We start from the raw sequence: 461373 nt of genomic DNA on the forward strand, positions 1-461373 counted from the left end.
CTGGAAATGCTCGGCTGCGGCTACGACGCCTTCTGCGCAGACGTACAGTTCGCCGGCAAGTCGGGCACCAGTGCCCTTCAAATCGCCTACGCCCTGGTCGCTTCGGGCATGAGCGGCAACGCCTTGGCCATTGGCGCCGACACGATCAACCGCAACACCGCCCCCGGCGACCTGACGGAGTCTTATGCCGGAGCAGGAGCGGCCGCCTTGCTGCTGGGCACTGACAACGTGATCGCGCAATTCGACGCCAGTTTTTCCTGCGCGGCGGATGTCGCGGACAACATTCGTCCCCAGGGTGATCGCTACATCCGTTCCGGGATGGGATTGGGCTCCGACAAAAACAGCATCGGCCTGGAAGAGCAGACCCACCGCGCCGCATCGGGCCTGATGACCAAGATGAAGCTGCAGGCCGGCGATTTCGACTATGTCGTCTTCCAGCAGAACCTGGTGTCGACGCCCTTCTCCCTCGGCAAGGGCATGGGCTTCACGACAGCGCAGATCGAGCCGGGCATCTATGCCCAGAGTGTCGGCGATACCGGCGCGGCGAGCCCATTGCTGGGCCTGGTGAACATACTGGATCGAGCGCGACCCGGTGAGAAGATCCTCATGGTGTCCTACGGATTCGGCGCGGGCAGCGATGCGATTGCCTTGACGGTGACGCCTGCCATCGAAACCTACCAAAAGACCAACGTCCCGCTGCGCACGCTGCTGGAGGATAAGTATTACGTGGATTACGGGACATCGATCAAGTACGAGTTCAAGTACTTGCGACCTGACTATGCCCTGACTGCCTACCTCTGATTTCTATCTATCCAGCAAGGAGCACCTTCTATGTGCGCACGACGCGTTGCTATCGTTTCGGCTGCCTATACCCCCAAGCCTGGCAGCTCCCGAGTTCGTCAGACCTTTAAAGAGATGATCGTCGAGTCCGCCTACCAGGCACTCAACGCCATCAAGATGCATCCCCGCGAGCTTCAGGCGGTCGCCTATGGCTACCACGGTGAAGGCATTTCCGAGTACGGCGGCCTGGGCCCGACCATCTCCGACGCCCTGGGCATCAGCCCTTCCCCGACGTTCATGAGCACTGCCAACTGCACCAGCAGTTCGGTGTCCTTCCAGATGGCCCACCAGATGGTCGCCTCAGGTGAATACGACATCGTCCTGTGCGGCGGCTTTGAAAAAATGACCGATCACTTCAACTACGCCGAATACATCGGCTCCAGCACGGAGTGTGAGTACGATTACTTCCTGGGGATTTCACACACCGACGCCTTCGCCCTGGCGACGGCCGAATACTTTGAAAAATTCGGCTATGCGGGACGTGAAGCGGATGTCCTGGCCACGTTTGGTCGGCAGATGCGCATCTATGCCCACAACACCCCCACCGCGACCCGCTTTGGCGTGCCGATTCCGTCCCTGGAAACCCTCAAGAACAGCGAGGCCTGCGGCTCGATGCTGGCCTGGGGCGAAGCCAGTGGTTGCGCGATCCTGGTGGCCGAACACCTGGCGCATCACTACACGAGCCAACCGGTGTTCATCCGTGGCTGCGCCTACACCGGCGTGTCGCATTACTTCGGGACGCGTTATCACAACCCGACCCTGAAACACGCGGGCCTGCCGAAAGACGTGGGCATGGCGGTTTCCGCCAACTCCATTGCCTGTGCCGAAATCGCGTACAAAAAAGCCGGCATCACCGCCAAAGACATTGACGTGGCACAGGTCTACGACTTGCTGGGGGCGGGCCTGATCCAGATGGAATCGATGGGTGTCTGCGGCCCGGGCCAGGCCGGTGACTTTGTCTTGGAAGGCGGTATCGCCCTCGACGGGCAACTGCCGTTGAACACCGATGGCGGCAATATCGGGCGCGGTCACGCTTCCGGTTGCGACGGCATCCTGCACATTACCGAACTGTTCCGACAGCTTCGTGGCGAGTCCAACAACCAGGTCAAGAACGCGCGCATTGGCGTCTCGCAAAACCTGGGCGGTTACGCCGCGCATAACAGCGTCATTGTGCTTTCCAACGATTAAGGAGCCGACCATGTCCCTGTACCCAGAACAAATCCACCGCATGACCACCGCCAGCATGTTGCGCGAATGGCGCGAGCACGGCGGCAAGTACCGTCTCGAAGGCAGCCGTTGCCAGGATTGCGAGGAGATTTTCTTTCCTCGGCGTACCGTATGCGGCGCCTGCAACTCGATGAACGTGCAGCCGTACCGCTGCGCGCGCACCGGCACGATTCAGGTCAGTGCCCATGCTGAAAACCCCATCCTCGCCGCCATGGGCTATGGGGAAACCGTACCGCGCTTCATGGCGATGGTGCGCCTGGATGACGGCCTGGTGATTGCGTCGGAAATCGTCGACGTGGTCGACCCACGACAGGTTGTCAGCGGCGCGCCTGTCCGCATGGTAGTTCGTAAACATGTCCGAGAAAGTAACTTGGCTTGGCAATATGCCTATAAGTTCGTACTGGTGAAATAACAAGCGAGTTGTCCGCCCTATCCCGCGTTATTAATAACAACAGTCGATATTTCCGGCCTATCAGCCCGTTACTTTGATTCTGTTCTTCAGAGTCCTGCTTCGCCATTGCCTTAAACGTGTTACCTAACTCTTTATTGGCTTTAAGCCGAGGACTTGTCATGTCTACACTTTGCAAACCCAGCTTGCTGTTCCCGCCACACAAGATTACCCAGCAACAAATGATCGACCATCTGGAACACTTGCACGATGACCATCCTCGCATGGCCCTTGCAAAACGGATGATCCAGAACACCCAGGTCAATGAGCGCCACCTGGTGCTGCCGATCGATGAACTGGCGGTGCACACCGGCTTCACCCATCGCAGCATCGTTTACGAGCGCGAGGCCCGCCGCATGTCGTCCCTTGCGGCACGGGAGGCCATCGAGAATGCCGGGCTGACCACCGACGACATCCGGATGGTCGCCGTGACTTCGTGCACCGGCTTCATGATGCCCTCGCTGACCGCCCACCTGATCAATGACCTGGGGCTGCGAACGTCGACCGTACAACTGCCGATTGCCCAACTGGGCTGCGTGGCGGGCGCTGCGGCCATTAACCGGGCGAATGACTTCGCCAGCCTGTCGCCGGAAAACCATGTGCTCATCGTGTCCCTGGAGTTCTCGTCGTTGTGCTATCAACCCGACGACACCAAGTTGCACGCGTTCATATCCGCTGCGCTGTTTGGCGATGCCGTATCTGCCTGCGTGATGCGCGCCGACGATAAGGCGCCTGGATTCAAGATTGCCAAGACCGGCTCTTACTTCCTACCGAACAGCGAGCATTACATCAAATACGACGTCAAGGACAGTGGCTTCCACTTCACCCTGGACAAGGCCGTCATGAACTCCATCAAAGACGTGGCACCCATGATGGAAGAGTTGAACTACGAGACCTTCAATCAGCACTGCGCCCAGAATGATTTTTTCATCTTCCATACCGGCGGACGGAAAATCCTCGATGAACTGGTCCTGCAACTGGACCTTGAACCCGGCAGGGTCGCGCAGTCGCGCGACAGTTTGAGCGAAGCCGGGAACATCGCCAGCGTGGTGGTCTTCGACGTGCTCAAACGTCAGTTCGACAGCGGGCCTGATGCGGGTGCGACCGGCATGCTGGCCGCCTTCGGCCCCGGCTTCACGGCCGAAATGGCCGTGGGCAAGTGGGTCGCCTGACACACCGAAACCACTGCACAGGTACCCAGCCGGGGGCACACCTGCCCCCGGCTACAGGTATTTGGTCGCAAGCATCCACCTCGTTCAAGAGGGCTTCCAAAGGGCTAAGGATAGAAGGGGAAGGAACATGGAGAGGAAGTATCTGGCCGCCCGACCTTGGGGTGGCTATGAAAGGCGCATGGTCGTCCTTTTGTCATTGAGCTTCGGGCTGGTAGGGCTGGATCGGTTCATCATCATGCCGCTGTTCCCGGTGATCATGCGTGACCTGGCGCTGGACTATCAGGACTTGAGCCTGTTGTCGGCGATCCTGGCATTCGCATGGGGCGGCTCGGCCCTGTTCATGGGCGCGGCCATCCGGCTGTTGGGCACCAAGCAACTGCTGGTGCTGTCGATCACCTTGCTGTCGCTGTTGGCCGGGGCTTCAGCATTGATCACCAGCCTGGTCGGCCTGGTGCTGCTGCGTGCATTGATGGGCGTTTGTGAAGGGGCGTTCACGCCCGTGAGCATCATCGTCACCGATGAAGTGTCCCAGCCCTGCCGACGGGGACTCAACCTGGGAATCCAACAAGCCCTGTTTCCCATCATCGGCCTGTGCCTCGGGCCATTGCTGGCGGGTGTCCTGCTGGAATTTTTCGGATCGTGGCGCGCGGTGTTCGCCATCATCTCGCTGCCGGGGCTGCTCGTGGCCTGGTACCTGTACAGAAGCTATCAACCGGCCCAGGGGCCGCACACTCCCCCCATCGACCGCCCCACCCACAGCCAGTGGCGAACAGCCCTGGCCAGCGGCAACGTGCGGCTCAACATTGCGTTGATGCTCTGCATACTGACGTGCCAGTTCGTTCTGTGTGCCCTGCTCCCCAGCTACCTCACCGACATCTTGCACCTGAGCGATTTCTCCATGGCCATGATCATTTCCGCGATCGGCCTGGGTGGTTTTTTTGGCCAGTTGGTCATTCCCGGGCTGTCCGACCAACTGGGTCGCAAGCCCGTCGTTTCCGTCTGCTTCATGCTCAGTGCACTGCTGGTGGGCCTGCTCATCGTCAGCCCGCCCTTGCCGTGGCTGCTGTTCCTCCAGTTGTTCTTCCTGTCCTTCATCAACTTCAGCCTGATCTGCATCACCGTCGGGCCGCTGACCAGCGAATCGGTGCCAGCCAGCTTGCTGGCCACCGCGACGGGCCTGGTGGTGGGCTGCGGAGAGATTCTGGGCGGTGGCGTCGCGCCCGTGGTCGCCGGCTACATCGCGATGAACTGGGGACTGACCGCCATCCTGTTCCTGGCGCTGGCCGGCAGCCTGACGGGCGGGGTGCTGTCGTTGCGGCTCAAGGAAGCCAACCCTGCGTTCGCCGGACGCGACGACTTCAGCCCCCTACCCGCTCACTTGACCCTGGAGGATAAGTCATGACGCATTACGTGATGTTACTGGACGCTCCGGAGCCGCAACGCGGCCTTGGTGTGTTCGATTTCAAATCCGGGCAGAGCCTGGAAGTGCGCCCGTCGCAGGGCAACCTGTACGAAGCGCTGACCCACTGCGCCCAGGGAAACCTGGATTGGGAAACCTACCTCAAGGAGCAGCCTTCGACCCCCTACCCGCTCACGTCCGCCGCGGTGAAATACCGGCCACCGCTCATGCCCGATAACAACCTGGCGGTGCAGCTCAGCGAAGTCACCCTCTGCACCGCCAAGACAGAACAAGCCTGGTACTACAAAGGTAACGGACGCCTGCTCAGGACGGATGGCGATCCCCTGCAGGTGCCTTACCATGCCCAAAGCATCAGCAGCGAGCCGTGCATCGTTTGCCTCTACTGGGTCGACCACTTTGGCGCGCTGCGCTTCATGGGCTTCACCCTCGGCAACGACCTCCATGATCATGTGCTGCACGGCCGTGATGCGATTTCTTCGGCACAGGCCCGCCTGCGCACCTGCGCCGTGGCCCCGGCATTGATACTGGGAGAAATGCAGGCCGACCTGGCCATCAACGTACAGGTGGAGCGCGACGGCCAACCACTGGCAGCCAGTCACCATCGAATGAGCTTGCATGGCTGGCAGAGCCTGCGTCGATACTCGCAGGCGTTCCTGGAGAAGCATGAGCAGTTTCTCGAACCCGGCCTCGTCCACTACGTCTTCCACAGCTTGAGCCACCGCACCACCCAAGTGTCGCTTCAGCACGGTGACTGCCTGAGCATCGACTGCCCTGAGCTGGAATTGACCCTGCGCAATCAGATCGTCGAAGAAGAACTCGCGGCACTGTTTCCCTTGCCCGCGCGGCGCGCACCGCACAGCCCGTGCATCGACCTGCCCTTGTCGGCCCCCAGGAAGTCCTGAGGGTGCAAAGGGGCTGGTCGCGCGCGGGCCGAGCTGAAACCGTTAGGGCCATCCAGCCAATCCGGCCCTAACGGTTATTGCGCCAGATGGAAAAATTCAACGCGGCGGCCACGCACAACCAGGCCAGGTAAGGAAACAGGATCAACCCGGTGATCACGTCCAGGCGCAAGGTCAGGACCACCATGACGGCCACGACCAGCCAGAGCAGTGTGATGATCACCAGGCCGGCGAACATCTGGTGCGCACCAAAAAACACCGGCGTCCAAAGTGTGTTGAGCGCGATCTGCGCCGCCCACAATGCGATCACGGTCTGGCTCCCCGGGATCAGCGCCAAGCGATAACCCGCCCAGGCCAGCAACAGGTAGATCACGGTCCATGCCACTGGGAACAGCCAATTGGGTGGCGTGAAGCCAGGTTTCACGAGGGACGCGTACCAAGGGCCCGGCTTGAAAATGATCCCCGTGCTCGCGGCGGCGGCACAAGCCAATAGAAAGATGAAAAAAGTCATTGTCGATCCTTAGGGCAGGCCCACTGCCTGGGCGAACAGCCAGGGGGCGGCTTCAAGAGTGGGGTACGAAGGTGCATCGCACCCTTCCCAATAAATGACTCGATCATCGGCGCATAAATTCAATGAGGCGTCGCAATCCGGGCAGCGGCACGTCAACCGGCCTGCCGTTACCCGCAGCACTACTCGCGACCACCGGTCCAGAGCCCCTGGCACATCAGGAGGACTGGACTAGAGTCAACGCTTTGCGAAGTTCAAAGGACCGACAACATGACCACGACCTACAGTGCCCCCGGCCTCCTTGTCGTCGACATCGCCGGACGTACAGACAACGCCCAGGACGTCGTCATACAGCCCGACGGTTCAATCCTGATCGCCGGTTTCAGCGACTACGGCAACGCGCTGGATGACGGTAGGGACTTTTCGCTCACCCGCCTCAATCCCGACGGCAGCGTGGACACCGGCTACGGTCACGCCGGGCGACAGGTGATCCATAAACAGATCCCCTTCGAAAAAGACTACAACCTTCAAGTCCAGGCTGACGGCGCGGTGGTGACGACCCACGCAGGCCACGATGACACCGCCATCGTCCAGCGTTGGGGCCCCGACGGCAAAGCCGATGCAGCGTTCAACAGCAACGCCGAGGCCAGCCTGCCCAGCGGCTTCGGCACCAAGTCCATCGTGCAAGCCAATGCCGACGGCAGCGTCCTGGTCAGCGCGGTGCAAGGCAGTCTTTTGAACGTGGCACAGTTGAATGCCGATGGCACGCGGGACACATCGTTCGGCACAGACGGTCTCCTCACGCTGCAAGCGCCCGCACCGTTCATCTTTCTGGAGAGCATTTTCAAAATGGCGGATGGCAGCCTGCTGGTCCACGGCTCACCCGGCGTCCAGAACAGCGTGCTCAAGTACACGGCAGACGGGGAGCTGGACACCCAGTTTGGCGGTGACGGTAGCGTCCCGCTGCCCATCTTCACCACGTTGCGTGGCGACATGGTCGTGCAGGATGACGGCAAGCTATTGATTGCCGGCTCCACCACATACGAGGATTTTGCCGTACTGCGGCTCAACGCCGATGGCAGTCCCGACCTCAGTTTCGGCCAGCAAGGCCTGGTCAGTATCAATCTGCCCGGCGAAGCGGCCTATGGCAGTGAAATTGCCTTGCTCGACGACGGCAAGATTTTGCTCAGCGGGGATACCTACACCAATGGCGGCTCCGATTACGCGGCGGTCCGGCTGAACGCCGATGGCAGCCTGGACACAACCTTCGCCAGCCCGGATGGCAACGCGCGACTGGTGGGTTCCTCCAGCACCGATAAATTGCTGGGCGTCAATACGGACGAGATCCTGCGTGGACTGGCCGGAGACGACCTGCTGCAAGGCAATCTTGGTCGCGACCTGCTCTCCGGCGGCGCAGGCCACGATGTCTTTCGCTATGCCAGTGTGGCCGACAGCTTTCGCACCGCGGACAGCACCGGCAGTGATCGCCTGCTCGACTTCAACCCCAGCGAGGATCGCATCGACCTCAGCGCCCTGGGTTTCACCGGCATCGGCAACGGATACGCCGGCACGCTGGCGATCCAGAACAACGCCGACGACACCCGCACCTACCTGAAAAGCTTCGAGGCCAATGCCGATGGCCAGCGTTTCGAACTGGTGATCGATGGCAACGTCACCGCCCAACTCAACGAAAGCAACCTGCTGTTCAGTGCGGCGAACAACGCAGGCGGCTCTCTGCCTGAGCAGGTGGAACTGACGTTGATCGGCACAGCCGGACCGGACCTGCATACCGACGTGATCTGATCAGGTGACCCGTCAGCGCCTAAGGATGCTCTATCATGAGCTTGTGCTCATGACGAGCCTTTCTGATGACCTGCCGGAACCCCCTCTACATGAGAGATCTGCCACCGACCGCCACTTTGCGTGCCTTCGAAGTCGCCACCCGGCACACGACCTTCACCGCTGCCGCGCAGGAGCTGCATGTCACGCAAAGCGCGGTCAGCCACCAACTCAAACACCTCGAGTCGCTGTGGGGATTGCAGCTGTTCGAGCGTGGCAAGTCCCTGAGCCTCACGGCCGCGGGGGCTACGCTGGCGCCCATCGTGCGGGAGTTCTTCATGAGCCTGGAGGCAACCCTCGGCGATCTGCGCGAGCAGAAAGACCGGGTCCGGCTCGAAGTCAGTACCACCTATTCCTTCGCTCTGAAATGGCTACTGCCACGCCTGCCCGGTCTCTCGCGCCTGCATCCCGAACTGCTCGTCTCGCTGGACACCACGGACAAGATCATTCATTTCTCCAACGCCCAGGCCGACGTCGCGATCCGGCTCGGCAAGGGGAGTTACCCCGGCCTGCATTCGGAGTTCCTGTTCGGCGAGCAGGTGTTTCCGGTGGCCAGTCCCGAGTTGCTGTTGCGCTTCGGGACACCGCAGAGCCCTGCCGAACTGTTGCACTACCCGCTGCTGACCCGCGATGGCGCCGAGCTGGTGCCGAAATGGGAAGTCTGGTTCCAGAAGGTCGGGTTGGAGTTCCTCCCGCTCAAGGAAAGCGTGAGGTTCGGCGACACCAACATGACGGTCGAGGCAGCCCTGCTCGGCCAGGGCATCGCCCTGGTGCGCAGCGGGCACGTGGAAAGCGAAATCAGCGATGGGCGTCTGGTGCGGTTGTTCGACGTGCCGTTTCCCTCCCCGCTTGCCTATTACTTTGTCTGTCCGAAAGGCATCGAGTCACAGCCACACATCGTCAACTTTCGCCAGTGGCTATTGAGCGAGGCGCTGAAAGCCCAGCAAGCCTATGGGTGATGCATGAGGTTTTGCTCATGAAACAATGAGGAGACTTCTCTGTAATCCGGGCACGGCGTTGCATACACTGGCCCGCATGCCTATCCACATCACACTCCTGGTTCTCTTCGCCGCACTCTTGCATGCCAGCTGGAATGCCCTGCTGCGTGGCGGCGCCGATCGACTCTGGTCCATGACGATCATGTGCATTGCCGTGGCCATCGCCAGCGCCGTGACCGCCGCGTTCATGGTGACGCCGGCGCCCGCCAGTTGGGGCTATGCGTTGCTTTCAGCGCTGCTGCACGTTGGCTACAACCTGTTTCTGGTACGCAGCTACCGGCTCGGCGACTTGGGGCAGGTCTACCCGATTTCCCGTGGTTCATCACCGGTCCTGATCACCTTGGGCGCCGCGGCCTTTGCCGGGGAAAGCATCTCGCCTGGCACGTTACTCGGCATCGCGCTGGTGTCGGGCGGCATCATTTCGCTGGCCTTGAGCGGACGCAAGCTGTCCACTCCGAGTCTGTCCTATGCGCTGGGAACCGGCTGCTTCATCGCCGCCTACAGCGTCACCGACGGCATCGGCGCCAGGCTCTCCGGCGCGCCACTGGCCTACACCGTGTGGATGTGCACCCTGTGGGGCGTGATGATGCCTATGGTGTACATCGGCCTGCGCGACGCCCGTAGCCTGTTCGCGGTGCGGCCCGGCCTGTTGACCGCCCTGGCCGGCGGGCTGGTCTCCCTGTTGGCCTACGCCATCGTCATCTACGCCATGAACGAAGCGCCCATGGGCGCGGTGTCTGCATTGCGTGAAACCAGCGTGCTGTTCGCGGCGTTGATTGGCGGCCTGTTCCTTGGCGAGGCGCTCACTGTCCGCCGAATCCTGGCCAGCGCAGTGATCGCCAGCGGCATCCTCATCATCGGCTGACACGACTTTTCTCACCGTCGCAGGAGGTAACCCCTATGGAAAACGTCTCGCAGGCACCGCTGATCCTGATCACCGGTGGCAGTCGCGGAGTAGGTGCCGCCACCGCGCGCCTGGCCGCCTCGCAAGGCTATGACGTGGCGATCAGCTACGTGGCCAACGAGCCTGCGGCACAAACTGTCGTGGCAGATGTCGAGGCGCAAGGACGTCGGGCACTGGCGATACGGGCCGACAGCGCAGACCCGGTGCAGGTCGCCGACTTGTTCACGGCCATCGACCGCACCTTCGGGCGCATCGACGTACTGGTGAATAACGCCGGTGTGCTGCAAACCCAGTCCCGCCTGGAAGACCTCGGCTTCGAGCGCATGCAGCGTATCTTCGCGGTCAACGCCATCGGCCCGATGCTTTGCGCCCAGCAGGCGGTGAAGCGCATGTCCCATCGACACAACGGACCGGGCGGCGTGGTGATCAACGTCTCCTCGGCCTCGGCCCGCCTCGGCAGCCCCAATGAATATGTCGACTACGCGGCGTCGAAGGGCGCCCTGGAAACCTTCACCATCGGCTTGGCCAAGGAAGTGGCCCGCGAAGGCATTCGCGTCAACTGCATCCGCCCCGGCCACATCTACACCGACATGCATGCCAGCGGCGGCGAGCCGGGACGGGTCGAGCGCGTCAAGGACTCGATCCCCATGGGGCGCGGCGGCCAACCCGAGGAAGTGGCACGGGCCATCCTGTGGCTGGCCAGCGCGCAAGCCTCCTTCGTGACCGGTACGTTCCTCGACGTGACCGGCGGCAAATGAGGGCTCAGGAAGGTACCGGCGCTTGGGCATCGATCAGTCCGTGACGTTTCAAATCATCCCAGAACGCCGCAGGAATACCGACCTTCATCGCCTGGATATTGGAAACGACCTGCCCCGACGAACGCGCCCCCGGAATGATCGCGGACACTTGCGGATGTGCCGCCGCAAACTGCAAGGCGGCAGTATGGATATCAATACCATGTCGACGGGCTATGGCCATGATTCGCGCGCGCTTTTCCACCGCTCCGGCGGGTAGATCCTGGCTGAAGTTGTATCGATTGCGTCCTCCCAGGAATCCATCGTTCAGGGGGGTTCCAACCACGACGCTGGTGCCCTTGCTTTTCAACGCCGGTAAGGTACTGCGCAAGGCATCGCCGTGGTCAAGAAGGGAATACTGGCAGGCAAGCAGAACGATGTCCGGAACCGGGTCATCACCGGCCAGTGCCCGGACCACGGCGTCCGGGGCATTGACTCCGAAGCCCCAGGCTTTGATGAGTCCCTCGTCACGCATCTTTTCAAGCTCGACCATCGCCCCCGTGCGCGCAATTCGATACGCCGCTTCCCAGCCGCCATCCAGTTCGGTGTTATCGGGTGAGAGATCATGGATAAAGACGATATCGATGCGTGGCAGGCCCAGACGCTGCAGGCTGTCTTCTACGGAGCGACGTGCGCCTGCCGCGGTGTAGTCATAGCGGTAGTTGAAGGGCGCCGGCGATTTCCAGATGGCATGGTCCGCACGCCGGCCACCCGCGGCCGTCAATACGCGGCCGACCTTGGTGGATACCACGTAGTCGTCTGGATCCTTGTCATGCAGGAAGCGCCCCAGGCGATATTCGCTCAAGCCAAACCCATAGAATGGCGAGGTATCGTAAAGACGTACGCCCTCGCCCCACGCAGCCTGCAGAACCGACCTCGCCTGCTCATCGCTGATGGGCGCAAAAATATTACCGATCTGCGTTCCGCCCATACCAAAGCGCAGGGGCGTCATGTACCTCATCGTATGCGAGGACGCATTGACCGGCAGGTCTGTGCGCACGAGTCGCCCTTCTGTACGCATGACGCTTCCGCGCTCTGTCAGCGCGGCGGCCGTGGAGGCGGTAGTCATTGAACTGGCCAGGCTCGAGGCTGGCAGTAGAGCGGCTGCAACAGCACCCGCCGCCGAGTAGGTAAGAAAATCTCGTCTGTCCATCCAACATTCCTTTCGCGACTGGGTTTCACGGGCTGTACACAGGCCAGAAACTAGAGCAACGAAGCGGAACCGGGTGAGCCAAATACGCCATATTTTCTGCACAATCCTGCCGATACCCTTGTGCCAGGCACACACGCTCAGCACACTCGGACACTCCGTGAACAGGACATACGTGATGACTAGCGGTTCTTTCTCGCAGTTCGGTCTGAGCCGCCCCCCGGGCGCAGGCGAACCCGCCCAGCCCAACGAACGCCTCCAGGCACTTGGAAGGCTCATCGAAAAAGTCACGAGCCAGATTGGCTTGAACGAGGTCTGCCCGACATCGATCCCAGGCCTGACTTTTTATCGAATGGCCGAGTTGGGTACGCCCACGTACTGCATTTATGAACCGTGCATGGCCATCATTTTGCAGGGGGCAAAGGAGATCACGTTCGGTGAGCAAGCCTGTGAGTTCGGACAGGGGGCGTTCTTCGTCACGTCAGTCGACATTCCCACACTGGCTCGCGTTACAGCGGCTGACGAACGAACGCCTTATTTATCCGTTGTGTTGAAGCTCGATCTTTCCATGCTCAACGAGGTGATCCAGGCCCTGGAATCCCCCAGGCAGGAAGTGGCATCGGTCGCACGCGGCTTCGCATCCGGAGCGGCGTCAGGCGAGATGCTCGACGCCTTCATTCGCTTGACCACGCTGATCGAACGGCCGCTTGAAGCGGGCGTGATGTCGGATCTTATCAAGCGAGAAATATGCGTACGTCTGTTGCTCAGCGGTGCGGGCCCGTGGTTGCGCAGCGTCGCTCGCGATGGTTACCGGGACAAAGGCACTGTGAGAGCCATTGAGTGGCTGAAACACCACTACGACAAGCCGCTGCATGTGGCCGATCTCGCTCAACGGTCAGGCATGGCCTGCTCCACCCTGCACCACAACTTTCGCAAACTGACGGGCACCAGCCCCGTCCAGTACCAGAAATCGTTACGGCTGCAGGCCGCCCGCAGCCTGATGTTGACCGAGCGGGTGGACGTGAACACCGCCGCGCTGAGAGTCGGCTATGAAAGCGTCGCCCAATTCAGCCGCGAGTACGCTCGACGCTTCGGCTCCCCACCGTCAAAAGACATCAAGCACACACGGGAAAATAGAACGTAGCGCCCTCCCCGATTGATTCGAAATTCCATTGGCGCATAGCTCACCGTTACCTGTCTCCACTGCTCATGGCGCAACAGTGCAGTAACAGACTGTTGGGCCTGCAACATCTTCCGGAGGGGGCTCACCCCGTTGAAGGTCCGGAAAATAGTCCTTTCCCAGCTATGGCACAGAGCCTGCAATCTTCCAGGCAAGCGGGATTTGCTCCTGCCTTCCGACCTTCTGGAAATAAAAAAATCGCCCTCTCGCCGCCTTGCCTGGAGCTGTTCCATGAACCCCGCCTCCCGCGTCTCCCTGGCCCGTGCCAGATTCCTGATCAGTGCCTGCATCCTGGCACTGGGCTTGCCGTCCATGACCCGGGCCGCAGAAAGCCCGCCTGCCGAGGTGCATCTGGATTACGCCTATTACTCGCCGGTCAGTCTGGTGCTCAAGCACTTGGGTTATCTGGAAAAGGCCCTGCCCCAGACCAAGGTGAGTTGGGTCTTGAGCCAGGGCAGCAACCGTTCCCTGGAATACCTCAACAGCGGCGGCGTCGATTTCGCCTCCTCCGCCAGCCTGGCGGCGGTGTTGAGCCGCGCCAACGGCAGCCCGATCAAGTCGGTGTATGTCTACAGCCGCGCCGAATGGACGGCCCTGGTGGTGCGCAAGGATTCGCCGTACCAGACGGTCGCCGACCTGAAGGGCAAGAAGATCGCCGCCACCAAAGGCACCGATCCCTATCTGTTTACCCTGCGCAGCCTGCAACAGGCTGGACTGGACAAAGACGACGTGGAGCTGGTGCACCTGCAACATCCGGACGGTCGCACCGCCCTGGAAAAAGGTGACGTCGACGCCTGGGCAGGCCTCGACCCGCACATGGCCGCCAGCGAAGTCCAGGCCGGCTCGCGCCTGCTGTATCGCAACCCCGCTTTCAACAGCTACGGCGTGGTCAGCGTCACGGAGAAATATGCCCAGGAGCACCCGCAGACCATCAAGACCGTGCTGGCCGCCTACGAACAAGCGCGAGAGTGGGCGGTCGGTCATCCGCAGGAGCTGGCCAAGTTGCTGGCCGACGAATCCGGATTGTCGCTGGAAGTGGCCAGATTGCAGTTGTCGCGCATTGACCTGGGTAACCCACAACTGAGCGCCGAGGATGTGCTGGCCTCCAAGGCTGCCGCGCCGATTCTGGTCTCCGAGGAACTGGTCCGTCGCGGGGTGAATGTGGACCAGGTGATCGACCAACTGCTCGACACCGGTCGCCAGCAGGCCGTGGCCCGTCAATAACCCAGGCAATAACCGATCCGCGCCTGGCGCGGATTCGCCATTGCCGGAGAACCACCATGAGCAGTCATAGCAAAGACCTTTCCAGCCCACGCCTGGCCCTGTCACTGGCGAGCAAAGCGCCCCCGTTCAACCCCGACTGGCGCCTGCGGCTCAAGGGGTTGGCGCTGCCGGTGCTGATCATCTTGATTTTGGAAATCATCGTGCGCATCGGTTGGCTGCCCTCCTACCAGATGCCCGCCCCCAGCGAGATCGCCCTTACGCTGGGCGATCTAGCCGAAGGTGCGCTGTGGAAACACATCGGCGCCAGCCTGCTGCGGGTATTGCTGGGCTTCGCCATTGGCGCCAGCCTGGCATTGATCTTCGCCGCCTGGGTTGGCTTGAGCCGGGAAGCCGAAGCCTATCTGGAACCCACCTTCGCCGGCCTGCGTTCGATCCCCAGCCTGGCCTGGGTGCCGTTGCTCCTGCTGTGGCTGGGCATCGACGAAACCTCGAAGGTGGTGCTGATCGCCATCGGCGCGTTCTTTCCCGTCTACCTCAATGGCGTGGCAGCGATTCGCAACATCGACCGCAAGCTGGTGGAGGTCGGCCATATGTACGGTTTCAATCGCCGCCGCCTGGTGCGCCGGATTCTCCTGCCCGCCGCCCTGCCCGGCCTGTTCACCGGATTGCGCAGCGGCATGAGCCTGGCCTGGATGTTCCTGGTCGCCGCCGAACTGATCGCCGCCACCAAGGGCTTGGGCTATCTGTTGAGCGACGGCCGCGAAACCTCGCGCCCGGATATCGTACTGGCAGCGATCATCGTGCTCGCCGTGCTGGGCAAGCTCAGCGACGGCATGCTTGCCGGCCTGGAAAAACGTTTCCTGGCCTGGCGCGACACCTTTACCGGCACCGAGGAATGAGCCATGACCCAAGCCCTGCTGGATATCCATGTCGAGCGCAAGACCTTCGCCACCACCACGGTGCTCAGTAACATCCACCTTCAACTGCAACCTCGGGAAACCGTGAGCCTGCTGGGTCCCAGTGGCTGCGGCAAAAGCACCTTGCTGCGCATCGTCGCCGGCCTGGAAAAAGACTTCGAAGGACATCTGCTCAGCGACACCGAACAACTGGCCTTCGTGTTCCAGGAGGCGCGATTGATGCCCTGGCTGACGGTGCAGCAGAACATCGGCTTCAGCGATGACAACGATTACGACGAAGCCTGGGTTGCGCAGTTGATCGACGAGGTCGGCCTCACAGGCTTCGCCGACGCCTTGCCCAAGGCATTGTCCGGCGGCATGGCACAACGTGTGGCGATTGCCCGCGGCCTGTATTCGCGACCACGGGTGCTGTTGCTGGACGAACCCTTCAGCGCCGTGGACGCCTTCACCCGGATGAAATTGCAGGACCTGCTACTACAACTGGCCGAGCGACACGCCATCGCTTTGTTGCTGGTGACGCACGATGTGGACGAGGCGCTGTACCTGAGCGACCGGGTACTGATGATGGACACTCGCCCCAGCAGCATTCGCCAAGAGCTGACGGTGCAACTGGAGCACCCGCGGGACCGGCGCGACCCGTTGTTGGCGCGGCTCAAGGCATTGGCCCTCGGCGAATTGCGCAACGCCCATGTCATCTGATCAGCCGCCCCAGAAAACAACCAAAAGGAATTAATAAATAAAAAATCAATATTTATGGTTATAAAAATAACCACGTAATCTCAACTCATTCCGCCACCGTCCACGACAGTGAAGTGCCTTATGAAACCGACTGACAACGTTATCGACTTCGTCCAATTCCGCAAACGCAAGCAGGCCCAACAACGGGCCCACGCCATGTGGGAAATGTACGCGCGTAATGCCGGTTACCCGACGTTCCAGTGGCTTCAAGCCTCTCAGCCCACCCGGACGTACCAGGCGTGAGCGCCCTGGAACCTTCGCGTTTTCTGGCGAGTTCCGACGACCCTGAAGTGGAACTGAATAACCTGCAAGCGCTGGACGAGGACCCTATCTGCGAACGGGTTGCGCAGAACCTGCAACGCCTGCGGGGCAAGCGACACCTCTCCCTCGACGCCCTCGCCCGCCAGTGCGGTGTCAGCCGGGCCATGCTCGCGCAGATCGAATCCGGGCGCAGCGTGCCCTCGATCAAAGTGCTGTGCAAAATCGCCAAGGGTTTGAAAGTTTCCGTGGCTGCATTTCTTGAGCACCGGGCTTTCGAGGGCGTGACGGTGCTGGCGGCCAGCCAGAGCAAACGTTTGGTCAGCGCCAATGGCGCCTTTGTCAGCCGCACGCTGTTCCCTTTCGACGTCGCACGTCAGTCGGAATTCTACGAGCTGCGCCTGAGCCCGTTGGGCGAGGAACAATCCGATGGACACGGCCCCGGCGTCCAGGAAAACCTGGTGGTATCCCAAGGCGTGCTGGAAATCAGCGTCAACGACGAACGCTACCTGCTCTCCACGGGCGACTCGATTCTGTTTTATGCCGACCAGGCGCACCGTTACCGCAACCCGGCCGACAGCGAAGCGGTGGCGTACCTGGTAGTGACCTATCCGGAACGCCTGGACTGAAAAGCAGGTGAACCTGCGGCGAGAGAGCTTGCTCCCTCGCCACAGGGGTCCTGGTAAGACTCAGCAGGTGCAGCACATCATCGGCATGCCATTGCAGCTCATCATCATCGGCATGCCGCAGTCGTTCATCATCTTCATCATCAGGTTGCAGCAGTTTTTCATCAGGTCCATGTTCATGCCGGCCATCGGCATGACTTTGCACATCATGCAATCAGCCATCACCGTGCATTCCATCACGCATTTCATCGATGGCATCGGCATGCCCATCATCGGCATAGGCATCATCATGTTCGCCATCGGCATGGCCATGCTCGCCTGGGACATGCACATCATGCTCATGTTGCCGCAGTGCATCATCATCGGCATGCCGCAGTTCATCATCATCTGCATCATCTCGGCGCTGTTCTTGAACATCGCCATGTCCATGCCGGCTGCCGGCATCATTTTGCACATCATGCCGTCATCCATCATATCGCAGGTCATGGTAGCCATCATCATCGGCATACCCATCATCGGCATGTTGGTGTTCATCGGCATTTGCATCTGCATGGCGTTCATCATGGTGTGTTCCTTCAAGGATCGAGAGTGGACAAGACTGATGGCGCGGATTCTAAGCCTTGAGCCGAGCCCAACAAGATGGCGATCCAACAGCGGGAATGAATGCTCGAGCAGTCCTGGCGAAGTCAAGAACGCCAGATCATCCGTCATTACACACATTTCGCTTTCATTGCAGAAACCCTGTCAGTGATCAATTCGATTAAGTGGTTATGGATATGCAATCAGAGCCTATGGAAATAACCGTAAGAAATAATCGTTCTAGACAAGGCCTCGAATGATGCAAGTCCGAAAACGAACGGTCGAGCGGCCCGCGCTTGGCGCAACGTCAGGCAGGCAAGGTGAAAAACAACGCCGATGTCCAGACCCGTGACTGATCCCGTTGCCGGGCGCAAATGAACAGAGGGTGTTCACGACCTCGCTCCAGATTCAACCCGGCAAGGTCGATCGCCCCTTGCAACTCGCGAGGCAGCGGCGCAGCCGTGACCCTCTCCAGGGACACCTTCAGTTCCGCACCCGGCAGCTCTTCAACCACCTCCGATAGCGCCAGCAATTGCTCGCCGGGCACTTCCATCCGCACCGTGGGCGCATGCACGTATGGCTGCGGTTGCGATGGATCGCCGACCTTGATGTAGTTGTCGATACGGCTATGGATCTGCAACGTGGCGCCGGCCAGTTGCGAGAGCTCGATCTCGATGCTGTCGGTATCGCCATTGGTGTCGGTCCGGAAGGCCAGGACCGTTGCATCCTGGCGCCAGACTGTTTGCTCGGGGTGATCCAGGCCCAACGCTTGAAAGCCCTTGATGACGGCGCCGGTGATGCGAATCTCGCCGCTCCAGTAGGCCCCGCGATAACGGTCCTTGATCCGCGCACCGCCCAGGCGAAGACGGATGCGTTGCGCGGAAAACCCCAGCTCCTGATGCAGGTTGCGCGACCAGATCAACTGGTCGCCGTCGAATAGGTCGACCTGTTCCCAGCCGGCCTCTCCCAACAGTCGATAGTCCAGCGTGGCGGTCGAGTCGGCGGTGAAGACCTCGCCCATGAAATGTTCGCCCTGGCGCAGACTGGCGAACGAACGCTCGCCGGTCGTGGCGAAGGTGCGTCGGGCGCGAAGCGCCTTGCCGACACTGGCCCGGTCAAAGCCATCGGCCAACACGCCGGTCAACCCGCCACGGGAGCCAAACACCGCCGTGGCCGGGACACCACCGCCGCAACGTCCCTGGTGTTCGTCGCTATTGGCCGCGGCTCCCACCCGATAACCACGGGCCAGCGCCTCGGCGTAGACCCAATGGAACTGTCCCCAGGCCGAACCGACTTCGATCAGTCGCTCAAGCTGCGGGTGGTGCCAGTCAAGATTGCAACGGCGTCCGCCCACGTGGGGCATCATCAGATGGCCTTCGGGATCCTTGGCATAAGCGGCATACAACTCATCCACCGGCCAGGCGCCCGGCTTGATGGTACCGGCGGTGAACTCGTTCCATTCGAAGGAGCGCACCAGGCGCCCTTGATTATCGAAGGGAAACTCGGGCTTGCGGTCATGCAGGAACACCACATTGCGATCCCCGCCCGCACAGGAGTTACCGCACCATTCGGTCCCGGGGTAGCAGACGAACCGGCCCGGCTCGTTGAGTTCATGGATCAGCTTGACCGCCTGGTCCCAGCGTTGCTCGGTGATATTGAAATCGTTGGCGGTGTAGCCCAGCACATCGAGCCCGGCAACGTCGCGGCCGTAGCTGAGGTTGTACAAGGTGTCGTTGGTGCCCACGGTGTCATCGGAATGCACATGCAGGTCTGCGTAGAGAGGGCGCAATGCTGTTCCCGCTGGATCGACCGTGACAAACGCCTGGGCCCCACGCACGGACCGCGCCTTCACCTCGGCCCGCAAGCGCCACTCGCCCGACGTGCCGAGGTCAACGGCCGCAATCCGGGCAATGGCCCAGCCATCAGTCGCCAGGGTGAACGGCCGCTGGCGCTCCACGCCTTCAGGATCAACCAACGTCAGGGTGCCGTTGAGCGGCAACTGGCGGCAGGTGTTGCCCCAGGCATCATCGGCCCGGAGCAGCACATCGAACGCCTCTCCCGCGCTGACCAGCCGTGGCACGATCAACTGCAGGCCGTGGGCAGGCCCCGGCACGATGTCGAGCAACGGATCACCCGGCACCTCGGCAAATTTCGAGCTGCCCAACGGGTCGATGAACAGCCGGAAGCGGAAGTCTTTTTCCACGAAACTCTGCACCCGCGTGCCCGCCCCGCCCTGACGGCGATCACCCAGGCGAATGATGACCTTGTCGCCTGGATTCAGATAGCCGTCGACGATATCGATGATGATCGCCTTCTGGAACGGCCGCTCATGGCCCTTCTGGTCGAAGCGCACCTTGAGGTGCTGCACGGTGGCCTGGCTCTGGCCCGGAACGAGCTCGCCGGCCTGGTACTCCGCGCTGACATAGTTGGGGCCGGCCGGGTTCGAGGTCTGGAACAGGGCCCAATCGGAGTAGAACTTGAAGGCCAGCTTGAGCCAGGCGCCGTCGGCCAGACCACTGCCACCGACCTCGTAGATCAGAGTGATTTCATCCCATTGACCGGCGACCAGCGTGTCACGGTCGCTGTGAATACTGCCCAGGAACGGCCGTTGCTTGTTGCGCTCGTACAGGCCCAGGGGGGCGATGTAATGCCCGGCGTCGCGGGGATCGAAAACGTTACTCACATGACACCTCGTGCAATGGTCCATTGAAGGTTTGAAGGGGGGCCAAGGTGCTTATTGCACTCGCCATTTCTGGTAATGACGCTCGATGCGCCGGAACACAAAACTCTCCATCAGCCAGGCAATCAGGCCGATCACGACGATGCCCAGCAGCACCTGGCTGCTGTTGCCAATCTGCCCACCGGTGGACACCATCCAGCCGATACCCTGGGAGGCGCCGATCATTTCCGCCGCGACCAACGCCCGCCAGCCCTGGCTGAAGCCGATGCGCAACGCGGCGGTCACGAAGGGCAACGAGGCCGGCAGGTAGACGTGGGCCAGCAGTTGCCAGGCGTTGGCGCCCAAGGTACGTGCCGCGCGGACTTCTCCACCACGGATGCTTTGCACGCCTTCCTGGATAGTCACCGCCATGGGGAACATCGCCGCGATGAAAATCACCAGGACGATGGAGACATAACCCAGGCCGAAAATAATCATGATCAGCGGCGCCCAGGCGATCGGCGGGATGGCCATGAACAGGCTGTTGAGCGGCGAACTGAAATCGCGAAAACGCGACGACAGTCCACCCGCCGTACCCAGCACGACTGCGACGACGACCGCCGCGCAGAAACCACCCAGCTCTTCCAGGACGCTGGCCCGCAGGTGTTGCCACAGCGAACCGTCACCTAGCCAGCGAACGGCCTCGCGGGCCACATCCCAGGGCTGCGGCAGGATGTAGGTGGGAAAGCGGCTGGCCAGGACCACCCAGATCAACAACAGGACCGGCAGCGAAGCCCATCCCCAATTCGGTTTTGGCAGGGACATGACGGACTCAGTACGCGGCTTTTTCCAGGTAAGTGGTGTCCACGATCTGTTCGGTCTTGAGCGTGGCATCGATAAAACCCAGGTCGTGGGAGTAATCCATCAGGCGCTGGATGAACTGGATATCCGAAGCCTGCAAATCCGCCGACCAGCCCAGCCGCGTACGTGCCTGGGCAACAATGGCCTCTGGGGCAATGGTCTTGCCATCCAGGCCTTGCACCGCTTCGAGCTTGAATGCCTCGGCAATGAGCCGGTTCGATTCGGCGGGATGCTCGTTGAGAAAGGCGATGGCCTTGCGATGGGCGCGCAACAGCTTGACCACGTCATCGGGTCGCTCCTGCAAGGTTTTCGGCAGGGCGATCACCACGTACCAGGGATACTGTGGCAGCGCCTGGTTGACATCCAGCAGGATCCGGCTCGAGCCGCGCAGCACTGACTGGCTGACAAAAGGCTCCCAGGAAAACGCCGCGTCGACGATGCCGCGCTCCAGGGCAGCGTTCATATTGCCGGGCGGCATGTCGATGATGTCCAGGTCCTTGTCAGGATTGAGGCCGGCTTTCTCCTTGAGCACATAACCCCGCAGCAGCACATCCATGCCACTGCCCTTCTTGACCCCGGCCAGCTTCTTGCCCTTGAGCGCGTCCAGGCCGGTGATCAGGCTCTTGCTATCGACAATCACGGCGGCCTGCCCGTAGTTGACCTTTGCCAGGATCCGGCTTTGCAAGCCTCGGGAAAACCACTGGTACACCGGCGGCGTCCCGACGTAGGCCACATCCAGCTCCCCGGAAGCCAAGGCCTGCTGGATCACTGGGCCATCGCCCAACGCCTTGAGGTCGACGTCCAGGCCTTCCTCGCGGTAGAACCCCTGCTTGTCGGCGATCAACGCCGGCGCGTTGGCCATGGCAAAGACGTAGCCGATACGCAAGGGTTTATCCTCGCCAGCCACGGCAAAAGCACTGCCTGCCAGCATGGCAACAGACAAGGAAAAGGCAAGCAGCGAACGTTTGGTCATGCTGTCATCTCAAGTCGGGGGGTGGGAAAAGCCGTACCCGGGGGCGCGTCCATGACCTGGGAAATGCGTTCCATCAGCTCATTGCGGTAATCGAGGAAGGCCGGCAAGCGGCGGGTTTGCAGGTTGGAACGCGGACGCGGCAGGCGAATCTCCAGTTCGCTGTGAATACCGCCAGGGGCGATGTTCAACACGATGACCCGGTCTGCCAGGAACACCGCTTCGTCGATATCGTGGGTAATGAACAACACCGTCTGGCCGAGCTCGGCCCAGATACGCAATGTCTCTTCGTTCATGCTGTTACGACTGATGGCGTCCAGCGCGGCGAAGGGTTCGTCCATCAGCAGCACGCTGGGTTCGAGCGCCAGGGTCCTGGCCAGGGAGACGCGCTGTTGCATACCGCCGGACAGCTGATGCGGCAGCTGATGCGCCGCTTTTTCCAGACCGACCAGGCGCAGGTATTGCAGCGCCTTTTGGCGCTGCTGCGCTTCGCTGGTCCGGGCACTCATCCGCAAGCCAAAACGGGCATTTTCCAGGGCACTCAACCAGGGAAACAATTGCGGCGCCTGGAACACATACCCCAACTCCGAACGCTCTGGCCGCACCGCGGTCTGGTTGATGGTGATATGCCCGCTTTGCGGTTGCACGAACCCCGACAACAAGTTCAGCAACGTGGTTTTCCCGCAGCCGGATGGCCCGAGGATCGCGACGAATTCACCGGGTCTGGCATTCAGGCTGAACGAGGAAAACACCCGATGCCCATTGGGGTAACTGAAGCTGATATCAGCGACGGTCAGGGCATCGGCTTGCAGCTGTCGGCGCGGTAAGGTTCTGAGCATGGCAAGTATCGTCGGGTCGTTTACAATGGCAATGCCCGACATAATACGTATTAATACAAGTACGCCCAATAACCTATTTTTATAACCTTAGAAGTGACGGCCCTGCCCCACTCAAAGCCCTGGAAGCTGACCGTGTCTACGTCCATTCTTCGCGACAGCACCACCTCGCTCTACGAACAGATCGCCCACCGGTTGCTGGAGGAAATTCAACGCGGCGACTATGAACCCAGCGGCAAGCTGCCGTCCGAGGCGCAGTTGGGCGAGCGGTTCGGGGTAAGTCGCGTCACGGTTCGCCTGGCGGTCGGCAAGCTCAGCGACGACGGCGTGGTGGAGCGCAAACAAGGCAAGGGTACGTTCGTCGCGGCCAAGCAGGTGCGCCACGGCCTGGACGCGTTGCGCAGCTTCCATGAGGCGTTGTTGCTGCAAGGACTTCAGCCCACCATGCAGGTGATCAGCCATGCCTTGCAGGCCGTTCCAGAAGCATTGCGGGAATTATTTGAAGACGCCGGGGATTGCCTGCTACTGGAACGGCTGCACTCTGTCGATGGCGAACCCATCGCCCTGGGCCGCAGCCATTTACCTGCCGAGCTGGCCGAGGTGGCCTGGGCCGAAGTCGAACATCAGCCGATTTACTCCATTCTCGAATCCATCATCGGCCTGCCGGTCATTCGCGCCGACCTGGCAATCCGTGCGCAGGAGGCCGACAAAAAGCTGGCCGACGCGCTGCAGATCAAACGCGGCGCAGCGCTGCTGGTCATGGAGCGCACGTCCTATTTCGCCGACGGCCGCTGCTGCGACCGCACGACGTTTTACATCCGACCGGAACGCTATGCCTTTGTCCTTAGTGGTGTTTTCAAATCCAGTTCGGGTAGTTGATGATCCAGGCCTGATCAATACCGGCTGTGCAATTGCATCGGCCTCTGGCGGGTGCCTGCAAAGGAATGCCCAAATCGTAGCGCAACGTTTCAGGCTTAAATCGCTGCCCGCAATTCACGTGGCGACAGCCCATAGTGTGAGCGAAAGCGCACCGCAAAACGTGAGGCCGAGGCGTAACCACTGGCCGCGGCAATTTCCCCGATAGGGCGAGAAGTTGTTTGCAACCCTTGCAACGCCGTGGCCAGTCGAACGCCCTCCAGAATGTTCCGGAAACTGTCCCCCTCATTCGCCAGCTGGCGACGCAACGTCGACTCACCCAGATTCAGGCGTTGTGCAATGGTCGCAACCGTCCAGTCTTTCTCCGGGCTGCCCATTACGATCTGCTGCACACGTTCACGAACGGGATCGTTGCGCCCCATCAGCAGAGGTCCGATCTGGCCACCAAGGCACAGACTCAGAAGAACCGCTTCCCCGTAGAGCGCGCGTAATGCGTCCGGGGAGTTCGCATGGATAGAGGCCAACAATTGATCCCATGCCTGTGTGGTGTGCCTGTCCAGAGGGACGCATAGATCGGTCTTCAGTACACCCTGACGGCTCATGATCTGCTGGCTATATCGGGCGCTGAAGTTACGCAATGCCGAGATGGGAAAGGTCACCGCATCGGCGATGTAGTGACCGTGAAGTCCGGGGAAGTTCGAGATACCCAGCTCGCGTCCGGCCGGCATCAGGATCAGATGTTGCGGCCCGGCACGCATCTCCCGATCATCCCATTGCAACAGCTTTTCCCCTTGCCGCACTCGACACAAGGTGGTCACGAACACCGGCACCCTTGGCAAGGTCAATGGCTGTCGCGCCCGTATGACACACGCATCGATAATGTTTTCCCGGTGCTGTATGCCGTCACAAGGGCGCATCGTTCTTAACGTCCGTAAGTTGAAGTAATGGTCGCTTTGGCAAGGGCGTTGGCATTGAGCATGTACCCTACCAAGGCACCGCTGGCCTCACTGTCGAGTGGTAGCTTATCTACTTTCAACGCCCATACGGTGAATTGATATCGATGGGGTTTATCCCCTACAGGTGGGCAAGCCCCGCCAAATCCCGGCTGGCCAAAATCGGTTCGCCCTTGTACTGCACCGGCAGGCAGGTTCGCTCCCACTCCTCTCGGCAAGCTATTGGTGGAAGTCGGCAGGTTAACCACCGTCCAATGCCACCAACCGCTACCGGTCGGTGCATCGGGATCATAGACCGTGATCGCATAGCTTTTAGTACCTGCGGGAGCGTTTGCCCAGGAAAGCTCGGGAGAAGTGTTGCCACCTTCGCAACCGAAGCCTTGGAACACTTCGCGCTTGGTCAGCGGACGTTTGTCAGCAATATCCTGGCTGGTCAGTGAGAAGTCGGCGGCATATCCACTGAATGCTACAGCCATGGTAAGTGCAGGCAGGACTGATCTGATGTTCATCGCGGCTCCATCTGAGTCTTAGAGTGAAGCTCGAGTCTAGGTTGAACAAAGCGTGGCTACTGTGCCGAAATGCTCGATAAGCGTGCCGAAATGCTCTTTTTTGTTTGGGAAGCGATCCCCTGGCTTCCGTGGGCGATTTCGCCTCTAACCCACAGTTGTGCTCAACCTCAACACTACCCGTTTCGCGCCGCGCAAACGCCAGTCGCCCTCGCCGCAGTGAGTTCCGCCCAGATACCACGGCCATCGGTCGAAACGGCGTGTGTAAGTGGTACTACTCCCCTCCGCGCTTTTGGTAGCAGGCGCTTTTGGACAATTGACGCTTCTGGTCAGCCCTCGCAACACTTCACGCCGCTCACAATAATAATTACTGCCGGGCGCCTAGGCGTGCGGATGAGACAAGGAGTTCTTAAATGCTTGGTTACTATGCGCAATACAGCAAGGAATACATCACAACCCTGATGGTGGTGACCACCCTCTTCTTTGCCTTGCCCATCTTTTTCGCCCCGCTCCAATGGGCCCGGCTTATGCGCTGGACCGTCCCCGAACACGAACATCTGGCTATCTATTTCGGCCGTTGCCTCGGTGCATTCATCCTTGTCGTTGAAGTAGCGATGTTGCGTTCAGCCACCACCGGCACCAGTTTCAGTTATGCCTTCGATATTCTTTTCGTGGTCTTCACGCTGATGTTCTTCGTGCATGTCTACGGCGCAATCAAACAGATCCAGCCTATTACCGAAACGCTCGAAATCGGTTTCTGGATGATCCTCTTCGTACTCAATATTCTGTTCTACCCAGCCGCCAGTATCACGCTGTAAAACCTTCACTGGCCCGCGACCGGAAGTTCGCCGGCCGCCGTTCAACCCTATTGAAAGTCAGCATTGCCTGGCGCCATCGCGTCGGCGTCCCCGTGTCCGCCGGACGCTCCGCCATGGTCGTTCAGCAACGCGATGACCACTGTCACCTACACCGCTGACTTTCTACTCTGCTCACTGCCTTGATGAGACATCACAATCGGACCTAGGATCGCAAAGGCAAGAACAGACATGAAGAGGAGAATCAGCCCCATGAGCCCGAACCTTGCCGATCTTTATAGCGACTACATCGCCTGCCTGAATGCACAGGACTGGGAAAACCTGGGCCATTTTGTGCACCCGGATGTGGTTCACAACGCAAAACCATTAGGGTTGCACGGCTATCGAAGCATGCTGGAAGCAGATTATCGGGCTATCCCCGACTTGCGCTTTGCGATTGCATTCCTGGTGATCGACCCACCTAAGTTGGCAGCTCGCCTGGCCTTCAATTGCGCACCGGTTGGGGAATTCCTGGGCCTGGCGGTGAATGGGACACGCATCTCGTTCGCCGAAAACGTCTTCTACGCGTTCGAGGACGGCAGGATCCGCGAGGTCTGGTCGGTCATCGATAAGGGAGCGATCGAAGCTCAGCTCCGATCAGCGTAGCGGATGCCTCAAGGCTGCAGATTATCCGCGGCCTACGTGCCGCAGGATAAAAGAAACGAGCGCCCCCTAAGAAGCGCTCTCTCAACACAACTTTCCGTAGCAGCGCACTGGCAAATGGGCGCATTGAGCAATACCCTGCCCATACCGACCCAACGTTACGAGCTGAAACATGTCAGGGATTGCGATATTTGAAAGCCCACGTTGGCTGCGAGATCTTCTGCGCTTCTTGCCTCTGAAGAGCCAATTCGTCCTGTCAGGCAACATCCGGGACCTACAGGCCAGTGAGGTGGCGCCCGGTACGGTGACCGCCCAGAGCTTCAACCAAACCCTTTGTAATGCCCTGCTCGATGCTGGCTACGCCCAAGTCATTGCCTGGGATCCGGTATCCGGTTTCCGGGCTGTCGGCAAACCTGGTTCCGACCCAGAGGCCGGCCTGACGGTGCTTCAGGAACTTGGCCTGACCCCGGTGAACGGCGTCGCACCGGCAGGTATCGACCTGCTGGGCGCCACCCTGTCACGGCTGGTGAGTCGTGCTGGTGAACCGGTCGCATTGATCATCGATTTCGCCTCGCGCCTGGCGGTCCGCAACGACGCCCTCAGCGCGGCTGAACATCATCTCTTTACCCAGGCCCTGGTGCAATCCCATCAGGCTCGCAGCCGTCCAGCCACAGAACTGCGCAAACCTTTCTTCAATACCTTGCTGTGGCTGGTGGAAAAAGAAGGTGATCTACCCGACTGGCTGCTGGTCGACAACCCGCGCTTGCGCCACATTCCCGTATCCAAGCCCGATCAACTGGCCCGTCGCGCACTGGCACCGGCGCTGCTCAAGGGGCTCAGTGGCAGCCAGGGCGCCAGCGAAGAGATCATGCATCAAGCTGTGGATGCCTTCGTACAGAATACCGAAGGCTTGCTGCTGCTCGATCTCAGTGCCATTGCTCAACTGGCGCGCGTCGAGGGTGTACCCATGCCGCAGATTGCCGACGCAGTGCGCCGCTACAAGATCGGCGTCACCGAGGATCCGTGGCTGAAGATCGACCGTCAGCGCATCCGGCAGGCGGATGCCCTCGTCCACCAGCGGGTCAAAGGCCAGGAGCATGCAGTGACGCACATGCTCGATATCGTCAAACGGGCGATGACGGGCGTCGGCGCCAGTCGCAAGGGCAATCGTCCACGGGGGGTAGCCTTTCTCGCGGGGCCGACCGGCGTAGGCAAGACTGAACTCGCCAAAACCATCACCAGCCTGCTGTTCGGCGACGAAAGTGCATACATCCGCTTCGACATGTCCGAATTCAGCGCCGAGCATGCCGACCAACGCCTGATCGGCGCACCGCCCGGCTACGTCGGCTATGACGTCGGCGGTGAGCTGACCAATGCCATCCGCGAGAAGCCGTTCAGCGTGGTGTTATTCGATGAAATCGAAAAAGCCCATCCGCGGATCCTCGATAAATTCCTGCAGATTCTCGACGATGGCGTGCTGACTTCAGGCCGTGGTGACCGTGTGTACTTTTCGGAGGCGCTGATTGTGTTCACCTCCAACCTCGGGATCTATCGCCAGGGCGACAATGGCGAACGCGTCGCGAACGTCCTGCCGGGCGAAGCCTTCGAGCAGGTCCAGGACAAGGTGCATAGCGAGATCGACCGGTATTTCAAGCTGGTGCTCAACCGACCGGAAATCCTCAATCGAATCGGCGAGAACATCATTGTCTTCGACTTCATTCGTGAAGACGTTGCAGTGCAGATCTTTGAACAGATGGTCAACGCCACTTTTAGCGATCTGCAGGGACAGAACCTGTTTATCGAATTAGCCCCCCAGGCACGCCAGGCACTGCACGGCCTCTGTCTGCAGGATCTGTCCAACGGTGGCCGAGGCATCCGCAACCAATTGGAGGCACGCCTGCTCAATCCCCTGTCGCGGGCGCTGTTTGATCAGGATGCTCAACCAGGCGAGCACTTCACCATCACCGAGTTGGACATCGCTGGGCTGAAGATGGAACGTCGCTGAACATGGACCTCAGTCTGTCGCGCGTACACTTTCCGGTCACCACCCTCGGCCCGGGACGGCGCCTTGGTATCTGGTTCCAGGGCTGCAGCATCCGCTGTCCTGGCTGCATCTCTGCCGATACTTGGGGGCCAGGACACCGGCGCTTGTCGCTAGAGCAATTGCTAGAACAGATCACCCCCTGGCTGCACGAGGCAGACGGGATCACGATTTCCGGCGGAGAGCCGTTCGACCAGTTCGACGCCCTGCGGTCGCTGCTCGAAAGCCTGCGTCAACGCAGCGATCTCGACATCCTGGTCTACAGCGGCTACTCCCTGGAGCAACTCGATGAGCCGTTGTTTCAAGCCAATGGCCTGATAGACGCCTTGATCAGCGACCCCTATATCGAAGCACTCAGCCAAACCATGGCCTTGCGCGGCAGTGACAATCAACGCCTGAGCCTGCTTACGCCCCTGGGGCAGGCACGCCTGGGCCGCTATGAACGCCTGCTGGAACCCGCCGACAAGGCGCTTGACCTGATGTTTGACGAAAGCGGCAGTGTCTGGATGGCCGGCATCCCACGACCTGGCGACTTATTGCGCTTACGCGATCTGCTGCATGAACAAGGCCATCATTTACAGACCAGCGCACACGCGTCGCGACGCCGCTGAGTGGAGCCCCCATGATACGTTTCTGCCCCAACTGCAAAACCGAGCGCGCTCTCCAGGAGATATTCTGCGAAGGGCTCATTCAGGAACAACCCTGCGGCTGGGACCTCGCCGGCGAACCCATTCGTGCCGCCGGTTGGCGGCCGCAAGCCGTCGTTACCGAAGAACCCCTCCCACCGGTCAGCCCCGCCCAGGAACAGACCCCGGTCTTGCTCTGCGAAAATGGTCATCCAATGGCCGATGGCGACCTGATGTGCCTTGAATGTGGCAGCTCACTTGCGCAAGCAACGCCCTCCGGCGCGCTGCCGGACACCAGCGAACCGGAAGGCATCACCCAGACCCTGATCGATGGCTGGCGCCTGATCCGCCAGATCAGCAGTACCGACGGCGTGCGTGAGCGATACGTCGCCGAGCACAATGAAACCGCGCAACGAGCAGTCCTGACCTTATATCGACCCGGTGCCGAACCGGACCCGGCGATCTACGATGTGATTCGCCGACTGCCCCGCGAGCATGTGCCTGAAATCATCGCCACCGGCCGCTGGGATGACCGTGCCTACGAGGTCATTGAAGAACTGACCGGCGGAACCCTGGCAGAACTCGGCAGCGTGATCCGCGACAGCGACAGCGTGCACCATGTCGTCAAGGAACTGGGGCAGGCGCTGCATGCTTTCAACGAAGCAGGCCTACGCCATCGGGACCTGCGCCCAACCAGCCTGCTGGTACGTTCCCGCGCCCCCCTGGACCTGGTCATCAGCGGTTTCGGTTCGGCACGCCTGTCCGAGTTCGACCTGGACATCGTCTCGCCTCTGGAAACCAGTCGCTACATGGCGCCAGAAGCTATCGCAGGTGGCGTTGCGGCCGCCTCGGACTGGTGGAGCCTGGGCATGATTCTGCTCGAACAACTGACCCAGGGCGCCTGCTTCGACGGCACCAATGCCAACGCTTTTCTTATTCACGTGCTGGCCAATGGCGTGCCGATCCCCGACGACCTCGACCCGCGTCTGAACCTGCTGCTGCGGGGTCTGCTGGCACGCGACCGTCATCAGCGCTGGCAATGGCAACAGGTCCGGGACTGGCTCAGTGGCATTGCGGTCGAGGCGCCGGCCTCCTCCGTCCAGCAAACGGACGAAGGTGAAGGCGCCACCCTACGGCTGGGAGAGCGTCGCTTCCACAAGCCCGGCGTATTCGCCCTGGCGGCGGCCCAGGCGGATAACTGGCAACAGGCCCTGGATCACTTGCTGCGCGGTGTGATCGTGACATGGGCCGAGCAAGTCGGTCTCGCCCCTTCCCTGGTCGCCGGCTTACGACAGGTCGTCCAGCACGAAGGGATCGAGGACGACTTCCGTCTCATGCTGGCGTTGAGAATCCTCAACCCGGAAATCCCGTTGATCCATCATGGCGACATCGTCACGCCAGGATGGCTGCTGGAGCATCCGCTGGAAGGCTATCGCTTGATCAGTGGGTCGGTCCCGGACCTGCTTGAGCAATTGCAGACCGACAACTGGCTATCGCGTCTCAAAACCCGCGCCGAAAACGTACGTCAGCGTGCTCTGCACCAACACATCGAGTTGGTCGAAGAGCAACTGCGGATATTCCTGCTATCGACCTCACGCGCCAAGCTGGCCACGCAGTGGCAGGAACGCCAACGCCTGTTCCCCGACACCGATCATCCGGGGTTGGCCTCACTGTCGGAACGCCGGGTGATCGCCGAAGAAGATCTGATTGTGCTGCTCAGCGCCGCGATCGGCCAGTTTCGTTCAGCGCCCTCGATCGTAGAGAGCGCCGCCGAGCTGGCCAGGAACGCCGATGTCGGCTGGTTCGACGCTGAAGCGGCAACCCAACTGCTGTTGCACTCTCGACTTGAGCTCTACCGTAGCGTCGATGAACACATCCAAGGCTTCGCCCGTTGTGGCGTGCCGGCGGTGGACGAGTGGGCCGAACAGTTCCGTCTAGAACGACGTATGCCGTTGGCTCAGACACTGGTGCTGCTGGCTATCCCGTCCAGTCAATGGCTGGAACCACAGAAACAGCAGTACGTTTCACAGATCCTCGATTTCTTCGAGAAGAAGGTTGTGACCGCCGTGATGCGCGGGCCGCTGGTACGCATGAGCATCGGCAAGACCACCGCACGGGTCGATCTCAACGAACTCAACAGCGAGCGCAGTCCGGCCGCGGCGCTGCTCGATCATCTGTTACAACGTAATGCCCGGGCCGTGAATCTCGATCCCGAAAGTTTTCAGCTCAACGGCCAACTGGAATCACGCTTGCATACCCTGTACCGGCAAAGCGCGCTCTACAAGCGCGACACCGGCATCGATGGTCTGTACCTGGGCTTCCCTTTCCTGCTCAACCGTGACCCTCGCGGCACCACGCGCACGCGAATCATCCCGCTGCTGCTGTGGCCAGTGAAGCTGCTGCTGGAGTTGGGTTCGCGTGGGCACGCCGCCTTGGCGTTCGACAGTGAACGTGAGGAAGTGCGGCTCAACCCCGCACTGGAAAGCGTACTCGGTGCCGAAACCTGCAAGCGCTGGCGCAAGACCGCCGATGAGCTGCTGGGTCGTTCTTCCATTCGCGCGGCGGATGTCATGGACGCCTTCGGAATGCTTGCCACCATTCGCTCGCGTGCCCTTGGCAATCTACCCGCCAGCAACGTGGAAATCGCGCCCTACCAGGATGAACTGGACTGCGCGGCGGTGCTGTTTCACGTGACCTTCATGGGACAAGCCATCGGTGAAGATCTGCGCCAACTGAAAACCCTTTCGCCTGCCGGCACCGGCCTGGAAACGGCGTTGCGCCTCAAGGCCGCCGACGAATCCGAACGCGAGGCGCCGCCAGGCGAGCTGCAACGCTACTTCACCGTGGCCAGTGATCCTTCACAGGAAGCCGCCGTGATCCAGGCCCGGCAGAGCCCGGGACTGCTGGTCGAGGGGCCGCCCGGAACCGGCAAGAGCCAGACCATCGTCAACATGGTCGCCGATGCTATCGGCCGCCAGCGCAGCTTGCTTATCGTCTGTCAGAAGCATGCAGCGCTGGAAGTGGTATACAAACGTCTGGTCGCCGAAGGCCTCGGTCAACGCATTGTCATGCTCAATGACGTCAACCGTGACCGCGAGCCCGTCATCCGCAGCATTCGTGAGCAGTTGGAAAGCCTGTTCACGGACGGCAGCCAGGCGCAGGGCTGGCAACGCCAGCGCGAACAGATCGCAGCTCGCATCGAAGCCCTGGAGGGCGAGCTCGACCGCTTCCACCAGAGCCTGCATCGCGTTGATGACAATACCGGCCTCAGCTATCGCAGGCTGCTTGGTGAATTGATCGAACTGGAGTCCGGCGCAGCGCCACTCGAGTTTCCGGCCTTGCGCCAACGCCTGGCATCCCTGGACCTCGCCAGCCTGACCCGCCTGGAAGAAAGCTGCGCGCCGCTGGTACGCCTGTGGTTGCCCGCACGCTACGAAGGCAGCCCACTGGCCCAACTACAGTCATTTGCCGCCGACCGAGCGACCTTGCAGGCCTTCACCGACAATCTGCACAGTTTCATTCAGGCCGAAAACAACCGTCAGGCTACGTTGCAGGCACACCCCGCCAGCTTCGAAATCGACGACCCCGCGCCATACCGCGACTGGATGACGACCCATGTCGCGACCCTCCTCGGTCTGAAGCAAGAGCAACGTCTGCGTCTTGCGCGCTGGCTGCCGCTATTCCGCAGCCGCGAAGAGGGCCAACTCCCACGGGGCGAGTCGATTCTCGCCGAACTGCAGCAACTGGATCAGCAACTCGGCCAACTGGATCAGGACCACTACGTCCCCGCCTTGTCTCCGGCACTCTGTCTGCTCGAAAACAAAGCCCTCAGGCATCTGGATCAGGACTGTACCAAGGTCATCGCCGCCCGGTCCTGGTTGGCGAACATCAACCCGCTGCATCTGCTGCGGCGCAAGCGACTGCGCAACTTTCTTCAAGAGCAAGGGGAAAGTCTTGTTGTTGAAGCGCTGCCCACGCTGCAGACAGCCATTCGCCTGGAAAGCCAGTGGCGACCTTTGCGCGCCGAGCTGAGTACCCTGCATCAGGCGTTAGAGCTGGAAACGGTGAACAGGCAAGCCTGCCTGGAATTGTCCAGCCTCGTGAAGAGCGACATTCGCCACCTGCTGGAAATCCAGGCACTGGCGCTGGCCCTGGCGCAATCGCCTCGTGCCCGACAGGCGGATGAAGCCGCCCTCGCCGGCGACAAACAGCACCTCGAGGCGCTGCTCAGCGATCTGGACGCGTCGCTGATACGCCATGGCGTTCGCCATTCCAGCCTCGAACAACTCAAGATACTCGGCGACTGGCTGGGTGATGAGCTGGTGCGACAACTGCAGCATGCCGTCGAACACAACCTGAGCAATCAACTGAGTCTTGATCGCCTGCATGAGGCGCTGCCCTTCCTGGCCGCCTACCAGACATTCCGCGGGCGCGCCGGTCAGTTGACGACAGCCGACCTCGAGTTGCTCGCCCTGCTGCGCCAACGCCAGGAACAGTTGGACAACATTGCACCCGAGCAACTGGAAGCCGAAGTGCGACGCCTGCTCAACCGCGAAGCCCGACTGGGTTGGAAACATCGCGTCGAGCAAGCCAATCCTGAACTGCTGTTCAGCCAGGACGAAGCCCGCGCCAAAGTCGCCAGCCTCGCGCAAGCCGACGCACAGATGCGACTGCTCAATCGTGAGCTGCTGGCCAAAGGCATCAACCTCGACCGCCTGGGCAATCGCAAGCAATGGGAGGATGTCACCCGCCTAACGGGCAAACGCTCGCGGCGTCTGCGCGAATTCATTGAACTGGGCAGTAATCTCGGCTTGATGAGCCTGCGTCCGGTATGGCTGATGAACCCGGACGTCGCCAGTCGTGTACTACCACTCAAGGCCAGCCTGTTCGATACGGTCATCTACGACGAAGCCTCGCAGATGCCGGTCGAGTTCGCCCTGCCGACCTTATTCCGCGGCCAAGTCACTGTTGTCAGTGGTGATGAGAAGCAAATGCCGCCGACGGCATTCTTTTCCAGTCGCATCGAAAGCGACGAAGCCGAAGTGTTCGACGGCGACGAGCCTGACGAGGACGCGGATGAGGAACAGCGCGAAGCGTTCGAAGACACCTGGAACCGACGTGAGATCAAGGACTGCCCTGACCTGCTGCAACTGGCGCGCAACGCCCTGCCCAGCACCACTTTGCAGATTCACTACCGTTCGGCCTACCGTGAACTGATCGGCTTTTCCAACGCCTCGTTCTATGGCAATCGCCTGAACGTTCCGGTCCGTCATCCACAGGCAAGCATCCAACGGATCAAACCGCTGGAACTGATCCAGGTCGGTGGGCTGTACCAGAACCAGAGCAATGCCCAAGAAGCCGAGCGGGTCGTCGAGTACCTCAACGAGTTGTGGCAAAAACCTTACGACCAGCGCCCCTCGGTGGGTGTCGTCACCTTCAACCGCAAGCAGGCCGACCTCATCGAGGAGCATCTGGAGCAGCGTGCCGAGCAGGATGAGCTGTTCCGCACAGCCTACGCCCAAGAACGCGAGCGCAGCGAAGACGGCGAGGACATGTCGGTGTTCGTCAAGAACGTGGAAAACGTGCAGGGCGATGAACGCGACATCATCGTCTTCTCCTCCACCTTCGGCCGCAACAGCCAAGGTACCTTCCGCCGTAGCTTCGGCGTGCTCGGGCAGACCGGTGGCGAACGGCGCCTGAACGTGGCGGTGACCCGTGCGCGACACAAGGTGGTGATGATCACATCGATGCCGATCGCCGATATCTCCGACATGCTCAACACGCACCGTGCCCCCGCCAGCCCGCGTGACTATCTGCAAGGCTACCTGGAATATGCCCGCGCCCTCTCCTCTGGCGAGTTCAGCAGCAGCGGCAAGTTGCTGGAGCGCCTGCAGACCGACCGCAGCAGCGTGCACCGCGAACAAGGTCAGCAACGTGATGGTTTTGTCAGGCTGGTCGGCGAATTCATTCAATCTCTGGGATGGCAAGCCGCTCCCGCCAGTGAAGGCGATGCTTTCGGCCTCGACTTCGCCATCGAGCATCCAGATACGGGTCTGTACGCCATTGGCATCGAGTGCGATGCGCCTTGCCACACTCTGCTCGAACGCGCCCGCGCCCGGGAGATCTGGCGCCCGTCCGTGCTGCATCGCGCCATCCCGCATATCCATCGCGTGTCATCGCAAGCCTGGTATCACAACGGCGACAGCGAGCGATCACGGCTGCGTGAAGCAATCGAACACGCCATGAAGGTCGAGCAGCCACTGCAACCCAATCCTGTTCCAGTTGATACGGAAATCTGCCCATGAGTGGTCCCAAGGTCGTTCGCATTGTCACTCGCGAAGAAATCATCGCCATCTGTGAAGGCCACCTGCAACGCCTGGAGCGCGCCGTGGAGCGTTGGCAGACACAAGCCACAAGGCTTGGCGAACTCAGTGAGCAGGAGCGCATCGCCGCCACGGCGCGACACGCTCGCCTGCGCGCTCTGCTGGCAGAAGATCGATTGGCCGAATTGCAGAAGGCCGTGCCCGTGGAGATTGAGCACCTGCGCCGAGATCTGGAGGACCGCGAAGAACGCGCGATCATTCGTGCCGCCGAGCGACGCCAACGCGACCGCCGCGTCCAGGAAAACGCCGCGACATTGCTTGACGCCTTGCACGCCAATCCCCAAAGCGCCGATCAAACCTTGCTGCAGTCCCTCTCACAATTGGCGAGCGGTGCCAATCGGGAAGATGCCGAACGTCTGCTGGCCGAAGGTTTCACCCACTTGACCAAGGCCACCGAGAAGCCGGTGCTGAGCGATACCCAACGCGCCCTGGCGCAGCAGCTCAAGGTTGCCGAACCCGAGCTTTCCCTGCGCGATTGGATAACGGCACGGGAACCGGAAGCCACGCGAGACATACGTCTGCTGCGCATCGACCGCCACATCGTGGAACTGCAACTGCTGCAAGGCGCAGAGCGTGCCGCACCGTTCCTTCTAGCACTGGAAAGAGCTGAAACGGAAGTCGACGCCAAACGGCGCAATCTGTTGCTCGACAGCTTGGTACTCGACCTCGGCACGTCCACTCGAAACTTCCAACGCCAGCGTGAGTGCCTCGAACAGCTGCAGGACCTGGCCAGCGAAATCGAAACCTGCATGGGCACCGAACACGCAACCTTACTGAGTCAGATTGGCGCCTGCACGACCGATAGCGAATTCTCGGTAATGGCTGGGCTGATCGAGCAGTGTAAAACGCATATCGCAACCCACTTGCAGACTCAAGCCGCCCTTGCCCGCCGCGAAGCCGTGCTCGGCGGCTTGGCCAGCCTCGGCTACGAGGTACGCGAAGGCATGGCAACCGCCTGGGCAGAAACCGGCAAGGTCGTGCTGCGCAAAGCCGCGACGCCCGGTTATGGCGTTGAAGTGGGTGGCAAAGCCGACAATGGCCGCCTGCAAGTTCGCGCGGTCGCTCTCAGCAGCGATCGCGACAAGACGCGGGATCGCGACGTTGAAACCATCTGGTGCGGCGAATTCCAGCGGTTACAAGCCTTATTGCAAGATAAGGGCTGCGAGTTGCTGATCGAGCGGGCACTTTCCGTGGGTGAAGTACCGCTTAAAGAAACGAGCGTTTCCGCACCAGGTGTAGAGGCAATCGCTGCTCAGCAAAAGACTCTTCATCAATGAACCGCTAACGACCCCGCCGCAAACCAAGCGATCATTCCCTGGTCCGTCATTGAGCGCTCGATCGCAATGCACAGCCTTGAACACACCGCCAGGGTGATCGTCCTGACGATCGCGATCAGCCAGCGCTACTCGTCGGCACTCTTCATATGAAAAATCGTGTACGGCAGGATCAGCGTATCGGCGACGAAACTGAACGGCAGGTCAATGACTGCAAACGGAGTCAGGGCACTCATGGCCCCAGCATTGTCGTGGCCTTTGATAATCTCGAGATCGACAGTAACGCCGCAGTAAGGATGGAGGCCACACATGTGCCCGTAGCTGGAGCTTTCGTTGACAGTCGCGCACCCTGTCAGCAGCGCCATGGTAAAAACCGTTAGCATGAGCCGCATGATGTACCCTCACCCTGGAAGGGCGAGACTGTAGCACTGAAACCGGCCCAACCCTCACTATTGTTACGGAAGGTTTTGCAGCGCGTCTTCTACAGCGCAGGACGTTGCGACTTGTCCCACTCCTCGCCGTGGCCGTCCTCTGCGAATGGGTAATCACTCCAGCATGGATCAACCGAGGACCAACCGAGATCGCCACCCACAAAGGCCTGCAGACTTGCTAAACAGATGAATATCGTTGATGGCGAGAACGATTGATCAAAAACCCGAGGGCCCACGTTTCATCCTACAAATCTCAGGCATAAAAAAAAGCCACTCATCTGAGTGGCTTTTTTCTGAATCCTGGAGCGGGAAACGAGACTCTTATCTGGCGTCCGACTCGTTGAAATCTAAGGGGTTTCTTTTCTTGCCGGGGCGGAAAAGACTTGATTCTGGACTTGTTTTCAGGGTGTATCAAGAGCAAAAAAAGATGACTCCAAGCCATGCTAGCGAGCTCTACCTACAGCCACTCGGAAGAGCAGTCGTCCGGCCGACGGTATCAATTGCGTAGGACCAATTCGAGACGAGTCCTAAAGCGAGCACGAAGCGGCAGGCCGGAGGACTCCACATTCCGGCTCTGCCTGTAGTGAGCGGCGTTAACTACTGTGCAGCGTGTTTGAGGTACCAGTGCTGTGTCGCATCCAAAGAAGCCGCAAAAACTCCAAGGATTTCATTTATATCCTTCTCCGTTGAGATCAACGGAGGACAGAATGCCAATGCATCTCCCATGACTCGGTTGATCATTCCGCGCTCCTGGGCCTGAGAGGACAGATACCGCCCGAGTCTGCCAACAGCCTCAAAAGGCTCTTTTGTGTGCCGGTCGGCTACCAACTCAACGGCAGCAATCAACCCCACACCACGAACCTCCCCAACCATTGAATGATCAGCAAACTGCTGAAGCCCTTTGCGAAGGATAATCCCCATTTCAGCAGCATGCTGAACCAGGCCCTCCTCTTCGATAATTTTAAGATTCTCTAGGGCGACTGCAGTAGCTACCGGGTGCCCGCTACCAGTGAAGCCATGACCTAAGGTGCCAATCGACTGGCTCTGGTCGGCAATACCTTGGTAAACGGCATCGTTAATCAATATGGCTGCAATGGGCTGATAGGAGGACGACAGCTGTTTGGATACAACCATGACGTCTGGTTTGATATCAAAAGTTTCGCAACCGAACATATTGCCGGTTCGACCGAAACCGCAGATGACCTCGTCCGCGACAATCAAGACGTCATGCTTGCGGCACACCTTCTGGATCTTTTCCCAGTAAGTTTTCGGCGGAACGATCACCCCCCCTGCGCCCATCAGCGGTTCGCCATAAAACGCTGCGACCGTCTCAGGGCCTTCCTTGATGATCAGATCATCCAGTTCTCGGGCGAGGCGATCGGCGAACTGCTCTTCTGTTTCACCCGCTCGACCATATCGGTAAAAGTGCGGGCAGCTGACATGCAGGAAGCCCGGCAGGGGAACGTCAAAACCGCGCTGATTTGCCGGCAGCCCAGTGAGGCTCGCACTTATGGTAGTGGTACCGTGATATGCGTTCTGCCGACTGATGAACTTTTTCTTGGCGGGGTTGCCCAGAGCATTGTTCCGGTACCACAAAAGCTTAACTACCGTGTCGTTTGCCTCAGAGCCGGAGTTGGTGAAAAACACTTTGCTCATCGGCACCGGAGCCATCTCCACCAATTTTTCGGCGAGCTCAATGCTGGGACGGTGTGCCTTACTGGAAAACACGTGATAGAACGGTAGTGTACGTAGTTGCTTTTCGGCAGCCTCTATCAGCCGTTGGTTGCTGAAACCAAGCGCTACACTCCATAGCCCTGACATCGCCTCGATGTATCGCTTATTTTGGTTGTCATATACATGAACTCCTTCTCCACGCTCGATGATGAGGGGGCCATCCGCTTCATGAAGTCGAGCATCCGTATAAGGGTGGAGGTGATTTTCAACATCTTTTTGTGCAAGCAAATCCGTCATGATTTTACCTCGAAGTGAAAGAGGATTCGTTAAACCAAGGGCTGTGTAGAAACCCAAATTAAATACCCAGGCAACCGCACCAGGCTCCACAGCTACAACAGCTAACTGTCGCCAATAGCCATGGAGTAAAAAGCGGCATAAACACCGTAATCGGTGTCCGGACTTACTTGACCAATTCAGGCTCGCCTACAGGTTGTGCGCTAAACCTGTGGGCGAGCCCGCTCGGGGAAAGGACTTTAGGGTTGTTGCCAAAAATCCGGATCAGAAGTAATAACCGATGTTCATGTACAACTGGTTTTCCCACTGATCACTACCACCAGCCCCCAGACTCTGGGTGAGGCTGCTGCCACCGATGACCGGATCATTCTTGCCGTACAACCATTCCGTGGCGATCCACAGTTTGCTGAGGGAGAACGAGGTGCCGAAAATCATCCGTTGCGAGGTCTTGAAATCGTCTGCGGATTTATCGAAGGCGCTGTAGTTGGCGTACAGCTGCACACCGCTGATCTGATCGAACAGGTACTTGCCGCCAACGTCGTAGCTCACATCCGCCACGTACAAGTTGCCGCGACTGGCGACGTTGTAAGTGGCGTCGTAACCGCCGAAAGTCACCAGTTCATCAGTGCCGGGGTTGCGCGGTGACATCTGCTGTCGCGCAGCTTGCAGTTGCACGCCCCATGGTCCGTTTTTACCGATGTAGTGCACCGCCACGGCATTGCGCCGGCCGTCGTTGTTGGTGTCGCGGTTCTCCAGGGATGAGGTCAGGCCAGAAATCCCGACTTCGGACTTCCACGGCCCCAGGTCCAGCGCCTTGGCCACCCGCAGTACCAAGGTGTTGCGTTCCTGGTTGTTGCTGCTGTCGATGACATAGCTGTCCGCTTCAGAGACAACGCTGGAGTAGGTTTCCCCCTTACTCGTACCTTTGCCCTGCGAGGCCGGGCGAAGGTAGTACCCAGCCTGGATGTTCCAGTCACCGCTTTGCTGGATGTACTTTGCGCCCAGTTCTTCCAAGTCTTCCAGCCCCACGACGTTGCCCAGGGTTTGATAAAACGTGCTGCCGAAGTACGGCTGCAAACCGAACGGTACTTGGTTCAGGCCGACTTGGACCTGCTGGTCGGGGTTGAACTTGTAGCCGATCCAGGCGAACTCGGCGAACTGGACGTCCCCGACGTTTTCTGTGTACTGGTAAGGGTAGGCTCGGCCGTAGAAACGGTACTTGACCTGGCCGATCCAAGCGTCGGAGTTATACTTGGCGGAAAGGATCACGGTATCAAAGTTGAACTTCTGGATATCGCGATCCGGGTCATAGTCCCAACGCGCCCGGACAGCGCCACCGAGATCGAGATTGTCGGTGACCTGGACCGCCTGCGCGTGGATGGAAAGTGCACCCGACAGCGCCAGCGGGATCAATGAGCGCAAGGCCCGAGTGGTGTTCAATTTCATGGTCGCTCCGTCTTTAAGTTTTATTTTTGGCAACAACCATCCCGGCCACGGCAAAGCGCGGTCTGGATGAAATAGGTATGGCCCGCCGAGACTGAAGCTGGAACAGCGTCCAGGTGCTAGCGGGCTAAACGCTGTTTAAGAAGCCGCAGTCGTTTAAACTTCGGCGTCAGTTGCGTTGAAGTTCTTCAACTACAGCGGCACAAGCACGGAAGGTATCCAACGTCCACTCCGGATTGATGAAGTCCGGCCAGCTGGAAAGCTTTACGATCGCCACTTCAGCAGCCGGATCCCAATAGATACTCTGACCAAATACTCCGCGCGCCGAGTAGGTGCCTTGCTCACTGTCCAATACCCAGCACTGATTACTGTAAGCCGCGGTCGGAAAGTGCTTGGTGTAGTAGCCGTATAGGACTTCAAAAGCGGGTGTGGAACCACGTCCGCATGCACGCACAAACGTCTCTGGGACGATCTGCTGGCTATTGAAATGTCCACCCTGCAAATACATCTGGGCAAAACGCCCGAGATCACGCAGCGTGGCGCTCATCCCGCCGTCGGCCAATGCAGTTCCAACACAATCGAGGGTGATATTCGCGTCTTGCTCTGCCCCTAGTCTTGACCAGATCTCCCGACTCAGCAAAACGGGGAGCCGCTCGCCGCAGGCCCGCTCACAGACCCAGGCCAACATGTCGGTATCCACCGAGCGATACTCGAAGAACTGATCATGCTCACGATCTTTACTCAGCGATTTCAACAAACCGTAAATGCTGTCAGGAGACTCTCGCTCTCCCCGTTCACGCCAACCCGAGGCGATATCCAACTGGATGAATTCAGCATCTGGATCGGTGTAGTCCTCCCTGAATCTCACGCCCGTTCGCATATCCAGCAGATCCTGCACGCGGGCGTCGCCGTAGCCGCTTGCCGACAGCTCGGGCACATAGTGGCTGACATGCGCTTGGGGATCGATTTTGCCCTGGCCTATCAACCTGCCGACCAGGCTGCCGACGACGGTCTTGGAGACCGATTGCAGCAGATGCAACGTGTGCGGCTGCATGCCGTTGAAATACTGCTCCGAAACCACCTTGCCTTGATTAAGTACCAAGAAACCATCGGTGTAGCTGTCGGTCAGGAAAGTCGCCAGATCGGTTTGTCCGCCGTCGACCCGCTGGAACGTGACATTGTCCAGGGAGCGTTCATTGCGCTTGAATTCACTGACCGGTCCGGGACCGCGATGAATGGCTGCCACCGGAAACAGCTGGCTCATATGCTGGAAAGACCAACGGTTATACGGCGGACTGTCCCAATTATGCTGACGGACCTGCTTTTCCTGGGGTGGCGGATAGCCCTGCATCAGCCTTAGGTCCTGATAACCAATACCAGGAGCGGTCATGTCGTTTTTATTGTACATAGGGGTCAGTTCTCATCGTTCAGAGGGTGGTGGCAAGAAAAGCGGTGGCCGTGATCCTCGATCTCGGCTGGCACCTCTCGGCGACAACGATCGCTAGCCCTCGGGCAACGGGGCGCGAAATGGCACCCGGTAGGCCTGTTCAAGGGGCTCGGGATCTCGCCGCTGAGGATTTGCAACTGGTCACGGCGTTCCGGGTCGATGGAGGGCACTGAATCGAGCAGAGCACGGGTGTAGGGATGACGCGGTCGACCGAACACCTGCCCCACAGGCCCGGCCTCGACGATGCGCCCCAAGTACATCACCAGCACCTGCTGCGCCAGGTACTCGACCGTCGCAAGATCGTGGCTGATAAACAGGTAGCTCAGTCCATTATCGGTCTGCAGCGTCTTGAGCAATTGCAGCACTTGGGCCTGGACCGACACGTCGAGCGCCGCCGTAGGCTCATCAAGGATCAGCAGTTTAGACTCCAGCGCCAAGGCCCGGGCGATAGCGATACGCTGCAACTGGCCTCCAGAAAATTCATGGGGATAGCGCTCCATGTGTTCCTCGCCCATTCCAACATTTCCCAACAGCGAAAGGATGCGCGCGTGCAAGGCGCTGCCGCGTAAACCAAAGGCAACCTTCAGCGGCTCGGCAACAATCGCCTTGATTGTCATTTTTGGATTCAGCGAGGCGTAGGGATTCTGGAACACCATGCTCAAGCTTCTGCCCCGCGCCCTGGCATCAGTCGGCAGCGGCCGACCTTCGACCAGAATCTGCCCACTGTCGGCTGGCAGCAGACCGAGCAAGGTCGCGGCAACCGTACTTTTGCCACAACCGGATTCCCCCACCAGCGCGACCGTCTCACCGGCCTGCACCTCCAGGCTGATGTGGTCGATGGCGGTCACCAGGCCGTCGCGGCTGGCGTAGGTCTTGTGCAGCTGAGTGACGCTCAGCAGTGCGGGCTGTTTGTTGTTATTCATAGCCGTTTACCTTTCAAAGAAGCCTCACACCTTGACCAACGTGTTGTGACAAGCCGCCCAGTGTCCCTCGCCGATCTCTACCCTCGGCGCAGCCTGAACGCATCGTCCAGTGGCGCGTTCACAGCGTGGATTGAAGGCGCAGCCTGCCGGAGGAGCCGCCATGTTCGGCACCTGCCCGGGGATGAAGCCCAGGGGCTGGGATCCCTGCCCCAACTTTGGCACGGTGCCCATCAATTTCAGGGTGTAGGGGTGTGCTGGTCGCTTGAACACCTGGCCCACCGGACCGCTCTCCACCACTTCGCCGGCATACATCACCGCCACCCGGTCACAGAGCGAAGCCACGACGCCAAGGTTGTGGGTGATAAACAGAATCGCAAGGTCCTGCTCCTGCGCCAGCTTGCGCAGCAGGGCGATGATTTGAGCCTGCACGGTGACGTCCAGCGCCGTGGTCGGCTCATCGGCGATCAGCAGTTTCGGTCGGCAGGCCAGCGCCATGGCAATCACCACTCGTTGCAACTGGCCGCCGGACATCTGGTGCGGATACTTGCCTAGCGCCAGATAAGGATCGGGCATGCTCACCGCCTCCAGCGAGCTCAGCGCCTCGGCGCGAATCTGGGCCTTGCTCAGTTGCCGATGGCAACCGATGACATCGAACATCTGTCGTCCGACCGTGAAGAACGGGTTGAGCGCCTTCATCGGATTCTGAAAGATCATCGCCGCCCCTCCGCCGCGCAAATCCGCTAGCTGCGATACCGACGCACCGTTGACCTGCTGTCCGGCGACCTTGACACTGCCGCCCAGCCGAGCGGCCTCAGGCATCAATCCAAGGCAGGACATGGCCGTCATGGACTTGCCCGAGCCCGACTCCCCGACCAACCCGAGGATCTCACCGCGCCTGACCTTGAGGTCGATGCCGCGTACGGCCTTCACGGTTTTGAACAAACCTGGGAAAGACACCGTCAGCCCTTCCACTTCCAGCACCAGGTCTTGAGCTGCATCGTTATTCGAAGCGGCGAGCTGTTCGAGCGTAGAAGGTTGCAAGGATTCGTTAATCATCAGCGCGTCCCCTTCTTTGGATCGAGCACATCGCGCAGCCCATCACCCACCAGGTTGACGGCCAGCACCAGGACAAAAATCGCCACGCCGGGAAACAGCACCGTCCAGGGATTTTCGAGCAATTGCGAGCGCGACGCCGCGGCCATCAGCCCCCACTCCACCATGGGCGGTTTGGCCCCCAGCCCGATAAAGCTCAGCGAGGCAGCAGCGAGAATGGTGTAGCCAAAGTCCATGGAGCCCTGCACGATCAACGGTGTGGTGGAATTGGGCAGTACATGGCGAAGCAAGATGCGGCAGTGACTGACGCCCATGGAACGAGCGGCATGGATATAGGTCTCCGAGCGAACCCGTACTACCGCGCCACGCATGATCCTCGCGTACCAAGGGAACCACGAGATTGCGAGCGCCAGCATGGCGTTGGCCAAGCCCGATCCCAGCGCAGCGGTAATAGCGATCGGCAACAACAGCGGTGGAAAGGCCAGAAACACGTCTGAGACGCGCATCAGCAGCGTATCGATTCGACCGCCGAAGTAGCCGGAAACAAGCCCGATCGGAATTCCGATCAGCATCGCGATCAACGTCACGCTCACTCCAATGATCAGCGAGGTGCGTGCGCCATAAAGCACCCGAGAAAGAATGTCGCGACCAAACTCGTCCGTGCCCATCCAGTGTGCCCAGTTGGGCGCCATTAATTTTTGGGAAAAGACAATCTTGTTCGGTTCATAAGGCGCGAGCCAGGGGGCGAAGATGGCCGCCAGGATGATCAGCAGCAATAACAGCGCGCCGAATACAAACAACTTGTTATCGCAGGCAAACGCCAGGGCCTTGATGCGCCATGAGGGGGCTCGCGAGGGCATGGCCAGGGATACGTCTTGGATACTCATTGGACTCGCAACCTCGGATCAACAAGGTGATACAACAGATCAACAATCAGGTTGATCGACAGATAGGTCGTGGCCAGCACCAGGGTGGCCCCCATCACGGCGGGAAAATCATTCTGGGCAATCGAAAACACCACGAAGCCGCCCAGACCGGGCCAATCGAAAACGAATTCGACAACGACTGCGCCTCCAAGCAGGTAGCCGAAGGTCAGGCCCACCACGGTCAGGAGCGGGATCATTGTCGCCTTCAAGGCATAGGCATAATGGATACGCCACTTGGGTACGCCGTAAGAAACGGCCGTACGGATGTACTCTTCGGAGAGCACCTCGACCATCATGTTGCGCGTGATACGGGTGACAGTGGCTAACGTCACGACCACCAGGGTGAGCACCGGTAGCGCCAGGTGTTTGATGGAGCTCCAAAGTGCTCCGAAATTGCCGGCCAGCAGCGTGTCGATCAAGTAAAAACCGGTCACACGCTCGAAGGGGCTATCGAGGAGAATGGAGGCATCGATACGTCCTTGCAGGGGCAACCAATTGAGCTTGCCGTAGAACAGCAATTGCAAGCCCATGGCCAGGATGAATACGGGAAATGCCGTCCCGGCAATGGACCCCGCTCGTGACACATTGTCGACCACTGAGTTCTGCCGCGCCGCCGAGATGACACCGATAGGCACCCCGAGCAGCACCACCCAGAACATCGCAAGGAATGTCAGTTCAAACGTCGCGCCTACCCGCCTGATGACCTCCTCCGCCACCGGCCGCCCGGTGCGCAAACTGGTGCCAAAATCACCCTGGAGAAGATCGCCAATGTAATTGAAGTATTGGATAGGCAGAGGTTTATCCAACCCCAGTTTTTCCCGCGCGACGGCTATCTGCTCCGTCGTGGGATGGTTCCCCAGCATCATCTCTATCGGAGAACCGGGAAGAGCTCGGCTCAAAACGAAGGTGATAGTCAACACACCCAAAAGAATGAAGAACATGACTATCAATCGCTGAGCTATATACTTCGCCATTTATACTACCTTTTGTGGCTAATAAACTTGACCCTGACTTCTTACGCCCAGCATAAATCCTCAAAAGCGAATTAACTTTTGAGGAATGACCAAGCCAATCAACCAACTATCGGATTACAGGGCAAATTAGGCATTACACCTATAACTTCATCGAGAACAACTCAGCATTCAACGATTTAAGTTGTAGTAGAGAATCGCCTCATAAGCCGGATTCAGGCTCTTTTCTATGCCCTTGATGTCTTTGCGGGAAACACGTATCTGCTGCACGTCTGCGTACCAGATCGCCGGGGCGTCCTTCGCCAGTATCTGCTGGGCCTGCTGGTACTTTTCAGTGGACTGAGCCCGATCACTGCCTTCTAACGCCGCCGCCTCTTCGATCAACTGATCAAAACTTGGATTGCTGTAATGAGACAGATTGAACAGCGTCGTTTTCTCTGTATGAAATTCACTGAATAGCCAATCACTCGGCGTCGGATACGTCGGCCACCAAGCCATGGATTGCAGGTTGGGAGCAGTTTCCAGCTTCTTCGCCTTATCCCAGATCACACCCCACTCTCCGGGGCGTAATTCCACTTCCACGCCAACCTGAGACGCCGTTGCCTGGAACAGCTCAGCGGCGTTTGCATAGATGCCACTGATGTACTGCATCGAGACCTTCCAGTCCTGCTTGGGCACACCAGAGGCTTCCAATAATTGTCGGGCTTTCTCCAGATCGTAAGAAGCCATGGGCACGCTGGCATGCCCCCAGATGCTACTGGGCAAAGGTCCCTTGGGGACACTGCCGTAGCCATGCAGAATATCGTTGGTGACACCTTCATAGTCCCAGAGATATTGCAGCGCCTGACGAAATGCCACGTTATCCGTAGGGTACTTCTGGGTATTGATCAAGAACTGGAAGTTCTTCCACGAAGGCGCGGTGCTCACCTTGATGGCGGGGTTCTCTCCCAACACCTTGAGCTGATCAAGAGGGATATCCCAAGCGACACCGGCCTCGCCATTCTTGATCATCTGGGTACGAGTCGAGGCTTCGGACACGACTTTCACGATGACCCGATCGAATTGCCCTTCTTTCCAGCCCCCCCAGTAGCCATCGAAACGTTCAAGCACCACTTGCTGGCCCTGTTCGACCTGCCCAAGCCTATAGGGACCGGTACCGATAGCGTTGGGAGCCATCATCCAGTCATGCCCCTTATCCACCGCCGCCGGGGCAATGATATAAGCAGCGTATTGACCTGCCGCGATCAGATTGGCCGGAGTGGGATTCTGGAACTTGAGCACCACGGTGTCATCAGCGACGACCTCGATGGAATCCAGCGCTTTCCATACATACGCAGCGCCTTGTTTTAGCGCTTTGACGTAGTCAATGGATTTTTTGACCGCCGCGGCGTTGAAGGGCGAACCGTCATGAAATTTAACACCGTGCCGCAGCTTGAAGGCCCAGGTCTTGCCGTTGTCGCTGCTTTCCCAAGACGTGGCGAGCCCAGGGGAAAATTCCTCGGCACTGCCGGGCGCGTTATAGACGAGAAGTGTCTCGTAGATATTGCCCAGCACTCGCACCTCTTCCGAAAAAGCCGAGGCCGGGTCCCAATCCTTGAAAGAGGCCCGATCAGCGACAACCAAGGTATTGTTTGCCGCACACACCAAGCCACTGGTCAACGGTGCAGAAACGGACAGCACCATCAACCCTGCCATCAATGTTCTTTTGAAGTTCATCGGTGTTCCTCTTATTTTTATGATGGGCGCAGCGGGTCACTTGCACAAACAGGCAGTAATCCAACTGGAATAAACGACAAGACGGGCCGTTCGTAAAACTGCCTGTTAAGCGGTGTGACCCATTATTCATCTGCCTCACGGCCAGCTCAATTTCGCGAGCGCTAAAAAAATAACGCCTGATGACGCTTGAAAGCGTCACCTAGCGTCTATTTTTAAAGCTGAGTCAGAACAACGGCGGAACGAGGTTGAACTCACCCTCGGATGGGCGAATCAGCAGCCGCGCCCTCACCTCGCTGGGGATTTCAGGGGAATCAATCGGGAAGCAGCTGCAACTGGAGAGTGCGTTACGCAGATCAATCGACTCGCCCAGATGTTCAAACACAATCTGAGCACCAAAAGGACGGCGAAAATTGTCGCCCGATACGCCGAGCACCAAGCCATTGAGAAAGCGGAAACGACTGCGATAGGAGGGGTAAAGCGCCGACCAGATATAGCCTCGAGACGATAGGTACTCACGCTCGACGATGTAAATCAAATCGGATGAAGCAAAGCAGAACCCCCGATATTTATTGATGCCAAAACTCTTCAGTTGGTCATCACCTAACCTCATTCGTTCGTAGGTTTTGCTGAGGATCTTGTTGCCGGAACGGGACAAGCGGGTAATCGACTTAATGACTTCGCCAGACCCGGAGGGCGACATCAAATAGACAAAGTAGTAACCCTGATACTTCGACAGCGCCTGTGCGGAGCTTGGAAAAAAATCGGCCGGTACCGCGCTGTCCGGCTCGCGCGCCGCGCGCTGCCTGCTGAGCAAAGCCCGGAAGGACTCATGTTCGGAGAAGATCTCGTCCTCATCTACCCCAAAAAAGGCGCATATCTTACGAAGGGTGAAGAGCGAGGGAGCCGCCTGCGCGCCCAAGTATTTGTTGAACTGCTGGCGGTTGATATCGAGGGAGCGGCACACCATCGCCACCGACTTATAGTACCCGCAGAGAAGGCGCAGGTTTTGACTGAAATCCTGCATCGACCGGGGTGAATTGGAACTCACCATTAAAATATTCCTAACGCCACCATTGACAACACACTGGACTGATCGTCGCTTGGATCAGGGCCTCAGAGCTTGGCCTTGCCAACCCGTGATTCGTCCGAGCATCAGCCCGACCATAGCGCCTGGCCGGAGGAGTATCCAACAAATACACGCCACGGTGTTTGTTTGATCACGTTGAGAATGCTCCAACTGACAACCAAGCAGTAAACCGTCGTCAGTAACACGCCTTTGCTTTGCGTCACGCCCCCTGGTCTGCATCGTCCCGCCTTTGACCATGTTTTTGCGCGATACCTACCAGCACGAATACCGATTGGTTTGCGGGATATCCACGGCCTTATATTTGGGTGTTGAAAAACAATCAGATGAATAACGACGCACTAAAGTGCATTTAAGTCAAAGATCCGTTAACCCTGCCAATAGCGAGAACGCCTCATGATCAAAATCCTAGCCGCTGTACGCAGAAAACCAGGAATGACGCATGCCGAGTTTATAAACTATGTAGAGCACACCCACGGAGAAATCGCTAAAGCCAAACCGTTAGGCGTCAAACGGTACGTGCAGAACCATGTCATCGACGCGGCTTTCGGGGTTGACGCCGACAGTGCCTACGCACAGTCCTTCCACAAAGACTCCATTACGGAGCTGTTTTTTGAAGACGTGCCAGGCTTGATTCGCACCTTCAGCGATCCCTATACCCAGCAAACCGTGGGCCCTGATGCAAAGAACTTCGCTGACCTTTCCGAGCAGCTCGCTCAATTGATGGATGAAGCGGAGACGGCTAGCACCGCTACAGCGCCTCTCCCATGGAAAGTGATGATCCTGCTGAAGAAAAATCCATCCATGGCGCTCGATCGTTTTTTCGACGCTTGGGACGCAGCTCACGAGAGCATTACCCGCGAACAGCCCGACTTCCAGAACGCCCTACGCCGGTATGTTCGCTCCCGGTATCTGCCCGAGGGTGACAAGGTGACGGCCTATTTCGGGCCAAACATCGCCGTATACGAAGGCGCCTCTAGCCTGTGGTTTGAAAATGAAGCGGATTTTTCGACCTTTCGGCAGTATCAGCGAGCGCTGTTTCAAAAACTTGCCGAGGACGGCGTGGCGCTGACGTCGGCGTCTTTTTTCGCTTACGTCAAAGAGGTCGTTATTTTCGATCACTGCTCCTAACGACCAGAAGCGCGACCCTTCTCATCCAGCAGGGTCGCAATCAATCAGATAGGCTCAGCCAGCGTCGCAGTGGACTCACGCATGATCTGCGCATGCTCTTCCTTGTCCCCGCCACTTTTCTCTATCTCGCACAGACGCGCGGAGTTCTCGACCACGAGTTGGCAACGCTCCCAGCGCCGCGTTTCGAACCGGCTCAGGGCCGTCTGTAGATTGCTATTGCCGAGCAACTCTTCGGCAAGCACGATGGCGCTCTCAATACCGATGCCAGCCCCGGAAGCCAGGTGCGGTGTGGTGGCATGCACCGTGTCTCCGATCAGCACGATTCGGCCCTTGTGCCAGGGCAACGGCACCAACAGATTGGACAGCGGACGATAGTCGATATTGGCGTCCGCCTCGTACAGTTGCGGCACCAGCGTTTGCAGGATCGGGGCTGGGAACTCACTCAACAGGCGCGCCATTTCACCCGGCCAACTGGCCGGGTCGATCCACTCGGAAAACTCGCGGCTTTCCATGAGGAACATGTACATGTGCGTTTCGGAGATTGGATTGACGCCAACCTTGGTGCTACCCAGCCAATGAGTGGGGCGCACGATTTCCGGCGGACGCTTCAGCACCGCGCGCCAGACGCTCTGATGAATGGGTTTTGGCGAGGGTGCTTCCGGGAAAAACTCCTTTCGCGTGCGCGAATGCACGCCGTCAGCGGCGACGACCAGGTCATAGCGTTCAGTGGTCCCGTCGGTGAAAGACACATCAATGCCATCATCAAGCTCGATGACGCTGTCGTAGGTGATGCCCAGGCGCACACGGGTCCCCACTTCCCGCGTCCTGTCGGCAAATATTCGAGCCAGTACCGGGCGCAGGATGCCGCCACCACAGGGAATCGGCTTATCGCTGACCGGCGGTCGAAGCGCCAATTGCACGATCAGGTCGCCCACCGGTGAAAACACATCGAAATTGGTCGACAGGTACCCTTCCCCGGCGACCCTTTCCAAAATCCCAACCGTATCAAGCGCTCGCAGCGTGGGCCCACTGAGCGTAATCCCCGCTCCCAAAGGACACCACAATGGATCGATTTCGACGAGGTCCACTTCGACGCCCTGGCGGGCGAGCTGGATAGCCGCGGTCATACCGGAGAACCCTCCCCCGATCACCAGGACCTTGTTGACTGCTGCAATCATCACGCTCTCCTAGTTATTCTTATTCACTCGGGTAGACATTGCATGGCGCACCAACGAGCGCTGCGGCGTCATTGCGTCAATGCCGCAGCAACATGGAATGCCGACGAAAAATGCCGGATCAGCCACGAGACTATCGAATCGGCTATCAGGGCTGAAATCGCTTTGCACAATCCGAGGTATCGCTGGCGGCGATGGGTCGCGCAGGTAAGCCGGGGGCATTGCTCGGAGTGCCTGTCTTTGCGGCAGAACAAATACAAAAGCCGATGAACGACGGCTCACACGAACCGCCGTCCACCGGCCTTTAACGACGGTTGTTTACACGCTTTCCAAGCCATCCCAGCAGAGGTATTTAACCTCTAGGAACTCGTCTATTCCCAGGTGAGATCCCTCTCGCCCAAGACCGCTCTGCTTCACGCCACCGAAAGGTGCGACCTCATTCGAGATCAGGCCACAGTTGATCCCCACCATGCCCGACTCGATGCGCGCGGCGTTGCGCCAGATACGCGCCGCGTCACGGCTGAACAGATACGCGGCCAGGCCAAACTCGCTGTCGTTGGCCATGGCAATGGCTTGGTCATCGGTGTCGAAACGCACCAGCGGCATGACCGGGCCGAAGATCTCCTCACGAGCAACCCGCATCCCATGGGTCACATCAGCCAACAAGGTGGGCTCGAAGAAACACCCGCCCAGCGCATGGGGCTTGCCGCCAGACAGCAGTCGAGCGCCTTGGGCCAGCGCATCATCAACCAGCGCCTGGGATTTCCGTACCGCCGCGTCATCGATCAGCGGCCCGACCTGTACACCCGGCTCCAGACCATTTCCCACTTTCAGGCGTGCCATGCGCTCAACAATGCGCTCGGCCAATGCGTCATAAACCCCGGACTGCACCAGCACCCGATTCGCGCCGATACAGGACTGCCCACCGTTGCGAAACTTGGCCAGCATCACACCGTCAGCCGCCGCATCCAGATCAGCATCGTCGAAGACAATGAACGGGGCGTTGCCGCCCAACTCCATGGAACATTTCTTGACCGTCTGCGCCGCTTGCGTCAGCAGCAGCCGGCCCACTTCCGTGGACCCCGTGAAGGTGAGCTTGCGCACCAGCGGGTTGGACGTGAGCTCACCGGCAATGTCGCGGGTGTCATTGCCGGTAATCACACTGAAAACACCCGCCGGTACCCCCGCGCGCAGGGCGAGCTCGGCGAGTGCCAGCGCGGTCAGCGGTGTCTGGCTGGCCGGTTTCACCACCATCGTGCAACCGGCCGCGAGGGCCGGAGCGGCCTTGCGAGTGATCATCGCAGCGGGGAAATTCCAGGGCGTGATCGCGGCGCAAACCCCGATGGGTTCACGCAGGACCACAATGCGCTGAGTGTCCTTTACGCCCGGAATCAGATCACCGCGCACCCGTGTAGCTTCCTCGCCAAACCAGCGCACAAAAGACGCCGCGTAATCGACTTCACCACGCGCCTCCTCCAGGGGCTTGCCCTCCTCCAAGGTAATCAGCGTGGCAATGTCCTCCCGATGTTCAACCATCAGCTCATACCAACGGCGCAACACCTCGCCACGGCGTTTGGCCGTCAGGCGACGCCATGGGCCAAAGGCCTCATGCGCCGCGTCGATGGCGTGCCGGACTTCAGTTTCACGGCAGCGCGGCAACTCGGCCAGTACCGTTTGGTCCACCGGATTACGCAGCGTGTAGTGACCGTGCGGCGTCTCGGCCAGCCACTCACCGGCGATATAGGCACCGTCACGCCACAGCGTAGGATCCTTAAGTAAATGCTTCACTGTGCAATCCTCCCGATCAGCACGGATGACGCCCGATCATGAAGGCGCTGTCAGGATCCGAAGTCACCGGCAACCCCGACGCGACCAACCCTTGACGCAGCGACTTCATGAAGCGATCCGGCACACGCATCGCCGGGGCACGCAATGGACCGCCATTGAAGCCGGCGAGCCAATCCTGGTATTTCCACATCGTGCGGTTGAGCACACCGGTACCGCCGGCATAGCTTTGCGCGGCGGCGCCGTTGGCGCTGCGGGCCGGATTGACCTTCCAGTACAGTTCCATCGCCTCTTCAAAGCGGCCCGTGCGGGCCAGTTCGAACGCTTTCGGGTAGTAGTCGCTCATCCAGGCGGTGTTGCTGGTGCCGGAAAACTGCAACTTCATCAGGCTCATCAAGGGGATTGCGTCGCCTTCGATCGGGCAACTGATCACCACCTGGTCACGGAAGTGGTAATACATCTCGCAAATGCCCGCCGGCAGCGGGAACCCTTGCTCGGACTTGATGGCCGCGATATTCGGGCAATCGGCCAACAGCCGACTGACCAACTCCAAGGACATCCCTGCCGGATGCACGCGCTCAAAGCCCCAGAGCGGAATCGGGAAGAGCATGACGGCGAGGTCCGTCGCGTCACAGAACGACTTGGTGTAGGCGTAGATTTCCTGCTCGCTGGTCGGCCAGAACTGTGGCGGATAGGAGAGCAGGACGATGTCGGCACCGGCATTCTCGGCGAGCTTCACCGCCTCGATATTCTCGGCAAGCGTGCCAAAGGCCGCATGGAAAAACAGGATCAGGTCTTTCCCTGACTCACGGGCCCAGGCAGTGAACTGGGCATTCTCCTGGATAGAAATCGCCAGTTCGCTGCACAGCAACGTAGCGCTGTAGCCCAGGCCAACCGTATGTTCGATGTCGTGGCGTATGCCACGTTCGTTGAGTCGCTTCAGATCGGCGCTGAAACTTGGGATGGTGACCGCCGAGCAGCCCACCAGGTTTTCCCGCGCCCAGGCACGGGCATCCGCTTTCTTGTATGTGGCCATGATGATTTTCCTTCGAACAGTGGAGGGGTTATTTCGAGACAGGGACAATGCTGGCAGGCAGCTCGATGCCGAGGCCTTGTTGCCTGGCGCGCTCGTATAGCGCTTGCGCGATGACGACGTCCTGCAGCGCCGAGCCCACCGACTTGTAGAGGACGATGTCGCTTGTGTTCTGGCGCGGGGTGACACGACCCGCGACGAGGTCCGACAGCGCGACCAATTTGTCGGCGACATAAACGCCGGCACTGATCGCCGCAATGGCGTCCCCCGTATCGTGGAGAACCTCCTGCGGCATATCGGCGACGATGCAGACGGCTCGTTCCATCGTGACCGGGTCAACTTCCCTTTGCTCAGGCAAGGTGGAACCCAACGACACGACCGTAGCGCCCGGGCAAAGCCAGGCGCCTCGCAGCACCGGAGATTCGTCACGGCTGCGTGCGGCACAAATCACCACATCGCAGTCCTGCACAGCTTCTTGCGCGCTGGTCACCGCTTGGATATCCAGCCCGGGTCTGAAGCTCTCGGCAAAACGCTCGCGGCTAGCGGGCGTTGGACTGAATACCCGGACATGCGCCACATCGCGCACGGACTTGAGGCAGTCCAATGCGCCACGGGCCTCAAACCCCGAGCCAATCACCCCCACCCGCAGCGCGCGCTTGGGCGCCAGTAAATCGACTGCCAGCGCAGCGGTTGCCGCGGTGCGCAAACCTGTCACCCGGTTGCCGTCGATCAGGGCACTGAGCGCCATGGTTTTCTGATCGAACAACGCAATCAGGTAGCTGGCGCAGCGCGCCCGCATGGAGGCTGCGATCAACTTGCAGCCCATATGGCCGCCAGCCGGAGGTACGGCAGTCAAACTGCGCAGCCAGATGCCATCGCCCCGGGCCATGGAGCGAGGCGGCACCATGGCATCCGATGCAGGGCGTGCATACGCCTCGGCGAGCGCGGCGACGGCGGTGCTCCAGTCGGCGAGCGAGGCCACATCGGCGTCACTGAGAAAAAGCGTCGGGGCAATGACTTGGAGTTCTTGGGCGTGATGCATGGCGCAAACCTCGCAATCGGGGATCAGTCGTTGGTTGACTGACACCCTACGAGGCGCGCCCCCCACCGAATACTGCTGGGGATGCAAAGCAGCTATCGCTTAAATCGATGGCATGGACAGATTGCAAATCAGCCGTCGCACTTCACGGGAAGCACGGGTCAAGGGGCGCCGGGGCGATTCGACCAGCACGACAAAGCGCTCTAACACGGGCTCTATAATGCGCGATGAAATAAGTCGGTGATCCAGCGAGCCCGGCAACACCGAGGCAATCGCATAGCCTCCGCCGGCCGCGACGACTTCGTACTGTAGCTGGACCGAGTCGGCTTCCACAGCCACGCACAGTTCCACGCCTTGCTCCGCAGCCAAATGATCGAGCCTGGCCCTCAGCAGATGCGGCCGCCCAGGCACGACCAATGGCAACCCAGATAGATTTTCCAGTGCAATATCTCGATTGCCGAACAGCGGATCGGCGGCGGGTCCGACCAGGTGCAGCGGTAGCCTGGCCAACAGATGAGCTTGGCCGATGCTCGCCTCGCTCTCGCGCAGCACCAGCGCCATATCCAGACGACCATCGTGCAACTGCTCTTCGAGCTGAGCACTCGCGCCTTCGATCAGGTGCAACCTCACCCCTGGCATCTGGGCACGCACCGCAGCAAAAAGCGTCCCCGCAAACCGACGCACCGCGGAAGGCAACATGCCCACGACCACCTCCCCCACCGGTTTGCCTCGCAGGTTGCGAATGTCATCGGCAAGGCTTTCAGCGTTCGCCAAAAGCGCCGATATACAGGGCAACAACTGCTCGCCAAATTCGGTCAGGACCACCCCGCGCCCGGTACGATGAAACAGCCGCTCCCCACATTGCGATTCAAGCAACGCAATGTTGCGACTCACCATGGACTGCGGCATGTCCAGCAGTACGGCCGCTTTGCTCAGGCTGCCAGCCGCCACGACCCGGACGAACAAGGTCCAGCGCGCATCGATTATTGTCAGAGCGGATGCCGGAGAGGGCGAGGCGTTGTCAGGCCTATCGACGCTCGTCATGTCATCAGCTCCTGGCGGGCCTGATGCAAGTATTCGCGACTGTCTTGAAGGTGCAGGCGCATCGCAGCGCGTGCGCATTCTGTGTCCTGATGGAAGATCGCCTGGTAAATCTGTTCGTGCTCGCTTTGCATCCGCTGCTCATAGTGCAGAGGCTCATCGTGAAACAGGCGCGCAGAATCCAGCCGGCTACGCGGGATGATCACCTCGCCCAGGTTGCGCAATGTGTGGGCGATGTAGTGATTGCCGGTCGCCTGGGCAATACCCAAATGGAACTGAAAATCCAACGCGGCCCGGTCATTGACGCTGACATTGGGCTGCCCGAGCTGATCGAGAAGCGCCCGCAACCCCGCCAACTGATCCGGGCCACGTCGCTGGGCGGCGAGCCCGGCGGCTTCCACCTCAAGACCGATCCGAAATTCCATGATCGCCAGCGAATCATTCAGGATGCCGATCGTCGCAAGGTCGATGAAGGCCTTCAGCGACAGGGTGCTACCGCGCACGAACGTGCCGATACCGTGGCGCGTCTCAACCATTCCAGCGGCCTGTAGACGCGACATGGCCTCGCGCACCACCGTCCTGCTGACCCCATGCTCCAGCATGAGGGCCGACTCGGTGGGCAACTGCTCACCGCCGCGCAGTCGCCCCGCGACAATGTGCTCCGACAGCAGCGCCTCAAGCCCCCGGGACAGGCTGGCGCGCTTTTTTTCACCGGCCGCCGGCGCGTTCATTCCTCGAAAATCGCGACGGCGCGGACGAAGCCGGCCGAGGCGTGCCTGATCTTGTAGGGGAAACACGACACCTGGAAGCCGTGGGCCGGCAGGGATTCCAGGTTGGCCAATTTTTCCATCTGGCCGTAACCGATGTCGCGTCCGGCCTTGTGCCCTTCCCAGATGATCGAGGCGTCGCCCGTGGCGGCGAAGCGTTCGCGGGTGTACTTGAACGGCGCGTCCCAGCTCCAGGCATCGGTGCCGACCACGCGCACGCCGCGTTCCAGCAAGTACAACGTGGCCTCGCGGCCGATGCCTACCCCGGCGTCCAGATACCCTGGCTGACCGAACAGCGCGCCGGCACGGGTGTTGACCAGGACAATGTCCAACGGCTGTAGAACATGGCCAATACGCTCCAGCTCGGCTTGCACTTGGGCGGCGTTGACCACATGGCCATCCGGTAAATGACGAAAGTCCAGCTTCACGCCGGGTTGCAGGCACCAGTCCAACGGCAACTCGTCGATGCCAAACGCCGGCTTGCCACCGTCCGTGGTCGAGGCGTAGTGCCAGGGAGCGTCCATATGCGTACCGCTGTGGGTGGTGATCTGCAGGCGCTCAGCTGCCCAGGATTCGTCACCAGGCAGTTGCGCCTTGGACAAGCCGGGAAACATCGCGGCCATCTCCGGCCAGCCTTGCTGATGGTCCATGTAGTCGATTTTCGGCAGCAACGGCGGCGGATCGGTGTAGGGGTTGTTGTCCAGGGTCACGGACAGGTCCACCAGGCGGCGTTTAGTTGATTGCATGTTCGCTCACTCCAAGTCCCACCCGCCCACGCGCACGACGCGTCGGGGTAGCGGCATTCAAACTGTTACGTATCAAGGCAGCTGCCGAGCCGTCATGGCGAAAGCCAAGGGCACGGGCCAGAGGGGTTTTCATTGCGGGAAAGCTGCCGAATAACGCTTGCAGCCCCGCGTCCGGTGCGAAGCTGATCAGCGCGCGGCGTTCCTGGCCGTAGGCAGCGGCCAGGGCATCGATGACCTGGGCAATGGACAGGCGCAACAGCGGCAGTTGCCAGACGCGTGACGCGCCGAGCTGGGCAGACGGCAGTTCGGCGGCCCGTAGCAGGTTATCCACGCAACACCGCACCGACATCCACCATGCCTGCGCCTGCGGCGACACCGGGCAGCAATAGGGCTGGCCTTCGGCGAAGGCGTGCAGCACGTCGCTCATAAACGCCGAGCGCAGCCCATTGGGTTCACGTGGACGGGCAACGATGCCGGGCAGACGCACGGCGCGACCGTCCACCTCGCCTCGTCGGGCAAGGTCATTGATCGCCATTTCCACCATCGCCTTGTGCGCACCGTAACTCAACTGCGGGTGCGGCACGGCACGCTCATCCATGCGGGCTGGCAGGTCGCCGCCGTACACCGCCACGCTGCTGGCGTACACCAGCACCGGCGCGCCTGGCTGTTCGCGCAACTGGTCAAGCAACTCCAGGCTCGCCTGCAAATTGACCTGATAGCCCAATGAATAATGCTGCTCGGCCGCGCCCCCCGGAATGCTGACCAAGTGAAAAACCACATCGATGCCATCGGCCAAGGCGCGGCGCAATAACGCGGCGTCGGTGACACTGCCGCAATGCCGGCGCAGGCGCTTGTCCTCGGCAAACCCCACCAACTCTTTATCCAGCAGGATCAACGCGCTGATCGAGCGGCCTTGTAACGCATTGGTTTCGAGCAACCGTTTCACCAGCGTCCGCCCAACAAAACCATTGGCCCCGGTAATCATCACGCGCATGGGAGGCCTCCGCGCACGATGCACTGGTCTATCGCCCCGAACACCGACTGACCTTGCAGATCGAGGACCTCCATGCGCACGCGGTCGCCAAAGCGCATGAAGGACGTCCGTGGTACGCCGTGCTCGATCATCTCAACGGCACGACGTTCGGCGATGCAGGCAGCGCCCACAGTGGGGTCAGCATTGGAAACCGTGCCGGAACCGATCAGGCAGCCCGCCCTGAGGCGCCGGGTCAGCGCCGCGTGAGCAATCAACTGATGAAAGCCGAAATGCATGGCACCGCCCTGGGCATGACCGAACCACTGACCGTTCCATTCAACCTTCAACGGCAAGTGCACGCGCCCGTCGCGCCAGGCCTCGCCCAACTCGTCGGGGGTGACCGCCACCGGGGCAAAACTGGACGCGGACTTGGCCTGGATAAAACCGAAGCCGGTCTTCATTTCTCGGGGGGCGAGCGCACGCAGGCTGACGTCGTTGACTTGCACAATGAGCCGAATATGCTCGACGGCGTCTTGCGCCGAGCAGCCCATGGGAACCTCATCGACCAACACCGCAAACTCGCCTTCGAAATCGATACCGTGGGTTTCGCTGGGCAGCTCGATGTCGTCGTGGGCGCCTAGAAAGTCGTCGCCACAGCCCTGATACATCAGCGGCGTATGTTCAACACCTTCGATCGGATCCAGCCCAAAAGCCTTCTGCATGCGCTCGCCATGACTGAGGAAAGACGAGGCGTCCAGCCACTGCCAGGCACGTGGCAGAGGCGCGGCGGCTTGCTGAGGATCGAAGGCGAAGGCACCGGCCAGCGTGCCTTCGTTCAAGGCGTCATACCGCGCGCGTAAAACGCTTTCGACATGCGCCCAGCGCTCAACGGCCTCCTGCAGCGTCGCGGCAATATCGCCGGCATCCACCGCCCAGGCCAGGTCGCGCGACACCACCACCAGGCGACCGTCGCGATTTAGGTTCTTGAGGGTGCTGAGCTTCATGGGTGTTCTCCTTGCAGTTCAGGAGCAAAGCGGCCATCGAGCAGCACAAAGAGCATGCGGGCCATCTGCTCGGTGCGATTGCTCCAGGCGTGGTTGGTGCCGCGCTGCACCACGATGTCGCCGCGTTTGAGATGCACCTCCTCGCCATCGAGCACCAGCCAGACCTCACCCTCGGTGACCACGCCGTAATCCAGCGTTTGGGTGCGATGCATCAGCTTGTGCCTGGAATCCGCCTGCCCCGTGCCGGCATGGGCCTGGCCAATTTCGGCGAAGGCCGCCGCGGCCTCCTCGGCGCTGACCTGGTTCTGCACACTGTCCGGGGGAATATCCACCACGCGGATGACACTGCCCAATGGCGCGGGGCTCAGTTGAAGCGGCTGGTGGGTGGGGTCGTCGCCGTTATCCAGCACGGCCGGGCTGGCGCCGCTGTTCCAGATCTCATGGAAGACCGTGCCGGGCACGGCCTTGAGCGGGAAACTGTTCGGCGTTGGCCCGCTGAGCGCGACCACCGCCTGGCCCTGGGCATCGTGCCCGGTTACCACGCGTTTGAAACCAGGAAGCTGTTGCATATTCGAGTCCTCAATCTGTTGGCGAAACGCGCCAGCGGGTAACGATGAATTCATGAAAAAACCTTAAAGATCGAGTACCAGCCGCGCGCTCTTCGCACGGGAGCAGCAAGGCGTGAACTGGTCGTTGCGGGCTCGCTCGGCATCGGTCAGGAACATGTCACGATGCTCCGGCTCGCCGTCCAGCACGCGCGTGATGCAGGTGCCACAGATGCCCTGTTCGCAAGACAGCGGGATGTCGATGCCAGCCTCCAGCAATACCTGGGCAACGCTGAGCGTGGCCGGCACTTGGAAGCACTGCCCGGTGCTAGCCAGTTGCACCTCGAACCCGCCCGCTTCACCCACCGGGGCAGCGGCGGCGGTAAAGTACTCATGGTGCAGTTGCGCCTCGGCCCAGCCTTGCGCGCGCGCCGTGCCAAGCACGTGGTCCATGAAACCGTTGGGGCCACAGACGTACAGATGACGGTCACTGGCCGGCGTGGACAGGACCCGAGCACTGTCCAGGCGCTGGGCATCCTCGCCATCGTCCATATGAACGTGCACGCAATCGGCGAACGCCGAATGACGCAGGTACTCAATAAAGGCCATGCGCCCGGCCGAGCGGCCGCAATAGTGCAGCTCGAAAGGCGCGCCGATCCGCGCCAGGCGCTCGGCCATGCAAAGGATCGGCGTGATGCCGATACCGCCGGCGAACAGCACGCTGTACCCGGCCCCATGCTCAAGCGGGAACAGATTGCGAGGTTCGCTGATGCGAAGTGGGCTGCCTTCGTGCACCTGCTCGTGCATGGCCTGCGAACCGCCGCGAGACGCCGGGTCGAGTAACACCCCCAGCAGGTAGCGGTGGCGTTCTTGCGGGTGATTGCACAGCGAGTACTGGCGCACCAGGCCATTGGGCAGATGCACGTCGATATGCGAGCCGGCACTGAAAGCCGGCAACATGGAGCCCTCGGCGGGGGCCAGTTCGAAGCTGTAGATGCCTTCGGCTTCGAGGCGCTTGCGAGTGACGATGACTTCAATCATCACTTGGCACCCGCAGGCTGCTCGGCAGCAATCATGCGGTCGAGTACACGCCGCGCCCGGACCGCTCCTGCATCACCGATCAGCAGCACCGGTTTCAAGTCCCAGAACGATGCAGCGCCCATCATGCGCTGCTGCGCCTCGAGCATTGGCAAGTCTTCATCGGCAAAGGGCCGGCTGATCGCGGCCGCCTGCTCATCAGCGAATCGCTCGGCAAATTTGCCCATTGCCTTGGGGAAACAGACTGAGAACCAGTAGTGAGTCGTGGTCTCGGTCTCTGGAGTGAACAGATGCGGAATCGGTGTGGAAACGCCCTTATCTCTTGGGAGACCGGTCGCCACTGCACCGGAAAACAGCAACATGTTCGCAGGCGCATCCCAACGTACATCGATCCAACGATCCACCGGCGTACCTTGGGGGATGTTCCAGGCGGTGTAGAGGAACTCTGGCATAATTTCCGCAACCGTCTGGCGGTTGGACCAAACGGTGTTGTCCTCCTCTTGCACGCTAGTCAATGCACCCTTGACGCCATCGCCACCCAACGTAGACGGATGCAAAAATTCGATATGACTCAGGTCCATGATGTTGTCGGTTTCCAGCACGTAGTTGGCTTTTGCGTGCAGGTAGCGTTTGCCGACATACCAATGGTCTTCATCCATGCAATTGAAATCCGGAATCAGCGCCGCATCGGCCAAGTGAGGATCCCCCATCCAGATCCACAGCAAGCTGTAGCGTTCAACCAGCGGGTAGGCCTTGACCTTAGCCGCCTTGGGAATGGCACCATCGCCGTGGGGGTTATGCACACAGGCGCCACTGCCATCGAATTCCAGGCCGTGGTACGGACAACGCACCGCATCGCCTTTGAGGATGCCCATGCCCAGGGGCGCGAAACGGTGGGGACATCGATCGGCAATGGCTTGGGCATTACCTTGGGTGTCGCGAAAAAACACCACGGGTTCATTGAGCAAGGTTCGTTGGAACAACTCGCCAGCCTTGATCTCGTTTCCCCAGGCGGCCGCGTACCAGACGTTGCGTAGAAAGCTCATCGCAGTTCCTCTTTTTCATAGTTTGATGACCGACTGGCTTGCGTCTCCGCTCGCTCGGCTTCCATCAATCGACGCAGAACACGTCGACAGCGCACGGCCCCTGCATCGACTGGCAGCAACACAGGGTTGAGGCCAAGCAGTTCAACCTCACCAATCTGGCGCTGTTGAGCCTCGACCATGGGTTTGTCTTCACCGGCGAAAATACCGATCAACATCTCCTGGACGAAGGCATTCAACTGCGCATTGTCCTGCTCGAAACTGCGCGTGTTGGCAAAGAAATAATGGGTGTTGGCCGCGTCCTGCGGCGTCATCAGATGCAGGTTCCATGTCACGGGTCCCTCTTCCCTGGGACGCCCTGGGGGCGTGGCACCACTGCCCAGCAACATCAGACCGGGCGCGTGCCAGATGACTTCTGCCCAGACGTCTGCCCGGCTCGGATCTTCAAGGTGAGCGCCGAAAGCCGGCGGGGGCACATCGTCCGGCGCCCACCAACTGATGCGTACGCGATCGTTGGGCAATTCCTCGATGGTGGCTCGGGTGTGTGACAACGCCCCGCCACCGAGCGTATCCGGGTGCAGGAAATCAACATGGCTCAGGTCCATGATGTTGTCGGACAGCAACTCGTAGTGCGCACGGGTCGGCAAATACCCATGCCCTTTGGCATGGGTGGGCGCCTGCTCGAAAAAGGAAAAATCAGGAATCAAGGCATCGCTGGCCAGGTGACGATCGCCCGGCCAGACCCAGATCGCCCCGTGGCGCTCAACGGCCGCGAAACCGCGAACACAGGCGGCCTTGGGGATGTTTCCTTCGCCATGGGGATTGTGCGTGCATTGGCCACTGCCATCGAAACGCAGGCCGTGGTACGGGCACTGGACGCTGTCGCCGACAACCTTGCCCCTATGCAGCGGGGCAAAACGGTGCGGGCAACGATCGGCGAGCGCCTGGATCACACCGTGGCTATCGCGAAAGAACACAATGGGTTGCTCGACGATGGTTCTGCCCAGCATGCCACCTTGCGCCAGCTCGTCTGCCCATCCAGCGATGTACCAGGTATTGAGCAAATAACTCATGCGGTTCTCCTCGTTGTTCTTATTGTGTTGAAGCGTCGAATGGGCAGGTCAGTGCTCAGGGTCTGCGGCCACCGCCGTGGCAAAAACAGACCCGCTGCCACGCAACCGGAGACAGGCCAGGGCTACCATCAATTGAACGCCCGCGACGATGCCCAAGGCCGCTGGCAAGGCGCCGATTACGCCGCCGGTGATCGCCAGCACCACCAGCGGGCTGGCGAACTCCCCGGCAAAGAACATCGCCGTGAAGCCGCCGGCGGCGCGGCCGCGCTGTTGGAAGTCGACCTGGCTCATGATCCAGGTGAGCAGGGTCGGCATCATCAGGCCGATGCCCAGACCGTTGATCAGGACGGCGATCACCACCAGCCCGTGACTGTCGGCTACCGCCAGCAGCCCGCCACCGATCCCGGCCGCGACGAAGGCCAGGAGCATCTGCCGCTGCGCCGGCACACCGCTCAACAGACGAAAACTCAGGGCGCCGACCAGTACGCCGAACTGACTGGCGCCCATGGTCAGGCCGATCTGCTGCGAACCTTCGACATGCAGCAGGTTAAGCAGGTAACCGACTTGTACCGGCACGATGAACAGGCTCAGGCCCGCCAGGAATGCCAGGGCATACAACGGTGCCAGCGGGCGCCAGGGGAATGCCCTGCCCGCCGTTGTGAGGGTGGCCGCCTGCGCACGCGGCTCCCACAGCAACCATGCCATCAGCGGCAGGAACACCAGCCCCAGCCCATACAGGGCAAACGGGGTACGCCAGCCGTGCTCGCCGAGCACTCCACCGATGGCAATGAAGATCGCCGCCGACAATGAGGTCGCGACCATTTGCAGGGCGAACATGCGTTCACGTCGCGCGCCGCTGTAGTAGTCGCCCATCATCGTGGTGCAGCAGGTCATGATCGCCGCTTCGGCCACACCGATGCCGGCGCGGCTGATCACGATGACCTGCAGCGACTCCAGCCATAGCGGCAGCACGCCGCAGACGGTGTAGAGCACCATCGCACCGATCAACAACGGTTTGCGCCCCAGTCGGTCAGCGATGATTCCGGCCACGGGAGCCAACAACGCAATCATCAACGCCGGCAGCGTCAGGGCAATGGGCACCAGCACGGCCACACCCGGTGTGTCGGCGAAGTGTTGCTGCATAAGCGGCAGGACGGGGGCCAGCAGCACCGCACCGAGCACTGGCAGGCAACTGCCGAGCAACAGCAACAATGATTGTGGCAAACCTGCCTGGCGCTCAACGCTCATCGTGCACCTCCGCAGGTTGCGCCGCGCAAAACGCCATGCCAAAGGCGCTCAGACCGGCGAAGAGGTCAAGCCATAGGGACCGCTGGAACAAATGCACACGAGGCATGGGAACGTCCTTTCTTGTTGTTATGACGCGACGGGATTGGCGTCTTTTATCGTTTGATCGTGCTCTGAAGTCAGGCGTAGCGAGTGCTTCACGCAAGCCCCCTCCTCGGCTACGGCAGGCATCAGCGGCAAGCTCGTCGAATGGCTGGGGTTGGCCTCGGCCGGCCCTGTACTTATCCGCTTGCTCGGCAACAGAAAGTGAGCCAGGGCCGGCAACAGGACCAGCGCGCCCACCATGTTCCAGACGAACATAAAGGCCAGCAGCACGCCCATATCGGCTTGGAACTTGATCGGCGAAAACATCCAGGTCGCTACGCCGATCGCCAGGGTCACACCGGTCAGCATCACCACCTTGCCGGTGGACAGCAGTGCCCGGTAATACGCCTGCGACAGGCTTGTGCCCTGGCGCATATGACCGAGCAGGATGCTCATCACATACAGCGCGTAGTCGACGCCGATGCCCACGCCGAGGGCGATTACCGGCAAGGTCGCGACCTTGACGCCGATGTTCAGCCAGACCATCAACGCCTCACAGAGGATCGACGTAAGCATCAGCGGAATCACCGCGCAAATCGTGGCGCGCCAGGATCGGAAAGTGATCAAGCAGAGCAGGATCACCGCGCCGTAGACCCAGAACAGCATTTCGCGATTGGCCTGCTTGACGACGATGTTGGTCGCGGCCTCGATCCCGGCATTGCCCGCGGCCAGCAGGAACTGGACCTCGTCGGTATTGTTCGCCGCGGCGAATTGTTCGACGTGATCCACCAGACGGTTCAGGGTTTGCGCCTTGTGGTCGGAGAGGTAGACGTACAGCGTCAGCAGGCTGCAATCTTCGTTGTACAGCCCGCGCGGCGCCCCGGCGGTGACCATGTTGAGCATTGCCTGGTTGTTCTGCAGCTCATACCACTTCGGGCTGCCTTCGCTCAGGCCAACCAGCATGCGGCGGTTGAGCAGTGCCAGGGAATTGGTCGAATCCACCCCTGGCAAGGTGCGCAACTGCCAATCGAGGGCATCGACCTTGTTCAGGATGTCATAGCGCGAACAGGCGCTGGCGGGGGTCTTGATCATGACCGCGAACAGATCGCTGCTGGCGCCGTAATGCCGGGTCAGGAATGCATCATCCTGGTTGTAGCGCGAGTCGGCCCGCAGCTCGGGCGCGCCGGCGTCCAGATCACCCACTTTCAGTTGCAGGCTGACGATGAAGCCGAGCGTCGCCAGCGCCAGGCTCAGCGCGATGCACAGCGCCGCCCACCGGCGCTGGGTGAACAGGTCGAGGAAGCGCCAGAACCCGTGGCGATTGTGGCCAGCCAGCTCGGCGTGCTCGCTTTTCAGGCTCAGTTGCGCCGCGCGGCCGCTGACCCCGACATAAGAAAGCAATATCGGCAGCAGGATCAAATTGGTGAAGATCAACACCGCCACGCCGATACTGGCGATCATCGCCAGGTCCTGGATCACCTGGATCTTGATGATCATCAGCACCGCGAAACCGACCGCATCACACAGCAGCGCGGTGAGCCCGGCAAGGAACAGGCGGCGGAAAGTAAAGCGTGCGGCGACCACCCGGTGCATGCCGCGCCCGATGTCCTGCATGATGCCGTTCATCTTCTGTGCGCCGTGGCTCATGCCAATGGCAAACACCAGGAACGGCACCAGCACCGAATAGGGGTCCAGTTGATAATTGAGCAGCGGCAGCAAGCCGAGCTGCCAAACCACCGCCACCAATGAGCAGAACACCACCAACAGAGTGCTGCGAATGCAGCGGGTGTACCAATAAAGCACCACCGTGGTGATCAGGATCGCCACGGCGAAGAACATCAGGATTTGCCGCAGGCCGGCAATCAGGTCACCGACTTTCTTGGCGAAACCGGTGATGCGGATGTCGATGCTGTCGCTCTGGTATTGGCTGCGCAGCGATTCCAACTGTTGCGACAGTTGGCTGTAGTCCAAGGGTTTGCCGTCGGGGGTGCGCTGCAACAGCGGTACCTGGATGATGCTCGAGGCCTGGTCGAACGCCACCAACTGGCCGATTTCGTTGGACAGCTGCACGTTGCGCCGCAATGCCGCAAGGCTCGCTGCGCCGCCATCGTAGTTATCCGGAATGACCGGCCCACCCTCCAGGCCCGCCTCGGTCACCGCCACCCAGCGGGTGGCCGGCGTCCATAGCGACTTCATGTACGCCCGGTCGACACCGGGCAGCAGGTAGATCTTGTCGCTCAACGCCTGCAGGGTCTTGAGGTAGGCGCTGTCGTAGATGTCGCCCTGCTTGTTGACCACCGCAATGCGCACCGCATTACCCAACCCGCTCAACTCCTTCTGGTGCTCAAGGTAGTTGGCGATGTAGGGCTGATGGGTGGGGATCATTTTTTCGAAACTGGCATTGAGTTCAACGCGAGCGGACTGCCAGCCCAGCACCAGCGTGGTCGCCAGGCACAGCAGCAACACCCACAGACGATGGTTGAACAATGCGCGTTCGAGCATCGAACCGGAGCGCGGATCAAAATCATCGAGCGCATTGGCAGGGGGCTGGAAAAACTTACCAGGAGACGTCATAACCTCACTCCGAAGCGGCAGTGGCTGGCCGCGCAAGACGCTGCAGCCCGGTGAAACCGGCAACGATCAGGCTGCCATCGGCGGCCTCGATCACACTTGAAACAGGTTTGCCCAAGGGCGCTCCCAACGGCAGCATCGCCGCGCCGGTCTGCTCGCTGTGGCGAAACAGCATGCCGCCCTGATTGACCAGCAACAGCTGGCCGTCGGCCAAACGGGTGGCATCGTTGAAGGAGATCGGTACGGGCACCGACAGACGCTGGAAACTGACGCCGGCGTCGCGGGAGACAAAGGCATTGCCCTTCAGCCCGGCAACCACCAGCGCGCCATCGTCACGACGTTGCAGCGTGAAATAGCTGCCTTCGTAAGGGCTGTCCAACTGACTGAACGACACGGCGTCATCGTCCGAACGGGCCAGGTAACCTTGCTCGCCAGCCAGGAACCAGCGGGTGCCCTGGTGACTGATCGCGTACAAGTGCATCCCGTTCGGGTTGGCGATATGCCCCATCAGCGAGTGCCAGGTAGCACCGCCATCGGTGGTCTGCAGCGCCACACCGTAGGCGCCGACGATGAGCCCACGGTGCGCGTCGACGAAATCCAATGCCAGAAAGGGTTTGTCCGGACCATCGGCCACCAGACGCTCGGCATTTTGTACCCGCGCCAGGGCGGCATCCGGGTCGGCAGCCGTGGCTTGCTCCGCCTTGGCGGAGTCCAGCTCCAGCTGTGCCACGCGCGCGCCGTCGAGCTGCAGCGTCCAGTGCTCGCCGCCATCCAGCGTCGCCAGCACCACGCCCGCGTGACCGACTGCCCAGCCCTTTTGCGCATCCACGAAGCGCACCGCCGTCAGGCTGACCGAAACCGGTACCCCAGCCTGTTGCCAGCTTTGCCCGTTGTCGTCGGAGAACAGCACCAGGCCGCGCTCGCCCACGGCCACCAGACGTGTGCCGGCACGCGCCAGGTCGATCAACACGCCGTTTTGTGCAACCGGTACCCGCATGGCCGGGGTATTGAGCGGCACGCCCACCGCAGCCGACCCGGCCAGGCACTCGCTCGTGGCGAAGGGCAAATACAGGGCCAGGAGCAACGCGCTCGCCTGATTGATTCTGTTCATAACCTACCTCGGACAAACACTCGTATCCCAAAGGCAGGCGACCGGCCTGCCCTTCACGCTCGGCTCAGGTCTAACGCACGCCGCGCCCCGCCATCGCTGCCGGCGAGAACTCCGAGGCCTTGTAGCGATCCACCGCGCGGTACTGCTCCGGCAACCCTGCATAGAGGTTCTGGATAAACCACGCACCGGACGTCAGGTCATAAAAACCTGAAGAGAGCTGCACCAGCCCCGGCAGGTCGGGCAATACCGACGGCAGCGACCAGAGGGTTTTGGCCAGTTGGCCGCTGGCATCCCAACGATCGCCGAGCAGCGCTTGCCAGGTGTCTTCATCGAGGTAGTAACGGCCCTTGGGCAGCTGGTGACGCTTGCCGGCGGCCACCGTCGATTCAAGCACCCAGACGCGGTGCAATTCCCAGCGCACGTAATCGGGGTTCAGATGGTGCTTGCCCAGCAGGTCCTGCGGCTGGGCAGCGTTTTGCACCTTGTTGGTGTTGTAGGGGACATACATCTCCTGCTTGCCCACCAGCTTCCAGTCGAACCGGTCTGTACGCCCCCCCCACACACTCAACTCATCGAAGGACATGACCCCAGCGGTGGACGGCGTCGGCGTGTCGCAGCAAGCGTTGGGCAGCGTGCGTACCCGGCGTTGGCCGCTCAGGTAGACATGGGCCTGGGATTTGTCACCGTTGATGTTCTCGCGCCCCAGGATTTGCTCGCCGGCACGAATCGCCGGGCCGAGATTGACAAAGTGCACCTGCCAGTAGTCGCCCGAGTAGTTTTCAGGGCCGCCCTCCTGGAAGTAGTAGGGCATTTCCTGGGTCAACAGGCCGTCGCTGGTCATCACCTGGTTGCCGTCGGCCGTCATCAGATAGTGGCGAAAATGCCCCGCCACCGAAGTGCCGCGCCAGTTCAGCACATGGTTCCAGATGGCTTCGGTACCGTTTTGTGGAATCGGAAACGGGATCCCGCCATAGGCGCCATCCGGGATCAGGCCGGCGCTGCTATTGACCAGCTTGGCGCGGGTCGCATTCTTCAGCGTGTTGTCATAAACCCACTGCGGCGCGGCCGCCGTGCGCCGGGTCGGATACACGTCGATGCGATAGGTGTCCGGAAAGCGCTTGAACAGCTCCTTGGTGCCGTCGCTGAGCTTGTCGGCGTACTTGGCCAGGTTCTGGGCGGTGATGCTGAACAAGGGTTTGTCTGCGGCAAACGGATCGCCGCGCTTGCCGCCCGGAACATAAGCCGGATCGACCTTGGTGTAGCCACCGTCCCAGGCCGGAATGCTGCCGTCGGAATTGCCGGCTTTCTCGGCACCGAAGGGCGTCAGGGTCTTGCCCAGCGCGGCCGCTTGTTCGGCGCTGGCGGCCAAGGCCATCGGCGCGGCGGCGACCAGCAGGGTTAAGCACAAGGCCTTTAGAGTGAACTGAATGGTCATGCGCAAATCCTCTTAGAACGTGGTCTTGACGGAGAAAGCCAGGTAGTCCCGGTCCTTCAACGACTGCTTGTAATTGAATTGGTTGGCGGCGTTGAGGCTGGTGTCCTCGGGACCGTAGAAGTGGGTGTAGGTCAGCCCCACGGTCACTTGGTCCAGGTAGGTGGCGGAGACGCCGATGTTCATGTCCCCTCCTCTGTCGGCGCCGAACCCGCTGATCACCGCCGACTTGCCCATGGGGAAATAGCTGATGCCCACCGGCAGGCTGATATCAATGCCTGGGAAGAACTGGCGGTAGGTTGGCGTGTACACCAGCTTCAAGCCCAGGCCGTCATCGGTGGCGTTGGGGTCCAGGGCTGCGCGATTGCGGGTCACGGCCAATAGGCGGTTCCAGGCCACCTCCGCTGTCAGGCTGGCTTCATTGGCGACGAAGGAAGGCCCCAGCGATGCCAGGACGTTGAGGTTGACGTGAGCCGTTCGGCCGACGGCGTACAGAGCGTCATCGTTGTTGTCCGCGTCGACACCCGCCAGGACGGTCTGGGCGTTGGAGACCAGCGGCATGTTCCAGCGCATCGATGCCTCGCCGGCAAAGCTGTACTCGTCCACGGAGGTGGCGAAACTGGCGCCCAGAACCCGGATGTCTTCCGGGTAGACCCAGGAATATTCGCCGATTTGCCCGGTACTGAAGTTCGGCCCGGTGGCATTCGGCTTCAAGTACAACGTGGGCGTTTTTTCGTGATACTGCAGCGCGTACAGGCCGTAATCCGTCGTCCCGGTGTTGTACTTGAGCTGCAGGCCGCCCTGGCCGGAGTTCCTGGCTTTCTTGTCTTTGCCATGGAAAAACGCAGCCGGGCTGTTGGCATTACCGCCCAGGAAATCCGGGAACGGCGCTCCGGTGATCAGCCTTTCATTGCCATCACCGATGGTATCGCTGGTGGAGAAATAGCTGCCGGCGCCCGGCAAGCGGGTGGCTTCCCACTCCAACTGATAGAAGGCGCCCAACGACACATCGTCGGTCAGTTGGTAGGCGGTAGACAGTTGGTTGACCGGCCGGGTGATTTCCTTGAATTGCGTGTTGGGCACCGATTGCGCCTTGACCACGTCCACCGGTGCCATAGCACCGGCAATGCCGTTGCCGCCGAAGAATAGGCTCTCGCCCCAGATCAGACCGTGGCGCCCCGCACGTACCGACAAGGCACGGTCGGCCAGTTCACCGTTCCAGTAGACAAAGGCATCCAGCAGTTCACTATCACCACCGTGCAGTTGACGGGTATCGCTGGTGAATTCATCGAAGCCCACCGAGCGCTGGTTGGCACTGGCCGCGTCGTGATTGTCGTTGCGTTCCTGGTAGACGGTGTCATACCAGGCGGCACCGCTCACACGGGCACCGAAGTTGTGAAAACCGATGTCCAGCTCGGAAAGAATATCCAGGCGATTGGAGATCAACCCCTTGCCGAAGTTGTGATCACCGTCATTCTGGTTCAGGGCCGTTTGCCCCTCGCTGAGTTTGCTGCTGGGCGCCTTCAGGCGCCAGGCCGCGCTGTACTTGAGCGTGTTGTCCCAGCGCAAGCTGAGATCGGGATTGCCGGTGTCGATCTGAAACGCCTGGGCTGCCGAAGCGCCAAGCCCCAGGCTTGCCGCAAGGGTCAGGGTGAAGGGGACGCGCCGCGACGCAGCGAACTTGCGAGTAGCCATCGAAGTAACCCTCTTATTGTTGTTGTATGTCAGCTCTTCTGGTGAAACGGCGCCCGCAGTCGAACCGGGCCAAGCCTGCACAGGCATGAAGCATCTATGGGAGAGTGAGTTTCAGGTTTGTCGGCGCCTCAGATGGGCGCAGCCGTGACGTCGAGAATCCGTCTGCGTTCATGCTTGTCTCACTCTTATTCTTGTTATTCACGCCAGCGTTCTGCCGGGGCAACCCCAGGCTTCACCACCGGCTGTGTTTGCACGCACTCGCTAACGCGTTGTGTTCACTTTCTCGGCAAAGCAGGCGTTTGACTAATCGCATGTAGGGATACGATGTATCAGCAACCGCGATACGTTAATCACGATGCATCGGCCCCCAGCTGACCCGCTTCGAGCACCAGCCAATCGGCCTCGGCACGCCATTTCAGCGCACTCAGGCGTTCCCCCAGGCACGGCCCGTAGACGCACAGGCCTGTGCCGGGAAGAAACCGCGCACCATGGGCGTAACAGACGATCTGGCGGCCATCGGCGCTGAGGAAACGATCCTTGCGGTACTCCAGGCGCACCGCCAAGTGCGGGCAACTGTTGCGATACACCCGCACCTGGTCGTCATGGCGCAGGGCAAATACGCTGTCCTTGCCCGACTCCAGAGGGTCGAACCCGCGAGCCTGCCCTTCGAGCAACTCATCCAGGCGACAGAGAACCATCGCGTCGTGGCTCATGGACGACCTCCGCATTCAGCCCTGCTTGGGCGGCGGGCCGCTCGGGAACCATTTTTCCCGGGACGTGAACAGGAACAGTTGCGAGTTATCCGCCGACAACGGTGCCTGGCGCGCTTGCCAGGCGTCATCGTGCTTGTCCATGTCGGCGTCGTATTCGATGTGACAGCCCAGCGGACTGTTGAAGTACCAGAACCAGTTGGAACCGAAGAGGTGGCGGCCCGGCCCCCAGAAACTGGTCCAGCCCTGCTGCTCGAAGCGCCGCCCGGCCAGCAGCACTTCCGTACCGCTGCCCATGTGGAAGGTGAAGTGCTCGCAGCCTTTCATGTGCGGCGGCGTCTGGATCATGAACAGGCAGTGATGGTCATCGGAACCGGCCGGCCGCATAAACGGGCCGGCGCCGACAAAGGTGTCGGTGGTGACGAAACCCAAGCGTTTGTAAAAAGCCTCGGCCTTAGCTGCATTCGGCACGAAATACACCACGTGGGACAGGGTCCGTGGCAGCGCCTGCATGTCGGGATTGATGCCAGGTTGGTTGACCGGGCGTTGAGGCGCATGGCCCGGCGCATTGGTCAGATCGGCTGGCGCGCTGTACGCACGCCGCACGCTGACCTGGAAAGCAAGGGCAAAGCCCATATCGTCCACACTGTGCACGGAGCCATCGGCACCGCGGGTCACCGGGCGATCGCGCCCCAGCTCATCAGCGATGGCCTCAAGATCAGCCTCGCTGGCCACGCCATACACCGTTTCACGTATCGAAGGCGCCGGCCCGATGGCCGCCGGCAGGCTGGCATCGTCTGCCCGGCGGATAATCACGGCAGTGCCGTCCAGCGCTTCAAAACGGCCCCCCTCGCTGTCGACATCGACAGGAAGCAGGCCGTAGTCACGCAGGCAATCGGTACAGGCTTGAATGTCGTCGACACCAAAAATAAGCGCGTCTAGGCCAATGATGCTCATTGAGTTACCACTCCATTGTCATTATTCAGCGCAGGCCTGGCGTCCCGCTATGGGAGCAGTGCCCGGCGGTACGCTGCCGAGGCGGGTCTTGGAGCCGATAAAGCGCCACGGCCAACCGACTGTGGGCTGATAGTGAAGGGCTAAAAACTCACTGACTAATCGCTTGTCAGAATGCGACCTATCGGCAAATGCGATACCTGGCCGCGAAGCGCAAAGGGCTTGAAAATCGAACACGGACCGCCCGATTCGCCCATTCACGCCTCTTGACGCCGCGATGGGAAGGTCGGAAGGTATTTACAAAATAAATACAAAAATCGAGACCGCCATGCGTTTTAACCACTTGGACCTCAACCTCCTGGTGGCGCTGGATGTGTTACTGGAAGAGCAGAACATCACCCGCGCCGCCGAACGCCTGCATATGACCCAATCCGCCACCAGCGGTGTACTGGGCAGGCTGCGCCTCTACTTCGAAGATGAGCTGCTGGCGCAGGTCGGACGCAAGATGCAGCCCACGCCTTATGCCCGTGAACTGGCGGCGCCGGTGCGCCAGGTGCTGCTGACGATCCAGTCCTCGATCACCGCCAAACCGGTGTTCGACCCCGCCACCAGCAAGCGCCATTTTCGCCTGATCACGTCGGACTATCTGATCAGCGTCCTGTTTGCCCGGGTGATCCAGAAAATCTCCCTGGAAGCGCCGCACATCACCTTCGAACTGCTGGGCCCCGGCGACACGTCCACCGAGATGCTGATGCGCGGTGAGGCCGACATGATGATCGTGCCTGAGCACTACCTCATTGAAGGTCACCCCTCGCAACTGCTGTTTGAGGAAGAGCACGTTTGCGTGGTGTGGGATGGCAACACGTTGGTTGGCGATAGCATCAGCCTCGATCAGTACATCGAGATGGGCCATGTCTCGGTGATTTTTGGGCGCAACCGGCAACTGAGCGTCGAAGAATGGCTGATGGGCCAGTATGGTTTTACGCGCCGCATGGAAGTTGTGACCCACGACTTTAACACCCTGCCGCAGTTGATCGTCGGCACCCAACGCGTCGCCACCATGCTCCAGCGCATGGCCAGGCTATACGCCAATTACCTGCCGCTGCGCATCGTGCAACCCCCGGTGAAAATCCCGGTGATGCGTGAGTTCATGCTCTGGCACCGGACCATGGAGGGGGATCCGATGCACCGCTGGCTGCGGGCAAAAATCAGTCAGATCATCAATGAGCTGGAGCAGTAGTCGACTCTATCTCCATTCGCAATACCTCCCATCCCGACTTGCGATTAGCCAAACTATGGGACTGCCCTTAGCCTGCTTCGAACCGTCAGGTCTAGCGATTCCCGTTCAGAACCTGGCCGCCAGCCTTTGCTTGCACAAGGACAATAACAATCATGTTTCGCTACTTCCCGACCAATTACGTGTGGAATCTTTCAGTCGACTTGGCCATTGAAATGGGCGCCCGTATCGGCGAAATCGAAGAGATGTGCGCGCCACTGCAAGAGGCCGCCAAACAACCGGACGCCGCCGGTAGCAAGGCCTTCCGTGAAACCTGGGCAAACATGGCCGACAAGCTGTGCAGCCTGGCGGAAGAAGACGAAGGCAAGGGGCGGATGCTGTCCGCCGGTGAAAAATATAACCGCGCCGCAACGTATTACCTGAGCTGCGAACGCCTGCAGGCCCATGGCGCCCCAGGCCGCACGGAGCTGTACCAGCGCTTTCTGCAGACGTTCCAGCGCAGTATCGAACTGGCACGAGAAAACTGCGAGCGCGTGGAAATCCCTTACGAAGGCAAACATATTTCCGGCCTGCTGGTGCGTGCCGAAGGTGTCAGCGGCCCGGCGCCGATTCTGGTGCAGGTCAATGGACTCGACTCCACCAAAGAAATGAAATACCGCGTCGGCCTGCCCGCCTGGCTGGCCAAACGTGGCGTGTCGTCGCTGATCATCGACCAGCCCGGGACAGGCGAAGCGCTCCGGCTACATAACCTGACTGCGCGTTTTGACAGCGAACATTGGGCCAGTCGCGTGGTGGATTGGTTGGAAACCCGCGACGACGTCGACGTCAAACGCATTGGTCTGGAAGGTGTGTCGCTTGGGGGCTACTACTGCCCGCGCGCGGTAGCCTTCGAGCCGCGTTTCGCGTGCGGTGTCGTGTGGGGAGCCAACCATGACTGGCGCGACGTGCAGAAACGCCGCTTGGAAAAGGAAGGCAGCTTCCCGGTTCCGCATTACTGGTCGCACGTCTCATGGGTATGGGGCGCCAAGGACACCGACGAATTCATGACCATCGCCGAAGATGTTCATCTGGACGGCATCCTGGATCGCATCAAGGTGCCTTTCCTGGTCACCCACGGTGAAAAGGATTCACAGATTCCCTTGAAGTGGGCACACCGCACCTATGAGCAGTTGGTCAACAGTCCCAAGCGCGAACTGAAAATTTTCACCGAACGCGAGGGTGGCGTGCAGCATTCGAGCTTCGACAACAGTATCAATGCGGGTCACTACATTGCCGACTGGGTGGCTGAAGTCCTCGGTGGTCGCATTGCGTGACGGGCATGACGTGGATGTTCCGTCACGCTGCGAGGGGTTGAGCTGCACGGTGTCACTGCGCAACCGGGCGATGGGCGTCAATGGGTTGGTTTGATCACCCCAATACTGCGCCGACTCATTAATCCGTAGTAAGCGCATGCCGGGAACAGCAGACCAACAAGCCACGCCAGATCGATACCCTGCAGTGCGGAGGCAATAGGGCCGACGTAGAGGGAAGTATTCATGAATGGAATTTCCAACACGATGGTCGCGAGGAACACGCAGATAGCAATCCCGTTCACCCGACCGTAAATCCCCGACGGGTCAAAGATATCCGCAATCTTGTATACGCCTTTGCGTAGCGCGTAGTAGTCGACCAGGTTGATTGCCGTCCAAGGGATTAAAAAATAGCTCATGAAAAAGATGAAATTCAGGAAAAATTGAATGAAGTCATCTTGAGCCATGGTGCATAACGCCGTTGCAACAGCACAGATAACGAGCATAAAGCTGGCGCGCACCTTCGGAGTGACCTTGAGCGCAGCAAAAGGCTCGATAACGGTAACCGTCGACATGAAGGCTCCATAGAGGTTGAACACGTTGATGGCGATCTGACCATAGAGCACGAAGGCCACGGCCAGCAAGGTGCTCCCCCCCAGAACACCGAGCAAATGGAGGCCAACGTTATCTGAGAAACCTGTGACGCCCTTGGTCAATACCGCACCCAGCAGCATCATCCAGCTTCCACCAATAACCGTGCCCGTGTAGCTGTACCAAAAGACCTGGCGTGCAGAAGTATAGGTAGGTAAATAGCGAGAATAGTCGGCCACATAAGGGGCGTAGGACAGTTGCCAAGTCACCGCAATGCTCACCGAGGCGAGGAAGCTCGCCAAATTGAAGCCCTGCGCCGTCCATTGGTCCGCGTCGACTGGCAGTGCAAGGGCGAGCAGGGTCGCGATCCCGAAAAAAACAACCGAAACCAACGACAGCACTTTTTGCAGGCGGTGGATGAGCGTGTAGCCAAACAGCGCTACCAGAAAGCAGAGTAAACCAAGCAGCACAATGTTCGCCTCACTGCTGAGGGGGCTTGAGGCGGCGACCGCTTGGGCTGCCAACAAGGTATTACTCACAAAAAAACCCAAGTAAATGAGCATGACGAACAACAGCGGAACAATGGCTCCAAATACCCCAAACTGCGCACGACTCTGAATCATCTGCGGGATGCCCAACCTCGGCCCCTGGGCAGAATGCGAAGCCATGAATACCGCCCCGATCAAGGAACCAAGCAGGATCGATAAAGCGCTCCAGAACAGATTCAGTCCCAGGCTGACCGGCAGCACACCGGCCGCAATCGTGGTGATGTTGGCGTTCGCCCCAAACCACACGAAGAACAGAGAACGGGGTTCGCCGTGACGTTCGGTTTCCGGGATGAAATCGATGCTTCTTTTTTCTACGTTCATCATGCTCTCCGCTCAGTCTTGGCAACGAGGCAGCTTTCCAGGCGCGCAATGGCTTGCATAAACTCTTCCGGCTGGAAGGCAAGGTGGTCTGGTTCCATCGTACGAAGTGAAGGTGCTGGCTCGCCCCTCCAGCGCCGCAACAGCTGTTCGGTAGAAAGCATGTCCAGTCCGTAAAGCCAGTTGGAGAGAATAAACAAGGCCGATTAATGGGCTGCGGAAGTTGTCGCCGTACAAGCGTCGGCCACGAGGCTCAAGTGGAAGTCGTTCTGATAGGCATCGAACAGGCTACTCATCACACAGACGTCAGTCAGCACGCCCATCACCACGAGATGTTTGATGCCGCGCTCCTTCAGCATCGGAGTCAGCCGAGTACCGTGGAAAGCACTGTAGCGTTGCTTATCAATGACAACGTCACCGGTTTGTGGGGCTAACACATCGATGATCTCTATGGCAGATGTGCCAGCGCGATAGCTTGTCGGTTTGCCCTCGGCATCTACGGGCTCGCCCAACGCCAAGCCGAAACCTTGGGCATCGTTGACATGACGGGTGTAGAACAAAGGGATGTTGTTTTTTCGAGCGCGATCAACCAGCGCTGTTGCGTTTTTGATTACTTGATCGAACCGCTCCAGAGGGAAGCCGTCTTCTTTCTGAAGGTCGATCACGAGCAAAGCCGTGTCTTGGGTCATCAGGTTTCTTCCAATTGCAGAGCACCAGGCGATAGCCGCAAGGCTCGCTGATAGCTATGAATAACCAGGCGCAGGCACCGCAATCGCGGGCTACGGAAAGTACGAGAAATATTCTCTAGGAAGGACTATCTGACTATTTGCCAAAAGCCGTTTTGCTTGGCGGCAACGCAGGAGGGAAGACGCTTCAGAGTCACATGGGAAGGCGCAACCGAACGACGTAGAAAGTTCTTCATGGCTCCGCACGGGACTAACGTTGCCCAGCCAAGTAGGCTGATGCACGTTATGCCGGGTCGAAATGCGAAACTGACCATGACGTAGACTCTTGGGGTAAGTCCCATCAGACAAGTAATATGCACGCCATAATATCGGAAGGCTCGGAAAGCGGCGGGATAGAGCGATATCAGAAATATCGTGATGTCTTATGGTATTCGGTATGCCGTAACACCACGCTACGAAACGTAGCACGCAACGCCGAAGTGCATCTTTGTGAACTTCCCGCTACAGGTGGGCAGCTTTGGCCACTTCTGTTCCTGGAGGTTTTGTCAGGCGCCCAGCATTGCGCTTCATACGCCGATAGTGTTTTCACGGGACGGCGCGGCAAAAGTCAAAGGGAGACTTTTCTTTGGACGAAAAAAATGGACCTCTTTTCAGAGATCCATTTTTTAATACTTGGAGCGGGAAACGAGACTCGAACTCGCGACCCCGACCTTGGCAAGGTCGTGCTCTACCAACTGAGCTATTCCCGCGTCTTGGTGTGGCGCATTCTATAGATTCAGATTACGCCGTCAACCCTTTGATTCAAAAAAGTTTATTTGGGGTCTACGTCGGTCCGCAGATGCGGCCAGGCGGCGCGCAGGTATTGGACCATCGACCACAGTGTAAGCCCCGCCGAAACCAGCAACAGCGCGTAGCCCAACAGCACCCAGAAACTGAAGTCCGACGGGTTGGCCAGCAGGATCACCAGCGCCAGCATCTGCGCGGCGGTTTTCCATTTGCCCAGGTTCGACACGGCCACTTGGGCGCGGGCGCCCAGTTCGGCCATCCATTCGCGAAGTGCCGAGACGACGATTTCACGACCGATGATCACCGCCGCCGGCAAGGTCAGCCAGAGGTTGCCGTGTTCCTGCACCAGCAGCACCAGGGCCACGGCGACCATCAGCTTGTCGGCCACCGGATCGAGGAAAGCACCGAAAGGCGTGCTCTGCTCCAGGCGTCGCGCCAGGTAGCCGTCAAGCCAGTCCGTTGCGGCGGCGAAGGCGAAGACCGAGGCCGAGGCCGCGTAGCTCCAGTGATACGGCAGATAGAACAGCAATATGAAGATCGGGATCAGCAGGACACGGAGAACGGTAATCAGATTTGGGATATTCATCGGCACAACTGGCTGCGAGGTTGACGGGCATTCTACTCGCTGTGCAGGTTTGCATAAATCGACTCAGCGAGCTTTTTACTGATACCGGGTGCTTTGGCTATCTCTTCGATGCTTGCACGAGACAGCTCCTGCAATCCACCAAAATGTTTCAACAGGTCGCGACGCCGTGTCGGGCCGACCCCCGCCACGCCTTCCAGCGTCGAGGTACGGCGGGTCTTGCCACGGCGTGCGCGGTGACCGGTAATGGCGAAACGGTGGGCTTCGTCACGGATCTGCTGAATCAGGTGCAAGGCCGGTGAATCGCCTTTCAAGGTGAATTCATGGGCCGCATCGTTCAGGTACAAGGTCTCGAAACCGGCCTTGCGCGTCGCGCCCTTGGCAACACCCAGCAGGATCAGGTCGGGAACCATCAATTCATTGAGCACGTCGCGGGCCATGGATAACTGGCCCTTGCCACCGTCCACCAACAGGATGTCCGGCAGCTTGCCCTCCCCGTCCTTCAACTTGCCGAAGCGCCGCATCAATGCCTGATGCATTGCCGCATAGTCATCGCCCGGCGTTACGCCTTCGATGTTGTAGCGACGATAATCGGATTTGATCGGGCCTTCCGGCCCGAACACCACGCAGGACGCCACGGTCGCTTCGCCGCTGGAATGGCTGATGTCATAGCACTCCAGCCGCTGCGGCGGCTCTTCCAGGTTGAGGACCTCGGCCAGGGCATCGAAGCGCGCGGCAACGTGCTGGCGGTTAGCCAGGCGCGCGCCCAGGGCCTGTTCGGCGTTGGTCACGGCCAGTTGCTGCCAGCGCGCGCGCGTGCCGCGAACGCGGTGGCTGATGGTCAGTTCCCGACCGCGCAGGGTCTGGATGGCTTCGGTCAAGGCCGCGAAGTCTTCATGGACCACGTTGACGATCAATTCGGCAGGCAAGTCGCGTTCCGGGCTGCTGACGTAGTACTGCCCCAGAAAAGCGGCCATGACCTCAGCCACGTCTTCCTCGATACCCACCTGGGGGAAGAAATTCTTGCTGCCCAGCACCCGGCCACCGCGCACACTGATCAAGTGAACGCACGCGCCACCCGGGTTGGTGAACGCGGCGATCACGTCGACGTCGCCGCTGCCGCCTTCCATGCTCTGCTGGTCCTGTACCCGGCGCAGCAGTCCGATCTGGTCGCGCAGCTCGGCGGCCCGCTCGAATTCGAGGTTGATCGCCGCCTCTTCCATCGCCGCCGAAAGCTCATCGGTCAACGCGTTGCTGCGCCCCTCCAGGAACATCACCGAGTGACGCACGTCGTCGGCGTAGACCTGGGGCTCGACCAGCCCGACGCAGGGCGCCTTGCAGCGCTTGATCTGGTACTGCAGGCACGGTCGGGTGCGGTTCTTGTAGTAGCTGTCTTCACACTGGCGAACGAAAAACGTCTTCTGCAAAAGGCTCAGGCTTTCCCGAATCGCCCCGGCGCTGGGGTAAGGCCCGAAGTAGCGGCCTTTGGCCTTCTTCGCCCCACGATGAATGCTCAGGCGCGGAAACGCCCCGTCGGACAGGAACACGTACGGGTAGGATTTATCGTCGCGCAGCAGGATGTTATACGGCGGCCGCCATTCCTTGATCAGCGTCTGTTCAAGCAGCAGCGCTTCGGTTTCATTGGCGGTGATGGTGGTTTCGACTTGCGCGATACGCCCCACCAAGGCGGCGGTCTTCGGCGCCAGGCCGGTTTTGCGAAAGTAACTCGCCAGGCGTTTCTTGAGGTTCTTGGCCTTGCCGACGTAGAGCAGGCGCGCCTCGCTGTCGAACATGCGATACACGCCTGGGCGGCCGCTGCAGGTGGACAGGAAAGCACTTGGATCAAACAGTTCGGTCATTGTCAGGCGCTGGCATCGACCATGCCGTGGCGCACCGCAAGCAGCGTCAACTCGACATCACTGCTGATCGAAAGCTTCTCGAAGATCCGGTAACGGTAGGTGTTGACGGTCTTGGGCGACAGGCACAGCTTGTCGGAGATGATCTGCACCTTCTGGCAACCGACAATCATCAGGGCTATCTGGATTTCCCGCTCGGACAGCGCATCGAAGGGCGAATCGTTGGTCGGCTGGAATGACTTGATCGCCAACTGCTGGGCGATCTGCGGGCTGATGTAGCGTTGCCCGGCAAAAACCAGACGAATGGCCTGGACCATCTCGTTCAACCCGGCGCCCTTGGTGAGGTACCCCGCCGCGCCCGCCTGCAACAAACGGGTGGGGAACGGGTCTTCCTCGCAGACGGTCACCGCGACCACCTTGATGTCCGGGTGGCTGCGCAACAGCTTGCGCGTGGCCTCAAGACCGCCGATGCCGGGCATCTTGACGTCCATCAGCACCACGTCAGGCTTGAGTTCACGCGCCTTGATCAGGGACTCTTCCCCGGATTCAGCCTGGCCAACCACCTGCAGACCGTCGATATCAGCCAGCATTCGTGTAATGCCCGTACGGACGAGATCATGGTCATCGACCACTAACACCCTAATCAAGCAGACACCTCACGATTTGGTCTTATTTGGGTTGATCCACACCTTAGCAAAAAGCATCCGGCAGACCTAGCGCAAAGGGGCATATAAAAATTACAACAAGTCTTATAGACAGACGAGCCGAAGCGTCAAGCGCCGACTTCTCGCTCCATCCTCAGGAAACACTCATCCTCGCCGACGACCCGCAGCCCCATGCGTTCGTACAGCGCCCTGGCCGGATTGTCCTTGAACACCGTCAGGCGCAGCGCCGGACGTCGCTCCTGGCCCACCAGGTCCCAGGCCTGCTTGATCGCCCAGGCCCCGGCGCCCTGGCCGCGAAAGGCCTCGCCAATCTGTAACTCACGAATATACAAGGCCCGCGCATCCCGGCTGAGGCTGACAAACCCCACGTCCTGGCCGTCGCGCTGGATGATCCAGTTCTGGCGGATAATCCAGGCCAGGTCGAAGGCGTCGTCCTGCCAGAGCAAATCATGTTTCAGGTAATAGCCAAGCATGTTGATGCAGGTCAGCCGCCGGGCAAAGCCGATGTCCCCGGCCGTCGCCGCGCGCCATTGGAAACTCATGAGCACCTCGTCAAAACCCTGCCACCGGCAAGCCCGTCAAACCCGAAGTTTGTCATAAACCCCACCGGACTCAAGCCAGGAGGGACGATTGCATCGCGCCCATAGCATTTTCTGATTGAACCGGCGCACCGCCCTCTAGTAAGCTCGGGACCATTGAAACGGAGACCGACCATGTTCAACGCCCCTTCACCCCTTCAGGCCACCCGCGCATCGCGCTCGGTTGCGGCTGCATGGGCGAATGGCGTCCAGGCTCCGGCCAGCTTTTATTTTGGGTATTGGTTTAGCCACTGGCGCGCCTGATACCCCACCGGCGCCCACTTCAAACGGGTCGCCTTCCAGAGTTTTCCAAACCCCCGGTCGGCCTCCCGACCGGGGGTTTTGTTTTTTCAGCTCCACACACATTCGCATCACCAGACACCTTGAGGATTGAGCCATGAACTACGCCACTTATTACCGTTACGACTTTTGCGCCTGGCGATTTACCAACCTCCGCTCGGGACAGCCTGCCGCCTCCGATCGGTCACCTATCGGTGGCATGCAAACACTCAAGGCCAGTACGGCCAACTGTCGAACACCCCAGTAGGGCCGGCGCGGGAAAAGAACCCGCTGCCCGCCCAGGAAGCCAGATCATGAATTCGTCCGTTTCCGCTTTGCCGCTGTCCACGCTCAACCCTGCCAATGAAGCCCTGACCCTGCGTCTGCCCAGCTCGTTGCAGCTCAAGCACCAGTTGCCGCTCACCCATGCGCTGAGCCAACAAGTCGACGCCCACCGCCGCGCCATCCGCGCCATCCTAGACGGCCATGACCGCCGCTTGCTGGTCATCGTCGGCCCCTGCTCCCTCCACGACCCGAAATCAGCCCTCGAATACGCCGCCAACCTGGCACGCGTGGCCCATGAGGTAAGCGACAGCATGCTGCTGGTGATGCGCGCCTACGTGGAAAAGCCCCGCACTACCGTGGGTTGGAAAGGCCTGGCCTACGATCCCGGCCTGGATGGCAGCGACGACATGGCCGCCGGCCTGACCCTTTCCCGGGAGCTGATGCGCGAAATGCTGCAACTTGGTCTGCCGGTCGCCACCGAACTTTTGCAGCCCATGGCCGCCAGCTACTTCGACGACCTGCTCAGTTGGGTCGCCATCGGCGCACGCACCACCGAGTCGCAGATCCACCGCGAGATGGCCAGCGGCCTGGGCATGCCGGTCGGCTTCAAGAACGGCACGGACGGCGGCGTTGGGATTGCCTGCGATGCCATGCGCTCCGCAGCCCATGCCCATCGGCATTTCGGCGTCGACAGCCAGGGCCATCCGGCAATCATCCAGACTCAGGGCAACCCCGACACCCACCTGGTGCTGCGCGGCGGCCATCGTGGCCCCAACTACGACCGCGACAGCGTCGCGCAGATACACGGCGACCTGACCCGCTTGAAGATTCCCGCCCGGATCATGGTCGATTGCAGCCATGCCAACAGCGGCAAGGACCCGTTGCGCCAGCCGCAGGTGTTCAACGATGTGCTGGAACAACGGCTGCAAGGAAACCGCGCGCTCATCGGCATGATGCTGGAGAGCCATCTGTTCGAAGGTTGCCAACCGCTAGGCCCGGCGATGCGCTACGGCGTCTCGGTCACCGATGGCTGCCTGGGCTGGGACGCCACCGAGCGACTGCTGCGCGAGGCTCATCGCAAACTGCAATCAGCCGTCTGAAATCCCGCGAACGCTTTCTACAGCAGTGGTGAGGGAGCAAGCTCCCTCACCACGACAAGCGTCTTCGACAAGCCCCCTAGATTTCTCGGCCAGGACAATCCTCGGCGCCTATACCGGGGAACCAACCTGGACCGTCAGGTCCCCCGAACGCTGGCTGACGTCATCCAGCCGTTCGATCTGATAGAACACCTGCACCGATCGACCCCGCTGGTCCTGCCAGAACGCCGCCGGAACGACGAAGGTCACCGGTTGGCCCGCCGTGGCTTCGATGATTTCCCGCTCTTCGACATGCGCGTAATGCCCATTGCATTGCAGCCACACCAACTCACCCGCTTCGAGCCCGGCACCATAGATAGCGACGGTGAGGCCATCCGGGTAATCGTCGATGTCCAACCATCCATCCTGCAATGCCTGGATTCGCGGCAACGCCAGCGCCGGGCGCACCAACGGACCGATGTGCAGTGACAACGCCTCGGCCCGACGCACCGAATGGCCGCGCCTGACCACATAGGCCAACGCCAGGTCATGACCGACATGGGTCGCGAATTGCGAAGGGTCCAGCCAGAACGAGACTTCCCGGCCAATGGCGTGGGCCTCAATCTCCAGCACGTCCCGCCAGAGTGGCTGGTCGTCCCGGCTGGCGATCAGGATCAACCGGTCGCCGACGGCCATTCGGGAATAGGGCCGAATACTCACGCGGGTGCCTTCCGGCACGCGGCCGGGGTCCAGGGCGCCTCCCACGGCATCGCTGGCGACGGCCGCCAATAGCTGCGGTGAGGCGTCGCCGATCTCCAGTTGCAGCGGCTCCGAGACCCAGGCGGCCGGCAACTGCCGCCCCGTCACCTGGTAGAAGATTTCCAGCGAACCGCCGTCCAGTTCGGCAATGTGCGGCTCGCGCACGACGAACACGAGGCCGCGGCCAACATGCCGTTCGGTCACGAACCCTCGCACTTCATGTCGATAGGGCTCGGCGTCGCCATTGAGGCCGTGCCAGCACAGCAACACCTCGTCCCCGCACGCCATCAGTGGATAGGCCTTCAGGGTGATGACAACCTTGCGCCAGGCCGGGTTGATCACCCCGCCCTTGGCCGCGGCCACGCAAGGCGCCGGAAGTTTCGCGGACGAGCCCGGCAGGGCTCGCTGGGAAGATCGGTAGGTGGTGGTCATGCAGTTGCTCCAGTCCTTGGAAAGCGGCAGCGTTGCCGGATAACGCAGCCCGATACCGCCATTAGAACCCGATCGGCGCCACCCCTCAGTCAGACAAAAACGACGGCTCGCGTCGTCTCCTACGCCCAAGGCTGTAGCTGCAAACACCGCAGCCTATCGGAAGCATCCGGACACCTTCGGCTCCACTGACTCCGGGCTCGACTCTTCCTGCTTTTTTTAATCCGCTTTCCTTAACTTACTGCGGGTTCTTCCTACACCACCCAACAAACGCCTGGATTAGAGTGAGGACGCAAATTCAACGTGAACCTCTTCGAAAAAGGTACGAACATGCAACGGAATGCAACCACCCAATTTCCCATCCTGCTGGTCCATGGGTTGTTCGGGTTTGACAGGATCGGCGGCTTCGAACTTTTCCACGGCATCAAGCAGGCGTTGCGGATTGCCGGCGCCCGGGTGTTCATCCCCTGCTTGTCGGCCACCCATTCCAACGAGGCACGCGGCGAACAATTGCTGGCCCAGATGGACCGGATCCTCAACGGGACCGGCGCGGCCAAGGTCAACCTGATCGGCCACTGCCAAGGCGCGCTCGCCGCACGCTATGCCGCTGCGCTGCAACCGGAACGGGTGGCGTCGGTGACCTCGGTCAGCGGCCCTAACCAAGGCTCCGAACTGGCCGACTTCCTGCGCAAGGCGCTCACGCCGGGGCGACTGCCGGGGCACGTGGCGAGCCACATTGCCACGCTGTTTGCCGACTTCCTTTCGTTGCTGGGCGGCCAGGCGCAACTGCCTTCGGCGGCCATTGCCAGCCTGGGCGCGTTGACCACCGAGGGCGTCGGCGCTTTCAACGACAAATACCCTCAGGGCCTGCCCAGCCATTGGGGCGACAACGGCCCGGAAAAGGTCAATGGCGTGCGCTACTACTCGTGGAGCGGCACGCTGCCCGCCGGCCAGCACGAAGAACGCGACGCGACGTCGCCCCTGCATGCCTTCTGCCGGGCCTTTTCCGAGTATTTCATCACCGAGGCCGGGCAGAACGACGGCATGGTTGGGCGCTTCAGCTCGCACCTGGGCAAGGTCATCCGCTCCGACTATCCCATGGATCACCTGGACGTCATCCACCAGGCGGGCAGGCCACGCGGCGGCGCCGACCCGATCGCGCTCTACCTGCGGCACGCCGAACGCCTGCGCAAAGCCGGCCTTTGATCGTCAGGTCCAAGGTTTTGACGCAATTTTGACAACAACCACTCGACGAATCCGGTAGGCTCAACACCTTTGAAAACAGCGAAGGAGATTTTCCCATGGCCAAAGCCACTGCCCGCCACATCCTGGTTTCCAGCGAAGAGAAGTGCAACGAACTGAAAGCCCAGATCGAAGGTGGCGCTGATTTCGCCGAAGTCGCCAAGGCCAACTCCTCGTGCCCGTCCAGCCGCCAGGGCGGCGACCTGGGCTCGTTCGGTCCGGGCCAGATGGTCAAGGAATTCGACACCGTGGTATTCAGTGCCCCGCTCAATGTGGTCCAGGGTCCGGTCAAGACCCAGTTCGGCTACCACCTGCTGGAAGTTACCAGCCGCCAGGACTGATGAAGACTGTGGCGAGGGGGCATGCTTGCGCTTGAGAGGCTGACAGCGCACTCCAACACGAGCATGCCCCCTCGCTACGATGGCCCAATGGCCACAACTCCCTCGCCACAGGGCTGGCGATCAGCGCGTCGCTCGCGTACAAATCGTGCTTATCGATCACCCGGCTTTAAGGCTGACAATGCGACTGGCGTTTCCTTCATTGCTGTTGACCGCCGTGGCCGTGCTGACAGGCGCCGTCGGTGTGGCTGCCGCACCGCAACACGCGCTGACCGTCTATGGCGAACCGGCCAAATATTCCGAAGGCTTCGGCCACTTTGCCTACGCCAACCCCCAGGCGCCCAAGGGCGGCACCTTGCGCCGCTCGGCCGTCGAGATCGGCCAGTTCGACCACGTCCTGCCCTACATCGACAAAGGCATCGGCGTCAGCCAGATCGACGGCTTGCTGTATTCGCCGCTGGCCCAGCGTTCGCTGGATGAACCCTACACCGTCTATGGCCTGGTGGCCGAGAAAATGGAGCGTTCGGACGACGGCCTGTTCCTGCGGTTCTACCTGAACCCCAAGGCCCGCTTCGCCGATGGCAAGCCGATCACCGCCCAGGACGTGCGCTACAGTTTCGAGCTGCTGATGAGCCAGGGCAGCCTGCGCTATCGCGCCCAGTTCGCCGCCGTCAAAGACGTGGTCATCGAAGACGAGCGCACCGTGCGCTTCGACTTCAAGAACAATGAAAGCCGCACCCTGCCCCTGGATATCGCCACCTTGCCGGTCTTGCCCGAACATTGGTGGAAGAGCCGCGACTTCGCCAGCGGAGGCGGCTACGAAGCACCGCTGGGCAGTGGCCCGTATCGCGTGGGCAAGGTCGATTCCGGCCGCAGCATCACGTTCGAACGCAACGCCGACTGGTGGGGCAAGGACCTGCCGGTCAGCCGCGGACTGTACAATTTCGACCATTTCAGCATCGAGTATTTCGGCGACACCGATGTCGCCCGGCAAGTGCTGCGCGGCGGCGCTTACGACTACAACCGGGAATTTTCCGCCACCGGTTTTTCCATCGGCTATGACAGCCCGGCCCTGCGCGACGGTCGCCTGCAAAAGGCCCACCTTGCCACCGAGGCACCGCAGACGGCCCAGGGGTTTGTCTTCAACCTGCAACGCCCGCAGTTCCAGGACCGCCGGGTTCGCCAGGCCCTGGCGATGCTCTGGGATTTCGAATGGAGCAACCGCCAGATGATGCGCAACGTCTATGTGCGTCAGCAAAGTTTCTTCTCCAACACCGACCTGGCCGCCCGGCAACTGCCTGATGCCGCCGAACGGGCGATCCTCGAACCCTTGCGCGGGCAAGTCCCCGACGAAGTCTTCGACCAGGTGTTCGAGGCACCGAAAACCGATGGCAGCGGCGTGATCCGCGACAAGCAGCTGCAAGCCCTGGCCCTGCTGGAACAGGCCGGCTGGAAGCCCGAAGGTGATCGCCTGGTGAATGCCGAGGGCGAACCGCTGAGCTTCACCTTCCTGAACACCCAGAACGGCATGGACCGCCTGCTGCTGCCGTACAAGCGCAACCTGGCGCAGATCGGCATCGACATGAGCATCCGCCGCATCGACCCATCCCAGTACGTCAATCGCCTGATGAGCCGCGACTACGACATGATCGTCACCGGCTACCCGGTCAGTACGTCGCCGGGCATTGAACTCTACAACTACTTCGGCTCGGCGGCGGCCAACGATCCAGGCGCCAACAATTACATGGCCTTGAAGAACCCGGCGGTGGACAGCCTGATCGACGGACTGGTCAGGGCCACCACCCAGGGCGACATGCTGCGCCATGCCCACGCCCTCGACCGGGTGCTGCAGTGGAACTACTACTGGATCCCCAACTACTACCCACCGGGCAGCTCCACCGTGTGGTGGAACCGCTTCGGCATTCCGAAGGTGCAGGCCAGCAATGACGAAGCCATCGAAAGCTGGTGGGAGATCAGCACCACGCCGCTGACCAACGAGCAGATGACCGCCGAGCGCATCAAGCGTGGCGCACCTGGAGGACGGCATTGATGTGGGCCTACATCGCACGTCGGCTGCTGCTGATCATTCCGACCCTGGTGATCATCCTGCTGGTGAACTTCGTCATCATCCAGGCCGCGCCCGGCGGGCCGGTGGAGCAAGCCATCGCCCACCTGCAAGGCATCGGCGGCGCCAGCGTCGGCAGCTCGGGCAACGCCATGACCGGCAGCTCCCGCGCCAGTCGGGGCCTGGACCCGCAACTGATCAAGGACATCGAGAAACAGTACGGCTTCGACAAGCCGGCCCATGAACGCCTGTGGCTGATGCTCAGCAGTTATGCTCGACTGGATTTCGGCAAGAGTTTTTTCCGCGGCGCCACGGTCACCGACCTGATCCTGGAGAAAATGCCGGTGACCATTTCCCTCGGGCTCTGGGCAACGCTGATCACCTACCTGGTGTCGATCCCCCTGGGCATTCGCAAGGCGGTCCGCCACGGCTCTGCTTTCGATGTGTGGAGCAGCACGGCGATCATCATTGGCTATGCCATGCCGGCGTTCCTGTTCGCGATGTTCCTGATCGTGATGTTCGCCGGCGGCACATCGCTGAACTGGTTTCCGGTGCGCGGGCTGGTGTCGGATAACTTCGAGTCGCTGTCGACACTGGGCAAGGTCGCCGACTACTTCTGGCACCTGGTGCTGCCGGTGAGCTCGCTGGTGATCGGCGGCTTCGCCACGCTGACGATCCTGACCAAGAACTCGTTCCTCAATGAAATCACTCGCCAGTACGTGGTCACCGCCCGTGCCCAGGGCATGAGCGAACGCCGGGTGCTGTACGGGCATGTGTTCCGCAATGCCATGCTCCTGGTGGTCTCGGGGATTCCCCAGGCGTTCATCAGCGTGTTCTTTGCCGGGTCGTTGCTGATTGAGGTGATCTTTTCCCTCGACGGCCTGGGACGCATGAGCTACGAAGCGGCGGTGTCCCGGGATTATCCGGTGGTGTTCGGCTCGCTGTTCATCTTCACGCTGTTCGGCCTGCTGATCAAACTGATCGGCGACCTCTGCTACACCCTGGTGGACCCGCGCATCGACTTCGCCGCGAGGAACGCCTGATGTTCAGACTTTCGCCCCTGGGCCGCCGGCGCTTCGAGCGTTTCAAGAAAAACCGTCGGGGCTGGTGGTCGCTGTGGCTGTTCATTGGCCTGTTCACCCTCACCTTGGGCGGCGAATTGATCGCCAACGACAAGCCGCTGGTGGTGAGCTACCAGGGTTCGCTGTACTTCCCGGTGTTCAAGCGCTACACCGAGCAGGCGTTCGGCGGGCAGCTGCCGTTCCAGGCCGACTACCGCAGCAGCTACGTGCAGAACCTGATCCACAAGGACGGCGGCTGGCTGCTGTTCCCGCCGATCCCGTTCAGCGACGACACCCCCAACTACGACCTCACCCAACCGGCGCCGAGCCCACCCACCTCGGTGAACTGGCTGGGCACCGATGATCAGTCCCGGGACGTGTTGGCCCGGGTGATCTTCGGCGCCCGGGTGTCGATCCTGTTCGCCCTGGCATTGACCGCCATCAGCGCGCTGATCGGCATCGCCGCCGGTGCATTGCAGGGCTACTACGGCGGCTGGGTCGACCTGCTGGGGCAACGCCTATTGGAAGTCTGGTCCGGGCTGCCGGTGCTTTACCTGTTGATCATCCTGTCCGGTTTCGTCGAGCCGAATTTCTGGTGGTTGCTGGGGATCATGGCGCTGTTTTCCTGGCTGGCCCTGGTAGACGTGGTGCGGGCCGAATTCCTGCGCGGGCGCAATCTCGAATACGTGAAAGCCGCCCGGGCCCTGGGCCTGTCCGATCGCAAGGTGATCGTGCGGCACATCCTGCCCAACGCGATGAATGCCACCCTTAGCTATCTGCCCTTCATTCTCACCGGCGCGATTTCCACCCTCACCGCCCTGGATTTCCTCGGCTTCGGCATGCCAGCCGGCAGCGCTTCGCTGGGCGAGCTGATTGGCCAGGGCAAGCAAAACCTGCAAGCACCGTGGCTGGGGCTGACGGCGTTCTTCACCCTGGCGCTGATCCTTTCGCTGCTGGTGTTCATTGGGGAGGCCCTGCGCGATGCGTTCGATCCACGATCCTGATCCGGGAATGAGCGACAACCTGATCGAAATCCGCGACCTGAGCGTGGCCTTCAACGACCACACCGTGGTGCGCAGCCTGTGCCTGGACATCCGCCCCGGCGAGTGCCTGGCGCTGGTGGGCGAATCAGGCTCCGGCAAGTCGGTGACGGCCCATTCGATCCTGCAACTGTTGCCCGACACCGGCACCCGCACCACCGGCAGCATTCGCTATCGCGGCCAGGAACTGGTGGGCGCCGACGCCAAGACCTTGCGCGAGTTGCGCGGCAACCGGATCGCAATGATCTTCCAGGAACCGATGACGTCCCTGAACCCGTTGCACAGTGTCGAAAAACAGATCGGTGAAACCCTGATGCTGCACCGTGGGCTAGGCGGCAAGGCGGCGCGCGCGCGCATCCTGGAACTGCTCGCCCTGGTGGGTATCCAGAACCCCACCGAACGGCTCAAGGCCTATCCGCATCAACTGTCGGGCGGTCAGCGACAACGGGTGATGATTGCCATGGCCCTGGCCTGCGAGCCGGAACTGTTGATCGCCGACGAGCCGACCACCGCCCTGGACGTGACCGTGCAGCGCAAGATCCTGTTGCTGCTCAAGTCCCTCCAGCAGCGGCTCGGTATGTCGCTGCTGTTGATCAGCCACGACTTGAACCTGGTGCGCAGCATCGCCCAACGGGTGTGCGTGATGAAGGCCGGCGAGATCGTCGAGCAAGCGCCGTGCGAAACCCTGTTCAGCGCACCGAAACACCCCTACAGCTGCGAGCTGCTGCACGCCGAACCGGAAGGCGAGGCGCTGCCCCGGGATGATCGCGAGGACGTGCTCCAGGTCCAGGACCTGCGCGTGAGTTTCGCCCTTGGCGGCGGGCTGTTCCAGCGCAAGCAATACCTGCGCGCCGTGGACGGCATCAGCCTGAATATCCAGCGCGGCAAGACCCTGGGCATCGTTGGTGAGTCCGGCTCCGGCAAGTCCACGCTCGGCCAGGCGATCCTGCGGTTGATCGAGTCCGAGGGCAGCATCCGTTTCCAGGGGGAAGCCCTCGATCATCTATCACAGAAGGCCCTGCGCCCCTGGCGCAAGCAGATGCAGGTGGTGTTCCAGGACCCATTCGGCAGCCTCAGCCCACGGATGTCGGTGCAGCAGATCATCAGCGAAGGCCTTGAGGTCCATAGCCCCTCCAGCGCCGAGGAGTGCGAGGCACGGGTGATCCAGGCTCTCAAGGAAGTCGGCCTGGACCCGCAGAGCCGGCATCGCTACCCCCATGAGTTTTCCGGTGGCCAGCGCCAGCGCATCGCCATTGCCCGGGCGCTGGTGCTCAAGCCGGCACTGATGCTGCTGGACGAACCGACCTCGGCCCTGGACCGGACCGTGCAAAAGCAAGTGGTCGCCCTGCTCCGCCAGCTCCAGGAAAAGCACGGGTTGACCTACCTGTTCATCAGCCATGACCTGGCGGTGGTGCGCGCCCTGGCCCACGACGTGATCGTCATCAAGGATGGCAAGGTGGTCGAATGCGGCGCCAGCCATGACGTCTTCGACGCGCCCCGCCATGCCTACACCAAGGAGCTTTTGGCGGCGGCGCATCCCGGCTAAGCCCGCCGTTCAGGCGCCCCGTCGCTGGTCCAGGGTGCTGGCGAAATCGCCCATCACCGTCACGACCTGCTGCGCGCCCCGGTGAATATCCTGGATGACCGCCCCCGCCTCGTTCGCCAATGTGACCCCCTGCTCTGCCTTGAGGGTACTCGACTGCATGCTGGTGACCGCTTGCCTGGCGAGCTCGCGGTTCTTGCCGACCACCTCAGTGATGGCGACGGTGGCCTGGCTCGTACGCCGTGCCAGGTTGCGCACCTCATCGGCCACGACTGCGAAGCCACGCCCCTGCTCCCCCGCGCGGGCTGCTTCGATGGCGGCATTGAGGGCCAACAGATTGGTCTGTTCGGCAATGCCCCGGATGGCATCGACGATGGTGCCGATTTCCTCGGACTGCGCGCTCAGGGCCCCGATGCCCGTGGCCACTGCCTGGAGTTCATCGGCGATGCTCTGCACGACGGTCACGGTTTCCTGCACAACGGCGGTGCCGAGCCGGGTGTGTTCATCGGTCTGCCGCGACGTCTCGAAGGCCAACTGCGCCGCCCTCGATTCGCGCTGGCGCTGTTCGATCTCAGCGGTGCAATCGGTGGCGAACTTGACCACCCCATACAAATGACCCTGGGCATCATAGAGCGGGTTGTAGGTGGCCTGCAGCCAGAGGGTCGCCCCGCGCTTGTCGACCCGCTCGAAAAGCCCTCCCATGTATTCGCCCCGGTTCAGTGCAGCCCAGAAGCTGCGATAGGCTTCGCTCTGCGCCTCGCTGGGTTTGCAGAACAAACGGTGGTGCTGGCCGCGCACCTCTTCCAGGCCATAGCCCACCACCTTCAGGAAATTCGCATTGGCATTGACCACCTGCCCGTTCAGGTCAAACTCGATGACCGCCATCGAGCGGTCGATCGCCTGCGTGAAGCTGGACTCGGCCTGGGAGCGAAGCACCTCATCGTTGACGTCGCGAACGATGCTGATGATGCGCTGCACACCCGTCCCCGCCTCTCGTACCGGGACATAGTCCGCCTCCACCCATGTCCAGCGTCCATCACGGGTCAATTGCAGAAACCGGTCGCTGGCACTTTCACCTCGCACCAAGCGCTGCCACAGCGCTGCGTACTGCGGGCTGCGGGCGTAGGCCGGCGGGCAAAAGGTCTGGTGGTGCTTGCCCAGGATCTCGTCGAGCGAGTGCCCGGTCATTTGCAGGAACAGGGGACTGGCGCCCAGTACCTCACCGGTCGGCGCGAGCTCGAGCACGGCCATGCAGGCATGCAGCGCCAGGTGCTGCGCTTGAAGATAAGCCTCCCTGGCCTGGATTTCATGCAAGACCTGCTGATGCTTGCGGGTACGAATGAACATGGGCGCCACTCTGGAACGTTGGATGCGTGGGTCGAGCGACCTGAAGGCTCAGGTGCCTTTTGGTTGGAGAGATGCCATTAAGCCATGACTGCAACAATAATTGTACAAGTTTTTATTTATGTACAACTTAAAGCCCTTCTTGAGGCGCCTTCAATCACCAAGCCCCTTTCATTTCCAGCCCATGCGCCAACGCTTGTCATCGCGCAACTCGCGCCAGTCCAGCCGCTCGGCACGGCCACTGTAGACCGCTTGCAATTCGACCTGCAGCGGCACGCCGACCTCGTCACAGATCAGTTGGGTGACCAGGAAATGCTTTTCCTTATTAACCGGCGCGCACGCCGTCCATTTCGAAAGCGCGAGTTTACGAGGATTGAACGGATTCATAGAGGGCCCCCAAAAATGTACAAATCAAAAATAACTGTACAATTTTCCCGCCGCGTAAACCACGGATCTCAATCAAAGGGTTCTACGGCATAATGCCGCTGCAACAGACTCGCCAGAGGACACCACCCCCACCTCTTTCTGGAAACGCCCGATGCGCCCGACCGAAAATCTCAAGGACTACCAGCGCGTACGCACCCTGGCGATCCGTTCGTTGTTCGAAATCATCGAGCAATCCAGCGAAGGCACGGTCATCGTCGACCGGGACGCGAATATCGTCTGGATGAACGAACGCTACGCCCGGCGCTTCGGCCTGAACTCGGCACAGGAAGCGATCGGCCGAGCCTGCGAGAGCGTAATCCCCGGTAGCCTGCTGCGGGAGGTGGTGCGTACCGGGCAGCCGATATTGCTCGACATGCAGGAGATGCCCAAGGAGCCGCTGGTGGTGATGCGCCTGCCGATCCATGACAGCGCCGGGGCGGTCATCGGCGCCATCGGCTTTGCCTTGTTCGGGGAACTGCATCGCCTGTCGCCGATGCTCAAGCGTTACTTGAGCATGCAGGAAGAACTGGCCTCCACCCGCTCGCTGCTGCGGGCGCGGCAGACCAAGTACAACTTCGCCCATTTCATCGGCACCAGCAGCGCCGGCCTGGAGGTCAAGCGTCGTGCCCGGCGCAGCGCCAGCACCGATTCGCCAGTGCTGCTGCTGGGCGAAACCGGCACCGGCAAGGAACTGCTGGCCCAGGCGATCCACAGTGCCTCGCCCCGGGCGCACAAAGCCTTTGTCAGCATCAACAGCGCGGCGATCCCCGAGGCGCTGCTGGAGGCCGAGTTCTTCGGCACCGCGCCCGGCGCCTTTACCGGGGCCGACCGCAAGGGCCGCGCCGGCAAACTGCAGATTGCCCAGGGCGGCACCTTGTTCCTCGATGAGATCGGCGACATGCCGCTGCCGTTGCAAAGCAAGCTGCTGCGGGTGCTCCAGGAAAAAGAGTACGAGCCGGTGGGTTCCAACGCAGTGCTGCAAAGCGATGTGCGGGTGATCGCCGCCACGTCCATGGACCTGGAAGCGGCCATCAAGCGCGGCGAGTTCCGCGCCGACCTGTATTACCGTCTCAATGTGCTGCCGATCCAGGTTCCGCCCCTGCGCGAGCGCCTCGACGACTTGCCCGCCCTGAGCGAAGCGATCCTCGAAGACCTGCGCAGCCAGCACGAACTGAACCCCGACGCCCTCCACCTGCTGGGGCAGCACGCCTGGCCGGGGAACATCCGCGAACTGCGCAACGTGCTGGAACGGGCCGCGTTGCTCAGCGACAACCTGCTGCTCACCGCCACCGACATCCGCGCGGCCATCGGTACTTTCACCCCCGTGACCCGCAGCGCCAGCCCGGTACTGGAACCGCTGCCCCAGGAAACCTTCAGTCAGGCCCGGGCGCGATTCGACCGGCAGTTGATCGAAACCACCCTCGCGCAATGCGGCGGCAAGGTGGTCGACGCGGCGCAGCGATTGGGACTGGGGCGGTCGACACTGTACAAGAAAATGGTGGCGCTGGGGATTGCCGAGTCTCAATAACGAGACGATTGTCTCTTTTTTTAGATCATGCCTTTGTTGAGCGCTCCGCGCTCTTCGCGGGCAAGCCCACTCCCACATTTTGACAAGACACCACGGTCTAATGTGGGAGCGGGCTTGCCCGCGAAGAGGCCAGCACACCCCCTGAAAATCTCAAAACAGAGACAAATCCTTTCCAACTCACACTGCTCACAAAATAATTCCTTAAATTTCAGCAAGTTACCTACCTGGCACAGAACTCGCTAAAGCCTCCGTCACCGCTTCACCACAACAATAACAATCCCAGGAGACACACCATGAGTGTGATCATTGCCCTGGCAGCCCTTGCGCTGCTGATGGTCGCCGCCTACCGTGGCTACAGCGTTATCCTCTTCGCCCCCATCGCCGCCCTCGGCGCCGTCCTGCTCACCGACCCTGCCGCCGTGGCCCCTGCATTCACCGGGGTGTTCATGGAGAAAATGGTCGGTTTCATCAAACTGTACTTTCCGGTGTTCCTGCTCGGCGCGGTGTTCGGCAAGCTGATCGAGTTGTCGGGGTTCTCCCGCTCCATCGTCGCGGCGGCCATCCGCTTGCTGGGCACTCGCCAGGCGATGCTGGTGATCGTGCTGGTCTGCGCGCTGCTGACCTATGGTGGCGTGTCGCTGTTCGTGGTGGTGTTCGCGGTGTACCCGTTCGCCGCCGAGATGTTCCGCCAGAGCGACATTCCCAAGCGGCTGATCCCGGCCACCATCGCCCTTGGTGCGTTCTCCTTCACCATGGACGCGCTGCCCGGCACACCGCAGATCCAGAACATCATCCCCAGCACCTTTTTCAACACCACGGCCTGGGCCGCGCCCTGGCTGGGCGTGATCGGCACGCTCTTCGTGTTCAGCGTCGGCATGCTGTTCCTCCAGCGCCAGCGCAACAAGGCCCAACGCCTGGGCGAAGGCTATGGCACACAGTTGCGCAACGAGCCGGAAACCGCCGAAGACATCCAACTGCCCAACCCGTGGATCGCCGTTTCGCCGCTGCTGGCGGTGGGCATCATGAACCTGCTGTTCACCCAATGGATTCCCCAGTGGTACGGCAAGAGCCACAGCCTAGCGCTGCCGGGCATGGCTGCCCCGGTCACCAGCGACATCGCCAAGCTCACCGCGATCTGGGCCGTGCAGGCGGCCTTGCTGGTGGGCATTCTCATGGTCCTGGCGTTTGGCTTCCGGGCCATTCGCAGCAAGTTGGCCGAAGGCAGCAAAAGCGCGGTGGGCGGTGCCCTGCTGGCGGCGATGAACACCGCATCGGAATACGGCTTCGGCGCGGTGATCGCTTCGTTGCCAGGGTTCCTGGTCCTGGCCGACTGGCTCAAGAGCATCCCCAACCCGCTGGTCAATGAAGCCGTGACCGTCACACTGCTGGCGGGCATCACCGGTTCCGCCTCGGGCGGCATGAGCATCGCCCTGGCGGCCATGTCCGAGAGTTTCATCAGCGCTGCCCACGCCGCCAACATTCCCCTGGAAGTGCTGCACCGCGTGGCCGCCATGGCCAGTGGCGGCATGGACACCCTGCCGCACAACGGCGCGGTGATCACCCTGCTGGCGGTCACCGGCCTGACCCACCGTGAAGCCTACAAAGACATTTTCTGCATTACGCTGATCAAGACCCTCGCGGTCTTCGTCGTGATCGGCGTGTTCTACGCCACTGGCATTGTGTGAGGTTCCCATGACGACAACCCTTTCGGGCAAGACTGCCCTGGTCACCGGTTCTACCAGCGGCATCGGCCTGGGCATCGCCTTGGGCCTGGCCAAGGCCGGCGCCAACCTGATCCTCAATGGCTTTGGCGATGCCTCGGCGGTGATCGCCGAGGTGCAACAGTTCACCGGCCGGGTCGGCCATCACCCGGCCGACGTCAGCGACCCGGCGCAGATCGCCGACATGCTCGCCTACGCCGAGCGCGAGTTCGGCGGCGTCGACATCCTGGTGAACAACGCCGGGATCCAGCACGTGGCCGCCGTGGAAGACTTTCCGGTGGAGCGCTGGGACTCGATCATCGCCATCAACCTGTCCTCGGTGTTCCACGCCACTCGCCTGAGCCTGCCGGGCATGCGCGCCAAAGGCTGGGGCCGGATCATCAACATTGCGTCGGTGCACGGCCAGGTCGGCTCGGTGGGCAAGGCCGCCTATGTCGCGGCCAAGCACGGGGTGATCGGCCTGACCAAGGTGGTCGGCCTGGAAACCGCCACCAGCAACGTGACGTGCAACGCCATCTGCCCCGGCTGGGTGCTGACGCCGCTGGTGCAGAAACAGATCGACGACCGCATCGCCAGCGGCGTCGACCCGCAGCAGGCCCAGCATGACTTGCTGGCCGAGAAGCAGCCGTCCCTGGAATTCGTCACCCCGCCGCAGTTGGGCGAACTGGTGTTGTTCCTGTGCAGCGAAGCCGGCAGCCAGGTGCGTGGCGCGGCGTGGAATATCGACGGTGGGTGGCTGGCGCAGTAAGTCCCCATCTCCAAGGCGAGAACGCCTTTGTGGCGAGGGAGCTTGCTCCCGCTGGGGTGCGTAGCGCCCCCGATTTGCGGCCGCTTCGCAGCCGAGCGGGAGCAAGCTCCCTCGCCACAGAAGCACTTCTCACAGCAAGCTCCCTCGCCACAAATAGCACCTTGTGCTGCAATGTTTGTAAGCCCCTATAAAAGAATAAGAGGCACGCCATGTCCGACACCCTCTGGCAACCCACCCCCGAACGCATCGCCCAGTCGCGAATGGACGCCTTTCGCCGGTTCGTCAACGCCCGACACGCTCTGCAACTCGACGACTACCCGGCCCTGCACGCCTGGAGCATCGACCAGCGCGAAGCCTTCTGGCAGGCCATCGTCGATTTCTTCGAGATTCACTTTCACCAGGCGCCCCGCGAGGTTTTGGTGGAAGGCCCGCAAATGCCCAGTGCCCGGTGGTTCCCCGGCGCCACCCTGAACTTTGCCGAACATCTGTTGCGCCGTCGCGACGAGGCCGTCGCGGTGGTGGCCATCGATGAAGACGGCGGCCAGGAACAACTGACCTGGGCCGAACTCGCCGCCCAGGTCGCCGGCCTGCAACGAAGCCTGCGGGCCGCCGGCGTCACCCAGGGCGATCGCGTGGCCGCCTGCATGCCCAACACCTGGCAGACACTGGTGGGCATGCTCGCCACCACCAGCCTGGGGGCGATCTGGTCTTGTTCGTCACCGGACTTCGGCACCCAAGGCGTCATCGATCGGTTCGGCCAGATCGAACCCAAGGTACTGATCACCTGCGCCGGTTACCGCTACGCCGGCAAGGTCATCGACCAGCGGGCCAAGGTCAACGAAATCCTCCAGCGGCTGCCGTCGCTGCAGCAACTGATCGTGCTGCCCTACGCCCAGCCGCAAGCACGCCCGGACGACTTCAAGACCCCGGCCCGCGTCGCCTTGTGGGCAGACTTCTACCACAGCGGCGGCGAACCGGAGTTCACCGGCGTGCCCTTCGACCACCCGCTGTACATTCTCTATTCCAGCGGCACCACCGGCGTGCCCAAGTGCATCGTCCACGGCACCGGCGGTGTGTTGCTGCAGCACGTCAAGGAACACGGCCTGCACGTCGATCTCGGCCCCCAGGACCGGCTGTTCTATTACACCACCTGCGGCTGGATGATGTGGAACTGGCTGGTGTCGGCCCTTGCGGTGGGCAGCGCCGTGGTGCTCTACGACGGCTCGCCGTTCCATCCAGGCCCCGAGCGCCTGCTGGACCTGATCGACCAGCAGCGCATCAGCGTGTTCGGCACCAGCCCGAAATTTCTCGCCGCCCTGGAGAGCCAGGGCCTGAAGCCGCGGCACAGCCATGACCTGGGCAGCCTGAAAACCCTGCTGTCCACCGGCTCGGCGCTGGCGCCCCACAGCTACGATTATGTGTACCGTGACGTCAAGCCAGACGTCTGTCTCGCCTCAATGTCCGGCGGCACCGACATCGTCTCGTGTTTCGTCAATGGCAACCCGCTGTCAGCGGTGCGCCGGGGCGAAATGCAGGGCAAGAGCCTGGGCATGGCCGTGCAGGTCTGGAACGACGCCGGCAAAGCGGTCATCGGCGAGAAAGGCGAACTGGTGTGCACCCGGCATTTCCCGGCGATGCCCATTGGCCTGTGGAACGACCCCCAGGGGGAAAAGCTGCGCGCATCCTATTTCGCCCAGTTTCCCGGCGTGTGGGCCCAAGGCGATTACGCCGAGGAACTGCCCCACGGCGGCCTGCTGATCCACGGGCGCTCCGACGCGGTGCTCAACCCCGGCGGCGTGCGCATCGGCACGGCGGAAATCTATCGGCAGGTAGAAAAGATCGAGCAGGTGCTCGACAGCGTTGCCATCGGCCAGCAATGGCAGGGCGACGTGCGGGTGGTGCTGTTCGTGCGGTTGCGCGACGGGGTGGCGTTCGATGAGGACCTGGCCCAGCGGATCCGTCAGGTCATCCGCGCCAACACCACGCCGCGCCATGTTCCGGCGAAGATCCTGCCGGTCACCGACATTCCACGAACCATCAGCGGCAAGGTGGTGGAGCTGGCGGTGCGCAACGTGGTGCATGGCGAGGCGGTGAAGAACACCGACGCCCTGGCCAATCCCGAGGCGCTGGAGCAGTTTCGGGAGCGGCCGGAACTGGCCAGTTAGGCACGGCCAAGCGCTTTTGTGGCGAGGGAGCTTGCTCCCGCTCGGGTGCGCAGCAACCGCATCAGGCCTGCTGCGCAGTCCAGCGGGAGCAAGCTCCCTCGCCACAGGAACACGCCTTGGGTTGTGTCAATCCACCAACCCCCACTCCCCCGCCGCCGGATCAGCCGGCGGCGCGGCGCCCGACTCGGCATGCAGCTTCAGGCGCAAGCGCAGGTTGTTCGCCGAGTCGGCATTCTTCAGCGCCTGCTCCTCGTCGATGGCACCTTCCACCACCAGGTTGAACAGGGCCTGATCGAAGGTTTGCATGCCCAGCTCTTCCGATTTCTCCATGATGCCCTTGAGCTCGCTCAGTTCGTTGCGCCGGATCAGGTCGGCCACCGTGGGCGAGCCCAGCATCACCTCCACCGCCGCGCGGCGCTGGCCGCTCACGGTGCGCACCAGGCGCTGGGAGATGAAGGCCTGGAGGTTGTTGGCCAGGTCGCTGAGCAGTTGCGGCCGGCGCTCTTCGGGAAAGAAATTGATCACCCGGTCCAGGGCCTGGTTGGCGTTATGGGCATGCAACGTGGAAATCACCAGGTGCCCGGTGTCGGCGAAGGCCAGGGCGTGTTCCATGGTTTCCCGGTCGCGGATTTCACCGATCAGCACCACATCCGGCGCCTGGCGCAGGGTATTTTTCAGGGCGGCGTGAAAGCTGCGGGTGTCGACACCGACCTCACGCTGGTTGATGATCGATTTTTTGTGCCGATGGATATACTCCACCGGGTCCTCGATGGTGATGATGTGGCCACTGCTGTGGCGATTGCGGTAATCGATCAACGCCGCCAGGGACGTCGACTTGCCGGACCCCGTGGCGCCGACGAACAGGATCAGCCCCTGTTTGCGCATCACGCTCTCCAGCAGCACCGGAGGCAGCTTCAGGTCTTCGAAGCGCGGGATGTCCAGCTTGACGTTGCGGATCACCATGGACACGTCGTTACGCTGCTTGAAGACGTTGACCCGGAACCGCCCGACGCCGGCGAGGGAAATTGCCAGGTTCATTTCCAGCTCTCGATCGAACTCAAGGCGCTGTTCGGCGTCCATCAAAGACTCGGCGAGCCCGGCAATGTCGCCAACCTTGAACGCCTGGGAACCCAGAGGCTTGAGCACCCCCTCGAATTTCGCGCACGGCGGTGCACCGGTGGACAGATAAAGGTCGGAGCCATCCTGGCTCGCCAGGATTCGCAACAAGGGATCGATTTCCATGGACTGAAACTTCCGCGAGACATCAATGAAACAAGCTGACCCGAGCATGCACCTCTTCAGATCAACCCGCGCTTACCGTCCTCGAAGGATAGTAGACACCGCCACACAGACATGATTTCCAGGGATTCCGTGATGAACGCAACACCTGTCGGCAGCGACACCCAGGGCCTGATTGCCCGCCTGGACTGGGCCTCGAGCCCGCTGGGCGCTGCCCACACCTGGCCCCAGAGCCTGCGCACCGCCGTGGACATCATGCTCCATTCGCCGATGCCGATGGCCCTGCTGTGGGGCCCGCAGCTGTGCCAGTTGTACAACGACGCCTTTGCCCGACTCATCGGCGACAAGCACCCGCGCACGTTCGGCCAGCCGACCCACCTCGCCTGGCCCGAGCTCAAGGCCGCGACCGAGACGATTTATGAACGGGTATTGCAAGGCCATGGCCATGCCTGCCGCGACCAGCAATGGCGCGTGCCTTTCGCCGGCCGCCTGTGCGACGTGTGGCTGGACCTGACCTACAGCCCGGTGCATGACGAAGGCGGTCACGTCGCCGGCCTCCTGGTCACGGCCATCGAGACCAGCGAACGCCGACGCCTGACCCAGGAGTTCGAGCGCCGCTCCGAAGCCAGCCTCAAGGCCCAGCATGAAAGCGAAGAACGCCTGCAACTGGCCCTGGCCGCCGCCGATGCGCTGGGCACCTGGGACTGGGACATCCGCGAAGACCGCTTCGTGGCCGACGCGCATTTCGCCCGCCTGCATGGCGTCGACCCGAACCTGTCGCGCCAGCTCCCCATCAGCGCCTACCTTGAAGGCGTGCACCCCGAAGACCGGGCCATGGTTGCCCGCAGCATCAGGCACTGCATCAGCCACGGCACCGAATACGCCGAGGAATACCGCCTGGTGCAGCCCACCGGCGAAATGCGCTGGGTGTTCGTCCGGGGCCGCTGCTACAAGGATCGCCACGGTCGGCCGAAGCGCTTTCTTGGCGCCGCCCTGGACCTCACCGAGCGCAAGCACGCCGAGCAGGCGCTGCGCCAGAGCCAGAACGAGCTGCAACTGATCATCAACGCCATGCCGATCCTCATCAGTTACGTGGACCGCGACGAGCGTTTCCGGCTGAACAACAGCGCCTACCTGGACTGGTACGGCCTGACCCCACAAGAACTCTACGGCAAGACCATCCGCGAAGTGCTCGGTGAAGAAGCCTATGCCTTGCGCGCCGCGCACATCGCCGAGGCCCTGGCGGGCCACCCGTGCAGTTTCGCCATCGAGTCGGCCCACCGCGATGGCCGGCCGCGCCATGCCCTGACCAACTACCTCCCGCGCCGTGGAGCGGACGGCGCGGTGAACGGCTTCTACATCTTCGTGATCGACGAAACCGAGCGCAAGAAGACCGAAGAAGCCTTGCGCAACCTCAACGAGACCCTGGAAGACCGGGTGATCGCCCGCACCCGCCAACTGGCCGAGGCCAACCAACGCCTGCAAGAAGAAATGTTCGAACGCGAGCGCGCCGAAGAAGCGTTGCGCCACGCCCAGAAGATGGAAGCGGTCGGCCAGCTCACGGGCGGCATCGCCCATGACTTCAACAACATGCTCACCGGGATCCTGGGCAGCCTTGACCTGATGCAGCGCTACATCGCCAATGGCCGGGTGGCGGAAATCGGACGCTTCACCGAAGCGGCCGTGTCCTCGGCCAACCGCGCCGCCGCGCTGACCCATCGGCTCCTGGCGTTTTCCCGTCGCCAGTCCCTGGACCGCAAGCCGCTGGACCCCAATGACCTGGTGCACTCGCTGGAGGACCTGCTCCGGCGCACCACCGGCGAGCACATCGTGCTGCGCCTGCAACTGGGCCACGAGCTGTGGCCGGTCAGCACCGACGCCAGCCAGCTGGAAAACGCCCTGCTCAACCTGGTGATCAACGCCCGGGACGCCATGCCCGACGGCGGCGAGCTGGTCATCGAAACCGCCAATGTCTACCTCGACGGCAATGACATCGACACCCTGGAACCGGTCAAGGCCGGCGACTACGTGATGATCGCCGTCAGCGACAACGGCAGCGGCATGACCCCTTCGGTGCTGGCCAAGGCCTTCGATCCGTTCTTCACCACCAAGCCCATCGGCCAGGGCACCGGCCTGGGCTTGTCGATGATCTACGGCTTTGCCCAGCAGTCCGGTGGGCACCTCAACCTGGACAGCGTGCCAGGCCTGGGCACTCGGGTGCAGTTGTACCTGCCACGCCTGCGCATGACGCCCGCCGAACAGCCTGCGACAGCCGGGACGGTGGAGGTGCCAGCGGCGATCGCCGGGGAAACCGTGTTGCTGGTGGAGGACGAGCCCGCGGTGCGGATGCTGGTGCTCGACCTGCTGGAGGCGCTGGGCTACACCGCCCTTGAAGCCCGCGACGCGAGGACCGCACTGCCGTTGCTGGAGTCAGGACAACGCATCGACCTGCTGGTGACGGACGTCGGCCTGCCGGGCATGAATGGCCGGCAACTGGCGGAAATCGCCCGCCAGCACCGGCCTGACCTGAAGGTGCTGTTCATGACCGGTTACGCGCAGAAAGCCGCCGAGCGCCAGGGGTTTCTCGACCAGGGCATGGACATGGTGGCCAAGCCGTTTACCCTCGACCTGCTGGCGACCAAGATTCGGGCGATGATCAACCATGACAGCTGAGTTGAGGCATAATCGCCGCCCCGTTACGTTCAGGTCCGCGCCACCATGAAAGCCCAAGCCCGCCATATCCTGGTGAAAACCGCCGAAGAAGCCGAACAGCTCAAGCAGCGCATCGCCAAGGGCGAAGCCTTCGACGTACTGGCGAAGAAGTATTCCACCTGCCCTTCCGGCAAGCGCGGCGGCGACCTGGGTGAGGTCCGGCCGGGGCAGATGGTCGGCGCAATCGACGCGGTGATTTTCAAGAAGCCGTTGCGGGTGGTGCACGGGCCGATCAAGAGCAAGTTCGGCTATCACTTGGTGCAGGTGTTTTACCGGGATTAGCCTGGAAACCGCCACTGTGGGAGCGGGCTTGCTCGCGAAGGCGGTGTGTCAGGTTGTATCAATGTGACTGACCCACCGCCTTCGCGAGCAAGCCCGCTCCCACATGAGGTTCTGTGGTGATTCATGGGCGAGGGATCAGCGCTCCCGGCACCTGGATCACCCGGCTCGCCAACAAATGCCCGGCCTCGGCGGCGTCCACCGGGCTGCCGCCCAGCAAGCGGCTCGCCAGGTAGGCGGCGCTGAACGAATCCCCGGCCGCCGTGGTGTCCACCACGCGCTCGACGCGTTGGGCGGGCACCTCGTAAGACTGCCCCTCGTAGCGGATCAAACAGGCCTCGGCGCCGCGCTTGAGCACCACCTCAGGCGTGCCCAGAGGCGCATAGGCGGCAAACACCGCGTCGCTGTCCTGATGACCGAATAGCGCCTGCTCGTCGTCCACCGTCAGCAACGCCAGCGTCACATGGGGCAGGACGCTGCGATACGCCGCCCGAGCCGCGTCAATCGAGGCCCAGAGCCTGGGCCGGAAATTGTTATCGAACACCACCTGCGCCCCGCGCCGGCGTGCCTCGACCAAGGTTTCGATGAGCTTGACGCGCCCCTGCTCCCCCAGCACCGCCAGGGTAATGCCGCTGAAATACAGCACGTCATAGCCTGGCAGCGCCGCCAGGATCGGCGCGGCGGCCGGGGTGGTGAAGCAATCACGCACCGCCGCCTCGTTGCGCCAGTACAGAAACCGCCGCTCGCCGGCCGCGTCGGTCTGGATGCAATACAAGCCCGGCAGGCGGCCAGGCAAGCGCTGGACCCGTTCCAAGCCGATGTTTTCCGCCGCCCAGCCCTGGCACATGGCGTCGCTGAAACTGTCATCGCCCAAGGCCGTGACGTAATCCACCGCGCCCCTGTCGCCCAAGGCACGGGCCAGGTACACCGCGGTGTTCAGGGTATCGCCGCCGAAACTCTGGTGCAGGCTGCCGTCGGCGCGTTGTTGCAGTTCGATCATGCACTCGCCGATCAGGGCGATGCGGGGTTTGGGGTTGCTCATGGATGATCCTGATAATTCAGCGGTGTCTGGCAGGCCGCTATCGCGAGCAAGCTCGCTCCCACAAGGGGATCATGGCGATCACAAATTTTGTATTCACAACAATCCAGTGTGGGAGCGAGCTTGCTCGCGATAGCCGCAACTCGGTTCAAAGACTAGAAACACGTCTCCATGCTCTCGACCACCCGCAACTGCTCATCCACCAGGCACCCGACCCGCCACTTATCAAAGGTCAGGCACGGATGCGAGGTGCCGAACGAAACGATATCGCCGACCCGCAACGCCACCCCCGGCGCCACGGTCATGAACGCATGCTGGTCCATCACCGCCGTCACCTGGCAACCGCTCACGTCGTCGCCCGCCACCGAATCCGAACCCGGCGTGTAGCGCTTGAGCGGCACCGGCAAGCCGGCGTCATAGGCCACGTCGCGCTTGCCCAGGGCGATCACCGCGAAACCCGGCTCCGGCAGCGATTGCACGTGGGCCCAGACTTCCAGGGCCGGGCGCAAGCCTTCGTGCAGGTCATTGCGACGCTCCAGCACGCAGCACTGGGCCTCTTTGTAGATCCCATGGTCGTGGGCCACGTAACTGCCGGGGCGCAGCACACTGAGGAAGCGCCCATGGGCGTTCTGGGCCTCGAACGACTCGGCGATCAAGTCGTACCAGGCCGACCCCGAGGCGGTGATGATCGGTCGATCGATGGCAAACGCGCCGCTGTCTTGCAACTGCACCGCCAAACTGACCAGGGACGCGGCGAACGCGCGGATGCCGCTGATGGCGTGGTCACCGTGGATCACGCCCTCGTAACCCTCGATACCGGTCAGTGCCAGCGCCGGTTGCGCCCGGATCGCCTCGGCCAGGGCCAGCACTTCAGCCTCCGTACGGCAACCACAACGCCCACCGACCACGCCGTACTCGATCATCACGTTCAATGTCACACCGCGAGCGGCAAAGAACGCGCCCAGGTCGGCCACGTTGTCTGGGTGATCGACCATGCAATGGAAGTCGAACGCCGGATCGGCGAGCAAATCGGCGACCAGGGCCATGTTCGGCGTGCCCACCAGTTGGTTGGCCATCAACACCCGGCGCACGCCATGGGCGTACGCGGCACGGGTCTGCACGGCGGTGGCGAGGGTCAGGCCCCAGGCGCCGGCGTCGAGCTGACGACGGAACAGGGCCGGGGTCATGCTGGTCTTGCCGTGGGGCGCCAGTTCGGCACCGCTATTGCTGACGAACGCTTGCATCCAGCGGATGTTGTGCTCCAGGGCCTGGCGATGCAGCACCAACGCCGGCAGGCTGACGTCGCGCAACAGGTGAGCACCCACGGTGGCGGCGCCCTTCTCTACGGCTGCGTCCTGAATGGCAGAAGACATGGTCGAACTCCTATCGCGGTCGCGGGTGACCGCTATTGTCTATTCATTGATGCGCCGGGCCAGGTGGTTGGCGCTTTCGATCAGCACCCGGCGATAGTCGGCGTAATTGTTCTTGGCGTCGGCCCGTGGGGCGACGATGCACAGGGTGGCGATGGCGACACCGTTCGGGTCTTTGACCGGTGCGGCGAAGCAGTGGGTGAAGGTGTCGGCCACGCTGTCGAACGAGAAGAACCCCTCGTCGCCGGCCTGGCGGATTTCCCTCAGGAACTGCTCCAGAGGCAGGCGCTCGCCGTCTGGCAGGATGAAGTCATCGGGGTCGATCAGGTCGACGATCTGCTGGTCGCTCAGATGCGCCAGCAACAGGCGACCGGAGGCTGTCCAGGGGATGGGCGCGTTTTCGCCGATGTCCGATGAAATACGGAAATGCCGTTCGCCCTCCTTCATCAGCGCCACGGTGTATTTGCGCCCGTTGAGCAGGCACATCTGCGCGGTTTCCCGGGTCTGGCGCACGATGTCCTGCAAGGCCTGGTCGGCCTCGCGGCTCAGGTCGAAATGACGCAGGTGCGCCTGGCCGAGAAAGTACAACTGGCGGCCCAGGTAAACGTGGCCATCCTTGCCCACCGGTTCGAGGATGCGTCGCTCCAGCAGCGACGCCACCAGCTCATAGACCGTGGACTTGGGGCTGCCGATGCCGCTGGCGATGTCGTTCGGACGCAGCGGCTGGCCGATTTCCTTGAGGAAATCGAGGATATCGAACGCCCGATCCAGTCCCCGGGCCCGGCGTTTGATGGTGTCTTCGGTCATGTCTTGGGTTTCCGATCATTCACTCGTAGGTGGCCAGTATTCACTGTGGCAAGGGCGCTTGCTGTGGCGAGGAACTGTGGCGAGGGAGCTTGCTCCCGCTGGGTGGCGTAGCCGCCCCAAAAGCTCAGGGCCGCTGCGCGCCCCAGCGGGAGCAAGCTCCCTCGCCACAGCAAGCTCCCTTGCCACCGTTCCTCGCCAGAGTAAGCGCCCGTGCCACAGCAGCGCTCTTGCCACGATGAATCAAACAAGCCCGCAGTGACAGTGCTTTCGCTGGACTCAGGCTTTCTTCTTGTACGCAATGCAATCGATCTCGACCTTGCAATCGACCATCATGCTGGCCTGCACACAAGCCCGGGCCGGGGCGTGTTCCGGGCTGAAGTATTCGCCGAACACCTTGTTGAAGCTCCAGAAATCCCGCGGGTCGTCCAGCCACACGCCACAGCGCACCACGTCTTCCAGGCCATAGCCGGCCTCTTCGAGAATGGCGATCAGGTTCTTCATCGTCTGGTGCGTCTGCTCGACGATCCCGCCAACGATGATCTCACCGTCCACCGCCGGCACCTGGCCGGACACGTGCAGCCAGCCATCGGCCTCCACGGCCCGGGCGAAGGGCCGAGGCTGTCCGCCGCCTGCGCTGCTGCCAGTGCCGTAACGGGTAATGCTCATGGGTGTTTCTCCTTATGCAATGCAATTAAAAACGGGTGTTCTTGAGAAATTCCGCCAACCGTGGCGATTGCGGGCGTTCGAACAATTCCTTCGGCGGGCCCTGCTCTTCGATGCGGCCCTGGTTCATGAACACGATCTTGTCGGAGACCTCAAAGGCAAAGCGCATTTCGTGGGTCACCAGCAGCATGGTCATGCCGTCTTCGGCCAGGCCCTTGATCACGCTCAGCACTTCACCCACCAACTCGGGGTCGAGGGCCGAGGTCACCTCGTCGAACAGCATCAGGCTGGGGTTCATGGCAATTGCACGGGCAATCGCGACGCGCTGCTGCTGGCCGCCGGACAACTGACCGGGAAAGTAATTGCGCCGTTCCAGCAGGCCGACCCGCGCCAACCACTTCTCGGCCAGGGCCACCGCTTCGTCCTTGGGCAGTTTTTTCACCTTGAGCAGGCCCAGGGTGACGTTCTGCAAAGCAGTCAGGTGGGGGAACAGGTTGAATTGCTGGAAGGCCATGCCGGTCATGGCCCGGTGCCGGGCAATGACCTTCTCGGGGTGGCGCACGCGCTTGCCGTCGATCTCGTCGTAGCCGATGGCCTCGCCGTCGAGCATGATCCGCCCGCCCTGGAACTCTTCCAGCATGTTCACGCAGCGCAACAGCGTGGTCTTGCCCGAGCCGCTGGAGCCGATCAGCGTGACCACGTTGCCGCGCTGCAGGCTCAGGTCCACGCCCTTGAGCACTTCGAGCGGGCCGTATTGTTTGCGCAGGCCACGAATGTCCAGCAGCGGCTGGGCGTTGGAGGAAGTCGAAACATCAGTCATGGCAAGGCCACCCGTTTTTCAATGTGCCGACCGAGTAACTCGATGGCGTAATTGATGATGAAAAAGAGAAAACCGGCGAACAGGTAGAACTCCAGCGTCATGAAGGTCCGGGCAATGACCTGCTGGGTGCTGAGCAGCAGTTCGGCCACCCCGATCACCGACAACAGCGTCGAGGCCTTGACGATCTCGGTGGAGGAATTGACCCAGGTCGGCAGGATCTGCCGCAACGCCTGGGGCAACAACACATAGCCCAGGGCCTGGTAGAACGTCAGGCCGATGGCCTGGCTGGCTTCCATCTGCCCGCGGGGCAACGCCTGCAAGGCACCGCGCACGATCTCGGCGACATGGGAGCCACAAAACAGCGTCAGGCCCAGGACACCGGCCTGGAACGCGCCGATCTGCCAGCCCAGCGCCGGGGCCATGTAAAAGCAGGCCAGCACCAGCACAAACACCGGCGTGCCACGAATCAGGTCGACATAAAAACGAAACGGCGCGCGCATCCAGATTCGGCCATAGGTCAATACCAGCCCGGCGACCAAGCCGATCAAGGTGCCCAGCAAAATCGCCAGTACCGAACACTGCACGCTGGTCACAAAGCCCGCCCACAAGGTGTCCCGCGCAACCCACAACTCATGCAACCAACTGGGGGATTCGTACATGGGAAGCTCCTAACGGCGGATCGCCAGGCGCTGCTCGAAGTACCGCAGCAGCATGGCAATGAGGTAACAGGCCGCGACATACAGGGCCGTGGTCACCAGCCAGGTTTCGATCACCCGGTAGCTCTCCACGTTGATCTTGCGGGCGTAGTAGGTCAGCTCCGGCACGGCAATCGCCGCGGCCAGGGAAGTGTCCTTGAACAGCGAGATGAAGTTGTTCGACAAGGCCGGCAGCACGTTGCGCAGCATCACCGGCACGGTGATGTAGGCCTTCACCTGCCACTCTCCCAGGCCGATCGCCAGGCCCGCTTCACGCTGGCCCTTGTGAATGCTCATCAAGCCGCCGCGGAACACCTCGGTCAGGTAGGCCCCGGCGTACAGCGACAGGGTGATGACAAACGACGGCAGCTTGTCCAGGCGAATGCCCAGGCTCGGCAAGGCGAAGTAGATCAACAGGATCAGCACCAGGATCGGCGTATTGCGGATCACCGTCACATACACCGAGGCCAGCACACGCAGGAGGCGGTGCTTGCTCAGCAGCGCGAATGCCATCGCCAGGCCGATCACGCAACCGATGGCGATCGACACCAGCGCCAGGGAAAGCCCCAGCCCGAGCCCCGCCAGCAAGGTGTCGAAATCGCGCCAGACGGCGGCAAAGTTCAACTGATAGTTCATGGTCGACAGTACCTTCGGCGGGACGCCCGCGACGGGCATCCCGGGCTCACAGGGTCATTTGTATTCAACGGGGAAACCGATGGCCGGCGACGGCAGGTCCACGCCGAACCATTGCTTGAACGACGCCGCGTAGGTGGGGAATTCCACGCCGGTCATGGCTTCATGCAAGGTGGTGTTGACGAAGTTCAGCCAGTCCTGGTCGCCGCGCTTGACCGCACAGGCATAGGTTTGCGGGCTCCAGGCGTAGGCCGGGCTGCGATAACGGCCGGGGTTCTGCACCATCAGGTACTTCACCGAGGACTGGTCCGTGGCGGCGGCATCGGCACGGCCGGAGTTCACCGCCTGGTACATCAGGTCGACGCTGTCGTACTGGTCGACCTTGGCCTTGGGCAGTGCCTGGTGCACCAGCTCTTCGGCGTAGACGTTCTGCAGCACCGCCACGGTGACACCGTCGCCGGCGGCCTTGAGGTCTTCGATCTCCTTGTACTTGCTGTTGGCCGGCAACAACAGGCCGACCCCTTCGCGGTAGTACGGCAAGGTGAACGCCACCTGCTGGGCACGGCTGGCGGTGACGGTGATGAACTGGCAGCTCATGTCGACCTTGTCGGTCAGCAGGTTGGGGATCCGCGCATCGGAAGACTGCACCACGAACTCGACTTTCTCCGGGTCATTGAACAGGCCCTTGGCGACCATCCGCGCAATGTCGATATCGAACCCCTGCAACTTGCCATCCGCTCCCTGGAAGTGCCACGGCGCATTGGTGCTGCCCGTGCCCACGATCAATTTCCCGCGTTGCAGCACGCTGTCCAGCTTGCTGTCCGCCGCCTGGGCGACACCCAAGACCGCCATCGAGGCGGCGAAGAGAAAAACACACGCTTTGAACAAGGAAGGTCGGCGTTGCATGACTAGCACTCCAGGATGAGTTTATTCCGCTATACCGGAACACGGTTTGTAACAACGGAATAGACAGCAGAAAGTGTGCCACAGGCTTGGCGCCGATGGGCCAGGAAAATGGAAAGTGAATGGAATCAGATAGATGGAGAAACCAGCCGCGCATGGACGACTTAGGACACTGTCCCACCATTGCTACCGTTGGCTACGAGGTGCGGGTAGCGAGGCCCCAAATCGGTGCCACGCCATACCCTGTGGTAGCGAGCCTGCATCCCTACATGGAGTCAGGCCACCTACCGCTTGGCGGCCTCATCGTAAACTTGACCGCGCTCACGCTTACCAACAGCAATCACCGTAACGACCAGTACTTCGTCCACCACACGATAAACCAGCCGATAGCCTGCGCTGCGCAGCTTGATTTTATAGGCATTGCCCAAACCGTGTAGACGGTCGGCCTGGACATGCGGATTTACCAGTCGCTCTTCAAGCTTCTTTTTGAACTGCTCTCTTAGCGTTGCTCCCAGCTTTTGCCACTCCTTCCACGCTTTGTCAGAAAACTCCAACTCATAGGTCATCGAGAGAAACCTTGATCGTTGGGTCGTTTTCACGCTCGCGGCAAAGAGCAGCCAGCTCCATGTCCTCCAGCCTGTCCATCATGGCCTCATACTCCTTGGCTGGGACACAATAAAAAGCCGGCTCGTTACGGTTGAGGATCGCCACGGACAATCCTCCACCTGCCGCAACGGTACCCATCGGATTTTTCTTGAGTTCTGAGATGCTGGCGACTACTTGAGAAAGTACGACATGCGTCATGGAATGGTCCTTCGAGTACTTTTAATGGTGCTAAAAGTAGCACTCCAAAACATCGCTTACCACCCATCAGCGCCCGCAAAATCTCACCCTCGACAACATCCGCAAATCCCCCTCGCGGTAATAGTCATCGCTCCAACTGTCGTCCACTGCCAGCGGCCTGACCTGCTTGAGGGCGAGTTGTTTCGCGAAGTAGCGAAAGCGGTAATGCTCATAGAAACGCAGCAACTCCAGCCCGTAACGATCGGCCAGATCGGTGTCGCCCTGGATGATGAGGTAGTTCTCGTCATTGCCGTTGCTGGCGGCGGCGCTCAGGTTGTGGCTGCCGCTGATGATGGTCGGTGTGTCGCTGGTGAAGTCGGTGACGATGGCCTTGGTGTGAACCAGCAGGTTGCCTTTCTGGCCCTTCATGTTTTCCCTGAGCCAGCCTTCCAACCCGGTGTTGAGCAGCGCGGTGGCGGCGAATTGGGCGGTGCGGTCGGCATGGAAACCGGTGATGCGGCTGGCGGTGTTCTGCAGACCGTAGCGCAGTACGTCATCGTTCGGCTGGCCGAGCAAGGCATCGAGGATCCGCTCGGGCAGGACGAACGCGGTGACGAACAACAGGTCCTTGCGGGCGCCGTGGATGATGTCGACGAAACGGTCGAGGTCGCCTTCGCCCGTGCGCGGTGAGAAACCGGCGAACAGTGGCTCTTGCGGCGCCATCGGGTTGTTCAGGGTCAGCCACTGGCGGGTGGCGTCGACGTCCTGCGGTGCGGCCCAGATCTGCTCGAACACCTGGCGATAGCTGTCGCTCACCCGCGGCTCATCCAGCACGTGCACGACATTGGCCTGGCGATAGACACCGTTGGCGGTGAAGTTGGTGCTGCCGCACAGGACCGCTTCCGGTTGCCGCGAACCGGCGCCGTCCACCCGGCTCAGGACGATGAATTTGTCGTGGAAGATGTTGTGGGTGACCCGCCCGCGCTTGTTGGCCGCCGGCAGTTTTTCGAGGCTGGCCTCGTTGCGCTGCGTGGTGTCGTCGCCCGGCTCGGCGTGGTACAGCACCCGCACCTGCGCGCCTCGGGCGAAAGCGGCGTTCACCGCGTCGACGATCACCGGCAGTTCGTATTCGTAGATGGCAACGTCCAGGGCCCAGGTGGCATCGAGGGCCCGGTCGATGAAGCCGATCAGGCGTCCCAGCAGGCCGTTTTCCAACCAGCGACGCGGCGCGTCGGGCCAGTCATCGATGGACAGGTTGCGATTGGCGCTGATCAACGCATCCAGCTCGGGGAACTTGCGCTGGAACGCCTGGCTGGCGGCCACGGCTCGGTTGAAGATCACGCGCTGGTTGACCGGCTGCCCGTTATCGCTGGTGACGCTGATGTCCAGGGACTCGCCCAACTGCGGCGCGTCGGGGCTGCCGTAGGCCAGGTGCACGCGGTAGTTCATCGTCACGCCGGGGTTGACGGCGTAGTCGGCCCAGCGAAATTTCTGCAACGGCGCCTGGTCGCTGGGTGTGGCGTGAAACTGGGGGAACGTATGGGCCTTGCCGGGGAAGGTCAGGCTGTTGAACAGGAACAGCCAGGGCTTGTCGCCCTGCTGTTTCTCGATGGCAAAACCCAGCAGCCCCTTGCGACGGGATTCGGCCAGGTCCATGGCGAGCAGCACGCCGTTGGTGCCAGCGTAGGCCTTGACCCGAAAATCATCCTGGGGATTGGTGACGAGTACGCGCATGGTTCACTCCTGTGAAGTCGCCTCAGCATAGAACAGAGTGGGCAAACCGATTCCGAGGTGATGCCTTCGCGGGCAAGCCCGCTCCCACAGAGACTGCGACAGGCCGCCGATCAAGTGTGGGAGCTTGCCCGCGAAAGCGTCCGCCCAGACACCTCGGAAACAAGCGCATCAAACCTGGTCGATATGCCGATACTCGGCTCCCAACTGCCCCGCCAATTGCCGGGCACGGCCCAGGCGGATCGGGCCGCGTTCGATGTCGATCAACAGGCTCGGGCAGTCGAGAGGTGACGGCGCCAGGCCCTCCTTCAGCCGTCCATCCGTCATCACCAGCACCCGCTGCTGCTCAGCCGGGTAGCGCTTGCGCCGGGCTTGCAGCCAACGCCCGGCCTCTTGCAACGCGGCCAGCAACGGCGTGCCGCCGCCGGCGCCGAGTGCATCGAGCCAGTGTCGCAGCCCAGTCGAGGCCTTGAGCCCTTGCACTTGCCAGTGCGGAACACTGCCACTGGCGGTCAGCAAGGCCAGTCGCGCGCGCTGCCGGTAGGCGTCATCGAACAGTTGCACCAGCAGGCCTTTGCCATCGCTCAAGGCACGATGACGACGGGTCGAGGCCGAGGCATCGACGATGACCAGCCACAGTTCATGGGGCGAGCGATGACGGCGCTGAAAGCGCAGGTCGTCATAGCGTTGGGGACGGCCCTTGAGCAAAGTGCCCGGCCAGTTCACCGCGCCACTGGAGGCGACTTTGCTGCGCCCCTGGCGTCCATCGTCCAACCGCCCCGCCCGGGGCCTGGCATCCGCCCCCACGGCCGAACGGGGGCGAATGCCTAAGGCTTTTTTGGCCAGCTCGGCACGTCACGCCGTGCACCGGTGGGCAAGGCCTGGGCCGGCAAGTCGCCCCACTGGCCCTGGCCTTCATTGGGCTGGGCCGCGCGATCGCCCGTCGAGGGTGCCTGGGACGGCGCAGGGGCCGGGCTCGAGTGCCCGCGCCGCCGATGGCGCAAGGCGAACTCGGCGACGGCGTCGATATCTTCATCAGCGATGGCCTGTGCCCCACGCCAGGCCGCGTGGGCCCTGGCGGCCCGCAACCAGACCAGGTCGGCACGCAGGCCATCGACCCCGGCGGCAAAACAGCGTTCGGTGATCTGGGCAAGCGTCAGGTCATCCAGGGCGATCCCGGCCAGGCGGTCGCGGGCCTGCTGGCAGCGTTCACGCAGGGCCTGCTGGGCGCTCTCCCAGTGCGCACAGAACGCCGCCGGATCAGTGTCGAAATCCAACCGCCGCCGAATGATCTGCCCGCGTTCAACTGCCGGGGTTTGCCCGTCGAGGGCCACGTTCAGGCCAAACCGGTCGAGCAACTGCGGGCGCAGTTCGCCCTCTTCCGGGTTCATGGTGCCGATCAGCACAAACCGCGCCGGGTGCCGATGGGAAATGCCATCGCGCTCGATCAGGTTAGTGCCGCTTGCCGCCACGTCCAGCAACACGTCCACCAGATGATCGGGCAGCAGGTTCACTTCATCGACGTACAACACGCCGCCGTCGGCCTTGGCCAGCACACCGGGAGAGAACTGCGCGCGCCCCTCCCCCAGCGCCGCGTCCAGATCAAGGGTGCCCACCAGACGCTCCTCGGTGGCGCCCAAGGGCAAGGTGACGAACTGACCGCTGGCCAGCAGGTCGGCCAGGCCCCGGGCCAGGGTGGACTTGGCCATGCCCCGCGGCCCCTCGATCAGCACACCGCCGATCTTCGGGTCGATGGCGGCCAGGCACAGCGCCAGTTTCAGGTCATCAGCGCCGACCACGGCGGAGAGTGGGAAATGAGGGGTGTCGATCATGTGGAGGATCTCATAAATGTTCGATAGTCCGCTGTGGCGAGGGAGCTTGCTCCCGCTGGGGCGCGAAGCGGCCCCAAACCGGCCAACGCGGTGCACCTGAAGTGTCGCGTTGCCTGGATTACGACTGCTGCGCAGCCGAGCGGGAGCAAGCTCCCTCGCCACAAGTGCACCTCAGCCATCTTCTTCAATGTCCAACAGCAAATTCTCCAACGCCTCGCGGTAGTCGCCTGGCGCCTGCCACATGCCCCGCTGTTGCGCTTCGAGCATGCGTTCGGTCATGTCGCGCAGGGCATCGGGGTTGTGCTGGCGGACAAACGCCCGGGTGTCCGGGTCGAGCAGGTAGGCGTCGGCCAGCAACGCGTACTGATGGTCGTCGATCAGTTGCGTGGTGGCGTCGAAGGCGAACAGATTGTCCACCGTCGCCGCCAGCTCGAACGCGCCCTTGTAGCCGTGACGCTTGACCCCGTCGATCCACTTCGGGTTGGCCGCCCGGGAGCGGATGACGCGGTTGAGTTCTTCCTTCAGGGTGCGGATCCGCGGCAGGTCCGGCTGGCTGTGATCGCCGTGGTAACTGGCCGCCTTTTGCCCGCTCAAGGTCTCCACCGCGGCCAGCATGCCGCCCTGGAACTGGTAGTAATCGTTGGAATCGAGCACGTCGTGTTCGCGGTTGTCCTGGTTCTGCAACACCGCCTGCGCCTGGCTCAAGCGCCGGGAAAACGGCTCCCGGGCGGCGGTGCCTTCGTCGTGAGCACCGTAAGCGTAGCCGCCCCAGTTCAGGTACACCTCGGCCAGGTCCTCGCGGCTCTGCCACAGGCGCCCGTCGATGGCACCCTGCACGCCTGCGCCATAGGCACCCGGCTTGGCGCCGAAGATCCGCCAGCCAGCCTGCCGGGTCGCTGCCTCCGGGGCCAGGCCCGACGCCAGCAAGCTGTCACGCTCGCTGCGCACCTTGGCGGCCAGGGGGTTCATGTCGGCCGGTTCATCGAGGCCCGCGACCGCTTGAACCGCCGCATCGAACAGGCGAATCAGGTTGGCGAAGGCATCGCGGAAGAATCCGGAGACCCGCAGCGTCACATCGACCCGAGGCCGGTCCAGCAGGCTCAGCGGCAAGATCTCGAAATCGTCCACCCGCTGGCTGCCGGTGGCCCAGACCGGGCGCACGCCCATCAACGCCATGGCCTGGGCGATGTCGTCGCCACCGGTACGCATGGTCGCGGTGCCCCACACCGACAGGCCGAGCTGGCGCAGGTGGTCGCCGTGATCCTGCAAGTGCCGTTCGAGTATCAGGTTGGCCGACTGGAACCCGATGCGCCACGCCGTGGTGGTGGGCAGGTTGCGCACGTCTACCGAGAAAAAGTTACGCCCGGTGGGCAGCACGTCCAGGCGGCCGCGACTCGGCGCACCGCTGGGGCCGGCCGGCACGAAGCGCCCGCCCAAGGCATCGAGCAGGCCGCGCATTTCCGCCGGGCCGCAGGCGTCCAAGCGCGGGGCAACGACGGCGCGCAGGTTCTCGATGATGCTACGCACCGTTTCCCAGCCCGGCGCCTCCAGCCACTGGACGTCGCCTGCCAGCGCTTGCTCGATCAAGCACGCCGCGAACAGCTCCAGGCGCTCGCGCGTATCACCGGCGGTGCGCCAGGGTTCGGCGCTGACCTGCTGCAACGCCTCGGGACAAGGGCCAACCCAGGCCTCGGCCAAGGCGCAATCCAGCGGATCGAAGCCCAGTTCAAAGGCGTTCGACAGCGCCCGCAGCAGGCTCGACTGTGCACCCTTGCCGTCGCCGCGGGGAATGCGCAGCAACGCCAGCAACGTGTCGATGCGCAGCCGTCCGCTAGGCGACTCGCCGAAGATGTGCAGGCCATCGCGGATCTGCGACTCCTTCAGGTCGCACAGGTAGGTGTCCAGGCGCGGCAGCCAGACCGCCGCGTCGGCGTCAGCATCCAGTTGCAGTTCGCGGTCGATGTGGGTTTCGCGCACCAGGTTCAGGATGTCCCGCTGCAATTCTCGGGCGCGGCGCGGATCGAGCAGTTGCGCCTCGTAGTACTCGTCGGCCAGCCGTTCGAGGTCGCGCAGCGGCCCGTAGGTTTCGGCGCGGGTCAGCGGCGGCATCAGGTGGTCGATGATCACCGCCTGGGTCCGGCGCTTGGCCTGGGCGCCCTCGCCCGGGTCGTTGACGATGAACGGATAGATATTCGGCAGCGGGCCCAACAGCGCGTCCGGCCAGCAGCTTTCCGACAAACCGACACCCTTGCCTGGCAGCCATTCGAGGTTGCCGTGCTTGCCGACATGGATCACCGCGTGGGCGCCGTAGGTGTGGCGCAACCAGAAATAGAACGCCAGGTAGCCGTGGGGCGGCACCAGGTCCGGGTCGTGGTAGACCGCACTCGGGTCGACCTGATAGCCCCGCGCCGGCTGGATGCCGACGAACGTCAGGCCCAGGCGCAGGCCGGCGATCATCAGGCGGCCGTCGCGGAACATCGGGTCCTGCTCGGGCGCCCCCCAGCGCGCCAGCACCGCCTGGCGATTGGCATCAGGCAGTGCGTCGAACAGCGCCTGGTAAGCCTCGACGGCCAGGCTCTGGTGACATGGTCGCAGGTCGAGGCTGTCCAGGTCGTTGCTGACCCCACCGAGCAACTGCTGAATCAGCGCGGTGCCGCTCGCCGGCAGTTCGGCCGGCAGCGGGTAACCCTCGTTGTGCAGGGCCCGCAGGATATTCAACGCGGCGGCCGGGGTGTCCAGGCCCACGCCGTTGCCGATGCGGCCGTCCCGGGTCGGGTAGTTGGCCAGGATCAGCGCCACCCGCTTTTCCCCGTTGGGCACCCGCGCCAGGGCGCTCCAGCGCCGGGCCAGTTGCGCAACGAAGTCCATGCGCTCGGGCACGGCCCGGTAGCAGACCACATCGCTCTGGCTGCGCTCGCTGCGCCAGGCCAGGTCCTTGAAACTGATGGGCCGGCTGATGATTCGCCCGTCCAGCTCCGGCAAGGCAATGTGCATCGCCAAGTCCCGCGGCCCCAGGCCTTGTTCGCTGGCACGCCAGCCGGGTTCGTTGTCCTGAGCGCAGATCGCCTGGATCACCGGAATGTCGCGGCGAAACGGCCGCAAGTGAGGGGCTTCCGGACTGGATTGGGCGAACCCGGTGGTGTTGAGGATCACCCCCGCCTCGACCTCATCCAGCCAATCCTCGACCTGCGCCAGGCAGGCCGGCTCCTTGAGGCTTGCGACGGCCATGGGCAACGGGTTGAGCCCCGCTGCTTGCAGGCGCTGACAGAATACGTCGATGAAGGCGGTGTTCGCCGCTTGCAGGTGCGAGCGATAAAACAGCAGGGCCGCCACCGGCTGGCTGGCCTGCCAGTCGGCTTGCCAATCGCCGAGGCTGGCGTTGGTGTTTTGCGGGTGATAGATCGCCGTACGCGGCAGGGCCTGCGGTTCGTCCCACGGGTAATCGCGACCGAACCATTGGCTGGCCAGGTTATAGAACAGATTCAGGGCATTGCCCAGGCCACCCTGGCGCAAGAACTGCCAGAGCCGGTCGCGCCCCTCGAAGGGCACGTTGCTGAGATCACTCAGCTCCGGGTCAGGCCGATCGTCACCCGGCACCAGGATCAACGTCACCCCGCGCCCAGCCAATTCCATCAGCCGTTCAATGCCGTAGCGCCAATAGCCGATGCCGCCGTGCAGCGACAGCAGGATGACCTTGGCGTGGCGCAGCACGTCGTCGAAATACAGGTCTACCGAGGCGTGGTTCTGCACCTGCATCGGGTTGGCAAGGCGAAACGGCGGGTAGTCGTCCGGCAACTGCCGCGCCGCTTCGGCCAGCAGCGCCAGGCTGGAGTCGCCGCTGCACAGGATCACCAGCTCGGCGGGGGTTTGCCCCAGGTCGGCAATGTTGTCGTCCGCTACAAAGCCGCCCGGCTGGGTCCTGAGCAGGTGCATGGCTTAGACGCTGAGGGCGGCGCGCAGCTGCACTTCGAGCAGACCGGCGTCCAGCGCCTGGCCGATCAGCACCAGGCGGGTGACCCGCGCTTCATCGGCGCCCCATTGGCGATCGAAATGCTTGTCGAAACGCGTGCCGACACCCTGGACCAGCAAGCGCATCGGCTTGTTCGGGATGGCCGCGAAACCCTTGACCCGCAGCACGCCATGTTGCACCACCAGTTGAGTGAGCGCGTCCAGCAACAGGCTCTCGTCAGCCTGGGGCAGTTCGATGGAGATGGAGTCGAAAGCGTCGTGATCATGGTCATCTTCGTCGCCATCATGGTGATGGTCGTGATGGCTGTGGCGAGCGTCGATGTGTTCTTCGGAGCCGGCGCCCAGGCCGATCAACACGTCCAGTGGCAGGCGGCCGCTGCTGGCTTCGATGACCTTGACCGCCGGCGGCAACTCCTCGGCCACTTCCAGACGGACTTTCGCCAGGTCTTCGGGGCTGATCAGGTCGGCCTTGTTGAGGATCACCAGGTCGGCGCTCGCCAGTTGATCGGCGAACAGTTCGTGCAGCGGCGATTCGTGGTCCAGGTTCGGATCGAGTTTGCGCATGGCGTCCACCTGGTCGGGGAACGCAGCGAAAGTGCCGGCCGCCACGGCGGGGCTGTCGACCACGGTGATGACCGCGTCGACGGTGCAGGCGCTGCGGATTTCCGGCCACTGGAAAGCCTGGACCAACGGCTTGGGCAAGGCCAGGCCGGAGGTTTCGATGAGGATGTGGTCGAGGTCGCCACGCCGGGCCACCAACTCACGCATCACCGGGAAGAACTCTTCCTGCACCGTGCAGCACAGGCAGCCGTTGGCCAGCTCGTAGACGCGGCCGTTGGCTTCTTCTTCGGTGCAACCGATGGAGCACTGCTTGAGGATCTCACCGTCGATGCCCAGTTCGCCGAATTCATTGACGATCACCGCGATGCGGCGGCCCTGAGCGTTGTCGAGCATGTGCCGCAGCAACGTGGTTTTACCCGAGCCGAGGAAACCGGTGACGATGGTGACGGGGAGTTTGGCCAGTGTTTTCATCGGATGCCCTTTGGCAAGGTGGCGGGCAAACGGGACGACAACCGCAGGCACAGGGGTGCGCGGAAGATTTCGCCACCGGATCACCCCGCCCGGTTGTAGTGAGAATCTGTCTCGAGGCAGGTCTCCTGGCTGACGGCGGGGCCGGCCCGGCTTTGACAAAGCCTGGGCAGGCAATTCCTGCGCCTTCCCGTGCACATGCACAGTGGCCCGGCAGGAACGTCACCGTTCACAGTTGCGGGGGCAGCCGCGGCTTGGACCGCGTTCCCTTCTTAGCTTCGGCGCGAACCGAAGAACCTCGAAGGCGCAAGGCTACGCAGGGTGTGCAGGCGGGTCAATCTCCGCAAGCAAGATGCAGAATGCTGTTGTGGCGAGGGAGCTTGCTCCCGCTCGGTTGCGCAGCGACCGAAAAGAGCCGGGGGCCGCTGCGCTGCCCAGCGGGAGCAGGCTCCCTCGCCACAACAGCCCGCTCGTCTGCCCTTGTACATTGACGCCCGCCCCCGCCCATGCTCTCCTGTGCGCCTAGTTACGGGTGCCCTTCACAGGGTGAAACGGGAAACCGGTGAATCGTGTGCTTTACTTCAAGGCCACGTCAGTCCGGTGCTGCCCCCGCAACGGTAAGCGAGCGAAGCGTCTTAACCACTGTGCCCATGGCATGGGAAGGTGACGCTTGCCGGCAAGGCCCAGCCCCTGCCCCTCGCGAGCCCGGAGACCGGCCCATGACTCAAGCATCAACAAACCCGCGGTGGGCGGGCGCTGTTCGAACCTTGGCGACCTGCGCCAGGGTTTTCATTGCGCTCGATTTCCCCACTGGACAAGACAAGAACAGAGGGAAGCGCCATGTCGACCATCAGCAGCACCGTCCGCACCGCCAGCAGCACCACCACCCTGAGCCAGCGCCTGAGCGCGGCGATCCTCGCCTCGATCCTGGGTGCCGGGCTGGTCTATTTCGCCGGGTTCTCCCACATCGAAGCGGTGCACAACGCTGCCCACGACACCCGCCACAGCGCCGCCTTTCCGTGCCATTGAGACCTGACGACATGATCAAGCGTATCGCCCAGACCGCCGGTTTCAGTGGATTGCTGGCCGCCCTGCTGCTGACCCTCCTGCAAAGTTTCTGGGTATCGCCGCTGATTCTCCAGGCAGAGACCTATGAAAAAGCCCCCGCGGCCGAAGTCCACGAGCACGCGGCCGGGGTCGCCCATACCCATGACGCCGAAGCCTGGGAGCCGGAAGACGGCTGGCAGCGCGTGCTGTCCACCACGGGCGGCAACCTGGTGGTTGCGGTGGGCTTTGCGTTGATGCTGGCCGGCTTGTACACCTTGCGCGCACCGACCCGCACCGCCCAGGGCCTGCTCTGGGGGCTGGCCGGCTATGCCACGTTCGTCCTGGCTCCGACCCTCGGCTTGCCGCCGGAGTTGCCCGGCACGGCGGCGGCTGACCTGGCCCAGCGGCAGATGTGGTGGATCGGCACCGCCGCCTCCACCGCGGTGGGCATCGCCCTGATCGCCTTCGGCCGGCACTGGCTGCTCAAGCTGCTGGGCGTGGCAACCCTGCTGGTGCCCCACGTCATTGGCGCACCGCAACCGGAGGTCCACTCGATGCTCGCACCCGAAGCCCTTGAAACCCAGTTCAAGATCGCCTCGCAGCTGACCAACGTGGCGTTCTGGCTGACCCTGGGCCTGATCAGCGCCTGGCTGTTCCGCCGTGACGGTCAAGCCCACCACGAGGCATGAATAGCCGCTCTTCCCAGGCTGCGCCGACCCTGGTGATCGGCCTGGGCTGCCAGCGTGGTTGTCCGGCCAGCGCGTTGCGCGCTTTGCTGGAGCAAACCCTGCAAGCCCACGGCATCGACCTTGATCACGTGCAGGCCCTGGCCAGTATCGACCTCAAGCAGAACGAAGCGGGCCTGCTGGAGCTGGCCGAGCATCTGGCGCTGCCGCTGGTGTGCTTCAGTGCCGAGCAGTTGGCCGGTTATCAGGACCGTCTCAGCCACCGCTCCGACATTGCCTTCGAACGGACCGGCTGCTACGGCATCGCCGAAAGCGCCGCCCTGGCCCTGGCCGACCGCTGGGGCACGGCACCGGCCACGCTGCTGATTACCCGCCAGCGAGGCCTCAAGAGCACGCTGGCCTTGGCGGTCGTGGCGTAAATCCCGATAATCCACGCCCAGGATCATGAGCGATCTTCATCCAAGCGCCACTCACCTACCCTGCAGGAGCCGGTCATGACCGTTTACTTCATCGGCGCCGGCCCCGGCGACCCGGAACTCATCACCGTCAAGGGCCAGCGGCTGATCCGCGGCTGCGCCGTGATCATCTACGCCGGCTCCCTGGTGCCGGCCGCCGTGCTGGAAGGCCACCGCGCCGAGCAGGTGATCAACAGCGCCGAACTGCACCTCGAACAGATCATCGAATTGATCAGGGCGGCCCACCTCAAGGGCCAGGACGTCGCCCGGGTGCACTCCGGGGACCCGAGCCTGTACGGCGCCATCGGTGAGCAGATTCGCTGCCTGCGGGCGTTGGAGATTCCGTTCGAGATCATTCCGGGCGTTACCGCAACGTCCGCCTGCGCCGCCCTGCTGGGCGCCGAGCTGACCCTGCCGGACGTGTCCCAGAGCGTCATCCTGACCCGTTACGCCGACAAGACCGCCATGCCCGCCGGGGAGGAACTGGGCAGCCTGGCGCAACACGGCGCAACCCTGGCGGTTCACCTGGGGGTCAATCATCTGGAAAAAATCGTGGCTGAACTGCTGCCCCACTACGGCGCGGATTGCCCGGTCGCCGTGATCCACCGGGCCACCTGGCCGGATCAGGATTGGGCCGTGGGTACGCTGGCGGACATCGCTGCAAAGGTCCAGGCCAAGGGCTTTCGCCGCACCGCACTGATCCTGGTGGGACGAGTGCTGGGCAATGATGTGTTCAGCGAGTCATCGCTGTACCGCGCCGGGCATGCGCACCTCTACAGGCCCTGAGCCGTCAGCCGGATCGACCCGAATCCCTGTGGGAGCGGGCTTGCTCGCGAAAACGGTGTATCAGGTGGCTGACGTGCTGTATGTACCGCCGCCTTCGCGAGCAAGCTCGCTCCCACAGGACTCACCGCAATCCTTGTGGGAGCGAGCTTGCTCGCGAAGCGGTAGCCCAGCCTGCGCCAATCAGTAGTAGGCGTTCTCTTTCTGAGTGTGGTCGGTCACGTCACGCACGCCCTTGAGCTCAGGGATGCGTTCGAGCAGGGTGCGCTCGATGCCTTCCTTCAGGGTCACGTCGGCCTGGCCGCAGCCTTGGCAGCCGCCGCCGAACTGGAGCACGGCGATGCCGTCTTCCACCACGTCGATCAGCGACACCTGGCCGCCGTGGCTGGCCAGCCCCGGGTTGATTTCGGTTTGCAGGTAGTAGTTGATGCGCTCGTTGATCGGGCTGTCGGCATTGACCATCGGCACCTTGGCGTTAGGCGCCTTGATAGTCAGCTGGCCGCCCATGCGGTCGGTGGCGTAGTCGACCACGGCATCATCGAGAAACGCTTCGCTGAACGAATCGATGTAGGCGGTGAAGCTCTTGAGCCCCAGCGCGGTGTCTTCGGGTTTCTCTTCCCCAGGCTTGCAGTAGGCAATGCAGGTTTCAGCGTACTGAGTGCCGGGCTGGGTGATGAAGATACGGATCCCGATCCCCGGGGTGTTCTGCTTGGACAGCAGGTCGGCCAGGTAATCGTGGGCGGCATCGGTAATGGTTATGGCGGTCATGGAAACTCCTCGCAGGCTTGCCGGCAGTTTACGCCAATCATCGCGCCGGACAAAGTCCCAGTATTTTTGTCAGGAAAGCAGCCGGCGACACGATCCGCGAAGCCGGCCGTTCACGTCAGAGGTTCTGGTAGCGGTTCATGTCCAGCACACCGGCTTCCAACGGCTCCGTCTCGTGGATGTACTGGCTCAGGTCGTGGAAGTAGAACCAGAACTGCGGGTGACTGCGGCGAATCCCCCAGCGCTCGACAATCCGCTCGAACGCCGGCTCGTCCTGGGCGCTTTCCATGGCATCGACGAACGCCGGCACCTGCCCGGCCGGGATGTTGAAGATAAAGTTCGGGTAGCTGCTGAGCACCCCCGGGTACACCGTCAAGGTGTCCAGGCCGGGTTGGTAACGCAGTTCCTCGCCCAGCAGGAACGCCACGTTGCTGTGGGCCCGGTTGCGCATCAGGCTGTAGACCTCACGATGGCCGCCAGGGGTTTCGACCCGCAGCAGGGTCGCTTCGGGCAGTTGATTGATGACGCTGAGCCCCGCCGCCGGGCGTGACACCAGGCGGCTGAGGGCCTGCTCGGCGTTCTGCAGGGCCGGATCGATGTTCGGCCGCGAGCAATAGGCGCCCTCGCAGCGGTTGATCGGGTCGGGCCGCGCGTTCAGCTCGCCATAGCGAGCCAGCAATTGGCGGGTGAAATCGCGCATCGGGTCGTGTTCATCGAGCTTGAGCGCGGTCGGCTTGTCATCGTCGATGGCCTCGTAATCGAGCCACATCTTGAACTTGCCCCCGGACTGGTACCAGTCGTCAAGGTAGGCTTCGCGGGAATCGGCCGGCATCAGGCGCAGGAAGTTCTGCTCGGCGCCGTTGCGGATCAGGTCGAAGTACAGCCGGGTCTGGGCCTGGTGGGACACATTGCCGAACACATCGAAGTTCACCGCCAACTGGTAATAGGTGCGCTCCAGCAGCGGGAAATCGAACAGCCACATCGTCTGCGGCACGTCGCCGATCAATCCCTTGGTCACCGAGGCGCTGTCGAAATGCCGGAAGATGCTCAACAGCGCATTGTCATTACCGGCCCACAACGTCGACCAACTCGGCGGCGGCAGCTCGGCGTAGTTGTCGCGGCGCAACGCTTCGTACGCGTTGCGCTTGTCGCGGTAGTCGCGCCACAGGCTCAGGACGCTGCCGACGTCGTCATTCTGTCCCGGCATCGCCAGCAACGGCGTGGCCTGGCCGCGATAGTTCGGGTCGGTGATGTACAGGTCATGCTCGGGGGCCTGGAACAGCGCCCAGAAATTGTCGCGGATCACATCCGTGGCGATCTGACCCCGGCACACCGGCCCACGGATGAAGGTGCGCACGAAGTACTCGGCGTTATCAAGCATGAACTGGTAGCGCGCCTGGGCCGGGATCGCCTCGAAGGTGGAGAACGGATTGGCCCGACGCTCCGGCCCATAGCCCGGCAACGCGCTGACCTGCCACTTGCCGCTGTAGAACAGGCTCTTGATCCGCGCCATCTTGGCCGGGCTCAAGCCATAGGTGATGTGGGTCTTGTGCACGATCACCCCCTGCACCGGCCACAGCCGGTAATAGATGCGGGTGCCGGGATCGTCGTTCGGGCGGCGGGTGTTGATCAGGTCGATGGGCTGGCCGGTGGGCGTGCGTGAGCGCACCCACTGGAAGAAATGCCCCGGCTCGCCGTCCTTGAAATAGATGTGCGCCAGAAACCAGTGCTCGAACAACCAGCGCCCCACCAGGCTTTCCCGGGCGCCAGGCGCATTGAGCAGGTTCTCCCACTGCACCACCTGCAAGGCCTCGGCAGCGCTCGGGGCCAGGGCCTGCTGGTCGATGGGCGCACCGGCCGCCAGCCAGCGCTGCAACGTCTGGTACTGCTGGTCGGTCAGACCGGTGACGGCCAGGGGCATGCCTTCGCGCGGATGTGCGGCGGCATACTCGTCGAATTGCCCCGGCACCGCGCAACTGTTGTCGCGGTTGAGCCCGAGCACGATGTCTTCGGGCAGCTTGGCGTTGGGCGTCAGTGGCGTGCGGTGGCCCAGTTCCAGCATCCGCGCCATCAACGCCGCCTGGCTGCCCTGGGCATCGAGTACCGAATAGAACCCCTTGCGCTGCCAGGCCCGCTGGCCGGACGCGTCATAGAACAACCGGGTCGGCTCCGCCGCCACTCGCCGCTCACCGTCATACACCGACAGTTTGCTCGCGCCCCGGGCCACGCCTTCGCCGCTGCCCAGGTTCAACTGGCAGGCGGAGTCGTAGCAGGCGTGGCAGGCCACGCATTTCTCCGTGAAGATCGGCTGGATGTCGCGCGTGTAGGAAAGTGCCGGGACGGGATCCCCGGCCACTGCAATGAAAGACCACAGCAGCAGCAGACTGCCGACGAAAACCCGGTACGGCATGTCGCGGATCCTGAAAGAAAGTCCGGCGATTCTACCGGGCCAGCACTCCCTTGCAAACATGAGCGAGATTCATGCAAAAGGCACCTGCGATCAAATACCGCACAGGTTTGCTATCATCCCGGCTTTCGTCATCGTCATTTTTCCAGGTAGTCCTATGTCTGATCGCAGCGCTCGCCTTTATCTTCTCCAGCAAGCCCTCAAGGAACGCATCCTGATCCTCGACGGTGGCATGGGCACGATGATCCAGAGCTACAAGCTGGAAGAGCAGGACTATCGCGGCAAGCGTTTCGCCGACTGGCCGAGCGACGTCAAGGGCAACAACGACCTGCTGGTGCTGAGTCGCCCCGACGTGATCGGCGCCATCGAAAAAGCCTACCTGGATGCCGGTGCCGACATCCTGGAGACCAACACCTTCAACGCCACCCAGGTGTCCCAGGCCGACTACGGCATGCAGGGCCTGGCCTATGAGCTGAACGTCGAAGGCGCGCGCCTGGCCCGTCAGGTGGCCGACGCCAAGACCCTGGAAACCCCGGACAAGCCACGCTTCGTCGCCGGCGTGCTCGGCCCGACCAGCCGTACCTGCTCGCTCTCACCAGACGTGAACAACCCCGGCTACCGCAACGTGACCTTCGATGAACTGGTGGAAAACTACACCGAGGCCACCCGGGGCCTGATCGAAGGCGGCGCCGACCTGATCCTGATCGAAACCATCTTCGACACATTGAACGCCAAGGCGGCGATTTTCGCCGTACAAGGGGTTTATGAAGAGCTGGGCGTCGAGCTGCCGATCATGATCTCCGGCACCATCACCGACGCCTCCGGCCGCACCCTCTCCGGCCAGACCACCGAAGCCTTCTGGAACTCCGTGGCCCACGCCAAGCCGATCTCCGTGGGCCTGAACTGCGCCCTTGGTGCCCGCGAGCTGCGGCCTTACCTCGAAGAGCTGTCGAACAAGGCCAACACCCATGTCTCGGCGCACCCGAACGCCGGCCTGCCCAACGAATTCGGCGAATACGACGAACTGCCGGCCGAAACCGCCAAGGTCATCGAGGAGTTCGCCCAGAGCGGCTTCCTGAACATCGTCGGCGGCTGCTGCGGCACCACGCCGGCGCACATCGAAGCCATCGCCAAGGCCGTGGCCGGTTATGCCCCGCGACAGATTCCGGAGATTCCACGGGCCTGCCGCCTGTCGGGCCTGGAACCGTTCACCATCGACCGCAACTCGCTGTTCGTCAACGTGGGCGAGCGGACCAACATCACCGGCTCCGCCAAGTTCGCCCGGCTGATCCGCGAAGACAACTACACCGAAGCCCTCGAAGTGGCCCTGCAACAGGTCGAGGCCGGCGCCCAGGTGATCGACATCAACATGGACGAGGGCATGCTCGACTCGAAGAAGGCCATGGTGACCTTCCTCAACCTGATCGCCGGCGAACCGGACATCTCCCGCGTGCCGATCATGATCGACTCCTCAAAGTGGGACGTGATCGAAGCCGGCCTCAAGTGCATCCAGGGCAAGGGCATCGTCAACTCCATCAGCATGAAGGAAGGCGTCGAGCAGTTCATCCACCACGCCAAGCTGTGCAAGCGCTACGGCGCCGCCGTGGTGGTGATGGCCTTCGACGAAGCCGGCCAGGCCGACACCGAGGCGCGCAAGAAGGAAATCTGCAAGCGTTCCTACGACATCCTGGTCAATGAAGTGGGCTTCCCACCGGAAGACATCATTTTCGACCCGAACATCTTCGCCGTGGCCACCGGCATCGAAGAGCACAACAACTATGCCGTGGATTTCATCAACGCCTGCGCCTACATTCGCGACGAGCTGCCCTACGCGCTGACCTCCGGCGGCGTGTCCAACGTGTCCTTCTCGTTCCGCGGCAACAACCCGGTGCGCGAGGCGATTCACTCGGTGTTCCTGCTGTATGCGATCCGCGCGGGCCTGACCATGGGTATCGTCAACGCCGGCCAGTTGGAGATCTACGACCAGATCCCGGTGGAGCTGCGCGACGCCGTCGAAGACGTGATCCTCAACCGCACGCCCGAGGGCACCGACGCCCTGCTCGCCATCGCCGACAAGTACAAGGGCGATGGCAGCGTCAAGGAAGCGGAAACCGAAGAGTGGCGCGGCTGGGAGGTCAACAAGCGCCTGGAACATGCGCTGGTCAAGGGCATCACCACCCACATCGTCGAAGACACCGAAGAATCGCGACTGTCCTTCGCCCGCCCGATCGAAGTCATCGAAGGCCCGCTGATGGCTGGCATGAACATCGTTGGCGACCTGTTCGGCGCCGGCAAGATGTTCCTGCCCCAGGTGGTCAAGTCGGCGCGGGTGATGAAACAGGCCGTGGCCCACCTGATCCCGTTCATCGAAGCGGAAAAAGGTGACAAGCCGGAAGCCAAGGGCAAGATCCTGATGGCCACGGTCAAGGGCGACGTCCATGACATCGGCAAGAACATCGTCGGCGTGGTCCTCGGTTGCAACGGCTACGACATCGTCGACCTGGGCGTGATGGTGCCGGCAGAAAAGATCCTGCAGGTGGCCAAGGACGAGAAGTGCGACATCATCGGCCTGTCCGGCCTGATCACCCCATCGCTGGATGAAATGGTGCACGTGGCCCGCGAGATGCAGCGCCAGGATTTCCACCTGCCGTTGATGATCGGTGGCGCCACCACCTCCAAGGCCCACACCGCGGTGAAGATCGAGCCCAAGTACAGCAACGATGCGGTGATCTACGTCACCGACGCCTCCCGCGCCGTGGGCGTTGCCACGCAGTTGCTGTCCAAGGAGCTGAAGGCGGGGTTCGTCGAGAAGACCCGCCAGGACTACATGGACGTGCGCGAACGCACCGCCAACCGCAGCGCCCGCACCGAGCGCCTGAGCTACAGCGCTGCCATCGCCAAGAAGCCGCAGTTCGACTGGAGCAGCTACCAACCGGTCAAGCCGACGTTCACGGGCGCCAAGGTGCTGGACAACATCGATCTTGACGTCCTGGCCGAATACATCGACTGGACGCCGTTTTTCATCTCCTGGGACCTGGCCGGCAAATTCCCGCGCATCCTCACCGACGAAGTGGTCGGGGAAGCCGCCACCGCGCTGTACGCCGATGCCCAGGCCATGTTGCGCAAGCTGATCGACGAAAAGCTCATCAGCGCCCGCGCCGTGTTCGGCTTCTGGCCGGCCAACCAGGTGCATGACGACGACCTGGAAGTCTACGGCGATGACGGCAAGCCGCTGGCTCGCCTGCATCACCTGCGCCAGCAGATCATCAAGACCGACGGCAAGCCGAACTTCTCCCTGGCCGACTTCGTCGCCCCCAAGGACAGCGGCGTGACCGACTACGTGGGCGGCTTCATCACCACCGCCGGCATCGGCGCCGAGGAAGTGGCCAAGGCCTACCAGGACGCTGGCGACGACTACAACTCGATCATGGTCAAGGCTTTGGCCGACCGCCTGGCCGAGGCCTGCGCCGAATGGCTGCACCAGCAGGTGCGCAAGGAACACTGGGGTTATGCCAAGGACGAAAGCCTGGACAACGAGGCACTGATCAAGGAGCAATACAGCGGTATCCGCCCCGCTCCCGGCTACCCGGCCTGCCCGGACCACACCGAGAAAGCCACCCTGTTCCGCCTGCTCGACCCCGAGGCCAGCGAACTCAAGGCTGGACGCAGCGGCGTGTTTCTCACCGAACACTACGCCATGTTCCCGGCGGCGGCCGTCAGCGGCTGGTACTTCGCCCATCCGCAGGCGCAATACTTCGCCGTGGGCAAGATCGACAAGGACCAGGTCCAGAGCTACACCGGCCGCAAGGGCCAGGACCTGAGCGTGACCGAGCGCTGGCTGGCGCCGAACCTGGGCTATGACAACTGAGTGAAGGGATCACGGTCGGCAACGGCCGTGATCCTTTTTTTCACGGGTTGTCTATGCTTGTCCCAGACCCATGGCAGACGAGAGATTTATGGACGATCCAGTCGACAACAAGCCGCCGACCCTGCTGCAGATGATGCACAGCGTGCTGGCCGCCGCTTTCGGCGTGCAAAGCGGCAAGAACCGCGCCCGTGATTTCACCCACGGCAAACCGAGTCACTTCGTGATACTGGGCATCGCCTTCACGGTGATCTTCGCCCTGACGCTGTTTGGCATCGTCAAGCTGGTGGTGCACCTGGCGGGGTTGTAGCGCCCCCCCAGCCACCACACCCTTCTGTGGGAGCGGGCTTGCTCGCGAAATGCGGTGATTCAGTCAATATGAATGTTGGCTGACATACCGCATTTCGCGAGCAAGCCCGCTCCCACAGGTTTTTCATCGCATAGTCGATCGATTACTGATGGCTGACCCAGAAAACCGCGGTGCCCACCACCAGGATAATCAGGAACAGAATGGCCCAGGCATCGACAGTACTGTCGCTTTTCCTTGCTTTGGTCGGATTGCTCATTGCATCGCCTCTTGTCGGTTTTTTAGGTGATTGCAGAAAGACTCGACCACAGTTAAGACGATGATTGCCCATACGACAAATGTGGGTTACGCGCCGATAGATCTCATTAGGCCATTTGGTTCTTTACATATACTCAAACATCACTTTTGCGCATAACTCAAAACAGGTATCTTGCACCGGCTCCTTTAGGAGTGCGCGGCCGTGCGCGCAGAATTGCCGAGGCAGAACCCGATTCCAGCGAGCCAACACGCAGCTGTTTCTGATCGGCCCAAGCCTGAGACCGAGACTTATATGTACGTATATGACGAGTACGATCAGCGGATCATCGAGGACCGCGTCAAGCAGTTCCGTGATCAGACCCGACGCTATCTGGCAGGCGAGCTGAGCGAAGAAGAATTCCGCCCTCTGCGCCTGCAGAATGGCCTGTATATCCAGCGGTTCGCCCCGATGCTGCGTGTGGCCGTGCCTTATGGCCAACTGACCTCGCGTCAGGTGCGCAAGCTGGCCCAGATCGCCCGCGACTACGACAAGGGCTATGCCCATATCAGTACCCGGCAGAATGTCCAGTACAACTGGCCAGCCCTGGAAGACGTGCCTGAGATCCTGGCCGAACTGGCGACCGTGCAGATGCACGCGATCCAGACCAGCGGCAACTGCCTGCGCAACGTCACCACCGACCAGTTCGCCGGCGTCGCCGCCGATGAGCTGATCGACCCGCGCCCGTGGTGCGAAATCGTCCGCCAGTGGACCACCTTCCATCCGGAATTCGCCTACCTGCCGCGCAAGTTCAAGATTGCCATCAACGGCTCGTCCTCGGACCGCGCCGCCATCGAGGTCCACGACATCGGCCTGGAAACGGTCTACAACGCCGCCGGCGAACTGGGCTTCCGGGTGCTGGTGGGCGGTGGCCTCGGGCGTACGCCAGTGGTCGGTGCGTTCATCAACGAGTTCCTGCCGTGGCAGGACCTCTTGAGCTACCTGGACGCCATCCTGCGGGTGTACAACCGCTACGGTCGTCGGGACAACAAGTACAAGGCGCGGATCAAGATCCTGGTCAAGGCCCTCACGCCTGAAGTGTTCGCCGAGAAGGTCGAAGCCGAGATGGCGCACCTGCGCGGCGGCCAGACCACCCTGACCGAAGCCGAAGTCCATCGCGTCGCCAAGCACTTCGTCGATCCGCAGTACAAGGCCCTGGGCAACCAGGATGCCGAGCTCGCCGCCCTCGACAAGGAACACCCAGGATTCGCCCGCTGGCGCAGCCGCAACACCCTGGCCCACAAGAAGCCAGGTTACGTCGCGGTGACGCTGTCGCTGAAACCGACCGGCGTCGCGCCGGGCGATATCACCGACAAGCAGCTCGATGCCGTGGCCGACCTGGCCGAGCGCTACAGCTTCGGTCAATTGCGTACCTCCCACGAGCAGAACATCATCCTGGCGGACGTTGAACAGACTCAACTGTTCACCCTCTGGGGCGAGCTGCGCGAACAAGGTTTCGCCACGCCGAACATCGGCCTGCTGACCGACATCATCTGCTGCCCGGGCGGCGACTTCTGCTCGCTGGCCAACGCCAAGTCGATCCCGATCGCCGAATCGATCCAGCGTCGTTTCGATGACCTGGACTACCTGTTCGACATCGGCGAGCTGGACCTGAACATTTCCGGTTGCATGAACGCGTGCGGTCACCACCACGTCGGCCACATCGGCATCCTCGGCGTGGACAAGAAAGGCGAAGAGTTCTACCAGGTCTCCCTGGGCGGCAGCGGTAGCCGCGACGCCAGCCTGGGCAAGATCCTCGGCCCGTCCTTTGCCCAGGACGACATGCCTGACGTGATCGAGAAGCTGATCGACGTGTACGTTGAACAACGGACCGAAGACGAGCGCTTCATCGACACTTACCAACGTATTGGCATCGACCTCTTCAAGGAACGCGTCTATGCAGCGAATCATTAAGAACAACGAGGTCATCGACGAAACCTGGCACCTGCTGCCCAAGGACGCGACCCTCGACGGTATCTCCAACTGCGACGACCTGATCGTGCCCCTGGCCCTGTGGCGCGACCATGCGCATGCCCTCAAGGCCCGCGACGGCGGCCTGGGTGTCTGGCTGGATGCCGACGAAGAAGCGGAAGAGATCGGTGATGACGCCAATCAGTTGCAAGTCATTGCGCTGAACTTCCCGGCGTTCACCGACGGCCGTAGCTACTCCAACGCCCGCCTGCTGCGTGACCGCTATGGTTTCAAGGGCGAGCTGCGGGCGATTGGCGACGTGCTGCGCGACCAGTTGTTCTACATGCGCCGCTGCGGCTTCGACGCCTTCGCCCTGCGCGCCGACAAGGACCCGTACGAAGCCCTTGAAAGCCTCAAGGACTTCTCGGTGACTTACCAGGCCGCCACTGACGAACCGCTGCCGCTGTTTCGTCGTCGCTGAGCCTCAAGCAATAAAAAAGCCCTGGACCGGGTGACTGGTCCAGGGCTTTTTCATGGGTGGACGAGGCTCTTCAAACCACCTCGCTCCCTGTGGGAGCGGGCTTGCTCGCGAATGCTGTCAGCACAAGCAAAATGGATGTCGCCTGACCCACCGCTTTCGCGGGCAAGCCCGCTCCCACATGGGTAGTGGCGAGAGCAGGCTTGGTGGATTACCAGAACCGCTGCTGGGTCAGGCGGCTCCACCAGCTCAACAGCACCCGGTCCACCGACCCGCTGGCCGCCATGCCGATGCGTTCCTGCAGGCTTTTACGCTCGGCGTAGTGCAGGTGGTAAAGCTCGGCGCCCTTGGCCCGTTCGGCCAGGTATTCGTCGCTGGTCTTCAGCTCGTCCACCAGGCCTTTGCCCAGGGCCGCGACGCCCAGCCAGACTTCGCCGGTCGCCACTTCGTCGATGGCCAGTTGCGGACGGTAGTTGGAGACGAAGTTCTTGAACAGCTCATGGGTGATGTCCAGGTCTTCCTGGAACTTCTCCCGGCCCTTCTCGGTGTTTTCGCCGAACACCGTCAAGGTGCGCTTGTATTCGCCAGCGGTCAGCACCTCGAAATCGATGTCATGTTTCTTCAGCAGGCGGTTGACGTTGGGCAACTGGGCGACGACGCCGATGGACCCCAGGATGGCGAAAGGCGCGCTGATGATCTTCTCGCCGATGCAGGCCATCATGTAGCCGCCGCTGGCCGCCACCTTGTCGATGCAGACTGTCAACGGCACGCCGGCCTGACGGATCCGCGCCAGTTGCGACGAGGCCAGGCCGTAGCTGTGGACCATGCCGCCGCCGCTTTCCAAGCGCAGCACCACTTCGTCCTTCGGCGTGGCCAGGGTCAGCAACGCGGTGATTTCATGGCGCAGGCTCTCGGTGGCCGACGCCTTGATGTCGCCGTCGAAATCCAGCACGAACACCCGGGACTTGGGCGCCGGCTTGGCCTTCTGCTTTTTCTGCGCCTTTTCAGTCTTGCCTTCGGTCTTGCGCAGGGCCTTGAGCTGGTCCTTGTCCAGCAGCGTCTGTTCCAGGCGCTCGCGCAGCCCCTTGTAGAAATCGTTGAGCTTGCTCACCTGCAACTGGCCAACCGACTTGCGCCGCCCCTTGCTGCGCAGCGCCGCGAAACTGGCCAGCACCACCAGGATGGCGATCACCAGCGTCACGGTCTTGGCCAGGAACCCGGCGTACTCGATGAAAAACTCCACAGCGACTCCTTAAATGCAATGCGCCACTGAACGCAGGCGCGTAACGCCTCCAGCATACCCATGCGCCTGCGCCGCGGCCAGCCAAGAAACCTATGGTTACCTTCGTCCGAGCGAGGCCGAACAAAGCTCCAACGGACATTTCAAACAAGCGTATGTTTTTTCATTGACAGCTCACCGTCATCCTCATAACCTCGCCAAACCTTCAACGTACCGGGATGACGCGGACGTGGGCAGCATCTATCTGATTCGACATGGCCAGGCCTCCTTCGGTGCGGACGACTACGATGTCCTTTCGCCCAACGGTGTGCGCCAAGCCCAAGTGCTGGGTAATCACCTGGCAGAACTGGGTGTCGTGTTCGATCGCTGCCTCTCGGGAGACCTGCGCCGCCAGCAGGACACCGCCTCCGGTGCCCTGGGCCAGATGAGCGCCGCCGGGCTGCCGGTTCCCGTGCTGGAAATCGACGCAGCCTTCAACGAATTCGACGCCGATGCGGTCATCCGCGCGCTGTTGCCGAACATGCTCACACAGGAGCCCGAGGCGCTGGATGTCCTGCGCAACGCCGCGCAGAACCGTGCCGAGTTCCAACGCATCTTCGCGCTGATCATCGAACGCTGGCTCGAAGGGCGATATGACCCGCCCGGCCTGGAAAGCTGGCTGGGTTTCGTCGAGCGGGTCCAGGGCGGCCTGCAGCGGATCCTCGAACAGGCCGACAACCGCCAGAAAATCGCCGTGTTCACGTCCGGCGGCACCATCACCGCCCTGCTCCACCTGATCACCCGGATTCCCGCCCGACAGGCCTTCGAACTGAATTGGCAAATCGTCAACACCTCGCTCAACCAGCTTAAATTCAGGGGGCGCGAGGTGGCCCTGGCGTCCTTCAACAGTCACGCCCACCTGCAACTGCTGAAGGCCCCGGACCTCATCACCTTCCGCTGAGGCCGAATTACCCAAGACCCTTGCTGTACAACCCAAATAAGGATCGACACCATGACCTCCGTAGCCGACGCCGTACAAGCCATGAAAGCCAAGTTCAACCCAGCCGCCGCTGCCGGCCTGGACCTGGTCTTCGGTTTCCGCATTGACGATGACAAGCACTTCTCGCTGATCGTCAAGGACAGCACCTGCGAGCTGCAGGAAGGTGAGAACCCGGACGCCCAGGTGACCCTGGTGATGGACGGCGAAACCCTGGAAGGTATCGTCGACGGCAGCACCGATGGCATGCAAGCGTTCATGGCCGGCAAGCTGCGCGCCGAAGGCGACATGATGCTGGCGATGAAACTGTCCGAGCTGTTCCCAGGCTAAGACCAGGCCCGCGCGCAACACGCGCCTGCTGCCTGCAAACGAATCCCGCCCCCATGGCGGGATTCGTGTTTCTGCGCGCCCCTCAACGCCTCTCGGCGCACGCAACCTTGACCCCTGTCAGCTTCGCCCCCTCCTTCAACCGCTAACGTAGCGCCTCCATCAGCCAGGGACGGCTCATCGGGAGCCTGTGCCTGCATCTCTCAAGGAAGGGAATTTCATGTCTGCACTGAAGATCATTCTGCTGTCGACCGCGTTCAATGGCCTGACCCAGCGCGTCTGGCTGGACCTGCGCGAAGCCGGCTATCGCCCCAGCGTCGTACTGTTCACCGACCCGGACTCGGTCTGCCAGCAAATCGAAGACAGCGGCGCCGACCTGGTGATCTGCCCGTTTCTCAAGGACCGCGTTCCCCAGCGACTGTGGCGCAATCCGCGGCGGCCGGTGGTGATCATTCACCCCGGCATTGTCGGTGACCGCGGCGCCAGTGCCCTGGACTGGGCCCTCATGCGCCAACCCGAGCGCTGGGGCGTCACGGCGCTGCAGGCCGTCGAGGAGATGGACGCCGGACCGGTCTGGGCCACGTGCGAATTCCACCTGCCCGAAGGCCTGCGCAAATCCGAGCTGTACAACGGCCCGGTCAGTGATGCCGCGATCCAGTGTGTCCGCGAGGTCGTGCAGAAATACCTCAACGGTTTCACCCCGGTGCCATTGGACTACAGCCGCCGTGAAGTTGTCGGACGCCTGCAACCGAATATGACCCAGGACGATCGCACCTTCAGCTGGCACGACAACAGCGCGTTCATCAAGCGTTGCATCGACGCCGCCGACGGCCAGCCGGGCGTGCTGGCAAGCCTGGCCGGCGGCCAGTTTTATGTGTACGACGCGCACCTGGATGTACGCCGCGGCGTGCCCGGAAACCTGTTGGCCGTGCGTGACGACGCGGTGCTGGTGGCGACAGGCGATGCCAGTCTGTGGATCGGATCCCTGCGCCTCAAGCCGCAGCCCGGCGAACAGACATTCAAACGGCCAGCGCGTCATGTGCTGGCCCAACGGCTCGCGGGCGTTCCGATACTCGACGGCTCACTGGCCCGGCAGCCGTTCAGCGACGAGCCTTACCAACCCATCCGTTACCGTGAATGCGGCCACGTGGGCGAACTGACATTCGAGTGCTACAACGGTGCGATGAGCACCGAGCAATGCCAGCGCCTTGTGGCGGCGCTGCGCTGGGCCAAGACGCGGGATACCGAGGTGTTGCTGATTCGCGGTGGCCGCGGCAGCTTCTGCAACGGTGTGCACCTGAACGTGATTCAAGCCGCCGCCGACCCCGGCCTGGAAGCCTGGGCCAACATCCAGGCCATCGACGACGTCTGCCTTGAACTGTTCAGCGCCCGGCAACTGGTGGTCAGCGGTTTGACCGGCAACGCCGGGGCCGGCGGCGTGATGCTGGCCCTGGCGGCGGATATCGTGCTGGCGCGCCGCGACATCGTGCTCAACCCCCACTATGCGACCATGGGCCTGTACGGCTCCGAATACTGGACCTACAGCCTGCCTCGGGCCGTTGGCCCGGACAGGGCCTACGCACTCACCCAGGACTGCCTGCCCGTCAGTGCCACCCAGGCCTTGCGCTACGGCATGGTCCAGGAGATCGGCCCGCGCTGTCCCGACGAGTTCGGCCTATGGCTGCTGCAACGGGCCAACAGCGCCCTGCTCGATCCGGCCTACGAAAGCCTGCGGGTCCGCAAGGCCGAGCGAAGCCTGTCGGCGATCCAGGCCTGCCGCGACGGCGAGCTGGCGCAGATGCATCGCGACATGGTGGACAACCGCCACGGCTTTGCCGAGAAGTGCCATCGCTTTGTGTTCAAGCACCGCGCCTGCCGCACGCCGCAACGCCTGGTGGCGCCATGGGCGCGAGCCGAACGGGTCCAACCCGTCCAATGATTCGCGGTATCGGGCAAGCGTGGCAGCTCTTACAATGCCCGCTTCCCCTGTACCGGCCTGAACATGGACATCGACCTCGCCCGCACTTTCCTGGAAATTGTCCGCCACGGCAGCCTCGCTGCCGCGGCTGAGAAACTGCACGTCACCCAGACGGCAATCACCGCCCGGGTACAAAAACTCGAAAGCCAGCTCGGTTGCGCGCTGTTCGTGCGCAATCGCGCCGGCGCGCGGCTGACCGCCGACGGCGAAGCGTTCGTGGTCTACGCCAACCAGCTCGTGCAAACCTGGGAGGCGGCCCGGCGAGACCTGCCCTTGCCCGAAGGCTATCGCAACGTCCTGCACCTGGGTGGCGAGGTCAGCCTGTGCAACCCGTTGATGCTCGCCTGGGCCGGTGCACTGCGCCAGAAGATCCCCGGACATGCCCTGCGCATGGACATCCGCGATGGCGAGAAGCTGCTGCAACAGCTGGAGCTGGGCCTGTTGGACGCGGCGGTGGTGTACCAGCCCGAATACTGGCCACGGTTGCAGGTGGAACAACTGCTGGAAGAAAAACTGATCATGGTGCGTTTGGCGGCACGCCCCGAGCCCTATGTCTACATCGATTGGTGCGCCGACTTCCGCCGCCAGCACGACACGGCGCTCCCCGACAAAGCCAAGGCTGCCGTGACCTTCAACCTCGGCCCCCTGGCCTTGCAGTACATCCTGGAGCATGGTGGCAGCGCTTACTTCCGCACCCGGGTCGTGCAGAGTTACCTGGACAGCGGCATCCTGGAACGGGTGCCCAAGGCGCCTGAATTCAATTACCCGACTTACCTCGTCTATTCCCGGGACAGGGATTCAGCCGCGTTGCAACAGGCGTTCGAGGTGCTGCGAGAAATTGTCAGGGCCGGCAGCGATTGGTCGCAGCGTTGGGATCCGCTGAGCTGAAGGGGTTGTGTGGGGGCCGCTCCGCAGCCCAGCGGGAGCAAGCTCCCTCGCCACGACGGTTCGGACGGCAGACCGGTCCAATAGGAGGGCCCCTGCAAACGCAGGAGCCTTCGGGGACATCCGTCACTGCATCTGCAAGTGCTCGACGATCTCGTCCTTGATCAACAAGCGCTTTTTCTTGAGCGTCTCCAGGGCGTCATCGGACAGGGCTGGGGAAGACGGCTTTTCGGCGTCGACCACCTCGGCATCAAGTTGGGAGTATTTGTGAAGTAACGAGTCGAGCCTTGGGTTCTCGCTGCGTTTTTGCTGGATGTGGTCTTTTGTGCAGTTGAGATCCTGGCACAAATCGTGAGACACCGGCATGGAACACCTCCTTTTGGTGGGTCGGTGGCAGACGCTTTTTGCGGCGCCCGTCGATTATCAGGATGGCCTCCTCGACGGGGTTCTGTCGACCGCCTATCCGACCAGCGGTGACCGTTCGTCGTGCCGCTACGCTTTCCAGGCAAACCTTTATTCGCGCCCAGACCTCCATTGAACAGAGACGAAACAATCGTCCTATCACCCTCAACGGAGACTTACCTATGGACGGATTTACCCTGCGTCAACTCGGCCTGGCCATTGCCTTGAGCACCAGCATGGGCACTGCCTGGGCTGCCACTTCCAACGACTTCGTCGACAACGCGGCGGCCGGTGGTATCGCGGAAATCGAAACCAGCAAACTGGCCCTTGAAAAAAGCGCCTCGGCGGACGTGAAAGAATTCGCCAACAAGATGATCACCGATCACACCAAGGCCAACCAGGAATTGATGGCCCTGGCGAAAAAACACGACATTGAAGTGCCGGATGAAACCACGCTGGTGAAAAAGGCCAAGGCCAAGATCCTCGACATGCGTGATGAATCCTTCGACGCGGCCTACGCCAACAACCAGGTGAAAGCCCACGAAGAAACCATCGCCCTGTTCAAGAAAGAAGCCGAGACCGTGACGGACGACAAAAAGGCCGGCAACACCGAACTCAAGGCATTTGCGCAGAAAATGCTGCCGGACCTGCAACACCATCTGGATGCCGCCAAGAAGCTCCAGGCGGCGCATCCTAGTAAGTAATACAAAGCCGGGCTTGCTCTCAGCAATGACCGCTAAGCCTTGCAGGCCTATGCCTGCAAGGCTTAGTGATTGGTTCACTTATGAAAGCCGGCTTTGCGCGAACATTCTGAATAGGGTTGGCGCCTCTAATATCCCCTCATCTTATCGCTTGAACATTATTCCACTCTAGCTGATACCTGCGTTCGCGTTATTACTTCATCAAACAATAGGTGTGACGCTGACAGCAGGGCTGAGAAAGTCGATATGATAGCCGCTTGACCCATCTCCGATAGCCAAGTGCACACCGTCTATACCTTCGTTCAACTGCGAGTTCATTTTGTAATCGATGAGTGGCTTTATTTCACTATTTACGCCAATTGCAAATTCGGTCAATCGAAGACCCCGAGCACCAGCAGCAACCGTCAATAATTCCATGTACTCCCTATTATCAACTCGCAAAGATTTAACTTCGTTATCAATAACAACCAATAAACCTCCCTTCTCAAAAATCTTATCAGATAGCAATCCAAGCCTCATCCCGATATCTTTGGGTAGTATCGGATTAGGTTTTCTCAGCACAGTCAAAACCCCCGAAACCTCCAACACTCCATTAAAAGAGAATGGGCAAGCCTCCTCAGGATTCATATGGGCATAATGAACCTCGAAAAATTCCGCAACAGAATGGATAAAATAACCAGAGACATCTTCCGCGATCAATGCGTACGGCTCCGCTTTAGGAGATAGAGCCATCTGTCCAGTGGAGCCGTCGCCGGTCAACAAAAACAAATAATTGGAATTAAGCATATTCAAAACCACCCGCTGCCTTTTTAAAGCTTCCTGAAAATCACTATTCAGAAGCAAACTCAAACTGTAATTTGCGCAGTGCAACGAGGGTTCGAAGACCTGAGTGGCGCAGAAAACGCTTCTCTTTTTCTGCGTAGACTGGGCAAGTGCCAACGTAAGCTTAGCGGCGCTATTACTAAAGGAGAAAATCACACTATTGAGAGGAAGCTGCTTCACTTCGTTTATATCCGCAGCGTTCAGCCCTCGCTGCGAGCATTCATCAAGAAAAGGTATTGAATCTGCGAGAACCCAGAACTCTTCATCGCCAAAAAGACTAGGAATACTTATTGTGGTTGACATAAAAAACTTCCTTTTATAAAAGGGTGGCCTGTCCATGCCACCCTCTCAGTCAGTAGCAATCAATCATCTATATAGGCCCAAGCCAGCGGTGCCCATCCAAAATTTTCAGGACCCGAAGTAATCCTGTTCAATTTTTCCTGATTAATTTTCTGCTTTTTCATATTTAATCCTCTTTTTTATTGGGCTCCCCTGCAGCGCAAAGGAGTAATTCATTAATTCAAATTTATTTTGTTTTTGGAATGCCTTTCCCAAATCTTTTTAGAATCAATAATTCTAATTTTACTGAACGAAAGACATAAACAGATATTTATGTAGGAACCATCTGTAATCATCTTCTGAAAATTCAAAAAATTACCTTCTTTTATTGTTTGACTGAGCTAAGGTTGATAGTTTTTTTACTGGCTACCCAAGCTTAATCAAACAATTCGAAAGGAGGACATTACTAATGAGCGATAGTAAAAAATACCTGACTGATGCCGCACTTCAGCAGGCCTTGTCCATTGCAGATCTGACCGAAACCCACTCCACCGCCCATGCGGTCCGGTTGATCATGAACGAGGTACTCGAAGGGTTGGCCCGCGCCGGTTGGCCACAAGCCCAGATACAGAGTGGTCCAAGGGTCGTATCTGCCGAAGAAAACTATGGCTTGCTCGGATATGACCCGTCGGAAGTAACTTTAGGCAGCGCGCACACGCGTTGGGTGGATGAGCATTCGCTGTTGCGTACGCAAACCACCAGTCAGATTCCGATTGCGCTGAAGCATGCCGCTCAGAGCCGCAAGCCTGGAGCATTGATATTGCTGGCGGCTCCGGGGATCACTTTCCGTCGCGACAGTCGTGATCGTTGGCACTGCGCCGAGCCGCACCAGATGGATATATGGGTGCTGGGAGAGCCGGAACTCTCATCCCGTGAACATCTTCTGCGCCTGGTCGGCGATGTTCTCAATGCGGCGACTCCGGACAAGCCCTGGATCTATAGCGACAGCCCGCATCACTATACCGAAGGAGGTATCGAGGTGAATGTGATGAACGATGGCTCTGCTGTCGAAGTGCTGGAGTGTGGGCTTATCGCTACTTCATTGCTGCAACGACTGGGGATCGATCCTCAGCGCCACGGAGGTCTGGCGCTGGGAATGGGGTTGGACCGATTGGCCATGTTGCGCAAGGGAATCCCGGATATTCGCCTGCTGCGCGACCCTAATGAACGGGTCCAGGCCCAGATGCATGATTTACGACCATGGAATGCAGTGTCACGTCTACCTTCGATCAGCCGAGATATATCTGTGGCAGTGACGCCAGGGTTAAGTGAGGAGGTATTGACTGAAAAGATGCTACAGGCAGCCGGCGACTGCTCGGGATGGATCGAAGAGATGCAGGTCAAGGGCCGATGGATTTCGTCCGAGTTGCCGTCACAAGCCATTGAAAGACTCGGGCTGTTACCCGACCAGGAGAATATTCTACTGAGGGTTGTGTTACGTGACTGCTCGCGATCGATCACGACCGCCGAGGCCAATGCGTTGTATGAAAAAATCCAAGCAGCGTTACATGAAGGTGCACCGGGCGCGGGCTATAGAATGGAATTGTCGACACCGTCATCCATTCCATAAAACTCCACTCCACTGGAGGGCGACTTACGGGGTTCAAAAGTGCCGTTTAAGAAACGGGACTTTTTGTTGGCTAGCCACCATCCGTATCAATACAGGCATCCGTGCTTCACCGAGTTCGGGCCGGTTCGGGCTTGGCCTGAAACCGAGGCTGAAGGTGTTGTCGTTGTCTGGTGTTGGTTCTTCTGGTCGACGTCACTCGTCGCGCCCTGGACCTGGTCCGTGACGGCGCGGCGGGCCTTGTTCGAAGGCATTCCCACGCAAAGCGTGAGAACGCTCTTGTGCGAAAAAACTAACCACCATCCGTATCAATATCGGCATCCGTGCTTTCGCCGGGTTCAGGCCGGTCCGGGTCTGGCTTGAAGCCGGGGCTGAAGGTGTTGTCGTTGTCCTGGTGATGGTTCTTCTGGTCGACTTCAGTCGCCGCGCTTTGGGCCTGGTCCGTGCCGGCAGGGCTGGCAGGTTGGGTGCCCGGGGGTGTCGGCTGGACCTGGGGGTCGATGGCCGGGTCGTTGCGCGGTTGGCCTTGTTGCTGGTTGTTTGCAGGATCTTCGTTCATAGCCACCTCATTCATGACAGGGCCGGTTGGTGACCGACCTTGCTTATTCGAAGGTGTGGCGAAGGCTTCGGTTCCATTTGTTTGCCGGGACGTTCATTGGCCCAGCACCGACCTGACCATGGCGGTCAGCGCTTCGGGCCCATAGGGTTTGCTCAACAAATGAGTGTCGGGACTCAATTGGTGGTTCTGGGAAATGATGTCGCGGGTGTGGCCCGAGGTGAACAACACCGGCACCGGCGGCACCTGCATTTTCGCCCAGGCCGCCAGGTCTGAACTCTTGATCAGGCCGGGCATGACCACGTCGCTGAAGATCAGGTCCACCGAGGCGCCGTCCAGCAGCAGTTTCATGGCCACGTCGGCGTTGGCGGCGGTCAGCGTGCGATAGCCGGACTGCTCCAGCAGTTCCACCGAGGCGCTACGCACCTCGTCGTTGTCCTCCACCACCAGGATCGTCTCCTGCTCGCCGGCCTGAAGCGGTTCGCGTGGGCGTTGCTCGTCGGTTTCCGGTTGGCAACTGCGGGGGAAGTACATGTGCGCTCGCGTACCTTTGCCCAGGTCGCTGGCAATCTCGATATGGCCGCCACTCTGTTTGACGAAACCGAACACCATGCTCAGCCCCAACCCCGTTCCCTGGCCTTCGGTCTTGGTGGTGAAGAACGGCTCGAACACCTGGTTCAGGATGTCGGGCGGCATGCCCGCGCCACGGTCGATCACCGACAGCCGCACATACTCGCCTGGCGCAATGCCCTTGCCGGCGCAGGAGGCTTCGTCGAGCACGATGTTCTCGCCGACCATGCGGATGGTCCCCTCCCCGCCCATGGCATCGCGCGCGTTGATCGCCAGGTTCAACAGGGCATTTTCCAGCTGGTTGCGGTCGACGTGGATGCACCATGGGGTCTCGGGCAAGGTCACTTCGATCAGGATGGTTTCGCCCAGGGCCCGTTGCAAGAGTTCGACCAGGCCGTCGTAGATGCGCCGTGGGTTGTAGACCGCCGGTGACAACGGCTGGCGCCGGGCGAAGGCCAGCAATTGCGTGGACAGCTTGGCACCGCGCTCCACGGCTTCGATGCAGGCGCCGACCCGTCGTTGCACGTTGACGTTGTCCGCTTCATGGCGAGCCAGCAGGTGCAGGTTGCCGGCGATCACTTGCAGCAAGTTGTTGAAGTCATGGGCCACGCCGCCGGTGAGGCCACCAATGGATTCGAGCTTCTGCGACTGGCGCAACTGCTCTTCGGCGTTCAATCGCGCCTGCACTTCGTCTGCGACGCGCCGCTCCAGGTCGCGGGTGAACTTGAGCAGCGACGCTTCGGCGGTCTTGCGCTCGTTGATGTCGATCAGCACACCGGGAAAACGCAAGGGCGTGCCCAGCTCGTCGAACTCGCACCGACCGCTGGCGAGCACCCAGAGGTAGTCACCGCTCAGGCGGCGGATTCGATATTCGGCGCTATACGGGATGCCGGTGCGCACGGTCAGTTCGACCCGCTGGTTCACTTCCTCGAGGTCGTCGGGGTGGATGCTCTGGCGGGCGATCTCGATGGGCAGCGCGTCCAGTGGACAATCCGGCGGATAGTTGAAGCTGCGGGCGAAGCGCTCGTCACCGGAGAGCCTGTCGGCCTGGATGTCCCAGACGAACGACCCCAGCAGCGGGCCGGCCGACAACGCCAACTGGATCCGCTCGTTGACGGCGCGGTAACTGCGCTCGGCTTCTTGCCGGGCCCGCTCGGTCAACACATGCTCGGTGGTTTCCACCACGACCGCCAAGACCCCTGCCGGCGCCTGGTCCTCACCGGGCACGGGGCTGTAATAGAGGTCCATCCAGACGTCTTCGGGCTTGCCATCGCGCAGCAGCACCAGTTCTTTGCTGCGATAGGACAAGGTGCCGCCGGCCAGGCAAACGTCCAGCACATGGCGGTTGAAATCGGCCACTTCCGGCCAGCCCAGCTCCACCGGGCAACCCAGCAGGTACGGGTGGCGGCCGCCGGCAAACTCGGCATAGGCATCGTTGTAGATCATGAAACCCTGGCGCCCCCACAACATCACCATCGGCAGGGGTGACGCGAGCAGCATCTGGACCGCGTTGCGCAGGCTCGCGGACCAGTGCTCGATAACGCCCAACTCGGTCTGGCGCCAATCGAACGCCCGGATGCGCCCGGCCATTTCACCGCCCCAACCGAGGCATCCGTGATTGTGGGATAAAAACTCCATGAGAAGACTGTGAACCTCAACAGGCTTGCTGGGAATCGGCATACCACGAGTCCCTTGTGCTCAGTGCTTCGAGCGCGGCGGCTGCGTTTGGTTTCATACTCGCCGATTCAGACGCTCACCGTTGCGAGGGACCTCGCTCCCGCTGGGCTGCGTAGCAGCCCTAAAATCGGCGATCCTTCAGGCAGACCGCGCCAGGCTGTTGACGACGGCTGCACCGCCGAGCGGGTGCAAACTCCCTCGCCACAGCAGCGGCAACGGTTGGAGATGACAACCGCGTCAGCGAAAATCACGGCTTTGCACCTGGATGCCGGCCAGCAATTCGGTCAGGTCGCTCAGGCGTCCGGCGATCAGGTGGCGGACTTCGCCCACGCTTTCCCAGCGCCCATCGACCCGCAGCAGTTGCGAGCCCACCAGAGTCTTGCGTTGGCGTTCCGCCAGGTCACGCCAGACCACCACGTTGAGGTTGCCGAACTCATCTTCCAGGGTGACGAAGGTCACGCCGCTGGCCGTGCCCGGGCGTTGGCGGCCGGTGACCAGACCGGCAACGCTGACGTTGCGGCCATGTTCGACGTCCTGCAATTCCCGTGAGCTGCGGCACCGCCGGGCACGCAGCTCGGTGCGCAACAAGGCCAGCGGATGCGGCCCCAAGGTGGTGCCAAGCGTGGCGTAGTCGGCAAACAGGTTTTCCCCCAGGGTGGGTTTCGGCAAGCTCACGGGGGGTTCTTCCTGGCTGGGCAAACCGGCGAACAGGCCCAATTGTTTCTGCACGCCAGCGACGGCCCAGCGGGCGCGATGCCGGTCGCCCGCCAAGCCGTGCAAGGCGCCGGCATCGGCCAGTTGCGCCTGGGCCCGGGCATCGAGTTGCGCCCGTTCGCCCAAGTCGGCCACGTCACTGAAAGGCCGATGCCGGCGAGCCGTTTCGATGCGCCGGGCGTCCTCCTCGCGAAACCCCTTGACCAGGCGCAACCCCATGCGAATCGCCGGTTGCCGGCCCTCCATGGGTTCGAGGCTGCAATCCCAATCGCTGGCGCGCACGTCCACCGGGCGGATCTGCAATTGATGCCGGCGGGCGTCCTGCAGAATCTGGTCCGGGCTGTAGAACCCCATGGGCCAGCTGTTGATCAGGGCGCAGGCGAATGCCGCCGGCTCGTGGCATTTGAGCCAACTGCTGACGTAGGTCAGCAAGGCGAAACTGGCGGCGTGGGATTCGGGAAAGCCGTAGTTGCCGAAACCCTTGATCTGCTCGAAGATCTGCGCGGCGAACTCAGGGGAATAGCCATTTTTTTCCATCCCCCGGGCCAGGCGAACCCGATGCGGCTCAAGCCCGCCGTGGCGCTTCCAGGCGGCCATGGAACGCCGCAACTGGTCGGCCTCGCCGGGGGTGTAGTCGGCCGCGACCACGGCAATCTGCATGACCTGCTCCTGGAACAACGGAATGCCCAGGGTCCGCCCCAGCACCGTCTCCAGCTCGGGCGAGGGGTACGTGACGGCTTCCTCGCCATTTCGCCGCTTCAGGTACGGGTGCACCATGCCGCCCTGGATCGGCCCCGGTCGCACAATCGCCACTTCGATCACCAGGTCGTAATATTTCCGTGGCTTGAGCCGGGGCAGCATCGCCATCTGCGCCCGTGATTCGATCTGGAACACACCGATGGTGTCCGCGCGGCTGATCATCGCGTAGGTCGCCGGATCGTCCTTGGGCAGCGATGACAACGTATGGCGCTGACCCCGGTAGTGTTCGATCAGGTCGAAGCATCGCCGGATCGCACTGAGCATGCCCAAGGCCAGGACATCCACCTTGAGCAGCCCGACCGCGTCCAGGTCGTCCTTGTCCCACTGGATGATGGTGCGCTCGGCCATGGCGGCGTTTTCCACCGGCACCAGGGTGTCCAGGGGTTGCTCGGAAATCACGAAGCCGCCGGGGTGCTGGGACAGGTGACGGGGGAAGCCGATCAGTTGCCGGGTCAGGCCGAGCACCCGGCGCAAGATCGGGCTGTCCGGGTCGAAGCCGCCCTCACGCAGGCGATCCACGGGCGGCGCCTCATCGCTCCAACGACCGCAGCAGTCGGCCAGCGCGTTGACCTGGTCCGGCGGCAGGCCCAGGGCCTTGGCGACGTCCCGCACCGCCCCGGCGCCGTGGTAGCTGCTGACCACCGCCGTCAACGCCGCGCGATGGCGACCGTAGCGCCGGAAGACGTATTGCAGGACTTCTTCACGCCGCTCGTGTTCGAAATCCACGTCGATGTCCGGCGGTTCGTTGCGCTCGCGAGACAGGAACCGCTCGAACAACAGGTTGCTCTGGCTCGGGTCGATCTCGGTGATGCCCAAGGCGTAACACACCGCCGAGTTGGCCGCCGAGCCACGTCCCTGGCAGAGGATGCGCTGCTGCCGGGCGAAGCTGACGATGTCCTGCACGGTGAGGAAATAGCTGTCGTAGCCCAGCTCGGCAATCAATGCCAGCTCCCAGTCGATCTGTCGTCGAACCTTGTCACTGACCCCGTCAGGCCAACGCGTGCACATGCCGCGCTCGGTCAATTCCCGCAACCACGACGCCGGATCATGGCCCTCGGGCACCAACTCACGCGGGTATTGATAGCGCAACTGACCCAGGTCGAAGGTGCAACGCCGGGCGATCACCAGGGTTTCATCGAGCAACGCACGGGGGTAGAGATCGGCCAGGGCCTGGAGGCTGCGCAAGTGCCGCTCGCCGTTGGGGTGCAGGCGCTGGCCGGCCTCGGCGACCGTCACGTGGTGGCGGATGGCGGTCATGGTGTCCTGCAAGGCCCGACGGCCACGCACGTGCATGTGCACATCGCCCGTGGCGACGGCGCGAAGACACATGCGATCGGCCAGCGCCAGCCAATCCGCCAGTCGACGCCGGTCGTCCTGCCCGCAATGCAACTGGACCGCCAGCCACAACCGCTCGGCGAAGATCGACTGAAGCCAGCGACCCTGTGCTTCGTCGTCTTTGCCGTCTGGCACCCATAGCGCCAATAGGCCCGGCCAGGGCTCGTCGAAATCTTCGCGAACGACGCGATAGTGGCCCTTCTCGCTGCGCCGGCGAGCGCGGGTGATCAACCGGCACAAGGCCTGATAGCCCTCGAGGTTTTCCACCAGCAGCACCAGTTTCGGACCGTTTTCGACCTGGATCTCGCTGCCGACGATCAGCGGTAATTGCAGTTCCCTGGCCGCTTGCCAGGCCCGGACGATCCCGGCCAATGTGCATTCGTCGGTGATCGCCAGGGCCTGGTAGCCTTGCTCGCTGGCGCGCCTGCACAACTCCAGGGCACTGGAGGCACCCCGCTGGAAGCTGAAGTTCGACAGACAATGCAGCTCGGCATACCCAATGCTCATGCGAACCACCCCTGCAACCACAGCGGCCCACCCTCGCCCACCGGCCGATAGGCCCAGCCCCGTTGCCCGCTGCGGGTCTCGACCAGGTAGTAATCGCGACGCACATCGGCGCCGTCCCACCAGCCCGTCTCGATGCGTTCCGGGCCCATGAGGATCTGCGCCTGGCTGGGCGACAAGGCCTGGGGTTCACTGAGCAACCAGCCGGGGCGTTGCACGTCTTGCACCCGGCAAGCCTGTGGCCGAGGCTGGGCGCTCATCTGCCAGGCACATTCGGGGCGGTGATCATCGCGAAACCCCAGGCCCTGCACCGCTTCGTCCCCCAGCCGGGCCCGCAGGCGCTCGCGCAATTGCTCCCAGGGCAAGGACTGTTGCGGGCGCTCATCGAACAGCTCCAGGCGTTGGGGCACGAAGCTCGGCAGGTCTTCGGCGCACAAGCGAAAGCCGCGCACCGGGCCTTCGACCTGAACCTGTTCCAGGCGACCACGGGCCAGTTCGAACAGCATCGAAGGCTCCCGCTCGGCGCTGAGCAGGCCGACCTTGATCACCGTGTCCGGCAGTCCGGCGTGTTCCAGGTGCAGGTCAAAGCGCTGTACGCCACTGTCACGCCCGCACAGGAACGCCGACAGGTCACCGGTCAAGCGGCGCAACGGGAACAACAGCGCCTGGTGGGACTGGACGTCGTAGTTGAGCTCGATGCGCACATCGAAACGGTCCGGTGGCAGGTAGAACGACAGCGCCAGGGTGCGGCTGCCGGTGAGCGCATCGAGGTGCTTGAGCACCTGGGCTTCAAAGCGCCGCGCCAGGGTATGTCGGGGCAAGGCCTGAACCTGGCTCAAACGACGCAAGCCCATGCGTGACAACGCCGTGGCGACTTCGGCTTGCAGGCCGATCCGTTCCACCGGCATCTGCCCCAGGCACGCTTGCAGGGCCTCGTCATCGGGCACCACCAGGGCGTCGTAGGCATTGGCCAACACCCGCGCCGCCACCGGGTTCGGCGCGGCGACGATGCGATGGCGGAACCCCAGCGCCGTCAACTCAGCCCGCAACCGCGCCTCGAACACCGGCCAGGGACCGAACAGGCCGAGGCTCGACTCGATCTCGAACAGCACCGTGCGCGGGTAATGCACGCTGACCTGGGCGCTGAAACGGTAGGCCCAGGCAGCCAGAAATTGCTGCCAGTGTTCGATCTGCGCGGCGTCGTACTCGGCGGTGGCAAAGCCTTTGCTCAAGGCTTGGGCAGCGGTCATGGTCTGGCCCGGACGCAAGCCCAGAGCTCGCGCCGACGCATTCACCGCTTGCAGCACCCGCCGCTGAGCCGGGCCGGTCAGCAGCGCCAGTGGCTCGTCGGGATCGGGTCGCTGACGCAGCGCGGCATCCAGCGCCAATTGCGGAAAGAGAATACAAACCCAGCGCATCGCAACCTCAGTGCCTTGTGGACGCGGCAAAGGCAATCGGCGCCGAACGGGCCAGCCCGCCTCGACACTTGAGCACGCGCAACTGCGCGGGTCGGGCGTCGATGGCGATGCGCAAGGCCGCCGGCGACGGGTTGATGGCTTCCTGCATCGAGCGCCAAGCGAACGCCAGGGTCTGGCCGGTTTCGGCCGCCACTTGCAGCCGGCGCAGAGCCCGGTCGTCTGCCTGACGAGGCCAGCACAACACCGCGCCGCAACTGCCCGAGCGCAGGCATTGTTCGGCGGCCCACAAGGCATCGCGCTCATCGGCCTGAATCACCGACAACTGGCGCAGGTCCACCCCGGCGTTCTGCCAGGCTTGGGGGTAAGGCACGAACGGAGGCGCCACCAGCACGATGCGCTCCCCCGCGCTCGACAATCGGGCGAGGGTCGGCCACACCACTTGCAACTCGCCCACGCCCGGGGCGGCGATGAGCAATTCCGTCAACGCCGCTTCCGGCCAGCCGCCACTCGGCAAGGCCGCATCCAGCGCAGCATGCCCGGTAGGTTGCGGGCTGGCGGCTGGAGGCGCGGGCCGGCCCTTCCAGACCTGGCCCGCATTGAACAGCGTGTCCAGCGCGACGACAGCGCCCATCAGCCTTGCCTCAACAGGCCGCAGAACACGCCTTCGATGGCCAGGTCCTGATCGGCTTCGACAATGATCGGCTGATAAGCCGGGTTGCGCGGCAGCAGGCGCACACGCTCGCCGATCCGCTCGAAACGCTTGATGGTGACCTCACCGTCGAGCCGCGCCACGACAATCTGGCCATTGGCGGCCTGGGGGGTGCGTTGTACACCCACCAGGTCACCGTCGAGGATGCCGTCCCCGATCATCGAGTCGCCCTGCACCCGCAGCAGGTAGTCCGGCGCCTTGGTGAACATCGCCGGGTCCAGCATCAGGCGGCTGTGGACGTCGGCGTCGGCGCCAATCGGCAAGCCGGCCGCCACCCGCCCCAGCACCGGCACGTCCAGCAGTTCGGGCCGCGGTGGCTGGTTCAACAACCGGATGCCTCGGGCCTGGTGTGGATTGACCTCGATGAAACCGGCTTCGGTCAGCGCCAGCACATGCTTGCGGGCGACACTGCGCGAGGCAAAGCCGAACGCCTCGCTGATCTCGGCGAGGCTGGGAGACTGGCCATGATCGGCGATGCGTTCGCGGATGAAGGTCAGGATGGCGGTGCGGCGGGGAGTGAGAGTCGTCATGGAGTACATTTGTACTCCTGTCGGTTTTTTCTGACAAGCGCCGTCAGTCAGCTCACAGCCATGCACCTCCCTGTGGGAGCGGGCTTGCTCGCGAAAGCGGTGTGCCAGTCAAAGAAAGTGTTGAATGCGCCGGCGTCTTCGCGAGCAAGCCCGCTCCCACAGTCAATGTCCAAGCCCTGCCAGGTAAGCCCATGGATAAATCCCGCGCCCATGGCCATCGCTGAAGACCAGCTGGACCCCATACCCCTGGGCATTGACCTCCACCACCCGAACCCGTGGATCGACCTGCACCGCCAGCCCTTGCAAGCGAAACGCCCGGCACTGGGAACAAGGACACTGGCGGCGCAGTTCAGTGTGGTCCAGGCGTTGTTCGCGGCCATCGGGCCAGTTCAACCTCAACTGGCCTTTGTCAGGGCTGTTGCCCATCGCCAGCGGGCTCATTGCACTTGCGCCAGGGCGATGCGCACGGCCTTGCGGACTTCAGGGTCGCCATCGTCCTGGGCAGCCTGCAATGCCGGGATCGCAGCGGGGTCGTTCAACTCGCCCAAGGCCAGGGCGGCTTCCTTGCGCAGGTTGCTGATGCGATGGCCCAGGGTCTCGATCAACCCCGGCAACGCCGGGGCGTAGCGCAAGCGGCCGAGGCTACGGGTGGCGCGCAGGCGCACTTGCCAATAATCATCCCCCAGGGCCTCGACCAGCGCTGGGCCGGCATCGGCGTGGCCGACCTTGCCCAGGGTGGTGGCGGCTTCTTCGCGCACCGCCCAGGCAGGGTCCCGCAGGGCCTGGCGCAAGGCCGGCAAGACGTGTGCGTCAGAGCCCAGGCCGAGGGCACCGGTGGCCGCCCGGCGCACCTCGGTGTCCGGGTCGGCGCTGGCCAACCGCGCCAGCGCCGGCAACGCGTCGAGGTGCTTGAGCCAGCCGAGCACGCCAACTGCCTCACGGCGGACGCTGGCATCGGTGTCGGCCAGGGCAATGAGCGCGACCGGTGCCGCGTCGGCCAGGCGCAATTCGCGCAAGGCCCTGAACGCGGCGACGCGCACGCTGACGGTCTCATGGGCGGCCCAGGGCAGGATCACCCTCCCCGCCGCCTCGCTCTTGAGCAGGCTCAGACTCTGGGCGGCGGCGCCCTGCACCGTCGGGGACGGATCGGTGAGGGCCTGGCACAACGCGGCGACCACCGGCGCGTCTTCCCAGGCTTCGAGCAGTCGCGCGGCCTCGGCCCGGACCTCGGCACTGGCATCGTGGGCCAGGCGATCCACCAGCCACAGCAGTCCTTCGGGTTCCTCGAGGTCAGCCAGTTCAATCAGGGCGATGCGGCGCACACCAGGGTCCTCGTCCACCAGGCGCGGTTGCAGGGTGAGGATGTCATCGTTGTCGGTGTCTTCAAATAAAGAGGTCATAAGGCAAATCGCGGCAAGGAGGTTTCAAGGGGAAGCCCGAGGGGATTGAGGCGCGGCAAGGGCTGGCCGTCCTCATGGCGCAACAACTCGAGGCAGTGGCGCTTCAACAGGGAAAACTCGGGACGGGTGACCAGTTCAGTGGTGCGTGGCCGGGGAAAATCCAGGCGCAAGTCCTCGATGATCCGACCCGGGCGCGGGCTCATCACCAGCAGTCGATCGGCCAGGAACAGTGCCTCGTCGATGTCGTGGGTGACGAACACCACGGTGGTGCGGATGCGGGTCCAGATCTCCAGCAGCAACTGCTGCATGTTCAACCGGGTCAAGGCGTCCAGGGCACCGAAGGGTTCGTCCATCAACAGCAGTCGTGGCCGATTGACCAGCACCCGGGCGATCTCCACCCGCTGCTGCATGCCCCCGGACAGTTGGTCCGGCCAGTGCCCGGCGAATCCGTCCAGGCCCACCAGGGCGAGGATTTCATCCGCCGCCCGCTGCCGTTCGGCTTTGCCCAGGCCCCGCATCTTCAGGCCGAAGGCCACGTTGTCGCGCACGCTGCGCCACGGGAACAGCGTGTGCTGCTGGAACACCATCCCGCGCTGGGGCGATGGCCCGGCCACCGGCAAGCCGTCGACATGCAAGGTACCGGCGCGCGGTTGCAGGTGCCCGGCCAAGGCACCGAGCAAGGTGGATTTACCGCAACCGGACGGCCCCAGGACGCACACGAACTGGCCCGCCTCGATCTGGCAATCAAGGCCCTGGACGGCCTCGAACGCCTGGGCTCCCTGGCCCAGGACAATGGACAACTGACGGATATCGATCCGTCCCTCAGGCGTTTGCATCACACTCATCAGGCTTTACCTCGCGGTCGGTGCCAAGGCGTCAACAGCCCGCCCAGGCGCTTGATCAACACACTGCTGCCCATGCCCAGCACACCGATCAACAGCATGCCGACGACAATGTCGGCGTAGTTCTGCACGGTGTAGGAGGACCAGGTGTAGTAACCGATGCCGTACTGGCCGGCGATCATTTCCGCCGTCACCAGGCAGAACCAGGACGTGCCCATGCCGATGGCCAGCCCCGTGATGATGCTCGGCGCGGCGCCCGGCAGAATCACTTCCAACAGGATCGCGCAGCGCCCGGCCCCCAGGCTTTTCGCCGAGGCGATCAGCCGCCGGTCCACCGCCTCGACGCCGTGCACGGTGTTGAGCAGGATCGGGAACAGCGCCCCGGTGAAGGTGATGAACACCATCGACAGCTCCGAGGAGGGAAACATCAGGATCGCCAGGGGAATCCAGGCCACCGCCGGGATCGGCCGCAGGACTTCCAGCGGCGGCAACAGCAGGTCTTCGGCCCATTTCGAGCGACCAATGGCCAGGCCCAGGGCCACGCCGGTTAACACCGCCGCGCCATACCCGGCAAACACCCGGCCCAGGCTGGCGCCCAGGTGTCGGCCAAGGCTGCCCGACTCCCCCAGGCCGAGCGCAGCTTGGATCACCGCCAGCGGCGTCGGAACGTTGGCAAACGTCACCAGGCCCAGGTCCCAGTGATGAGTGGCGGCGAGCTGCCAGAACAACAGGCAGAGCACCAGGGAAGCGGCTCGCAGGAGCCAGCGAAAATAAGATCGGGACACAACTCTTCCTCTCAACCGAGATCCCTGTGGGAGCGGGCTTGCTCGCGAAAGCGGTGGTTCAGTCGACATCAATGTTGGATGTCAGACCGCATTCGCGAGCAAGCCCGCTCCCACAGTTCACTGAGTATTCTGACGATCAGCGCGCAGCAACCGACTGTGCCGTAGCTTCGGTAAAGTCCAGGACCTTGCCGCCCTGCTGCGCGGCAAACTGCTCGGCCTGGCCCTTGAGCAGGAACGCACTGAGTTGCCCCTGGGCATCGCGGGCGAACCACGCCTGCTCGGCCAGCAGCTTGATCCCGCTGTCGCTGGCCTGGGCATACACGGCACGGATGCCCTTGCCTTGCTGCTTGAGGTTCGCCAGCGCGGCGAAGGCCGACTGCGCCGAGGCGTAGTGGCGCACTTTCGGTTCGCCCCGCACCCAGATCTCGGCGACGCGGCTGAAGTCGCTGATCGCCTGGCCCGTCGCGGCGTCGGGCGTGGTCAGTGGCGTCTGGGCGTAGTTGGCCAGTTGCGCGGCGTAATCCAGGTTCGAGGCCTTGAAGGCGGCGCGGATGTACTGGTCATCGATGAAGGTATTTAGGTCCAGGCCACGATCGGCCTTCTTCAACAGCTTGAGGGTGTCGATGGCGGTGCCGACGGCTTGCCGGTATTCCGGCTTCCAGCTCAGGTCGCGGGTCTGTACGCCCAGCGGCCCATGGAACAGGTAATTGACCTCGGCATCCACGCCGGTGACCTGGGCGATCAATTCGCTGTACTTCTCAGGTTCCGCGGCCAGCAGTTGATTGGCCTCCAGGGACGCACGCAGGTAAGCGACCACGATTTCCGGGTAGCGCCGGGCATAGGCCTGGTCCACCAGCGCGCCATGGAACGTCGGCGCACCGGCCTGGGCGCCGTCGTAGATCTTGCGGGCGAACCCGCGGCTGGGGAACAGCTCGGCGAATGGCACGAAGTCGGCGTGGGCGTCGATCTTGCCCGCCTGCAACGCCGAGCCGGCCACTTCCGGCGGCTGGGCGATGATGTTCACGTCCTTGAGCGGGTCCCAGCCCTGGGCCGCCACGGCGCGCAGCAACATGCCGTGGGCGGTGGACGCAAACGGCACGGAGATCGTCTTGCCTTTGAGCTCGGCCAAGGCCTGCACGCCCGAGGCACTCGGCACGACGATGCCGTTGCCGCTGCCCCGGGTGCTGCCCGACAGCACGCTGATGAACAGGCTGTGCTTGCCGGCGGTCTCGAACGCCACGCCGTTGAACGCCCCCGGGAAATCAGCCATGGCGCCGAAGTCGAGTTTGCCGGCGACCATCTCGTTGGTCAGCGGCGCGCCACTGGTGAAGTTCTTCCACTGGATGTCGTACTTGGCGTCCTTGTAGGCGCCGTCATGGGGCAGGTACTTGTCCAGCAGGCCCAGTTCACGGATCAGCAACCCGCCGGCGGCGCAGTTGATGGTGGTGTCCTGGGTGCCGATGGCGATGCGGATGGTTTCTGCCTGGGCAGACAGGGTCAATGAAGCCAGTACCAGACCGGCGAGTGCTGCACGCAACATGGGGGTTCCCCTCGAATCATTTATAGGAGGTTCGTCTCCGCCACGATCAGGGCGCGGTGGGAAACGAGGGGTGGTTTTGAATCAGGCGTCCGGGGGTGGCCGGATGGCTTCTTGGGTGTCAGGGCTGGCCTCATCGCGGGCAAGCCCGCTCCCACAGGTTTATGGGTGCACACAACAACCGCGACTAGACTTGATCCACTGTGGGAGCGAGCTTGCTCGCGATGGCATCCTCCCAGTCAACGCAGTAGGTACGGGATCTCGACTTTCACCGCGCCGGTCGGGCAGTCCTTTTCACACGGCATGCAGTACCAGCATTCATCGAACGCCATGTAGGCCTTCTGGGTGGCCGGGTTGATCGCCAGCAGGTCCATGGGGCAGACATCGACGCACACGGTGCAGCCTTTGTGGGCGATGCATTTGTCCTCGTCCACGGTGACGGGGGCATTGGAGCGGAAGAAGATTTCCTGGGGTTGATAGGCCATGGGCGTTCTCTCTGGGTGGAAGGTTCACGCCGCGCTGGCGTCGACCCGCAGCCGGTCGTAGGCCTGCAGCTCTTGGGCATCGAGGGCGATGATGTAAGGCTCGACCGCTTTCTTGAAGGAGGTCATCGCGCCGTCGTCGCCTTTCTTCAGGTGGCAATGGCAGAACCAGTCGCTGTCGTTGCGCTGCGGGTGATCGACCCGATAGTGGTACAGGCCCCAGCGGCTTTCGGCGCGAAATAGCGAGGCGCGAGCGGCCATCTCGGCGCAGTCGCGGATCACGCTGACCTCCATGGCGCGCATCAATTCATGGGCGTCGTGGGCCTTGATCTGGTCCAGGTCGCGCTGGATATCGCTGAAGCGTTGCAGGCCGATCTCCATCTTGCGGGTGACCTTGGGCGGTTGCAGGTAATCGTTGACGAAGCGCCGCAGCTTGTATTCCACCTGTGCCGGCGGCAAACCGTGAGCGCGCGTCAGGGGTGCGTAGACGCGGGCCTTTTCCCGTTCGACCTGGCCGGCATCCGGCGTCGAGAAATCCTTCCCGGCCACGAAGTCTGCGGCGTTATGGCCGGCAAACCAGCCGTAGGTGAACGCCCCGAGCATGTAATTGTGCGGCACCGCCGCCATGTCGCCCGCTGCGTACAGGCCCTTGACCGAGGTTTCGGCCCGCTCGTTGACCCACACGCCCGAGGCCGAATGGCCGCTGCAAAAGCCGATTTCGGAGATGTGCATTTCCACCATCTGCGTACGGTAGTCGGTGCCGCGATTGGCATGGAACTGCCCGCGACTGGGCCGCTCGTTGCTGTGCAGGATTTCCTCGATGTTCTGGATGGTTTCCTCGGCCAGGTGATCGAGCTTGAGGAAAACCGGGCCATTGCCGCCCTCGAGTTCCTGGTGGAACTCCCACATCATCTGCCCGCTCCAGTAGTCGCACTCGATGAAGCGCTCGCCCTTGTTGTTGGCGGTGTAGCCACCCAGTGGCCCGGTGACATAGGCGCAGGCCGGGCCGTTGTAGTCCTTGATCAACGGGTTGATCTGGAAGCACTCTAGGTTCGCCAGCTCGGCCCCGGCGTGGTACGCCATGGCGTAGCCATCCCCGGCGTTGGTGGGGTTTTCATAGGTGCCCATCAGGTAACCGGAGGACGGCAATCCCAGGCGCCCCGCCGCGCCGCAGCAGAGGATGACCGCCTTGGCCTTGATCACATGGAAGTCGGCGGTGCGGCAATCGAACCCCATGACGCCGTTCACCGCGCCCTCTTCATCCGTCAGCAAGCGAGTGCAGACCAGCCGATTGGTGATGCTCACCCGCGCACGTTTCAACTGGCGGTAGAGCACTTTCTTGATGTCGTGCCCTTCGGGCATCGGCAATACATAAGCGCCCATGTGGTGGACCTTCTTCACCGCGTAGTCACCGGTTTCGTCCTTCTCGAACTTCACGCCCCAACGGTCCAGTTGCTCGATGGTTTCGAAGCTGTGCGTCGCATAGGCGTACACCGCCGCCTGGTTGACGATGCCGTCGTTGGCGATGGTGATTTCCTTGGTGTACTGCTCGGGTGTCGAGTGCCCGGGGACGATCGCGTTGTTCAACCCGTCCATGCCCATGCTGATGGCGCCGCTGCGCTTGACGTTGGCCTTGTCCACCAACAGCACGCGCAAGTCACGGTTGCGCTCCTTGGCCTTGATCGCCGCCATGGGCCCGGCCGTGCCGCCGCCGATCACGACGATGTCGTATTCCTGTTCCAGGGTGCTTCCAGTCACAGCGCTGTGGGTCATGCTTGCGTCCCTTTTTGCCGGTCGATCCGCAGGCGGTACTGGAAAGCATCGCCGCGGTAATAGAGGTATTCGAAGTCCAGCGGCTGGCCGCTGGCGTCATGGGTCAGGCGTTCGATGCGCATGATCGGCGAGCCCGGCTCGACCTCCAGTGCCTGGGTCAACTCGGTGTCGGCCAGCACCGCGTCGATGGCCAGGTCGGCATGGCCGAGGGTCAGGCCGCAGTCGTTTTCCAGGATCAGGAAGATGTCGCGGGTGACCAGGTCGGCCTTTTCCAGACGTTCGCCGAGGGCCTTGGGCAGGTAGGTGATCTCCAGGGAAACGGGCTCGCGGTTGATCAACCGCACCCGCTTGACCTGCGCCACCGTGTCGCCTTCGGCAAGGCCCAGGCGCTCGGCCACGCGTTTGTCCGCGGCAACGAAGCGTAAGCTGTGCAGCCGGTTGATCACCTCGAAGCCGCGCCCGGTCATGGACTCGGCCAGGCCCTGGAGGGTACTGACGTTCTGGAAGGTCTTGGGCTTGGCGACGAAGGTGCCTTTGCCATGGATCTTGAAAATCAGCCCTTCCTTTTGCAGATCACCCAAGGCCTGGCGCACGGTGATGCGACTGACGCGAAACAGCGCACCGAGCTCGCTTTCCGAGGGCATCTGGCTGCCCTGGGGGTATTCGCCGTCGAGAATCCGCGCGCGCAGCACGTCGCGCAGTTGGGTGTGCAGCGGCACGCTGTCGAGGGAAAGAACGTTGTTGGACATGGACCCCATCACTTGTCATAACGAGTTATGACGTGATCTTAGGGAAACCGCCCGTGGCTTGAGAAATACCGTTTGGACATAACCTTAGAGCCGCGCCTCGGCGCCCTCGCTACGAAACGCGCTGGGACTCATGCCGGTCCAGCGCCGAAACGCCCGACGAAAACTGCGCACATCGCTGTAGCCCACCTCTTCGGTAATACGCTCGATGGACAGCTCGGGGTTCGCCAGCAGGTTCAGGGTCCGACCGCGCCGGACCTGTTCGAGCAAGGCCTCGAAGGTCAGGCTGTGCTCCGTCAGGCGCCGGCGCAGGGTCCGGCTGCTCATGTTGAGGTCGCTGGCGATTTTCTCGATGTGGCTGCCCCGGGTCAGGTCCCGGGCAATCGCCCGTTCCACGGCCTGGATCAAGTCGATCTTCTGGTGAACCTCGGCGGCCTCCTGCTCCAGCAGGGCCAAGGCCTGGCGCAAGGCCAGCGGATGATGATTGGGCAGGCGCATGTCCAGCCAGCGAACGTTGATCAACATGCGATTGTGCCGGCAGCCGAAGCGCACCTCCGGCCCCAATATGCGCTGGTATTCCCGGGCATAGGACGGCGCCGCGTGCATGAACTCCACGGCCTCTGGCTTGAAATCCGGGCCGGCCAGCGCTCGGCCGTAGACCATCAGGCTGGCAAAGAACTCCTCGACCGCAAACACCTGGATCTCGGCGAACGGCAGGCGGCAGGTCGCCTCGACCCTGATCTGCTCGGCGGCTTCCTCGACACTGGTCACCGCGATGCCACCCGTGGTGTGTTGGTAACGCACGCCCAGGGCGAAGGCATCGCGCAGGGTTTCGCACAGCGACAGGACATGACCCAGCAGGCCCAGGGTGCCCAGCACGTTCCGGTCGCCGACCCACAGGCCCAGGCCTTGGTCGGGCAGCAGCTTGAGCGCACGCTGGATCATGATCACGGCCTGGCGATAGGAAATCCGCTGGGCGGGGTCCTGCAAATCGTCGAGGCCAAAGCCCAGGCCGCGACACAGGCTGGCCGCATCGAAGCCTTTGTCCGCCACCACCTCGGCCAGGGTTTGCAACAGGAAGGGCGAGACCAGCGCCAGTTCATAGGTGGGGTCGATGACTTTCATCTGCATGGCGGGTTCCGGAGCACGTTAGGTGGCGTTTTTGTAACCGGTTGTTTCATGAACGTTAGCATGCGCCGGCGCAATGGGGGACACAAAATCTGGCCGCCCAAGTCCCCTGCGTGGCCGCCAATACCCTGCCCTGGCCGCCACTAACGGCTTATTTCTATGGCTCGGACTTTCGGTGCATCACCAACAATAATAATGAGCCCCCCTATGAACCCGATCCGCACGCGCTTTGCCTTGCCCCTGGCCTTCGGCCTGGCCGTTACGCTGCCCGCCCTGGCGACGGAATCCGGCGTCGACAACATCGGCCCCGGCACCGACGGCTTCTTCGTGTTGCCGCTGGAGGTCGACAGCCTTCCCGACAACATGGTCGCGTTCAACCTCTACTACAACCATTACAAGGCACGAAAATTCAACATCAGCTCATTGGGCGGCGACGTGCCGAAGGTTGAAATCGAATCCACGGCGGTGGTCCCGCGGATCGACTACCTGAGCCCATTGCGGGTGGCCGACGGACGGCTGGGCATCTACGTCGCCCAGCCGTGGCTCAAGCAGGAAGTGTCGGTGTTCGGGTTGCACGACACCCGCGAGGGCATGGGCGACACGACCATTTCACCGATCGTGCTCTGGGACATGGGCAAGAACCTGACCTTGGCCGCGGCGGTGGAAATCACCGTGCCGACCGGCGAATACAGCACCGATCGACTGGCCAACACCAGCAACAATTTCTACACCTACAAACCGCTGTTCTCCTTCACCTGGTTGCCCACCGAGGCCACCGAGGTGTCGATGAAGACCACCTACAGCTTCAACCGCGAGAACAAGGACACCGACTACCGCTCGGGGCAGATCTTCCACTTCGATTATTCGGCCAGCTACCGGGTCACCGACAACCTGCGGCTCGGGCTCAACGGCTATTACCTCAAGCAGACCACCGACGACAAACAGTACGGCCGCACGGTGCAATTCGCCGGGCAGGACGTCGACGACGGCGTGCGCGGCCAGGTCTTCGCCATCGGCCCGGCGGTGCACCTGACCTTCCTCAAGTACGCCAGCGCGGAAATTCGCTGGGCCAAGGAGTTCGACGTGGAGAACCGCCCGGAAGGGGAAATGCTGTGGGCGAAGGTGAGTATTCCGTTTGCGTTCTAGGGCTGCTTTGGTGTTCTAGAGGCGCGCTGGGCCCCCGTGGCGAGGGAGCTTGCTCCCGCTCGGCGGCGCAGCCGGCGTAAAACCAGCTGACGCGATTGTCCTGGAAAATCACCTTCCAGATGGGGCGGCTGCGCCACCCAGCGGGAGCAAGCTCCCTCGCCACAGGGGGTCTTTCCAGGCCCGGCTCATTGCAGGCAGGCTCAGCTATAGACCGGCCACCGCTCGACAATCAGTCCACCGCGCACCGCCAGCAAGTCACCGAACTGCAGCAACACCGACTCTGTCTGGGTGGGCCGCAGGAACACCTGGTCTTCCAGCTCCAGCCCCACCGCTTCGGAACCGTTGACCATTTCCTGGTTGGAGCTGCGGCCATAGAGGCTGTTGCTCTTCAGGCCGGGGGGCGATTCGAAGTCGGCCATCCAGTTGCCGCCGTAGATGAAAAACGTCGCCCGCTGGTTCACATCCCACCAGGAAAAGACCCGTGACTTATCGTCCAGCGCCGGGATGTTCACCGCGCCGGTGCGCTTCAACACCGGCGTGGCGATGTAGGCCGCCGGCACGTGCTCGCTCAGGGATGGCAGGTCGTAATGGCTGGGCTTGAGCATGGCCGTGCCCACCGACACTTCAGTGCTGAGGTTTTCCTGCTCGTGCAGCCGATAACTGGGGCTGCCGGCGGTGTTGAAGGTCAGGCTCGGGTGCCACAGGTCCGGGTAGCGCAAGCGAACGAAATCCACCCGCGCGGTGTAGATCGCCATGACCCGGGCCAACAGCGTCTGCGGGCTCGCCAACACCTCGGGCACACCCATGCCCACGAACGGGTCATAACCCATGAACCCGGCGAACTCCAGTTGCGCCGGATGGGCCCGGATCAGCTTGAGCATGGCGTCCAGGCTTGCTTCGTCGGTCACGCCCCCCCGGTGCAGACCAACGTCCAGTTCGATATTGACCCGCAACCGCGTGCCCAGGCCTTGGGCCAGGGCGCGGTACTGTTCGAGCCGTTGCGGGGTGTCCAGCAACCACTGCAACTGCCGCGCGGGGTCGAACGGCCCCTTGTGCAACTGGTAGAACAGCTCGGCGGAGCGCACCGGCAGCGGCTTGCCCAGCAGGATATCGGCGTCGGGAAACTGCATCGCGTCGTGGTTGAGAAACGGCTGGTGGAACGACATCAACCGCCGCGTCTCGGCCCGCTGGCCGATGTAGGCCAGCAACCCGGGCGACGGCAATGATTTTTCCACCAACCGCAGTTGCTTGCCGGTGCGCCGGACCGACGCCTTGACCACATCGACGTTGTGGTCCAGCCGATCGAGGTCCACCAGCAGCACCGGGCGCATCGGGCCGTTGGCCTTGAGCTCGCGGTTCAACTGGCGGAAGTAATCACTGTACGGCCCGCCCTTGTCCTGCGGGCGTAACAGCACGGCGGCCCCGGCGAGCAGCACCCCCGCACCCAACGTTCCCTTGAGAAACCCTCGACGATTGAAGCCCATCAGCTCACCCCCAGGATCGTGGACAGATGCCCGTTGAGAAACTTGCCGGCGGGGTCCAGGGCCTGGCGCACCTCGGAGAATTCCTGCCAACGCGGGTACAGCGCCTGGAGCGCCCTGGCGTTGAGCGAGTGCAACTTGCCCCAATGCGGACGGCCCTGGTACTTCCAGAAGATCGGCTCGATGGCGGCAAAGAAATTGTGGTGGTCCATCTGGTAATGCTGGTGCACGGAGATCGAGCAGCTGTCGCGCCCCTCGAACATGCTCAAGGCGATGTCGTCGGCCTTGACGTAGCGGTACTCGATGGGAAACCAGGTGCGCAGGTCCTTGTCGCGGATCAGCGCAAGAATCTCCCGCAGGCACGCCGGGCCGTGTTCGGCCGGCACCGAGTATTCCATCTCGTTGAAGCGCACGGTGCGGGCGTTGGCGTAGATGTCATGGGAGTCGCCGACGCGATCGTCGAAACTGGCCAGCAGGCGCAGGTTGTTCAGCAGCATTCGTCGGGCCGCGGGAAAATCGCTGCCGTACTTGTCGAGTTTTTCGATCAGGGTGACGAACTCGTTGCCGCCCTCTTCTTCCGGGCTGATGGGCGGCGTGGCCGGGTCGCTGGTTTCGTTCAGCGCGATGGCCAACGCATAGTCGGAATGGGTGACGACCTGCATTTCCCAGTGCTGGTTGTCGCGGGTGTGGGCGTCGATGTCTTCGAGCAACTCTTCGGTTTTTGCCACCCACTGACGCTCGCGCAGCCGATAGGCCGGGCGATTCTGCAAGCGCACCCGGGTCACCAACCCCAGCGCCCCCAGGGAAACCCGCCCGGCCTTGAACACCTCGGGGTGGCGATGGGCGTCGCAATCGAGAACCTCGCCACTGGCGGTCACCAGTTGCAGGCCAACGACCTGGGACGCGTAGGAGCCGAACGCCTTGCCGGTGCCATGGGTCGAGGTGGCGATGGCGCCGGCCAGCGTCTGGTAATCCACGTCGGCCATGTTCGGCAATGCCTGGCCGACGGCCTTGAGTGCCAGGCCCATGCGCGACATGGGTGTACCGCCTCCGAACTCCGCTTGCAAGCTGGCGGCGTCGTGATCGAGCAATCCGCTGAAAAAGCTCAGCGACAGCAAGGTCCCGTCCGTGGGCACCAGCGCGCTGAAGGAATGCCCCGAGCCCACCGGCCGAATGCGACCTTCGGCGCGGGTCACCACCTGCACCAGTTCATCCAGGTCCTTGGGTGCCAGGCGCGCCAGCGGCAGGCAACTTTGCCCTCCCGACCAATTGCGCCAGGGAATCAGGCGCGGCGCGCGCATCAGCTCGGCCAGGGCGCCCTGGCTGCCGAGCGCAGTGAACGCCGCGACAACGCCGGCCCCTTGCAGCAACCGGCGCCGTGAAAAATCCATCGTCATGCCGTCGTACCCTTGTCTGTTATTGGAGAGATTGGCCGGACATGAAGGCGATCAGGGCCAGGAACTGTTCTTCGGAACAGTGCATGCACAAACCCATCGGCGGCATGCCGTTGTAGCCATTGATCGCGTGGTCCAGCAGGGTGTCGGCGCCCTGGGCCACGCGCGGCGCCCAGGCATGGGTATCGCCGGTCAGCGGCGCCCCGGCACCGGGGTTGGCGTGGCAGAGCTTGCAACTGCTGTCGTAGACCTGGGCCAGCGCCGCATCGGCGGGCATGGCCGTGAACACCGTGGGTGCGGGTGGCTTGGGTTCCTCGCCGCAGCCGGCGAGCAGCGCGCCGAGCAGCATGACGGCGGCGGTATGAAGCAATATCGGTGGTGTGGTTGCCGGCATAGGGCCCCTCTTCGCGGCGCATGGCTGCGCCTTTCTTGTTGTGGGTCAGGCAGTTCCCACGTTAAGGCACGCCGGCGTGCCGGCTGAGGTCATTGGGGGCCATAAAAGGGGACTTGGGCGGCCAGTGCTTGTCGCACCGCCGATTGGACTGGCCACTGCCCCTGTGGCGAGGGAGCTTGCTCCCGCTGGGTTGCGAAGTAGCCCCAGAGATCGACTTAACGGTGGCTCGGATGCAATGAGCTCACTGATTCAGGGGCTGCGTTGCAGCCCAGCGGGAGCAAGCTCCCTCGCCACAAGAAAGGCTGTGCGGCTTGCGCGGCTAAGGAAGTAACAGCCCCTGCTCCCGCTCGCACAACTGCACCACGTAATCCCACAACACCCGCAAGCGCACCGACTTGTGCAGTTCGCGGCGGGTGCTGATCCAGTAGCTGCGGCGCAGGGTTTCATCCGGCAGCAGCGGCACCAGCGTCGGATCGCCGCTGGCCATGTAGCAAGGCAGCACGGCAATGCCCAGGCCGGACCGTGCGGCCTGCTGCTGAGCGATGACACTGGTGCTGTGGAACACCACCCGAGGGTGGCGGCAGAAGCCGTTGAGGAACATCAACTCCTGGCTGAACAGCAGGTCGTCGACGTAGCCGATCCAGGCATGGCGGGCCAGGTCTTCACGGGTGCGCAACGGTGGCGAACGGTCCAGGTAGGCCTGGCTGGCGTACAGCGCCAGGCTGTAGTCGGTGAGTTTGCGCGTCACCAGCAGGTCCGCCGCCGGGCGTTCGAGGTGGATGCTGATTTCCGCCTCGCGGTTGAGGATGCTGACGAACCGCGGCACCGCCACCAGCTCCACTTCCAACCCCGGATAACGCTGGAACAGCCCATCCATGCGACTGGCCAGGAACATGATGCCCAACCCTTCGGTCACCCCGAGGCGAATCTTGCCCAACGGCGCGCTGGACTGGGTGATGTCCTCCTGGGCCAGCAATGCCACGTTTTCCATGGCCTCGGCATGCTTGAGCAGCGTCTCGCCGGCGGGGGTCAATTCATAGCCCTGGGCATGCTGGACGAACAGCGCCGTGCCCAGGCTCTTCTCGATGGCCTCGATGTGCCGGGCGACGGTCGCGTGGGTGGTGTTGAGCCGCCGCGCGGCCGTCAGCAAGCGGCCACTGCGTTGCAGCTCCAGGAAGTACCGCAGGTCATTCCAGTCAAACATGGTCGCTCCTTGCACATTGCTGTTCATAAACGCACAGCCGCTGCGCAAAAACTAACATTCTTTAAACGAAAACTAACAACTAGGATGAATCCCACAACAACAATAAAGAGGTCGCGGATGCAACCTGTCGTCGATGAATACGATTACGTGATCGTGGGCGCCGGCCCTGCCGGATGCCTACTGGCGAACCGACTTTCAGCCAACCCGCAACACCGGGTGCTGTTGCTCGAAGCCGGTGGGCGCGATAACTACCCGTGGATTCACATCCCGGTCGGCTACCTGTTCTGCATCGGCAACCCGCGCACCGACTGGTGCTTCAAGACCGAAGCACAACCGGGCCTGCAAGGACGCGCCCTGAGCTACCCACGCGGCAAGGTCCTGGGCGGCTGCTCGTCCATCAACGGTATGATCTACATGCGCGGCCAGGCCGCGGACTACGACGGCTGGGCCGCCGAGGGCAATCCAGGCTGGACCTGGAACGATGTGCTGCCGCTGTTCCGGCAGAGCGAGAACCACTTCGCCGGCGCGTCGGAGCTGCATGGCGCCAGCGGCGAATGGCGGGTCGAACGCCAGCGCCTGTCATGGCCCATTCTTGATGCATTCCGCCGCGCCGCCGAACAGAGCGGCATCCCCAACGTCGACGACTTCAACGGCGGCGACAACGAAGGCTGCGGCTACTTCCAGGTCAACCAGAAGGCCGGGGTGCGCTGGAACGCGGCCAAGGCTTTCCTCAAGCCGATCCGCCAGCGCCCCAACCTCACCGTGCTGACCGAGGTCGAAGTCGATCGCGTGTTGTTGCGCGACGACCGTGCCCATGCCGTGCGCGCCCGCTGGCAAGGCAAGGGCATGACCTTCAAGGCCCGCAGGGAAATCGTGCTGTGCGCCGGGGCCGTGGGGTCGCCGGGAATCCTGCAGCGCTCGGGGATCGGCCCCCGCGCCCTGCTGCAACGCCTGGGGATCGGCGTGACCCATGAACTGCCCGGCGTCGGCGGCAACCTGCAGGACCACCTGCAACTGCGGCTGATCTATCAGTTGGAAAATGCCCGGACCCTGAACCAGATCGCCGGCACCCTGTGGGGCAAGATGGGCATGGGCCTGCGCTATCTGTACGACCGCAGCGGACCGCTGTCGATGGCGCCCAGCCAACTCGGCGCGTTCGCCCGCTCCGGGCCCGAGCAGACGTCGGCCAACCTTGAGTACCACGTGCAACCGTTATCCCTGGAGCGATTCGGCGAGCCGCTGCACAGCTTTGCCGCGTTCACCGCATCGGTCTGCGACCTGCGCCCGCAAAGCCGTGGCCGGGTCGACATTCGCTCGGCCGAGCCCCATCAGGCGCCGCTGATCCAGCCCAACTACCTGAGCCATCCGGAAGACCTGCGGGTGGCCGCCGACGCCATCCGCCTGACCCGACGCATCGTCGCGGCACCGGCCCTGGGCGCCTTCAAGCCGGTGGAATACCTGCCAGGGCCCAGCCTGCAAACCGAAGAAGAACTGCACCAGGCCGCTGCCCGTATCGGCACGACGATCTTCCACCCGGTCGGCACCTGCCGAATGGGCCAGGACCGAGACGCCGTGGTGGACGCCCAGTTGCGCGTGCACGGCATCCGCGGCCTGCGCATCGCCGACGCCTCGATCATGCCGCGCATCACCTCGGGCAACACCTGCTCGCCGACGCTGATGATCGCCGAGAAGGCGGCGCAGATAATGCTTGAGCCGCAGGCTTGGAACGCCACCCTCCAGAAGGAAACCGCCTCAGTCTAAAGAACCACACTATCCCTTGTGGGAGAGGCGGCGTATCAGTGAGCGATGATGTCGGCTGACACACCGTTTTTCGCGAGCAAGCCCGCTCCCACAGGGGAAATGTACCGATCCAAGGAACGCAGCACGCTACAAACGCCCACCGGCGTCGACAGTGGAACAACAAAAACAATCACTGTGAGGGATATCGCTATGTCGGAACATGTTCAGCCCCTGGAAGCCACGCGCAGCGCCGGCACCAGCCGGGAAACCCAGAAGGTCATCTTCGCCTCGTCCCTGGGGACGGTGTTCGAGTGGTACGACTTTTTCCTCTATGGCGCCCTGGCGGCGGTGATCAGCAAGCAGTTCTTCGCCGGGGTCAACGACACCACGGCGTTCATCTTCGCCCTGATGGCCTTCGCCGCCGGCTTCATCGTGCGCCCCTTCGGCGCGCTGGTGTTCGGGCGGCTGGGGGACATGATCGGGCGTAAATACACGTTCCTGGCAACCATCGTGCTCATGGGCCTGGCGACCTTCTGCGTCGGCCTGCTGCCCACCTACGCCAGCATCGGCATCGCCGCGCCGATCATCCTGGTGGTGCTGCGCATGCTCCAGGGCCTGGCCCTGGGCGGCGAATATGGCGGGGCCGCGACCTATGTCGCCGAGCACGCGCCCATCGGCAAGCGCGGCTTCCACACCAGCTGGATCCAGTCCACGGCCACCCTCGGGTTGTTGCTCTCGCTGCTGGTGGTGCTGGGCTGCCGCTACTTCACGGGCGACCAGTTCGAAGTCTGGGGCTGGCGCATTCCGTTTTTGCTGTCGATCCTGCTGCTGGGCATCTCCACCTGGATTCGCCTGAGCCTGCACGAGTCGCCAGCCTTCCTGAAAATGAAAGAAGAAGGCAAATGCTGCAAGGCGCCGATCCGCGAATCGTTCGGCCAGTGGGAAAACCTCAAGGTGGTGCTGATCGCGCTGTTCAGCATCAACGCCGGGCAAGCGGTGACTTTCTACGCCGCGCAATTCTACGTGCTGTTCTTCCTCACCCAGTTCCTGAAAATGGACCCGGCCCTGGCCAACAGCCTGCTGATCGTCAGCGTGGTCATCGGCGCGCCGTTCTTCATTTTCTTTGGCTGGCTCTCGGACAAGGTCGGGCGCAAACCGGTGCTGATGATCGGTCTGCTGCTGGCGACAGCGCTGTACTTCCCGATCTTCAAGACCCTGGCCCACTACGCCAACCCGGCCATCGACCAGGCGAGTCGCCAGGCGCCGATCAGCGTGATCGCCGACCCGGCCACCTGCACCTTCCAGTTCGACCCGGTGGGCAAGGCGCGCTTCGACAGCCCCTGCGACAAGGTCAAGACCTTCCTGGTCAAGCAAGGCCTGCCCTACACCAGCGTCGCCGCGCCGGCCGGCAGCCTGGTGCAGGTCAACATCGGCGACGTGAAGATCGACGGTTACGACGAAGCCGCCCTGCGCGGCGCGGTGACCTTGGCCGGCTACCCGCAACAGGCTGACGCCCAGCAGATCAACCGGCCGATGATCGTCGCCCTGATCGTGGCGCTGATCATCATTTCAGCGATGTGCTACGGCCCACTGGCGGCGTTGATGGTGGAACTGTTCCCGACCCGGATCCGCTACACCTCCATGTCCCTGCCCTACCACATCGGCAACGGCTGGTTCGGTGGCTTCCTGCCCACTGTCTCGTTCGCGCTGGTGGTCTATACCGGGGATATCTTCTACGGGCTGTGGTACCCGGTGGTAATCACTGGCGTGAGCCTGGTGGTGGGCATGATCTGCCTGCGGGAAACGCGGAATGTGGATCTCGACAAAAACTGAGGACCTGCGCTCATCCCGTGGCGAGGGAGCTTGCTCCCGCTGGGTTGCGCAGCAGCCCAAACGGTTCAATCGATAAATGCTCACGCATTACACAAAGGGGCGCTTAGCGCCCCAACGGGGATAAATCCCCTCGCCACAGATCCATCATTGCTTGTCAATGCACCGAATGATTCTTCACTGTGCTCTCCACCAGGTCCAACATCTGCCCCAGTGCCCAGGGCTTGGCGATGAACGAGGCATGGTGCTTGATCCCCGCGCTTTCCGGCGTCTCGAAGCCCGACATGATCAGCAGCGGTATCTGCGGCCAGCGCTCCCCGGTGAGGTTGGCCAGGTCCGCACCGTCCAGTGTCCCCGGCATGGTGATGTCGGTGAGCAACAGGTCGACATAGTCGGAGTTTTCTTCGAGAAACGTCAGCGCTTCGTCAGCGCTTTCCCGGGGCTCCACGACGAACCCTTCTTCCTCAAGGATTTCACACAGGAACTCCAGGATCGTCGGGTCATCCTCAACGACGAGAATCAAACGTGTGGTCGTCTGCCCGTCGCCCTTCGGCATCGAATTCATGATCAGTGACTCTCCTAGACTTCATAGCTTTCTTTGCGGTTGCACCCGCTCTGAAGGTTATGAGCGATGCCTCTTCGAGAAATTCATTTTTGCCTGCACAGATCCCGCCGAACGTCACGCCAGAGGCCCTGGGGCAACGCAGCGCAACGTTTTATCTGTATATCCATACAGATAAAACTTGCCGCGACGCTCATCCATGACCATGCTTAGCACCCATCAGACCCGCCAGAGGAAACGGTCGCTATGCAGTTGTACCTGTGTGAGAAGCCCTCCCAAGCCAAGGACATCGCGGCCGTGCTCGGTGCCAAGCGCCGTGGCGACGGTTGCTGGTTGGGCGCGGGCGTCACGGTCACCTGGTGCATCGGCCATCTGCTCGAAACCGCTGCGCCCGATGCCTACGACGCGCGCTACAAGCGCTGGGTACTGGCCGACCTGCCGATCGTGCCCGCGCAGTGGAAAATGACCGTCAAGCCGAAAACCGCCAGCCAGTACAAGGCGGTCAAGCGCTTGCTGGGGGAAGCCCGGGAACTGGTGATTGCCACCGACGCCGACCGCGAAGGCGAAATGATCGCCCGGGAGCTGGTAGAACATTGCCGCTACCGCGGGCCGATCCGCCGCCTGTGGCTGTCGGCCCTGGACGAAGCGTCGATCCGCAAGGCCCTCGCCGCCCTGCGGCCGGGGGCCGATACCTTCAACCTGTATCACTCGGCCCTCGGTCGTTCCCGCGCCGACTGGTTGATCGGCATGAACATGAGCCGCCTGTTCACGCTGCTGGGGCGCCAGTCCGGTTATCAGGGTGTGTTGCCGGTGGGCCGCGTGCAGACACCGACGCTGCGCCTGGTGGTGGACCGCGACCGCAGCATCGCCGACTTCGTGCCGGTCGCCTATTGGGCCATCGACGTGCAGCTCAGCCACCAAGGCATCGCCTTCACCGCCCAGTGGCGCGCCGACCCGCAGGCCTGCGACGACCAGGAACGTTGCCTGAATCCGAGCCTGGCCCGGGATGCCGCCCAGGCCATGGGCGACGCCACTACCGCCCGGACCCTGAAGGTGCGCACCGAGCGTCTGCGCGAAGCGCCACCGCTGCCATTCGACCTCGGCACGTTGCAGGAAGTCTGTTCGAAGAAGCTCGGCCTGGGTGCCCAGGAAACCCTGGACATTGCCCAATCGCTTTACGAAACCTACAAACTCATCACCTACCCGCGCAGCGACTGCGGTTTCCTGCCCCTGAGCCAACACAGCGAGGCGCCGGCCATCCTGGCCGCCCTCGCCCAGGCCGACCCGAGCCTTGCGCCCTTGCGTGAACACCTGCAACCGCAGCGCAAATCCCGGGCCTGGAACGACGCCAAGGTCAGCGCCCACCACGGCATCATTCCCACCGCGGCGGCAAAAAACCTCGATAAACTCGCCAGCAAGCAGCGGGCCGTCTATACGCTGATTCGCGCACGTTACCTGGCACAGTTCCTGCCCAACCACGAATACGACCGGACCCAGGCCGACTTCGACTGTGCCGGCCAGGCCCTGCGTGCCGTGGGCAAGCAAATCATCGAGCCTGGCTGGAAGCGCGCCCTGCCCGAGGCCCTGGCGCCGGCCAAGGGCCGCGAAGCGCCCGCGCCGCAAACGCTTCCCGCACTGGTCGAAGGGCTTGACTGCGCGGTGGACGAGGTCCGGCTCAAGGACCTGTGGACCCAGCCCCCGAAGCCATTCACCGAAGGCGACCTGATCAAGGCCATGAAGAACGTCGCCAAACTGGTGGAGGATCCGCTGCTCAAGCAAAAACTCAAGGACACCACCGGCATCGGCACCGAAGCGACCCGGGCGTCGATCATCCAGGGCCTGCTTGATCGCGGTTACCTGGTGAAGAACGGCAAGGCCCTGTCCGCCACCCCGGCGGCCTTCAGCCTGATCGATGCCGTGCCTCGGGCCATCGCCGACCCAGGCACCACCGCCATCTGGGAACAGGCCCTGGACATGGTGCAAAGCGGTGAGATGAGCCTGGAAGAATTCGTCACCCGCCAGGCCGCCTGGATGAGCAAGCACGTCGCCCGCTGCCAGGGCATGAACCTGACCATCAGCGGCCCCGCCAGCCCGGCCGGCCGTGGCGCCACCCCGTGGAAGAACAAACGCAAGCCGGCCAAGCGCAAGGCCGCCAAAGCCAAGGCGACCTGACAGTACCTGTGGCGAGGGGATTCATCCCCTCGCCACAGGTAAGTCCAAAACCTGCCCTGCCCCAGTGCACTCCTCAAGATTTTTCATACCCAAACCATTTTGTCCGACAATATGTAGTGACCAAAAATAATCACTACAAAACCGTTGACGCCTACGATTTGCCCTTGCATGATGCAGACGTCTCCCCGATCGGGAGTACAGGCAACCGTTGGAGCAAGCTCGTCTGACCGCCGAGCTGTTTTTTGGATAAGGGACTGCCCACAAGGCAGATTGAAGGTGCTGACCTGGCCTGACCGTCCGGTAACAAGGACGAGAAACGTCGGTGAAGATCCTCATGACGCACGTGGTCGACCCTGCAAGGTTGACACTGACTGAAGATTCTTCGCTGTTTCTCTTCGTTGTAGCGCATTTGCGTAGCAGCCCTTCGATAACACTACATAACCACTGCATGACCCCGTCGACGTCTGACGGACGAATGCTGACGACCTGGTTTCGGTACCAGGCAGGCACTTACCGATAGCGAAGTTTGCGAACCACCAGACAGATCAACCAAATGGTCAAGGGGCTTACACATGAATCTGAATGATCAACCAACTATTGATGAACTGGCTCGCATGTTCGCAGCACACAAAGACACCCTGGACAGCCATATCCTGTGGATCAGCAAGACAGGCCAGGTGCACATGGACTGCCTGTCGCCCTTCACCGAGGAAGGCGAGTTCGAGAGGAACAAGCAGGAGCTGTGTGCCCGCTTGAAGATGTACCGCCGTGGCCAGGGCTACGTTGGCAAGAAGGCTGCCGCCGACAAAGACTTCATCGGTCGCGTGCTGCAGACGCTGACCCAGGCCTGGCAGTCGATGCACAACACCTCGCAGGTACAGGTCATCGATCGCCTCTGCTGATTGCGCCTGAATGAAAGGGCCCGTTCCGTCACCCGGAACGGGCCCTTTTTCGTCGACCCTAGAACACCGACCAGCCGATCCGCTGGCTGAGCAATTCCAGCGCCGCCATGCCGGCCAGGGAGTTGCCGGCGGTGTTGAGTTCAGGTGACCACACGCACACCGAAAACTGCCCCGGCACCACGGCGACGATCCCGCCTCCCACGCCGCTCTTGCCCGGCAGGCCCACGCGATAGGCAAAGTTGCCGGCCTCGTCGTAGAGCCCGCTGGTGGCCATGATCGAGTTGACCTGCTGGGTCTGCCGCGCGCTCAGGATCTGTTCGCCGCTGTGCTTGCAGAACCCGTCGTTGGCCAAAAAGCAAAAGGCCCGGGCCAGGTCGATGCAGTTCATGCGCAAGGCGCAGTGGCTGAAGTAACTGCGCAGCACCGCTTCCACGTCGTTGTGGAAGTTGCCGAAAGACTGCATCAGATAGGCCATCGCTGCGTTGCGTGCGCGGTGCTGGTATTCCGAATCGGCGACCTTGCCATCCACCATCACCAGCGGGTTGCCCGACAGGCGCCGGACGAAATCGCGCATCGACAGCGCCGGAGCGGCGAAGCGCGACTGATTGATGTCGCAGATCACCAGGGCGCCGGCGTTGATGAACGGGTTGCGCGGCCGGCCCCGTTCGAACTCCAACTGCACCAGCGAATTGAAGGGCTGGCCGGACGGCTCATGGCCGAGCCGTTCCCAGATCGCCTCGCCAGAATGCTCGATGGCCTGCACCAGGCTGAAGACCTTGGAAATACTCTGCACCGAAAACGGCGTTTCGGCGTCGCCTGCGCAGTACATCTCGCCGTCATTGCTATACACGGCAATACCCAATTGATTGGGCGCCACGGTCCCCAGGGCCGGAATGTAGTCGGCAACCTTGCCCTGACCGATCAGGGGGCGAACCGCATCGAGGATCTCGTTCAACAGTGCTTGCATAAACGCGGGGTCCAGTCATTCCCCGTTCGAGTGCGGGGATACAGACGCTAGACGCTGATCGACGGGACCAAAGCACATCGATGTGCGGGCCGCAAATCGAGCGGTCTATAGTTCAAAGGCTCAACCGAACGGAGGTGACCGATGCGCCAGATCATGCACAAAGAACCCTGGTGGGCCTCGCCGCCCCAACCGGGGCAGGATGAAAGCGAGCTGGAATGGGGATGGCTGGTGATCTACAGCGAAGGCGAGCCGCGCTTCGAATTCGTCAAGGAGCGGCCCTCGGACGAAGAGATCCGCCACCGCAAGGGGTGTCGCGTCACCCTCGACGTGCAATGAGCCGCCCGCTCATGGCGTGAGCGGCGGCAGGACCACCGCCCGGTTGGCCAGGTCCGTTTCCACCAGATTGCCTTCGATTTCCTCGTCCAGGTAGTACACCGGCGCCATCACCCCGCTGAGGGGATGCTTGAGCGACTTGAACCAGGCCTCGTCGAACGCCGCGCTCAGGCTCTTGCGGATCTGTGCTTCCATTTCCGGCCGCTCGCCTTCATGAATGATCGCGCGAATACCGGCCACGCCCACGGAAATCAGCGCCCCCGCCGCCTTCCCGGCCACGGCCGCCGCCGCGCTGGTCGCCCCTCGCGTGGCAAATTGTGCCTGGATTTTTTCACTGGTGCGTTGCGCCACCGTGGCAATGACGGCGTCCGACGGGCCCGAACCGGTGGCGGCGGCCTTGTTGACGTGATCGATCAGCGCGGCATAGGCCGGCAAGGTGTTCAGCGGTTGGGCGTGGACCATCTCGTACAACGACGCATTGCGCGCCGCCGGCGGCCCCAGGTTGATGGCGGGAATGCCATGCAGGCGTCGATTCATCAGCTCATTCGGGACTTGATTGCGCAGCGCGATCACCTGGACCTGCTGATTGAGCAGGCGCAGGTAGTAGTCGGTCGCGCTTGCCCTGATCGCCTCGGGATCGATGTCCACCGCCACCGGTGCCAGGACCCGCTCGCGATACTGCTCTTGCAGATAAAGCGCCAGGCGCCTGGCAGAGGCATCGTCCTCGCCTTGGGCACTGGCCGAGTACCAGCTGACCTTCACCGCCAGCCATTCCTGGGTCCAGTAGCTGCTGAACCAGGGGATGAACTCGGCCTCGGTGCGCTCGTACACCAGCACCCGCCAATGCTCCATCGAACCGCGGGCATAGAGGCCAGCCTGTTCGATGGCGCTTTTCGACGCGGCGATGATCTGCCGGTCAACCTGCCGCCAGGTTTCCTGGGAAATAGCCACAGTAACGGCCTGTTGTCCGCGCTGCGGCGTGGCGCACCCCGCCAGAACGAGCAAAACGGCCACCATCAGCGAACGCCACACAGTCGCGCCACCCCGGTTTCAGGTCACCCCACGAGATGAGTATAGGCCTCGCAGCCCAAGGCCATCTCTGCCAGCCTTCGAATCTGCGGGCACCGCCAACACCCTGTGGGAGCGGGCTTGCTCGCGAAAGCGGTCTGCCTGTACCGGTGATGTAGAAAGTGCCGACGCCTTCGCGAGCAAGCTCGCTCCCACACGGAATCGTGAACACCCACAGCATCCAGCCACCCCACCTAACCTGTGGGAGCGGGCTTGCTCGCGAAAGCGGTCTGCCTGCAACATGATACTGGAAGTGCCGACGCCTTCGCGGGCAAGCCCGCTCCCACACGGGATCGTGAACACCCACAGCATCCAGCCACCCCACCTAACCTGTGGGAGCGAGCTTGCTCGCGAAAGCGGTCTGCCTGTAAAGGTGATGCTGGAAGTGCCGACGCCTTCGCGGGCAAGCCCGCTCCCACACTGGATCGTGAACACCCACAGTATCCAGCCACCCCACCTAACCTGTGGGAGCGGGCTTGCTCGCGAAAGCGGTCTGCCTATAACGGTGATGTAGAAAGTGCCGACGCCTTCGCGAGCAAGCTCGCTCCCACACGGGATCGTGAACACCCACAGCATCCAGCCATCCCCACCGTTCGGCAGGCCGTCAACCCAGCGCCGTATCGAGGAACATCATCACCGCAAACCCCATCATCAACCCGAGGGTGGCCGGGGTTTCGTGACCGTTGCGGTGGGTCTCGGGAATCACTTCATGGGACACCACGAAAATCATCGCCCCCGCTGCCAGCCCGAGGCTGATGGGATACGCGACTGCCACGCCGGACGACATGCCCAGGCCAATCACCGAGCCCAACGGCTCCATCAGCCCCGACCCGACCGCAATCAGCGCAGCCCGCAGGGTGCTGATACCGGTGACCCGCAAGGCCATGGCAATGGCCAGGCCTTCGGGGATGTCCTGGAGGGCGATGGCGGTAGTCAGCGGCAGGCCGACCTTGAAATCACCGTCGGCGAAACTGACGCCGATGGCCATGCCCTCGGGCAAGTTGTGCAGCGTGATCGCGAGCACGAACAACCAGACGCGATTGATGCGCTCGGCCTGAGGGCCGCGTCGGCCGCTCAATTCGTGTTCGTGGGGCACGAAGCGGTCCAGGCCGATCATCAGCGCCACCCCCAGCCCGAGGCCGACCACCACGACAAACGCCGCCAGCAATCGATTGCCACAGATGACCTGGGCGGCTTCGATCCCCGGCAGGATCAACGAGAAAGAACTGGCGGCGAGCATCATGCCCGCGGCGAAACCCAGCATGATGTCCTGGGTGCGCGACGAGATGTCCCGCAGCACCACGGCCATCACCGCGCCCAGGGCGGTGGCGGCAAAGCCGGACGTTCCGCCCAGTACCGCGTAGCCCAGGTTGTGTCGGTCAGCACCGACCAATGCGTTGTAGCCGCTGTAGAGCAACAGCGCGGTGATCACGGCCAGCCCTAGCCAGAAGCTTACCCCCAGCACCAGATTGTTTTGCACCGGGTCCAGCCAAGTGCGCCAGGGGGAGCGGATCCGGGAGGTGGGCTGGTCCATCGAATGTCCTTACTGGCTCTGGCCAGGCAATGCCTTATCGCTTCTCCAAACGGTGGAAGCGATCGGGCGTGATGTCCAGGCGAGGGAGCCCTGCCCCCTCGCCAAGTTTTTACAGTTTGTCACCTTGCATCCCCGAACCCAAGTCTGCGCCAGTGGTGGGATCGCTTTCAGGGTTGGACATTGTCCGCGCCTTCATGTCCATCAACAACGCTTCGTCTTTCTTGCTCAATTGCACGCTGGCCATGCCGTCGCCACCGTCCACGGCCGGGGTGGGATTCTCGACGAATTCCCAATCGTCACCCTGGTTCCACGGCCCGCGCACCGTCGGCTCACCCTGGGACATATTGAAGTACACGTTGGTGAACTCCGGCATGCCAGGCTGCTTACCTTGGGGGAAATTGGGCTGGATGGCATGCAAGGCCTTTTCGAATGACAGTTGATGAGCGATTTCGCGAGTCATCAAGAAACCCAACGCCTCCTTGACGCCAGGATCGTCCGTGACGTTCATCAGCCGCTCGTAGACGATTTTTGCCCGGGCCTCGGCAGCGATGTTGGAACGCATGTCTGCGGTCGGCTCGCCAATGGTATCGACATAGGCGGCCGTCCAGGGCACCCCGGCCGAATTGGTCAACGGTGAACCGGCGCCGTACAGCAGGCTGGTGATGTGGGAGTCGTTACCGGCACCGTTGATGTCCCGATACAACTGGCCTTCCTTTTCCACACCTTCCGCCATCTTGCCCTTGGCCCCTTTGTTGAGCATCACGATGATCGAGCCGATCACTTCCAGGTGGCTGAGCTCCTCGGTGGCAATGTCCATCAGCAGGTCCTTGCGCCCCGGATCGTCCTCGGACAACGCCTGGGTGAAATACCGCGAGGCGGCCGCCAGTTCACCCTGGGCACCGCCGAATTGTTCGAGCAACAGGTTGGCAAGTCCTGGATTGGGTTCAGCCACACGCACGGTGTATTGCAGCCGCTTATTATGTAGAAACATGATTGAAACTCCTCGATCAAGGCACACAAACGCGAGAGCACTGCCAGAAACACAATGCCCTCAAGTTTCTGAAAAAGTTAAATGAATAAAATTTGTTTTTTATTCGACAAACAAGACGAATGGCCCATCATCCCCCGCTGGGAGACGGCAGGTGATTTAATCAATGAAACATCCGACTTGAATGCCAACGCTCAACCAATGAACATGAACGGCCCGGACCCCGTATCTCGGCACAGGCCGGCGAAGTCATGGAAGTTACGAGGTGCGTCCACCACCGCGGCTGTTTTCACCGCCTTTGCGACCGGCCTCGGATGCCTTCTCCCGGTCATTGGCAAAGTTGCCACCGGAGGCTTGCCCGCCCTTGCGGCCCGCCTCGGCTGCGCGCTGCGGGTCATTGGCGAAATTGCCGCCGGAGGCCCGTCCGCCCTTGCGCCCGGCCTCAGATGCACGGCCCGGGTCGTTGGCGAAATTGCCGCCGGAGGCCTGTCCACCTTTCTTCCCGGCTTCCGATGCCTTCTCACGATCGTTAGCGAAATTGCCAGGGTTTTTATTTCCTGTGTTAGCCATTTCATTCACCTCGTTAGTTGATGTAACGAACCTTCGATGGCTCGTCTTATTCGGAAAATCCGACGCCTCGAAGGTTTGAACAAAAACCGCCAGCGGCGACGAACGGTCAATTGACCGTTTGTTTTAATTACGCAGCGTCATTCATATAACAACGAACTATCAAACAAGCGGCGGATGATAAATAACTTCAACGCCGCCTGCGCAGCGGTACACCCGCTATTGATCGTCCACAAAAAACAGTGCGTGTCTTTCCACGCTGTCCGCCAAAGGCCGGATGACGCCGGCACCCCACTGCACCGGTCTCGTCACCCTGGCCTCGCGCCGTTCCAGGAAGCCAAAACTCGCGGGCTGCCGGCGTTATCCTGCACCACCGCACTGACCGGCTTGCGGCGTCCGGATACCCTGTCGCCGATATCCGGATTTAGAGATAGTCACGGTGAAACAATGGAACGGCGGTGCCCTCAGGAAGACCCCACCAACAACTGGACCTCCAGGTTCGCTGCCGCCACACCGTGGTTGGCGACGTACACGTCGGCGGTCCAGCCCTTGGTCAGGTTGTGATAGGCCTGGGTGCCCAAGGCCGTGCCGCTGGCCCACTCCAGGATGTCGCCAATGTCGATATCACTGGCAGAACGCAGTTCGAGCACGGTGTGACCGTCCTCCTGCGCCACGTACACACCGACCATTGCGCTCTGTCGATTGATGGCCCGTACTTCACCTGTGGTCTGCTTCATACGTTTGCCCTTCTCGGCAGCTTCAACAGCGACCGACACCGGCCGGTCGCTGCTTACCTCAGCGCTTGGCTTCGGTGTGGGGATTGTCCGAACGTTCCAGAAACGCCTGCGTGATCTGTGGCAAATGGTCACGCAGCCACTCGGCCATGGCGATTTCCTGCGGCAGGATCTGCTCGCAAGCTCGCTGCGTTTCCACATCGCCGGCCACTTTCGCGGCCTCGATCAGCACGGTATAGGAAGCGATTTCGAGGTTCTCAAAGACGTAACCGCTCATGGCGCCCTTGACCACTTCGTCGCTCATGGTCATGCCGCCCACCGCCTGGCCGAAGGCCATGAGCTTGCCAGCCAGATCCTTGAGCGTCGATGTGCTGCCGCCCAGGCGCTCGATGCATTGCTCCACCAGCTTCTGCTGACCCAGGGTTTCTTGCAGATGCTCCTCGATTCGCGCCTTCAGCACCGGATAATGTTCGAGACGTTCGGCCTGGGCCTTGAGCATCTTTTCCGCCTGCTGCTCCATGGCATGGGCGTCCTTGAGCCAATCCAACAGGTTCTCTTTTGGCGTTGCCATTTCTTTCTCCTTTAGCCGTGGTCGACACTGCCGCGCAGCGCGACGGTTCTGAAGTACCGCACATAAAAATGGATAGCGCGGCGTCGGGGAAAGTTTGAAAAGACCGCGAGACAGGGCGACGAAAGGCGCCGCAAGCGCTCCCGCGCGTTGGAATGCTAACCTCAACCGCTCCAGGCCAACGGAGACCTCCCATGCCCGACGACCTTCACCTCGAACCGCTCGATCGATTGCTGGCGCACATGAGCGGACGCCGTTTCCTGGTGCTCACCGGTGCGGGCATCAGCACGCCGTCCGGCATCCCCGACTACCGCGACAGCGAAGGTGTTCGACGGGGGCGACAGCCGATGATGTACCAGGAGTTCCTCGCCCAGGCCGACGCCCGTCGGCGCTATTGGGCGCGGGCGATGCTCGGCTGGCCACGGGTGCGCCAGGCCAGGCCGAACGCAGCCCACGCGGCCCTGGCCCAATTACAGGCTCAACAGCGCATCATCGGGCTGATCACGCAAAATGTCGACACACTGCACGACCAAGCCGGTAGCCACGACGTCATCGAACTCCACGGCAGCCTGCACCGGGTGTTGTGCCTGGATTGCAACCAACGCAGCGAGCGACAGCAGATCCAGCAATTGATGGAAGCGCAAAACCCCTACCTGGCCGGCGTCGATGCGGTCCAGGCGCCCGATGGCGACACGCTGCTGGACTCGGCCTTCGAGGCGCGCTTCCAGGTGCCCTATTGCCCCCATTGCAACGGCAACCGGTTGAAACCCGACGTGGTGTTCTTTGGCGAGAACGTCGCCCCGCAAACCGCCGCACGCGCCAGTCAGGCCGTGGAGGCCGCGGACGGCCTGCTGGTGGTGGGCTCGTCACTGATGGCCTACTCGGCGTTTCGTCTGTGCCGCAGCATCAAGGATCAGGGCAAGCCCCTGCTGGCGATCAACCGGGGCAAGACCCGCGCCGACGAATTGCTCGATCTGAAACTGGAGGAGCCGTGCGAGGCGCTGTTGCCGTTGCTGGCCCGCACGCTCACCTGATCACACAAACCCTGTGGGAGCGAGCTTGCTCGCGAAGGCGGACTGTCAGCCGACATCGATGTTGAATGCGCCAGCGTCTTCGCGAGCAAGCCCGCTCCCACAGGGCTGAGTGGCCAACTCCTGGTCCTTGAAGGTATCGAACAGCGCCTGGGCCGCCGCCGACAGTTCATGCCCAGGCTTGGTCAGCACACCGATGGCCCGCTCCACCACCGGATCGCTCAAGGTGATGCAACGGGCACCCAGCTCGTGCATCTGGCCGACACACAGCGCCGGCACCGCGCTCACCCCCAGGCCACTGGCGACCATCCGTCCGACCGTCGCCAGTTGATGGCTCTCGAACTCCACCGGCAGCTTCATGCCCCGCGCCTGCAAGTGCTCTTCCAGCATCACACGGACGGTGGACGGCCGTTGCAGGGTGATGAACGGCTGTTCGAGCAAGGTCTTCCAATCGACGTCACGGCGCTGGGCGAGCGCTGAATCCTGCGGCACCACCGCGACGAAACGATCGAGGTACAACGGCGTGAACGCCAGCGACGAACCCTGCAGCGGCTCGAACGCCACGCCCAGTTCGACATGCCGATCGCGGACCATTTCCAGCACCTGCTCGTTGATCACGTCGTTGACCGTGACATTGACATTCGGGTAGCGGGCGCGGAAGGTCTTGAGGATCGGGGGCAACAGGTTGCCGGCGAACGAGGGCATCGCCGCCAGCGTTACCCGGCCCCGCTGCAAGGTGAAGCGCTGGCGCATTTCATCCTCGGCGTTGTCCCAGTCCGCCACCAGCCGGCGCGCCAGTGGGAACAGGGACTCACCTTCGGGCGTCAGCGCAACGTTACGGGTATTGCGGCTGAACAGGCGCCCGCCCAGGCCTTCTTCCAAGGCCTTGATGGTCAGGCTCAAGGCCGACTGGGACAGGTGCAGACGCTCGCCCGCCACGGCAAAGCTCAGGCTCTGGGCCACGGCGAGGAAGGCGCGGATCTGCTTGAGGGTCATGGGGATCGCTTCGCTCCAGCGGCAAGCCGTAAGTTTCGAGCCGCAAGTGGACGGCGGCGACTATTGAGATTTATCAATTAATCCAACCTAAAAATCAACTTAACAAATATATGACTTGGCGCAACACTGCACTTCATTGCGACCCCATCAAGAATAAAAGAGGTGTCTATGGCAGGTTTCGACAAACGCGTGAGCTCCTATGAGCAAGCCCTGGAAGGCCTGAAGGACGGCATGACCGTCATCGCCGGCGGCTTCGGCCTCTGCGGCATCCCGGAAAACCTGATCGCCGAGATCAAACGCAAGGGCATCCGCGACCTCACCGTCGTCTCCAACAACTGCGGCGTCGATGGTTTCGGCCTGGGCGTGCTGTTGGAAGACCGGCAGATCCGCAAGGTGATCGCCTCCTACGTGGGCGAAAACGCCCTTTTCGAGCAGCAACTGCTCAGTGGCGAAATCGAAGTCCAGCTCACGCCCCAAGGCACCCTCGCGGAAAAAATGCGCGCCGGCGGCGCAGGCATCCCGGCCTTCTTCACCGCCACCGGCGTCGGCACGCCAGTGGCCGAAGGCAAGGAAGTGCGCGAATTCCATGGCCGCCAATACCTGATGGAAGAATCCATCACGGGCGACTTCGCCATCGTCAAGGGCTGGAAAGCCGACCATTTCGGTAACGTGGTCTACCGCCACACGGCGCAGAACTTCAACCCGCTGGCGGCCACGGCCGGCAAGATCACCGTGGTGGAAGTCGAGGAAATCGTCGAGCCCGGCGAGCTGGACCCGACGCAGATCCATACCCCCGGCATCTACGTCGACCGGATCATTTGCGGCACGTTCGAAAAGCGCATCGAACAGCGCACCGTACGCAAATAATCCCTAGCCCTGCGGCCCGAATGAAGGAATAACAACATGGCACTTTCCCGCGAACAAATGGCTCAACGCGTCGCCCGCGAAATGCAGGACGGCTACTACGTGAACCTGGGCATCGGCATTCCCACCCTGGTCGCCAACTACATCCCCGAAGGCATGGAAGTCATGCTGCAATCGGAAAACGGCTTGCTCGGCATGGGCGCTTTCCCTACCGAAGCCGAAGTCGACGCCGACATGATCAACGCCGGCAAGCAGACCGTCACCGCGCGCATCGGCGCCTCGATCTTCTCTTCGGCCGAATCGTTTGCGATGATCCGCGGCGGCCACATCGACCTGACCGTGCTCGGTGCGTTCGAGGTGGACGTCGAAGGCAACATTGCCTCGTGGATGATCCCCGGCAAGCTGGTCAAGGGCATGGGCGGTGCGATGGACCTGGTGGCCGGTGCCGAGAACATCATCGTGACCATGACCCATGCGTCCAAGGACGGCGAGTCTAAACTGCTGCCCCGTTGCAGCCTGCCGCTGACCGGTGCCGGCTGCATCAAGCGCGTGCTGACCGACCTGGCCTACCTGGAAATCCAGGACGGCGCCTTCATCCTGAAAGAACGCGCCCCGGGCGTCAGCGTCGAGGAAATCGTCGCCAAGACCGCCGGCAAACTGATCGTGCCGGACCACGTCCCTGAAATGCAGTTCGCTGCCCAGTGAGGAGAGATTCGATGCAAGAAGTCGTGATTGTCGCCGCTACCCGTACCGCCATCGGCAGCTTCCAGGGTTCGCTGGCCTCCATTCCTGCGCCGGAACTCGGCGCCGCGGTGATCCGTCGCCTGCTGGAGCAGACCGGCCTGTCCGGCGAGCAGGTGGACGAAGTCATCCTCGGCCAGGTGCTGACCGCAGGCTCCGGACAAAACCCGGCCCGCCAGGCGTCGATCCTCGCCGGCCTGCCCCACGCGGTGCCGGCGCTGACCCTGAATAAAGTCTGCGGCTCGGGGCTCAAGGCCCTGCACCTCGGTGCCCAGGCGATACGCTGTGGCGACGCCGAGGTGATCATCGCCGGCGGCATGGAGAACATGAGCCTGGCGCCCTACGTGCTCCCGGCCGCCCGCACCGGCCTGCGCATGGGCCACGCGAAAATGATCGACAGCATGATCACCGATGGCTTGTGGGATGCCTTCAACGACTACCACATGGGCATCACCGCCGAAAACCTGGTGGACAAATACGGCATCAGTCGCCAGGAGCAGGACGCCTTTGCCGCCGCATCCCAACAGAAAGCCGTCGCGGCCATCGAGGCCGGTCGGTTTGCCGATGAGATCACGCCGATCCTGATTCCCCAGCGCAAAGGCGACCCGGTGGCCTTCGCCACCGATGAACAACCGCGTGCCGGCACGACCGCCGAATCCATGGGCAAGCTCAAGCCGGCCTTCAAGAAGGACGGCAGCGTCACCGCCGGCAACGCCTCGTCGCTCAATGACGGCGCCGCCGCAGTCGTGTTGATGAGCGCTGAAAAAGCCAAGGCGCTGGGACTGCCGGTGCTGGCGAAAATCAGTGCCTATGCCAATGCGGGCGTCGACCCGGCCATCATGGGCATCGGCCCGGTCTCGGCCACCCGCCGCTGCCTGGACAAGGCCGGCTGGTCGCTGGAGCAACTGGACCTGATCGAAGCCAACGAGGCCTTCGCCGCCCAGTCGTTGGCCGTGACCCGGGAACTGGAATGGGACCTGGCCAAGGTCAACGTCAACGGCGGCGCCATTGCCCTGGGCCACCCTATCGGTGCATCCGGGTGCCGGGTGCTGGTGTCGCTGCTGCATGAAATGATCAAGCGCGACGCCAAGAAAGGCCTCGCGACCCTGTGCATCGGAGGCGGCCAGGGCGTTGCCCTGGCGCTTGAGCGAGCCTAGTCACACCCGGTTCAACGGTGGCTGCGCGGACCCACGAATATCCGCGCCGCGACCGGCAACACCACCGGCACAACCTCGGTTGCGCCGGTTTTTTTTGCCCGTGTGTTTAGCGGGATACTTGCCGGCCCCATCGCGAGCAAGCTCGCTCCCACAAGGGAATCTGTGGCGGACACACCTCTCCAGTCCACAAAACAACACTGTGAGAGCGGGCTTGCCCGCGAAGGCGGTGGGTCAGTTTGCTCCGGTGCTGGATGGACCATCGCTTTCGCGAGCAAGCCCGCTCCCACAAGGGGATCTGTGGTAGGCACACCTCTTCAGTCTCCCGCAAGGGGAGCTCAGGACCTGGCGCCAAACCGGTCGCGGCTGTTGGTCAGGTGCAACCACATGGCTGCGCGGGCGGCGTCCGGGTCTTGGCGCTTGATGGCGTTGAAGATCGCCTCGTGCTCCAGGTTCGCCAATTGCGCCAGCTTGCCCAGGTCCGCCTGGCCCCGCTCGATCACGTTCACCCGGGTCCTGGGGATCATCGCACTGCCCAGGTGCTGCATGATCTCGACAAAACAGGCGTTGTCCGTGGCTTCGGCAATCAGCAGGTGAAAGCGCCGGTCGGCTTCGACGCAGCTGTCGTTGTTGCTGGACAACCGCTGGTAGTCATCCAGCGCCTGGCGCATCTGCTGCAGGTGGTCTTCGCTGCGCCGCTGGGCGGCCAGGGCGGCGGCCTGGGTTTCCAGGCCCAGGCGCAACTCAAGGATGCCACGCACCCCCGCCGCCGTGTCGACGTTGAGCCGCAACCCTGGCTCGCCGGTGGGCTCGAGCACAAACGTCCCGATGCCGTGACGGGTCTCCACCAGCCCCGAGGCCTGCAACTTGGAGATCGCCTCGCGCACCACCGTGCGGCTGACGCCATGCTCGCGCACGATCGCCCCTTCGGACGGCAACTTCTCTCCTGGCTTCAACTGCCCCAGCAGAATGCTCTGGCTCAGCTTCGCGACCAAGTCGTGGGCCAGGTTATGGGTACGCTTGCGCACGGGCGCTTCGGTGTCTTGCATCGCCGGGGTTCCTCGAAGACAGGCTGAGTGATCCTACCACCAGTGGTAAGGCGAGTAATCGGCAATGCAAGGTCCAACTTGTATGACAACATACTGAAAACCTACGAAATACTGTAAACCTCGCCTTTAAAATTCGCTGCTCTTGCCGCTCCCCCACTCGCCTCCGCCAATGTAACCATCCAAAAAAACCTAACAAATACGGCATAAGAACCCATCCCACCCGAGCCAATCATCATCAAAAAGCGCTTGTCAGCGAAAAAAATCGAGTTGTATGATGTCTAGCAACATCGGCACCTGCACGATGCCCCGCATAAAAATAACGAGTGGGAGAAAAACCAGTGAACACATCCATCCCCCAGGCCAACGCCGGTGCGGATCCCGTGCTGCTTTCGGCCATCGCCAAGGTCAAGCGCCACATCCTGCCGCTGTTCGTCATCATGTTTATCGTCAATTACATCGACCGGGTGAACATCGGTTTCGTGCGCGCCCACATGGAGCACGACCTAGGCATCGGCGCCGCGGCCTACGGCTTTGGTGCCGGCCTGTTCTTCATCGGCTATGCACTGTTCGAAGTACCTTCCAACATCCTGCTGCAACGCATCGGCGCCCGCATCTGGCTGACCCGCATCATGCTCACCTGGGGCCTGGTGGCCGCCGGCATGGCGTTCATCCAGAACGAAACCCACTTCTACATCCTGCGTTTTCTGCTCGGCGTGGCCGAAGCCGGCTTTTTCCCGGGGGTGATCTACTACTTCACCCGCTGGCTGCCAGGCGCCGAACGCGGCAAGGCCATCGCCATCTTCCTCAGCGGCTCGGCCATTGCGTCGTTGATCTCCGGCCCACTGTCGGGGCTGCTGCTGCAAATCAACGGCCTGGGCATGCACGGCTGGCAGTGGATGTACTTCATCGAAGGGATGTTCTCGGTCGGCCTGTGCGCCTTCGTCTGGTTCTGGCTCGACTCCAAGCCCCACGACGCCAAATGGCTCAAGCGCGAAGAGCAGGACGCACTGGTAAACGCCATCGACGATGAGCAACGGGCCCGCGAGGCCGCCACGCCGATCAAACTGTCCATCGGCCAACTGCTCAAGGACCGCCAGATCCTCCTGTTCTGCCTGATCTACTTCTTCATCCAACTGACGATCTACGCCGCCACCTTCTGGCTGCCGAGCATCATCAAGAAGATGGGTGACCTGAGCGACATCCAGGTCGGCCTGTTCAACTCGATCCCGTGGCTGTTGTCGATCGTCGGCATGTACGCCTTCGCCTCGCTGTCGTCGAAGTGGAAATTCCAGCAGGCCTGGGTGGCCGCCGCCCTGTTGATCGCCGCGGCCGGGATGTTCATGTCCACTACCGGTGGGCCGGTGTTCGCGTTCGTCGCCATCTGCTTTGCGGCCCTGGGCTTCAAGTCGGCCTCCTCGCTGTTCTGGCCGATTCCCCAGGCTTACCTCGACGCCCGGATCGCCGCCGGCGTGATCGCCCTGATCAACTCCGTGGGCAACCTCGGCGGCTTCGTCGCCCCCACCACGTTCGGTCTGCTGGAACAGCACACCGGCTCGATCCAGGGCGGCCTCTATGGCCTGGCGACCACCTCGATCATCGCCGCGATCATCGTCTTCGCCGCCCGCAATACGCCCAAGGCCAAGTCGGCAACGACGCCTACCCACTCAGCCGCCAGCCACGTCTGACCATTCGATTGCTCAAGGACTCGCACCATGAATTCTCAAGAAACCAGCAACGCCCCGATCATCACCAGCATGCAGGTCGTGCCCGTGGCCGGTCATGACGGCATGCTGCTGAACCTCAGCGGCGCCCATGGCCCGTTCTTCACCCGTAACGTGGTCATTCTCAAGGACAACGCCGGCCACACCGGCGTCGGCGAAGTGCCCGGCGGCGAACGCATTCGCCAGACCCTCGAAGACGCCCGCTCGCTGGTGGTCGGCAGCCCCATCGGCACCTACCAGAAGATCCTCAACACCGTGCGTCATGCGTTCGCCGACCGCGATGCCGGCGGCCGCGGCCTGCAGACCTTCGACCTGCGCATCACCATCCACGCGGTGACCGGCCTTGAAGCCGCCCTGCTGGACCTGCTCGGCCAGCATCTGGACGTGCCGGTGGCAGCCCTGCTCGGCGAAGGCCAGCAGCGCGACGAAGTGAAGATGCTCGGCTACCTGTTCTACGTCGGCGACCGCCAACAGACCGACCTGGCCTACCGCAGCGAGCCGGACGCCGACATCGACTGGTTTCGCGTGCGTCACGAAAAAGCCCTGGACGCCGACGCCGTGGTCCGCCTGGCCGAAGCCGCCCATGCCCACTATGGCTTCCAGGACTTCAAGCTCAAGGGCGGCGTGCTCAAGGGCGACGAAGAAATCGAAGCGGTCACGGCCCTCGCCGAGCGCTTTCCCCAGGCACGCATCACCCTCGACCCGAACGGCGCCTGGTCACTGAAGGAAGCGATCCGCCTGTGCCGCGACCAGCACAAGGTCCTGGCGTATGCCGAAGACCCTTGCGGTGCCGAGCAGGGCTATTCCGGCCGGGAGGTCATGGCCGAGTTCCGCCGCGCGACCGGCCTCAAGACCGCGACCAACATGATCGCCACCGACTGGCGCGAGATGGGCCATGCCATCACCTTGCAGTCCGTGGACATCCCCCTGGCCGACCCGCACTTCTGGACTATGCAGGGTTCCGTGCGCGTGGCGCAGATGTGCAACGAATGGGGCCTGACCTGGGGTTCTCACTCCAACAATCACTTCGATATTTCATTGGCGATGTTCACCCACGTGGCCGCCGCCGCGCCGGGCGACATCACGGCCATCGATACCCACTGGATCTGGCAGGACGGCCAGCGGCTGACCAAGGCGCCCTTGCAGATCCAGGGCGGCTGCGTGCAAGTGCCGAAAAAACCGGGGCTGGGGATCGAGCTGGACACCGATCAACTGGCCAAGGCCCATGAGCTGTACAAGGGCATGGGACTCGGGGCACGGGACGATGCGGTGGCGATGCAGTACCTGATTCCGGGCTGGACGTTCAACAACAAGCGGCCGTGCCTGGTGCGCTGAAGGAATCACAAAAGTCCTTCAGGTGAGCACATCCATGTGGGAGCGGGCTTGCTCGCGAAGAGCGGTCTGACGGTCAATATCGATGCTGACTGTCAGGCCCTCTTCGCGAGCAAGCCCGCTCCCACATTGGAACTGCGGTGATCTTTGATTCTGTAACCGCCACAGTTGGCCTTTATGTAACCCCTAACCCTCCGGCCGCAGGATCAGCACCGCCAACGGCGGCAGGTTGAGCTCCAGCGACAGGGCCTGGCCATGGCTCGGCACCTCTTCGGTGCTGGCACCGCCACTGTTGCCATAGTTGGACCCGGCGTAGGTCGCGGCATCGCTGTTGAGCAGTTCCACCCAACGCCCAGGGAACGGCACGCCCACCCGGTAGGCCTCACGCGGCACCGGGGTGAAGTTGGCGACCACCAGTACCGGCCGGCCTTCCTTGCTCCAACGCAGCCACGCATAGACGCTGTTCATCGCGTCGTCGCCAATCAGCCATTGGAAACCCTGGGGCGCATCGTCCTGGTCGTGCAGGGCCGGTTCCTCGCGGTACAACCGGTTCAAATCCTTGACCAGTTGCTGGACACCGCGGTGCTCAGGGTATTGCAGCAGGTACCAGTCCAGTTGCTGATCGTGGTTCCACTCGCGCCACTGGCCGAACTCGCAGCCCATGAACAGCAGTTTCTTGCCCGGATGCCCCCACATGAAGCTTAAGTAGGCGCGCAGGTTGGCGAACTTCTGCCAGCGATCACCGGGCATCTTGTCGATCAGCGAACGTTTGCCATGGACCACTTCATCATGGGAAATCGGCAGGACGAAGCGTTCCGACCAGGCGTACACCAGGCCGAAACTCAGTTCATTGTGGTGATGGGCGCGGTACACCGGGTCCTGCTGGATGTAGTGCAGCGAATCGTGCATCCAGCCCATGTTCCACTTGTAGGAAAAGCCCAGGCCGCCCTGCTGCGTGCTCTGGCTGACGCCCGGCCACGCGGTGGACTCCTCGGCGATGACCAGCGCGCCCGGCGCCTCCAGCGCCACCACGTCGTTGAGATGACGCAGGAAATCGATGGCTTCCAGGTTCTCGCGGCCACCGTGGCGGTTGGGCACCCACTCGCCAGCCTTGCGCGAATAGTCGCGATAGAGCATCGAGGCGACGGCATCCACACGCAGGCCATCGATATGGAAATGCTTGAGCCAATGCAGCGCCGACGCCAGCATGAAGCCGTGGACCTCGGTGCGCCCGAGGTTGTAGATCAGGGTGTCCCAATCCTGGTGGAAGCCCTCCAGCGGGTTGCCGTATTCGTACAGCGCGGTGCCATCGAACTGGGCCAGGCCGTGGGTGTCGGTGGGGAAATGCGCCGGCACCCAGTCCAGGATCACCCCGATGTCAGCCTGGTGACAGGCGTTGACGAACGCGGCGAAATCATCCGGCGAACCGAAGCGTGCGGTCGGCGCGAACTGCGACAGCGGCTGGTAGCCCCAGGACCCGCCGAACGGGTGTTCCATGATCGGCATCAGCTCGATATGGGTGAAGCCCAGGTCCTTGACGTAAGGCACCAGGCGCTCGGCCATTTCATGCCAGTTGTATTGCCGGGCAACTTCCCCCGCCTCGTCGGTCTCGCATTGCCAGGAACCGGCGTGCAACTCGTAGATCGACAGCGGCGCGCCGGGCAATTGCCGCTCGCGGCGCCGTTGCATCCAGTCATCGTCTTGCCAGTCGATCTTCAATGGCGAGGCGACTTTCGAGGCGGTGTCTGGCGGCATCCGCGTGGACAACGCTACCGGGTCGGCCTTGAGCGGCAGGATGCCGTGGGCACCGAGGATTTCATACTTGTAGGCTTCGCCCGCTCCCAGTCGGGGAATGAACAGCTCCCACACGCCGGAGGGATACCGGATGCGCATCGGGTGCCGACGACCGTCCCAGACGTTGAAATCCCCCACCACCGAGACCCGCCGCGCGTTCGGTGCCCACACGGCGAAGCGTACGCCGTCGACACCGTCCACCGTGGTCAACTGCGCGCCAAGACAGGAACTGAGGTCGCGATGGTTGCCCTCGGCAAACAGGTAAAGGTCCATCTCCCCGAGCAAGGCGCCAAAACTGTAGGGGTCTTCGGCCACTTGCTCGCCGCCGGCCCAGCGGGTACGCAGCAGGTACGCCTGGGCATGGTCGAAATGCCCGACGAACAGGCCCGGAGTTTCGGTCAGTTGCAGCTCCCCCAGTTCCTGGCCACCGTCGCGGGCCAGCACATGCACGCTCAGCGCACCCGGCAGGTAGGCGCGGATGAACTGCCCGCCGGCCCCGTCGCCGTGGGGGCCGAGGATGGAAAACGGGTCGTGGTGTTCGGCACGCACCAGCGCGTCGATGTCCTTGGCGGACGGCAGCAACACGTCCTTGGGCTGCCCTTGGGGTTCTTTGTTCGAGACGCTCATGATTCTCTCCACTAAATCGGTCCGGCTAAATCGGAAAAGGGTTCCAGCCCACTCAACAACCCGTACAGACCGTGCAACGGCACGGGCAGCCAGGCGGGGCGATTCTCGGCTTCATAGGCCACTTCATAGGCCGCCTTCTCCAGGCCGAACAACGCCAGCGCGGCGTCTTCGCCTTCAGCATTTTTCCATTCATGGGCAAGACTAGCTGCCGCCAGCCGGTATGCCTCGACAAATGCCTGACGAGCCTCTTTGAGGTAACGATCGGCCACCCGTTGCCGGGCCGCATCGGCGTCGGCCGTACTGTCGACCGTGTGCAAGTGGATCGCCATCGCCGCCGCATAATCGAAGGACCGCAGCACCCCGCTGACGTCCTTGTACGGGCTGTGCTTGCCCCGACGCTCATGCAACGGCCGCGCCGGCTCGCCTTCGAAGTCGATCAGGTAGGCATCGCCCTTGATCACCAGCACCTGCCCCAGGTGCAAGTCGCCATGCACGCGGATACGCAAGCCACCCACCGCCTTGCCAGCCAGCTCCTGGACATGGGCCAGGACGGTTTTTTTGTGCTCCAGCAAGCGTGCGACCATGGCCTGGTCGGTGGGGTTCAATTGGCCCTGGTGCTGCTTGAGCAGGCGCAGGGCATGTTCCACCTGGGCAGCCACATCCTTGCCAATGGCCTGGGCTTCCTTGGCCGTGGTGGTTTGCGCGGTGAAGTCCGGGTCATCGGTCGGCTGGGCCAGCACCTGGTGCATTTCTCCCAGCCGCTGGCCGAGCATGCCGGCGAAGTCCTTCAACTCGCCCAAAGCGTTGTAGTGCTGCTCCTGCTCGGACACGGCGTCCGCCAACTCGTCGCGCAGCGCGCGCTCCAGATTGTTCTGGGTCCACTCCCACGCGTCGCCCTGGTTGCTCAGGTAACCCTGGGCGATCATCAGCAGCGCGTCTTCGCCCTCGGCGTCGCGACGTACCACCGAACCGAGCAACGGCGAAATGTTGCTAAAGCCCGCTGCGGTCAGATAGGCGCTCATTTCCAGTTCCGGGTGGACGCCCGAGGCGACCTTGCGGATCAGCTTGAGCACCAGGCTGCCACCGACCACCACCGAACTGTTGGATTGCTCGGCGGACAGGTAGCGCACCTCCGGTTCGTCACCCAGGTTCAAAGCCGCCAGGCCTTCGGTGGGTTCGAAACGCAATTCGCCTTCGGCGCACGGCAGCACCGTACCAGCCTGCATGTTCTGCAACACCGCCCGGATGAAGCTTTCCAAGCTGAAGGCATCGGTGATCAGCCCGACCTGGCGGACCCGCCGAACCCGCGACAATGCCAGTTGTTGCGGCAACGCCGCGCCCACCTGGTCTTCGGCCAGCAGCCCGAACGGCAGTTGATAACGCAGGGTCTGGCCGCCGCTGGTGACGTCGATCTCACTGAGCAGCACCGGATGCTGCGGGTCACCGAAACGCACGCCATAAACGATGTCGACCTTCTCGATGGCGCTGTCCTTGCCGGCGAACCAGCGCCGGTTCTGCAGCCAGCTCGGCAGGATGCTTTGCTCCAACGTGGTGCGCGACGGCGCTTCGAGCAACTCTTCCAGGCGTTTTTTCAGTACCAGGGTGGTGAAGTCCGGCAGGCTCTGGGCCGGCTCGACGTGCCAGCTCGGCATCTGGTTTTCCGCCGCCAGGGCGAACCAGTAAAAACCGTACGGCGCCAGGGTCAGCAGGAAATTCAGCTGGCCGATGGGCGGGAACGCATTACCGCCGAGCATCTCCACCGGCACCATGCCGGCGTAGGCCGACAGGTCCAGTTCGGCCGCCTGGGCACTGCGTGACACGTTGGCCACGCACAGGATGATTTCGTGCTTGCCATCGGGGCCGGTGTATTCGCGGGTGTAGGCCAGGATCCGGCGGTTGCTCGGCGACAGCATCTTCAGGGTGCCACGGCCGAAGGCCTTGGACTGCTTGCGCACCGCCAGCATCCGCCGGGTCCAGTTGAGCAGCGAATGAGGGTCGCCGGCCTGGGTCTCGACGTTGACCGACTGGTAGCCGTACTGCGGGTCCATGATCGGCGGCAGCACCAGGCTGGCCGGGTCAGCGCGGGAGAAGCCGCCGTTGCGGTCGATCGACCACTGCATCGGCGTACGCACGCCGTCGCGGTCGCCCAGGTAGATGTTGTCGCCCATGCCGATCTCATCGCCGTAGTACAAGGTCGGCGTGCCGGGCATCGACAGCAGCAGGCTGTTGAGCAGTTCCACGCGACGCCGGTCGCGCTCCACCAATGGCGCCAGGCGCCGGCGGATGCCCAAGTTGATGCGCGCGCGCCGGTCAGCCGCGTAGTAGTTCCACAGGTAATCGCGCTCCTTGTCGGTGACCATTTCCAGGGTCAGCTCATCGTGGTTGCGCAGGAAAATCGCCCACTGGCAATTGGCCGGGATCTCCGGCGTCTGGCGCAGGATGTCGGTGATGGGGAACCGGTCTTCCTGGGCCAGCGCCATGTACATGCGCGGCATCAGCGGGAAGTGGAACGCCATGTGGCATTCGTCACCGTTCAGGCCCTGGGCATCCACATCGCCGAAATACAACTGAGTGTCTTCGGGCCACTGGTTGGCTTCGGCCAGCAGCATCCTGTCGGGGTAGTTGGCATCGATCTCGGCGCGGATCAACTTCAGCACGTCGTGGGTTTCAGGCAGGTTCTCGTTGTTGGTGCCGTCACGCTCGATCAGGTACGGAATGGCATCCAGGCGCAGGCCGTCGATGCCCATGTCCAGCCAATAGCGCATCACCGACAGTACCGCCTTGATCACCTGCGGGTTGTCGAAGTTGAGGTCCGGCTGATGGGAATAGAAGCGGTGCCAGAAGTACTGGCCGGCCACCGGGTCCCAGGTCCAGTTGGACTTCTCGGTGTCGAGGAAGATGATCCGGGTGCCGTCGTACTTGTGGTCGTCATCGGACCAGACGTAGAAGTCCCGCGCCTTGGAGCCGGGCTTGGCCTTGCGGGCGCGCTGGAACCAAGGATGCTGGTCGGAGGTGTGGTTGATGACCAGCTCGGTGATCACCCGCAGGTTGCGTTTGTGAGCCTCGGCAATGAACCGCCTTGCATCGGCCATGGTGCCGTAGTCGGGGCTCACGCCACGGTACTCGGCAATGTCGTAGCCGTCGTCGCGCCGTGGCGACGGGTAGAACGGCAACAGCCAGATGGTGTTGACGCCCAGGTCGGCGATGTAGTCGAGCTTCTCGATCAGGCCGGGAAAGTCGCCGATTCCGTCATTGTTGGAGTCGAAATAGGACTTCACGTGGACCTGGTAGATCACCGCATCCTTGTACCAGAGCGGGTCTTTGATAAAGGTGGCAGACCGGGGTTTCTTCGCCATTTGCAACTCCTGATCAATTCAATAAAGCCGCTGGGACGGGCTTGCGAGGTCTTTGTGGCGAGGGGATTTATCCCCGCTGGGTTGCGAAGCGACCCCAAAAAAGCTCAATGCAATCTGGCTGACACACCGAGGTGCCTTGCTTTGGGGCTGCTTCGCAACCCAACGGGGATAAATCCCCTCGCCACAGTTAAATCCCACTTGGCTCACAGGCTTGTTTGCCTCAAGACACACTGATGCGCCAGATCCCGAACGGCTGGTACCCTGGGTCGATGCGCATGAACTGGTACTTGCCATACCAGGTCCAGCGATGCCCGTTCATCAAATCCTCGCCCTGGGTCTGGGCATCGTCCGGCAGGCCCATTTCCCACAGCGGCAACTCGAAATTGGCTTCTTGCGGGTTGTGCGGGTCAAGGCTCACCGCCACCAGGATGAAATTGCTGCCGTCGGGCGTGCGCTTGCCGAAATAGAGGATGTTGTCGTTCCACGCGTTGTAGACCGTCAGCCCCAGGTGCGTATGCAGCGCCGGGTTCTGGCGGCGGATGCGGTTGAGCTGGGCGATCTCGGCAATGATGTTGCCCGGCGCGGTGAAGTCCCGGGGGCGGATCTCGTATTTCTCCGAGTCGAGGTATTCCTCCTTGCCCGGTACCGGCGCCGACTCGCACAGTTCGAACCCCGAATACATGCCCCACAAGCCCGAGCCCATGGTCGCCAGGGCGGCACGGATGAGAAAACCGGCGCGCCCGGAGTGATGGAGAAACGCCGGGTTGATGTCCGGGGTATTGACGAAAAAGTTCGGCCGATAGCATTCGCGCAACGGTGACTCATTGAGCTCGGTGAAATAGGCAGCCAGCTCAGCCTTGGTATTGCGCCAGGTGAAATAGGTGTAGCTCTGGGAATAACCGACCTTGCCCAGGCGTGCCATCATCGCCGGGGTAGTGAACGCCTCGGCCAGGAACATCACCTCCGGGTACTGGGCCCGGACATCGGCGATCAGCCATTGCCAGAACGGCAACGGCTTGGTGTGGGGGTTGTCGACGCGGAAAATCTTCACGCCCTCGTTGACCCAACCGACCACGATGTCCCGCAACTCCAGCCACAGGCTGGGAATCGCATCCGCCGCATAGAAGTCGACATTGACGATGTCCTGGTATTTCTTCGGCGGGTTCTCGGCGTATTTGATCGTGCCGTCCGGGCGCCAGCTGAACCAGCCCGGATGCTGCTTGAGCCAGGGGTGGTCCTGGGAACACTGGATGGCGAAGTCGAGAGCGATTTCCAGGCCGTGGTCGGCGGCGGCCGCGACCAACCGGCGGAAATCCTCGCGGGTCCCCAATTGCGGGTGGATCGCCTCGTGCCCGCCCGCCTCGCTGCCAATGGCATAAGGACTGCCCGGGTCCTCGGGGCCTGCGGTGAGGGAGTTATTGGGCCCCTTGCGGAAACTGCGGCCGATGGGATGGATGGGCGGGAAGTACAGCACATCGAAGCCCATGTCCTGGATCATCGACAGCCGTGAGTGCACGTCGTTGAAAGTGCCGTGGCGCTTGGGGTCATCGGTGATCGAGCGCGGGAACAGCTCGTACCAACTGGCGAACTCGGCCAGCGGACGCTCGACGTCCAGGTGGTATTCGGGGCTGAGGCTCAGGTATGGCCGGTGGTCGGCCTGGGCCATCAGGTCGGCGCTGCGCGGCGCCAAAAACAACGCCACCTGCTCCGCCGGCAACAGGCCGGAGAGCTCATCGTGCAGCGCGCTCAACTGGTCGCGCAACTCGCCGTCACTGCGCTCGGCCGCCAGGTGCACATGATTGCGCCCTTCCTGCAGTTCGAGGGCGATGGGCACGCCGGCGCCGTACTTCTTCTCCAGCTCATAACAGAAGCTGGCGTATTGATCGAACCAGGCCTCGATGCAAAACACGTAGCGTCCCTGCTCCGGCACAGTGAACTGGCCGCGCCACCCGTTGTTGCCCAGGTCGGTCATGACCTCGCTGTTCCAGCGTTCCGCTTGCAGCGACCGCCAGCGGATGCGCACCGCCAGCTTGTCGTGTCCGTCGGTGAACACCTTGCTGGTCACCGTTACGTCCCGCCCGGCCACGACCTTGGCGGCAAACTGTCCGCCATCGATCGTCGGCATGGTGTTTTCAATCGCAATCCGAGGCAACAACAAGGCCTGAGACAATGGCAAGTGCGGGTTGTACACAAGGTCGGTCGGCTGTTCAGCAGTCATCGAGCATCGCTCCTTTTACGCCCAATGGACGCGCTTGTGGCGGTAAAGGCCCAACGGGTCCCGTGAAAAAACTCACTTAAACTCCGAACCGAATCGACGGCCAAAAGTTCAGCAAGATTTGGCCCGCGATGCGCTGGGGATAAAACCTGGCGCAAGGGGGTCAACAACCATAAGCACGACTCAAGCCATCTGTATTACGGAGACCCGTCCTGATGAATATTCCGATCCCGGCCGAAACCCCGGACCCCAATATCGACGACCCCACCCTGCCCCCACCGGGGCCTGATCCGGAGCCCATCCCCGAGAAAGACCCGCCGCTGGATCCCCAGCCGCCGTTGGGCGACCCACCCAGCGAGGCGCCCCCGGAACGGGTTTGATGCTCAAGCTTAGTAGGAGACTTGCGAGAGCGAGCCTGCTCGCGATAGCGGTGTAGTCAGTTGAGGTGAACGCTGGCTGGTCGGACGCCTTCGCGAGCAAGCTCGCTCCCACGGGGATGCGTTGGTATCCGTTCCTAGGCTCTGTCTGAAAAGCCTTGATACTCGTTCATGCTGCGTTGAAAACCGGCTCGGAATGCTCATTTACTCCAGTAAAGTCGAGCGCGACCCCGGCCGTTCCTCGCCGGTTTTCGCCTTGCCTGACCTTCGCCTCAAGACTTTTCAAACAGAGCCTAAGGTTGGTCGTCGTTTTCCAGTGCCCGGACAATCAGCGGCATCACACTGAAGATCACCAGCGCCAGTATCGTACTCACCACGGCCGTGGCTTCGCGGCCCAAGCCTGCGGCGACGCCGATGGCCGCGGTCATCCACAGCCCCGCGGCGGTGGTCAGGCCCTTGACATGGCCGACATCGCCCTCGGTGTTCTTCAAGATCGTACCGGCGCCCAAAAAGCCGATGCCGGCCACCACCCCCTGGATGACCCGGCTCATGGCGTCGGCCTGGGAGCCGGACAGTTGCGGCACCAGGACAAACAGCGCAGCGCCCAGCGCCACCAGCATATGCGTGCGCACACCGGCGGCCTTGCCCTTGTGTTCGCGCTCGAAACCCAGGATGCCGCCAAGCAGCGCGGCCATCAGCAGGCGCACCGTGACGCGGGTCATCTGTTCCACATCGGCAATGTCGGCGAATTCCGCTTGCAGGGTCATCCAGATTCGTTGCCACCAGGTTTCCATCGACCACGCTCCTTCCATTTCGTTAAACGATGGACCGCAAGCGGCGCCAGAGGTGCGCCCGACCGCTGATCCGGCGCAACGAACCCTGCGTACCGCCAGGCGCCTAATGCACAGGACCTCAAGAAGGAGCACCACCATGACTGTGCGAATCGTTGACCAGACCTGTTACTTCGACACCCCCAACGGCCAGGAACAACGCGCCGCTGGCGAACTGACCATCATCACCTGCGAGGAAAAAGCCATGTCGGCGGTCGATCTCAATGGCGCCCGGGTCTACATCACCGAGGCCGAAGCCGATGCCCTGACGGTGGCCGGCGCGGTGGACGGGCGCCAGAACCTCAAGGCGACCGACAGCGGTTCGGTGATCTAGCCAACCTGCCGTACTGCTCCGAGGGGGTCTGCCCGATCCCCGGGGCAGGTACATGTTTGTCAGTTCGCTCCTGCATCAAACTGTCGCAGGGCCTGGCTTCGAGGGCATCTGATCCGGTTTTTATCGACTCACCTGAGTCTGTTATGCAAACAGTTCGATGGTCATAGTGCCCCGGCCAGATAGCGGCTGATGAGCGACCGACCATGAGCGATAGAATCCCCGTCCAGTTGATACAGACCTTCGAACCTGCGCCGGCGAAGATAAAGGCCAGGACCACCGACAACCTGATCCACACCCGCAGTTTCACCGGCTTGTTCCGCACCTTGCGCCTGAGCGGCGCGGGCGTGCTGTTCCTGCTGTTCTTCGGCACGGTGTGGCTGGACTGGGGCGGCCGCCAGGCGGTGCTCTGGGATCTTTCCGAAAGCAAATTCCATATTTTCGGCGCGACCTTCTGGCCCCAGGATTTCATCCTGCTGTCGGCGCTGTTGATCATCGCCGCCTTCGGCCTGTTCGCGATCACCGTGTTCGCCGGTCGCGTGTGGTGCGGCTACACCTGCCCGCAGAGCTCCTGGACCTGGATCTTCATGTGGTGCGAGAAAGTCACCGAAGGCGAACGCAACCAGCGGATCAAGCTGCAGGCCGCGCCCTGGGGCCTGAACAAACTCCTGCGCCGTTCGGCCAAGCACACCTTGTGGCTGGCCATCAGCCTGCTCACTGGGTTGACGTTCGTCGGCTATTTCACCCCGATCCGGCCGCTGGCCGAAGCGCTGCTGACCCTGCAGATCGGCGGCGTCAGCCTGTTCTGGGTGCTGTTCTTCACCGCTGCCACCTACCTCAACGCCGGCTGGCTGCGCGAGGCGGTGTGCATGCACATGTGCCCCTACGCGCGCTTTCAGAGCGTGATGTTCGACAAGGACACCCTGACCATTTCCTATGACGCCGCCCGTGGCGAGATCCGCGGGCCGCGCAAGCGCGACGTGAAGCCGGCCAACATCGGCCTGGGTGACTGCATCGATTGCCAGATGTGCGTGCAGGTCTGCCCCACCGGCATCGACATCCGCGACGGCCTGCAAATGGAATGCATCGGCTGCGCGGCCTGCATCGATGCCTGTGACTCGATCATGGACAAGATGGGCTACGCCCGCGGGCTGATCAAATACACCTCCGAGCATCAGTTGCAAGGTGGCAAGACCCATCTCTTGCGGCCACGCCTGATCGGCTACACCGCCGTGCTGCTGGTGATGATCGGTGCACTGGCCGTGGCACTGGTGGAGCGGCCCATGGTGTCCCTGGACGTAAGCAAGGACCGCGGCTTGTTCCGCGAGAACAGCCAGGGCCAGATCGAGAACATCTACAGCCTGAAGATCATCAACAAGACCCAGCAGCGCCAGGCCTACACCCTGTCGCTGCAGGATGGCGAAGGCTTCACCTTGCAGGGCAAGACGCACCTGAGCCTGGCGCCGGGTGAGATCGTCGACGTGCCGGTGTCGGTGGCGATGCTCAGCGAGCGTCCGAGCAGCAGCTCCCAGGAATTGACCTTCAAAGTGACCGACAGCGACGAGCCGCGCACCTACAGCGTGGCCAAGAGCCGTTTTGTCGCGCCGATGAACCGGTGAGGCGATAAGATGCCCGACGCACAGCTCCAGTCTGACCTCGAACCGCTGCAAAATGGGCTCGCCATGAAACGCTACGAGAAATTCGCCGACGACATCGCTGAACTGATCCGCTCCGGCATGCTGGGGCCGGGCCAGCGAGTGCCTTCGGTGCGTTACGCCAGCCAAACCTATGGCGTCAGCCCGTCCACGGTGTTCCAGGCGTATTACCTGCTGGAGCGACGCGGCCTGATCCGGGCCCGGCCACGCTCGGGCTACTTCGTCAACGCCCATGCGCCGACGCCGTTTTCCGAGCCGGCGATCAGCAGCCCCGTGCACGAGTCCACCGAAGTCGACGTCAGCGAACTGGTGTTCTCGGTGCTGGAATCGATCAAGGACCCGACCACGGTGCCCTTCGGTTCGGCGTTCCCGAGCCCGACGTTGTTTCCGCTGCATCGGTTGTCGCGCTCGCTGTCCAGCGCCACCCGAGACATGGACCCGCGAGTGGTTGTCACGGACATGTCGCCGGGCAATCCGCAGTTGCGCCGGCAAATCGCCCTGCGCTACATGGTCGGCGGGCTGATGTTGCCGATGGAGGAACTGCTGGTGACCAATGGCGCGCTGGAGGCCCTGAACCTGTGCCTGCAAGCCGTGACCGAGCCCGGCGACCTGGTGGCGATCGAAGCACCGGCGTTCTACGCCAGCCTGCAGGTATTGGAGCGACTCAAGCTCAAGGCAGTGGAAATTCCTGTCCACCCGCGCGACGGCATTGACCTGGAGGTGTTGGCGCAGACGCTGGAGCGCCACCCGATCAAGGCCTGCTGGTGCATGACCAGTTTCCAGAACCCCATGGGCGCAACGCTGCCCGAGGCCCGCAAGCAGGCACTGGTCGAGCTGTTGCGCCGGCATCAGGTGCCGCTGATCGAAGACGACGTGTACGCCGAACTCTACTATGGCCAACAGGCCCCCAAACCCGCCAAGGCGTTCGACACCGAAGGCCTGGTGATGCATTGCGGCTCCTTCGCCAAGAGCCTGGCACCGGGCTATCGCATCGGTTGGGTCGCTGCCGGGCGCTATGCGCAGAAGATCGAACGGCTCAAGCTCATGACCTCCCTGTGCGCCTCGATGCCGGCCCAGGCGGCCATCGCCGACTACCTGCAACACGGTGGCTACGACCGTCACCTGCGCAAGTTGCGTTATGCCCTGGAAGAACAGCAAAGTGCGATGCGCGCCGCCATCGCCCGTTATTTCCCGGCCCAGACCCGCGTCAGCCAGCCGGCGGGCGGCTACTTCCTGTGGCTGGAACTGCCCGAGCAGATGGACTCGCTGAAGCTGTTCCAGATGGCCCTGGCCCAAGGCATCAGCATCGCGCCGGGGCCGATCTTTTCACCGACCCGGCGGTTCAGGAACTGCATTCGCCTGAACTACGGCAGCCCGTGGACCGAGGCGTCGGAAAAGGCCATGGAAACATTGGGGCGGATTATCCGCTCGTTCTGAGATCAGGGTAGCGCCCTTCGCGAGCAAGCTCGCTCCCACAACGGATCGTTATCGCAGACGATCCATGTGGACGCGAGCAGGGTCGCGAAAGCGCCGCAACAGACAGGCTGAGCTCAGCGCCCGCCCCCCAGGTCCACGAACGTCCCGGTGGCGTACGACGCCTTGTCCGACAGCAACCAGATGATCGCTTCGGCCACTTCATCCGGCCGCCCGCCCCTTGCCATGGGGATCGCCGACTCAAGTTTGCTGACCCGGTCCGGGTCGCCGCTGAGGGCATGGAAATCGGTGTAGATGTAGCCTGGCCGCACCGCGTTGACGCGAATGCCTTCGCCGGCCACTTCCTTGGACAGGCCAATGGTGAAGGTGTCCAGGGCGCCCTTGGAGGCCGCGTAGTCGACGTACTCGCTGGGCGAGCCGAGGCGCGCGGCCACCGAGGAGACGTTGACGATGCTCCCGCCCTGCCCGCCATGCCGTGGCGACATGCGCAGCACCGCGTGCTTGGCGCATAGGATCGGCCCCATCACGTTGGTCCGCATGACCTTGAGGATGCGGAACTCGGACATTTCATCGAGGCGAGCCTTCTGGGCGACGGTGCCGGCGTTGTTCACCAGAGCGGTAACGCGGCCCAACTCGGCATCCACCCGGTCGAACAGCGCGATCACTTCGTCCTCGATGCTCACGTCGGCCCGCACGGCAATCGCCTGCACGCCTTTGGCCCGGACCTGTGCGAGCACCTCCAGGGCAGCGCTTTCATCGGACTGGTAGTTGATGCAGATCCGATACCCCAGCTCGGCAGCCAGCAGCGCCGTGGCAGCCCCGATCCCGCGGCCGCCCCCCGTGATGACGATGACTTTATCCACGCTTGCTTCTCCCGTTCCACGGATAGAGGTCCGGCCCAAGAATAGCGTTCACCTCACGCTTTGCACAAACCGTTGCGCTTAGCGAGCCAGGGCGCGCAGGTCCAGGCGTGCGTCCAGCCGTGGCGGGCACCAGTAGTAGCCCCCGGTGATCGGCCGGCTCATGCGATACAGGCCGTCCGTAATGCCGTCCTCCAGGCCACTCATGCGGCGCAATTGCGCCTCGAAGGCATCGAGGGAGAAACCGAACGCCAGGAACATCAGGCCCGCGCGGTCGCCTTCGATCCAGGGCATGGAGCGGCGCACGACGAAAGCTTCGGGCGCGAAGCTCTCCTGGGCAGTGCGCTTGACGTGGGCCGACTCCGGCGCCTCGTCGATTTCTTCGTTGTCGCTCAGGCGCCGGCCCATGATGTTGTCGCGCTCACCGGGCGACATCGCCGCGAAGCCATCCAGGTCGTGCTGCCATTGCTGGATCGCCGCGAAACTGCCCCCGCGCAGGCCGTCTGTCCCTTGGGCCAGGGCGGCCGCGACGGCCGCTTCGTCGTGGGGGTTCTCGGTGCCGTCCTCGTAACCCGTGAGGTCATGGCCGGTCATGTGGCGGAAGGTTTCGTTCATCTGCACCAAGCGCAAGGCCGGGGCCAGTGCCGCCTCGATGGCGCGGCTGCGGTGCAGCAACTCACCGCGGTCTTCGCCATGCAGCCAGCACCACAGCGCATGCTGGGTGGAGGGGTTGTCGACGCCCACGCCGGCCAGCGCGGGAAAGGCCCGCAAACCTTCGATCTGGGCGCCCAGGGCCTTCACCAGCGGCTCACCAAAGCCGATCACCGCGCGCTCATCCAGCAGCAACACGAGTTTGTCTATCGCAGCCGGCAGTGCCTCGACCGATTCCAGGGCAAAAAACAGATGACGGGCCTGAGGCGGAACAGGGGTGGCGAGAATGCCAGGCTGGTAGTAACTCATGTGAACTCCTTTAGAAAGAGCGCAAGTTTACCCGGCGGCCAGGAATTTGTGTGGTTTGCCATGCATGGCCAATGGCCTGGGATTCGCAGCGATTTCGTAGGATCTTTCCGACGCCCAGGCCAGACAACTCGGAACCACGCCTGGCAACGTCCGGCCACCGATTGCCGAGCCGCGGAAAACGGCCTAGATTGACGCCCCTTCAGGTGCACCCCACGCACCGGACACTCAAGGAGACGGTCCGACATGCACATGGCCAGATCAACCCTCGCCGGCGCTTTCCTGCTGCTTTGCGGGGCAACCACGGGCTTCGCCCAGGACCGCATTGAAGAGACGGTCAACGCCGCCATCGAGCCCTTGATGAAGCAACAGGACATCGCCGGCATGGCGGTGGCGATCACCCTCGACGGGCAACGTCATTTCTTCAATTATGGCGTGGCCTCCAAGGACACCCGGCAGGCGGTCACCGACCAGACCCTCTTCGAAATCGGCTCGGTCAGCAAGACCTTCACCGCGACGCTCGGCGCCTATGCCCTGGCCCAAGGCAAGCTGTCGCTGTCGGACCCCGCCAGCCGCTTTGCTCCCGAGCTGCGCGGCAGCGCCTTCGACGGCATCAGCCTGCTCAACCTCGCCACCTATAGCGCCGGCGGCCTGCCGCTGCAGTTCCCCCAGGAAGCGGACCATCCGGAGCGGATGTTCGACTACTTCAAGGCCTGGAAACCGCTCTACCCGGCCGGCACCCAGCGGCTCTACTCGAACCCCAGCATCGGTTTGTTCGGCTACCTGGCAGCCCGCAGCCTGGGCCAACCGTTCGAGCAAGCGATGGAGCAGACGCTGATGCCGAAGCTGGGCCTCACACACAGTTATCTACGGGTACCGCCAGAACAACTGGAGCGCTATGCCCAAGGCTACGCGAAGGATGGCAAGCCCGTGCGGGTCGGGCCGGGGGCGCTGGATGCGCAGGCCTACGGGGTCAAGACCAACTCAGCGGACCTGATTCGTTTCGTCGAGGCCAACCTGCAGCCGGAAAAACTGGACGCCGACCTGCGCCAGGCCATCGCCACCACCCACAGCGGTTTCTACACGGTGGGCGGCATGACCCAGGGCCTGGGCTGGGAGTTCTACCCCTACCCGGTGACACTGGACGCACTGCTGGCAGGTAACTCAGTGGAGGTCGCCATGCAGCCGAACAAGGTGCAGCCCCTCGAACCGCCCCGCCCGGCGCCGGACGATGCCTGGATCAACAAGACCGGCTCGACCGGCGGCTTTGGCGCTTACGCGGCGTTCGTGCCGGGCAGGCACATGGGGATCGTGTTGCTGGCGAACAAGAATTATCCGATCGAGGAACGGGTGAAGGTTGCGTATCGGATACTGACGGCGCTGGAAAAGCAATGATCGACCGTGGCGAGGGAGCTTGCTCCCTCGCCACAAACAAAAGCCTATGGATCTGTCATCAATCATCCAACGGCTTCGGCGCCGCCGCAGGTTTGCTCGCCTTGCCAGGCTTGGCGCCTTTGGCATCCTTGGCCGGGGCTGCTTCTGGCGCGGGAGGAGGAGGTGTTGGGGCGGCCGCTTCCTTTTCCGCGGCCGGCAGTTTGTCGACAGTGTCGAAAACGTCTTTGAGCTCGATCGCCCCGGAATGCTCAAGCTTCTTTTCCCCGTCCTTGCCCACCAGGATGATCTTGGTCTGGGCACCGGCGCCCAGCTTGAGCGAACGGATCAGGGACATGGTGCTTTGCGGGTCCAGGTCCTTGCCGTCCCGCTGGCCGATGGTGTTGAGCACCGTGTAGAGCACCATGTTGCGCTCTGCAAAACCTTGCTTGCCGGCTGGTTCTTCCAACGCTTTCTTCAGGCTGACCCAGGCCGGGTCTACCGTGCTGGGCGCGATGACGATCAAGGGGCGGGTCCTGCCCACCTCCGCCACCAGGGGTGAGTCGCCATCAGCGGCGAACAGCGGGCTGGCGACGGCCAGCAAGGTAGCGAAGGTCAACGACCGAATGAGCATGCGCCTCTCCTTTTGATATCTACGCTGTACTGATTGCGCATGGCGGCAATTGTTCCGCGAGTCGGCCAATACTGCGCCCGCCTGTGTTGAAGCTTAGGCCAGCGGGTTCATTGCGCAACTGAGTGCGAAGCCGACATGGACCGGCCAGCATGGACCGCCAAGGAAGAAACCCTGTGGGAGCGAGCCTGCTCGGCAAAGCGGTGTGCCGTGCAGGCACGTGCTCACCGGCAGGCCTCAGAACGCCAGCTTGAACCCGATCATCGCCAGCATCACCGCCAGGCACGGGCGCAGCAGTTCATCGGAGATACGCCCCGACAAATGACTGCCCAGGTAGATCCCCGGCAACGAGCCGACCAGCAGGAAACCGAGGATGTGCCAGTCCATGTTGCCCATGCTCGCATGGCCGAGGCCAGCGACCAGGGTCAGCGGCACGGCGTGGGCGATTTCGGTGCCCACCAGGCGCTTGGTGACCAGGAAGGGATAGAGGATGAACAGCGCGACCGTGCCCAAGGCACCAGCACCGATGGAGGTCAGCGCAACCATGGTGCCCAGGATCAGGCCGGTGATGACGGTCAGCACGTTGAGGCGCGAGCCGGACGGGTTGTAGTGACCGCCAGCGCGGTCGTGGGCGAATTGCAGCAGGCGCTTCTTGAACAGGATCGCCAGGGCCGTGGCGAACAGCACGAAGCCCAGGGCCTGCTTGATCACCGCGTTCATGGCGTCGGGCGAGCTGTGCAGGCTGCTGAGAAACCACAGGGTCAAACCGACCGCCGGCACGCTGCCCAAGGTCAGCCAACCGGTGATGGCCCAGTCGATATTGCGATTTTTGGCGTGGACCAGCACACCGCCCGACTTGGTAATGGCCGCGTACAGCAGGTCAGTGCCCACCGCCGTCGCCGGGTTGATGCCAAACCACAGCAGAATGGGCGTCATCAACGAACCACCGCCGACGCCAGTCATCCCGACGATGAAGCCGACCACCAGGCCCGCTACGACTAAACCGACATTACCGAAATCCATCAAACCCGTCTCAGCGCAACCGCGTGGAAAATCTGGCCGCGAGCATAGCGATTTTTCTTATAACCCCCTATATCGATGTGATCTATCTTTATTCCTTTTTTAACGGTCGCTATTGAACCGGCAGGAAGTTCAGGAACAGCAGGCTCTGGGCATAGTTGAGCCCGATCCGGCGATAGCGCTCGTCCAGCATCTGCGTCAACAGGTCCAACCGCGCGACAATTTTCCCGAACTCCACGGCAAAGCTCAGGTTGCTGCCTTCCTCCGAGATCTCGTTGGAGAACAGCAGCGGCTTGCCGTCCTTGCCTTGGCGCTGGCTCAGGATCCAGGTGGCTTTCTCGATGTTGCGCGCGGCATTGCTGACGAAGCGCGGGTCGATGCTATCGGTCATGTAGAACTCGAGGCGATTGCCATGGGCCGTGACCAGCATGCTGCCGATGGCATAGATGAAGGCCCCGACCCGGTCCCCGAGGAATTCCGGACTCATTGCATAGCTCAACGCCGCCAGATCCTTCTTGCCTCCCAGGGTCGGCAAGGGCTGCTGCTGCTCGATGGCCATGCGCACCTGTTTTTCAGCGGTACGAGCGTCGAGAAAGCCCGACTTGCGCAGTTCGTCGGGGTTGCGCAGGTACAACTTGCTCATCAACAGGTAAAGGCTTTGCAGGTTGTCATGCATCGCCAACGTCGCCATGCGGTCGACGCTGGTCTGCAGGAACTCCTGGGGACGGGTGTTACCCAACTGCGTGACCATGTCCTGGCCTTGCTGGTGGCTGCAGCCGCTGAGCAGGGCCAGCACACCGATCAACACTGCTGCGCTGCGTCGTCGCAACGCACGCATCGAATAAAAAGCACCGGCCATCGAATCTCGGTCTGGGCAGGGGGACGCGGCGGGGGTCGCCGCTTCCAGGCCATGGATAGAGCGACAAAAACCGTAAAAGTGCAGTGGACGGTGCAACACCGTCCTCTGAAGGAAATCTCCCAAACGTCAATTAGTCTTACTTTTTAATTGATAAATCCCAATTTATGGCTATAAATCCAGTTTCCATCGACAAATAGAAAGACTACTGAACAGCAAAGCCTTCATCGTCGTCCGACCAGTAACGGACTCGACCCGCGTTCAAAACAACAACAAAACAACAGGAAGGAAGGTCAAACCATGCTTGAATCCAGACATCTGCTCACGGCCCTCGGAGTGTCTCTGATGATCGCCACCTCTGCCTCCCAGGCCGCCGGCCTGACTCAACAGCGCGCAGCGTTCGGCAAGACCGACGACGGCACGGCCGTGGAAAAATTCGTGCTTCGCAACAGCCACGGCATGGAAGCCACGGTCATCACCTACGGCGGGATTCTCCAGTCGCTGATCGTGCCGGACAAACACGGCAAGCCCGCCGACGTGGTGCTCGGCTTCGACGATGTGCAGGGTTACCAGAAGAACGGCAACGTCTACTTCGGCGCAACCATCGGCCGCTTTGGCAACCGCCTGGCCGACGGGGCCTTCGAACTGGACGGCAAGCGTTATCAAGTGCCGCAGAACGACCACGGCAACGCGTTGCACGGTGGCCCGCAAGGGTTCGACAAGCGGGTATGGAAAGCCGAACCCCATGAGGGCAAGGATTCGGTGGGCGTGACCCTGACCTACCTGTCGGCGGACGGCGAGATGGGTTTTCCCGGCGCGCTGAAGACCGACGTCACCTACAGCCTCAACGAAAAGAACGAATTGCGCATCGAGTACAAGGCCACCACCGACAAGCCGACGGTGTTGAACCTGACCAACCACAGCTATTTCAACCTGGCCGGTGCCGGCAACGGTGACATCCTGAAACAGGTCGCCACCCTGCACGCAGCCCGCTACACCCCGGTGAACGGCAAGCTGATCCCCACCGGCGAACTGGCCCCCGTGGCCGGCACACCGATGGACTTCACCCAACCCACCGCCATTGGCACCCACATCAAGGCCGATCACCCACAACTCAAGTTCGCCGAACCGAAACAGGGCGGCTTTGACTTCAACTGGGTGCTGGACGCCAAGGGGGACGTGGGCAAACTCGCCGCCGATGCCTACGACCCGCAATCGGGACGCTACTTGCAGCTCTTTACCAGTGAGCCTGGCGTGCAGTTCTACACCGGCAACTTCCTTGATGGCACGATCAAGGGCAAGCAAGGCAAGGTCTACCCGCACTGGGGCGCCTTTACCCTGGAAACCCAGCACTACCCGGATGCGCCCAACCAGCCGAACTTCCCGTCGACGCGCCTTGATCCGGGCCAGACCTACACCCAGACCATGGTGCTGAAGTTCTCCACCAAGTAATCCCCCCGCTCGCCCCCATGGGTCCGGCTCAAGCCGCCAACCTGTGGGAGCGGGCTGGCTCGCGAAAGCGGTGGATCAGCTCGAATCGATTTTGGATGTACCGCCGTCTTCGCGGGCAAGCCCGCTCCCACAGGGAAGAGGCGTTGACCGCAACATTCGCCACCGCCTGAATCACCTTTGTGGGAGCGAACCTGCTCGCGAAGAGGTCGGCGCAGACAGACCGCTTCGCGAGCAGGCTCACTCCCACAGGCCTTGAACCCTTGGTCTATCCTGCTGCCACATGCCTGACGTTCAACCACACAGGAGACAGTCATGAAGACTCTGGAATTGGCCGGCGTATCCGTACCCGTGATCGGCCAAGGCACCTGGCACATGGGCGAGGAACCGTCCCAGCACAAGCAGGAAGTGGCCGCCCTGCGCCTGGGCATCGAACGGGGGATGACCCTGATCGACACCGCGGAAATGTACGCTGAAGGCGGCGCCGAGGCTGTCGTGGGCGAGGCGATCACCGGCCTGCGCGACCAGGTGTTCCTGGTGAGCAAGGTCTACCCCCACAATGCCAGTCGCAAAGGCATTCCTCTGGCCTGCGAACGCAGCTTGCGACGGCTCGACACTGACTACATCGACCTTTATCTGCTGCACTGGCGCGGGCAGTACCCGCTGGAGGAAACCGTCGAGGCTTTCGAGCGCCTGCGCGAGGAAGGCAAGATCGGCCACTGGGGTGTGTCGAACTTCGATGTCGCCGACCTCGAAGAACTGGCTGCGCCGGCCTGCGCCACCAACCAAGTGCTGTACAACCTGCAAGCACGCGGCATCGAATTCGACCTGCTGCCCTGGTGCCAACAGCGCAGCATGCCGATCATGGCCTACTGTCCGGTCGGCCAGGGCGGGCGCCTGCTCAAGGACAACACCCTGCGCCAGATCGCCGAGCGCCACGGCGCGACACCGGCGCAGATCGCGCTGGCCTGGCTCCTGCGCCAGGACAATGTCATTGCCATTCCCAAGGCGGTGCAGCCCGAGCACGTGCGGCTGAACGCCGAAGCGGCCGATCTGCAACTGGCCCCCCAGGACCTCGCGGCCCTGGACCTGACGTTTGCGCAACCCCAGGGCAAGCAGCGGCTGGCGATGGTTTGATTGGCGGGGCAATCGCGAGACACACAATAGCTCTGTGGCGAGGGGATTTATCCCCGATGGGGCGCGTAGCGCCCCCAAAGAACATCGCAGCCACCTACCAAATAGACGAGTGCTGCGCACTCGAACGGGGATAAATCCCCTCGCCACAGGGTCGGCAAACCAATGAACGTTCTCTAGAACAACCCCATCTGCCCACCCACCAACGTCGAGAAGTCATCGTCCACGAACGGCAGGATCGCGTCCGCCACCGGTTGTAGCTGCTTGCTCACGTAGTGGTCGTAATCGATCGGGGCGCTGCGGGCTTCCAGCGGTTCCGGGCCGGCGACGGTGATGACGTAGTTGATCCAGCCACCATTCTGGTATTGCCGCGGGCGGCCCTGGCGCTGGTTGAACTCGTCGGCCAGCCGCGCCGCACGCACGTGGGGCGGCACGTTGCGTTCGTAGTCGTCCAGCGGACGGCGCAGGCGTTTGCGGTAGACCAGGCGTTCGTCGAACGCGCCGGCCAGGGTCTGGCGCACGTAATCACGCACGTAATCCTGGTAAGGCTTGCGGTGGAAGATGCGCTCATACAACTCCTGCTGGAACTGCCGGGCCAGCAGCGACCAGTCGGTGCGCACGGTCTCCAGCCCCTTGTAGACGATTTCGTCATGGCCGTCGGCGCGGGTCACCAGCCCGGCGTAGCGTTTCTTGCTGCCCTCTTCCGCGCCGCGGATGGTCGGCATCAGGAAGCGCTTGAAGTGGGTTTCGAACTGCAACTCCAAGGCACTCTCCAGCCCGAACTCGTCACGCACCTGCTCGCGCCACCACTGGTTGACGTGTGCCACCAGTTCGCGGCCGATCTTCGCCGCTTCCTCCTGGCCATGGGCGCGCCGCAGCCAGACGAACGTGGAGTCGGTGTCGCCGTAGATCACCACGTGCCCCTGGGCTTCGATCAACTGTCGGGTGCGCTGCATGATCTGGTGGCCGCGCAAGGTGATGGACGAAGCCAGCCGCGGATCGAAGAAGCGACAGCCACTGGAGCCGAGCACGCCATAAAAGGCGTTCATGATGATTTTCAGGGCCTGGGACAGCGGGGCGTTGTGTTCGCGCTTGGCCGTCTCCCGGCCTTCGGCGACCCGCGCCACGATGGCCGGCAGGCAATGCCGGGTGCGGGAGAAGCGTGCTCCGCGAAAGCCCGGCACCGACTCGCGCTCGCCTGGGTGGCGCAGGCCTTCGATCAAGCCCACCGGGTCGATGAGGAAGGTGCGGATGATCGACGGGTACAGGCTCTTGTAGTCCAGCACCAGCACCGATTCGTAGAGCCCCGGTTGTGAATCCATGACAAAACCACCCGGACTGGCCTCAGGCGGGCGTTGTCCCAGGTTGGGCGCGACGAAGCCCTGGCGGTGCATCAGCGGCATGTACAGATGCGTGAAGGCCGCCACCGATCCGCCGCTGCGGTCCGCCGGCAGGCCGGTGACGCTGGCCCGCTCCAGCAGGAATGTCAGCAGTTCGGTCTTGGCGAAAATCCGTGTCACCAGTTCGCAGTCCTTGAGGTTGTAACGCGCCAGCGCCGGCTTGTCCTCGGCGAACATGCGGTTGATCTCGTCCATGCGCTGGTACGGGTTATCGATCGACTTACCCTCCCCCAACAGCGTCTGGGCGACGTTTTCCAGGCTGAACGAGGGGAAACTCCAGGTGGCCGAACGCAGCGACTCGATGCCGTCGATGATCAGCCGGCCCGCCGCCGAAGCGAAAAAGTGATTATTGCGCGCGCCATGCTCGCGCCATTGCATCTCTTCACCGCCGCGCCCCAGACGTAACGGCACGGCCAACCGGCGGGCATGTTCATGCAGCACGCGCAGGTCGAACTGCACCACGTTCCAGCCAATGATGGCGTCGGGGTCGAAGCGGGCGAACCACTCGTTGAGTTTCTTGAGCAGCAGCGTGCGCGATTCGCAGTATTCGAGCTGGAAATCCACGCTGCTGTCGTCGCCATTGGGCGGCCCGAGCATGTAGACCTGGCGCTCGCCGCAGCCTTCCAGGGCGATGGAGTACAGATCCCCCTGGGCGGTGGTCTCGATGTCCAGGGACACCAGGCGCAGCGCCGGACGGTAACCGGGCGCCGGTTTCATCTGCGCCTCCAGCAGCAGGCCATCGGCCCCCGGAGTGCCACCGAACCACACCGGCGCGGTGATAAAGCGCTCCATCAGGTAGCGCTCCGGCGGCCGGATGTCGGCCTCGAACACCTCGACACCGGCACGGCGCAGCGTGGTGTCCAGGCGCATCAGTTGGGCGTGTTGCTGGCAATACAGGCCCAGCACCGGGCGGTGCTGGAAATCCAGCAGGTCCAGGGGCCGCAGCTCGATGTCCTTCTCCCCTTGCAACAGGTCCTGGAGCTGGTCGCGCTGGGCCTGCGGCACGAACGCCACCGACGGCTGCACCGGCAGGCGCACGCGCCGGGGCCCGGCATCGGTGGCCAGCCAGAACTCGACTTCGGTGCCGGCCGGGGTGTCGCGCCAATGCCGGGTCAGGACGAAGCCCTGCTGTAGATCCACCACTGCAACCTCGAATTTTACGTAGGGGCTGATTCTACCTGCGGCGAGAGATCTTCACCTGCCCAACCGACATAGCCACCGTATTCCTGTGGCACTGTGGCACTGTGGCACTGTGGCACTGTGGCGAGGGAGCTTGCTCCCGCTGGGGTGCGAAGCAGCCCCGAAGGTGTTCATCTGATGCTTGGCCGCTTTGGGGCCGCTGCGCAGCCCAGCGGGAGCAAGCTCCCTCGCCACAAGGTGAATGACATGCCATCAGGGGAAATTTTGCTTGCCCATGACGTTATTTGACGACTGGCCGCCGCTTTCCCGCTTGCTCTGCGCCGCCGGGTCTACGATTCTTTAAGCACACCTGCAAAAACAACCCGAGGCCCACCATGAAAACCGTCGCGCAATTGCTCCGGATAAAAGATGAGAAGAACCAGCAAGTGCACACCATCTCACCGGACGACATGGTATTGCAGGCCCTGATGCGCATGGCCGAGAAGAACGTCGGCGCCTTGCTGGTGGTGAAGAACGGGGAAGTGCTGGGGATCATCAGCGAACGTGACTACGCGCGCAAAATGGTCCTGCACGGGCGATCGTCGGTGGGGACCAAGGTCAGCGACATCATGGTATCCCCGGTGATCACCATCGACCCGCACCAGAACGTCGAGACCTGCCTGAGCATCATGACTGAAAAGCACCTGCGCCACTTGCCGGTGGTGGACGACGGCAAGCTCGTCGGCCTGCTGTCCATCGGCGACCTGGTCAAGGAAGCCATCGCCGAACAGGCCGACCTGATCCGACAACTGGAGCAGTACATACGCGGCGAATGACCGGTTCGGAGCATGGTCAACACGCTGGGAGCGAGCGGGCTCGCTGCCAGCGTCACTGCCACAGCTTGCTGATTGGCCGTTCACTTCTATATTGAAGGGGTTGCCTCTGCCCGAGCCTCTCGATGGCCACCTCCGCCCGACTGATCATCTGTGAGCATTGCGATGCGGTGTACGAGCCGGTGGTCCTCGTGCGGCATCAAAAAGCCTCGTGCGTGCGCTGCCACGCGGTCATCCAGCGCTACAACGGCCTGAGCATCGAGCAACGCCTGGCCCTGACCCTCACGGCCGCGGTGCTGTGGGCGTTCACCAATGTCTATCCGATCATGAGCATCCGGTTCAAGGGCCTGAGCAACAGCGCCACGCTGTGGGACTCCATCGTCGCCCTGAGCCAAGGGCCGATGACCTTCATCGCCCTGGTGGCCGCCGTCGCAATCATCGTCGCACCGGCCCTGCAATTGGCGCTGCTGCTCTGGGTACTGGGCTACGCCCACGCCAACCGACGGGCGCCCGGCTTCAACCTGTGCATGCGCAGCCTGGAGAGCCTGCGGCCCTGGAGCATGCTCGAAGTGTGCCTGCTGGGTGCCCTGGTGGCGGTGATCAAGCTCGCCGGCTTGCTGGACGTGCTCCCCGGCATCGGCCTGTTTACGCTGGCGGCCTTGAGCCTGCTGATGATCCGCATTGCCGGGCGCGATGTCCGCGACCTGTGGGACAGCCTGTGAACGGCCTGCCGTCGGCCGACCCGCCCAAGGCCGACGACCTGAACCTGTGCCTGTGCCACGGCTGCGGCCTGGCCTGCGACATGAGCGACGAACCCCAGGCCTGCCCACGCTGCGACGCCGACCTGCATCGCCGCAAACCCAACCCCATCACCCGCACCTGGGCCTACATGCTGGCCGCGCTGGTGTTCTATATCCCGGCCAACCTGCTGCCGGTCATGAATACCCAGATGCTCGGCGACGGTGCCGACAGCACCATCATCAGCGGCGTCATCGAGTTCTGGCAAGGCGGCGCCTGGGACATCGCCCTGATCATTTTCATCGCCAGCATCGCGGTGCCGGGCATCAAGTTCGTCGTGCTGACTTTGCTGCTGGTCACCGTCCAGCGCCGCAGCACCTGGGCCCAGGTCCAGCGGGCCAAGCTCTACCGGCTGGTGGAGGTGATCGGCTACTGGTCGATGCTCGATGTGTTGGTGGTGGCCCTGGTGGCCGCGCTGGTCAAGTTCCAGGCCCTGAGCGACATCGAGCCGCGCCCGGGCATTCTGTTCTTCGGCCTGGTGGTGCTGTTCACCATGTTGTCGGCCATGAGTTTCGACCCCCGGCTGATCTGGGACACCCAACCCTGCGAGGAGGCGCTGGATGAAAACGCAAGCCACTGACGGGCAACGGCCCGGGCCAGGACGCGCCAACGTCACCACCCGCCGCTGGACCGTTTCGCTGGTGTGGATCGTACCGATCATCGCGGTGCTGGTGGGGCTGTCCCTGGTGGTCCACGACTGGCTGCAGGAAGGCCCGACCATCACCATCACCTTCAAGACCGGCCAGGGCCTGACTGCCAACAAGACCGAGGTGAAATATCGCAATGTGGTCATCGGCCAGGTCACCGACGTGCAATTGAGCAACGACCAGAAAAACGTCACCGCCACGGTCAAACTGGCCAAGAACGCCGACACTTTCACCCACGAAGACTCCGTGTTCTGGGTGGTTCGGCCGCGCATCGGCGCCGGCGGGATCTCGGGGATCGACACCTTGCTGTCCGGTGACTTCATCGGCGCCGACGCCGGCCAGTCGAAGGTGCGCGCCAAGTCCTTCACCGGCCTGGAAGCCCCGCCGCCGATCACCTACGGCGAACCGGGCAAGCGCTTCACCCTGCACTCCCAGGACCTCGGCTCGCTGGACATCGGCTCGCCGGTGTACCTGCGCAAGATCCCGGTGGGCCAGGTCGTGTCCTACGCACTGGACGCCGAGGGCAAGGGCGTCGACATCGATGTGTTCGTCAACGCGCCCAACGACGCCTACGTCACCGAAAACACCCGGTTCTGGAACGTCAGCGGCGTGGACGTCAACGTCGGCGCCAACGGTTTCGCGGTCAAGACCGAATCCCTCTCGGCCCTGCTGCTGGGCGGCATCGCCTTCCGGGCCCCGGATTACAACCCCAACGACAGCCCGGCCAGCGCGGACAAGACCTTCGAACTGTTCGCCGACCAGCAGAGCGCACTCGCGCCGCCCAACGGCAAGGCGCAATACCTGGCGTTGCGCTTCGATCAGGCGCTGCGCGGCTTACGGGTCGATGCGCCGGTGGAATTCCTCGGTGTGGAGGTCGGCCGGGTGGTGGCGATCAACCTGGATTTCGACGAGAAACAACGCAGCTTTCCGGTCAACGTCGGCGTGGTGATCTACCCGCAACGCCTGGGCAAGGCCCATGAGAAACTGCTCAAGGCCCTCAATCATAACCCCGACGACGAAGCCGCTGGCGCACGCCTGATCGGCAGTTTCGTCGAGCGCGGGCTGCGCGCCCAGGCCCGCAGCGGCAACCTGCTGACCGGGCAGTTGTACATCGCACTGGACTTCTACCCCAAGGCGGAAAAAGTCGCCTTTGACCCCAATGCCCGGCCGGTCCGTATCCCGACCATTCCGGGCAGCCTGCAGCAACTGCAGGAACAGCTCCATTCAATGGTGGAACGGATCAACAAGCTGCCGCTGGAGAGCATCGCCAGCAACCTGGATGGCAACCTGGTGGAACTGCGCAAGGGCCTGAAACAGATCAACGGCAAGACCCTGCCCGGCGTGCAAAGCACCTTGCAGGACGTGAGCAAGACCCTGCAATCGGCCAACTCGACCCTCGCCGAGGATTCACCCCAGCGCGAACAACTGACCGAGACCCTCGACGACCTGGGCCGCATGTCGCGCTCGCTACGCGAGTTGTCCGACTACCTGAGCCGCCATCCCGAATCGCTGCTGCGTGGACGTCCCAAGGATGCTCCGGCGCAGAACCTCACGTTGCCGCCAAACGAATGATCACAGGAGCACACCTGATGCCGCTGAAACTCATAGGGCTCGCCATCGCCCTGTTGCTCGTCGCCTGTCGCAGCGATCCTATCCACTACCACACCCTGAGCCCCGCCCAGCCGGCCGGCCCGTCGCGGTCCAACGCGGACATCCAGGTCGAGCAAGTCAGCGTACCGCCCCAGGTGGATCGCACCCAGATGGTCATCCGCCAGGGCAACAGTGCCCTGGCGATCCTGGAAACCGAATGGTGGGGCGCCAGCCTGGCCGATGAACTGCACAGCAGCCTGGACGAACAGTTGAATAATCCCGGCGCGGCCAAGCGTTTGCTGCGCGTGGACGTGAAGCGCTTCGACTCGATTCCCGGTCGCTACGCCCGCATGGATGTGCAATGGCGACTGCGGGGCACGCAGTCCCCCACCCTCACCTGCCGCAGCAGCCTGCAAACGCCGGCGGGTGGCAGCATCGACGCACTGGTGAGCGCCCATCAGAACAACGTCCGTCAGTTGGTGGGCCTCGTCGAGCAGGCCGCCACGGCAAACGCCTGCCCCTGATTCACTCGGCCCAGTGCAGCGACAACACGGGTGCCACCCGTGGATGGCGGTCGATGCGCGCCAGCAAGCCGTGGAACTCGGGACGAGCACTCAGCATCGCTTCCCGCGTGCCGCTCCAGCGAGTGATCACCGCGGCCAGGATATCCAGGGCTCCCGGTTCGGCACCGCCGAAAAAAGGCCTGGCCGCGAACTGGTCGGCAAACAAGGCCCAGTTGCGATACAGCCGTTGCTGGGTACCTCGGACCAATGACTCGGCGCAGGCGTCATCACCACCGTCCAGCCAGCGCTGTGGAAAATCGATGATGCCGATGGGCGTGTAGCAATTGGCGGCGACATAGACCAGGCCGCGCAGGGTTTGCGCGCGTTCGAGGGGATCGTCAGGCAGCAGCTTCGACGCGGGAAAGCTCAGCCCGAGGTGAATCAGGATCGCGGCCGCCTCGGTCAGCACCGAGCCATCCGGTAATTGCAGGGTGGGCACTTGGACTTGTGGGTTCAATGTCTTGAGCTCGCGCGTTGCCTCGCTGTCCTCCGTCGAATAGGCATCGATCCGGCGAAACGGCACGCCGCACCACTCCAGCGCGATCTCCACCGCCGCCGACCCGGACTGACGGTGACCGAACAACTGATACATGAGGGGTCTCCTGAGGAAGGGGTTATGGGGTAGAGCCCGCCAACTCCGCGGCGTTCCAACCAACACCACTGTTGCGGTATCGAGCTGATCGGCTGCACACCAACGAGCTATCACCGCGGTCGATATCCACCATCATTTCAATGAAGTTCTTATTGACGGTGGTCGGACGCAACAATGGCGCCACACCAACCACTGCACCCCGGAGCACACCCTCATGAAACGCCAAATCATCCTCAGCCTTGCTTTCTCGGTCCTGGCCGCCAACGTATTCGCCGCCACCGCCCAACCTGTTGTCGCCGAAGGCGGCTCCGATCGCCTGATCGAAAAACGCGTTGCCGAAGGTGGCGCTGATCGCCTGATGGAACGCCGCGTCGCCGAAGGTGGTTCCGATCGCCTGCTGGAACGCCGCGTTGCCGAAGGCGGTGCCGATCGCCTGCTGGAACGCCGCGTCGCCGAAGGTGGTGCTGATCGCCTGCTGGAACGCCGCGTCGCCGAAGGTGGTGCTGATCGCCTGCTGGAACGCCGTGTCGCCGAAGGTGGCGCCGATCGCCTGCTGGAACGCCGCGTCGCCGAAGGTGGTGCTGATCGCCTGCTGGAACGCCGCGTTGCCGAAGGTGGTTCCGATCGCCTGATCGAGAACCGCGCATGAAGGAGGCCCATGCAACCCAGGCCCCAGACAATGCAACACCCACCGTGGCGAGGGAGCTTGCTCCCGCTGGGCTGCAACGCAGCCCCCGACAATAACCGCGAGCAAGCACCCTCGCCACGGTCTCTTCTCAAATACCCAAGCCCCGCCATCGACCTCGCGTCATCGCTACCGCCCCGACGCCCGCGCCATACACCGCTGATAACGCTCATCCACCCGCTTGGCAAACCACGCCGTCGTCAACGTGCGTGTGATCTTCGGGCTCTTGAGCACGATCCCCGGCAACACCGCCCGCGGCAACGGCTTGCCTTCCGCACTTTCGGCCAGCTCGAACACCCGCTTGTAGAGCTTGCTGTCCTCGAACGCCAGGCTGTCCCCCAGCTCCAGTTGATCGCGAATGGTCGGGTTGCGCATTCCCAACGACTTGCCCAGCGTGCGTACTGCCAGCTCCGTGCTACCCGGCATGATGGCGTCATGCAGGATCAGATCACCGTCCAGCGCCAGGGAAATGCCCGACGCCCGACTCACCGCATGCTGGAACGCGGCGTTACGACTGGCGTACCACCCGGCATTGAAATCGGCGAAACGGTACAGCGGCTCGGTGTAGCTCACCGGATAGCCCAACAGATGGGCGATGCCGAAATACAGGCCGCCGCGACGGCTGAACACCTCGCGACGAATCGAGCCATCCACCGTGTAGGGGTAATTGCGGGCATTGGCCTGGGCAAAGGCGATGCTGACCTGCATCGGCCCACCGGTGTGCACCGGGTTGAAGCCGTCGAACAGCGTCTTGCCCAGCGGCACCATGCCGATGAAATCATCGAAGATCTCGCTCAACGCCTTCTCACTGCGCACCGCGTTGAGCCGGTCGGCGTAGCTTTTGCCGTTGGGCGAGCGCAGCTCAAGCGCACCGCTGATCAACAGCCTGGGAATGTGCATCTTCGCTGCGCGGCGATCGATCTCTTCCCGGGCGATCTTGCCCAGCCCCGGCACGCTGGGGTCGGCCTGGAAGGTTGATTCCTGCTCGGTCACCGCCAGGACTGCACAGATATTCTGCGTCGTGGTCGAGATCTGCTGGGCCGAGAAGGCCACATAGATGTCATTGGCCCACCCTTCGCGATCCGCGGTCTTTGACGGCAGCAACCGCACGATCTGCCGTTTGACCTCGTCCGGTTGGCGTTCAGGCTCCTGGGCCTGGCGACTGCCGCAACCGGCCAGGGCCAGTAATGCGACAAGGCTGATCATCCATCGACTGAGTTGCATGTTGCCCCATGAGGTCCGTTGGTCCGCAGCCACCATACGACCAAATGCCGGACGAGGCTACGTTCGCTCGCTCGGGACGACGGGTCACCACACCCTCCCCTCGGAATCGACCGGTTGCACCCTGGCGGGATGTGCCGACGCCTTCGCGAGCAAGCTCGCTCCCGCAGGTGTTTTCACTCTGGATCCGTGGTCAGATCCCGCTTGACGCCAGGTCCATCGCAAAATAGGTGAAGATCAGGTCGGCCCCTGCTCGCTTGATCGCCCCCAGGCTTTCACGGACCACCCGGGCTTCGTCGATGGCGCCGGCCTGGGCGGCGAACTTGATCATCGCGTATTCGCCACTGACCTGATAAGCCGACAGCGGCAGGTTCGACGCCTGGCGGATGTCGCGGATGATGTCCAGGTAGGCACCGGCCGGCTTGACCATCAACGCATCGGCCCCTTCCTGCTCATCGAGCAGCGATTCGCGCAGGGCTTCGCGGCGGTTCATCGGGTTCATCTGGTAGCTCTTGCGGTCGCCCTTCAAGGCGCTGCCGCCGGCTTCGCGGAACGGCCCATACAGCGCCGAGGCGAATTTGGTCGAGTAAGCCATGATCGCCGTCTGGCTGAAACCGGCTTCGTCCAGGGCCCTGCGGATGGCCTGGACCTGGCCGTCCATGGCCGCCGACGGGGCGATCACATCGGCGCCGGCGCGGGCCGCTGCCACGGCCTGCTTGCCCAGGTTGACCAAGGTCCGGTCATTGTCCACTTCGTGCCCGTGCAGGACGCCACAATGGCCATGATCGGTGTACTCGCAAAAGCAGGTATCGGACATCACGATCATTTCCGGCACGGCGTCCTTGCAGATGCCGGCCATGCGCGACACCAGGCCACGCTCGCTCCAGGTATCGCTGCCGTCGCCGTCCAGGTGGTGGGAGACGCCAAAGGTCATCACGGCCTTGATGCCGGCCCGGGCGTAGCGTTCGATCTCGCTGGCCAGTTTCGATTCAGGGATGCGCACCACGCCCGGCATGCTCTTGATCGGCACGAAGTCGTCAATTTCCTCTTCGACGAAAATCGGCAGCACCAGGTCGTTCAGGGTGAACTCGGTTTCCTGGAACAGGCTGCGCAAGCTGGCATTGCGACGCAGACGGCGTGGACGTGCTTCGGGGAACTGGCTGGACATGGGACTCCTGGGCAATTGGGGGCTCGATCACAGGGGGCAAAGCTTATGCCCTGGTCGACCCGGGCACAAACGCCGGCTGGAAAACAGAGTGTTACCGGCCGGGCAATAATCGCTCTACAGGGCCAACGTGCCATTGATGCAAATCACCCCAGCACTGCCCGGACGTCATCAGCCGCTCATTCCGGAATCTTCAGCCCACGAACCACCGCCGGTCGCGCCAGGAAGCGCTCCAATACCCGCGTCACGTTGGGAAAGTGCTGGATGCCCACCAGGTCACCGGCCTCGTAGAAGCCGATCAGGTTGCGCACCCATGGAAAGGTCGCGATGTCGGCGATGGTGTAGCGCTCGCCCATGATCCAGTCGCGTCCTTGCAGGCGCCCGTCGAGCACTTTGAGCAGGCGTTTGCTTTCCTCGACGTAACGGTCACGGGGGCGCTTGTCCTCGTAGTCCTTGCCGGCGAACTTGTTGAAGAACCCCAGCTGCCCGAACATCGGCCCGATCCCGCCCATCTGGAACATCAGCCACTGGATCGTCTCGTAGCGCGCCGCCGAGTCCTGGGCCAGCAACTGGCCGCTCTTGTCCGCCAGGTAGATCAGGATCGCCCCCGACTCGAACAGCGCCAGCGGCTTATCCCCCGGCCCGTGGGGGTCGAGAATCGCCGGAATCTTGTTGTTGGGGTTCAGGGACAGGAACTCGGGGGATAACTGATCATTGCTGCCGAAGTCCACTTTATGAGGCTCGTACGGCAGGCCGATCTCTTCGAGCATGATCGAGACTTTCACGCCGTTGGGGGTCGGCAGCGAATAGAGCTGGATCCACTCAGGGTATTGAGCGGGCCATTTGCGGGTGATGGGAAATGGATTCAGGTCAGCCATGGTCGCAGGTTCCGAGAAGAATGGATGAGCGAGGATAATCCAAATCCGGAAAGACCTCATAGGCGTGATCGGGCCCTGCGCTGTTCTTAATTTCGCAACATCCTGTCGCTAATGTTCAGTGCATCGCTGGGAAGGAACCGGCCGCAGGATCGAACCAAAGGGCCTCAATGGACTCTGAGCAATGCCCTTAAGGGAACCGAGGCGGCGTCATGACAAGGAAAACACCCGAGGCCATCCGCCTCGTGGTGCCAGGGTTTGTCAGCCTGACTCAAAGAAGACTGAAGAATCGATCCGATGATGAACCCACTGAATTTCGCCAAGCGCCTGCAGCACCGTTCGTGGCTGCTGCTGCCGACCTTACTGGTGGTCTGCGGCCTGGCGCTGTCGCTGGAGTCCAGCGTCAGTCGCGCCCAGCCAGTCGACGGTGTCCAGACCCTGGTGTTCCTGCGCCATGCCGAAAAACCGGCCGGCGGCCTGGGCCAACTCAATTGCCAGGGCCTCAACCGGGCCATCGACCTGGCCACCCTGCTGCCGGAAAAATTCGGCAAGGCCGACTATGTGTTCGCGGCCAACCCGACCCGCAACGTCGAAGAGGGCGAACTGGATAACTCCTACAGCTACATTCGCCCGCTGATGACCATCAGCCCCAGCGCCATCAAGCTCGGGCTGCCGGTGAACATCAATTATTCGGCCAACGACACCAGTGACCTGGCGGATGAGTTGCTGCACGACAAGTACCACAACGCCACCATCTACACCGCCTGGTCCCATGGCTACCTGCCGGAGCTGATCAACAAGGTCGCCGGCGAGGCCGTCGGCAAGAAGCAGACCATTACCGAAGACTGGGAATCCGGGGATTTCGATTCGTTGTATGTGCTGACCCTGACCTGGCACAACGGCAAGGCCAGCCTCTCCAGCCGGACCTACAAGCAAGGCCTGGATAACGGCCAGGAAACCTGCCCGACCTGAGGCATCAGCCGCGGTGGCGGGGGCGTCAGGTCCTGACCGACGGGAGGACGTTGCTCTCGGCGGGAGTCAGTGCCGCGGGGTATGATGCAGCCATTCTCCCGCTACCCGGATTTTCTCCATGTCTTCATCCTCTGCCGCTGCTCACCGGGGCTGGTCGTTCTGGTGCAAGCCTGCCCTGTTCCTGCTGGTGGCCTGCGTCGGCCTCTATTACGTCAAGTGGTCGCCCTACTACCTCAAGGCCTTTGTCGCCGCCGACAACCACAGCATCGGCGGCTCGATCCTCAATGATGCCCAGACCGCGCCGCTGACAGCGGCCCTGGCCTACGCCCAGGTGTACTTCCTGGCCATCTGGAAGGCGGCGGTGCTGGCGGTGATCCTCGGCTCCCTGCTGCAAGTGTTGATCCCCCGTGACTGGTTGCTGCGCCTGTTCGGCCGGGCCGGCTTTGCCTCGACCTTGCGCGGTGGGCTGTTCGCGCTGCCCGGCATGATGTGCTCGTGCTGCGCCGCGCCAGTGGCGGCCGGCCTGCGTCGGCAGAACGTTTCGGTGGGCGCGGCACTGGCCTTCTGGATCGGCAACCCGGTCCTCAACCCGGCGACGCTGGTGTTCATGGGCTTCGTGCTGGGCTGGGGTTTCACCGCCCTGCGTCTGGTGGCCGGTATCGTGCTGGTGTTCGGCGTGTCGATGGTGGCCCAGCGCATTGCCCGCCCCGAGACCCTGCCCGAAGCCGCCGTGGAAGCGGTGGCCGAAGCCAGCACGGTGGATGCGCAGCCGTTCCTGATCCGTTGGGGCCGGACCTTGTGGCAGTTGTTCTGGAGCACCATCCCGATCTACGTGCTGGCGGTGCTGGTGCTGGGCGCGGCGCGGGTCTGGCTGTTCCCCCACGTCGACGGCGCCATGGCCGACAGCCTGGTGTGGCTGGTACCGCTGGCCATTGTCGGCACGCTGTTCGTGATTCCTACCGCGGCGGAAATCCCGATCGTGCAGACCATGATGACCCTCGGCATGGGCACCGGCCCCGCCGTCGCGTTGCTGATGACCCTGCCGAGCATCAGCCTGCCGTCGCTGTTGATGCTGCGCAAGGATTTCGATGCCCGCGTGCTGGTGACCGTGGCGCTGCTGACCATGGTGGTGGGGATTGTTTGCGGGTTGATTGGGGCGGTGGTGCTCTAGCAGGCTGGCACCTGAATGCCGGACAGCCACAAACCCTGTGGGAGCGGGCTTGCTCGCGAAGGCGTCGACACATTCAAAAGAGATGCGAGCTGACACACCGCTTTCGCGAGCAAGCCCGCTCCCACATGGGGTTGCGGTGAAATTCACTGTTGAGGCTGACCCACGCTCGCCGCCCGCTCCCGCAAATACTCCACCACCGCCGCCTGCTCCCCCGAGAACTCGATGCGCAGGCCTTTCTTTTCACGCTGGTACACGTACATCGGGTCGTAGTACTCACGCAGCAGGCCTTCGATCCAATCCCGATGCAGGTCGACCGCGCCGCTGCGAGCCTGCTCCGCCAGGGCGGCTTCCAGGATGCCCATCAAGCGCCGGTGACGGTCGCCCCCCAGGCGCTTCTGGATGTTGCCCAGGCTCGCCAACAACCGCTCGGCAAACGCTGAGAACCCCTGTTCGCCCTGGACCGCGACGAACTCGGCGCACAGGTTGACGATGTAGTCCCGCAGGATCCGCTCAACCCGCCGCTCTACGCTGTCTTGCAACCAGACCATCGGCACCTGCTGCATGCGCTGGAACAATGACAGGGGCAAGGCGCAACTGCCGATCATGCGGTTCTCATCTTCCAGCACGAAGTGCTCGATGCCCGCCGCGCGCTTTTTCAACACGTCCACCGCCAGGCGGTTCTCGAAATCGATGTTGGACGGCTGCCCAGTGGCGCGCTTGCCGAAACTCGAACCGCGATGGTTGGCATGGCCTTCCAGGTCAAGGCTGTTTTCCAGCTGGGCCAGCACGTCGGTCTTGCCGGTGCCGGTCATGCCCCCCAGCAACACCAGGTCGCACTGGCTGACCGCCTGCTCGACCGTCTCCAGCAGGAACGTGCGCATGGCCTTGTAGCCGCCGGCCACCCTGGGGTACTCGATGCCCGCTTCGTCCTTGAGCCACTGCTGGACGATCTGCGAACGCAAGCCGCCGCGAAAGCAGTACAGAAGACCCTCGCGATGCGTGTGGGCAAACTCGGCCCAGGCCTGGATGCGTTGTGCCTTGGTCTGGCCGGACACCAGCTGATGACCCAGCACGATCGCCGCCTGCTGCCCTTGCTGCTTGTAGCAAGTACCGACGCGTTGCCGCTCGCTGTCGGTCATCAGCGGCAAGTTGACCACGCCGGGGAAGGCCCCCTTGATAAATTCGATGGGCGCCCGGGTGTCCATCATGGGCCGGTCGTTGAGGAAGATGTCGCGGTAATCGGTGATGTCATCGGCCATCATGACACCTCGACCGCGTGGGTCTGTCGCTCGACCAGTTCGCCAATCGGCTCCAGCGCCAGGCCGAGCTCCGCGGCGACCCGCAGAAACTCCGCTTCGCCCTGCGCGGTGACGGCGATCAGCAGCCCGCCACTGGTCTGTGGGTCGCACAAGACCCGCTTGTGCAATTCCTGGACCCGGCCCACCCGGCTGGCGTAGCTGTCGTAGTTGCGCAACGTGCCGCCCGGCACACAGCCCAGGTCGAGGTAATACTCGACGCTCGACAGGCGCGGCACCGCGTCATAGCGGATGCGCGCCGTCACCTGGCTGCCATCGGCCATTTCCACCAGATGCCCGAGCAGGCCGAAGCCGGTGACGTCGGTCATCGCCGTTACGCCATCGAGCTTGCCGAAACGGCTGCCAGGCTTGTTCAGGGTGCACATCCAGTCACGGGCCAGGCCAACGTCGGCGGCCCGCAGCTTGCCCTTCTTTTCAGCGGTGGTGAGGATGCCGATGCCCAGGGGCTTGGTCAGGTACAAGCGGCACCCCGCAGTGGCGGTGTCGTTGCGTTTCATATGGCGCTTTTGCACCAGGCCGGTGACCGCCAGGCCGAAGATCGGCTCCGGTGCATCGATCGAATGCCCGCCCGCCAGGGGAATGCCCGCCTCGTCACACACCGAACGCCCGCCGCGAATCACCTCCCGGGCGATTTCCGGGGCTAGCACGTTCACGGGCCAGCCGAGAATCGCGATAGCCATCAGCGGATCACCGCCCATGGCGTAGATGTCGCTGATGGCATTGGTGGCGGCGATGCGTCCGAAATCGAAAGGGTCATCGACAATCGGCATGAAGAAATCAGTGGTCGAGACGACCCCGCGGGTTTCGTCGATGGCGTATACCGCGGCGTCATCCCTGGACGCATTGCCGACCCACAGGTTGGGGTCGAGGTTCTGCGCACCGCTGCCGGCCAGGATCACTTCCAGTACCTGGGGCGAAATCTTGCAGCCGCAGCCAGCACCGTGGCTGTACTGGGTCAGGCGAATAGGCTCGCTCATGGGCATACCTCTTGTCAGTCAAGGTGACCGAGTCTACCAGCATCCCCCGTGCCCCAGAGCCGCACACGATGAGTGCCAGGCAACAGGGCCTGCCACCCTTTGGTGCCTCTTCAAATGGCGGCACGGTGACCACGGCATGAAGATTGACCAAAAGGCCAGAAAAAACGGCCGTTCCCTTTGTTTTTCAAGCCTGTACGAAAATCTGGTACAGGATATGCAAACGTTTGCGAAGCCAGTCGCTCGCCGCGAAACGACGACGGTTTCTTCAATCACGGAACACGGGCTTCGGCCCGCTCGGACAAGGATTTTCCATGCACCACACTTCCCGGCGTTGCACCTCGCCCGGTCCTTGGGCAGCCTGCCTGCTACTGACCGCCGTTACCGGACTACTCAGCACTACTACCCTGGCGCAGACGAACGAAACGTCCGCCCAGGGCGAAGCCCTCAGCCCCGAGGCCACCCAGCCGAAAAAAGGCGTCTACCTGTCAGACTGGTACAACCAGGACCTGACGATCATTGGCAGCAAAGACATCAGCTTCGGCCCACAACCCACCGACGACGTGTACCTGGAGTACGAATATTTCGGTCGCAAGGGCCCGTTCGAACTGTACGGCTACGTCGACATCCCGAAGCTCTTCACCATCGGCAACAGCCACGACAAAGGCGTGTGGGACCATGGCTCGCCGGTGTTCATGGAGCATGAGCCGCGCATTTCCATCGATATCCTGGCCGGACGCAGCCTGGCCATCGGACCGTTCAAGGAATGGTACGTGGCGTTCGACTGGATCTACGATCACGGCAGCAACAGCGCCAATCGCGCCAACACCTTGTACAGCGGCCTGGGCACCGACATCGACACCCATTCGAGGGTCAACCTGTCGGCTAACCTCTATGCTCGCTACCAATGGGAAAACTACGGCGCCAGCAATGAGTATTCCTGGGACGGCTACCGCGCCCAGCTCAAGTACATCGTGCCGATCAGCCAGTTCAGCAACGGCGCTTCGCTGACCTACATCGGCTTCACCAATTTCGACTTCGGTTCGGACCTGCACAAGGACAACCCGGCGCGCACCGCCAACGCCACGGTCGCCACCAATGTCCTGCTGTACTCGTTCACGCACTTGCGCTTTACCCTGGTGGGCCGCTATTTCCACAACGGGGGCAACTGGCAGGACGGCAGCGAGCTTGATTTTGGCGAAGGCAGCTTCCGCGCCCGATCCGATGGCTGGGGGTATTACGCGGGGGTTGGCTATCAATTCTGATCCGATACCTGCCCACAAAAGCATCTGTTTCGATTCCACGGAGGTCACGAAAGCATGATCAATCGCCTGTGTGTTCCATTCGGCCTGGCAACGGCCGCCCTGTTCAGCACGACCGCCGGAGCAGCCCCGCCGCTGCAGCCCAAGGTCATGCTGATCACGATGTTTGCCCCCGAGGCACAAAACTGGATCGAGCGCCTGGCGCTCAAGGATGAAATCCGCATCCCCGGGCTGTCGGCCGAGTACCCGACGATCCGTTGCAACACCGAACGGGTCTGTCTGATGATCACCGGCATGGGCCAGACCAACGCCGCCGCCTCGACATTGGCCCTGGCCCTGTCGCCCCGCGTCGACCTGCGCAAGAGTTATTTCCTGGTGGCCGGGATCGCTGGGATCAACCCGCATCACGGCACCCTGGGCACGACCGCCTGGGCCCATTACCTGGTGGAATTCGGCACCCAGTGGGAGCTCGACTCGCGGGACGTGCCCAAGGACTGGCCCACCGGCTACCTGGGCATCAACACCAAGGGTCCCAACGAAAAGCCGCCGCTGGACTACAAGACCGAAGTCTTCGAACTCAACCCCGCGCTGCAAGCCAAGGCCTTTGCCCTCAGCCAGAACGTGAGCCTGACGGAAAGCGAGGCGTCGGCAGCCTGGCGCGTGAAATACCCCTACGCTCCGGCCAACCAGCCACCGGTGGTGACCCGCTGCGACACGCTGGCGGGCAACACCTGGTTTTCCGGGACGCGCCTGAGCGAACGGGCCGAAGTCTGGACCCGCCTGCTCACCGATAACAAAGGCGTGTATTGCACCACCCAGCAGGAAGACAACTCCACCTACGAGGCCTTGTTGCGGGCCAGTCGTGAGGGTCGGGTGGACATCAATCGGCTCGCAGTGCTGCGCGCCGGCTCCGACTTCGATCGACCCGAGCCCGGCGGCAATGAAGTGGACAACCTGCTCAAGTACGCCGACCAGGGCGCGTTCGTCCCCGCCCTGGAAAACCTGTTCCGCACCGGCAACCCGCTGGTGCAGGACATCGTCAAGCACTGGTCGACCTGGGAGCACGGGGTGCCCAGGTCCTGATCCTCGCGCCTGTGGAGGGCGTTGCGACGCGGGCATCGATCCCGGCTAGCCCTCGCAGCCCCGCCGACCTCACTGCGATGGAATTTTCCATTGCCTGGGGGATCACTTGAACATCATCCCAGCGTACCCATCCAGGAGACTGTGATGCCCAATGCCCCTGCCGCCGCCGACAGCACCCACCTTGACTACGGTCTGGACACCCTGTTTGGCCGCGAAACCAAAACCATCGAGTGCCAGCTCGACGTCAAGCGCCTCGACGACGGCGAACCACCCTGGTTCGCGCTGCACGTCAGGCCACCGCTGCCGGACGACCTGCACAAGGCTCAGATCGTGGTGTTCAGCGCCGAGGGCCGGCGCATCAGCGGCATCGTCCGACGCACCGAGCGCCTGGCCGACGACAGCCTGCAACTGGACGTCGAACCCGACTGAGGCGCTCAGGCCTGCCGCGCGCTGCTGCGATACATGAACACCAGCGCCAGTGCCAGGCAGACCATGGCCAACATCCGGCTGCCGGACAACTCGATGGCCGGGTTGCCCAGCCAGCCGAAGTTGTCGATCAGCATGCCCATGCCCAGTTGGCCGACGATCACCGCAACTGTCGCGACGGCGGTGCCGACCCTGGGCACCGCCCCTACCATCACCATCATGTAGACCACGCCGAACAGCGCGCCACTGAGTTGCCATTTCGGCACCTCCAGCAAGGTGACCGCGTGGGCCGGCTCGAAAAACACGATCAGCAGGCCAGTGATCACCGCGCCCACGACAAACGTCAGCAAGCTGCTGCGCAACACCCCGACCGTCTGTCCCAGGCGACCATTGATGGCGGCCTGCACGCTCAACACCGCCCCCGCCGCGACCACCACCAGCAACAAAAGAACCAGATTCATCATCAACCTCGGGCAATCAGGACAAGGGCCACGACAATCAGTGCCAACGCCAACCAGCGCTCGCCATTGACGCGCTTACGGGTGGCACCGAACCAGCCGAAGTGATCGATCAGCACGCTTTTGCCCACCTGGCCGGAAAGAATCGCGACCATGGTCATGGCAATCCCGATGTGAGGCGTGGCGAGCGTGAGCACCACCACGTAGACCGGTCCCAGGAAACCGCCGATCAGTTGCCAGCGCGGCAGTTCACTCAACGCCGGCCCTGGCTGCCGGCCACTGAGCAGCAACAGCAGGAACAGAACCGCCGAGCCCACGCCGAAAATGCTCAAGGTGGCCCACAAATGACCGACCTGAACGCCCAGCGGCCCCAACAGGCCCGCCTCCACCGACAACCCCATGCCCGCCAGGATCACCAGCGGCAGCAACAGCCAGCGCAAGAACGGCCGGGGTTTGGCGGTAGCCGTCACCGATTCGGCCTCGCTGATGGAAGACGCTTGCATAGTCACACCCTGTTCCAGGAAAGAAGGGCCGGCATTATCGGCTGGCATCGCTGTGCGATAAATGGGAGCATCCCGACAACACTTTTGCGTATTACGCACAGAAGGAATCGCCCATGCAGGGGCTTGACGAGCTTGGCTTCAAGGCACTCCGACTCTTTGTCGCGGTGCTCGACCACGGCAGCTTTTCCGAGGTGGCCCGACGCGAAGGCCTGGCGCCCTCCTCCATCTCCCGGCAGGTCCAGCTGATGGAGCAGGCCCTGAACCAGCAACTGCTCTATCGTCACACCCGTGCGGTCTCCCCGACCGAGGCCGGCCGCCTGCTGGGCCACCACGCACGCCTGCTGCTGGTGCAGTTGGAAGAAGCCGAACAGGCCTTGCAGGAGCAACACAGCGAGCCGTCCGGCCTGGTGCGGATCAATGCCCCGGTGGTGTTCGGCCAACGCCACCTCAGCCCTTGGCTGGGACCGCTGTGCGAGCGCTATCCGAAGCTGCAACTGGAGATCCAGCAAACCGACAGCTACGTCGATCCGCTCCAGGAGGGGGCCGACCTGCTGTTTCGCATCGGTCCGCTACACGACTCCGGCATGCAGGCGCGGATCATCGCCGCCCATCGCTTCCAGATCGCCGCCAGCCCGGCCTACCTGACCCGCCACGGCACGCCCCTCAAGCCCCAGGACCTGGCGCACCACCAATGCCTGGCCTACAAAGGCGTCACCGGCCAGCAGCGTTGGTTTTTCCGCCGCCCCGGCCAGGCGTGGACGCCCTACAGCGTCAAGGGCCCGATCACCGGCAACCACGCCGACACCTTGACCCAGGCCGCCGAGCAGGGCCTGGGGCTGGTGATGTTTCCGTCATGGCTGATCGGTGAAGCGGTGCGCAACGGCACATTGGTGTCGGTGCTGCGCGACTACGAAGCCTCCAACAGCCTCGAACCCCAACAGATCGCCATGCTGTGGCCAGGCAGCCGCCGGTTGTCCGTGAAGGTGCGCACGGTGATCGATTTCTTCTTCGAGTGTTTTGGCGAAGTCCCCTATTGGGACCGCTGACAGGGGCCACGCCTGAACACGGTGGGCGCGGTTCACTGGCCAGGGGCTGGGTGTTAACGTGGCACTCCGAGAAGCGACAAGGACGACTGCGTGCTACTGCTCAAACTGCTGGTGATTCCGGGTTTCCTGTTGCTGATTTCCCTGGCCGGTCGACGCTGGGGCCCGAGTGTGGCCGGTTGGCTGTCGGGATTGCCGGTGGTGGTGGGGCCAATTCTGTTGTTCCTGGCCCTGGAACAGGGCGAGGCGTTCGCCGCCCGATCGGCGACGGCGGCGTTGTCGGCCATGTTCGCGATGATTACGTTTTGCGTGGTATACGCCCAGGTTGCCCAGCGCCGAGGTTGGCCTTGGGCGCTGGGCATTGCATTGGCGGCCTGGGCCTTGGTGGCACTGGTGCTGTCCTGGCTGCCGGCCTCGCTGCCATTGGCAAGCCTGTTGGCGGCAGTGGCTTTGCTGGCGGCGCCTTATCTGTTCCCGGCGGTCCGGCCCGTGATGCAGAGGCCAACGCGCACGTCCGACAAACTGATGCTGCGCATGATCGCCGGCGCGTTGCTGACCCTCGCGGTGACGTGGTTGGCCAGCACCGTGGGCGAACGCTGGAGCGGGTTGCTGGCGGTGTTTCCGCTGCTGGGCAGTGTCATGGCGGTGTTTTCCCAGCAAACCCGCGGGCCGGCGTTCACGGCGGCGCTGCTGCGAGCCACGGCCACCGGCATGTATTGCTTCGCCGCGTTCTGCCTGACCGTGGCCCTGACCCTGCCGCGGCTGGGCCTGCCGACCTTTGCCCTTGGCGTTGCCGTCTCGGCGGTCATGCTTCTGGTGACCCGACGCCTGTTGGTGCGCACACCTCCATCGGCCTGCGTAGCCGCACCGAAATGACCGACGTGCCTGCCGTTGCGCTGGAGTCAGGTGCGATGCCCATGGGATGATCGCCGCTCAAGCGCGACCACCTGTGGAGAGTGTCAATGTCAATGCCGAGTCAATACGCTGCCGCCCTGCTGCTGGCGGTCATCGCCAGCCTGGCCGGAGTACCTGCCCAGGCCGCCCAACCCAAATCCACCGGCGAGGCACCGGCGCAGAAGGTCTCGATGCTGTCCGGCAAGTTCGTCTTCACCTTGCCCAAGGGCTTCACGGCAACGCCACTGCCCGCCGGCGAAGCAGCCCAGGGCACCGCTGGCGCGACAGGGACGATGTACAGCAACGCCACCAGCCGAACGGTGGTGATCGCTGCTGAAAACACCATTGCCGATGGTACGTCCGTGAAGGATAACGATGGCGCGTTTCTCGACACGACCATGGCCGGCTTCGCTGCCCAGCGCACCCAGGCCCTGCCGAACGCCAAGATCCTCAGCGAAAAAAGCCTGACCCAGAAAGGCAGCGGCCTGGGGTTGCGCCAACTCGACACCCGCGCCACCCAGGGCGGCGGGCCGACCCTCGACACCACCTTGCTGGGCGCTTCCGGCACGCGCATGGCGGTGGTGCAGATCATCTCCCGCGCTAGTGACAAGGCCGGTCATGAGGCGCTGGTGAAACGGATCGCCAGTGGGCAGTGATGGGGCTGTGATTCCAGGAGACCGCGTCGCTCCGATCGCGAGCAGGCTCGCTCCCACAGGGGGATGGTGTACGGCGCGGAAGTGAAGCCCACCCCGATTAAAATGTGGGAGCGGGCTTGCTCGCGAAGACAATGGCACATTCAGTATTGATGCAAGCTGACACGACGCATTCGCGGGCAAGCCCGCTCCCACAGGGGCTTGTTTCGGCCGAAGTATCGAAGCCCACCCCGATCAAACTGTGGGAGAAGGCCTGCTCGCGATGGCATCGCCACATCCAACCGGGTTTTCTAGGGATTGAGCCGTTCCAACCACGCCCGTAAGTCCTGCACTTCCTGCGCACTGATGTTGTGACCAAGCCCAAGGTAGGCATGGAATTCCGGTTCCAGCGCCAGGGTCTTCAGGAAGGAATCGGCCTCGGTGCCGTCATGGTAGGGAATGATCGGGTCTACCGTGCCATGGCCGATGAACACCGCCAGCGTGCGGCGCGACTCTTCCGGGCTCAATTGCCCGCGCAGCACCGACAGGACCCGCCCGCCCATCGCGGCAATGCCACCGACGGCCTCGGGGTGCCGCAGGGCCACTTCATAGCTCATCATCGCCCCCTGGCTGAACCCCACCAGGTAGACATTGCTCGCATCGGTGGGGTACTTGGCTCGGGCCTTTTCGATGAAGTCCAACAGTAACTGGCCGCTGGCCTTCAGGTCCGAGGCGTCACCGTCGTAGGCGCCCTCGCCGGCCTTGGCAAACCATTGGTAGTGCCCCGGCTCCATGGTTTTCGGTGCGCGCACCGAGAGGTAGTTATAGTGCTGGGGCAGCTCGTCCTTGAGTGCGAACAGGTCCTGTTCGTTGCTGCCGGAGCCGTGCAGGAAGATCACCAGCGGTCGGTTGCGGGCCTGCTCATCGGCCTGGGCCAGGTAGTTGAGCGGCAAGTCCGTTTGCAGTGACGGTTGCGCCTGCAACCCGGACGAAACCAGCAACAGAAACAGGGTGAGCGCTTTATACATCGGTCTTCCTCCATCGTTCGATAACCCCACGGCAGACACCGTGCCGGCGGTAGACAGCGGTTATCGGCGGTTGCTCAATTCTATCCGGCACTGCGCTATGATCAGCGGCGACCATCGACAAGCGAGTCAGACAGTGCGCTCATTACCACGGATTGGTATCGGCCTCAGGGCCCCTCATTATCAAGCGTTCCTCGACGGCCATCCCCCCGTTGACTGGCTTGAAGTGCATACGGAGAACTACCTGGGGCCAGGCGGCAAGGACCTGCATATTCTTCAACGCCTGGCGCAACGATATCCCATCAGCCTGCACGGTGTCGGCCTGGGGATCGGCTCGGTGCATGGTTTTTCCAGCGCCCATGTCGAACGCATACGACACCTGGCGGCTCAGGTGCATCCGTTTCTGGTTTCCGAGCACTTGAGCTGGGGGGCGATTGAAGGCCGGTGCCTCAACGACCTGCTGCCGCTCCCTTTGGTTGAAGCCTCGCTGGAGCTGGTCTGTGATCGGGTCGACCAGGTCCAGGATGCATTGGGCCAACAGTTGTTGCTGGAAAACATTTCCACCAGCCTGCGCTACCACGGCGATACCCTGGGCGAAGCCCAGTTCCTCGCCGAAGTGGTGAAACGCACCGGCAGCGCGGTGCTGCTCGACCTCAATAACCTTTACGTCAACCAGTGCAACCACGGCGAATGCGCCCTCGCCGCCCTGGAAGCCCTGGATGATTCGGCTGTCCGCGAATTTCACCTGGCAGGCCACAGCCAGGAAGAGGACTTGCTGATCGACGATCACGGCAGCGCGGTGGCGGAGCCAGTCTGGTCGCTGTATCGCAGCGCATTGCGCCGGTTTGGCCCGGTCCCGGTACTGGTTGAATGGGACACCCGCCTGCCGCCCCTGGGCGAACTGCTCGACCAAGTCGAGATCGCGCGCACGATCGCCCGGGAGGTGTTGCATGACACGTGAAGAGCTGGCGGCGCTGCAACTCGGCTTTACCCAGGCGCTGGATGATTGTTCATCGCCCCCGGCCCTTCCACCGGGATGGTTAGAGACCGCAAGCGCGGGCAATCAGCGACGCTTCGCGCGTTATCGCAGCGGGCTCTGGCGGCACCAGGAACAGTCGTTGGCCTTGACCTATCCCGTCATCAAGGCGCTGGTGGGCGATCCGTTCTTCCGCTCGCTCGCCTACGAGTATGGACGGCGCTACCCATCGCAGCATCCCGACCTGGGCATGTTCGGCGAGCGTCTGCCGAGTTTCCTCGAACACTATGGCCCCGTAGCGCCCTACCCTTACTTTGCGGCGGTGGCGTCGTTGGAATGGGTCATTCATCTGGCCGCTGCCGCCCGCGACGCCACACCACTTGGTCCCCACGCACTGGCCGCAATGAGCAGCGCTGAGCTGGACAGCCAAAGGTTCACCCTGCCGCCGAGCTGCAGGTTGCTGCCCTGCGAATGGCCGGTGGTCGCGATATGGTCCGCCCATCGCCGGCAGGGCCAGCCTCTACCCTCAGTGAACCGCCACGCCTGCACCGCCCTCGTCTATCGAAACGGCTGGAATGTCGAAGCACGCGAGGTCGAACCCTGGGAAGCCGCCGCGCTGGAGCGCTTGGCGCAAGGCGCGACCCTGGGCGAAGCGTTACTCGCCGCCCAGGCGTGTTACGGCGCGCAGGGTCAGGCGCACCTTGTCGACAGCGCGGCCCTGCTCACCCGCTGGCTGAACGATGGTTTGCTGACTGCCGTCCCCTGAGCCCAGTCCACGCACCTGTATCGGTCACCTGTGTCCCCATGAACCCGTCCTGCTGGGGCCCAGGCCCCTGCTGTGAAAGGACGGGCAAATCCTGTTACATCTTGAAACATCTTATAAGCTTATATCGATTAGACATATCCTGACCGTGGACTACAAATAGAAAGCACCTTGCAAACTCGCACTAAAGCAATACATTTGATTTCGCGGTGAAGATACGACAGACCCATGGCTGTTTCGATAAACGAACGAGCGATGCAGTCGGTCAGGAACGGATTCCGAACAAGTTGCCCGAGGCGACCTGTACAAAAAGGGAGCGGTAAATGTATCGAACCAGCTACTCGAACGAATCAACTTTGCGCAAACGGCGCCAACGTATTGCAACCTTCCGCCTTGTCATTCCTGATTTCTTGCAAACACAATGCCGGCACGCCGTGCTGATCAAGTTTGCTTGTCGCAGCACTGTCAAACCCTGATTGAACATCGATATTGCGCCGAACGTTGAATATGTATGTCCAGACGGACAGCCGTACGGCCCGTTCGCGTGCGCGATGGGCTTATAAAAATAAATGACTGTATAAAAACCTTGACCGGGAACTTGCGTGATGAATCTAAAGGATATTCTGGTAGCCACTGCGTTGGCCTCCATCAGCAGTGCTTCGCTGGCCGAGGTGGCCGCTGAGAAACCGGCAGAAACCGAGGTGTGCTACGGCGTAGCCAAGGCAGGCCACAACGATTGTTCCGACAGCAGTTGCCTGCATGACTGCTCGGAGATGAGCAAGGTCGACAACGATCCACGCGAGTGGGTCGCCGTGCCCAAAGGCACCTGCACACAGATGGGGGGCGTCGTCAAAGCCCAGCCAGACGCCTGCCCATTCGACGAACCGGCTGTCTCCGCAGCCGTTGACGTCGGGGCCGGGGAACGGCTCTTCAACGGGGGCGACCACACCCGCGGCATCGTCGCCTGCTCTACCTGCCATGGCACGGCTGGCGCGTCTGAAAACGCCGAGTACCCCAAACTGGCGGGACAATTTGCCAAGTATGTGGAGACGCAACTGCGCGCCTTCCGTGATGCCTCGCGTCCATCACCGGTCATGGTGACGGTAGCCAAGTCCCTCAGTGACCAGGACATCGCCAATGTGGCGCAGTACCTGGTGCAATCTTCCGCGACCCCGTCTTCAACCCCGGCACAGCCTCAACCAAACGTTGTTGCGGCCTCGACGGCAGTCATTCATCAAGAAGCGAAATCGGGCACCGTGCCTAATTAAAACGATCGCTCATCTTCAATAACCCTTTCAGGCGCCCCTGAGTAGCGTAGATCATTACGCACTCGATAACAGCGCTTGGCCTGGTTATGTCCGAGGCAAAAAAAATTGCAATCAGCTTTATGCAATACGAACACTTTCGCCTTTAAAAAAGTGCTGAAAAATAAATAAAACGGCACCTTGATTCGAAATAAATATTAAGTATTGTCAGTCTATGGACGCCGCCACTTGAAAGGGACGACAACAAATGTCAAGTAACATTGTGGATTATGACTTTGCTGACTTTCAACTAAAGTCATTGATTGCCCATTCTTCCCAGGGCCAGCGTCTGACACCCTTGTTATCGCTGCGCTATGCTTTTCGAAGTGATGAGTTCTGGCGCGACCTGGATCATTGGAAAGATATTGACGCCGAGTTGTTCCTCAATCATCTGTGGCAAGAAAAAAATGCCATTACCAGCGTCGGCGCACTGGGTGCATTGATCAAGAACAGGATCAGTGCCGCGTTCCTGAAAGACCTTGAAGAAGGTCATCGGATGGCGCCGATGTCTATCCGACTGACGCCTTACATCCTCTCGCTGATCGACTGGGACAACCCCTACCTGGACCCGTTGCGGCGCCAGTTTCTGCCGCTGGCCTCGGAGATCTGTGTCGATCATCCCATGGTGAAACTCGACCCCATGGGCGAACAGAACGACTCTCCGGCCCCGGGGCTGACCCATCGCTACCCCGATCGCGTGTTGTTCCTGGCCACCAACGTATGCCCGGTCTATTGCCGCTATTGCACCCGCAGCTACGCGGTGGGGCTGGACACCGATGCGGTGACCAAGACGAAGATCAACGCCCCCGGCGAGCGCTGGGAGCCGGCCTTGCGCTACATAGAAGCCAACGCCAGCGTCGAGGACGTGGTGATCTCGGGCGGCGATGCCTATCGACTCAAGGCCCGTCAGATCACCGAGATCGGTGAACGACTGCTGGACGCTCCCCACGTACGGCGTATGCGTTTCGCCACGAAGGGGCTGGCTGTATTGCCGATGAAGATCCAGAGCGATCACGACTGGACCGATGCCATCTCACGCTTGTCGGACCGGGCGAGGAAGATGCACAAGTCGATTGCGATACACACGCACTTCAACCATCCGAACGAAATAACGGCGATCACCGCCAAGGCCCTGGGGATGCTCTATGAGCGTGGCGTCGAGGTCAGGAACCAGGCCGTCATCCTCAAAGGCGTCAATGACAACCCGCAGACCATGCACCGTCTGAACGAATGCCTCGCCTACTTGAACGTGCGTCCCTATTACTGCTTTCAGGGGGACATGATTCGTGGCGTCGAAGCACTCAGAACGAGCCTTGGGGATTCGATCGCCCTGGAGAAATCCACCCGTGGCCTGATTGCCGGACACAACACCCCGCACTTCATCGTGGATCTGCCCGGCGGTGGCGGCAAGCGCGATATCCATAGCTTCGACTACTACGACCCCTACCTGGGTATCGCCGCCTATCGCGCGCCAGCCGTGAAGAAAGACCAGGTTTTTCTCTACTGCGACCCGCTCCACACCCTCACCGCGGATGCCCAAGCGCTCTGGACGAATCCGGCGACGCGGACACAACTGCTCGACGATGTCCTGAAATCCGTCAAATAAATGTTCAACCACCGTGAATGGAAGCATAGAAATGAGCGAAACCAACAAGATTGACTGGATCCACCACACGTCTTACGTCCACGCCATCGAGCAGTCCAAATCGACTGGCAAGCCGATCCTGATTTATTTCCATAGCCAATCCTGCGGTGGTTGTAACCGCTTGGTGGACAATGTTTTCAACGACACCCAGCTTATCGGCGCGGTCAATGACTCAACGATTCCGGTATGGGTTGAAGTGGAAAACTCCAAACCCGATCCACGCATTTCCGAGTTGGTGGGAAGCCACATCTTCATCATGTCGCCGGTTCTGCAACTGATTTCCAGCGACGGGGACATCTACCATAAATTCCTCGGTGCTCCGCTCCATACGCGACTCGACCTCGGGTACTGCCGCGTGCATCACGATGTCGAAGGTGACATCGACGCCAGCGAAACCGCTTCTCAACTGTCGGTCGGCCTGGCCAAGCAGGCCATGGCCAGCTTCAACTACTCCATCGCCGAATCGAAGTTGCGAAAAGCGCTGAACGCCAGCAATACGGCCAGCGTGGCGGTGCGCGAAGCGGCTTATTGGCTGCCTATCGTGCAGGCCCGCGGACAGTATCCTGAAGACAGCGTGTCTGAAGACGGTATCGCGCAGACCGCCATTGCCCGCGAAGTCCGGCGCTTCTGCAATACGCTGATCCAGGTGCCGGACCATGAGTTGATGGTCGACTGGCCGGGCGTCCAGGGCGAAGGTGGCTGGGCCCATTACACCGACTGCCTGCGTGAGTTGTGCCTGGGCATCTACCAGATGCTGCTGGATGTCGCGACCGATGCGGCGCAGAAACGCGCGGCACAAGGCCGCAGCCTGACTCGTGCGCAAATGATCATCCGCGATTGGCAGGTGTCCTTCCGGGACCTGCAGGCCAGCCTCATTGGCCTGAAGGGTCCAGAGTACGATCAGCAGCACCTGCATCAGAACTACACCCTCGGCAAGCAGCGGACGATCCGCAACAACATCGTCCACTGCGTGATGGCCGAGTTCTGGGCTCACTCCCCTGCGATCCGTTCCACCCTGGAAGCCAGCCGGACGGGCATCCGCCACTCTGAAAACGTCAGCCCGGCGCTGGTCAACTGGAAGATCCATGGCCCGGCGCCCTATAACTTCGGCAGTATCCAGTCGTTGCTGACCCTCTGGGAAAAACGCCACCAGCAATTGGTGGAAGAGTTCTCGGGGATCACCGACGCCGAACTCGACGCCTCGCTGAACTGGTGGGAAGACTCGCCTGTCTCGGTGAAATTCCGTCTTTGCCGCTTGGGCTGGCACTTCCACGATCATGCCGCGGTTGTCGAAACCATCTGCCAGCGCATCGGCCATGAGCGCTCGGAAACCGAACTGCTCGCCAAGCTCCTGTTCAACGCACTGGGCCGCGCCGAGGGTGAAATGGTCGGCCTGTCGCGAGACGAGCAACAAGCGCTTTTCGCCAGCGCCACCCATCAGCTGAAAACCCGCAGCGATGAGCTGGCCCGCGTCTACGAGGGCTACCTGAACAAGCGCGCCGACGCCGCCTACGCCACCACGCAGGCTCAGCCAGTGGCCGCGGCCGTGTAATGAAAAAATGCGGCGCGCCCTGCGCGCCGCTTCGAGGATAGAAAGCGTGATGAATATTCTGCAGCAGATGTTTGGCGACCAGACCGAGGTGTTCCTCGACACATGCTGGCCCAAGCGCTCATACGTCGCCGACGGTGCCATGAGCCGCTTTACACAATTGTCGGCCCTGGAAGAATTCCAGGACATCCGCGCGTTGTTCAAGGCCCTGCCAGGGCCCGTCGACCTGCTCTTTCCAGGTGGCAAGCGTATTACCGTGGCCAGGTCCGCCGATGCCCTGGCGCCGTACAACGATGGCGCCGCGATGGTTTACATAAAGGATCTGGAAGCGCTGCCCGCGATCTCCCTCGCCTGCGATGAACTGGCCAAGACACTCGACATCCCGCGGCACTATGTGAGCTGCGAGGCGTTCGCGGCCAACCATGGCGTGGAAGTGGCGACGCACTTCGATCATGAAACCAACTTCATGATCCAGATCAAAGGCGAAAAGACCTGGAGGTTTGCCGAAAACACTTCGCTGCCGGACCCCATCTACCCGTTTTTCCCGAATAACCCGAACCGCTTCTACCAGCAAGGCACGCATCCCTACACCGGCGCACAACTGCCGCGGACAATGCCCGAGGGCCACGAGGAGCGGCTGGTCAGGCCCGGGACCACGACCTTCATGCCCCGGGGCTATTGGCATGCCACGGTCGCCCATGAAGAGTCCTTTTCCATCGGCTTCGTGATCAACCCGCCAACGGTGGCCGACATCATTACCTATGCCCTGCTGGAGCATTTACACGGGAATGAACGCCTCAGGGCCCACCCGCTCGACACGCTGTCGGAGCCTGCACTCGCGCGCATCCTGGGCGACATTCAGAGCGGCCTGGACGAGGTCGGGAAGTTGTCCAGGACATTGCCGGCACAAACCCTGCTGCAACGCTACAAGCAATCGAGAAAAGGGAACATTCGCACACTCACTGCCCTATGACCGCGTTCTTGATTGGAATCCGTACCATGCGCACTGCACACGCTCTGTTTGTAGGGATCACGGCGTTGATGCTCGTCAACGTGATCGATGGGCTCAAGGAAGTGTATTTCGGGATCCTGCTGCAAAGGCTCGACAGTGTCATCGCGACATTCGTGTTGTTCGCCGTCGCCTGGCCGGTGTTCTTTTTCGGCTACATGGCCCGGAAACGCTCGACGCCTGCCCTGCTTGCCAGCCCTGCAAAAAAGGCTTCCGTGCGCCGGTGCCTGGTGATGTTGAACATCAGTTCCGCCGCGCTCTGGATATCCTTTCTGCTGGCATTGAAATGGGTGGAGCCGGCCATCGTCAGTGCGCTGGTGGGCGGGGTCGGGATCATTTCGACGCTGGTGCTGAACAAGCTGTTGCGTCCCACGGCGATCATGATCCCGGCCGACTATATCGCCGCGCTTGTCATCGCACTGGCCAGTGTCTACCTGGGGTGGGTCTCGATGGACGGACGCACCGCCGTCAAGGATGAGGTCGACAGCGACCAGGTGCTGCTGGGCTACCTGATGATGCTGGTGTGCGGTGTCGCCATGGCCTTGACCAGCATTCTCTCGAAGGTCGTCGCGGATCATGGGGCGTCGAGCCACTATCTCTATGCCCATCGGTTCTACCTGTTGCTGGCGGTGACCGGCGTCTACACCTGTTTGAACCTGAGCAAGGTCGGCGCCGTCATCGATCATCTCGATGCCTTGGTCCTGTTGGCCTTCGTCGGCGTGATCCTGCCGTTGCTCTTGCTGCAAGAAGGCATAAAGCGCTGCGAGCCCGTGACCACGGAAGCCATCCTCGCGGCCGCCCCGTTGTTCACCATCATTTTTCAAACCGTTGATTCGAGACTGGCCTTTTCAGCGTTCAGTTTCGCCGGCGTGGTCCTCATCTGCCTGGCCGCGACCTACAACGGCTATTCCCACCTGAGTCGCCTTTCAGTCGAAGGAGTTAGAACATGAAATACGCGGTTATCGTCGATGCCTACTCGACCGGGGCAAGCCTGGCGGACGAACTCAAGTTGTATGGCATAACCTGCATCCATGTGCAGACATCCGCCGAAATACTCGAATATGACGTGGACAGTTACAGGCCGGGGGATTTCCAGCAGCGATTCGTCGCGACGCAGGACCTCAAGGCGCTGACGGATGCCTTGGCCGAATTCGACCCGATGTTCATCATTCCCGGATGCGAGTCCGGCGTGGAGCTGGCCGACCAGCTCAGCGAACTGATGGGCACGCCTGGCAATGGCACGGCGCTGTCAGCCTGCCGCCGGGACAAATGGCACATGGCCAAGCGGCTGCATCAGATGGGCATCCCGGCGGCCCGGGTCGCCTTGATCCATCAGATGAGTGAGGTCGAGACGGCGATCGAGACGATCGACGGCTGGCCGGTGGTCATCAAGCCGGTCAACAGCGCCGGGGCGGACGGTATCCATTTCTGCTACGAGATCGCGCAGGTGCGTCACGCGGTGGACAAGGAGCTGGGGCGCCTCAACGAAATGGGGCTCATCAACGACACGCTGCTGGCGATGGAGTACCTGGCTGGCCAACAGTACCTGGTGCAGGCGGTGTCCCGAGACGGTGAACATTTTGTCTTCGAGATCTGGCGCGACACTCGCAAGCCCGTGCCAGGCGCCGGGGTGGTCAACGACCGTGAAGTGCTGATCGACCTGCTCTCGGAGGAAGCGGCCCCCATCATCGCCTACGTTCACCAATGCCTGGATGCATTCGGCGTCGACATCGGCCCTTCGTTCCTGGAGGTGATGGTGACGAACAACGGTCCGATGCTGATCGAGTGGGCAGCCCGGATGATGGGAACCCAGGAGCTCAGCGCGATGACGCGCGTGCGCGGCGTCAACGCCGTCAATCTCTGCGCGGCCTGCTATGCCGATCCCGAGGTGTTCCATTCGATGCTGGAGAAAGTCAACCGGTCGAACGCGACGTGCGAAGTCATCGGGATGATCAACAGCGTTTCCGGCCAGGTGATCCATCGTCGTTGGCTTGACGAACTGAGCGCCAGGCCAAGTTTCTTCAAGATGATCAGGGCCCCGGAAATTGGCGCCAGCGTTGCGCCTACCATCGGGATCTCGACCAACTACGGCTTCATCTATCTGGTTCACGAAGACCCTGCGGTCACCTACGCCGACTACCTGTGGATCCGGCAAAAAGAGGCCGAGGACACCGGTTTCTTCGACGTGCAACTCAGCCAGGCAGCGGTCGCACAAGCCTGCTGACCTTGATCGGGATGGAGCAAGACTCAATGAAGCTATACGTGGATCATCAATGCACGTCGCCCTTTGCCATGTGCGCGTTCGTAGCGCTCAAGGAGTGCCGGTTCGATTTCGACCTGCACTACCTCGACCTTTCCCAAGGCGATCACCAGCGGCCGCCATTCACCGGGATCTCGCTCACCCACCGCGTGCCGACGCTGGTGGATGGGGCGTTTTCGCTGGCTGAATCGTCCGCCATCGCCGAGTACCTGAACGACATTGCGCCGCAGGCCCGGCTGTTTCCGGTTGACGTTCAAGCCCGAGCCCAAGCCCGGCAAGTCCAGGCCTGGCTGAGAAGCGACTTCTTCAACCTGCGCGGCAACCGGCCCACCGAGACCATCTTCATCGCACCGTCAAAGGAACCGCTGGGGCCATTGGCGGTGGCCGATGCCCGGCGACTGGTCGAGACCTTGTCCCATAGCCTGCGGGACGGCAAGGCGTTTCTTTTCAACGAGTGGTGCATCGCCGACGTCGACGCCGCCGGCATGTTGAACAGGCTCATCTACAACGGCGATCCGGTTCCCCAGACGTTGAAGGATTATGCGCTGCGGGCCTGGGATCGCGAGAGTGTCCATCATTGGCTGGATCTCGACCGACAGGGCAATACGACTTCCTCCGGGCGCTGAACCGGATGGCCAGGGGCGTCGATGCCCCCTCAACGCAAGAGTTGGAAAATGGAACTATTCAATACCCTGGGAAGGACCGTCGTCCCCTTCACGCCGATCGTTGAAAACCAGGTAGGCCTGTATGCCTGCGGCCCCACGGTCTACCACTATGCGCACATCGGGAACATGCGCACGTACATCTTCGAAGATGTGCTGGCCAAGACCCTGCGTCATCGCGGCTGGACGGTCAAGCACGTCATGAACATCACCGATGTCGGGCACCTGCAATCCGACGCCGACGCCGGCGACGACAAATTGATGGTGGGTGCCGCTCGCGAGAACAAGACCCCTTGGCAGATTGCTCAATTCTACGAGGACGCCTTTTTTCGCCACTGCGGCCTGTTGAATATCACCCGCCCGGACGTGGTGTGCCGGGCGACGCAGCATATCCCCGAAATCATCGCGCTGATCGAACGCCTGCTGGAAAAAGGCGTGGCCTATGCAAGCGCCGGGAATGTCTATTTCAGCGTGGAAAAATTCCCGGCCTATCACGAACTCGGGCAACTGGTGCTGGACGAGCAACGCGCCACCGAACGCGTCAGTCACGACCCGTTGAAGCGCTCGCAAGCGGACTTCGCCTTATGGTTTTCGACCTCGAAGTTTCCGGGCCAGATCATGAAGTGGGAATCTCCCTGGGGCCTGGGATTTCCCGGCTGGCACATCGAGTGCTCGGCCATGGCCAGCAAGTACCTGGGTGACAGGATCGATATCCATTGCGGCGGTATCGATCATATCAACGTCCACCATTCCAACGAGATCGCACAATCGGAATGCTGCTTCGGTCACCGCTGGGTCAACTACTGGTTCCACTGCGAGTTCCTCAATGTGGAGACAGAGAAAATGTCCAAGTCCAGCGGGGAATTCCTCACGGTGGACTCGCTGGTGGACAAAGGCTACGACCCCTGCGCGTTCCGCTTGCTGGTGCTGGGCTCGCATTATCGCAGCGCCCTGGCTTTTTCATGGGAAGCACTGGATGACGTCGCCACGGCCTTGCAGAAAGCTCGGCGACGGATCAGCAGCGCCCTGGAAAACAGCGGCCCTGTCGGCGAGGCTTTTTCGGCCAGGCATGCCGCGTCCTATCGAAGGTTCTTCGCTGCGCTGGAAAAGGACCTGCACACCCCCAGCGCCATGGCCGAGTTCTGGTGGGTGATCAAGTCCAGTGAGCTGACTGAATCGGAACGCATCGACCTGCTGCGCAGTTTCAACGCGGTGCTGGACATCGGTTTGTTCGACGCCCAGGCCACCCGCCTGACATCGGAACAAAGCCAATTGATCGCCGCGCGTAACGTGGCCCGTAACGAAAGGAACTGGGCGGAATCGGATCGGATCAGGGACTTGCTGCTGGCCCAGGGCATCAGCCTCAGCGACTTGAAAGCCTGAACAGCCTCAGTCGCCATCACGAAGGATCGACATGTTGGATATCGAGCGTATCAGGCAACAGTTTCCGGTGTTCTCCCTGGCCTCGGCGCGTGACAGCGTGTTTCTCGACAGCGCCGCCGGCACCCAGATGTGCAAGCGTGCCCTTGCGGCCAGCGTCGAGGCCGCGATTGAACACAACGCCAACCTGGGCGGCCATTTCTCGACATCGGTCATGGCACAAGACGCCATCGACCAAGCTCGGTGCGCAGCCGCCGCACTGGTCAATGCCCACTGTGCCGAGGAAATCGTGTTCGGCCAGAACATGACGACGCTGACGTTCCATCTCTCACGTTGCCTGGGGCGAAGCCTTGGCAAAGGTGATGAGATTGTCCTGACCCAGTCCGACCATGAAGCCAATATTTCGCCCTGGCTCGAATTAGCCAAAGACCTGGAACTGAACGTTCGCTGGCTGCCGTTCGATCCCCTTGCCTACGGTTTCAGCATTGCCGACATGGACTCGATCATCACGGATCGGACCAAGGTCGTCGCGTTGAGCTATGCGAACAACGTCACCGGCACGATCAATGATGTCGCCGCGGTGGCCGCCCTGGCCAGGCGCAAAGGCGCGGTGGTCTATGTCGATGCGGTTCAGTTCGCGCCCCATGGGGTGATCGACGTGCAGGCCCTGCAGTGTGACTTCCTGGTGTGTTCATCGCACAAGCTCCACGGCCCCCATCACGCGATCCTCTGGGGCCGCCTGGCCTTGCTCGAAAGGCTCATGCCCTACAAACCCCGGCCCACGACCGATAAACCACCCTATAAATTCGAAACCGGGAGCAAGAGCCGCGAGGCCATCGCCGGAATCCTCGGTGCCATCGAACACCTGGCCTGGATCGGCCGCGAGTTTGGCACGGGCGGCGAGCAGACGGGCAAGCGGCAGCAGATTGTCGCTGGGATGCACGCCATCATCGAATACGAGCAACGGCTGGTGCAGTCAGCCCTGGAGGGGTTGGGCAGCTTCAAAGGCGTTCATATCCATGGCTACCACGCAGCCCAGGCACGGGAACGCCGGGTGCCGACCGTGGCCTTTACCCTGGCGTCGACACCCAGCGAGATGATTTCCCGGTACATGGCCGAACAAGGCATTCGTCTCTGGCATGGTCATCACTTCAGCCCGCAGACCGTTCGGGCCCTGGGTGTTGACGAGCATGACGGCGTGGCCAGGATCAGCCTCGCGCATTACACCTCTCAAGACGACGTTCAACGCTTCCTGTCGGCCATGGATGACCTCGTTCGAATGCGGCGCTGAGCAAACGCCCGGCCAGCCGGGGGGCCCGTATCAGCAATCGCAGCGCACGGCCTGGTCCGCCACTCGCTCCACCAGGCCGGTCAGGCGAAACCCTTCATCGAGCCAGCCCATGACGCCGCCGATCATTTCCTTGACCGGGTAACCCAAGGTCGCCAGGCGAACCGCCGCCTTGTTCGCACCGTTGCAATGCGGGCCGGCGCAATACACCACGAACAGCGTGGCCTTGGGGTACGCCGCCAGGGCCTGGGCGGTGAGCGTGCGGGTCGGCAGGTTGATCGCCCCGGGCACATGCCCGCGCTCGTAGGCCGACGGTCCGCGGACGTCCACCAGGACAAAGTCGAGCTCGCCGGCCTGCTGGCTGGCGTGGACGTCGGAACAATCGGTTTCGAACGACAGGCGCCGGCGGAAATGCTCCAGGGCGATATCGGACGGGGCGGCAGGCACTTCGCGAACCAGGCTAGTCATCGTGTGTACTCCAAGGTGATGAGGGCATGGACAGACTTTATCCGCCCCTGGGTTACCGCTACAGTGGCGCATACGACACTCTCTGGGAATTTTCCGACAAATGCAGCCTACCTCCGGCCTGGTCGCGATCCTTGCCTACGACGGCTTGTGCACCTTCGAATTCGGCGTCGCCGTCGAGATTTTCGGGCTGGAACGTCCCGAGTTCGAGTTTCCCTGGTACGTGCACCGGATCGTCGCGGTGGATGACGGCCCGATGCGTGCCATGGGCGGCTTCCAGATCCTCGCCGATGGCGGCATGGAACTGCTCGACACGGCCCGGACCATTGTCGTGCCCGGTTGGCGCAGCCGCAGCGAGCCGCCGTCCGAAGCCTTGCTGGAGGCGCTGCGCCGGGCCCACGCCCGTGGCGCGCGGCTGTTGTCGATCTGTTCGGGGGCGTTCGTCCTGGCGGCGGCCGGCCTGCTCGATGGGCTCGGCGCCACCACTCACTGGCGCTACACCGACGAACTGGCCGAGCGCTTCCCCGCCATCCGGGTGGACCCGGACGTGTTGTACGTGGACTCCGGCCAGGTCATCACCTCGGCCGGCAGCGCCGCCGGCATCGATGCCTGCCTGCACCTGGTGGCGCGGGACTATGGCGTCCAGGTCGCCAACACGGTGGCACGGCGCTTGGTGATGTCACCGCAAAGGACCGGCGGACAGGCGCAGTTCATTCCTTCGCCGGTCAGTCGCACGCCTCGCAGCGACCTGTCGAGCGTCATGCAATGGGCCCGCGAGCGCCTGCACGAACCCCTCGGCGTGCGCGAACTGGCCAGCCAGGCGGCCATGAGCGAACGCACCTTCCTGCGCCATTTCACCCAGGCTTGCGGCGTGTCGCCCAAGGCCTGGCTGCAACACGAACGCCTGGCCCGCGCCCGCGAGCTGCTGGAAAGCACCGAAGACAACACCGACAACATCGCCCAGTTGTGTGGCTACCGTTCGGTGGAAAGCTTTCGCGTGGCGTTTCGCAGCGTGGTCGGGTTGGCGCCTTCGGTGTATCGGGAGCGGTTTGGGCGGGGGTGAATGCAGTGGATTAGCAATAGCGCCCGCACAAACAATGGACAGCTTCAGGGCTTGCGCAACAAGTAAGTATCCATGATCCAGCCATGCGCCTTGCGCGCGGCCTTGCGGGTGCGTTCGATGTCGTCGGCCACGTCCCCCAGCCGCCCCTGGATCAGGATTTCATCCGGCGTCCCGACATAAGCGCCCCAGTAGACCTGCGTATCCGGATCGCTCACTTGGCGATACGCGTCCTCGGCATCGAGCATCACCACCACGCTGGCGGCGTCGCTCACCTGCCCCGCCGCCAGGCGCCGCCCGGTGGTGATCTCCAGCGCGCCGCCAATGCTGTTCAGCGGCACGCGATGGCGAGCCGCAAGGGCCTGGACACTGCTGATGCCGGGGATCACGTCAAACTCGAAGGCACAACGGCCCGCGTCGAGGATCGACTGCAGGATGCGCACGGTGCTGTCGTACAGCGAAGGGTCGCCCCACACCAGGAAGCCACCGCACTGCCCGTCGGACAACTCATCATTGATCAGCCGTTCGAAGGTGGCCTGTTTCGCGCGGTTGAGGTCTTCAACGCTGGTCGGATAGTCCACCTCGCCACGCTGGCGCTCGGGACTGTCGGCGGTGACGAAACGGTATGGGTGATCGACGATGTAGCGCCGGCAGATCTCATGACGCAAATCCAGCAATGTGCCCTTGGCCGGGCCCTTGTCCATGAGAAAGAACACGTCCACTCGGTTCAGGGCTTTGACGGCCTGCATGGTCAGGTGATCCGGATCGCCGGCACCGATGCCGATGACCAATAGCTGCTTCATGCTGACGTCTCCTGGCCAGGGCCCTGGGTGCGCCATCGCCAGACGCCATTGAAGCGCAACTCGACGGCGGACAGTGGTTCGATGTCGATCCGGTTGAAGGCGGCGCTACAGCCCAGGACATGGACCAGCGCCGCGCGAATCACAAAGGGATGAGTGACGGCCAGCACGTGCCCTGGCCGGGTTTCCAGGTTCGCCAGCCAGTCGCCGACCCGGCGGCACAAAGCGGCGACGGACTCACCGCCGTGGGGTGCCGCCTCAGGGTCGTCGAGCCAGGCTTGCACTGCGCGCGGCTCGTCCTTGAACAGCTCGTCGATGGACCGCCCGCGCCAGTTGCCCAAGTCGCAATCGGCCAGGGCCTCGGTCACCTCAGGCTCGAGGCCGAACACCGCGGCGGTCTGGCGCGCGCGCAACTCCGGTGCGCACAGCAGGTGCCGAACGTGGCGGTAGTCATCGCCGACGCTGCGACGCTGTGCCAGCCAATCGGCGTCCAGCGGCTCATCCAGGCCGAAACGCGCGTGTTTCTGGGCGACGGTCCGGGCATGGCAAATCAGGGTCAGGCGAGTGGCTTGCACGCAGGAACTCCCACACATTCAAAAGCGGTTCATCGCCGGCATATTCAGGCTTTTACTTGTACAGCACCTTATACGAAATCAAATAACCGAGACAAAATGGCGTTATTTCTTACACAACAAAAAGCATTGGCTGACATACCGAGTCACTTCGACCAAAGCCATGTCCTACGGCGCTTTCGGACCCTACCCGGTCATTTTAAACGGGACGTAAAAAGCGCTGGACATGTAGCACCAGCTACATAAATACTATTTTCAGGAGTTATGAAAGAAATCCAACACCCATCCCGGCAAGGAGCACGGATGCCGCCTCTCAGAGACCTGATCACCGATCCCGGCCTGGTGTTGACGCCGTCGGAACGCAAGGTCGTACGCGCCCTGCTCGACCACTACCCACGCAATGGCCTGGGGCCGATGTCGCGCCTGGCGGACCACGCTGGTGTCAGCGACCCGACCATCGTGCGGCTGGTGAAAAAGCTCGGCTTTGGTGGCTATGCCGAATTCCAGGAGGCGTTGCTCAGTGACATGGATCACCGCCTGCGCTCCCCGCGCACGCTGTTGCAACCGCGGGCCAAATCCCAGCAGGGCGATACCTGGAGCCACTACCTGGCGGTCAGTCAACGCAACCTCAGCGACACGCAGGCCCTGACCCAACCCGAAGACGTGCGCATCCTGGTGCAATGGCTGCTCGACAGCCGCCATCAGGTGCATTGCTTCGGCGGGCGCTTCAGCAGTTTCCTCGCCCACTACCTGCTCAACCACCTGCGCCTGCTGCGCGCCGGCTGTTTTGCCCTGGAGGACAACGCCCAACTGCCTGATCGCTTGTTCGACGTCCAGCGCCAGGACCTGGTGCTGATCTTCGATTACCGGCGCTACCAGGCCCAGGCCCTGCGAGTGGCGAGCGCGGCCAAGGAACGGCATGCCCGGGTCGTGCTGTTCAGCGACGTCTACGCTTCGCCCTTGCGCGAGCTGGCCGACCTGATCATCAGCGCCCCGGTCGAGTCAGTCTCGGCGTTCGACAGCCTGGTCCCGGCGCTGGCCCAGGTCGAGGCCCTGGTCGCCTGCCTGACGCTGCAATGCCCCGACCTGGCCGAACGCCTGGACGGCATCGACGCCTTGCGCTCGGCATTCAACACGCACCTGTTGGAGGAAAAATAAGGATGTTCTCGCTCCCCCACCGTTCGCCCCGGGACCTGCCGTTCACCCGCGACCACACGGCCTTGCTGCTGGTGGACATGCAACGCGCCTGGCTGGAAGTGCAGTTCGATGCCCACCTCGCCAGCCCCGAGGCCGAGTACTTCATCCGCCGCGCCCGCCAACAGGTGATCCCCAACCAGCAACGCTTGCTCGCCGCGATGCGGGCGGCGCGGCACAACGTGCTGCATACCCACATCGAAAGCCTCACCGCCGATGGCCGCGACCGCTCCCTGGATCACAAGCTGTCGGACATGCACCTGCCCAAGGGCAGCCCCGAGGCGCAGATCATCGCCGAGCTTGCCCCGCAGGAAAACGAGATCGTGCTGCCGAAGACGTCCTCCGGGGTCTTCAATTCCACCAACATCGACTACGTGCTGCGTAACCTGGAAACCCGCCACCTGATCGTCGCCGGCATCGTCACTGACCAATGCGTCGACATGGCGGTCCGCGACGCCGCCGACCGCGGTTACCTGGTCACACTGGTGGAAGATGCCTGCGCCACGTACACCGAACAGCGCCACCTGGCCTGCCTGAACGCGATCAAGGGTTATTGCTGGATCACCGACACCGCCACCGTGCTCGCTCGCTTGCAGGAGATGCAGCCATGAGCCGCCCCGATACGGCGCCACGCCTGTTACCGCTGCCCCTGACGACACTGGTGAGCACCGACCTGATCGGCGTGACCCGCGGGCGTTCGCTGCCCAGCGACGAACTGGCCCACTACGTCAGCGCCGGGTGTGGCTGGGTGCCGGCCAACAGCGCGTTGACGCCCCAGGACATCATCGCGTCAAGCAACCCTTGGGGCGCCCATGGCGACCTGCGGCTGATACCGGACCTGTCCAGCCGGGTGACCGTCGACAACGGCCCCGACAGCGCCGCGCCGGCCCTGGACTTCATCCACTGCGACGTGCGCGAGACCGACGGCCGGCCCTGGGGCGCCTGCCCGCGCACGCTGCTGCAGGACGAAGTGGAGCGTTACCGCACCGGACTGGGGCTGCAGGTTTTCGCCGCGTTCGAACATGAGTTCAACCTGAGCGCCACGCCCGCCCTGCCTGATCGCCTGGCCTTCAGCCTCCAGGCCCAGCGCCAGCAGGCCGGGTTCGCCGGCTGGCTGCTCAGTGCGCTGCGGGCCGGCGGTGTCGAACCGGAGATGTTCCTGCCCGAATACGGCAAGCACCAGTACGAGATCACCTGCCGCCCGACCCTCGGGGTGGCCGCTGCCGATCGCGCGGTGAACGTGCGGGAAATCAGCCGGGAGATCGCCCGGCAGATGGGCCTGGACCTGAGTTTCGCGCCCAAGACCGGGGAACACGCCATTTGCAACGGCGTGCACCTGCACCTGAGCCTGCAGGACTTGAGCGGCGACCCGATGCTGCACGACGACGCAAGCGCCAACGGCCTGTCCAGCCTCGGCCAGCACTGGGCCGCTGGCGTGCTGCACTATCTGCCGGCGCTGTGCGCCCTGACCGCACCGACCCCGGTGTCCTACGAACGCCTGCAACCCCATCACTGGAGCGCCTCCTATGCCTGCCTGGGACAGCGCAACCGCGAGGCGGCATTGCGCATCTGCCCCACGGTGAGCCTGGGGGGCAAGTCGGTGGCGAGCCAGTACAACCTGGAGTTCCGCGCCATGGACGCCACCGCCTCACCGCACCTGGCGATGGCCGCCGTGTTGATCGCCGGACGACTGGGCATCGAACAGCACCTGCCGTTGAACGCGGTGACCGATGAAATACCCGATGAGCTGGATGAAGCACAGCGGCGCGAACGTGGCATTATCGCCCTGCCAACGACCCTGGCCCAGGCACTGGATTGCCTGCGTCACAGCGGGGCGCTGCTTCAAGCCCTGCCCCGCCCGCTGGTCGAAACCTATTTCGCCTTGAAGGCCCAGGAGCTGGCCTTGACCGAGGCGCTGTCACCTGCCGAGCGTTGTGAGCACTATGCGCGAATCTATTGAGTGTGCCGAGTCGGGGCTCTACACCGAGCCGGCCTACCGGTTGCTGCGGGAAGAGTCCGAACACCCGCTGGTGCTGGTGTGCGAACACGCCAGCCGCTACATTCCCCCTGCCCTGAGCGACCTGGGCCTGGATGAAACCGCCTCCCACGAACACATCGCCTGGGACATCGGTGCCCTGGCCCTGGCCGAACGCTTGTCCGAGACCCTCGGCGCGACGCTGCTGTCGGCCCGCTATTCGCGCCTGCTGATCGACCTGAACCGCCCATTGCACGTGGCCGACAGCATCCCGCCACAAAGCGAGATCTACCAGGTTCCGGGTAACCAGTCCCTCGACGACGCCACCCGCGCCTACCGCCAGCAATGCCTGTTCCATCCGTTCCACGATTGCTTGCGCGCGCTGATCGACCGCCGCCTGGCCGACAACCGCCCAGTGCGGGTGGTGGGCATTCACAGTTTCACCCCGGTGTTCTACGGCCAACCACGCGCATTGGAAGCGGGCGTGCTGTTCGGTGAAGCCCGGGACTATGCCCAGCGCATCGTCGATGGGCTGACCCGCCACTCCCTGCGGGCGGCCGGTAACCAACCCTACAAGATCAACCCGTTGACCGACATGACGGTTCCGGTGCACGGCGATGGACGCGGCCTGGATTCGGTGTTGATCGAGGTGCGCAACGACTTGCTGCGCAGCCCCGAAGCGGTACGCACCTGGAGTGCATACCTGGCCCCGCTGCTCTAGGCACAGCGGCAAGCCAGCACAACCTACACAGCTGAAAAGGAGAACGGCTCATGAGTATCGAGGCATTTGGCTACAAACAGGAGTTGAAACGCAGCCTGTCACTCACCGACCTGGTGGTGTACGGGATGATCTTCATGATCCCCATCGCGCCGTTCGGCGTGTATGGCTACGTGAACGCCGAGGCGCCGGGGATGGTGCCGCTGGCGTACATCATCGGCATGGTGGCGATGCTGTTCACCGCGTTGAGCTACGGGAGCATGGCCAGGGCCTTTCCGGTAGCCGGCTCGGTCTATTCCTACGCGCAAAGGGGTCTCAACCCACACGTCGGCTTCATCGCCGGCTGGCTGATGTTGCTGGACTACCTGCTGATCCCGCCGCTGCTGTACGTGTACGCGGCGATGGCGCTGAATCATTTGTACCCGCAGATCCCCAAGGTTGGTTTCATCCTCGCGTTCCTGCTCAGCGCGACCTTCGTCAACCTGCGGGGCATTACCTTCACCGCGCGGATGAACATCCTGTTCCTGCTGGCCCAACTGGTGGTGCTGGGGATCTTCCTGTCGTATGCCTGGACAGCCCTGCACGGTGGCGCCGGCAACGGCCAATTGACCCTGGCGCCGCTGTACAGCCCCGAACACTTCAACTTCGCCCTGCTGATGCAGGCCGTGTCCATCGCGGTGTTGTCGTTCCTGGGCTTCGACGCCATTTCCACCCTGGCCGAGGAAATCAAGCACGAGCCGGGCCGCAGCATCGGCAAGGCGGCGCTGGTGACCCTGCTGGTGATGGGGGTGATCTTCGTGGTGCAGACCTGGATCGCCACCGACCTGGCGGCCGGCATGGGCTTCAAGTCCGCCGACACCGCGTTCTATGAAATCGCCGAGCTGGCGGCCGGCAGTTGGCTGGCCACCTTGACCGCTGTCGCCACGGCCCTGGCCTGGGGCGTCGCAGTGGCGATCACCTCGCAGGCGGCGGTATCGCGCCTGCTGTTCGGCATGGCCCGGGACGGCCAGTTGCCCAAAGTGTTGGCCAAGGTTCATCCAAGGCACAACACCCCGTACGTGAGCATCTACCTGGTCGCGCTGCTGTCGCTGCTGATCTGCTACCTGTTCATCGACGCCGTGGACACCCTCACCTCCCTGGTCAATTTCGGCGCCCTGAGTGGCTTCATGTTGCTGCACATCACCGTGATCAACCACTACTGGAGACGCCAGCGCTCGGGCCAGTTCATCCGTCACCTGGTCTGCCCGCTGGTGGGCTTCGCGATCGTCGCGGCCATCATGTACAACATGGGCGTCGGGGCGCAGAAACTCGGCCTGATCTGGATTGCCGCCGGCGTGATCTACCTGTGTGCGTTGAACCGATTCGGCGGACGCACCACCCTGCCCGACCCGACCGGCCAATGAGGGGCGGCGGTCGAAGGGTTCGACCGCCGGTGATGACAATGCGTGGACATCGACAGTGATCGTCAAGCCCGGTGCCAGGCACCGGGCCCTCTGGAACAGGAGTGCAATCCATGCTGGCTTTACGTCCAGTGCAACTTAGCGATCTGCCGCAACTGCAGCAGTTGGCCCGGGACAGCCTGGTGGGCGTCACGTCGCTGCCAGACGACACCGAGCGCCTGCGGGAGAAAATCCTCGCCTCGTGCGCCTCGTTGGAGGCCGATGTGCAGAAGGCCGGCGGGGAGAGTTATTTTTTCGTCCTGCAAGACCTCGATGACGGGCGCCTGGTCGGCTGCTCGGAAGTGCTCGCCAACACCGGTTGCAACGAACCGTTCTACAGTTTGCGCAACCGGCCGTTTTCCAGCGAATCCCGGGAGTTGAACATCCAGCACGGGGTCCCGGCACTGTCGCTGTGCCAGGACCTCAATGGCCAGACGCTGCTGCGCAGCTTTCACATCGATGCCGAGCGCGTGCGTACACCGGCCTCGGAGCTGTTGTCCCGGGCCCGGCTGATGTTCATCGCCGCCCATCCCCAGCGCTTTGCCGAAGGCGTGATCACCGAAATCGTCGGTTTCAGCGAAGACGGCCAGTCGCCGTTCTGGGACGCCATCGGCCAGCACTTCTTCGACCTGCCCTACGTCGAAGCCGAACGCCTGTGTGGTTTGCAAAGCCGCACCTTCCTCGCCGAGCTGATGCCGCAATACCCGATCTACGTGCCGATGCTGCCGCCCGCGGCCCAGGCGTGTATCGGCCGGGTCCATCCCGACGGCCAGGACGCTTTCGACATCCTGGCGCGCGAGGGCTTCGAAACCAACAACTACGTGGACCTCTTCGACGGCGGACCGACACTGCATGCGCGCATCGCGAACATCCGCTCCATCACCCAGAGCCGGCTCGCCATCGCCAGCCATAGCCCGCAGATCGACGCCAGGGGCCGGTACCTGGTGAGCAACGAAGGGCTCGGCAACTACCGCGCCGTCGTCGCCGAACTGGATGTGAACCCGCAAGGCCCGGTGGCCCTGTCGCCGGACCTGCTGGCTGCCCTGGGCGTCGCGCCAGGCGACCCGATCCGGGTGGTGACCCTATGAACCTCCCGCATCGGCACCGGAACCGACACGACGAAGGAGCAGCATCATGATTGTCCGCCCGGTCGCCCTCACCGACCTGCCTGCGCTGCTGGACCTGGCCCGTTGCGCGGGCCCCGGCTTCACCAGCCTGCCGGCCAACGAAGAGCGCCTGGCCCATCGCGTGCGCTGGGCCCAGCGCACCTTTGCCGGGCAAGTGGAACGCGCCGACGCTGATTACCTGTTCGTGCTCGAAGACGATGACCACCAGGTGGTGGGCATCAGCGCCCTGACCGGCGCGGTGGGACTGCGCGAGCCCTGGTACAACTACCGGGTCGGGGTGACCGTCGGTTCGGCACCGGAACTGGGCATCCAGCGACAGATCCCGACGCTGTTCCTGAACAACGAGATGACCGGGCAATCGGAAATCTGCTCGTTGTTCCTGCACCCCGAACAACGTCATGGCCACAATGGGCGCCTGTTGTCCCTGGCACGGTTGCTGTTCGTGGCCGAGTTTTCCCAGCTGTTCGGGGAAAAACTGATCGCCGAGCTGCGTGGCCATGCCGACGAACAGGGCTGCTCGCCGTTCTGGGACAGCCTGGGACGGCACTTTTTCCGCAGGGACTTCAGCTATGCAGACCAGTTGTCCGGCATGGGCAACAAATCGTTCATCGCCGAGCTGATGCCACGCCAACCGCTGTACACCTGCCTGCTCACCGAACAGGCCCAGGCGGTGATCGGCAAGGCCCATCCAAACAGCGAGCCGGCCATGCGGATTCTCAATGCCGAAGGCTTCAGCCATAAGGGCTACATCGACATTTTCGACGCAGGCCCCGTGATCGAAGCGCCGGTGGCGAAGATCCGCACCGTGCGCGACAGCCAGTCGCTGACCCTGGCCGTGGGCGCACCGGACGAACAGTCGCCGGTGTGGCTGATCCATAACCGACGCCTGGAAAACTGCCGTGTCACCAGCGCCCGGGCCCACCAGCACGGCCACAGCCTGCTCGTCGACCGTCTCACCGCCAAGCGCCTGCAAGTGCAACCCGGCGACACCGTGCGCGCCGTGGCACTCCTCAAGCAGGGGCAACAGGCAGTGGCGGCGTAGCCTCGCCGCCTACTCGACAATGCACCGCAGGCATGGCCCATGCGCATTCGTCATCATCTTTATACCTGCCACGTGATAGCCTTTGATTCTTTCGGCGTTGACACTTTTGCTCAAGCCGTTCCATTCCAATGGTGGAACTCACATGTCCAGGCTTTCCCATCAAGATTTACGCCGCAACTTTCGTCAACTGCTGGCTTCCCAGACCTGCTACCACACCGCGTCGGTGTTTGATCCGATGTCGGCTCGGATCGCCGCCGACCTGGGCTTTGAAGTAGGGATCCTGGGCGGCTCGGTCGCGTCGTTGCAAGTGTTGGGCGCGCCGGACTTTGCCTTGATCACCCTCAGCGAGTTCGCCGAACAGGCCACCCGTATCGGTCGCGTGGCGCAACTGCCGGTAATCGCCGACGCCGACCATGGCTATGGCAACGCCTTGAACGTGATGCGCACCATCATCGAGCTGGAGCGCGCCGGCGTGGCGGCGCTGACCATCGAGGACACCTTGCTGCCGGCCCAGTTTGGCCGCAAGTCCACCGACCTGATCAGCGTGGCCGAAGGCGTCGGCAAGATTCGCGCGGCGCTGGAAGCCCGGGTCGACCCGGAAATGGCGATCATTGCCCGGACCAATGCCGGGATCCTGCCGGTCCAGGAAATCATCAGCCGGACCCAGCAATACGAACGAGCCGGGGCGGACGGGATCTGCATGGTGGGCGTGCAAGACTTCGAGCACCTGGAAAAGATCAGCGAGAACCTGACCGTGCCGTTGATGCTCGTCACCTACGGCAACCCGCTGCTGCGCGACGACAAGCGCCTGGCCGAACTGGGCGTGCGCGTCACCATCGACGGCCACGGCGCCTACTTCGCCGCGATCAAGGCCACCTACGACAGCCTGCGCGAACAACGCCAGATCTTCACCCAGGCCTCGGACCTCAGCGCCACTGAACTGACCCACACCTACACCCAGCCCGAGGAATACATCCGCTGGGCCGAAGAGTACATGAGCGTCAAGGAGTAGTCCTGGAGCCGCCATCGCGAGCAAGCTCGCTCCCACAGGGGATCTGGGTGGCCGCGATATCGGTGACCGCCATATTCCTCTGTGGGAGCGGGCTTGCTCGCGAAGGCGGTGGGTCAGCTTGCATCTCTTTTGAAGGTACCGCCCTCTTCGCGGGCAAGCCCGCTCCCACAGTGGGTTTGCGGTGCGTCGTCCATCTTGGACACATACTCATTCCCCGTGGGAGCGGGCTTGCTCGCGAAGGCGGTGGGTCAGCTTGCATCTCTTTTGAAGGTACCGCCCTCTTCGCGGGCAAGCCCGCTCCCACAGGGCTCTTATGGCGGCGGATGCAAGCTGGTCTTCAGCGCCCGCTGCGCAACATCTCCTTGGGCACGTACTTGCCGATCTCGAACTTGCCGATGGCTGCCCGATGCACTTCATCCGGGCCGTCGGCCAGGCGCAGGGTGCGCTGCATGGCGTACATGTAGGCCAGCGGGAAATCGTTGGAAACCCCGGCGCCCCCGTGGATCTGGATCGCCCGGTCGATGACCTTCAACGCCACGTTCGGCGCAACCACCTTGATCTGGGCGATTTCACTCTTCGCCACTTTGTTGCCCACCGTGTCCATCATGTACGCCGCCTTCAAGGTCAGCAGGCGCGCCATGTCGATCTCCATGCGCGAGTCGGCGATCTTATCGACGTTACCGCCCAGGCGCGCCAACGGCTGGCCGAACGCGGTGCGGCTGACGGCGCGCTTGCACATCAATTCCAATGCGCGCTCGGCCATGCCGATGGAACGCATGCAGTGGTGGATCCGGCCTGGGCCGAGACGCCCCTGGGCGATCTCGAAGCCGCGTCCTTCACCCAACAGAACGTTTTCGTACGGCACCCGCACGTTGTCGAACAGCACTTCGGCGTGGCCGTGTGGCGCATCGTCGTAGCCGAACACCGGCAGCGGCCGGACGATTTTCACCCCGGGAGTGTCCACCGGCACCAGGATCATCGAGTGCTGGGCGTGGCGCGGCGCATCGGGGTTGCTCAGGCCCATGAAGATCAGGATCTTGCAACGTGGATCGCAAGCCCCCGACGTCCACCATTTCTTGCCGTTGATCACCCACTGGTCACCGTCGCGCTCGGCGCGGGCGGCCATGTTGGTGGCGTCCGACGAGGCCACATCCGGTTCGGTCATGGCAAAGGCCGAACGGATCTCGCCGCGCAGCAGCGGCGCGAGCCAGCGTTGTTTCTGCTCCTCGTTGGCGTAACGCACCAGCACTTCCATGTTGCCGGTGTCCGGCGCCGAGCAGTTGAACGGCTCCGGTCCCAGCAGCGAGCGGCCCATGATTTCTGCCAGCGGCGCATATTCCAGATTGGTCAGGCCGGCACCCAGCTCCGACTCAGGCAGAAACAAATTCCACAGGCCTTCGGCCTTGGCCTTGGCCTTGAGCTCTTCCATGATCGCCGTGGGCTGCCAGCGGTCGCCTTCGGCCACTTGCCGCTCGAACACCGCTTCAGCCGGATAGACATAGGCATCCATGAACGCCGTGACGCGTTCACGCAATTCCTGAACCTTGGGGGTATAGGCAAAATCCATGGACAGCACCTTCTTGGCAGAGGTTGATTTCAGGTCATGAAATCGATGCTAGTTCAGCTACGAAAATTTACCTAACCTATTCTCGGCGTGTATTAACATTCATCACCGATATATGTTTCACTGATTCGCATCGTTACCTGGCACCCACAACAAGTCCAAGAACCCGCCCGAATACAAGAGTGCAGCGCCATGAATCTGAGCAAGGTCGACCTGAACCTTTTCATCGTCTTCGACGCGATCTACACCGAAGCCAACCTGACCCGCGCCGGCCAAATCGTCGGCATCACTCAGCCCGCCGTGTCCAATGCCCTGGCGCGTTTGCGCGAAACCTTCAACGATCCGCTGTTCGTGCGCACCGCCCAGGGCATGGTGCCCACGCCCATGGCCCAGAACATCATCGGCCCGGTGCGCAACGCGTTGTCGCTGCTGCGGGTGTCGGTGCAGGAAAGCCGCATCTTCAACCCCTTGCAGGCCGTCAAGACGTACCGCATCAGCATGACCGACCTCACCGAAGGCGTGATCCTGCCGCCGCTGTTCCAGCGCCTGCGCCGCCTGGCGCCGACCGTGGCCATCGAGAGTTTCCTGTCCAAGCGCCGTGAGACCACCAAGGAACTGGCGGCCGGTCGCCTCGACTTCGCCGTCGATGCACCGCTCAACACCGACCCGCAGGTGCGCCACGTCAAGCTCATGGAAGACCGCTACGTGTGCGCCATGCGCAAGGGGCACCCACTGGCGGGCAAGGAAAAGATCAACCTCGACGATTACCTGGCCCAGACCCACGTGCATATTTCCAGCCGGCGCAATGGCCTGGGCTATGTCGACCTGGCCTTGGGCAAGATGGGCATCCAGCGCAAGATCGCCCTGCGTTCCCAACATTACCTGATGGCGTCCCAGGTGTTGCAGCAGACCGACATGGTCATGACCGTGCCCGAACGCTTCGCCCGCCGCCACGACCTGCACGCCTTCCAATTGCCGGTCAACGATGTGCCGCCAGTGGAAACCCACCTTTACTGGCATGAAAGCACCGACCAGGACCCGGCCAACCGCTGGATGCGCGAGCAGATGATCGAGCTGTGCCAGCAAGTGACGGCCCATGAGAAGAAGCTCGACAAGGTTTAGGCGACCAACATTGTGGGAGCAAGCTTGCTCCCACAGGTTTTGTGTACAGAACCTCCTTGCTTGACGCGAACGTCAACCTGCCTTTAGCTTAGCGCCAGCCCCCTTCGTTTCGAGCGCTTCCATGAGCAGCCAGACCTACAGCATCTCCGACCTCGCCCGTGAGCTGGACATCACCACCCGCGCCATCCGCTTCTATGAAGAGCAAGGCCTGTTGAGCCCAGAGCGTCGCGGCCAGGAACGCATCTATTCGCCGCGAGACAAGGTCAGCCTGAAGCTGATCCTGCGGGGCAAGCGCATCGGCTTCTCCCTGGCCGAGTGCCGCGAGCTGATCGAGCTCTACGACCCCACCAGCGGCAACCGGAAACAACTGCACAGCATGCTGGCGAAAATCGCCGAGCGCCGGGAGCAGCTCGAACAGCAATTGCTGGACATCGAACAGATGAAACTGGAACTCGACACTGCCGAAGAACGCTGCATCCAGGCGCTGGAGCAGACGATCGAGGGTGAGAAAATCGTCCAGTAACACTTTCCCCTGTGGGAGCGGGCTTGCTCGCGATGACGGCACATTCAACATCGATGCAAGCTGATCCAGCGCTATCGCGAGCAAGCTCGCTCCCACAATGGGTTCATCATTGCGCTCAACATATTGGCAACTCACTACAGGTCAACCTCTATGTCCCTCCCCTCCTTTGTACGCTTGATCGAAGTCGGCCCCCGCGATGGCCTGCAGAACGAGGCACAACCCATCAGCGTCGCCGACAAGGTGAACCTCGTGGATGCCTTGAGCGCCGCCGGCCTGGGCTACATCGAGGTCGGCAGTTTCGTTTCGCCCAAATGGGTGCCGCAAATGGCCGGCTCCGCCGAGGTCTTTGCGCAGATCCAGCGCAAGCCCGGTGTTACCTATGGCGCCCTGGCGCCAAACCTGCGGGGCTTTGAAGACGCGCTGGCGGCTGGCGTGAAGGAAGTGGCGGTATTTGCCGCCGCGTCCGAAGCATTCTCCCAGCGCAACATCAATTGCTCCATCAAGGAAAGCCTGGAGCGCTTCGCGCCGATCATGGCGGCTGCCCGGCAGCACGGTGTCAGCGTGCGTGGCTATGTGTCCTGCGTGCTGGGCTGCCCGTATGAAGGCACGGTCAAGCCCGAGCAAGTCGCGTGGGTCGCGCGTGAGCTGTACGCGATGGGCTGCTATGAAGTGTCCCTGGGCGACACCATCGGCACGGGCACCGCCGGCGCCACCCGCAGGATGTTCGAGGTGGTCGGCGCGCAAGTGCCGCGGGACAAGCTCGCCGGGCATTTCCATGACACTTACGGCCAGGCCATGGCCAACGTGTACGCCAGCCTGCTGGAAGGGATCGCGGTGTTCGACAGCTCCATCGCCGGATTGGGGGGCTGCCCCTACGCCAAGGGCGCCAGCGGTAACGTCGCCACCGAGGACGTGCTCTACCTGCTCAACGGCCTGGGCATCGAGACCGGTGTCGACCTGGAGGCATTGATTGCCGCGGGCCGGCAGATCTGTGACGTGCTGGGCCGTCCCACCGGTTCACGCGTCGCCAAGGCACGCAGCGCACAGTGAGGTGTTACCGCTGGGCTTTGTAACGGCGGCGAAACGAGTAACACGGAAACAATTTGTCAGGTTTGGCCCGCCAGATTTTTTTGATAAAAAATTCAACTCATTGATTTATATAGAGTTTTAAAAGTTGGCACGGCACCTGCTATATCTCTGGTACAACAAGAATAAAAAAACGCAGCAAACCCAATAAAAACAAGACGAAACGACTCTGACATAACAAAAACAACACGGCAGAGACGCAGCTAACAGATTTTTTTGGAGAAGATGTGCTTTTCAGGGTGCTTTCAGGAGCAACCCGCAACCGGGCAGAGAACAATAAAACTACCTTCAGGTAGCGCCCGAATCGGTTGGATCGCAAAGCGAAAAGGCAGATCAGCGCTCAAAAAAATACGTTTGCTCTTGATCCCGGATGGGGATCGCCAAAAACAGCGGTAAAGGGCCACGGCTGCCAAAAACAACAACAGGCCGCCCCTCAATAATAAAAAAGAGCACGCGACGACAAAATTAAAGGGGAGCTTCGGCTCCCCTTTGTGCTGTCTGGCGTTTGGTTTCCGGGGATCGGCTGGTGGGAGCGAGCTGGCTCGCTCCCACAGGGCTCACTGCCCATTGGCTTGCTTGTTCAGTCCTCGTCCCTATCGCACAGCTCTTGGATGCTGATTTCGCGCATGCGGAATTTCTGCACCTTGCCCGTGACCGTCATCGGAAACGCATCGACGAACTTGAAGTGACGCGGCGTCTTGAAGTGGGCAATGCGCTCTTTGCACCAGGCGTGCAGCTCCTGTGCGGTGGTACTGTGGCCGGGGTGGCACTTGATCCAGGCGACGATTTCTTCGCCGTAGCGGGAACACGGGATGCCGATCACCTGCACGTCCGCCACCGCCGGATGGGTGAAGAAGAACTCTTCCAGCTCACGCGGGTAAACGTTCTCGCCGCCACGGATGATCATGTCCTTGTTACGCCCGACGATGCAGACGTAGCCCTGCTCGTCCATGGTCGCCAGGTCGCCGGTGTGCATCCAATGCGCCTGGTCGATCGCTTCGGCGGTGCCCTTGGGGTTGTTCCAGTAGCCGAGCATCGCGCTGTAGCCGCGGGTGCACAGCTCGCCAATGGTGCCTCGGGGCACGATTTCACCGGCTTCGTCGATGATCTTGCTTTCCAGGTGCGGCTGAGTGCGGCCGACGGTGGTCACGCGCACTTCCAGTTCATCCGAAGGGCCGGTCTGCAATGACACCGGGCTGGTTTCGGTCATGCCGTAGGCAATCTGCACCTCGCGCATGTGCAGCTCACCGATGACCCGCCGCATCACTTCGATCGGGCACGTGGCCCCGGCCATGATGCCCGTGCGCAGGCTGGACAAATCAAACTCGCCTCGCTGCGGCTGATCCAGCAGGGCAATGAACATGGTCGGCACGCCATACAGCGCCGTGGCCTGTTCCTCGGCCACGGTGGTCAGGGTCAGCAAGGGATCGAACGCATCGTTCGGGTAGATCATGGTGCTGCCGTGGGTCACGCAGCCCAGGTTGCCCATGACCATGCCAAAGCAATGATAGAGCGGCACCGGTATCACCAAGCGGTCGGCAGCGGTCAGGCCCAGGCTTTCGCCGACCATGTAGCCGTTGTTGAGAATGTTGTGATGGCTGAGGGTCGCGCCCTTGGGAAAGCCGGTGGTGCCGGAGGTGTACTGGATGTTCACCGGCTGGTCGAAATGCAGACTGGCTTCGCGCTCGGCCAACTGCCCGGCTGTCACCGCGGTGCTCAGGGCAGCCAACTGTGACCAGGGCAGGAAACCCGAAGGCGGCTGTGGATCGAGACTGATGACACCCCGCAGATCCGGCAGGCGCTCGCTGTGCAACTGGCCGATCGGCTGTTCCGCCAGTTCCGGCGCGAGTGCCTGCAACATGACGTGGTAGTCCGACGTCTTGAATGACCCGGCACACACCAGCCACTGGCAACCGGACTGCTTGAGCACGTACTCCAGTTCGGACACCCGGTAGGCCGGGTTGATGTTGACCAGGATCACACCGATCTTCGCGCTGGCGAACTGGCTGATGCACCACTGGGCACAGTTGGGTGCCCACACGCCGAGGCGGTCGCCGCTTTTCAGGCCCAGTGCCAACAAGGCCCGGGCGTGCACATCGACGGCTTCAGCGAGCTGTTGCCAGGTGTAGCGCAACGATTGATGACGCACCACCAGCGCCTCGCCCTCGGGAAATCGAGCCACGGTGTGGTCGAACGCCTGGCCGATGGTTTGCACCAGCAAAGCCTTGGCCTCGGAACCGCGGGTGTAGCTCAGTGGCGACTGCAAACCGGGTTGATCCATGACGCGCCCTCTTGTCTTTATTGGTGGGGGTATCGGTGAACCGTGTGCACCCAGGCTTTTGTGGCGAGGGAGCAAGCTCCCTCGCCACAAAGAGCTGTAAAGCGAACTTACTCTGGACCAAGTTGACGTTAACGTAAAGGTGATTGACAGGCATTTATAGCAGGCTTACGTTAACGTCAAGGTGAGAGCGAGCCCTTCCCTCTCCGCACCCGACAAAAAAGCCAAAGGTGTCCCATGAGCTACCCATCCCTGAACTTTGCCCTCGGCGAAACCATCGACATGCTGCGCGAACAGGTGCAAGCCTTCGTTGCCAAGGAAATCGCCCCGCGGGCAGCTCAGATCGATCTCGACAACCTGTTTCCCGCCGACTTGTGGCGCAAGTTCGGTGACATGGGCCTGCTGGGCATTACCGTGCCGGAAGAATATGGCGGCGCCGGCCTGGGTTACCTGGCCCACGTGGTGGCCATGGAAGAAATCAGCCGCGGCTCGGCGTCGGTGGCCCTGTCCTATGGCGCCCACTCCAACCTGTGCGTGAACCAGATCAACCGCAACGGCACCCACGAGCAGAAAGCCAAGTACCTGCCCAGCCTCATCAGCGGCGAACACATCGGCGCGCTCGCCATGAGCGAACCCAACGCCGGCTCCGACGTGGTTTCGATGAAACTGCGGGCCGACAAGCGTGGCGACCATTACGTCCTCAACGGCAGCAAGACCTGGATCACCAACGGCCCCGACGCCAACACCTATGTGATCTACGCCAAGACCGACCTGGAAAAGGGCCCCCACGGCATCACCGCGTTCATCGTCGAGCGCGACTGGAAAGGCTTCAGCCGCAGCAACAAATTCGACAAGCTCGGCATGCGCGGCTCCAACACCTGCGAGCTGTTCTTCGATGACGTGCAAGTGCCGGAAGAAAACATCCTCGGCGTGCTCAACGGCGGCGTGAAAGTGCTGATGAGCGGGCTCGACTACGAGCGCGTGGTCCTGTCCGGCGGCCCGACCGGGATCATGCAGGCCTGCATGGACCTGATCGTGCCCTACATCCACGACCGCAAGCAGTTCGGCCAGAGCATCGGCGAATTCCAGCTGATCCAGGGCAAGGTCGCCGACATGTACACCCAGCTCAATGCCAGCCGCGCCTACCTCTATGCGGTGGCCCAGGCCTGCGAGCGCGGTGAAACCACCCGCAAGGACGCCGCCGGGGTGATCCTCTACAGCGCCGAACGCGCCACGCAAATGGCCCTCGATGCGATCCAGATTCTCGGTGGCAACGGCTACATCAATGAATTCCCGGCCGGTCGCCTGTTGCGCGACGCCAAGCTGTACGAAATCGGCGCTGGCACCAGTGAGATTCGCCGCATGCTGATCGGCCGCGAACTGTTCAACGAAACAAAATGATTTTCGTCAGCTACAAGGCACAAGCTTCAGGCGGCAAGCGAACTGCGCGCCTGCTTGCAGCTTGTGGCTTGAAGCTTAGAGCTGCTACGGAGTAGCCCATGATTCTGCACACCCAGCTCAACCCACGTTCGGCGGAGTTCGTCGCCAACCGCGACGCGATGCTCGAACAGGTCGAGGCCCTGCGCACCCTGCTCGCCCAAGTCCAGCAAGGCGGCGGTGCCAAGGCCCAGGAGCGGCACACATCCCGAGGCAAATTGCTGCCGCGCGAGCGCATCAACCGGTTGCTCGACCCCGGTTCGCCGTTCCTGGAAATCAGCCCCCTCGCCGCTCACGACGTGTACGGCGAGGACGTTCCCGCCGCCGGCGTGATTGCCGGGATCGGCCGCGTGGAAGGCGTCGAATGCATGATTGTCGCCAACGATGCGACCGTCAAAGGCGGTTCCTACTACCCGCTGACGGTGAAGAAACACCTGCGTGCCCAGGCCATCGCCCAGCAGAATCGCCTGCCCTGCATCTACCTGGTGGACTCCGGCGGCGCCAACCTGCCGCGCCAGGATGAAGTGTTTCCGGACCGCGAGCACTTTGGCCGGATCTTCTTCAACCAGGCCAACATGAGCGCCCAGGGGATCCCGCAATTGGCCGTGGTCATGGGCTCCTGCACGGCCGGCGGCGCCTATGTGCCGGCCATGGCGGACGAGGCAATCATGGTGCGCCAGCAGGCCACCATTTTTCTCGCCGGCCCGCCACTGGTGAAGGCCGCCACCGGTGAAGTGGTCAGCGCCGAAGACCTGGGCGGTGCCGACGTGCATTGCAAGATCTCTGGCGTGGCCGACCATTACGCCGATAACGACGAACATGCCCTGGCCTTGGCCCGCCGCAGCGTGGCCAACCTGAACTGGCGCAAACTCGGCGACGTGCAGCGGCGCCAGCCCATCGCCCCGCTGTATGCGGCGCACGAGCTATATGGCGTGGTGTCGGCAGACCCCAAGCAGCCTTTCGATGTCCGGGAAGTGATCGCGCGCCTGGTGGACGGTTCGGTGTTCGATGAGTTCAAGGCGCTGTTCGGCACCACGCTGGTCTGCGGGTTTGCCCACTTGCACGGCTATCCGGTGGCCATCCTGGCGAACAACGGGATCCTGTTCGCCGAGGCTGCGCAGAAAGGCGCGCACTTCATCGAACTGGCCTGCCAGCGCGGCATTCCCCTGTTGTTCCTGCAGAACATCACCGGTTTCATGGTCGGCCAGAAATACGAAGCCGGTGGCATTGCCAAGCACGGCGCGAAACTGGTCACGGCCGTCGCCTGCGCCCAGGTGCCGAAGTTCACCGTGATCATCGGCGGCAGCTTCGGCGCGGGCAACTACGGCATGTGCGGCCGCGCGTACGACCCGCGGTTCCTGTGGATGTGGCCGAATGCGCGGATCGGCGTGATGGGTGCCGAACAGGCGGCCGGCGTGCTGGTGCAGGTCAAGCGCGAACAGGCCGAGCGCAGTGGCCACCCGTTCGGCACCGAACAGGAAGCCGAGATCAAGCAACCGATCCTCGACCAGTACGAAGAACAGGGCCACCCCTACTATTCCAGCGCACGGCTGTGGGATGACGGTGTCATCGACCCGGCCCAGACCCGCGACGTACTGGGGCTGGCCTTATCGGCCTCACTCAACGCGCCCATTGAATCGAGCCGCTTCGGCGTGTTCCGGATGTAACGGGGAATGCCCATGGATAACTTCAACACCCTCGAATTGATCACTGACCCACGCGGTTTCGCCACCTTGTGGCTCAGTCGTGAGTCGAAGAACAACGCGTTCAATGCCCAGATGATCCGTGAACTGATCCTCGCCCTGGATCAGGTCGGCAGCGATCCGAACCTGCGCTTCCTGCTGATCCGTGGCCGCGGCAAGCATTTCAGCGCCGGCGCCGACCTGGCCTGGATGCAGCAATCGGCCGAGCTCGACTACCACACCAACCTCGACGACGCCCGGGAACTGGCGGAGCTGATGTACAACCTCGCCAAGCTGAAGATCCCCACGCTGGCCGTCGTGCAGGGCGCCGCCTTTGGCGGTGCGCTGGGCCTGATCAGCGCCTGCGACATGGCCATTGGTGCCGACGAGGCGCAGTTCTGCCTGTCGGAAGTGCGCATTGGCCTGGCGCCGGCGGTCATCAGCCCGTTCGTCGTCCAGGCCATCGGCGAACGGGCCGCCCGGCGCTACGCGTTGACCGCGGAACGTTTCGGCGGACAGCGTGCGAGGGAGATCGGTTTGCTGTCGGAAAGTTACCCGGCCGATGCGTTGGATCATCACCTCGAACAATGGATCGACAACCTGCTGCTCAACAGCCCGGCGGCCATGCGCGCCAGCAAGGACTTGCTGCGTGAGGTCGGCCACGGTGCCCTGACCCCGGCGCTGCGTCGCTACACCGAAAACGCCATCGCCCGCATCCGTGTCAGCCCCGAGGGCCAGGAGGGCCTACGCGCCTTTCTGCAAAAGCGCGCGCCAAACTGGCAAGCCGAGTCGAATAACAAGGAGCCGCGTCGATGAGCGCCCCCGCCCTCACCACATTGTTGGTGGCCAACCGTGGCGAAATCGCCTGCCGCGTGATGCGCACCGCCAAGGCCATGGGCCTGACCACCGTAGCCGTGCACAGCGCCACCGATCGCGATGCCCGTCATAGCCGCGAAGCCGACATCCGTGTCGACCTGGGCGGCAGCAAGGCCGCCGACAGTTACTTGCAGATCGACAAACTGATCGCCGCGGCCCAGGCCAGTGGTGCCCAGGCGATCCACCCCGGCTATGGCTTCCTGTCCGAAAACGCCGGGTTCGCCCGGGCGATCGAAAACGCCGGGCTGATCTTCCTCGGCCCACCGGCCTCGGCCATCGATGCCATGGGCAGCAAGTCCGCGGCCAAAGCCCTGATGGAAACCGCCGGCGTGCCCTTGGTGCCGGGTTACCACGGCGAGGCTCAGGATCTGGAAACCTTCCGCGACGCCGCCGAACGCATCGGCTATCCGGTGCTGCTCAAGGCCACGGCCGGTGGTGGCGGCAAGGGCATGAAGGTCGTCGAGGACGTCAGCCAGTTGGCCGAAGCCCTGGCCTCGGCCCAGCGAGAGGCGCAATCTTCGTTTGGCGACTCGCGGATGCTGGTGGAAAAGTACCTGCTCAAGCCACGCCATGTGGAAATCCAGGTCTTTGCCGACCGCCACGGCCATTGCCTGTACCTCAATGAACGCGACTGCTCGATCCAGCGTCGCCATCAGAAAGTGGTGGAAGAAGCCCCCGCCCCTGGCCTGACCCCGACCTTGCGCCGGGCGATGGGTGAAGCGGCCGTGCGCGCGGCCCAGGCGATCGGCTACGTCGGCGCCGGCACGGTGGAGTTCCTGCTGGATTCGCGGGGCGAGTTTTTCTTCATGGAAATGAACACCCGGTTGCAAGTCGAGCATCCGGTCACCGAAGCGATTACCGGGTTGGACCTGGTGGCCTGGCAGATCCGCGTCGCCCAAGGCGAGCCGTTGCCGATCACCCAGGACCAGGTGCCGTTGCTGGGCCACGCCATCGAAGTGCGCCTGTACGCCGAAGACCCGGCCAACGATTTTCTCCCGGCCACCGGGCGCCTGGCGTTGTATCGCGAATCGGCCGACGGGCCGGGTCGGCGGGTCGACAGCGGCGTGGCGCAAGGCGATGAGATCTCGCCGTTCTACGACCCGATGCTCGGCAAGCTGATCGCCTGGGGCGAAGATCGCGAGCAGGCGCGATTGCGGCTGTTGAGCATGCTCGACGAGTTCGCCATCGGCGGGCTGAAGACCAACATCGGCTTTCTGCGCCGCATCGTGGCCCACCCGGCCTTCGCGGCAGCCGAACTGGACACCGGATTTATCCCACGCTACCAGACGCAATTGCTGCCAGAACCCGGCGAACTGGATGACGACTTCTGGTTCGCAGCGGCCCAGGCATTTGCCCTGGGCCTGGCACCGCAGGTGCGTGGCGACGACGTGCATTCGCCTTGGGCCCACACCAGCGGTTTGCGCCTGGGATTGCCAGGGGAAACCAGCCTGCACTTGAGCTGCGAAGGACAAGACCGTGCGATCACGCTGGTCCCTAACATCCCAGGCGTCGAACTCGTCGACGAGCGATTGACCCTCGAGCACAACGGCCTGCGTCGCAGCCACCGTGCCATTCGCCAGGGCGACAGCGTGTATCTGCAATGGCAAGGCGACCTGCATCGGATCGACCGGTACGACCCACTGGCCGCCGCCGAAGCCAGCCACAGCCATCAAGGGGGCCTGACGGCGCCCATGAACGGCAGCATCGTGCGGGTGTTGGTGAGCGTGGGCCAGACGGTTGAGGCCGGGGCCCAGTTGGTGGTGCTCGAAGCGATGAAGATGGAGCACAGCATTCGTGCACCCCAGGCCGGCGTGATCAAAGCGCTGTATTGCCAGGAAGGCGAAATGGTCAGTGAAGGCAGCGCGCTGGTGGCGTTCGAAGAGTAGTCATCGGCCCGCTTGCAGGGCCGATGCGCTCAGAAACGGATGGTGGCCTGCACCACCACGCCGATCATGCGGCATTGCTCGGTGTACAGGCTTTTCGGGTAAGTCGGATTGAGCGGGACCAGGTAACGCTGGCCGCTCTCCTCGATCAGTTTGCGAAAGGTCGCGTCGCTGCTGCCAGGCAAGTAGGCCACCACCAGCTTGCCGGGCACCGCTTCGATCGCCGGGTCCACCAGGATCGACATGCCCTCGGGAATGCTCAGGCCGCTCGGGGCGGTCATGGCATCGCCCATCACCACCAGCCAGAACGCTTCGCCCTGGGCGTGGTAATCCGTCAGCTCATAGCGGACCTCGCCCTCGCGCACATGGCCGACCTGGTGCCACTCACTGACCGGGTAGCGGAAGTACGGGTTGTACTTCTGCGCCAGCGCCAGCCCTTCCTCCGTGGAGGTGTCCGGCTCGCGAATCACCATCGCCACTTCGAGGAATTCCAGCCCCAGCTCCTGCAGGACCCGATTCATGTCGTCGACACTGGGTTGCCGGCGCTTGGTCAGCCAATGGCCAACGCCGCCCTGGGACATTCCCAACCGTTCTGCCAGCACCACTTGCGTGATGTGCAGCTCCTTCATCTTGGCCTTGACCAACTCTATCCATTTATCCATGTGCGGCACGATACGTGGCTGGCTCCGACCATCAAAACACAAAATGTAGTATTTAAATTATCGTCACAATTACGATGGGTACTATTCTGGATTCAGGATTTTCAGCCCCCACACGGAGAACCGCGAGACCATGGACACTTCCAACAAGGAACAGCCCAACACCCCGTACGACAGCTCATTCGCGTCATTGCAGGACTGCCCGGCGGCGCAACGCGCGCTCGATTACTACTTGAAACCGGGTGTGTCGAATGCCCCGGCGGAACATCGCTTCTTCGACGTCAACCACAACATCGGCGCGGAGGAAGCCCTGGTCCATGCGTGCGACCTGCTGCGCTGCGCGGCGGCCACGGCCCACGAATCCGCCAACCGATTGGACGGTTCCAGCCGCGACCTGGCCTTCTCGGTAGTGCACATGATTGATCTGGTCAAGGTGATGCTTGACCGATCCCTGGATGGCTACCCGACTCGTCAGGCGTAGCAAGGGAAGGTTGGCGCGGAACGCGGGCAACAGGAAAATTTTTCCAATCGATGCGATAAAACCATTTGACTTGCAAATGATAATGATTATTATTGCATCAACTGGTCGCGAGATCAGTCGATAGTCCAGAAGACCTTGGTCGGACTTCTGGAATATCTCCTCATCAGGCTAATCACGGTTTTTGACCCGGCTTTTTGCCGGGTCTTTTTTTGCCGATTTTCGGCTTATGGCTTCAGGCTAATGAAGTCTTTGGGTGTCGCTGAATCTGTTGGCGGCGATGATAGCAAATGAACATCTATTTTCAAGCATCCCAGTCCGCGCAAGCCGAAACGATCGACTGCCAGCACTTGAGAATCAATTGCGGACTCTCTAATCTGATTCGGCGTCCAGGGAGGACGCCCCCGCTCTTTGCTTGATGTAAATCGTCCTGACTTTCCCTTCCCAGCGTGTAAAGTAACGGCCATAAAATCCTGTTCAGGAATCGTGACCGTGGCTAAATCTTCCTTCGATATCAGCGCCAACTTCGACAGCGGCAACATTGAAGTCGTCGACATCAGCAACCCGTTGCAGTCGCTGCTCAAGATCCGGCCCGATACCCGCAGCCCGCATTTGCAGTGGTTCCACTTCAAGGCCAGCGGCCTGCATGTCGGCCAGGAATATTCCTTCCGCCTGCTCAATGCCAGCCAATCGTCGTACAACAAGGCGTGGACCGGCTACCAGACCGTCGCGTCCTACGACCACGTCAACTGGTTCCGCATTCCGACCCAGTTCGAGGGCGACGCCCTGCGCTTTCACCTGGAAGCCGAACAGCCCCACGCCTGGTTCGCCTACTTCGAACCCTACAGCCGTGGTCGTCACGACTGGCTGATCGAACAGGCACTGCACAAGGCCGGCACCGAGCTGCTGGCCGTGGGCAAGAGCGTCGAAGGCCGTGACATCCAGCTGCTGCGCAAGGGCAATGGCAGCGACGGCCGGCGCAAGATCTGGATCATCGCCCAGCAGCATCCCGGTGAACACATGGCCGAGTGGTTCATGGAAGGCGTGATCGAGCGCCTCCAGCACACGGATGATGCGCAACTGAACCGGCTGCTGGACAAGGCCGACCTGTACCTGGTGCCTAACATGAACCCGGACGGCGCATTCCATGGGCACCTGCGCACCAATGCCAATGGCCAGGACCTCAACCGCGCTTGGCAGAACGCCAGCCCGGAGATCAGCCCCGAGGTGTTTTTCGTACAGCAGCAGATGGAAAAGTACGGCGTCGACCTGTTCCTGGACGTGCATGGCGACGAGGAAATCCCCCACGTCTTCACCGCCGCCTGCGAGGGCAACCCCGGCTACACCCCGCGTATCGCCCACCTTGAAGAACGCTTTCGCAGCCACCTCAAGCACCAGACCAAAGACTTCCAGACCACCCACGGCTACGTCCGCGACGAACCGGGCCAGGCCAACATGACGCTGGCCTGCAACGCGGTCGGGCAGAAATACGACTGCCTGTCACTGACTCTGGAAATGCCGTTCAAGGACCACAACGATCATCCGAACCCGCTCACCGGCTGGTCCGGCAAACGCTCGATGCAGTTGGGCAAGGACGTATTGAGCACCCTGGGCGATTTGGTCGACGAATTGCGCTGATCCTGCGCCGGTCCCCATGATCGGTGGCGAGGGAGAGAACGCCCTCGCCACCGATGTTTCAACCCTTGCCGCGCAACATACTGTCCAACACCTCGTCCCGACGCACCCAGGCGTGAAACAACGCCGCCGCCAGGTGCACCAGCACCGTCAGGAACAACAGGTAAGCCAGGTAGCCATGAGCCTTGCGCAACAGGGCGAAGGTCTGCGCATGCGCGGGCAGGATCGACGGCAGTTGCAGCCAATGGCCGAGCATCACCGGGTCACCCGCCGCTGAAATCATGCCCCAGCCCAACAGCGGCAGCACCAGCATCAAGGCGTACAACAGCACATGCGAAGCCTTGGCCGCCAGCACCTGCCAACTCGGCAGATCGGCCGGCAGCGCTGGTTGCCGAGTACTGAAGCGCACCACCAGGCGCACGATCACCAGCAGCAGAATCGCGATGCCCAAGGGTTTGTGCAGTTGCAGTAACCATTCATGACGTTCGGACACCGAGGCGACCATGCCGGCGCCGATGAACAACATGGCGATGATCATCAGCGCCATCAGCCAGTGCAGCAGTCGGGCCAGCGGAGCAAAGTGACGAGGGGCGCTCATGGGCGGGCCTCCTGGGTGGCGGGCAGTTGGCTCACTTCGCTGGTGCGCCGCAGGTAGGAAGTGGCGTACGCAGCGGAGCGCGCCGCCAACAATGGATCATCGGACCCTTCGATGCCGGCTGGCAGGATCAGCGGGTCATAGTTGATATCGCGGCACTCGCCTTGGTCCTGCGCCTGGGAGCGTTCCAGCACCAGCGTACCGGCATTGATCACCTTGCGCTCCGTCGGCCAGGGCTTGCTGGCATCGTTCACCGGGTCGCCCGGATCGGCCAGGGTCATCCTCAACTGCCAACGCAGTGGCCCGGCCGCGAGCCGCTTCACCAGATCCTGCTCAAGGAAATCGGCCCCCTGGGGCAGCGTCGCATCCGCGGCGTCCTGGCTCTGCGGCACCACGCCCCAGCGCACCGCCTGGCGCTGGCCGGCAGGGTTGACCAGGTAAAAGGCATTGATGCCGTTATAGGTCTCGGTGGCATAACTGGCCGATGGCTTGGCGGTCTTGATCCATTGCAGGAACGGCGTGGCCTCCGGGTGCGCGGCAAAGAACGCCGACGCCGCGGCAGGGTTCGGTTTTCCCGTGGCCGGATCCGGCGATTGAGCCTGTTGCAACTGGTAGAACGCGTCGGGCGTGCCCACCGGGAACACCGGCATGCTGTTCATGCCGGTGCGCCATTGCTGGCCGTTTTCCTGGGTGAACCGCAGCGCCAGGCTGCGAATCGGGACACTCGCGTCCGGTGCATACGGGTTACCGCTGGGCAAGGCGAAACGCCCGACCACTGGCGTGCGCGCCTGCGTGAAGACCTGGGCGCTGGAATAGGCCGCGGCCTCGCCACTGCTTTCAAAATAGCCCGCCACGCAGACACCTTTCGAGTGATTGCGGCGAAAGCCCGGATGCACGCCGTTGTTTTTTTCCAGCACGTTGACCAAGGCATTGGGCGTCAGGCGCTGTGGGTCGAGGGTGCCGTTGACGTAGGCAAAAGCCCCGGCCAGCGCCGCGACAATCACGCCAATGCCGGCCAGACGCAGGGTCAGGCCGGCGGCACCCAGCGGCGGCCTGCTCGATGAGGAGGAAGGGTCAACCATGACGAAGCTCCAAGGCTCAAGGCCGTTTGAGGAAATGGACCCGTCAGACGAAGGGCCAGCAGGTTTATTCCCACGCCTCGTATTTATTTTTCCTGTGCTGGAATAATCTCGTTCGTGGGTCGTCTTTCCAGTCCCGGCGCAGTGACTGCCCCAGAAGCCACACTCCCATGAACGAATTCGATGAACAGTTGCGCGAACTCATCCCCAGGCTCCGGCGCTTTGCCGTGTCGCTGACGCGCAACCCGAGCAACGCCGACGACCTGGTGCAGGCATGCCTGGAACGGGCGTTGTCAAAATGGGGCGACAAGCGTCCGGAAGGCGACCTGCGGGCCTGGCTGTTTTCGATTCTCTACCGGCAGTTTCTCGATGCCCATCGCCGTTCCCGACGGTATGCACGCATGCTCGAGTTTTTCACCGGCCGCGAGGAGGCCCACCCTTCGGCCGAACGCAGCGTGATCGCGCAGGCGTCCCTGCAGGCTTTCGATCAACTGACGACCGAACAGCGTGCACTGTTGCTGTGGGTCTCGGTGGAAGGCCTGAGCTATCAGCAAGTCGCCGACATCCTCGGCGTGCCGACCGGCACGGTGATGTCCCGGCTGTCCCGCGCTCGCCAGGCCTTGCGCCAACTCAGCGATGGCGAAATCACCCGCCCTGCCCTGCGGATACTCAAATGATCAACATGCCCCCCAACGACAACGACCTGAACGCCTACGTCGATCGCCAACTGAGCGAAGCCGACCGACGCCTGGTGGAAACCTACCTCGCCCATCATCCCGAAGTCGCCGCCCGGGTCCGGGCCTGGCAACAGGACGCGCAACACTTGCGCACGGCCCTCGGCAGCACGCTGCAACAACCGGCCAATCCAGCCCTCGACCCGGCGATGATTCGCCGGCGCCTCAATCACCGGCTCCGGCGTCACCTGGCCAGCGCGGCGGTATTGCTGTTGGCCGTCAGCGTCGGGGGATTCAGCGGCTGGCAGGCGCGGGAAATGACCCTGCTCAGAAGTGCCGCGCCCATGGCCGACGCCTTGCAGGCGTACCGCCTGTTCGCCCAGCAAGGCGTTTTGCCGGCCGATTACCAGACGGGCGATGAGCACAGCATGCAAGCCTGGCTCGACCGCTACTTCACCCAGGCCAACCGCCTGCCGGACCTGTCGAACGCCGGCTTCAAGCCAGTCAGCGGCCGCCTGCTCAGCACCGAACAAGGCGCGGCGGCCATGGTGGTCTACCAGGACCCGACCGGGGAAAAGATCAGCTTCTACGTGCGCCCACCAGGCCCGAAGAATTTCCTGCTGCCGCGCGGCAGCCGTCGCGACGGCGAACTGCAGGCCGAGTACTGGTCCGGGCCAGGCTACAACTATGCGATGGTCATCCCCAGCGACACGCCGACAGCGCAGCGACTCAAACAGACCCTGAACTTCTGATCATGGCGGGGAAATCCTGAACCACGGATGCCATCGCCCTGCTCTGTGGAAGCGGGCCTGCTCGCGAAGGCAATGTGTCAGGCAACCTCATTGTGTTGCGGCCATCGCCTTCGCGAGCAAGCTCGCTCCCACAAGGGCTCCGGGCGGCCTCAACCCTGTCCAAACACCTGCGAAGGCCGGCGCAGCAGTGGGTCGAACGGGTTGATTCGCGGCCCGATCGACGCCGCCTCGCGCTTGAGCATTTCCACCACCGTCGGCAGGCGATCAGGGCCCAGGCGGTCGCTGATCGTCGCCACACTCAAGGCCGCCACGGCTCGGCCATCGCGGTCCAGGATCGGCACCGCCACGCCGGCCATGCCCTGCAGCACGCCGGTGTTGCGCCCGGCGTAACCCTGGGCACGCACGTTCTCCACTTCCGAACGCAGGAAGACTTCGTCGTACAGGTGGAAATCCTTGAGCCGCGGCAGGTTGTAATGAATCACCGTGTCGCGCTCTTCCTCCGGCAGGAACGCCAGGATCGCCAGGCTGCCCTGGCCCACGCCGAGCGCCACCCGGCCACCGATGTCGCCGGTGAACGTGCGGATCGGGAACGGCCCTTCACTGCGGTCCAGGCAGATGGCATCGAACCCGCAACGGGCCAGCAGGAACAACGAATCCCCTAGGGACGCCGACAGCCGCAGCATGGCCGGCCGCACCAGTTCGCGCAGATTGCCGGTGTTGCCTGCGCGGGCGGCCAGGGCGAAGAAGTCCAGGCTCAGCCGGTAGCGCTTGGTGCGCGCGTCCTGCTCGACCATGCCCTCGTCCATCAGGCTGCGCAACAAGCGATGGGTCGTCGGCTGGGACAACCCGATGCGCTGGGCCAGTTGGGTCACCCGTTCGCCACCCTCGACGGTGTCGCCCAGGCTGCGCAACACGGCAAACAGCCGGGAGACAGCGCCTACGCCCACTTCGTTCTTTTCATTATTCCGATCAGTGGAATTATTCATTCAATATCCATGCAAGAAATTTACTCAACGAATGAAACTGAAAATAGTCATCGCCTCAGTGAAATAGATCATTGAGCCCATCCTATTCTTCGTCCTACTCTGCGTCCATACAGGGGCGATTCGAACAACAGCGGCAGCCGACCCACGTCGAGCGCCAACGCACCCGCAGCACTTTTTTCGTATCTGCCCATACAAAAAAGCGCGCCTTACGGCGACGCATAACAATTCCAGGTGGAGCGCAGCGATGGCTTTCGTGCAACTTGAAGGACTTGGCAAACGTTACGGCGACATCGACGCCGTGGTCGCCACCGACCTCTCGGTGGACAAAGGTGAATTCGTCTCCCTGCTCGGCCCCTCCGGCTGCGGCAAGACCACCACGTTGCAAATGATCGCCGGCTTCGTCGAAGTCAGCAGCGGGCGCATCCTGCTGGACGGCCGCGATATCACCCACGCCAAGCCCGCCAGTCGTGGCCTGGGAGTGGTTTTCCAGAGCTACGCCCTGTTCCCCCACATGACCGTCAGGGATAACGTCGCCTTCGGCCTGCGCATGCGCAAGGTGCCCCAGGCGGACCTGCAACAACGGGTCGCGCAGGTGCTGAAACTGGTGCGCCTGGACCTGCACGCCGACCGTTATCCTCGGGAATTGTCAGGCGGCCAGCGCCAACGCGTGGCCCTGGCCCGGGCGCTGGTGATCGAACCCCCGGTGCTGCTGCTCGACGAACCGCTGTCCAACCTCGACGCCAACCTGCGCGAGGAAATGCAATACGAAATCCGCCGCATCCAGCGCGAAGTCGGCATCACCACGTTGATGGTGACCCACGACCAATCCGAAGCCTTGTCCATCAGTGACCGCGTCGTGGTGATGCAGGCCGGGCGCATCACCCAAGTCGACGCGCCCTACACCCTCTACGAACACCCGCGCACCGAATTCATTTCAGGCTTCGTCGGCAAAGCCAACCTGCTGCCCGGCGAGCGCGACAGCAACGGCGTCGTCCAGGCCTCGCTCCACGGCCAGGGCGACCTGACGCTGAGCCTGCGCCCGGAAAAAATCGACCTCTGCCCCGCCGGCTCCGGCCGACTGCAAGGTACCCTGGCCAGTCGCTTTTTTCTTGGCAGCCAATGGCTGTACGGCGTCTCGACCAGCCTCGGCGAACTGTGCGTGGTGCGGCGCAACGACGGCGGAGCACCACTGGCCGAAGGCACCGCGGTGGGCCTGGACTGGGACCCGGCGTTGCTGCGGGTGCTGAGCCGCGACGAGGTGCCGGCATGAAGTGGATCGCGGCCATGCGCCGCGCACGCAACGGCTACCTGATGTCTGCGCCCGCCCTGGCCTTGTACCTGGGCCTGCTGGTCGTCCCGCTGGGCCTGACGCTGGTGCTGTCGTTCAATGTCTTCGACTACGGCTCGGGTATCGACAGCAACGCCTACACCGTCGACCACTACGCCAGCCTGCTCGGTGACCCGTACTTCTACGAGATCTTTTTGCGCACCTTGTGGATCAGTGCACTGACCACCCTCCTGTGCGTGCTCATCGGCGTGCCCGAAGCCTACGTTCTCAGTCGCATGGGCGCGCCGTGGCGCTCGATTTTTCTGATCCTGATCCTCACGCCGTTGCTGATATCCGTGGTGGTCCGCGCCTTCGGCTGGAGCCTGCTGCTCGGCGCCGACGGCCTCGTCAATCAGACGCTGCAGGCCTTCGGTGGCTCACCGATGAAACTGCTCTACACCCCGTTTGCCGTGGTCATCGCCCTGGTTCACGTGATGCTGCCGTTCATGATCATCCCGGTCTGGACCTCGCTGCAGAAACTCGATCCCGCCGCCGAACAGGCCGCGCTGTCGCTGGGGGCGAGTCAGTTCACGGTGATCCGTCAGGTGGTGCTGCCACAGATCATGCCCGGCGTGCTGTCGGGCACGCTGATCGTGTTCGGCCTCGCCGCCAGCTCGTTCGCCATCCCCGGACTGCTCGGCGGGCGTCGCCTGAAAATGGTCGCCACGCTGATCTACGACCAATACCTGTCGGAACTCAATTGGCCCATGGGAGCCGCCATCGCCGTCGCGCTGCTGCTGCTCAACCTGCTGATCATGCTCTCGTGGAACCGCATGATCGAAGGCCGCTACAAGAAGTCATTGGGGTAATTCGTCATGTCCAGGAACGGTCCTTTCGCCCTGTTGTTCCATGCCTTGGTGGTGGTGTTCATGCTCGCGCCGCTGGTGGTGGTGTGCCTCGTGGCCTTCACCCCGGAAAACACCCTGAGCCTGCCGACCACGACGTTTTCGTTGCGCTGGTTCCGCGCCGTGTTCGAACGCGCAGACTTTGTCGATGCGTTCTACAACAGCCTGATCCTGGCGTTCTGCGCCGCCTCGCTGGCCACGGTGATCGCGTTGCCGGCGGCCCTGGCGATCACCCGGCTCGAATTCCCCGGCCGGGACTTCTTCAACGGCCTGTTCCTGTCGCCGATCATCATTCCGCACCTGGTGCTGGGGGTGGCGCTGCTGCGTCTGTTTGCCCTGATGGGCGTGAATGGCAATTTCACCTGGCTGATCTTCGCCCACGTGCTGGTGATCACGCCGTATGTACTGCGCCTGGTGCTCGCCTCGGCCATCGGCCTGGACCGCAGTGCCGAGCAGGCCGCGCAATCGTTGGGGGCCGGGCGCTTTACGCTGTTTCGGCAAATCACCCTGCCGATGATTCTGCCGGGGGTGGCCGGGGGCTGGTTGCTGGCGTTCATCAACAGTTTCGATGAGGTCACGTTGTCGATCTTCGTCACCTCGCCGGCCACGCAGACCTTGCCGGTGCGCATGTACGTCTACGCCACTGAATCCATCGACCCGATGATGGCGGCGGTATCGGCCCTGGTCATCGCGCTCACGGCACTGACGATGATTCTGCTCGATCGGGTCTATGGCCTGGATCGGGTCCTGGTAGGTAAACAATGAGGGCGCCATGGCTCTGCTGAAACGACTGGCCGAAGGCGACCGCCCGGCCCTGCACTTTACCCTCGACGGCGCACCGGCCACCGGCCTGTTGGGCGACACCCTGCTCACGGCCGTGTTGACCTGCAGCGACCACCTGCGCGGCAGCGACTTCAGCGCCGAACCCCGGGCCGGCTTCTGCCTGATGGGCGCCTGCCAGGATTGCTGGGTCCGCCTGGGCGACGGCCGCCGCGTCCGGGCCTGCTCGACCCTGCTCGAAGCAGGCCATCAGATCAGCCGTGAACCGGGGCGGCGCGTATGAGTGCCGCCTTCGCTGAATGTGCCGCCGCCTTCGCGGGCAAGCCCGCTCCCACAGGGAATGGGTGGCGAACACAGCATCGAGGATCACCACTAGATCATTGTGGGAACGGGCTTGCCCGCGAAGGCGGCTTCACCCGCGCCGCAAATCCCCACCCCCAACCGAGGAGGTGGCCATGAAACCCATCGCCATCATCGGCGCGGGCCCGGCCGGTATTCGTGCTGCGCAAACCCTGGTCGCCCACGGTGTCTACCCCGTTCTGCTGGACGAGGCAGCCCGCGGCGGCGGACAGATCTATCGGCGCCAACCGGCCAATTTCAAGCGCTCGCCAGCCAAGCTCTATGGCTTCGAGGCGCAAAAGGCCAATGCCCTGCACCAGACCCTCGACGACCTGCGCGAACAGCTCGATTACCGTCCCGACACACTGGTATGGAACGCCGAGGGCGGTCTGCTGGACACCTTGCACGAAGGGCACGCCGAGCGCCTTGAATACGCCAGCGTGATCGTCGCCACCGGCGCCACCGACCGCATCCTGCCCGTGCCGGGTTGGACCTTGCCGGGGGTGTACAGCCTCGGCGCGGCGCAGATCGCCCTGAAGTTCCAGGGCTGCGCCATCGGCGAGCGGGTGGTGTTCGCCGGCAGCGGACCGCTGTTGTACCTGGTGGCGTATCAGTACGCCCGCGCGGGCGCCCAGGTGGTCGCCGTGCTCGACAGTTCACCGCTCAGCGCCCAGGTCCGCGCCCTGTCCGGCTTGCTGGCTCAGCCCGTCACCCTGGCCAAGGGGCTGTATTACCGCGCCTGGCTGACGGCCCACGGCATCAAGGTGCTGCAAGGCGCCCGCCTGTCGCGCATCGACGGCACACGCCAGGTGCAATCGCTGCGCTGGCACAACGCCAAGGGCGAGCACACCCTCGAGTGCGACGCGGTGGCCTTCGCCCATGGCTTGCGCAGCGAAACCCAGCTGGCCGACCTGCTCGGCTGCGGGTTTTCCTGGAACCCCCTCAACCGCGCCTGGCTGCCGCAACGCGACGGTGCCGGGCGTAGCAGCGTCCCCGGGGTCTACCTGGCCGGCGACGGCGCCGCCATCATGGGCGCCGACGCAGCGGAAATGGCCGGGGAGCGCGCCGCCTTGGCCCTGCTCGAAGACCTTGGCTACCGGATCGATTCGCAGCGCTGCCACCAACTGGAGCAGGCCCTGGAGCGCATCGGCCGGTTCCGGCAAGGCCTGGAGCGCGCATTTGCCTTCCCCGAAGGCTGGGCCGCCGACGCCGCCGATCAGCTGATGATCTGCCGCTGCGAAGAAGTCAGCGTCGGTGATATTCGCCGGGTGGTGGGCGAAGGCCATTGGGAGATCAACCGGGTCAAGGCCCATTGCCGGGTCGGCATGGGCCGGTGCCAGGGCCGTATGTGCGGCGCCGCGGCGGCGGAAATCATTGCCTGCGAGAGTGGCCGCCCGGTCTCCGACATCGGCCGCCTGCGGGCCCAGGCGCCCATCAAACCCGTGCCGTTCGGCCTGGAGGTGGCGCCATGAACGACGTCGACGTGGTGATCATTGGCGGCGGTATCGTGGGCGCCTCGGCCGCGTTGTTCCTGAGTCGGGCCGGACGCCGGGTGGCGCTGCTGGAGCGGGATTTCTGCGGGTCGCACTCAAGCGGCGTGAACTACGGTGGCGTCAGGCGCCAGGGTCGTCCCTTGTCGCAACTGCCGTTGTCGCAACGGGCCCATGAAATCTGGAGCCAGCTCCCCCAGTTGATCGGCATCGACGGCGAGTACCAGCGCAGCGGCCACCTGAAACTGGCCCGCAGCCTCGACGATCTTCGCGCCCTGCACGACTACGCCGCCAGCAGCCAGGGCTTCGGCCTCGACCTGCAACTGCTCGATCGCGATCAATTGCGTGCCCGCTTCCCGTGGGTCGGCGCCGTGGCGGTCGGGGCATCGCTGTGCCCGGATGACGGCCACGCCAATCCGCGCCTGGTGTCGCCGGCCTTTGCCCAGGCCGCCCGCCGGCACGGCGCACAAGTGCACGAACAATGCGCCGTCGACAGCGTGGACCATGACGGCCATCGCTTCACCGTTCACACCCGGCCTGGCTTGGTGCTCCATACGCCCTGGTTGCTGAACTGCGCCGGAGCCTGGGCGAGCCACTTCGCCGCGCAATTCGGCGAAGCGGTGCCGATGCACGCCGGGCATCCGGCAATGTTGGTCACCGAACCCCTGCCCGTGGTCATGGATGCCAGCACTGGCGTCGAAGGCGGCGGGATTTACGCACGCCAGGTCGCACGGGGCAATTGTGTCCTGGGCGGCGGCCAGGGTTTTGCCCTGGACGAAGCGCGCGCCCGGCCCGGGCAGAATGCCGTGGTCGAAATCCTGCGCCAGGCCGTGGAACTCTATCCATTTTTGGAAGGCGCCCAGGCGATTCGTACCTGGAGCGGCACCGAAGGTTACCTGCCCGATCGCCAGCCGGTGATCGGCCCCAGCAGCACCCAACCCGGCCTGTTGCATGCGTTCGGCTTTGCCGGCGCCGGCTTCCAGATCGGCCCCGCGGTGGGCCAGGCGCTCACCGAGATCATCTGCAGCGGCGCGTCGAGCACGCCGCTGGATGCGTTTTCCATCACCCGGTTTCACTCCATCTCCGTTGCTTGATAGAGGAAGGTCGCGCCATGAATAACGTCAAACGCACTGCACTGCTGGGTTGTGCCTGCTTGAGCGCATCGCTCACCGCCGGCCAGGCATACGCCGAGCCAACGCTTTACCTGGGCATGAACGGCGGCACCATGGAACGGCTCTACGCCGACAAGGTCCTGCCGGCCTTCGAGAAAGCCAACAACGTCAAGGTGGTGATCGTGCCCGGTACGTCCGCCGACATCCTGGCCAAGGTCCAGGCCAGCAAAGGCAACCCGCAGATGCACGTGATGTTCCTCGATGACGGCATCATGTACCGCGCCATCTCCATGGGGCTGTGCGACAAACTCGAAGACAGCCCGACCCTGGCACAGATCCCGGCCAAGGGTCGTATCAAGGACCAGGCCGTGGCCGTCAGCCTCGGGGTGACGGGGCTGGCCTACAACACGCGGTTGTTCAAGGAAAAAGGCTGGAATGCACCGACCTCCTGGATGGACCTGGCCGACCCGCGCTTCAAGGACAAAGTGGTGTTCCAGTCGATGGCCTCGTCGACCTTCGGCCTGCACGGTTTCCTGATGTTCAACCGGATCCAGGGCGGCAGTGAAAACGACGTCGAACCGGGCTTCAAGGCCTGGCCGAACACCGTCGGGCGCAACGTGCTGGAGTACATTCCAAGCTCGGCGAAGATCTCTGAAATGCTGCAGACCGACGAAGCGGCGCTGTTCCCGCTCACGCCGACCCAGGTGACCGCGCTGAAACTCAAGGGCATGCCGGTGGAATACGCGCAGCCGAAGGAAGGCGCGGTGGTCCTCAACGTCGCCGAATGCACCATCGCCCAGAACACCCAACCCGAACTGGCGCAGAAACTCGCCGCCTTCCTGCTGACGCCTGAAGCCCAGGCCATTGCCCTGGAAGAAGGCGACCAGATCCCGTCCAACCCCAACACCCCGACCACCGACAAGACCCGTGGCCAGGTACAAGCGATGAAGCAGTACCTGGAAACCGCCATTGCCGTAGACTGGGACCAGGTCAACGAACAGCGCCCCGCCTGGAATGCGCGGTGGAACCGCAGCGTCGAGCGCTAACCGGTATGGCGCGTGTGGCGAGGGGATTTATCTCCCTCGCCACAGGGTTTTGTAACAGAATAGCGGGCATCAGACGCTTCTGGATCGACAGCGACCGCTCCCCATGGATACCCTCACACGACTTCGCGCCGGCCAGCTCTCGGGCGTCACCCGCCTGGACCTGGCCTGCGGCCTGACACAGTTTCCCCCGGAAATCTTCGACCTGGCCGACACGCTCGAGATCCTCAATCTCAGCGGTAACCAGCTCGACGCGCTGCCCGACGACCTGCATCGGCTGACCCGTCTACGGGTGTTGTTCTGCTCGGACAACCGCTTCACCGAACTGCCCGAATGCCTGGGTCGATGCGACGCATTGACCATGGTCGGTTTCAAGGCCAACCGCATCGAGCGTGTCACGGGCGCCGCCCTGCCGCCACGGCTGCGCTGGCTGATCCTGACGGACAACTGCATCAGCCAGTTACCCGATGAGCTGGGCCAACGCCCGGACCTGCAAAAACTGATGCTGGCCGGCAATCGCCTGCGCCAGTTGCCGGCCAGCCTGGGCCAGTGCCAACGTCTCGAGCTGCTGCGCATCGCCGCCAATCAATTGGACGAACTGCCGCCCGGCCTGCTGCAACTGCCGCGTCTCAGTTGGCTGGCCTACGCCGGCAACCCGCTGGAAACCCAGGCCGACCTCGCCGCACTGAACACCACGACACCCATTGACTGGTCGCAACTGACTCTGCAACACACCCTGGGCGAGGGTGCATCGGGCGTGATCCATCAAGCGCTGTGGCAGGCCCCGGGCCAGGCGCCTCGGACCGTCGCGGTGAAGCTGTACAAAGGCCAGATGACCAGCGACGGCTCGCCCCTGCATGAAATGCATGCCTGCATCACCGCGGGCCGGCATCCGCAGTTGATTGAGGTGTTGGGCCAGGTCGTCGGGCATCCCGAGCAACAGGCCGGGCTGGTGATGGCGCTGATCGAGCCCCGCTACCGCAACCTCGCCGGGCTGCCGAGCCTGGCCTCGTGCACCCGTGACGTGTACGCGGACGAATTGCGCCTCGATGCGCCCGCCGCCTTGCGCATCGCCCACGGCATCGCTGCGGTGGCAGCCCACCTGCACCGCCAGGGCATCACCCATGGCGATCTGTACGCTCACAACATTCTTTTCAATGACCAGGGCGACTGCCTGTTGGGGGATTTTGGCGCAGCGTCGTTCCACGCCACCACCGACACCGTGCAGACGCGTGCCCTGCAACGCATCGAAGTGCGTGCCTTCGGGATCTTGCTGGGGGAACTGCTGGCGCGCATCGAGCCGACGCCCGAGGGGGCGATGCAGGCAACGTTGCAAGGCTTGCAGTCACGTTGCTGTCAGCCGGAGGTGCTGGCGCGACCGGGTTTCGAGGAAATTGAAGCGCTTTTGAGCGGGTTGAAACGCTGACCGCGGCGAGGAAGCGTGCTCCCTCGCCACCCAAAGGGCTGCTTACCCCGCCAACCCGACAAACATGTCCTGCACGTCATCGTGGTTGTCGAGGCCTTCGAGGAAGGCTTCGACTTCAGCCATCTGCTCGTCGGTCAGGCCGCTGACCGGGTTTTTCGGCTGGTAGCCCAGTTTGGCCGACAGCACCGTGAAACCCTGCTCCGGCAAGGCCTTCTGCACGGCGTCGAGGTCGGCAGGGTCGGTAAGGAACAGGGTCGCGCCCTCTTCGCCCGCCTCGAAATCCTGGGCACCGGCCTCGATGGCGGCCAGTTCCGGATCGGCATCCGGGCTGTCCGGCGCGGCTTCGATCATGCCCACATGGTTGAAGTCCCACGCCACCGAACCCGAAGCCCCCAGCTGGCCCTTGCGAAAGGCCACACGGATCTCGGCAACGGTGCGGTTGATGTTGTCGGTCACGCACTCAACGATCAGCGGCACCTGATGCGGCGCGAAACCTTCGTAGGTGACACGGTGGTACTGCACGGTTTCACCGAGCTGGCCCGAACCTTTCTTGATCGCACGTTCCAGGGTCTCGCGGGGCATCGAGGCCTTTTTCGCCTGCTCGACCACCAGGCGCAGGTGCGCGTTGGTCGCTGTATCGGCGCCGTTGCGCGCGGCAATGGTGATTTCCTTCACCAGCTTGCCGAAAATCTTGCCCTTGGCGTTCGCAGCCGCTTCTTTGTGTTTAACCTTCCACTGTGCGCCCATCACTCACTCTCTTGTCTGACGCGCCGAGACATCTGCTGGCCGGCGCTGTGGCGCCAGTTTATACGGCCTAAACCGGCTGATCGACCAAAAAATTCGGCCTGCTGGATCGACATTTGCGCAGCATCTTGTAGGGCCTTTCTGAAATAGCGCCGCACAGGCCCCGTTCCCGTCCACGGTTTCGTACCCTCTGCGCTTCTCCCCGCCAGTAAGAGCCGCGATGCGCAACGACATGGAAAGTCCTTTCAGCCTGACCTTCACGCAAAGCGATTTGCAGCTGCAAGTGCTACGGTTCAACGGCCGCGAAGCCCTCAACCAACCCTACCGCTTCAACCTCGAACTGATCAGCCTGGCGCCACCGATGAACCCCGACACGCTGCTGGGACAACCGGCCTTCCTGCGCCTGGACGCCGAATCGGGCATCCACGGGGTCGTCCACAGCGTCCACCTGAGCGCGCGCGCGCCCCATCGCATCGGCTATCGGGTGACGCTGGTGCCTTACCTCCAGCGCCTGGAACAAGGCCCGCGGCGGCGGGTGTTCAACCGGCTCAGCGCCGTGCAGATGCTGCAGCGCCTGCTGGACGACCACGCCCTGCCCGCCGACAGCTACCGCTTCGAACTGCCCCATGGGCAATACCCGCGCCGTCCGTTCTGCATCCAATACGAGGAAAGCGACCTGGCCTTGCTGCAACGGCTGTGCGAGGAAGAAGGCATCCACTACCACTTTGAGCACAGCCCCCAGGGCCATGTCCTGGTGTTTGCCGAAGACCCGCAGAGCTTTCCCCCTGCGCCGCTGGCATTGCCCCTGCGGCCGGACGCCAGCGCGGAGCCGGCGATCCAGCGGTTGTACCTGCGCCACCAGCCCATGACCCCCACCCCGCCCGGCGGGTTCAGCGACCGGGCCATGGGCGAGACCGAGGCCTTCGCCGCCAACCACGCCTTTGACAGCCCGCCTCACCAGGCCCTGCGGGGCGACCCGGCCCTGGCTCACCGTCACCAGGCCGGTCGTCGCCACCTTGAACGGCTACGCTGCCGGCAACGGGAGATCCACGGCCAAAGCACCCAACCGGCCCTGCGTGGCGGCCACCTCGTCCAGATCGACGAACACCCGGTGTCAACCTTCAACGATCAATGGCTGATCGTTGACGTGCAACATCGCGGTCGACAGTTTTCCATCCTTGAACCGAACCTGCCCGCCACCCCGTCGACCCGGCAGTACCGCAACCGATTCACCGCCATCCCCTGGTCCACCGTGTTCAGGCCCGCCCTCAGGCATCCCAAGCCCCGCATTCCTGGCTATCACCTGGCCCACGTGCTCGGTCACGCCGGCCAACCGGCCAGGCCCGATGAACACGGCCAGGTCAGTGTCAGCCTGTGGGCGCCGGACCAGGAAGCCATCGCCCTGCCGGTGTCGCGATTATCGCTCGGCACTCCTCCTGTACTGACGGCGGGCAGCCAGGTGCTGGTGAGTTTTCTCGACGGCGATCCCGACCGGCCGGTGCTCTGTCCCGGCGTTTTCGACACCGGCGCCGGCTCGACCGCCGCACCGCAATCACCACAGCACACACCGGATGCCGGGCTGCTTTTGGACTGGCTTCTGAACCCGCCCGACCTTGCTCCCTGACAAAACGTGATCCAGCACAAGCAAACCCAGCGAAACGGGCTTACAGTAAACACAACGCCGCAAAAGACGGCGCTCTACCCTGATTGTTGGAGATACCTGCAATGCCCTGGAAAAACTCAGAAAGCCGCTACAGTACCGTCACGGTCACCTTGCATTGGTTGATGGTGGTCCTGCTGGCCGTGGTTTATGCCTGCATCGAGTTCCGTGGAATCTTCCCCAAGGGCAGCGGCGGTCGAACCCTGATCAAGGAAGCCCACTTCATGCTCGGCCTGACGGTGTTCCTGCTGGTCTGGCTGCGCCTGTTCGCCCGCAGCATGGGCAAGGCGCCGGCGATCTTCCCGGCATCGCCTGTCTGGCAGACCTTCCTCGCTCGCCTGATGCATTGGGCCCTGTACCTGTTCATGATCGCCATGCCGCTGCTGGGCTGGCTGATCACCAGCGCCGAAGGGCACCAGGTCATGTTCTACGGTTTCGACCTGCCGCTGATCACTCATCAGGACAAGGATTTCGCCAAACAGCTGGAGGGCTGGCACGTGCTGGGTGGCACCATCGGCTATTGGTTGATTGGCCTGCATGCCCTGGCGGGGCTGTATCACCACTACGTGGTGCGCGACAACACGCTGCTGCGGATGATGCCCAAGCGCGGCTGAAGACGGTCTATTCAAGCCCCCGGCGGCCTTGCAAGCCGCCGGTGTGCACAAAGATCAGGCGCGTACCTCGGGCGAACCGCCCGGCTTCGATCTGAGCCTTGAGCAGCATCAGCGCCTTGCCGGTGTACAGCGGTTCCAACTCGATGGCGCCCGTGGTCGAAATGAAGTCGCTGAGCTGGGCATCGACCCGGGCAAAACCGCCGCGGCTGCCGTCGAGCAGTTCATAACGCGCCCGAGTCAGCCCGGCCGCCGTCACGATGCGCTCGACCTGCGGCGCCACCCCGTGGTCCTCGGGCACGGCCAGCACCCCATACACCGGGCGCTCCCCCGCTTCGGCCAGCACCAGCCCCGCCAGCGACGTCCCCGTGCCGCACGCCAGCCACCAGCCGTGATAATCCGCCCACCCCAATCGCGTCAGTTGTTCGCGGACACTGGCCACCCACGCCATGCAACCTTGGGCGCCGGCCAATCCTGAGCCGCCTTCGGGCACGGGATACAACTGTGGATAACGCGCCTGCCAGGGCCCCCAGAAATCCGCCGCGTGGCGCTCGCGGTAGCCGCCATACCCCAACCAGTGCAATTGCATGCCGAACGCGTTCAGGTCCCGCACCGTGGGCGTGTCCATGGGGTGGCCGCGCAGCAGTCCGAGCGTCGGAAAGCCGAAGCGCTTGCCGGCAGCCGCCAACGCATGCAGGTGATTGGAATAGGCCCCGCCCAGGCTCATCACCCCCTCGGCTCCCGCCTCCTGCGCCGCGCGCAAATGATGCACCAGCTTGAACCATTTGTTGCCGCTGATCAGCGGGTCGATCTGGTCCAGGCGCAACACCGCCACTTCAACACCGGCGAGGGCGAGCCAGTCGAGGGGCAAGGGGTCGAGTCGAGGTTGGGGATGCCAGTCGAGGGCGGGAAGCAGCATGGCGGCAGGCCGAAGAGAAAGACGCCGGAATCTTAACAGCTTGGCCGCAATGGGCCGGACAATACACAAACCTGAGGGAACGAACCGGCTCGCGAAAACGCTTGGTCAGTCACGATTGCAGTGACTGATTGGACGCCTTCGCAAGCAGGCTCGCTTCCACACATAGAGTCAGGTGAGCCCGCCCCCCAATGGACAGACCTTACAACTGCGCCGCCAACCGCGACCCCTGGTTGATCGCGCGCTTGGCATCCAGCTCCGCGGCCACATCGGCACCGCCGATGAGGTGAACGGTCTGCCCCGCCGCTTCCAGGCCTTGCTGCAATTCACGCAGCGGATCCTGGCCGGCGCAGATCACGATGTTGTCCACCGGCAGCACTTGAGGCTCGCCGGCTTCACCGATGCGAATATGCAGGCCCTGGTCGTCGATCTTCAGGTATTCGACGCTGTTGAGCATCTGCACCTGCTTGTTCTTCAGGCCAGTGCGGTGAATCCAGCCGGTGGTCTTGCCCAGGCCGTCGCCAACCTTGGAGGTCTTGCGCTGCAACAGGAATACCTGGCGCGCCGGGGCATGGGGTTCGGCCTGGATCCCGGCCACACCACCGCGGGCCTGAAGCCGTGTGTCGATCCCCCACTCCTTCCAGAATGCCTCGCGGTCCTGGCTCGTGGCGACGCCCTGATGCACCAGGAACTCCGACACGTCGAAGCCGATACCGCCAGCGCCGATCACCGCGACGCTGCGGCCCACTGGCTTGCGCTCCAGGATCACGTCCAGGTAGCTCAACACCTTGGCATGCTCCACACCGGGAATCGCCGGCACGCGCGGCGCAATGCCAGTGGCCAGGATGATCTCGTCATAACCGCCGTCCACCAGGGTCGCCACATCCACCCGAGTGTTGAGGCACAACTCGACATTCGTGGTCTGCAACTTACGATTGAAGTAACGCAGGGTCTCGTAGAACTCTTCCTTGCCCGGTACACGCTTGGCGACGTTGAACTGGCCGCCGATTTCGCTGGCCGAATCGAACAGGGTCACCTGGTGCCCCCGCTCGGCCGCCACGGTAGCAGCGGACAACCCGGCCGGCCCGGCCCCCACCACGGCGATCTTCTTCACCTGGGTCACCGGCAGGTAGTTGAGCTCGGTTTCATGGCACGCCCGCGGGTTCACCAGGCAACTGGTGAGCTTGCCGCCAAAGGTGTGGTCGAGGCAGGCCTGGTTGCAGCCGATGCAGGTGTTGATCTCATCCCCACGCCCCGCCGCTGCCTTGTTGACGAACTCCGGGTCTGCCAGAAACGGCCGCGCCATGGAGACCATGTCGGCATCGCCTTCGGCCAGGATCTGCTCGGCCACTTCCGGCGTGTTGATCCGGTTGGTGGTGATCAGCGGAATGCCGACCGAACCGCGCAACTTGGCCGTGACCTTGCTGAACGCGGCTCGCGGCACCTTGGTGGCGATGGTGGGAATCCGCGCCTCGTGCCAGCCGATACCGGTGTTGATGATCGTCGCGCCAGCCTGCTCGATGGCCTTGGCCAGTTGGACGATCTCGTCCCAGGAACTGCCACCCTCCACCAGGTCGAGCATCGACAGGCGAAAGATGATGATGAAATTCGGGCCCACCGCTTCGCGTACCCGGCGAACGATCTCCACCGGCAGGCGCATGCGGTTTTCATAGCTGCCACCCCAGCGGTCGGTGCGGTGGTTGGTGTGGGCGGCCAGGAACTGGTTAATGAAATACCCTTCCGAGCCCATGATCTCGACGCCGTCGTACTCGGCCTGCTGGGCCAGCACCGAACAGGTGACGAAATCGCGGATCTGCTTCTCGATGCCCTCCTCGTCCAGCTCCTTGGGCTTGAACGGGTTGATCGGTGCCTGGATCGCGCTGGGCGCCACTTGCTTGGGGCTGTAGGCATAGCGCCCGGCGTGGAGAATCTGCATGCAGATCTTGCCGCCGGCCTCGTGCACGGCGCGGGTCACGATCCGGTGCTTGAGGGCTTCTTCTTCGGTGGTCAGCTTGGCCGCCCCGGAGTAGACGCCGCCCTCATCATTCGGCCCGATCCCGCCGGTGACCATCAGGCCCACGCCGCCTCGGGCACGCTCGGCGAAATACGCCGCCATGCGTTCGAAACCACCCGGTTTTTCTTCAAGACCGGTGTGCATCGAGCCCATCAGGGTACGGTTGCGCAAGGTGGTAAAACCCAGGTCCAACGGAGCCAGCAGGTGCGGGTAATGGGCGGCGGTCATCGGTAACTCCACAACGGGCGATCACGGAAAAGGTGGAAGCTCTGCGGCCTCCCTCAGTCATGCCCCACAGCCTAAGAGCCGGACTGCGAGCGCTCAATGACCGTAACTGACAACTTCATGATCCAAATGTGCAGCGCGTGGACCACTGGCGCCTGAGGCCCATCTGCACTGCCCCTGGCAAGGGCGCTTGGCCCCGGAGGGCTGTGAAGCTCGCGCTTACCTGCCGGCGGCCACCCCCTCTGCATACGCCTGCATGCACTTTGGAACATGTGCATCCTTTGGCGAATGGCCGGTTTTACCGTACCCTGCGCCGTAATAACCGCACACGGCCGCTGACTGTTTACCCCATGCGCAAATTTCTGTACCTGCTGTTTTCCCTGGCCTTGGTCGCCGTCCTGATCACCTATGCACTGTGGACGGCGGATCGGCCGGCGGGTCATTACCTGTCGGACCTGCGCATCAACCTGGCAGTCGACCAGGGCACGCCCGCCGACCGCGGCAACCTGCTGGGCATCCAACCCGAACTGTTCCCCACCGATTACCAGACCCCCGAGCGCCTGCACCGCAAACTGGCGGCCTACCTGCAGGCCGCGCGCGCGCAGGGTTTGCTCAACGAAAAAACCATCGTGGTGTTGCCCGAGCACATCGGCACCTGGCTGATGGTCAGCGGTGAAAAGGACGAGCTGTACCAGGCCACGACCTTCAAGGAAGCCATGAACTGGCTGGCGGCGAGCAATCCACTGGCGTTTATCCGAGCGCTGCTCAGCACCCACGGCGAGAACCGCCTGGACGATGCCTACCTGCGCATGAAAGCCCAGCGCATGGCCCACGACTACCAGGCGCTGTTTGGCGGGTTGGCCAAGGAGTTCGGCGTCACCCTGGTGGCCGGCTCCATCATTCTCCCCGAGCCCAGCGTCAGCGAAGATACGCTGAAGGTGGGCGCAGGCGCGCTGTACAACAGCAGCCTGGTGTTCGGCAGCGATGGCCTTCCGATGGGCCAGCCACAACGCCAGCGACATCCGGTGTTCGAGCAACGGGACGTGTTGGAGGCTGACCGCCCGGACGCCATCCATGTCGTCGACACCCCCGCCGGGCGCCTGGGCGTGCTGATCGGCAGCGACAGCTGGTACCCGGTCCACTACCGACAGCTCAACGAGCTGGGCGCACAACTGATCGCGGTGCCCGCCTTCGTCATCGGGCGCGATACCTGGGACAAACCCTGGAGCGGCTATAAAGGTCTGTCCACGCCCAGCGAAGTGAGCCTCAAGCCCGGTGAAACCAGCGAAGGCCAGGCCTGGCATCGCCTGACATTGACCAGCCAGTTGCCCATCAGCCAGGCCCGAGGCGGCGTCAGCGTGTTCCTGCGGGGCCAGTTCTGGGACAGTGGCAGCAGCGGCCAAAGCTTCATCAGCCACGACGGCCAGCATTTCCCCGATGGCCAGGCCCGTGGCGCACGCCTGCTGAACCTTTGGCTGTGACCATGAAGCCGCAACCGATGCGCCTGGGGGATTTATCGGTGGGCTTCGTCCATAGCCTGGCAGACGCGATCGCCAGCCATGGGCATGATCCCCAACCGTTGCTCGAACAGTACGGCCTCGATGCCACGCGCTTGGCCGAACCCGGCGCACGCCTGTCGATCCCTCGTTATATGCGCCTGGGTCACGCCGCCATCCAGCAGACCGGCAACCCGGCTCTGGGCCTGCGCATGGGCCAGCTCAGCCGATTGAGCCAGGCCGGGCTGGCAGGTGTTACCGCCGCCCAGGCACCCACCGTGCGCGAAGCCGCCCGCTGCCTGATCCGCTTCGAGCCACTCTATGGTTCCAACTACCGCGGCCAATCCAGCTTCCACGAGGATGCCCGGGGCGCCTGGCTGCGGTTCTATTCCATCAGCCCGTACAACGCCTACAACCGCTTCGTGGTGGATTCGATCGTCGCCGGCTGGCTCACCCAACTGTCCAGCGTGAGCGGCATCGCGCTGCGACCGGAGCGCATCGACATCGAATTCGAAGAGCCGGCGTACCTGGAAGCCTACCGCGTGCTAGGCGACGGCCCGATCCAGTTCGGCGCCGAGCAGAATCAACTGCGCCTGGGCCTCGACAGCCTGGCCCAGCGAAACCCGCAGCATTGCCCCAGTACCTGGCAACACCTGGTTCAGTTGTGTGAACGGGAATTGGAACAGCTGACCCGCACCCGCAGCCTGCGCGAGCGCATCATCCAACTGTTGGGACCCTTGCTTAACGGTGGCCGGGAGCCCGACCTGGAAGAAGTGGCGGCGCGCCTGAAGCTGCCCACCTGGACCCTGCGCCGCAAGCTGGCCGAAGAAGGTACGCAGTTTCGCGCCATCCTCAACGACACACGCCGCGACCTGGCCATGACTTACATTCGCGATACCGAACTGGCGTTCGGTGAGATCGCCTACCTGTTGGGGTTTGCCTCAGCCGAGGCATTCCAACGAGCCTTCAAGCGCTGGAACGCACAAACGCCGGGAGAGTTCCGGCGCAGTCACAGGGCACATTGAGTCCAAGCGCCCGTGTAGGGTTCATGCTGTGCCGAGGGCTTACAGCTCCGTTGCATCTTCGGCAGGTTCCAGCGGGTCCAGTTCGTACGCCTGGTATTCCAGCAGCTCTTCCTGATAATCGTCCATTGCGTGTCCTTCCCCTTTCATTGAAACCAATGCCTGATGGCCTTGGAGTCAGAATAAAGCTGCTTTATGAATAAAACATGAAGCCTAGGCTTCATGTTTTAAACGTAGCACAGCGCCGGGAAATTAGCGCAAGCAGGTGTAACAGCACGTGCCAGGCTGACCACCCACCTCAATATCAAGGAAGCGGCTGGATGGCCTCGGTCGGGGGTGGCAGGTCGCTGGCCGGTGGCGGCGTGATGACCTCCATCGTCGACTCCGGAGCTACCGAGGGTGCGTATTCGGCAGGCGCAATCGGCGCGGGTTCGCTTGGCGGGGCCACCGGTTCGGAGGCGGTCGGAGCGGTGTCCGCCGGCGCGGCGCTATCCGTCGGCGTGGCCGGTGCGGGCGCGGGCGCTGGTTGCGACTCGGCGGCCGGCGCAGGGGCCAGCGCAGCCGGTTCCGCCTTGGGTTCCGGCATCCCCAGTTCAGCTTTCGGCTTGTCGGCATTCTCGACGTTCTTCTTCGCCTCGGGCGGCAGGAACACCTCCACCAAGGCAAAGAAGCGCTCATAGAACTTGGCCGCCGACACGGTTTCGCTGGCGACCTTGACCATCGCATCATCGGACGAGCCGATCGGCATCGACACCGAACCCAACACGCCGACGCCCAGGCTCGCAGAGTTGTTGGTCTTCTTCAGGGCATAGCGGTCCTGCAAGGCGTTGGCGAACATGGTCGCCCGATGCCCCGGCCCGCCATCTTCGGCACAGACCAGGTTGAAACTGATCTCCAGGTGGGTTTCACCGGTCTGCTGGAAGCTCTTGTGGCCACTGACCAGTTTCGGATCGCTGCTGGTGATGATGTAGCCCTGGCTGAGCAACGCCCGACGCCCGGCCTCGCAGGTCGCCGTATCGCTGACGGGATAAGTGCGCGAGAACGTACCGGAATCATCGAAGCTCTCGTGCTCGTAAATCGCGGTTTTCTTGGACGAGCAACCGGCTGCGGCGACCAGCGCCAGTGCAAGCCCGAGTGTGCGCATTTGAAATGATGTGAACATTGAACATCCTGAGGAAAACGATCCGGGGCGTATTGTGCAACAGAACGCGACCTGACAGCGTGAGTAATCTTGTTTCAAGGGGGTTACAAGTCTACTGAGGGTTGTTTGCAGGAAAAAGACGCCAATCCAGTGTATCGACGAACGCCCCTTCGAAAGCAACAAGCGGATACAAAAAGACCCCGGCGTTTCGGCCGGGGTCTTTTTGTAGGCAACCGTCAAGGCATCAGAAACGCTTGATGTCCGCCTGGCTTTCCAACTGCTTGCGATAAGCCGCGAAGTCCTGCTGGCCGGCACGCGATGCAAGGTAGCGACGGTACTCGGCTTTCTCTGCATCGGTCGGAGCCGCTGCTTCGTTGACGCCGTTCAGGCGTACAACCGCCAGGCTACCGTCGGGCAACGTCACGCTGGTGAACGTCGGCTTGTCCTTCGATTCCGGCTTGGGCATGCGGAACAGCGCCTGCAATACCGCAGGGTCGATGCCCTCCTGGTTGCGATTCGCCGCTTCGGTGACTTTCCAGGCCTGGCCGTCGACAGGCTTGTCCAGGGCAGCCTTGCCATCGCGCAGGTTGGCGATCAGCTCATCCGCCTTGGTCTTGGCAGCCGCGCTGGCGTGTTCCTTGGCCAGTTGGGCACGAATCGGGCCGGCCACGCTTTCGAGCGGCAACTGCTCAGGCTTGCGGTGCTCCTTGGCACGCAGGACCACGACCGTCTCGGGATCCAGCTCGATGGCGGTACTGTTGGCACCCTCCTCCAGCACTTCGGGGCTGAACGCGGCAGTGACGACGGCACGGTTGGCCGCAATCCCTTCCCCGCCTTCACGGCCGAACGGGGCCGAGGTGTGGACCGTCAGCTTCAGGTCCTGGGCTGGTTGAGCCAGATCGGAGGCTTCGAACGAGGCATCCTCCAGTTGCTTGGTCGCCTCGACGAAACGCTGCTCGACCTGCTGGGTCTTCAGCTCGCGGGTCAGCTTGTCCTTGAGGCTGGCAAAGGTCGGCACTTCAGGCGCTTCGACCCCCAACAGCTTGATCAGGTGAAAACCGAAATCGGTGCGCACCGGTGCCGAAATCTGATCCTTGGTCAAGGCATACAGCGCCTTCTCGAACTCGGGATCGTAGACACCCGGACCTGCATAACCGAGGTCACCGCCGTTGTTCGCCGAACCCGGGTCCTGGGAAAACTCCTTCGCCAGGGCTTCAAACGACTCGCCCTTGGCCAGGCGTGCCTGGACCTCTTCGATCTTCGCCTTGGCCTGGGCTTCGCTGACCTTGTCGTTCACTTCGATCAGGATGTGAGCGGCACGACGCTGTTCGGACAGGTTGGCGATTTCCTTCTGGTACGCCGCCTGCAGGTCTTCATCCTTGACGCTGACCTGGTCGAAGAACGCGGCCTTTTTCAGTTCGAGGTAATCAATGACCACCTGGTCAGGCGTCATGAATTCCTTGGCGTGCTTGTCGTAGTAAGCCTTGACCTCGTCGTCGGTCAACTTCACGGCTGACGGGTCGGCCTTGATGCTCAAGGTGGCGAAATCACGGGTCTGCTTTTCCAGGCGGGCGAAGGCCAGTACCTGAGCGTCGGTGACGAAGCCGCTACCTGCCAGGCCTGCGCGCAACTGACCGATCAGCATTTCCTGGGCCAGCATCTGGCGGAACTGCATCCGGTTGTAACCCAGTTGGCGGATCACCTGGTCGAAACGTTCGGCGCTGAACTTGCCATCGACCTGGAACTCAGGCGTTTGCAGGATCACTTGATCCAGCGCGGCTTCGGAGAAGGCGAATTTCGCATCGTGTGCGCCTTGCAGCAGCAGCTTGCGATCGATCAGGCCCTTGAGCGCCGAATCACGCAGCATCTTTTCGTCCAGCAGGGAGGCGTCGAAATCCTTGCCCAGCTGTTGCATGAGCTGGCGGCGCTGCATGTCGACAGCCTGACTCAGCTCGTTCTGGCTGATGTTCTCGCCGTTGACCTTGGCCGCTTCATTGCGGTTGGAAGAGGCTTGGAAAATGGCATCGAAACCGGTCAACGCCATCAACGCGACGATGACCCCGATGATGGTTTTGGCAATCCAGCCTTGTGAATTGTCCCTGATATTCTGCAGCATGCGTCCCCCAGAAACGGTTGAACTTCAAATTTAGGCAACCGTGGAGCGTGGGTAGAATCCGGATAGAAGAAAGGCGCATCCGAGGATGCGCCTTCTCGTAACTGGCGGAGCGGACCAGACTCGAACCTGCAAGCCCTGGCGTGCCAGGCCGGTCGTAACCGGCCGTATTACCGCTCCGCTGCCAAGCCAGGCATGACCCCGACCCGGATAAACTCAACGAAACCTTAGTTAACGGCTTCTTTCAGCGCTTTACCGGCTTTGAAGCCTGGCTTCTTGGCAGCGGCGATTTCCAGTGTCTTGCCGGTCTGCGGGTTGCGACCGATACGAGCTGGACGGTCAGTCACGGAGAAAGTACCGAAACCTACCAGAACAACGGAGTCGCCAGCCTTCAGAGCGCCAGTGACGGATTCGATTACAGCGTCCAGCGCACGGCCAGCAGCAGCTTTCGGGATATCAGCGGATGCAGCGATAGCATCAATCAGTTCCGACTTGTTCACTCTAAGTCCCCTTATATCTATTTGAGATGATTCTAAGTTTTTTTGGTGAAAGCAAAAACGAGTGCTGAATGGCCTGCAGACACTTAAGAGCCGCTTTATAACAAGGGCTCTAAAAAACTGTCAAGGAAGCCCCCCAGGCAAATGCGTATTAATGCGTGCTAATTCTTTCCTTAGAGTCAGACTCGCGCTTTTCGTCCTTCGCGACTATCTCCGGAGCCACATCCGGCAAGGGCTCCGGCGCGTATTGCAGCGCAATTTGCAGGACCTCGTCAATCCATTTAACCGGTTTGATCTGAAGATCTTGCTTAATGTTGTCAGGAATTTCCTTCAGATCACGGACATTCTCTTCCGGAATGATCACGATCTTGATCCCGCCACGGTGTGCCGCCAGCAGTTTTTCTTTCAAGCCACCGATCGCCAGTACCTGGCCACGCAACGTGATTTCCCCCGTCATGGCCACGTCGGCGCGCACCGGAATCCCGGTCAAGGCCGACACCAGCGCCGTGCACATGCCCACGCCGGCGCTCGGGCCGTCCTTGGGGGTCGCCCCTTCAGGCATGTGGATATGGGTGTCGCGCTTCTCGTGGAAATCCAGGGGAATGCCCAGGCTGCGGGCACGGCTGCGCACCACCGTCAGCGCCGCGGTGATCGACTCGACCATCACGTCCCCCAAGGAACCGGTCTTGATCAGTTGACCCTTGCCCGGTACCACGGCTGCCTCGATGGTCAGCAATTCGCCACCGACCTGGGTCCAGGCCAGGCCGGTCACCTGGCCGATCTGGTCCTGCTGCTCGGCCAGGCCGTACTTGAATTTGCGCACACCCAGGAAGTGCTCCAGCAGGTCGGAAGTGACCTTGACCGCGAAGCGTTTTTCCAGCGCATGTTCCTTGACCGCCTTGCGGCAGACCTTGGCAATCTGGCGCTCCAGGCCCCGCACACCGGCTTCGCGGGTGTAGTAGCGAATGATGTCGCGGATCGCCTCTTCGTCGAACTCCAGCTCGCCTTTCTTCAGGCCGTTGGCCTGGATCTGCTTGGGCGAAAGGTACTTCACGGCGATGTTGATCTTCTCGTCCTCGGTGTAGCCCGGCAGACGAATCACCTCCATCCGGTCCAGCAAGGCTGGCGGGATATTCATGGAGTTGGAGGTGCAGAGGAACATCACGTCCGACAGGTCGTAGTCGACCTCCAGGTAGTGATCGTTGAAGTTATGGTTCTGCTCCGGATCGAGCACTTCGAGCAACGCAGAGGCCGGATCGCCGCGCATGTCGCTGCCCATCTTGTCGATTTCATCCAAAAGGAACAGAGGGTTGCGTACACCCACCTTCGTCATCTTTTGAATCAATCTTCCTGGCATCGAACCGATGTAAGTACGGCGATGACCACGGATTTCCGCTTCATCGCGCACGCCGCCGAGGGCCATGCGGACGAATTTACGGTTGGTGGCGTGGGCAATCGATTCCGCCAGGGACGTCTTACCCACCCCGGGAGGACCGACCAGGCACAGCACCGGGCCACGAATCTTTTTCACGCGTTTTTGCACGGCGAGGTATTCGAGGATACGTTCCTTGACCTCTTCGAGGCCGTAATGGTCGGCGTCGAGGATGTCCTCGGCACGCGCCAGGTCCAGCCGCACCTTGCTCTGGGCCTTCCACGGCACCTGGACCAGCCAATCGATGTAGGAACGCACCACGGTGGCTTCGGCAGACATCGGCGACATCTGCTTGAGCTTGTTCAGCTCGGCCTGGGCCTTGGCCAGGGCATCTTTTGGCAGCCCCGCGGCATCGATGCGTTTTTTCAGCTCTTCGATTTCGTTGTGGCCTTCGTCGCCATCGCCCAGCTCCTTCTGAATGGCCTTCATCTGCTCATTCAGGTAGTACTCGCGCTGGCTGCGCTCCATTTGCTTCTTGACGCGCCCGCGGATGCGTTTCTCGACCTGCAACAGGTCGATTTCGCCGTCGAGCAATGCCAGCACGTGTTCGACACGGGCCGACAGATCGATGATCTCGAGGATTTCCTGCTTCTGCTCGATCTTGAGGGCCATGTGGGCCGCCATCGTGTCGACCAGGCGTCCAGGTTCGTCGATGCTGTTCAGCGAAGACAGGACCTCGGCGGGCACCTTCTTGCCCAATTGCACATACTGTTCGAACTGGGACAGCAGGCTGCGGACAAACACCTCCGATTCACGCTCGGGCGCATCGACCTCTTCGATCAGCGACACTTCGGCACGGCAGTGCCCGTCCACTTCGCTGAAGCGCTCGACCGTACCGCGCTGCTCGCCCTCGACCAGGACCTTGACAGTGCCATCAGGCAGCTTGAGCAGTTGCAGAACCGTGGCGATCGTACCTACGCGATAGAGTGCGTCTTCGCCGGGATCGTCGTCGGCAGGGTTTCTCTGAGCCAGCAGGAGAATCTGCTTGTCGCCCGTCATCGCAGCCTCGAGGGCTTCGATAGACTTCTCGCGCCCCACGAACAGCGGGATAACCATGTGCGGATACACCACGACATCGCGCAATGGCAGGAGAGGCAATTCGATGGTTGTCTTCATGATTTCGCCTCTACGGCGGCCCTAGGGCCGGAAACAGATGGAAGTAAGCTTGAAACCAAGATGGGGGCAGCCTTGAAAAAAAACAAGCGCTAAGGCTGATGCCTGACGGTTAAAAGAAATAAAAGTCATGCACAACCCTATGTGGCGAGGGGATAAATCGCCTCGCCACATAAAAGCAAAGGGGCCCGAAGGCCCCTTCTTTGTTCCGGCAGCGGGACGCTTAGGCGTCCGGCGCGGCCTTGGCAGCCGGCTCACTGTTTTCGTAGATATACAGTGGCTTGGACTTGCCTTCTATGACGCTTTCATCGATCACGACTTTACTCACCTCAGACTGCGAGGGGATTTCATACATCGTGTCGAGCAAGACGCCCTCGAGGATCGAACGCAACCCACGGGCACCGGTCTTGCGCTCCAGGGCACGTCGGGCGACCGATTTCAGCGCGTCGGAACGGAACTCCAGGTCTACACCTTCCATTTCGAACAGCTTGGCGTATTGCTTGGTCAGGGCATTCTTCGGCTCGGTCAGAATCTGCATCAACGCCGCTTCATCCAACTCGTCCAGTGTCGCCAGGACCGGCAGACGACCGACGAATTCCGGGATCAGGCCGAACTTGACCAAATCGTCAGGCTCGACTTCACGCAGGGATTCACCAACCTTCTTGCCCTCTTCCTTGCTGCGCACTTCGGCGTTGAAACCGATGCCGCCGCGAGTGGAACGGTTCTGGATGACCTTTTCCAGGCCGGAGAACGCACCGCCGCAGATGAACAGGATGTTACGGGTGTCGACCTGCAGGAATTCCTGCTGCGGATGCTTGCGACCACCTTGGGGCGGTACGGAAGCGACCGTGCCTTCGATCAACTTGAGCAAGGCCTGTTGCACGCCCTCGCCGGAAACATCCCGGGTGATGGACGGGTTGTCGGACTTGCGGGAAATCTTGTCGATTTCATCGATGTAGACGATGCCCATCTGGGCCTTTTCCACATCGTAGTCACACTTTTGCAGCAACTTCTGAATGATGTTCTCGACATCCTCGCCAACATAACCCGCTTCGGTCAGCGTGGTTGCGTCAGCAATGGTGAACGGAACGTTCAGCAAGCGGGCCAGGGTTTCGGCAAGCAGGGTCTTACCCGAGCCTGTCGGGCCGATCAGCAGGATGTTGCTCTTGCCGAGTTCGACCTCGTCATTCTTCTTGTCACGCTGGTTCAGGCGCTTGTAGTGGTTGTACACCGCTACGGCCAGTACCTTTTTGGCACGTTCCTGACCAATCACATACTGATCAAGGATGCCGCTGATTTCTTTAGGCGAAGGCAATTTATGCGCGCTGCTTTCGGCCTGGGCTTCCTGCACCTCCTCGCGGATGATGTCATTGCACAGGTCGACGCACTCGTCGCAAATGAAGACCGAGGGGCCGGCAATCAATTTGCGTACTTCATGCTGGCTTTTGCCACAGAAGGAGCAATAAAGCAGTTTGCCGTTGTCCTCGCCGTTGCGGGTGTCAGTCATTCGATCGATCCAAATCCGATAGGCTTGCAACACAAGATGAAGGCAATTGCGGGCTTTTTCAAGCCCGCAGGCGGCCGGTCATCCCAACCACCTGCATTTTGAGCGGCTTAGGCAGGCATTTGACGCTTGTTGATCACCGAGTCGATCAGGCCGTACTCGGCGGCACGCTCGGCGCTCATGAAGTTGTCACGCTCGGTGTCACGCTCAATGGTTTCGAGGCTTTGGCCGGTGTGATGGGCCAGCAGCGAATTCAGGCGCGAACGGATGTGGAGGATTTCCTTGGCATGGATGTCGATGTCCGACGCCTGGCCCTGGAAACCGCCCAATGGCTGGTGAATCATCATGCGCGAGTTCGGCAGGCAGTGACGCTTGCCCGCTGCGCCACCGGCGAGCAGGAACGCGCCCATGCTGCAGGCCTGGCCGATGCAGATGGTGGAAACGTCCGGCTTGATGAACTGCATGGTGTCGTAGATCGACATACCCGCCGTCACCGACCCGCCAGGCGAGTTGATGTAGAGATGGATATCCTTGTCCGGGTTTTCCGCTTCAAGGAACAGCAGTTGCGCCGCGACCAGGTTGGCCATGTAGTCTTCAACGGGGCCGATCAGGAAAATGACGCGTTCCTTGAGCAGGCGCGAGTAGATGTCATAGGCACGTTCGCCACGGGCGGACTGCTCGATAACCATCGGGACCAGGCCGCCTGCGGCTTGGATGTCAGAGCTCTGCTGATAAAAAGAATTGCGGGACATGTCTCGCAGTCACTCCCAAATAGTTATGTCTTGAATACGCATAAGCCAGCACGAAGGCTGGCTTATGGTGTGTATTTCCTACCGCAAAACAATCAATCGGCTTGTGGAGCTTCCACCGGCTTGACCGCTTCTTCGTAAGAGACCGCTTTATCGGTCACGCTAGCTTTCTGCAGAACAGTATCCACAACTTGTTCTTCCAGCACAACCGAACGGACTTCGTTCAGTTGCTGCTCGTTCTTGTAGTACCAGGACACGACTTGCTCAGGCTCCTGATAAGCCGAGGCCATTTCCTGGATCAGCTCGCGAACGCGGGTTTCGTCAGGCTTGAGTTCGAACTGCTTGACCACTTCGGCAACGATCAGGCCCAGCACGACGCGGCGCTTGGCCTGCTCTTCGAACAGCTCGGCCGGCAGTTGGTCCGGCTTGATGTTGCCGCCGAACTGCTGGACGGCTTGCACGCGCAGACGGTTCACTTCGTTGTCCAGCAGAGCCTTTGGCACTTCGATCGGGTTGGAGGCCAGCAGACCGTCCATGACCTGGTTCTTGACCTTGGACTTGATGGCCTGGCGCAGCTCACGCTCCATGTTCTTGCGAACTTCGGCGCGGAAACCGTCAAGGCCGGTTTCCTTGATACCGAACTGGGCGAAGAACTCTTCGTTCAGCTCAGGCAGCTTCGGCTCGGAAACGCTGTTGACGGTCACGGTGAACTCGGCGGCCTTGCCGGCCAGGTCCAGGTTCTGGTAGTCCTCTGGGAAGGTCACGTTCAGCACGCGCTCTTCACCCGCCTTCGCACCGACCAGGCCATCTTCGAAGCCTGGGATCATGCGACCGGAGCCCAGCACCAGCTGGGTGGCCTTGGCGGAGCCGCCGGCGAAGACTTCACCGTCGACCTTGCCAACGAAATCGATGTTCAGCTGGTCTTCGTTCTGGGCAGCGCGATCGGCCACTTCGAAACGGGTGTTCTGCTTGCGCAGGATGTCCAGCATCTTGTCCAGGTCAGCATCCGACACATCGGCGCTCAGACGCTCGACGGCAATGGAGTCGAAACCGGCAACGGTGAACTCCGGGAACACTTCGAACGTTGCAACGAACTCCAGGTCCTTGCCCTTTTCCAGCACTTTAGGCTCGACGGACGGCGCGCCGGCCGGATTCAGCTTCTGCTCGACCACCGCTTCGTAGAAAGAAGACTGGATCACGTCGCCCACGGCTTCCTGGCGTGCATCAGCTTCGTAACGCTGACGGATCACGCTCATCGGCACTTTGCCTGGGCGGAAACCTGGGATTTTGGCCTTTTGGGCAGTCTGCTGCAGACGCTTGTTGACCTGAGTCTCGATGCGCTCAGCCGGCACGGTGATGCTCATGCGGCGCTCAAGAGCAGAAGTATTTTCAACAGAAACTTGCATGGATATTCCTCGTTGCACAGACGTTGGCCGGGCGTTTCCGACCCCAGAATCAAGGGCATGCATTCTAGTAGGTCAAACTCAAGAAGTCACCCTACTGAAAACGGGTAGGAAACAGGCGCCGAATTTAGGAGCGGGGCAAACGGTGATGCCTCGCACGAATTACAAATACAGCTGATCAGCCAAAGGCTCTGCACCAACGCTTCCTTTATATAGAAGCGCAGGCTCGACACACGCGACACCCAGCCCCACGAGGAGACCAACGGGCATCCTGCGCATCATCACGAAACACAATCGTGACCAACCTCCCCCTGCACACCACCCGAAAACGGCGCCAGCGGACAGGCACAGAAGCCCCGAAAACAAAAACGGCGCAGCCCTTTTCAGGTACTGCGCCGTTTTCTGCTATTAAATAGCGACTTGTATGGTGCGGACGGAGAGACTCGAACTCTCACACCTTGCGGCGCTGGAACCTAAATCCAGTGTGTCTACCAATTCCACCACATCCGCGTATCAAGCTTTTAAAGCAAAGGCGCCAGATGATTACATCTGGCGCCTTTCTAGAATATGGGGTGGACGATGGGGATCGAACCCACGACAACGGGAGTCACAATCCCGTGCTCTACCAACTGAGCTACGCCCACCATATTGCCTTGTTGCGTTACTTGTGCCAAAGCTGCCTAAATGGCGCACCCGGCAGGACTCGAACCTGCGACCATCCGCTTAGAAGGCGGATGCTCTATCCAGCTGAGCTACGGGCGCCTTTTTAATCTGTATTCTTGGACGATTACAAACTAAGTGCTTTCAGCTTTACCGAGTTGAAACAACCAACTCTGCGCCGCCTTCTTAACCAGTGCTAGGCTGTGCCCGACAAGTGCGACGAATGTTATAGACGGCCTGATAGGTCGTCAACTCTTTTTTAAAAAAAATTCATTTAATTAAAGGGGTTAGGGGAATTTGCAGACCAAGCGCCTTTGCCCTCACGTCCCGGCATGCGAGAATGCGTTCTCTTTTTTTCCCCTCTCGATGGTTAACCACGCGCAATGACTGCACAACTTATCGACGGCAAATCGATCGCCGCCAGCCTGCGCCAGCAGATCGCCCAACGAGTCACCGAGCGCCGCCAGCAAGGCCTGCGCACGCCCGGCCTTGCGGTGATCCTGGTCGGCAGCGATCCTGCCTCTCAGGTTTATGTCTCGCACAAGCGTAAAGACTGTGAAGAGGTCGGCTTCCTTTCCCAGGCCTACGACCTGCCTTCCGAAACCACTCAGCAAGCGTTGGCCGATTTGATCGACCGCTTGAACGAAGACCCGAACATCGACGGCGTGCTGCTCCAGTTGCCACTGCCTGAACACCTCGACGCCTCCCGGCTGCTGGAACGCATCCGTCCGGACAAGGACGTCGACGGCTTCCATCCTTATAACGTCGGCCGCCTGGCCCAACGCATCCCACTGCTGCGCCCCTGCACCCCCAAGGGCATCATGACGTTGCTGGAAAGCACCGGCGTGGATCTCTACGGCCTCGACGCCGTGGTGGTGGGCGCCTCCAACATCGTTGGCCGGCCGATGGCCATGGAACTGCTGCTGGCCGGCTGCACCGTCACCGTGACCCATCGCTTCACCAAGGACCTGGCCGGCCACGTCGGCCGTGCCGACCTGGTAGTGGTCGCCGCCGGCAAGCCTGGCCTGGTGAAGGGAGAGTGGATCAAGGAAGGGGCCATCGTCATCGACGTGGGCATCAACCGCCAGGAAGACGGCAAACTGGTAGGCGACGTGGTCTACGAGACCGCCCTGCCCCGCGCCGGCTGGATCACGCCAGTGCCCGGCGGTGTTGGCCCGATGACCCGCGCCTGCCTGTTGGAAAACACGTTGTACGCAGCAGAAACGCTGCACAGCTGATACACGTTAAAAAAACCTGTGGGAGCGAGCTTGCTCGCGATAGCGGTGTGTCAGTCAACTGGATGTTGGCTGGTTCATCGTTATCGCGAGCAAGCTCGCTCCCACAGATGTTTCTGGCGACGGATTTTGCCGCCAAATTACATATTTTTCAGATTCGTTTCGCCAAAATCCCCCTCCATGAAACTTTATTTATTCACAAGCCTCGGCGACACAGGCATGTAGCGCTGCTGTCGCCCATACTCCTAAAATGCGACGGTTTTTTAAAGCCGTTACTCAACGGCACCTTCAACTCCATCGAGTCTACTCGCGTGAAAATCCGTCTTTCGATCCTCAGCCTGCTCTTCGCTTTCACAGGCACCTTTATCACGCACACTGCCAGCGCACAGGAAACGATCGCGGCCCCACGGGACACCACCAAGCTGCAAGTTGCCTCGGGCAGCGCGCTGCTGCTGGACCTGCAGACGGACAAGGTGGTCTATTCGAATAACCCGGACGTGGTGGTCCCCATCGCATCGGTGACCAAGTTGATGACCGGCTTGATCGTGCTGGACGCCAAACAGAACCTCGACGAATACATTTCCATCACCATCGCCAACACCCCGGAAATGAAAGGGGTGTTTTCCCGGGTCAAGCTCAACAGCGAACTGTCGCGCCGGGACGTCCTGCTGATCGCCCTGATGTCATCGGAAAACCGCGCCGCCGCCAGCCTCGCCCACCATTACCCGGGCGGCTACGCCGCGTTCATCGCCGCCATGAACGCCAAGGCGAAGGCCCTAGGCATGACCAGCACCCACTACGTGGAACCCACGGGCCTGTCGATCCACAACGTTTCCACCGCGCGCGACCTGACCAAGTTGCTGATCGCCGCGCGCAAGTACCCGCTGTTGAGTGAACTGAGCACCACCAAGGAAAAGACCGTTACCTTCCGCAAGCCCGTCTATAGCCTCGGTTTTCGCAACACCGACCATTTGGTCCACAAGGCCAACTGGGATATTCAACTGACCAAGACAGGCTTCACCAACGAAGCCGGCCATTGCCTGGTGCTGGTCACGAAAATGGGTAATCGGCCAATGGCGCTGGTGATCCTCGATGCGTTTGGCAAGTACACGCACTTCGCCGACGCCAGTCGGATTCGCAGTTGGGTGGAAACCGGCAAAAGTGCGAGCGTGCCGGCGGTGGCGCTTCAATACAAGGCCGCCAAGAACCTAAAGAGCCGCCAGACCGGCGTGGTAGAAGCGTCCAAGTAATCTGTCCACGCCAGCCTGGACCCGTGGCGAGGGAGGCTTCAAACAGCCCGGCGCAAGCCAACCCTTGCCACGACCTGCCGGTTCAGGGTTTCAGATCGCCCAATGGGTCGTAGGCCCGGGATTGCGCCTTATCCCGCTTTTCCTTGTCCAGCGGCGCCTTGGCCGGGCCGACCGGATCGACCTGAGGATCATCGAGGTCTGGCGAATCCGGGTCGAAACCCAGGTCATCACCGGACGAATGATCTGACGAATGTGGGCCCGTAGGTGTTTTCGACTGTGCCATCGCTGCCTCCTCAAATCATGGCCGGGAACGTCCCGACCCTGACGGTAAGAGCCTCAGGCGTGCCGGGTCGTGCCCGGCAAGTGACGAACGGGGCCGCCATCAATGTGCGGCATTCAGCGTCTGGGTGGCCCGCGCAGCGGCTTGTTCCTGCCCCGCCCCGGCCAACTCCTGCGCCGCCTTCAACCAGCGCTGGGCGTCGACATTGGCCGGCAGCTGGGTCGGCCGCTGAACCAGCACCGCCCAGGCGCCTGCGTTCTGGTAGTCCGATTCGAAAGCGCCGAAGCTCATCGTTTCACGGCGATTCATGCCGGCTCGCAACAGGACCGTCTGCTTCTGACGGTTGTAGCCGGCCAGGATCCCATACCGTAGCTCAGGCCAGAACGGTGTACCCGCGTTATAGCGCACCAGGACCGGGTAGCCGGCGGCGACCTGTTCCAGCAACGCAGGCAACTGGGCACGCAGTGGATACACCACGAATCCGTACTGGCGCGCCAGGGTTTGCATGTTCTGCTGCAAATCAGCCTCGCCGCCCGGCAGGTGCAAGGGTTTTTCCAGCAACCCAGGCGTGATCACCGTGCCTTGGAACGTCAACAGCGCCGCCAGGGATTGCGGCGCGCCCTGATACATCTCGCCTCGGTAAAACGGCACGCTGTTGAGCTCCACCCGCTCAGGCAGGCTCCGGATCCGGGGCGACACATCGCTCGCGCAACCCGCCAGGGTAGCCAGGCAAACCGTCGCCAGGACCAGTGATCGAAAAGAGGGAATGAGCGGCAACATGAAGACTCTCTTGTTCAGGCACCCGACGTTAGAGCCGGGCTGGGGCTGTCGATCATAAAGCGCCCATGGGCCAGGGTATAGCCTTAAACAGCAGTCCCCATGGCTGGATAGAACGAACCGGTCCGTTCTGGCCGCCACCGATCGACTGCCTGAAACACTGCATGGACTAGACTGTCCATTGAACTGAGTGCGTTGTCCCGGAACGGGATAAAAGGAGGCACAGATGAGCCTGACGACGACAATTCTGATGCTGATATTTGGCTGGCTGAGTGTGGCGACCGCCATGTTGTGGGGTGTGCTTCGCATCGCTCGACGCCACCATCACGCGCCGTCCGTCCAACCGAAAAAAACCGCAGGACCCGCCCGGCGCCACGCTGCGGCACACTGACGTTTCTTTCCCATACATCGCGATCACGCCCACGCAGAGGTGGAAACGAGCCGCCCGGACCTGAGTCCGGGCGGTTTGCATGCGCCTGGAATCAGGCGTTGTCGGTCAAGGTCTTATGCGCCCTCTGCTTGGCGCGGCGGGACATCATGTTCAACACTTCGATGGCGGCCGAGAAAGCCATGGCGGCGTAGATGTAGCCTTTAGGCACATGGGCACCAAAACCTTCGGCGATCAGCGTCATGCCGATCATGATCAGGAAGCCCAGGGCCAACATGACCACCGTCGGGTTGTCATTGATGAACTTGGCGAGCGGTTCAGCCGCCAGCAGCATCACCAGCACCGAAACCACGACGGCGATGATCATGATCGGCAGATGCTCGGTCATGCCCACGGCAGTGATGATGCTGTCGATGGAGAACACCAGGTCCAGCATCAGGATCTGACCGATCGCGGCAGCAAAACCCAGGGTCACACCGGACGACGCGGTCTTGGGATCGTGGGGCGCCGGGTCCATGCTGTGATGGATTTCGGTGGTGGCTTTCCACAACAGGAACAGGCCACCGGCGATCAGGATCATGTCTTTCCAGGAGAACGCCTGGCCCAGGATCTCAATGACAGGTTCGGTCAATTGCACAATGAAGGCGATGGTGCTCAACAGGCCCAGGCGCAGGATCAGCGCCATGCCGATACCGATTCGCCGTGCCTTGGTACGGTGCTGCACAGGCAGCTTGTTGGTCAGGATCGAAATGAAGATCAGGTTATCGATGCCGAGCACGATCTCCATCACGACCAATGTTGCCAAGGCGATCCACGCGGTGGGGCTGGCGGCGAGCTGTAAAAGATAATCCATGAGTCAGTCCTGGCTGATGTGCGGGTTAAAGGGTCTTGGTCGAGGTTTCGGGTTCTTCGGCGTCGTCCGCCGGCTTTTTGCCGGGGGTGATCAACCCACCGCTGGCTTCGCTGAGGGCCTGTTCGGCGGCCTTGTGGGTATCGTCGATGGCCTGCTTAGCCGTTTCTGCGGCCTGCCCCATCAGTTGCTGGGCGCTTTTTTCGGCTTGCTCGCAACCTGCCAGCGCCATGGAAGCTGTAACGAGCATCGCGGCAAGACCCAAGGATTTATAGCTCATGAATGAATGCCTCTTTAGAAATACCAAGCGCACGAAAGGTGGCCCTCCAATGGCAGGGCATTCTAGAGGCGACAACACTTCAGGAAAATTCGTATTTTTAGCGGTTATACTTCGTTTTTTACGAACTATGTGACCCCATGCTCAATTACCGACAATTGCATTACTTCTGGGTCGTGGCAAAAACCGGCAGCATCGTACGCGCCTGTGAACAGTTGAACCTGACACCGCAAACCATCAGCGGCCAGATCGCCCTGTTCGAACAGACCTATAACCTCAAGTTGTTTCGTCGTGTCGGGCGGCAGTTGGAACTGACCGAAGCCGGCCGCCAGACGCTCCCCTATGCCGAACACATGTTCCAGATTGGCGGGGAATTGGAGTTGATGCTGCGGGCCCAGCCCAACGAACAGCAGACGCTGTTTCGGGTGGGCGTGGCGGACGTGGTGCCCAAGTCCATCGTCTATCGTCTGCTGGCACCGACCATGGAGCTTGCCGAAGCGCTGCGTATCACCTGCCGCGAGGACAAGCTCGAACGCTTGCTGGCGGACCTGGCGATCCAGCGCTTGGACCTGGTGATTTCCGACAGCCCGATGCCAACCCACCTGGACATCAAGGGCTACAGCCAGAAGCTGGGCGAGTGCGGCATCAGTTTCTTCGCCACCGCCGCGCTGACCGAACGCTACGGGCAGGATTTCCCCCACGGCCTGCATGACGCCCCGCTGCTGATTCCCGGGCCGGAAACCGTGGTGCGCAGCCGCCTGCAACGTTGGTTCGCCGAACAACAGATCCAGCCGCGCATCGTCGGCGAGTTCGACGACAGCGCCCTGATGCAGGCCTTCGGTCAATCAGGCAGCGGGATTTTCATCGGCCCGAGCGTGATCGCCGAAGAGGTCAAGCGCCAGTACGGCGTCGAGGTGATCGGCCAGACCGATGCGGTCAGCGAATCCTTCTACGCCATTTCGGTGGAGCGCAAAGTCAGCCACCCGGGCATCGTCGCGATCGCAGAAGGCGCGCGGCGCGAACTGTTCAGCGCCTAGCCGTTGGAGCACACGGCGCGGGGCTTGAAGGTCATCAGCAGCATGGCCAGCAGAATCGAGACCAGGATAAACCCGGCCGCGGCAAAACCCACCTTGCCCAGGCCGAGGGTATCAATGACCCGGCCACCGACCATTGCCCCCAGGCCAATCCCCAGGTTGGCCCCGGCGATGTTCAACGATGCTGCAAAGGCCGGGGCTTGCGGCGCGGCCTTCATCAACCGGACATGGCTGACCAAGAACAGCGCCGCCTGGGTCACGCCCCAGATGCCCATCGCCGCCGCCAGGCCGAGGGTCGAGTGGATGCTCGGCACCAGCGCCACCATGCCGCCGATCATGAACAGGCAGAACACCATCGAGGCGATCAACGGGTGCCGGTCTACCGCCCGCCCGCCCAGGGAGTTGCCCACCAGGCCCACCGCGCCGAAGCCCATCAGGCACCAGCCCACCAGCGTGCCATCGAAGCCGGCGAGGCGTTCGAGGATGTCCGCCAGGTAGGTGTAGGCGGTGAACATGCCGCTGAAGACCAGGATCGACAGCAGCACATGCCCTTGCATCAATGGGCTGCGCAGGATCTTGAATTGCGAGCGAAAGCTCACCTGATGCTGGTGCAGGTTGGTTTTCGGCAGATAGATGAACAGCAGCAAGGCCTTGGCGAAGGCAATCACCGACAGGATCGCGAAGGCGCTGCGCCAGCCGAATGCATCGGAAATCAGCGTACCCACCGGAATGCCGAATACCGTGGCGCAGACGATGCCGAAACCGATCCGGGCGATGGCACGCCCGGCGTGCTCCGGCCCGACGATGTCCACCGCCGTTTCACTGGCCAGCGCCCAGAACACTGGCAGGCCCAGGGCCGGCAGCAACCGGGCAATGGCCATCACCCAGATGTTGGGAGCAAACGTCGCCAGCAGGTTGGCCAGGCCGAACATGACCAGCACGCTGATAAACAGCTTGCGCCGCTCGAAGCGAGCGAACCAGGCGGTCAGGAACGGCCCGAACGCCGCCACGGTAAACGCGAACAACGTCACCAGCAGCCCGGCCTGGGGGATGCTCACCTCCAGATCACGGGCAATGGATGGCAACAGGCCAACGATGACGAACTCCGTGGTCAGCACGGTGAACCCGGCGGCCGACAACAGGAAAATCGGTAACAACATGCAAACTCCAGCAAAACGACGACACCAGCGGTAGCCCAAGGGCTCGCTGGCGGAGATAGAAAGTGAGAGGGGCACAGCCTAACAGAATGCGTCCGAGAGAAAAACGCAGTTGAACCGCGCAGTGACGGATCGTCACAGGTCCGTCAGACTTTTCGGCGGGCTGTGATAAAGTCCGCGGCCTGCAAACGCCGTCTTTCCCCCGGTCCGCTCATGTGGCCTGCCCGCTTGTTGCCCTGACGCGTCGACCGTCGCACACAATAAAACCAGAGATGCCGCTATGACTGCTTCGTCCCCGTCCGTTTTCCAACGCCTCACGCGCACCAGCCTGGTGACGCAAATCATCATCGGCCTGATCGCCGGTATCGTCCTGGCATGGCTGGCGCCCGAGCTGGCGAAATCCACCGCCTTCATTGGCAAGGTCTTCGTCTCCGCGCTCAAGGCCGTGGCGCCGATCCTGGTGTTCGTGCTGGTCATGGCGTCGATCGCCAACCACAAGCATGGCCAGGAAACCCACATCCGGCCGATCCTGTTCCTCTACCTGCTGGGCACGTTCGCCGCGGCCGTGGTTGCCGTGGTGGCCAGCACGCTGTTTCCGTCCAGCCTGGTGCTGTCGAGCCAGGATGTTGCCGTCACCGCTCCCGGCGGCATCGCCGAAGTATTGCAAAGCCTGGCGCTCAGCGTGGTGGACAACCCGGTCCGGGCACTGATGGACGGTAACTTCATCGGCATCCTCGCCTGGGCCATCGGCATGGGCATCGCCATTCGTCATGCCGGCGAAACCACGCGCACCGTGCTCGACGACCTGTCCAACGGCGTAACAGTGATCGTGCGCCTGGTGATTCGCTTCGCCCCGCTGGGGATTTTCGGCCTGGTGGCTTCGACCCTGGCCACGTCCGGCTTTGGCGCCCTGCTCGGCTACCTGCACCTGCTGACCGTGCTGATCGGCTGCATGCTGTTCGTGGCCCTGGTGGTGAACCCGCTCATCGTCTTCTGGAAGCTGCGTCGCAATCCGTTCCCGCTGGTGTTCACCTGCCTGCGCGAGAGCGGCATCACGGCGTTCTTTACCCGCAGTTCGGCGGCGAACATCCCGGTGAACCTGGAGTTGAGCAAGCGCCTGGGCCTGCACGAGGACACCTATTCGGTGTCGATCCCGCTGGGTGCGACCATCAACATGGCCGGTGCTGCCATCACCATCACCGTACTGACCCTCGCCGCCGTACACACCCTGGGCATTGCGGTGGATGTGCCGACCGCCGTGCTGTTGAGCGTCGTCGCGGCCATTTGCGCCTGCGGTGCTTCCGGCGTGGCGGGCGGTTCGCTGCTGCTGATTCCCCTGGCGTGCAGCCTGTTCGGCATTCCCAGCGAAATCGCCATGCAAGTGGTTGCGGTGGGGTTCATCATCGGCGTGCTGCAGGATTCGGCCGAGACGGCGTTGAATTCGTCCACCGATGTGCTGTTCACCGCAGCGGCTTGCCTGGGTGAGGAAGAGAAGCTCGCGCGCGCTTAGGTAGGGATGGGGCCTCCCCGACGTAACAAGCCAGCACAAAAAAGCCCGGAACGGTTCACACCGTTCCGGGCTTTTTCATGGCCGCGAGTTTAGAACGCGCCCATGTAGTCGCGCTTGCCCACTTCCACACCGTTATGGCGCAGCAAGGCGTAGGCGGTGGTGACGTGGAAGAAGAACTGCGGCAGGCCGTAGGTCAGCAAGTAGTTCTGGCCGCTGAAGCGCTTTTCCTTCGGGGTGCCTGGGCGAGTGACAATCTCGATGCCTTCCTTGCCATCGATCTGCGCGGGGCTGATGCCGTCGACGAAGGCCAGGACCTTGGCGATCAGGGCTTGCAGCTCGGCGAAGGTGGTTTCGCTGTCGTCATACTTCGGCACTTCGATCTCGGCCAGGCGCGCGGAAACGCCCTTGGCGAAGTCCACTGCGATCTGAACCTGGCGCACCAGGGGAAACATGTCCGGGTACAGGCGCGCCTGCAGGAAGGCTTGAGGGTCGATGTTCTTTGCGGTGGCGTGGGCTTCAGCCTTGTTCAGGACGTCGCTCAAGGCGTTGAGCATCTGCTTGAAAACCGGGATGGAAGCGGCGTACAGGGAAATGGTCATGGCGATCTCTTGCAGGTGGCTGGAATGGAGCGAATCAAACGGAGGCGATTATAGCCACGGCTTGTTGCATCGCTTGTCTTTTATTGCGCAAGGATTAGGCTAGGCGGCTTCCACAGCATAGGGAACGCGCGATGAGCATCGAAGAACAAAACCAGGCCGAAGAACCACGGCTCACCAGCACGGAAATCCGCATCCTCGGCGCGCTGGTCGAGAAACAGGCGACCAACCCCGAGACCTACCCGCTGACCCTCAATGCCCTGGTCCTGGCCTGCAACCAGAAGACCAGCCGTGAACCGGTGATGAACCTCAACCCGGGCCAGGTCGGCCAGAGCCTGCGGGCGCTGGAAGGCCGCGGTTTCACCAGGCTGGTCATGGGCAGCCGCGCCGACCGCTGGGAGCACCGGATCGACAAGGCCCTGGAGCTGGTCCCGGCCCAGGTGATCCTGATGGGCCTGCTGTTTCTGCGCGGCCCGCAAACGGTCAACGAGCTGCTGACCCGCAGCGCTCGCATGCACGACTTCGAAGACACCGAACAAGTGGTGCATCAACTGGAGCGCCTGATTGCCCGTGGCCTGGCGCTGCTGGTGCCACGTCAGGCCGGCCAGCGCGAAGACCGCTACGTACACGCCATGGGCGACCCGGCGGACATCGAAGCGATTCTCGCCGCCCGCCACCAGCCCGCCGAGCGTCATGCGGCGGGCGGGGTGTCGCTGGAACGCATCGAAGAGCTCGAGGCGCGGATCGCGGCACTGGAAGAGCGCCTGGCAAGGCTGGAGTGATCAGGACCGGGCGAAGGCCACGGCTTTTTCAAACTGCTCAAGGTTGGGCCGCACCCCGGTATACAGCACGAATTGCTCCAGGGCCTGGAGCGCAATCACTTCCAGCCCGGTGATGACCCGCTTGCCTTCGGCCCGGGCGCGCACGATCAGCGGCGTTTCCGAGGGGATTGCCACCACATCGAACACGGTCTCGGCGGCGGCGATGGCCTCGGGGTCGAACGCCAACTGGTCGGCCTCCGGGCCGCCGGTCATGCCGATCGGCGTGACGTTGACCAGCATCTGCGGCCGCAGGCCACCCAGTTCGGCCTGCCATTCGTAGCCCAGGGATTCGGCCAGCGCCCTGCCGGCGGTTTCATTACGGGCCACGATCAACCCCTTCTTGTAGCCGCCGTCGCGCAAGGCACTGGCCACAGCCTTGGCCATGCCGCCGCTGCCGCGCAGGGCGAAGGTCGAATCCTTGGGTACGGCGTGGGTCTGAAGCAATTGCTCAACGGCGATGTAATCGGTGTTATAGGCCTTCAAATGGCCATTGGTGTTGACGATGGTGTTGATGGACTGAATCGCCGCCGCAGAAGGGTCCAGCTCATCGACCAGCGCGATGCAGGCTTCCTTGAACGGCATCGACACTCCACAGCCGCGAATACCCAGCGCGCGAATCCCGCCCACCGCACCAGGCAAGTCCTGGCTGCTGAACGCCTTGTAATAGAAGTTCAGGCCCAGTTGCTCATAGAGATGGTTGTGGAAGCGCAAGCCGAAGTTGCCGGGCCGCCCCGACAGGGACATGCACAACTGGGTGTCTTTGTTGGGATTGATCTGCATGCGGTTCTCCTTGCATTCACTTTCAGACAGACGGGATCACTGCCCCGGCCGACCTTACACAATATTTACCCAACGGCGTTGTGAATCCTGAGAAAATTGCTGTCATAGCCAGTAACCCCGCGACCCTCATCGGGTCTGCTACAGACCACAGGCGACGGGGCCGGAACGAGGAACAGCCATGAAACGTAAACTTCCCATCATCGCCCTGCTCGTGGGGGCACTCGCGGTCACCGGCCAGGCTAGCGCACATGGTCGTGGTGGTTGGGAGGGGCCCGCAGTGTTCGGCGCAATCGTCGGTTCGGCCATCGTTGGCTCGGCCATCATCAACCGTGACCGGCCGGTGTATGTGCAGCAACCGGTCTATGTCCAACCGCAGCCGGTCTATGTGCAGCAGCCACCCCCCGTCTACTACCAACCCCAGCCGGTGTATGTAGAGCAACCCATCTACTATCGCCCAGCGCCGGTGTATTACGGGCCACCACGTGGCTATTACTACGGCCCACCTCGCGGTCATTACGGCCGCTGGTAACCCAATTTTTGTGACAAAAAAACCAGCCTGTGACCGCGCGTCACAGGCTGGTTTTTCAGTTATGGCGCAAAAAAGCAGCGTGATGTGGGAGCGAGCTTGCTCGCGAATGCAGTGAGCCTGTCACATCTTCATCACCAGACAAGCAGCCTTCGCGAGCAAGCTCGCTCCCACAGGTCAGTGCCGTTTATGGGTCAGACGTGCTCGCTGCTTTTCTGGCGCACCGGAGCCTGTTCGACTGGGTGGGACGGTTCGGCCACCACCGGGATTTCGTTGCCATCGCAGTCGTGCAGCTTGCCATCGCTGAAGTAATCACCTTCGCGCAGCGCCGCCAGGTCCTGGTAACGCAACACCCGCTCGGTACCCGCGGCGAAGACCGACTGCTGGTCGGAGTTGCCCGTGGTGAAGTGGTTGAACGCCAGGTTCAGCACGATCGCCATGATGGCCGAGGAACTGATGCCCGAATGGAAGATGGTCGCGAACCAGCTCGGGAAATGATCGTAGAAGTTCGGGGCCGCGATGGGAATCATGCCGAAGCCAATGGAGGTGGCAACGATGATCAGGTTGACGTTGTTGCGATAGTCGACTTTCGACAGCGTACGAATGCCACTGGCCGCCACGGTGCCGAACAGCACGATACCGGCACCGCCGAGGACCGAGGTCGGCACCGCTGCGATGACCCGCCCCATGAACGGCAGCAGGCCAAGCACCACCAGGAACACCCCGCCGGTCGCGACGACGAAGCGGCTCTTGATCCCGGTCACCGCCACCAGCCCGACGTTCTGGGCGAAGGCGCTCTGGGTGAAAGAGCCGAAAATCGGCGCGATCATGCTCGATAGCATGTCTGCCCGCAAGCCGTTGCCCAGGCGTCGGGAGTCGACCTTGGTGTCGATGATCTCACCCACCGCCAGGATGTCGGCGGAGGTTTCCACCAGGGTTACCATGATCACGATGCACATCGACAGGATCGCAGCGATGTGGAAGGTCGGCATGCCAAAGTGGAACGGAGTCGGGAAGCCGAACATCGGGCCCTGGCTGACCGCGGAAAAGTCCGCCATGCCGAGGAACACCGCAATCACGGTGCCGATGACCATCGCCAACAGAATCGACAGGCGCGAGATGGTGGCGCTGCCCATTTTGCTCAGCAGCAACACCAGCACCAGGGTCACCGCCGCCAGGCCGATGTTGGCCAGGCTGCCGAAATCGGCGGCGTGGCTGTTGCCCCCCATCGCCCAACGCGCCGCCACCGGCATCAGGGTCAGGCCGATGGTGGTGATCACGATGCCGGTGACCAGCGGCGGAAAGAACCGGGTGATGCGCGAAAACACCGGCGTAATCAGTAAACCGATCAGCGAGGCGGCGATCACCGCGCCGAGAATGGCTTGAAAGCCGCCCTCACCGCCGCTGCCGACAATCGCCACCATGGTCGCGACCCCCGAGAACGACACGCCTTGCACCAGCGGCAACTGGCAACCGAAGAACGGCAGGCCGAGGGTCTGCAACAGCGTCGCCAAGCCCCCCGCGAACAACGACGCGGCAATCAGCAGGCCGATGTCCGCCGGCGACAGCCCGGCCGCCTGGCCGATGATCAACGGCACGGCGACGATGCCACCGTACATGGTCAACACATGTTGCAGGCCGTAGGCCATATTCGCGCCGACACCAAGGTTCTCGTCCTCGGGCCGTGGAAGTGAAACATGGGGCGTTTTCATGGTTCGGGGGTTCCCTGTTTTTTGTTATGCGCACACTGTATTCAAAACTTAGGACAAATGTCCATAGAGTTGTATACAACTTACCAGTCGCATCATGGACAGAGAGTCAGCGCCAGGATCAGGCGCTCCCCACTGCCCTGCTCAGAGCAACCCCATCACAGCCGGACGCAAGAGGTCCCGGGGCGGCAGTCGCAGGTCGAACTCGGTTTCCAGCAGCGCCATCAATTCATCGGCATCGGCGATCACGCGTCGCTCGCTCTCCTGCCCTATCCGGTGCACGGCATAGCTATTGCCGTTCAGGGTCTTGCGCAAACCGTCACCGGTGCGGGCCACCATCAGGCGCCCCATGAACGGCGAGTCCGGGTGACTGCACACGTACCAGTTGCCGACGGTGTAGTCGATGTCTTCCTGGCGTTGCAGGTCGAACAGGTACATCGGTCGCCATTCGTCACCGACCTTGGCACGCAACAGGTAGCCGTCCTCGTGCACGTCGATGCGGTACGGTTCATGGGGGGTGAATTGGCTGTCCCGGCTGTCCAGCAGCAGCGGCGCGGTGGGCACCATGCCGCCAAAGCCGACGTCGGTGATGTAGCGCACACCGTCGAACGTCACCAGGCTCAGACGATGGGTGCGCGCAGGCCAGGCACCCTCCGGAGCGTTCATCACCACCCGTCCGGTGATGCTCCGGGCTTCAAAGCCCAATGCCTGTAACAAGGCCAGGAACAGTTGGTTGAGCTCGTAGCAATAGCCACCACGGCCTTGCTCGAAGACCTTTCGCTCAACCGATTCGAGGTCGATGGCCACCGGCTGGCGCAGCAATGTCGAGATCGTTTCGAAAGGGAATTGGGCGGTGTGGCGTCTTTGAAGTTGCCCTAGCGTCTCGAGCGTTGGGGCGGGCGGCGTGTCGAAACCCAGGCGCCGCAGATAGCGGGCCGTATCGCTCAGTTGTGCACGACTCATGACGGTGTCCTTTACCGGTCTGGCGCAGCGCTACCAGACAGCGCGCTGCGGATGGCGCCAGGTATAAGCCATTACCCGTCGGGTGACAACGCTTCGCTGCTCAGCGCCGCTTGCGCGAAGCCAGGCGGATCCAGGTGGGCGCATGGTCGCTGGGGTGTTCCTCGTTCCGGACCCAGGCATCCACGCCCGCCTCGCTCAGGTAAGGACTGGCCACCGGGTTGAGCAGCAAGTGATCGATGCGCAGTCCGGAGTTTTTCTGCCAGTGCTGGCGGAAATAATCCCAGAAGGTGTAGATCCGCTCGTCCGGGTATAGGTGGCGCAACGAATCGGTCCACCCCTGGTCCAGCAGACGCTGGTAGCACTCGCGGCTCTGCGGTTGCAGCAACGCGTCCTTGAGCCAAGAGCGCGGGTTGTAGATGTCCAGGTCGGTGGGCACCACATTGTAGTCGCCGGCCAGCACCACCGGGTGATCGCTGGCCTGAAGCCCTTGGGCGTACTCGATCAGCCGCTCGAACCAGGCCAGCTTGTACTCGAACTTCGGCCCTGGCTGCGGGTTGCCGTTGGGCAGGTAGAGACACCCCACCAGCACGCCGTGCACCGCGGCCTCCAGGTAGCGGCTGTGGCTGTCGCCTTCGCCACCGGGCAGGCCGCGACGGCTCTCCAGCGGCTGCGCATCACGGGCGAGAATCGCCACGCCGTTCCACGACGCCTGACCGTGCCAGATCGATCCATAGCCCACCGACTCGATCTCCGCCGCCGGAAAGTCCTTGTCGAGCGCCTTGAGTTCCTGCAGGCAGACGACATCCGGCTTCTCTCGCTCCAGCCATTGCAACAGGTTCGGCAGCCGCGCCCGGATGCCATTGATATTGAAGGTCGCGATACGCAGGTTTTTCATGGGCCAACACTCGAAAGACCGGGACACTGGCTGTGACCGGCGACAGCGCCCGGTGGTTGCAACGCGTCCTCAGGAACCGGTTTTCGACAACGCCTGACGGTCTTGCAGCAGGTGCGCGAAGGCCTGTTTGTCGATCGGGCGGCTGAGGAAGTAACCCTGCACTTCATGGCACTGGTCCGAGCCCAACGAGCCCAGTTGGGCCAGGGTCTCGACGCCTTCGGCCGTCACCGTCAGGCCCATGGCCTTGCCGAGGTTGATGATCGCCTGCACCACCGCCCGGTCATTGCTGCTGTTGCTCATGGAGGCGATGAAGCGTTTATCGATCTTGATGCCGTCGAACGGGTACGTGCGCAGGTAGCCGAGGGACGAATAACCGGTGCCGAAATCGTCCATGTTCAAGCGCACACCCAGTTCCTTCAGGGCGTTCATGGTGTGCAGCGCGCCGTCCACGTCGTTGAGCATCACGTTCTCGGTGATTTCCAGTTCCAGGCGGCTGGCCGGGAACCGCGTCTCGATCAACACCAGGCGCACGTCTTCCACCACGTCGCTGCGCTCGAACTGCGCTGGCGACAGGTTGACCGACACCATCAGTTCGCCGGGCCAGCTCAGCGCGGTCTCACAGGCTTCGCGCAATACCCAGTGGGACAGCGGCACAATCAGGTCAGTCTGTTCGGCCAGCGGAATGAACGCATCGGGGCCCAGTAGCCCCTGGGTCGGGTGCTGCCAGCGTACCAGCGCCTCGACGGCGACGATGTCACGCCCATCGACGGTGTAGCGCGGCTAGAAATGCAAGACGAATTCGTGTTGGCGCACGGCTTGGCGCAGGTCGCTTTCCAGTTGCCGACGGTGCTGGATCTGGTCGTTCATCTGCGAGGCGAAATAGCACCAGGTTCGCTTGCCTTCGGACTTGGCCTGATACAAGGCAATGTCGGCGCAACGGATCAGCTCACCGGGCACGTGGCCCTGGCGACGACTCACGGCGATGCCGATGCTGGCACCGATGTGCAGCGAATGGGTTTCGTAATGAATCGGTTGCTGCAGGCTCCCGATCAAGCGCTCGCAGAATCGGTCGATCTCGGTGGTGTGCTCCATGCCACTGAGCACCACCACGAACTCATCGCCGCCCAGCCGCGCCACCAGGTCCTGCTCGCGGGTACAGTCGCGCAGGCGCTGGGCCACTTCCAGCAATACCGCGTCACCGGCCGGGTGACCGAGGGAGTCGTTGATCGGCTTGAAGTTGTCCAGGTCCACCATGAGCAACGTCAAGGGTGGGGCATGCTCCTTGGCCAGCAGCGCGTCGTCCAGGTAGCGTGCCAGCTTGTTGCGGTTCGGCAGGCCCGTCAGCGCATCGTGCAACGACAGATGCTGGACCTGGGCGTGGGCCGCCACCTCGTCGGTGATATCACTGGCGGTGCCGCGGTAGCCCACCACCGCGGCCTTGTCGATAATCGGCCGCGCCGACACCCGGCAGAAGCGCAATTGCCCGGAATGATCGCGGTAGGAGCAACGCAGGTTGCTGGCGCTCTGCTCCTGGGTGAGCGTGCCCAACCAGAGGGCGATCGGCGTCGTGTCGCAGTACAGCAGTTGTTCGATGTCCTGCCCCAGCCATTGTCGATCGGAGAACCCGGTAACGGTGCCGAAGCGTCCGGACAAGTAGGTGATATGCCCTTCGCCGTCGATTTCCCAGATCCAGTCGGAGGCCGCTTCCGCCACGGCGCGAAAGCGTTCCTCGCTGGCTTCCAGGGCCTGCGTCGAGCGCTCCAGGCTGTCGTAGCTGGCATCCACCTGGCGCGCCGTGCGCAGGGCATAGCGGAAGAAATAAGCCGTCAGCAGCGCCAGGATCAGCAGCGCACCGCCCAACGGCGGCAACAGCGACCACAGCAGATGCTGGCCCGGACGCTCCAGGCGCGAGACCAGGCTGTAACCGGTGCTGTCCAGCGGCACGGCGGGCTGGCCGGGCGCCAACTCGGAATCCTTGACCAGGTGCAGGTCGGTCAGCCCGTAGTTCTGGCCCAGCGCGCGCAGCTTGACATGGGTCAGTTGGTCGACGAACACCAGCACCGATGTACCTTGGGGCGCGACCCGAGGGCGCTCGTCATTGGGCAGGATCACCGAGGCCGTGACGATGGCCGGCCAGCCCTCGAACAGGGTGTAGCGGACCGCCGGGGCGGTCAGGTCGGCCTGCGCCTGTAACTGATCCACCAGCGGCTCCAACGGCATGTCCATGTGGGCGCGCGCGTCAGTCTGCTGGTGCTGCCCACGTACCACGGCGTACTTGGTGCGCTCACGGTCGATGACGAACACGCCTTCATAGCCGTCATTGGTGAACAGGGTCTTGCCCATGTTCTGGTCGGCATAGGCCCATTGCACGTCGACCTCGCCGTTGAGGTGCTCGTAGGCCGTGGTCCAGTAGGTGTAGCTGGTGATGTAGTTCTTCGACGCCGTGATTCGGTTTTCCACCGCGCGTTCGGTGTAGAAAAAGTTCTTGCGCACATCTTGCGCGTCGAGTTGCCGTGCAATGTTGAACAGCGCGACGACGGCCACCAGCACCCCCAGTACAAACAGCCCACCGACGGCCGCCACCAGGCGACGGGTGATCGGGGTGTGACGAGGGGTGTTCGAACGCGTAGTCGTGGCTGCAAAATCCATTGGCCTGCTCCTGTCCTGTCGACACCGGCTTCGATGTCAAGAAGCGCCGTGTCTGAACAATGGACCCTGGCCAGGCCTCGATGATTCCAACCAATCTCAGCGGTCCGAGCGCTCCAGCGCGTCGAGGCCGCCTTCCATGGACAAGGCCGCCACGCGATTGCGCCCATTGTGTTTGGCTTGATAGAGCGCCGCATCGGCCCGCTGGATGAACACCTCGATGCTGTCCAGGCTGCTGGGGACGAAGGCGTAGCAGCCCAGGCTCACGGTCAGGTAGCCGGTGGGGGAACCGGAATGGGTGATGTGCTTGTCGATCACCCGGCAACGGATCTGCTCGGCCAACGCCAGGGCGCCTTGCAGGTTGGTGTCGGGCAGCAGCACCCCGAACTCCTCGCCGCCATAGCGCACCGCGAGGTCGGCCTTGCGGTGGCAGCAGTCCTTGAGCACCTTGGCCACCTCCGCCAGGCAATGGTCCCCGGCAACGTGCCCGTAGGTATCGTTGTAGCGCTTGAAGAAGTCGATATCGAGCATGATCAGGCTCAGCGGGCTGCGCTGGCGGGCGCCGCGGCCGAACTCGACATCCAGCGCCCGCTCGAACAGCCGACGGTTCGCCAGCCCGGTCAAGCTGTCGTGGGTGGCGATCATTTCCAGGGTTTTCTGGGCCTTGCGCAAGTCCGCCTCGATCCGCTCGCTGTTGCGCACCTGGCGCACGAAGACCCAGCCGAACAGGCAGATCCCCACGACCACCAGGGCCACGATCAGGCTGGACTGGAATGCCCTGTCGTGCCATCCGGCCAGGATCGCATCTTCAGACATTGCGGCGGTGACCATCAGCGGGTAGCTGCGCAAGTGATCGTGCCCGTAAAGCCTGACCACGCCATCGACGGTAGAGCGGATGATCGAATCGCCCGACATCGCGCCCGGCAGGTCGTGATTGAACAAGTTCTCCTCGGACAGTGGCCGGCCGATCCGCGCCTCATCGAAGGGGCGACGGGCCAACAGCGTCCCGTCGGACAAGGCCAGGGCCATCTCGCCTTTATCGTCCAGGCTGAAGCTTCTGAAGAACTTCTCGAAGTAGGACATCTTGATGCCGGCCATCAGCACGCCCTGGAAGTCACCGTTCGCATCGTTCAGGCGCCGGGAGATCGGAATGATCCATTCACCGTTCTGGCGGCTGTGAATCGCCGGCCCGATGTGGGCGATCAGGGACGCATTCTGTTGGTGGAAAAGGAAGTACTCCCGGTCTGCCACCCCTGCCCCCCTTTGCAGATTGTCAAAGGAGGTCACGACCCAGTGGCCGTGCTTGTCGAACAGAAACAGACCATGCAACTGCTCGAGCGATTGCACCCGGCGTGCGAAGTTGTTTTGCAGGCGCGACTGCAAGGCCGGGCCGAACCCATCGACCTGGATCCAGTCCGCCAGGCTGTCGAGGACCACATCGGCCTGCAGGAACGTGTCCTGGGCCTGTTGGGCCATGGCCCGGGTCAGGTTGGCCGAGGCGATCCGCGCCGTCTCCAGGTCGTGACGGCGGGACTGCTCCACTTGCAGGTAAAGCAGACCACACAGGCACAGGCACACCGCCGCAATGAAAATGACTGCGGCCTTGAGCAAGGGTAGGCGTTTGAGGGCACCGCCGGGGGGATGGAACGGGTCGATAATGGGGATAGGCAAGCGAATTCCTGAGGGGGGCAAAACCCTGGGCAAACCGCTCAAAGCCCCCAATGCGCAAGAGCTTAGCCTACCGCTTGTGGAGCAGCAATTTGCCTGTATTTGCCAGCCGATAGGTGGCGTAATGGATCCAAAATCCGCCCGTGGGTCGCGACACGTTACGGGCAAAAAAAGCGCATGGTCTTGCTTGACTGCCCGACATCAGCCCGGCTATCTAGGTCAACCCGCGCCTGCCGGCGCAACTCGTCCTCGACTGCCAAGTGCCCTCGCCGACCATGAACACACCGACCCGAACCGTCGACGAAGCCTTGTCCCGCCCTTCTGCCGTCGGCCTGCGTGAAGCCTTCTGGTTTTGGCTCAAACTGGGTTTCATCAGCTTCGGCGGCCCCGCCGGACAGATCTCGATCATGCACCAGGAACTGGTGGGGCACCGGCGCTGGATCTCCGAGCGACGCTTTCTGCACGCGCTCAACTACTGCATGCTGTTGCCCGGGCCAGAAGCCCAGCAACTGGCGACCTACCTGGGCTGGCTGATGCATCGCAGTTGGGGCGGCGTCATCGCCGGAGCGCTGTTCGTGCTGCCCTCGTTGTTCATTCTCATCACCTTGTCGTGGCTGTACATCGCCTTTGGCGAAGTGCCGGTGGTGGCGGGCCTCTTCTACGGGATCAAGCCAGCCGTGACGGCCATCGTGGTGCATGCCGCCCACCGGATTGGTGCCCGCGCGCTGAAGAACAGCTGGCTGTGGGCGATCGCCGCCGCCTCGTTCACCGCCCTATTCGCCTTCAACGTGCCCTTCCCGCTGATCGTGCTGGGTGCCGCTGCCGTCGGTTACCTGGGCGGCCGCTGGGCGCCGGAAAAATTCAGCCTGGGCGGCCAGGATGCCAGGCACTCATCCTTCGGCCCGGCGCTGATCGATGACGACACCCCGCCCCCGGACCATGCCCGGTTCAGCGCCTTCAGGCTCGCTCGGTTGGCGATCGTCGGCGCCCTGCTCTGGATCTTGCCAATGGGGCTGCTTACCGCTGTGTTCGGCTGGGACGGCACCCTGACGCAAATGGCCTGGTTCTTCACCAAGGCCGCGCTGCTGACCTTTGGTGGCGCCTACGCGGTCTTGCCCTACGTGTACCAGGGCGCCGTCGAACACTTCGGCTGGCTGACGCCGACCCAAATGATCGACGGCCTGGCCCTGGGCGAAACCACTCCTGGCCCGTTGATCATGGTGGTGGCATTCGTCGGTTTCGTCGGCGGCTACGTGACGCAAGTGTTCGGCCCCGACCAGGCTTTCCTCGCCGGCGCCGTGGCCGCCGCGCTGGTGACCTGGTTCACCTTCCTGCCGTCGTTCCTGTTCATCCTGGCGGGTGGCCCCCTGGTGGAATCGACCCACAACGCGCTGACATTCACCGCACCGCTCACCGCGATCACCGCCGCCGTGGTCGGGGTGATCCTCAACCTGGCCTGCTTCTTCGGCTACCACGTACTCTGGCCCCAAGGCTTCTCCGGTGCCTTGGACTGGCCCTCGGCAATCATCGCCTGCGCCGCGGCCGTGGCCCTGTTCCGCTACAGGCGCGGAGTGATCCAGGTGTTGCTGGCGTGCGGGCTGACCGGGTTGGCGGTGCATCTGTTGCGTTAGTTTTATCCAGGATAACGTCGGCTACCGCCTCGGCCAACACAACCGCCCAGCAGCGCTCATGACGCAGCGCAAGACGGACGCCGGTGTCCTTAAGCTAAGCTCAACCCCATCATCACGACAGGGACAATCGACATGAGCAAGGCAGACGAACTGGCCGCCAAACTGAGGCAAGCCCAGCAGACCCAGGCCGACAACGACCACTGCGCCGACCTGGCAATCGAACACTGGCCCGCCCAGGTCAACGAGCTGTACCGCCAGATCGAAGCCTGGCTGGCCCCGGTCTGCGAAGCCGGCCTCGACATTCGGCGTAACCCTACCCACGTCTTTGAAAGTCATTTCAGCGGGTCGACATACAACTATGCGATCGATCAACTGGTCATCGAGGGCAATGCCCGGCGCCTGACCTTCGATCCCGTTGCCCGCTTCACCCCAGGCGGCGCCGGGAGCATCGACATTCACATGACCGGCCAGCAAAGCTGCCTGCTTCGCAGCCTGGGTGAACATGGCGAATCGGTGTGGCACATAAAGACCGTGGATCAAGCCGCGCAGTCGCAGCCTGACCCCATTGCCATGGACGAAGAGGCGATGCTTTCGGTGGTGGAAAAAGGCCTGGGCCTTTAACGAAAAGGGGCGACCTTCACAGGTCGCCCCTTTTCATTGAACAGAACCGATCAGCCGCCGGTTGGCGTGGCGGTGGCGACGAGCACATCAGGCAGGATGTCGATCGACGACGGTGTCACGCGCGTCGTCGACCTGCCCATTAGCAGGTTCAAGGCGTTGTCGATTTCGTCCGCCGCGCCTTGGGCGTAATGGGCGTTCGCCCAGCTCCAGTAGCGTTCGGACACCAGCCCGCCGACCGCCTGTGCGCACAATTCGTCACTGCTGAGACCCATCTTTCCCGCAGCAGCGATCACGGCCATAAGGGCTTGTTCTAAATGGGAAATACGCTCGGTGGTCACAACGAAAAACTCGGAAGATCACGAGCACGAAGTTTACCAGCATATCAATATGCCACCAACCACAGGCGCTCAACGGTCGTCGCCTTTCGCCGCGCGGGAGCGCCTTCGTAGGCCGGCGGGCATTGGTTATGAATACACTCTTTAACAATTTAATCACTGCTGGCGCCTAAAGTCCCTCGTTAGCGAGCCGATAGCCTCGAACACCTACACATTCAGGCGTGAGCATGATCAACATCAACGCACAAATCTCCAGCAGCCTCCAACAATCGCTGATCAAACTGGAGCCCAAGAAGTCCGAAGATGAATCGCAGACATCGGCGATCGCCCCCACCACCGGCGCGCCAGTGGCGGGCGTGAAGGTCTCGCTGTCGGGTGTCGGCCTGCAAAAATCCGCAGATGAACGCGCAGCCAATGCCAACAAGGACATTGAAGAAAGCGGGCTGCCTGACACCGTGCAGAAGGTCCTGAAAATGATCCGGGAACTGAAGCAGAAGATCGCAGAGAAGCAATCGGAAATGCAGGCGCTGATGGCCGACCAGAGCATGACTCCAGAGACCAAGCAGACCAGGATGGGCGCGCTCCAGGCAACGCTTTCCACCCTGACCGCCAGCCTGCTGACAGCGACCGCGTCCCTGGACAAACTCACCAAGAACGGCAACTTGTCCGCTACCCAGGTGCAACAGGCCAGTCAGTTGGCGATGAAGGGCTAAAGCGCGAACCCGTTACGCTCACAAAACCCTACCCATGGTGCGGATGGGAGGGATTGAAAAGCAGCTAGCAGCCCTGACGAAGGAGTTGCATAGAATGTTGGCAACGCCCAAGCCTGGCCAATTCAGAGCCCAGGCCTGGATGTGAGCTGAAAAGCCCAATCAATCAGGCGTGAGGCACACGCCCAACGAGGTGCCATCATTTCTCGCGGCCACCACAATCCGCTTGCCGGCCTGCTCCTTCACCTCTATCGCCTGCCCATCGCGCTGCTTACCCTGGCGCGCCTGCCCGACCAATTGGGGAATCAATCCGCCCTCCGGCAGGTGCTGCCAGAAGCGCCCGGGCATGTGCTGGCGCAGCGCCTGGGGATTGAGCCGCGCCGGGTTGAAGATGTGTCGGTAATAGGTGCGCCACAGCTCGGCGCCCGGATCGTCGGCGTGACGTGCCCACTGTCGCCACTGCTCAGGGCACTGGCGCCGGTAGTCAAGCGACTGGCCGTCGAAGCGGATACCGTCGCGGGGCGTTGCGATCAGCCAGCGTTGCCGTCCCAGTCGTTCGGCAAAATGACCACTGGCGCTCTCGAGGATGTCATGGGCGGGCTCATGGAACGACACAAGGTCCAGTTGCAGTCGCTCGGCCAACGCGGGTGGCAAAGGAACGAAGCGCACGAAGGCGTGCAGGTGATGAGCTTCGCGACTGACCTGTTTGATCCGTCGCTGCAGTTCACTGCCCAGGCGATCGCCGGCGAGCATGGCGGTGCGGTCGCCATGGGCCACGCGCCAGAGCACTTCATACAGCAGGTTCCAGCGTTGTTCGCCGAGGTAACGGCCCGCCTGTTCGAGTTGCGCCAACAAGGCCGCCGGCACCCGCGTGCGGAACGGGCCAGGGCCTGATGGCAGCGGCGTCGGCACGGCCAACAGGTCGGTGATGGGACCTTGGGCCCACGTCACGTCACTGGGGTCGATGCCATGCCCAAGCAGCGTCCGGGCCTGGTCGCGCCAGGTCGAGAAGTCGTCATCGCAATCCAGCGCGATCATCCCCATAGCCCCATCTGCACAGGTCGCTGGGGATCGCGCAGACGCGCCCGCAAAAGGCCGCTGCGCACCTGGGCTTCAGCGGGCCGGTAGTCGCTGGTGATGATGAACGGCCGCGCCTTTTCCAGTACGCAACGCAACTGCACCAGGTCGTCATAGCGGACCCGACGCTCCCGCCGTAGCGCCACCAGTCGTTGCACGCTGCGCAGGCCGATCCCGGGAATACGCGCCAGCAACGCAGGCTCGGCGCGGTTCACATCCAGCGGGAAAACCTCCCGGTTGGCCAGCGCCCAGGCGAGCTTGGGGTCGATGTCCAGGTCGAGGTTGCCGGCGTTACCCAAGAGTTCGCCGGCCTTGTAGCCGTAGCCGCGCATGAGAAAGTCAGCCTGGTAGAGCCTGTGCTCACGCAACAAGGGCGGCGCTGCCAACGGCACGCTGGCGGGGCTATCGGGAATAGGGCTGAACGCCGAGTAATAGACCCGGCGCAAACCATAGCCCTGGTACAGCGATTCGGCGTTCTGCAAGATGGCATGGTCATCGGTGGCATCGGCGCCAACGATGACCTGGGTACTTTGCCCGGCTGGCGCGAACCGCGGCGCCCTCGCCTCCCCGGCCACCGCCTGCTGTCCGTCATGGATGGTGCCCATGGCCTGGCGAATCGTGGTCAGCTGCTTTTCCGGTGCCAGGCGCTTGAGGCTCGCCTCGCTGGACAGCTCGATATTCACGCTCAAGCGATCGGCCAGCCGCCCGGCCTCTTCGATCAACAGCGGGTCGGCGTCGGGAATGGTCTTGAGGTGGATATAGCCACGAAACTGATGGTCCTCGCGCAGCAACCGTGCCACCCGCACCAATTGCTCCATGGTGTAGTCAGCCGAGCGAATGATGCCGGAGCTCAGGAACAGGCCACTGATGCAATTGCGGCGATAGAAATCGAGGGTCAAGCGCACCACTTCCTCTGGCGTGAAGCGCGCTCTCGGCACGTTGCTGGTACGACGGTTGACGCAATACTGGCAGTCATACAGGCAGAAATTGGTCAGCAGCACCTTCAACAGCGACACACAACGCCCATCCGGCGTATAGCTATGACAAATACCCATGCCATCCGTAGCGCCCAAGCCATCGCGCCCCCGGGAGCTGCGCTTGGGGGCACCACTGCTGGCGCAGGACGCGTCATACTTGGCAGCGTCGGCGAGAATGCCGAGCTTGGCGATAAGTTGCATGAAGGCCTCTCGATACTGGTTATAAACACAGTATTTTGAGATGCATGGCATTGCAAGGGCCATTGATCAGCTCACTTCCCCCAGGAAGGCCCATAGCGGCTGCGTCATAGGTCCGACCTCGCGAGATGGGCTATAATCGGCTTACGTTCGCCATTGAGATCAAGCCCATGGGCACTGTCAGCCTTGAAGCGAAAAAAGCCTACGCGGCCAGGACACGTCGTTCCAACTATGCCGCCAGCCTGCGCCTGGAAGGTTTCAAAGTGAGCTTCTCCGAGAGCGATTGCAAAATGCCAACGCGCGAAGAAGTGTTGAAAACCTTCACCAAGACCCGAGCCTGATGCCGGACAAATATGGTGTCGGCGAAGACGCCTATTGCTACCCCGGCTCTACAATCCTGCGTAATAAACTCGATATCCGTGACGAATCGACCTTGAGCGAAGCCGAACAACAGCTCTCGGCCATCGCCGCGGACAACGTCGAATTCAGCCCTCCCCCTTATAGCCTGGGTTATCTTCAGGGCATTCATCAGGTGCTCTTCTGCGACCTGTATGAATGGGCCGGACAATTGCGAACCGTTGGAATGGCCAAGCAGGACACCCGTTTCTGCCAGCCGTCATTCATGGAGGCGCAAGCCGGGAAAATCTTCAAGGGCATGGCTGCACAGAACTGGTTTGAAGGCATGGGTCGCGCAGACCTGATCAACGCCGTGGCAGAGGCCTATTCAGAGATCAACGTCATCCATCCTTTTCGCGAAGGCAATGGCCGCGCTCAAAGGATTCTCTTCGAACACCTCATCATGAACGCCGGTTTTGAGATCAGTTGGTGGGGCATTGAGAAAGAACAGTGGATCGACGCCAACATCGCGGCTTATCACTGCATGCTCGAGCCCATGCAGCACGTGTTTGAAAAATGTATTGGCAGCCCGATTCGCCCGTAAGATAGCACCGGTCATCTGAAACGCGTTTTCCACAGTCTTGCGACTTCCCCCCTAGAACACCGGCATGAATACGATAAGCACATTCCCCTCCAACCCAGAAGGCCGCGACTTTGTCGTGGGGGACGTTCACGGCCACTTCAAACTTTTAAGCATCCTGCTGGAACGCTCGAAGTTCGATGTGGAACGGGACCGTCTTTTCTCCGTCGGCGACCTGATCGACCGCGGCCCCGACTCCCTGGAAGTGCTCGACTGGCTTTCGCAGCCCTGGTTTCATGCTGTGCGGGGCAATCATGAACAGATGCTGATCGACTGCATCGGCGGCGACGGCGACATTCCCAGGCATACCCGCAACGGCGGTGCCTGGCTCTATGAACTGCCGCCCCCCGTCCAGCATGAACTTTCCAAGGCTCTCCAGGCGCTGCCATGGATCATTGAAGTCGACTTGCCGGACGGCAACACCGTCGGCATCGTGCATGCCGAAGCGCCACAGACGCAGAAAGGTGACGACTGGCAGACAGCCAAAGCAGCCCTGCAAGGGCAACTGGGAGAAATTTGCCGCCTGCGCGCGCTAAGCATGGCGCTGTATGCCAGGGAAAGGATCGAGGAGCAAAACAGTGAACCGATCAAGGGAATACACCAGCTCTACGTCGGCCACTCGACCGTACCGAGCGTGAAGCGCCTGGGCAACGTCATCTACATCGACACCGGCTGCTCCTTTGGCGACGGTGCCTTGAGCCTGATCGAGCTCAACAGCGAAACCGTCACCCACCTGCGCATGAGCCCATGATCGCTGCGCCGCACAGAATTCCATGCCCATTCAATCGGCTTTGAATCAACGATATTCAACTCGCGCCGCCGTGAACAGGAGAACGCCATGCATGAGCAGCCTCAAACCCACCGCATTCACGAACTGCTGACCCTCGTCGGCCTGCGTGTAGCGCCGCAAGTGGCAGCCACGTTTCGCCCACCCGCCACTCACGCAGATATCACCCGGATCGAACAAACCCTGGGCGCGCCGCTGCCGCCGAGCCTTGCTCAGCTATTGCTTTGGCATGACGGACAAGAATGGAACGCGCCACTGCGCGACAGCGACAATCGCCGCCTCCTTGCAGCCCATGAAATTGTCGAGGTGATGACGTTTTTCCTCGACCCAGAGGAGGAATTTCTCGAGCCATGGGGGCGCTATTGGGTGCCGTTTTTGACCAATGACTCGGGCGATTACGTGGTAGTTGATGCCTCGCCAACCGGTAGCGGGGAGCTCATCGCTTACTGGCACGACTGGGAAAACCGGGATGTTGAACATCACTCCCTGCTGGAATGGGCGCAGGGGCTGGTTGAAGAGCTGGGCTGATTACCAACACTCCCTCTGTTCCAGCATGCCGCTCGACGCTACGACGAGGGCATGCTGGAACAACGACCTTGTCAGACCTTGAAGCGAGCAACCAGGCGATTCAACTCAACCGCCAGGTTGGCCATCTCACTGCAGGCACTGGCGGTCTGACTGGCGCCCGCCGAGCTCTGGACAGAAAGCTCGCGAATACTGGTCAGATTCTGGTCGACCTCGCGGGCCACCTGCGATTGCTCTTCGGAAGCGGTGGCGATCAACAGGTTACGCTCGTTGATCTGGGTGATGGCCTCGGCGATCTGCTTGAGCGACATATCGGCTTTCTGCGCCACCGAGATTGAGCCGTTGGCCATCTGGGCGCTCACGCTCATGGCCCCCACCGCCTGGGTCGAATCGGCCTGAATCGCGCTGATCATTTGTTCGATTTCCTGGGTGGATTGCTGGGTGCGGTGTGCCAGGGCCCGCACTTCATCGGCCACTACCGCAAAGCCTCGGCCTTGCTCACCGGCGCGGGCGGCTTCAATCGCCGCGTTCAGCGCCAGCAGGTTGGTCTGCTCGGCAATCGCACGAATCACCTCGACCACCTTGCTGATGTCCTGGGCCCTGCCTGACAACGCCTTGACCTGGTCACCCGTGGAAACCACGTTACTGGCCAGGCCTTCAATCGCTTTTAGCGTTTGTGCCACATTCTCGATACCCGAGTGTGTGAACGCCATAGACTCGCGAGAGGATTGCGCGGCGGCTTCGGCGTTACGGGCAACTTCGTCTACCGCGGCGCTCATTTCAGTCACCGCGGTGGCGGCCTGATTGACTTCATCGTTCTGCTGCACCAACCCGCGACTGGCCTCTTCAGTCACTGCGGTCATTTCTTCCGAGGCCGACGCCAGCTGGGTGGAGGAATCGGCGATATGGGCGATCGTTTCCCGCAGATTGCTCTGCATCTTCGCCAAGGCCCCCAGCAGGCGCCCAGCTTCATCGCGACCCGTGATCCCGATCTCTCGGGAAAGGTCGCTGCTGGCAATCCGCTCTGCAACCGCCAGGGCGTCGCTGATGGGCGAGGTGATGCTGCGGATCAGCACTGCCGCCAGCGCCACGGTGAGTACCACGGTCACCACAAGCAGGCCGATCACCAGCGTCACGCCATTGCTATAGGTGGCGGAGGCATCCAGGCCTGCACGCTTGGCGCCCTCCTCGTTAACGCTCAAGAGCGCGTCCGTCTTGTCCTGCAGGGTGTTGGTCATCGGGCTGATGCGTGTGTTGATCAGGGCAATGGCTGCGGTGTTGTCACCCTTTTGCAGCAGCGGCTCCAGCTCATCCAACAGTTTGAAATACTGCTGCACATCAGCGGACACCGCCTGGTAACGCTCACGTTCTGCCGGCGAGGAAACCAAGGGCTCGTAATCGCTCACAGCGTTCTGCAGCGTGCTGCGAAAGCCGCTCAACGAAGTAATGCGGGCTTGGCGCTGTTGTTCATCGGTGGTCACCGTGATGCGGATGCTTTCAAGCCGCAGGCGCAAGATAGCTGTCTGCATCTTGCCGGCCTGCCGGATGCTCGCCATCCAGTTGGTTTCGACATCCTGCTCCGAGTCCCGAAGCTTACCCATTTGCATCACGGCAACAATGCCCAAGACAAAAACCACCAGGACAATGAGTGAGAAGAAGGCGGCAGACCTTGGGGCAAGGTTCATAGCTCTAACGTTCATGTTTTTATCTCTTGAAAGGGTCGATACGTCGCTGCTGTCATTCCAGGCTATCGACTAAGGTGCTCTGCCCTGCACACCACCCGTCAGGTCAGCCCCTTCTAGACATCCACCCCCTCGCCTTACCGTCCAGATTCCCGATGCCTCTATACCCAGCTCCCCCGCAGCAATTGTCTCGTCGCCTCAGTGTTGCACCCATGATGGATTGGAACCTCTCAAAAAAGGGCACAAAAAAGGGGGACAGATTTATTTAGTCTCGACCTCGTACCTACACGGATCACAGAGAAAAAGATCGCCGACAAGCGAAGCCCCGGACAGTCGCCTCCTGTCCAAACCTCACCGACCTCTTTCCTGATAAACTGCGCCCCTCGCCTTACCGTCCAGATTCTCCGATGCCTCTATACCCAGCACCCCAGCAATCCTTGTCCCGGCGCTTCAGCGTGGCCCCCATGATGGACTGGACTGACCCCCACTGCCGCTACTTCCTGCGCATCCTGTCCAAGCACGCCCTGCTCTACACCGAGATGGTCACCACCGGTGCCTTGCTCAACGGGGACCACGAGCGTTTCCTGCGGCATCACGAAGCCGAACACCCCCTGGCGTTGCAGTTGGGTGGCAGTGTTCCGGCCGATCTAGCCGCTTGTTCGCGCATGGCCCAGGAGCACGGTTATGACGAGGTCAATCTCAACGTCGGCTGCCCCAGCGACCGGGTGCAGAACAATATGATCGGCGCGTGCCTGATGGGGCATCCGGGGTTGGTGGCCGATTGTGTGAAGGCCATGCGTGATGCGGTGTCGATTCCGGTGACGGTCAAGCATCGGATCGGGATCAACGGGCGTGACAGTTACGAGCAGTTGTGCGAGTTCGTGGGGACTGTGCGTGACGCTGGCTGTACCAGTTTTACCGTTCACGCGCGGATCGCCATCCTGGAAGGCCTGTCGCCGAAGGAGAATCGCGATATCCCGCCGCTGCGTTATGACGTGGTGGCGCGGTTGAAGGCGGATTTTCCAGAGCTGGAAATCGTGCTCAACGGCGGAATCAAGACACTGGCGGCCTGCCATGAGCACTTGCAGACCTTCGACGGGGTGATGCTGGGCCGCGAGGCATATCACAACCCGTATCTGCTGGCCGAGGTGGACCAACAATTGTTCGGCAGCACCGCGCCGGTCATCAGCCGGGCCGAGGCATTGGCGCAGTTGCGACCTTATATCGCCAATCACCTGGCCGCCGGTGGCGCGATGCACCACATCACTCGCCATGTGCTCGGGCTGGGCACCGGCTTTCCGGGGGCGCGGCGGTTTCGGCAATTGTTGTCGGTGGACATCCACAAGACCCAGGATCCGTTGGCCCTGCTGGACCAGGCCGGACAGTTACTGGAAGGACGCTAACCGTCACTTGCTTTGAACCTGCGTCCGCTTTTGGCATCGTATCTACCGATACCGCCCCGGCCTTTCAAACAGCCGTTTTCAGGTTGTTGCCGCTGGGGCCTTTCGATACCTCTACACGCCCTTGAGTGGCTGCCGGCCCTCGGGTAATGTCAACAGACCCATAGGACAGAGCACGCTCATGACTTCCAAGCTGGAACAACTCAAGCAATTCACCACCGTCGTCGCCGATACCGGCGACTTCGAAGCCATCGCCCGCATCAAACCCGTGGACGCCACCACCAACCCTTCCCTGCTGCTCAAGGCCTCGGCCATGAGCGGCTATGCCGAGCTGCTCAATGCCTGCGTGGCAGACTGCAAGGGCGATGTCGGCCTGGCCAGCGACCGTTTTGGCGTGGCAGTGGGCGGGGAAATCCTGAAGGTGATTCCGGGGCGCATTTCCACCGAAGTGGACGCACGTCTTTCGTTCGACACCGACGCCATGCTCAAGCGTGCACATCGTCTGATCGACCTGTATGAAAAGGCTGGCATTGGCCGTGATCGCGTGCTGATCAAGATCGCATCCACCTGGGAAGGCATTCGTGCCGCCGAGCAGTTGGAGCGTGAAGGCATCCAGTGCAACCTGACCCTGCTCTTCTCCTTCGCCCAGGCCGCCGCTTGCGCCGACGCGGGGGTCTTCCTGATCTCGCCGTTCGTGGGCCGTATCTACGACTGGTACAAGAAAGCCAATGGCAACGACTACACCGGCGCCGATGATCCGGGCGTTCAGTCGGTGACGCGCATCTACAACTACTACAAGGCCAATGACTACAAGACCGTGGTCATGGGTGCCAGCTTCCGTAACCTCAACCAGATCGAACAACTGGCCGGTTGCGACCGCTTGACCGTCAGCCCGGAACTGCTGGAGAAACTGGCCGCCGACGAAGGCAAGCTGGAACGCAAGCTGGCGCCAGGGCAGGCTGGGGAAGCACGCCTGAACCTCAATGAAGCGCAATTCCGCTGGTTGTCCAACGAGGACGCCATGGCGACCGAGAAACTGGCCGAAGGTATTCGTCAGTTTGCGCGGGACCAGGAAAAACTGGAAGCGCTGCTGCAAGCCAAGCTTTGAGGTGAGGCACTAGCAAGCAAAAGGGGCGAACCTTGATAGGTTCGCCCCTTTTGCGTTTGTGGAAGCGGGTTTACTCGCGAAGAGACCAGCACTCCAGCATTGATGTCGCCTGTTATCCCCTCTTTGCGAGCAAGCCCGCTCCCACAGGGTCGAGGGGCTTCAGCCGCCTGGGCGCTCCAAGGCGTTCACCAGGTCATGGAAAGCTTCACGATTGGAATCGTTCAGGCCCATCAGGATCTTGTGGGCTTCGAGCACCTTGATTCGCACTTCTTCCTCGGACTGGTCCTGGTCAGGCAGGTCGTCCAGGCATTCCGGGCACGGCACGGGGTCGCCAACGATGTTGAAGACCTGGTCGAAGCCCATCGATTGCAAGAGGCGGGTGATGTCGTTATGGGTGGTGACAACCGTTGGCAACAGGCCGACCTTCTGCCGCGACAGGATCGACAGCTTGGCCAGCAGGCCCAGGGTGGTGCTGTCGATGCTGCGGGTTTCGGTCAGGTCAATCACGATGGCGCTGAAGTTCAGCGCCGTGAAGATCCGCTCAATAGTCGCATCCAGCGCCGAACACAGGGTCAGGCGCACTTCACCGACAAACTTCAGGACAAAGGTGCCGTCCTGCTCGGCGAACTGGATTCTACCGGTACTCATCAAAGGTTCCTGCTCAACACTAACAGGGCGATATCATCCGGCATCTCCCCGAGCGTGGCTAATCCAAACACTTGGCGCAAGCCTTCCAGGCTGCCGCCCGCTGCACTCACCCGCTCAGGCAAGGCCGCTTCTTTCTCTTTGAGTGTAGGCTCTGTCAAAAGATCCAAAATGCCATCAGACATCAGCGTCAGGCTGAACGTCGGCGGCAGTTCCAGTACGTGGTCTTCGTAGGTGGCCTCGTTGAACAGGCCCACCGGCAAGCCACGCCCTTCCAGGTAACGAACACTGTCTGGCGTATACAACACAGGCAACGGCAGGTGACCGCCGATGCTATAGGTCAACAAACCAGTCTCCTCGTCGATGACTCCACCGACCATTGTGACGTGTTTGCCCAGCTTACAACTGATCAGGCCTCGGTTGATATGCCCAAGGACCTCAGAAGGCTTGAACTCCGGCAACGTGCCATTGCGCTTGGACTCGAACAGCAAGCGCGTGGTCATGAACTTCAGCAGCACCGTGACGAACGCCGACGACGCGCCGTGGCCGGAAACGTCCGCCAGGTAGAATGCCACGCGTCGCTCATCGACTCGGAAATAGTCGACGAAATCCCCCGACAGGTACAACGACGGGATGATCTGGTGGGCAAACCGGAAGCCATCGACGGTCCAGGGGCTGACCGGCAGCATGTTCATCTGCACCTGGCGGCCGGCGTTCTGGTCTTCCTGCAGCAGGTTCAGGCTGGCTTCCAGCTCGCGGTTGGCGGTCTCCAGCTTCTCGCGGTAGCGCTGGTTCTCCACCAGCAGGCGAGAACGGTCCAGGGCCCGGCGCACGGAGTGCTCGAGCACCGCAAGGTCTTCAAGGGGCTTGATCAGGTAGTCGGCCGCGCCCAGGCGCAATGCCTCGACCGCGTCGTTCATCACGCCCGCGCCCGAAACCACGATCACCGGGGTCTGCGAGGAGATCCCGCTGACCTGGCGAATGAGTTCGAGTCCGCCCATCTGCGGCATGCGCAGGTCGCAGATGACCAGGTCGGGCTTGTCTTGCTCGAATACCTGAAGACCCTGTTGGCCATTGCTGGCCTGCAGGACGCTGAAACCACTGTCTTCCAAGTAGGCCGCGAGGCTCGCTCGCACCACTTCGTCATCATCGATTATCAGCAGCGTGGCACTGGTTTTTGACATGTGGGCAAACGGCGCCAGAATTAGGTTGGCGTAGCGGGCTGGACCGTCAGGCCTTTGCACGCACTACTGGATTCGCTTTCTAGCCTCTCTGTCGTACCGGTTTCAGGTCGCTGCCCTGCACGCGGATTCATCAGAGGTGCCCTTCTAAGGCGCAGACGGTACTCCCATCCGCGGGGCGTTTCAAGCTCAGGCGGATCGCCGCTTGCCGTCTTTATTTGTCAAAGTACAGAGAGTTATAAGAACCGAGCGAAGCGTAACCCAATGGAAGGATCACTCCCCTTGAACGCACCACAAAAACACAAAAGGCGGCCCCTGGGCATTCATGCCAGGGCCGCCTTTCGCTCAGTCGGGAGCCGATATCAAAAATCGTCTTCGACCTGGCCGTCCTTGACCTTGAATTCGCGGTTTTGCAGATAGGCGTTGCGAATGAAGACGTATTTGTCGCCGCTCACCAGCTTCTCGGCCGACAGCAGGCTGGCGCGCGTGTCGACGATGTTCAGGCCGAAGATCGAGTTACGCACCGAGACATTGTCGATATAGCGATAAGGCGCGACGTAGCTGTCGACATACTTGGCCGGCGCATCACGCAGGGTGCTTGGCCCCAAGAGTGGAAGCACCACATAAGGACCGCTGCTCACGCCCCAATAGCCCAGGGTCTGGCCGAAATCCTCGTCGCTGCGTTGCAGGCCCATCTGGGTGCCCACGTCGAAGAAGCCCAGCAGGCCGAAAGTGGTGTTGAAGATCAACCGGGCGGTGTCGACCCCGGCAGCGGCCGGTTTGGCCTGCAGCACGTTGTTGGCCAGGTTGCCCACGTCACCAATGTTGCGGAACATGTTGTGGATACCGTCTTCCAGGAACTGCGGCGTCACGTACTGATACCCCTGGGCCAGCGGCTTGAGCGCATAGGTGTCGAGGGTGTCGTTGAAGGTAAAGATCGGACGGTTGATGCTTTCCCAAGGATCTTCTTCCGTGGCGGCCTGGGCTGCAAACGGAACCAGCAGGACGCTGGCGGACAGACTCAGCTGAGCTAGACGATGGCTCCAGCGCATAGGGGAAAACTCCTCGGTTTATTCAGGCAAGGGCGCCGAGCCCAGGCGGTAAGGTCGCTAGTATAAGACGGAAAGCGAGGATAGGCAGCATGGAAAAGAGAAGGCGGCTGTAGGACGTTTCTGCTGCCGAGCACCTTCACAACTCTGTCACCGGACTGTCATTGAGGCCCGTTAGGCTGCAGGTTATTTCAAGGACGTTCCCATGCCTCGCGCCGAAGCCCTGCCCTTCCCTGTTCCCGGCCTGACTGCGGTCCTGTTCGGCCTGAGTGGTTGCCTGGTGGACTTCGGCGCCAGGGTTCGTCAGCCGGGCGCCAAGCCGACCGAGCACGCGCAACCGACGCCGGGGGCGCTGGAAAGCCTGCATCACTTGCAGCAACTGGGTATTCCCTGCGCCTGGCTCGACGACTTGCCGCCGGCCACCAGCCATGGCCTGGCGGCGGCCCTGCCGACTTGGGTCAAACCCCCGCAACTTCCTGCAACAAATAATCCTTGGCCCGCCCCGCACGCCTGCTGGCAGGCACTCATGGCGCTGAACGTCCAGCAATTGGACGGTTGCGTACTGGTCAGTGGCGAACCGGGGTTGCTGCAATCGGGGCTCAACGCCGGACTGTGGACCATCGGCCTGGCGTCCTGTGGCTCGCTGTGTGGCCTGGCACCGGGCGAGTGGCAGGCGCTGGGGCAGCAGGAACGCGAGTCCAGGCGCGCCAGGGCCACCGTGCAATTGTTCAGCCTGGGCGTGCATTCGGTGATCGATCACCTGGGCGAGCTCGACACCTGTCTGGCCGACATCAGCCTGCGCCAGCTCAAAGGCGAGAAGCCATGACCGGGATCATGCAGGGTGCGTGAGGGTGGATTACTCTTAAGGCAGGCCACGGACTTTTGACGCACCGTCGCGGTCCATGGCTGTGCCTATCAATAAAGGGAGTACGCCAATGCCTGCCCGCCGCGAACTGCAAGCTCAACTCGATACCCTGCGCGAGCAATTGGACCAGAACCCGCCACTGTCCGAGCCAGAGCGCGAGAGTCTGCATCAACTGATGGCTCAGATCGAGGCTGAGATCCAACTGGAAAATCAGCTTCAGGACAGCAACCTGGTCGACGGCGTGAACCTTGCCGTGGAACGCTTCGAACTGGAACACCCGACCATTGCCGGGACATTGCGCAACATTGTGCAGACCCTGGGCAACATCGGGATCTGAACCTCTCGGACAAAAAAGCCCCGCGCCATGGCGTAACGCTGTTCACTTGAGATTTATCACTGATCGTGGCGAGGGAGCTTGCTCCCGCTGGAGCGCGCAGCGGTCCCACGCTTTTGGGGCCGCTACGCAGCCCAGCGGGAGCAAGCTCCCTCGCCACGGCGGTAACGTGCTTAAGTGAACGGTATTACGCGCCATGGCGGGGCTTTTCTATTTCCTGCCACCTGAAATGCCATTCGCCGTGGGAGGATTCGCTATTACCGTGGGTTATTGGCGAACCAGGCGCTGGTTGGGCAGTTGCACCGCTTCAGTGCTGCGATACGGGTTGATGTCCAGGCCGCCACGGCGCACATACCGCGCGTACACCGTCAACTTCTGCGGCTTGAGCAGTCGCTGCAGGTCAAGGAAGATCCGCTCCACGCATTGCTCGTGGAAATCCGAATGCTGGCGGAAGCTGACGAGGTAGGCCAGCAGGCTCGCATGATCCAGTGCCGCGCCACGATACTCCACCGCCACGCTGCCCCAGTCCGGCTGGCTGGTGACCGGGCAGTTGGACTTGAGCAGGTGGCTGTGCAGGCTTTCCTCGATGATGCGCGATTCATCGCACCGCAGCAGTTCCGGGCGTGGGTGTTCGTACGAATCGACACGGATGTCCAGGTCATCGATGCACACCCCCGGCAACGCGACGACGCCTTCGTCCTCCACGTCCTTGAGACTGCGAATCCGCACGCCCACCGGCTTGCCAGCGGCGGCCGAGAGGTCCTGGCGCAGTGTTGCCTCCAGACTCTGAGTGGTGTCGAACGGCGTCTGGTTCAAGGAATTGAGGTACAGCTTGAAGGATTTGGACTCGATGATATTCGGTGAGTCCGCCGGGATCGCGAATTCCCCGATAGCCACCACCGGCTTGCCGGACGGCAACAGCCATGACAGCTCGAAACAGTTCCAGAAATCCACGCCCTTGTAGGGAAGGGTCTCGGCCGTCAGGCCCAGTTCCGCCCATTTCGCGGTGCGCGGGATCGGGAACAGCAATGACGGCGTGTAAGTGGCGATGTATTCACTGGACTTGCCCAGCGGCGAGTGTTCGGCTGCGGGATGCATGACGGAAACCTGACTGAAGAATCAGCCGATTCTATCAGCCTTTGCCGCAGCCTTTGAGTGCTTACTGACTGACTGTCAGGTCTCCCTTCATTCCGGCCTGGTAATGCCCGGGGATGTTGCAGGCAAATTCAAGGCGCGTGGCCTTGTTGAACGTCCAGGTCAGCTCGGCGGACTTGCCCGGCTCCACCAACACGCTGTTCGGGTCATCGTGACGCATGCCGGGCGAGCCTTGGCCCATGTCGCCATGGGCCATCCCGTGCGTCATGGCGGTCGGCGTCAACTGGCCGCTCTGTTGCATCTTGAGCATTTCCTGCTGGTGTTCGGCGTGCATGGCGGCATCGCCGAGGTTGAACTCGTGCAGCAACCGACCTTTATTGATGAGCACGAACCGCACGGTTTCACCGGCTTTGATCTGGAGCGCGCCGGGGTCGAACGACATGTCCCCCATCACCACTTCGATACTGCGTCCGACCGTGGCCGCCGGCGCAGGCTGGCCAAAATCAAGATGCCCAGGCGACGCCCATGACGGTACACCGAACATCAGCGTGCAGGCGGCCAGGGCCAGGCGACTTCCCCTCAACATGTTTCAAACTCCATTCGGATTCAGCTTGTGGGAAACTCTAGCTCGCCGCGCCTGCCAGCCGGCTGACGGCATGATTACAACTTTGTCAGGTTGCGCCACCGCCCCGCCTGCCACGGTATAACGCCCCCGTCCCAACCTGTCTTGAGCTGCCCATGAAACTGCTGATCGTCGAAGACCAAACGAAAACCGGCCAATACCTGCGCCAGGGCCTGAGCGAAGCCGGCTTCAACGCCGACCTGGCGGCCGGCGGCATCACCGGCCAGCAGTTGGCCCTGAGTGGCGAATACGCCGTGTTGATCCTCGACGTGATGCTGCCCGGCCGCGATGGCTGGCAGATTCTGCAAGCCGTCCGCGGGGCCGGCCTGGACACGCCGGTGCTGTTCCTCACGGCCCGGGACGCCATACAAGACCGGGTGCACGGCCTGGAACTGGGCGCCGATGATTACCTGGTCAAGCCTTTTGCCTTTTCCGAGTTGCTGGCGCGGGTCCGCAGCCTGTTGCGTCGTGGCGGCTCGACACCCCAGGAAACCAGCCTGCAACTGGCGGACCTGCGCCTGGACCTGATCCGCCGCCGCGTCGAGCGCGCCGGCCGACGCATCGATCTCACCGCCAAGGAATTCGCCTTGCTGGAAATGCTCCTGCGCCGCCAGGGCGAAGTGCTGCCCAAGTCGCTGATCGCTTCGCAGGTCTGGGACATGAATTTCGACAGCGACACCAACGTCATCGAAGTGGCGATCCGGCGCCTGCGCCTCAAGATCGACGACGAATTCCCCAGCAAACTCATCCACACCGTGCGCGGCATGGGCTATGTGCTTGAAGAGCGTGGCCTGTGAGGGGGCCATGGTCGCTGAGCAGTCGCCTGGCCTTGCTGTTCGCCGCCTGTACCGCCGTGGTGTCGCTGTTGGCCGGGGTGCTGTTCAGCCGGGCCAGCGAAGCGCACTTCATCGAACTCGACCAGCAACTGCTGGAGGGCAAGCTGATCGGCCTGCGCCACGCGTTGCAAGACCTCGACGCCGAGCAGGCCCAACGCCGCCTGGAAGATGAACTGAGCCGCCAGGCCGACCTGGCCCTGCGCATCAAGGGCAGCGACGGTGTGCGCTGGTACGACAGTTCGATCCGGATTCCGGCCCGGCTGCCGGAGCGTCCCGGCCTGTCGACCGTCAGCGAAGCCGACAGTGACTACCGCGTGCTGAACGCGCCGCTGTACCCCGAGCGCGCACACTCGCCGCAACTGACCCTGCTGCTGGACATCACCCACCACCAGCATTTTCTCCAGCGCATGCAACGGCTGATCTGGCTGACGGTCGGCCTCTCGGCCCTGGCCACCGCCCTGCTCGGCGCCTGGACCGCCCGGCGCGCCCTGCGACCCTTGCGGCGCATGGGGGTGATCACCGGCGGCGTTTCGGCCCACTCCCTCAACGCCCGTCTACCCGAAGCGCAAATGCCCGCCGAGCTGGCGGAACTGGCCCACAGCATCAACGCCATGCTCGGACGCCTGGATGACGCCTTCCAACGGCTCTCGGCGTTCTCCGCCGACATTGCCCATGAACTACGCACCCCGCTGTCGAACCTGCTGACCCATACCCAGGTCACCCTCACCCGCGAGCGTTCTCTGGAGGATTACCGCGAGGCATTGCACAGCAACCTCGAAGAACTGCAGTGGATGGCGCAACTGGTCAACGACATGTTGTACCTGGCCAAGGCCGACCATGGCCTGCTGGCGCCGAATCGCGAGCCGCTGGCGTTGGCCGAGGAAGTGGACGTGTTGCTGGAATTCTTCGCGCCCCTGGCCGAGGACGCCAACGTGCGCTTGAGTCGCGAGGGCGATGGCGGCCTCGACGGCGACCGCAACATGTTGCGCCGGGCCCTTTCCAACCTGCTGGACAATGCGCTGCGCTTCACCCCCGAAGGGGGCGACGTGCGGGTGCGCATTGTCGATGAGGTCCAAAGAGTCCGCGTCAGCGTGGAGAACAGCGGCGAGGAAATCCCGGCAGATCGTCTGCCACGCCTGTTCGACCGTTTCTACCGCGCCGACCCGGCCCGCCAGGAAAGCCGCAGCGAACACGCCGGCCTGGGCCTGGCCATCACCCGCTCGATCATCCGCGCCCATGGCGGAGAGATCCGCTGTGAATCAGCCGATGGCTGGACCTGCTTTCTGATTGAGTTGCCAAAGCTCCATCAAGCCTGACACATCCCCTTCTGTGGCGAGGGAGCTTGCTCCCGCTTGACCGGGCTGGCGCTCCAGTGCGCAGCGCTCGCCATCTTTGGGGCCGCTACGCAGCCCAGCGGGAGCAAGCTCCCTCGCCACAGGGGGCTGCGCCGGCCTTACGAATACCGCAACGCCTGCGCCGGCTCGATCTTCGCCGCGCGCCAGGCCGGGTAGACGGTGGCGAGGAAACTCAGGATGAACCCGGCCGAGCAGATCAACACCACGTCGCCGCGTTGAAGCTCCGACGGCAGGTTGCTGACGAAGTACACATCGGAACTGAAGATGTGCTGGCCGCTGACCCGCTCCAGCCAGCCCACCAGCGCACTGACATTCAGCGCTGCGATCACCCCCAGCACGCCGCCAATCAGCGTACCGACGATGCCGATCACCGTGCCCTGGACCATGAAGATCGCCATGATCTGTCGTGGCGTGGCGCCGATGGTACGCAGGATCGCGATGTCCGCGCCCTTGTCGTTCACCACCATGATCAGGGTGGCGATGATGTTGAATGCCGCCACCGCGACAATCATCAACAACAGCAGGCCAATCATGGTCTTTTCCATTTTCATGGCACTGAACAGGCTGCCCTGGGTATGGGTCCAGTCGTCGGCCTTGTAGCCGGAACCCAGGCTCGCGGCGATGTCACCGGAAACCTTCGGTGCCGCGTACAGATCCTTCACCGCCAGGCGCACGCTCTGCACCTGGTTCGGCTGCCAATGCTGCATCTGCGCGGCGTCGGCCAGGTGGATCAGGGCCATGGAACCGTCCAGCTCGGCGCCCACCTTGAACACGCCAACCACGTTCAAGCGCTGCATGCGTGGGGTGATGCCACCGGGTGCAGTGCTGACTTCCGGCACAATCAGGGTCAGCTTGTCGCCGACGTTCAGGCGAAAACGCCGGGCGGTGATTTCACCGATCACCACGCCAAACTCGCCCGGTTTCAAGGCGTCGAGGCGGCCTTGGACGATATGCTGGGCAACGATGGACACCTTGCCTTCCTGGGCCGGGTCGACACCGCTGATCTGGATCGGCTGCATCGAACCCTTGTAGCTCAACATGCCCTCCAGCTCAGTGAACGGCACGGCGGCGGTCACTTCGGGATTCTTCAGCGCGGCCGTGGCGACCGGTTGCCAGTCGTCGATCGGATTGACGCCGACGATAGTGGCGTGGGGCACCATGCCGAGGATGCGCGAACTCATTTCGCGCTGGAAGCCGTTCATCACCGACAGCACCACGATCATCGCCAGCACACCCAGGGCGAGGCCGATCATCGAGGTCATGGAGATGAACGAGACAAAGCGATTGCGGCGCTTGGCGCGGGTATAGCGCGTGCCGATAAAGATCGATAACGGTCTGAACATTCGCGGGGCACCGTATGAAAATAAATGACCCGGCACGTGCATCGCGTGCCGGGTTGCGGTCGGTCAGATGGGCGTCAGGCAGCCTTCCTGCAAGTGCAGGACGCGGTCCATCTGCCGGGCCAGGTTCATGTCGTGGGTCACCACCAGAAACGCAGTGCGCATCGAGGTGCTCAGCTCCAGCATCAGGTCCTGGATGCCTTGGGCGGTGTGGGAGTCGAGGTTGCCGGTCGGCTCGTCGAGCATCACCAGCCCAGGCTTGTTGACCAGGGCCCGGGCAATCGCCACGCGCTGGCGCTCGCCACCGGACAGTTCGGCGGGTTTGTGCTCCAGGCGATGCCCCAGCCCTACCCGCTCCAGCAATGCCGTGGCCCGTTGGCGGGCTTCAGGAATCGCGGTGCGGCCAATCAGCAGCGGCATGCAGACGTTTTCCAGGGCGGTGAATTCAGGCAGCAAATGGTGGAATTGGTAGACGAAACCCAGGGCGCGGTTACGCAGCAGGCCACGGGCCTTCTCGTTCAGCGCCGAAAGCTCTTCGCCCGCCAGCCAGACGCTGCCGGAGGTCGGCGTATCGAGACCGCCCAACAGATTGAGCAAGGTACTTTTGCCAGACCCGGAGGTGCCGACGATCGCCACGCGCTCGCCAGGGTGCAACTCCAGTTGCAGGCCCGACAACACCACCACCGACTCCGGGCCTTCCTCGTAGGATTTGCCCAGGTTGCGGCAACTCAAGATCGCTTTTTCACTCATGCCCGACTCACTCATAACGTAACGCCTCCGCCGGCTGGGTGCGTGCGGCACGCCAGGCTGGATACAGGGTGGCGAGGAAACTCAGGACCAACGCGGCGCCGCAGACCATCAACACGTCATCGGCTTGCAACTGCGACGGCAGGTAGTCGATGAAGTACACGTCGGCGTTGAGAAACTTGTGCCCGATCAGGCCTTCGAGGGCAGCGATCGCGGCGCTGACGTTCAGTGCGGCGAACATGCCGACCAGGGCGCCGACGACCGTGCCGATCACGCCGATGACCGTACCCTGGACCATGAAGATCCGCATGATCTGCCCCGGCGTGGCGCCGAGGGTCCGCAGGATGGCGATGTCGCCCTTCTTGTCGTTGACCACCATCACCAGCGTGGAAATGATGTTGAACGCCGCCACGGCGACGATCAGCAGCAACAGCAGGCCGATCATGGCTTTTTCCATGCGGATCGCCTGGTACAGGTTGCCGTGGGTGCGAGTCCAGTCACGGGCGTAGTAGCGGTCTTCGCCGAGCTGCTGGGCAATGTTCCAGGCGGCACGCGGCGCCTGGAACAGATCGTCGAACTTCAACCGCAGGCCCTGGACCTGGTCCGGTTTCCAGCGATGCAGGCGCGCCAGGTCCTGGAGGTTGGTCACGCCCAGGTAACCGTCCAGCTCGCCGGCGCCGACGTGGAAGATGCCGACCACGGTAAAGCGTTTCATGCGCGGGAACATGCCCCCGGGCGTCACGGTGACTTCCGGCGCGACGAACGTCAGCTTGTCGCCGATGGCGGCGCCGAGCTTGGCCGCGGCCTTGTCGCCGATGACGATGCCGAAGCTGCCGGGCGCCAGGTCATCGAGTTTGCCCTGCTTCATGAAGTTGTCGATGATCGACACCTGTCGCTCCAGCCCGGGGTCGATACCGTTGAGCAGCACTTTGGAGACCTTGCCGTTGTTGGTCAGCAACCCCTGCATCTGGGTGAACGGCGCAACGGCCAGCACCTGCGGGTTCTGCTTGACCTTGGCGGCCAGGCTCGGCCAGTCGCTGATGGCCTCGCCGGATTCGAGGGTCGCGTGCGGGACCATGCCCAGCACACGGGTGCGCATTTCATGATCGAAGCCGTTCATCACCGACAACACGACGATCATCACGACCACGCCAAGGGCCAGGCCGATGATGGAGGTCAGGGAAATGAACGATACGAAATGGTTGCGACGCTTTGCACGGGTATAACGCGTGCCGATAAATACGAAGAGAGGTCTGAACATGTCGGGGCTTGTTCGGAGGGAAAAGGAACGTCCTTGTGGCGGGGGTCACAAACCAGCTTTACACTCAGACCACCGCCGCTACCATGGGTTCGCCATGTCGACATTAGATGAAGAAGATCGCCGCGAATACTACCGTATCGAGGACATGATCGCACTGGAAATTCGGCCCCTGTCCATTCCTGAAGCTGCCGGCCAGGAAGTGTTGCAGGATGCGTCTCCATTGTTCAACTTGCTCAGCGAACTGCACCTGAGCGAATTCGAGTCCCAGCATCTGCTGCGCCAGATCAGCGAGCGCGAACGCAGCATCGCGGCGTACCTCAAGGCCATGAACCGCCGCATCGACCTGCTCAGCCAGGTCGTGGCCCTGACCGTGCTCGGCGAGATCGGCGAACCGCAGCCGGTGATCATTTCCGAAGGCGGCATCGATTTCCAATACCCCACGCCCGTCGCCGTCGGCGCCCACCTGTCGATCAAGCTGGTGCTGATGCCCCAGGCCCTGGGCCTGTTGCTGCGCGCTCGGGTGACCCATTGCGATCCCAAGGGCGATGGCTATGACGTCGGCACCGAATTTGAACGCCCGACCGACGCCCAGCGCCAGTTGCTGGCCCGCTACATCCTGCAGAAACAGGCGCAAGAGCGGCGCCTGGCGCGGGAACTGAACGAATCAGGTATCAATAAGGAAGAACCGTGACCCTCATCTATGGCCACCGCGGCGCCAAGGGCGAAGCACCGGAAAACACCCTGACCGGTTTTCAGGAATGCCTCAAGCACGGCGTGCGCCGTTGCGAACTGGACCTGCATTTATCCATGGACGGCGAGTTGATGGTGATCCACGACCCGACCCTCAAGCGCACCACGGATCGTCGGGGCAAGGTGGTGGAGCATTCCGCTGCCGAGCTGGTGACCTACGATGCGCGCAAGGGTGGCCCGGGCTGGATCAAGCCATGCCCGATCCCACGCCTGGAAGAGCTGTTCGAGCAATGTGATTTCGAGCACTGGCAACTGGAGGTCAAGAGCGCCTCGCGCACCCGGGCGGCGGCCACGGTGCTGGGCATCCGCGAAATGGCCCAGCGCTTCGGCCTGCTGGACAAGGTCACCATCACCTCCAGTTCCCGGGAGGTGCTCAAGGCGGCCCTGGAGCTGACCCCGGACATTTCCCGCGGCCTGGTGGCCGAATACGCCTGGCTCGACCCGCTGAAGGTTGCCCAGGGCTATGGCTGCGAGATTCTGGCGTTGAACTGGACCTTGTGCACCCCCGAGCGCCTGATCAAGGCCCAGCGCCAGGGTTTGCATGTGTCGGTGTGGACCGTCAACGAGCCCGCGCTGATGCGCAGGCTCGCCGACTTTGGCGCTGACAGCCTGATTACAGACTTTCCCGGTTTGGCCACCGCCACGCTCGGGAATGGCTGAAATCGGTCTCCCCGGCCGGCTCAGGCCACCGGCCGGAGCCGCTCAAAAAAGCCGGTTGAGCCCGTCGTAAGCCGCTACCCGATAGGCTTCGGCCATGGTCGGGTAGTTGAAGGTGGTGTTAACGAAGTACTTGAGCGTGTTCAACTCGCCCGGCTGGTTCATGATCGCCTGGCCGATGTGCACGATCTCGGAGGCCTGGTAGCCGAAGCAGTGCACGCCGAGCACTTCCAGGGTCTCGCGATGGAACAGGATCTTGAGCATGCCTTGCGGCTCGCCGGCGATCTGCGCCCGCGCCATGCTCTTGAAGAAGGCCTTGCCCACTTCATACGGCACCTTGGCCTGGGTCAGTTCCTGCTCGTTCTTGCCGATCGAGCTGATTTCCGGAATGGTGTAGATGCCGGTCGGCACGTCGTTGACGAAGCGCCAGCTGCCGTTGTCGACGATGCTGCCGGCGGCCGAGCGACCCTGGTCGTGGGCGGCACTGGCCAGGCTTGGCCAGCCGATCACGTCACCGGCGCCGTAGATGTTCGGCACACAGGTGCGGTAGTTTTCGTCGACTTCGATCTGGCCGCGGCTGTTGACCTTCACGCCGATATTTTCCAGGCCCAGGGTGTCGGTGTTGCCGGTACGCCCGTTGCACCAGAGCAAGGCGTCGGCCTTGATCTTCTTGCCGGATTTGAGGTGCAGGATCACGCCATTGTCGACACCTTCGACGCGATCGTAGTCTTCGTTATGACGCACCGTGATGTTGTTGTTGCTGAAGTGATAGCTCAGGGCCTGGGAGATTTCCGAGTCCAGGAAGCTCAGCAACTGGCCGCGGTTGTCCACCAGTTCCACCAGCACCCCCAGGCCGCTGAAGATCGAGGCATATTCGCAACCGATCACGCCGGCGCCGTAGACGATCAGCTTACGCGGGGTATGGCCCAGGCTCAGGATGGTATCGCTGTCGTAGATACGCGCGTGGTTGAAATCGATGTCGGCCGGACGGTACGGGCGCGAACCGGTGGCGATGATGATGTGCTTGGCCACTAGTTTTTCGACCACGCCATTGCCGCAGACCACTTCCACCGTCTGCTCGTCGGCGAAGCTGCCGGTGCCGAAGAACACGTCGACCCGGTTACGGGCGTAGTAGCCGGTACGCGAGGCCACTTGCTTGGAGATGACCTTCTCGGCGCTCTTGAGCACGTCCGGGAAGGAGAACCAGCGCGGCTCACCGATGGCCCGGAACATCGGGTTGGTGTTGAACTGCATGATCTGCCGGACCGAGTGACGCAAGGCCTTGGACGGGATGGTGCCCAAGTGGGTGCAGTTGCCGCCGACCTGCCGACGGCTGTCGACCATCGCCACCTTGCGCCCTGCCTTGGCGGCGTTCATTGCCGCGCCTTCCCCCGCCGGGCCGGAACCCAGTACCACCACGTCGTAGTTGTAGACAGCCATGCGTACTCCTCAGAACAGGCCGCGGCACCCGGTATGGTACCTGCGGCTAAATCATGCCGGGTCGCGGCATGAAGGAACAATTTTCAGGCCGGTTCACGAGCCCGGCCACAGTCTATAGAAGCGTCAACGCCGCGCACATTACCCCTTGGTCGCGTCAGAGGCTAGTTTTGCCTGCGCTATTTCGCCACAGGTAGCCTTTCGTCAAGCTGTCATCACTGGGTTTTCCCGCTACTGATCCGTTCAAACGCATCATTGGTACGCGTGACAAAACGCTCGCCATCGCGCATCACGAAAAATACCCCGATGCCGTGTTTCTCGGCATAGTCCCACCCCCGTTCAGGCCCGAGGATCAGCAACAGCGTCGACAGTCCATCGGCCATCAGCGCCGAAGGATGAATCACTGTGACCGACGCCAGGTTGTGCAGGACCGGTGCACCGGTGTGTGCATCGAAGGTGTGGGAATAGCGCGCGCCGTCCTGTTCGAAATATCGGCGGTAATCGCCAGATGTTGAAACCCCGTAGCCATCGACTTCGATAACGCGTTCAGCCACCTGCCGGTCATCCCGGGGCTCTTCCAGGGCGACGCGCCAGGGCGAGCCATCGGGCTTGCGCCCAGCCGCCTTGAGTTCGCCAGTGGCTTCGGCCAGGTAACTGTCGATGCCCAAGGCCTGGAGCCGGGCAGCGATCCGGTCGACCGCGTAGCCGGCGGCGATACTGTTGAAGTCGACTTCCACCGCGGCGTCCTTGCACAACCGGTCGCCCTCGATGCGCAAATGACCATGACCGACGCGCTGGCGGGCCTGGGCCAAGGCCTCGGCGCTGGGCACTTGCTCGCCCCGGGACTGCGGGCCGAACCCCCACAGGTTCAGCAACGGTTCTACCGTCAGGTCAAAGGCGCCGTCGCTCTGGACGGACAACTGCTCGCCCACCCGCACCAACTCCAGCACCGCAGCCGGCATCACCTGGCAACTGTTGGCCGGCAGCGCGTTGAAGCGCTCGATGTCCGAGTCGCTGCGGTAGGTCGAAAACTGCCGATCCACATCGGCGAGGATACTTTCCACCTCGGCCTGCACCGCTTCCGGACGAGGCGTGGCCCGATGGCTGACGTATTGAATGGAATAGCGACTGCCCATGGTCGGACCGTCGAAACGCTCCAGGGTGTCGCCGTTGCCACAGCCGGACAGGATGCCCACGAAAAACACAAGCTTGCGCCAGCGTCCAGTTAACAAATCTTCATCTCCCCTCAAAACCACGCCCGCCATTATGGGCTTGAGCGCCAGTCAGTCCAGACGCAAAACCTGTGGGAGCGGACTTGCGCGCGAACGCGATTGCGCGGGCGGCATCTCTCTTGGATGTGTCGCCCTCTTCGCGAGCAAGCCCGCTCCCACAGAGAGATACAACCCCCTACAAGATTTGCCAGAGTGAGTACCCCTTCATGTCTTCCAATACAAGCAACGGCAAGGCGATTTTCCGCGTTGTCAGCGGCAACTTCCTGGAGATGTTCGACTTCATGGTCTATGGCTTCTACGCCACGGCCATCGCCAAGACGTTCTTCCCGACCGACAGCGCGTTCGCCTCGCTGATGCTGTCCCTGGCCACGTTCGGTGCCGGGTTCCTGATGCGCCCCCTGGGGGCGATTTTCCTCGGTGCGTACATTGACCGCCACGGCCGGCGCAAAGGCCTGATCATCACCCTGGCAATGATGGCCGCCGGCACGATACTGATCGCCTGCGTGCCCGGCTACGCCACCCTGGGCGTGGCGGCTCCCTTGCTGGTGCTGCTGGGCCGCCTGCTGCAAGGCTTCTCCGCCGGGGTCGAACTGGGTGGCGTATCGGTGTACCTGGCGGAAATCTCCACGCCGGGGCGCAAGGGCTTCTTCGTCAGTTGGCAATCGGCCAGCCAACAAGCGGCCGTGGTCTTCGCCGGCCTGCTGGGGGTGGGCCTCAATCACTGGCTCAGCCCACAGGAGATGGGTGAATGGGGTTGGCGCGTGCCGTTCCTGGTGGGTTGCATGATCGTCCCGGCGATTTTCGTGATCCGTCGCTCCCTGGAAGAAACACCTGAGTTCCAGGCGAGAAAACATCGCCCTACCCTGTCGGAGATCATCCGCTCCATCGGTCAGAACTTCGGTATCGTCCTGGCCGGCATGGCACTGGTGGTGATGACCACGGTGTCGTTCTACCTGATCACCGCCTACACGCCGACCTTCGGCAAAGCCGAGTTGAACCTGTCGGACTTGGATGCATTGCTGGTCACCGTGTGCATTGGCCTGTCGAACTTCTTCTGGCTGCCGGTGATGGGGGCACTTTCGGACAAGATCGGACGCAAGCCCTTGCTGCTTGCCGCGACGATCCTGGCCATCCTGACCGCCTACCCGGCGCTGTCCTGGCTGGTGGCGAACCCCAGTTTCAGCCATTTGCTGATCGTCGAATTGTGGCTGTCGTTCCTGTACGGATCGTACAACGGCGCCATGGTGGTGGCCTTGACGGAAATCATGCCGGTGGAAGTGCGCACCACCGGTTTTTCCCTGGCCTACAGCCTGGCGACCGCAACGTTCGGCGGGTTTACGCCGGCGGCCTGTACTTATCTGATCCATGTGCTCGACAACAAGGCGGCGCCGGGGATATGGCTCAGTGGTGCGGCGGTGCTGGGGCTGATTGCAACCCTGGTGCTGTTCAAGGGCAATCGTCATGCGTTGCGCACTGCGCAGGCTTCGGTAGTCGGAGGCGCCTGATCGATCGCCTTCGCGGGCAAGCCCGCTCCTACAATTTGTCCGCTTATTCTGTGGGAGCGGGCTTGCCCGCGAAGACGGCCTACCCGTCACTGCAAAAAACCCAGACAAAAAAAACGCCCCGACAAGTCGGGGCGTTTTCATGTGCGGCGAGAGCTTAGCGCGGGAACGCTGGCGGGTTCACACCGGCCATGTCTTCCATCACGCGAACCACCTGGCAGCTGTAACCGAACTCGTTGTCGTACCAGACGTACAGCACAACGCGGTTGTCGTTGCAGATGGTGGCTTCAGCATCGACCACACCGGCGTGGCGCGAGCCCACGAAGTCGGTGGACACCACTTCCTGCGAATTGACGAAATCGATCTGCTTGTGCAGGTCGGAGTGCAGCGCCATGTAGCGCAGGTACTCGTTCATCTCTTCACGGCTGGTGGCTTTCTCAAGGTTCAGGTTGAGAATGGCCATCGACACGTTTGGCGTCGGAACGCGGATCGCGTTGCCGGTCAGCTTGCCGGCCAGCTCAGGCAGGGCCTTGGCAGCGGCGGTGGCCGCACCGGTCTCGGTGATGACCATGTTCAGCGCGGCGCTGCGGCCACGGCGATCGCCCTTGTGGAAGTTGTCGATCAGGTTCTGGTCGTTGGTGTACGAGTGAACCGTCTCAACGTGACCGTTGACGATGCCGAACTTGTCGTTCACGGCCTTGAGCACCGGCACGATGGCGTTGGTGGTGCAGGAAGCGGCGGAAACGATCTTGTCGTCAGCGGTGATATCGCCATGGTTGATACCGTGGACGATGTTCTTCAGCTTGCCTTTGCCAGGCGCGGTCAGGACCACGCGGTCGATACCCGGGCAGGCCAGGTGCTGGCCCAGGCCGTCGGCGTCACGCCATACGCCAGTGTTGTCCACCAGCAGTGCATCCTTGATGCCGTACTGGGTGTAGTCCACCTCGGTCGGGTTCTTCGCGTAGATCACCTGGATCAGGTTGCCGTTGGCGCAGATGGTGTTGTTTTCTTCGTCGATGGTAATGGTGCCATTGAACGAACCATGGACCGAATCACGGCGCAGCAGGCTGGCACGTTTGGTCAGGTCGTTCTCGGCGCCCTTGCGCACCACGATGGCCCGCAGGCGCAGGCCGTCGCCGCCACCGGTCTTCTCGATCAGGATGCGCGCCAGCAGGCGGCCGATGCGGCCGAAGCCGTACAGGACCACGTCGGTGCCTTTACGCGCCGAAGCGTTCTGCTGGCCAACCACGTCGGCCATTTCCTCGCGCACGAACTGCTCGGCAGTACGGCCGTTGGCCTGGGTCTTGAACTTGACGGCCAGCTTGCCCAGGTCCACCGAGGCGGCGCCGAGCTTGAGCTCGCTCATCGCCTTGAGCAGGGGGAAAGTTTCGTGGACGGACAATTCGCTGTCGTCGGACTGACGGTGGCGAGCAAAGCGGTGGGCTTTGAGAATCGCGATGACAGACTGGTTGATCAGGCTGCGGCCATAGATCGAGCTCACCACGTTGTTATTGCGGTAGAGCTGACCGATGAGAGGGATCATCGCTTCGGCGAGCGCTTCACGATCAATCCATTCACCAAGACACTGGTCGGGCTTCTGAGTCACGGGAACCTTCCACATGTAGGGGCTGAAAAAAGGGGCTACATTATGCCGCCGAGTCCACGGCGGAGCAATGCGCGCCTGTCGCACCATGGTTTTCCTGCCTGCCAGGCCAGTCTGCGACTGACAGCAGCCCCCTTCCCCCGCTACACTTGTCGACTTTGTCGCAACGCTGGAGCTCAATCTTCCGTGCCCGTTCTGCGTCTTCCGCATCTCCCTGCCGCGGCAGGTAAACAGCACTGGGGCAACCTGCCCGGTGCCGCCCTGAGCCTGGCCATCGCCGAGGCTGCCAGCGCTGCCAAGCGCTTTACCCTGCTGCTGACCGCCGACAGCCAAAGTGCCGAACGGCTGGAGCAGGCGCTGGGGTTCTTCGCGCCGGACTTGCCCGTGCTGCATTTCCCGGACTGGGAAACCCTGCCCTACGATCTTTTTTCGCCCCACCAGGACATCATTTCCCAGCGAATCGCCAGCCTCTATCGGCTGCCGGAGCTCAGTCATGGCGTTTTGGTAGTGCCAATCACCACGGCCCTACATCGCCTGGCACCGACCCAATTTCTGCTCGGCAGCAGCCTGGTGCTGGACATCGGCCAGAAGCTCGACGTCGAGCAGATGCGCACCCGCCTGGAGGCCAGCGGCTATCGCTGCGTCGACACGGTGTACGAGCACGGCGAGTTCGCGGTACGCGGCGCGCTGATCGACCTGTTCCCGATGGGCAGCAAGCTGCCGTATCGCATCGACCTGTTCGATGACGAAATCGAGACCCTGCGCACCTTCGACCCGGAAAACCAGCGTTCCATCGACAAGGTCCAGTCGATCCGCCTGTTGCCGGCCAAAGAGTTCCCGCTGCAGAAAGAGGCCGTGACGCGCTTCAAGGCGCGCTTTCGCGAACGCTTCGACGTGGACTTCCGGCGTTGCCCGATCTTCCAGGACCTGAGCAGTGGGATCACTCCCGCCGGCATCGAGTACTACCTGCCGCTGTTCTTCGAAGAAACCTCGACCCTGTTCGACTACCTGCCCCAGGACACCCAGGTGTTCTCCTTGCCCGGTATCGAACAGGCGGCGGAGAACTTCTGGAACGACGTGCGCAACCGCTACGAAGAGCGCCGCGTCGACCCTTCCCGGCCTCTATTGCCGCCGGCCGAACTGTTCCTGCCGGTCGAAGACTGTTTCGCCCGCCTCAAACACTGGCCACGCGTGGTGGCGAGCCAGCAGGACGTGGAAACCGGCGTTGGTCGTGAGCGCTTTCCGGCCAGGCCGTTGCCCGACCTGGCGATCGAAGCCAAGGCCTCGCAACCGCTGGCGGCGCTGGCGGGTTTTCTCGACGGTTTTCCTGGCCGCGTGCTGTTCACCGCCGAAACCGCGGGGCGCCGCGAAGTGCTGCTGGATCTGCTCGAACGCCTGAAGCTGCGGCCCAGGACGGTCGAAAGCTGGCCGGACTTCATCACCAGCAAGGATCGCCTGGCGATCACCATCGCGCCGCTGGATGAAGGCCTGGTACTCGACGACCCGGCGTTGGCCCTGGTGGCCGAGAGCCCACTGTTCGGCCAACGTGTCATGCAGCGTCGGCGCCGCGAGAAACGCGCCGACGCCGCCAACGACGCCGTCATCAAGAACCTCACCGAGTTGCGCGAAGGCGCCCCGGTGGTGCACATCGACCACGGCGTGGGCCGCTACCTGGGCCTGGCGACGCTGGAAATCGACGGCCAGGCCGCCGAATTTCTGACCCTCGAATACGCCGAAGGCGCCAAGCTCTACGTTCCCGTGGCGAACCTGCACCTGATCGCGCGCTACACCGGCAGCGACGATGCCCTCGCCCCCCTGCATCGCCTGGGCTCGGAAACCTGGCAGAAAGCCAAGCGCAAAGCCGCCGAACAGGTGCGCGACGTGGCCGCCGAATTGCTCGACATCTACGCCCGCCGCGCCGCCCGCGAAGGGTATGCATTCGCCGACCCGAAAGCCGACTACGAAACCTTCAGCGCCGGCTTCCCGTTCGAGGAAACCGTCGACCAGCAGACCACCATCGAAGCCGTGCGCGCCGACATGCTCGCACCCAAGCCGATGGACCGCCTGGTGTGTGGCGACGTGGGCTTCGGCAAGACCGAAGTGGCCATGCGCGCCGCGTTCATCGCTGTGCACGCCGGCAAGCAGGTAGCGATCCTGGTGCCCACCACCCTGCTCGCCCAACAGCATTACAACAGTTTCCGCGACCGTTTCGCCGACTGGCCGGTGACCGTGGAAGTGATGAGCCGCTTCAAGTCCGCCAAGGAAGTGAACGCCGCCGTCGCGGACCTGGCCGAAGGCAAGATCGACATCGTCATCGGCACGCACAAGCTGCTGCAGGACGATGTGAAGATCAAGAACCTCGGGCTGGTGATCATCGACGAAGAACACCGCTTCGGGGTGCGCCAGAAAGAACAGCTCAAGGCTTTGCGCAGCGAAGTCGACATCCTCACCCTGACCGCCACGCCGATCCCACGCACGCTCAATATGGCGGTGTCGGGCATGCGCGACCTGTCGATCATCGCCACGCCACCGGCCCGGCGCCTGTCGGTGCGTACGTTCGTCATGGAGCAGAACAAGAGCACGGTCAAGGAAGCCCTGCTGCGCGAGTTGCTGCGTGGCGGCCAGGTCTATTACCTGCACAACGACGTGAAGACCATCGAGAAATGCGCCGCCGACCTGGCCGAACTGGTGCCGGAAGCCCGCATCGGCATCGGCCACGGGCAGATGCGCGAACGCGAACTCGAACAGGTGATGAGCGACTTCTACCACAAGCGCTTCAACGTGCTGATCGCCTCGACCATCATCGAGACCGGCATCGACGTGCCGAGCGCCAACACCATCATCATCGAGCGGGCCGACAAGTTCGGCCTGGCCCAGTTGCACCAGTTGCGTGGTCGGGTCGGGCGTAGCCACCACCAGGCCTACGCCTACCTGTTGACACCGCCGCGCCAGCAGATCACTCCGGACGCGGAAAAGCGCCTGGAGGCCATCGCCAACACCCAGGACCTGGGCGCCGGCTTCGTGCTGGCCACCAACGACCTGGAAATCCGCGGCGCCGGCGAATTGCTGGGCGACGGCCAGAGCGGCCAGATCCAGGCCGTCGGCTTCACCCTGTACATGGAAATGCTCGAACGGGCGGTCAAGTCGATCCGCAAGGGCGAACAGCCGAACCTCGACCAACCGCTGGGCGGCGGACCGGAAATCAACCTGCGGGTGCCGGCGCTGATACCCGAAGACTACCTGCCGGACGTCCACGCGCGGCTGATCCTCTACAAACGCATCGCCTCGGCCAGCGACGAGGAAGGCCTCAAAGACTTGCAAGTGGAGATGATCGACCGCTTCGGCCTGCTGCCGGAACCGACCAAGCACCTGGTCCGCACCACGCTGCTCAAGCTCAAGGCCGAGCAACTGGGGATCAAGAAAGTCGATGGCGGCCCCAATGGCGGGCGCATTGAGTTCGAGGCCCAGACACCGGTCGACCCACTGGTGCTGATCAAGCTGATCCAGGGCCAGCCCAAGCGCTACAAGTTCGAAGGCGCCACGATGTTCAAGTTCATGGTGCCCATGGAACGCCCGGAAGAGCGTTTCAATACCGTAGAAGCGCTGTTCGAGCGCCTAACCCCGACCACTGCTTGAAGGACGCCACATGCGCCTGTTTCGCTCACTGACCTTGTTGATGACCCTGGTCGCTCCCCTGGCGTTTGCCGACGACCTGTATCAGGTTGAAATGATCCTGGTGCGGCAGAACGCGGAGCCGGCAATCATCAGCCGCGCCGCGCCGGAAGACTGGGACGCCGGCGCGCGACGCCTGGACGCCAATGCCCAACGCACACCGGCACTGGGCGCCATCGTGGAAAAACTCAACGCCAGCGGCCAATACACGGTATTGATGCACAAGGCCTGGCAGCAGAACGTCGGCGAACAGGGCAGCAAGATTGCCATCAGCGAGGGCACCGAACAGTTCGGGCAATTCCCCATCGAGGGCACCCTGGAACTGAAACTGGGCCGCTTCACCGACGTCGACGCCGACTTCTGGATCAACCAGATCGACGCCAATGGGCTGGTCACCGCCAGCGAACGCCTGAAACAGCAGAGTCACACCAAGAATGGCCAGCTGAACTTCCTCGACAATGGCCACCTTGGCCTGCTGATCAAGCTCACCTCGCTGACCGCGCCTGCACCCCGCCAGTCCCCTGACGTCATTCCGGACTGAGTGGCGCACCTATGCCCTCGCCCCTGAGCAAACCCCTGGCCCCTTCCTGGGTCAATCGATTCAAGGAACAAAGCCTGGAGCGTGGGCGCCGCTATGCGCTGGAAAACCGGGTCAGGATCGTCGAGGCCGGCGACAGCACCATCACCGCCAGTTGCGAAGGCTCTGGCAGTAGCGTCTACCGTCAGACCATTCGCCTCAAGGAGTCGGCCAAAGGCACGCTGATCCTGCTTGACGCCGCGTGCTCCTGCCCGGTGCGCATCAACTGCAAGCATTGCGCGGCGGTTCTTCTGCAAGTGCAGGAAACCCTGGCCTACCCGGCTGCCGAAAAAGACGCGCAGTTGCTGGAAAAACTCCAGTCGGTGCTGGACAACCGCAGCCCCAAGGCACCGCCCCAGGTGCTGGTGGACAACGTGCAACCACTGCCACGCCTGTGGCTGGCAAGCATCGAGTTCAGCGCCTTCGAGCCGCGCAACGGCAAGATGCAACGCTACATCCAGCACCGTGCGGCGCTGTCCTTCAGCTACTTGGGCGAGTATGTCAGCGGCCAACGCAACAGCGACGTGCTGCTGCGCCAGGAAACCCAGACGCTGCGGATAAAGCGCCATACCGATGTGGAGCAGTCCTACCGCGAACAACTGCGAATCCTCGGATTCAAGGTCGCGACCCGACAGAGCAAGGCGTTGCCGGAAAGCGCCGGCGAGCTGTATGAGATGGTCAACGACAGCGCCTGGTTGACCTTCACCCTCAATGACCTGCCCAAGCTTCGTGAGCAAGGCTGGGAGTTGCAGATCGACGAGGAATTCGGCTTCGACCTGACCGCCGTGGATGACTGGTATGCCACGGTGGAGGAAACGCCGGAGCGGGACTGGTTCGACCTCGAGCTGGGGATCATCGTCAACGGCGAACGCCTGAGCCTGCTGCCAATCCTGTTGAACCTGATGCGCTCGCACATCGAGCTGTTCAACCCGGAACGCCTGGCCAGGCGCCGCGACGACGAGCTTATCCTGGTCAACCTGCCCTCTCGCCCGAACGCCGAGTTCGGCCCGCAACAAGTGGCCCTGCCCTACGGTCGGCTGAAACCGGTACTGGCGACCCTGGGCGAGTTCTACCTGCAAGAGCCCGGCACCACCAAGCTGCGCTTGAACAGCGCGGACGCCTTGCGCCTGAACCCGCTGCAAGACATGCCGCTGAGTTGGGAAGGCGGCGAATACATTCGTGGCCTCGCCCAACGCCTGCGCGACATCAAGGACTACACCGCCGCCGCGCCCGAAGGCCTGAACGCGACGCTGCGGCCCTACCAGCTCGAAGGCCTGAGCTGGATGCAGTCGCTGCGCCAGCTGGAGGTCGGCGGCATCCTGGCGGATGACATGGGCCTGGGCAAAACCCTACAGACCCTGGCGCACATTCTCAGCGAAAAAAATGCCGGGCGCCTAGACCGGCCGTGCATGGTGGTGATGCCCACCAGCCTGATTCCCAACTGGCTCGACGAAGCGGCCCATTTCACGCCGCAGCTCAAGGTGCTGGCCCTGTATGGCGCCGGGCGCAAGAAACACTTCGAGCGACTGGCCGACTACGACCTGGTCCTCACCACCTATGCGCTGCTGCCCAAGGACGTCGAGCGCCTGGCTGCACAGCCGCTGCATGTGCTGATCCTCGATGAGGCCCAATACATCAAGAATCCCACCAGCAAGGCCGCCCAGGCCGCCCGTGAGCTCAATGCGCGGCAACGGCTGTGCCTGTCCGGCACACCGCTGGAAAACCACCTGGGTGAACTCTGGTCGCTGTTCCACTTCCTGTTGCCGGGCTGGCTCGGGGACGTCAAGAGCTTCAACCGCGATTACCGTACCCCCATTGAAAAGCGCGGCAGCGACGTCAGATTGCAGCACCTCAACGGTCGGATAAAACCTTTCCTGCTGCGCCGGACCAAGGAGCAAGTGGCGACCGAGTTGCCACCCAAGACCGAGATCATCCATTGGGTGGAACTCAGCGACGCCCAGCGGGACGTCTACGAAACCATGCGCCTGGCCATGGACAAGAAAGTGCGCGACGAAATCACCCGCAAAGGCGTCGCCCGCAGTCAGATCATCATCCTCGAAGCGTTGCTCAAGCTCCGCCAGGTGTGCTGCGATCTGCGCCTGATCAACGATGCCGCCCTCCCCACCCGAGGCAGCACTTCGGGCAAGCTCGACAGCCTGATGGGCATGCTGGAGGAACTGTTCGAAGAAGGCCGGCGGGTGCTGCTGTTTTCCCAGTTCACCTCGATGCTGGCGCTGATCGAAGATGAGCTGAAGAAACGCGGCGTCGACTACGCCATCCTGACCGGACAGACCCGCGACCGACGCACCCCCGTCAAGGAATTCCAGAGCGGCAAGCGTCAGATTTTCCTGATCAGCCTGAAGGCCGGCGGCGTAGGCCTGAACCTGACCGAAGCCGACACGGTGATTCACTACGACCCATGGTGGAACCCGGCCACCGAAAACCAGGCGACCGACCGCGCTTACCGTATCGGCCAGGAAAAACCGGTGTTCGTCTACAAATTGATTGCCCGGGGCACGGTAGAAGAAAAGATTCAGCTGCTGCAAAAGGAAAAATCCGACCTCGCCGCCGGCGTCCTGGATGGACGCGTGGCCGGCGACTGGAAGTTGCAGAGCGACGATATCGAAGCGTTGTTTGCGCCGTTGCCGGACAAGCTGGAAAAGCGCTGAGGCGGCGCAGTGTTGCGTTGACCTTGATGGCGCCTGCTCGCGAATACGGGAGGTCAGTCGCCACGGTACTGACTGACCTCAATCCTTGCGGGCAACCTGCCCCAGCCCAGCGCCCCTCAATCGATCAATTGCGCCGCTTTCAACGCCCCGACCGCGGTCAGCCAGCGAGGGTCCTGGCGGTACTCGGTGGAGGCAAAGGCGCGGCCGCGCATCCGGGCGATCCGCGCCGAGGGCGTGACCTTCAAGCGCTGGGCGGCACTCAAGGCCAGCTCGGCGGCCGCGCGATCGTTGCACACCAGGCCCATGTCGCAACCGGCCGTCAAGGCGGCTTCGATACGACTGGCGGCATCGCCCACCACATGGGCGCCGGCCATCGACAGGTCATCGCTGAAAATCACCCCGTCAAAACCCAGCTCGCCGCGTAGGATATCCTGCAGCCAGCGCCGGGAAAATCCGGCCGGGTTGGGATCGACCTGAGGATAGATCACATGGGCCGGCATGACCGCCGCCAGTTGCTGGCTGAGCCTGGCAAAGGGTACCAGATCGTTGGCGCGGATCTGTTCCAGGCTACGTTCGTCGTTGGGGATCGCCACATGGGAATCCGCCTCGGCCCAACCGTGCCCGGGGAAATGCTTGCCGGTGGCGGCCATTCCGGCGGCGCTCATGCCACGGATGAAGGCCCCGGCCAATAGGGCTGCGCGCTCGGGATCACCTTCGAAGGCGCGACTGCCGACGACCGCGCTGCGCTGGTAATCGAGGTCCAGCACCGGCGCGAAGCTCAGGTCCAGGCCAACCGCCAGCACCTCGGTCGCCATGATCCAGCCGCACTGCTCGGCCAGGTATTCGGCATTCGGGTTATCGGCGATGGCCCGCATCGCCGGCAAGCGTACGAAGCCCTGGCGCAGGCGCTGGACGCGGCCGCCTTCCTGATCCACCGCCAGCAGGAGGTCGGGCCGGATGGCACGGATCGACGCGCTCAACTCCCGCACCTGACGCGGGTGCTCGATGTTGCGGGCAAAAATGATCAGGCCACCCACTTCGGGCTGACGCAACAAGTGGCGATCTTCGGCCGTCAGCCAGGTACCGGCGACGTCCACCATCAACGAGCCTTGCAGGCCAGCAGTCATAGGATTTCCTTGATAAAGATGAACCCGCGCGGCAACACACACGCAACAACACTGCCAGGAGCCAGGCCCGGCAGGTCGCGGTGACGCAATGGAAGATAGGACGGATTCGAAACGAGAGTCGGCATGGGCGGCTAGCTTAGCGGATGTAGGCCGCTGCGCCCACCCATGCCCTTACGCCTTGGCGAGCGCCGGGGCGGATTTGCTGCGCGGGCGCAATTGCGCGGCCGCCATGGCTTCATCGGTCACGCCGGTTTCGGCGCGCATGCCGGCAGCCAAAAACGGCACCATCAGCCGCATCACCTGCTCAATCGAGGTGTTCACGCCGAAATCGGTTTCCGCGATGGCTCGCAGCGCCTTGATACCGGACATGCTGAACGCGGCGGCGCCGAGCATGAAGTGCACGCGCCAGAACAACTCGATCGGCGGGATACGCGGCGCCGCCTCATTGACCAGCAACATGTAACGGCGGAACACCTTGCCGTACATGTCTTCCAGGTAACGCCGCAAGTGCCCCTGGCTCTGGCTGAACGCCAGGCCCAACAGGCGCATGAAGATGGACAGGTCGTTGCCGCTGCGAGGTTGCACGACAAGGGCTTGCTCGACCAGGATTTCCAACAGCTCTTCCAGGGTCGGCTTGACCTCGGGCTTGGCCTGGCGACGCTCCAGCTCGCGGTCGAGGCTCAGGCAGAACGGCCCGAGGAAGCGCGAGAACACGGCCTGGATCAAGGCCTTTTTCGAACCGAAGTGATAGTTCACCGCCGCCAGGTTGACCCCGGCCTTGCTGGTGATCAGGCGCAACGAGGTTTCGGCGAAACCTTTTTCCGCGAACAACTGCTCGGCAGCATCGAGGATGCGTTCAACGGTTTCCGACTGGGCCATGACTACTCCGCCTGACAAACACTTGTTTGAAACATACGTTTCAGCCTGTGGGTTGTCAAGTCTGCCGGGGCGTTTTGCGAACGCCCGGTCAGCTATTTAACCACACCTTTGAACGGGCTGTAGCCATGGCGCGGGCGACCGTCCAGCGCCTGGTGAAAAAAGGAGGATTGCCAAGCGTCGCCCACTGTATATAATCCCAGTCACTGTATAAAAAGACAGAGCGATCAATATGCTAAAGCTGACGCCACGCCAAGCAGAGATTCTGGCCTTCATCAAACGTTGCCTCGAAGACAACGGCTACCCGCCGACCCGTGCGGAAATCGCCCAGGAACTGGGGTTCAAGTCGCCCAATGCGGCTGAAGAACACCTCAAGGCGCTGGCCCGCAAGGGTGCAATCGAAATGACCCCGGGGGCCTCCCGCGGCATTCGTATCCCGGGCTTCGAAGCCAAGGCCGACGACACTACCCTGCCGATCATTGGTCGCGTGGCCGCCGGTGCTCCCATCCTCGCCGAGCAACACGTCGAGGAATCCTGCAACATCAATCCTTCGTTCTTCCACCCGCGAGCTGATTACCTGCTTCGGGTACACGGCATGAGCATGAAGGACATCGGCATCTTCGACGGCGACCTGCTGGCCGTTCATACCACTCGCGAAGCCCGTAATGGCCAGATCGTGGTGGCGCGCATCGGCGACGAGGTGACCGTCAAGCGCTTCAAGCGCGACGGCAGCAAGGTCTGGTTGATTGCCGAGAACCCCGAGTTCGCGCCTATCGAAGTAAACCTGAAAGATCAGGACCTGGTCATCGAAGGCTTGAGCGTCGGCGTGATCCGCCGCTAAAGGAGGCTTTATGCAATTCCCTCACACCCCACAACACACACAACTGCCGCTGTTCGAGGCATTCATGGCCCAACCGCTGGTTCCAGTCCTGAAAGAGGTCATCGAATCGCCCTGGGGCGTCGAACCCGAGGCTTTCAGCGAACTGTCGTTACGGGGTGCAGCCGGGAATTGCCTGAACCTGCTCGCGCCGATCCTGCGAGAGTTGAGCCAGGACCAGGATGCTCGCTGGTTGACGCTGATCGCCCCACCGGCCAGCGTCACTCAAGCCTGGTTGCGCGATGCCGGCCTGAATCGCGAACGGATCCTGCTGCTTCAACCACGCGGGACCCAAAGCGCGCAACAATTGACCTGCGAAGCGTTGCGCCTGGGCCGCAGCCACACCGTCGTCAGTTGGATCAATCCGTTGACCGCGACCGCGCGGCAACAATTGATCAGCGCCGCTCGCACCGGGGACGCACAAAGCTTGAATATTCGATTGGGCTAAGACAAGCGCAGGGCTTCTCCAGAACAGAGAAGCCGGTCAGTACAGTGCTTCTAAAAAGCCGACGGACGGGATCAATGAAGAACCCGAGGGCCCTCTTCCTTGTTGAGGTCGCCTTCAACCAGGCGCCCCGCCATCTGGACACCCACGCTCAGCATCGCCTTGGCGACCTCGACGTGCTGGCCCTGAAGGAATGCCTTGGCGTCTTCGGAGAAGTTCAGCGTCACCAGGGAACCCTCATCCTCGGCCCTGCGCAGCTCGATGCGGCCATCAGGAAGTTCGACAATTTCTAGAAAGGACGTAGGCATAAAAGTCTGTTCTCCACGAAAGGCGAGGATTATATAGTCATCGGAACCGCTTCGCTCGGGATCTTGACCAAGCGTTGTCAGCGAATGTCTTGGGCCGAGCCGTAACTCAGCACTCATTCAGCCCTTCGCGAAAGCGTAGTGCCAGGCTCTTGAGGTTCTGCCGCCAGCTTTCCAGCTCCTCCCGGCTCAACACCTGCTCAGGCTCTTCTTCGTCCAGGTTGACCGCCACGATCAACGGCTGGGTCACGTCCCCCTTGGGCTTGCGAGGGGCCCGTGGCGGCTGGAAGAGCGCCGCATGGGCAGCCAACAGTTTCGCCAGCCAGGTTTCCGGGTTGTGGGCCAGCTCGACCATTTCGGCCAATTCCGGGATGGCGAGGGTTTCCAGCACTTCGCGGGTCAGCAGTTGTTCGGCCCGGGACGCATTCGCTTGCGGCAGGCGATAGAACCCCGCAATTTCATGGCACAACCCCAATAGAGCACCGTAAAGGTGGAACAGCACGGACTCACGCCCCGCCTGCAGCAGCGCCGGGGAATTCATCGCGCGCCCATCCTCGGCCCTGGCGAGCGCTTCGAGCGACAGGCCGGCGAAATAAATCTTTTGATTGGTGCGGGTATAGAGTTCGTGGGCCATGGCGGCACCTCTCCAACAAAATAAAAGCGTCACGCAAGGGCGACAGTGTCGTGGATCGACCGAAGGCCCGCAAGCCAAAAACAGGAAGGCCGCATGAAAACCCCGGGGTTGTCATGCGGCCTTCCTGTTCACTGGGGCTTACAAGAGGGTTCTCACCCGACAAGCAGCCGCCCTATCGGTCAGCGCTTGTCTTCAACGGTCCACTTGCCACCGTCGTAGAACGCCTTCCAGCCGGTTGGCTTGCCATCGACCTCGGTCTGCACGTACTGCTCCTTGGTCTTGCGGCTGTAGCGGATGACCGCCGGACGACCCTCCGGGTCCTTCTGCGGGGCTTCGCAGAGGAAATGGTACTTCGGATCGATCTCGTCCTTGTGCGGCACGATCTCCATCACCAGTGGCGCACGGGTCTCGCGGTTTTTCGGGAACTGGCTGGCCGCCAGGAACAGACCGGAAGCACCATCACGCAGGATGTAGGTGTCGTTGACCTTCTCGCACTGGAGTTCGGGCATCTTCACCGGGTCCATCTTCGGTGGCGCCGCATCGCCGCTCTTGAGCAGTTTGCGGGTGTTCTTGCAGGTTGGGTTGGTGCAACCGAAGAACTTGCCGAAACGACCGGTCTTGAGCTGCATCTCGCTGCCGCACTTGTCGCATTCCAAGCTAGGGCCTTCGTAGCCCTTGATGCGATAGGAGCCCTCTTCGATCTCGTAGCCGGCACAGTCCGGGTTGTTGCCGCAGATGTGCAACTTGCGCTTTTCATCCAGCAGGTAGGCGTCCATCGCCGTGCTGCAGATCGGGCAGCGATGCTTGCCACGCAACACCAGGGATTCGGACTCACCCTCGTCGTCCGCAGCGATTTCATCGCCAGGCACCAGGTTGACGGTCGCCTTGCAGCGCTCCTTGGGTGGCAGGCTGTAGCCCGAGCAACCGAGGAACACGCCGGTGGACGCTGTGCGGATCTGCATCGGACGACCGCAGGTCAGGCATGGAATGTCGGTCATGACCGGCTGGTTCGCCCGCATGCCACTTTCCGGGCTTTCGGCCACTTCGAGTTTTTTCTTGAAGTCGCCGTAGAACTCGTCGAGCACGTTCTTCCAGTCGCGCTCGCCCTGGGCCACGTCGTCGAGGTTCTCTTCCATGCCAGCGGTGAAGCCGTAGTCCATCAGGTTCGAGAAGCTCTCGGACAGGCGCTCGGTAACAATGTCACCCATCTTTTCCGAATAGAACCGACGGTTGTGCAGCGCCACATAGCCACGATCCTGGATGGTGGAAATGATCGCCGCATAGGTCGAAGGACGACCGATACCACGTTTTTCCATTTCCTTGACCAGGCTGGCTTCCGAATAGCGAGCCGGCGGCTTGGTGAAATGCTGGGTCGGATCAAGCTTGATCAGCTTCATCACGTCGCCCTGGGCCATGTCCGGCAGGACGTCGTCATCCCCAGGCTTGGTGATTTGCGGCATGACGCGGGTGTAGCCGTCGAACTTGAGGATGCGGCCCTTGGCGCGCAGCTCGAAATCGCCAGCACCCACGCTGACCGTCGTCGACAGGTATTGCGCCGGCAGCATCTGGCAGGCCAGGAACTGGCGCCAGATCAGCTCGTAGAGACGCTCGGCATCGCGCTCCATGCCAGACAGCTTGCTTGGCTCGGTATTGGCGTCGGACGGACGAATCGCTTCGTGAGCCTCTTGTGCGCCTTCCTTGCTGCTGTAGACGTTGGGCGTGTCCGGCAGGTATTTCTTGCCGAACTCGCTTTCTATATAAGTGCGCGCCATCGCCACGGCATCGGCCGAGAGGTTGGTCGAGTCGGTACGCATATAGGTGATGTAGCCGGCTTCGTACAGACGCTGGGCCATCATCATGGTTTTCTTCACGCCAAAGCCCAGGCGGTTGCTCGCGGCCTGTTGCAGCGTGGAGGTAATGAACGGCGCCGACGGCTTGCTGCTGGTCGGCTTGTCCTCGCGCTTGACGATGCTGTAGCTGGATGCCTTGAGCTTCTCCAGCGCGGCCATGGCCTGGGCTTCATTGAGCGGCTTGAAGGCCTCGCCCTTCTCGCGGGCCACTTCGAAGCGCACGGTAGCGCCCTTGGCGGTGCCGAGGTCGGCGTGGACTTCCCAGTATTCCTCGGGGATGAACGCACGGATTTCCCGCTCGCGCTCCACCACCAGCTTGACCGCCACGGACTGTACGCGTCCGGCCGACAGGCCGCGGGCGATCTTGGCCCACAGCAGCGGCGAGACCATGTAGCCCACTACACGATCGAGAAAGCGCCGTGCCTGCTGGGCGTTGACCCGGTGGATATCCAGCTCGCCCGGCTGGGAGAAGGCTTCCTGGATCGCCTTCTTGGTGATTTCGTTGAACACCACGCGCTTGTAGCGGCTGTCATCCCCACCGATGGCTTCGCGCAGGTGCCAGGCAATGGCTTCCCCTTCGCGGTCCAAGTCCGTCGCGAGATAGATGGTGTCGGCGTCTTTGGCGAGCCGACGCAGTTCTTCGATGACCTTTTCCTTGCCTGGGAGGATCTCGTACTTGGCTTTCCAGCCGTGTTCCGGATCAACCCCCATGCGCGAGACCAGCTGCTTGCGCGCCTTGTCTTTCGGCGACAGCGCCGGCGCTTCACCGGCAGCCGCCTTGCCGCGCTTGGCGGCTGGCTCCTTGCTGGCGCTAGCCGAACCGCTGGTGGGCAGGTCTCGGATATGGCCGATACTCGACTTCACCACGTATTGGTTGCCCAGATACTTGTTGATGGTCTTGGCCTTAGCCGGGGATTCCACAATGACCAGCGATTTGCCCATGGATCAGAAAATTCCTGAATGCTAAAAAGTGAAAGGCGGTTGGCGCCTGACGCGGCACCGCTATATATAGTGGCTGCAAGGTGAGGTCAAGCGCAGGGTTGCCCGCAGGTTGGCCTCAACGCTTGGGAAAAATGCTTTCCTCGGCCTGCACCAAAGCAAAGCGTGGCACCTGTTCGCCGTCAACCTCGACGGACTCCTGGAACATGCTCAAGGGACGCACCCAGAAGCCGTAATCGCCATACAGGGCTTGATAGAAGACCACTTCTTCCTCGGTCTCGGAATGCCGCGCAATACTGAATACGCGGTACTGCGGACCCTTGTAATGTTGGTAGAGCCCAGGTTGTATCGGCATGCTTTGGCCCTCACTGAATTCTTTTCAAAATAAAAACAAAATTTCTTTCTACTAAACCCGGAAAAACAAAAACCGGGGCACTTGGCCCCGGCTTCCATCGACGCAACGCTTAGACGCGTTCGAAGACAGTGGCGATGCCCTGGCCGAGACCAATGCACATGGTGGACACGCCAAACGTGCCGCCGTTCTGTTTCATCACGTTGAGCAACGTGCCGGAGATACGCGCACCGGAGCAACCGAATGGGTGGCCCAGGGCGATCGCGCCGCCGTGCAGGTTAACCTTCTCGTTCATCTTGTCGAGCACTTTCAGATCTTTCAGCACCGGCAGGGCCTGTGCGGCGAACGCTTCGTTGAGCTCGAAGAAGTCGATATCGGAGATGCTCAGGCCGGCACGCTTCAAGGCTTTCTGCGTGGCCGGTACCGGACCATAACCCATGATCGCCGGATCCACACCCGCCACGGCCATGGAGCGAATTACCGCCATCGGCTGGATGCCCAGGTCTTGGGCACGCTGGGCCGACATCACGATCATGCACGAGGCACCGTCGGTGATCTGCGACGACGTACCGGCAGTCACGGTGCCACCCTTCGGGTTGAACGCCGGCTTGAGGGTCGCCAGGCTTTCCAGGGTGGTTTCCGGACGAATGGTTTCGTCGTAGTCGAACAGCTTCAGGAAGCCGTTCTCGTCATAGCCCTGCATCGGGATGATTTCGTCCTTGAACTTGCCTTCCACGGTCGCCTTGTGGGCGAGCTGGTGGGAGCGCACGCCGAAGGCGTCCTGCTGCTCACGGGTAATGCCGTGCATCTTGCCGAGCATTTCCGCGGTCAGGCCCATCATGCCCGAGGCTTTCGCCGCGTACAGCGACATGTGCGGGTTCGGATCGACGCCGTGCATCATGCTCACGTGGCCCATGTGCTCGACACCGCCGACGACGAACACGTCGCCGTTGCCGGTCATGATCGCCTGGGCGGCGGTGTGCAGCGCGCTCATGGACGAACCGCACAGGCGGCTGACCGTCTGGCCGGCTGCCGTGTGAGGAATCTGGGTCATCAGCGACGCCATGCGGGCGATGTTCCAGCCCTGCTCCAGGGTCTGGTTCACGCAGCCCCAGATCACGTCCTCGACTTCATTGGGGTCGACCTTGACGTTGCGTTCCAGCAGTTTGCTGATCAGGTGCGCCGACATGTCTTCGGCGCGGGTGTTGCGGTGCATGCCGCCCTTGGAGCGGCCCATCGGCGTACGACCGAAGTCGACAATCACGACGTCTCTAGGATTCAAGCTCATAAATGTTCTCTCGCTCTAGTCGTTGGGCGCTTAACCGAAGAAGCTCTGGCCGTTCTTGGCCATTTCACGCAGCTTCGCGGTCGGGTGGTACAGCGCGCCCAGATCAGCGTACTGGTCAGCCAGGGCAACGAACTCGGCCACACCGATCGAATCGATGTAGCGCAGCGCACCGCCACGGAATGGAGGGAAGCCGATACCGTAGACCAGGCCCATGTCGGCTTCGGCAGCCGTTTCGACGATGCCGTCTTCCAGGCAACGCACGGTTTCCAGGCACAGCGGGATCATCATCCAGTTGATGATGTCCTCGTCAGTGACCTCGCGCTGCTCGTAGACGATCGGCTTGAGCACTTCCAGCACCGACGGATCGGCGACTTTCTTCTGCTTGCCGCGCTTGTCGGTCTCGTAGGCATAGAAGCCCTTGCCGTTCTTCTGGCCCAGGCGCTTGGCTTCATAAAGCACGTCGACAGCCGAACGACGGTCGTCTTTCATGCGGTCCGGGAAGCCTTCGGCCATGACGTCGCGACCGTGGTGGCCAGTGTCGATGCCGACCACGTCCATCAGGTACGCCGGGCCCATCGGCCAGCCGAATTTTTCCATGATCTTGTCGATGCGCACGAAGTCCACGCCCGCGCTGACCAGCTTGGCGAAACCGCCAAAGTACGGGAACAGCACGCGGTTGACCAGGAAGCCCGGGCAATCGTTGACGACGATCGGGTTCTTGCCCATTTTCTTGGCGTAGGCCACGGTGGTGGCAATCGCCTGCTCGCTGGACTTCTCGCCACGGATCACTTCCACCAGCGGCATCATGTGCACCGGGTTGAAGAAGTGCATGCCGACGAAGTTTTCCGGGCGCTTGAGGGCCTTGGCCAGCAGCGAAATGGAGATGGTCGAGGTGTTCGACGCGAGGATGGTGTCCTCTTTGACCTTGTCTTCGACTTCAGCCAGTACCGCCTGCTTGACCTTCGGGTTTTCCACGACCGCCTCGACCACCAGGTCGACATGGCCGAAATCGCCGTAGGACAGGGTCGGACGAATGCCGTTGAGCACTTCGGCCATCTTCGCAGCGGTCATGCGACCTTTATCGACGCGACCCACCAGCAGCTTGGCTGCTTCGGCCAGGCCCTGCTCGATCCCGTGCTCGTTGATGTCCTTCATCAGGATCGGCGTGCCCTTGGACGCCGACTGGTAGGCGATACCACCACCCATGATGCCGGCACCGAGTACGGCTGCCTGCTTCACGTCACGGGCGATCTCGTCGTAGGCCTTGGCCTTTTTCTTCAGTTCCTGATCATTGAGGAACAGGCCGATCAGGCTCTGTGCAGCCGAGGTCTTGGCCAGTTTGACGAAGCCGGCGGCTTCGACTTCCAGGGCCTTGTCGCGACCGAAGTTCGCGGCTTTCTGGATGGTCTTGATCGCTTCGACCGGGGCTGGGTAGTTCGGGCCAGCCTGGCCGGCAACGAAGCCCTTGGCGGTTTCGAAGGCCATCATCTGCTCGATGGCGTTGAGCTTGAGTTTTTCCAGCTTCGGCTGGCGCTTGGCCTTGTAGTCGAACTCGCCGCTGATGGCGCGCTTGATCGTCTCAAGGGCCGCAGCCTGGAGCTTGCCAGGTTCAACCACGGCGTCCACGGCGCCGACTTTCAGCGCGTCTTCGGCACGGTTTTCCTTGCCGGCGGCAATCCACTCGATGGCGTTGTCGGCACCGATCAGGCGCGGCAGGCGCACGGTCCCGCCGAAGCCTGGGTAGATGCCCAGCTTGACTTCCGGCAGGCCGATCTTGGCGGTGGTGGACATGACGCGGTAGTCCGCCGCCAGGCACATTTCGAGGCCGCCACCCAGGGCGATGCCGTTGATGGCCACGACGGTCGGTACGTTGAGGTCTTCGAAATCGCTGAAAATGCGGTTGGCTTCGAGGTTGCCAGCGATCAGCTCGGCATCGGGCAGCTTGAAGTTGTCGACGAATTCGGTGATGTCGGCGCCGACGATGAACACGTCCTTGCCGCTGCTGACGATCACACCCTTGATCGAAGCATCTGCCTTGATAGTGTCCACGGCCTGACGCAGTTCATTCAGGGTAAGACGGTTGAACTTGTTGACGGACTCACCCTTGAGATCGAACTTCAGTTCGACGATGCCACTTTCAAGAGCCTTAACCGTGATGGCTTTACCTTCGTAAATCATCAACTGATCTCCACGATATGGAAGCTGAACAGTACACGTTGAACGCTGACCGCTGGTTGGGCATTGACGTTACCGTCGATGCTACGCCAATCCGCCAGGCACACCCGTCAACGCGATAGTCGGGTTCTGTAGGAACGTTCTGAAAATACAAACGCTCAATTCATACGCCCGTTTGATTTGGGTACGTCACCTTCACGGAATTTCCGACAATTGTCAATCGCCCTAAACAGAGGGCGCGAACACGACTTTACGGTCATTTTCGTACCGTACGGATCCGCAACACCCGGCCGCATGAGCAGCCATTCATAAGATCAATTATTAGAAAAGTCGCCCTAATCCCGGGCAAAGCCGGCACAACCGACTACGCTGTCGCAAACACGTTGCAATTGTTCGAGCAAGGGCGTTACGAACGAACGCCCGGAAATGACATTTGATTACCGGCCTGCCTGGCCAACCCGCCCGATGAGTCTGTCGGGCTTTTTTACGACTCAGGCCAGGGCCTTGAGCACCTCGGCAATATGCTGCAAAACACTGGTTTCGCCCTTTTCGCCCCAATACAAGGCGATCATTTGCCGATCAGCCTCGACCTTGTAGACGTTGGCCGGCAACTTTTCGAAATGCACAAGCAACGCCTCATCCTGGCAAACCTCTCGCCACTGGTTGACCCACACGCCGGGCGCGGACTGCCAGTAACTCCAGCTGTCCGGCTGCTTGCCGCGCCGCGGCCGATGGTACTGGGCACAAGGGTTTGGCGGCTGCTGGCCGAGCCAGTGAGGCCATTCCTGCGGCGCCAGTTGCATGGCCAGGCCAAGGCGCCGTGCCTCCATGCGCAGGGCCATCCGACCACTCTGAACACGGGAGGGCCGCAACCATGCCAGAGGACTTAACACCACCAACAGGATTGACACCACTATCCAGACCGTCATATTCGTACTCCCGAATTTTGAGGAGCCATTGACTGCGTCGCCGTCAATGCGCTTGAAACCAGCCATACTTACCGTATCGCAATTCTCTGGAGTGCCTTCCATGTACTACGAACACGTTCTGGTCGCCGTCGACCTCACTGAAGAATGCGATCCCGTCGTCAAGCGCGCCCTCGCCCTTTGCGAAGGCCGGGAGACCAAGCTGTCGCTGGTGCACATCGTCGAGCCGATGGCCATGGCCTTTGGCGGCGACGTTCCCATGGACCTGTCCCAATTGCAGCAACAGCAATTCGACCAGGCCAAGGAGCGCCTTGACCGGCTGATCGTGAAGTACCCGGCGCTGAAAAAGGAATTCAGTCACTTGACCTACGGCCAACCGCGCCAGGAAATCCATCACCTGGCCAAGGAACAGGGTTGCGACCTGATCGTCGTCGGCAGCCATGGCCGCCACGGCCTGGCACTTCTGCTGGGCTCCACCGCCAACGACGTGCTGCATGGCGCACCGTGCGATGTGCTGGCGGTGCACCTGATCAAGCGCAGCTGATTCACCAAGGAACTCAGCTCAATGACCGTGGCGAGGGAGCTTGCTCCCGCTGGGCTGCGTAGCAGCCCCCTGGCGGTGAGTGCCTCGCCCTCAGGCGGCAGCAAATCCCCTCGCCACGGTCATTGAGCGTGCGGGCTCAAGCGTCCAGCTCGGCCCAACGCTCGACCAATGCATCCAGCTCGGCCTGCAGTTGCTCCAGGTGCGCAATCACTTTGGCGGTTTCAGCAGCAGGTCGCTGGTAGAACCCGGTGTCGGCCATCTCGGCTTCCACCGCTGCGATCTGCTGCTCCTTCGCATCGATATCACCGGGCAAGGCTTCCAGCTCACGCTGCAGCTTGTAGCTGAGTTTCTTCTTCACCGGGGCCGGAGCGGCGGCAGCGGGCACCGGGGCCGGCTCGGCCTTGACCACGGCCGAGTTCAGGTCGGCCTTGCCGGACTTGCTCTCGGTCACGCCCAGAAGACGCGGCGAACCGCCCTGGCGCAGCCAGTCCTGGTAACCGCCAACGTATTCGCGAACCCGGCCTTCGCCTTCGAACACCAGGGTGCTGGTGACCACGTTGTCGAGGAATGCCCGGTCGTGACTGACCATCAGCACCGTGCCATTGAAGGTCAGCAGCACTTCTTCCAGCAGTTCCAGGGTTTCCACGTCCAGGTCGTTGGTCGGCTCGTCGAGCACCAGCAGGTTCGCCGGCTTGCTGAACAGCTTGGCCAGCAGCAAGCGCGCGCGCTCGCCACCCGACAGCGCCTTGACCGGCGTGCGGGCCCGCTGCGGGCTGAACAGGAAATCGCCCAGATAGCTCAATACATGGCGGCTCTGGCCATCGATCTCGATGAAATCGCGGCCTTCGGCGACGTTGTCGATCACGGTTTTTTCCAGATCCAGTTGATGGCGCAATTGGTCGAAGTAGGCCACGTCGATCTTCGTGCCCTCTTCCACCTTGCCACTGCTCGGGACCAGGCCACCGAGCATCAGCTTGAGCAGGGTAGTCTTGCCGGTGCCGTTGGCACCCAGCAGGCCGATGCGGTCGCCACGCTGCAGGACCATGGAAAAATCCTTGACCAGGAACGGCCCGCCGGGATGGGCGAAGCTGACGTTCTCCAGCACCATGACCTGTTTGCCGGATTTTTCGGCCGTTTCCAGTTGGATATTGGCCTTGCCGGTGCGCTCACGGCGTTCGCTGCGCTCCACGCGCAGCGCCTTGAGGGCACGTACCCGGCCTTCGTTACGGGTACGACGGGCCTTGATACCCTGGCGGATCCAGACTTCTTCCTGGGCCAGGCGCTTGTCGAACAGGGCGTTGGCGGTCTCTTCCGCCGCCAGCACGGCTTCCTTGTGCACCAGGAAGCTGGCGTAGTCGCCGTTCCAGTCGATCAGGCCGCCACGGTCCAGCTCAAGGATGCGGGTGGCCAGGTTTTGCAGAAAGGAACGGTCGTGGGTGATGAACAACACCGCACCCTGGAAGTCCTTCAAGGCTTCTTCAAGCCAGGCAATCGCACCGATGTCCAGGTGGTTGGTCGGTTCGTCGAGCAGCAGCAGGTCCGGCTCGGACACCAGGGCCTGGGCCAGCAAAACGCGACGACGCCAGCCGCCGGACAATTCGGCGAGGGTCTTGTCGGCCGGCAGTTGCAGGCGGCTCAGGGTGCTGTCGACCAGTTGCTGCAGACGCCAGCCATCACGGGCTTCGAGGTCCTGCTGGACGTGCATCAGCTTGTCCAGGTCCGCGTCGGTGACGATGTTCTGGCTCAGGTGGTGATATTCGGCCAGCAGCGCGCCGACACCGTCGAGGCCCTCGGCAACCACGTCGAACACGGTCCGCTCGTCGGCTACCGGCAGTTCCTGAGGCAGTTCGCCGATTTTCAGGCCTGGCGCACGCCAGACCGAGCCGTCATCGGGCTTCTGATCGCCCTTGACCAGCTTCATCATGCTGGACTTGCCAGTGCCATTGCGGCCGATGATGCACACCCGCTCACCACGGGCGATCTGCCAGGACACCTTGTCCAACAACGGCATCGCGCCGAAAGCAAGGGACACATCGCTGAATTTGAGCAGGGTCATGAGCTTCTCCAAAAACCGGGCGCGCATTCTACCTGAGAAGCGCCCGGCCAGGGCCGCCAATTTCGTCGCCAATGCGCCCTTTAGCGGTTATGCCGCACAAATGTTGCGAACTGATACCAACGGCCCCGCAAAGCTTTCGCCGGTTGCTGGCAAAAGGCTAAGCTACAGACAGTTACCCCAGGTTCCCCCTGGGCTTGTCATGTTTTTTCTGCCCGGATGTCTCATGCGCAGTCGCCTTTTCAGTGTTCTATCGTGTCTATTTGTCTGTGCCACTGCCGTTCAATCCGCCCAGGCCGTGGATATTTCTACCCAGCGCCAGTATTACGATGAGGCCAAGCGGGCCTTGGCCAAGGGCGATTCGGGCCCCTACTTGCGCTACAGCCAGGCCCTGCGTGACTATCCGCTGGAACCGTACCTGGCCTACGACGAACTGACCGCTCGCCTCAAGAGCGCCAGCAACGCCGAGATCGAGAAATTCCTCGCCGAACACGGCGACCTGCCCCAGGCCAACTGGATGAAATTGCGCTGGTTGCGCTGGCTGGCTGATCGCGGCGACTGGGACACGTTCGTCAAATACTACGACCCCAAGCTCAACTTCACCGAACTGGACTGCCTCAACGCGCAGTACCAGCTCAGCCATGGCTTGAAGGCCGAAGGCTACGCCAATACCGAAAAACTCTGGCTCACCGGCAAATCCCAGCCCGACGCCTGCGACACCCTGTTCGGCATGTGGGCAGCCCAGGGCCAGTTGACCGAACAGAAGCGCTGGGAGCGCGCCAAACTCGCCGCCCAGGCGCGTAATTACCCATTGGCCAACAGCCTGGTCAATGCCATGACCACCCTCGCCCCCCGTGGCAAGCTGCTGGTGGATGTGGCGCAGAAACCCGAATTGCTCAACCAGCCGTCGCGCTTCCTGCCGGCCGACGAACCGATGTCCGATATCGTCAGCCTGGGCCTGCGTCGCCTGGCACGCCAGGACCCTGACAAAGCCATGGCCCTGCTGGACGGCTATGCCAGCACCATGCGTTTTTCCCGGGATGAGAAAGTCGCGATCGCCCGGGAAATCGGCCTGACCCTGGCCAAGCGTTTCGACAGTCGCGCCCTGGCCGTGATGACCCAGTACGACCCGGAACTGCGGGACGATACTGTTTCCGAATGGCGCCTGCGCCTGCTGCTGCGCCTGGCTCGCTGGGACGACGCCTACCAATTGACCCGCCACCTGCCCGAATCGCTGGCCAGCACCAACCGCTGGCGCTACTGGCAGGCCCGCACCCTCGAACTGGCCCAACCCCAGAACCCCGAGGCACTGACGCTCTACAAGCACCTGGCCCGCGAGCGCGACTTCTACGGTTTCCTGGCCGCTGACCGCTCCCAGTCGCCCTACTCGCTCGTCAACAAGCCACTGGTGATGAGCCAGGCGCTGATCAACAAAGTACGCAACACCCCTGGCGTGCGCCGTGCACTGGAATTCCACGCCCGCGGCGACATCGTCGATGGACGCCGCGAGTGGTACCACGTCAGCCGGCATTTCAATCGGGACGAAATGGTCGCCCAGGCCAAACTGGCCTACGACCTGAAGTGGTATTTCCCGGCCATCCGTACCATCAGCCAGGCCAAGTACTGGGACGACCTGGACATCCGCTTCCCGATGGCCCACCGCGACACCCTGGTGCGCGAAGCCAAGGTCCGCGGCCTGCATTCGAGCTGGGTGTTCGCGATCACCCGCCAGGAAAGTGCCTTCATGGACGACGCCCGCTCCGGCGTCGGTGCTGCCGGCCTGATGCAACTGATGCCCGGCACGGCCAAGGAAACCGCACGCAAGTTCAGCATTCCGCTGGCCTCGCCGCAGCAAGTGCTGAACCCGGACAAGAACATCCAGCTTGGCGCGGCTTACCTGAGCCAGGTCCACAGCCAGTTCAACGGCAACCGCGTCCTGGCCTCGGCAGCCTACAACGCCGGCCCAGGCCGCGTGCGCCAATGGCTGCGCGGCGCCGATCATCTGAGCTTCGACGTCTGGGTCGAAAGCATCCCCTTCGACGAAACGCGCCAATACGTGCAGAACGTCTTGTCGTACTCGGTGATCTACGGCCAGAAACTCAACTCACCGCAGCCGTTGGTGGACTGGCATGAGCGGTATTTTGATGATCAGTGATTATTAGCGGAAGCTGTTGCTGAGAAGAAAAATGCCCGCATCGAAAGATACGGGCATTTCTTTTTGCTCGCTTGCTGGACCCTGTGGGAGCGGGCTTGCCCGCGAAGAGGCCCGACCTGTCCAACATCTCCATCGACTGACCCACTGAGGTGGTCAATTTTTTCCGGACACCTCAATCGGTGTTTTTCAGGCTGCTTGCCGCTCATACTGATTGGGCGGCAAATAGCCCAAGGATGAATGGATTCGCCTTCCGTTATAGAACCGCACGATGTAGTCCGTGATGTCTTTGATCGCTTCGCCATGGTTGGCGTAATCCTTGCGCCAAACACGCTCCATCTTCAGATTCAAGAAGAAGCGCTCCATGACCGCATTGTCCCAGCAGTTGCCCTTGCGACTCATGCTGCAACGCATTCCATGTCGCGTCAGCAAGTTCTGGTAATCCGTACCGGCATACTGGCTGCCTCGATCCGAATGAGCGATCAAGCCCGGTTCAGGTTGTCTCTGCGCGATGGCCAGTTGCATCGCACTGCATACCAACTCTGCTCGCATGTGGGGTGCCATGGCCCAGCCCACGATTTTGCGTGAGTACAGGTCCATGACGGCCGCCAGGTACAGCCAGCCGCTGCGGGTACGGATGTAGGTGATGTCAGCGACCCACGACTGGTTGATGCGCTCGGGATTGAACTGGCGATTGAGCAGGTTCTCAGCCACCGGAAAATTGTGATTGCTGTCAGTGGTATGAACGAACTTGCGCTTCCAAATCGGACGCAAATCCTGTTGTTTCATCAGGCGGCGGACCTTGTTCCGTCCAACGGAGACGCCAGTGTCACGCAGCGCTTTCACCAAACGACGGCTGCCATAACAGTGTTCATTGGACACGAAGGCAGCCTTGAGCTGAGCGGAAACCGAGCACACAGGTTTTGGCTTCAAACGCCGCTGACGAGCTTCGTAAAACCCCGAACGACTGATCCGCAACACCCGGCAGATACGCGCCACCGGGTAGGCCTTGCATTGGACTTGGTGAACCAACTGGTGGATCACTTCAACTCGCGGGCAAAGAAGGCCGTAGCTTTTTTTAATATGTCATTATCCGTCTTCAGTTCGCGGACTTGCTGTTCAAGCTGGCGAATACGCTGCTGGTCGCTGGTCAATGGTTTGCCAATCCCCGTACCGCCCGACTGCTCGGTTTGATACTGCTGAACCCAGCGGCGCACGGCGGTATCGCTCAGGCCTAAATCGGTACAAACCGAGTTCACGCTCAGACCTTGATCAACAACCATCTTGCAGACCTTCAGCTTGAACTCGGCGTCGAATTTTCTGTACTTCTTAGTCATGGAATATTCCTCAATGAGTGTAGTTTCACCCATTGAGGTGTCCGGGGCTATTAGACCAGCTCACACCGCCTTCGCGGGCAAGCCCGCTCCCACAAGGGATGTATGGTGAACACACATCTTGTGCCCGCCAACGATCAACCTGTGGGAGCGGGCTTGCCCGCGAAGAGGCCCGACCTGTCCAACATCTCCATCGACTAACACACCGCTTTCGCGAGCAAGCTCGCTCCCACAAGGGATCTACGGTGAACACACATCCTGTGCCCACCCACGATCAACCTGTGGGAGCGGGCTTGCCCGCGAAGAGGCCCGGCCTGTCCAACATCTCCATCGACTGACCCACCGCCTTCGCGAGCAAGCTCGCTCCCACAAGGGATCTACGGTGAACACACATCCTGTGCCCACCAACGATCAACCTGTGGGAGCGGGCTTGCCCGCGAAGAGGCCCGGCCTGTCCAACATCTCCATCGACTGACACACCGCTTTCGCGAGCAAGCTCGCTCCCACAGGAGACCTTTGGTGAACCTGAATCCGCGAACACTCAGGAGCCTGCTGTGCTTAGTCGGTCGCCGCTTCTACCCCCACATTGAACTGCAACGCCGCCAACCGCGCATACAGCGCGTTGCTGGCGACCAGTTCCTGGTGGGTTCCCACGGCAACGACCTTGCCCTGATCCATCACTGCGATCCGGTCGGCGTTCTTGACCGTGGCCAGGCGGTGGGCGATGACCAGGGTGGTGCGGTTTTTCATCAGGCTCGGCAGGGCTTGCTGGATCAGGTGTTCACTTTGCGCATCGAGGGCGCTGGTGGCTTCGTCCAGCAGCAGGATCGGCGCATCCACCAGCAGCGCCCGGGCGATGGCCAGGCGCTGGCGCTGACCGCCGGATAACCCCAGGCCACCGTCGCCCAAGTGGGTTTGATAGCCGTCGGGCATTTTCTCGATAAAATCGTGGGCGTGGGCGATCTGCGCGGCTTCGCGCACCTGCTCGGACGTCGCCTGTGGATTGCCGTAACGGATATTTTCTTCGACCGTGCCAAAAAACAGCGCCGGGTTTTGCGAAACCAGGGCGAAATGGCGACGCAGGTCCAAGGGGTCGAGTCGGGTCAGCGGCACATTGTCGATGAGAATCTGCCCCTGCGCCGGGTCGTAGAAGCGCAGCAACAGGTCATACACCGTCGACTTGCCCGCCCCGGAAGGCCCGACCAGGGCCAGTGTCTCGCCAGCCTGGACGGTCAGGTCAAGGCCATCGACCGCATAGCTGTCCGGCCGGGACGGGTAGGAAAAACGCACGCCCTCCAGGCGCAGATCGCCTCGGACCCGTTCCGGCAGCGTCACCAGGCCGGTGCTCGGCGGCTGGATGATGTTCTCCGAACGCAGCAACTCGGCGATACGCTCCGCCGCGCCAGCCGCCCGTTGCAACTCGCCGATCACCTCGCTCAGGGTTCCGAAGGCACTGCCGACGATCAGGCTGTAGAACACGAAGGCCGCCAGTTCGCCGCCAGAGATACGCCCGGCGATCACGTCCATGCCGCCCACCCACAACATCACGCCCACTGCCCCCAGGACCAGTACGATCACCAGGGTGATCAGCCAGGACCGCTGGACGATACGTTTGCGTGCGGTATCGAAAGCCTGCTCCACTGTGACGGAAAAACGTTGCTCATCCTGGACCTGGTGGTTGTAGGCCTGCACGGTCTTGATCTGGCCAAGGGTTTCGGAAACATAGCTGCCAACGTCGGCGATGCGGTCCTGGCTCTGGCGCGAGAGGCTGCGCACCCGGCGACCGAACAGCAGGATCGGCGCCAGCACCAACGGCAGCGCGATCACCACGATGCTGGTCAGCTTGGGGTTGGTGACGAACAGCAGCACGATGCCGCCCACCACCATCAAGGCGTTGCGCAGGAACAAGGACAGCGACGAGCCGATCACCGACTGCAGCAACGTGGTGTCGGCGGTCAGGCGCGACTGGATTTCCGAACTGCGGTTGTTTTCGTAGAAGCCCGGGTGCAGGTATACCAAATGGTTGAAGACCTGCCGGCGGATGTCGGCCACCACCCGCTCGCCGATCCACGACACCAGATAGAAACGGGCAAAGGTGCCCATCGCCAGCGCGATCACCAACACCATGAACAGGCCGATGGACTGATTGAGCAGGTGCGGTGATCGGGTCATGAAGCCCTGGTCCACCAGCAATCGGATGCCTTGCCCCATGGACAGGGTGATGCCGGCAGTGACAACGAGTGCCAACAATGCGCCAGCCACTTGCTTGCGATACGGCGCGATGAAGCCGCTGGCCAGGCGTATGGCACGGCGATGTTGGGAAGAAAGCATCAGAAACGTCCGATAAAGGGAAAAAGGCCGCCAACGGCATCGAAAAACAAGGGAACCAAGTTGAATCAGAATGAGTCCGGTTGAATATGACCGCAACGACTAGCGGCTAGATGTTATCGGTCTAAAGTCTGGCTGGAAACGCGACTGTGTTTCTGGTTGAGTACAGGTGTCGCCATGAACCCACAAGGAGTGTCATGGCTCGGTCACCTGGCGACATTACAGTAGGCACACAACCTGATGAGGAGACAGGCCATGTCCTTGCAACACAGCAGCGACGACAAGATCCAAGTAATCCGCACGCAACCGGACCAGTCCCTGGGCTGTTCGTTCATCGATGCCCAAGGGCGCGAAGTACCGATCACCGAGGACATGATCCAGAAGGCTTGCAGCGAACTGGAAAAACGACTGGTCAAACCTGCCGAACAAAAGTGATACAGCCCGTCTTCGCCTGAACCCGACCTTGGTGTCGGGTTTTTTGTGCCTGATTACAACAGGGTGGCGCCCAGCGCGGTCACGATCTGTTGCAAGGCCGGCGACTGCCCTTCGATAGCCACGTTCAAGCTGTCGATCTCCCGGCGCGGCGGATAGTGCTTGCGCAACGCATCAAAGGCGCTGCGCTGCTCACTGACCGTGCCCACCAGGCTGCGGCGAAAATCCGCATCGTCGCGGCGCGGGTCGTACACACCGCGGCACAGCGCGGCCAGGGCCCAGGCGGGGTCGGTGTCGGCATCCAGGGTGACACCGCCAAGCCAGGGCCGGGGCAGCAGGTCGCTCAGGCTGACAGCCACCGGTTGTTGCAGGAAATCGCACAAGGCCTGGTAGATCTGCGCCGTGCCGCGCTGGCGGCCATCGAGACTGTAGCCGGCAATGTGCGGGGTGGCGATGACGCACAGGTCGGCCAGGTCCACGTCCACGGTCGGCTCCTGCTCCCAGACGTCCAGCACCGCTTGCAGGTCTTCGCGCTCCAGCAGCACCTCGCGCAACGCCGCATTGTCGATCACCGGGCCACGGGCGGCATTGATGAGCCAGGTCCCGGGCTTGAGCCGGTTCAAACGCGCTTCGTCGAACAGGTGCCAGGTCGGTTGCTCGCCGTCACGGGTCAGCGGTGTGTGCAGGCTGATGACATCGCACTGCTCGATGATCTGCTCCAGGCTGACATAGTCACCGCCCTCGGCGGCCTGGCGCGGTGGGTCGCAGACCTTCACGGTCCAGCCCAGCCCCTGGAGCACCTTGATCAAGCGCCCGCCCACCTGGCCCGCGCCGACCACGCCGAAAGTCCGTTGCTCAAGGTTCGCGCCCTCGATTTCAGCCAGGGCCATGAGGCTGCCCAGCACGTAGTCCACCACGCCCCGGGCATTGCAGCCCGGAGCACTGGCCCAACGGATCCCGGCTTCGGCGAAATACTCCAGGTCCAGGTGATCGGTGCCGATGGTGCACGTGCCCACGAAGCGTACCCGGCTGCCTTCCAGCAGCGCTCGATTGACCTGGCTGACCGAGCGCACCAGCAGCACATCGGCCTGCTCGACCATCGCCCGATCGATCCCCCGCCCGGCCACTCGGCGGATTTCACCGAAACCTTGGAAAAATGCATCGAGCAGGGGGATGTTTTCGTCGGCGACGATCAGCATGGCGAAGCTCCTGTGGCGGGGTGGGCAGTGTAGGCGTTCCGGTAGGCCTGCGCATTACCAAGAGCGAATGATGTTGTGGCGAGGGGATTTATCCCCGCTCGACTGCAAAGCAGTCGCAATGATAGCAAGGGGTGCTACGCACCCAACGGGGATAAATCCCCTCGCCACAAAAACTCACGCGCCGAGTGCATGATTACAAATCCCTAACACAGGTTTTTTCCTGACCACTGCGTCAACGCGTAGAATTCGCCGCCTTGCGCTTATTCTTTCGGACGCTTCGCCTGTGAAACCTGTGATCGACACACCCGCCCTCCTCTCCCGCCCGGCCCGGGTCCGCCTGGAGTTCAAGACACTGCTAGCCCTGGCATTGCCGATCATGGTGGCGCAACTGGCGACCACCGCCATGGGCTTCGTCGATGCGGTGATGGCCGGCCGTGTCGGCCCGCGGGACCTGGCGGCGGTGGCGCTGGGCAATTCGATCTGGGTGCCGGTGTTCCTGTTGATGACCGGTACGTTGCTGGCCACCACCCCGAAAGTCGCCCAGCGCTTTGGCGCCGGCGCGTTTGGCGACATCGGCCCGCTGGTGCGCCAGGCACTGTGGCTGGCGCTGGTGGTGGGGCTGATCGCCACGCTGGCGCTGTTCAGCGCCGAGCCGATCCTGCACATCATGAAGGTCGACCCCGAACTGATCGGCCCGTGCATGGAGTACCTGCGCGGCATCGGTACCGGCCTTCCGGCGGTGGCGCTGTATCACGTACTGCGCTGCTTCAGCGATGGCCTGGGACGCACCCGGCCAGCGATGGTGCTGGGGTTGTGCGGGCTGGCACTGAACATTCCGCTCAACTACATCTTCATTTATGGGCACCTGGGCGTGCCGGCCATGGGCGGCGTCGGTTGCGGCTGGGCCACGGCCATCGTGATGTGGGTCATGGCCCTGGGCATGGCCGGTTGGGCCCGGTGGGCGCCGGCCTATCAATCGAGCCATCTGTTCAGCCGTTTCGACTGGCCGCAGTGGGCCGTCATCCAGCGCCTGCTCGGCATCGGCCTGCCGATTGGTATCGCAGTATTCGCCGAGTCGAGTATTTTCGCGGTGATTGCATTGTTGATCGGCAGCCTTGGCGCCACCGTGGTCGCCGGGCACCAGATTGCCCTGAACTTCAGCTCCCTGGTGTTCATGATCCCCTACTCCTTGGGCATGGCCGTGACGGTTCGGGTCGGTCAGGCACTGGGACGCGCCCAGCCCCGTGAAGCGCGCTTCGCCGCGGGCGTGGGCATGGGCACCGCGCTGGCGTATGCATGCCTGTCGGCGAGCCTGATGTTCGCCCTGCGCGGCCCCATCGCCGCGATCTATACCGCCGACCCGGTGGTGATCGAGGTCGCGTCGATGCTGATCGTCTACGCGGCCCTGTTCCAGTTTTCCGACGCGATCCAGGTGACGGCGGCGGGCGCGCTGCGTGGCTATCAGGACACGCGGGTGACGATGATCCTGACGTTGTTTGCCTATTGGGGCATCGGCCTGCCGGTGGGCTATGCCCTCGGCCTCACCGACTGGCTCGGCGCGGCCAGCGGCCCGAGCGGGTTGTGGCAGGGTTTGATCGTAGGCTTGAGCTGCGCGGCGCTGATGCTGTCGATCCGCCTGGCACGCAGCGCACGCCAGCAGATTCGCATCAGCCGTACGCGAGGCTAGGCGAGTTTCTTGCGGATCCAGTAGCGGTAGGTGCCATCCACTTCGTCCTGGCCCACCAGTTCGTGGTCGAGAAACACACAGAACTTGGGGATGTCGCGACGCGTCGAGGGATCGGTGGCGATCACTTTCAGCAGCCCGCCGGGCACCAGGTCGCGGATGTGTTGGTGCAGCATCATCACCGGCTCGGGGCAATTGAGGCCAGTGGCATCCAGCGTGCCGTCGACCGGTGTGTCGTTCATTTCACTCATGTTCTACTCCAGATACTGACCGGCATTGTCGCGCAATGCCGGGGCTCTTAACAAATGCGCCTAGCCACAGACCCGTCCTAGCGGGACTTGGGCTTGCCGGCGTCCAACCGCCGCAAATGACAGGTCACTTCCTCGCGGTCGTGGTACAGCTGCTTGCAGCCGATCTCGACCTTGATACCCCGGGCCTTGAAGCCCTCGGCGATGCGTTCGAGCAGGCGCTTGACTTCGGCATAGCGCTGTTTCATCGGCAACTTGAGGTTGACCACCGCCTCGCGACAGTGCCCGTCGCCGATCCACTCTTCCAGCATCGCCGCGTTGCGCGCCGGTTTCTCGACGATGTCGCAGACCATCCAGTCCACCGGCTGCTTGGGCTTGAAGGTGAAGCCATCCGCCATCAGGTGCTGCACCAGGCCAGTCTCCATCAGGCTCTCGGCCATCGGACCATTGTCGATGGCCGTGACCAGCATGCCGCGGTTGACCAACTGCCAGGTCCAACCGCCCGGCGCCGCGCCCAGGTCCACCCCGGTCATGTCGCTGTGCAGGCGCTCGTCCCACTCCTGGCGAGGAATGAAATGGTGCCAGGCCTCTTCGAGCTTGAGGGTGGAACGACTCGGCGCCTCTCGGGGAAACTTCAGGCGCGGGATGCCCATCGGCCACATCGCCGAATTATCGGCCGGCGCCTGCCCCAGGAACACTTCGCGGCCACTCTTGAAGGTCAGCAACAGGCGAGGCTTGTGCGGGTCGTCCACCAGCCTGCCGGCGGCGGTCAGCGCCTTGCGCAGCGGGCCTTCGAATTTCTTGCAGAAGTTCGACAGTTCCTTGCCATCGTTGGTGTCGACCACCTCCAGCCACAAGCTGCCACAGACGGGGAACTGCGCCATGTGCGCCAGGATCACGCTGATGCGGTCGGTTTCCGGCAGCTCGATAAAGGTGCCGCGGGCCCACTGACGCGGAAAAATCAGCTCGGCGAAACGCAGGCCGCGCATCAGGCGCTCGGCGCCGTCCTCCTCGGTGCAAACAAATTCGGCACAGGCACTGGCCGGCTTGGCCTTGGCGTAGCCGGCCACGTTGAGCCGGGCCGCGTGTTCGGCGATCTCGGAGCAGACTTCGCCCTCGAAGCCGGGCCGGCAGTGCATGAAAAGCGTGTTCATTGAAACTCCGTAGCAAAGCCTGTCACGAAAACCGCCGCATGATAGCGGACTTCGGAACCCCGAACCTGTCCATAGAGTCCAGTGATTAGTCATACGCTCGAAACAGGGCTAGGTTAAAGGCTCTGTCCGTCCCCGTCAGTCCGTAGCCGTGCGGACTCAAAGGAGTGATTTCAATGCCGTCCCTCGATAGCCTGAAAACCCTTAAAACATTGCAAGTCGACGCCAGGACTTACCACTATTTCAGTCTCCCGGACGCTGCCCGCAGCCTCGGCGACCTGGACAAGCTGCCCATGTCCCTGAAGGTGCTGCTGGAAAACCTGTTGCGCTGGGAAGATGAAAAAACTGTCACCGGCGCCGACCTCAAGGCCCTGGCCGGGTGGCTCAAGGACCGTCGTTCCGACCGCGAGATCCAGTACCGCCCCGCACGGGTGTTGATGCAAGACTTCACCGGCGTCCCGGCGGTGGTTGACCTGGCGGCCATGCGCGCCGCCGTCGAACAGGCCGGCGGCGACCCGCAGCGGATCAACCCGCTGTCACCGGTGGACCTGGTGATCGACCACTCGGTGATGGTCGATCGCTTCGCCAGCCGCGACGCATTCGAACAGAACGTCGACATCGAGATGCAGCGCAACGGCGAACGCTACGCCTTCCTGCGTTGGGGCCAGAGCGCCTTCGATAATTTCAGCGTGGTGCCGCCGGGCACCGGCATTTGCCACCAGGTCAACCTCGAGTACCTGGGCCGCACCGTGTGGACCCGCGAAGAAGACGGCCGCACCTATGCCTTTCCAGACACCCTGGTGGGCACCGACTCCCACACCACCATGATCAATGGCCTCGGTGTACTGGGCTGGGGCGTCGGCGGAATCGAGGCCGAGGCGGCGATGCTGGGCCAACCGGTGTCGATGCTGATCCCCGAAGTGATCGGCTTCAAGCTCACCGGCAAGCTGCGCGAAGGCATCACCGCCACCGACCTGGTGCTGACGGTCACGCAGATGCTGCGCAAGAAAGGGGTGGTGGGCAAATTCGTCGAATTCTATGGCGACGGCCTCGCCGACCTGCCCCTGGCCGACCGCGCCACCATCGCCAACATGGCCCCGGAATACGGTGCCACGTGCGGTTTCTTCCCGGTGGACGACGTCACCCTGGATTATTTGCGCCTGTCCGGCCGGCCGACGGAAACCGTGAAACTGGTGGAAGCCTACTGCAAGGCCCAGGGCCTGTGGCGCCTGCCCGGCCTGGAGCCGGTATTCACCGACACCCTGGCCCTGGACATGGGCAGCGTCGAGGCCAGCCTCGCCGGGCCGAAACGCCCCCAGGACCGGGTCTCGCTGCCTAACGTCGGCCAGGCCTTCAGCGACTTCCTGGGCCTGCAGGTCAAACCCACCAGCAAGGAAGAAGGTCGCCTGGAAAGTGAGGGCGGTGGCGGTGTCGCGGTGGGCAACGCCGATCAGGTCGGCGAAGCCGAGTATGAGTTCGAAGGCCATACCCATCGGCTGAAAAACGGCGCGGTGGTGATCGCCGCCATCACGTCCTGCACCAATACGTCCAACCCCAGCGTGATGATGGCCGCCGGGCTGCTGGCCAAGAAAGCAGTTGAAAAGGGCCTGACGCGCAAACCCTGGGTCAAGAGCTCCCTGGCGCCCGGCTCCAAGGTCGTCACCGACTACTACAAGGCCGCCGGCCTGACCGAGTACCTGGACCAGCTCGGCTTTGCCCTGGTGGGCTACGGTTGCACCACCTGCATCGGCAACTCCGGGCCGCTGCCGGACCCGATCGAGAAAGCCATCCAAAAAGCCGACCTGACCGTGGCGTCGGTCTTGTCGGGCAACCGCAACTTCGAAGGCCGGGTACACCCACTGGTGAAGACCAACTGGCTGGCCTCGCCGCCCCTGGTGGTCGCCTACGCCCTGGCGGGCACCGTGCGCATCGACATCAGCAGCGAGCCGCTGGGGAACGACCAGCACGGCAAGCCGGTGTACCTGCGGGACATCTGGCCCAGCAGCCAGGAAGTGGCCGAGGCCGTGGCCAAGGTCAACACCAGCATGTTCCACAAGGAATACGCCGCCGTGTTTGCCGGTGACGAGCAGTGGCAGGCCATCGAGGTGCCACAGGCGGCAACCTACGTCTGGCAGGACGACTCGACCTACATCCAACACCCACCGTTCTTCGACGGCATTGGCGGACCACCACCGGCCATCAAGAACGTCGAAGGCGCCCGGGTCCTGGCGCTGCTCGGAGACTCGGTCACCACCGACCACATCTCCCCGGCCGGCAACATCAAGACCGACAGCCCCGCCGGTCGCTACCTGCGCGAACAGGGCGTGGAACCGCGGGACTTCAACTCCTACGGCTCAAGGCGCGGCAACCACCAGGTGATGATGCGCGGCACCTTCGCCAATATCCGCATACGCAATGAAATGCTCGACGGCGAAGAAGGCGGCAACACGATCTATATACCCAGCGGCGAAAAAATGCCGATCTACGACGCCGCCATGCTGTACCAGTCCACGGGCACGCCACTGGTGGTGATCGCCGGCCAGGAGTACGGCACCGGTTCGAGCCGGGACTGGGCGGCCAAGGGCACCAACCTGCTGGGGGTCAAGGCGGTGATCGCCGAAAGCTTCGAGCGCATCCACCGCTCCAATCTGGTGGGCATGGGCGTGCTGCCGTTGCAGTTCAAGCTCGACCAGAACCGCAAGCGCCTGAACCTCACAGGCAAGGAAACCCTGGACATCCTTGGCCTGGATGGCGTCGAGCTGACCCCGCGGATGAACCTGCCCCTGGTGATCACCCGTGAGGACGGTCGCCAGGAGCGGATCGAGGTGTTGTGCCGGATCGATACACTCAATGAAGTGGAGTACTTCAAGGCCGGCGGGATCCTGCACTACGTGCTGCGGCAGTTGATCGCCAGTTGAACGCAATCTCTTGTGGGAGCGAGCAAGCTCGCTCCCACAAGGCTTTCCCCCCGGATGAACGGTTCAATCGCCGTTTTTGTATCGACCTGCTTATAATCCCCTCCCCACTGACGCTCACGGAACGGTGTCAGCCGCGAGGTGCCCGCGCGCGTCCATGAGTCGGCGTGGACACCCTTTGTGCTCTTTGCGTGACATGGCAGCGTCGTAGACGCGGCGACCACGTTCGCCCAAAGCGCCACCGCCTAAAAGGATGTTATATGCCTGCTCTCCCCTGGCCTTACCTGGCCCTTCTCTCTCTTGGCTATGCCTTGGCCCTGGTCTACGGGCATTTGGCGTGGACGGCCGCCATTACGCTGGTATTACTACTGTTCGCCGGTTATGCCGTTCGCCAGCAAGCGATGCCGGTCGGCCGGTTTCTCGGGCACGTCCTGTTCCTGGTGATGGCCCTCGCGTTGGCGATGCATTGGATGCCTGGTTTTTTCAATGGCCGGGTGATCCCTCCACAGCGCCTGAGTGACGACGCCGCGCGATTCGCGCTGTACTTGAACCAGGACAAACCCCTGATCGGCTTTTGGCTGCTACTGGCCTGCCCGTGGGTCGTCGGCCGGCGCTCGCTGCGCCTGTCGGTCTTCGCCACGGCCCTGGGCCTGGGTCTGAGCGCGGTCCTTGCGTTGGGCGGGGCACTGCTGCTGGGCATGATCCACTGGGCGCCGAAATGGCCGGACCAGGCGTGGATCTGGCTGGCCAATAATCTTTTACTGGTGACATTGGTGGAGGAAGCGCTGTTTCGTGGCTACATTCAGGGAGGCCTGAGCCGGCGTTTCAAACATTTGGCCTATGGCGACAGCCTGGCCTTGCTCCTGGCCTCGCTGGTATTCGGCCTGGTGCATGCCGGCGCTGGCTGGCAATGGGTGTTGCTGTCGGGCCTGGCGGGGATCGGTTATGGCCTGGCGTACCGTTTCGGTGGCCTGGGCGCGGCAATCGCCACGCATTTTGCCCTCAACCTGCTTCATTTCGCCCTATTTACCTACCCGATGCTGGCGTGATAGCGACAGGCAAAAATAACTTCAACTTAAACCTGACGACGCCGACAACCTTTCAAAACCTTGCGGATCTACACACCATGCGTAATAACCAACCCATTACACAACGCGAAAGGACCTTCCCGGCCCAGCAACGATTGATTTCCACCACCGACGCCAAAGGTGTGATCACCTACTGCAACGACGCATTCGTCGAAATCAGCGGGTTTTCCAAGGAGGAACTGATTCGTTCACCGCACAACCTGGTACGCCATCCCGACGTTCCTTCCGCCGTGTTCGCCCATATGTGGGGCACGCTGAAACAAGGCTTGCCATGGATGGGCATCGTCAAGAATCGCTGCAAAAGCGGCGACCATTACTGGGTCAACGCCTACGTCACGCCTATATTCGAAGGCAACCAGGTGATCGGCTACGAGTCGGTACGGGTCAAGCCGACCGCCGAGCAGATCACCCGGGCCGAGGCGCTGTATCGCCGCATCAACCAGGGCAGGCCCGCGGTTCCACGCAGCGACAAGTGGCTGCCCATGCTGCAGGACTGGCTGCCGTTCATCCTGGTCAGCCAGTTGAGCTTCGTCGTCGGCGCGTTCCTCAACTCCCACTGGGGCTTTGCCCTCGCGGCGGTGCTGTCGGTGCCGTTGGGCCTGATGGGGCTGCAATGGCAGCAACGCGGGATCAAGCGCCTGCTGCGCCTGGCCGAACAGACCACTTCCGACCCGCTGATCGCCCAGATGTACACCGACAGCCGGGGCGCCCAAGCACGCCTGGAGATGTCGATCCTCAGCCAGGAAGCGCGCCTGAAAACCTGCCTGACCCGCTTGCAGGACACCGCCGAGCACCTCAACGATCAGGCTCGCCAGTCCAACTCCCTGGCCCACGACAGCTCCAGTGGCCTGGAGCGCCAGCGAGTGGAAACCGAGCAGGTGGCTACGGCGGTGAACCAGATGGCGGCGACCACTCAGGAAGTCGCCAGCCATGTACAGCGCACCGCCGATGCGACCCAGGAGGCCAATCGCCTGACCGGTCGCGGCCGCGACATTGCCGGGGAAACCCGCGAGGCCATCGAGCGACTGTCGGTTGTCGTGGGTGAAACGGGCCAGACCGTGACCCAACTGGCCAAGGACAGCGACGAGATCGGCGGCGTGGTGGACGTGATCAAAGGCATCGCCGACCAGACCAACCTGCTGGCCCTGAACGCCGCCATCGAAGCGGCCCGTGCCGGTGAGATGGGCCGCGGTTTTGCCGTGGTGGCCGACGAAGTGCGGCAACTGGCGCAGCGCACCAGCGAATCCACCGGGCAGATCCACGCCCTGATCGCCAAGCTCCAGCAGACCGCCACCAACGCCGTGCAAACCATGGACGCCGGCCATCGCCAGGCCGAAGAGGGTGTGGCGCGGGTCATGGAAGCGGACCAGGCATTGGTGGGCATCAGCGAAGCGGTGGCCAACATCACCGACATGACCACCCAGATCGCCGCAGCGACCGAGGAGCAAAGCTCGGTGGCCGAGGAGATCAGCCGCAACATCAGCAACATCTCGGAACTGGCCGACCAGACTTCGGGGCAGGCTCACAGCTCGGCGCTGCTGAGCGAAGAACTGACCCGCACGGCCAATACCCAGTACTCGCTGGTGGAACGGTTCAACCGCTGACAGGGCTTAGCGCGATAAAAAACCGGGAAGACAGTGCTTCCCGGTTTTTTTGCCCGCTCAAAAGTCGTGTTGCGTTACAAACCTTCGCGAACACGCCCGTTCCCACATTTGCAATGCGCTCGCATGAACGCCGCATTCCTCTGTGGGAGCGGGCTTGCCCGCGAAGAGGCCCTGCCAGACACGCTCAACGGCGAAGAAGAAACCCAGCCACCGCCTGCGCCGCCGTCTCCAAATGCTGCCCATGACTGAACCCCGAAGCCTTCAACGGCTTGAGGTCATGATCCCCCGCCTCCAGCCACACCACCTCGATACTGGCTGACAACGCATACCCCGCCACCGCCTCGCGATTGCCCAACGCGTCGCGCTCGCCCTGGATGATCAGCGTTGGGGCCTTCAATTCGGCCAGATGCTCGACCCGCGGCTTCTCCGGTTTGCCCGATGCATAGAACGGATACCCCAGGCACACCAGCGCGTCGCACCCCAGTTCGTCGACCAACAGGCTCGCCATCCGCCCACCCATGGATTTGCCGCCAATCGCCAGCCGGCCCGCGACATAAGGCCGCACGGTGGCGTACACCTCGCGCCAGCATTCCAACAATTTCGGTGCCGGGTTGGGGGGGCGCTTGCCGCCGTCCAGGCGTCGTTGGGCCATGTAGGGAAACTCGAAGCGCAACACGTTGACGCCCTGCGCAGCAAGACGTGCGGCCATGTCGTCCATGAAACCGCTGTCCATCGGCGCACCCGCACCATGGGCCAGGATCAGGGTCGGCGGCTCGCCGTCGTCCACCGATTGTGCCGGCGTCCACAGCCAACCGTGTTGGGCCACGCACCGTGCCCATTGATCCCCGTCAATACTGGCCTTGTGCTGTTTGTCCATGCTTGCCTCGCTTTTAGTCTGCCTATAACTCCAGGCGAAGCACGCCGCCCTGCCTTGCGCAGGCGCTCACTTCGGCTGAACCGTGGATGGGGAACCATGAACACTTCTATCAGTACCGCCTACAACTACAAGGTGGTCCGCCAATTCGCCATTATGACGGTGGTGTGGGGCATCGTCGGCATGGGGCTCGGGGTTTTTCTCGCCGCCCAATTGGTCTGGCCACAGCTCAACTTCGATTTGCCCTGGACCAGCTTCGGCCGCCTGCGTCCGCTGCACACCAACGCGGTGATCTTCGCCTTCGGTGGCTGCGCGCTGTTCGCCAGTTCGTTCTATTCGGTGCAGCGCACCTGCCAGACCCAGCTGTTTGCGCCGAAAATCGCCGCTTTCTGCTTCTGGGGCTGGCAACTGGTGATTCTGCTGGCGGCCATCAGCCTGCCGCTGGGCTACACCAGTTCCAAGGAATACGCCGAGCTGGAATGGCCGATCGACATCCTGATCACCATTGTCTGGGTCGCCTACGCCATCGTCTTCTTCGGCACCGTGGCCAAGCGCAACACCAAGCACATCTACGTCGGCAACTGGTTCTTCGGCGGGTTCATCCTGACCGTGGCGATCCTGCACATCGTCAACAACCTGGAACTGCCGGTGAGCTTCACCAAGTCCTACTCGGTGTACGCCGGGGCCACGGACGCGATGGTGCAATGGTGGTACGGGCACAACGCCGTAGGCTTCTTCCTCACGGCCGGGTTCCTGGGGATGATGTACTACTTCGTGCCGAAACAGGCCGAGCGTCCGGTGTATTCCTATCGTCTGTCCATCGTTCACTTCTGGGCGCTGATCACCCTGTACATCTGGGCCGGTCCTCACCACCTGCACTACACCGCGCTGCCGGACTGGGCGCAGTCGCTGGGCATGGTGATGTCGCTGATCCTGCTGGCACCGAGCTGGGGCGGCATGATCAACGGCATGATGACCCTCTCGGGCGCCTGGCATAAGTTGCGCAGCGACCCGATCCTGCGGTTCCTGGTGGTGTCCCTGGCGTTCTACGGCATGTCGACCTTCGAAGGCCCGATGATGGCCATCAAGACCGTCAACGCCCTCTCCCACTACACCGACTGGACCATCGGCCACGTACACGCCGGCGCACTCGGCTGGGTGGCGATGATTTCCATCGGCGCGCTGTATCACATGATCCCGAAAGTCTTCGGCCGGCCACAGATGCACAGCATCGGCCTGATCAACGCGCACTTCTGGCTCGCGACCATCGGCACCGTGCTCTACATCGCCTCGATGTGGGTCAACGGCATCGCCCAGGGCCTGATGTGGCGCGCGGTGAACGAGGACGGCACGCTCACCTACTCCTTCGTCGAGACGCTGGTGGCCAGCCACCCGGGCTTCATCGTACGGCTGGTGGGCGGGGCAGTCTTCCTCACCGGCATGCTGCTGATGGCCTACAACACCTGGCGCACCGTGCGGGCCTACCAGCCTGCCGAAGCCGCCGCTGCCGCGCAGATGGCCTGAGGAGTCCGCCATGAAACACGAAACAATCGAAAAAAACGTCGGCCTGCTGATGCTGCTGATGGTGCTGGCCGTGAGCATCGGCGGCCTGACCCAGATCGTGCCGCTGTTCTTCCAGGACGTGACCAACAAGCCGGTGGATGGCATGAAGCCCTACACCGCCCTGCAACTGGAAGGCCGTGACATCTACATCCGCGAAGGCTGCGTCGGCTGCCATTCGCAGATGATCCGTCCGTTCCGCGCCGAAACCGAGCGCTACGGCCACTACTCGGTCGCCGGTGAAAGCGTCTGGGACCACCCGTTCCTGTGGGGTTCCAAGCGTACCGGCCCGGACCTGGCCCGCGTCGGCGCACGCTACTCCGACGACTGGCACCGTGCGCACCTGTACAACCCGCGCAACGTGGTGCCCGAGTCGAAGATGCCGGCCTACCCATGGCTGGTGACCCAGGCCGTGGACAGCAGCCACACCGAGACCAAGCTGCGGGCCATGCGCACCCTTGGCGTGCCGTACACCGACGATGACATCACAGGCGCCGTGGCCTCGCTCAAGGGCAAGACCGAAATGGACGCCCTGGTGGCCTACCTGCAAGTGCTCGGCACTGCCATCAAGAGCAAGAGGTGAGCCCCATGTTTCTTGAAATGAGCACTGGAATGATCCGCGGCCTGGGCACGATCGTGGTCTTCGTCGCCTTCATCGGCCTGCTCCTGTGGGCGTTCAGCAGCAAGCGCGGCCCGGAATTCGCCCAGGCGCGCCTGCTGCCGTTCGCCGACGAGCCACCCGCCGATACCGCCAATCCCCAAGACCCTGCAACAAGGAGTACCCGGCCATGACCACCTTCTGGAGTACGTGGATCTGCGTACTGACCCTCGGCAGCCTGATCGGCCTGACCTGGCTGCTGATCGGTACCCGCAAGGGCGAGACCAAGGGCAGCGTCGACCAGACCATGGGCCACAGCTTCGACGGCATCGAGGAGTACGACAACCCGCTGCCGCAATGGTGGTTCCTGTTGTTCGCCGGCACCCTGGTGTTTTCCGTCGGCTACCTGGTCCTGTATCCGGGCCTGGGCAACTGGAAAGGCATCCTGCCCGGCTACGAGAATGGCTGGACCGGTGCCCACGAATGGGAAAAGGAAATGGCCAAGGCCGACGCCAAGTTCGGGCCGATCTTCGCCAAGTTCGCCGCGATGCCCGTGGAAGAAGTCGCCAAGGACCCGCAAGCCCTGAAAATGGGCGCTCGCCTGTTTGCCTCCAACTGCTCGGTCTGCCACGGCTCGGACGCCAAGGGCGCCTTCGGCTTCCCGAACCTGGCCGACAACAACTGGCGCTGGGGCGGCGCGGCCGACACCATCAAGACCACCATCATGGGTGGCCGCATGGCGGCGATGCCGGCCTGGGGCGAGGTGCTTGGGGACGCCGGGGTCAAGAACGTCGCGGCGTACGTGCGCCATGACCTGGCCGGCCTGCCGTTGCCAGCGGACAGCGGCGCCGACCTGCAAGCCGGCCAGCAGGCCTTCAACACCACCTGCGTCGCCTGCCACGGCGCCAACGGCCAGGGCACCGAAGCCATGGGCGCGCCTAACCTGACGCAACCGGCCGGTTTCATCTACGGCACCAGCCTGGCCCAGTTGCAACAGACCATTCGCCATGGTCGCCAGGGCCATATGCCGGCGCAGAATGAAATGCTCGGCAATGACAAGGTGCAACTGCTTGCCGCTTACGTTTACAGCCTTTCCAAAAGTGATACGCAGTTGAGCGGCAAGCCGCAGGCTGCAAGCCTCAAGTAACAGCAAAAGCAAAAGCTGCAAGCGACGCGTGCTCGCTTGCAGCTTGCAGCTCGAAACGCGTAGCTGCTTCTATTTGTCGCACCCTCCCAAGGTCTTTCTTTCGGTTCCTGCGAATCGGGTCTAAGCTTGCCTCTGCGTGCATTGGCGACTGCCTGTTTCAGGTCGACCCGACCCGATGTGTCCGACAATCGTTCGACAAGAAAAGCCGCAAAGGCAGGGAATACCGGCTGTTGCGACAATTGCCCGGCATCCCTCGAACGCAGCGTTTGAACACACCCCGTTACAACCGACCTGAACCCCTCGCCGCTTTCCTTTGTCGCGACATTTTTCCGTGGGCCGATTTTGTCCCTACACGGAACATGGAAAGGCCGCAGAATCAGCGTCGGAAAGCATTGACCCAGGTCATGGCGCGTTGCAATGACCCCCCGCTTTCTCCATACTTGCGACCGATTTTTATCCTAATAAAACACCCAAACCGTGGAACCTTAGAATGAGCACAGCAATCAGTCCGACTGCTTATAACTATAAGGTAGTCCGCCAGTTCGCCATCATGACGGTGGTCTGGGGGATCCTTGGCATGGGGCTCGGTGTCTTCATCGCCTCGCAACTGGTCTGGCCGGAGTTGAACTTCGATCTGCCATGGACGACATTTGGACGCCTGCGCCCGCTGCACACCAACCTGGTGATCTTCGCCTTCGGTGGTTGTGCGTTGTTTGCCACTTCTTACTACGTCGTGCAGCGAACCTGCCAAACGCGACTGATCTCCGACAGCCTCGCCGCCTTCACCTTCTGGGGTTGGCAAGCGGTCATCGTCGGCGCGATCGTGACCTTGCCAATGGGTTTCACCACCACCAAGGAATACGCGGAACTGGAATGGCCCCTGGCTATTCTGCTGGCCATTGTCTGGGTGACCTACGGTCTGGTGTTCTTCGGGACCATCGTCAAGCGCAAGACCAAGCACATCTATGTCGGTAACTGGTTCTACGGTGCCTTCATCGTCGTGACGGCCATGCTGCACATCGTCAACCACATGTCGCTGCCGGTCAGCCTGTTCAAGTCGTACTCGGCCTACTCGGGCGCGACCGACGCGATGATCCAGTGGTGGTACGGCCACAACGCCGTGGGCTTCTTCCTGACCACCGGCTTTTTGGGGATGATGTACTACTTCGTGCCGAAACAGGCCGAGCGTCCGATCTATTCCTATCGCCTGTCCATCGTCCACTTCTGGGCGCTGATCACCCTGTACATCTGGGCCGGTCCGCACCACCTGCACTACACCGCGCTGCCGGACTGGGCGCAGTCCCTGGGCATGGCGATGTCGATCATCCTGCTGGCACCCAGCTGGGGCGGCATGATCAACGGCATGATGACCCTGTCGGGCGCCTGGCATAAATTGCGCACCGACCCGATCCTGCGGTTCCTGGTGGTGTCCCTGGCGTTCTACGGCATGTCGACCTTCGAAGGCCCGATGATGGCCATCAAGACCGTCAACTCCCTGTCCCACTACACCGACTGGACCATCGGCCACGTACACGCCGGTGCGCTCGGCTGGGTGGCGATGATTTCCATCGGCGCCATCTACCACATGATCCCGAAACTGTTCGGTCGCGCGCAGATGCACAGCACCGGCCTGATCAACGCGCACTTCTGGCTCGCCACCATCGGTACCGTGCTCTACATCGCCTCGATGTGGGTCAACGGCATCACCCAGGGCCTGATGTGGCGTGCGATCAACGACGACGGCACCCTGACCTACTCGTTCGTCGAAGCGCTGCAGGCCAGCCATCCTGGCTACATCGTGCGTGCCCTGGGCGGCGCGTTCTTCGCCAGCGGCATGCTGTTGATGGCCTACAACGTGTACCGCACCGTTCGTGCCTCTGACCCGGCTGAAGCTGAAGCCGCCGCCAAGATCGCCGTAGTTGGAGCTCACTGATGAAGCACGAAGCAGTAGAGAAGAATATCGGCCTGCTGGCCTTCTTCATGGTCATCGCCGTGAGCATCGGCGGCCTGACCCAGATCGTTCCGCTGTTCTTCCAGGACGTCACCAACAAGCCGGTCGAAGGCATGAAGCCGCGCACCGCCCTTGAACTGGAAGGCCGCGACATCTACATCGCCAACGGCTGTGTCGGCTGCCACTCGCAGATGATCCGTCCGTTCCGCGCCGAAACCGAACGCTACGGCCACTACTCGGTCGCCGGCGAAAGCGTCTGGGATCACCCGTTCCTGTGGGGTTCCAAGCGTACCGGTCCGGATCTGGCCCGCGTTGGCGGCCGCTACTCCGACGACTGGCACCGTGCGCACTTGTACAACCCGCGCAACGTCGTGCCGGAATCGAAGATGCCGGCCTACCCGTTCCTCGTAGAAAACAAGCTCGACGGCAAAGACACCGCGAAAAAAATGGAAGTCCTGCGCACCCTGGGCGTGCCTTACACCGACGAAGACATCGCCGGTGCCAAGGATGCCGTCAAGGGCAAGACTGAAATGGACGCGCTGGTGGCCTATCTGCAAGGCCTGGGCACCATCATCAAAAGCAAACGGTGATTCTTAATGGATATCGGGATGATTCGCGGCCTGGGCACCGTCGTCGTGATGGTGGCTTTTATCGGCCTGGCCCTGTGGGTGTTCAGCCCCAAGCGCAAGTCGGAGTTTGACGACGCGACCTTGCTGCCGTTCGCGGATGATCCCGAAGCCATCAAGCACGTCGAGCAAGCTTCTAGGAGTAACAAAGAATGACTACGTTCTGGAGTCTGTACGTCACAGTCCTCAGCCTGGGAACGATCTTCTCCCTGACCTGGCTGCTGCTGTCGACCCGCAAGGGCCAGCGCAGCGAAGCCACCGAAGAGACGGTCGGCCACTCCTTCGACGGGATCGAGGAGTACGACAACCCACTGCCCAAATGGTGGTTCATGCTGTTCGTGGGCACCATCGTGTTCGCCCTCGGCTACCTGGTGCTCTACCCGGGCCTGGGCAACTGGAAAGGCCTGCTGCCAGGCTATAACTACCTGGACACCGAGAAACAGACCGCTTTCGCCAACGGCCAGACCGGCTGGACGGGCGTTCACGAGTGGGAAAAGGAAATGGCTCGTTCGGATGCCAAGTTCGGTCCGATCTTCGCCAAGTTCGCGTCCATGCCGATCGAAGAAGTCGCCAAGGACCCGCAAGCCTTGAAGATGGGTGGCCGCCTGTTCGCCTCCAACTGCTCGGTCTGCCACGGTTCCGACGCCAAGGGTGCCTACGGCTTCCCCAACCTGACCGACGCTGACTGGCGCTGGGGCGGTGAGCCGGAAACCATCAAGACCACCATCATGGGCGGTCGTCACGCCGTCATGCCGGGCTGGGCTGCCGTGGTCGGTGAACAAGGGGTTGCCGACGTGGCCGCCTACCTGGTCACCAGCCTGCACGGTCGCAAACTGCCGGAAGGCGCCAAGGCCGACCCGGCCAACGGCCAGAAGCTGTTCGCGGCCAACTGCGTGGCGTGCCACGGTCCGGCCGGCAAAGGCACGCCGGCCATGGGCGCCCCTGACCTGACCCACCCTGGCGCGTTCATCTACGGTTCGAGCTTCGCGCAACTGCAACAGACCATCCGCTACGGTCGCCAGGGCCAGATGCCTGCCCAGGCCGACCTGCAAGGCAACGACAAGGTCCACTTGCTGGCCGCCTATGTCTACAGCCTGTCCCACGGCGAAAAGGCTCCGGCCGCTGACGCCCAGTAAGGCTTTCGCCTGAAACACCAAAAGGCCCCGTCAATGCACATTGACGGGGCCTTTTCGTTCTCGGTGTCGCGAAACCTGTCCTGCTGCGCTTGTCGGCCATTGGCGCAAGTAGTAACGTGCCTACATTCAAGCTCAATGAGGGGCACCGCCATGTCCATCACCACACTCTCCAGCCGTGAATTCAACCACGACACAAGTGGTGCCAAAAAAGCCACCCGCGACGGGCCGGTTATCATCACCGACCGTGGCAAGCCGGCCCACGTGCTGCTAAGCATTGAGGAGTACCAGAAACTGACCGGCGTCAACGCCAGCATTGTCGAGTTGCTGGTCATGCCCGATGCGCCGGATATCGACTTCGAGACCGAGCGAGCCGTCATCACTCCCCGCTCGGTGAACCTGTCCTGAATGTTCTTACTCGATACCCACGTCATTTCGGAACTGCGCAAACCTCAAGCAGATAGAAACGTCCAAGCCTGGGCGCGCAGCGTTCCTGCCCCCAGCCTGTATGTCTCGGCGATTACCGTACTGGAACTGGAAACCGGCGTATTGCGCTTCGAACGCAAAGACCCCGTTCAAGGCAGCCGCTTGCGTGAATGGCTGGATAACCATGTGTTGCCTGCGTTCGCAGGTAGAATCCTGACGATCGACCGCGCCGTCGCGCTGCGCTGCGCCCGGCTGCAGGTACCGGACCGCTGCAATGAATGCGACGCACTGATCGCCGCAACCGCGCTGGTCCACGGGCTGACCTTGGTCACCCGCAACGTGAACGATTTCCAGGGCAGTGGCGTGGCGCTGCTCAATCCGTGGTCAAGCTGAAATAACGTTACAACGGATCCTCAACTCATCGCCAAGGAGACAGGCGTAGTGATAGGTATAGACCCCTTCAAGCAAATGGCCGTCAAACATCCTGGGCTCCGGCATGTCTGACGCACTTTGGGCTGCCCGCCTGGGCGATGCGCTGGAACACACCTCGATGATGGCCGACATCCTCGGTGGTGTGCTCGAAGTAGCCGCGAACATCGCCATCACGGCCCTGGCCACCGCCGCCGTGGTGGCCGCCACGGGCATCACCGTGGCCACCGGTGGGCTCGGTTGCTTCCTGCTTGGCGCGGTGGTCGGTGCAGTAGTCGGCATCGCCATGAGCAAGACCGGAGCCGACAAAGGCTTGAGCCATTTATGCGAGGGCATTGGCAACGCGCTCTTTCCGCCCACGGTGCAGGCCAACATCCTCACTGGCGCCACCAACACCCTGACCAACAACATCCCCGCCGCCCGCGCCGCCGGCGCCATCGAGTCCCATGTCGCACCCGCCGGCACCGAACTCGAGGAGCCGCAGCCCGAGCCCAGCTACCTGGACATGGCCGAGAGCTTCTTCTCGCAGATGTGGCGCCCCACCGTCGCCACGCCCGCGCCCGGCGCCGTGCCCAAGCCGCTGGACATGATCACCTGCCTGAAGCACCCGCCGATGCCGCCGCAGTTTTTGGCCGAAGGCTCGGACAAGGTCACCATCAACGGCCAGCCCGCCGTGCGCAGCGGTGACCGCAGCACTTGCGACGCCAAGGTTGTGTCATCGGGGCTGATTTCCCCTGACGTGACCATCGGCGGCGGTACTGTGGTGGTGCGCGAGATCCGCAGCGGCAAGACCCCGGGCGTGGGGCTGGCGGTCACGGCGCTGCTGATGCTCAAGGGCGGCAAAGGCAAGTTTTTCAGTAAGCTGCCGTGCATGCTGGCCGGTGCCGCCGCGTCGATGGCCGTCAGCAGCGCAATGGGCGCAGCAGCCAACGCTGCCATGGGTTCGTCGAACCCAGTACACGCCGCCACCGGGGCCAAGGTACTGGGGCGCGATGAAGAGCTGGACTTCGCCCTGCCCGGCATCCTGCCGATCGACTGGCAACGTTTCTACAACAGCCGCGACGAGCGCCGTGATACGTTGTTCGGCGCCGGTTGGAGTGTGGCCTATGAAGTCTGCGTGGAGATCCTCCCCCACCCTGACGGCGGCGAAACCCTGATCTACACCGACGAACAGGCCCGCCCTATCGACATGGGCGCGATCCCCTCGGGCGGCGCGGTGTTCAGCGCCGGCGAAGGCCTCGCCGTGCGCCGGCACGTCAACGGCCAGTTGTTGATCGAAAGCGACGACGGCCTGTACCGCCTGTTCGAGCCGACCCCGGGCCGGGCCGCGCTTCTGCGCCTGAGCCAACTGGGCGACCGCAACGACAACCGCATCCACCTCGACTATGACGACGCCGGACGCCTGGTGCGCCTGCGCGACACCTTCGACCTGGTGCAGGTCGAACTGATCCGCGAAGGCGAGCGTGTCACGCGCATCGAGCGCCTCTACCCCGACCAGTCGCGGGACATGCTGGTCAGCTACGCCTACGACGCGGCGAACAACCTCGCCGAAGTACGCGACGCCACCGGCCAGGTGCAACGGCGCTTCCGCTACGACGCCGAGCGGCGCATGGTGGAGCACCAACTGCCCACCGGCCTGCGCTGCTTCTACGAATGGGCGCTGATCGAGAACCAGGAATGGCGCGTAATCCGGCATTGGACCGACGAAGGTGACACCTATCAGTTCGACTATGACCTGGCGGCCGGTACCACGTGCATCACCGACAGCTTGCAACGCACCAGCACCCGCCACTGGAACAACCAGCACCAGATCATCCGTTCAACCGACAACCTCGGCCAGACCTGGCTGTTCGAGTGGAACGACGAACGCCAGTTACTCAGCGCCACCGACCCGCAGGGCGGCGGCTATGCCTTCAGCTACGACGAAGCCGGCAACCTGGTCAGCGAAACCGACCCCTTGGGCCGCAGCGATTCCACTCTGTGGCTCGAACACTGGGCCTTGCCGCTGGTGGACACCGACGCCGCCGGCAACGGCTGGCAGTATCGTTACGACTCGCGGGGCAACTGCATCGCCGAGACCGACCCGTTGGGCCACGTCACCCGCTACCGCTACGACGCCCACGGCCAGGTCATCGAGATCATCGACGCCACCGGCAAGCGTAAGAAGCTGCGTTGGAACCCGTTCGGGCAACTCGTCGAGCACATCGATTGCTCAGGCTACCCGACGCGCTTCAGCTACGACTCGCGCGGCTATCTGCAAACCATCACCGATGCCCTCGGCGAACGCACCCAGTTCAGCTATGACGCTCAGGGCCGCCTGCTCAGCAGCCAGTTGCCGGACGGGCGCACCGAGCATTACCAGCGCGACGCCGCCGGCCAGCTCACCGGCTACACCGACCCGGCCGGACACACCACGCTCTACCAACACAACCGCCGCGGCCAAGTGCGCCAGCGCACCGATGCCCAGGGCCGGCAGGTGCAGTTTGCGTACGACAGCTACGGACGACTGCAGGCCCTGGTCAATGAGAATGGGGAAAGCTATCGGTTTGCCTGGGATGCCGGGGATCGGCTGGCTGAACAGCGCAATCTCGATGGCAGCGTCAAACGTTACACCTACGACGCTCTTGACCACGTAACAAGAGTCGAGACCGTCGCAGCGCTGCGAAATGATCATCAACCCCTCGAAGAACCCATCGTCCAGCATTTGGAACGCGATGCGGTAGGCCGACTAATCACTCGACTCACGCCTGACGGACAGTCTCGGTACAGCTATAGCCCGCTGAACCAATTGATCGAAGCCGTCACTGCCAATAAAGATGGCGATGAACAGCGATTGGGCTTCGCTTATGACGCGTTGGGATATTTGATTGAAGAACAGAGTTCGACAGGGCTTTTGCAGCACCATTACGACGAACTCGGCAATCTCATCCGAACCCGACTCCCTGACGGTCGCTGGATTAACCGCCTCTACTACGGCAGTGGCCACCTGCATCAGATCAATCTTGACGGTCAAGTCATCAGCGATTTCGAACGTGACCGGCTGCATCGTGAGGTGATGCGCACGCAAGGCCAAATCCACACGCGTAGCGACTACGACCGTAGCGGACGCCTACGCAGTCGCCAACGCCGCCTCGCAAGCCCTTCTTCGCCGATGGCCAATGCCGAACAGATCCATTTTGAATTCGACCCCAGCGATCATCTTGTAGGACGCCTCGAACGACTGCCACAAGGTCAGCAACGTCAACTGCTGCACTACGACGCGACGGGACGAATCATGGCGAGCCAGGGAAGCCGCCAAGGACAGAATGAAACGTTCTCCTTCGATGCGGCTGCCAATCTCCTCGACGGCTCCCGGGGCGCAGCCGGACGGGTTATGCACAACCAATTGCTGACTTATCAGGATAAGCGTTATCGATACGACGGCTTCGGACGAATAATAGAAAAACGCAGCCAACGGCACGGGTTGCAACGATTCAGATATGACTCGGATCATCGTCTGATTGAGGTTCGAACGCAGAAAGTGGAGGGAGAAAGCGTCGTCAGGATGCGCTATGACCCCTTGGGCCGAAGGATTGGGAAAACTGAACATGACAGCAAAGGTCAACTCATCGCTTCCACGCGCTTCGACTGGGATGGTCTGCAATTACTAAAAGAGCAAAAAAGTGGCCTGACCAGCCTGTACCTCTACGCTGATAACGGTCACGAGCCCTTGGCAAGGGTCGATGGCATCGAAGAGAATCAACGCATTCGCCATTACCACAACGATCCCAATGGCCAGCCATACGCCTTGACGGAAAATGACGGGCATCCGCTGTGGCATGCCCGCTATCAAGTATGGGGCAACACTTTTGAGGAGGTGCGTGAACCGTATTACGTCGAAGAACAGAACCTTCGATTCCAAGGGCAATATCTGGATCGGGAAACTGGCCTGCACTACAACACCTTTCGCTTTTACGACCCCGACATCGGACGCTTTACTACGCCCGACCCTCTGGGCCTGACCGGTAGCCTTAATCTCTATCGCTACTCACCGAATCCGTTTACCTGGATCGACCCACTGGGGTTGAAAGAAAACGAGATTATCCGCTACATGGGCGAAAGCGAAACGGTTTCCTCAAAGGCCGCCAATGGCGGTAAAGGGGGCTTGGTACCGAATATCCGGGGAGAGAAGGCGGTTTGGGTCAATCAAGACAGCAACCCAGGATTCAACCCAGGCAATGAAAAATATCGAGTCGTCGCTACCGTCAACAATGAAGGGGTCAGCATGCTCAATAACCACAAAGATATCTCTACTGTTGACTATAAGGAGACCGGGTTGAAAGATGGCGTGCTTTCCAAAACGAATGAACCCAAGGCCAGAGGAATCGGTTTCCGGTTGTTGGATAAATTCAATAAAACCATCACGTCATTTCGTGTCGAGAAAAAAGGCCCGAATGGAAAGTGGAAGACATGTGGGTAAGGCTAAATGGACATATTCAACCTCCTCTCCTATAAGCTTGAAAATTTCCTGAACGCCCGCCCCTACCCTAAGGCGCTGGGCGCCATTTTCTATGAAGAAGACGAGCCCTCATTACTCCGAGTCGTGGCCAGGAAACGCAACGGCTCAGCCTTCAGCGTGAGCCGTTGGCACGATTTGTTTTCAGTAAGCGCTTTCGAAAAATCCATGGCGAAAATCGGTTTCACGGAATTGGATTGCTATGCCCTGCTTCTGGTTCTCTCACGCCTTGGTTACCTACTTGAGATCGACAACCGCCAACGAACCAACAAGGACTATTTTATTTTCTTCTACTTGATCCAGTTGATCAGCTTGAAGAACAGCACGATCGATTCCAATGCGCAACTCAGAAACCACATGTTCAGGTTCCTGCTCTTCGAGTTGAGCATCGACGACGAGGTGTATCGTCGGTTCAGCATCGAGGGTCATCAATTGATGATGACGACCGATGCCTTGGGGCCTGTGCCTTTTCTGGAGATCATCGACCTGGTCTACAGAACGATCAAGGCGGATGCCAGGAAAGAGCATGAGCTGCTGAGCCATTTGAAAAACTATCAGACAGCCGTTATCCGGTTACTGACCGAACCTGACGCAGACACTTATCGCTTCAAGCTCAATGACCGTCACAGCGAGCTCATGTATCCCGACCTTTTCCTGAACACTTATGCTCAGGACAGGCAGCGGGTACTCAACGCGTTGATTGATACAATCAACCCGCTCCAATCAACGGAAAACCTGTTCGTCTCGAACATGATTCTGATGAACTACTCCTTTCACATCCTGAAAAACCGACCCCGTGAACTCCTGAAACTGAAGAAATACGTCAATGATGAGGTGCTGTTTGGTAAGCTGCTGGAGGCCATCATCCTACGTCGCATGAGCGTCACCAAAGCGCTGTTCGAAAAAATCCCCACGGGTCATGACCTGTCTTTGCTAAATGACGACCCCGCTTCGTTCTACAACATCCTGTACAGGCAGTAAAATTGCGGCGAATTTAGCCAGGGCAGGCTGTACTTCCCCAAGCGAAGCATCTTCGTGGCTCAGCGAAGATCTTCCGGATGTACGCCACCGAAATTGTCCTGTTATCTCACTGACACAAACACTATCAATGCCACCGCCCTCCACTCTGGCACGCGTAAGTTCATCTCGCTACAGTCGCCCCTGGAACAAACATCCATTATTCATAGAAAAGGATTTCCATGAAAAAACTGACTGACTTGAAACTTCTATCCGCCTTGTTAGTGCTCTACGGCGTGCCGGCCGCTCATTCATTGGCGGCGGATGTAGCACCCAGTGCTATCGTATTTGCCGCCAGCCCGAAGTACCCCTCCAGCGAAAAATCCGAAAACGGTGAGGCCGAATCGGCCAGCGACACGGCGTCCCGCTCCCGCTGGCTGATCGACGCGCAGTACACCAGCATCGCCGAGTTCCGTGCGCAATCAGGAGGACCCGCCGCGGTGCCTGTCATGATCAACGGCAACTTGACCCGGTCAGGTCAGGCCAGCGAGCGTTCTTATATCAAGACGGTTTTGCAGAACAAACTGAACAATATCTACGACTACGGCCTGGGCAATCATGACTACGACTTCAATGTCGAAAGTTGCGCCAGTTGTGCGGCCGGAAGTGTCGACGACTTCAAAGAACGCTACTGGGGAAAAACCCGGAACATGGACTTGTCGGCCAGGGCTTCAGGCCTGACGAAAACCTGGTATGGGAGCCTGGCCTATGCCAGGGATTTTGGCGATGTGCACCTGGTTCAATTGCATAACCAACCCACGTATTCGGTGAATTTTTCCACCCACGCCGTGTTCAATACCACCGCCTACGAAATTACCGCGTCCCTCGATTGGCTGGAGCGCGACCTGCAACAGGCGCGCTCTCAGGGAAAAATCATTCTGTTGAGCCTGAACCAGCCGTTCCGCTGGCCAGTCCCGGTGGCTGAGATCACCCGTTTCAAGCAATTGATCGAGGATCATGGCGTGACCGCTGTATTTTCCGTCGATGGGAACAACAAGCCCGGGGCCCATCCGCCCAACTACACCTACGGCGACGTGCCTTTGTTCACCAGCGGCTCGGCTGTCCGGAAAACCTGGCTGCATGCCAAGCTCTCCGACGACAGGAAACACCTGACCGTGCACATCATTGCCGACAACGACTGGCGCAATCCTGTCGCCAGTCACACCGTTGAGGTCCGGTAGCCTTTCAAGCGGCGTCAAAGGGGGTTCCCATTGGCGCCGTCCGCCGCGGCTGGACGGCTATACTCGACAAGTCAATTGATCTGGATCATGACTTGTTACATCCGCTACACCATTCGACCCTTGCGCCCAACGCGACCAAAGGTCGCACCCTTGAGCTAGAGCGACAGGCGTATCATTGCGCCACTGCAACACCCCTTTGTGACCGTGGTCGGCACGTACTGGCCTTGGCACTTTTCCACTGCCGTGGGATGCATTTTGATGAGTAATCAGATTCCGGTACATGACGTCACCCCGCCTGCCAAGGACGCGAACAAAAGCGTCGACCTGTACGCCTCTCGGGAAAAAATCTACACCCGTGCCTTCACCGGCCTGTTCCGCAACCTGCGGATGGTGGGTGGAGCAGTCCTGTTCCTGCTGTACTTCGGTACGGTCTGGTTGAACTGGGGCGGCCACCAGGCCGTCTGGTGGAACCTGCCTGAACGCAAATTCTTTATTTTTGGCGCGACCTTCTGGCCCCAGGACTTCATCCTGCTGTCCGGGCTGCTGATCATTGCCGCCTTCGGGCTGTTTTTCATCACCGTCTATGCCGGACGAGTCTGGTGCGGCTATACCTGTCCGCAAAGCGTGTGGACCTGGATCTTCATGTGGTGCGAGAAGGTTACCGAGGGTGACCGCAACCAACGCATCAAGCTCGACAAGGCGCCCATGGGGGCCAACAAGTTCCTGCGCAAGTTCGCCAAGCACAGCCTCTGGTTGCTGATCGGCTTCGTCACCGGCATGACCTTCGTCGGTTACTTCACACCGATCCGCGAGCTGGTGTTCGAGTTTTTCACCGGCCAGGCCGACGGCTGGTCGTACTTCTGGGTCGGTTTCTTCACCCTCGCCACCTACGGCAACGCCGGCTGGCTGCGCGAACAAGTGTGTATCTACATGTGTCCTTACGCTCGTTTCCAGAGCGTGATGTTCGACAAGGACACCCTGATCGTTTCCTACGACCCGCGTCGCGGCGAAAGCCGTGGCCCGCGCAAGAAAGGCGTCGACTACAAGGCCCTGGGCCTGGGCGATTGCATCGACTGCACCATGTGCGTCCAGGTCTGCCCGACCGGGATCGACATCCGCGACGGTCTGCAGATCGAGTGCATCGGCTGCGCGGCCTGCATCGACGCCTGCGACAACATCATGGACAAGATGGATTACCCCCGCGGCCTGATCAGCTACACCACCGAACACAACCTGTCCGGGCAAAAAACCCATAAACTGCGTCCGCGCCTGATCGGCTACGCCCTGGTGCTGCTGGCCATGATCAGCTTGCTGGTGGCGGCGTTCTTCATGCGCTCGCTGGTGGGTTTCGACGTCAGCAAGGACCGTGTGCTGTACCGCGAAAACGCCGAGGGGCGGATCGAGAACGTCTACAGCCTGAAGATCATGAACAAGGACCAGCGCGACCACACCTACGTCCTGGAAGCCGCCGGCCTGCCCGACCTGAAGCTGCAAGGCCGTAGGGAAATCAAGGTCGCGGCCGGCGAGATCTTCAGCCAGCCGGTCGAATTGTCCAGCGCACCGGAGCAATTGCCATCGAGCACCAACGAGGTGACCTTCATCCTCAAGGATGCCGATGACGAAAGCGTTCACGTTGAAGCCAAGAGCCGATTCATCGGCCCACAAACTCGTTGAGAGAACTGAACATGCCTGCAGCAACCGCCACCAGCCCTTGGTACAAGCACCTCTGGCCGTGGATCATTATCGGGATCTTGACCTGTTCGGTGACACTGAGCCTGACGATGGTGACCATTGCGGTGAAAAACCCGGACAACCTGGTCAACGACAACTATTACGAGGCTGGCAAGGGCATCAACCGTTCGCTGGAGCGCGAATTGCTGGCCCAGACCCTGCAACTGCATGCCAATGTGCAACTGGACGACTTCACCGGCGAAGTGAACCTGCACCTGAACGGCAACAGCCGCCCGCAGACGCTGGCATTGAGCCTGATCTCCCCGACCCAACCGGAGAAGGACCGCAAGATCGTCCTGACCCGCAATGACAGCGAACCCGGTCGCTACGTCGGCCAACTGGCGGACAAGATCGAGGGCCGACGCTTTGTCGAATTGCTGGGGGTGGAGAACGACAAGACCTGGCGGTTGTTCGAAGAAGAACAGGTCAACCATGGCCAGGACATCCTGCTGGGCGATGAACCGCTGCAAGGCGCCGAAGACCTGAAGAAGTAAATCGCTTCTGGGTGGCGGGGTCGCGAAGCGGCCCCGCTCTTCGTCTGACCGGCTCATCCGACTACGACTGCTGCGCAGCCGAGCGGGAACAAGACCCTCGCCACAACAGCGCCCATAAACCCGCAAACGCCCCAGCCATAAAGGCCTTCATGCGACAACCATGACCACTCCCCAGCCCTGCTACCACTGCGCCCTGCCCGTCCCTCCCGGCAGCCGCTTCACCGCCGTTGTCCTGGGTGAAACCCGCGAGATGTGCTGCCCGGGTTGCCAGGCGGTGGCCGAGGCGATTGTCGCAGGCGGCCTGGAGAGCTATTACCAGCACCGTAGCGAAGCGTCGGCCAACCCCGAAACCCTGCCGGTACAGTTGACCGATGAGCTGGCGCTGTACGATCGCCCGGACGTGCAGCAGTCGTTCGTGCACCATGAAGGCGAGCTGGCCGAAACCACCCTGTTGATGGAAGGCATCAGTTGCGCCGCCTGCGGCTGGTTGATCGAAAAGCAACTGCGCAGCTTGCCGGCGGTGGCCGAGGCGCGGCTGAACCTGTCCAATCATCGCCTGCATGTGCGCTGGGCCGACGCTCAATTGCCGCTGAGCACGCTGCTGGCCCAGTTGCGCCAGATCGGCTACGTCGCTCATCCGTACCAGGCCGACCAGGCCAGTGAGCAACTGGCGGCCCAGAATCGCCTGGCCCTGCGCCAGTTGGGCGTGGCCGGCCTGCTGTGGTTCCAGGCGATGATGGCGACCATGGCCACCTGGCCGGAATTCAACATCGACCTGAGCCCGGAGATGCACACCATCCTGCGCTGGGTGGCCCTGTTCCTCACCACGCCCATCGTCTTCTATAGCTGTGCGCCCTTTTTCAAGGGCGCGATGCGCGACCTGCGGACCCGGCACCTGACCATGGACGTTTCGGTGTCCCTGGCCATCGGCAGTGCCTACATCGCCGGGATCTGGACATCGATCACCGGCGCCGGCGAGCTGTATTTCGATGCCGTGGGCATGTTCGCCCTGTTCCTGCTGGCCGGCCGTTACCTGGAGCGCCGGGCCCGGGAACGCACGGCCGCGGCCACCGCGCAACTGGTCAACCTGTTGCCGGCCTCATGCCTGCGTCTGGCGGATGACGGCCAGAGCGAGCGGATCCTGCTCAGTGAACTGCGCAACGGCGACCGAGTGCTGGTGCATCCAGGGTCGGTGCTGCCGGCCGACGGCAGGATCCTGGAGGGCCAATCCAGCATCGATGAGTCGCTGCTGACCGGCGAATACCTGCCCCAGCCACGCCAGGCGGGCGATGCGGTCACGGCAGGCACGCTCAACGTCGAAGGCGCCCTGACGGTGGAGGTGCTCGCGCTCGGCCAGGACACCCGCCTGTCGGCCATCGTGCGCTTGCTGGAGCGAGCCCAGGCCGAGAAACCGCGACTGGCGGAGATCGCCGACCACGCCGCCCAGTGGTTCTTGCTGTTCTCCCTGGTCGCCGCAGCGGCCATCGGCTTGCTGTGGTGGCAACTGGACGCGTCCCGGGCCTTCTGGATCGTGCTGGCGATGCTGGTCGCCACCTGCCCTTGCGCGCTGTCCCTCGCCACGCCGACCGCGCTCACCGCCGCCACCGGCACCCTGCACAAGCTCGGCTTGCTGTTGACCCGCGGCCATGTGCTGGAGGGCCTGAACCAGATCGACACGGTGATTTTCGACAAGACCGGCACGCTCACCGAAGGTCGCCTGGCGTTGCGTGCCATCCGACCGCTGGCCGCCCTCGACAGCGACCAATGCCTTGCCCTGGCCGCTGCCCTGGAAAATCGCTCCGAGCACCCCATCGCCCGCGCCTTCGGCCGCGCGCCCGTGGCCGCCGAGCACGTACAAAGCACCCCCGGGCTGGGCCTGGAAGGCCTGGTGGAAGAGCAACGCCTGCGCATCGGCCAACCCGGTTTCGTCTGCCAATTGAGCGGCGCAACCGTACCGACGATGCCGGACGAACCCGGACAATGGCTGTTGCTGGGCGATGCCGGCGGGCCGCTGGCCTGGTTCGTCCTGGACGACCGCCTGCGCGCCGACGCCCCGGCCCTGCTGGCCGCCTGCCAGGCCAGGGGTTGGCGGACACTGCTGTTGTCGGGCGACAGTTCGCCGATGGTGGCCAGTGTCGCCGCCGACCTGGGCATCGACGAGGCGCGGGGCGGCCTGCGTCCGGACGACAAGCTGGCGGTGTTGCAGCAGTTGCACCAACAGGGCCGCAAGGTGCTGATGCTCGGCGACGGGGTCAACGACGTGCCGGTACTGGCGGCGGCGGACATCAGCGTCGCCATGGGTTCGGCCACCGACCTGGCCAAGACCAGCGCCGACGCCGTGCTGCTGTCCAACCGCCTCGACGCCCTGATCCACGCCTTCAACCTGGCCCGACGCACCCGCCGGGTAATCATCGAGAACCTGGTGTGGGCAGGCCTGTACAATGGCCTCATGTTGCCGTTCGCCGCCCTCGGCTGGATTACGCCGGTGTGGGCGGCGGTCGGCATGTCCATCAGTTCGTTGACCGTGGTGTTGAACGCGCTCAGGCTGACCCGTCAGCCTCGCACGCCAGTGTTCGACACCACGCCCGATACCCGCCCGCTGCCGGCCTGAGCCGCGCGGGCATGGAGTTCCCAGATGCCAGCTCTCTACGTGATGATCCCGGCCGCGCTGCTGATCGTGGCCATCGCCGTGTACATTTTCTTCTGGGCCGTGGACAGCGGGCAGTACGACGACCTCGACGGTCCGGCCCACAGCATCCTGTTCGACGACCAAGACCCTAATCACCAGGCCGCGGTGGACGAAGCCGACGGCCAGGCCCGCGGGCCGGACGACAAGGCCCCGCCTCATGCTTGACCTGGCACCCTTGCTGGTTTCGGCGGTGATCCTCGGCCTGCTGGGCGGCGGCCATTGCCTGGGCATGTGCGGCGGCCTGATGGGCGCCCTGACCCTGGCGATCCCCAAGGAACAGCGCAGCCGGCGCTTGCGGCTGCTGCTGGCCTACAACCTGGGACGGATCCTGAGCTATGCCTGCGCCGGCCTGTTGATCGGGCTGGCCGGCTGGGCCGTGGCCAACAGCCCGGCGGCGATGTTCATGCGGATACTGGCCGGCCTGCTGTTGATCGCCATGGGCCTGTACCTGGCGGGCTGGTGGAGCGGCCTGACCCGCATCGAAGGCCTGGGCCGCGGCTTATGGCGGTACATCCAACCCGTGGCCAACCGCCTGCTGCCGGTGTCGAGCCTGCCCCGGGCCTTGTTGCTCGGTGCGCTGTGGGGCTGGCTGCCTTGCGGGCTGGTCTACAGCACCCTGCTGTGGTCCGCCAGCCAGGGCAATGCGCTGGACAGCGCCCTGCTGATGCTGGCTTTCGGTCTCGGGACCTGGCCGGTGCTGCTCGCCACCGGCCTGGCCGCCGAACGCATCACTGCCCTGCTGCGCAAACGCAGCGTGCGCATGGCCGGCGGCTTGCTGGTGATACTTTTCGGCCTCTGGACGCTGCCAGGGCCGCACCAGCATTGGCTCATGGGGCACTGACAGGGATTCCCCGCCCCACCCCTATGGGAGCGGGCTTGCTCGCGAAAGCGGTCTATCTGTTTCGGTAATGTTGGATGTACCGCCGCCTTCGCGAGCAAGCCCGCTCCCACAGAGAACTTGCAGTCCTTGCCGGTCGCCCCCGTTGATGCAAATCAACACGCCCCGCCGTCGGCCCCCCTAGACTCCGCCCATGCCAGCCTATCCGGGGAACGCCCGCATGCTCGACGCCATTCGTTGGGACTCAGACCTGATCCGCCGCTACGACCTGGCGGGACCGCGCTACACCTCGTACCCGACTGCGGCGCAGTTCGGCAGCCAGGTGGGCACCTTCGACCTGCTCCACGCCCTGCGTGACAGCCGCAAGGCCCTGCGACCACTGTCGCTGTATGTGCATGTGCCGTTCTGCGCGAACATTTGCTACTACTGCGCCTGCAACAAAGTCATCACCAAGGACCGGGGCCGTGCCCACGCCTACCTGCAACGCCTGGAGCAGGAAATCCAACTGATCGGCTGTCACCTGGACCCGGCCCAGCGGGTGGAGCAGTTGCACTTGGGCGGTGGCACCCCGACCTTCCTCAGTCACGACGAACTGCGCCAACTGATGGGCAAGCTGCGCAAGCACCTGAACCTGCTGGACGACGATTCGGGCGACTACGGCATCGAAATCGATCCCCGGGAAGCCGACTGGTCGACCATGGGGCTGTTGCGGGAGCTGGGGTTCAACCGGGTCAGCGTCGGCCTGCAAGACCTCGATCCCGCCGTGCAACGCGCGGTCAACCGCCTGCAAAGCTTGGACGAAACCCGCGCCGTGATCGAAGCCGCGCGCACCTTGCAGTTCCGTTCGATCAACATCGACCTGATCTACGGCCTGCCCAAGCAGACCCCGGAAAACTTCGCCCGCACCGTCGAAGAAGTCATCCACCTGCAACCGGACCGTCTTTCGGTGTTCAACTACGCCCACCTGCCGGAACGCTTCATGCCCCAACGGCGCATCAACGGCCAGGACCTGCCCAACCCGGAGCAGAAACTGGCGATGCTGCAAGGCACCATCGAACAACTGACCGCGGCCGGCTACCGCTACATCGGCATGGACCACTTCGCCCTGCCCGACGACGACCTGGCGATCGCCCAGGAAGAAGCCACCCTGCAACGCAACTTCCAGGGCTACACCACCCACGGCCATTGCGACCTGATCGGCCTCGGCGTATCGGCCATCAGCCAGATCGGCGACGTGTATTGCCAGAACAGCAGCGACCTGGCCCATTACCAGAACACCCTCGCCGACGGCCAACTGGCGACCAGCCGCGGGTTGATCTGCAACGCCGACGACCGCCTGCGGCGCGCGGTGATCCAGCAGTTGATCTGCCATTTCGACCTGACCTTCGCCGACATCGAGCACGCCTTCGGCATCGATTTTCGCGCCTACTTCGCACCGCTGTGGCCGCAATTGCTCAGCATGGCGCAGGACGGCATGATCGAACTCGACGACCACCACATCGCCGTGCTGCCCGCCGGACGCCTGCTGGTGCGCGCCGTGTGCATGGTTTTTGACGCCTATCTGGAGCAGCACACCCGACAAAGATTTTCCCGCGTCATCTAAGCGCGACAATTTGACGGTAAAACCACACTGGCCCAACCCCCTGTGCTGGGGTACCCTTACGGCCTATGTGTGTTTTCCCACAAGGATTTAAGAAATGTCCGAGCCAGTCAAACTGCGCGCCCACAACCAGGCTCATTGCAAGGATTGCAGCCTGGCCCCCCTCTGCCTGCCACTTTCGTTGAACCTGGAGGACATGGACGCGCTGGACGAGATCGTTAAACGGGGACGCCCGTTGAAAAAAGGAGAATTCCTGTTCCGCCAGGGCGACACCTTCGATTCCGTCTACGCCGTGCGCTCGGGCGCTTTGAAAACCTTCAACCTGAGCGATGGCGGCGAAGAACAGCTCACCGGTTTCCACCTGCCCAGCGAGCTGGTCGGCCTGTCAGGCATGGACACCGAGAGCCACCCGGTTTCGGCCCAGGCGCTGGAAACCACTTCGGTGTGCGAAATCCCGTTCGAACGCCTCGACGAACTGGCGCTGCAATTGCCGCAGTTGCGTCGCCAGTTGATGCGGGTGATGAGCCGGGAAATCCGCGACGACCAGCAGATGATGCTGCTGCTCTCGAAAAAAACCGCCGACGAGCGCATCGCCACGTTCCTGGTGAACCTCTCCGCACGGTTTCGCGCCCGGGGCTTTTCGGCCAACCAGTTCCGTCTGAGCATGTCGCGCAACGAAATCGGCAACTACCTGGGCCTGGCGGTGGAAACCGTGTCCCGGGTCTTCACCCGCTTCCAGCAGAACGAATTGATTGCCGCCGAAGGCAAGGAAATTCACATCCTCGACCCAATCCAGCTCTGCGCCCTGGCCGGCGGCTCGATCGACGGTTGATGGACGAGCGCGGCTGAGGGATTGCCCTAGCCGCGCTATACTGCCGCGTTTGCAGCCCTGCCAGGACACTTCGACGATGGTCTTCGATTCCTTCGACATCAAATCCCTGATCCGCCCCGTGATCGACTTCCCCAAGCCGGGCGTGATCTTTCGCGACATTACTCCGCTGTTCCAGTCCCCGACCGCCCTGCGCCTGGTGATGGACAGCTTCGCCCACCGCTATGTCGAGGCCGAGTTCACCCACATCGGTGCGATGGACGCGCGCGGCTTCCTGATCGGCTCGATCCTGGCCTATCAACTGAACAAACCGCTGGTGCTGTTTCGCAAGCAAGGCAAGCTACCAGCGGACGTGCTGGCCGAGGGTTACCAGACCGAATACGGCGAAGCCTTCCTGGAAGTGCACGCCGACAGCCTGTGCGAAGGGGACTCGGTGGTTATGTTCGATGACCTGATCGCCACCGGCGGCACGCTGATCGCCGCCGCCAACCTGATCCGCCGCATGGGCGCCAAGGTCCACGAGGCGGCAGCGATCATTGACCTGCCGGAACTGCTGGGCTCCCAGCGCCTGGAAGACATGGGCATCCCTACGTATTGCCTGACGCAGTTTTCCCTGAGCGAACGCTAATCGACTGTGGGAGCAACTGTCTTACCTCTGCCACCCGTCACCGCCATTCAGTGCCGTCTCGAAGCATGGCATTCAGTCTGATTAGCAATATTCGCATGCAGGCGATGAGCGCGACTTTCGCGCTCTTGCCTCGCCCTCGAAGTGCTTCGTACCGGGCCTTGAAGTCGGCGTGATAGCGGATGACAACCCAGCACGACATATAAAGCGCACGTCTGACCCGCGCTCTTCCTCCGTAAATCTGACGTTTGCCGCTGTGATTGCCACTGTCGTCGTTGTAGGGGGCGATTCCCGCCAGGGACGCGATCTCTCTGCGATCAAGCTCACCGAGCTCAGGCAGGTAAACCAACAAACTAGCAGTCGCCACAGTGCCGATCCCTTTAACTGATGTGAGTCGGTCGGCTTTCTCCGCATCCAGCTTACGCATGCTTTGATTAATGGCTTTGCCAAACTGCTTGATTTGGATTTGCAGGTAGCGAATATGATCTTTGATCACCTCGATAACCGCCGGAAGCTGAGCCTGCTGTAGCCGGCGCTTGTTGTCATCTCGTTGCTGGACGAAGTGTTCGCGCAGCTGAATCAGCTCCCGCAGTGCTTCACGCTCAGGTGAAATGGGCTTTTCGTGAGACGCATGCAGAGCTTCGGCAAAATCGGCAAGAACAGCCGCATCGATGGGGTCGGTCTTGGCATTCTTGCCCATTGCTACGGCGAAGGCTCTAGCCCGACGAGGGTTGATCCTGAGCACATTGAAACCTGCCTCCTGCAGTGCTGCCATAACCTTTCGTTCATAGCCGCCCGTGGCTTCCAGTAACACCCGGCCAATCGTGTACGGGCTTAGCTGTTCGACCAGTTGTGCAAAACCCTCAGGCGTATTGGGGACCTCGTAGCCTTGGTTCTGTGGTCGAACCCAAACGACGAGATTTGATTTGGATATATCGATACCGACCCAGGAAATCATGGCAAAACCCTCTTACACTCAGAAATGAGAGTGCTCTGGCTTTGCCCACGCTTGTGATTCGAGTGCCGCTCGTCCAACTGTTCGGGCTTATGGGCCAGAGTAGAAAGGTAGATGGCAGCTTTGCTCCCACTCGTGCTTCAAGCACCGCGGACTCACAGCTTGCCATCTACCCCTCTCACCCCAGAGTTTATTCCCTTACTCAGACACAAGCGGGCTTGCTCGCGAAAGTGGTGTGTCTGCCAGATAAATGTGGCTGATCCACCGCTTTCGCGGGCAAGCCCGCTCCCACAGGAGTTTTCGGGTGTTTGTCAGAGGGTAATCGGCTTGCGCCCGGCAAACGAGTGCGCCAGCGTCCCGCCGTCCACCAACTCAAGCTCCCCGCCCAGCGGCACGCCATGGGCGATGCGAGAGGCGATGAGGCCCTTGTTGTTCAGCAGTTGGGCGATGTAATGGGCGGTGGCCTCACCTTCGACCGTGGGGTTGGTGGCGAGGATGACTTCGGTGAACGTGCCCGCCTCGTCGATGCGCGCGATCAATTGAGGGATGCCGATGGCTTCCGGTCCCAGGCCATCGAGCGGCGACAAATGCCCCTTGAGCACGAAATAGCGCCCGCGGAACCCGGTCTGCTCCACCGCGTACACATCCATCGGCCCTTCCACGACGCATAACAGGCTGTCGTCCCGGCGCGAATCGGCGCATTGCGGGCACAGGTCATCTTCGGTGAGGGTGCGGCACAAACGGCAATGCCCGACCCCCTCCATGGCCTGGCTCAGGGCCTGGGCCAAACGCAAACCGCCACTGCGATCACGCTCGAGCAATTGCAACGCCATGCGCTGGGCAGTTTTCTGACCTACACCCGGCAAGGTTCGCAGGGCATCGATCAGTTGGCGAATCAAAGGGCTGAAGCTCATCGAGGAAATGTCCGACATGACAACGAGACGCGGTTTATACCCGCGCCTCCGATTAGCGTCAAATACTCAATCCTGAGCGACCCGTACCACCAACTTGCCGAAGTTGCGCCCTTCCAGCAGGCCGATGAAGGCTTGCGGCGCATTTTCCAGGCCATCGACCACGTCTTCGCGGAACTTGACCTTGCCGTCCCGGACCCAGGGCGCCATGGCGCTGATGAACTCCGGCTGCCGGTCACCGTAGTCGTCGAACACGATGAAGCCCTGTATCCGCACGCGCTTGGTCAGCAACGTCCGCTGCAATTGCGGCAAGCGATCCGGGCCCCTGGGCGGCTGATGTTCGTTGTAGGAGGCGATCAGGCCACAGAGTGGAATCCGTGCCTTGGCGTTGAGCAATGGCACCACGGCATCGAAGACCTTGCCGCCGACGTTTTCGTAATAGATGTCGATGCCCTTGTCACAGGCCTGGGCCAGTTCTTCGGCAAAATGTTCGCTGCGGTGATCGATACAGGCGTCGAACCCGAGCTCGTCGACCACGTACTTGCATTTCTCATCACCGCCGGCCACGCCGACCACACGCAGGCCCTTGATCTTCGCCACCTGGCCGACCACCGAACCGACGGCACCCGAGGCTGCCGCCACCACCAGGGTTTCCCCGGCCTTGGGTTGGCCGATGTCCATCAGTCCCATGTAGGCGGTCATGCCTGGCATGCCCAACACGCCCAGGGCCATCGACGGACTGGGCAGCCCGGACGGGACAGGGATCACGTTGCGTCCGTCGCTGATGCTGTGGCTCTGCCAGCCCGTGGCCCCGACCACCAGGTCGCCCTCCTGGAATTTCGGGTGCCGCGAACGCTCCACGCGACTGACCGCCCCACCCGTCATCACCTCGTCGATTTGCACCGGCGCCGCGTAGGAAGGCGCATCGCTCATTCGCCCACGCATGTAGGGGTCGAGGGACAGGAACAAGGTCTTGAGCAAGATTTGTCCGTCCGCCAGGTCAGGCAACGTCACTTGCTCGATGCGAAAGTTCTCCGCGGTGGGAGCCCCCTTGGGACGGGACGCGAGGACGATGCGCTGGTTGGAGGTCGATGCTTGTGACATGGAAGCGTCTCCTTGATCGTTGAGTGAACCGCTATAGGGAGCAGACCATTGCCGGGGGGGTGGCGTTCGATGTTTGTTCGCAGGGACTCCTTCGCGAGCAGGCTCGCTCCCACAACGATGCCCGCTGCGCAGCAGAAACAAAAATGCCAGGCGCGATGCCTGGCATTGTGTGTAGCCCATCCCGAACGGGATGGCGAATCAGAACGGCAGTTTCATGCCCGGTGGCAGTTGCATGCCAGCGGTCATGCCGGACATCTTGTCCTGGCTGTTGGCTTCGATCTTGCGCACCGCGTCGTTCACGGCAGCGGCGAACAGCGCTTCGAGCATTTCCTTGTCATCTTCGCTCAGGCCTTCGACCACGCTCGGGTCGATGCTGACGCGCTTGATGTCATGGCGGCCGGTCATGACCACGGTCACCATGTCGCCGCCGGACTTGCCGGTGACTTCGGCGTTGGCCAGCTCTTCCTGCATCTTGGCCATTTTTTCCTGCATCTGCTGCGCCTGCTTCATCAGGCCGGCCATGCCACCTTTCATCATGGGAATCACCTCGAAAGTACTTGGGTAAACAAAACGTCGGCCCGTTCGGCCGGCGCCCTCAGTTATGAGCCCTGGGTGACCGGGGCCTCGACAGGTTCGATAGTATCGTGACGCACCACCGCGCCGAACTGTTGCATCATCTGCTGGATGAACGGATCACCGTGGATCGACTCCTCGGCCTCGCGCTGACGGTCGGCACGGCGACGGGACGCGGCCTGGGCCGGGGTTTCCTGCTCAGGCTTGATCAGCTCGATGCTCAGCGTCAGGGTGCGCTGGTGGTACTGGTTCAACGCCTCGTTCAGGCGACGCTGTTGGGTGGCGTTGAACAATGCGCTGTGGGCCGGGTCCAGGTGCAGCAACCAGTGGTCCCCTTCCACGGAAATCAACGTGCAGTTGGCGGCGATGCTGCCGGTCATGCCGGTGATCGGCAGTTTCGGGAACAGCTCCAGCCATTGCAAGGCCAGCCCGGTGGCCGGCATCGCCGCCGGTTCCGGTTCAGGCTCGGGAGCCGGTTCGGCGGCGTGCTCGCTGGCCAGCTCGTCCAGGTAGCTGTAAGCCGAGTCCAGGTCCGGCTCGATGTAGTCTTCGTCCAGCGGCGGTTCGTCATCCAGGTCCACGCCCGGCGTGGCGATCGCGACGTCGGCCACTGTCGGCTCCGGCACCGGGGCGGCGACCCACTCGGGCGCCTCGGGCACCACGCTGTCGGGTGTCGGCAAGGGCATCGGCGGCAACTCGGGCTGCTCGGCGACGGTTTCCAGTACGGGCTCCACCGCTGGCTGCTGGACGATGGGCGGCTCGACCGGGTCGTTCCAGGGCAAATCGATCACCGCTTCGGCGACTGGCTCGGGTTCAGGCTCAGGTTCGGCCTCGAGCACTGTCTCAGGCTCGGGCGCGGCAGGTGCGACGACCGGCGTCGGGACCGGGGCCGGCGCTGGCGGAGCAGAAGCCACTGCCGGCGCAACGACGGGCGCGGCAGCCACTGGCTTGGCGGAATCAGCTGTGGCCTGGCTGATCCCCACTGGCTTTAGCGGTTGCCTCGGGGCGTCCGCCGTGTCGGCCGGGCGGAACGCGAGCATCCGCAGCAGGACCATTTCGAAGCCACCGCGCGGGTCCGGCGCCAGGGGCAGGTCGCGTCGGCCGATCAGGCCCATCTGGTAGTAGAACTGTACGTCTTCGGCCGGCAGTGCCTGAGCCAGGGCCAGCACCCGGTCACGGTCGCCGTGGCCATTGTCGACGCCCTCGGGCAAGGCCTGGGCGATGGCGACCCGGTGCAGCACGTTGAGGATTTCCGAAAGCACGCCACTCCAGTCCGGGCCTTGCTCGGCCAAGTGACGCACGGCTTCGAGCAGAGCCTTGGCATCGCCTTCGATCAGCGCCTGCAACACGTCATAGACCTGGCCATGATCGAGGGTGCCGAGCATGGCCCGCACATCGGCCGCCATGACCTTGCCTTCGCCGAACGCGATGGCCTGGTCGGTCAGGCTCATGGCATCGCGCATCGAGCCATCGGCGGCGCGACCGAGCAGCCACAATGCATCGTCTTCGAAAGGCACGTTCTCCACGCCCAGGACGTGGGTCAGGTGCTCGACCACCCGCTCCGGGGTCATGTTCTTCAAGGAGAACTGCAGGCAACGGGACAGGATCGTCGCAGGAAGTTTCTGCGGGTCGGTGGTCGCCAGGATGAACTTGACGTAGGGCGGCGGCTCTTCGAGGGTCTTGAGCAACGCGTTGAAGGAATGACTGGAGAGCATGTGCACTTCGTCGATCAGGTAGACCTTGAAGCGCCCACGGCTCGGGGCGTACTGCACGTTATCGAGCAGCTCGCGGGTGTCCTCGACCTTGGTGCGACTGGCGGCGTCGATCTCGATCAGGTCGACGAAACGGCCTTCGTCGATTTCCCGGCAGACCGAACACTCGCCACACGGGGTCGAAGTGATACCGGCTTCACAGTTCAGGCATTTGGCGATGATCCGCGCGATCGTGGTCTTGCCCACGCCACGGGTTCCGGTAAACAGGTAGGCGTGGTGCAGCCGCTGGCTGTCCAAGGCATTGATCAGAGCCTTGAGCACATGGGTCTGGCCGACCATTTCGCGGAACGAGCGCGGACGCCATTTACGTGCAAGAACCTGATAACTCATCGAAAACCGTCGCAACGAAGGAACATAAGCGGCTAATGCTAGCGGAGCAGGGGCGAAATTGCATCCGGTGCGCTCGTCTAATATGTCTAAGCTTGGGTCTGGGGCTCGGTTGTCGACACGGTTTGGCTTGGTCAGGAGAGTTTATGCGCACAGCCATGGGGGCTTTGCTGTTGCTGGGGACCAGTTGTCTGGCAGAAGAAGTACCCTTGCGTATCGCCATCACCGACGGCTGGGCCATGCCCATGGTGCAGATCGAACGCGGCCGTCCGACCCAGGGCATATTGCCCGACATCATGATCAGCCTGGCCACCCAGGTCGGCATGCCGGCCGAATTCCACGTGCTGTCCCGCGCCCGCCTTGACGGCGCCATGAAAAACGGTGAAACCGACTTGCGCTGTTATGTCACCCCGGAATGGGTGCATGACGACAGTCGCAATTACCTCTGGAGCATCCCGTTGTTCTTCCAGCGCGACCTGCTCGTCGGCCCCCCTGGCGGCCCCGAGCGCGTGGTACCGGCGCGACTGGAACCGCAACCCATCGGCACCGTGCTCAGTTATTCCTACCCAACCTTGCAACCGCTGTTCGACAGCGGCCAGCTACGGCGGGACGACGCCCGTAGCCAGGACCAGGTGCTGGCGAAACTGCTGGCCGGGCGGTATCGCTATGCGGTGAGCAACCAATGGGCGCTGGACTGGTTCAATCAACGGCACGCCGCAGAACGGCAATTACAGGAGGTAGCGGTGCTCCAGGAGCGGGAACTGAGCTGTTATGTGCGCAACGATCCGACAATCCCCGCCCAACGCATCCTGCGTACCCTGTTGAAAATGAAACTGTCAGGGGAAATCGACGCGATCATCCAGCTCTACACCGGTCGCGACGTGGAGTCGGCGAGCGACACCCGATCGCCTTGACCGTCCGGTCGCTGCCGCCATTGCGTCGGTGGACTGAAGCCCGACACCCAGCCCGGCACCCGTTCGGCCGGCATGGGCCGGGCAATGAAGTACCCCTGGGCGACCTCGCAGCCCAGGCGCAACAGCAGTTGCCCATGTTCGAGGCTGTCCAGCCCCTCGGCCACGACCTCGCGGCCAAACGCCCGGGCCAGGCCAATTACCGCTTCGGTCAGCGCCAGATCATCCTGATCATGCAGGATGTCACGGACGAACGCCTTGTCGATCTTGATGGTTTGCGTGCGCAAGTGCTTGAGGTCATTGAGCGAACAAAAACCGGTGCCGAAGCCGCCCAGTGAAAACCTTACACCCAGCGCCTGGCAGGCCTGGAGGCAGGCGCTGACATTGACGAGGTTTTCCACGGCGACGGACTCGACGATCTGCAGGTCCAGCAAGCGCGGCGATACCGCCGGATGCCGCTCCAGCACCTGCCGCAGCCGCTCGACGAAGTCCGCCCGCTGGAAATGCCGGGCCGAGATATTGATGCTCACCGGCCACCCCTGCCCCGCTTGCTGCCACTGTTGCAGTTGGGTCAGGACCTGCCCCATGACCCACTCGCCGATCTCGACGATCAGGTCGGTTTCCTCCACCAGCGGCAGGAACTCCCCAGGCGGCACCAGGCCCCGTTGCGGATGCTTCCAGCGCAGCAACGCCTCCAGGCCGACCACGGTGCCACTGCGCATGTTGACCTTGGGCTGGAAATGCAGGCGCAACTCATCGTTCACCAGTGCCTGCCGTACCCGCTCGACCGTTTGATAGGTGGCGCGCACTTCCTTGTCGCGGGATACATCGAACAGGTGGAAACGGTTGCGGCCGCTTTGCTTGGCCACGTACATCGCCTGGTCGGCGTGGCGCAACAAGGTCTCGGCGTCTTCGTCATCCCACGGGAACAGCGTGACGCCGATGCTGGCGAAGACCTTGACGCTCTTGCCATCAATGGCATACGGCATGGAAACGGCGATCAACACCCGGTTCAACGCCGCGTTCAGTTCATCGATGCCGCGCACATGGCGCAACACCAGCACAAATTCATCCCCAGCCAGCCGCGCGACCACGTCCTCGCCACGCACAATGCTACGCAGGCGCCGGGCGACCTCCACCAACAGTTGATCGCCACTGGCATGGCCATGCCCGTCGTTGACGGCCTTGAATCCATCGAGATCGAGCATGCAGACCGCCAGGGGCAGGTTTTCCGCCCGGGAAAACGCCAGGGCCTGGTCCAGCAATTCGGAAAGGTAAGTGCGATTGGGCAAGCCTGTCAGCACGTCATGGCCGACTCGCCATTGCAACGAGTGCAGCAGCCGGCGCTTTTCGCTGACGTCAAAGCGAATCGCCAGGTAGCGCTCGATTTGCCCCGTATCGTCGTCGATCACCGGCACCAGGGTGGTATCGACCCAATGCAACGTACCGTCCTTGGCCCGGTTGCAGATCTCGCCTTTCCAGACCTGCCCCAAGGTAATGGTGCGCCACATGGCACTGAAGAACTCGTCAGGGTGCTGGCCGGAATTGAGCAGGCGATGGTTCGCCCCCAGCAGCTCGTCACGCGAATAGCCGAACAGTTGGCAGAACGGCTCGTTGACGTAGGTAATGCGCCCGCTCAAATCGGTTTCGGAGAAAATCGCGGCAGCGTCAACGGCTCTGCGGTACTTCTTATCCATCGAAGCAGTCATCCATGAGTCAGGCTCATTTGGCGCGCGCGGTTGCCGCCCTCGCAGAGGCGAAAATCAACTAGGCTCAAAGACCTTGAGGTAAGCTGGATCCGGGCCCTGGCAGCACGATCCGGGGGACCAACCCCCATGCCGTTGGTCACGAGCTGACGTGCATGGCGCATTCTTTTCGCGCATGCCGACCTCTGCAGCAGGTCACCAAATGCCCATACCAAAGGCCGATTCTACGAAACACATCACATTTTGCAAAGCAAGGTGATGAATCATGCGGTTGCCTAATGCAAAAATCTATCGTTAAGTTCTTGATTCTAAATGGGAATTAAGCGATGCAAATTTCAAGTTTGGGTCCAGCCATCAGACGCTATCGCAAAGTAGCGGGGCTAACTCAGGCTGAACTTGGCGAAAAAACCGGTTTTGACCCCAAAACCATCAGCCGTTTCGAAACCGGCACCTACACCCCCAGCGTCGAAGCCTTGTTCATGCTTGCCGACGTACTGGATGTGCAGTTGAAGGCCTTTTTTAGCGACATGGCCGATGAAGAAGAACAGCGAGCGTATCTGTTCGGTGTCATACACAAAGCCACCCCGAAGGATCTGGGAAAGCTGATCGCAGCGGTTGACCAGGCCATGTCCAAGCCTTGATGCAGTTGTGAAACACAAAAAAGCCTGGTTTGCCGGCGAGACGGCAGCCAGGCTTTTGCGTGGGCAATCGGTTGCCCTGCCAGCCGATGTCCGGGCAGCAGAAAACAGCGATCTGTCGATCGGGCAACTAAAAAAGGGAATTTCACGAACCTTGCGAACGAAGGCTTGAGAGCGTTATGGAGGCAACCCCACCAGCCACACCCCGGCACACAATGTTCCCGCTGTGGCTGCTTCCTTCCGGATCTGACCAGGTTCACGGGTAATCGTTGCGGGGGGACCGATGGGGTCACCATAACGACGCTGCCTGACGGCGAGCCGCGCCATTGTACCTATCTGGCGAGAAGTTACAACCGTTCGCCATGGATTAAAAATCGAAGGGGCTCAAGCACTTGCTGGGGGAGCGGCGGTCGCTTGGGAAGGTGACGCCGGGTTCGGCATCGGGGTCGCCTGGGAGCGGGCTATCGCGAGCAGGCTCGCCCCCACGCATTGCTACTCTCGAAGTCAGGGACAGGTGTCTGGATTTACAGCAACCCGAGCAAAATTCAACAAGTGACTCCCCCTGAATCCCCACCCCCCTCAAGAGGAAGTTGTGCACACCAGTGCAGGACAAAAAGGACCATATTCCCCGTTGAGTGCCTGGGCTCTGACTTGGACATTGAAAGACACGGGTTGGGCTCCCCCGCTGACGCGTATTTCGTGCCGGTACCAGCCTCGGCCGTCCGGGCGCACGGTGGTTGCAGGGACGTGCTGGGGCTGCCCTGTAGCCAGCGCAGTCACCTTGAACGTGTGAGCAGCCACCTGTTCGGGCCGGACGTTATCGGGAATCTGCCACGCCAATATAAGGCTGTAGCGGCTTTGGCCGGCCTGGGAAAGTCGGCGCGGCGCATTGGGAATGATCGTGGTTTGATGCTGTTCATGAAGTTTCATCGTTTCATCCATAATTAGTAAGCCATCGTCCATGGCGGCTCGCATGGTAAAAGAAACTTCAAACGCAAAGCGCCGTATACATAAACGGCATTACTTAACTGTCTTCAATGGACTACGCCAAAGAGGCTACAACAACACCTCATCCGCTCGACCACCCTCCTCCTGAATCACCAGATGAATGAAATGCAACTTGGTGATGACCGCAGCCGGCACGACGAAGGGGTAGAAGTCCGGCTGGCCCATGCTGCGCGAAAGTTCGTTGAGCATGCCGGCCAGTTCGATCCAGGCGTTGACGAACGAGAGAAAGGCCGCGCCCCCGGCATGCCCCGGGTCGTACAAGGTCTCGGGCGGGAACGGTTGGTAGTCGAAATCCATTTCCCGGGCGCTCATGCCGAAGCCTAGCGCGGTGTCCACGGCGTCCATCATGTGCAGGTAGTGCGCCCAGGTCTCGGCCCAGTCTTCCCAGGGGTGCATAGTGGCGTAGGCGCTGACGTAGTGCGTTTGCCAGTCCAGCGGCGCGCCCTGCTGGTAGTGGCGATCCAGGGCTTCGGCATAGCTGGCGCGCTCGTCGCCGAACAGCGCACGGAACGCTTCGAGCCAATGGCTGTTGGCGATCAACCGATCCCAGTAATAGTGACCCACCTCGTGACGGAAATGCCCGAGCAAGGTGCGATAGGGTTCGCGCATCTGCTGGCGCACGTATTCGCGATGGGCGTCGTCCGCCTCTTTGATGTCGAGGGTGATCAGCCCACTGGCGTGGCCGGTCATCGGCGGTTTTCCGTCCGGGTCGACACCGATGAAATCGAAAGCCAGGCCGGCCTTTTCGTCGACGGTTTTCGCGACGACCGGCAAGCCGAGGGTGATCAACTGCGCTACCAGGCGACGCTTGGCGATCTCGACCTTGCGCCAGCGCTCGGGGTTCTCCGGGATCGACAGGTCGGGGATGGTGCGGTTCAGGCGGCAGGCGATACACAAGGTGTCGTGGTCGTTGGCTGGCAGCAACCAATTGCACCCGGCCGGGGTGTCCAGATTGGCGCAACGACGGAACAACCCGGCTTGCGGGTCGGCATCCAGGGTCCAGGTGCCGGGTTGTTCGCCTGGTTGCAGGGACGAAAGACGACTCTGCTCCGGTTGATACCCCAGCACCGCCAGGCACGCCAGGCATTGGCTGTTGCGAAAAAACAATGACTGCCCGCACCGACACGGCCAGACCTTGCTGTTACGCGAACGGTCCCCCAGGAACGGCGCGGCGATGCGTGAGCTCAGTTGTTCGAAGAAGCGGTACATGGCGATCTCTCCCGGGAGTCTGCAAGACTAGATCATCCACATCCCCCGATCGTTCCCATGGCGAGGGAGCTCGCTCCCGCTGGGTGGCGCAGCCACCCCGGTCGCTGCCAGCTAGACCGTGATGCCATGCTGGCCAAGAAACGCGACAAACGCTTCTTCATCCAGCACCTTGAGCCCCAGCTCATTGGCCTTGGTCAACTTCGAACCCGCGCCCGGCCCGGCCACGACACAATAGGTCTTCGCCGACACGGAACCGGCGACCTTGGCCCCCAGCCCCTCCAGCTTCTCCTTGGCGACGTCGCGACTCATCAGCTCCAACGAACCGGTCAACACCCAGGTGTGACCCGCCTCGGGCAACCCTTCGACGACTTTCTTCTCGCTCTGCCAATGCATGCCGAAATCGCGCAACTGCTGCTCGGCGGCCTGCGCTTGCTGGCGATTCTCGGCGATGGCGAAAAACTCGCGCACGGCGTTGGCCTGTTTTTCCGGCAACGCCTGGCGCATGTCCAGCCAGTCGGCGTCCATGACTGCTTCGAGCGAACCGAACTTATCCGCCAGTTTCTGCGCCCCGCCCGGCCCGACCGACGGCACGTGCAACTTGTCGAGGAAGCCACCGAGGGTGGTACAGGCAGAGAACTCGGCGCCCAGCTCGCCCTGATCCTGGATGTCCAGGCCATGGCGCAGCAGGTCCTTGATCACCTGGCCGTTGTGCGGGTCTTCGAAGAAGCTGTGGATCTCGTGGGCCACTTCCAGGCCGATATCCGGCAGGTAGGTGAGCACTTGCGGCAGGGCCGCCTGGACGCGCTCCAGGGAGCCGAGGGAGCGCGCCAAGACCTTGGCGGTTTCCTCGCCCACGTCCGGGATGCCCAGCGCGTAGACGAAACGCGCCAGGCTCGGTTTCTTGCTGTCGGCAATCGCCGCCAGCAGGTTCTTGCTCGACAGCTCGGCGAAGCCTTCCAGATCGACCACCTGCTCGAACGTCAGCGCATACAAATCCGCCGGCGACCCCACCAGACCTTCATCCACCAACTGCTCGACGCTCTTCTCGCCCAGGCCTTCGATGTCCATGGCCCGGCGCGAGACGAAATGGATGATCGCCTGCTTGAGCTGCGCCCCGCACGCCAGGCGACCCACGCAGCGGTACACCGCGCCTTCGCTGATGGTCTCACGGCCTTTGCTGCGCTTGATCAGTTGCGTGCGCTCCACATGGGAACCGCACACCGGACACTGCTGGGGGATTTCCACCGGGCGGGCATGTTCCGGACGCCGCTCGGTGACGACTTGCACCACCTGCGGGATCACGTCACCGGCGCGACGGATGATCACCGTGTCGCCGATCATCAGGCCCAGCCGCGCCACTTCGTCCATGTTGTGCAGCGTGGCGTTGGCCACGGTCACGCCAGCCACTTTCACCGGTTTGAGCCGGGCCACGGGCGTGACCGCGCCGGTGCGACCGACCTGGAACTCGACGTCCAGCAGTTCGGTGAGCTCTTCACTGGCCGGGAATTTATGGGCGATCGCCCAACGTGGCTCACGGGCGCGAAAACCGAGTTCGCGCTGGGAGGCGATGCTGTTGACCTTGAACACCACGCCGTCGATCTCGTAGGGCAGTGCGTTGCGCCGCTCGCCGATGTCGCGGTAGTAGTCCAGGCACTCATCGATGCCATGGGCCAGCTTCAGCTCGCGACTGATGGGCATGCCCCAGGCCTTGAGCTGCTTGAGATTGCCGATGTGCGTGTCGGCGATGTCGCGACTGACCTGGCCAATGCCGTAGCAGCAGAATTCCAGGGGACGGTTGGCAGTGATCTTCGAGTCCAGTTGTCGCAAGCTGCCCGCCGCCGCGTTGCGCGGGTTGGCGAAGGTCTTGCCACCCACCTCCAGCTGCGAGGCATTGAGGCGCTCGAAGCCGGCCTTGGACATGTACACCTCGCCACGCACCTCCAGCACCGGCGGCCAGCCGCTGCCCTGCAACTTGAGCGGGATGTTGCGCACGGTGCGCACATTGACGCTGATGTCTTCGCCGGTGGTGCCATCACCGCGCGTGGCACCGCGCACCAGCACGCCATCCTGGTACAACAGACTGACCGCCAGACCATCGAGCTTGGGTTCGCAGCTGTACTCCACCGCCGCCCCGCTACCCAGCAGATCGCCCATCGGCAAATCGAGGCCTTCGGTCACCCGGCGGTCGAATTCGCGCATCGTGGTTTCGTCGAAGGCGTTGCCCAGGCTGAGCATCGGGATCTCGTGCCGCACCTGGCTGAACGCCGACAGCGCCACGCTGCCCACCCGCTGGGTCGGGGAGTCGCTGGTCACCAGCTCCGGGTGTTGCTCTTCCAGGGCCTTGAGCTCGTGGAACAGGCGGTCGTACTCGGCGTCCGGAATACTCGGCTCATCGAGGACGTGGTAGCGGTAATTGTGCTGATCCAGTTCGGTGCGCAGCTCTAGGATGCGGGTTTCAGCGGCTTTCATAGTGTTCTCTCATAAAGCAAAAGAGCAGCCTAGGCTGCTCAATCTTTTAAAATCGTCGGCAGTTCGCACCCGAACCTACCCATACAGAACCTGTGGCGAGGGGATCTATCCCCTCGCCACAAAAGTCCCTCAGCTACACGTCTCTGATGACTTCAGCGCTTCTGGGTCAACGCCCGACGCTCGAACTCGACGATGCGCTGGCGGTAGTGCTCGATGGTCTGGGCGGTCAGCACGCTGCGCTGGTCATCCTTCAGTTCGCCATTGAGCTCCTGGGACAGCTTGCGGGCTGCGGCCACCATCACATCGAAGGCCTGCTTGGGATGACGCGGGCCCGGCAGGCCGAGGAAGAAACTCACCGCCGGCGTGCTGAAATGGTCGATGTCGTCCAGGTCGAATACACCCGGCTTGACGGCGTTGGCCATGGAGAACAGCACCTCGCCGTTGCCGGCCATGCTCTCGTGCCGATGGAAAATGTCCATCTCGCCAAAACGCAGGCCGCTTTCCAGGATGTTCTGCAACAGCGCCGGGCCCTTGAAGCCGGCCGGGTCGCGGCAGATCACGCTGATCACCAGCACTTCCTCGGCCTGGGCCTGATCCTTGTCGGCGTTCGATGTCCTGTTCTCGTCCGGGAAGTCGTCGTCACGGCTGTTCAGGCTCGGGCCGCCGTCCAGGTCCAGGTTGAGGTTCAGGTCGCCCTGGGATGGCTCGCTGTTGCGCTTGCCGCGCTTGGAGCCAGACTCCCGGGGCTCGCGCACCGGGGCGCTCATCGACGGCAGGTCGTGCTCATCGAGCTGTGGCTCTTTATGCGTGTCGAGCACTCGGGGCGGGCCCAGCAGTTCGGCGTTGCCATCGTCATCCGGCAGGTTCGACAGGCTGCGGTCCAGGCGAAACTTCAGTTTCCCCTTGCCACCGCGCATGCGGCGCCAGCCGTCGAAAAGAATACCGGCAATGACAATGATGCCGATGACGATCAGCCACTCGCGCAGACCGATTTCCATGTAATCCCGTGCCTCTATAAAAATGCTGAAAAATAAGGGGCTTAGCTAATTGCAAACCGCTTTAAAACGTGGCGCCAACTCTATGTTCTGAATGGCCTTTTGCCCACGCATACGAAAAATTGACATTAAACTAGCACGACCAAAGATAACTTTACACCGTCTGTCGCATGGCCTTGTGCCAATCTGTGAAGGCGTCAGGGTAAAAAATACCTACAGCGCTCCAAGTAGATGCCCTACAGGCCCACCCTTCACGCATCCACCATTGCCATGGCCTCCTCCACATCCACTGCCACCAGCCGCGAGCAACCCGGCTCGTGCATGGTCACGCCCATCAACTGGTCGGCCATTTCCATGGCGATCTTGTTGTGGGTGATGTAGATGAACTGCACCGTTTCGGACATTTCCTTCACCAGTCGTGCGTAACGGCCCACGTTAGCGTCATCCAGGGGTGCATCGACTTCGTCGAGCATGCAGAACGGCGCCGGATTCAGTTTGAAAATGGCAAAAACCAGGGCCAGGGCGGTCAACGCCTTCTCGCCACCGGAGAGCAAATGGATGGTGCTGTTCTTCTTGCCAGGAGGACGCGCCATGATTGTCACCCCTGTATCGAGTAAATCTTCACCCGTCAGTTCCAAGTACGCGCTGCCGCCACCGAAAACTTTTGGGAAAAGGGCCTGCAAACCGCCGTTGATCTGATCAAAGGTATCCTTGAAGCGGTTGCGGGTTTCCTTGTCGATCTTGCGGATGACGTTTTCCAGGGTCTCCAGCGCTTCCACCAGGTCATCGTTCTGCGCGTCGAGGTAGCGTTTGCGTTCGGACTGCTGCTGGTATTCGTCGATGGCCGCCAGGTTGATGGCACCCAGGCGCTGGATGCGCTGGGCGATGCGTTCGAGCTCTTCCTCGGCGTCCTTCTCGTTCGCGCCGGCCACCAGGGTGGCGAGCACGCCGTCGAGGTCGTAGCCATCCTCCAGCAACTGGTCCTGCAAGGCCTTGCGGCGCACGGTCAGGGCTTGCCATTCCAGGCGTTGCTGTTCCATCTGGGTGCGGATCAACTGGGATTGCTGCTCGGCCTGGCTACGGCGCTTCTCGGCGTCACGCAGCTCGCGGTCGGCGTCTTCCAGGGCGATCTGCGCCGTCTTGAGTTCTTCGTCGACGGTCATGCGCTTGTCGAGCAACTCTTCGAGCTTGAGGCGCAACTCTTCCAGCGGCGCCTCGCCCTCCTCCAGGTTGAGACTCAACTGCTCGCGTTTTTCGGTCAGGCGCTCGGACTGCATTTCCAGGCGTTCCAGCGCCTGGCGCGTGGAATCGTATTGCGCCTTGAGCGAGCCCAGGCGCACGGCCAGTTGATGGGCGTGATCCTTATGCTGCCGCGCCTCTTGGCGCACCCGGTCCAGGCGCTCGCGCAGGCTGTCGCGCTGGGCCAGCAGCAACTCGCGCTGCTCGGTGTCCTGGGCCATGGCGTCGAGGGCTTCCTGCAATTGCAGGCGCGCCTCGCCGATCTGTTCATGCTCCAGCGCCCGCTGCTCACCCAGCTCGGCGATCTCTTCCTCAAGCCGCGTGCGGCGCAGCGCCAGTTGTTCGACCTTGGCCTTGCCCGCTGACAACTGAGCCTTCAGTTCGCCCTGCTGGCGAGCTTCGTCCTGCAACAGCCGTCGCAGGTGTTCGCGGCCGTTCTCCTGCTGACGCTGTTGCGCCCGCAGGTTCTGCAATTCGCTTTCCAGGGCTTCGACGCTGGCCTCGCGCTCTTCGCGCTCGGCACCCAGGCGCTGGATTTCCTGGCCCCGGGCGAGCATCCCGCTCTCGGCTTCGCTGGCCCGGCGCACCCGCAGGAAATGCCGGCCAACCCAGTACCCGTCGCGGCTGATCAGGCTCTCGCCCGGCGCCAGTTGCCCTCGCAGCGCCAACGCCTGTTCGAGGCTGTCCACCGGCTTGACCTGGCCCAGCCAGGGCGACAGGTCGACCTGGGCCTCGACTTTGTCCAGCAAGCTGCCGGGCACGCGCACCCCGTCGCCCGCCGGGCTGAGCAGGCGCAGATCGCCCTGGCTGAAGCCCGACAGGTCGAAGCCGCCGAAATCGTCCACCAACACCGCTTGCAGGTCGGCACCCAGCACGGTCTCCACCGCCAGTTCCCAACCGGCATCGACCTTCAGGCCCTCGGCCAGGCGCGGCCGCTCGGCCAGGTGCTGGTCGCGCAGCCATTCGGCGGTGCCCGTGCCCGGGTCCAGCGCGGCCTGCTGCAAGGCTTCCAGCGAGGCAAGACGGCCATTGAGCCGCTGCAATTCGCCCTGGGCCTGCTGCTGGTTGTGCAAAGCCGCCTGCAAGGCCTGGCGCAACTGCTCCAGGCGCTCGACCTGGGCGTCCTCGCTGGCCTGCAAGTCTTCGAGGGTGGCTTCGCTGGTCGCCAGTTGCTCGCTCAGGTCCAGGATCGCCGCGTCTTCCGGGTCCGCCGCCAGCAACGCGCGCTCTTCGGCCAAACGGCGCTGGCGCTCGGCCAGGCGCTCCATGCTGGTTTCCAACTGTTGGATGCGTGACTGCTGGACCTCGGCCTGGCGGCGTGGCTCGGCCGAAGTCAGGTTGAAGCTGTCCCATTGTTCCTGCCAGCCATGCATGGTCACTTCGGCTTCTTCCAGGGCCGCGGCGGCTTCTTCGGCGGCGGCACTGGTGATTTCCTGCTCCGGCGTGAGCCGTTCCAGCTCTTCGCCAAGGGTCAGCAGCAGCGTACGGTCATGGCCCAGGTGGGATTCGGTTTCCAGGCGCGCGCGTTCGGCTTCCTTCAAGTCATCCTGTAACTGGCGCAGCCGCTGCTGGCCATGCTGGATACTCTGTTCGACCCGGGCGATGTCGCCGCCCACGGAATAGAAGCGTCCTTGCACCAGATTGAAGCGCTCGGACAGGTCATGGTGCCCGTCCCGCAGCCGTTCGATGGCCGCGTCGGCGTTGCGCTGCTCGGCCACCAGCGCTTCGAAGCTGACCTCCTGGTTGCCGATGACCGCCTCACGCTGGCCGACCTGTTCGTTCAACGCCTGCCAGCGCAGGGCCGAGAGCTGGGCCTTGAGCTGACGCTCCTCGCCCTTGTATTCCTGGTATTTCTTGGCCGCCTCGGCCTGACGGTGCAAGCGTTCGAGCTGCCGTTCGAGCTCTTCGCGCAGGTCGGTCAGGCGGGCGAGGTTTTCATGGGTGCGGCGGATACGGTTTTCCGTTTCCCGGCGTCGTTCCTTGTATTTGGAAATACCGGCGGCTTCTTCGATGAAGTTGCGCAGGTCTTCAGGCTTGGCCTCGATCAGCTTGGAGATCATGCCCTGCTCGATGATCGAGTAGCTGCGCGGGCCCAAGCCGGTCCCCAGGAAAATGTCAGTGATGTCCCGGCGCCGACACTTGGCACCGTTCAGGAAGTAACTGTTCTGGCTGTCGCGCGTGACCTTGCGGCGAATGGAAATCTCCGCGTAGGCCGCATACTCGCCCACCAGGGTGCTGTCGGAGTTATCGAACACCAGTTCGATGCTGGCCTGGCTGACCGGCTTGCGGCTGGTGGAGCCGTTGAAGATGACGTCGGTCATCGACTCGCCGCGCAGGTTCTTGGCCGAGCTCTCGCCCATCACCCAGCGCACGGCGTCGATGATGTTCGACTTGCCGCAACCATTGGGCCCGACCACCGCCGCCATGTTACTGGGGAAGTTCACCGTCGTCGGGTCGACGAAGGACTTGAACCCCGCCAGCTTGATGCACTTGAGTCGCACGTCAGGCCGCCGTTAGGGCAGAAACCACCAGGTCGCAACTGCGCTGGGCGTAGGCCGTCAGCACGATGCGGATCTGCGGCAAATCACGGGCCAGCACGGCGACGAGCAGGCGCTGGAACAAATCGAGGAACTCGCTCATTTCGGCCTTGCGCTGCTCCAGCGCCAGGAAATAGGCACGGCTCATGGCCGGTTGCAGGTTCTCGACGGTTTCCTGCAAGTACGGGTTGTTGGCAAAGGGGTACGCCGCGCGCATCACGCTGAAGCTTTCATCGACGAAGGTGCGGATGTCCTGGCGCTGGAAGGCGTCCGTCAGGCGCTGCTGGATCGCCACGAACGGCGCCATGTCGGCCGGTTGCTGCCAGCCATGGGCCACGGCATTGCCCAGCAGGATGTACAGCTCGCTCATCAGCGTGCACAGGCTGCGCACCTTGTGTTCAGTGAGTTCGGTGACGTGGGCGCCACGGCGCGGCAGGATCGCCACCAGGTGGCGCCGCTCCAGGATCAACAAGGCCTCGCGGACCGACCCACGGCTGACATTGAGCGCCAGGGTGACCTTCTGCTCCTGGATGCGCTCTCCCGGTTTCATTTCACCGCGAATGATGCGCTCGGCGAGATGATGGGCGATTTGCTCGGCGAGGCTGTCCGGGGCCTTGAACGTCATGGTTTTCCTTCAAACTCTTCGATTTGCACAAGCGGCGCAGTGTAGCGCACTCACTACGTCATGGCGCAGGGCCTGTACCGGGTTTTGGCACGATATAAGCAAAAAAGCAGGGTATGGCCCGAGGGTCAATACTCAATTCACCCCGTTGTAAATCGACAAACCGAATTTTCCTGACCTTTAAGTCAGAAAATCATTGACCGAAAAGTCAGACCTGCTAAATTCGGCCCACGTCGATACAACAATAATGAGTCTGCGAGGCCTTCCGTGATCCAGTTTTTACTCAACCAGGAGCTCCGTAGCGAGCATGCCCTGGACCCGAACCTGACCGTGCTCAATTACCTGCGCGAGCACCTCGGCAAATCCGGTACCAAGGAAGGCTGCGCCAGCGGCGACTGTGGCGCGTGCACCGTGGTGGTGGGCGAACTGCACACCGACGAGAACGGCCGCGAAGGCCTGCGCTATCGCAGCCTCAACTCATGCCTGACGTTCGTCTCGTCCCTGCATGGCAAACAGCTGATCAGCGTCGAAGACCTCAAGCACCAGGGCCAGTTGCACAGCGTCCAGCAAGCGATGGTCGATTGCCATGGCTCGCAATGCGGCTTCTGCACGCCGGGCTTTGTCATGTCGCTGTTCGCCCTGCAGAAGAACAGCGCCCAACCCGACGCCCACAAGGCCCATGAAGCCCTCGCCGGCAATCTGTGTCGCTGCACCGGCTACCGGCCGATTCTGGCCGCCGCCGAACAGGCCTGCTGCGCCAGCCAGCCGGATCAGTTCGACGCTCGCCAGGACCAGACCATCGCCCGCCTCAAAGCCATCGCCCCCACCGAAACCGGCGAACTCAACAGCGGCGACAAGCGCTGCCTGGTGCCCCTGACCGTGGCCGACCTGGCCGACCTCTATGACGCCTACCCCCAGGCGCGCCTGCTGGCGGGCGGCACGGACCTGGCGTTGGAAGTCACCCAGTTCCACCGCACCCTGCCGGTGATGATCTACGTCGGCAACGTCGCCGAACTCAAGCGCGTCGAGCGTTTCGACGATCGCCTGGAGATCGGCGCCGCCACCGCGCTGTCCGACTGCTACGAAGCCCTGAAGGCCGAATACCCGGACTTTGGCGACCTGCTGCAACGCTTCGCCTCCTTGCAGATCCGCAACCAGGGCACCTTGGGCGGCAACATTGGCAACGCTTCGCCGATCGGCGACTCGCCGCCCCTGCTGATCGCCCTCGGCGCGCAGATCGTCCTGTGCAAGGGCCAGACCCGCCGCACCCTGGCGCTGGAAGACTACTTCATCGACTACCGAGTGACCGCCCGCCAGGAAAGCGAGTTCATCGAGAAGATCATCGTGCCCCGGGCCAGCGCCGAGCAGGCGTTCCGCGCCTACAAGGTGTCCAAGCGCCTGGACGACGATATTTCCGCCGTTTGCGCGGCGTTCAACCTGCGCATCGACAACGGCGTGGTCCGCGATGCCCGCGTGGCCTTCGGCGGCATGGCCGCGACCCCCAAGCGCGCCACCCATTGCGAAGCCGTGCTGATCGGTGCGCCGTGGAACGACAGCACCGTCGAACGCGCCTGCGCGGCCCTGGCTGAGGACTTCACGCCTCTGTCGGACTTTCGCGCCAGCAAGGAATACCGCCTGCTCAGCGCCCGCAACCTACTGCGCAAGTACTTCATCGAACTGCAAACGCCGCACATCGAGACTCGGGTGACCGCTTATGTCTAACCATCACGCCGTAGAGAAGACCCAAGCCGAACTGGCCGAGCTGTTCGCCCGCGACCTGAGCACCGGTGTAGGCCGCAGCGTCAAGCACGACAGCGCCGCCAAGCATGTGTCCGGCGAGGCGCAGTACATCGACGACCGCCTCGAATTCCCCAACCAGTTGCACGTCTACGCGCGCCTCTCGGACCGTGCCCATGCACGGATCCTGCGCATCGACACCACGCCTTGCTATGCCTTCGAAGGCGTGCGCATCGCCATCACCCACGAAGACATCCCGGGCCTCAAGGACATCGGCCCGTTGCTGCCCGGCGACCCGCTGCTGGCGATCGACGATGTGCAATTCGTCGGCCAGCCGGTGCTGGCCGTCGCTGCCCGGGACCTGGAAACCGCACGCAAGGCAGCCATGGCGGCCATCGTCGAATATGAAGACCTGGAACCGGTGCTGGACGTGGTCCAAGCATTGCGCAAGCGCCACTTCGTGCTCGACAGCCACACCCATCAGCGCGGTGACTCGGCCGGCGCACTGGCGAGCGCCGAACATCGCATCCAGGGCTCGTTGCACATCGGCGGGCAAGAACACTTCTACCTGGAAACCCAGATCTCCTCGGTGATGCCCACCGAAGACGGCGGCATGATCGTCTACTGCTCCACCCAGAACCCCACCGAAGTGCAGAAGCTGGTGGCCGAAGTGCTGGGCGTGTCGATGAACAAGGTGGTGGTGGACATGCGCCGCATGGGCGGCGGCTTCGGCGGCAAGGAAACCCAGGCCGCCAGCCCGGCCTGCCTGTGCGCGGTGATCGCCCACCTCACCGGGCAGCCGACCAAGATGCGCCTGCCGCGGGTCGAAGACATGCTGATGACCGGCAAGCGCCACCCGTTCTACATCGAATACGACGTGGGCTTCGACAGCACCGGGCGCCTGCACGGCATCGCCCTGGAACTGGCCGGCAACTGCGGCTGCTCGCCGGACCTGTCGGCCTCGATTGTCGACCGGGCGATGTTCCATGCCGACAACGCCTATTACCTGGGCGACGCGACCATCAACGGCCATCGCTGCAAGACCAACACCGCCTCGAACACCGCCTACCGCGGCTTCGGCGGTCCCCAAGGCATGGTGGCCATCGAAGAAGTCATGGACGCCATCGCCCGGCACCTGGCGCTCGACCCACTGGCCGTGCGCAAGGCCAACTACTACGGCAAGACCGAGCGCAACGTCACCCACTACTACCAGACCGTCGAGCACAACATGCTCGAGGAAATGACCCGCGAACTGGAAGAAAGCAGCCAGTACGCCGAACGCCGCGAAGCGGTGCGGCGCTACAACGCCAACAGCCCGATCCTGAAAAAGGGCCTGGCGTTGACGCCGGTGAAGTTCGGTATTTCGTTCACCGCCAGCTTCCTCAACCAGGCCGGTGCCCTGATCCACGTCTACACCGACGGCAGCATCCACCTGAACCACGGCGGCACCGAAATGGGCCAGGGCCTGAACACCAAGGTCGCGCAAGTGGTGGCCGAAGTGTTCCAGGTGGAAATGGACCGGGTACAGATCACCGCGACCAACACCGACAAGGTCCCCAACACCTCGCCCACCGCCGCCTCCAGTGGTGCCGACCTCAACGGCAAGGCGGCGCAGAATGCCGCCGAGATCATCAAGCGGCGCCTGGTGGAGTTCGCCGCGCGGCAGTACAAGGTCAGCGAGGAAGACGTGGTCTTCCACAACGGCCATGTGCGGGTGCGCGATCACATCCTGACCTTCGAGGCGTTGGTCCAACAGGCCTATTTCGCCCAGGTCTCGCTGTCGAGCACCGGCTTCTACAAGACCCCGAAAATCTACTACGACCGCAGCCAGGCCCGTGGCCGGCCGTTCTACTACTACGCCTATGGCGCGGCGTGCGCCGAGGTGATCGTCGACACCCTCACCGGCGAATACAAGATGCTGCGCACCGACATCCTCCACGACGTCGGTGCCTCGCTGAACCCGGCCATCGACATTGGCCAGGTCGAAGGCGGCTTCATCCAGGGCATGGGTTGGCTGACCATGGAAGAGCTGGTGTGGAACGACAAGGGCAAGCTGATGACCAACGGTCCGGCCAGCTACAAGATCCCCGCCGTGGCCGACATGCCGCTCGATTTGCGGGTCAAGCTGGTAGAAAACCGCAAGAACCCCGAAGACACTGTATTCCACTCCAAGGCCGTGGGCGAGCCGCCGTTCATGCTCGGCATCGCCGCCTGGTGCGCCATCAAGGACGCCGTGGCGAGCCTGGGGGATTACCGGCACCAGCCGAAGATCGACGCGCCGGCGACACCGGAACGGGTGTTGTGGGGTTGCGAGCAGATGCGTGGGTTGAAGGTCGTTGCGACTGAACCCGCTGAAACCGAGTTGGCTTCGCTGTAGACCGCAGCGCCGCCTTCGCGAGCAAGCCCGCTCCCACAGGGAAACGTATTCCAAAGTGTGGGAGCGGGCTTGCTCGCGAAGGCCGCCGAACAGACAACAAAGATGTCGAGGTGAACATGTACAACTGGATCAGCGCCCTCGCCGACCTGCAAACCCGCGGCGAACCCTGCGTGCTGGTGACCATCATCGAAGAGCTCGGCTCCACGCCGCGCAACGCCGGTTCGAAGATGGTCATCAGCGCCAGCCAGACGTTCGACACCATTGGCGGCGGGCACCTGGAATACAAGGCCATGGAAATCGCCCGGCAGATGCTTGCCAGCGGCCAGCAGGCTACCCACCTGGAACGCTTCAGCCTCGGCGCCAGCCTCGGCCAGTGCTGCGGTGGCGTAACGGTGCTGCTGTTCGAACCCATGGGCCAGGTGCAGGCGCAGATTGCCGTGTTCGGTGCCGGCCATGTCGGCCGCGCCCTGGTGCCGTTGCTGGCGAGCCTGCCCTGCAAGGTGCGCTGGATCGATTCGCGGGAGGCGGAATTCCCCGAACACTTGCCCCACGGCGTACGCAAGATCGTCACCGAAGAGCCACTGGATGAAGTCGACGAACTGCCCGCCGGCAGCTACTGCATCGTCATGACCCACAACCACGCGCTCGACCTGGAACTGAGCGCCGCGATCCTCAAGCGCAACGACTTCGCCTACTTCGGCCTGATCGGTTCGAAGACCAAGCGGGTCAAGTTCGAACATCGCCTGCGCGATCGCGGCTTCGACAGCGGCACCTTGCAACGCCTACGTTGCCCGATGGGCATCGGCGAAGTCAAAGGCAAGCTGCCTGTGGAAATCGCCATCTCCATCGCCGGCGAAATCATCGCCACCTATAACGCCGACTTCGGCCAGCACACCGCGCGCGCCGAACCGATCGCCAAGCTGCTGCCGGCCTCGCGCCGCAGCCAGGCCAACCGTTGATTCTTCATTGAGAAACCTTTCATGCCCCTGACACGCAAAGCCTACCGCGCCGCCCTGCTCCACAGCCTCGCCGACCCGGCCGAAGTAGGGATCGAAGCCTCCTATGAGTATTTCGAAGACGGCCTGCTGGTGGTGGAAAACGGCCAGATCAGCGCCATCGGCCACGCCCATGACCTGTTGCCGACCCTGGCCGCGGACATCGAGATCAACCATTACCCCGACGCGCTGATCACCCCCGGCTTCATCGACACCCACATCCACCTGCCGCAAACCGGCATGGTGGGCGCCTATGGCGAGCAATTGCTGGACTGGCTCAACACCTACACCTTCCCCTGCGAAAGCCAGTTCGCCGACCCGGCCCATGCCGCGGCCGTGGCCGATCTTTTCGTCAAGGAACTGCTGCGCAATGGCACCACTACGGCGCTGGTGTTCGGCAGCGTGCACCCACAGTCGGTGAATGCCTTCTTCGAAGTGGCCCAGAAGCTGGACCTGCGGATGATCGCCGGCAAAGTGATGATGGACCGCAACGCCCCGGATTACCTGACCGACACCGCCGAATCCAGCTACACCGAGAGCAAGGCGTTGATCGAGCGCTGGCACGGCAAGGGCCGCCTGCACTACGCCGTGACGCCCCGCTTCGCCCCCACCAGCACCCCGGAACAATTGACGCTGGCCGGGCAGTTGCTGAGCGAGTACCCCGACCTGTACATGCAGACCCACGTCAGTGAAAACCTGCAGGAAGTGCAATGGGTCAAGGCGCTGTTTCCCGAGCGCAAGGGTTACCTGGACGTCTACGACCACTACCAACTGCTGGGCGAGCGCTCGGTGTTCGCCCACGGCGTGCATCTGTGCGACGACGAATGCGCACGCCTGGCCGAAACCGGTTCGGCCATCGCCTTCTGCCCGACGTCGAACTTCTTCCTGGGCAGCGGCCTGTTCAACCTGCCCATGGCCGAGAAGCACAAGGTGAACGTCGGCCTGGGCACCGACGTGGGGGGTGGCACCAGTTTTTCACTGCTGCACACGCTGAACGAAGCTTACAAGGTGATGCAGTTGCAGGGTGCGCGGTTGAGCCCGTTCAAGTCGCTGTACCTGGCGACACTCGGCGGCGCCAGGGCACTGCGCCTGGAAGAGCGGATCGGGACCTTGCAGCCGGGCACCGATGCGGATTTCCTGGTACTGGACTACAACGCGACGCCACTGCTGGGCTATCGCCTGAAACAGGCCAACGACATTGCCGAGCGGTTGTTCGTGCTGATGACCCTGGGGGATGACCGGACGGTGATGCAGACTTACGCGGCCGGTAAATTGGTGCATCAGCGGTAGATTTCCTTCGCCTGTTACACCGCTTTCGCGAGCGAGCCCGCTCCCACATTTGATCCGCGTATGTCATGACAACACGGTCGAATGCGGGAGCGGGCTTGCTCGCGAAGGGGGGAACTCGGTGCCGCTGACTCAACTCAATCAGAGCTTGGCCGTCGACCGTCCTGGCTTCTTGCTCTGCAACAGGTGCGAGAACACCGCGTGCAGGTCGTCCGAGGCGCTTTCTTCGTCGAGGTTGAGCTTGCTGTCGATGTGGTCCATGTGGTGCATCATCAGGTCCACCGCCAGCGTCGCGTCGCGCGCCTCGATGGCGTCGATCAACTGGGTGTGCTCGTCATAGGAGCAGTGGGAACGGTTGCCGCTTTCGTACTGGGCAATGATCAGCGAGGTCTGGGACACCAGGCTGCGCTGGAAGCTGATCAACGGCGCATTCTTTGCCGCTTCGGCCAGCTTGAGGTGGAATTCGCCCGACAGGCGGATGCCGGCGCCACGGTCGCCCCGGGAAAAACTGTCGCGCTCGTCGTTGACCATCTGCCGCAGCTCGGCAAGCTGCTCGGCGGTGGCATGCTGCACCGCCAGTTCGGTGATAGCCCGCTCCACCAGGCGCCGGGCCATGAACACCTGGCGAGCCTCCTCGACACTCGGGCTGGCGACCACGGCGCCGCGGTTGGGCCGCAGCAGCACCACCCCTTCATGGGCCAGGCGCGACAACGCCCGACGAATGATCGTGCGGCTGACCCCGAAAATCTCCCCCAGTGCCTCTTCGCTCAGCTTTGTACCGGGCGCCAAGCGTTGTTCGAGGATGGCCTCGAAGATATGCGCGTAGACGATATCGTCCTGGGTACCGCTGCGACCGGCCTTACCGGCTCGCGGTTGTTTCTTGAGGGGCTGCAACTGTTCGTTCATGGGCACTCGAGTCGGGAGAACTGCGGCGAATTGACCGTGACTGTAATACGGCACAGCCGGTCGCTGGCAAGTATCGCGTAAAAAACACCTCGATTGTACACAACCTCTGATGGCAACACGACTGTACGGCTGTTTGCGGGCCTGGCTGTATTGCAATCGCTCACGGGGTTGAGTTTAGGCTTAAACCGCAACCCTGTGGCGAGGGCGCTTGCTCCCTCGCCACAGGGTTGTTCCTGGCTTTGCCAAATTTATAACAAGGATCATCGCCCGCCATGACCGAAGTCACGACTACGCCACTTCGTCCGCTCGCCGACACATCGCCATCGGCCGTCGTCGCCGGGTTCATTGCCATGATGACCGGCTACACCAGCTCCCTGGTGCTGATGTTCCAGGCCGGGCAGGCAGCAGGGTTGACCAGCGGGCAGATTTCATCGTGGATCTGGGCGATTTCCATCGGCATGGCCGTGTGCACCATCGGCCTTTCGCTGCGCTATCGCACGCCGATCACCATTGCCTGGTCGACACCCGGCGCGGCGCTGTTGATCACCAGCCTGGGCGGCGTGAGCTACGGCGAGGCCATCGGTGCCTACATCACCTGCGCGGTGCTGGTGACGATCTGCGGCCTGACCGGCAGTTTCGAGCGCCTGGTCAGGCGCATCCCGGCGTCCCTGGCGGCAGCCCTGCTCGCAGGCATCCTGTTCAAGATCGGCAGCGAGATCTTCGTCGCCACCCAGCATCGCACCGGCCTGGTCCTGGGGATGTTCTTCACCTACCTGGTCGTCAAGCGCCTGTCGCCGCGCTACGCGGTGCTTGCCGCGCTGCTGGTGGGCACGGCCTTGTCCGGCCTGCTCGGGCTGCTGGATTTCAGCGGGTTTGCCCTGGAAGTCGCGACACCGGTCTGGACCACGCCGCACTTCTCCCTGGCCGCCACCATCAGCATCGGCATCCCCCTGTTCGTCGTGGCGATGACCTCGCAGAACATGCCCGGCATCGCCGTGCTGCGGGCCGACGGCTACAACGTTCCAGCCTCGCCGCTGATCACCAGCACCGGCATTGCCTCGCTGCTGTTGGCACCGTTCGGCTCCCATGGCATCAACCTGGCAGCCATCAGCGCCGCCATCTGCACCGGCCCGCACGCCCACGAGGATCGCGACAAGCGCTACACGGCGGCGCTCTGGTGCGGGATTTTCTACGGCATTGCCGGGGTGTTCGGCGCCACGCTGGCGGCGTTGTTCGCGGCGTTGCCCAAGGAACTGGTGCTGTCCATCGCGGCCCTGGCATTGTTCGGCTCGATCATCAATGGCTTGACCATCGCCATGAGCGAAGCCCGGGAACGGGAAGCGGCGCTGGTGACGTTCATGGTCACCGCGTCGGGGTTGACGCTGTTTTCCATCGGGTCGGCGTTCTGGGGAATCGTGGCGGGGGTGTTGACCTTGCTGATCCTCAATTGGCGCAAGGCCTGATCGCCTCTGAAAGCTTCGCGAGCAAGCTCGCTCCCACATTGGGTTTGCGTCGTTCGCATGACCCTGTGGGCGCGGGTTTGCTCGCGAAGACGGCCTGGCAATCACCCGATAAGCAGGCACAAAAAAGCCGGCACCCTGAAGGGTTGCCGGCTCAGATCATCACGCCTTGGCGTTGATCGGCTTTTCCGGGTACCACACGTCCATCAGCGGGCTGACTTCAACGCTGGTCAGCTCAGGACGCGCCTTGAGCCAGGCCTCGACGGCCGCACGCTGCTCTTCGGAAACCGAGCCACGCTTCTGCAGGCAAACCAGACCGTAGTCGTCGCCGCCCACGTAGCCCAGGCCATTGGCTTCCATGGCTTGTTTCAAGAAAGCGTCGAGGAAAGCGTCAATAGCCTCGTCGGCCAGATCTTCTTTGAAATCCAGGTTCAATTCGAAACCCAGCTCTTGAAATTCATCCACGCACAGTTTTTTGCGCAGACGCTGGGAACGGTTAGTCGCCATTGGAACAATCCTCTTAAGTAATAACGGCCGGCACTTTACCAGTTTGGTGCATCAATTGCCCGACTGTTCGGGGGGATCGACCTACCGTCGGTAAAAAATAGCGTCGCGAAGGGCCAGGGTACGGGCCAAGCCGTTGCAGCTTGGGGCATAATGCCGACACTTTCATGACCGTTGAGGGCGTTCATTTTCATGTCCTCGTCTTTTCCCCCTCGCCTGTAGGGTTTTATTTCAAATGATCAAATCTTTGCGTCCACTGCTTCTGGCCAGCCTTCTTCTTCCCCTGGCCCTCCCTGTTTCCACCAGCGCCGCCACGATCAACACCGCCTTGTCACCCAACGTGCAGAAGGCCCTCAAGACCAGCAAACTGCAAGACAACGCCTTGTCCCTGGTGATGGTGCCGCTCAACGGCCCCGGCACCCCGACCGTCTATAACGCCGACGTCTCGGTCAACCCGGCGTCCACCATGAAACTGGTGACCACCTACGCGGCCCTGGAGATGCTCGGCCCCAATCATCAGTGGAAAACCGAGTTCTACACCGACGGCACCCTCAACAGCGGGATCCTCAACGGCAACCTGTACCTCAAGGGCGGCGGCGACCCCAAGCTGAACATGGAAAAACTCTGGCTGCTGATGCGCGACCTGCGGGCCAATGGCGTGCAGCAGGTCACCGGCGACCTGGTGCTGGACCGCGGTTTCTTCATCCAGCCGCAACTGCCGGAGTTCAACGACGACGGCAACGACGAGAACAAACCGTTCCTGGTCAAGCCCGACGCCCTGCTGGTCAACCTCAAGGCCCTGCGTTTCGTCGCCCGCAATGACGCCGGCCGGGTGCTGGTGTCGGTGGAACCGCCGATCGCCAGCATTCGCATCGACAACCAGGTCAAGGCCGTCAACGGCAAGCAATGCACCGGCGGCGTGCGCTACAACCCGGTGCCCCAGGCGGACGGCAGCGTGACCGTGACCGTCGGCGGCCAGCTCGGCGAGGGGTGCAGCTCCCAGACCTACCTGTCGCTGCTGGACCACGCCACCTACACCGCTGGCGCCGTGCGAGCCATCTGGAAGGAACTGGGCGGCAGCATCCAGGGCAAGGATCGCCTCGCCGCGACTCCGAGCGGTGCAAAGCTGCTGGCCCGGGCCTTCTCGCCGGACCTCGCGGAAATCATCCGTGACATCAACAAATACAGTAACAACACCATGGCCCAGCAGTTGTTCCTGAGCCTCGGCGCGCAGTTTCGCAACGAAGCCGACGGTGACGACGCCAAGGCCGCGCAGCGGGTCGTGCGCCAGTGGCTGGCCAAGAAAGGCATCACCGCGCCACACCTGGTGATGGAGAACGGCTCCGGCCTGTCCCGCGCCGAACGTGTCAGCGCCCGGGAAATGGCGGCGATGCTGCAAGCCGCCTGGCGCAGCCCTTATGCCGCCGAGTACATCAGCTCGATGCCAATCGCCGGCACCGACGGCACCATGCGCAAGCGCCTCAAGACCACCGCCATGGCCGGCGAAGCCCACGTCAAGACCGGCACCCTGAACACCGTCCGCGCCATTGCCGGCTTCAGCCGTGACATCAACGGCAACACCTGGGCCGTGGTAGCCATCCTTAACGACCCCAAACCCTGGGGCGCTTCGTCCGTACTGGACCAGGTCCTGCTGGACCTGTACCGCCAACCGAAACTGCCACAGACCGCCTCGGTACTCTGACCGGGGACCGCCCCCGGTTCCCAATGGGTAGCCGGGGGCAACAAAACTCGGAACTCACCCCAATCCAATGGTGGGACCGAGCTTGCTCGCGAAAGCGGCCTGTCTGGACCGGTGATGTTGGCTGGGCGGGCGCCTTCGCGGGCAAGCCCGCTCCCACGGGGATCTTTGCCAGGCGCAGGTTTTATGGACATCCCCCATTTAATGGTGGGAGCGGGCTTGCTCGCGAAAGCGGCCTGTCTGGACCGATGATGTTGGCTGGGCGGGCGCCTTCGCGGGCAAGCCCGCTCCCACAGGGATCTTTGCCAGGCGCAGGTTTTATGGACATCCCCCATTTAATGGTGGGAGCGGGCTTGCTCGCGAAAGCGGTCTGTCTGGACCGGTGATGTTGGCTGGGCGGGCGCCTTCGCGGGCAAGCCCGCTCCCACGGGGATCTTTGCCAGGCGCAGGTTTTATGGACATCCCCCATTTAATGGTGGGAGCGGGCTTGCTCGCGAAAGCGGCCTGTCTGGACCGATGATGTTGGCTGGGCGGGCGCCTTCGCGGGCAAGCCCGCTCCCACAGGGACCTTTGCCAGGCGCAGGTTTTATGGACATCCCCTATTTAATGGTGGGAGCGGGCTTGCCCGCGAAAGCGGTCTGTCTGTTCAGGTGATGTTTATCAGTGAGCAAACACTGCCCTCAATCGTTGGGCGATGTGTTGCTGAGCCTCTTCGGCGTCGTCGACGATGGCGCCCATGCGGATGAAGTCATGGGTCATGCCGGCATACACCTTGAGCTCAACTGCCACCCCGGCCTGTTGCAGGTGCTGCGCATACGCCACGCCTTCGTCATGCAGAGGGTCGCATTCGGCGAGGATCAGCAGCACCGGCGGCAGGCTCGGCGGGATCTCGCCCAGCAGCGGTGAGAAGCGCGGGTCGTGGCGGTCGGTGGTGTCGCGTTGGTAATGGTTGTAGAACCATTCCAACGATGCCTTTTCCAGCAAATGACCTTCACCGTAGCGCTCGATGGACGGCCTGCTGCGGCTGGCATCCGTCACCGGATAGATCAGCACCTGCAACAGCGGCGCAGTGTCCAGCGGTTGCGTCGCCAGCACCGTGGCCAGGCTGCCGCCGACGCTGTCGCCGCCCACCGCCAGGCGCCGGGTATCGATGCCGAGCCTGTCCGATTCGGCCACCAGCCACATCCAGGCGTCCAGGGCATCCTCGACAGCGGTGGGAAAACGAAACTCCGGCGCCCGTCGATAAGCCACCGACACCACCACGCAGTCGGCCATCGCCGCCAGGTTGCGGCACAGTGAATCATGGGAATCGAGGCTGCCGACCACATAGCCGCCCCCATGGAAATACATCAGCGCCGGCCGGGCCAGCCCTTGCTTCAGCGGCCGACTGCTGTACAGCCGGGCTGCGAGACGGTCACCGTCGCGGGTTGCAATGTGCAGGGGCTCGACCACCTCCAGCGCCTCACCACCGGCATCCATCAACTGCGACGACTGATCGAATTGTTCACGGGCCTGGTCCGGGCTCATCTGGTGCATGGGCACGCGCTTGCCACTGGCGCGGCCATTGCCCACCAGTTCCAGGAATGCAGCGATATCAGGGTTCAACGACATTGAGCACACTCTCCACGCCGACCGGGCACAACGCCCGGCCGGCCACAGGTTCAGGACAAGACTTCTGATTCAACGATCTCGGCAAGGATTTCTTCAGCCCTGGCCAGGAATCGTTCATCCCGGGGAATCTGGAAGTGACCGCAGTCGATCCGCTCACCCTGCACCGGCTGCCCCACCTGCGCAGCCAGTTCCAGCCCTTCGGCTTCGCGCCCCGGCGTCCACCAGCACGTCGGCTCCACCGCCACCGTCGGGCACCGGTCCAGTTGCAGCGACAGGTGCTTGAGGTGGCGGGCGACGCAAAAGACATGGGCCAGCTCATCGGCACCCAAGGCCAGGTAGGTGGAGGCAACGCCCTCGCCGGCCATCGCCGTCGCCAGCAACGCGCGCAGATTCGTCGCCGTTTCCTCGCCCTCGATCAACTGCGGCAACCTGGCGTCGGGCAACGTCACCCGCACGAAATCCCGCAGGTCGGCGCGCCAGTCATCCACTGCGTGGCGATCCACCGCGGCCGAAGGCACGAAGCTGTCGACCAGGCCGACGAACTCGACCTGCTGCCCTTCGCGCTCCAGTTGCGCGGCCATCAACAAGGCCAGGGTGCCACCCAGGGACCAACCCAGCAGCGAATACGGCCCTTGCGGTTGCCGTGCGCGGATCTGGGCCACGTAGGCGCTGGCCATCGCCGGCAGCGATGCGTCGCGCCACGCCGGATCCAGCAGCATCGCCGACTGCACCGCCAGCACCTGGCGCACACCGCTCAAGCGCCGCGCCAGCGGTTCATAGTCGAACACCGTGCCAAACCCGGCATGGATGCAGAACAGCGGTGCCGTGCCCCGCACCTCGGCGTTCATCGCCAACACAGTGGAAGGCGTCGAGGCTTGGCCCTGCAAACCCGCCACCAACTGGGCGATGGTCGGTTTCTGCATCAGGTCGCGCAGCTTAAGGTTCAAGCCCTGGGCCTTGAGCCCCCGACTGCGGGCCACCACTTGCAGGCTGAGGATCGAGTCACCGCCCAGTTCGAAGAAGTGATCGGTCACCCCGACCCGCTCGACTTTCAGCACGTCCTGCCAGATGTCCACCAGGGCTTTTTCAAGCGCGCTGTCCGGTGCCACGTAGCCCTGGCGCGCCGGATCGGCGCCCGGCGCCGGCAGTGCCTTGCGGTCGAGCTTGCCGTTGGGTGTCAGCGGCAGGCGTTCGAGCAGCATCAGGTGGGCCGGCACCATGTAGTCCGGCAGGCTCGCCTTGAGCTGTTCGCGCAGGCCCTCGCACCACTCCCCGGTCGATGTCGAATCGACGGGCAGCACGTAGCCGACCAATTGCTTGCCGCTGGCGCCGTCACGCGCCACCACCGCCGCGTCACGCACCCCCGGCAGTTGCTTGAGACGGGCCTCGATTTCCCCCGGTTCGATACGGAAGCCCCGGATCTTCACTTGCTGGTCGATGCGGCCCAGGTAGTCAAGGGTGCCATCCTCGCGTTGTCGCACCAGGTCGCCGGTGCGATACAGGCGGGCACCGGCGCCGCCGAATGGATCGGCGACAAAACGTTCGGCCGTGCCGCCGGCGCGCCCCAGGTAACCTCGGGCCAACGCCCCGCCCAGGTACAGCTCGCCCGCCACGCCGACCGGCAGGCGATTGAGGTCGTGGTCCAGCACGTAGCCACAACGCTGGCCGACGAGCGTGCCGATGGGAGCATACGCCGCGCCGCACGTCTGCTCGGCGCCCGCCTTCCAGATCAGCGGCGTGACCACGGTTTCGGTCGGACCGTAGCCGTTGATGATGTAGCGCGGCTTGAGGGCCCGCCTGGCCAGCTCGAAACTCGCTTGCGGCACCGCATCGCCACCGAAGCAGTAGACCCGCACCGGCGGTGGGTTGCCCTGTTGCTCGGCGTGCTCGGCCAGTTGCTGCAAATACACCGGCGGGAACGCCGCCACCGTCACGCCATGCTCATGCAAGGCGTTGAAGGTCTGCTCGGCAGTCCAGAGGCTGTCGTCGCGGATCAGCAACCGCGCACCATGGGTCAACGGGGTCAGCCAACGCTCATGGGCACCGTCGAAGGCGAACGACATGAAGTGCAACTCGCAATCGGCCGTGCTCATTTCATAACGCTGGCCGATGGCCTGGCAGTGCATCGCCAAGGCACCATGGCCCACGCCCACGCCCTTGGGCAAACCGGTGGAGCCGGAGGTGTAGATCACGTAGGCAAGGTTTTCCGGCTGCACCGTCACCTGGGGCGCCGTGCCCGGCAGGTCGTCGAGGTTCAGACGGTCCAGCGCCAGCACATGAAGATTGGCCCGGGTCGGCAATACGGCGTCCAGGCGCGAGTCGCTGAGCAACAGGGCAATGCCCGAATCGTCCATCAGGTAACTCAGGCGCTCCCGTGGATAAGTGGCGTCCAGCGGCACGTAGGCACCGCCCGCCTTGAGCACCGCCAGCAAGGCGACAATCATCTGCTCGCTGCGGGGTAAGGCCACGCCGACCCGCACGTCCGGCCCGACCCCTTCGGCTATCAGGGCGTGGGCCAGGCGATTGGCCCGGGCCTCGATCTGGCCGTAGCTGAACCGCTGGCCGTCGAAGATGACCGCCGTCTGCTCACTGTCGCGGGCAGCCCATTGGCCGATGCGCACGTGCACCGGCACTGGCACTGGCACCAGCGATGGCTCGGCCGCCTGGGCCGCCAGTGCCTGCCCGGTGACCAGGCCGAGACGGCCCAGGGGCCGTGCGGCGTCCTCGCACAGCGCCGCCAACAGCCCTTCCATGTTGGCGCGGATGCCTTCCACCGTGGCCCGGTCGAAATGCTCGCGCAGGAACATGTATTCGATCACCAGCCCGTCTTCGAGGGTGACCATCAGGTCCATCGGGAAGTTGGTCAGGCCGGCAGCGCTGCTCTCGCCAAACTTCAACGAGTCATCGCGCCACTCGCGCAGCGCCTGGTCGATGGGGTGGTTCTCGAACACGATGATGCTGTCGAACAGCGATTGCCCGGCGCGCCCGGCCCAGCGCTGGACGTCGGTCAGCGGCGTGTATTCGCGCTCGCGCATGTCCAGGTTGTAGTCCTGCAGGTCACGCAACCACGGCCCCACCGGTTGCTCGGCGCACACCTGCTTGATCACCGGCAGGGTGTTGATGAACAACCCCAGGATCGATTCCGACGCCGGCAGGCTGGCGGGACGGCCGGCCACCGTGGCACCGAACGCCACGCAACGCTGGCCGCTGTAGCGACTGAGCAGCACCAGCCAGGCGCCTTGCACCAAGGTATTGAGGGTGACTTGCTGGTCCCTGGCAAACGCTTTGAACTGTTCGGTCCGGGCTTCGCCCAGGCGGCTGTAGAGCGCCTCATGCCCCCTGCCCTGCCCTTCTTCTTTGCGCGGCACGGCGTCGGCCAGGTAGGTCGGTTCGTCGAGGTCGGCCAGGTGCCGGCGCCAGAAACGTTCCCCGCCGCTGGCATCCTGCTGGGCGAGCCAGTTGATGTAGTGACGGTACGGCACCGCCTCGGGCAGATCGCGCCCCGAGTAGAGGCTGAGCACCTCACCGATCAACTGCGAACTGCTCCAGCCGTCGATCAGGATGTGGTGGTAGGTCCAGATCAGTTGATAGCTGTCCGCGCCGATCCGCACCAGCAGCAGGCGCTGCAACGGTGGGCGATCCAGGTCGAAGCCCCGGGCCCGCTCACGGTCGGCCAGGTGTTGCAGGGCTTGGGCCGAAACGTCCTGCTCGCGCCAGTCCAGCAGGCTGATGGGCAACGGCGCATCGGCGAGGACGAACTGCAACGGCTCGGCCATGTCCTGCCAGAGGAAACCGCTGCGCAGGATGTCATGGCGCCGGCTCACCGCCTCCCAGGCAGCCTGGAAACGCGCCGGCTCCAGGCCCTGGACCGGGATGCTCAACTGGTTGATGTACAGGTCGGCTTCCGGCGAATTCAAGCCGAGGAACAACATGCCCTGTTGCATCGGGGACAGACGGTACAACCCGCCCAACTGCCCTTGCGGCAGCGGCAACTGGCGCACCTGCTGCTCGGTCAGGCCGTGCAGCGGCATGTCCACCAGGGCGCTGGCCGCCGAAGTGACAGGTTCCGCCGACATGACCCGCTCGGCCAGTTGGCGGACGGTGGGGTGCTGGAAGATGTCTTTCGGACTCAGGTCGATGCCCTGTTCACGGGCGCGGCTGACCACCTGGATCGAGATGATCGAGTCGGCGCCCAGATTGAAGAAATTATCCGTGACGCCAACGGATTCGACGCCCAACACGCCCTGCCAGATCTGCACCAGCGTGCGCTCGGTGGCATTGGCCGGCGCCACGTGCTCTGCGGCGGCCAGCTCCAGGGCCGGCAGGCGCTTGCGGTCGAGCTTGCCGTTGGGGCTCAGCGGCATCTGCGCCAGCCATACGCGGTGTGCCGGGACCATGTAGTCCGGCAGGCTTTCCCCCAGCCAGGCGTCGAGTTGCCCATTGAGTGGGGGATGGCGTGCCGGCTCGGCCGGATCGACGGCCACCAGGTAGGCCACCAGTTGCTGGCTGCCCGCTACGTCACACGCCACGACGACCGCTTCACGCACTGCCGCATGGGCCATCAGCCGCGCCTCGATTTCCCCCAGCTCAATGCGCAGGCCGCGCAACTTGACCTGATGGTCGATGCGACCGACGTACTCTATCACCCCGTCGGCGCGATACCGCGCCAGGTCACCGGTGCGGTACAGACGCTGGCCGCCGCCCAACGGGCTGGCGACAAAACGCTCGGCGCTCAGGCCCGGGCGACGGTGGTAACCCCTGGCCAGGCCCACGCCGCCCAGGTACAACTCGCCGGCCACGCCGACCGGCAACGGGTTCAGGCCGCTGTCGAGGATATGGGTCGACAGGTTGGCAATCGGCTGGCCGATGGGCACGCTGTCGCGGCCTTCTTCGCGGCAGGTCCAATGGGTGACGTCGATGGCCGCCTCGGTCGGGCCGTACAGGTTGTACAACCCGGCCCCCGGCAGCTTGGCGAACACCTGCACCTGCACCTGCACCGGCAGTGCCTCACCGCTGCAAACGATGCGGGTCAGGCTGGTGCAACGCTGGACGTCGGCAGCCTGCAAGAACGCCTGGAGCATCGACGGCACGAAGTGCAGCGTGCTGACCTGCTCGCGCTCGATCAACTCAATCAGCCGCGCCGGATCCCGATGAGCCCCGGGCGCCGCGACCACCAGCCGCGCACCGACCATCAGCGGCCAGAAGAACTCCCACACCGACACGTCGAAACTGAACGGGGTCTTCTGCAAGACCGTGTCCGCCGGCGTCAGCCCGTAGGCCTGTTGCATCCACACCAACCGATTGACCAGCGCCCGGTGGGCATTGCCGGCGCCCTTGGGCTGGCCGGTGGAACCGGAGGTGTAGATCACGTAGGCCAGGTTCTCCGGCTGCACCGCCACCTCGGGGTTCGCCCTCGGGTAGGCGTCGAAGGCCTCGCCCGCGGGTGTCAGGCACAGGCTTGGCAAGCCCTGGGGCAGCGGCAAGGCGTCGAGCACCTGCGGCTGGGTCAGCAGCAGGCCGATGCCGCTGTCCTGGATCATGTAGCCGAGCCGCTCACGCGGGTACTCCGGGTCCAGCGGCACATAGGCGCCGCCGGCCTTGAGGATCCCCAGCAGACCGACCACCATTTCCAGGCTGCGCTCCATTGCGATGCCGACCAGCGTGTCCGGCCCGACCTGACGCTCGATCAGCGCGTGGGCCAGTTGGTTGGCCCGTTCGTTGAGCTGGCGGTAGTCCAGTGCCTGGTCGCCGAACACCAGGGCAATGGCGTCGGGCGTGCGCAGGGCCTGGGCCTGGATCAGACGGTGCACGCCCTGGTCCAGGGCGAACGGCTGGGCAGTGGCGTTCCACTGTTCGATCACTTGCACCTGCGCACTGTCCAGCAACGCCAGTTCGCCCAGGGTCGTCTCGGCCGACTGGGTCATTTGCCGCAGCAGGTTGCCCAACAGGCTGCTCAACTGCTCGACCACGCCCTCGGCGAACGCTTCGCGTCGATAGCTGTACTGCAACGCCAGGGTCTCACCGGCGTTGACCACCACGGTCAGCGGGTAGTTGGTCTGTTCGTGATTCTGGATGTGGCTGAAGCGCAGTTGCCCGGGGGCGCCCTGCTCCAGCGCCTGGGACACCGGGTAGTTCTCGAACACCAGGATGTTGTCGAACAACGCCTCACCGTTCTGGCCGGCCCAGCGCTGGATGTCGAACAACGGCGTGTGCTCATGTTCACGCAGCGCCAGGTTCTGCGCCTGGACACTCTGCAACCACTGGCCCACGGTCTGCGCCGGCAGCGGGCTGGCGATCACCGGCAAGGTGTTGATGAACAGGCCAATCTGCTGCTCGACCCCGGCCAGTTCGGTCGGACGGCCGGCCACGGTGGCACCGAACGCCACGGTCTGCTGCCCGGTCAGGCGTTGCAGCAACAACAGCCACGCGGCCTGGACCAAGGTGTTGAGGGTGACCTTCTGCTGGCGGGCGAACTCACTCAACAGGCGCGTCTGCAGCGCATCGATCAGTTGATGACGCTCGCCATGGCCCTCACGCGGCTGATCGTCGGCGGGCCGCTGGATCGCGTGGGCCAGGCGTGTCGGCTCTTGCAGATCGGCCAGTTGGCTGGCCCACCAGGCCTGGCTGAGCTGCGGATCCTGGCGCTGCAACCAGTCGATGTAGTCGCGATAGCGCCCCGCCGTGGCCGGCACCGGCTGGCCGGCGTAGCGCTGCAACACTTCGCCCAGCAGCTGCGAGTTGCTCCAACCGTCCATCAGGATGTGGTGGTTGGTGTAGATCAGGTGGCAACGCCGCTCATCCAGTTGCACCACCGTCATGCGCAGCAACGGCCCCTGGGTCAGGTCGAAGCCCCGGGCCTGTTCGGTCTCGGCCAGTGCGTCGAGGCCGGCGTGGGTGTCGCCGCGCTCACGCCAGTCGAGCACGGTGAACGGCATCGCCAGTTGCTTGTGCACCACTTGCACGGCCCGCTCCAGTCCTTGCCAGACGAAGCTGGTGCGCAGGATGTCGTGACCCTCCACGGCGGCCTGCCAGGCCTGCTGGAAGCGTTGCGGGTCCAGGCCTTCGACGTCGAGGCGCACCTGGTTGATGTAGTCGCCGGCGGCGTGTTCATAGAGGCTGTGGAACAGCATGCCCTGCTGCATCGCCGACAGCGGGTAGACATCGACCACCTGCCGCGCCGGCATCGGCAACCCGTCGAGCTGCGCCTGGGTCAGGCCGGCCAGGGGGAAATCCGATGGCGTCAGGCCGACGCTGCCAGGCTTCATGCAATGGCCGATCAACAGCGCCAACTCCTGGGCGTACTCGTCCGCCAGGCGTTCGAGGGTCGCGAGGTGGAAGCGCTCGCGACTGAAGTTCCAGGCAATGCTCAGTTCGCCGCCATAGACCTGGCCGTTGAGGGTCAGCCAGTTGCCCATCGGCGCATCGGCGCTCTGGTCGAGGCCGGCGTTTTCCTGGGCCGGAGTGAACAACGCGCCGTCATCGCCGGCGAAACTGCCGTCGAACTGGCCGAGGTAGTTGAAGGTGATGCGCGGCGTGGGCAGGTTGGCAAAAGCTTGCCGGGTGGACGCATCGCCGAAGTGGCGCAGCACGCCAAAGCCGATGCCCTTGTTCGGGATCGAGCGCAACTGTTCCTTGATCTGCTTGATCGATTCGCCCGGCCCTTCCAGCGGGGTCAGGCACACCGGGAACAGGCTGGTGAACCAGCCCACCGTGCGCGTCAGGTCGATGTCGTCGAACAGCGCTTCGCGGCCGTGGCCCTCCAGTTGGATCAGCACCGAAGGTTGCCCGGTCCAGCGCCCGATCACCCGCGCCAGCGCGGTCAACAGCAGGTCGTTGACCTGGGTGCGGTAGGCGCTCGGCGCCTCTTGCAGCAGTTGGCGGGTCAGGTTCGCATCGAGGCGAGTCACGACCGTGGCTTGCAGCCGGTTCTGCTGGCCGGCGTCGAGACGCTCGCACGGCAGGTCGTTGCCGCAGGCACCCAGGCCGTCCAGCCAGTACGCCCGCTCCTGCTGCAACGCCGGGCTGGCGGCGTAGCGCTGCAACCGTTCGCTCCAGTCCTTGAAGGCATGGGTCTTGACCGGCAGTTTCAAGGCTTGGCCCTGGTGCACCTGTTGATAAGCGTTTTGCAGGTCTTCCAGCAGAATGCGCCAGGACACGCCGTCCACCACCAGGTGATGAATCACCAGCAACAGACGCTGGCTGCCGTCGGCAAGGTTGGCCAGCACCGCCCGCAGCAGCGGGCCGTCTTGCAGGTCAAGGCTGCGCTGGGCCCGGTTGCCCAACGTTTCCAGTTCCGCGCTGTCGGCCACGTCGGCCTGCCACAGCCAATCGTCGGATGGCTGCTCAAGGGGTCGATACACCGCCACCCAGCCGGATGGCTGCTGGGTAAAGCCCAGGCGCAGCGCGTCGTGGTGATTGACCAGGGCACGCAGCACCTGTTCGAGCTTGTCCGCCTCCAGGGCGATGCGAGGCTTGAGCAGCACCGACTGGTTCCAGTGATGACGCGTGGGGATCGCCTCGTCGAAGAATTGCTGCTGGATCGGCAGCAGCAACGCCGGCCCCTCGACCGGTTGCTGGTCAATCCCGGCCTGATCGTCCTCCAGCGTCGCCACCAGGGCCAGGCGCCGCACGCTCTGGTGCTGGAACAGGTCTTTGGGGCTGAGGCGAATACCGGCCTGGCGGGCACGGCTGACCACCTGGATCGAGATGATCGAGTCGCCGCCCAGCTCGAAGAAGTTGTCGTCCAGGCCCACTTGCGGCCGTTTCAACACCTCTTGCCAGAGGCTTGCCAGACGCTGCTCCAGCTCGCTTTGCGGGGCCTGGTAAGCCTGCGTCACGGTGCCGGTGTCCGGCGACGGCAATGCATTGCGGTTGAGCTTGCCGTTGGCGGTCAGCGGCAGTTGCTCCAGCAGCACCAGGTGCGCCGGCAGCATGTGCTCGGGCAAGGTCGCCCGGAGTTCGGCGCGCACTGCATCGCGCCACTGGCCTTGGCGCGACGGGTCGCCCGCCAAGGTGGCGTCGGTCGGCACTAGGTAGGCCACCAACTGCGGCCCGCTCAGGCCGGGTACCGCCAGCACGGCCGCGGCACGGATCGACGCCAATGCCAGGAGCCGGGCTTCGATTTCCCCCAGTTCGATGCGGAAGCCGCGGATCTTCACCTGATGGTCGATGCGCCCGACGTATTCGATCACGCCATCGGCGCGGCAGCGCGCCAGGTCGCCGGTGCGATACAGCCGGCCGCCCTCGCCGCCGAACGGGTCGGGGACAAAGCGCAGGCAGGTCAGGTCGGCACGGTTCAGGTAGCCCCGCGCCAGGCCCGCGCGGCCGATGTACAACTCGCCAATGCACCCGGCGGCCACCGGGTTCAGGTCGCCGTCGAGCAAGTACCACGACAGGTCGCCAATCGGCTCGCCGATCGGGCTGCTGACGTCGCGCTGCAAATCGGCTTCGCCCAGCGGACGGTAGGTCACGTGGACCGTGGTCTCGGTGATGCCGTACATGTTGATCAGTCGCGGCGCGCGGTCGCCGAAGCACTCGAACCATGGCCGCAGGTGCTTGACGTCCAGCGCCTCGCCGCCGAACACCACATAACGCAGCGCCAGGGCTTGCGCATCCGTGGCTGAGGCGCAAGCCACCTGCATCAGCGGCTTGAACGCCGACGGGGTCTGGTTCAGCACGGTGACGCCTTCGCGGCAGAGCAAGGCATGAAACTCTTCCGGCGAACGGCTGGTGTCGTACGGCACCACCACCAACCGGCCGCCGTACAGCAACGCACCGAAGATTTCCCAGACCGAGAAGTCAAACGCAAAGGAATGGAACAGGGTCCAGACGTCGTGTGCGCCAAACTCGAACCACTGCGCGGTGGCCTCGAACAGCCGCAGCACATTGTGATGGGCCAGCAACGTGCCCTTCGGCTGCCCGGTGGAACCGGAGGTGTAGATCACGTAGGCCAGGTTGTCCGCAGACATGGCCACGCCCGGGTTGGCGTCGCTGTAGCCAAGCGGATCCTCATCCACCAGCAGGCTGCGCACGCTGTCGGGCACCGGCAAACGGTCGAGCACCTGGGCCTGGGTCACCAGCAGCCCGATCCCGCTGTCGGCGATCATGTAGGCCAGGCGTTCCTCGGGGTAGCTGGGGTCCAGCGGCACATAGGCGCCGCCGGCCTTGAGGATGGCCAGCAGCCCCACCACCAGCTCCAGGCCGCGCGCCATGCCCAGCCCGACGCGCACGTCCGGCCCGACACCGGCCTCGATCAGCCGATGGGCCAGGCGATTGGCCCGGGCATTGAGCTGGTGATAGCTCAGGTGCTGGTCCAGATGACTCAACGCAATGGCGTCGGGGGCTCGCAGGGCCTGGGCCTCGATCTGCTGGTGCAGGCATTCATGGCTCGGGAAATCCGCCCGTTGCGGGTTCCACAGGCCCAACATGGCCTGCTGTTCGGCAGCATCGAGCAGCGGCACCTGGCTGATGCGTTGTCCACAGTCGGCGACCAGCGCCTGGAGCAGGTTCGTCCAGTGCCGGCCCAGGCGTTCGATGGTCGCGGCCTCGAACAGGTCGGTGGCGTAAGTCAGTTCGGCCCAGAGCTGGTCCGCCGATTCGTAGGTGTCCAGGGTCAGGTCGAACTTGGCGGTGTCGCTGTCCCAGGTCAGGGCCTGGACATCGACGTGCGCCAATTGCGCCACCGAACCGCGGGGCTGGCGCGCCTGGTGGTTGTGCAACACCTGGAACAGCGGACTGTGGCTGAGGCTGCGCTCCGGTTGCAGCGCGTCCACCAGTTGTTCGAACGGCAAGTCCTGGTGGGCCTGGGCCCCGAGCACGTTGTCGCGCACCTGCTGCAACAGGCTACGCAGGCTTTGCTGGCTGTCGATGTCGGCCTTGAGCACCTGGGTGTTGACGAAGAAGCCGATCAGCCCTTCGGTTTCGACCCGGTTACGGTTGGCCACGGGCACGCCAACGCGAATGTCGGGCTGGCCGCTGTAGCGATGCAACAGGGTCTGGAACGCCGCCAGCAACACCACGAACAAGGTGACGTTTTCCCGCTGGGCCAGTTGCTTGAGGTCGGCGGCCAGGGAGGCACTCAAGGGCACTTGCAAGCGTGCGCCGCGATGGCTTTGTTCGGCCGGTCGCGGCCGGTCGGTGGGCAATTCCAGCAACGGTGGGTTATCACCCAGGCGTTGGGTCCAGTAGCTCAACTGACGCTCGCGCTCACCGGCGTCCATCCAATGTCGCTGCCACGCGGCATAGTCGGCGTACTGCACCGCCAGCGCTGCCGAAGCCAGTGCCTGGCCAGTGCTGAAGGCGGCGTAGGTGTCCATCAGCTCATCGACCATGACCTGCATCGACCAGCCATCGGAGACGATGTGGTGCTGGGTCAGCACCAGCACGTGGTCCTCAGCCGCCAGACGCATCAGCGTGACCCGCATCAGCGGGCCCTGGTGCAGATCGAACAGGCCGCGGGTTTCTTCCGCCACCCGCATCAAGAGCGCCGCGTCGTCGAGGTCGGCGGGCAACGCCTGCACAGCGATGTCCAGCGAGGCAACCGGGTCGATGGTCTGCCACGCCTGCCCATCGTGCTCGACGAAGCGCGTGCGCAAGGATTCGTGACGGGCCAGCAGCGCATCGAAACTGCGCTGCAACGCCGGCAGGTCCAGCACCCCGCGCAGGCGCAACGCCGCCGGGATGTGATAGGCGGTGCTGGTGGGCTCCAGTTGCCAGAGAAACCATTGGCGCTCCTGGGCATACGACAACGGCATCAACGGCTGTCGCGGCAACGCCACCAGCGGCGGCTCCCGATGCGCTTGCTCCACGCCCAGGGCCGCGACGAAATCCCTGAGCACGCTGTGTTCGAACAAGGTGCGCAGCGGCACCTGGACCTTCAACGCCTGGCGCACCCGGGTCATCACCTGGGTGACCAGCAACGAGTGGCCACCGAGCTCGAAGAAGTGGTCGTCCAAGCCCACCCGCTCAAGCTTGAGCACGTCTTGCCAGATGCCGGCCACGATGTGCTGGGTGGCGCTGCGGGGGGCCGCGTAGGTGCCTTGCGACGGGCTGGCTTGCGGGGCCGGCAGCGCCTTGCGATCGACCTTGCCGTTGGGGGTCAGCGGCAGGTTCGCGAGGAACACCAGGTGCGCCGGAACCATGTATTCCGGCAACTGCGCCTTCAACGCGGCCTTGATGTCGTTGCGCAGCGCCTGTTGGTTTTGCGCATCCGGCATGGCCTGGTCACGGGGCACCACATAGCCCACCAGTTGCGCACCGGTCGCCCCTTCGTGGGCCACCACCACGCTTTCACGCACCTGGGCGAGGGCCAGCAGCGCCGCCTCGATTTCGCCCAGTTCGATGCGCAGGCCACGGATCTTCACCTGATGGTCGATGCGGCCGATGTACTCGACCACGCCTTCGGCCCGATAACGGGTCAGGTCACCGGTGCGGTACAGGCGCGCGCCGGTGCGGGAGAATGGGTCCGGCACGAAGCGCTCCGCCGTCAGGGCCGGGCGCTGGAAATAGCCGCGGGCCAGGCCGTCGCCGCCGATCAGCAACTCACCGGGAGCGCCGGGCGGGTTGAGCGCCAGGTCGCTGCCGACGACGTACAGCGCGGTATTGTCCAGGGGGGTGCCGAGGAACGGCCGGCTGTTGTCCAGGCTCAGCGGGTGCACGACCGACCAGATCGTGGTCTCGGTCGGGCCGTAGAGGTTCCAGACCTTCGGCGACAGGGCCAGCAGTCGTTGCGCCAACGCCAGCGGCAAGGCTTCGCCGCCGCACAGCAAGGTGCGTCCGGCCAGTCGTGCCGCGTGTTCATGGTCCAGCAACATGCGCCAGCTCGATGGCGTGGCTTGCAGCACCGTCACAGCGTGGCGCTCGACCAGCGCCAGCACCGCTTGCGGGTCCTGGTGAACATGCTGCCCGGTCAACACGACGCAGGCCCCGGCGGACAACGGCCCGTAGATTTCCAGTCCAAAGATATCGAACGAAAACGTCGTCAGCGACAGCATGCGGTCGCTGGCGTCCAGGCCCGGCCGGGCGATCATGCTGCTGATGAAGTTGCCCAGCGCGCCATGGCGCACCATCACGCCCTTGGGCTTGCCGGTGGAGCCGGAGGTGTAGATCACGTAGGCCAGGTGCTCGGCATTCAGCGACACTACCGGACAGGTGTGCGGAGCCTGCTGCAACGCCGCGTCGGGCTGGTCGAGCAACAGCGTCGGCAAGCCGGCCGGAATCGGCAGCACGCCTTGCAGGCGGGCCTGGGTCAACAGCAACCGCAAGCCACTGTCCTCGATCATGTAGGCCAGACGATCCTCGGGGTACGCCGGGTCCAGGGGCACGTAGGCGCCCCCGGCCTTGAGGATCGCCAGCAGGCCGACAATCATCTCGGCGCTGCGCTCCACCGCGATGCCCACCGGCTGGTCGGGCGTCACGCCCAGCGCAATCAGCCGATGGGCGAGCTGGTTGGCGCGCGCCTCCAGTTGGCCGTAGGTCAGGACCTGCTCTTCGACGATCAAGGCGACCGCCTCCGGCGTGCGGCGTGCCTGTTCGGCGATGCGCTGGTGCACGCAGGCCGCGTCGCCATGCTCGACCGTGCGCAACCAATCCTGCCGGGCCACTTGCTGCTGGGCCGCATCGAGCAGCGGCAGTTCGCCGATGCGTTGCTGCGGCGTCTCGACGATGCCGCGCAACAGGTTCAGCCAGTGCCCGGCCA

386 protein-coding genes, 4 tRNA genes, 1 other RNA gene, 1 pseudogene and 2 riboswitches (2 of these 394 running past the window's edge) are annotated in these 461373 nt (G+C 62.3%); of the genes and pseudogenes, 192 read left to right on the plus strand and 200 right to left on the minus strand.

All coding sequences use genetic code 11. The annotated features are described in order from the left end of the window. From V3H56_RS16440 to V3H56_RS16465, 6 genes are all read left to right on the plus strand, one after another. On the plus strand, window positions 1–801 hold the 3' portion of the coding sequence (locus V3H56_RS16440) for a hydroxymethylglutaryl-CoA synthase (protein WP_338473623.1). The gene continues 282 nt to the left of window position 1, outside the view; only the last 801 of its 1083 coding nucleotides appear in the window; its start codon lies off the left edge, out of view; its stop codon occupies window positions 799–801. A gap of 30 nt (window positions 802–831) precedes the next feature. Next, window positions 832–2028 carry a thiolase family protein gene (locus V3H56_RS16445; RefSeq protein ID WP_338473624.1) on the plus strand — a complete coding sequence of 399 codons (1197 nt, stop codon included), beginning with the start codon at window positions 832–834 and terminating at the stop codon, window positions 2026–2028. A 10-nt stretch (window positions 2029–2038) separates the two neighbouring features. Beyond that, entirely contained in the window at window positions 2039–2479 is a 441-nt protein-coding gene (locus V3H56_RS16450) for a zinc ribbon domain-containing protein (protein WP_042728413.1), read from the plus strand. A gap of 158 nt (window positions 2480–2637) precedes the next feature. Further along, the gene (locus V3H56_RS16455) at window positions 2638–3687 is read left to right on the plus strand and encodes a type III polyketide synthase (RefSeq protein ID WP_338473625.1); all 1050 of its coding nucleotides are present in this window, start codon (window positions 2638–2640) and stop codon (window positions 3685–3687) included. Between the two features lie 127 nt (window positions 3688–3814). Then, on the plus strand, window positions 3815–5089 hold the full coding sequence (locus tag V3H56_RS16460; RefSeq protein ID WP_042728411.1) for an MFS transporter: 1275 nt from the start codon (window positions 3815–3817) through the stop codon (window positions 5087–5089). Next, window positions 5086–6009, plus strand: a complete 924-nt coding sequence (locus V3H56_RS16465) for a fumarylacetoacetate hydrolase (RefSeq protein WP_212802711.1) — start codon at window positions 5086–5088, stop codon at window positions 6007–6009. The genes V3H56_RS16460 and V3H56_RS16465 overlap by 4 nt, the downstream gene beginning before the upstream one ends. 67 nt (window positions 6010–6076) lie before the next feature. Here the strand turns inward: V3H56_RS16465 and V3H56_RS16470 are convergent, their stop codons facing one another. Continuing rightward, on the minus strand, window positions 6077–6517 hold the full coding sequence (locus V3H56_RS16470; protein WP_047738968.1) for a TspO/MBR family protein: 441 nt from the start codon (window positions 6515–6517) through the stop codon (window positions 6077–6079). 267 nt (window positions 6518–6784) lie between these two features. On the opposite strand from V3H56_RS16470, the gene V3H56_RS16475 reads away from it, so the two are divergent. From V3H56_RS16475 to V3H56_RS16490, 4 genes are all read left to right on the plus strand, one after another. Next, complete coding sequence (locus V3H56_RS16475) at window positions 6785–8317, plus strand: calcium-binding protein (protein ID WP_338473626.1); 1533 nt, start codon at window positions 6785–6787, stop codon at window positions 8315–8317. Window positions 8318–8406: 89 nt separating this feature from the next. Then, on the plus strand, window positions 8407–9312 hold the full coding sequence (gene gcvA, locus V3H56_RS16480) for a transcriptional regulator GcvA (protein WP_123578990.1): 906 nt from the start codon (window positions 8407–8409) through the stop codon (window positions 9310–9312). A gap of 76 nt (window positions 9313–9388) precedes the next feature. Next, a complete protein-coding gene (locus V3H56_RS16485; protein WP_338473627.1) occupies window positions 9389–10216 on the plus strand; it encodes a DMT family transporter in 828 nt (275 codons plus the stop codon). Between the two features lie 35 nt (window positions 10217–10251). Beyond that, on the plus strand, window positions 10252–11013 hold the full coding sequence (locus tag V3H56_RS16490; protein WP_338473628.1) for an SDR family oxidoreductase: 762 nt from the start codon (window positions 10252–10254) through the stop codon (window positions 11011–11013). A 4-nt stretch (window positions 11014–11017) separates the two neighbouring features. Here V3H56_RS16490 and V3H56_RS16495 read toward each other — a convergent pair whose 3' ends face one another. Further along, window positions 11018–12202 (minus strand): aldo/keto reductase, encoded by a 1185-nt coding sequence (locus V3H56_RS16495; protein ID WP_123578884.1) that lies wholly within the window; start codon window positions 12200–12202, stop codon window positions 11018–11020. Window positions 12203–12377: 175 nt separating this feature from the next. Between V3H56_RS16495 and V3H56_RS16500 the strand changes: the two genes are divergently transcribed. From V3H56_RS16500 to V3H56_RS16525, 6 genes are all read left to right on the plus strand, one after another. Continuing rightward, entirely contained in the window at window positions 12378–13343 is a 966-nt protein-coding gene (locus V3H56_RS16500; protein ID WP_047738972.1) for an AraC family transcriptional regulator, read from the plus strand. Window positions 13344–13610: 267 nt separating this feature from the next. Beyond that, window positions 13611–14603: an aliphatic sulfonate ABC transporter substrate-binding protein gene (locus V3H56_RS16505; protein WP_338473629.1), complete on the plus strand. Its 993-nt coding sequence runs from the start codon at window positions 13611–13613 to the stop codon at window positions 14601–14603. A gap of 56 nt (window positions 14604–14659) precedes the next feature. Continuing rightward, window positions 14660–15502, plus strand: coding sequence for an ABC transporter permease (locus V3H56_RS16510; protein WP_042728403.1), 843 nt, complete (start codon window positions 14660–14662; stop codon window positions 15500–15502). Between the two features lie 3 nt (window positions 15503–15505). Beyond that, window positions 15506–16219, plus strand: a complete 714-nt coding sequence (locus V3H56_RS16515) for an ABC transporter ATP-binding protein (protein ID WP_047738973.1) — start codon at window positions 15506–15508, stop codon at window positions 16217–16219. A gap of 120 nt (window positions 16220–16339) precedes the next feature. Next, complete coding sequence (locus V3H56_RS16520; RefSeq protein ID WP_185057662.1) at window positions 16340–16501, plus strand: hypothetical protein; 162 nt, start codon at window positions 16340–16342, stop codon at window positions 16499–16501. A 53-nt stretch (window positions 16502–16554) separates the two neighbouring features. Beyond that, the gene (locus tag V3H56_RS16525; protein ID WP_162489268.1) at window positions 16555–17145 is read left to right on the plus strand and encodes an XRE family transcriptional regulator; all 591 of its coding nucleotides are present in this window, start codon (window positions 16555–16557) and stop codon (window positions 17143–17145) included. A gap of 60 nt (window positions 17146–17205) precedes the next feature. On the opposite strand, the gene V3H56_RS16530 is transcribed toward V3H56_RS16525, so the two are convergent. The 5 genes from V3H56_RS16530 to V3H56_RS16550 all read right to left on the minus strand — a co-directional run bounded on the left by V3H56_RS16530 (window position 17206) and on the right by V3H56_RS16550 (window position 23050). After that, on the minus strand, window positions 17206–17706 hold the full coding sequence (locus V3H56_RS16530) for a hypothetical protein (protein ID WP_338474787.1): 501 nt from the start codon (window positions 17704–17706) through the stop codon (window positions 17206–17208). 322 nt (window positions 17707–18028) lie between these two features. Further along, window positions 18029–20404, minus strand: a complete 2376-nt coding sequence (locus V3H56_RS16535; protein ID WP_338473630.1) for a hypothetical protein — start codon at window positions 20402–20404, stop codon at window positions 18029–18031. Window positions 20405–20455: 51 nt separating this feature from the next. Next, window positions 20456–21205: an ABC transporter permease gene (locus tag V3H56_RS16540; protein ID WP_338473631.1), complete on the minus strand. Its 750-nt coding sequence runs from the start codon at window positions 21203–21205 to the stop codon at window positions 20456–20458. Between the two features lie 7 nt (window positions 21206–21212). Beyond that, complete coding sequence (locus tag V3H56_RS16545; protein WP_338473632.1) at window positions 21213–22214, minus strand: ABC transporter substrate-binding protein; 1002 nt, start codon at window positions 22212–22214, stop codon at window positions 21213–21215. After that, on the minus strand, window positions 22211–23050 hold the full coding sequence (locus V3H56_RS16550; RefSeq protein WP_042731463.1) for an ABC transporter ATP-binding protein: 840 nt from the start codon (window positions 23048–23050) through the stop codon (window positions 22211–22213). The genes V3H56_RS16545 and V3H56_RS16550 overlap by 4 nt, the downstream gene beginning before the upstream one ends. Before the next feature lie 132 nt (window positions 23051–23182). Between V3H56_RS16550 and V3H56_RS16555 the strand changes: the two genes are divergently transcribed. Then, on the plus strand, window positions 23183–23926 hold the full coding sequence (locus V3H56_RS16555; RefSeq protein ID WP_047738979.1) for a GntR family transcriptional regulator: 744 nt from the start codon (window positions 23183–23185) through the stop codon (window positions 23924–23926). Between the two features lie 95 nt (window positions 23927–24021). Here the strand turns inward: V3H56_RS16555 and V3H56_RS16560 are convergent, their stop codons facing one another. Together V3H56_RS16560 and V3H56_RS16565 are read right to left on the minus strand one after the other, a co-directional pair. Then, entirely contained in the window at window positions 24022–24840 is an 819-nt protein-coding gene (locus tag V3H56_RS16560; protein ID WP_042731465.1) for a helix-turn-helix domain-containing protein, read from the minus strand. Window positions 24841–24845: 5 nt separating this feature from the next. Beyond that, entirely contained in the window at window positions 24846–25385 is a 540-nt protein-coding gene (locus tag V3H56_RS16565; RefSeq protein WP_080922128.1) for a kinase inhibitor, read from the minus strand. Window positions 25386–25795: 410 nt separating this feature from the next. On the opposite strand from V3H56_RS16565, the gene V3H56_RS16570 reads away from it, so the two are divergent. The 6 genes from V3H56_RS16570 (at window position 25796) to V3H56_RS16595 (ending at window position 37166) form a co-directional block, all read left to right on the plus strand. After that, on the plus strand, window positions 25796–26200 hold the full coding sequence (locus V3H56_RS16570; protein WP_042731466.1) for a hypothetical protein: 405 nt from the start codon (window positions 25796–25798) through the stop codon (window positions 26198–26200). Between the two features lie 249 nt (window positions 26201–26449). Beyond that, window positions 26450–26842 (plus strand): ester cyclase, encoded by a 393-nt coding sequence (locus V3H56_RS16575; RefSeq protein ID WP_042731470.1) that lies wholly within the window; start codon window positions 26450–26452, stop codon window positions 26840–26842. A 169-nt stretch (window positions 26843–27011) separates the two neighbouring features. Then, entirely contained in the window at window positions 27012–28844 is a 1833-nt protein-coding gene (locus V3H56_RS16580; RefSeq protein WP_042731467.1) for an AAA family ATPase, read from the plus strand. A gap of 2 nt (window positions 28845–28846) precedes the next feature. Further along, window positions 28847–29491: a 4Fe-4S single cluster domain-containing protein gene (locus tag V3H56_RS16585; protein ID WP_047738980.1), complete on the plus strand. Its 645-nt coding sequence runs from the start codon at window positions 28847–28849 to the stop codon at window positions 29489–29491. Between the two features lie 11 nt (window positions 29492–29502). Continuing rightward, complete coding sequence (locus tag V3H56_RS16590; RefSeq protein WP_338473633.1) at window positions 29503–35811, plus strand: AAA domain-containing protein; 6309 nt, start codon at window positions 29503–29505, stop codon at window positions 35809–35811. Beyond that, window positions 35808–37166, plus strand: a complete 1359-nt coding sequence (locus tag V3H56_RS16595) for a hypothetical protein (protein WP_042727873.1) — start codon at window positions 35808–35810, stop codon at window positions 37164–37166. The genes V3H56_RS16590 and V3H56_RS16595 overlap by 4 nt, the downstream gene beginning before the upstream one ends. Window positions 37167–37291: 125 nt before the next feature. Here the strand turns inward: V3H56_RS16595 and V3H56_RS16600 are convergent, their stop codons facing one another. From V3H56_RS16600 to V3H56_RS16645, 10 genes are all read right to left on the minus strand, one after another. Further along, window positions 37292–37528 (minus strand): YceK/YidQ family lipoprotein, encoded by a 237-nt coding sequence (locus tag V3H56_RS16600; RefSeq protein WP_234407908.1) that lies wholly within the window; start codon window positions 37526–37528, stop codon window positions 37292–37294. A gap of 663 nt (window positions 37529–38191) precedes the next feature. Next, window positions 38192–39565 (minus strand): aspartate aminotransferase family protein, encoded by a 1374-nt coding sequence (locus V3H56_RS16605; protein WP_042727875.1) that lies wholly within the window; start codon window positions 39563–39565, stop codon window positions 38192–38194. Window positions 39566–39826: 261 nt separating this feature from the next. Beyond that, the gene (locus tag V3H56_RS16610) at window positions 39827–41008 is read right to left on the minus strand and encodes a hypothetical protein (RefSeq protein ID WP_042727876.1); all 1182 of its coding nucleotides are present in this window, start codon (window positions 41006–41008) and stop codon (window positions 39827–39829) included. Window positions 41009–41174: 166 nt separating this feature from the next. Then, a complete protein-coding gene (locus V3H56_RS16615) occupies window positions 41175–42413 on the minus strand; it encodes a serine hydrolase (protein ID WP_338473634.1) in 1239 nt (412 codons plus the stop codon). A 5-nt stretch (window positions 42414–42418) separates the two neighbouring features. Then, complete coding sequence (locus tag V3H56_RS16620) at window positions 42419–43375, minus strand: oligopeptide/dipeptide ABC transporter ATP-binding protein (protein WP_042727877.1); 957 nt, start codon at window positions 43373–43375, stop codon at window positions 42419–42421. Between the two features lie 24 nt (window positions 43376–43399). Further along, entirely contained in the window at window positions 43400–44431 is a 1032-nt protein-coding gene (locus V3H56_RS16625) for an ABC transporter ATP-binding protein (protein WP_042727878.1), read from the minus strand. After that, a complete protein-coding gene (locus V3H56_RS16630; protein WP_042727879.1) occupies window positions 44431–45315 on the minus strand; it encodes an ABC transporter permease in 885 nt (294 codons plus the stop codon). The genes V3H56_RS16625 and V3H56_RS16630 overlap by 1 nt, the downstream gene beginning before the upstream one ends. Further along, window positions 45312–46295, minus strand: a complete 984-nt coding sequence (locus V3H56_RS16635) for an ABC transporter permease (protein WP_237614114.1) — start codon at window positions 46293–46295, stop codon at window positions 45312–45314. The genes V3H56_RS16630 and V3H56_RS16635 overlap by 4 nt, the downstream gene beginning before the upstream one ends. A 201-nt stretch (window positions 46296–46496) precedes the next feature. Then, window positions 46497–48041, minus strand: a complete 1545-nt coding sequence (locus V3H56_RS16640) for an ABC transporter substrate-binding protein (RefSeq protein WP_042727881.1) — start codon at window positions 48039–48041, stop codon at window positions 46497–46499. 223 nt (window positions 48042–48264) lie between these two features. Beyond that, window positions 48265–49092 (minus strand): helix-turn-helix transcriptional regulator, encoded by an 828-nt coding sequence (locus V3H56_RS16645; RefSeq protein WP_042727882.1) that lies wholly within the window; start codon window positions 49090–49092, stop codon window positions 48265–48267. Window positions 49093–49521: 429 nt separating this feature from the next. Between V3H56_RS16645 and V3H56_RS16650 the strand changes: the two genes are divergently transcribed. Continuing rightward, window positions 49522–50256 (plus strand): EthD domain-containing protein, encoded by a 735-nt coding sequence (locus V3H56_RS16650; RefSeq protein ID WP_042727883.1) that lies wholly within the window; start codon window positions 49522–49524, stop codon window positions 50254–50256. Window positions 50257–50300: 44 nt separating this feature from the next. Here V3H56_RS16650 and V3H56_RS16655 read toward each other — a convergent pair whose 3' ends face one another. The 20 genes from V3H56_RS16655 to V3H56_RS16750 all read right to left on the minus strand — a co-directional run bounded on the left by V3H56_RS16655 (window position 50301) and on the right by V3H56_RS16750 (window position 73323). After that, a complete protein-coding gene (locus tag V3H56_RS16655) occupies window positions 50301–51434 on the minus strand; it encodes an FAD-dependent oxidoreductase (protein ID WP_080921997.1) in 1134 nt (377 codons plus the stop codon). Between the two features lie 315 nt (window positions 51435–51749). Beyond that, window positions 51750–53219: an NAD-dependent succinate-semialdehyde dehydrogenase gene (locus tag V3H56_RS16660; protein WP_042727884.1), complete on the minus strand. Its 1470-nt coding sequence runs from the start codon at window positions 53217–53219 to the stop codon at window positions 51750–51752. 16 nt (window positions 53220–53235) lie between these two features. Continuing rightward, entirely contained in the window at window positions 53236–54252 is a 1017-nt protein-coding gene (locus tag V3H56_RS16665; protein WP_042727885.1) for a dihydrodipicolinate synthase family protein, read from the minus strand. A 28-nt stretch (window positions 54253–54280) separates the two neighbouring features. Next, a complete protein-coding gene (locus tag V3H56_RS16670) occupies window positions 54281–55291 on the minus strand; it encodes an NAD(P)-binding domain-containing protein (protein WP_042727886.1) in 1011 nt (336 codons plus the stop codon). 99 nt (window positions 55292–55390) lie between these two features. Then, entirely contained in the window at window positions 55391–56332 is a 942-nt protein-coding gene (locus V3H56_RS16675) for a LysR family transcriptional regulator (RefSeq protein WP_042727887.1), read from the minus strand. Further along, on the minus strand, window positions 56329–57060 hold the full coding sequence (locus V3H56_RS16680; protein ID WP_338473635.1) for a FadR/GntR family transcriptional regulator: 732 nt from the start codon (window positions 57058–57060) through the stop codon (window positions 56329–56331). The genes V3H56_RS16675 and V3H56_RS16680 overlap by 4 nt, the downstream gene beginning before the upstream one ends. Then, window positions 57057–57842 (minus strand): cyclase family protein, encoded by a 786-nt coding sequence (locus V3H56_RS16685; RefSeq protein ID WP_003173143.1) that lies wholly within the window; start codon window positions 57840–57842, stop codon window positions 57057–57059. Before V3H56_RS16685 ends, V3H56_RS16680 begins: the two co-directional genes overlap by 4 nt. Then, complete coding sequence (locus tag V3H56_RS16690) at window positions 57829–58836, minus strand: NAD-dependent epimerase/dehydratase family protein (protein ID WP_042727889.1); 1008 nt, start codon at window positions 58834–58836, stop codon at window positions 57829–57831. The genes V3H56_RS16685 and V3H56_RS16690 overlap by 14 nt, the downstream gene beginning before the upstream one ends. Continuing rightward, on the minus strand, window positions 58827–59819 hold the full coding sequence (locus V3H56_RS16695) for a fumarylacetoacetate hydrolase family protein (RefSeq protein WP_042727890.1): 993 nt from the start codon (window positions 59817–59819) through the stop codon (window positions 58827–58829). Before V3H56_RS16695 ends, V3H56_RS16690 begins: the two co-directional genes overlap by 10 nt. Continuing rightward, a complete protein-coding gene (locus V3H56_RS16700) occupies window positions 59816–60388 on the minus strand; it encodes a cupin domain-containing protein (RefSeq protein ID WP_042727891.1) in 573 nt (190 codons plus the stop codon). Before V3H56_RS16700 ends, V3H56_RS16695 begins: the two co-directional genes overlap by 4 nt. A gap of 63 nt (window positions 60389–60451) precedes the next feature. Continuing rightward, entirely contained in the window at window positions 60452–61405 is a 954-nt protein-coding gene (locus V3H56_RS16705; RefSeq protein WP_042727892.1) for a PDR/VanB family oxidoreductase, read from the minus strand. Then, complete coding sequence (locus V3H56_RS16710; RefSeq protein WP_042727893.1) at window positions 61405–62448, minus strand: aromatic ring-hydroxylating dioxygenase subunit alpha; 1044 nt, start codon at window positions 62446–62448, stop codon at window positions 61405–61407. Before V3H56_RS16710 ends, V3H56_RS16705 begins: the two co-directional genes overlap by 1 nt. Further along, on the minus strand, window positions 62445–63518 hold the full coding sequence (locus V3H56_RS16715) for an aromatic ring-hydroxylating dioxygenase subunit alpha (protein WP_042727894.1): 1074 nt from the start codon (window positions 63516–63518) through the stop codon (window positions 62445–62447). Before V3H56_RS16715 ends, V3H56_RS16710 begins: the two co-directional genes overlap by 4 nt. A gap of 48 nt (window positions 63519–63566) precedes the next feature. Beyond that, entirely contained in the window at window positions 63567–64766 is a 1200-nt protein-coding gene (locus tag V3H56_RS16720; RefSeq protein WP_042727895.1) for an MFS transporter, read from the minus strand. Between the two features lie 126 nt (window positions 64767–64892). Continuing rightward, the gene (locus V3H56_RS16725) at window positions 64893–67421 is read right to left on the minus strand and encodes an MMPL family transporter (RefSeq protein WP_042727896.1); all 2529 of its coding nucleotides are present in this window, start codon (window positions 67419–67421) and stop codon (window positions 64893–64895) included. A gap of 4 nt (window positions 67422–67425) precedes the next feature. Continuing rightward, a complete protein-coding gene (locus tag V3H56_RS16730) occupies window positions 67426–68529 on the minus strand; it encodes a YCF48-related protein (protein WP_042727897.1) in 1104 nt (367 codons plus the stop codon). A 70-nt stretch (window positions 68530–68599) separates the two neighbouring features. After that, window positions 68600–69964, minus strand: a complete 1365-nt coding sequence (locus V3H56_RS16735; protein ID WP_042727898.1) for a DUF1329 domain-containing protein — start codon at window positions 69962–69964, stop codon at window positions 68600–68602. A 12-nt stretch (window positions 69965–69976) separates the two neighbouring features. After that, entirely contained in the window at window positions 69977–71656 is a 1680-nt protein-coding gene (locus V3H56_RS16740; RefSeq protein ID WP_042727899.1) for a DUF1302 domain-containing protein, read from the minus strand. Window positions 71657–72006: 350 nt separating this feature from the next. Further along, window positions 72007–72369, minus strand: coding sequence for a Rieske 2Fe-2S domain-containing protein (locus tag V3H56_RS16745; RefSeq protein ID WP_042727900.1), 363 nt, complete (start codon window positions 72367–72369; stop codon window positions 72007–72009). A gap of 15 nt (window positions 72370–72384) precedes the next feature. Next, window positions 72385–73323, minus strand: coding sequence for a VOC family protein (locus V3H56_RS16750; RefSeq protein WP_042727901.1), 939 nt, complete (start codon window positions 73321–73323; stop codon window positions 72385–72387). Window positions 73324–73648: 325 nt separating this feature from the next. On the opposite strand from V3H56_RS16750, the gene V3H56_RS16755 reads away from it, so the two are divergent. Both V3H56_RS16755 and V3H56_RS16760 read left to right on the plus strand, forming a co-directional pair. Beyond that, complete coding sequence (locus V3H56_RS16755) at window positions 73649–74560, plus strand: LysR family transcriptional regulator (protein WP_003173128.1); 912 nt, start codon at window positions 73649–73651, stop codon at window positions 74558–74560. A gap of 152 nt (window positions 74561–74712) precedes the next feature. Next, window positions 74713–75870: a prolyl oligopeptidase family serine peptidase gene (locus tag V3H56_RS16760; RefSeq protein ID WP_042727902.1), complete on the plus strand. Its 1158-nt coding sequence runs from the start codon at window positions 74713–74715 to the stop codon at window positions 75868–75870. A gap of 77 nt (window positions 75871–75947) precedes the next feature. Here V3H56_RS16760 and V3H56_RS16765 read toward each other — a convergent pair whose 3' ends face one another. The 7 genes from V3H56_RS16765 to V3H56_RS16795 all read right to left on the minus strand — a co-directional run bounded on the left by V3H56_RS16765 (window position 75948) and on the right by V3H56_RS16795 (window position 82421). Then, entirely contained in the window at window positions 75948–77306 is a 1359-nt protein-coding gene (locus V3H56_RS16765) for a cytosine permease (RefSeq protein ID WP_042727907.1), read from the minus strand. Window positions 77307–77509: 203 nt separating this feature from the next. Further along, the gene (locus tag V3H56_RS16770) at window positions 77510–77992 is read right to left on the minus strand and encodes an isochorismatase family cysteine hydrolase (protein ID WP_317617126.1); all 483 of its coding nucleotides are present in this window, start codon (window positions 77990–77992) and stop codon (window positions 77510–77512) included. 670 nt (window positions 77993–78662) lie between these two features. Next, window positions 78663–78738: transfer RNA gene (locus V3H56_RS16775), tRNA-Gly, on the minus strand. A 62-nt stretch (window positions 78739–78800) separates the two neighbouring features. After that, entirely contained in the window at window positions 78801–79361 is a 561-nt protein-coding gene (gene pgsA, locus V3H56_RS16780) for a CDP-diacylglycerol--glycerol-3-phosphate 3-phosphatidyltransferase (protein ID WP_042727903.1), read from the minus strand. A 32-nt stretch (window positions 79362–79393) separates the two neighbouring features. Continuing rightward, complete coding sequence (gene uvrC / locus V3H56_RS16785) at window positions 79394–81217, minus strand: excinuclease ABC subunit UvrC (protein WP_123579857.1); 1824 nt, start codon at window positions 81215–81217, stop codon at window positions 79394–79396. Between the two features lie 2 nt (window positions 81218–81219). Continuing rightward, window positions 81220–81861: a UvrY/SirA/GacA family response regulator transcription factor gene (gene uvrY, locus V3H56_RS16790; RefSeq protein ID WP_003200277.1), complete on the minus strand. Its 642-nt coding sequence runs from the start codon at window positions 81859–81861 to the stop codon at window positions 81220–81222. 125 nt (window positions 81862–81986) lie between these two features. Further along, entirely contained in the window at window positions 81987–82421 is a 435-nt protein-coding gene (locus tag V3H56_RS16795; protein ID WP_042731332.1) for a GNAT family N-acetyltransferase, read from the minus strand. Between the two features lie 629 nt (window positions 82422–83050). On the opposite strand from V3H56_RS16795, the gene V3H56_RS16800 reads away from it, so the two are divergent. Next, window positions 83051–84121, plus strand: a complete 1071-nt coding sequence (locus V3H56_RS16800; RefSeq protein ID WP_338473636.1) for a 3-deoxy-7-phosphoheptulonate synthase — start codon at window positions 83051–83053, stop codon at window positions 84119–84121. 108 nt (window positions 84122–84229) lie between these two features. Here the strand turns inward: V3H56_RS16800 and V3H56_RS16805 are convergent, their stop codons facing one another. Next, window positions 84230–85288 carry a hypothetical protein gene (locus V3H56_RS16805; protein ID WP_338473637.1) on the minus strand — a complete coding sequence of 353 codons (1059 nt, stop codon included), beginning with the start codon at window positions 85286–85288 and terminating at the stop codon, window positions 84230–84232. Between the two features lie 327 nt (window positions 85289–85615). Between V3H56_RS16805 and V3H56_RS16810 the strand changes: the two genes are divergently transcribed. The 6 genes from V3H56_RS16810 to V3H56_RS16835 all read left to right on the plus strand — a co-directional run bounded on the left by V3H56_RS16810 (window position 85616) and on the right by V3H56_RS16835 (window position 92577). Further along, window positions 85616–86491: a triacylglycerol lipase gene (locus tag V3H56_RS16810; RefSeq protein WP_338473638.1), complete on the plus strand. Its 876-nt coding sequence runs from the start codon at window positions 85616–85618 to the stop codon at window positions 86489–86491. A 95-nt stretch (window positions 86492–86586) separates the two neighbouring features. Beyond that, on the plus strand, window positions 86587–86868 hold the full coding sequence (locus tag V3H56_RS16815; protein ID WP_042731335.1) for a peptidylprolyl isomerase: 282 nt from the start codon (window positions 86587–86589) through the stop codon (window positions 86866–86868). Window positions 86869–87046: 178 nt separating this feature from the next. Beyond that, window positions 87047–88915 (plus strand): extracellular solute-binding protein, encoded by a 1869-nt coding sequence (locus V3H56_RS16820; protein ID WP_338473639.1) that lies wholly within the window; start codon window positions 87047–87049, stop codon window positions 88913–88915. Continuing rightward, a complete protein-coding gene (locus V3H56_RS16825; protein WP_338473640.1) occupies window positions 88915–89973 on the plus strand; it encodes a microcin C ABC transporter permease YejB in 1059 nt (352 codons plus the stop codon). Before V3H56_RS16820 ends, V3H56_RS16825 begins: the two co-directional genes overlap by 1 nt. After that, on the plus strand, window positions 89973–90995 hold the full coding sequence (locus V3H56_RS16830; protein ID WP_042731338.1) for an ABC transporter permease: 1023 nt from the start codon (window positions 89973–89975) through the stop codon (window positions 90993–90995). The genes V3H56_RS16825 and V3H56_RS16830 overlap by 1 nt, the downstream gene beginning before the upstream one ends. A 7-nt stretch (window positions 90996–91002) precedes the next feature. Beyond that, window positions 91003–92577, plus strand: coding sequence for an ABC transporter ATP-binding protein (locus V3H56_RS16835; RefSeq protein WP_053143904.1), 1575 nt, complete (start codon window positions 91003–91005; stop codon window positions 92575–92577). A 9-nt stretch (window positions 92578–92586) separates the two neighbouring features. Here the strand turns inward: V3H56_RS16835 and V3H56_RS16840 are convergent, their stop codons facing one another. Next, entirely contained in the window at window positions 92587–93921 is a 1335-nt protein-coding gene (locus tag V3H56_RS16840; protein ID WP_123579855.1) for a PAS domain-containing methyl-accepting chemotaxis protein, read from the minus strand. 168 nt (window positions 93922–94089) lie between these two features. Beyond that, the gene (locus V3H56_RS16845; protein WP_047739088.1) at window positions 94090–94305 is read right to left on the minus strand and encodes a TIGR02450 family Trp-rich protein; all 216 of its coding nucleotides are present in this window, start codon (window positions 94303–94305) and stop codon (window positions 94090–94092) included. A 151-nt stretch (window positions 94306–94456) separates the two neighbouring features. Here V3H56_RS16845 and V3H56_RS16850 point away from each other — a divergent pair, with 151 nt between their 5' ends. The 4 genes from V3H56_RS16850 to V3H56_RS16865 all read left to right on the plus strand — a co-directional run bounded on the left by V3H56_RS16850 (window position 94457) and on the right by V3H56_RS16865 (window position 100506). Further along, window positions 94457–95872, plus strand: a complete 1416-nt coding sequence (locus V3H56_RS16850) for a sigma 54-interacting transcriptional regulator (protein ID WP_053143910.1) — start codon at window positions 94457–94459, stop codon at window positions 95870–95872. Window positions 95873–96165: 293 nt separating this feature from the next. Then, window positions 96166–97557: a GntP family permease gene (locus V3H56_RS16855; protein WP_042732360.1), complete on the plus strand. Its 1392-nt coding sequence runs from the start codon at window positions 96166–96168 to the stop codon at window positions 97555–97557. A 7-nt stretch (window positions 97558–97564) separates the two neighbouring features. Next, the gene (locus V3H56_RS16860; protein ID WP_042732361.1) at window positions 97565–98341 is read left to right on the plus strand and encodes a 3-hydroxybutyrate dehydrogenase; all 777 of its coding nucleotides are present in this window, start codon (window positions 97565–97567) and stop codon (window positions 98339–98341) included. Window positions 98342–98550: 209 nt separating this feature from the next. Next, a complete protein-coding gene (locus tag V3H56_RS16865) occupies window positions 98551–100506 on the plus strand; it encodes an acetoacetate--CoA ligase (RefSeq protein WP_123579854.1) in 1956 nt (651 codons plus the stop codon). Window positions 100507–100632: 126 nt separating this feature from the next. Here the strand turns inward: V3H56_RS16865 and V3H56_RS16870 are convergent, their stop codons facing one another. Next, a complete protein-coding gene (locus tag V3H56_RS16870) occupies window positions 100633–101748 on the minus strand; it encodes a PilT/PilU family type 4a pilus ATPase (RefSeq protein ID WP_042732331.1) in 1116 nt (371 codons plus the stop codon). A gap of 132 nt (window positions 101749–101880) precedes the next feature. Between V3H56_RS16870 and V3H56_RS16875 the strand changes: the two genes are divergently transcribed. Together V3H56_RS16875 and V3H56_RS16880 are read left to right on the plus strand one after the other, a co-directional pair. Beyond that, window positions 101881–104418 carry a PAS domain-containing protein gene (locus V3H56_RS16875; protein ID WP_338473641.1) on the plus strand — a complete coding sequence of 846 codons (2538 nt, stop codon included), beginning with the start codon at window positions 101881–101883 and terminating at the stop codon, window positions 104416–104418. 45 nt (window positions 104419–104463) lie between these two features. Further along, window positions 104464–104739, plus strand: a complete 276-nt coding sequence (locus tag V3H56_RS16880; protein WP_019690952.1) for a peptidylprolyl isomerase — start codon at window positions 104464–104466, stop codon at window positions 104737–104739. A 121-nt stretch (window positions 104740–104860) separates the two neighbouring features. Here V3H56_RS16880 and V3H56_RS16885 read toward each other — a convergent pair whose 3' ends face one another. The 15 genes from V3H56_RS16885 to cobW all read right to left on the minus strand — a co-directional run bounded on the left by V3H56_RS16885 (window position 104861) and on the right by cobW (window position 121013). Then, on the minus strand, window positions 104861–105778 hold the full coding sequence (locus V3H56_RS16885; protein WP_042731869.1) for a sugar kinase: 918 nt from the start codon (window positions 105776–105778) through the stop codon (window positions 104861–104863). Window positions 105779–105930: 152 nt separating this feature from the next. Beyond that, the gene (locus V3H56_RS16890; RefSeq protein WP_047739094.1) at window positions 105931–107148 is read right to left on the minus strand and encodes an amino acid deaminase; all 1218 of its coding nucleotides are present in this window, start codon (window positions 107146–107148) and stop codon (window positions 105931–105933) included. 39 nt (window positions 107149–107187) lie between these two features. After that, window positions 107188–107952 (minus strand): IclR family transcriptional regulator, encoded by a 765-nt coding sequence (locus V3H56_RS16895; protein WP_053150059.1) that lies wholly within the window; start codon window positions 107950–107952, stop codon window positions 107188–107190. Between the two features lie 276 nt (window positions 107953–108228). Continuing rightward, window positions 108229–108618, minus strand: coding sequence for a RidA family protein (locus tag V3H56_RS16900; protein ID WP_047739096.1), 390 nt, complete (start codon window positions 108616–108618; stop codon window positions 108229–108231). Between the two features lie 25 nt (window positions 108619–108643). Beyond that, entirely contained in the window at window positions 108644–109435 is a 792-nt protein-coding gene (locus V3H56_RS16905) for an amino acid ABC transporter ATP-binding protein (protein WP_047739097.1), read from the minus strand. Next, window positions 109432–110094 (minus strand): amino acid ABC transporter permease, encoded by a 663-nt coding sequence (locus V3H56_RS16910; RefSeq protein WP_047739098.1) that lies wholly within the window; start codon window positions 110092–110094, stop codon window positions 109432–109434. Before V3H56_RS16910 ends, V3H56_RS16905 begins: the two co-directional genes overlap by 4 nt. A gap of 9 nt (window positions 110095–110103) precedes the next feature. Then, window positions 110104–110766 (minus strand): amino acid ABC transporter permease, encoded by a 663-nt coding sequence (locus V3H56_RS16915; RefSeq protein ID WP_042731870.1) that lies wholly within the window; start codon window positions 110764–110766, stop codon window positions 110104–110106. Between the two features lie 54 nt (window positions 110767–110820). Further along, window positions 110821–111669, minus strand: coding sequence for a transporter substrate-binding domain-containing protein (locus V3H56_RS16920; protein WP_338473642.1), 849 nt, complete (start codon window positions 111667–111669; stop codon window positions 110821–110823). Between the two features lie 281 nt (window positions 111670–111950). Next, the gene (locus tag V3H56_RS16925) at window positions 111951–112232 is read right to left on the minus strand and encodes a type II toxin-antitoxin system RelE/ParE family toxin (protein ID WP_260954531.1); all 282 of its coding nucleotides are present in this window, start codon (window positions 112230–112232) and stop codon (window positions 111951–111953) included. Beyond that, window positions 112222–112470 carry a type II toxin-antitoxin system Phd/YefM family antitoxin gene (locus V3H56_RS16930; protein ID WP_047739101.1) on the minus strand — a complete coding sequence of 83 codons (249 nt, stop codon included), beginning with the start codon at window positions 112468–112470 and terminating at the stop codon, window positions 112222–112224. Before V3H56_RS16930 ends, V3H56_RS16925 begins: the two co-directional genes overlap by 11 nt. A 66-nt stretch (window positions 112471–112536) precedes the next feature. Then, window positions 112537–114183 (minus strand): phospholipase D-like domain-containing protein, encoded by a 1647-nt coding sequence (locus V3H56_RS16935; RefSeq protein ID WP_047739102.1) that lies wholly within the window; start codon window positions 114181–114183, stop codon window positions 112537–112539. Between the two features lie 168 nt (window positions 114184–114351). After that, entirely contained in the window at window positions 114352–114987 is a 636-nt protein-coding gene (locus V3H56_RS16940; protein ID WP_338473643.1) for a VWA domain-containing protein, read from the minus strand. A gap of 20 nt (window positions 114988–115007) precedes the next feature. After that, entirely contained in the window at window positions 115008–116012 is a 1005-nt protein-coding gene (locus V3H56_RS16945) for an AAA family ATPase (RefSeq protein ID WP_047739103.1), read from the minus strand. A 171-nt stretch (window positions 116013–116183) separates the two neighbouring features. Continuing rightward, window positions 116184–119945, minus strand: a complete 3762-nt coding sequence (cobN, locus tag V3H56_RS16950) for a cobaltochelatase subunit CobN (RefSeq protein ID WP_338473644.1) — start codon at window positions 119943–119945, stop codon at window positions 116184–116186. A gap of 3 nt (window positions 119946–119948) precedes the next feature. Further along, complete coding sequence (gene cobW / locus V3H56_RS16955; protein WP_042732902.1) at window positions 119949–121013, minus strand: cobalamin biosynthesis protein CobW; 1065 nt, start codon at window positions 121011–121013, stop codon at window positions 119949–119951. 97 nt (window positions 121014–121110) lie between these two features. Next, a riboswitch (cobalamin riboswitch) is annotated at window positions 121111–121326 on the minus strand. Between the two features lie 197 nt (window positions 121327–121523). After that, a riboswitch (cobalamin riboswitch) is annotated at window positions 121524–121746 on the plus strand. 104 nt (window positions 121747–121850) lie between these two features. Here cobW and V3H56_RS16960 point away from each other — a divergent pair. From V3H56_RS16960 to cobM, 4 genes are all read left to right on the plus strand, one after another. Next, entirely contained in the window at window positions 121851–122039 is a 189-nt protein-coding gene (locus tag V3H56_RS16960; protein ID WP_047739106.1) for a CbtB-domain containing protein, read from the plus strand. A gap of 11 nt (window positions 122040–122050) precedes the next feature. Next, window positions 122051–122746 (plus strand): CbtA family protein, encoded by a 696-nt coding sequence (locus tag V3H56_RS16965; RefSeq protein WP_338473645.1) that lies wholly within the window; start codon window positions 122051–122053, stop codon window positions 122744–122746. Next, entirely contained in the window at window positions 122743–123162 is a 420-nt protein-coding gene (locus V3H56_RS16970) for a cobalamin biosynthesis protein (protein WP_042728919.1), read from the plus strand. Before V3H56_RS16965 ends, V3H56_RS16970 begins: the two co-directional genes overlap by 4 nt. 75 nt (window positions 123163–123237) lie before the next feature. After that, window positions 123238–123984, plus strand: a complete 747-nt coding sequence (gene cobM / locus V3H56_RS16975) for a precorrin-4 C(11)-methyltransferase (RefSeq protein WP_212802780.1) — start codon at window positions 123238–123240, stop codon at window positions 123982–123984. Window positions 123985–124164: 180 nt separating this feature from the next. On the opposite strand, the gene nfuA is transcribed toward cobM, so the two are convergent. Both nfuA and V3H56_RS16985 read right to left on the minus strand, forming a co-directional pair. Continuing rightward, window positions 124165–124749, minus strand: coding sequence for a Fe-S biogenesis protein NfuA (gene nfuA / locus V3H56_RS16980; RefSeq protein WP_024781251.1), 585 nt, complete (start codon window positions 124747–124749; stop codon window positions 124165–124167). Between the two features lie 115 nt (window positions 124750–124864). Further along, window positions 124865–127156, minus strand: coding sequence for a fatty acid cis/trans isomerase (locus V3H56_RS16985; RefSeq protein WP_047739110.1), 2292 nt, complete (start codon window positions 127154–127156; stop codon window positions 124865–124867). A 154-nt stretch (window positions 127157–127310) separates the two neighbouring features. On the opposite strand from V3H56_RS16985, the gene metH reads away from it, so the two are divergent. From metH to V3H56_RS17005, 4 genes are all read left to right on the plus strand, one after another. Next, the gene (metH, locus tag V3H56_RS16990; RefSeq protein WP_123579846.1) at window positions 127311–131021 is read left to right on the plus strand and encodes a methionine synthase; all 3711 of its coding nucleotides are present in this window, start codon (window positions 127311–127313) and stop codon (window positions 131019–131021) included. 88 nt (window positions 131022–131109) lie between these two features. Next, a complete protein-coding gene (locus V3H56_RS16995) occupies window positions 131110–131328 on the plus strand; it encodes a DUF2970 domain-containing protein (protein ID WP_024781254.1) in 219 nt (72 codons plus the stop codon). A 547-nt stretch (window positions 131329–131875) separates the two neighbouring features. Beyond that, entirely contained in the window at window positions 131876–133534 is a 1659-nt protein-coding gene (locus V3H56_RS17000; RefSeq protein WP_042728923.1) for a nitrite/sulfite reductase, read from the plus strand. Continuing rightward, window positions 133518–134012, plus strand: a complete 495-nt coding sequence (locus tag V3H56_RS17005) for a DUF934 domain-containing protein (RefSeq protein ID WP_042728924.1) — start codon at window positions 133518–133520, stop codon at window positions 134010–134012. The genes V3H56_RS17000 and V3H56_RS17005 overlap by 17 nt, the downstream gene beginning before the upstream one ends. A 208-nt stretch (window positions 134013–134220) precedes the next feature. Here the strand turns inward: V3H56_RS17005 and sohB are convergent, their stop codons facing one another. Then, window positions 134221–135252 carry a protease SohB gene (gene sohB, locus V3H56_RS17010; RefSeq protein ID WP_042728925.1) on the minus strand — a complete coding sequence of 344 codons (1032 nt, stop codon included), beginning with the start codon at window positions 135250–135252 and terminating at the stop codon, window positions 134221–134223. 226 nt (window positions 135253–135478) lie between these two features. Between sohB and V3H56_RS17015 the strand changes: the two genes are divergently transcribed. From V3H56_RS17015 to V3H56_RS17030, 4 genes are all read left to right on the plus strand, one after another. Continuing rightward, window positions 135479–136189: a histidine phosphatase family protein gene (locus V3H56_RS17015; RefSeq protein ID WP_047739114.1), complete on the plus strand. Its 711-nt coding sequence runs from the start codon at window positions 135479–135481 to the stop codon at window positions 136187–136189. Between the two features lie 51 nt (window positions 136190–136240). Further along, entirely contained in the window at window positions 136241–136555 is a 315-nt protein-coding gene (locus tag V3H56_RS17020; RefSeq protein WP_042728927.1) for an SCP2 sterol-binding domain-containing protein, read from the plus strand. A gap of 217 nt (window positions 136556–136772) precedes the next feature. Next, entirely contained in the window at window positions 136773–138491 is a 1719-nt protein-coding gene (locus tag V3H56_RS17025) for a hydrogenase maturation protein (RefSeq protein WP_338473646.1), read from the plus strand. A gap of 63 nt (window positions 138492–138554) precedes the next feature. Continuing rightward, window positions 138555–139418, plus strand: a complete 864-nt coding sequence (locus V3H56_RS17030; RefSeq protein ID WP_047739116.1) for a LysR family transcriptional regulator — start codon at window positions 138555–138557, stop codon at window positions 139416–139418. 123 nt (window positions 139419–139541) lie between these two features. On the opposite strand, the gene V3H56_RS17035 is transcribed toward V3H56_RS17030, so the two are convergent. Next, complete coding sequence (locus V3H56_RS17035) at window positions 139542–139781, minus strand: DUF465 domain-containing protein (protein ID WP_042728930.1); 240 nt, start codon at window positions 139779–139781, stop codon at window positions 139542–139544. A 218-nt stretch (window positions 139782–139999) separates the two neighbouring features. Between V3H56_RS17035 and V3H56_RS17040 the strand changes: the two genes are divergently transcribed. After that, the gene (locus V3H56_RS17040) at window positions 140000–140521 is read left to right on the plus strand and encodes a DUF4142 domain-containing protein (protein ID WP_042728931.1); all 522 of its coding nucleotides are present in this window, start codon (window positions 140000–140002) and stop codon (window positions 140519–140521) included. Window positions 140522–140719: 198 nt separating this feature from the next. Here V3H56_RS17040 and V3H56_RS17045 read toward each other — a convergent pair whose 3' ends face one another. Continuing rightward, window positions 140720–141643, minus strand: a complete 924-nt coding sequence (locus V3H56_RS17045) for a hypothetical protein (RefSeq protein ID WP_338473647.1) — start codon at window positions 141641–141643, stop codon at window positions 140720–140722. A 445-nt stretch (window positions 141644–142088) separates the two neighbouring features. Here V3H56_RS17045 and V3H56_RS17050 point away from each other — a divergent pair, with 445 nt between their 5' ends. Continuing rightward, on the plus strand, window positions 142089–143249 hold the full coding sequence (locus V3H56_RS17050) for a hypothetical protein (RefSeq protein ID WP_042728933.1): 1161 nt from the start codon (window positions 142089–142091) through the stop codon (window positions 143247–143249). A 289-nt stretch (window positions 143250–143538) separates the two neighbouring features. Here the strand turns inward: V3H56_RS17050 and V3H56_RS17055 are convergent, their stop codons facing one another. The 15 genes from V3H56_RS17055 to V3H56_RS17125 form a co-directional block, all read right to left on the minus strand. Further along, window positions 143539–143805 (minus strand): hypothetical protein, encoded by a 267-nt coding sequence (locus tag V3H56_RS17055; protein WP_123579842.1) that lies wholly within the window; start codon window positions 143803–143805, stop codon window positions 143539–143541. 93 nt (window positions 143806–143898) lie between these two features. After that, the gene (locus tag V3H56_RS17060) at window positions 143899–146010 is read right to left on the minus strand and encodes an ATP-binding protein (protein WP_047739121.1); all 2112 of its coding nucleotides are present in this window, start codon (window positions 146008–146010) and stop codon (window positions 143899–143901) included. A gap of 276 nt (window positions 146011–146286) precedes the next feature. Beyond that, window positions 146287–149385: an error-prone DNA polymerase gene (locus tag V3H56_RS17065; protein WP_338473648.1), complete on the minus strand. Its 3099-nt coding sequence runs from the start codon at window positions 149383–149385 to the stop codon at window positions 146287–146289. Beyond that, window positions 149361–150779 (minus strand): DNA polymerase Y family protein, encoded by a 1419-nt coding sequence (locus V3H56_RS17070; RefSeq protein ID WP_338473649.1) that lies wholly within the window; start codon window positions 150777–150779, stop codon window positions 149361–149363. Before V3H56_RS17070 ends, V3H56_RS17065 begins: the two co-directional genes overlap by 25 nt. Before the next feature lie 7 nt (window positions 150780–150786). After that, window positions 150787–151410 carry a translesion DNA synthesis-associated protein ImuA gene (gene imuA / locus V3H56_RS17075; protein ID WP_042731415.1) on the minus strand — a complete coding sequence of 208 codons (624 nt, stop codon included), beginning with the start codon at window positions 151408–151410 and terminating at the stop codon, window positions 150787–150789. Continuing rightward, window positions 151410–152027, minus strand: a complete 618-nt coding sequence (lexA, locus tag V3H56_RS17080) for a transcriptional repressor LexA (RefSeq protein ID WP_338473650.1) — start codon at window positions 152025–152027, stop codon at window positions 151410–151412. The genes imuA and lexA (V3H56_RS17080) overlap by 1 nt, the downstream gene beginning before the upstream one ends. Window positions 152028–152180: 153 nt before the next feature. Further along, window positions 152181–152459, minus strand: a complete 279-nt coding sequence (locus tag V3H56_RS17085) for a DUF971 domain-containing protein (protein WP_042731413.1) — start codon at window positions 152457–152459, stop codon at window positions 152181–152183. After that, window positions 152456–153418, minus strand: coding sequence for a HEAT repeat domain-containing protein (locus tag V3H56_RS17090; protein ID WP_338473651.1), 963 nt, complete (start codon window positions 153416–153418; stop codon window positions 152456–152458). Before V3H56_RS17090 ends, V3H56_RS17085 begins: the two co-directional genes overlap by 4 nt. Further along, window positions 153415–154263 carry an ABC transporter ATP-binding protein gene (locus tag V3H56_RS17095; RefSeq protein WP_042731411.1) on the minus strand — a complete coding sequence of 283 codons (849 nt, stop codon included), beginning with the start codon at window positions 154261–154263 and terminating at the stop codon, window positions 153415–153417. The genes V3H56_RS17090 and V3H56_RS17095 overlap by 4 nt, the downstream gene beginning before the upstream one ends. Beyond that, window positions 154263–155045 carry an ABC transporter permease gene (locus V3H56_RS17100; protein ID WP_047739126.1) on the minus strand — a complete coding sequence of 261 codons (783 nt, stop codon included), beginning with the start codon at window positions 155043–155045 and terminating at the stop codon, window positions 154263–154265. The genes V3H56_RS17095 and V3H56_RS17100 overlap by 1 nt, the downstream gene beginning before the upstream one ends. Window positions 155046–155181: 136 nt before the next feature. Beyond that, window positions 155182–156585 carry an ABC transporter substrate-binding protein gene (locus V3H56_RS17105; RefSeq protein WP_338473652.1) on the minus strand — a complete coding sequence of 468 codons (1404 nt, stop codon included), beginning with the start codon at window positions 156583–156585 and terminating at the stop codon, window positions 155182–155184. 236 nt (window positions 156586–156821) lie between these two features. After that, window positions 156822–157067 carry a ferredoxin family protein gene (locus V3H56_RS17110; protein WP_003180418.1) on the minus strand — a complete coding sequence of 82 codons (246 nt, stop codon included), beginning with the start codon at window positions 157065–157067 and terminating at the stop codon, window positions 156822–156824. A gap of 24 nt (window positions 157068–157091) precedes the next feature. Beyond that, a complete protein-coding gene (locus tag V3H56_RS17115) occupies window positions 157092–158837 on the minus strand; it encodes a fumarate reductase/succinate dehydrogenase flavoprotein subunit (RefSeq protein WP_338473653.1) in 1746 nt (581 codons plus the stop codon). Next, entirely contained in the window at window positions 158834–159586 is a 753-nt protein-coding gene (locus tag V3H56_RS17120; protein ID WP_042731407.1) for a GntR family transcriptional regulator, read from the minus strand. Before V3H56_RS17120 ends, V3H56_RS17115 begins: the two co-directional genes overlap by 4 nt. 84 nt (window positions 159587–159670) lie before the next feature. Then, a complete protein-coding gene (locus tag V3H56_RS17125) occupies window positions 159671–160714 on the minus strand; it encodes an AraC family transcriptional regulator (protein ID WP_053149983.1) in 1044 nt (347 codons plus the stop codon). Window positions 160715–160918: 204 nt separating this feature from the next. Between V3H56_RS17125 and V3H56_RS17130 the strand changes: the two genes are divergently transcribed. After that, on the plus strand, window positions 160919–161857 hold the full coding sequence (locus tag V3H56_RS17130; RefSeq protein ID WP_338473654.1) for a transporter: 939 nt from the start codon (window positions 160919–160921) through the stop codon (window positions 161855–161857). Window positions 161858–162057: 200 nt separating this feature from the next. Here the strand turns inward: V3H56_RS17130 and V3H56_RS17135 are convergent, their stop codons facing one another. The 4 genes from V3H56_RS17135 to V3H56_RS17150 all read right to left on the minus strand — a co-directional run bounded on the left by V3H56_RS17135 (window position 162058) and on the right by V3H56_RS17150 (window position 166330). Continuing rightward, window positions 162058–163341: a DSD1 family PLP-dependent enzyme gene (locus V3H56_RS17135; protein ID WP_338473655.1), complete on the minus strand. Its 1284-nt coding sequence runs from the start codon at window positions 163339–163341 to the stop codon at window positions 162058–162060. Beyond that, on the minus strand, window positions 163341–164639 hold the full coding sequence (locus V3H56_RS17140) for a D-arabinono-1,4-lactone oxidase (RefSeq protein WP_338474788.1): 1299 nt from the start codon (window positions 164637–164639) through the stop codon (window positions 163341–163343). The genes V3H56_RS17135 and V3H56_RS17140 overlap by 1 nt, the downstream gene beginning before the upstream one ends. Before the next feature lie 115 nt (window positions 164640–164754). Beyond that, a complete protein-coding gene (locus tag V3H56_RS17145; RefSeq protein ID WP_047739131.1) occupies window positions 164755–165126 on the minus strand; it encodes a c-type cytochrome in 372 nt (123 codons plus the stop codon). A 319-nt stretch (window positions 165127–165445) separates the two neighbouring features. Then, the gene (locus V3H56_RS17150) at window positions 165446–166330 is read right to left on the minus strand and encodes a LysR family transcriptional regulator (RefSeq protein WP_042732153.1); all 885 of its coding nucleotides are present in this window, start codon (window positions 166328–166330) and stop codon (window positions 165446–165448) included. 117 nt (window positions 166331–166447) lie between these two features. Here V3H56_RS17150 and V3H56_RS17155 point away from each other — a divergent pair, with 117 nt between their 5' ends. Together V3H56_RS17155 and V3H56_RS17160 are read left to right on the plus strand one after the other, a co-directional pair. Continuing rightward, the gene (locus tag V3H56_RS17155; protein WP_338473656.1) at window positions 166448–168091 is read left to right on the plus strand and encodes a GMC family oxidoreductase N-terminal domain-containing protein; all 1644 of its coding nucleotides are present in this window, start codon (window positions 166448–166450) and stop codon (window positions 168089–168091) included. 189 nt (window positions 168092–168280) lie between these two features. Further along, window positions 168281–169903 carry an MFS transporter gene (locus tag V3H56_RS17160; protein WP_338473657.1) on the plus strand — a complete coding sequence of 541 codons (1623 nt, stop codon included), beginning with the start codon at window positions 168281–168283 and terminating at the stop codon, window positions 169901–169903. 154 nt (window positions 169904–170057) lie between these two features. Here V3H56_RS17160 and V3H56_RS17165 read toward each other — a convergent pair whose 3' ends face one another. Beyond that, window positions 170058–170465, minus strand: a complete 408-nt coding sequence (locus tag V3H56_RS17165; RefSeq protein WP_042732097.1) for a response regulator — start codon at window positions 170463–170465, stop codon at window positions 170058–170060. Window positions 170466–170708: 243 nt separating this feature from the next. On the opposite strand from V3H56_RS17165, the gene V3H56_RS17170 reads away from it, so the two are divergent. Beyond that, complete coding sequence (locus V3H56_RS17170; RefSeq protein ID WP_338473658.1) at window positions 170709–172634, plus strand: DNA topoisomerase III; 1926 nt, start codon at window positions 170709–170711, stop codon at window positions 172632–172634. Between the two features lie 572 nt (window positions 172635–173206). After that, window positions 173207–173536, plus strand: a complete 330-nt coding sequence (locus tag V3H56_RS17175; RefSeq protein ID WP_042732095.1) for a hypothetical protein — start codon at window positions 173207–173209, stop codon at window positions 173534–173536. Window positions 173537–173594: 58 nt separating this feature from the next. On the opposite strand, the gene glsB is transcribed toward V3H56_RS17175, so the two are convergent. After that, window positions 173595–174503 (minus strand): glutaminase B, encoded by a 909-nt coding sequence (gene glsB, locus V3H56_RS17180; RefSeq protein WP_042732094.1) that lies wholly within the window; start codon window positions 174501–174503, stop codon window positions 173595–173597. A gap of 141 nt (window positions 174504–174644) precedes the next feature. Between glsB and V3H56_RS17185 the strand changes: the two genes are divergently transcribed. Then, window positions 174645–174839, plus strand: a complete 195-nt coding sequence (locus V3H56_RS17185; RefSeq protein ID WP_042732093.1) for a hypothetical protein — start codon at window positions 174645–174647, stop codon at window positions 174837–174839. Window positions 174840–174848: 9 nt separating this feature from the next. Here the strand turns inward: V3H56_RS17185 and V3H56_RS17190 are convergent, their stop codons facing one another. From V3H56_RS17190 to V3H56_RS17215, 6 genes are all read right to left on the minus strand, one after another. Continuing rightward, entirely contained in the window at window positions 174849–175868 is a 1020-nt protein-coding gene (locus tag V3H56_RS17190; RefSeq protein WP_338473659.1) for a hypothetical protein, read from the minus strand. A 640-nt stretch (window positions 175869–176508) separates the two neighbouring features. Beyond that, window positions 176509–177438, minus strand: coding sequence for a ZIP family metal transporter (locus tag V3H56_RS17195; protein ID WP_042731040.1), 930 nt, complete (start codon window positions 177436–177438; stop codon window positions 176509–176511). 109 nt (window positions 177439–177547) lie between these two features. After that, window positions 177548–178429, minus strand: a complete 882-nt coding sequence (locus V3H56_RS17200; RefSeq protein ID WP_338473660.1) for a manganese catalase family protein — start codon at window positions 178427–178429, stop codon at window positions 177548–177550. Between the two features lie 255 nt (window positions 178430–178684). Beyond that, window positions 178685–178996, minus strand: coding sequence for a general stress protein (locus tag V3H56_RS17205; protein WP_047739136.1), 312 nt, complete (start codon window positions 178994–178996; stop codon window positions 178685–178687). Between the two features lie 461 nt (window positions 178997–179457). Further along, window positions 179458–179730, minus strand: coding sequence for a hypothetical protein (locus tag V3H56_RS17210; RefSeq protein ID WP_338473661.1), 273 nt, complete (start codon window positions 179728–179730; stop codon window positions 179458–179460). Window positions 179731–179788: 58 nt separating this feature from the next. Next, window positions 179789–180298 (minus strand): ferritin-like domain-containing protein, encoded by a 510-nt coding sequence (locus tag V3H56_RS17215; protein ID WP_042731044.1) that lies wholly within the window; start codon window positions 180296–180298, stop codon window positions 179789–179791. Window positions 180299–180489: 191 nt separating this feature from the next. On the opposite strand from V3H56_RS17215, the gene V3H56_RS17220 reads away from it, so the two are divergent. Further along, window positions 180490–181329 (plus strand): NAD-dependent protein deacetylase, encoded by an 840-nt coding sequence (locus V3H56_RS17220; protein WP_338473662.1) that lies wholly within the window; start codon window positions 180490–180492, stop codon window positions 181327–181329. 45 nt (window positions 181330–181374) lie between these two features. On the opposite strand, the gene V3H56_RS17225 is transcribed toward V3H56_RS17220, so the two are convergent. Continuing rightward, entirely contained in the window at window positions 181375–182322 is a 948-nt protein-coding gene (locus V3H56_RS17225) for a LysR substrate-binding domain-containing protein (RefSeq protein WP_338473663.1), read from the minus strand. A gap of 168 nt (window positions 182323–182490) precedes the next feature. On the opposite strand from V3H56_RS17225, the gene V3H56_RS17230 reads away from it, so the two are divergent. From V3H56_RS17230 to V3H56_RS17240, 3 genes are read left to right on the plus strand one after another with little or no spacing between them, the layout of a single operon-like run. Then, window positions 182491–183189, plus strand: coding sequence for a CoA transferase subunit A (locus tag V3H56_RS17230; protein ID WP_042731046.1), 699 nt, complete (start codon window positions 182491–182493; stop codon window positions 183187–183189). Window positions 183190–183225: 36 nt separating this feature from the next. Next, a complete protein-coding gene (locus V3H56_RS17235; RefSeq protein ID WP_003180355.1) occupies window positions 183226–183891 on the plus strand; it encodes a CoA transferase subunit B in 666 nt (221 codons plus the stop codon). 11 nt (window positions 183892–183902) lie between these two features. Next, entirely contained in the window at window positions 183903–185084 is a 1182-nt protein-coding gene (locus tag V3H56_RS17240; protein WP_338473664.1) for an acetyl-CoA C-acetyltransferase, read from the plus strand. A 335-nt stretch (window positions 185085–185419) separates the two neighbouring features. Here the strand turns inward: V3H56_RS17240 and V3H56_RS17245 are convergent, their stop codons facing one another. Then, on the minus strand, window positions 185420–186130 hold the full coding sequence (locus V3H56_RS17245; RefSeq protein ID WP_123579825.1) for a FadR/GntR family transcriptional regulator: 711 nt from the start codon (window positions 186128–186130) through the stop codon (window positions 185420–185422). A gap of 338 nt (window positions 186131–186468) precedes the next feature. On the opposite strand from V3H56_RS17245, the gene V3H56_RS17250 reads away from it, so the two are divergent. After that, entirely contained in the window at window positions 186469–187815 is a 1347-nt protein-coding gene (locus tag V3H56_RS17250) for an MFS transporter (RefSeq protein WP_042731050.1), read from the plus strand. A gap of 27 nt (window positions 187816–187842) precedes the next feature. Then, the gene (gudD, locus tag V3H56_RS17255; RefSeq protein ID WP_042731051.1) at window positions 187843–189186 is read left to right on the plus strand and encodes a glucarate dehydratase; all 1344 of its coding nucleotides are present in this window, start codon (window positions 187843–187845) and stop codon (window positions 189184–189186) included. A gap of 183 nt (window positions 189187–189369) precedes the next feature. On the opposite strand, the gene glgB is transcribed toward gudD, so the two are convergent. The 3 genes from glgB to V3H56_RS17270 form a co-directional block, all read right to left on the minus strand. Beyond that, window positions 189370–191604 (minus strand): 1,4-alpha-glucan branching protein GlgB, encoded by a 2235-nt coding sequence (gene glgB, locus V3H56_RS17260; RefSeq protein ID WP_338473665.1) that lies wholly within the window; start codon window positions 191602–191604, stop codon window positions 189370–189372. A gap of 11 nt (window positions 191605–191615) precedes the next feature. After that, window positions 191616–194960: a maltose alpha-D-glucosyltransferase gene (treS, locus tag V3H56_RS17265; RefSeq protein WP_338473666.1), complete on the minus strand. Its 3345-nt coding sequence runs from the start codon at window positions 194958–194960 to the stop codon at window positions 191616–191618. A gap of 220 nt (window positions 194961–195180) precedes the next feature. After that, window positions 195181–197178 carry an alpha-1,4-glucan--maltose-1-phosphate maltosyltransferase gene (locus V3H56_RS17270; RefSeq protein ID WP_042732983.1) on the minus strand — a complete coding sequence of 666 codons (1998 nt, stop codon included), beginning with the start codon at window positions 197176–197178 and terminating at the stop codon, window positions 195181–195183. 212 nt (window positions 197179–197390) lie between these two features. Between V3H56_RS17270 and V3H56_RS17275 the strand changes: the two genes are divergently transcribed. Then, complete coding sequence (locus V3H56_RS17275; protein WP_013692690.1) at window positions 197391–197555, plus strand: hypothetical protein; 165 nt, start codon at window positions 197391–197393, stop codon at window positions 197553–197555. Window positions 197556–197845: 290 nt separating this feature from the next. On the opposite strand, the gene V3H56_RS17280 is transcribed toward V3H56_RS17275, so the two are convergent. Further along, window positions 197846–198346 (minus strand): MgtC/SapB family protein, encoded by a 501-nt coding sequence (locus V3H56_RS17280; RefSeq protein WP_047739142.1) that lies wholly within the window; start codon window positions 198344–198346, stop codon window positions 197846–197848. A gap of 136 nt (window positions 198347–198482) precedes the next feature. Between V3H56_RS17280 and V3H56_RS17285 the strand changes: the two genes are divergently transcribed. The 3 genes from V3H56_RS17285 (at window position 198483) to mapR (ending at window position 201805) form a co-directional block, all read left to right on the plus strand. Beyond that, a complete protein-coding gene (locus tag V3H56_RS17285; RefSeq protein ID WP_042728718.1) occupies window positions 198483–198716 on the plus strand; it encodes a DUF3203 family protein in 234 nt (77 codons plus the stop codon). Window positions 198717–198919: 203 nt separating this feature from the next. Continuing rightward, window positions 198920–200332, plus strand: coding sequence for a cytochrome c oxidase accessory protein CcoG (ccoG, locus tag V3H56_RS17290; RefSeq protein WP_123579822.1), 1413 nt, complete (start codon window positions 198920–198922; stop codon window positions 200330–200332). A gap of 63 nt (window positions 200333–200395) precedes the next feature. Further along, window positions 200396–201805, plus strand: coding sequence for a GntR family transcriptional regulator MpaR (mapR, locus tag V3H56_RS17295; RefSeq protein WP_212803887.1), 1410 nt, complete (start codon window positions 200396–200398; stop codon window positions 201803–201805). Window positions 201806–201918: 113 nt separating this feature from the next. On the opposite strand, the gene V3H56_RS17300 is transcribed toward mapR, so the two are convergent. After that, a complete protein-coding gene (locus V3H56_RS17300; RefSeq protein WP_042728720.1) occupies window positions 201919–202665 on the minus strand; it encodes an SDR family oxidoreductase in 747 nt (248 codons plus the stop codon). A 78-nt stretch (window positions 202666–202743) separates the two neighbouring features. Then, window positions 202744–203622 carry a Dyp-type peroxidase gene (locus V3H56_RS17305; protein WP_123579821.1) on the minus strand — a complete coding sequence of 293 codons (879 nt, stop codon included), beginning with the start codon at window positions 203620–203622 and terminating at the stop codon, window positions 202744–202746. Between the two features lie 243 nt (window positions 203623–203865). Between V3H56_RS17305 and ampC the strand changes: the two genes are divergently transcribed. Then, the gene (gene ampC, locus V3H56_RS17310) at window positions 203866–205014 is read left to right on the plus strand and encodes a class C beta-lactamase (protein ID WP_338473667.1); all 1149 of its coding nucleotides are present in this window, start codon (window positions 203866–203868) and stop codon (window positions 205012–205014) included. Window positions 205015–205072: 58 nt separating this feature from the next. On the opposite strand, the gene V3H56_RS17315 is transcribed toward ampC, so the two are convergent. From V3H56_RS17315 to V3H56_RS17325, 3 genes are all read right to left on the minus strand, one after another. Beyond that, complete coding sequence (locus tag V3H56_RS17315; protein ID WP_042728723.1) at window positions 205073–205624, minus strand: DUF4174 domain-containing protein; 552 nt, start codon at window positions 205622–205624, stop codon at window positions 205073–205075. Window positions 205625–205858: 234 nt separating this feature from the next. Then, window positions 205859–206644 carry a sulfite exporter TauE/SafE family protein gene (locus V3H56_RS17320; protein ID WP_042728724.1) on the minus strand — a complete coding sequence of 262 codons (786 nt, stop codon included), beginning with the start codon at window positions 206642–206644 and terminating at the stop codon, window positions 205859–205861. A 109-nt stretch (window positions 206645–206753) separates the two neighbouring features. Then, a complete protein-coding gene (locus V3H56_RS17325) occupies window positions 206754–207479 on the minus strand; it encodes a hypothetical protein (protein ID WP_234408031.1) in 726 nt (241 codons plus the stop codon). A gap of 318 nt (window positions 207480–207797) precedes the next feature. Between V3H56_RS17325 and V3H56_RS17330 the strand changes: the two genes are divergently transcribed. Together V3H56_RS17330 and V3H56_RS17335 are read left to right on the plus strand one after the other, a co-directional pair. Continuing rightward, window positions 207798–208949, plus strand: coding sequence for an aldose epimerase family protein (locus V3H56_RS17330; RefSeq protein WP_042728725.1), 1152 nt, complete (start codon window positions 207798–207800; stop codon window positions 208947–208949). Between the two features lie 312 nt (window positions 208950–209261). Next, window positions 209262–210083 (plus strand): aldo/keto reductase, encoded by an 822-nt coding sequence (locus tag V3H56_RS17335; protein WP_042728726.1) that lies wholly within the window; start codon window positions 209262–209264, stop codon window positions 210081–210083. Window positions 210084–210256: 173 nt separating this feature from the next. Here the strand turns inward: V3H56_RS17335 and V3H56_RS17340 are convergent, their stop codons facing one another. Further along, window positions 210257–212620 (minus strand): DNA polymerase II, encoded by a 2364-nt coding sequence (locus tag V3H56_RS17340; RefSeq protein ID WP_161796095.1) that lies wholly within the window; start codon window positions 212618–212620, stop codon window positions 210257–210259. A gap of 374 nt (window positions 212621–212994) precedes the next feature. On the opposite strand from V3H56_RS17340, the gene V3H56_RS17345 reads away from it, so the two are divergent. The 5 genes from V3H56_RS17345 to V3H56_RS17365 all read left to right on the plus strand — a co-directional run bounded on the left by V3H56_RS17345 (window position 212995) and on the right by V3H56_RS17365 (window position 216991). Beyond that, window positions 212995–213435: a CBS domain-containing protein gene (locus V3H56_RS17345; protein WP_042728728.1), complete on the plus strand. Its 441-nt coding sequence runs from the start codon at window positions 212995–212997 to the stop codon at window positions 213433–213435. Between the two features lie 122 nt (window positions 213436–213557). Then, window positions 213558–214154 (plus strand): paraquat-inducible protein A, encoded by a 597-nt coding sequence (locus V3H56_RS17350; RefSeq protein ID WP_042728729.1) that lies wholly within the window; start codon window positions 213558–213560, stop codon window positions 214152–214154. Then, the gene (locus V3H56_RS17355) at window positions 214151–214810 is read left to right on the plus strand and encodes a paraquat-inducible protein A (RefSeq protein WP_042728730.1); all 660 of its coding nucleotides are present in this window, start codon (window positions 214151–214153) and stop codon (window positions 214808–214810) included. Before V3H56_RS17350 ends, V3H56_RS17355 begins: the two co-directional genes overlap by 4 nt. Beyond that, on the plus strand, window positions 214791–216449 hold the full coding sequence (locus V3H56_RS17360; protein WP_042728731.1) for an MlaD family protein: 1659 nt from the start codon (window positions 214791–214793) through the stop codon (window positions 216447–216449). Before V3H56_RS17355 ends, V3H56_RS17360 begins: the two co-directional genes overlap by 20 nt. A gap of 17 nt (window positions 216450–216466) precedes the next feature. Further along, window positions 216467–216991: a PqiC family protein gene (locus V3H56_RS17365; RefSeq protein WP_042728732.1), complete on the plus strand. Its 525-nt coding sequence runs from the start codon at window positions 216467–216469 to the stop codon at window positions 216989–216991. Between the two features lies 1 nt (window position 216992). Here the strand turns inward: V3H56_RS17365 and V3H56_RS17370 are convergent, their stop codons facing one another. Further along, window positions 216993–217622 carry a glutathione S-transferase family protein gene (locus V3H56_RS17370; protein WP_042728733.1) on the minus strand — a complete coding sequence of 210 codons (630 nt, stop codon included), beginning with the start codon at window positions 217620–217622 and terminating at the stop codon, window positions 216993–216995. 214 nt (window positions 217623–217836) lie between these two features. On the opposite strand from V3H56_RS17370, the gene V3H56_RS17375 reads away from it, so the two are divergent. Beyond that, window positions 217837–218271 carry a hypothetical protein gene (locus V3H56_RS17375; protein ID WP_042728734.1) on the plus strand — a complete coding sequence of 145 codons (435 nt, stop codon included), beginning with the start codon at window positions 217837–217839 and terminating at the stop codon, window positions 218269–218271. Window positions 218272–218436: 165 nt separating this feature from the next. Here the strand turns inward: V3H56_RS17375 and V3H56_RS17380 are convergent, their stop codons facing one another. From V3H56_RS17380 to V3H56_RS17390, 3 genes are all read right to left on the minus strand, one after another. Continuing rightward, window positions 218437–219531, minus strand: a complete 1095-nt coding sequence (locus V3H56_RS17380) for a DUF1615 domain-containing protein (RefSeq protein WP_047739610.1) — start codon at window positions 219529–219531, stop codon at window positions 218437–218439. Window positions 219532–219721: 190 nt separating this feature from the next. After that, window positions 219722–220696 carry a porphobilinogen synthase gene (hemB, locus tag V3H56_RS17385; protein ID WP_042728735.1) on the minus strand — a complete coding sequence of 325 codons (975 nt, stop codon included), beginning with the start codon at window positions 220694–220696 and terminating at the stop codon, window positions 219722–219724. A gap of 176 nt (window positions 220697–220872) precedes the next feature. Beyond that, window positions 220873–221571: a glutathione binding-like protein gene (locus tag V3H56_RS17390; RefSeq protein ID WP_042728736.1), complete on the minus strand. Its 699-nt coding sequence runs from the start codon at window positions 221569–221571 to the stop codon at window positions 220873–220875. Window positions 221572–221865: 294 nt separating this feature from the next. Here V3H56_RS17390 and V3H56_RS17395 point away from each other — a divergent pair, with 294 nt between their 5' ends. Both V3H56_RS17395 and V3H56_RS17400 read left to right on the plus strand, forming a co-directional pair. Next, the gene (locus V3H56_RS17395) at window positions 221866–222540 is read left to right on the plus strand and encodes a hypothetical protein (protein ID WP_042728737.1); all 675 of its coding nucleotides are present in this window, start codon (window positions 221866–221868) and stop codon (window positions 222538–222540) included. A gap of 118 nt (window positions 222541–222658) precedes the next feature. Then, window positions 222659–223711: a permease gene (locus V3H56_RS17400; protein ID WP_042728738.1), complete on the plus strand. Its 1053-nt coding sequence runs from the start codon at window positions 222659–222661 to the stop codon at window positions 223709–223711. A gap of 143 nt (window positions 223712–223854) precedes the next feature. Here V3H56_RS17400 and mnmH read toward each other — a convergent pair whose 3' ends face one another. Further along, window positions 223855–224970 carry a tRNA 2-selenouridine(34) synthase MnmH gene (gene mnmH / locus V3H56_RS17405; protein WP_042728746.1) on the minus strand — a complete coding sequence of 372 codons (1116 nt, stop codon included), beginning with the start codon at window positions 224968–224970 and terminating at the stop codon, window positions 223855–223857. Beyond that, window positions 224970–226004: a selenide, water dikinase SelD gene (selD, locus tag V3H56_RS17410; protein WP_042728739.1), complete on the minus strand. Its 1035-nt coding sequence runs from the start codon at window positions 226002–226004 to the stop codon at window positions 224970–224972. Before selD ends, mnmH begins: the two co-directional genes overlap by 1 nt. A 311-nt stretch (window positions 226005–226315) precedes the next feature. On the opposite strand from selD, the gene V3H56_RS17415 reads away from it, so the two are divergent. From V3H56_RS17415 to V3H56_RS17425, 3 genes are all read left to right on the plus strand, one after another. Continuing rightward, a complete protein-coding gene (locus V3H56_RS17415; protein ID WP_338473668.1) occupies window positions 226316–227266 on the plus strand; it encodes a nucleoside-specific channel-forming protein Tsx in 951 nt (316 codons plus the stop codon). 54 nt (window positions 227267–227320) lie between these two features. Further along, window positions 227321–228346 (plus strand): purine nucleoside permease, encoded by a 1026-nt coding sequence (locus V3H56_RS17420; RefSeq protein WP_047739154.1) that lies wholly within the window; start codon window positions 227321–227323, stop codon window positions 228344–228346. A 144-nt stretch (window positions 228347–228490) separates the two neighbouring features. Beyond that, window positions 228491–228775, plus strand: coding sequence for a hypothetical protein (locus V3H56_RS17425; RefSeq protein WP_042728742.1), 285 nt, complete (start codon window positions 228491–228493; stop codon window positions 228773–228775). 5 nt (window positions 228776–228780) lie between these two features. Here V3H56_RS17425 and V3H56_RS17430 read toward each other — a convergent pair whose 3' ends face one another. Both V3H56_RS17430 and V3H56_RS17435 read right to left on the minus strand, forming a co-directional pair. After that, window positions 228781–229233 (minus strand): DMT family transporter, encoded by a 453-nt coding sequence (locus V3H56_RS17430; RefSeq protein WP_047739156.1) that lies wholly within the window; start codon window positions 229231–229233, stop codon window positions 228781–228783. 2 nt (window positions 229234–229235) lie between these two features. Next, complete coding sequence (locus V3H56_RS17435) at window positions 229236–229733, minus strand: DMT family transporter (protein WP_042729706.1); 498 nt, start codon at window positions 229731–229733, stop codon at window positions 229236–229238. Between the two features lie 113 nt (window positions 229734–229846). Between V3H56_RS17435 and V3H56_RS17440 the strand changes: the two genes are divergently transcribed. From V3H56_RS17440 to V3H56_RS17450, 3 genes are all read left to right on the plus strand, one after another. Beyond that, window positions 229847–230779: a LysR family transcriptional regulator gene (locus tag V3H56_RS17440; protein ID WP_338473669.1), complete on the plus strand. Its 933-nt coding sequence runs from the start codon at window positions 229847–229849 to the stop codon at window positions 230777–230779. A gap of 90 nt (window positions 230780–230869) precedes the next feature. After that, window positions 230870–231652 (plus strand): hypothetical protein, encoded by a 783-nt coding sequence (locus V3H56_RS17445; protein WP_338473670.1) that lies wholly within the window; start codon window positions 230870–230872, stop codon window positions 231650–231652. Between the two features lie 86 nt (window positions 231653–231738). Then, the gene (locus V3H56_RS17450; protein WP_338473671.1) at window positions 231739–232326 is read left to right on the plus strand and encodes a hypothetical protein; all 588 of its coding nucleotides are present in this window, start codon (window positions 231739–231741) and stop codon (window positions 232324–232326) included. A gap of 287 nt (window positions 232327–232613) precedes the next feature. Here the strand turns inward: V3H56_RS17450 and V3H56_RS17455 are convergent, their stop codons facing one another. Next, window positions 232614–233330 (minus strand): alpha/beta fold hydrolase, encoded by a 717-nt coding sequence (locus V3H56_RS17455; protein WP_042729702.1) that lies wholly within the window; start codon window positions 233328–233330, stop codon window positions 232614–232616. 133 nt (window positions 233331–233463) lie between these two features. On the opposite strand from V3H56_RS17455, the gene V3H56_RS17460 reads away from it, so the two are divergent. From V3H56_RS17460 to V3H56_RS17510, 11 genes are all read left to right on the plus strand, one after another. Further along, window positions 233464–234288, plus strand: coding sequence for a DUF692 domain-containing protein (locus tag V3H56_RS17460; protein ID WP_338473672.1), 825 nt, complete (start codon window positions 233464–233466; stop codon window positions 234286–234288). Continuing rightward, complete coding sequence (locus tag V3H56_RS17465) at window positions 234278–235069, plus strand: DNA-binding domain-containing protein (RefSeq protein ID WP_338473673.1); 792 nt, start codon at window positions 234278–234280, stop codon at window positions 235067–235069. The genes V3H56_RS17460 and V3H56_RS17465 overlap by 11 nt, the downstream gene beginning before the upstream one ends. 602 nt (window positions 235070–235671) lie before the next feature. Next, the gene (locus V3H56_RS17470; protein ID WP_338473674.1) at window positions 235672–236334 is read left to right on the plus strand and encodes a DUF2282 domain-containing protein; all 663 of its coding nucleotides are present in this window, start codon (window positions 235672–235674) and stop codon (window positions 236332–236334) included. A 244-nt stretch (window positions 236335–236578) separates the two neighbouring features. Continuing rightward, window positions 236579–237976, plus strand: a complete 1398-nt coding sequence (locus V3H56_RS17475; protein WP_052497372.1) for a KamA family radical SAM protein — start codon at window positions 236579–236581, stop codon at window positions 237974–237976. Between the two features lie 31 nt (window positions 237977–238007). Then, entirely contained in the window at window positions 238008–239567 is a 1560-nt protein-coding gene (locus V3H56_RS17480) for a thioredoxin family protein (protein ID WP_338473675.1), read from the plus strand. A 49-nt stretch (window positions 239568–239616) separates the two neighbouring features. Next, the gene (locus V3H56_RS17485) at window positions 239617–240537 is read left to right on the plus strand and encodes a cupin domain-containing protein (protein ID WP_185057701.1); all 921 of its coding nucleotides are present in this window, start codon (window positions 239617–239619) and stop codon (window positions 240535–240537) included. A 26-nt stretch (window positions 240538–240563) separates the two neighbouring features. Continuing rightward, window positions 240564–241523: an EamA family transporter gene (locus V3H56_RS17490; RefSeq protein WP_144419469.1), complete on the plus strand. Its 960-nt coding sequence runs from the start codon at window positions 240564–240566 to the stop codon at window positions 241521–241523. Then, window positions 241520–242797 carry an ATP-grasp domain-containing protein gene (locus tag V3H56_RS17495; RefSeq protein WP_338473676.1) on the plus strand — a complete coding sequence of 426 codons (1278 nt, stop codon included), beginning with the start codon at window positions 241520–241522 and terminating at the stop codon, window positions 242795–242797. Before V3H56_RS17490 ends, V3H56_RS17495 begins: the two co-directional genes overlap by 4 nt. A gap of 26 nt (window positions 242798–242823) precedes the next feature. Continuing rightward, window positions 242824–243459, plus strand: coding sequence for a glutathione transferase (yfcF, locus tag V3H56_RS17500; protein ID WP_234407926.1), 636 nt, complete (start codon window positions 242824–242826; stop codon window positions 243457–243459). Window positions 243460–243507: 48 nt separating this feature from the next. Then, window positions 243508–244878, plus strand: a complete 1371-nt coding sequence (gene cysS, locus V3H56_RS17505; protein WP_338473677.1) for a cysteine--tRNA ligase — start codon at window positions 243508–243510, stop codon at window positions 244876–244878. A 31-nt stretch (window positions 244879–244909) separates the two neighbouring features. After that, window positions 244910–246166, plus strand: coding sequence for a cysteine desulfurase-like protein (locus V3H56_RS17510; protein WP_338473678.1), 1257 nt, complete (start codon window positions 244910–244912; stop codon window positions 246164–246166). A gap of 30 nt (window positions 246167–246196) precedes the next feature. Here the strand turns inward: V3H56_RS17510 and V3H56_RS17515 are convergent, their stop codons facing one another. After that, window positions 246197–246631: a rhodanese-like domain-containing protein gene (locus V3H56_RS17515; protein WP_042729692.1), complete on the minus strand. Its 435-nt coding sequence runs from the start codon at window positions 246629–246631 to the stop codon at window positions 246197–246199. A 100-nt stretch (window positions 246632–246731) separates the two neighbouring features. On the opposite strand from V3H56_RS17515, the gene ftrA reads away from it, so the two are divergent. After that, window positions 246732–247691 carry a transcriptional regulator FtrA gene (ftrA, locus tag V3H56_RS17520; protein WP_042729691.1) on the plus strand — a complete coding sequence of 320 codons (960 nt, stop codon included), beginning with the start codon at window positions 246732–246734 and terminating at the stop codon, window positions 247689–247691. Window positions 247692–247735: 44 nt separating this feature from the next. Here ftrA and cobF read toward each other — a convergent pair whose 3' ends face one another. Next, window positions 247736–248491, minus strand: a complete 756-nt coding sequence (cobF, locus tag V3H56_RS17525) for a precorrin-6A synthase (deacetylating) (RefSeq protein ID WP_338473679.1) — start codon at window positions 248489–248491, stop codon at window positions 247736–247738. After that, window positions 248488–249063, minus strand: a complete 576-nt coding sequence (locus V3H56_RS17530; RefSeq protein WP_338473680.1) for a histidine phosphatase family protein — start codon at window positions 249061–249063, stop codon at window positions 248488–248490. The genes cobF and V3H56_RS17530 overlap by 4 nt, the downstream gene beginning before the upstream one ends. Before the next feature lie 300 nt (window positions 249064–249363). Here V3H56_RS17530 and V3H56_RS17535 point away from each other — a divergent pair, with 300 nt between their 5' ends. The 8 genes from V3H56_RS17535 to V3H56_RS17570 all read left to right on the plus strand — a co-directional run bounded on the left by V3H56_RS17535 (window position 249364) and on the right by V3H56_RS17570 (window position 257567). After that, a complete protein-coding gene (locus V3H56_RS17535) occupies window positions 249364–250218 on the plus strand; it encodes a MurR/RpiR family transcriptional regulator (RefSeq protein WP_042729688.1) in 855 nt (284 codons plus the stop codon). A gap of 2 nt (window positions 250219–250220) precedes the next feature. Next, on the plus strand, window positions 250221–250865 hold the full coding sequence (locus tag V3H56_RS17540; RefSeq protein WP_047739168.1) for an isochorismatase family cysteine hydrolase: 645 nt from the start codon (window positions 250221–250223) through the stop codon (window positions 250863–250865). Continuing rightward, complete coding sequence (locus tag V3H56_RS17545; protein WP_338473681.1) at window positions 250862–252214, plus strand: glutamine synthetase family protein; 1353 nt, start codon at window positions 250862–250864, stop codon at window positions 252212–252214. Before V3H56_RS17540 ends, V3H56_RS17545 begins: the two co-directional genes overlap by 4 nt. After that, entirely contained in the window at window positions 252198–252950 is a 753-nt protein-coding gene (locus V3H56_RS17550; protein WP_338473682.1) for an N-formylglutamate amidohydrolase, read from the plus strand. The genes V3H56_RS17545 and V3H56_RS17550 overlap by 17 nt, the downstream gene beginning before the upstream one ends. A gap of 50 nt (window positions 252951–253000) precedes the next feature. After that, window positions 253001–254350 (plus strand): APC family permease, encoded by a 1350-nt coding sequence (locus tag V3H56_RS17555; protein ID WP_047739171.1) that lies wholly within the window; start codon window positions 253001–253003, stop codon window positions 254348–254350. 110 nt (window positions 254351–254460) lie between these two features. Continuing rightward, window positions 254461–255474: an arginine N-succinyltransferase gene (locus V3H56_RS17560; RefSeq protein WP_042729057.1), complete on the plus strand. Its 1014-nt coding sequence runs from the start codon at window positions 254461–254463 to the stop codon at window positions 255472–255474. Window positions 255475–255520: 46 nt separating this feature from the next. Continuing rightward, window positions 255521–256555: an arginine N-succinyltransferase gene (gene astA, locus V3H56_RS17565; RefSeq protein WP_047739172.1), complete on the plus strand. Its 1035-nt coding sequence runs from the start codon at window positions 255521–255523 to the stop codon at window positions 256553–256555. Window positions 256556–256697: 142 nt separating this feature from the next. After that, the gene (locus V3H56_RS17570; protein WP_042729059.1) at window positions 256698–257567 is read left to right on the plus strand and encodes an oxaloacetate decarboxylase; all 870 of its coding nucleotides are present in this window, start codon (window positions 256698–256700) and stop codon (window positions 257565–257567) included. A 337-nt stretch (window positions 257568–257904) separates the two neighbouring features. Here V3H56_RS17570 and V3H56_RS17575 read toward each other — a convergent pair whose 3' ends face one another. Then, on the minus strand, window positions 257905–259134 hold the full coding sequence (locus V3H56_RS17575; RefSeq protein WP_042729060.1) for an acyl-CoA dehydrogenase: 1230 nt from the start codon (window positions 259132–259134) through the stop codon (window positions 257905–257907). 189 nt (window positions 259135–259323) lie between these two features. Between V3H56_RS17575 and V3H56_RS17580 the strand changes: the two genes are divergently transcribed. From V3H56_RS17580 to V3H56_RS17590, 3 genes are all read left to right on the plus strand, one after another. Further along, a complete protein-coding gene (locus V3H56_RS17580) occupies window positions 259324–260253 on the plus strand; it encodes a LysR family transcriptional regulator (RefSeq protein WP_042729061.1) in 930 nt (309 codons plus the stop codon). 121 nt (window positions 260254–260374) lie between these two features. After that, window positions 260375–260776 (plus strand): MerR family DNA-binding transcriptional regulator, encoded by a 402-nt coding sequence (locus tag V3H56_RS17585; protein WP_047739173.1) that lies wholly within the window; start codon window positions 260375–260377, stop codon window positions 260774–260776. Window positions 260777–260926: 150 nt separating this feature from the next. Continuing rightward, the gene (locus V3H56_RS17590) at window positions 260927–261826 is read left to right on the plus strand and encodes a hydroxymethylglutaryl-CoA lyase (protein ID WP_042729063.1); all 900 of its coding nucleotides are present in this window, start codon (window positions 260927–260929) and stop codon (window positions 261824–261826) included. Window positions 261827–262442: 616 nt separating this feature from the next. Here the strand turns inward: V3H56_RS17590 and V3H56_RS17595 are convergent. After that, on the minus strand, window positions 262443–264143 hold the full coding sequence (locus V3H56_RS17595; protein ID WP_338473683.1) for an AMP-binding protein: 1701 nt from the start codon (window positions 264141–264143) through the stop codon (window positions 262443–262445). 234 nt (window positions 264144–264377) lie between these two features. Between V3H56_RS17595 and V3H56_RS17600 the strand changes: the two genes are divergently transcribed. The 4 genes from V3H56_RS17600 (at window position 264378) to V3H56_RS17615 (ending at window position 270021) form a co-directional block, all read left to right on the plus strand. Further along, window positions 264378–265541 (plus strand): isovaleryl-CoA dehydrogenase, encoded by a 1164-nt coding sequence (locus V3H56_RS17600; protein WP_338473684.1) that lies wholly within the window; start codon window positions 264378–264380, stop codon window positions 265539–265541. Window positions 265542–265639: 98 nt separating this feature from the next. Next, on the plus strand, window positions 265640–267244 hold the full coding sequence (locus tag V3H56_RS17605) for a carboxyl transferase domain-containing protein (protein ID WP_338473685.1): 1605 nt from the start codon (window positions 265640–265642) through the stop codon (window positions 267242–267244). Between the two features lie 12 nt (window positions 267245–267256). Further along, window positions 267257–268075, plus strand: coding sequence for a gamma-carboxygeranoyl-CoA hydratase (locus tag V3H56_RS17610; protein WP_338473686.1), 819 nt, complete (start codon window positions 267257–267259; stop codon window positions 268073–268075). Further along, window positions 268072–270021, plus strand: coding sequence for an acetyl/propionyl/methylcrotonyl-CoA carboxylase subunit alpha (locus V3H56_RS17615; RefSeq protein WP_123579797.1), 1950 nt, complete (start codon window positions 268072–268074; stop codon window positions 270019–270021). Before V3H56_RS17610 ends, V3H56_RS17615 begins: the two co-directional genes overlap by 4 nt. 29 nt (window positions 270022–270050) lie before the next feature. On the opposite strand, the gene V3H56_RS17620 is transcribed toward V3H56_RS17615, so the two are convergent. Next, window positions 270051–270680 (minus strand): S24 family peptidase, encoded by a 630-nt coding sequence (locus V3H56_RS17620; RefSeq protein WP_042729068.1) that lies wholly within the window; start codon window positions 270678–270680, stop codon window positions 270051–270053. 130 nt (window positions 270681–270810) lie between these two features. On the opposite strand from V3H56_RS17620, the gene V3H56_RS17625 reads away from it, so the two are divergent. Together V3H56_RS17625 and V3H56_RS17630 are read left to right on the plus strand one after the other, a co-directional pair. Beyond that, the gene (locus V3H56_RS17625) at window positions 270811–271158 is read left to right on the plus strand and encodes a DUF3077 domain-containing protein (protein WP_338473687.1); all 348 of its coding nucleotides are present in this window, start codon (window positions 270811–270813) and stop codon (window positions 271156–271158) included. Window positions 271159–271641: 483 nt separating this feature from the next. Beyond that, window positions 271642–272793 carry a M14-type cytosolic carboxypeptidase gene (locus tag V3H56_RS17630; protein ID WP_042729070.1) on the plus strand — a complete coding sequence of 384 codons (1152 nt, stop codon included), beginning with the start codon at window positions 271642–271644 and terminating at the stop codon, window positions 272791–272793. A 58-nt stretch (window positions 272794–272851) separates the two neighbouring features. Here the strand turns inward: V3H56_RS17630 and V3H56_RS17635 are convergent, their stop codons facing one another. Together V3H56_RS17635 and V3H56_RS17640 are read right to left on the minus strand one after the other, a co-directional pair. Continuing rightward, window positions 272852–273388: a cytochrome b gene (locus V3H56_RS17635; RefSeq protein ID WP_338473688.1), complete on the minus strand. Its 537-nt coding sequence runs from the start codon at window positions 273386–273388 to the stop codon at window positions 272852–272854. Continuing rightward, window positions 273385–274467, minus strand: a complete 1083-nt coding sequence (locus tag V3H56_RS17640) for a catalase family peroxidase (protein WP_338473689.1) — start codon at window positions 274465–274467, stop codon at window positions 273385–273387. The genes V3H56_RS17635 and V3H56_RS17640 overlap by 4 nt, the downstream gene beginning before the upstream one ends. A 167-nt stretch (window positions 274468–274634) precedes the next feature. On the opposite strand from V3H56_RS17640, the gene V3H56_RS17645 reads away from it, so the two are divergent. Both V3H56_RS17645 and V3H56_RS17650 read left to right on the plus strand, forming a co-directional pair. Beyond that, window positions 274635–275141 carry a sigma-70 family RNA polymerase sigma factor gene (locus tag V3H56_RS17645; protein WP_042729073.1) on the plus strand — a complete coding sequence of 169 codons (507 nt, stop codon included), beginning with the start codon at window positions 274635–274637 and terminating at the stop codon, window positions 275139–275141. Further along, complete coding sequence (locus tag V3H56_RS17650) at window positions 275138–275890, plus strand: anti-sigma factor (protein ID WP_338473690.1); 753 nt, start codon at window positions 275138–275140, stop codon at window positions 275888–275890. The genes V3H56_RS17645 and V3H56_RS17650 overlap by 4 nt, the downstream gene beginning before the upstream one ends. Window positions 275891–276039: 149 nt before the next feature. On the opposite strand, the gene V3H56_RS17655 is transcribed toward V3H56_RS17650, so the two are convergent. After that, window positions 276040–276876 (minus strand): IclR family transcriptional regulator, encoded by an 837-nt coding sequence (locus V3H56_RS17655; protein ID WP_338473691.1) that lies wholly within the window; start codon window positions 276874–276876, stop codon window positions 276040–276042. A gap of 244 nt (window positions 276877–277120) precedes the next feature. Here V3H56_RS17655 and V3H56_RS17660 point away from each other — a divergent pair, with 244 nt between their 5' ends. From V3H56_RS17660 to V3H56_RS17695, 8 genes are all read left to right on the plus strand, one after another. Further along, window positions 277121–278146, plus strand: coding sequence for an ABC transporter ATP-binding protein (locus V3H56_RS17660; protein WP_338473692.1), 1026 nt, complete (start codon window positions 277121–277123; stop codon window positions 278144–278146). Further along, window positions 278143–279012: an ABC transporter permease gene (locus V3H56_RS17665; protein WP_042729077.1), complete on the plus strand. Its 870-nt coding sequence runs from the start codon at window positions 278143–278145 to the stop codon at window positions 279010–279012. Before V3H56_RS17660 ends, V3H56_RS17665 begins: the two co-directional genes overlap by 4 nt. 6 nt (window positions 279013–279018) lie before the next feature. Then, entirely contained in the window at window positions 279019–279813 is a 795-nt protein-coding gene (locus V3H56_RS17670) for an ABC transporter permease (protein WP_338473693.1), read from the plus strand. 7 nt (window positions 279814–279820) lie between these two features. Next, on the plus strand, window positions 279821–280111 hold the full coding sequence (locus tag V3H56_RS17675; protein WP_042729079.1) for a (2Fe-2S)-binding protein: 291 nt from the start codon (window positions 279821–279823) through the stop codon (window positions 280109–280111). A 172-nt stretch (window positions 280112–280283) separates the two neighbouring features. Next, on the plus strand, window positions 280284–281639 hold the full coding sequence (locus V3H56_RS17680; RefSeq protein ID WP_338473694.1) for an FAD-dependent oxidoreductase: 1356 nt from the start codon (window positions 280284–280286) through the stop codon (window positions 281637–281639). Beyond that, a complete protein-coding gene (locus V3H56_RS17685; protein ID WP_338473695.1) occupies window positions 281636–282751 on the plus strand; it encodes an FAD-dependent oxidoreductase in 1116 nt (371 codons plus the stop codon). Before V3H56_RS17680 ends, V3H56_RS17685 begins: the two co-directional genes overlap by 4 nt. Before the next feature lie 17 nt (window positions 282752–282768). Beyond that, window positions 282769–283815, plus strand: a complete 1047-nt coding sequence (locus tag V3H56_RS17690) for an ABC transporter substrate-binding protein (RefSeq protein WP_338473696.1) — start codon at window positions 282769–282771, stop codon at window positions 283813–283815. 103 nt (window positions 283816–283918) lie between these two features. After that, complete coding sequence (locus tag V3H56_RS17695; RefSeq protein ID WP_338473697.1) at window positions 283919–285238, plus strand: leucine-rich repeat-containing protein kinase family protein; 1320 nt, start codon at window positions 283919–283921, stop codon at window positions 285236–285238. 42 nt (window positions 285239–285280) lie between these two features. Here V3H56_RS17695 and V3H56_RS17700 read toward each other — a convergent pair whose 3' ends face one another. Beyond that, on the minus strand, window positions 285281–285985 hold the full coding sequence (locus tag V3H56_RS17700; protein WP_338473698.1) for a YebC/PmpR family DNA-binding transcriptional regulator: 705 nt from the start codon (window positions 285983–285985) through the stop codon (window positions 285281–285283). 217 nt (window positions 285986–286202) lie between these two features. On the opposite strand from V3H56_RS17700, the gene tssI reads away from it, so the two are divergent. Both tssI and V3H56_RS17710 read left to right on the plus strand, forming a co-directional pair. Next, window positions 286203–287606, plus strand: coding sequence for a type VI secretion system tip protein TssI/VgrG (gene tssI / locus V3H56_RS17705; RefSeq protein ID WP_338473699.1), 1404 nt, complete (start codon window positions 286203–286205; stop codon window positions 287604–287606). Window positions 287607–287707: 101 nt separating this feature from the next. Continuing rightward, window positions 287708–288256 (plus strand): cytochrome b, encoded by a 549-nt coding sequence (locus tag V3H56_RS17710; RefSeq protein ID WP_042731920.1) that lies wholly within the window; start codon window positions 287708–287710, stop codon window positions 288254–288256. 7 nt (window positions 288257–288263) lie between these two features. Here the strand turns inward: V3H56_RS17710 and V3H56_RS17715 are convergent, their stop codons facing one another. Beyond that, the gene (locus V3H56_RS17715) at window positions 288264–289172 is read right to left on the minus strand and encodes a pyridoxal-phosphate dependent enzyme (RefSeq protein ID WP_338473700.1); all 909 of its coding nucleotides are present in this window, start codon (window positions 289170–289172) and stop codon (window positions 288264–288266) included. A 199-nt stretch (window positions 289173–289371) separates the two neighbouring features. Then, on the minus strand, window positions 289372–291411 hold the full coding sequence (locus V3H56_RS17720; protein WP_047739189.1) for an NADPH-dependent 2,4-dienoyl-CoA reductase: 2040 nt from the start codon (window positions 291409–291411) through the stop codon (window positions 289372–289374). A gap of 347 nt (window positions 291412–291758) precedes the next feature. Here V3H56_RS17720 and V3H56_RS17725 point away from each other — a divergent pair, with 347 nt between their 5' ends. Together V3H56_RS17725 and V3H56_RS17730 are read left to right on the plus strand one after the other, a co-directional pair. After that, window positions 291759–292889 (plus strand): carbon-nitrogen hydrolase family protein, encoded by a 1131-nt coding sequence (locus tag V3H56_RS17725; protein ID WP_042727833.1) that lies wholly within the window; start codon window positions 291759–291761, stop codon window positions 292887–292889. A gap of 2 nt (window positions 292890–292891) precedes the next feature. Further along, window positions 292892–293929: an AraC family transcriptional regulator gene (locus tag V3H56_RS17730; protein ID WP_042727834.1), complete on the plus strand. Its 1038-nt coding sequence runs from the start codon at window positions 292892–292894 to the stop codon at window positions 293927–293929. A gap of 301 nt (window positions 293930–294230) precedes the next feature. On the opposite strand, the gene V3H56_RS17735 is transcribed toward V3H56_RS17730, so the two are convergent. The 10 genes from V3H56_RS17735 to V3H56_RS17780 all read right to left on the minus strand — a co-directional run bounded on the left by V3H56_RS17735 (window position 294231) and on the right by V3H56_RS17780 (window position 304640). Continuing rightward, entirely contained in the window at window positions 294231–295088 is an 858-nt protein-coding gene (locus V3H56_RS17735; RefSeq protein WP_047739191.1) for a DUF2242 domain-containing protein, read from the minus strand. 223 nt (window positions 295089–295311) lie between these two features. Then, window positions 295312–297183, minus strand: a complete 1872-nt coding sequence (locus tag V3H56_RS17740) for a SurA N-terminal domain-containing protein (RefSeq protein WP_338473701.1) — start codon at window positions 297181–297183, stop codon at window positions 295312–295314. Between the two features lie 224 nt (window positions 297184–297407). Beyond that, window positions 297408–297680 (minus strand): HU family DNA-binding protein, encoded by a 273-nt coding sequence (locus V3H56_RS17745; RefSeq protein ID WP_002552737.1) that lies wholly within the window; start codon window positions 297678–297680, stop codon window positions 297408–297410. Between the two features lie 148 nt (window positions 297681–297828). Further along, complete coding sequence (gene lon, locus V3H56_RS17750) at window positions 297829–300225, minus strand: endopeptidase La (protein ID WP_042727837.1); 2397 nt, start codon at window positions 300223–300225, stop codon at window positions 297829–297831. 220 nt (window positions 300226–300445) lie between these two features. Beyond that, a complete protein-coding gene (gene clpX / locus V3H56_RS17755) occupies window positions 300446–301729 on the minus strand; it encodes an ATP-dependent Clp protease ATP-binding subunit ClpX (RefSeq protein WP_042727838.1) in 1284 nt (427 codons plus the stop codon). Between the two features lie 107 nt (window positions 301730–301836). After that, the gene (clpP, locus tag V3H56_RS17760) at window positions 301837–302478 is read right to left on the minus strand and encodes an ATP-dependent Clp endopeptidase proteolytic subunit ClpP (protein ID WP_003183177.1); all 642 of its coding nucleotides are present in this window, start codon (window positions 302476–302478) and stop codon (window positions 301837–301839) included. Between the two features lie 92 nt (window positions 302479–302570). Next, on the minus strand, window positions 302571–303881 hold the full coding sequence (tig, locus tag V3H56_RS17765; protein ID WP_042727839.1) for a trigger factor: 1311 nt from the start codon (window positions 303879–303881) through the stop codon (window positions 302571–302573). Window positions 303882–304303: 422 nt separating this feature from the next. After that, window positions 304304–304388 (minus strand) — tRNA-Leu (locus tag V3H56_RS17770). 58 nt (window positions 304389–304446) lie between these two features. After that, a tRNA-His gene (locus V3H56_RS17775) sits at window positions 304447–304522 on the minus strand. 41 nt (window positions 304523–304563) lie between these two features. Continuing rightward, a tRNA-Arg gene (locus tag V3H56_RS17780) sits at window positions 304564–304640 on the minus strand. Window positions 304641–304921: 281 nt separating this feature from the next. On the opposite strand from V3H56_RS17780, the gene folD reads away from it, so the two are divergent. Together folD and pbpG are read left to right on the plus strand one after the other, a co-directional pair. Then, window positions 304922–305776 (plus strand): bifunctional methylenetetrahydrofolate dehydrogenase/methenyltetrahydrofolate cyclohydrolase FolD, encoded by an 855-nt coding sequence (gene folD / locus V3H56_RS17785; RefSeq protein WP_042727840.1) that lies wholly within the window; start codon window positions 304922–304924, stop codon window positions 305774–305776. 308 nt (window positions 305777–306084) lie between these two features. Next, window positions 306085–307023 (plus strand): D-alanyl-D-alanine endopeptidase, encoded by a 939-nt coding sequence (pbpG, locus tag V3H56_RS17790; protein WP_123579785.1) that lies wholly within the window; start codon window positions 306085–306087, stop codon window positions 307021–307023. Window positions 307024–307105: 82 nt separating this feature from the next. Here pbpG and V3H56_RS17795 read toward each other — a convergent pair whose 3' ends face one another. From V3H56_RS17795 to V3H56_RS17810, 4 genes are all read right to left on the minus strand, one after another. After that, the gene (locus tag V3H56_RS17795) at window positions 307106–307306 is read right to left on the minus strand and encodes a DUF6021 family protein (RefSeq protein ID WP_338473702.1); all 201 of its coding nucleotides are present in this window, start codon (window positions 307304–307306) and stop codon (window positions 307106–307108) included. A gap of 99 nt (window positions 307307–307405) precedes the next feature. Then, on the minus strand, window positions 307406–308083 hold the full coding sequence (locus V3H56_RS17800) for a PA2778 family cysteine peptidase (RefSeq protein WP_123579784.1): 678 nt from the start codon (window positions 308081–308083) through the stop codon (window positions 307406–307408). A gap of 479 nt (window positions 308084–308562) precedes the next feature. After that, window positions 308563–309321 carry a TerC family protein gene (locus V3H56_RS17805; protein WP_042727844.1) on the minus strand — a complete coding sequence of 253 codons (759 nt, stop codon included), beginning with the start codon at window positions 309319–309321 and terminating at the stop codon, window positions 308563–308565. A gap of 25 nt (window positions 309322–309346) precedes the next feature. Beyond that, entirely contained in the window at window positions 309347–309598 is a 252-nt protein-coding gene (locus V3H56_RS17810; RefSeq protein WP_338473703.1) for a hypothetical protein, read from the minus strand. Between the two features lie 137 nt (window positions 309599–309735). Between V3H56_RS17810 and nhaR the strand changes: the two genes are divergently transcribed. After that, window positions 309736–310632, plus strand: coding sequence for a transcriptional activator NhaR (gene nhaR, locus V3H56_RS17815; RefSeq protein WP_042727846.1), 897 nt, complete (start codon window positions 309736–309738; stop codon window positions 310630–310632). Here nhaR and V3H56_RS17820 read toward each other — a convergent pair. After that, window positions 310629–311789 (minus strand): MFS transporter, encoded by a 1161-nt coding sequence (locus V3H56_RS17820; protein WP_047739197.1) that lies wholly within the window; start codon window positions 311787–311789, stop codon window positions 310629–310631. The two genes, nhaR and V3H56_RS17820, sit on opposite strands and share 4 nt — an antisense overlap. Window positions 311790–312066: 277 nt before the next feature. Between V3H56_RS17820 and sstT the strand changes: the two genes are divergently transcribed. Next, a complete protein-coding gene (gene sstT, locus V3H56_RS17825; protein WP_042727848.1) occupies window positions 312067–313296 on the plus strand; it encodes a serine/threonine transporter SstT in 1230 nt (409 codons plus the stop codon). An 89-nt stretch (window positions 313297–313385) separates the two neighbouring features. Here sstT and V3H56_RS17830 read toward each other — a convergent pair whose 3' ends face one another. Next, window positions 313386–313895: a DUF1993 domain-containing protein gene (locus V3H56_RS17830; protein ID WP_042727849.1), complete on the minus strand. Its 510-nt coding sequence runs from the start codon at window positions 313893–313895 to the stop codon at window positions 313386–313388. A 131-nt stretch (window positions 313896–314026) separates the two neighbouring features. Here V3H56_RS17830 and V3H56_RS17835 point away from each other — a divergent pair, with 131 nt between their 5' ends. After that, window positions 314027–314674, plus strand: a complete 648-nt coding sequence (locus V3H56_RS17835) for a DUF480 domain-containing protein (protein ID WP_338473704.1) — start codon at window positions 314027–314029, stop codon at window positions 314672–314674. Here the strand turns inward: V3H56_RS17835 and V3H56_RS17840 are convergent, their stop codons facing one another. After that, window positions 314675–315493, minus strand: coding sequence for a shikimate 5-dehydrogenase (locus V3H56_RS17840; protein WP_123579783.1), 819 nt, complete (start codon window positions 315491–315493; stop codon window positions 314675–314677). It lies immediately after the preceding gene. Window positions 315494–315671: 178 nt separating this feature from the next. Between V3H56_RS17840 and V3H56_RS17845 the strand changes: the two genes are divergently transcribed. Continuing rightward, window positions 315672–316022, plus strand: coding sequence for a hypothetical protein (locus tag V3H56_RS17845; protein ID WP_042727852.1), 351 nt, complete (start codon window positions 315672–315674; stop codon window positions 316020–316022). 191 nt (window positions 316023–316213) lie between these two features. On the opposite strand, the gene V3H56_RS17850 is transcribed toward V3H56_RS17845, so the two are convergent. From V3H56_RS17850 to V3H56_RS17870, 5 genes and pseudogenes are all read right to left on the minus strand, one after another. Then, window positions 316214–317731: a nucleobase:cation symporter-2 family protein gene (locus V3H56_RS17850; RefSeq protein ID WP_053149672.1), complete on the minus strand. Its 1518-nt coding sequence runs from the start codon at window positions 317729–317731 to the stop codon at window positions 316214–316216. Between the two features lie 141 nt (window positions 317732–317872). Beyond that, window positions 317873–318691, minus strand: coding sequence for an arylamine N-acetyltransferase (locus V3H56_RS17855; RefSeq protein WP_042727854.1), 819 nt, complete (start codon window positions 318689–318691; stop codon window positions 317873–317875). Between the two features lie 100 nt (window positions 318692–318791). Then, window positions 318792–319586: an exodeoxyribonuclease III gene (xth, locus tag V3H56_RS17860; protein ID WP_042727855.1), complete on the minus strand. Its 795-nt coding sequence runs from the start codon at window positions 319584–319586 to the stop codon at window positions 318792–318794. Between the two features lie 69 nt (window positions 319587–319655). Further along, window positions 319656–322235 (minus strand): annotated as a pseudogene (locus V3H56_RS17865) (EAL domain-containing protein). A gap of 96 nt (window positions 322236–322331) precedes the next feature. After that, window positions 322332–323903, minus strand: coding sequence for a diguanylate cyclase (locus tag V3H56_RS17870; RefSeq protein ID WP_338473705.1), 1572 nt, complete (start codon window positions 323901–323903; stop codon window positions 322332–322334). Window positions 323904–324175: 272 nt separating this feature from the next. On the opposite strand from V3H56_RS17870, the gene chrA reads away from it, so the two are divergent. After that, window positions 324176–325531 carry a chromate efflux transporter gene (chrA, locus tag V3H56_RS17875; RefSeq protein WP_338473706.1) on the plus strand — a complete coding sequence of 452 codons (1356 nt, stop codon included), beginning with the start codon at window positions 324176–324178 and terminating at the stop codon, window positions 325529–325531. Window positions 325532–325663: 132 nt separating this feature from the next. Continuing rightward, window positions 325664–326152 (plus strand): hypothetical protein, encoded by a 489-nt coding sequence (locus V3H56_RS17880; protein ID WP_338473707.1) that lies wholly within the window; start codon window positions 325664–325666, stop codon window positions 326150–326152. Between the two features lie 50 nt (window positions 326153–326202). On the opposite strand, the gene V3H56_RS17885 is transcribed toward V3H56_RS17880, so the two are convergent. After that, the gene (locus V3H56_RS17885; protein ID WP_212802828.1) at window positions 326203–326451 is read right to left on the minus strand and encodes a hypothetical protein; all 249 of its coding nucleotides are present in this window, start codon (window positions 326449–326451) and stop codon (window positions 326203–326205) included. Window positions 326452–326714: 263 nt separating this feature from the next. Between V3H56_RS17885 and V3H56_RS17890 the strand changes: the two genes are divergently transcribed. After that, window positions 326715–327200, plus strand: coding sequence for a hypothetical protein (locus V3H56_RS17890; RefSeq protein WP_237614113.1), 486 nt, complete (start codon window positions 326715–326717; stop codon window positions 327198–327200). Between the two features lie 159 nt (window positions 327201–327359). On the opposite strand, the gene V3H56_RS17895 is transcribed toward V3H56_RS17890, so the two are convergent. Both V3H56_RS17895 and V3H56_RS17900 read right to left on the minus strand, forming a co-directional pair. Further along, window positions 327360–328241, minus strand: coding sequence for a TIGR03915 family putative DNA repair protein (locus tag V3H56_RS17895; protein ID WP_080921996.1), 882 nt, complete (start codon window positions 328239–328241; stop codon window positions 327360–327362). Beyond that, window positions 328232–329452: a putative DNA modification/repair radical SAM protein gene (locus V3H56_RS17900; protein ID WP_047739205.1), complete on the minus strand. Its 1221-nt coding sequence runs from the start codon at window positions 329450–329452 to the stop codon at window positions 328232–328234. Before V3H56_RS17900 ends, V3H56_RS17895 begins: the two co-directional genes overlap by 10 nt. Window positions 329453–329619: 167 nt before the next feature. Between V3H56_RS17900 and V3H56_RS17905 the strand changes: the two genes are divergently transcribed. From V3H56_RS17905 to V3H56_RS17920, 4 genes are all read left to right on the plus strand, one after another. Continuing rightward, window positions 329620–329790, plus strand: coding sequence for a YhfG family protein (locus tag V3H56_RS17905; protein ID WP_123579870.1), 171 nt, complete (start codon window positions 329620–329622; stop codon window positions 329788–329790). Next, window positions 329790–330389: a putative adenosine monophosphate-protein transferase Fic gene (locus tag V3H56_RS17910; RefSeq protein ID WP_042727861.1), complete on the plus strand. Its 600-nt coding sequence runs from the start codon at window positions 329790–329792 to the stop codon at window positions 330387–330389. Before V3H56_RS17905 ends, V3H56_RS17910 begins: the two co-directional genes overlap by 1 nt. A gap of 64 nt (window positions 330390–330453) precedes the next feature. Beyond that, window positions 330454–331176, plus strand: coding sequence for a metallophosphoesterase (locus V3H56_RS17915; protein WP_047739206.1), 723 nt, complete (start codon window positions 330454–330456; stop codon window positions 331174–331176). 87 nt (window positions 331177–331263) lie between these two features. Continuing rightward, on the plus strand, window positions 331264–331740 hold the full coding sequence (locus V3H56_RS17920; RefSeq protein WP_047739207.1) for an SMI1/KNR4 family protein: 477 nt from the start codon (window positions 331264–331266) through the stop codon (window positions 331738–331740). Window positions 331741–331811: 71 nt separating this feature from the next. Here V3H56_RS17920 and V3H56_RS17925 read toward each other — a convergent pair whose 3' ends face one another. Continuing rightward, window positions 331812–333437, minus strand: a complete 1626-nt coding sequence (locus V3H56_RS17925) for a methyl-accepting chemotaxis protein (RefSeq protein WP_338473708.1) — start codon at window positions 333435–333437, stop codon at window positions 331812–331814. 389 nt (window positions 333438–333826) lie between these two features. On the opposite strand from V3H56_RS17925, the gene dusA reads away from it, so the two are divergent. Continuing rightward, the gene (gene dusA / locus V3H56_RS17930) at window positions 333827–334822 is read left to right on the plus strand and encodes a tRNA dihydrouridine(20/20a) synthase DusA (protein WP_338473709.1); all 996 of its coding nucleotides are present in this window, start codon (window positions 333827–333829) and stop codon (window positions 334820–334822) included. Between the two features lie 178 nt (window positions 334823–335000). Continuing rightward, the gene (tal, locus tag V3H56_RS17935; RefSeq protein WP_042727866.1) at window positions 335001–335927 is read left to right on the plus strand and encodes a transaldolase; all 927 of its coding nucleotides are present in this window, start codon (window positions 335001–335003) and stop codon (window positions 335925–335927) included. A 159-nt stretch (window positions 335928–336086) separates the two neighbouring features. On the opposite strand, the gene rssC is transcribed toward tal, so the two are convergent. The 3 genes from rssC to V3H56_RS17950 form a co-directional block, all read right to left on the minus strand. Continuing rightward, window positions 336087–336575 carry an anti-sigma factor antagonist RssC gene (gene rssC / locus V3H56_RS17940; RefSeq protein ID WP_003183367.1) on the minus strand — a complete coding sequence of 163 codons (489 nt, stop codon included), beginning with the start codon at window positions 336573–336575 and terminating at the stop codon, window positions 336087–336089. Beyond that, on the minus strand, window positions 336575–337756 hold the full coding sequence (gene rssB, locus V3H56_RS17945; protein WP_338473710.1) for a two-component system response regulator RssB: 1182 nt from the start codon (window positions 337754–337756) through the stop codon (window positions 336575–336577). Before rssB ends, rssC begins: the two co-directional genes overlap by 1 nt. 359 nt (window positions 337757–338115) lie before the next feature. Then, complete coding sequence (locus V3H56_RS17950; protein ID WP_338473711.1) at window positions 338116–338805, minus strand: VacJ family lipoprotein; 690 nt, start codon at window positions 338803–338805, stop codon at window positions 338116–338118. 202 nt (window positions 338806–339007) lie between these two features. Between V3H56_RS17950 and V3H56_RS17955 the strand changes: the two genes are divergently transcribed. Continuing rightward, window positions 339008–339628, plus strand: a complete 621-nt coding sequence (locus V3H56_RS17955) for a phosphatase (protein ID WP_047737737.1) — start codon at window positions 339008–339010, stop codon at window positions 339626–339628. 109 nt (window positions 339629–339737) lie between these two features. Then, the gene (locus tag V3H56_RS17960) at window positions 339738–340004 is read left to right on the plus strand and encodes a DUF4404 family protein (protein WP_047737739.1); all 267 of its coding nucleotides are present in this window, start codon (window positions 339738–339740) and stop codon (window positions 340002–340004) included. Between the two features lie 264 nt (window positions 340005–340268). On the opposite strand, the gene queF is transcribed toward V3H56_RS17960, so the two are convergent. Together queF and V3H56_RS17970 are read right to left on the minus strand one after the other, a co-directional pair. Continuing rightward, window positions 340269–341099, minus strand: a complete 831-nt coding sequence (queF, locus tag V3H56_RS17965) for an NADPH-dependent 7-cyano-7-deazaguanine reductase QueF (protein WP_047737740.1) — start codon at window positions 341097–341099, stop codon at window positions 340269–340271. Window positions 341100–341160: 61 nt separating this feature from the next. Further along, a complete protein-coding gene (locus V3H56_RS17970) occupies window positions 341161–341682 on the minus strand; it encodes a cupredoxin family protein (RefSeq protein ID WP_047737742.1) in 522 nt (173 codons plus the stop codon). A 152-nt stretch (window positions 341683–341834) separates the two neighbouring features. On the opposite strand from V3H56_RS17970, the gene V3H56_RS17975 reads away from it, so the two are divergent. Both V3H56_RS17975 and V3H56_RS17980 read left to right on the plus strand, forming a co-directional pair. Beyond that, window positions 341835–342515 (plus strand): heavy metal response regulator transcription factor, encoded by a 681-nt coding sequence (locus V3H56_RS17975; RefSeq protein ID WP_047737745.1) that lies wholly within the window; start codon window positions 341835–341837, stop codon window positions 342513–342515. Beyond that, window positions 342512–343870, plus strand: coding sequence for a heavy metal sensor histidine kinase (locus V3H56_RS17980; RefSeq protein WP_047737747.1), 1359 nt, complete (start codon window positions 342512–342514; stop codon window positions 343868–343870). Before V3H56_RS17975 ends, V3H56_RS17980 begins: the two co-directional genes overlap by 4 nt. Before the next feature lie 137 nt (window positions 343871–344007). Here V3H56_RS17980 and V3H56_RS17985 read toward each other — a convergent pair whose 3' ends face one another. The 3 genes from V3H56_RS17985 to V3H56_RS17995 all read right to left on the minus strand — a co-directional run bounded on the left by V3H56_RS17985 (window position 344008) and on the right by V3H56_RS17995 (window position 347257). Continuing rightward, window positions 344008–345252 (minus strand): lipoprotein-releasing ABC transporter permease subunit, encoded by a 1245-nt coding sequence (locus V3H56_RS17985; RefSeq protein WP_338473712.1) that lies wholly within the window; start codon window positions 345250–345252, stop codon window positions 344008–344010. Window positions 345253–345315: 63 nt separating this feature from the next. Continuing rightward, window positions 345316–345999, minus strand: a complete 684-nt coding sequence (gene lolD / locus V3H56_RS17990) for a lipoprotein-releasing ABC transporter ATP-binding protein LolD (protein ID WP_172679754.1) — start codon at window positions 345997–345999, stop codon at window positions 345316–345318. 7 nt (window positions 346000–346006) lie between these two features. Next, window positions 346007–347257, minus strand: coding sequence for a lipoprotein-releasing ABC transporter permease subunit (locus V3H56_RS17995; protein ID WP_123579765.1), 1251 nt, complete (start codon window positions 347255–347257; stop codon window positions 346007–346009). 94 nt (window positions 347258–347351) lie between these two features. Here V3H56_RS17995 and V3H56_RS18000 point away from each other — a divergent pair, with 94 nt between their 5' ends. Both V3H56_RS18000 and V3H56_RS18005 read left to right on the plus strand, forming a co-directional pair. Further along, the gene (locus tag V3H56_RS18000) at window positions 347352–347948 is read left to right on the plus strand and encodes a PilZ domain-containing protein (protein WP_047737755.1); all 597 of its coding nucleotides are present in this window, start codon (window positions 347352–347354) and stop codon (window positions 347946–347948) included. After that, entirely contained in the window at window positions 347945–348667 is a 723-nt protein-coding gene (locus V3H56_RS18005) for a glycerophosphodiester phosphodiesterase family protein (protein ID WP_047737757.1), read from the plus strand. The genes V3H56_RS18000 and V3H56_RS18005 overlap by 4 nt, the downstream gene beginning before the upstream one ends. Before the next feature lie 42 nt (window positions 348668–348709). On the opposite strand, the gene sthA is transcribed toward V3H56_RS18005, so the two are convergent. Both sthA and V3H56_RS18015 read right to left on the minus strand, forming a co-directional pair. Further along, window positions 348710–350104 (minus strand): Si-specific NAD(P)(+) transhydrogenase, encoded by a 1395-nt coding sequence (gene sthA / locus V3H56_RS18010; RefSeq protein ID WP_003183399.1) that lies wholly within the window; start codon window positions 350102–350104, stop codon window positions 348710–348712. A gap of 212 nt (window positions 350105–350316) precedes the next feature. Further along, window positions 350317–351306: an FAD:protein FMN transferase gene (locus V3H56_RS18015; RefSeq protein WP_338474789.1), complete on the minus strand. Its 990-nt coding sequence runs from the start codon at window positions 351304–351306 to the stop codon at window positions 350317–350319. Between the two features lie 233 nt (window positions 351307–351539). Here V3H56_RS18015 and V3H56_RS18020 point away from each other — a divergent pair, with 233 nt between their 5' ends. Beyond that, complete coding sequence (locus tag V3H56_RS18020) at window positions 351540–352838, plus strand: MFS transporter (protein WP_042732682.1); 1299 nt, start codon at window positions 351540–351542, stop codon at window positions 352836–352838. Between the two features lie 154 nt (window positions 352839–352992). Here the strand turns inward: V3H56_RS18020 and V3H56_RS18025 are convergent, their stop codons facing one another. Then, window positions 352993–354456, minus strand: coding sequence for a glyceraldehyde-3-phosphate dehydrogenase (locus V3H56_RS18025; protein WP_042732681.1), 1464 nt, complete (start codon window positions 354454–354456; stop codon window positions 352993–352995). Between the two features lie 168 nt (window positions 354457–354624). On the opposite strand from V3H56_RS18025, the gene mfd reads away from it, so the two are divergent. The 3 genes from mfd to V3H56_RS18040 are packed head-to-tail and all read left to right on the plus strand — an operon-like array spanning window position 354625 to window position 361356. Next, window positions 354625–358074, plus strand: a complete 3450-nt coding sequence (mfd, locus tag V3H56_RS18030) for a transcription-repair coupling factor (protein WP_047737762.1) — start codon at window positions 354625–354627, stop codon at window positions 358072–358074. A gap of 10 nt (window positions 358075–358084) precedes the next feature. Continuing rightward, entirely contained in the window at window positions 358085–358651 is a 567-nt protein-coding gene (locus V3H56_RS18035; RefSeq protein WP_042729265.1) for a CsiV family protein, read from the plus strand. Between the two features lie 11 nt (window positions 358652–358662). Then, the gene (locus V3H56_RS18040) at window positions 358663–361356 is read left to right on the plus strand and encodes a DEAD/DEAH box helicase (RefSeq protein WP_047737764.1); all 2694 of its coding nucleotides are present in this window, start codon (window positions 358663–358665) and stop codon (window positions 361354–361356) included. Window positions 361357–361472: 116 nt separating this feature from the next. Here V3H56_RS18040 and nagZ read toward each other — a convergent pair whose 3' ends face one another. Together nagZ and V3H56_RS18050 are read right to left on the minus strand one after the other, a co-directional pair. Next, complete coding sequence (gene nagZ, locus V3H56_RS18045; RefSeq protein ID WP_172679759.1) at window positions 361473–362471, minus strand: beta-N-acetylhexosaminidase; 999 nt, start codon at window positions 362469–362471, stop codon at window positions 361473–361475. Between the two features lie 183 nt (window positions 362472–362654). Continuing rightward, window positions 362655–363362, minus strand: a complete 708-nt coding sequence (locus tag V3H56_RS18050; protein ID WP_047737767.1) for a TetR/AcrR family transcriptional regulator — start codon at window positions 363360–363362, stop codon at window positions 362655–362657. 229 nt (window positions 363363–363591) lie between these two features. Between V3H56_RS18050 and lexA (V3H56_RS18055) the strand changes: the two genes are divergently transcribed. Beyond that, on the plus strand, window positions 363592–364200 hold the full coding sequence (gene lexA / locus V3H56_RS18055; RefSeq protein WP_042729269.1) for a transcriptional repressor LexA: 609 nt from the start codon (window positions 363592–363594) through the stop codon (window positions 364198–364200). A gap of 10 nt (window positions 364201–364210) precedes the next feature. After that, the gene (gene sulA, locus V3H56_RS18060; protein WP_042729270.1) at window positions 364211–364684 is read left to right on the plus strand and encodes an SOS-induced cell division inhibitor SulA; all 474 of its coding nucleotides are present in this window, start codon (window positions 364211–364213) and stop codon (window positions 364682–364684) included. A gap of 71 nt (window positions 364685–364755) precedes the next feature. Here sulA and V3H56_RS18065 read toward each other — a convergent pair whose 3' ends face one another. The 7 genes from V3H56_RS18065 to V3H56_RS18095 all read right to left on the minus strand — a co-directional run bounded on the left by V3H56_RS18065 (window position 364756) and on the right by V3H56_RS18095 (window position 373153). Beyond that, entirely contained in the window at window positions 364756–364989 is a 234-nt protein-coding gene (locus V3H56_RS18065) for a hypothetical protein (RefSeq protein WP_042729282.1), read from the minus strand. 106 nt (window positions 364990–365095) lie between these two features. Then, window positions 365096–365620, minus strand: coding sequence for a DUF6586 family protein (locus tag V3H56_RS18070; protein WP_042729271.1), 525 nt, complete (start codon window positions 365618–365620; stop codon window positions 365096–365098). 179 nt (window positions 365621–365799) lie between these two features. After that, window positions 365800–368412 (minus strand): type I DNA topoisomerase, encoded by a 2613-nt coding sequence (gene topA, locus V3H56_RS18075; RefSeq protein ID WP_042729272.1) that lies wholly within the window; start codon window positions 368410–368412, stop codon window positions 365800–365802. A gap of 115 nt (window positions 368413–368527) precedes the next feature. Further along, the gene (locus V3H56_RS18080) at window positions 368528–368764 is read right to left on the minus strand and encodes a DUF1653 domain-containing protein (RefSeq protein WP_042729273.1); all 237 of its coding nucleotides are present in this window, start codon (window positions 368762–368764) and stop codon (window positions 368528–368530) included. 109 nt (window positions 368765–368873) lie between these two features. Further along, window positions 368874–370049 (minus strand): acetyl-CoA C-acyltransferase FadA, encoded by a 1176-nt coding sequence (gene fadA, locus V3H56_RS18085; RefSeq protein ID WP_042729274.1) that lies wholly within the window; start codon window positions 370047–370049, stop codon window positions 368874–368876. A 30-nt stretch (window positions 370050–370079) separates the two neighbouring features. Then, entirely contained in the window at window positions 370080–372227 is a 2148-nt protein-coding gene (fadB, locus tag V3H56_RS18090) for a fatty acid oxidation complex subunit alpha FadB (protein WP_042729275.1), read from the minus strand. 488 nt (window positions 372228–372715) lie between these two features. Then, window positions 372716–373153 carry a hypothetical protein gene (locus V3H56_RS18095; RefSeq protein WP_042729276.1) on the minus strand — a complete coding sequence of 146 codons (438 nt, stop codon included), beginning with the start codon at window positions 373151–373153 and terminating at the stop codon, window positions 372716–372718. A gap of 100 nt (window positions 373154–373253) precedes the next feature. Between V3H56_RS18095 and V3H56_RS18100 the strand changes: the two genes are divergently transcribed. Next, entirely contained in the window at window positions 373254–373694 is a 441-nt protein-coding gene (locus tag V3H56_RS18100; RefSeq protein WP_042729277.1) for a universal stress protein, read from the plus strand. 136 nt (window positions 373695–373830) lie between these two features. Here the strand turns inward: V3H56_RS18100 and V3H56_RS18105 are convergent, their stop codons facing one another. Next, entirely contained in the window at window positions 373831–375750 is a 1920-nt protein-coding gene (locus V3H56_RS18105) for an ATP-binding cassette domain-containing protein (protein WP_042729278.1), read from the minus strand. Window positions 375751–375973: 223 nt separating this feature from the next. On the opposite strand from V3H56_RS18105, the gene V3H56_RS18110 reads away from it, so the two are divergent. After that, window positions 375974–377902: a transglycosylase SLT domain-containing protein gene (locus V3H56_RS18110; RefSeq protein ID WP_338473713.1), complete on the plus strand. Its 1929-nt coding sequence runs from the start codon at window positions 375974–375976 to the stop codon at window positions 377900–377902. A gap of 186 nt (window positions 377903–378088) precedes the next feature. On the opposite strand, the gene V3H56_RS18115 is transcribed toward V3H56_RS18110, so the two are convergent. Then, window positions 378089–379236, minus strand: a protein-coding gene (locus V3H56_RS18115; RefSeq protein WP_144419424.1) for an IS3 family transposase whose coding sequence is annotated in 2 segments (ribosomal slippage) — window positions 378089–378981 and window positions 378981–379236 — 1149 coding nt in all. Because the reading frame shifts where the segments join, the coding sequence is not laid out codon by codon here. Window positions 379237–379791: 555 nt separating this feature from the next. Then, a complete protein-coding gene (locus tag V3H56_RS18120; RefSeq protein ID WP_123579761.1) occupies window positions 379792–381564 on the minus strand; it encodes an ABC transporter transmembrane domain-containing protein in 1773 nt (590 codons plus the stop codon). A 252-nt stretch (window positions 381565–381816) separates the two neighbouring features. On the opposite strand from V3H56_RS18120, the gene V3H56_RS18125 reads away from it, so the two are divergent. Further along, the gene (locus V3H56_RS18125) at window positions 381817–381996 is read left to right on the plus strand and encodes a PA1571 family protein (protein ID WP_003199629.1); all 180 of its coding nucleotides are present in this window, start codon (window positions 381817–381819) and stop codon (window positions 381994–381996) included. 53 nt (window positions 381997–382049) lie between these two features. Here V3H56_RS18125 and pdxB read toward each other — a convergent pair whose 3' ends face one another. Then, on the minus strand, window positions 382050–383192 hold the full coding sequence (gene pdxB / locus V3H56_RS18130) for a 4-phosphoerythronate dehydrogenase PdxB (protein ID WP_123579760.1): 1143 nt from the start codon (window positions 383190–383192) through the stop codon (window positions 382050–382052). A 283-nt stretch (window positions 383193–383475) separates the two neighbouring features. Here pdxB and V3H56_RS18135 point away from each other — a divergent pair, with 283 nt between their 5' ends. After that, window positions 383476–384879: an MATE family efflux transporter gene (locus V3H56_RS18135; protein WP_047737776.1), complete on the plus strand. Its 1404-nt coding sequence runs from the start codon at window positions 383476–383478 to the stop codon at window positions 384877–384879. On the opposite strand, the gene tusA is transcribed toward V3H56_RS18135, so the two are convergent. Then, window positions 384876–385127 carry a sulfurtransferase TusA gene (gene tusA / locus V3H56_RS18140; RefSeq protein ID WP_042732523.1) on the minus strand — a complete coding sequence of 84 codons (252 nt, stop codon included), beginning with the start codon at window positions 385125–385127 and terminating at the stop codon, window positions 384876–384878. The two genes, V3H56_RS18135 and tusA, sit on opposite strands and share 4 nt — an antisense overlap. Before the next feature lie 77 nt (window positions 385128–385204). Continuing rightward, the gene (gene rlmM / locus V3H56_RS18145; RefSeq protein WP_338473714.1) at window positions 385205–386278 is read right to left on the minus strand and encodes a 23S rRNA (cytidine(2498)-2'-O)-methyltransferase RlmM; all 1074 of its coding nucleotides are present in this window, start codon (window positions 386276–386278) and stop codon (window positions 385205–385207) included. Window positions 386279–386451: 173 nt separating this feature from the next. Between rlmM and acnA the strand changes: the two genes are divergently transcribed. From acnA to V3H56_RS18160, 3 genes are all read left to right on the plus strand, one after another. Then, complete coding sequence (gene acnA, locus V3H56_RS18150) at window positions 386452–389193, plus strand: aconitate hydratase AcnA (protein WP_338473715.1); 2742 nt, start codon at window positions 386452–386454, stop codon at window positions 389191–389193. A gap of 257 nt (window positions 389194–389450) precedes the next feature. Continuing rightward, complete coding sequence (locus V3H56_RS18155) at window positions 389451–390239, plus strand: CPBP family intramembrane glutamic endopeptidase (RefSeq protein WP_338473716.1); 789 nt, start codon at window positions 389451–389453, stop codon at window positions 390237–390239. 77 nt (window positions 390240–390316) lie between these two features. After that, window positions 390317–391882: a PAS domain-containing methyl-accepting chemotaxis protein gene (locus V3H56_RS18160; protein WP_338473717.1), complete on the plus strand. Its 1566-nt coding sequence runs from the start codon at window positions 390317–390319 to the stop codon at window positions 391880–391882. Window positions 391883–392066: 184 nt separating this feature from the next. On the opposite strand, the gene V3H56_RS18165 is transcribed toward V3H56_RS18160, so the two are convergent. Continuing rightward, a complete protein-coding gene (locus V3H56_RS18165; RefSeq protein WP_338473718.1) occupies window positions 392067–392759 on the minus strand; it encodes an alpha/beta family hydrolase in 693 nt (230 codons plus the stop codon). Between the two features lie 96 nt (window positions 392760–392855). Between V3H56_RS18165 and ccoN (V3H56_RS18170) the strand changes: the two genes are divergently transcribed. The 21 genes from ccoN (V3H56_RS18170) to V3H56_RS18270 all read left to right on the plus strand — a co-directional run bounded on the left by ccoN (V3H56_RS18170) (window position 392856) and on the right by V3H56_RS18270 (window position 416128). Next, window positions 392856–394280, plus strand: a complete 1425-nt coding sequence (gene ccoN, locus V3H56_RS18170) for a cytochrome-c oxidase, cbb3-type subunit I (protein WP_042731118.1) — start codon at window positions 392856–392858, stop codon at window positions 394278–394280. 10 nt (window positions 394281–394290) lie between these two features. Then, a complete protein-coding gene (gene ccoO, locus V3H56_RS18175; protein ID WP_042731117.1) occupies window positions 394291–394899 on the plus strand; it encodes a cytochrome-c oxidase, cbb3-type subunit II in 609 nt (202 codons plus the stop codon). Between the two features lie 5 nt (window positions 394900–394904). Further along, entirely contained in the window at window positions 394905–395108 is a 204-nt protein-coding gene (locus V3H56_RS18180; protein WP_042731116.1) for a cbb3-type cytochrome c oxidase subunit 3, read from the plus strand. After that, on the plus strand, window positions 395105–396061 hold the full coding sequence (ccoP, locus tag V3H56_RS18185) for a cytochrome-c oxidase, cbb3-type subunit III (RefSeq protein WP_047737788.1): 957 nt from the start codon (window positions 395105–395107) through the stop codon (window positions 396059–396061). The genes V3H56_RS18180 and ccoP (V3H56_RS18185) overlap by 4 nt, the downstream gene beginning before the upstream one ends. Before the next feature lie 490 nt (window positions 396062–396551). Beyond that, window positions 396552–397994, plus strand: a complete 1443-nt coding sequence (ccoN, locus tag V3H56_RS18190) for a cytochrome-c oxidase, cbb3-type subunit I (protein WP_042731114.1) — start codon at window positions 396552–396554, stop codon at window positions 397992–397994. Then, window positions 397994–398602, plus strand: a complete 609-nt coding sequence (ccoO, locus tag V3H56_RS18195; RefSeq protein WP_003199605.1) for a cytochrome-c oxidase, cbb3-type subunit II — start codon at window positions 397994–397996, stop codon at window positions 398600–398602. The genes ccoN (V3H56_RS18190) and ccoO (V3H56_RS18195) overlap by 1 nt, the downstream gene beginning before the upstream one ends. A 6-nt stretch (window positions 398603–398608) precedes the next feature. After that, window positions 398609–398794: a CcoQ/FixQ family Cbb3-type cytochrome c oxidase assembly chaperone gene (locus V3H56_RS18200; RefSeq protein ID WP_003183474.1), complete on the plus strand. Its 186-nt coding sequence runs from the start codon at window positions 398609–398611 to the stop codon at window positions 398792–398794. Further along, window positions 398791–399774, plus strand: a complete 984-nt coding sequence (gene ccoP, locus V3H56_RS18205; protein WP_042731113.1) for a cytochrome-c oxidase, cbb3-type subunit III — start codon at window positions 398791–398793, stop codon at window positions 399772–399774. The genes V3H56_RS18200 and ccoP (V3H56_RS18205) overlap by 4 nt, the downstream gene beginning before the upstream one ends. 150 nt (window positions 399775–399924) lie before the next feature. Beyond that, window positions 399925–400179 (plus strand): type II toxin-antitoxin system Phd/YefM family antitoxin, encoded by a 255-nt coding sequence (locus tag V3H56_RS18210; protein ID WP_053149578.1) that lies wholly within the window; start codon window positions 399925–399927, stop codon window positions 400177–400179. Then, window positions 400180–400590 carry a type II toxin-antitoxin system VapC family toxin gene (locus tag V3H56_RS18215; protein ID WP_338473719.1) on the plus strand — a complete coding sequence of 137 codons (411 nt, stop codon included), beginning with the start codon at window positions 400180–400182 and terminating at the stop codon, window positions 400588–400590. Between the two features lie 103 nt (window positions 400591–400693). Then, entirely contained in the window at window positions 400694–405085 is a 4392-nt protein-coding gene (locus V3H56_RS18220; protein WP_338473720.1) for an RHS repeat-associated core domain-containing protein, read from the plus strand. A gap of 6 nt (window positions 405086–405091) precedes the next feature. Next, window positions 405092–406102 carry a hypothetical protein gene (locus V3H56_RS18225; protein WP_042728023.1) on the plus strand — a complete coding sequence of 337 codons (1011 nt, stop codon included), beginning with the start codon at window positions 405092–405094 and terminating at the stop codon, window positions 406100–406102. A gap of 218 nt (window positions 406103–406320) precedes the next feature. Further along, the gene (locus V3H56_RS18230; protein ID WP_338473721.1) at window positions 406321–407319 is read left to right on the plus strand and encodes a phosphoesterase; all 999 of its coding nucleotides are present in this window, start codon (window positions 406321–406323) and stop codon (window positions 407317–407319) included. A 258-nt stretch (window positions 407320–407577) separates the two neighbouring features. Beyond that, a complete protein-coding gene (gene ccoG / locus V3H56_RS18235; protein WP_042728025.1) occupies window positions 407578–408993 on the plus strand; it encodes a cytochrome c oxidase accessory protein CcoG in 1416 nt (471 codons plus the stop codon). An 11-nt stretch (window positions 408994–409004) separates the two neighbouring features. After that, window positions 409005–409544 (plus strand): FixH family protein, encoded by a 540-nt coding sequence (locus V3H56_RS18240; RefSeq protein ID WP_338473722.1) that lies wholly within the window; start codon window positions 409005–409007, stop codon window positions 409542–409544. A 160-nt stretch (window positions 409545–409704) separates the two neighbouring features. Beyond that, window positions 409705–412155 (plus strand): heavy metal translocating P-type ATPase, encoded by a 2451-nt coding sequence (locus V3H56_RS18245; RefSeq protein ID WP_338473723.1) that lies wholly within the window; start codon window positions 409705–409707, stop codon window positions 412153–412155. A gap of 24 nt (window positions 412156–412179) precedes the next feature. Beyond that, complete coding sequence (gene ccoS / locus V3H56_RS18250) at window positions 412180–412398, plus strand: cbb3-type cytochrome oxidase assembly protein CcoS (RefSeq protein ID WP_042728028.1); 219 nt, start codon at window positions 412180–412182, stop codon at window positions 412396–412398. Then, complete coding sequence (locus V3H56_RS18255) at window positions 412391–413074, plus strand: sulfite exporter TauE/SafE family protein (RefSeq protein WP_338473724.1); 684 nt, start codon at window positions 412391–412393, stop codon at window positions 413072–413074. The genes ccoS and V3H56_RS18255 overlap by 8 nt, the downstream gene beginning before the upstream one ends. A gap of 217 nt (window positions 413075–413291) precedes the next feature. Further along, on the plus strand, window positions 413292–414674 hold the full coding sequence (hemN, locus tag V3H56_RS18260) for an oxygen-independent coproporphyrinogen III oxidase (protein ID WP_123579755.1): 1383 nt from the start codon (window positions 413292–413294) through the stop codon (window positions 414672–414674). A gap of 94 nt (window positions 414675–414768) precedes the next feature. After that, complete coding sequence (fnr, locus tag V3H56_RS18265; RefSeq protein WP_042728031.1) at window positions 414769–415503, plus strand: fumarate/nitrate reduction transcriptional regulator Fnr; 735 nt, start codon at window positions 414769–414771, stop codon at window positions 415501–415503. Between the two features lie 76 nt (window positions 415504–415579). Beyond that, entirely contained in the window at window positions 415580–416128 is a 549-nt protein-coding gene (locus V3H56_RS18270; protein ID WP_053149526.1) for an adenine phosphoribosyltransferase, read from the plus strand. A gap of 37 nt (window positions 416129–416165) precedes the next feature. On the opposite strand, the gene V3H56_RS18275 is transcribed toward V3H56_RS18270, so the two are convergent. The 5 genes from V3H56_RS18275 to dnaX form a co-directional block, all read right to left on the minus strand. After that, window positions 416166–417083 carry an IS110 family transposase gene (locus V3H56_RS18275; RefSeq protein WP_047737935.1) on the minus strand — a complete coding sequence of 306 codons (918 nt, stop codon included), beginning with the start codon at window positions 417081–417083 and terminating at the stop codon, window positions 416166–416168. A 308-nt stretch (window positions 417084–417391) separates the two neighbouring features. Then, entirely contained in the window at window positions 417392–417994 is a 603-nt protein-coding gene (recR, locus tag V3H56_RS18280) for a recombination mediator RecR (RefSeq protein ID WP_042728052.1), read from the minus strand. A gap of 66 nt (window positions 417995–418060) precedes the next feature. Then, window positions 418061–419095 carry an NADP-dependent oxidoreductase gene (locus V3H56_RS18285; protein ID WP_338473725.1) on the minus strand — a complete coding sequence of 345 codons (1035 nt, stop codon included), beginning with the start codon at window positions 419093–419095 and terminating at the stop codon, window positions 418061–418063. Window positions 419096–419293: 198 nt separating this feature from the next. Next, the gene (locus tag V3H56_RS18290) at window positions 419294–419632 is read right to left on the minus strand and encodes a YbaB/EbfC family nucleoid-associated protein (protein ID WP_003183512.1); all 339 of its coding nucleotides are present in this window, start codon (window positions 419630–419632) and stop codon (window positions 419294–419296) included. Between the two features lie 62 nt (window positions 419633–419694). Further along, window positions 419695–421770: a DNA polymerase III subunit gamma/tau gene (gene dnaX, locus V3H56_RS18295; RefSeq protein ID WP_338473726.1), complete on the minus strand. Its 2076-nt coding sequence runs from the start codon at window positions 421768–421770 to the stop codon at window positions 419695–419697. A gap of 143 nt (window positions 421771–421913) precedes the next feature. Here dnaX and V3H56_RS18300 point away from each other — a divergent pair, with 143 nt between their 5' ends. After that, window positions 421914–422681 (plus strand): transporter substrate-binding domain-containing protein, encoded by a 768-nt coding sequence (locus V3H56_RS18300; protein ID WP_042728035.1) that lies wholly within the window; start codon window positions 421914–421916, stop codon window positions 422679–422681. On the opposite strand, the gene V3H56_RS18305 is transcribed toward V3H56_RS18300, so the two are convergent. After that, complete coding sequence (locus tag V3H56_RS18305; protein WP_047737802.1) at window positions 422633–424375, minus strand: GGDEF and EAL domain-containing protein; 1743 nt, start codon at window positions 424373–424375, stop codon at window positions 422633–422635. The genes V3H56_RS18300 and V3H56_RS18305 overlap by 49 nt on opposite strands. A gap of 335 nt (window positions 424376–424710) precedes the next feature. On the opposite strand from V3H56_RS18305, the gene V3H56_RS18310 reads away from it, so the two are divergent. After that, window positions 424711–425025: a helix-turn-helix transcriptional regulator gene (locus V3H56_RS18310; protein WP_042728037.1), complete on the plus strand. Its 315-nt coding sequence runs from the start codon at window positions 424711–424713 to the stop codon at window positions 425023–425025. A 186-nt stretch (window positions 425026–425211) separates the two neighbouring features. Here V3H56_RS18310 and ffs read toward each other — a convergent pair. From ffs to V3H56_RS18345, 7 genes are all read right to left on the minus strand, one after another. Continuing rightward, an RNA gene (ffs, locus tag V3H56_RS18315) (signal recognition particle sRNA small type) lies at window positions 425212–425308 on the minus strand. 293 nt (window positions 425309–425601) lie between these two features. Further along, on the minus strand, window positions 425602–425952 hold the full coding sequence (locus V3H56_RS18320) for a hypothetical protein (protein WP_338473727.1): 351 nt from the start codon (window positions 425950–425952) through the stop codon (window positions 425602–425604). Window positions 425953–426078: 126 nt separating this feature from the next. Beyond that, the gene (locus tag V3H56_RS18325) at window positions 426079–427239 is read right to left on the minus strand and encodes a putative zinc-binding metallopeptidase (protein WP_338473728.1); all 1161 of its coding nucleotides are present in this window, start codon (window positions 427237–427239) and stop codon (window positions 426079–426081) included. Between the two features lie 111 nt (window positions 427240–427350). Next, window positions 427351–429708, minus strand: a complete 2358-nt coding sequence (ligA, locus tag V3H56_RS18330; protein ID WP_338473729.1) for an NAD-dependent DNA ligase LigA — start codon at window positions 429706–429708, stop codon at window positions 427351–427353. Between the two features lie 152 nt (window positions 429709–429860). Beyond that, the gene (gene zipA / locus V3H56_RS18335; RefSeq protein ID WP_042728040.1) at window positions 429861–430706 is read right to left on the minus strand and encodes a cell division protein ZipA; all 846 of its coding nucleotides are present in this window, start codon (window positions 430704–430706) and stop codon (window positions 429861–429863) included. Between the two features lie 248 nt (window positions 430707–430954). After that, on the minus strand, window positions 430955–434443 hold the full coding sequence (gene smc, locus V3H56_RS18340; protein ID WP_042728041.1) for a chromosome segregation protein SMC: 3489 nt from the start codon (window positions 434441–434443) through the stop codon (window positions 430955–430957). 1 nt (window position 434444) lies between these two features. Then, complete coding sequence (locus V3H56_RS18345) at window positions 434445–435104, minus strand: GntR family transcriptional regulator (protein ID WP_338473730.1); 660 nt, start codon at window positions 435102–435104, stop codon at window positions 434445–434447. A gap of 264 nt (window positions 435105–435368) precedes the next feature. On the opposite strand from V3H56_RS18345, the gene xdhA reads away from it, so the two are divergent. The 4 genes from xdhA (at window position 435369) to guaD (ending at window position 441500) form a co-directional block, all read left to right on the plus strand. Next, complete coding sequence (xdhA, locus tag V3H56_RS18350; protein WP_042728043.1) at window positions 435369–436823, plus strand: xanthine dehydrogenase small subunit; 1455 nt, start codon at window positions 435369–435371, stop codon at window positions 436821–436823. Continuing rightward, window positions 436816–439215 carry a xanthine dehydrogenase molybdopterin binding subunit gene (gene xdhB / locus V3H56_RS18355; protein WP_042728044.1) on the plus strand — a complete coding sequence of 800 codons (2400 nt, stop codon included), beginning with the start codon at window positions 436816–436818 and terminating at the stop codon, window positions 439213–439215. The genes xdhA and xdhB overlap by 8 nt, the downstream gene beginning before the upstream one ends. A gap of 116 nt (window positions 439216–439331) precedes the next feature. Beyond that, window positions 439332–440174 carry a xanthine dehydrogenase accessory protein XdhC gene (gene xdhC / locus V3H56_RS18360; protein WP_042728053.1) on the plus strand — a complete coding sequence of 281 codons (843 nt, stop codon included), beginning with the start codon at window positions 439332–439334 and terminating at the stop codon, window positions 440172–440174. 21 nt (window positions 440175–440195) lie between these two features. After that, window positions 440196–441500: a guanine deaminase gene (gene guaD / locus V3H56_RS18365; RefSeq protein WP_338473731.1), complete on the plus strand. Its 1305-nt coding sequence runs from the start codon at window positions 440196–440198 to the stop codon at window positions 441498–441500. A gap of 138 nt (window positions 441501–441638) precedes the next feature. Here the strand turns inward: guaD and V3H56_RS18370 are convergent, their stop codons facing one another. Next, on the minus strand, window positions 441639–442403 hold the full coding sequence (locus V3H56_RS18370) for a GntR family transcriptional regulator (RefSeq protein ID WP_042728046.1): 765 nt from the start codon (window positions 442401–442403) through the stop codon (window positions 441639–441641). A gap of 272 nt (window positions 442404–442675) precedes the next feature. Here V3H56_RS18370 and V3H56_RS18375 point away from each other — a divergent pair, with 272 nt between their 5' ends. Beyond that, window positions 442676–443866, plus strand: coding sequence for a benzoate/H(+) symporter BenE family transporter (locus V3H56_RS18375; protein WP_053151585.1), 1191 nt, complete (start codon window positions 442676–442678; stop codon window positions 443864–443866). Window positions 443867–444025: 159 nt separating this feature from the next. On the opposite strand, the gene V3H56_RS18380 is transcribed toward V3H56_RS18375, so the two are convergent. Continuing rightward, the gene (locus V3H56_RS18380; RefSeq protein WP_042728048.1) at window positions 444026–444370 is read right to left on the minus strand and encodes a YggL family protein; all 345 of its coding nucleotides are present in this window, start codon (window positions 444368–444370) and stop codon (window positions 444026–444028) included. A gap of 232 nt (window positions 444371–444602) precedes the next feature. Here V3H56_RS18380 and dacB point away from each other — a divergent pair, with 232 nt between their 5' ends. Next, window positions 444603–446069 carry a D-alanyl-D-alanine carboxypeptidase/D-alanyl-D-alanine-endopeptidase gene (dacB, locus tag V3H56_RS18385; protein WP_042728049.1) on the plus strand — a complete coding sequence of 489 codons (1467 nt, stop codon included), beginning with the start codon at window positions 444603–444605 and terminating at the stop codon, window positions 446067–446069. Window positions 446070–446726: 657 nt separating this feature from the next. Here the strand turns inward: dacB and V3H56_RS18390 are convergent. Both V3H56_RS18390 and V3H56_RS18395 read right to left on the minus strand, forming a co-directional pair. Further along, window positions 446727–447677, minus strand: coding sequence for an alpha/beta hydrolase (locus tag V3H56_RS18390; RefSeq protein WP_338473732.1), 951 nt, complete (start codon window positions 447675–447677; stop codon window positions 446727–446729). A 50-nt stretch (window positions 447678–447727) separates the two neighbouring features. Beyond that, window positions 447728–461373 carry the 3' portion of a non-ribosomal peptide synthase/polyketide synthase gene (locus V3H56_RS18395; RefSeq protein WP_338473733.1) on the minus strand. 1399 nt of this gene lie beyond the right edge of the window, so only the last 13646 of its 15045 coding nucleotides appear in the window; the start codon falls outside the window, past its right edge — the gene reads right to left on this strand; its stop codon occupies window positions 447728–447730.

Source organism: Pseudomonas sp. MS646 (genome assembly GCF_036693845.1).
GTDB lineage: Bacteria > Pseudomonadota > Gammaproteobacteria > Pseudomonadales > Pseudomonadaceae > Aquipseudomonas > Aquipseudomonas chlororaphis_E.

Coding starts and splice junctions, on each gene's coding strand:
- V3H56_RS16445 (WP_338473624.1), top strand. CDS start 832: ATGTGCGCACGACGCGTTGCTATCGTTTCGGCTGCCTATACCCCCAAG.
- V3H56_RS16450 (WP_042728413.1), top strand. CDS start 2,039: ATGTCCCTGTACCCAGAACAAATCCACCGCATGACCACCGCCAGCATG.
- V3H56_RS16455 (WP_338473625.1), top strand. CDS start 2,638: ATGTCTACACTTTGCAAACCCAGCTTGCTGTTCCCGCCACACAAGATT.
- V3H56_RS16460 (WP_042728411.1), top strand. CDS start 3,815: ATGGAGAGGAAGTATCTGGCCGCCCGACCTTGGGGTGGCTATGAAAGG.
- V3H56_RS16465 (WP_212802711.1), top strand. CDS start 5,086: ATGACGCATTACGTGATGTTACTGGACGCTCCGGAGCCGCAACGCGGC.
- V3H56_RS16470 (WP_047738968.1), bottom strand. CDS start 6,517: ATGACTTTTTTCATCTTTCTATTGGCTTGTGCCGCCGCCGCGAGCACG.
- V3H56_RS16475 (WP_338473626.1), top strand. CDS start 6,785: ATGACCACGACCTACAGTGCCCCCGGCCTCCTTGTCGTCGACATCGCC.
- gcvA (WP_123578990.1), top strand. CDS start 8,407: ATGAGAGATCTGCCACCGACCGCCACTTTGCGTGCCTTCGAAGTCGCC.
- V3H56_RS16485 (WP_338473627.1), top strand. CDS start 9,389: ATGCCTATCCACATCACACTCCTGGTTCTCTTCGCCGCACTCTTGCAT.
- V3H56_RS16490 (WP_338473628.1), top strand. CDS start 10,252: ATGGAAAACGTCTCGCAGGCACCGCTGATCCTGATCACCGGTGGCAGT.
- V3H56_RS16495 (WP_123578884.1), bottom strand. CDS start 12,202: ATGGACAGACGAGATTTTCTTACCTACTCGGCGGCGGGTGCTGTTGCA.
- V3H56_RS16500 (WP_047738972.1), top strand. CDS start 12,378: ATGACTAGCGGTTCTTTCTCGCAGTTCGGTCTGAGCCGCCCCCCGGGC.
- V3H56_RS16505 (WP_338473629.1), top strand. CDS start 13,611: ATGAACCCCGCCTCCCGCGTCTCCCTGGCCCGTGCCAGATTCCTGATC.
- V3H56_RS16510 (WP_042728403.1), top strand. CDS start 14,660: ATGAGCAGTCATAGCAAAGACCTTTCCAGCCCACGCCTGGCCCTGTCA.
- V3H56_RS16515 (WP_047738973.1), top strand. CDS start 15,506: ATGACCCAAGCCCTGCTGGATATCCATGTCGAGCGCAAGACCTTCGCC.
- V3H56_RS16520 (WP_185057662.1), top strand. CDS start 16,340: ATGAAACCGACTGACAACGTTATCGACTTCGTCCAATTCCGCAAACGC.
- V3H56_RS16530 (WP_338474787.1), bottom strand. CDS start 17,706: ATGATGAACGCCATGCAGATGCAAATGCCGATGAACACCAACATGCCG.
- V3H56_RS16540 (WP_338473631.1), bottom strand. CDS start 21,205: ATGTCCCTGCCAAAACCGAATTGGGGATGGGCTTCGCTGCCGGTCCTG.
- V3H56_RS16545 (WP_338473632.1), bottom strand. CDS start 22,214: ATGACCAAACGTTCGCTGCTTGCCTTTTCCTTGTCTGTTGCCATGCTG.
- V3H56_RS16550 (WP_042731463.1), bottom strand. CDS start 23,050: ATGCTCAGAACCTTACCGCGCCGACAGCTGCAAGCCGATGCCCTGACC.
- V3H56_RS16560 (WP_042731465.1), bottom strand. CDS start 24,840: ATGCGCCCTTGTGACGGCATACAGCACCGGGAAAACATTATCGATGCG.
- V3H56_RS16565 (WP_080922128.1), bottom strand. CDS start 25,385: ATGAACATCAGATCAGTCCTGCCTGCACTTACCATGGCTGTAGCATTC.
- V3H56_RS16570 (WP_042731466.1), top strand. CDS start 25,796: ATGCTTGGTTACTATGCGCAATACAGCAAGGAATACATCACAACCCTG.
- V3H56_RS16575 (WP_042731470.1), top strand. CDS start 26,450: ATGAGCCCGAACCTTGCCGATCTTTATAGCGACTACATCGCCTGCCTG.
- V3H56_RS16580 (WP_042731467.1), top strand. CDS start 27,012: ATGTCAGGGATTGCGATATTTGAAAGCCCACGTTGGCTGCGAGATCTT.
- V3H56_RS16585 (WP_047738980.1), top strand. CDS start 28,847: ATGGACCTCAGTCTGTCGCGCGTACACTTTCCGGTCACCACCCTCGGC.
- V3H56_RS16590 (WP_338473633.1), top strand. CDS start 29,503: ATGATACGTTTCTGCCCCAACTGCAAAACCGAGCGCGCTCTCCAGGAG.
- V3H56_RS16595 (WP_042727873.1), top strand. CDS start 35,808: ATGAGTGGTCCCAAGGTCGTTCGCATTGTCACTCGCGAAGAAATCATC.
- V3H56_RS16600 (WP_234407908.1), bottom strand. CDS start 37,528: ATGGCGCTGCTGACAGGGTGCGCGACTGTCAACGAAAGCTCCAGCTAC.
- V3H56_RS16605 (WP_042727875.1), bottom strand. CDS start 39,565: ATGACGGATTTGCTTGCACAAAAAGATGTTGAAAATCACCTCCACCCT.
- V3H56_RS16610 (WP_042727876.1), bottom strand. CDS start 41,008: ATGAAATTGAACACCACTCGGGCCTTGCGCTCATTGATCCCGCTGGCG.
- V3H56_RS16615 (WP_338473634.1), bottom strand. CDS start 42,413: ATGTACAATAAAAACGACATGACCGCTCCTGGTATTGGTTATCAGGAC.
- V3H56_RS16620 (WP_042727877.1), bottom strand. CDS start 43,375: ATGAATAACAACAAACAGCCCGCACTGCTGAGCGTCACTCAGCTGCAC.
- V3H56_RS16625 (WP_042727878.1), bottom strand. CDS start 44,431: ATGATTAACGAATCCTTGCAACCTTCTACGCTCGAACAGCTCGCCGCT.
- V3H56_RS16630 (WP_042727879.1), bottom strand. CDS start 45,315: ATGAGTATCCAAGACGTATCCCTGGCCATGCCCTCGCGAGCCCCCTCA.
- V3H56_RS16635 (WP_237614114.1), bottom strand. CDS start 46,295: ATGTTCTTCATTCTTTTGGGTGTGTTGACTATCACCTTCGTTTTGAGC.
- V3H56_RS16640 (WP_042727881.1), bottom strand. CDS start 48,041: ATGAACTTCAAAAGAACATTGATGGCAGGGTTGATGGTGCTGTCCGTT.
- V3H56_RS16645 (WP_042727882.1), bottom strand. CDS start 49,092: ATGGTGAGTTCCAATTCACCCCGGTCGATGCAGGATTTCAGTCAAAAC.
- V3H56_RS16650 (WP_042727883.1), top strand. CDS start 49,522: ATGATCAAAATCCTAGCCGCTGTACGCAGAAAACCAGGAATGACGCAT.
- V3H56_RS16655 (WP_080921997.1), bottom strand. CDS start 51,434: ATGATTGCAGCAGTCAACAAGGTCCTGGTGATCGGGGGAGGGTTCTCC.
- V3H56_RS16665 (WP_042727885.1), bottom strand. CDS start 54,252: ATGGCCACATACAAGAAAGCGGATGCCCGTGCCTGGGCGCGGGAAAAC.
- V3H56_RS16670 (WP_042727886.1), bottom strand. CDS start 55,291: ATGCATCACGCCCAAGAACTCCAAGTCATTGCCCCGACGCTTTTTCTC.
- V3H56_RS16675 (WP_042727887.1), bottom strand. CDS start 56,332: ATGACGAGCGTCGATAGGCCTGACAACGCCTCGCCCTCTCCGGCATCC.
- V3H56_RS16680 (WP_338473635.1), bottom strand. CDS start 57,060: ATGAACGCGCCGGCGGCCGGTGAAAAAAAGCGCGCCAGCCTGTCCCGG.
- V3H56_RS16685 (WP_003173143.1), bottom strand. CDS start 57,842: ATGCAATCAACTAAACGCCGCCTGGTGGACCTGTCCGTGACCCTGGAC.
- V3H56_RS16690 (WP_042727889.1), bottom strand. CDS start 58,836: ATGCGCGTGATGATTACCGGGGCCAATGGTTTTGTTGGGCGGACGCTG.
- V3H56_RS16695 (WP_042727890.1), bottom strand. CDS start 59,819: ATGAAGCTCAGCACCCTCAAGAACCTAAATCGCGACGGTCGCCTGGTG.
- V3H56_RS16700 (WP_042727891.1), bottom strand. CDS start 60,388: ATGCAACAGCTTCCTGGTTTCAAACGCGTGGTAACCGGGCACGATGCC.
- V3H56_RS16705 (WP_042727892.1), bottom strand. CDS start 61,405: ATGATTGAAGTCATCGTCACTCGCAAGCGCCTCGAAGCCGAAGGCATC.
- V3H56_RS16710 (WP_042727893.1), bottom strand. CDS start 62,448: ATGAGCTTTCTACGCAACGTCTGGTACGCGGCCGCCTGGGGAAACGAG.
- V3H56_RS16715 (WP_042727894.1), bottom strand. CDS start 63,518: ATGAGTTATTTGCTCAATACCTGGTACATCGCTGGATGGGCAGACGAG.
- V3H56_RS16720 (WP_042727895.1), bottom strand. CDS start 64,766: ATGAGCGTTGAGCGCCAGGCAGGTTTGCCACAATCATTGTTGCTGTTG.
- V3H56_RS16725 (WP_042727896.1), bottom strand. CDS start 67,421: ATGACGTCTCCTGGTAAGTTTTTCCAGCCCCCTGCCAATGCGCTCGAT.
- V3H56_RS16730 (WP_042727897.1), bottom strand. CDS start 68,529: ATGAACAGAATCAATCAGGCGAGCGCGTTGCTCCTGGCCCTGTATTTG.
- V3H56_RS16735 (WP_042727898.1), bottom strand. CDS start 69,964: ATGACCATTCAGTTCACTCTAAAGGCCTTGTGCTTAACCCTGCTGGTC.
- V3H56_RS16740 (WP_042727899.1), bottom strand. CDS start 71,656: ATGGCTACTCGCAAGTTCGCTGCGTCGCGGCGCGTCCCCTTCACCCTG.
- V3H56_RS16745 (WP_042727900.1), bottom strand. CDS start 72,369: ATGAGCCACGACGCGATGGTTCTCTGTCGCCTGGATGAGTTGCTCGAA.
- V3H56_RS16750 (WP_042727901.1), bottom strand. CDS start 73,323: ATGAGCATCATTGGCCTAGACGCGCTTATTTTTGGTGTCGACGACATT.
- V3H56_RS16755 (WP_003173128.1), top strand. CDS start 73,649: ATGCGTTTTAACCACTTGGACCTCAACCTCCTGGTGGCGCTGGATGTG.
- V3H56_RS16760 (WP_042727902.1), top strand. CDS start 74,713: ATGTTTCGCTACTTCCCGACCAATTACGTGTGGAATCTTTCAGTCGAC.
- V3H56_RS16765 (WP_042727907.1), bottom strand. CDS start 77,306: ATGAACGTAGAAAAAAGAAGCATCGATTTCATCCCGGAAACCGAACGT.
- V3H56_RS16770 (WP_317617126.1), bottom strand. CDS start 77,992: ATGACCCAAGACACGGCTTTGCTCGTGATCGACCTTCAGAAAGAAGAC.
- pgsA (WP_042727903.1), bottom strand. CDS start 79,361: ATGAATATCCCAAATCTGATTACCGTTCTCCGTGTCCTGCTGATCCCG.
- uvrC (WP_123579857.1), bottom strand. CDS start 81,217: ATGACCGAACTGTTTGATCCAAGTGCTTTCCTGTCCACCTGCAGCGGC.
- V3H56_RS16795 (WP_042731332.1), bottom strand. CDS start 82,421: ATGAGTTTCCAATGGCGCGCGGCGACGGCCGGGGACATCGGCTTTGCC.
- V3H56_RS16800 (WP_338473636.1), top strand. CDS start 83,051: ATGAATTCGTCCGTTTCCGCTTTGCCGCTGTCCACGCTCAACCCTGCC.
- V3H56_RS16805 (WP_338473637.1), bottom strand. CDS start 85,288: ATGACCACCACCTACCGATCTTCCCAGCGAGCCCTGCCGGGCTCGTCC.
- V3H56_RS16810 (WP_338473638.1), top strand. CDS start 85,616: ATGCAACGGAATGCAACCACCCAATTTCCCATCCTGCTGGTCCATGGG.
- V3H56_RS16815 (WP_042731335.1), top strand. CDS start 86,587: ATGGCCAAAGCCACTGCCCGCCACATCCTGGTTTCCAGCGAAGAGAAG.
- V3H56_RS16820 (WP_338473639.1), top strand. CDS start 87,047: ATGCGACTGGCGTTTCCTTCATTGCTGTTGACCGCCGTGGCCGTGCTG.
- V3H56_RS16825 (WP_338473640.1), top strand. CDS start 88,915: ATGTGGGCCTACATCGCACGTCGGCTGCTGCTGATCATTCCGACCCTG.
- V3H56_RS16830 (WP_042731338.1), top strand. CDS start 89,973: ATGTTCAGACTTTCGCCCCTGGGCCGCCGGCGCTTCGAGCGTTTCAAG.
- V3H56_RS16835 (WP_053143904.1), top strand. CDS start 91,003: ATGAGCGACAACCTGATCGAAATCCGCGACCTGAGCGTGGCCTTCAAC.
- V3H56_RS16840 (WP_123579855.1), bottom strand. CDS start 93,921: ATGTTCATTCGTACCCGCAAGCATCAGCAGGTCTTGCATGAAATCCAG.
- V3H56_RS16845 (WP_047739088.1), bottom strand. CDS start 94,305: ATGAATCCGTTCAATCCTCGTAAACTCGCGCTTTCGAAATGGACGGCG.
- V3H56_RS16850 (WP_053143910.1), top strand. CDS start 94,457: ATGCGCCCGACCGAAAATCTCAAGGACTACCAGCGCGTACGCACCCTG.
- V3H56_RS16855 (WP_042732360.1), top strand. CDS start 96,166: ATGAGTGTGATCATTGCCCTGGCAGCCCTTGCGCTGCTGATGGTCGCC.
- V3H56_RS16860 (WP_042732361.1), top strand. CDS start 97,565: ATGACGACAACCCTTTCGGGCAAGACTGCCCTGGTCACCGGTTCTACC.
- V3H56_RS16865 (WP_123579854.1), top strand. CDS start 98,551: ATGTCCGACACCCTCTGGCAACCCACCCCCGAACGCATCGCCCAGTCG.
- V3H56_RS16870 (WP_042732331.1), bottom strand. CDS start 101,748: ATGGAAATCGATCCCTTGTTGCGAATCCTGGCGAGCCAGGATGGCTCC.
- V3H56_RS16875 (WP_338473641.1), top strand. CDS start 101,881: ATGAACGCAACACCTGTCGGCAGCGACACCCAGGGCCTGATTGCCCGC.
- V3H56_RS16880 (WP_019690952.1), top strand. CDS start 104,464: ATGAAAGCCCAAGCCCGCCATATCCTGGTGAAAACCGCCGAAGAAGCC.
- V3H56_RS16885 (WP_042731869.1), bottom strand. CDS start 105,778: ATGAGCAACCCCAAACCCCGCATCGCCCTGATCGGCGAGTGCATGATC.
- V3H56_RS16890 (WP_047739094.1), bottom strand. CDS start 107,148: ATGTCTTCTGCCATTCAGGACGCAGCCGTAGAGAAGGGCGCCGCCACC.
- V3H56_RS16895 (WP_053150059.1), bottom strand. CDS start 107,952: ATGACCGAAGACACCATCAAACGCCGGGCCCGGGGACTGGATCGGGCG.
- V3H56_RS16900 (WP_047739096.1), bottom strand. CDS start 108,618: ATGAGCATTACCCGTTACGGCACTGGCAGCAGCGCAGGCGGCGGACAG.
- V3H56_RS16905 (WP_047739097.1), bottom strand. CDS start 109,435: ATGACTGATGTTTCGACTTCCTCCAACGCCCAGCCGCTGCTGGACATT.
- V3H56_RS16910 (WP_047739098.1), bottom strand. CDS start 110,094: ATGTACGAATCCCCCAGTTGGTTGCATGAGTTGTGGGTTGCGCGGGAC.
- V3H56_RS16915 (WP_042731870.1), bottom strand. CDS start 110,766: ATGAACTATCAGTTGAACTTTGCCGCCGTCTGGCGCGATTTCGACACC.
- V3H56_RS16920 (WP_338473642.1), bottom strand. CDS start 111,669: ATGCAACGCCGACCTTCCTTGTTCAAAGCGTGTGTTTTTCTCTTCGCC.
- V3H56_RS16925 (WP_260954531.1), bottom strand. CDS start 112,232: ATGACCTATGAGTTGGAGTTTTCTGACAAAGCGTGGAAGGAGTGGCAA.
- V3H56_RS16930 (WP_047739101.1), bottom strand. CDS start 112,470: ATGACGCATGTCGTACTTTCTCAAGTAGTCGCCAGCATCTCAGAACTC.
- V3H56_RS16935 (WP_047739102.1), bottom strand. CDS start 114,183: ATGCGCGTACTCGTCACCAATCCCCAGGATGATTTTCGGGTCAAGGCC.
- V3H56_RS16945 (WP_047739103.1), bottom strand. CDS start 116,012: ATGATCGACACCCCTCATTTCCCACTCTCCGCCGTGGTCGGCGCTGAT.
- cobN (WP_338473644.1), bottom strand. CDS start 119,945: ATGCACCTGCTCAGGACCCAGCCGGGCGGCTTTGTAGCGGACGACAAC.
- cobW (WP_042732902.1), bottom strand. CDS start 121,013: ATGAAAACACTGGCCAAACTCCCCGTCACCATCGTCACCGGTTTCCTC.
- V3H56_RS16960 (WP_047739106.1), top strand. CDS start 121,851: ATGTCGACCATCAGCAGCACCGTCCGCACCGCCAGCAGCACCACCACC.
- V3H56_RS16965 (WP_338473645.1), top strand. CDS start 122,051: ATGATCAAGCGTATCGCCCAGACCGCCGGTTTCAGTGGATTGCTGGCC.
- V3H56_RS16970 (WP_042728919.1), top strand. CDS start 122,743: ATGAATAGCCGCTCTTCCCAGGCTGCGCCGACCCTGGTGATCGGCCTG.
- cobM (WP_212802780.1), top strand. CDS start 123,238: ATGACCGTTTACTTCATCGGCGCCGGCCCCGGCGACCCGGAACTCATC.
- nfuA (WP_024781251.1), bottom strand. CDS start 124,749: ATGACCGCCATAACCATTACCGATGCCGCCCACGATTACCTGGCCGAC.
- V3H56_RS16985 (WP_047739110.1), bottom strand. CDS start 127,156: ATGCCGTACCGGGTTTTCGTCGGCAGTCTGCTGCTGCTGTGGTCTTTC.
- metH (WP_123579846.1), top strand. CDS start 127,311: ATGTCTGATCGCAGCGCTCGCCTTTATCTTCTCCAGCAAGCCCTCAAG.
- V3H56_RS16995 (WP_024781254.1), top strand. CDS start 131,110: ATGGACGATCCAGTCGACAACAAGCCGCCGACCCTGCTGCAGATGATG.
- V3H56_RS17000 (WP_042728923.1), top strand. CDS start 131,876: ATGTACGTATATGACGAGTACGATCAGCGGATCATCGAGGACCGCGTC.
- V3H56_RS17005 (WP_042728924.1), top strand. CDS start 133,518: ATGCAGCGAATCATTAAGAACAACGAGGTCATCGACGAAACCTGGCAC.
- V3H56_RS17020 (WP_042728927.1), top strand. CDS start 136,241: ATGACCTCCGTAGCCGACGCCGTACAAGCCATGAAAGCCAAGTTCAAC.
- V3H56_RS17025 (WP_338473646.1), top strand. CDS start 136,773: ATGTCTGCACTGAAGATCATTCTGCTGTCGACCGCGTTCAATGGCCTG.
- V3H56_RS17030 (WP_047739116.1), top strand. CDS start 138,555: ATGGACATCGACCTCGCCCGCACTTTCCTGGAAATTGTCCGCCACGGC.
- V3H56_RS17035 (WP_042728930.1), bottom strand. CDS start 139,781: ATGCCGGTGTCTCACGATTTGTGCCAGGATCTCAACTGCACAAAAGAC.
- V3H56_RS17040 (WP_042728931.1), top strand. CDS start 140,000: ATGGACGGATTTACCCTGCGTCAACTCGGCCTGGCCATTGCCTTGAGC.
- V3H56_RS17045 (WP_338473647.1), bottom strand. CDS start 141,643: ATGTCAACCACAATAAGTATTCCTAGTCTTTTTGGCGATGAAGAGTTC.
- V3H56_RS17050 (WP_042728933.1), top strand. CDS start 142,089: ATGAGCGATAGTAAAAAATACCTGACTGATGCCGCACTTCAGCAGGCC.
- V3H56_RS17055 (WP_123579842.1), bottom strand. CDS start 143,805: ATGAACGAAGATCCTGCAAACAACCAGCAACAAGGCCAACCGCGCAAC.
- V3H56_RS17060 (WP_047739121.1), bottom strand. CDS start 146,010: ATGGAGTTTTTATCCCACAATCACGGATGCCTCGGTTGGGGCGGTGAA.
- V3H56_RS17070 (WP_338473649.1), bottom strand. CDS start 150,779: ATGCGCTGGGTTTGTATTCTCTTTCCGCAATTGGCGCTGGATGCCGCG.
- imuA (WP_042731415.1), bottom strand. CDS start 151,410: ATGGGCGCTGTCGTCGCGCTGGACACGCTGTTCAATGCGGGCCAGGTC.
- lexA (WP_338473650.1), bottom strand. CDS start 152,027: ATGTACTCCATGACGACTCTCACTCCCCGCCGCACCGCCATCCTGACC.
- V3H56_RS17085 (WP_042731413.1), bottom strand. CDS start 152,459: ATGAGCCCGCTGGCGATGGGCAACAGCCCTGACAAAGGCCAGTTGAGG.
- V3H56_RS17090 (WP_338473651.1), bottom strand. CDS start 153,418: ATGACCTCTTTATTTGAAGACACCGACAACGATGACATCCTCACCCTG.
- V3H56_RS17095 (WP_042731411.1), bottom strand. CDS start 154,263: ATGAGTGTGATGCAAACGCCTGAGGGACGGATCGATATCCGTCAGTTG.
- V3H56_RS17105 (WP_338473652.1), bottom strand. CDS start 156,585: ATGTTGCGTGCAGCACTCGCCGGTCTGGTACTGGCTTCATTGACCCTG.
- V3H56_RS17110 (WP_003180418.1), bottom strand. CDS start 157,067: ATGGCCTATCAACCCCAGGAAATCTTCTTCCGCTCCAATGCCCCCGTC.
- V3H56_RS17115 (WP_338473653.1), bottom strand. CDS start 158,837: ATGACCCACAGCGCTGTGACTGGAAGCACCCTGGAACAGGAATACGAC.
- V3H56_RS17120 (WP_042731407.1), bottom strand. CDS start 159,586: ATGTCCAACAACGTTCTTTCCCTCGACAGCGTGCCGCTGCACACCCAA.
- V3H56_RS17125 (WP_053149983.1), bottom strand. CDS start 160,714: ATGCAGATGAAAGTCATCGACCCCACCTATGAACTGGCGCTGGTCTCG.
- V3H56_RS17130 (WP_338473654.1), top strand. CDS start 160,919: ATGAACCCGATCCGCACGCGCTTTGCCTTGCCCCTGGCCTTCGGCCTG.
- V3H56_RS17135 (WP_338473655.1), bottom strand. CDS start 163,341: ATGGGCTTCAATCGTCGAGGGTTTCTCAAGGGAACGTTGGGTGCGGGG.
- V3H56_RS17140 (WP_338474788.1), bottom strand. CDS start 164,639: ATGCGCGCGCCGCGCCTGATTCCCTGGCGCAATTGGTCGGGAGGGCAA.
- V3H56_RS17145 (WP_047739131.1), bottom strand. CDS start 165,126: ATGCCGGCAACCACACCACCGATATTGCTTCATACCGCCGCCGTCATG.
- V3H56_RS17150 (WP_042732153.1), bottom strand. CDS start 166,330: ATGTTTGACTGGAATGACCTGCGGTACTTCCTGGAGCTGCAACGCAGT.
- V3H56_RS17155 (WP_338473656.1), top strand. CDS start 166,448: ATGCAACCTGTCGTCGATGAATACGATTACGTGATCGTGGGCGCCGGC.
- V3H56_RS17160 (WP_338473657.1), top strand. CDS start 168,281: ATGTCGGAACATGTTCAGCCCCTGGAAGCCACGCGCAGCGCCGGCACC.
- V3H56_RS17165 (WP_042732097.1), bottom strand. CDS start 170,465: ATGAATTCGATGCCGAAGGGCGACGGGCAGACGACCACACGTTTGATT.
- V3H56_RS17170 (WP_338473658.1), top strand. CDS start 170,709: ATGCAGTTGTACCTGTGTGAGAAGCCCTCCCAAGCCAAGGACATCGCG.
- V3H56_RS17175 (WP_042732095.1), top strand. CDS start 173,207: ATGAATCTGAATGATCAACCAACTATTGATGAACTGGCTCGCATGTTC.
- glsB (WP_042732094.1), bottom strand. CDS start 174,503: ATGCAAGCACTGTTGAACGAGATCCTCGATGCGGTTCGCCCCCTGATC.
- V3H56_RS17185 (WP_042732093.1), top strand. CDS start 174,645: ATGCGCCAGATCATGCACAAAGAACCCTGGTGGGCCTCGCCGCCCCAA.
- V3H56_RS17195 (WP_042731040.1), bottom strand. CDS start 177,438: ATGGACCAGCCCACCTCCCGGATCCGCTCCCCCTGGCGCACTTGGCTG.
- V3H56_RS17200 (WP_338473660.1), bottom strand. CDS start 178,429: ATGTTTCTACATAATAAGCGGCTGCAATACACCGTGCGTGTGGCTGAA.
- V3H56_RS17205 (WP_047739136.1), bottom strand. CDS start 178,996: ATGGCTAACACAGGAAATAAAAACCCTGGCAATTTCGCTAACGATCGT.
- V3H56_RS17210 (WP_338473661.1), bottom strand. CDS start 179,730: ATGAAGCAGACCACAGGTGAAGTACGGGCCATCAATCGACAGAGCGCA.
- V3H56_RS17215 (WP_042731044.1), bottom strand. CDS start 180,298: ATGGCAACGCCAAAAGAGAACCTGTTGGATTGGCTCAAGGACGCCCAT.
- V3H56_RS17220 (WP_338473662.1), top strand. CDS start 180,490: ATGCCCGACGACCTTCACCTCGAACCGCTCGATCGATTGCTGGCGCAC.
- V3H56_RS17225 (WP_338473663.1), bottom strand. CDS start 182,322: ATGACCCTCAAGCAGATCCGCGCCTTCCTCGCCGTGGCCCAGAGCCTG.
- V3H56_RS17230 (WP_042731046.1), top strand. CDS start 182,491: ATGGCAGGTTTCGACAAACGCGTGAGCTCCTATGAGCAAGCCCTGGAA.
- V3H56_RS17235 (WP_003180355.1), top strand. CDS start 183,226: ATGGCACTTTCCCGCGAACAAATGGCTCAACGCGTCGCCCGCGAAATG.
- V3H56_RS17240 (WP_338473664.1), top strand. CDS start 183,903: ATGCAAGAAGTCGTGATTGTCGCCGCTACCCGTACCGCCATCGGCAGC.
- V3H56_RS17245 (WP_123579825.1), bottom strand. CDS start 186,130: ATGCAAGACACCGAAGCGCCCGTGCGCAAGCGTACCCATAACCTGGCC.
- gudD (WP_042731051.1), top strand. CDS start 187,843: ATGAATTCTCAAGAAACCAGCAACGCCCCGATCATCACCAGCATGCAG.
- glgB (WP_338473665.1), bottom strand. CDS start 191,604: ATGAGCGTCTCGAACAAAGAACCCCAAGGGCAGCCCAAGGACGTGTTG.
- treS (WP_338473666.1), bottom strand. CDS start 194,960: ATGGCGAAGAAACCCCGGTCTGCCACCTTTATCAAAGACCCGCTCTGG.
- V3H56_RS17270 (WP_042732983.1), bottom strand. CDS start 197,178: ATGACTGCTGAACAGCCGACCGACCTTGTGTACAACCCGCACTTGCCA.
- V3H56_RS17275 (WP_013692690.1), top strand. CDS start 197,391: ATGAATATTCCGATCCCGGCCGAAACCCCGGACCCCAATATCGACGAC.
- V3H56_RS17280 (WP_047739142.1), bottom strand. CDS start 198,346: ATGGAAACCTGGTGGCAACGAATCTGGATGACCCTGCAAGCGGAATTC.
- V3H56_RS17285 (WP_042728718.1), top strand. CDS start 198,483: ATGACTGTGCGAATCGTTGACCAGACCTGTTACTTCGACACCCCCAAC.
- ccoG (WP_123579822.1), top strand. CDS start 198,920: ATGAGCGATAGAATCCCCGTCCAGTTGATACAGACCTTCGAACCTGCG.
- mapR (WP_212803887.1), top strand. CDS start 200,396: ATGAAACGCTACGAGAAATTCGCCGACGACATCGCTGAACTGATCCGC.
- V3H56_RS17305 (WP_123579821.1), bottom strand. CDS start 203,622: ATGAGTTACTACCAGCCTGGCATTCTCGCCACCCCTGTTCCGCCTCAG.
- ampC (WP_338473667.1), top strand. CDS start 203,866: ATGCACATGGCCAGATCAACCCTCGCCGGCGCTTTCCTGCTGCTTTGC.
- V3H56_RS17315 (WP_042728723.1), bottom strand. CDS start 205,624: ATGCTCATTCGGTCGTTGACCTTCGCTACCTTGCTGGCCGTCGCCAGC.
- V3H56_RS17320 (WP_042728724.1), bottom strand. CDS start 206,644: ATGGATTTCGGTAATGTCGGTTTAGTCGTAGCGGGCCTGGTGGTCGGC.
- V3H56_RS17325 (WP_234408031.1), bottom strand. CDS start 207,479: ATGCGTGCGTTGCGACGACGCAGCGCAGCAGTGTTGATCGGTGTGCTG.
- V3H56_RS17330 (WP_042728725.1), top strand. CDS start 207,798: ATGCTTGAATCCAGACATCTGCTCACGGCCCTCGGAGTGTCTCTGATG.
- V3H56_RS17335 (WP_042728726.1), top strand. CDS start 209,262: ATGAAGACTCTGGAATTGGCCGGCGTATCCGTACCCGTGATCGGCCAA.
- V3H56_RS17345 (WP_042728728.1), top strand. CDS start 212,995: ATGAAAACCGTCGCGCAATTGCTCCGGATAAAAGATGAGAAGAACCAG.
- V3H56_RS17350 (WP_042728729.1), top strand. CDS start 213,558: ATGGCCACCTCCGCCCGACTGATCATCTGTGAGCATTGCGATGCGGTG.
- V3H56_RS17360 (WP_042728731.1), top strand. CDS start 214,791: ATGAAAACGCAAGCCACTGACGGGCAACGGCCCGGGCCAGGACGCGCC.
- V3H56_RS17365 (WP_042728732.1), top strand. CDS start 216,467: ATGCCGCTGAAACTCATAGGGCTCGCCATCGCCCTGTTGCTCGTCGCC.
- V3H56_RS17370 (WP_042728733.1), bottom strand. CDS start 217,622: ATGTATCAGTTGTTCGGTCACCGTCAGTCCGGGTCGGCGGCGGTGGAG.
- V3H56_RS17375 (WP_042728734.1), top strand. CDS start 217,837: ATGAAACGCCAAATCATCCTCAGCCTTGCTTTCTCGGTCCTGGCCGCC.
- V3H56_RS17380 (WP_047739610.1), bottom strand. CDS start 219,531: ATGCAACTCAGTCGATGGATGATCAGCCTTGTCGCATTACTGGCCCTG.
- hemB (WP_042728735.1), bottom strand. CDS start 220,696: ATGTCCAGCCAGTTCCCCGAAGCACGTCCACGCCGTCTGCGTCGCAAT.
- V3H56_RS17390 (WP_042728736.1), bottom strand. CDS start 221,571: ATGGCTGACCTGAATCCATTTCCCATCACCCGCAAATGGCCCGCTCAA.
- V3H56_RS17395 (WP_042728737.1), top strand. CDS start 221,866: ATGATGAACCCACTGAATTTCGCCAAGCGCCTGCAGCACCGTTCGTGG.
- V3H56_RS17400 (WP_042728738.1), top strand. CDS start 222,659: ATGTCTTCATCCTCTGCCGCTGCTCACCGGGGCTGGTCGTTCTGGTGC.
- mnmH (WP_042728746.1), bottom strand. CDS start 224,970: ATGGCCGATGACATCACCGATTACCGCGACATCTTCCTCAACGACCGG.
- selD (WP_042728739.1), bottom strand. CDS start 226,004: ATGAGCGAGCCTATTCGCCTGACCCAGTACAGCCACGGTGCTGGCTGC.
- V3H56_RS17415 (WP_338473668.1), top strand. CDS start 226,316: ATGCACCACACTTCCCGGCGTTGCACCTCGCCCGGTCCTTGGGCAGCC.
- V3H56_RS17420 (WP_047739154.1), top strand. CDS start 227,321: ATGATCAATCGCCTGTGTGTTCCATTCGGCCTGGCAACGGCCGCCCTG.
- V3H56_RS17425 (WP_042728742.1), top strand. CDS start 228,491: ATGCCCAATGCCCCTGCCGCCGCCGACAGCACCCACCTTGACTACGGT.
- V3H56_RS17430 (WP_047739156.1), bottom strand. CDS start 229,233: ATGAATCTGGTTCTTTTGTTGCTGGTGGTGGTCGCGGCGGGGGCGGTG.
- V3H56_RS17435 (WP_042729706.1), bottom strand. CDS start 229,733: ATGCAAGCGTCTTCCATCAGCGAGGCCGAATCGGTGACGGCTACCGCC.
- V3H56_RS17440 (WP_338473669.1), top strand. CDS start 229,847: ATGCAGGGGCTTGACGAGCTTGGCTTCAAGGCACTCCGACTCTTTGTC.
- V3H56_RS17450 (WP_338473671.1), top strand. CDS start 231,739: ATGTCAATGCCGAGTCAATACGCTGCCGCCCTGCTGCTGGCGGTCATC.
- V3H56_RS17455 (WP_042729702.1), bottom strand. CDS start 233,330: ATGTATAAAGCGCTCACCCTGTTTCTGTTGCTGGTTTCGTCCGGGTTG.
- V3H56_RS17465 (WP_338473673.1), top strand. CDS start 234,278: ATGACACGTGAAGAGCTGGCGGCGCTGCAACTCGGCTTTACCCAGGCG.
- V3H56_RS17470 (WP_338473674.1), top strand. CDS start 235,672: ATGAATCTAAAGGATATTCTGGTAGCCACTGCGTTGGCCTCCATCAGC.
- V3H56_RS17475 (WP_052497372.1), top strand. CDS start 236,579: ATGTCAAGTAACATTGTGGATTATGACTTTGCTGACTTTCAACTAAAG.
- V3H56_RS17480 (WP_338473675.1), top strand. CDS start 238,008: ATGAGCGAAACCAACAAGATTGACTGGATCCACCACACGTCTTACGTC.
- V3H56_RS17485 (WP_185057701.1), top strand. CDS start 239,617: ATGAATATTCTGCAGCAGATGTTTGGCGACCAGACCGAGGTGTTCCTC.
- V3H56_RS17490 (WP_144419469.1), top strand. CDS start 240,564: ATGCGCACTGCACACGCTCTGTTTGTAGGGATCACGGCGTTGATGCTC.
- V3H56_RS17495 (WP_338473676.1), top strand. CDS start 241,520: ATGAAATACGCGGTTATCGTCGATGCCTACTCGACCGGGGCAAGCCTG.
- yfcF (WP_234407926.1), top strand. CDS start 242,824: ATGAAGCTATACGTGGATCATCAATGCACGTCGCCCTTTGCCATGTGC.
- cysS (WP_338473677.1), top strand. CDS start 243,508: ATGGAACTATTCAATACCCTGGGAAGGACCGTCGTCCCCTTCACGCCG.
- V3H56_RS17510 (WP_338473678.1), top strand. CDS start 244,910: ATGTTGGATATCGAGCGTATCAGGCAACAGTTTCCGGTGTTCTCCCTG.
- V3H56_RS17515 (WP_042729692.1), bottom strand. CDS start 246,631: ATGACTAGCCTGGTTCGCGAAGTGCCTGCCGCCCCGTCCGATATCGCC.
- ftrA (WP_042729691.1), top strand. CDS start 246,732: ATGCAGCCTACCTCCGGCCTGGTCGCGATCCTTGCCTACGACGGCTTG.
- cobF (WP_338473679.1), bottom strand. CDS start 248,491: ATGAAGCAGCTATTGGTCATCGGCATCGGTGCCGGCGATCCGGATCAC.
- V3H56_RS17535 (WP_042729688.1), top strand. CDS start 249,364: ATGCCGCCTCTCAGAGACCTGATCACCGATCCCGGCCTGGTGTTGACG.
- V3H56_RS17540 (WP_047739168.1), top strand. CDS start 250,221: ATGTTCTCGCTCCCCCACCGTTCGCCCCGGGACCTGCCGTTCACCCGC.
- V3H56_RS17545 (WP_338473681.1), top strand. CDS start 250,862: ATGAGCCGCCCCGATACGGCGCCACGCCTGTTACCGCTGCCCCTGACG.
- V3H56_RS17550 (WP_338473682.1), top strand. CDS start 252,198: ATGCGCGAATCTATTGAGTGTGCCGAGTCGGGGCTCTACACCGAGCCG.
- V3H56_RS17555 (WP_047739171.1), top strand. CDS start 253,001: ATGAGTATCGAGGCATTTGGCTACAAACAGGAGTTGAAACGCAGCCTG.
- V3H56_RS17560 (WP_042729057.1), top strand. CDS start 254,461: ATGCTGGCTTTACGTCCAGTGCAACTTAGCGATCTGCCGCAACTGCAG.
- astA (WP_047739172.1), top strand. CDS start 255,521: ATGATTGTCCGCCCGGTCGCCCTCACCGACCTGCCTGCGCTGCTGGAC.
- V3H56_RS17570 (WP_042729059.1), top strand. CDS start 256,698: ATGTCCAGGCTTTCCCATCAAGATTTACGCCGCAACTTTCGTCAACTG.
- V3H56_RS17575 (WP_042729060.1), bottom strand. CDS start 259,134: ATGGATTTTGCCTATACCCCCAAGGTTCAGGAATTGCGTGAACGCGTC.
- V3H56_RS17580 (WP_042729061.1), top strand. CDS start 259,324: ATGAATCTGAGCAAGGTCGACCTGAACCTTTTCATCGTCTTCGACGCG.
- V3H56_RS17585 (WP_047739173.1), top strand. CDS start 260,375: ATGAGCAGCCAGACCTACAGCATCTCCGACCTCGCCCGTGAGCTGGAC.
- V3H56_RS17590 (WP_042729063.1), top strand. CDS start 260,927: ATGTCCCTCCCCTCCTTTGTACGCTTGATCGAAGTCGGCCCCCGCGAT.
- V3H56_RS17595 (WP_338473683.1), bottom strand. CDS start 264,143: ATGGATCAACCCGGTTTGCAGTCGCCACTGAGCTACACCCGCGGTTCC.
- V3H56_RS17600 (WP_338473684.1), top strand. CDS start 264,378: ATGAGCTACCCATCCCTGAACTTTGCCCTCGGCGAAACCATCGACATG.
- V3H56_RS17605 (WP_338473685.1), top strand. CDS start 265,640: ATGATTCTGCACACCCAGCTCAACCCACGTTCGGCGGAGTTCGTCGCC.
- V3H56_RS17610 (WP_338473686.1), top strand. CDS start 267,257: ATGGATAACTTCAACACCCTCGAATTGATCACTGACCCACGCGGTTTC.
- V3H56_RS17615 (WP_123579797.1), top strand. CDS start 268,072: ATGAGCGCCCCCGCCCTCACCACATTGTTGGTGGCCAACCGTGGCGAA.
- V3H56_RS17620 (WP_042729068.1), bottom strand. CDS start 270,680: ATGGATAAATGGATAGAGTTGGTCAAGGCCAAGATGAAGGAGCTGCAC.
- V3H56_RS17625 (WP_338473687.1), top strand. CDS start 270,811: ATGGACACTTCCAACAAGGAACAGCCCAACACCCCGTACGACAGCTCA.
- V3H56_RS17635 (WP_338473688.1), bottom strand. CDS start 273,388: ATGAGCGCCCCTCGTCACTTTGCTCCGCTGGCCCGACTGCTGCACTGG.
- V3H56_RS17640 (WP_338473689.1), bottom strand. CDS start 274,467: ATGGTTGACCCTTCCTCCTCATCGAGCAGGCCGCCGCTGGGTGCCGCC.
- V3H56_RS17645 (WP_042729073.1), top strand. CDS start 274,635: ATGAACGAATTCGATGAACAGTTGCGCGAACTCATCCCCAGGCTCCGG.
- V3H56_RS17650 (WP_338473690.1), top strand. CDS start 275,138: ATGATCAACATGCCCCCCAACGACAACGACCTGAACGCCTACGTCGAT.
- V3H56_RS17655 (WP_338473691.1), bottom strand. CDS start 276,876: ATGAATAATTCCACTGATCGGAATAATGAAAAGAACGAAGTGGGCGTA.
- V3H56_RS17660 (WP_338473692.1), top strand. CDS start 277,121: ATGGCTTTCGTGCAACTTGAAGGACTTGGCAAACGTTACGGCGACATC.
- V3H56_RS17665 (WP_042729077.1), top strand. CDS start 278,143: ATGAAGTGGATCGCGGCCATGCGCCGCGCACGCAACGGCTACCTGATG.
- V3H56_RS17670 (WP_338473693.1), top strand. CDS start 279,019: ATGTCCAGGAACGGTCCTTTCGCCCTGTTGTTCCATGCCTTGGTGGTG.
- V3H56_RS17675 (WP_042729079.1), top strand. CDS start 279,821: ATGGCTCTGCTGAAACGACTGGCCGAAGGCGACCGCCCGGCCCTGCAC.
- V3H56_RS17680 (WP_338473694.1), top strand. CDS start 280,284: ATGAAACCCATCGCCATCATCGGCGCGGGCCCGGCCGGTATTCGTGCT.
- V3H56_RS17685 (WP_338473695.1), top strand. CDS start 281,636: ATGAACGACGTCGACGTGGTGATCATTGGCGGCGGTATCGTGGGCGCC.
- V3H56_RS17690 (WP_338473696.1), top strand. CDS start 282,769: ATGAATAACGTCAAACGCACTGCACTGCTGGGTTGTGCCTGCTTGAGC.
- V3H56_RS17695 (WP_338473697.1), top strand. CDS start 283,919: ATGGATACCCTCACACGACTTCGCGCCGGCCAGCTCTCGGGCGTCACC.
- V3H56_RS17700 (WP_338473698.1), bottom strand. CDS start 285,985: ATGGGCGCACAGTGGAAGGTTAAACACAAAGAAGCGGCTGCGAACGCC.
- tssI (WP_338473699.1), top strand. CDS start 286,203: ATGCGCAACGACATGGAAAGTCCTTTCAGCCTGACCTTCACGCAAAGC.
- V3H56_RS17710 (WP_042731920.1), top strand. CDS start 287,708: ATGCCCTGGAAAAACTCAGAAAGCCGCTACAGTACCGTCACGGTCACC.
- V3H56_RS17715 (WP_338473700.1), bottom strand. CDS start 289,172: ATGCTGCTTCCCGCCCTCGACTGGCATCCCCAACCTCGACTCGACCCC.
- V3H56_RS17720 (WP_047739189.1), bottom strand. CDS start 291,411: ATGACCGCCGCCCATTACCCGCACCTGCTGGCTCCGTTGGACCTGGGT.
- V3H56_RS17725 (WP_042727833.1), top strand. CDS start 291,759: ATGCGCAAATTTCTGTACCTGCTGTTTTCCCTGGCCTTGGTCGCCGTC.
- V3H56_RS17730 (WP_042727834.1), top strand. CDS start 292,892: ATGAAGCCGCAACCGATGCGCCTGGGGGATTTATCGGTGGGCTTCGTC.
- V3H56_RS17735 (WP_047739191.1), bottom strand. CDS start 295,088: ATGTTCACATCATTTCAAATGCGCACACTCGGGCTTGCACTGGCGCTG.
- V3H56_RS17740 (WP_338473701.1), bottom strand. CDS start 297,183: ATGCTGCAGAATATCAGGGACAATTCACAAGGCTGGATTGCCAAAACC.
- lon (WP_042727837.1), bottom strand. CDS start 300,225: ATGAAGACAACCATCGAATTGCCTCTCCTGCCATTGCGCGATGTCGTG.
- clpX (WP_042727838.1), bottom strand. CDS start 301,729: ATGACTGACACCCGCAACGGCGAGGACAACGGCAAACTGCTTTATTGC.
- clpP (WP_003183177.1), bottom strand. CDS start 302,478: ATGTCCCGCAATTCTTTTTATCAGCAGAGCTCTGACATCCAAGCCGCA.
- tig (WP_042727839.1), bottom strand. CDS start 303,881: ATGCAAGTTTCTGTTGAAAATACTTCTGCTCTTGAGCGCCGCATGAGC.
- folD (WP_042727840.1), top strand. CDS start 304,922: ATGACTGCACAACTTATCGACGGCAAATCGATCGCCGCCAGCCTGCGC.
- V3H56_RS17795 (WP_338473702.1), bottom strand. CDS start 307,306: ATGGCACAGTCGAAAACACCTACGGGCCCACATTCGTCAGATCATTCG.
- V3H56_RS17800 (WP_123579784.1), bottom strand. CDS start 308,083: ATGTTGCCGCTCATTCCCTCTTTTCGATCACTGGTCCTGGCGACGGTT.
- V3H56_RS17805 (WP_042727844.1), bottom strand. CDS start 309,321: ATGGATTATCTTTTACAGCTCGCCGCCAGCCCCACCGCGTGGATCGCC.
- V3H56_RS17810 (WP_338473703.1), bottom strand. CDS start 309,598: ATGAGCTATAAATCCTTGGGTCTTGCCGCGATGCTCGTTACAGCTTCC.
- nhaR (WP_042727846.1), top strand. CDS start 309,736: ATGCTCAATTACCGACAATTGCATTACTTCTGGGTCGTGGCAAAAACC.
- V3H56_RS17820 (WP_047739197.1), bottom strand. CDS start 311,789: ATGTTGTTACCGATTTTCCTGTTGTCGGCCGCCGGGTTCACCGTGCTG.
- sstT (WP_042727848.1), top strand. CDS start 312,067: ATGACTGCTTCGTCCCCGTCCGTTTTCCAACGCCTCACGCGCACCAGC.
- V3H56_RS17830 (WP_042727849.1), bottom strand. CDS start 313,895: ATGACCATTTCCCTGTACGCCGCTTCCATCCCGGTTTTCAAGCAGATG.
- V3H56_RS17835 (WP_338473704.1), top strand. CDS start 314,027: ATGAGCATCGAAGAACAAAACCAGGCCGAAGAACCACGGCTCACCAGC.
- V3H56_RS17840 (WP_123579783.1), bottom strand. CDS start 315,493: ATGCAGATCAATCCCAACAAAGACACCCAGTTGTGCATGTCCCTGTCG.
- V3H56_RS17845 (WP_042727852.1), top strand. CDS start 315,672: ATGAAACGTAAACTTCCCATCATCGCCCTGCTCGTGGGGGCACTCGCG.
- V3H56_RS17850 (WP_053149672.1), bottom strand. CDS start 317,731: ATGAAAACGCCCCATGTTTCACTTCCACGGCCCGAGGACGAGAACCTT.
- V3H56_RS17855 (WP_042727854.1), bottom strand. CDS start 318,691: ATGAGTCGTGCACAACTGAGCGATACGGCCCGCTATCTGCGGCGCCTG.
- xth (WP_042727855.1), bottom strand. CDS start 319,586: ATGAAAAACCTGCGTATCGCGACCTTCAATATCAATGGCATCCGGGCG.
- chrA (WP_338473706.1), top strand. CDS start 324,176: ATGAACACACCGACCCGAACCGTCGACGAAGCCTTGTCCCGCCCTTCT.
- V3H56_RS17880 (WP_338473707.1), top strand. CDS start 325,664: ATGAGCAAGGCAGACGAACTGGCCGCCAAACTGAGGCAAGCCCAGCAG.
- V3H56_RS17885 (WP_212802828.1), bottom strand. CDS start 326,451: ATGGCCGTGATCGCTGCTGCGGGAAAGATGGGTCTCAGCAGTGACGAA.
- V3H56_RS17890 (WP_237614113.1), top strand. CDS start 326,715: ATGATCAACATCAACGCACAAATCTCCAGCAGCCTCCAACAATCGCTG.
- V3H56_RS17895 (WP_080921996.1), bottom strand. CDS start 328,241: ATGGGGATGATCGCGCTGGATTGCGATGACGACTTCTCGACCTGGCGC.
- V3H56_RS17900 (WP_047739205.1), bottom strand. CDS start 329,452: ATGCAACTTATCGCCAAGCTCGGCATTCTCGCCGACGCTGCCAAGTAT.
- V3H56_RS17905 (WP_123579870.1), top strand. CDS start 329,620: ATGGGCACTGTCAGCCTTGAAGCGAAAAAAGCCTACGCGGCCAGGACA.
- V3H56_RS17910 (WP_042727861.1), top strand. CDS start 329,790: ATGCCGGACAAATATGGTGTCGGCGAAGACGCCTATTGCTACCCCGGC.
- V3H56_RS17915 (WP_047739206.1), top strand. CDS start 330,454: ATGAATACGATAAGCACATTCCCCTCCAACCCAGAAGGCCGCGACTTT.
- V3H56_RS17920 (WP_047739207.1), top strand. CDS start 331,264: ATGCATGAGCAGCCTCAAACCCACCGCATTCACGAACTGCTGACCCTC.
- V3H56_RS17925 (WP_338473708.1), bottom strand. CDS start 333,437: ATGAACGTTAGAGCTATGAACCTTGCCCCAAGGTCTGCCGCCTTCTTC.
- dusA (WP_338473709.1), top strand. CDS start 333,827: ATGCCTCTATACCCAGCACCCCAGCAATCCTTGTCCCGGCGCTTCAGC.
- tal (WP_042727866.1), top strand. CDS start 335,001: ATGACTTCCAAGCTGGAACAACTCAAGCAATTCACCACCGTCGTCGCC.
- rssC (WP_003183367.1), bottom strand. CDS start 336,575: ATGAGTACCGGTAGAATCCAGTTCGCCGAGCAGGACGGCACCTTTGTC.
- rssB (WP_338473710.1), bottom strand. CDS start 337,756: ATGTCAAAAACCAGTGCCACGCTGCTGATAATCGATGATGACGAAGTG.
- V3H56_RS17950 (WP_338473711.1), bottom strand. CDS start 338,805: ATGCGCTGGAGCCATCGTCTAGCTCAGCTGAGTCTGTCCGCCAGCGTC.
- V3H56_RS17955 (WP_047737737.1), top strand. CDS start 339,008: ATGCCTCGCGCCGAAGCCCTGCCCTTCCCTGTTCCCGGCCTGACTGCG.
- V3H56_RS17960 (WP_047737739.1), top strand. CDS start 339,738: ATGCCTGCCCGCCGCGAACTGCAAGCTCAACTCGATACCCTGCGCGAG.
- queF (WP_047737740.1), bottom strand. CDS start 341,099: ATGCATCCCGCAGCCGAACACTCGCCGCTGGGCAAGTCCAGTGAATAC.
- V3H56_RS17970 (WP_047737742.1), bottom strand. CDS start 341,682: ATGTTGAGGGGAAGTCGCCTGGCCCTGGCCGCCTGCACGCTGATGTTC.
- V3H56_RS17975 (WP_047737745.1), top strand. CDS start 341,835: ATGAAACTGCTGATCGTCGAAGACCAAACGAAAACCGGCCAATACCTG.
- V3H56_RS17985 (WP_338473712.1), bottom strand. CDS start 345,252: ATGTTCAGACCGTTATCGATCTTTATCGGCACGCGCTATACCCGCGCC.
- lolD (WP_172679754.1), bottom strand. CDS start 345,999: ATGAGTGAAAAAGCGATCTTGAGTTGCCGCAACCTGGGCAAATCCTAC.
- V3H56_RS17995 (WP_123579765.1), bottom strand. CDS start 347,257: ATGTTCAGACCTCTCTTCGTATTTATCGGCACGCGTTATACCCGTGCA.
- V3H56_RS18000 (WP_047737755.1), top strand. CDS start 347,352: ATGTCGACATTAGATGAAGAAGATCGCCGCGAATACTACCGTATCGAG.
- sthA (WP_003183399.1), bottom strand. CDS start 350,104: ATGGCTGTCTACAACTACGACGTGGTGGTACTGGGTTCCGGCCCGGCG.
- V3H56_RS18020 (WP_042732682.1), top strand. CDS start 351,540: ATGTCTTCCAATACAAGCAACGGCAAGGCGATTTTCCGCGTTGTCAGC.
- V3H56_RS18025 (WP_042732681.1), bottom strand. CDS start 354,456: ATGTGGAAGGTTCCCGTGACTCAGAAGCCCGACCAGTGTCTTGGTGAA.
- V3H56_RS18035 (WP_042729265.1), top strand. CDS start 358,085: ATGCGCCTGTTTCGCTCACTGACCTTGTTGATGACCCTGGTCGCTCCC.
- V3H56_RS18040 (WP_047737764.1), top strand. CDS start 358,663: ATGCCCTCGCCCCTGAGCAAACCCCTGGCCCCTTCCTGGGTCAATCGA.
- V3H56_RS18050 (WP_047737767.1), bottom strand. CDS start 363,362: ATGGCCCAGTCGGAAACCGTTGAACGCATCCTCGATGCTGCCGAGCAG.
- lexA (WP_042729269.1), top strand. CDS start 363,592: ATGCTAAAGCTGACGCCACGCCAAGCAGAGATTCTGGCCTTCATCAAA.
- sulA (WP_042729270.1), top strand. CDS start 364,211: ATGCAATTCCCTCACACCCCACAACACACACAACTGCCGCTGTTCGAG.
- V3H56_RS18065 (WP_042729282.1), bottom strand. CDS start 364,989: ATGCCTACGTCCTTTCTAGAAATTGTCGAACTTCCTGATGGCCGCATC.
- V3H56_RS18070 (WP_042729271.1), bottom strand. CDS start 365,620: ATGGCCCACGAACTCTATACCCGCACCAATCAAAAGATTTATTTCGCC.
- topA (WP_042729272.1), bottom strand. CDS start 368,412: ATGGGCAAATCGCTGGTCATTGTGGAATCCCCGGCTAAGGCCAAGACC.
- V3H56_RS18080 (WP_042729273.1), bottom strand. CDS start 368,764: ATGCCGATACAACCTGGGCTCTACCAACATTACAAGGGTCCGCAGTAC.
- fadA (WP_042729274.1), bottom strand. CDS start 370,049: ATGAGCTTGAATCCTAGAGACGTCGTGATTGTCGACTTCGGTCGTACG.
- fadB (WP_042729275.1), bottom strand. CDS start 372,227: ATGATTTACGAAGGTAAAGCCATCACGGTTAAGGCTCTTGAAAGTGGC.
- V3H56_RS18095 (WP_042729276.1), bottom strand. CDS start 373,153: ATGACGGTCTGGATAGTGGTGTCAATCCTGTTGGTGGTGTTAAGTCCT.
- V3H56_RS18100 (WP_042729277.1), top strand. CDS start 373,254: ATGTACTACGAACACGTTCTGGTCGCCGTCGACCTCACTGAAGAATGC.
- V3H56_RS18105 (WP_042729278.1), bottom strand. CDS start 375,750: ATGACCCTGCTCAAATTCAGCGATGTGTCCCTTGCTTTCGGCGCGATG.
- V3H56_RS18110 (WP_338473713.1), top strand. CDS start 375,974: ATGCGCAGTCGCCTTTTCAGTGTTCTATCGTGTCTATTTGTCTGTGCC.
- V3H56_RS18120 (WP_123579761.1), bottom strand. CDS start 381,564: ATGCTTTCTTCCCAACATCGCCGTGCCATACGCCTGGCCAGCGGCTTC.
- V3H56_RS18125 (WP_003199629.1), top strand. CDS start 381,817: ATGTCCTTGCAACACAGCAGCGACGACAAGATCCAAGTAATCCGCACG.
- pdxB (WP_123579760.1), bottom strand. CDS start 383,192: ATGCTGATCGTCGCCGACGAAAACATCCCCCTGCTCGATGCATTTTTC.
- tusA (WP_042732523.1), bottom strand. CDS start 385,127: ATGAGTGAAATGAACGACACACCGGTCGACGGCACGCTGGATGCCACT.
- rlmM (WP_338473714.1), bottom strand. CDS start 386,278: ATGAACACGCTTTTCATGCACTGCCGGCCCGGCTTCGAGGGCGAAGTC.
- acnA (WP_338473715.1), top strand. CDS start 386,452: ATGCCGTCCCTCGATAGCCTGAAAACCCTTAAAACATTGCAAGTCGAC.
- V3H56_RS18155 (WP_338473716.1), top strand. CDS start 389,451: ATGCCTGCTCTCCCCTGGCCTTACCTGGCCCTTCTCTCTCTTGGCTAT.
- V3H56_RS18160 (WP_338473717.1), top strand. CDS start 390,317: ATGCGTAATAACCAACCCATTACACAACGCGAAAGGACCTTCCCGGCC.
- V3H56_RS18165 (WP_338473718.1), bottom strand. CDS start 392,759: ATGGACAAACAGCACAAGGCCAGTATTGACGGGGATCAATGGGCACGG.
- ccoN (WP_042731118.1), top strand. CDS start 392,856: ATGAACACTTCTATCAGTACCGCCTACAACTACAAGGTGGTCCGCCAA.
- ccoO (WP_042731117.1), top strand. CDS start 394,291: ATGAAACACGAAACAATCGAAAAAAACGTCGGCCTGCTGATGCTGCTG.
- V3H56_RS18180 (WP_042731116.1), top strand. CDS start 394,905: ATGTTTCTTGAAATGAGCACTGGAATGATCCGCGGCCTGGGCACGATC.
- ccoP (WP_047737788.1), top strand. CDS start 395,105: ATGACCACCTTCTGGAGTACGTGGATCTGCGTACTGACCCTCGGCAGC.
- ccoN (WP_042731114.1), top strand. CDS start 396,552: ATGAGCACAGCAATCAGTCCGACTGCTTATAACTATAAGGTAGTCCGC.
- ccoO (WP_003199605.1), top strand. CDS start 397,994: ATGAAGCACGAAGCAGTAGAGAAGAATATCGGCCTGCTGGCCTTCTTC.
- V3H56_RS18200 (WP_003183474.1), top strand. CDS start 398,609: ATGGATATCGGGATGATTCGCGGCCTGGGCACCGTCGTCGTGATGGTG.
- ccoP (WP_042731113.1), top strand. CDS start 398,791: ATGACTACGTTCTGGAGTCTGTACGTCACAGTCCTCAGCCTGGGAACG.
- V3H56_RS18210 (WP_053149578.1), top strand. CDS start 399,925: ATGTCCATCACCACACTCTCCAGCCGTGAATTCAACCACGACACAAGT.
- V3H56_RS18215 (WP_338473719.1), top strand. CDS start 400,180: ATGTTCTTACTCGATACCCACGTCATTTCGGAACTGCGCAAACCTCAA.
- V3H56_RS18220 (WP_338473720.1), top strand. CDS start 400,694: ATGTCTGACGCACTTTGGGCTGCCCGCCTGGGCGATGCGCTGGAACAC.
- V3H56_RS18225 (WP_042728023.1), top strand. CDS start 405,092: ATGGACATATTCAACCTCCTCTCCTATAAGCTTGAAAATTTCCTGAAC.
- V3H56_RS18230 (WP_338473721.1), top strand. CDS start 406,321: ATGAAAAAACTGACTGACTTGAAACTTCTATCCGCCTTGTTAGTGCTC.
- ccoG (WP_042728025.1), top strand. CDS start 407,578: ATGAGTAATCAGATTCCGGTACATGACGTCACCCCGCCTGCCAAGGAC.
- V3H56_RS18240 (WP_338473722.1), top strand. CDS start 409,005: ATGCCTGCAGCAACCGCCACCAGCCCTTGGTACAAGCACCTCTGGCCG.
- V3H56_RS18245 (WP_338473723.1), top strand. CDS start 409,705: ATGACCACTCCCCAGCCCTGCTACCACTGCGCCCTGCCCGTCCCTCCC.
- ccoS (WP_042728028.1), top strand. CDS start 412,180: ATGCCAGCTCTCTACGTGATGATCCCGGCCGCGCTGCTGATCGTGGCC.
- V3H56_RS18255 (WP_338473724.1), top strand. CDS start 412,391: ATGCTTGACCTGGCACCCTTGCTGGTTTCGGCGGTGATCCTCGGCCTG.
- hemN (WP_123579755.1), top strand. CDS start 413,292: ATGCTCGACGCCATTCGTTGGGACTCAGACCTGATCCGCCGCTACGAC.
- fnr (WP_042728031.1), top strand. CDS start 414,769: ATGTCCGAGCCAGTCAAACTGCGCGCCCACAACCAGGCTCATTGCAAG.
- V3H56_RS18270 (WP_053149526.1), top strand. CDS start 415,580: ATGGTCTTCGATTCCTTCGACATCAAATCCCTGATCCGCCCCGTGATC.
- V3H56_RS18275 (WP_047737935.1), bottom strand. CDS start 417,083: ATGATTTCCTGGGTCGGTATCGATATATCCAAATCAAATCTCGTCGTT.
- recR (WP_042728052.1), bottom strand. CDS start 417,994: ATGAGCTTCAGCCCTTTGATTCGCCAACTGATCGATGCCCTGCGAACC.
- V3H56_RS18285 (WP_338473725.1), bottom strand. CDS start 419,095: ATGTCACAAGCATCGACCTCCAACCAGCGCATCGTCCTCGCGTCCCGT.
- V3H56_RS18290 (WP_003183512.1), bottom strand. CDS start 419,632: ATGATGAAAGGTGGCATGGCCGGCCTGATGAAGCAGGCGCAGCAGATG.
- dnaX (WP_338473726.1), bottom strand. CDS start 421,770: ATGAGTTATCAGGTTCTTGCACGTAAATGGCGTCCGCGCTCGTTCCGC.
- V3H56_RS18300 (WP_042728035.1), top strand. CDS start 421,914: ATGCGCACAGCCATGGGGGCTTTGCTGTTGCTGGGGACCAGTTGTCTG.
- V3H56_RS18305 (WP_047737802.1), bottom strand. CDS start 424,375: ATGGATAAGAAGTACCGCAGAGCCGTTGACGCTGCCGCGATTTTCTCC.
- V3H56_RS18310 (WP_042728037.1), top strand. CDS start 424,711: ATGCAAATTTCAAGTTTGGGTCCAGCCATCAGACGCTATCGCAAAGTA.
- V3H56_RS18320 (WP_338473727.1), bottom strand. CDS start 425,952: ATGAAACTTCATGAACAGCATCAAACCACGATCATTCCCAATGCGCCG.
- V3H56_RS18325 (WP_338473728.1), bottom strand. CDS start 427,239: ATGTACCGCTTCTTCGAACAACTGAGCTCACGCATCGCCGCGCCGTTC.
- ligA (WP_338473729.1), bottom strand. CDS start 429,708: ATGAAAGCCGCTGAAACCCGCATCCTAGAGCTGCGCACCGAACTGGAT.
- zipA (WP_042728040.1), bottom strand. CDS start 430,706: ATGGAAATCGGTCTGCGCGAGTGGCTGATCGTCATCGGCATCATTGTC.
- V3H56_RS18345 (WP_338473730.1), bottom strand. CDS start 435,104: ATGACGTTCAAGGCCCCGGACAGCCTCGCCGAGCAAATCGCCCATCAT.
- xdhB (WP_042728044.1), top strand. CDS start 436,816: ATGTCTAACCATCACGCCGTAGAGAAGACCCAAGCCGAACTGGCCGAG.
- xdhC (WP_042728053.1), top strand. CDS start 439,332: ATGTACAACTGGATCAGCGCCCTCGCCGACCTGCAAACCCGCGGCGAA.
- guaD (WP_338473731.1), top strand. CDS start 440,196: ATGCCCCTGACACGCAAAGCCTACCGCGCCGCCCTGCTCCACAGCCTC.
- V3H56_RS18370 (WP_042728046.1), bottom strand. CDS start 442,403: ATGAACGAACAGTTGCAGCCCCTCAAGAAACAACCGCGAGCCGGTAAG.
- V3H56_RS18375 (WP_053151585.1), top strand. CDS start 442,676: ATGACCGAAGTCACGACTACGCCACTTCGTCCGCTCGCCGACACATCG.
- V3H56_RS18380 (WP_042728048.1), bottom strand. CDS start 444,370: ATGGCGACTAACCGTTCCCAGCGTCTGCGCAAAAAACTGTGCGTGGAT.
- dacB (WP_042728049.1), top strand. CDS start 444,603: ATGATCAAATCTTTGCGTCCACTGCTTCTGGCCAGCCTTCTTCTTCCC.
- V3H56_RS18390 (WP_338473732.1), bottom strand. CDS start 447,677: ATGTCGTTGAACCCTGATATCGCTGCATTCCTGGAACTGGTGGGCAAT.